This window comes from Candidatus Devosia phytovorans, assembly GCA_029202405.1.
Classification (GTDB): Bacteria; Pseudomonadota; Alphaproteobacteria; order Rhizobiales; family Devosiaceae; genus Devosia; species Devosia phytovorans.
Map to the genome: position 1 here is coordinate 3,636,096 of CP119312.1, position 443,358 is coordinate 4,079,453.

General features: G+C 62.1%; 457 protein-coding genes, 4 tRNA genes and 4 pseudogenes (2 of these 465 running past the window's edge). 243 read left to right on the top strand and 222 right to left on the bottom strand.

What is annotated here, in order from left to right; all coding sequences use genetic code 11:
• Together P0Y65_17725 and P0Y65_17730 are read right to left on the bottom strand one after the other, a co-directional pair.
• A protein-coding gene (locus tag P0Y65_17725; GenBank protein ID WEK04005.1) for an MFS transporter crosses the window boundary here: on the bottom strand, window positions 1-460 show its 5' end (the start). It extends 722 nt beyond the left edge of the window; the window shows 460 of its 1,182 coding nt (coding positions 1-460); its start codon is at window positions 458-460; the stop codon falls past the left edge of the window.
• Window positions 461-583: 123 nt separating this feature from the next.
• Window positions 584-1,459, bottom strand: a complete 876-nt coding sequence (locus P0Y65_17730) for a LysR family transcriptional regulator (GenBank protein WEK04006.1) — start codon at window positions 1,457-1,459, stop codon at window positions 584-586.
• Window positions 1,460-1,636: 177 nt separating this feature from the next.
• Here P0Y65_17730 and P0Y65_17735 point away from each other — a divergent pair.
• Window positions 1,637-1,756: pseudogene (locus P0Y65_17735) on the top strand (DUF1127 domain-containing protein).
• 182 nt (window positions 1,757-1,938) lie between these two features.
• Window positions 1,939-3,189 (top strand): hypothetical protein, encoded by a 1,251-nt coding sequence (locus P0Y65_17740; GenBank protein WEK04007.1) that lies wholly within the window; start codon window positions 1,939-1,941, stop codon window positions 3,187-3,189.
• 56 nt (window positions 3,190-3,245) lie between these two features.
• Here the strand turns inward: P0Y65_17740 and P0Y65_17745 are convergent, their stop codons facing one another.
• Window positions 3,246-3,599 (bottom strand): septal ring lytic transglycosylase RlpA family protein, encoded by a 354-nt coding sequence (locus P0Y65_17745; protein WEK04008.1) that lies wholly within the window; start codon window positions 3,597-3,599, stop codon window positions 3,246-3,248.
• Between the two features lie 432 nt (window positions 3,600-4,031).
• On the opposite strand from P0Y65_17745, the gene P0Y65_17750 reads away from it, so the two are divergent.
• Entirely contained in the window at window positions 4,032-4,739 is a 708-nt protein-coding gene (locus P0Y65_17750) for a glutathione S-transferase (protein WEK06831.1), read from the top strand.
• Between the two features lie 99 nt (window positions 4,740-4,838).
• Complete coding sequence (locus P0Y65_17755; GenBank protein ID WEK04009.1) at window positions 4,839-5,222, top strand: DUF4260 domain-containing protein; 384 nt, start codon at window positions 4,839-4,841, stop codon at window positions 5,220-5,222.
• On the opposite strand, the gene P0Y65_17760 is transcribed toward P0Y65_17755, so the two are convergent.
• Window positions 5,212-5,814, bottom strand: coding sequence for a dihydrofolate reductase family protein (locus tag P0Y65_17760; GenBank protein WEK04010.1), 603 nt, complete (start codon window positions 5,812-5,814; stop codon window positions 5,212-5,214). The two genes, P0Y65_17755 and P0Y65_17760, sit on opposite strands and share 11 nt — an antisense overlap.
• Before the next feature lie 67 nt (window positions 5,815-5,881).
• Complete coding sequence (locus P0Y65_17765; GenBank protein ID WEK04011.1) at window positions 5,882-6,595, bottom strand: TetR family transcriptional regulator C-terminal domain-containing protein; 714 nt, start codon at window positions 6,593-6,595, stop codon at window positions 5,882-5,884.
• Window positions 6,596-6,720: 125 nt separating this feature from the next.
• Here P0Y65_17765 and P0Y65_17770 point away from each other — a divergent pair, with 125 nt between their 5' ends.
• The 10 genes from P0Y65_17770 to P0Y65_17815 all read left to right on the top strand — a co-directional run bounded on the left by P0Y65_17770 (window position 6,721) and on the right by P0Y65_17815 (window position 17,824).
• Entirely contained in the window at window positions 6,721-8,049 is a 1,329-nt protein-coding gene (locus tag P0Y65_17770) for an aspartate aminotransferase family protein (GenBank protein ID WEK04012.1), read from the top strand.
• Entirely contained in the window at window positions 8,049-9,545 is a 1,497-nt protein-coding gene (locus tag P0Y65_17775; GenBank protein WEK04013.1) for a CoA-acylating methylmalonate-semialdehyde dehydrogenase, read from the top strand. The genes P0Y65_17770 and P0Y65_17775 overlap by 1 nt, the downstream gene beginning before the upstream one ends.
• A gap of 11 nt (window positions 9,546-9,556) precedes the next feature.
• Window positions 9,557-10,807 carry a Zn-dependent hydrolase gene (locus P0Y65_17780; protein ID WEK04014.1) on the top strand — a complete coding sequence of 417 codons (1,251 nt, stop codon included), beginning with the start codon at window positions 9,557-9,559 and terminating at the stop codon, window positions 10,805-10,807.
• A 40-nt stretch (window positions 10,808-10,847) separates the two neighbouring features.
• The gene (locus tag P0Y65_17785) at window positions 10,848-11,054 is read left to right on the top strand and encodes a hypothetical protein (GenBank protein WEK04015.1); all 207 of its coding nucleotides are present in this window, start codon (window positions 10,848-10,850) and stop codon (window positions 11,052-11,054) included.
• A 171-nt stretch (window positions 11,055-11,225) separates the two neighbouring features.
• A complete protein-coding gene (hydA, locus tag P0Y65_17790; protein WEK04016.1) occupies window positions 11,226-12,677 on the top strand; it encodes a dihydropyrimidinase in 1,452 nt (483 codons plus the stop codon).
• A 195-nt stretch (window positions 12,678-12,872) separates the two neighbouring features.
• Complete coding sequence (locus P0Y65_17795; protein WEK06832.1) at window positions 12,873-13,682, top strand: ABC transporter ATP-binding protein; 810 nt, start codon at window positions 12,873-12,875, stop codon at window positions 13,680-13,682.
• On the top strand, window positions 13,679-14,548 hold the full coding sequence (locus tag P0Y65_17800) for an ABC transporter permease (GenBank protein WEK04017.1): 870 nt from the start codon (window positions 13,679-13,681) through the stop codon (window positions 14,546-14,548). Before P0Y65_17795 ends, P0Y65_17800 begins: the two co-directional genes overlap by 4 nt.
• Entirely contained in the window at window positions 14,545-15,645 is a 1,101-nt protein-coding gene (locus tag P0Y65_17805) for an ABC transporter permease (GenBank protein ID WEK04018.1), read from the top strand. Before P0Y65_17800 ends, P0Y65_17805 begins: the two co-directional genes overlap by 4 nt.
• A gap of 20 nt (window positions 15,646-15,665) precedes the next feature.
• Window positions 15,666-16,640 carry an ABC transporter substrate-binding protein gene (locus P0Y65_17810; protein WEK04019.1) on the top strand — a complete coding sequence of 325 codons (975 nt, stop codon included), beginning with the start codon at window positions 15,666-15,668 and terminating at the stop codon, window positions 16,638-16,640.
• Window positions 16,641-16,930: 290 nt separating this feature from the next.
• Entirely contained in the window at window positions 16,931-17,824 is an 894-nt protein-coding gene (locus P0Y65_17815) for a hypothetical protein (protein ID WEK04020.1), read from the top strand.
• Window positions 17,825-17,962: 138 nt separating this feature from the next.
• Here the strand turns inward: P0Y65_17815 and truB are convergent, their stop codons facing one another.
• The 3 genes from truB to P0Y65_17830 form a co-directional block, all read right to left on the bottom strand.
• The gene (truB, locus tag P0Y65_17820; GenBank protein ID WEK04021.1) at window positions 17,963-18,868 is read right to left on the bottom strand and encodes a tRNA pseudouridine(55) synthase TruB; all 906 of its coding nucleotides are present in this window, start codon (window positions 18,866-18,868) and stop codon (window positions 17,963-17,965) included.
• Window positions 18,865-19,272: a 30S ribosome-binding factor RbfA gene (rbfA, locus tag P0Y65_17825; protein WEK04022.1), complete on the bottom strand. Its 408-nt coding sequence runs from the start codon at window positions 19,270-19,272 to the stop codon at window positions 18,865-18,867. Before rbfA ends, truB begins: the two co-directional genes overlap by 4 nt.
• Window positions 19,273-19,351: 79 nt before the next feature.
• Complete coding sequence (locus P0Y65_17830; GenBank protein WEK04023.1) at window positions 19,352-20,377, bottom strand: D-glycerate dehydrogenase; 1,026 nt, start codon at window positions 20,375-20,377, stop codon at window positions 19,352-19,354.
• A gap of 105 nt (window positions 20,378-20,482) precedes the next feature.
• Between P0Y65_17830 and P0Y65_17835 the strand changes: the two genes are divergently transcribed.
• The gene (locus tag P0Y65_17835) at window positions 20,483-21,073 is read left to right on the top strand and encodes an SH3 domain-containing protein (GenBank protein ID WEK04024.1); all 591 of its coding nucleotides are present in this window, start codon (window positions 20,483-20,485) and stop codon (window positions 21,071-21,073) included.
• A gap of 138 nt (window positions 21,074-21,211) precedes the next feature.
• Here P0Y65_17835 and P0Y65_17840 read toward each other — a convergent pair whose 3' ends face one another.
• On the bottom strand, window positions 21,212-21,997 hold the full coding sequence (locus P0Y65_17840; GenBank protein ID WEK04025.1) for a siderophore ferric iron reductase: 786 nt from the start codon (window positions 21,995-21,997) through the stop codon (window positions 21,212-21,214).
• A 108-nt stretch (window positions 21,998-22,105) separates the two neighbouring features.
• Between P0Y65_17840 and P0Y65_17845 the strand changes: the two genes are divergently transcribed.
• The 3 genes from P0Y65_17845 to P0Y65_17855 are packed head-to-tail and all read left to right on the top strand — an operon-like array spanning window position 22,106 to window position 24,268.
• The gene (locus P0Y65_17845) at window positions 22,106-22,477 is read left to right on the top strand and encodes a GntR family transcriptional regulator (protein WEK04026.1); all 372 of its coding nucleotides are present in this window, start codon (window positions 22,106-22,108) and stop codon (window positions 22,475-22,477) included.
• Window positions 22,470-23,384 (top strand): ABC transporter ATP-binding protein, encoded by a 915-nt coding sequence (locus P0Y65_17850; protein WEK04027.1) that lies wholly within the window; start codon window positions 22,470-22,472, stop codon window positions 23,382-23,384. Before P0Y65_17845 ends, P0Y65_17850 begins: the two co-directional genes overlap by 8 nt.
• On the top strand, window positions 23,381-24,268 hold the full coding sequence (locus tag P0Y65_17855; protein WEK04028.1) for a hypothetical protein: 888 nt from the start codon (window positions 23,381-23,383) through the stop codon (window positions 24,266-24,268). The genes P0Y65_17850 and P0Y65_17855 overlap by 4 nt, the downstream gene beginning before the upstream one ends.
• 22 nt (window positions 24,269-24,290) lie before the next feature.
• On the opposite strand, the gene P0Y65_17860 is transcribed toward P0Y65_17855, so the two are convergent.
• Genes P0Y65_17860 through P0Y65_17870 form a run of 3 tightly spaced genes read right to left on the bottom strand, consistent with a single transcriptional unit; the run spans window position 24,291 to window position 27,322 of the window.
• Entirely contained in the window at window positions 24,291-25,157 is an 867-nt protein-coding gene (locus P0Y65_17860) for a glycosyltransferase family 8 protein (GenBank protein ID WEK04029.1), read from the bottom strand.
• 37 nt (window positions 25,158-25,194) lie between these two features.
• On the bottom strand, window positions 25,195-26,070 hold the full coding sequence (locus P0Y65_17865) for a glycosyltransferase family 8 protein (GenBank protein ID WEK04030.1): 876 nt from the start codon (window positions 26,068-26,070) through the stop codon (window positions 25,195-25,197).
• Window positions 26,063-27,322 carry an O-antigen ligase family protein gene (locus P0Y65_17870; protein ID WEK04031.1) on the bottom strand — a complete coding sequence of 420 codons (1,260 nt, stop codon included), beginning with the start codon at window positions 27,320-27,322 and terminating at the stop codon, window positions 26,063-26,065. The genes P0Y65_17865 and P0Y65_17870 overlap by 8 nt, the downstream gene beginning before the upstream one ends.
• A gap of 177 nt (window positions 27,323-27,499) precedes the next feature.
• On the opposite strand from P0Y65_17870, the gene P0Y65_17875 reads away from it, so the two are divergent.
• Genes P0Y65_17875 through P0Y65_17895 form a run of 5 tightly spaced genes read left to right on the top strand, consistent with a single transcriptional unit; the run spans window position 27,500 to window position 31,373 of the window.
• Window positions 27,500-28,327, top strand: a complete 828-nt coding sequence (locus tag P0Y65_17875) for a metal ABC transporter substrate-binding protein (GenBank protein ID WEK06833.1) — start codon at window positions 27,500-27,502, stop codon at window positions 28,325-28,327.
• The gene (locus P0Y65_17880) at window positions 28,324-29,214 is read left to right on the top strand and encodes a manganese/iron ABC transporter ATP-binding protein (protein ID WEK04032.1); all 891 of its coding nucleotides are present in this window, start codon (window positions 28,324-28,326) and stop codon (window positions 29,212-29,214) included. Before P0Y65_17875 ends, P0Y65_17880 begins: the two co-directional genes overlap by 4 nt.
• On the top strand, window positions 29,211-30,065 hold the full coding sequence (locus P0Y65_17885) for a metal ABC transporter permease (protein ID WEK04033.1): 855 nt from the start codon (window positions 29,211-29,213) through the stop codon (window positions 30,063-30,065). Before P0Y65_17880 ends, P0Y65_17885 begins: the two co-directional genes overlap by 4 nt.
• The gene (locus P0Y65_17890; protein WEK04034.1) at window positions 30,062-30,901 is read left to right on the top strand and encodes a metal ABC transporter permease; all 840 of its coding nucleotides are present in this window, start codon (window positions 30,062-30,064) and stop codon (window positions 30,899-30,901) included. Before P0Y65_17885 ends, P0Y65_17890 begins: the two co-directional genes overlap by 4 nt.
• A gap of 55 nt (window positions 30,902-30,956) precedes the next feature.
• Complete coding sequence (locus P0Y65_17895; protein WEK04035.1) at window positions 30,957-31,373, top strand: DUF2793 domain-containing protein; 417 nt, start codon at window positions 30,957-30,959, stop codon at window positions 31,371-31,373.
• On the opposite strand, the gene P0Y65_17900 is transcribed toward P0Y65_17895, so the two are convergent.
• Window positions 31,363-31,950 carry a helix-turn-helix domain containing protein gene (locus tag P0Y65_17900; GenBank protein ID WEK04036.1) on the bottom strand — a complete coding sequence of 196 codons (588 nt, stop codon included), beginning with the start codon at window positions 31,948-31,950 and terminating at the stop codon, window positions 31,363-31,365. The two genes, P0Y65_17895 and P0Y65_17900, sit on opposite strands and share 11 nt — an antisense overlap.
• A gap of 80 nt (window positions 31,951-32,030) precedes the next feature.
• Here P0Y65_17900 and P0Y65_17905 point away from each other — a divergent pair, with 80 nt between their 5' ends.
• Both P0Y65_17905 and P0Y65_17910 read left to right on the top strand, forming a co-directional pair.
• Window positions 32,031-32,411, top strand: coding sequence for a VOC family protein (locus tag P0Y65_17905; protein WEK04037.1), 381 nt, complete (start codon window positions 32,031-32,033; stop codon window positions 32,409-32,411).
• 64 nt (window positions 32,412-32,475) lie between these two features.
• Window positions 32,476-33,600 (top strand): Gfo/Idh/MocA family oxidoreductase, encoded by a 1,125-nt coding sequence (locus P0Y65_17910; protein WEK04038.1) that lies wholly within the window; start codon window positions 32,476-32,478, stop codon window positions 33,598-33,600.
• Here the strand turns inward: P0Y65_17910 and P0Y65_17915 are convergent, their stop codons facing one another.
• Window positions 33,601-34,209, bottom strand: a complete 609-nt coding sequence (locus tag P0Y65_17915) for a hypothetical protein (GenBank protein ID WEK04039.1) — start codon at window positions 34,207-34,209, stop codon at window positions 33,601-33,603.
• A 112-nt stretch (window positions 34,210-34,321) separates the two neighbouring features.
• Between P0Y65_17915 and P0Y65_17920 the strand changes: the two genes are divergently transcribed.
• From P0Y65_17920 to P0Y65_17930, 3 genes are all read left to right on the top strand, one after another.
• Window positions 34,322-34,780, top strand: coding sequence for an Rrf2 family transcriptional regulator (locus tag P0Y65_17920; GenBank protein WEK04040.1), 459 nt, complete (start codon window positions 34,322-34,324; stop codon window positions 34,778-34,780).
• The gene (locus tag P0Y65_17925) at window positions 34,773-35,660 is read left to right on the top strand and encodes an NAD(P)/FAD-dependent oxidoreductase (protein WEK04041.1); all 888 of its coding nucleotides are present in this window, start codon (window positions 34,773-34,775) and stop codon (window positions 35,658-35,660) included. The genes P0Y65_17920 and P0Y65_17925 overlap by 8 nt, the downstream gene beginning before the upstream one ends.
• Before the next feature lie 72 nt (window positions 35,661-35,732).
• Window positions 35,733-36,713, top strand: a complete 981-nt coding sequence (locus tag P0Y65_17930; protein ID WEK04042.1) for a ferritin family protein — start codon at window positions 35,733-35,735, stop codon at window positions 36,711-36,713.
• A 172-nt stretch (window positions 36,714-36,885) separates the two neighbouring features.
• Here P0Y65_17930 and P0Y65_17935 read toward each other — a convergent pair whose 3' ends face one another.
• From P0Y65_17935 to P0Y65_17945, 3 genes are all read right to left on the bottom strand, one after another.
• Window positions 36,886-38,505: a GMC family oxidoreductase N-terminal domain-containing protein gene (locus P0Y65_17935; GenBank protein WEK04043.1), complete on the bottom strand. Its 1,620-nt coding sequence runs from the start codon at window positions 38,503-38,505 to the stop codon at window positions 36,886-36,888.
• Window positions 38,506-38,526: 21 nt separating this feature from the next.
• Entirely contained in the window at window positions 38,527-39,456 is a 930-nt protein-coding gene (locus P0Y65_17940; protein ID WEK04044.1) for a LysR family transcriptional regulator, read from the bottom strand.
• 75 nt (window positions 39,457-39,531) lie between these two features.
• Window positions 39,532-40,572, bottom strand: coding sequence for a rhodanese-related sulfurtransferase (locus tag P0Y65_17945; protein ID WEK04045.1), 1,041 nt, complete (start codon window positions 40,570-40,572; stop codon window positions 39,532-39,534).
• A 61-nt stretch (window positions 40,573-40,633) separates the two neighbouring features.
• On the opposite strand from P0Y65_17945, the gene P0Y65_17950 reads away from it, so the two are divergent.
• Together P0Y65_17950 and P0Y65_17955 are read left to right on the top strand one after the other, a co-directional pair.
• Window positions 40,634-41,671: an aldo/keto reductase gene (locus P0Y65_17950; protein WEK04046.1), complete on the top strand. Its 1,038-nt coding sequence runs from the start codon at window positions 40,634-40,636 to the stop codon at window positions 41,669-41,671.
• A gap of 153 nt (window positions 41,672-41,824) precedes the next feature.
• A complete protein-coding gene (locus P0Y65_17955; GenBank protein ID WEK04047.1) occupies window positions 41,825-43,996 on the top strand; it encodes a hypothetical protein in 2,172 nt (723 codons plus the stop codon).
• Window positions 43,997-44,037: 41 nt separating this feature from the next.
• On the opposite strand, the gene P0Y65_17960 is transcribed toward P0Y65_17955, so the two are convergent.
• From P0Y65_17960 to P0Y65_17970, 3 genes are all read right to left on the bottom strand, one after another.
• Entirely contained in the window at window positions 44,038-44,517 is a 480-nt protein-coding gene (locus P0Y65_17960; GenBank protein WEK04048.1) for an SRPBCC domain-containing protein, read from the bottom strand.
• Window positions 44,518-44,865 (bottom strand): metalloregulator ArsR/SmtB family transcription factor, encoded by a 348-nt coding sequence (locus P0Y65_17965; protein WEK06834.1) that lies wholly within the window; start codon window positions 44,863-44,865, stop codon window positions 44,518-44,520. It lies immediately after the preceding gene.
• 249 nt (window positions 44,866-45,114) lie between these two features.
• Entirely contained in the window at window positions 45,115-46,041 is a 927-nt protein-coding gene (locus tag P0Y65_17970; protein ID WEK04049.1) for a LysR substrate-binding domain-containing protein, read from the bottom strand.
• 100 nt (window positions 46,042-46,141) lie between these two features.
• Between P0Y65_17970 and P0Y65_17975 the strand changes: the two genes are divergently transcribed.
• On the top strand, window positions 46,142-46,276 hold the full coding sequence (locus P0Y65_17975; protein WEK04050.1) for a hypothetical protein: 135 nt from the start codon (window positions 46,142-46,144) through the stop codon (window positions 46,274-46,276).
• Window positions 46,277-46,422: 146 nt separating this feature from the next.
• Window positions 46,423-46,953: a hypothetical protein gene (locus tag P0Y65_17980; GenBank protein WEK04051.1), complete on the top strand. Its 531-nt coding sequence runs from the start codon at window positions 46,423-46,425 to the stop codon at window positions 46,951-46,953.
• Window positions 46,954-46,983: 30 nt separating this feature from the next.
• On the opposite strand, the gene P0Y65_17985 is transcribed toward P0Y65_17980, so the two are convergent.
• Window positions 46,984-47,892, bottom strand: a complete 909-nt coding sequence (locus P0Y65_17985) for an extensin family protein (GenBank protein WEK04052.1) — start codon at window positions 47,890-47,892, stop codon at window positions 46,984-46,986.
• 100 nt (window positions 47,893-47,992) lie between these two features.
• Here P0Y65_17985 and lepA point away from each other — a divergent pair, with 100 nt between their 5' ends.
• Complete coding sequence (gene lepA, locus P0Y65_17990; protein WEK04053.1) at window positions 47,993-49,798, top strand: translation elongation factor 4; 1,806 nt, start codon at window positions 47,993-47,995, stop codon at window positions 49,796-49,798.
• Between the two features lie 23 nt (window positions 49,799-49,821).
• Here the strand turns inward: lepA and P0Y65_17995 are convergent, their stop codons facing one another.
• Window positions 49,822-50,400, bottom strand: coding sequence for an ImmA/IrrE family metallo-endopeptidase (locus P0Y65_17995; GenBank protein ID WEK04054.1), 579 nt, complete (start codon window positions 50,398-50,400; stop codon window positions 49,822-49,824).
• 8 nt (window positions 50,401-50,408) lie between these two features.
• Window positions 50,409-50,768 (bottom strand): helix-turn-helix transcriptional regulator, encoded by a 360-nt coding sequence (locus P0Y65_18000; protein WEK04055.1) that lies wholly within the window; start codon window positions 50,766-50,768, stop codon window positions 50,409-50,411.
• A gap of 165 nt (window positions 50,769-50,933) precedes the next feature.
• Between P0Y65_18000 and P0Y65_18005 the strand changes: the two genes are divergently transcribed.
• From P0Y65_18005 to P0Y65_18015, 3 genes are read left to right on the top strand one after another with little or no spacing between them, the layout of a single operon-like run.
• A complete protein-coding gene (locus P0Y65_18005; protein WEK04056.1) occupies window positions 50,934-51,155 on the top strand; it encodes a DUF2188 domain-containing protein in 222 nt (73 codons plus the stop codon).
• A 4-nt stretch (window positions 51,156-51,159) separates the two neighbouring features.
• Entirely contained in the window at window positions 51,160-51,441 is a 282-nt protein-coding gene (locus P0Y65_18010; protein WEK04057.1) for a multiubiquitin domain-containing protein, read from the top strand.
• Window positions 51,401-52,609 (top strand): ThiF family adenylyltransferase, encoded by a 1,209-nt coding sequence (locus tag P0Y65_18015; GenBank protein WEK04058.1) that lies wholly within the window; start codon window positions 51,401-51,403, stop codon window positions 52,607-52,609. Before P0Y65_18010 ends, P0Y65_18015 begins: the two co-directional genes overlap by 41 nt.
• Window positions 52,610-52,772: 163 nt before the next feature.
• Here the strand turns inward: P0Y65_18015 and P0Y65_18020 are convergent, their stop codons facing one another.
• On the bottom strand, window positions 52,773-52,895 hold the full coding sequence (locus P0Y65_18020) for a hypothetical protein (protein ID WEK04059.1): 123 nt from the start codon (window positions 52,893-52,895) through the stop codon (window positions 52,773-52,775).
• A gap of 191 nt (window positions 52,896-53,086) precedes the next feature.
• Here P0Y65_18020 and P0Y65_18025 point away from each other — a divergent pair, with 191 nt between their 5' ends.
• From P0Y65_18025 to P0Y65_18070, 10 genes are all read left to right on the top strand, one after another.
• Complete coding sequence (locus P0Y65_18025) at window positions 53,087-53,338, top strand: hypothetical protein (protein WEK04060.1); 252 nt, start codon at window positions 53,087-53,089, stop codon at window positions 53,336-53,338.
• A gap of 68 nt (window positions 53,339-53,406) precedes the next feature.
• Entirely contained in the window at window positions 53,407-53,907 is a 501-nt protein-coding gene (locus P0Y65_18030) for a hypothetical protein (GenBank protein ID WEK04061.1), read from the top strand.
• A gap of 439 nt (window positions 53,908-54,346) precedes the next feature.
• A complete protein-coding gene (locus P0Y65_18035) occupies window positions 54,347-54,811 on the top strand; it encodes a glutathione peroxidase (protein WEK04062.1) in 465 nt (154 codons plus the stop codon).
• A 112-nt stretch (window positions 54,812-54,923) separates the two neighbouring features.
• Window positions 54,924-55,568: a DUF1236 domain-containing protein gene (locus tag P0Y65_18040; GenBank protein WEK04063.1), complete on the top strand. Its 645-nt coding sequence runs from the start codon at window positions 54,924-54,926 to the stop codon at window positions 55,566-55,568.
• Window positions 55,569-55,679: 111 nt separating this feature from the next.
• A complete protein-coding gene (locus tag P0Y65_18045; GenBank protein ID WEK04064.1) occupies window positions 55,680-55,973 on the top strand; it encodes a SelT/SelW/SelH family protein in 294 nt (97 codons plus the stop codon).
• Between the two features lie 38 nt (window positions 55,974-56,011).
• Window positions 56,012-56,662, top strand: coding sequence for a hypothetical protein (locus P0Y65_18050; GenBank protein WEK04065.1), 651 nt, complete (start codon window positions 56,012-56,014; stop codon window positions 56,660-56,662).
• On the top strand, window positions 56,659-59,673 hold the full coding sequence (gene addB / locus P0Y65_18055) for a double-strand break repair protein AddB (GenBank protein ID WEK04066.1): 3,015 nt from the start codon (window positions 56,659-56,661) through the stop codon (window positions 59,671-59,673). Before P0Y65_18050 ends, addB begins: the two co-directional genes overlap by 4 nt.
• Window positions 59,670-63,098, top strand: coding sequence for a double-strand break repair helicase AddA (addA, locus tag P0Y65_18060; protein ID WEK04067.1), 3,429 nt, complete (start codon window positions 59,670-59,672; stop codon window positions 63,096-63,098). Before addB ends, addA begins: the two co-directional genes overlap by 4 nt.
• A gap of 79 nt (window positions 63,099-63,177) precedes the next feature.
• Entirely contained in the window at window positions 63,178-63,501 is a 324-nt protein-coding gene (trxA, locus tag P0Y65_18065) for a thioredoxin (GenBank protein WEK04068.1), read from the top strand.
• A gap of 378 nt (window positions 63,502-63,879) precedes the next feature.
• The gene (locus tag P0Y65_18070) at window positions 63,880-65,499 is read left to right on the top strand and encodes a glycoside hydrolase family 3 N-terminal domain-containing protein (GenBank protein WEK06835.1); all 1,620 of its coding nucleotides are present in this window, start codon (window positions 63,880-63,882) and stop codon (window positions 65,497-65,499) included.
• A 55-nt stretch (window positions 65,500-65,554) separates the two neighbouring features.
• Here the strand turns inward: P0Y65_18070 and P0Y65_18075 are convergent, their stop codons facing one another.
• The 14 genes from P0Y65_18075 to aroA all read right to left on the bottom strand — a co-directional run bounded on the left by P0Y65_18075 (window position 65,555) and on the right by aroA (window position 80,228).
• Window positions 65,555-66,847 carry a bifunctional folylpolyglutamate synthase/dihydrofolate synthase gene (locus P0Y65_18075; GenBank protein WEK04069.1) on the bottom strand — a complete coding sequence of 431 codons (1,293 nt, stop codon included), beginning with the start codon at window positions 66,845-66,847 and terminating at the stop codon, window positions 65,555-65,557.
• Between the two features lie 60 nt (window positions 66,848-66,907).
• The gene (locus P0Y65_18080) at window positions 66,908-69,415 is read right to left on the bottom strand and encodes a methyl-accepting chemotaxis protein (protein WEK04070.1); all 2,508 of its coding nucleotides are present in this window, start codon (window positions 69,413-69,415) and stop codon (window positions 66,908-66,910) included.
• Window positions 69,416-69,512: 97 nt separating this feature from the next.
• Window positions 69,513-70,496 carry an acetyl-CoA carboxylase, carboxyltransferase subunit beta gene (gene accD / locus P0Y65_18085; protein WEK04071.1) on the bottom strand — a complete coding sequence of 328 codons (984 nt, stop codon included), beginning with the start codon at window positions 70,494-70,496 and terminating at the stop codon, window positions 69,513-69,515.
• A 115-nt stretch (window positions 70,497-70,611) separates the two neighbouring features.
• Window positions 70,612-71,433 carry a tryptophan synthase subunit alpha gene (trpA, locus tag P0Y65_18090; protein ID WEK04072.1) on the bottom strand — a complete coding sequence of 274 codons (822 nt, stop codon included), beginning with the start codon at window positions 71,431-71,433 and terminating at the stop codon, window positions 70,612-70,614.
• Window positions 71,434-71,436: 3 nt separating this feature from the next.
• Window positions 71,437-72,648: a tryptophan synthase subunit beta gene (gene trpB, locus P0Y65_18095; protein ID WEK04073.1), complete on the bottom strand. Its 1,212-nt coding sequence runs from the start codon at window positions 72,646-72,648 to the stop codon at window positions 71,437-71,439.
• A gap of 42 nt (window positions 72,649-72,690) precedes the next feature.
• Window positions 72,691-73,341, bottom strand: coding sequence for a phosphoribosylanthranilate isomerase (locus P0Y65_18100; GenBank protein WEK04074.1), 651 nt, complete (start codon window positions 73,339-73,341; stop codon window positions 72,691-72,693).
• 8 nt (window positions 73,342-73,349) lie between these two features.
• Entirely contained in the window at window positions 73,350-73,712 is a 363-nt protein-coding gene (locus P0Y65_18105; GenBank protein ID WEK04075.1) for a lipopolysaccharide assembly protein LapA domain-containing protein, read from the bottom strand.
• Between the two features lie 91 nt (window positions 73,713-73,803).
• Entirely contained in the window at window positions 73,804-74,085 is a 282-nt protein-coding gene (locus tag P0Y65_18110; GenBank protein ID WEK04076.1) for an integration host factor subunit beta, read from the bottom strand.
• A gap of 38 nt (window positions 74,086-74,123) precedes the next feature.
• On the bottom strand, window positions 74,124-75,062 hold the full coding sequence (gene sppA / locus P0Y65_18115; protein ID WEK04077.1) for a signal peptide peptidase SppA: 939 nt from the start codon (window positions 75,060-75,062) through the stop codon (window positions 74,124-74,126).
• 66 nt (window positions 75,063-75,128) lie between these two features.
• Window positions 75,129-75,464, bottom strand: a complete 336-nt coding sequence (locus P0Y65_18120) for a BrnA antitoxin family protein (GenBank protein WEK04078.1) — start codon at window positions 75,462-75,464, stop codon at window positions 75,129-75,131.
• A 309-nt stretch (window positions 75,465-75,773) separates the two neighbouring features.
• Complete coding sequence (locus P0Y65_18125) at window positions 75,774-76,265, bottom strand: GNAT family N-acetyltransferase (GenBank protein ID WEK04079.1); 492 nt, start codon at window positions 76,263-76,265, stop codon at window positions 75,774-75,776.
• Window positions 76,266-76,342: 77 nt separating this feature from the next.
• Window positions 76,343-78,067 carry a 30S ribosomal protein S1 gene (rpsA, locus tag P0Y65_18130; GenBank protein WEK04080.1) on the bottom strand — a complete coding sequence of 575 codons (1,725 nt, stop codon included), beginning with the start codon at window positions 78,065-78,067 and terminating at the stop codon, window positions 76,343-76,345.
• 167 nt (window positions 78,068-78,234) lie between these two features.
• Window positions 78,235-78,873: a (d)CMP kinase gene (locus tag P0Y65_18135; GenBank protein ID WEK04081.1), complete on the bottom strand. Its 639-nt coding sequence runs from the start codon at window positions 78,871-78,873 to the stop codon at window positions 78,235-78,237.
• A gap of 2 nt (window positions 78,874-78,875) precedes the next feature.
• On the bottom strand, window positions 78,876-80,228 hold the full coding sequence (gene aroA, locus P0Y65_18140) for a 3-phosphoshikimate 1-carboxyvinyltransferase (GenBank protein ID WEK04082.1): 1,353 nt from the start codon (window positions 80,226-80,228) through the stop codon (window positions 78,876-78,878).
• A 182-nt stretch (window positions 80,229-80,410) separates the two neighbouring features.
• On the opposite strand from aroA, the gene P0Y65_18145 reads away from it, so the two are divergent.
• Window positions 80,411-80,815, top strand: a complete 405-nt coding sequence (locus P0Y65_18145; GenBank protein WEK04083.1) for a TIGR02300 family protein — start codon at window positions 80,411-80,413, stop codon at window positions 80,813-80,815.
• 143 nt (window positions 80,816-80,958) lie between these two features.
• Window positions 80,959-81,034: transfer RNA gene (locus P0Y65_18150), tRNA-Ala, on the top strand.
• Window positions 81,035-81,081: 47 nt separating this feature from the next.
• On the opposite strand, the gene P0Y65_18155 is transcribed toward P0Y65_18150, so the two are convergent.
• Window positions 81,082-82,827 (bottom strand): caspase family protein, encoded by a 1,746-nt coding sequence (locus tag P0Y65_18155; GenBank protein ID WEK04084.1) that lies wholly within the window; start codon window positions 82,825-82,827, stop codon window positions 81,082-81,084.
• 234 nt (window positions 82,828-83,061) lie between these two features.
• Here P0Y65_18155 and P0Y65_18160 point away from each other — a divergent pair, with 234 nt between their 5' ends.
• From P0Y65_18160 to P0Y65_18185, 6 genes are all read left to right on the top strand, one after another.
• Window positions 83,062-83,658 carry an exopolysaccharide biosynthesis protein gene (locus P0Y65_18160; protein WEK04085.1) on the top strand — a complete coding sequence of 199 codons (597 nt, stop codon included), beginning with the start codon at window positions 83,062-83,064 and terminating at the stop codon, window positions 83,656-83,658.
• Window positions 83,658-85,376: an alpha/beta-hydrolase family protein gene (locus P0Y65_18165; GenBank protein ID WEK04086.1), complete on the top strand. Its 1,719-nt coding sequence runs from the start codon at window positions 83,658-83,660 to the stop codon at window positions 85,374-85,376. Before P0Y65_18160 ends, P0Y65_18165 begins: the two co-directional genes overlap by 1 nt.
• A 103-nt stretch (window positions 85,377-85,479) precedes the next feature.
• Window positions 85,480-86,082, top strand: coding sequence for a nitroreductase family protein (locus tag P0Y65_18170; GenBank protein ID WEK06836.1), 603 nt, complete (start codon window positions 85,480-85,482; stop codon window positions 86,080-86,082).
• Window positions 86,083-86,119: 37 nt separating this feature from the next.
• A complete protein-coding gene (locus tag P0Y65_18175) occupies window positions 86,120-87,295 on the top strand; it encodes a crosslink repair DNA glycosylase YcaQ family protein (GenBank protein ID WEK04087.1) in 1,176 nt (391 codons plus the stop codon).
• 76 nt (window positions 87,296-87,371) lie between these two features.
• Window positions 87,372-88,685: a nicotinate phosphoribosyltransferase gene (gene pncB / locus P0Y65_18180; protein WEK04088.1), complete on the top strand. Its 1,314-nt coding sequence runs from the start codon at window positions 87,372-87,374 to the stop codon at window positions 88,683-88,685.
• A gap of 145 nt (window positions 88,686-88,830) precedes the next feature.
• Window positions 88,831-89,088, top strand: coding sequence for a hypothetical protein (locus P0Y65_18185; GenBank protein WEK04089.1), 258 nt, complete (start codon window positions 88,831-88,833; stop codon window positions 89,086-89,088).
• On the opposite strand, the gene P0Y65_18190 is transcribed toward P0Y65_18185, so the two are convergent.
• From P0Y65_18190 to tsaB, 5 genes are all read right to left on the bottom strand, one after another.
• On the bottom strand, window positions 89,085-89,327 hold the full coding sequence (locus P0Y65_18190) for a hypothetical protein (protein WEK04090.1): 243 nt from the start codon (window positions 89,325-89,327) through the stop codon (window positions 89,085-89,087). The genes P0Y65_18185 and P0Y65_18190 overlap by 4 nt on opposite strands.
• Before the next feature lie 91 nt (window positions 89,328-89,418).
• Window positions 89,419-90,219: a lysophospholipid acyltransferase family protein gene (locus tag P0Y65_18195; GenBank protein ID WEK04091.1), complete on the bottom strand. Its 801-nt coding sequence runs from the start codon at window positions 90,217-90,219 to the stop codon at window positions 89,419-89,421.
• On the bottom strand, window positions 90,216-90,605 hold the full coding sequence (locus P0Y65_18200) for a Fur family transcriptional regulator (GenBank protein WEK06837.1): 390 nt from the start codon (window positions 90,603-90,605) through the stop codon (window positions 90,216-90,218). Before P0Y65_18200 ends, P0Y65_18195 begins: the two co-directional genes overlap by 4 nt.
• 90 nt (window positions 90,606-90,695) lie before the next feature.
• Window positions 90,696-91,175, bottom strand: coding sequence for a ribosomal protein S18-alanine N-acetyltransferase (gene rimI / locus P0Y65_18205; protein ID WEK04092.1), 480 nt, complete (start codon window positions 91,173-91,175; stop codon window positions 90,696-90,698).
• Between the two features lie 4 nt (window positions 91,176-91,179).
• Window positions 91,180-91,776: a tRNA (adenosine(37)-N6)-threonylcarbamoyltransferase complex dimerization subunit type 1 TsaB gene (tsaB, locus tag P0Y65_18210; protein ID WEK04093.1), complete on the bottom strand. Its 597-nt coding sequence runs from the start codon at window positions 91,774-91,776 to the stop codon at window positions 91,180-91,182.
• A gap of 146 nt (window positions 91,777-91,922) precedes the next feature.
• On the opposite strand from tsaB, the gene lnt reads away from it, so the two are divergent.
• From lnt to P0Y65_18230, 4 genes are all read left to right on the top strand, one after another.
• Window positions 91,923-93,539, top strand: a complete 1,617-nt coding sequence (gene lnt, locus P0Y65_18215; protein WEK04094.1) for an apolipoprotein N-acyltransferase — start codon at window positions 91,923-91,925, stop codon at window positions 93,537-93,539.
• Window positions 93,540-93,994: 455 nt separating this feature from the next.
• Entirely contained in the window at window positions 93,995-95,251 is a 1,257-nt protein-coding gene (gene metK / locus P0Y65_18220) for a methionine adenosyltransferase (GenBank protein ID WEK04095.1), read from the top strand.
• Between the two features lie 140 nt (window positions 95,252-95,391).
• Entirely contained in the window at window positions 95,392-96,096 is a 705-nt protein-coding gene (trmB, locus tag P0Y65_18225; GenBank protein WEK04096.1) for a tRNA (guanosine(46)-N7)-methyltransferase TrmB, read from the top strand.
• Window positions 96,097-96,214: 118 nt separating this feature from the next.
• Window positions 96,215-96,598, top strand: a complete 384-nt coding sequence (locus tag P0Y65_18230; GenBank protein WEK04097.1) for a helix-turn-helix domain-containing protein — start codon at window positions 96,215-96,217, stop codon at window positions 96,596-96,598.
• A gap of 59 nt (window positions 96,599-96,657) precedes the next feature.
• Here P0Y65_18230 and P0Y65_18235 read toward each other — a convergent pair whose 3' ends face one another.
• The gene (locus P0Y65_18235) at window positions 96,658-96,933 is read right to left on the bottom strand and encodes a hypothetical protein (protein ID WEK04098.1); all 276 of its coding nucleotides are present in this window, start codon (window positions 96,931-96,933) and stop codon (window positions 96,658-96,660) included.
• 257 nt (window positions 96,934-97,190) lie between these two features.
• Between P0Y65_18235 and P0Y65_18240 the strand changes: the two genes are divergently transcribed.
• From P0Y65_18240 to P0Y65_18265, 6 genes are all read left to right on the top strand, one after another.
• Window positions 97,191-97,856, top strand: coding sequence for an FAD-binding oxidoreductase (locus P0Y65_18240; GenBank protein ID WEK04099.1), 666 nt, complete (start codon window positions 97,191-97,193; stop codon window positions 97,854-97,856).
• Between the two features lie 110 nt (window positions 97,857-97,966).
• Window positions 97,967-98,647 carry a ribosome maturation factor RimP gene (gene rimP, locus P0Y65_18245; GenBank protein ID WEK04100.1) on the top strand — a complete coding sequence of 227 codons (681 nt, stop codon included), beginning with the start codon at window positions 97,967-97,969 and terminating at the stop codon, window positions 98,645-98,647.
• Complete coding sequence (nusA, locus tag P0Y65_18250; protein WEK04101.1) at window positions 98,648-100,255, top strand: transcription termination factor NusA; 1,608 nt, start codon at window positions 98,648-98,650, stop codon at window positions 100,253-100,255.
• Between the two features lie 25 nt (window positions 100,256-100,280).
• Entirely contained in the window at window positions 100,281-100,982 is a 702-nt protein-coding gene (locus P0Y65_18255; GenBank protein WEK04102.1) for an RNA-binding protein, read from the top strand.
• Window positions 100,975-103,851: a translation initiation factor IF-2 gene (infB, locus tag P0Y65_18260; protein WEK04103.1), complete on the top strand. Its 2,877-nt coding sequence runs from the start codon at window positions 100,975-100,977 to the stop codon at window positions 103,849-103,851. Before P0Y65_18255 ends, infB begins: the two co-directional genes overlap by 8 nt.
• A gap of 125 nt (window positions 103,852-103,976) precedes the next feature.
• Window positions 103,977-104,576, top strand: coding sequence for a YcxB family protein (locus tag P0Y65_18265; GenBank protein WEK04104.1), 600 nt, complete (start codon window positions 103,977-103,979; stop codon window positions 104,574-104,576).
• 137 nt (window positions 104,577-104,713) lie between these two features.
• Here P0Y65_18265 and P0Y65_18270 read toward each other — a convergent pair whose 3' ends face one another.
• From P0Y65_18270 to P0Y65_18285, 4 genes are all read right to left on the bottom strand, one after another.
• Entirely contained in the window at window positions 104,714-105,340 is a 627-nt protein-coding gene (locus tag P0Y65_18270) for a L,D-transpeptidase (protein WEK06838.1), read from the bottom strand.
• A gap of 275 nt (window positions 105,341-105,615) precedes the next feature.
• The gene (gene pnp, locus P0Y65_18275; protein WEK04105.1) at window positions 105,616-107,757 is read right to left on the bottom strand and encodes a polyribonucleotide nucleotidyltransferase; all 2,142 of its coding nucleotides are present in this window, start codon (window positions 107,755-107,757) and stop codon (window positions 105,616-105,618) included.
• A gap of 364 nt (window positions 107,758-108,121) precedes the next feature.
• Window positions 108,122-108,391, bottom strand: a complete 270-nt coding sequence (rpsO, locus tag P0Y65_18280) for a 30S ribosomal protein S15 (protein WEK04106.1) — start codon at window positions 108,389-108,391, stop codon at window positions 108,122-108,124.
• A gap of 132 nt (window positions 108,392-108,523) precedes the next feature.
• Window positions 108,524-110,221, bottom strand: a complete 1,698-nt coding sequence (locus tag P0Y65_18285; protein WEK04107.1) for a sensor histidine kinase — start codon at window positions 110,219-110,221, stop codon at window positions 108,524-108,526.
• Between the two features lie 231 nt (window positions 110,222-110,452).
• On the opposite strand from P0Y65_18285, the gene miaB reads away from it, so the two are divergent.
• From miaB to P0Y65_18305, 4 genes are all read left to right on the top strand, one after another.
• Window positions 110,453-111,847, top strand: a complete 1,395-nt coding sequence (gene miaB, locus P0Y65_18290) for a tRNA (N6-isopentenyl adenosine(37)-C2)-methylthiotransferase MiaB (GenBank protein ID WEK04108.1) — start codon at window positions 110,453-110,455, stop codon at window positions 111,845-111,847.
• Between the two features lie 269 nt (window positions 111,848-112,116).
• Window positions 112,117-113,181, top strand: coding sequence for a PhoH family protein (locus tag P0Y65_18295; protein WEK04109.1), 1,065 nt, complete (start codon window positions 112,117-112,119; stop codon window positions 113,179-113,181).
• Between the two features lie 57 nt (window positions 113,182-113,238).
• Complete coding sequence (gene ybeY, locus P0Y65_18300) at window positions 113,239-113,712, top strand: rRNA maturation RNase YbeY (GenBank protein ID WEK04110.1); 474 nt, start codon at window positions 113,239-113,241, stop codon at window positions 113,710-113,712.
• A gap of 48 nt (window positions 113,713-113,760) precedes the next feature.
• Window positions 113,761-114,816 (top strand): hemolysin family protein, encoded by a 1,056-nt coding sequence (locus P0Y65_18305; GenBank protein WEK04111.1) that lies wholly within the window; start codon window positions 113,761-113,763, stop codon window positions 114,814-114,816.
• 100 nt (window positions 114,817-114,916) lie between these two features.
• Here the strand turns inward: P0Y65_18305 and P0Y65_18310 are convergent, their stop codons facing one another.
• Window positions 114,917-115,483: a NifU family protein gene (locus P0Y65_18310; GenBank protein ID WEK04112.1), complete on the bottom strand. Its 567-nt coding sequence runs from the start codon at window positions 115,481-115,483 to the stop codon at window positions 114,917-114,919.
• 124 nt (window positions 115,484-115,607) lie between these two features.
• Here P0Y65_18310 and P0Y65_18315 point away from each other — a divergent pair, with 124 nt between their 5' ends.
• Window positions 115,608-115,904, top strand: a complete 297-nt coding sequence (locus tag P0Y65_18315; protein ID WEK04113.1) for a DUF3817 domain-containing protein — start codon at window positions 115,608-115,610, stop codon at window positions 115,902-115,904.
• A gap of 29 nt (window positions 115,905-115,933) precedes the next feature.
• Here the strand turns inward: P0Y65_18315 and P0Y65_18320 are convergent, their stop codons facing one another.
• From P0Y65_18320 to P0Y65_18365, 10 genes are all read right to left on the bottom strand, one after another.
• On the bottom strand, window positions 115,934-116,404 hold the full coding sequence (locus tag P0Y65_18320; GenBank protein WEK04114.1) for a universal stress protein: 471 nt from the start codon (window positions 116,402-116,404) through the stop codon (window positions 115,934-115,936).
• A gap of 11 nt (window positions 116,405-116,415) precedes the next feature.
• On the bottom strand, window positions 116,416-117,447 hold the full coding sequence (gene trpS, locus P0Y65_18325) for a tryptophan--tRNA ligase (protein WEK04115.1): 1,032 nt from the start codon (window positions 117,445-117,447) through the stop codon (window positions 116,416-116,418).
• Window positions 117,448-117,628: 181 nt separating this feature from the next.
• On the bottom strand, window positions 117,629-119,188 hold the full coding sequence (murJ, locus tag P0Y65_18330) for a murein biosynthesis integral membrane protein MurJ (GenBank protein ID WEK04116.1): 1,560 nt from the start codon (window positions 119,186-119,188) through the stop codon (window positions 117,629-117,631).
• Between the two features lie 78 nt (window positions 119,189-119,266).
• Window positions 119,267-122,062, bottom strand: a complete 2,796-nt coding sequence (locus P0Y65_18335) for a [protein-PII] uridylyltransferase (GenBank protein WEK04117.1) — start codon at window positions 122,060-122,062, stop codon at window positions 119,267-119,269.
• Window positions 122,043-124,736, bottom strand: a complete 2,694-nt coding sequence (gene mutS / locus P0Y65_18340; GenBank protein ID WEK04118.1) for a DNA mismatch repair protein MutS — start codon at window positions 124,734-124,736, stop codon at window positions 122,043-122,045. Before mutS ends, P0Y65_18335 begins: the two co-directional genes overlap by 20 nt.
• Before the next feature lie 103 nt (window positions 124,737-124,839).
• A complete protein-coding gene (locus tag P0Y65_18345) occupies window positions 124,840-125,655 on the bottom strand; it encodes a DUF2189 domain-containing protein (GenBank protein ID WEK04119.1) in 816 nt (271 codons plus the stop codon).
• Window positions 125,656-125,790: 135 nt separating this feature from the next.
• Window positions 125,791-127,398 carry a glycoside hydrolase family 43 protein gene (locus P0Y65_18350; protein WEK04120.1) on the bottom strand — a complete coding sequence of 536 codons (1,608 nt, stop codon included), beginning with the start codon at window positions 127,396-127,398 and terminating at the stop codon, window positions 125,791-125,793.
• A gap of 77 nt (window positions 127,399-127,475) precedes the next feature.
• The gene (gene xylA, locus P0Y65_18355; protein WEK04121.1) at window positions 127,476-128,783 is read right to left on the bottom strand and encodes a xylose isomerase; all 1,308 of its coding nucleotides are present in this window, start codon (window positions 128,781-128,783) and stop codon (window positions 127,476-127,478) included.
• Complete coding sequence (gene xylB, locus P0Y65_18360) at window positions 128,780-130,240, bottom strand: xylulokinase (GenBank protein WEK04122.1); 1,461 nt, start codon at window positions 130,238-130,240, stop codon at window positions 128,780-128,782. The genes xylA and xylB overlap by 4 nt, the downstream gene beginning before the upstream one ends.
• An 88-nt stretch (window positions 130,241-130,328) precedes the next feature.
• Window positions 130,329-131,372, bottom strand: a complete 1,044-nt coding sequence (locus tag P0Y65_18365) for a LacI family DNA-binding transcriptional regulator (GenBank protein WEK04123.1) — start codon at window positions 131,370-131,372, stop codon at window positions 130,329-130,331.
• A gap of 126 nt (window positions 131,373-131,498) precedes the next feature.
• Between P0Y65_18365 and P0Y65_18370 the strand changes: the two genes are divergently transcribed.
• Both P0Y65_18370 and P0Y65_18375 read left to right on the top strand, forming a co-directional pair.
• Entirely contained in the window at window positions 131,499-132,509 is a 1,011-nt protein-coding gene (locus P0Y65_18370) for a galactose mutarotase (GenBank protein WEK04124.1), read from the top strand.
• Window positions 132,510-132,652: 143 nt separating this feature from the next.
• Complete coding sequence (locus tag P0Y65_18375; GenBank protein WEK04125.1) at window positions 132,653-133,366, top strand: YafY family protein; 714 nt, start codon at window positions 132,653-132,655, stop codon at window positions 133,364-133,366.
• A 13-nt stretch (window positions 133,367-133,379) separates the two neighbouring features.
• Here P0Y65_18375 and P0Y65_18380 read toward each other — a convergent pair whose 3' ends face one another.
• The 6 genes and pseudogenes from P0Y65_18380 to P0Y65_18405 form a co-directional block, all read right to left on the bottom strand.
• Window positions 133,380-134,009: a DUF1294 domain-containing protein gene (locus P0Y65_18380; GenBank protein WEK04126.1), complete on the bottom strand. Its 630-nt coding sequence runs from the start codon at window positions 134,007-134,009 to the stop codon at window positions 133,380-133,382.
• Between the two features lie 225 nt (window positions 134,010-134,234).
• A complete protein-coding gene (locus P0Y65_18385) occupies window positions 134,235-134,693 on the bottom strand; it encodes an NUDIX hydrolase (GenBank protein ID WEK04127.1) in 459 nt (152 codons plus the stop codon).
• Window positions 134,693-135,619, bottom strand: a pseudogene (locus P0Y65_18390) (ATP-binding protein). Before P0Y65_18390 ends, P0Y65_18385 begins: the two are co-directional and overlap by 1 nt.
• A gap of 292 nt (window positions 135,620-135,911) precedes the next feature.
• Window positions 135,912-136,430: a hypothetical protein gene (locus P0Y65_18395; GenBank protein ID WEK04128.1), complete on the bottom strand. Its 519-nt coding sequence runs from the start codon at window positions 136,428-136,430 to the stop codon at window positions 135,912-135,914.
• A 454-nt stretch (window positions 136,431-136,884) separates the two neighbouring features.
• Window positions 136,885-137,205, bottom strand: coding sequence for a hypothetical protein (locus P0Y65_18400; GenBank protein ID WEK04129.1), 321 nt, complete (start codon window positions 137,203-137,205; stop codon window positions 136,885-136,887).
• Window positions 137,206-137,259: 54 nt separating this feature from the next.
• On the bottom strand, window positions 137,260-137,889 hold the full coding sequence (locus P0Y65_18405; protein WEK04130.1) for a recombinase family protein: 630 nt from the start codon (window positions 137,887-137,889) through the stop codon (window positions 137,260-137,262).
• 193 nt (window positions 137,890-138,082) lie between these two features.
• Between P0Y65_18405 and P0Y65_18410 the strand changes: the two genes are divergently transcribed.
• Complete coding sequence (locus P0Y65_18410; GenBank protein WEK04131.1) at window positions 138,083-138,580, top strand: hypothetical protein; 498 nt, start codon at window positions 138,083-138,085, stop codon at window positions 138,578-138,580.
• Between the two features lie 726 nt (window positions 138,581-139,306).
• Window positions 139,307-139,843: a hypothetical protein gene (locus tag P0Y65_18415; protein ID WEK04132.1), complete on the top strand. Its 537-nt coding sequence runs from the start codon at window positions 139,307-139,309 to the stop codon at window positions 139,841-139,843.
• Between the two features lie 24 nt (window positions 139,844-139,867).
• Here P0Y65_18415 and P0Y65_18420 read toward each other — a convergent pair whose 3' ends face one another.
• The 7 genes and pseudogenes from P0Y65_18420 to P0Y65_18450 form a co-directional block, all read right to left on the bottom strand.
• Window positions 139,868-140,188 carry a hypothetical protein gene (locus P0Y65_18420; GenBank protein ID WEK04133.1) on the bottom strand — a complete coding sequence of 107 codons (321 nt, stop codon included), beginning with the start codon at window positions 140,186-140,188 and terminating at the stop codon, window positions 139,868-139,870.
• Between the two features lie 121 nt (window positions 140,189-140,309).
• The gene (locus P0Y65_18425) at window positions 140,310-141,122 is read right to left on the bottom strand and encodes a hypothetical protein (GenBank protein WEK04134.1); all 813 of its coding nucleotides are present in this window, start codon (window positions 141,120-141,122) and stop codon (window positions 140,310-140,312) included.
• On the bottom strand, window positions 141,119-141,583 hold the full coding sequence (locus P0Y65_18430; GenBank protein WEK04135.1) for a ribonuclease HI: 465 nt from the start codon (window positions 141,581-141,583) through the stop codon (window positions 141,119-141,121). Before P0Y65_18430 ends, P0Y65_18425 begins: the two co-directional genes overlap by 4 nt.
• 219 nt (window positions 141,584-141,802) lie before the next feature.
• Window positions 141,803-145,579: a hypothetical protein gene (locus P0Y65_18435; GenBank protein ID WEK04136.1), complete on the bottom strand. Its 3,777-nt coding sequence runs from the start codon at window positions 145,577-145,579 to the stop codon at window positions 141,803-141,805.
• A gap of 540 nt (window positions 145,580-146,119) precedes the next feature.
• Window positions 146,120-146,455 carry a hypothetical protein gene (locus tag P0Y65_18440; GenBank protein WEK04137.1) on the bottom strand — a complete coding sequence of 112 codons (336 nt, stop codon included), beginning with the start codon at window positions 146,453-146,455 and terminating at the stop codon, window positions 146,120-146,122.
• Window positions 146,456-146,606: 151 nt separating this feature from the next.
• Complete coding sequence (locus P0Y65_18445; protein ID WEK04138.1) at window positions 146,607-148,166, bottom strand: recombinase family protein; 1,560 nt, start codon at window positions 148,164-148,166, stop codon at window positions 146,607-146,609.
• 51 nt (window positions 148,167-148,217) lie between these two features.
• Window positions 148,218-148,859, bottom strand: a pseudogene (locus P0Y65_18450) (magnesium chelatase domain-containing protein).
• 231 nt (window positions 148,860-149,090) lie between these two features.
• Here P0Y65_18450 and P0Y65_18455 point away from each other — a divergent pair.
• On the top strand, window positions 149,091-149,879 hold the full coding sequence (locus P0Y65_18455; GenBank protein WEK04139.1) for a GH25 family lysozyme: 789 nt from the start codon (window positions 149,091-149,093) through the stop codon (window positions 149,877-149,879).
• Between the two features lie 84 nt (window positions 149,880-149,963).
• Window positions 149,964-150,086 (top strand): hypothetical protein, encoded by a 123-nt coding sequence (locus P0Y65_18460; GenBank protein ID WEK04140.1) that lies wholly within the window; start codon window positions 149,964-149,966, stop codon window positions 150,084-150,086.
• 59 nt (window positions 150,087-150,145) lie between these two features.
• Here P0Y65_18460 and P0Y65_18465 read toward each other — a convergent pair whose 3' ends face one another.
• The 8 genes from P0Y65_18465 to rsmI form a co-directional block, all read right to left on the bottom strand.
• Entirely contained in the window at window positions 150,146-150,274 is a 129-nt protein-coding gene (locus tag P0Y65_18465; GenBank protein ID WEK04141.1) for a hypothetical protein, read from the bottom strand.
• Window positions 150,275-150,369: 95 nt separating this feature from the next.
• A complete protein-coding gene (locus P0Y65_18470; GenBank protein WEK04142.1) occupies window positions 150,370-151,011 on the bottom strand; it encodes a MarC family protein in 642 nt (213 codons plus the stop codon).
• Window positions 151,012-151,014: 3 nt separating this feature from the next.
• Window positions 151,015-151,395, bottom strand: a complete 381-nt coding sequence (locus P0Y65_18475) for a helix-turn-helix transcriptional regulator (GenBank protein WEK04143.1) — start codon at window positions 151,393-151,395, stop codon at window positions 151,015-151,017.
• Between the two features lie 8 nt (window positions 151,396-151,403).
• Complete coding sequence (locus P0Y65_18480; GenBank protein ID WEK04144.1) at window positions 151,404-151,649, bottom strand: plasmid stabilization protein; 246 nt, start codon at window positions 151,647-151,649, stop codon at window positions 151,404-151,406.
• 33 nt (window positions 151,650-151,682) lie between these two features.
• The gene (locus P0Y65_18485; GenBank protein ID WEK04145.1) at window positions 151,683-152,066 is read right to left on the bottom strand and encodes a hypothetical protein; all 384 of its coding nucleotides are present in this window, start codon (window positions 152,064-152,066) and stop codon (window positions 151,683-151,685) included.
• Window positions 152,066-153,010: a glutathione synthase gene (gene gshB / locus P0Y65_18490; GenBank protein WEK04146.1), complete on the bottom strand. Its 945-nt coding sequence runs from the start codon at window positions 153,008-153,010 to the stop codon at window positions 152,066-152,068. The genes P0Y65_18485 and gshB overlap by 1 nt, the downstream gene beginning before the upstream one ends.
• Before the next feature lie 8 nt (window positions 153,011-153,018).
• Window positions 153,019-153,405, bottom strand: coding sequence for a YraN family protein (locus P0Y65_18495; GenBank protein WEK04147.1), 387 nt, complete (start codon window positions 153,403-153,405; stop codon window positions 153,019-153,021).
• Window positions 153,374-154,261 carry a 16S rRNA (cytidine(1402)-2'-O)-methyltransferase gene (rsmI, locus tag P0Y65_18500; protein ID WEK04148.1) on the bottom strand — a complete coding sequence of 296 codons (888 nt, stop codon included), beginning with the start codon at window positions 154,259-154,261 and terminating at the stop codon, window positions 153,374-153,376. Before rsmI ends, P0Y65_18495 begins: the two co-directional genes overlap by 32 nt.
• A 95-nt stretch (window positions 154,262-154,356) precedes the next feature.
• Here rsmI and P0Y65_18505 point away from each other — a divergent pair, with 95 nt between their 5' ends.
• Entirely contained in the window at window positions 154,357-155,586 is a 1,230-nt protein-coding gene (locus tag P0Y65_18505) for a penicillin-binding protein activator (protein WEK04149.1), read from the top strand.
• Here P0Y65_18505 and hemW read toward each other — a convergent pair.
• Genes hemW through rph form a run of 4 tightly spaced genes read right to left on the bottom strand, consistent with a single transcriptional unit; the run spans window position 155,583 to window position 158,221 of the window.
• Window positions 155,583-156,719: a radical SAM family heme chaperone HemW gene (gene hemW / locus P0Y65_18510; GenBank protein ID WEK06839.1), complete on the bottom strand. Its 1,137-nt coding sequence runs from the start codon at window positions 156,717-156,719 to the stop codon at window positions 155,583-155,585. The genes P0Y65_18505 and hemW overlap by 4 nt on opposite strands.
• A gap of 10 nt (window positions 156,720-156,729) precedes the next feature.
• Window positions 156,730-157,374: a non-canonical purine NTP pyrophosphatase gene (locus P0Y65_18515; GenBank protein WEK04150.1), complete on the bottom strand. Its 645-nt coding sequence runs from the start codon at window positions 157,372-157,374 to the stop codon at window positions 156,730-156,732.
• Window positions 157,371-157,511, bottom strand: coding sequence for a hypothetical protein (locus P0Y65_18520; GenBank protein WEK04151.1), 141 nt, complete (start codon window positions 157,509-157,511; stop codon window positions 157,371-157,373). The genes P0Y65_18515 and P0Y65_18520 overlap by 4 nt, the downstream gene beginning before the upstream one ends.
• Complete coding sequence (rph, locus tag P0Y65_18525; protein WEK04152.1) at window positions 157,508-158,221, bottom strand: ribonuclease PH; 714 nt, start codon at window positions 158,219-158,221, stop codon at window positions 157,508-157,510. Before rph ends, P0Y65_18520 begins: the two co-directional genes overlap by 4 nt.
• Window positions 158,222-158,361: 140 nt before the next feature.
• Here rph and hrcA point away from each other — a divergent pair, with 140 nt between their 5' ends.
• Window positions 158,362-159,435 (top strand): heat-inducible transcriptional repressor HrcA, encoded by a 1,074-nt coding sequence (gene hrcA, locus P0Y65_18530; protein ID WEK04153.1) that lies wholly within the window; start codon window positions 158,362-158,364, stop codon window positions 159,433-159,435.
• A gap of 96 nt (window positions 159,436-159,531) precedes the next feature.
• A complete protein-coding gene (grpE, locus tag P0Y65_18535) occupies window positions 159,532-160,080 on the top strand; it encodes a nucleotide exchange factor GrpE (GenBank protein ID WEK06840.1) in 549 nt (182 codons plus the stop codon).
• Between the two features lie 133 nt (window positions 160,081-160,213).
• Here grpE and pncA read toward each other — a convergent pair whose 3' ends face one another.
• On the bottom strand, window positions 160,214-160,849 hold the full coding sequence (gene pncA / locus P0Y65_18540; protein ID WEK04154.1) for a bifunctional nicotinamidase/pyrazinamidase: 636 nt from the start codon (window positions 160,847-160,849) through the stop codon (window positions 160,214-160,216).
• Window positions 160,850-160,861: 12 nt separating this feature from the next.
• Window positions 160,862-162,628 carry an aminodeoxychorismate synthase component I gene (gene pabB, locus P0Y65_18545; protein WEK04155.1) on the bottom strand — a complete coding sequence of 589 codons (1,767 nt, stop codon included), beginning with the start codon at window positions 162,626-162,628 and terminating at the stop codon, window positions 160,862-160,864.
• A 227-nt stretch (window positions 162,629-162,855) separates the two neighbouring features.
• Between pabB and dnaK the strand changes: the two genes are divergently transcribed.
• From dnaK to dnaJ, 3 genes are all read left to right on the top strand, one after another.
• On the top strand, window positions 162,856-164,769 hold the full coding sequence (gene dnaK / locus P0Y65_18550) for a molecular chaperone DnaK (protein ID WEK04156.1): 1,914 nt from the start codon (window positions 162,856-162,858) through the stop codon (window positions 164,767-164,769).
• A 158-nt stretch (window positions 164,770-164,927) separates the two neighbouring features.
• The gene (locus P0Y65_18555) at window positions 164,928-165,992 is read left to right on the top strand and encodes an alpha/beta hydrolase (GenBank protein WEK04157.1); all 1,065 of its coding nucleotides are present in this window, start codon (window positions 164,928-164,930) and stop codon (window positions 165,990-165,992) included.
• Window positions 165,993-166,217: 225 nt separating this feature from the next.
• Window positions 166,218-167,354 carry a molecular chaperone DnaJ gene (gene dnaJ / locus P0Y65_18560; protein ID WEK04158.1) on the top strand — a complete coding sequence of 379 codons (1,137 nt, stop codon included), beginning with the start codon at window positions 166,218-166,220 and terminating at the stop codon, window positions 167,352-167,354.
• Between the two features lie 35 nt (window positions 167,355-167,389).
• Here dnaJ and P0Y65_18565 read toward each other — a convergent pair whose 3' ends face one another.
• Window positions 167,390-167,599, bottom strand: coding sequence for a hypothetical protein (locus P0Y65_18565; protein ID WEK04159.1), 210 nt, complete (start codon window positions 167,597-167,599; stop codon window positions 167,390-167,392).
• A gap of 9 nt (window positions 167,600-167,608) precedes the next feature.
• Window positions 167,609-168,016 carry a lactoylglutathione lyase gene (locus P0Y65_18570; protein WEK04160.1) on the bottom strand — a complete coding sequence of 136 codons (408 nt, stop codon included), beginning with the start codon at window positions 168,014-168,016 and terminating at the stop codon, window positions 167,609-167,611.
• Between the two features lie 117 nt (window positions 168,017-168,133).
• Between P0Y65_18570 and P0Y65_18575 the strand changes: the two genes are divergently transcribed.
• The 4 genes from P0Y65_18575 to P0Y65_18590 are packed head-to-tail and all read left to right on the top strand — an operon-like array spanning window position 168,134 to window position 170,817.
• Window positions 168,134-168,679 carry an NAD(P)H-dependent oxidoreductase gene (locus tag P0Y65_18575; protein ID WEK04161.1) on the top strand — a complete coding sequence of 182 codons (546 nt, stop codon included), beginning with the start codon at window positions 168,134-168,136 and terminating at the stop codon, window positions 168,677-168,679.
• Between the two features lie 6 nt (window positions 168,680-168,685).
• The gene (locus tag P0Y65_18580; protein WEK04162.1) at window positions 168,686-169,318 is read left to right on the top strand and encodes a histidine phosphatase family protein; all 633 of its coding nucleotides are present in this window, start codon (window positions 168,686-168,688) and stop codon (window positions 169,316-169,318) included.
• 33 nt (window positions 169,319-169,351) lie between these two features.
• Window positions 169,352-170,050 (top strand): orotidine-5'-phosphate decarboxylase, encoded by a 699-nt coding sequence (pyrF, locus tag P0Y65_18585; protein ID WEK04163.1) that lies wholly within the window; start codon window positions 169,352-169,354, stop codon window positions 170,048-170,050.
• The gene (locus P0Y65_18590) at window positions 170,047-170,817 is read left to right on the top strand and encodes a TIM barrel protein (GenBank protein ID WEK04164.1); all 771 of its coding nucleotides are present in this window, start codon (window positions 170,047-170,049) and stop codon (window positions 170,815-170,817) included. The genes pyrF and P0Y65_18590 overlap by 4 nt, the downstream gene beginning before the upstream one ends.
• Here the strand turns inward: P0Y65_18590 and P0Y65_18595 are convergent.
• Complete coding sequence (locus P0Y65_18595; protein ID WEK04165.1) at window positions 170,814-171,818, bottom strand: adenosine kinase; 1,005 nt, start codon at window positions 171,816-171,818, stop codon at window positions 170,814-170,816. The two genes, P0Y65_18590 and P0Y65_18595, sit on opposite strands and share 4 nt — an antisense overlap.
• A gap of 70 nt (window positions 171,819-171,888) precedes the next feature.
• Window positions 171,889-172,452 carry a TetR/AcrR family transcriptional regulator gene (locus P0Y65_18600; protein ID WEK04166.1) on the bottom strand — a complete coding sequence of 188 codons (564 nt, stop codon included), beginning with the start codon at window positions 172,450-172,452 and terminating at the stop codon, window positions 171,889-171,891.
• Window positions 172,453-172,512: 60 nt separating this feature from the next.
• On the opposite strand from P0Y65_18600, the gene P0Y65_18605 reads away from it, so the two are divergent.
• On the top strand, window positions 172,513-172,965 hold the full coding sequence (locus P0Y65_18605; protein WEK04167.1) for a DUF2214 family protein: 453 nt from the start codon (window positions 172,513-172,515) through the stop codon (window positions 172,963-172,965).
• Here P0Y65_18605 and nth read toward each other — a convergent pair.
• A complete protein-coding gene (gene nth / locus P0Y65_18610) occupies window positions 172,962-173,654 on the bottom strand; it encodes an endonuclease III (GenBank protein ID WEK04168.1) in 693 nt (230 codons plus the stop codon). The two genes, P0Y65_18605 and nth, sit on opposite strands and share 4 nt — an antisense overlap.
• A 48-nt stretch (window positions 173,655-173,702) precedes the next feature.
• Here nth and P0Y65_18615 point away from each other — a divergent pair, with 48 nt between their 5' ends.
• Together P0Y65_18615 and P0Y65_18620 are read left to right on the top strand one after the other, a co-directional pair.
• Window positions 173,703-174,185: a DUF2244 domain-containing protein gene (locus P0Y65_18615; GenBank protein WEK04169.1), complete on the top strand. Its 483-nt coding sequence runs from the start codon at window positions 173,703-173,705 to the stop codon at window positions 174,183-174,185.
• Window positions 174,186-174,265: 80 nt separating this feature from the next.
• A complete protein-coding gene (locus tag P0Y65_18620) occupies window positions 174,266-175,135 on the top strand; it encodes a bifunctional helix-turn-helix domain-containing protein/methylated-DNA--[protein]-cysteine S-methyltransferase (GenBank protein WEK04170.1) in 870 nt (289 codons plus the stop codon).
• Window positions 175,136-175,144: 9 nt separating this feature from the next.
• On the opposite strand, the gene P0Y65_18625 is transcribed toward P0Y65_18620, so the two are convergent.
• From P0Y65_18625 to dapB, 4 genes are read right to left on the bottom strand one after another with little or no spacing between them, the layout of a single operon-like run.
• The gene (locus tag P0Y65_18625; GenBank protein WEK04171.1) at window positions 175,145-175,561 is read right to left on the bottom strand and encodes a hypothetical protein; all 417 of its coding nucleotides are present in this window, start codon (window positions 175,559-175,561) and stop codon (window positions 175,145-175,147) included.
• 13 nt (window positions 175,562-175,574) lie between these two features.
• On the bottom strand, window positions 175,575-176,189 hold the full coding sequence (locus tag P0Y65_18630; GenBank protein ID WEK04172.1) for a 2,3-bisphosphoglycerate-dependent phosphoglycerate mutase: 615 nt from the start codon (window positions 176,187-176,189) through the stop codon (window positions 175,575-175,577).
• Window positions 176,189-176,641 (bottom strand): EVE domain-containing protein, encoded by a 453-nt coding sequence (locus P0Y65_18635; GenBank protein ID WEK04173.1) that lies wholly within the window; start codon window positions 176,639-176,641, stop codon window positions 176,189-176,191. The genes P0Y65_18630 and P0Y65_18635 overlap by 1 nt, the downstream gene beginning before the upstream one ends.
• A 5-nt stretch (window positions 176,642-176,646) precedes the next feature.
• Complete coding sequence (dapB, locus tag P0Y65_18640) at window positions 176,647-177,453, bottom strand: 4-hydroxy-tetrahydrodipicolinate reductase (protein ID WEK04174.1); 807 nt, start codon at window positions 177,451-177,453, stop codon at window positions 176,647-176,649.
• 176 nt (window positions 177,454-177,629) lie between these two features.
• On the opposite strand from dapB, the gene P0Y65_18645 reads away from it, so the two are divergent.
• Window positions 177,630-177,980, top strand: coding sequence for a VOC family protein (locus P0Y65_18645; GenBank protein WEK04175.1), 351 nt, complete (start codon window positions 177,630-177,632; stop codon window positions 177,978-177,980).
• Here the strand turns inward: P0Y65_18645 and coaA are convergent.
• From coaA to P0Y65_18685, 8 genes are all read right to left on the bottom strand, one after another.
• Window positions 177,977-178,927 (bottom strand): type I pantothenate kinase, encoded by a 951-nt coding sequence (gene coaA / locus P0Y65_18650; protein WEK04176.1) that lies wholly within the window; start codon window positions 178,925-178,927, stop codon window positions 177,977-177,979. The genes P0Y65_18645 and coaA overlap by 4 nt on opposite strands.
• Window positions 178,927-179,244 carry a phosphoribosyl-ATP diphosphatase gene (locus P0Y65_18655; GenBank protein WEK04177.1) on the bottom strand — a complete coding sequence of 106 codons (318 nt, stop codon included), beginning with the start codon at window positions 179,242-179,244 and terminating at the stop codon, window positions 178,927-178,929. Before P0Y65_18655 ends, coaA begins: the two co-directional genes overlap by 1 nt.
• A 35-nt stretch (window positions 179,245-179,279) precedes the next feature.
• The gene (gene hisF / locus P0Y65_18660; protein ID WEK04178.1) at window positions 179,280-180,077 is read right to left on the bottom strand and encodes an imidazole glycerol phosphate synthase subunit HisF; all 798 of its coding nucleotides are present in this window, start codon (window positions 180,075-180,077) and stop codon (window positions 179,280-179,282) included.
• Window positions 180,074-180,805, bottom strand: coding sequence for a 1-(5-phosphoribosyl)-5-[(5-phosphoribosylamino)methylideneamino]imidazole-4-carboxamide isomerase (gene hisA, locus P0Y65_18665; protein ID WEK04179.1), 732 nt, complete (start codon window positions 180,803-180,805; stop codon window positions 180,074-180,076). Before hisA ends, hisF begins: the two co-directional genes overlap by 4 nt.
• Window positions 180,802-181,449: an imidazole glycerol phosphate synthase subunit HisH gene (gene hisH, locus P0Y65_18670; protein WEK04180.1), complete on the bottom strand. Its 648-nt coding sequence runs from the start codon at window positions 181,447-181,449 to the stop codon at window positions 180,802-180,804. Before hisH ends, hisA begins: the two co-directional genes overlap by 4 nt.
• The gene (locus P0Y65_18675; protein WEK04181.1) at window positions 181,446-181,793 is read right to left on the bottom strand and encodes a DUF2628 domain-containing protein; all 348 of its coding nucleotides are present in this window, start codon (window positions 181,791-181,793) and stop codon (window positions 181,446-181,448) included. The genes hisH and P0Y65_18675 overlap by 4 nt, the downstream gene beginning before the upstream one ends.
• Window positions 181,794-181,874: 81 nt before the next feature.
• Window positions 181,875-182,462, bottom strand: coding sequence for an imidazoleglycerol-phosphate dehydratase HisB (hisB, locus tag P0Y65_18680; GenBank protein ID WEK04182.1), 588 nt, complete (start codon window positions 182,460-182,462; stop codon window positions 181,875-181,877).
• 66 nt (window positions 182,463-182,528) lie between these two features.
• Complete coding sequence (locus P0Y65_18685; GenBank protein ID WEK04183.1) at window positions 182,529-182,909, bottom strand: VOC family protein; 381 nt, start codon at window positions 182,907-182,909, stop codon at window positions 182,529-182,531.
• 104 nt (window positions 182,910-183,013) lie between these two features.
• On the opposite strand from P0Y65_18685, the gene hslV reads away from it, so the two are divergent.
• The 3 genes from hslV to hslU are packed head-to-tail and all read left to right on the top strand — an operon-like array spanning window position 183,014 to window position 185,399.
• Window positions 183,014-183,574: an ATP-dependent protease subunit HslV gene (hslV, locus tag P0Y65_18690; GenBank protein ID WEK04184.1), complete on the top strand. Its 561-nt coding sequence runs from the start codon at window positions 183,014-183,016 to the stop codon at window positions 183,572-183,574.
• Window positions 183,571-184,092 carry a GNAT family N-acetyltransferase gene (locus tag P0Y65_18695; GenBank protein WEK04185.1) on the top strand — a complete coding sequence of 174 codons (522 nt, stop codon included), beginning with the start codon at window positions 183,571-183,573 and terminating at the stop codon, window positions 184,090-184,092. The genes hslV and P0Y65_18695 overlap by 4 nt, the downstream gene beginning before the upstream one ends.
• Entirely contained in the window at window positions 184,089-185,399 is a 1,311-nt protein-coding gene (hslU, locus tag P0Y65_18700; GenBank protein ID WEK04186.1) for an ATP-dependent protease ATPase subunit HslU, read from the top strand. Before P0Y65_18695 ends, hslU begins: the two co-directional genes overlap by 4 nt.
• Window positions 185,400-185,576: 177 nt before the next feature.
• Here the strand turns inward: hslU and P0Y65_18705 are convergent, their stop codons facing one another.
• From P0Y65_18705 to P0Y65_18715, 3 genes are read right to left on the bottom strand one after another with little or no spacing between them, the layout of a single operon-like run.
• Complete coding sequence (locus tag P0Y65_18705; GenBank protein WEK04187.1) at window positions 185,577-185,945, bottom strand: helix-turn-helix transcriptional regulator; 369 nt, start codon at window positions 185,943-185,945, stop codon at window positions 185,577-185,579.
• Complete coding sequence (locus P0Y65_18710; protein ID WEK04188.1) at window positions 185,942-186,529, bottom strand: Smr/MutS family protein; 588 nt, start codon at window positions 186,527-186,529, stop codon at window positions 185,942-185,944. Before P0Y65_18710 ends, P0Y65_18705 begins: the two co-directional genes overlap by 4 nt.
• Before the next feature lie 31 nt (window positions 186,530-186,560).
• On the bottom strand, window positions 186,561-187,271 hold the full coding sequence (locus P0Y65_18715; GenBank protein ID WEK04189.1) for a Tim44/TimA family putative adaptor protein: 711 nt from the start codon (window positions 187,269-187,271) through the stop codon (window positions 186,561-186,563).
• A gap of 159 nt (window positions 187,272-187,430) precedes the next feature.
• On the opposite strand from P0Y65_18715, the gene P0Y65_18720 reads away from it, so the two are divergent.
• Window positions 187,431-187,880: an FxsA family protein gene (locus tag P0Y65_18720; protein ID WEK04190.1), complete on the top strand. Its 450-nt coding sequence runs from the start codon at window positions 187,431-187,433 to the stop codon at window positions 187,878-187,880.
• An 88-nt stretch (window positions 187,881-187,968) separates the two neighbouring features.
• A complete protein-coding gene (gene secB, locus P0Y65_18725) occupies window positions 187,969-188,475 on the top strand; it encodes a protein-export chaperone SecB (protein WEK04191.1) in 507 nt (168 codons plus the stop codon).
• Window positions 188,476-188,522: 47 nt separating this feature from the next.
• Here secB and dnaQ read toward each other — a convergent pair whose 3' ends face one another.
• Genes dnaQ through P0Y65_18745 form a run of 4 tightly spaced genes read right to left on the bottom strand, consistent with a single transcriptional unit; the run spans window position 188,523 to window position 191,248 of the window.
• Window positions 188,523-189,236 (bottom strand): DNA polymerase III subunit epsilon, encoded by a 714-nt coding sequence (gene dnaQ, locus P0Y65_18730; GenBank protein WEK04192.1) that lies wholly within the window; start codon window positions 189,234-189,236, stop codon window positions 188,523-188,525.
• On the bottom strand, window positions 189,233-189,829 hold the full coding sequence (gene coaE / locus P0Y65_18735; protein WEK04193.1) for a dephospho-CoA kinase: 597 nt from the start codon (window positions 189,827-189,829) through the stop codon (window positions 189,233-189,235). The genes dnaQ and coaE overlap by 4 nt, the downstream gene beginning before the upstream one ends.
• A gap of 1 nt (window position 189,830) precedes the next feature.
• Window positions 189,831-190,658 (bottom strand): shikimate dehydrogenase, encoded by an 828-nt coding sequence (locus P0Y65_18740; GenBank protein WEK04194.1) that lies wholly within the window; start codon window positions 190,656-190,658, stop codon window positions 189,831-189,833.
• On the bottom strand, window positions 190,655-191,248 hold the full coding sequence (locus tag P0Y65_18745; protein ID WEK04195.1) for a Maf family protein: 594 nt from the start codon (window positions 191,246-191,248) through the stop codon (window positions 190,655-190,657). The genes P0Y65_18740 and P0Y65_18745 overlap by 4 nt, the downstream gene beginning before the upstream one ends.
• 442 nt (window positions 191,249-191,690) lie before the next feature.
• Here P0Y65_18745 and hemE point away from each other — a divergent pair, with 442 nt between their 5' ends.
• The 8 genes from hemE (at window position 191,691) to P0Y65_18785 (ending at window position 200,382) form a co-directional block, all read left to right on the top strand.
• Window positions 191,691-192,716 (top strand): uroporphyrinogen decarboxylase, encoded by a 1,026-nt coding sequence (hemE, locus tag P0Y65_18750; protein ID WEK04196.1) that lies wholly within the window; start codon window positions 191,691-191,693, stop codon window positions 192,714-192,716.
• Between the two features lie 31 nt (window positions 192,717-192,747).
• Window positions 192,748-193,173, top strand: a complete 426-nt coding sequence (gene hemJ / locus P0Y65_18755; GenBank protein ID WEK06841.1) for a protoporphyrinogen oxidase HemJ — start codon at window positions 192,748-192,750, stop codon at window positions 193,171-193,173.
• A gap of 280 nt (window positions 193,174-193,453) precedes the next feature.
• Window positions 193,454-194,719: a transcription termination factor Rho gene (rho, locus tag P0Y65_18760; protein ID WEK04197.1), complete on the top strand. Its 1,266-nt coding sequence runs from the start codon at window positions 193,454-193,456 to the stop codon at window positions 194,717-194,719.
• Window positions 194,720-194,794: 75 nt separating this feature from the next.
• The gene (gene mnmE, locus P0Y65_18765; GenBank protein ID WEK04198.1) at window positions 194,795-196,075 is read left to right on the top strand and encodes a tRNA uridine-5-carboxymethylaminomethyl(34) synthesis GTPase MnmE; all 1,281 of its coding nucleotides are present in this window, start codon (window positions 194,795-194,797) and stop codon (window positions 196,073-196,075) included.
• Window positions 196,076-196,158: 83 nt separating this feature from the next.
• Window positions 196,159-198,021 (top strand): tRNA uridine-5-carboxymethylaminomethyl(34) synthesis enzyme MnmG, encoded by a 1,863-nt coding sequence (mnmG, locus tag P0Y65_18770; GenBank protein ID WEK04199.1) that lies wholly within the window; start codon window positions 196,159-196,161, stop codon window positions 198,019-198,021.
• Entirely contained in the window at window positions 198,021-198,668 is a 648-nt protein-coding gene (rsmG, locus tag P0Y65_18775) for a 16S rRNA (guanine(527)-N(7))-methyltransferase RsmG (protein ID WEK04200.1), read from the top strand. Before mnmG ends, rsmG begins: the two co-directional genes overlap by 1 nt.
• Before the next feature lie 22 nt (window positions 198,669-198,690).
• Entirely contained in the window at window positions 198,691-199,497 is an 807-nt protein-coding gene (locus tag P0Y65_18780; protein WEK04201.1) for a ParA family protein, read from the top strand.
• Window positions 199,498-199,512: 15 nt separating this feature from the next.
• Window positions 199,513-200,382 (top strand): ParB/RepB/Spo0J family partition protein, encoded by an 870-nt coding sequence (locus P0Y65_18785; GenBank protein WEK04202.1) that lies wholly within the window; start codon window positions 199,513-199,515, stop codon window positions 200,380-200,382.
• A 62-nt stretch (window positions 200,383-200,444) separates the two neighbouring features.
• Here the strand turns inward: P0Y65_18785 and holA are convergent, their stop codons facing one another.
• From holA to leuS, 3 genes are read right to left on the bottom strand one after another with little or no spacing between them, the layout of a single operon-like run.
• The gene (gene holA, locus P0Y65_18790) at window positions 200,445-201,467 is read right to left on the bottom strand and encodes a DNA polymerase III subunit delta (GenBank protein WEK04203.1); all 1,023 of its coding nucleotides are present in this window, start codon (window positions 201,465-201,467) and stop codon (window positions 200,445-200,447) included.
• On the bottom strand, window positions 201,464-201,976 hold the full coding sequence (locus P0Y65_18795; GenBank protein WEK04204.1) for a hypothetical protein: 513 nt from the start codon (window positions 201,974-201,976) through the stop codon (window positions 201,464-201,466). Before P0Y65_18795 ends, holA begins: the two co-directional genes overlap by 4 nt.
• On the bottom strand, window positions 201,963-204,572 hold the full coding sequence (gene leuS / locus P0Y65_18800) for a leucine--tRNA ligase (GenBank protein ID WEK04205.1): 2,610 nt from the start codon (window positions 204,570-204,572) through the stop codon (window positions 201,963-201,965). The genes P0Y65_18795 and leuS overlap by 14 nt, the downstream gene beginning before the upstream one ends.
• A gap of 130 nt (window positions 204,573-204,702) precedes the next feature.
• On the opposite strand from leuS, the gene P0Y65_18805 reads away from it, so the two are divergent.
• The 4 genes from P0Y65_18805 to P0Y65_18820 all read left to right on the top strand — a co-directional run bounded on the left by P0Y65_18805 (window position 204,703) and on the right by P0Y65_18820 (window position 207,560).
• Complete coding sequence (locus P0Y65_18805; protein ID WEK04206.1) at window positions 204,703-205,383, top strand: YggS family pyridoxal phosphate-dependent enzyme; 681 nt, start codon at window positions 204,703-204,705, stop codon at window positions 205,381-205,383.
• 164 nt (window positions 205,384-205,547) lie between these two features.
• Window positions 205,548-206,231, top strand: a complete 684-nt coding sequence (locus P0Y65_18810) for a response regulator transcription factor (protein WEK04207.1) — start codon at window positions 205,548-205,550, stop codon at window positions 206,229-206,231.
• Window positions 206,232-206,354: 123 nt separating this feature from the next.
• A complete protein-coding gene (locus tag P0Y65_18815; GenBank protein ID WEK04208.1) occupies window positions 206,355-206,813 on the top strand; it encodes a cyclic nucleotide-binding domain-containing protein in 459 nt (152 codons plus the stop codon).
• Window positions 206,814-206,876: 63 nt separating this feature from the next.
• Window positions 206,877-207,560, top strand: coding sequence for a DUF930 domain-containing protein (locus P0Y65_18820; GenBank protein ID WEK04209.1), 684 nt, complete (start codon window positions 206,877-206,879; stop codon window positions 207,558-207,560).
• Here P0Y65_18820 and P0Y65_18825 read toward each other — a convergent pair.
• The 4 genes from P0Y65_18825 to rimM all read right to left on the bottom strand — a co-directional run bounded on the left by P0Y65_18825 (window position 207,557) and on the right by rimM (window position 210,520).
• Complete coding sequence (locus tag P0Y65_18825; protein ID WEK04210.1) at window positions 207,557-208,369, bottom strand: exodeoxyribonuclease III; 813 nt, start codon at window positions 208,367-208,369, stop codon at window positions 207,557-207,559. The genes P0Y65_18820 and P0Y65_18825 overlap by 4 nt on opposite strands.
• 191 nt (window positions 208,370-208,560) lie before the next feature.
• Window positions 208,561-209,112: a 50S ribosomal protein L19 gene (gene rplS, locus P0Y65_18830; GenBank protein ID WEK04211.1), complete on the bottom strand. Its 552-nt coding sequence runs from the start codon at window positions 209,110-209,112 to the stop codon at window positions 208,561-208,563.
• A gap of 182 nt (window positions 209,113-209,294) precedes the next feature.
• The gene (gene trmD, locus P0Y65_18835; protein WEK04212.1) at window positions 209,295-209,987 is read right to left on the bottom strand and encodes a tRNA (guanosine(37)-N1)-methyltransferase TrmD; all 693 of its coding nucleotides are present in this window, start codon (window positions 209,985-209,987) and stop codon (window positions 209,295-209,297) included.
• Window positions 209,984-210,520 (bottom strand): ribosome maturation factor RimM, encoded by a 537-nt coding sequence (rimM, locus tag P0Y65_18840; protein ID WEK04213.1) that lies wholly within the window; start codon window positions 210,518-210,520, stop codon window positions 209,984-209,986. The genes trmD and rimM overlap by 4 nt, the downstream gene beginning before the upstream one ends.
• A 174-nt stretch (window positions 210,521-210,694) precedes the next feature.
• Here rimM and P0Y65_18845 point away from each other — a divergent pair, with 174 nt between their 5' ends.
• Window positions 210,695-210,994 carry a hypothetical protein gene (locus tag P0Y65_18845; protein WEK04214.1) on the top strand — a complete coding sequence of 100 codons (300 nt, stop codon included), beginning with the start codon at window positions 210,695-210,697 and terminating at the stop codon, window positions 210,992-210,994.
• Window positions 210,995-211,029: 35 nt separating this feature from the next.
• Here the strand turns inward: P0Y65_18845 and P0Y65_18850 are convergent, their stop codons facing one another.
• The 8 genes from P0Y65_18850 to htpX all read right to left on the bottom strand — a co-directional run bounded on the left by P0Y65_18850 (window position 211,030) and on the right by htpX (window position 220,549).
• On the bottom strand, window positions 211,030-211,341 hold the full coding sequence (locus P0Y65_18850; GenBank protein ID WEK04215.1) for a hypothetical protein: 312 nt from the start codon (window positions 211,339-211,341) through the stop codon (window positions 211,030-211,032).
• 178 nt (window positions 211,342-211,519) lie between these two features.
• Window positions 211,520-211,948: a metallopeptidase family protein gene (locus P0Y65_18855; protein WEK04216.1), complete on the bottom strand. Its 429-nt coding sequence runs from the start codon at window positions 211,946-211,948 to the stop codon at window positions 211,520-211,522.
• On the bottom strand, window positions 211,939-213,345 hold the full coding sequence (leuC, locus tag P0Y65_18860; GenBank protein WEK04217.1) for a 3-isopropylmalate dehydratase large subunit: 1,407 nt from the start codon (window positions 213,343-213,345) through the stop codon (window positions 211,939-211,941). The genes P0Y65_18855 and leuC overlap by 10 nt, the downstream gene beginning before the upstream one ends.
• 85 nt (window positions 213,346-213,430) lie before the next feature.
• Window positions 213,431-214,777: an oligosaccharide flippase family protein gene (locus P0Y65_18865; GenBank protein WEK04218.1), complete on the bottom strand. Its 1,347-nt coding sequence runs from the start codon at window positions 214,775-214,777 to the stop codon at window positions 213,431-213,433.
• Between the two features lie 115 nt (window positions 214,778-214,892).
• Window positions 214,893-216,479: a bifunctional phosphoribosylaminoimidazolecarboxamide formyltransferase/IMP cyclohydrolase gene (gene purH, locus P0Y65_18870; GenBank protein WEK04219.1), complete on the bottom strand. Its 1,587-nt coding sequence runs from the start codon at window positions 216,477-216,479 to the stop codon at window positions 214,893-214,895.
• Window positions 216,480-216,562: 83 nt separating this feature from the next.
• The gene (locus tag P0Y65_18875) at window positions 216,563-218,164 is read right to left on the bottom strand and encodes a heparinase II/III family protein (protein WEK04220.1); all 1,602 of its coding nucleotides are present in this window, start codon (window positions 218,162-218,164) and stop codon (window positions 216,563-216,565) included.
• Between the two features lie 88 nt (window positions 218,165-218,252).
• A complete protein-coding gene (locus tag P0Y65_18880; GenBank protein ID WEK04221.1) occupies window positions 218,253-219,557 on the bottom strand; it encodes an RsmB/NOP family class I SAM-dependent RNA methyltransferase in 1,305 nt (434 codons plus the stop codon).
• Between the two features lie 8 nt (window positions 219,558-219,565).
• A complete protein-coding gene (htpX, locus tag P0Y65_18885) occupies window positions 219,566-220,549 on the bottom strand; it encodes a zinc metalloprotease HtpX (protein WEK06842.1) in 984 nt (327 codons plus the stop codon).
• Window positions 220,550-220,641: 92 nt separating this feature from the next.
• Here htpX and P0Y65_18890 point away from each other — a divergent pair, with 92 nt between their 5' ends.
• The gene (locus P0Y65_18890) at window positions 220,642-220,845 is read left to right on the top strand and encodes a DUF1674 domain-containing protein (GenBank protein WEK04222.1); all 204 of its coding nucleotides are present in this window, start codon (window positions 220,642-220,644) and stop codon (window positions 220,843-220,845) included.
• Between the two features lie 292 nt (window positions 220,846-221,137).
• Here P0Y65_18890 and P0Y65_18895 read toward each other — a convergent pair whose 3' ends face one another.
• The 8 genes from P0Y65_18895 to ccmA all read right to left on the bottom strand — a co-directional run bounded on the left by P0Y65_18895 (window position 221,138) and on the right by ccmA (window position 224,903).
• The gene (locus P0Y65_18895) at window positions 221,138-221,407 is read right to left on the bottom strand and encodes a hypothetical protein (GenBank protein WEK04223.1); all 270 of its coding nucleotides are present in this window, start codon (window positions 221,405-221,407) and stop codon (window positions 221,138-221,140) included.
• A 60-nt stretch (window positions 221,408-221,467) separates the two neighbouring features.
• Window positions 221,468-221,926 (bottom strand): SRPBCC family protein, encoded by a 459-nt coding sequence (locus P0Y65_18900; GenBank protein ID WEK04224.1) that lies wholly within the window; start codon window positions 221,924-221,926, stop codon window positions 221,468-221,470.
• Between the two features lie 36 nt (window positions 221,927-221,962).
• Window positions 221,963-222,082 carry a Flp family type IVb pilin gene (locus P0Y65_18905; GenBank protein ID WEK04225.1) on the bottom strand — a complete coding sequence of 40 codons (120 nt, stop codon included), beginning with the start codon at window positions 222,080-222,082 and terminating at the stop codon, window positions 221,963-221,965.
• 107 nt (window positions 222,083-222,189) lie between these two features.
• Window positions 222,190-222,723, bottom strand: a complete 534-nt coding sequence (locus P0Y65_18910) for a DsbE family thiol:disulfide interchange protein (GenBank protein WEK04226.1) — start codon at window positions 222,721-222,723, stop codon at window positions 222,190-222,192.
• Window positions 222,724-222,725: 2 nt separating this feature from the next.
• Window positions 222,726-222,884 carry a heme exporter protein CcmD gene (gene ccmD / locus P0Y65_18915; GenBank protein ID WEK04227.1) on the bottom strand — a complete coding sequence of 53 codons (159 nt, stop codon included), beginning with the start codon at window positions 222,882-222,884 and terminating at the stop codon, window positions 222,726-222,728.
• Window positions 222,881-223,642 carry a heme ABC transporter permease gene (locus P0Y65_18920; GenBank protein WEK04228.1) on the bottom strand — a complete coding sequence of 254 codons (762 nt, stop codon included), beginning with the start codon at window positions 223,640-223,642 and terminating at the stop codon, window positions 222,881-222,883. Before P0Y65_18920 ends, ccmD begins: the two co-directional genes overlap by 4 nt.
• Before the next feature lie 11 nt (window positions 223,643-223,653).
• Window positions 223,654-224,307 carry a heme exporter protein CcmB gene (gene ccmB / locus P0Y65_18925; GenBank protein ID WEK04229.1) on the bottom strand — a complete coding sequence of 218 codons (654 nt, stop codon included), beginning with the start codon at window positions 224,305-224,307 and terminating at the stop codon, window positions 223,654-223,656.
• Entirely contained in the window at window positions 224,304-224,903 is a 600-nt protein-coding gene (gene ccmA / locus P0Y65_18930; protein ID WEK06843.1) for a heme ABC exporter ATP-binding protein CcmA, read from the bottom strand. The genes ccmB and ccmA overlap by 4 nt, the downstream gene beginning before the upstream one ends.
• A gap of 197 nt (window positions 224,904-225,100) precedes the next feature.
• Here ccmA and acnA point away from each other — a divergent pair, with 197 nt between their 5' ends.
• The 4 genes from acnA to P0Y65_18950 all read left to right on the top strand — a co-directional run bounded on the left by acnA (window position 225,101) and on the right by P0Y65_18950 (window position 229,904).
• A complete protein-coding gene (acnA, locus tag P0Y65_18935) occupies window positions 225,101-227,854 on the top strand; it encodes an aconitate hydratase AcnA (GenBank protein ID WEK04230.1) in 2,754 nt (917 codons plus the stop codon).
• A gap of 163 nt (window positions 227,855-228,017) precedes the next feature.
• Entirely contained in the window at window positions 228,018-228,755 is a 738-nt protein-coding gene (locus P0Y65_18940) for a DUF1223 domain-containing protein (GenBank protein ID WEK04231.1), read from the top strand.
• A 303-nt stretch (window positions 228,756-229,058) separates the two neighbouring features.
• On the top strand, window positions 229,059-229,406 hold the full coding sequence (locus P0Y65_18945; protein WEK06844.1) for a DUF2794 domain-containing protein: 348 nt from the start codon (window positions 229,059-229,061) through the stop codon (window positions 229,404-229,406).
• A 93-nt stretch (window positions 229,407-229,499) separates the two neighbouring features.
• A complete protein-coding gene (locus P0Y65_18950; protein WEK04232.1) occupies window positions 229,500-229,904 on the top strand; it encodes a GNAT family N-acetyltransferase in 405 nt (134 codons plus the stop codon).
• Here P0Y65_18950 and P0Y65_18955 read toward each other — a convergent pair.
• Together P0Y65_18955 and P0Y65_18960 are read right to left on the bottom strand one after the other, a co-directional pair.
• Window positions 229,901-230,398, bottom strand: coding sequence for a GNAT family N-acetyltransferase (locus P0Y65_18955; GenBank protein WEK04233.1), 498 nt, complete (start codon window positions 230,396-230,398; stop codon window positions 229,901-229,903). The genes P0Y65_18950 and P0Y65_18955 overlap by 4 nt on opposite strands.
• 103 nt (window positions 230,399-230,501) lie before the next feature.
• The gene (locus P0Y65_18960; protein WEK04234.1) at window positions 230,502-231,272 is read right to left on the bottom strand and encodes a Bax inhibitor-1/YccA family protein; all 771 of its coding nucleotides are present in this window, start codon (window positions 231,270-231,272) and stop codon (window positions 230,502-230,504) included.
• 203 nt (window positions 231,273-231,475) lie between these two features.
• Between P0Y65_18960 and thpR the strand changes: the two genes are divergently transcribed.
• The 10 genes from thpR to P0Y65_19010 all read left to right on the top strand — a co-directional run bounded on the left by thpR (window position 231,476) and on the right by P0Y65_19010 (window position 236,269).
• Entirely contained in the window at window positions 231,476-232,015 is a 540-nt protein-coding gene (thpR, locus tag P0Y65_18965) for an RNA 2',3'-cyclic phosphodiesterase (protein ID WEK04235.1), read from the top strand.
• A gap of 234 nt (window positions 232,016-232,249) precedes the next feature.
• Window positions 232,250-232,771, top strand: a complete 522-nt coding sequence (locus P0Y65_18970; GenBank protein WEK04236.1) for an invasion associated locus B family protein — start codon at window positions 232,250-232,252, stop codon at window positions 232,769-232,771.
• Window positions 232,772-232,864: 93 nt separating this feature from the next.
• A complete protein-coding gene (locus P0Y65_18975; GenBank protein ID WEK04237.1) occupies window positions 232,865-233,368 on the top strand; it encodes an invasion associated locus B family protein in 504 nt (167 codons plus the stop codon).
• The gene (locus P0Y65_18980; protein WEK04238.1) at window positions 233,362-233,496 is read left to right on the top strand and encodes a hypothetical protein; all 135 of its coding nucleotides are present in this window, start codon (window positions 233,362-233,364) and stop codon (window positions 233,494-233,496) included. The genes P0Y65_18975 and P0Y65_18980 overlap by 7 nt, the downstream gene beginning before the upstream one ends.
• Before the next feature lie 64 nt (window positions 233,497-233,560).
• A complete protein-coding gene (locus P0Y65_18985) occupies window positions 233,561-233,785 on the top strand; it encodes an amino acid transporter (GenBank protein WEK04239.1) in 225 nt (74 codons plus the stop codon).
• Window positions 233,782-233,907 (top strand): hypothetical protein, encoded by a 126-nt coding sequence (locus P0Y65_18990; GenBank protein ID WEK04240.1) that lies wholly within the window; start codon window positions 233,782-233,784, stop codon window positions 233,905-233,907. The genes P0Y65_18985 and P0Y65_18990 overlap by 4 nt, the downstream gene beginning before the upstream one ends.
• 91 nt (window positions 233,908-233,998) lie before the next feature.
• On the top strand, window positions 233,999-235,207 hold the full coding sequence (gene rlmN, locus P0Y65_18995; protein ID WEK04241.1) for a 23S rRNA (adenine(2503)-C(2))-methyltransferase RlmN: 1,209 nt from the start codon (window positions 233,999-234,001) through the stop codon (window positions 235,205-235,207).
• Window positions 235,207-235,584 (top strand): restriction endonuclease, encoded by a 378-nt coding sequence (locus P0Y65_19000; GenBank protein ID WEK04242.1) that lies wholly within the window; start codon window positions 235,207-235,209, stop codon window positions 235,582-235,584. Before rlmN ends, P0Y65_19000 begins: the two co-directional genes overlap by 1 nt.
• Window positions 235,585-235,637: 53 nt before the next feature.
• On the top strand, window positions 235,638-235,871 hold the full coding sequence (locus P0Y65_19005) for a type II toxin-antitoxin system prevent-host-death family antitoxin (GenBank protein ID WEK04243.1): 234 nt from the start codon (window positions 235,638-235,640) through the stop codon (window positions 235,869-235,871).
• Window positions 235,868-236,269 carry a type II toxin-antitoxin system VapC family toxin gene (locus tag P0Y65_19010; protein WEK04244.1) on the top strand — a complete coding sequence of 134 codons (402 nt, stop codon included), beginning with the start codon at window positions 235,868-235,870 and terminating at the stop codon, window positions 236,267-236,269. Before P0Y65_19005 ends, P0Y65_19010 begins: the two co-directional genes overlap by 4 nt.
• 30 nt (window positions 236,270-236,299) lie before the next feature.
• Here P0Y65_19010 and P0Y65_19015 read toward each other — a convergent pair whose 3' ends face one another.
• The 3 genes from P0Y65_19015 to P0Y65_19025 all read right to left on the bottom strand — a co-directional run bounded on the left by P0Y65_19015 (window position 236,300) and on the right by P0Y65_19025 (window position 237,697).
• The gene (locus tag P0Y65_19015) at window positions 236,300-236,458 is read right to left on the bottom strand and encodes a YqaE/Pmp3 family membrane protein (GenBank protein ID WEK04245.1); all 159 of its coding nucleotides are present in this window, start codon (window positions 236,456-236,458) and stop codon (window positions 236,300-236,302) included.
• Between the two features lie 65 nt (window positions 236,459-236,523).
• Window positions 236,524-237,174, bottom strand: coding sequence for a LysE family translocator (locus tag P0Y65_19020; protein WEK04246.1), 651 nt, complete (start codon window positions 237,172-237,174; stop codon window positions 236,524-236,526).
• Between the two features lie 58 nt (window positions 237,175-237,232).
• Entirely contained in the window at window positions 237,233-237,697 is a 465-nt protein-coding gene (locus P0Y65_19025) for an Lrp/AsnC family transcriptional regulator (GenBank protein ID WEK04247.1), read from the bottom strand.
• A 126-nt stretch (window positions 237,698-237,823) separates the two neighbouring features.
• Here P0Y65_19025 and P0Y65_19030 point away from each other — a divergent pair, with 126 nt between their 5' ends.
• Window positions 237,824-239,047, top strand: a complete 1,224-nt coding sequence (locus P0Y65_19030) for an argininosuccinate synthase (protein WEK04248.1) — start codon at window positions 237,824-237,826, stop codon at window positions 239,045-239,047.
• A 199-nt stretch (window positions 239,048-239,246) separates the two neighbouring features.
• On the top strand, window positions 239,247-241,352 hold the full coding sequence (locus P0Y65_19035; protein ID WEK04249.1) for an EAL domain-containing protein: 2,106 nt from the start codon (window positions 239,247-239,249) through the stop codon (window positions 241,350-241,352).
• A 73-nt stretch (window positions 241,353-241,425) separates the two neighbouring features.
• Here P0Y65_19035 and P0Y65_19040 read toward each other — a convergent pair whose 3' ends face one another.
• On the bottom strand, window positions 241,426-243,894 hold the full coding sequence (locus P0Y65_19040) for a membrane-bound PQQ-dependent dehydrogenase, glucose/quinate/shikimate family (GenBank protein WEK04250.1): 2,469 nt from the start codon (window positions 243,892-243,894) through the stop codon (window positions 241,426-241,428).
• A gap of 271 nt (window positions 243,895-244,165) precedes the next feature.
• Here P0Y65_19040 and P0Y65_19045 point away from each other — a divergent pair, with 271 nt between their 5' ends.
• The 12 genes from P0Y65_19045 to P0Y65_19100 all read left to right on the top strand — a co-directional run bounded on the left by P0Y65_19045 (window position 244,166) and on the right by P0Y65_19100 (window position 255,976).
• A complete protein-coding gene (locus P0Y65_19045; GenBank protein ID WEK04251.1) occupies window positions 244,166-244,804 on the top strand; it encodes a sigma factor in 639 nt (212 codons plus the stop codon).
• Window positions 244,801-245,184 (top strand): VOC family protein, encoded by a 384-nt coding sequence (locus tag P0Y65_19050; protein ID WEK04252.1) that lies wholly within the window; start codon window positions 244,801-244,803, stop codon window positions 245,182-245,184. Before P0Y65_19045 ends, P0Y65_19050 begins: the two co-directional genes overlap by 4 nt.
• Before the next feature lie 146 nt (window positions 245,185-245,330).
• Window positions 245,331-245,870 carry an outer membrane beta-barrel protein gene (locus tag P0Y65_19055; protein ID WEK04253.1) on the top strand — a complete coding sequence of 180 codons (540 nt, stop codon included), beginning with the start codon at window positions 245,331-245,333 and terminating at the stop codon, window positions 245,868-245,870.
• 220 nt (window positions 245,871-246,090) lie between these two features.
• On the top strand, window positions 246,091-247,440 hold the full coding sequence (locus tag P0Y65_19060) for a metallophosphoesterase (protein ID WEK04254.1): 1,350 nt from the start codon (window positions 246,091-246,093) through the stop codon (window positions 247,438-247,440).
• A gap of 233 nt (window positions 247,441-247,673) precedes the next feature.
• The gene (gene typA / locus P0Y65_19065) at window positions 247,674-249,488 is read left to right on the top strand and encodes a translational GTPase TypA (GenBank protein WEK04255.1); all 1,815 of its coding nucleotides are present in this window, start codon (window positions 247,674-247,676) and stop codon (window positions 249,486-249,488) included.
• Window positions 249,489-249,586: 98 nt separating this feature from the next.
• Window positions 249,587-250,204 carry a DedA family protein gene (locus P0Y65_19070; protein ID WEK04256.1) on the top strand — a complete coding sequence of 206 codons (618 nt, stop codon included), beginning with the start codon at window positions 249,587-249,589 and terminating at the stop codon, window positions 250,202-250,204.
• A 350-nt stretch (window positions 250,205-250,554) separates the two neighbouring features.
• A complete protein-coding gene (locus P0Y65_19075; protein ID WEK04257.1) occupies window positions 250,555-250,857 on the top strand; it encodes a YggT family protein in 303 nt (100 codons plus the stop codon).
• 3 nt (window positions 250,858-250,860) lie between these two features.
• The gene (locus P0Y65_19080; protein ID WEK04258.1) at window positions 250,861-251,187 is read left to right on the top strand and encodes a DUF167 family protein; all 327 of its coding nucleotides are present in this window, start codon (window positions 250,861-250,863) and stop codon (window positions 251,185-251,187) included.
• Between the two features lie 134 nt (window positions 251,188-251,321).
• Complete coding sequence (locus tag P0Y65_19085) at window positions 251,322-253,466, top strand: sodium-translocating pyrophosphatase (protein WEK04259.1); 2,145 nt, start codon at window positions 251,322-251,324, stop codon at window positions 253,464-253,466.
• Between the two features lie 88 nt (window positions 253,467-253,554).
• Window positions 253,555-254,352, top strand: a complete 798-nt coding sequence (locus P0Y65_19090) for a DUF3800 domain-containing protein (protein ID WEK04260.1) — start codon at window positions 253,555-253,557, stop codon at window positions 254,350-254,352.
• Between the two features lie 258 nt (window positions 254,353-254,610).
• Complete coding sequence (locus tag P0Y65_19095; GenBank protein WEK04261.1) at window positions 254,611-255,186, top strand: dienelactone hydrolase family protein; 576 nt, start codon at window positions 254,611-254,613, stop codon at window positions 255,184-255,186.
• Window positions 255,187-255,616: 430 nt separating this feature from the next.
• The gene (locus tag P0Y65_19100; GenBank protein WEK04262.1) at window positions 255,617-255,976 is read left to right on the top strand and encodes a VOC family protein; all 360 of its coding nucleotides are present in this window, start codon (window positions 255,617-255,619) and stop codon (window positions 255,974-255,976) included.
• Window positions 255,977-256,023: 47 nt separating this feature from the next.
• Here P0Y65_19100 and P0Y65_19105 read toward each other — a convergent pair whose 3' ends face one another.
• Window positions 256,024-256,470 carry a MarR family transcriptional regulator gene (locus P0Y65_19105; protein ID WEK04263.1) on the bottom strand — a complete coding sequence of 149 codons (447 nt, stop codon included), beginning with the start codon at window positions 256,468-256,470 and terminating at the stop codon, window positions 256,024-256,026.
• Between the two features lie 75 nt (window positions 256,471-256,545).
• On the opposite strand from P0Y65_19105, the gene P0Y65_19110 reads away from it, so the two are divergent.
• Window positions 256,546-257,082, top strand: a complete 537-nt coding sequence (locus P0Y65_19110; GenBank protein ID WEK04264.1) for a cytochrome b — start codon at window positions 256,546-256,548, stop codon at window positions 257,080-257,082.
• On the opposite strand, the gene P0Y65_19115 is transcribed toward P0Y65_19110, so the two are convergent.
• The 3 genes from P0Y65_19115 to ppa form a co-directional block, all read right to left on the bottom strand.
• Window positions 257,079-257,678: a chloramphenicol phosphotransferase gene (locus P0Y65_19115; protein ID WEK04265.1), complete on the bottom strand. Its 600-nt coding sequence runs from the start codon at window positions 257,676-257,678 to the stop codon at window positions 257,079-257,081. The two genes, P0Y65_19110 and P0Y65_19115, sit on opposite strands and share 4 nt — an antisense overlap.
• Complete coding sequence (locus tag P0Y65_19120) at window positions 257,675-259,033, bottom strand: serine hydrolase (GenBank protein ID WEK04266.1); 1,359 nt, start codon at window positions 259,031-259,033, stop codon at window positions 257,675-257,677. The genes P0Y65_19115 and P0Y65_19120 overlap by 4 nt, the downstream gene beginning before the upstream one ends.
• A gap of 65 nt (window positions 259,034-259,098) precedes the next feature.
• Window positions 259,099-259,632 carry an inorganic diphosphatase gene (ppa, locus tag P0Y65_19125; protein ID WEK04267.1) on the bottom strand — a complete coding sequence of 178 codons (534 nt, stop codon included), beginning with the start codon at window positions 259,630-259,632 and terminating at the stop codon, window positions 259,099-259,101.
• A gap of 109 nt (window positions 259,633-259,741) precedes the next feature.
• Here ppa and P0Y65_19130 point away from each other — a divergent pair, with 109 nt between their 5' ends.
• A complete protein-coding gene (locus P0Y65_19130) occupies window positions 259,742-260,290 on the top strand; it encodes a hypothetical protein (GenBank protein ID WEK04268.1) in 549 nt (182 codons plus the stop codon).
• Here P0Y65_19130 and P0Y65_19135 read toward each other — a convergent pair whose 3' ends face one another.
• A complete protein-coding gene (locus P0Y65_19135; protein WEK04269.1) occupies window positions 260,291-260,737 on the bottom strand; it encodes a TerB family tellurite resistance protein in 447 nt (148 codons plus the stop codon).
• Between the two features lie 238 nt (window positions 260,738-260,975).
• Between P0Y65_19135 and P0Y65_19140 the strand changes: the two genes are divergently transcribed.
• The 3 genes from P0Y65_19140 to P0Y65_19150 are packed head-to-tail and all read left to right on the top strand — an operon-like array spanning window position 260,976 to window position 266,780.
• Window positions 260,976-261,782, top strand: coding sequence for a hypothetical protein (locus tag P0Y65_19140; GenBank protein WEK04270.1), 807 nt, complete (start codon window positions 260,976-260,978; stop codon window positions 261,780-261,782).
• Window positions 261,667-263,334, top strand: a complete 1,668-nt coding sequence (locus tag P0Y65_19145; GenBank protein WEK04271.1) for a DNA polymerase Y family protein — start codon at window positions 261,667-261,669, stop codon at window positions 263,332-263,334. Before P0Y65_19140 ends, P0Y65_19145 begins: the two co-directional genes overlap by 116 nt.
• Window positions 263,331-266,780: an error-prone DNA polymerase gene (locus P0Y65_19150; protein WEK04272.1), complete on the top strand. Its 3,450-nt coding sequence runs from the start codon at window positions 263,331-263,333 to the stop codon at window positions 266,778-266,780. Before P0Y65_19145 ends, P0Y65_19150 begins: the two co-directional genes overlap by 4 nt.
• A 6-nt stretch (window positions 266,781-266,786) precedes the next feature.
• On the opposite strand, the gene P0Y65_19155 is transcribed toward P0Y65_19150, so the two are convergent.
• Entirely contained in the window at window positions 266,787-267,074 is a 288-nt protein-coding gene (locus P0Y65_19155) for a 4a-hydroxytetrahydrobiopterin dehydratase (GenBank protein WEK04273.1), read from the bottom strand.
• A 217-nt stretch (window positions 267,075-267,291) separates the two neighbouring features.
• Here P0Y65_19155 and P0Y65_19160 point away from each other — a divergent pair, with 217 nt between their 5' ends.
• From P0Y65_19160 to P0Y65_19175, 4 genes are all read left to right on the top strand, one after another.
• On the top strand, window positions 267,292-269,598 hold the full coding sequence (locus tag P0Y65_19160; GenBank protein WEK04274.1) for an EAL domain-containing protein: 2,307 nt from the start codon (window positions 267,292-267,294) through the stop codon (window positions 269,596-269,598).
• A gap of 135 nt (window positions 269,599-269,733) precedes the next feature.
• Entirely contained in the window at window positions 269,734-270,489 is a 756-nt protein-coding gene (locus tag P0Y65_19165; GenBank protein ID WEK04275.1) for a hypothetical protein, read from the top strand.
• 165 nt (window positions 270,490-270,654) lie between these two features.
• Window positions 270,655-271,095, top strand: a complete 441-nt coding sequence (locus P0Y65_19170; GenBank protein ID WEK04276.1) for a helix-turn-helix domain-containing protein — start codon at window positions 270,655-270,657, stop codon at window positions 271,093-271,095.
• Between the two features lie 22 nt (window positions 271,096-271,117).
• Entirely contained in the window at window positions 271,118-271,666 is a 549-nt protein-coding gene (locus tag P0Y65_19175) for a PIN domain-containing protein (GenBank protein WEK06845.1), read from the top strand.
• Window positions 271,667-271,860: 194 nt separating this feature from the next.
• On the opposite strand, the gene P0Y65_19180 is transcribed toward P0Y65_19175, so the two are convergent.
• The 5 genes from P0Y65_19180 to hemC form a co-directional block, all read right to left on the bottom strand.
• A tRNA-Thr gene (locus P0Y65_19180) sits at window positions 271,861-271,936 on the bottom strand.
• Window positions 271,937-271,949: 13 nt separating this feature from the next.
• Window positions 271,950-273,317: a heme biosynthesis HemY N-terminal domain-containing protein gene (locus tag P0Y65_19185; GenBank protein WEK04277.1), complete on the bottom strand. Its 1,368-nt coding sequence runs from the start codon at window positions 273,315-273,317 to the stop codon at window positions 271,950-271,952.
• Window positions 273,314-274,528 carry a hypothetical protein gene (locus tag P0Y65_19190; protein WEK04278.1) on the bottom strand — a complete coding sequence of 405 codons (1,215 nt, stop codon included), beginning with the start codon at window positions 274,526-274,528 and terminating at the stop codon, window positions 273,314-273,316. Before P0Y65_19190 ends, P0Y65_19185 begins: the two co-directional genes overlap by 4 nt.
• A 27-nt stretch (window positions 274,529-274,555) precedes the next feature.
• Window positions 274,556-275,299, bottom strand: coding sequence for a uroporphyrinogen-III synthase (locus P0Y65_19195; GenBank protein WEK04279.1), 744 nt, complete (start codon window positions 275,297-275,299; stop codon window positions 274,556-274,558).
• Window positions 275,284-276,225: a hydroxymethylbilane synthase gene (gene hemC / locus P0Y65_19200; GenBank protein WEK04280.1), complete on the bottom strand. Its 942-nt coding sequence runs from the start codon at window positions 276,223-276,225 to the stop codon at window positions 275,284-275,286. Before hemC ends, P0Y65_19195 begins: the two co-directional genes overlap by 16 nt.
• A 94-nt stretch (window positions 276,226-276,319) precedes the next feature.
• Between hemC and tsaD the strand changes: the two genes are divergently transcribed.
• The 5 genes from tsaD to P0Y65_19225 all read left to right on the top strand — a co-directional run bounded on the left by tsaD (window position 276,320) and on the right by P0Y65_19225 (window position 279,645).
• Complete coding sequence (gene tsaD / locus P0Y65_19205) at window positions 276,320-277,375, top strand: tRNA (adenosine(37)-N6)-threonylcarbamoyltransferase complex transferase subunit TsaD (GenBank protein WEK06846.1); 1,056 nt, start codon at window positions 276,320-276,322, stop codon at window positions 277,373-277,375.
• Window positions 277,365-278,351 (top strand): NAD(P)-dependent glycerol-3-phosphate dehydrogenase, encoded by a 987-nt coding sequence (locus P0Y65_19210; protein ID WEK04281.1) that lies wholly within the window; start codon window positions 277,365-277,367, stop codon window positions 278,349-278,351. The genes tsaD and P0Y65_19210 overlap by 11 nt, the downstream gene beginning before the upstream one ends.
• A gap of 3 nt (window positions 278,352-278,354) precedes the next feature.
• Window positions 278,355-278,648, top strand: a complete 294-nt coding sequence (locus P0Y65_19215; protein WEK04282.1) for a YciI family protein — start codon at window positions 278,355-278,357, stop codon at window positions 278,646-278,648.
• Between the two features lie 4 nt (window positions 278,649-278,652).
• Window positions 278,653-279,087: an EVE domain-containing protein gene (locus P0Y65_19220; GenBank protein ID WEK04283.1), complete on the top strand. Its 435-nt coding sequence runs from the start codon at window positions 278,653-278,655 to the stop codon at window positions 279,085-279,087.
• Between the two features lie 153 nt (window positions 279,088-279,240).
• Window positions 279,241-279,645, top strand: coding sequence for a DUF1761 domain-containing protein (locus P0Y65_19225; protein WEK04284.1), 405 nt, complete (start codon window positions 279,241-279,243; stop codon window positions 279,643-279,645).
• Window positions 279,646-279,689: 44 nt separating this feature from the next.
• On the opposite strand, the gene P0Y65_19230 is transcribed toward P0Y65_19225, so the two are convergent.
• From P0Y65_19230 to dapF, 4 genes are all read right to left on the bottom strand, one after another.
• Entirely contained in the window at window positions 279,690-280,340 is a 651-nt protein-coding gene (locus P0Y65_19230; GenBank protein WEK04285.1) for a septation protein A, read from the bottom strand.
• A gap of 96 nt (window positions 280,341-280,436) precedes the next feature.
• Window positions 280,437-281,669, bottom strand: a complete 1,233-nt coding sequence (gene ftsY, locus P0Y65_19235) for a signal recognition particle-docking protein FtsY (GenBank protein WEK04286.1) — start codon at window positions 281,667-281,669, stop codon at window positions 280,437-280,439.
• 12 nt (window positions 281,670-281,681) lie between these two features.
• Window positions 281,682-282,947 carry a tRNA (N(6)-L-threonylcarbamoyladenosine(37)-C(2))-methylthiotransferase MtaB gene (gene mtaB / locus P0Y65_19240; GenBank protein WEK04287.1) on the bottom strand — a complete coding sequence of 422 codons (1,266 nt, stop codon included), beginning with the start codon at window positions 282,945-282,947 and terminating at the stop codon, window positions 281,682-281,684.
• Window positions 282,947-283,798 carry a diaminopimelate epimerase gene (gene dapF / locus P0Y65_19245; GenBank protein ID WEK06847.1) on the bottom strand — a complete coding sequence of 284 codons (852 nt, stop codon included), beginning with the start codon at window positions 283,796-283,798 and terminating at the stop codon, window positions 282,947-282,949. Before dapF ends, mtaB begins: the two co-directional genes overlap by 1 nt.
• A gap of 314 nt (window positions 283,799-284,112) precedes the next feature.
• Here dapF and P0Y65_19250 point away from each other — a divergent pair, with 314 nt between their 5' ends.
• Complete coding sequence (locus P0Y65_19250; GenBank protein ID WEK04288.1) at window positions 284,113-285,072, top strand: hypothetical protein; 960 nt, start codon at window positions 284,113-284,115, stop codon at window positions 285,070-285,072.
• A complete protein-coding gene (locus tag P0Y65_19255; GenBank protein ID WEK04289.1) occupies window positions 285,069-286,283 on the top strand; it encodes a GNAT family N-acetyltransferase in 1,215 nt (404 codons plus the stop codon). Before P0Y65_19250 ends, P0Y65_19255 begins: the two co-directional genes overlap by 4 nt.
• A gap of 63 nt (window positions 286,284-286,346) precedes the next feature.
• On the opposite strand, the gene P0Y65_19260 is transcribed toward P0Y65_19255, so the two are convergent.
• Window positions 286,347-286,562 (bottom strand): BrnA antitoxin family protein, encoded by a 216-nt coding sequence (locus P0Y65_19260; GenBank protein WEK06848.1) that lies wholly within the window; start codon window positions 286,560-286,562, stop codon window positions 286,347-286,349.
• A 286-nt stretch (window positions 286,563-286,848) separates the two neighbouring features.
• Here P0Y65_19260 and ffh point away from each other — a divergent pair, with 286 nt between their 5' ends.
• Window positions 286,849-288,438, top strand: coding sequence for a signal recognition particle protein (gene ffh, locus P0Y65_19265; GenBank protein ID WEK04290.1), 1,590 nt, complete (start codon window positions 286,849-286,851; stop codon window positions 288,436-288,438).
• A gap of 30 nt (window positions 288,439-288,468) precedes the next feature.
• The gene (gene rpsP / locus P0Y65_19270; protein WEK04291.1) at window positions 288,469-288,873 is read left to right on the top strand and encodes a 30S ribosomal protein S16; all 405 of its coding nucleotides are present in this window, start codon (window positions 288,469-288,471) and stop codon (window positions 288,871-288,873) included.
• Between the two features lie 210 nt (window positions 288,874-289,083).
• On the opposite strand, the gene leuB is transcribed toward rpsP, so the two are convergent.
• From leuB to deoD, 6 genes are all read right to left on the bottom strand, one after another.
• The gene (gene leuB / locus P0Y65_19275) at window positions 289,084-290,184 is read right to left on the bottom strand and encodes a 3-isopropylmalate dehydrogenase (protein WEK04292.1); all 1,101 of its coding nucleotides are present in this window, start codon (window positions 290,182-290,184) and stop codon (window positions 289,084-289,086) included.
• Between the two features lie 75 nt (window positions 290,185-290,259).
• The gene (locus P0Y65_19280) at window positions 290,260-290,913 is read right to left on the bottom strand and encodes a CPBP family intramembrane metalloprotease (GenBank protein ID WEK04293.1); all 654 of its coding nucleotides are present in this window, start codon (window positions 290,911-290,913) and stop codon (window positions 290,260-290,262) included.
• A 61-nt stretch (window positions 290,914-290,974) separates the two neighbouring features.
• Window positions 290,975-291,265, bottom strand: a complete 291-nt coding sequence (locus P0Y65_19285; protein ID WEK04294.1) for a hypothetical protein — start codon at window positions 291,263-291,265, stop codon at window positions 290,975-290,977.
• A gap of 107 nt (window positions 291,266-291,372) precedes the next feature.
• Window positions 291,373-292,191 carry a hypothetical protein gene (locus P0Y65_19290; protein WEK04295.1) on the bottom strand — a complete coding sequence of 273 codons (819 nt, stop codon included), beginning with the start codon at window positions 292,189-292,191 and terminating at the stop codon, window positions 291,373-291,375.
• A complete protein-coding gene (locus P0Y65_19295; protein WEK04296.1) occupies window positions 292,188-293,540 on the bottom strand; it encodes a hypothetical protein in 1,353 nt (450 codons plus the stop codon). Before P0Y65_19295 ends, P0Y65_19290 begins: the two co-directional genes overlap by 4 nt.
• A 225-nt stretch (window positions 293,541-293,765) precedes the next feature.
• Window positions 293,766-294,476, bottom strand: coding sequence for a purine-nucleoside phosphorylase (gene deoD / locus P0Y65_19300; GenBank protein ID WEK04297.1), 711 nt, complete (start codon window positions 294,474-294,476; stop codon window positions 293,766-293,768).
• A gap of 132 nt (window positions 294,477-294,608) precedes the next feature.
• Here deoD and argC point away from each other — a divergent pair, with 132 nt between their 5' ends.
• From argC to P0Y65_19315, 3 genes are all read left to right on the top strand, one after another.
• On the top strand, window positions 294,609-295,559 hold the full coding sequence (gene argC, locus P0Y65_19305; GenBank protein ID WEK04298.1) for an N-acetyl-gamma-glutamyl-phosphate reductase: 951 nt from the start codon (window positions 294,609-294,611) through the stop codon (window positions 295,557-295,559).
• A 96-nt stretch (window positions 295,560-295,655) separates the two neighbouring features.
• Complete coding sequence (gene leuD / locus P0Y65_19310) at window positions 295,656-296,261, top strand: 3-isopropylmalate dehydratase small subunit (GenBank protein ID WEK04299.1); 606 nt, start codon at window positions 295,656-295,658, stop codon at window positions 296,259-296,261.
• Between the two features lie 57 nt (window positions 296,262-296,318).
• Window positions 296,319-296,708, top strand: a complete 390-nt coding sequence (locus P0Y65_19315) for a RidA family protein (protein ID WEK04300.1) — start codon at window positions 296,319-296,321, stop codon at window positions 296,706-296,708.
• 3 nt (window positions 296,709-296,711) lie between these two features.
• Here the strand turns inward: P0Y65_19315 and P0Y65_19320 are convergent, their stop codons facing one another.
• The 3 genes from P0Y65_19320 to P0Y65_19330 all read right to left on the bottom strand — a co-directional run bounded on the left by P0Y65_19320 (window position 296,712) and on the right by P0Y65_19330 (window position 300,224).
• Complete coding sequence (locus tag P0Y65_19320) at window positions 296,712-297,893, bottom strand: GGDEF domain-containing protein (GenBank protein ID WEK04301.1); 1,182 nt, start codon at window positions 297,891-297,893, stop codon at window positions 296,712-296,714.
• Between the two features lie 68 nt (window positions 297,894-297,961).
• A complete protein-coding gene (locus P0Y65_19325; GenBank protein ID WEK04302.1) occupies window positions 297,962-298,972 on the bottom strand; it encodes an LLM class flavin-dependent oxidoreductase in 1,011 nt (336 codons plus the stop codon).
• Between the two features lie 55 nt (window positions 298,973-299,027).
• A complete protein-coding gene (locus P0Y65_19330; GenBank protein WEK04303.1) occupies window positions 299,028-300,224 on the bottom strand; it encodes an NAD(P)/FAD-dependent oxidoreductase in 1,197 nt (398 codons plus the stop codon).
• A 133-nt stretch (window positions 300,225-300,357) separates the two neighbouring features.
• Here P0Y65_19330 and P0Y65_19335 point away from each other — a divergent pair, with 133 nt between their 5' ends.
• Complete coding sequence (locus tag P0Y65_19335) at window positions 300,358-300,954, top strand: acyloxyacyl hydrolase (GenBank protein WEK04304.1); 597 nt, start codon at window positions 300,358-300,360, stop codon at window positions 300,952-300,954.
• Between the two features lie 18 nt (window positions 300,955-300,972).
• On the opposite strand, the gene P0Y65_19340 is transcribed toward P0Y65_19335, so the two are convergent.
• Window positions 300,973-301,212, bottom strand: coding sequence for a hypothetical protein (locus P0Y65_19340; protein ID WEK04305.1), 240 nt, complete (start codon window positions 301,210-301,212; stop codon window positions 300,973-300,975).
• A gap of 18 nt (window positions 301,213-301,230) precedes the next feature.
• Between P0Y65_19340 and P0Y65_19345 the strand changes: the two genes are divergently transcribed.
• The 3 genes from P0Y65_19345 to P0Y65_19355 all read left to right on the top strand — a co-directional run bounded on the left by P0Y65_19345 (window position 301,231) and on the right by P0Y65_19355 (window position 304,158).
• Complete coding sequence (locus P0Y65_19345; GenBank protein WEK04306.1) at window positions 301,231-302,274, top strand: aspartate-semialdehyde dehydrogenase; 1,044 nt, start codon at window positions 301,231-301,233, stop codon at window positions 302,272-302,274.
• A 130-nt stretch (window positions 302,275-302,404) separates the two neighbouring features.
• The gene (locus P0Y65_19350; protein WEK04307.1) at window positions 302,405-303,280 is read left to right on the top strand and encodes an EamA family transporter; all 876 of its coding nucleotides are present in this window, start codon (window positions 302,405-302,407) and stop codon (window positions 303,278-303,280) included.
• Complete coding sequence (locus P0Y65_19355) at window positions 303,280-304,158, top strand: EamA family transporter (GenBank protein WEK04308.1); 879 nt, start codon at window positions 303,280-303,282, stop codon at window positions 304,156-304,158. The genes P0Y65_19350 and P0Y65_19355 overlap by 1 nt, the downstream gene beginning before the upstream one ends.
• Before the next feature lie 138 nt (window positions 304,159-304,296).
• On the opposite strand, the gene P0Y65_19360 is transcribed toward P0Y65_19355, so the two are convergent.
• From P0Y65_19360 to P0Y65_19370, 3 genes are all read right to left on the bottom strand, one after another.
• Window positions 304,297-304,665, bottom strand: a complete 369-nt coding sequence (locus tag P0Y65_19360) for a hypothetical protein (GenBank protein WEK04309.1) — start codon at window positions 304,663-304,665, stop codon at window positions 304,297-304,299.
• Window positions 304,666-304,774: 109 nt separating this feature from the next.
• Window positions 304,775-305,023 (bottom strand): hypothetical protein, encoded by a 249-nt coding sequence (locus P0Y65_19365; GenBank protein ID WEK04310.1) that lies wholly within the window; start codon window positions 305,021-305,023, stop codon window positions 304,775-304,777.
• Between the two features lie 388 nt (window positions 305,024-305,411).
• Window positions 305,412-306,050, bottom strand: coding sequence for a carbonic anhydrase (locus P0Y65_19370; protein WEK04311.1), 639 nt, complete (start codon window positions 306,048-306,050; stop codon window positions 305,412-305,414).
• Window positions 306,051-306,122: 72 nt separating this feature from the next.
• On the opposite strand from P0Y65_19370, the gene P0Y65_19375 reads away from it, so the two are divergent.
• Window positions 306,123-306,329, top strand: coding sequence for a DUF1737 domain-containing protein (locus tag P0Y65_19375; GenBank protein WEK04312.1), 207 nt, complete (start codon window positions 306,123-306,125; stop codon window positions 306,327-306,329).
• A 19-nt stretch (window positions 306,330-306,348) separates the two neighbouring features.
• Here the strand turns inward: P0Y65_19375 and P0Y65_19380 are convergent, their stop codons facing one another.
• Window positions 306,349-306,936, bottom strand: a complete 588-nt coding sequence (locus P0Y65_19380; protein ID WEK04313.1) for an NUDIX domain-containing protein — start codon at window positions 306,934-306,936, stop codon at window positions 306,349-306,351.
• Window positions 306,937-307,048: 112 nt separating this feature from the next.
• On the opposite strand from P0Y65_19380, the gene P0Y65_19385 reads away from it, so the two are divergent.
• The 7 genes from P0Y65_19385 to P0Y65_19415 all read left to right on the top strand — a co-directional run bounded on the left by P0Y65_19385 (window position 307,049) and on the right by P0Y65_19415 (window position 311,770).
• A complete protein-coding gene (locus P0Y65_19385) occupies window positions 307,049-307,408 on the top strand; it encodes a hypothetical protein (GenBank protein ID WEK04314.1) in 360 nt (119 codons plus the stop codon).
• Window positions 307,409-307,606: 198 nt separating this feature from the next.
• Window positions 307,607-307,993 (top strand): succinate dehydrogenase, cytochrome b556 subunit, encoded by a 387-nt coding sequence (sdhC, locus tag P0Y65_19390; protein WEK04315.1) that lies wholly within the window; start codon window positions 307,607-307,609, stop codon window positions 307,991-307,993.
• Window positions 307,993-308,385: a succinate dehydrogenase, hydrophobic membrane anchor protein gene (gene sdhD / locus P0Y65_19395; GenBank protein ID WEK04316.1), complete on the top strand. Its 393-nt coding sequence runs from the start codon at window positions 307,993-307,995 to the stop codon at window positions 308,383-308,385. Before sdhC ends, sdhD begins: the two co-directional genes overlap by 1 nt.
• A 4-nt stretch (window positions 308,386-308,389) precedes the next feature.
• On the top strand, window positions 308,390-310,201 hold the full coding sequence (gene sdhA, locus P0Y65_19400) for a succinate dehydrogenase flavoprotein subunit (GenBank protein WEK04317.1): 1,812 nt from the start codon (window positions 308,390-308,392) through the stop codon (window positions 310,199-310,201).
• A complete protein-coding gene (locus tag P0Y65_19405; GenBank protein ID WEK04318.1) occupies window positions 310,201-310,632 on the top strand; it encodes a DUF3052 domain-containing protein in 432 nt (143 codons plus the stop codon). The genes sdhA and P0Y65_19405 overlap by 1 nt, the downstream gene beginning before the upstream one ends.
• Window positions 310,629-310,913, top strand: a complete 285-nt coding sequence (locus P0Y65_19410) for a hypothetical protein (GenBank protein WEK04319.1) — start codon at window positions 310,629-310,631, stop codon at window positions 310,911-310,913. Before P0Y65_19405 ends, P0Y65_19410 begins: the two co-directional genes overlap by 4 nt.
• 74 nt (window positions 310,914-310,987) lie before the next feature.
• Window positions 310,988-311,770, top strand: a complete 783-nt coding sequence (locus P0Y65_19415) for a succinate dehydrogenase iron-sulfur subunit (protein WEK04320.1) — start codon at window positions 310,988-310,990, stop codon at window positions 311,768-311,770.
• Between the two features lie 61 nt (window positions 311,771-311,831).
• On the opposite strand, the gene P0Y65_19420 is transcribed toward P0Y65_19415, so the two are convergent.
• The 4 genes from P0Y65_19420 to P0Y65_19435 form a co-directional block, all read right to left on the bottom strand.
• Window positions 311,832-312,494 (bottom strand): DUF2272 domain-containing protein, encoded by a 663-nt coding sequence (locus P0Y65_19420; protein WEK04321.1) that lies wholly within the window; start codon window positions 312,492-312,494, stop codon window positions 311,832-311,834.
• A 166-nt stretch (window positions 312,495-312,660) separates the two neighbouring features.
• Entirely contained in the window at window positions 312,661-314,205 is a 1,545-nt protein-coding gene (locus P0Y65_19425; protein ID WEK04322.1) for a hypothetical protein, read from the bottom strand.
• A gap of 88 nt (window positions 314,206-314,293) precedes the next feature.
• Window positions 314,294-315,232 carry a DMT family transporter gene (locus tag P0Y65_19430; protein WEK04323.1) on the bottom strand — a complete coding sequence of 313 codons (939 nt, stop codon included), beginning with the start codon at window positions 315,230-315,232 and terminating at the stop codon, window positions 314,294-314,296.
• Between the two features lie 98 nt (window positions 315,233-315,330).
• On the bottom strand, window positions 315,331-316,260 hold the full coding sequence (locus P0Y65_19435) for a tyrosine recombinase XerC (protein ID WEK04324.1): 930 nt from the start codon (window positions 316,258-316,260) through the stop codon (window positions 315,331-315,333).
• Window positions 316,261-316,364: 104 nt separating this feature from the next.
• On the opposite strand from P0Y65_19435, the gene P0Y65_19440 reads away from it, so the two are divergent.
• The 9 genes from P0Y65_19440 (at window position 316,365) to P0Y65_19480 (ending at window position 327,071) form a co-directional block, all read left to right on the top strand.
• Entirely contained in the window at window positions 316,365-318,533 is a 2,169-nt protein-coding gene (locus tag P0Y65_19440) for a primosomal protein N' (GenBank protein ID WEK04325.1), read from the top strand.
• 59 nt (window positions 318,534-318,592) lie between these two features.
• On the top strand, window positions 318,593-318,868 hold the full coding sequence (locus tag P0Y65_19445) for a BrnT family toxin (protein ID WEK04326.1): 276 nt from the start codon (window positions 318,593-318,595) through the stop codon (window positions 318,866-318,868).
• Complete coding sequence (locus P0Y65_19450) at window positions 318,849-319,130, top strand: BrnA antitoxin family protein (protein ID WEK04327.1); 282 nt, start codon at window positions 318,849-318,851, stop codon at window positions 319,128-319,130. The genes P0Y65_19445 and P0Y65_19450 overlap by 20 nt, the downstream gene beginning before the upstream one ends.
• Window positions 319,131-319,388: 258 nt before the next feature.
• Window positions 319,389-319,949, top strand: coding sequence for a F0F1 ATP synthase subunit delta (locus P0Y65_19455; protein ID WEK04328.1), 561 nt, complete (start codon window positions 319,389-319,391; stop codon window positions 319,947-319,949).
• Entirely contained in the window at window positions 319,950-321,485 is a 1,536-nt protein-coding gene (gene atpA, locus P0Y65_19460) for a F0F1 ATP synthase subunit alpha (protein WEK04329.1), read from the top strand.
• 24 nt (window positions 321,486-321,509) lie between these two features.
• Window positions 321,510-322,400, top strand: coding sequence for a F0F1 ATP synthase subunit gamma (locus P0Y65_19465; protein ID WEK04330.1), 891 nt, complete (start codon window positions 321,510-321,512; stop codon window positions 322,398-322,400).
• Between the two features lie 21 nt (window positions 322,401-322,421).
• A complete protein-coding gene (gene atpD, locus P0Y65_19470) occupies window positions 322,422-323,861 on the top strand; it encodes a F0F1 ATP synthase subunit beta (protein WEK04331.1) in 1,440 nt (479 codons plus the stop codon).
• An 85-nt stretch (window positions 323,862-323,946) separates the two neighbouring features.
• Window positions 323,947-324,369 (top strand): F0F1 ATP synthase subunit epsilon, encoded by a 423-nt coding sequence (locus tag P0Y65_19475; GenBank protein WEK04332.1) that lies wholly within the window; start codon window positions 323,947-323,949, stop codon window positions 324,367-324,369.
• Window positions 324,370-324,911: 542 nt separating this feature from the next.
• The gene (locus P0Y65_19480) at window positions 324,912-327,071 is read left to right on the top strand and encodes a methyl-accepting chemotaxis protein (protein WEK04333.1); all 2,160 of its coding nucleotides are present in this window, start codon (window positions 324,912-324,914) and stop codon (window positions 327,069-327,071) included.
• Here the strand turns inward: P0Y65_19480 and P0Y65_19485 are convergent.
• The 17 genes from P0Y65_19485 to P0Y65_19565 all read right to left on the bottom strand — a co-directional run bounded on the left by P0Y65_19485 (window position 327,068) and on the right by P0Y65_19565 (window position 341,303).
• Window positions 327,068-327,754 (bottom strand): aspartate/glutamate racemase family protein, encoded by a 687-nt coding sequence (locus P0Y65_19485; GenBank protein ID WEK04334.1) that lies wholly within the window; start codon window positions 327,752-327,754, stop codon window positions 327,068-327,070. The genes P0Y65_19480 and P0Y65_19485 overlap by 4 nt on opposite strands.
• A gap of 9 nt (window positions 327,755-327,763) precedes the next feature.
• Window positions 327,764-328,294, bottom strand: coding sequence for an RNA pyrophosphohydrolase (locus P0Y65_19490; protein ID WEK04335.1), 531 nt, complete (start codon window positions 328,292-328,294; stop codon window positions 327,764-327,766).
• A 9-nt stretch (window positions 328,295-328,303) separates the two neighbouring features.
• Window positions 328,304-329,425 carry a divergent polysaccharide deacetylase family protein gene (locus P0Y65_19495; protein ID WEK04336.1) on the bottom strand — a complete coding sequence of 374 codons (1,122 nt, stop codon included), beginning with the start codon at window positions 329,423-329,425 and terminating at the stop codon, window positions 328,304-328,306.
• Between the two features lie 96 nt (window positions 329,426-329,521).
• Complete coding sequence (locus P0Y65_19500) at window positions 329,522-330,979, bottom strand: S41 family peptidase (protein WEK04337.1); 1,458 nt, start codon at window positions 330,977-330,979, stop codon at window positions 329,522-329,524.
• A 7-nt stretch (window positions 330,980-330,986) separates the two neighbouring features.
• A complete protein-coding gene (locus P0Y65_19505) occupies window positions 330,987-332,342 on the bottom strand; it encodes a peptidoglycan DD-metalloendopeptidase family protein (GenBank protein ID WEK04338.1) in 1,356 nt (451 codons plus the stop codon).
• A gap of 102 nt (window positions 332,343-332,444) precedes the next feature.
• A complete protein-coding gene (gene rlmH, locus P0Y65_19510; protein WEK04339.1) occupies window positions 332,445-332,927 on the bottom strand; it encodes a 23S rRNA (pseudouridine(1915)-N(3))-methyltransferase RlmH in 483 nt (160 codons plus the stop codon).
• Between the two features lie 9 nt (window positions 332,928-332,936).
• Entirely contained in the window at window positions 332,937-333,263 is a 327-nt protein-coding gene (gene rsfS, locus P0Y65_19515) for a ribosome silencing factor (GenBank protein ID WEK06849.1), read from the bottom strand.
• Window positions 333,264-333,507: 244 nt separating this feature from the next.
• Window positions 333,508-334,149, bottom strand: a complete 642-nt coding sequence (locus P0Y65_19520; protein ID WEK04340.1) for a nicotinate-nucleotide adenylyltransferase — start codon at window positions 334,147-334,149, stop codon at window positions 333,508-333,510.
• An 8-nt stretch (window positions 334,150-334,157) separates the two neighbouring features.
• A complete protein-coding gene (locus P0Y65_19525; GenBank protein WEK04341.1) occupies window positions 334,158-335,438 on the bottom strand; it encodes a glutamate-5-semialdehyde dehydrogenase in 1,281 nt (426 codons plus the stop codon).
• Window positions 335,425-336,567, bottom strand: a complete 1,143-nt coding sequence (gene proB / locus P0Y65_19530; GenBank protein ID WEK04342.1) for a glutamate 5-kinase — start codon at window positions 336,565-336,567, stop codon at window positions 335,425-335,427. Before proB ends, P0Y65_19525 begins: the two co-directional genes overlap by 14 nt.
• Before the next feature lie 151 nt (window positions 336,568-336,718).
• On the bottom strand, window positions 336,719-337,762 hold the full coding sequence (gene obgE, locus P0Y65_19535) for a GTPase ObgE (GenBank protein ID WEK04343.1): 1,044 nt from the start codon (window positions 337,760-337,762) through the stop codon (window positions 336,719-336,721).
• Window positions 337,749-338,294 carry a GNAT family N-acetyltransferase gene (locus P0Y65_19540; GenBank protein ID WEK04344.1) on the bottom strand — a complete coding sequence of 182 codons (546 nt, stop codon included), beginning with the start codon at window positions 338,292-338,294 and terminating at the stop codon, window positions 337,749-337,751. Before P0Y65_19540 ends, obgE begins: the two co-directional genes overlap by 14 nt.
• Complete coding sequence (locus P0Y65_19545; protein WEK04345.1) at window positions 338,291-338,806, bottom strand: GNAT family N-acetyltransferase; 516 nt, start codon at window positions 338,804-338,806, stop codon at window positions 338,291-338,293. Before P0Y65_19545 ends, P0Y65_19540 begins: the two co-directional genes overlap by 4 nt.
• Before the next feature lie 123 nt (window positions 338,807-338,929).
• Window positions 338,930-339,196 (bottom strand): 50S ribosomal protein L27, encoded by a 267-nt coding sequence (rpmA, locus tag P0Y65_19550; GenBank protein ID WEK04346.1) that lies wholly within the window; start codon window positions 339,194-339,196, stop codon window positions 338,930-338,932.
• Between the two features lie 12 nt (window positions 339,197-339,208).
• Window positions 339,209-339,757 carry a 50S ribosomal protein L21 gene (gene rplU / locus P0Y65_19555; protein WEK04347.1) on the bottom strand — a complete coding sequence of 183 codons (549 nt, stop codon included), beginning with the start codon at window positions 339,755-339,757 and terminating at the stop codon, window positions 339,209-339,211.
• Between the two features lie 234 nt (window positions 339,758-339,991).
• Complete coding sequence (locus P0Y65_19560) at window positions 339,992-340,762, bottom strand: MBL fold metallo-hydrolase (GenBank protein WEK04348.1); 771 nt, start codon at window positions 340,760-340,762, stop codon at window positions 339,992-339,994.
• A gap of 85 nt (window positions 340,763-340,847) precedes the next feature.
• The gene (locus tag P0Y65_19565; protein ID WEK04349.1) at window positions 340,848-341,303 is read right to left on the bottom strand and encodes a gamma-glutamylcyclotransferase; all 456 of its coding nucleotides are present in this window, start codon (window positions 341,301-341,303) and stop codon (window positions 340,848-340,850) included.
• 118 nt (window positions 341,304-341,421) lie between these two features.
• Here P0Y65_19565 and P0Y65_19570 point away from each other — a divergent pair.
• From P0Y65_19570 to P0Y65_19615, 10 genes are all read left to right on the top strand, one after another.
• Window positions 341,422-341,511 (top strand) — tRNA-Ser (locus tag P0Y65_19570).
• A 214-nt stretch (window positions 341,512-341,725) separates the two neighbouring features.
• Window positions 341,726-343,636 carry a methyl-accepting chemotaxis protein gene (locus P0Y65_19575; protein WEK04350.1) on the top strand — a complete coding sequence of 637 codons (1,911 nt, stop codon included), beginning with the start codon at window positions 341,726-341,728 and terminating at the stop codon, window positions 343,634-343,636.
• Window positions 343,637-343,641: 5 nt separating this feature from the next.
• Complete coding sequence (locus tag P0Y65_19580) at window positions 343,642-345,042, top strand: chemotaxis protein CheW (GenBank protein WEK04351.1); 1,401 nt, start codon at window positions 343,642-343,644, stop codon at window positions 345,040-345,042.
• Window positions 345,039-346,094 carry a chemotaxis-specific protein-glutamate methyltransferase CheB gene (gene cheB, locus P0Y65_19585; protein WEK04352.1) on the top strand — a complete coding sequence of 352 codons (1,056 nt, stop codon included), beginning with the start codon at window positions 345,039-345,041 and terminating at the stop codon, window positions 346,092-346,094. The genes P0Y65_19580 and cheB overlap by 4 nt, the downstream gene beginning before the upstream one ends.
• 17 nt (window positions 346,095-346,111) lie before the next feature.
• Window positions 346,112-346,957: a protein-glutamate O-methyltransferase CheR gene (locus P0Y65_19590; protein ID WEK06850.1), complete on the top strand. Its 846-nt coding sequence runs from the start codon at window positions 346,112-346,114 to the stop codon at window positions 346,955-346,957.
• A gap of 3 nt (window positions 346,958-346,960) precedes the next feature.
• A complete protein-coding gene (locus tag P0Y65_19595; protein WEK04353.1) occupies window positions 346,961-348,895 on the top strand; it encodes a chemotaxis protein CheA in 1,935 nt (644 codons plus the stop codon).
• A complete protein-coding gene (locus P0Y65_19600; GenBank protein WEK04354.1) occupies window positions 348,886-349,131 on the top strand; it encodes a hypothetical protein in 246 nt (81 codons plus the stop codon). The genes P0Y65_19595 and P0Y65_19600 overlap by 10 nt, the downstream gene beginning before the upstream one ends.
• Window positions 349,132-349,202: 71 nt before the next feature.
• Window positions 349,203-349,589, top strand: coding sequence for a response regulator (locus tag P0Y65_19605; protein ID WEK04355.1), 387 nt, complete (start codon window positions 349,203-349,205; stop codon window positions 349,587-349,589).
• On the top strand, window positions 349,586-350,233 hold the full coding sequence (locus P0Y65_19610) for a chemotaxis protein CheX (protein ID WEK04356.1): 648 nt from the start codon (window positions 349,586-349,588) through the stop codon (window positions 350,231-350,233). Before P0Y65_19605 ends, P0Y65_19610 begins: the two co-directional genes overlap by 4 nt.
• A gap of 32 nt (window positions 350,234-350,265) precedes the next feature.
• A complete protein-coding gene (locus P0Y65_19615; GenBank protein WEK04357.1) occupies window positions 350,266-352,638 on the top strand; it encodes a PAS domain S-box protein in 2,373 nt (790 codons plus the stop codon).
• A 169-nt stretch (window positions 352,639-352,807) separates the two neighbouring features.
• On the opposite strand, the gene P0Y65_19620 is transcribed toward P0Y65_19615, so the two are convergent.
• Window positions 352,808-353,143: a DUF3140 domain-containing protein gene (locus tag P0Y65_19620; GenBank protein WEK04358.1), complete on the bottom strand. Its 336-nt coding sequence runs from the start codon at window positions 353,141-353,143 to the stop codon at window positions 352,808-352,810.
• Window positions 353,144-353,268: 125 nt separating this feature from the next.
• Between P0Y65_19620 and P0Y65_19625 the strand changes: the two genes are divergently transcribed.
• Genes P0Y65_19625 through P0Y65_19635 form a run of 3 tightly spaced genes read left to right on the top strand, consistent with a single transcriptional unit; the run spans window position 353,269 to window position 355,289 of the window.
• Window positions 353,269-354,024, top strand: a complete 756-nt coding sequence (locus P0Y65_19625) for an SDR family NAD(P)-dependent oxidoreductase (GenBank protein ID WEK04359.1) — start codon at window positions 353,269-353,271, stop codon at window positions 354,022-354,024.
• Window positions 354,021-354,896, top strand: coding sequence for a polyphosphate kinase 2 family protein (locus P0Y65_19630; protein WEK04360.1), 876 nt, complete (start codon window positions 354,021-354,023; stop codon window positions 354,894-354,896). Before P0Y65_19625 ends, P0Y65_19630 begins: the two co-directional genes overlap by 4 nt.
• A gap of 12 nt (window positions 354,897-354,908) precedes the next feature.
• A complete protein-coding gene (locus P0Y65_19635; GenBank protein ID WEK04361.1) occupies window positions 354,909-355,289 on the top strand; it encodes a GFA family protein in 381 nt (126 codons plus the stop codon).
• Here the strand turns inward: P0Y65_19635 and P0Y65_19640 are convergent.
• A complete protein-coding gene (locus P0Y65_19640; protein ID WEK04362.1) occupies window positions 355,286-356,410 on the bottom strand; it encodes a Gfo/Idh/MocA family oxidoreductase in 1,125 nt (374 codons plus the stop codon). The two genes, P0Y65_19635 and P0Y65_19640, sit on opposite strands and share 4 nt — an antisense overlap.
• A gap of 129 nt (window positions 356,411-356,539) precedes the next feature.
• Complete coding sequence (locus P0Y65_19645) at window positions 356,540-356,743, bottom strand: CsbD family protein (protein ID WEK04363.1); 204 nt, start codon at window positions 356,741-356,743, stop codon at window positions 356,540-356,542.
• A gap of 372 nt (window positions 356,744-357,115) precedes the next feature.
• Between P0Y65_19645 and P0Y65_19650 the strand changes: the two genes are divergently transcribed.
• Window positions 357,116-359,101 carry a hypothetical protein gene (locus tag P0Y65_19650; GenBank protein WEK04364.1) on the top strand — a complete coding sequence of 662 codons (1,986 nt, stop codon included), beginning with the start codon at window positions 357,116-357,118 and terminating at the stop codon, window positions 359,099-359,101.
• Between the two features lie 10 nt (window positions 359,102-359,111).
• Here P0Y65_19650 and P0Y65_19655 read toward each other — a convergent pair whose 3' ends face one another.
• Window positions 359,112-359,654, bottom strand: coding sequence for a GNAT family N-acetyltransferase (locus P0Y65_19655; protein WEK04365.1), 543 nt, complete (start codon window positions 359,652-359,654; stop codon window positions 359,112-359,114).
• 141 nt (window positions 359,655-359,795) lie between these two features.
• Here P0Y65_19655 and P0Y65_19660 point away from each other — a divergent pair, with 141 nt between their 5' ends.
• The 5 genes from P0Y65_19660 to P0Y65_19680 all read left to right on the top strand — a co-directional run bounded on the left by P0Y65_19660 (window position 359,796) and on the right by P0Y65_19680 (window position 364,837).
• On the top strand, window positions 359,796-360,446 hold the full coding sequence (locus tag P0Y65_19660) for a TIGR02466 family protein (GenBank protein WEK04366.1): 651 nt from the start codon (window positions 359,796-359,798) through the stop codon (window positions 360,444-360,446).
• Window positions 360,447-360,502: 56 nt separating this feature from the next.
• Entirely contained in the window at window positions 360,503-362,335 is a 1,833-nt protein-coding gene (locus P0Y65_19665; protein ID WEK04367.1) for an ABC transporter transmembrane domain-containing protein, read from the top strand.
• A 77-nt stretch (window positions 362,336-362,412) separates the two neighbouring features.
• Window positions 362,413-362,613: a hypothetical protein gene (locus P0Y65_19670; GenBank protein WEK04368.1), complete on the top strand. Its 201-nt coding sequence runs from the start codon at window positions 362,413-362,415 to the stop codon at window positions 362,611-362,613.
• A gap of 186 nt (window positions 362,614-362,799) precedes the next feature.
• Window positions 362,800-364,050: an HlyD family type I secretion periplasmic adaptor subunit gene (locus P0Y65_19675; protein WEK04369.1), complete on the top strand. Its 1,251-nt coding sequence runs from the start codon at window positions 362,800-362,802 to the stop codon at window positions 364,048-364,050.
• Between the two features lie 34 nt (window positions 364,051-364,084).
• Entirely contained in the window at window positions 364,085-364,837 is a 753-nt protein-coding gene (locus tag P0Y65_19680) for a hypothetical protein (protein ID WEK04370.1), read from the top strand.
• Window positions 364,838-364,938: 101 nt separating this feature from the next.
• On the opposite strand, the gene P0Y65_19685 is transcribed toward P0Y65_19680, so the two are convergent.
• Window positions 364,939-366,996: a hypothetical protein gene (locus P0Y65_19685; protein WEK04371.1), complete on the bottom strand. Its 2,058-nt coding sequence runs from the start codon at window positions 366,994-366,996 to the stop codon at window positions 364,939-364,941.
• Window positions 366,997-367,466: 470 nt separating this feature from the next.
• Between P0Y65_19685 and P0Y65_19690 the strand changes: the two genes are divergently transcribed.
• Both P0Y65_19690 and P0Y65_19695 read left to right on the top strand, forming a co-directional pair.
• Window positions 367,467-368,315 carry a hypothetical protein gene (locus P0Y65_19690; GenBank protein WEK04372.1) on the top strand — a complete coding sequence of 283 codons (849 nt, stop codon included), beginning with the start codon at window positions 367,467-367,469 and terminating at the stop codon, window positions 368,313-368,315.
• A gap of 237 nt (window positions 368,316-368,552) precedes the next feature.
• Window positions 368,553-368,945 (top strand): transcriptional repressor, encoded by a 393-nt coding sequence (locus tag P0Y65_19695; protein ID WEK04373.1) that lies wholly within the window; start codon window positions 368,553-368,555, stop codon window positions 368,943-368,945.
• Between the two features lie 42 nt (window positions 368,946-368,987).
• On the opposite strand, the gene nhaA is transcribed toward P0Y65_19695, so the two are convergent.
• Window positions 368,988-370,193, bottom strand: coding sequence for a Na+/H+ antiporter NhaA (gene nhaA / locus P0Y65_19700; GenBank protein ID WEK06851.1), 1,206 nt, complete (start codon window positions 370,191-370,193; stop codon window positions 368,988-368,990).
• A 213-nt stretch (window positions 370,194-370,406) separates the two neighbouring features.
• Here nhaA and P0Y65_19705 point away from each other — a divergent pair, with 213 nt between their 5' ends.
• The 3 genes from P0Y65_19705 to P0Y65_19715 all read left to right on the top strand — a co-directional run bounded on the left by P0Y65_19705 (window position 370,407) and on the right by P0Y65_19715 (window position 375,219).
• Entirely contained in the window at window positions 370,407-370,610 is a 204-nt protein-coding gene (locus P0Y65_19705) for a DUF2934 domain-containing protein (GenBank protein WEK04374.1), read from the top strand.
• A gap of 13 nt (window positions 370,611-370,623) precedes the next feature.
• The gene (locus P0Y65_19710) at window positions 370,624-372,465 is read left to right on the top strand and encodes an alpha-amylase family glycosyl hydrolase (GenBank protein WEK04375.1); all 1,842 of its coding nucleotides are present in this window, start codon (window positions 370,624-370,626) and stop codon (window positions 372,463-372,465) included.
• Between the two features lie 324 nt (window positions 372,466-372,789).
• Window positions 372,790-375,219, top strand: a complete 2,430-nt coding sequence (locus P0Y65_19715) for a membrane-bound PQQ-dependent dehydrogenase, glucose/quinate/shikimate family (protein ID WEK04376.1) — start codon at window positions 372,790-372,792, stop codon at window positions 375,217-375,219.
• A 46-nt stretch (window positions 375,220-375,265) separates the two neighbouring features.
• Here P0Y65_19715 and P0Y65_19720 read toward each other — a convergent pair whose 3' ends face one another.
• Window positions 375,266-376,147 carry an AraC family transcriptional regulator gene (locus tag P0Y65_19720; protein ID WEK04377.1) on the bottom strand — a complete coding sequence of 294 codons (882 nt, stop codon included), beginning with the start codon at window positions 376,145-376,147 and terminating at the stop codon, window positions 375,266-375,268.
• Between the two features lie 134 nt (window positions 376,148-376,281).
• Here P0Y65_19720 and P0Y65_19725 point away from each other — a divergent pair, with 134 nt between their 5' ends.
• Window positions 376,282-377,253, top strand: coding sequence for an aldo/keto reductase (locus P0Y65_19725; GenBank protein ID WEK04378.1), 972 nt, complete (start codon window positions 376,282-376,284; stop codon window positions 377,251-377,253).
• Between the two features lie 35 nt (window positions 377,254-377,288).
• Here the strand turns inward: P0Y65_19725 and treY are convergent, their stop codons facing one another.
• Window positions 377,289-379,697, bottom strand: a complete 2,409-nt coding sequence (treY, locus tag P0Y65_19730; GenBank protein WEK04379.1) for a malto-oligosyltrehalose synthase — start codon at window positions 379,695-379,697, stop codon at window positions 377,289-377,291.
• Window positions 379,698-379,909: 212 nt separating this feature from the next.
• On the opposite strand from treY, the gene P0Y65_19735 reads away from it, so the two are divergent.
• Entirely contained in the window at window positions 379,910-380,548 is a 639-nt protein-coding gene (locus P0Y65_19735) for a hypothetical protein (protein WEK04380.1), read from the top strand.
• A 195-nt stretch (window positions 380,549-380,743) separates the two neighbouring features.
• Here the strand turns inward: P0Y65_19735 and P0Y65_19740 are convergent, their stop codons facing one another.
• The 4 genes from P0Y65_19740 to P0Y65_19755 form a co-directional block, all read right to left on the bottom strand.
• Window positions 380,744-382,045 carry a GH1 family beta-glucosidase gene (locus tag P0Y65_19740; GenBank protein WEK04381.1) on the bottom strand — a complete coding sequence of 434 codons (1,302 nt, stop codon included), beginning with the start codon at window positions 382,043-382,045 and terminating at the stop codon, window positions 380,744-380,746.
• A gap of 103 nt (window positions 382,046-382,148) precedes the next feature.
• Window positions 382,149-383,051, bottom strand: a complete 903-nt coding sequence (kdgD, locus tag P0Y65_19745; GenBank protein ID WEK04382.1) for a 5-dehydro-4-deoxyglucarate dehydratase — start codon at window positions 383,049-383,051, stop codon at window positions 382,149-382,151.
• 22 nt (window positions 383,052-383,073) lie between these two features.
• Complete coding sequence (locus P0Y65_19750) at window positions 383,074-384,048, bottom strand: mannonate dehydratase (GenBank protein ID WEK04383.1); 975 nt, start codon at window positions 384,046-384,048, stop codon at window positions 383,074-383,076.
• A gap of 61 nt (window positions 384,049-384,109) precedes the next feature.
• Window positions 384,110-384,808 (bottom strand): FadR/GntR family transcriptional regulator, encoded by a 699-nt coding sequence (locus P0Y65_19755; protein WEK06852.1) that lies wholly within the window; start codon window positions 384,806-384,808, stop codon window positions 384,110-384,112.
• 128 nt (window positions 384,809-384,936) lie between these two features.
• On the opposite strand from P0Y65_19755, the gene P0Y65_19760 reads away from it, so the two are divergent.
• The 5 genes from P0Y65_19760 to P0Y65_19780 are packed head-to-tail and all read left to right on the top strand — an operon-like array spanning window position 384,937 to window position 390,049.
• Window positions 384,937-386,532 carry an ABC transporter substrate-binding protein gene (locus P0Y65_19760; protein ID WEK04384.1) on the top strand — a complete coding sequence of 532 codons (1,596 nt, stop codon included), beginning with the start codon at window positions 384,937-384,939 and terminating at the stop codon, window positions 386,530-386,532.
• 26 nt (window positions 386,533-386,558) lie between these two features.
• On the top strand, window positions 386,559-387,587 hold the full coding sequence (locus P0Y65_19765; protein WEK04385.1) for an ABC transporter permease: 1,029 nt from the start codon (window positions 386,559-386,561) through the stop codon (window positions 387,585-387,587).
• Between the two features lie 41 nt (window positions 387,588-387,628).
• Window positions 387,629-388,486 (top strand): ABC transporter permease, encoded by an 858-nt coding sequence (locus P0Y65_19770; GenBank protein ID WEK06853.1) that lies wholly within the window; start codon window positions 387,629-387,631, stop codon window positions 388,484-388,486.
• On the top strand, window positions 388,473-389,315 hold the full coding sequence (locus P0Y65_19775; GenBank protein ID WEK04386.1) for an ABC transporter ATP-binding protein: 843 nt from the start codon (window positions 388,473-388,475) through the stop codon (window positions 389,313-389,315). Before P0Y65_19770 ends, P0Y65_19775 begins: the two co-directional genes overlap by 14 nt.
• Entirely contained in the window at window positions 389,312-390,049 is a 738-nt protein-coding gene (locus P0Y65_19780; GenBank protein ID WEK04387.1) for an ABC transporter ATP-binding protein, read from the top strand. The genes P0Y65_19775 and P0Y65_19780 overlap by 4 nt, the downstream gene beginning before the upstream one ends.
• Window positions 390,050-390,079: 30 nt before the next feature.
• Here P0Y65_19780 and P0Y65_19785 read toward each other — a convergent pair whose 3' ends face one another.
• Complete coding sequence (locus tag P0Y65_19785; protein ID WEK04388.1) at window positions 390,080-391,114, bottom strand: LacI family DNA-binding transcriptional regulator; 1,035 nt, start codon at window positions 391,112-391,114, stop codon at window positions 390,080-390,082.
• Window positions 391,115-391,267: 153 nt separating this feature from the next.
• Between P0Y65_19785 and P0Y65_19790 the strand changes: the two genes are divergently transcribed.
• From P0Y65_19790 to P0Y65_19800, 3 genes are read left to right on the top strand one after another with little or no spacing between them, the layout of a single operon-like run.
• Window positions 391,268-392,359 (top strand): fatty acid desaturase family protein, encoded by a 1,092-nt coding sequence (locus P0Y65_19790; GenBank protein WEK04389.1) that lies wholly within the window; start codon window positions 391,268-391,270, stop codon window positions 392,357-392,359.
• A gap of 23 nt (window positions 392,360-392,382) precedes the next feature.
• The gene (locus tag P0Y65_19795; GenBank protein ID WEK04390.1) at window positions 392,383-392,694 is read left to right on the top strand and encodes a MocE family 2Fe-2S type ferredoxin; all 312 of its coding nucleotides are present in this window, start codon (window positions 392,383-392,385) and stop codon (window positions 392,692-392,694) included.
• 17 nt (window positions 392,695-392,711) lie between these two features.
• A complete protein-coding gene (locus tag P0Y65_19800; GenBank protein ID WEK04391.1) occupies window positions 392,712-393,935 on the top strand; it encodes an FAD-dependent oxidoreductase in 1,224 nt (407 codons plus the stop codon).
• 40 nt (window positions 393,936-393,975) lie between these two features.
• On the opposite strand, the gene P0Y65_19805 is transcribed toward P0Y65_19800, so the two are convergent.
• Window positions 393,976-394,908, bottom strand: coding sequence for a dihydrodipicolinate synthase family protein (locus P0Y65_19805; GenBank protein WEK04392.1), 933 nt, complete (start codon window positions 394,906-394,908; stop codon window positions 393,976-393,978).
• Between the two features lie 222 nt (window positions 394,909-395,130).
• Between P0Y65_19805 and P0Y65_19810 the strand changes: the two genes are divergently transcribed.
• The gene (locus P0Y65_19810) at window positions 395,131-395,898 is read left to right on the top strand and encodes a pyrroline-5-carboxylate reductase (GenBank protein ID WEK04393.1); all 768 of its coding nucleotides are present in this window, start codon (window positions 395,131-395,133) and stop codon (window positions 395,896-395,898) included.
• On the opposite strand, the gene P0Y65_19815 is transcribed toward P0Y65_19810, so the two are convergent.
• Together P0Y65_19815 and P0Y65_19820 are read right to left on the bottom strand one after the other, a co-directional pair.
• Window positions 395,895-397,175, bottom strand: a complete 1,281-nt coding sequence (locus P0Y65_19815) for an RNA polymerase sigma factor (protein WEK04394.1) — start codon at window positions 397,173-397,175, stop codon at window positions 395,895-395,897. The genes P0Y65_19810 and P0Y65_19815 overlap by 4 nt on opposite strands.
• Window positions 397,175-397,546 carry a YciI family protein gene (locus tag P0Y65_19820; protein WEK04395.1) on the bottom strand — a complete coding sequence of 124 codons (372 nt, stop codon included), beginning with the start codon at window positions 397,544-397,546 and terminating at the stop codon, window positions 397,175-397,177. The genes P0Y65_19815 and P0Y65_19820 overlap by 1 nt, the downstream gene beginning before the upstream one ends.
• Before the next feature lie 164 nt (window positions 397,547-397,710).
• On the opposite strand from P0Y65_19820, the gene P0Y65_19825 reads away from it, so the two are divergent.
• From P0Y65_19825 to P0Y65_19840, 4 genes are read left to right on the top strand one after another with little or no spacing between them, the layout of a single operon-like run.
• Entirely contained in the window at window positions 397,711-398,772 is a 1,062-nt protein-coding gene (locus P0Y65_19825; protein WEK04396.1) for an aldo/keto reductase, read from the top strand.
• 25 nt (window positions 398,773-398,797) lie between these two features.
• Window positions 398,798-399,448, top strand: coding sequence for a fumarylacetoacetate hydrolase family protein (locus P0Y65_19830; protein WEK06854.1), 651 nt, complete (start codon window positions 398,798-398,800; stop codon window positions 399,446-399,448).
• A complete protein-coding gene (locus P0Y65_19835; GenBank protein WEK04397.1) occupies window positions 399,448-400,536 on the top strand; it encodes an AAA family ATPase in 1,089 nt (362 codons plus the stop codon). The genes P0Y65_19830 and P0Y65_19835 overlap by 1 nt, the downstream gene beginning before the upstream one ends.
• Window positions 400,533-401,423: a transglutaminase family protein gene (locus P0Y65_19840; GenBank protein ID WEK04398.1), complete on the top strand. Its 891-nt coding sequence runs from the start codon at window positions 400,533-400,535 to the stop codon at window positions 401,421-401,423. The genes P0Y65_19835 and P0Y65_19840 overlap by 4 nt, the downstream gene beginning before the upstream one ends.
• Here P0Y65_19840 and P0Y65_19845 read toward each other — a convergent pair.
• Window positions 401,420-402,256, bottom strand: a complete 837-nt coding sequence (locus P0Y65_19845) for a transglutaminase family protein (GenBank protein WEK04399.1) — start codon at window positions 402,254-402,256, stop codon at window positions 401,420-401,422. The two genes, P0Y65_19840 and P0Y65_19845, sit on opposite strands and share 4 nt — an antisense overlap.
• A 248-nt stretch (window positions 402,257-402,504) precedes the next feature.
• Here P0Y65_19845 and P0Y65_19850 point away from each other — a divergent pair.
• Window positions 402,505-404,304 (top strand): annotated as a pseudogene (locus P0Y65_19850) (cation:proton antiporter).
• A gap of 738 nt (window positions 404,305-405,042) precedes the next feature.
• Entirely contained in the window at window positions 405,043-405,471 is a 429-nt protein-coding gene (locus P0Y65_19855) for an Rrf2 family transcriptional regulator (GenBank protein ID WEK04400.1), read from the top strand.
• 198 nt (window positions 405,472-405,669) lie between these two features.
• Here the strand turns inward: P0Y65_19855 and purU are convergent, their stop codons facing one another.
• From purU to P0Y65_19890, 7 genes are all read right to left on the bottom strand, one after another.
• Window positions 405,670-406,524 (bottom strand): formyltetrahydrofolate deformylase, encoded by an 855-nt coding sequence (gene purU / locus P0Y65_19860; protein WEK04401.1) that lies wholly within the window; start codon window positions 406,522-406,524, stop codon window positions 405,670-405,672.
• A 383-nt stretch (window positions 406,525-406,907) separates the two neighbouring features.
• Entirely contained in the window at window positions 406,908-407,210 is a 303-nt protein-coding gene (locus tag P0Y65_19865; GenBank protein WEK04402.1) for a type II toxin-antitoxin system RelE/ParE family toxin, read from the bottom strand.
• Window positions 407,207-407,476, bottom strand: a complete 270-nt coding sequence (locus tag P0Y65_19870; protein ID WEK04403.1) for a CopG family transcriptional regulator — start codon at window positions 407,474-407,476, stop codon at window positions 407,207-407,209. The genes P0Y65_19865 and P0Y65_19870 overlap by 4 nt, the downstream gene beginning before the upstream one ends.
• A 93-nt stretch (window positions 407,477-407,569) precedes the next feature.
• Window positions 407,570-408,385: an ABC transporter permease subunit gene (locus P0Y65_19875; GenBank protein WEK04404.1), complete on the bottom strand. Its 816-nt coding sequence runs from the start codon at window positions 408,383-408,385 to the stop codon at window positions 407,570-407,572.
• A gap of 1 nt (window position 408,386) precedes the next feature.
• Window positions 408,387-409,340, bottom strand: coding sequence for an ABC transporter permease subunit (locus tag P0Y65_19880; protein WEK04405.1), 954 nt, complete (start codon window positions 409,338-409,340; stop codon window positions 408,387-408,389).
• Window positions 409,337-410,485: a polyamine ABC transporter ATP-binding protein gene (potA, locus tag P0Y65_19885; protein WEK04406.1), complete on the bottom strand. Its 1,149-nt coding sequence runs from the start codon at window positions 410,483-410,485 to the stop codon at window positions 409,337-409,339. Before potA ends, P0Y65_19880 begins: the two co-directional genes overlap by 4 nt.
• 133 nt (window positions 410,486-410,618) lie before the next feature.
• Window positions 410,619-411,701, bottom strand: coding sequence for a polyamine ABC transporter substrate-binding protein (locus tag P0Y65_19890; GenBank protein WEK04407.1), 1,083 nt, complete (start codon window positions 411,699-411,701; stop codon window positions 410,619-410,621).
• A 430-nt stretch (window positions 411,702-412,131) separates the two neighbouring features.
• Here P0Y65_19890 and P0Y65_19895 point away from each other — a divergent pair, with 430 nt between their 5' ends.
• From P0Y65_19895 to P0Y65_19935, 9 genes are all read left to right on the top strand, one after another.
• Complete coding sequence (locus P0Y65_19895) at window positions 412,132-413,067, top strand: pseudouridine-5'-phosphate glycosidase (GenBank protein ID WEK04408.1); 936 nt, start codon at window positions 412,132-412,134, stop codon at window positions 413,065-413,067.
• Window positions 413,064-413,948 carry a sugar kinase gene (locus P0Y65_19900; protein ID WEK04409.1) on the top strand — a complete coding sequence of 295 codons (885 nt, stop codon included), beginning with the start codon at window positions 413,064-413,066 and terminating at the stop codon, window positions 413,946-413,948. Before P0Y65_19895 ends, P0Y65_19900 begins: the two co-directional genes overlap by 4 nt.
• A 143-nt stretch (window positions 413,949-414,091) precedes the next feature.
• Window positions 414,092-415,105 carry an aldehyde reductase gene (locus P0Y65_19905; protein ID WEK04410.1) on the top strand — a complete coding sequence of 338 codons (1,014 nt, stop codon included), beginning with the start codon at window positions 414,092-414,094 and terminating at the stop codon, window positions 415,103-415,105.
• Between the two features lie 55 nt (window positions 415,106-415,160).
• Window positions 415,161-415,236 (top strand) — tRNA-Ala (locus tag P0Y65_19910).
• Window positions 415,237-415,425: 189 nt separating this feature from the next.
• Window positions 415,426-417,750, top strand: coding sequence for a TonB-dependent hemoglobin/transferrin/lactoferrin family receptor (locus P0Y65_19915; protein ID WEK04411.1), 2,325 nt, complete (start codon window positions 415,426-415,428; stop codon window positions 417,748-417,750).
• Between the two features lie 98 nt (window positions 417,751-417,848).
• Window positions 417,849-419,555, top strand: a complete 1,707-nt coding sequence (locus tag P0Y65_19920) for an SbmA/BacA-like family transporter (protein WEK04412.1) — start codon at window positions 417,849-417,851, stop codon at window positions 419,553-419,555.
• Entirely contained in the window at window positions 419,552-420,226 is a 675-nt protein-coding gene (locus P0Y65_19925) for a hypothetical protein (protein WEK04413.1), read from the top strand. Before P0Y65_19920 ends, P0Y65_19925 begins: the two co-directional genes overlap by 4 nt.
• Entirely contained in the window at window positions 420,223-421,086 is an 864-nt protein-coding gene (locus P0Y65_19930; protein WEK04414.1) for a ChaN family lipoprotein, read from the top strand. The genes P0Y65_19925 and P0Y65_19930 overlap by 4 nt, the downstream gene beginning before the upstream one ends.
• Before the next feature lie 2 nt (window positions 421,087-421,088).
• Window positions 421,089-421,619, top strand: a complete 531-nt coding sequence (locus tag P0Y65_19935) for an invasion associated locus B family protein (protein WEK04415.1) — start codon at window positions 421,089-421,091, stop codon at window positions 421,617-421,619.
• On the opposite strand, the gene P0Y65_19940 is transcribed toward P0Y65_19935, so the two are convergent.
• A complete protein-coding gene (locus P0Y65_19940) occupies window positions 421,620-422,390 on the bottom strand; it encodes a FadR/GntR family transcriptional regulator (GenBank protein WEK04416.1) in 771 nt (256 codons plus the stop codon). It abuts the gene before it with no gap.
• Between the two features lie 123 nt (window positions 422,391-422,513).
• Here P0Y65_19940 and P0Y65_19945 point away from each other — a divergent pair, with 123 nt between their 5' ends.
• Entirely contained in the window at window positions 422,514-423,902 is a 1,389-nt protein-coding gene (locus P0Y65_19945; protein ID WEK04417.1) for a M20/M25/M40 family metallo-hydrolase, read from the top strand.
• Here the strand turns inward: P0Y65_19945 and P0Y65_19950 are convergent.
• Both P0Y65_19950 and P0Y65_19955 read right to left on the bottom strand, forming a co-directional pair.
• Window positions 423,899-424,273 (bottom strand): DUF1304 domain-containing protein, encoded by a 375-nt coding sequence (locus P0Y65_19950; protein ID WEK04418.1) that lies wholly within the window; start codon window positions 424,271-424,273, stop codon window positions 423,899-423,901. The two genes, P0Y65_19945 and P0Y65_19950, sit on opposite strands and share 4 nt — an antisense overlap.
• Window positions 424,270-424,773, bottom strand: coding sequence for a hypothetical protein (locus P0Y65_19955; GenBank protein ID WEK04419.1), 504 nt, complete (start codon window positions 424,771-424,773; stop codon window positions 424,270-424,272). The genes P0Y65_19950 and P0Y65_19955 overlap by 4 nt, the downstream gene beginning before the upstream one ends.
• A 171-nt stretch (window positions 424,774-424,944) precedes the next feature.
• Here P0Y65_19955 and P0Y65_19960 point away from each other — a divergent pair, with 171 nt between their 5' ends.
• The gene (locus tag P0Y65_19960) at window positions 424,945-425,913 is read left to right on the top strand and encodes a zinc-binding dehydrogenase (GenBank protein WEK04420.1); all 969 of its coding nucleotides are present in this window, start codon (window positions 424,945-424,947) and stop codon (window positions 425,911-425,913) included.
• An 18-nt stretch (window positions 425,914-425,931) separates the two neighbouring features.
• Here the strand turns inward: P0Y65_19960 and P0Y65_19965 are convergent, their stop codons facing one another.
• Both P0Y65_19965 and P0Y65_19970 read right to left on the bottom strand, forming a co-directional pair.
• Complete coding sequence (locus P0Y65_19965) at window positions 425,932-426,738, bottom strand: siderophore-interacting protein (GenBank protein WEK04421.1); 807 nt, start codon at window positions 426,736-426,738, stop codon at window positions 425,932-425,934.
• Between the two features lie 52 nt (window positions 426,739-426,790).
• Window positions 426,791-427,696 carry a hypothetical protein gene (locus P0Y65_19970; GenBank protein ID WEK04422.1) on the bottom strand — a complete coding sequence of 302 codons (906 nt, stop codon included), beginning with the start codon at window positions 427,694-427,696 and terminating at the stop codon, window positions 426,791-426,793.
• A 144-nt stretch (window positions 427,697-427,840) separates the two neighbouring features.
• Between P0Y65_19970 and P0Y65_19975 the strand changes: the two genes are divergently transcribed.
• Complete coding sequence (locus tag P0Y65_19975; protein WEK04423.1) at window positions 427,841-428,362, top strand: HPP family protein; 522 nt, start codon at window positions 427,841-427,843, stop codon at window positions 428,360-428,362.
• On the opposite strand, the gene P0Y65_19980 is transcribed toward P0Y65_19975, so the two are convergent.
• Window positions 428,353-429,666 (bottom strand): NAD(P)H-dependent oxidoreductase, encoded by a 1,314-nt coding sequence (locus P0Y65_19980; protein ID WEK04424.1) that lies wholly within the window; start codon window positions 429,664-429,666, stop codon window positions 428,353-428,355. The genes P0Y65_19975 and P0Y65_19980 overlap by 10 nt on opposite strands.
• A gap of 221 nt (window positions 429,667-429,887) precedes the next feature.
• On the opposite strand from P0Y65_19980, the gene P0Y65_19985 reads away from it, so the two are divergent.
• The 5 genes from P0Y65_19985 (at window position 429,888) to P0Y65_20005 (ending at window position 434,110) form a co-directional block, all read left to right on the top strand.
• On the top strand, window positions 429,888-430,178 hold the full coding sequence (locus tag P0Y65_19985; protein ID WEK04425.1) for an STAS domain-containing protein: 291 nt from the start codon (window positions 429,888-429,890) through the stop codon (window positions 430,176-430,178).
• The gene (locus P0Y65_19990) at window positions 430,175-430,543 is read left to right on the top strand and encodes a response regulator (protein WEK04426.1); all 369 of its coding nucleotides are present in this window, start codon (window positions 430,175-430,177) and stop codon (window positions 430,541-430,543) included. The genes P0Y65_19985 and P0Y65_19990 overlap by 4 nt, the downstream gene beginning before the upstream one ends.
• Before the next feature lie 43 nt (window positions 430,544-430,586).
• A complete protein-coding gene (locus P0Y65_19995) occupies window positions 430,587-433,028 on the top strand; it encodes a chemotaxis protein CheA (protein WEK04427.1) in 2,442 nt (813 codons plus the stop codon).
• 101 nt (window positions 433,029-433,129) lie between these two features.
• Window positions 433,130-433,591: a chemotaxis protein CheW gene (locus P0Y65_20000; GenBank protein ID WEK04428.1), complete on the top strand. Its 462-nt coding sequence runs from the start codon at window positions 433,130-433,132 to the stop codon at window positions 433,589-433,591.
• A 114-nt stretch (window positions 433,592-433,705) separates the two neighbouring features.
• On the top strand, window positions 433,706-434,110 hold the full coding sequence (locus P0Y65_20005; GenBank protein WEK04429.1) for a VOC family protein: 405 nt from the start codon (window positions 433,706-433,708) through the stop codon (window positions 434,108-434,110).
• An 87-nt stretch (window positions 434,111-434,197) separates the two neighbouring features.
• Here P0Y65_20005 and P0Y65_20010 read toward each other — a convergent pair whose 3' ends face one another.
• The gene (locus tag P0Y65_20010; GenBank protein WEK04430.1) at window positions 434,198-434,551 is read right to left on the bottom strand and encodes a hypothetical protein; all 354 of its coding nucleotides are present in this window, start codon (window positions 434,549-434,551) and stop codon (window positions 434,198-434,200) included.
• Window positions 434,552-434,714: 163 nt separating this feature from the next.
• Here P0Y65_20010 and P0Y65_20015 point away from each other — a divergent pair, with 163 nt between their 5' ends.
• The 7 genes from P0Y65_20015 to P0Y65_20045 form a co-directional block, all read left to right on the top strand.
• Window positions 434,715-435,305 (top strand): chemotaxis protein CheD, encoded by a 591-nt coding sequence (locus P0Y65_20015; protein WEK04431.1) that lies wholly within the window; start codon window positions 434,715-434,717, stop codon window positions 435,303-435,305.
• Between the two features lie 245 nt (window positions 435,306-435,550).
• Window positions 435,551-437,068: a methyl-accepting chemotaxis protein gene (locus P0Y65_20020; protein WEK04432.1), complete on the top strand. Its 1,518-nt coding sequence runs from the start codon at window positions 435,551-435,553 to the stop codon at window positions 437,066-437,068.
• Window positions 437,069-437,115: 47 nt separating this feature from the next.
• Window positions 437,116-437,964, top strand: coding sequence for a protein-glutamate O-methyltransferase CheR (locus P0Y65_20025; protein WEK04433.1), 849 nt, complete (start codon window positions 437,116-437,118; stop codon window positions 437,962-437,964).
• Complete coding sequence (locus tag P0Y65_20030) at window positions 437,961-439,010, top strand: chemotaxis response regulator protein-glutamate methylesterase (protein WEK04434.1); 1,050 nt, start codon at window positions 437,961-437,963, stop codon at window positions 439,008-439,010. Before P0Y65_20025 ends, P0Y65_20030 begins: the two co-directional genes overlap by 4 nt.
• 106 nt (window positions 439,011-439,116) lie before the next feature.
• Window positions 439,117-439,506, top strand: coding sequence for a response regulator (locus tag P0Y65_20035; protein WEK04435.1), 390 nt, complete (start codon window positions 439,117-439,119; stop codon window positions 439,504-439,506).
• A 442-nt stretch (window positions 439,507-439,948) separates the two neighbouring features.
• A complete protein-coding gene (locus P0Y65_20040) occupies window positions 439,949-441,994 on the top strand; it encodes a methyl-accepting chemotaxis protein (protein WEK04436.1) in 2,046 nt (681 codons plus the stop codon).
• A 224-nt stretch (window positions 441,995-442,218) separates the two neighbouring features.
• Window positions 442,219-443,358: the 5' portion of a methyl-accepting chemotaxis protein gene (locus P0Y65_20045; GenBank protein ID WEK04437.1), read on the top strand. The gene runs 945 nt beyond the window's last position; 1,140 of the gene's 2,085 nt are visible here — the first part of the coding sequence; its start codon is at window positions 442,219-442,221; the stop codon falls past the right edge of the window.

Genomic DNA, 443,358 nt, shown 5'->3' on the forward strand with positions numbered 1-443,358 from the left:
TGAACGAGCCGACCATGCCGGCAGCGAAAAAGCCAAGGCTCCAGAAGGCATGAGCGCGGCTCATGATGCGCCGGCCAATGGCATGTTCGACGCGATCGGCCTCAATATTGATGATGATCTCGATGCAGCCGATGGTGAGGCCCACCGGCACCAGCAGCAGGAAGAAGGCAAGCGGACCCTGCGCCCATGCGGCAGTGGCGTAGAGAACCGAGAGCAAGGGAATGGCGGTGAGCAAGACGCGCCGATAGCCGATGGCTTCGATGAAGCGACCCGCAAAAGTCAGTGAAATCAGCGTGCCGGCGGCCGAGCCAATCAGCGCCAGCCCCAGAGCACCCTCGCCGACACCCATCGCCTCCTGAATGGCAGGCAGGCGCGGGAAGAGACTGCCCATGCAAAAGGAATATACGAAGAACGCCCCGAAGACCTTCATCTGGGGCGGCAGGTGGAGGCCAAACGTCATGGCTGAAACTACTCGCAAGATTTTGTGCCGGCGAAGCTATGCGAGAATCAGATCATCGCCTAGGGCGCGTGCAAACGTTTTCGTTCTATTCTTGCAACGTTGCATTTTTGGCGCGATAGAGTGCTAGTCGCCATGCAACGGCCGCTCGCCTCGGAAGAGCGCGGCATGGCGTTTCATCAGCGCGGCGATGCGATCCCCAACCGCACGCACCGCGGGTTCGTGACGCTCCTCGTGATGGCTGACCAGCCATTGATCGGTCTCGAGCTCCTTGATCACCGGGGCAATGCGGATCAGGCGCGGATCGCTGTCGCCGACGAAACAGGGAAAGACGGACAGGCCCGCGCCATGGGCCACCAGTTCGCGGACGCTCATCGCATCATTGCCGCGAATGGCGATGCGGTCGCCATGGCGGGCCTGGATCCAGCGCGCCGAATGGGTCTGGCTCCCCTCCCCAACCACGCCGACGAAATAGCCGGCTTCGACGCCGTTGATCAGTTCACGACCCGAATAGAGGCCATAGGCCACCTTGCCGATGAGCCGCCCGGCCAGCCATTGCTCGGTCGGCCGCTGGTTGCGGATGCCCAGATCGGCATTGCGCCGGCCGATGTCGACCTTCTGGTTGGCCGTGACCAGTTCGAGGGTAAATCTGTCGGCCACGGTCCAGATGTCGCCGATCTGGCCGGAGAGAAAAGCCGAGGTCCAGGGGCCCGCTGAGAGGCGCACGATGCGGCCACCGCTCGCGCCTTCCTTCCAGCGGCGCAGCGACAACATGGCCGCTTCGACATCCTCGGCACGGGTCAGCAGGTCTTCGCCTGCCTGGGTCAGGCGATATCCGGTCTGGCTACGGTGAAACAGCGGTTCGCCGACCTGCCGCTCAAGCGCGGCGACGCGGCGGCCCAGCGTTGCCGCACTGAGTTTCGTGGTCTCGGTGGCGGCGCTCAGTCCGCCCAGCCGCGCCACATCGAGAAAGAGCCGCAGATCGTCCCAGCTGAAGTCCATTTTTCATTTCTGCAAAGGTCCTTGCAATCCCGACTATAGAGAAAGCTCAGCAGAAATAGCAAGTATTGGGCCAGCAGCGTCTGGCGCTGCGGCACAGCACAGCAAGAACCACCAAATATGCAATCCGGAAATTTGCCTTTCCGGCGATGGCGGAGCCTTGCTGAACAGGAGATCGAAATGTTCAAGGCAATCCGGAAGACTCTTTCAGCATGGTGGCAGCGCGACCTTGCCACCCGCAAACTCAATGCGATGGACGACCACCTGCTGGCCGACCTCGGCACCAGCCGTGCGGACATTGCGCGCTTCGTCCGCAGCAAGGAAGATGCGATCGAGCCGACGGCACCGAAATCCTACCGGCACAAGGATGCCGTTCGCTTCCGCCTCGACTGCGTTGAGGCCTGAGATTTGCGGTCACATTTTTGTTGCAAGTGCTGCCTAGCGTCTGCCTCATTTGAGAAATTTCGAGGTGGATTATGGACTTGCGGTTCGGAATTGGCCTTTTGATCCTGGCGCTGTCAGCCAGTTCCAGTCTCGCCAGGGAAGAAAATCTGAATGGCGTGGTGGTGGATGTGCCGTCCGACTGGGAGGTTCAGCGCGGTGAAGCCGGCTCGATGCTGATCTCTCAGGAATTTCCCGAAACCGACGAGTATGAGCAAGGCGCGGTGATCATTCAGCTGATCGCGCCGCGCGGCGTGGAGGGCACGCTGGCGCAGGGCATGGCGCAGGTGGTGAATGCCTTTCCGGACATGGCCGAAGAGGACACGACCACCGATAGCGCCGGCGTGACCAGCAATGGCTATGAAGTGCTGATGGAATATCGCTGCTGCGGGCGCATCCAGGACATCAGTGCCGGCCTCACCACGATTGCCGTGGGAAGCCCGACCAAGCAGGCCTATCTGCAGATGGTGTCGATGAATATGGACGGCGATCGCGAGGACGAGATCGACGCCGAGTTTGCCACCATGGCGCGCACCATGCGCCTCAACGAGAGTGACGAGCTCTTTGCCGTGGCACCAAAGGATGGCGATGGCGGACTTGAAGGCGTCTATACCTATCTGCGCACCGGGCTGACGCTCAACCCGTTCGGCGGCATGGATTTTACCGCCGACAGCGAGATCACGGTCTTCGACACGTCGGGCCTGTTCAGCGATACCATTCCGGCCAATATGGATATGGCGGCTCATTGCGCCGACCACCCGCGCGACTGCGGCACCTACAAGGTCACGGGCGGCGGTTTCTGGGGCGGCGCCAAGCAGCTCGAAATGCGCAGCGTGATCGACGACTTCGGGACATTCGAGGTCGAGGTGTCGAGCCTTGATGACCAGGATGGCGGCTTGTCGATCGACGACAATTTCCACGCAAGACTGCCAGCCTTCGATGCCGGCACGACATTTGATGGCCAATGGCGCTACTTCTGGGCGCAGACCGGGAGCATGGCCTTCAGCTCCAACAGCGTGGCCGTCGAGCGGCTGCTGACAATGACGCCGGACGGCCGTTTCGAGCAGACCGGCTTTTCCGGCGCCAGCGGCAGCGTGGATGGCGGTACTGGCACCACCAGCTTTGCCACGGGCAGCGACCGGCCGCTGGAGTCAGGCACCTATCGTGTCGATGGCTATACGCTGGTGCTAAGCGGCGACGATGGCAGCGAACAGATGCTGAGCCTCTTCGCGCCCGACATCGGCTCGGATGAATTGCTGGTCATCAACGGCAGCAATTATCTCAAGCAATGAAGAGGCCGCCCCGAAGGGCGGCCTGAAACGGCAGCAAGTCGGCGCCGTTATAGTGTTCAGCTCTGGGCCAGGCAGACCGAGGTCACGCCACGATTGCGGAAGCCGAGGGCGTTGGCTGCTGCCTTGCTCAGATCGATGATGCGCTTGCCGTGGAAGGGGCCACGGTCATTGATGGTCACCTCGACATGGTTGCCGGTATTCTGGTCGGTCACAGTGACCTTGGTGCCAAAGGGAAGGGAACGATGCGCCGCCGTCATGGCGTTTTCGTTGAAGATTTCTCCCGATGCAGCCCGCTTGCCATTGAAGCCAGGGCCATACCAGGAAGCGCCGCCACATTGGGCATAGGCTGCAGTAGAGAAGGACAGAAGGGCTGCAGCAACAATGGCGGCGGATACGGCTTTCTTAATCAAACTCGGAGTCTCACGTCATTTACGATGAGCGTTTGATTAACGGCTGCGACGGGCCACAATGTGCCCGATTTGCCTCAGGTGGCCCCCAAGAGCCCGGGTCTGGTGGATAGTTGCAGGATTCGCGGCTGCATTTCTGCCTGCTTGCTGAATGGGTGCACCAAACTGGAGGAAATGAATCCACTATCGCGACGAATCTGGCCGGAATCGACGTCGGACTCGTCAAGCCCTTGGATTCATCTTGCGCGGTGTGGCCATGAGGTCACGGTTCCGGCTCAAGTGCCAAAATCCGGCATTTTGGCTCTGGCGCCGTGGATAACTCCACCAATTCCACGTCCTCCTTGGGTCAAATGTGGCGGGAATGCGGCCAATATCCTTGTGCAAAATGCGAAAGCGCGCCGCGGAACCTTAACCGCCGGCGCTGGTTCCGACCTGATGGCTTATGAACTTTACTACTGGACCGGCATTCAGGGCCGGGGCGAATTCATTCGATTGGCACTGGAAGAGGCGAGCGTCGCCTATGAGGACGTCGCCCGTGAACAGGGCGACGTCGTGATCGAAGCGCTAGGTGAAAAATTGGAGACACCCGGTTTCGCGCCACCCTTCCTCAGGCATGGCGAGACCGTCGTCGGCCAGGTTTCGACAATTCTGTTCTATCTTGGAGATAGGCTTGATCTGGCGCCAAAGGATGCGCGGCTCAGGCTCTGGACGCAGCAAATCCAACTGACCATCGCCGACTTCGTCGTCGAGGGACATGACGCGCACCATCCTCTCGGCGCCGGCGCCTATTACGAAGAACAAAAGCCCGAGGCAGTACGGCGGGCGAAAGAGTTCCGCGAGCAGCGCGTCCCCAAATTCCTCGGCTGGTTCGAAACCATCCTCGAGCGCAATCCTGAAGGCGCCACACATCTGGTGGGTGCCAGGCTCAGTTATGCCGACCTGTCACTGTTCCAGGTGATTAGCAGCATCGACTATGCCTTCCCCAAACTGATGGCGCGGATCGGCAATGATTATCCCAAGCTGCGTGCCCTGCATGACCTTGTGCGGAGCCGGCCCAATATCGCCGCTTATCTCAAGAGCGATCGACGCCTGTCCAATAATGAGGATGACCTGTTCCGGCATTATCCGGAGCTTGATCCGTAGACCTATTCAAATCTGAATATCCAGCACCGGATTTCGGCGAGTTCCCATCATGGCTGCATCACCCCATGTTGAGTGCAATCCACTCCATGAGGTTTCGCCATGAGCACATCATCTCGCCTGTCCGACCCGATCCTGCTGCAAAGGCTTGAAGGCGTCGCCGCTTTGGGCCTGGGCATCGCCGCCTATATCTGGCTTGGCCAGTCCTGGGGGGTGTTCGCGCTGCTCTTTCTGGCGCCGGATCTGCTGATGCTGGGCTATCTGCGCTCGAAGAGCTTTGGCGCGCTGACCTATAATCTTGGCCATACCTATGCTGCGCCGGCACTGCTGGCCCTGCTCGGCCTCGTCACCGGTCCATTGGCCTTCGGCCTTGCCGCCATCTGGACGGCGCATATTGGTTTCGACCGTATGCTCGGATATGGCTTGAAACTGGGCGATTTCAAATCCACCCACCTCGGCCGTATGGGCAAGTCGGCTAAGGCTTGACGACTTTGTAGTCGAGATGGGTGACGAAGCGCGTGGCACGCGCACCCACGGGTTCGAGTTGTGCCGTCAGGCCATCCCACAGCCTCTCGCCCTGTCCGGCAAGCTGGGGCACGAGCTTGAGATGCAGCATGTCGACCACGCCGGCATTGAGATAGTGGCGCAAGGTGGTGACGCCGCCGGCTATGGAAACATTGCGCTCGCCCGCTGCTTCCCGAGCGCGCTCAAGCGCCACTTCCGGCCCTTGGGTGACGAAATGAAAGATCGTGCCGCCTTCCATTTCCAGTGGCGCATGCTCGTGGTGCGTCAGCACAAAGACCGGTGCGTGATAGGGCGGATTGGGGCCCCACCAGCCGGTCCATGCCTCTTCCCAGACGTCGGACCCGGGCGCTGCGAACATGTTGCGACCCATGACGAAGGCGCCGTAGTCGGTGACCGCCGCGATCTCATCGCGATTATTCTCGCCGTCCTCGAACATCCAGCTCGCAAACTGCCTGGGGTCGATCGTGCCGAAGGGGCGTTCCCGGCTCTGGTCGGTGCCGGTGCCATAGCCATCCAGCGACAGCATGATATGGGCGCGTACCTGTTGAGCCATGTCATTGTCCTCCGATCCGCGACCCTAGGATTGCCCGGGGCAGACTGTCAAATGAATGGCCCCTTGCCTATTTGCGCGGGGTGAGGCCGAAGAGGAAGAGCTGTTCGAGATAGCGCGCGGCGTCCTCGAAACGTCCCTCGCCACCGCGTCCCGGCCCGAGCACGGCGCGGACCTGGACGTCGAAATCGGCATAGTGCTGGGTGGTGGCCCAGATGGAAAAGATCAGGTGATAGGGGTCGGTGCGCGCGAGCTTGCCCTCGCTCATCCAGCCCATCAGGACCTTGGCCTTTTCATCGACGAGATTTTTGAGATCGACCTCGATCATTTCGATAATGCGCGGTGCGCCCTGCAGCATTTCATTGGCAAAGAGCCGGCTTTCTCGGGGAAAGTCGCGGGCCATTTCCAGCTTGCGGCGAATATAGGAGCGGATCTCCGGGAAAGGATCGCCATTGGCGTCCATTTCCTCGAGTGGCGCCAGCCAGTTTACCAGAAGTTCGGAGATCAGCCGGCGGTGGATCTCTTCCTTGCGCGGGAAATAGTAAAGCAGGTTGGGCTTGCTCATGCCCGCGACCTCGGCGATCTGGTCGATCGTCGCGCCGCGAAAGCCGTGCAGCGAAAACACTTCCAGCGCCGCTTCGAGGATGATGTCCTGCTTTTCGCGCTGGATGCGCGTCAATGGCCGCACTTTGGCCGGCGCATGGGCTGCCGCCTTGGCATCAGCCTTGTGCTGCCGTTTGGGCGTAACGGGGCTTTCGGCACTTTTCAGCTTTGTGGGCGGCATTTTCGCCTTGCTAGAAAGTTTGGGAGTGCTAACATTTTTCCAATTGGTCAAAATTTCGGGACTTAGCGCTTCGCCGTCAAGAGCCAAAATCGACCAAAGCCGATCAATGGGAGCGAGGGGTTTCCGTGACCAATTCCAATAGTGTGGCGCCGAACGACCTGAGTGCGTTCTGGATGCCCTTTACCGCCAACCGGCAGTTCAAGAAAAACCCGCGCATGTTCGTCGCGGCCAAGGACATGCATTACACGACCTCCGATGGCCGCCAGGTGCTGGACGGTACGGCGGGCCTGTGGTGCGTCAACGCCGGTCACGCACGACCGAAAATCGTCGAAGCCATCGCGAAGCAAGCGGCCGAGCTCGACTATGCGCCGGCCTTCCAGATGGGCCATCCGAAAGCCTTCGAGCTGGCCAACCGCCTGGTTGATATCGCCCCCGATGGGCTAAACCATGTGCTCTACACCAATTCGGGGTCTGAATCGGTCGAGACGGCGCTAAAGGTTGCGCTAGCCTATCATCGCGTGAAGGGCGACGGCGCCCGCACAAGGCTGATCGGCCGCGAACGCGCCTATCATGGCGTCAATTTCGGCGGCATTTCGGTGGGTGGCATCGTCACCAACCGCAAGATGTTCGGCACGCTGCTCGGCGGCGTCGATCACATGCCCCACACCCATAACCTTGCCAAGAACGCCTTCACCAAGGGCGTGCCCGAATATGGCACCGAACTGGCCGACGAGCTGGAACGCATCGTCACGCTGCATGATGCCTCGACAATTTCGGCCGTCATCGTCGAGCCGGTAGCCGGTTCGACCGGTGTACTGATCCCGCCGGCCGGCTATCTCAAGCGCTTGCGCGAGATCACCAAGAAGCATGGCATTCTGCTGATTTTTGACGAGGTCATCACCGGCTTTGGCCGCCTCGGCACGCCATTCGGCGCCGACTATTTTGGCGTGACGCCAGATATCATGGTCACCGCCAAAGGCCTGACCAATGGCATCATACCGATGGGCGCCGTGTTGGTATCCTCGGAAATCCATGACGCCTTCATGGGCGGCCCGGAGCATGTCATCGAGTTCTTTCACGGCTATACCTATTCGGGCAATCCGGTAGCCTCGGCGGCGGCTCTCGCCACGCTCGAAACCTACAAGGACGAAGACCTGCTCACCCGCGGCACCGAGATGGGCGTGCATTTTGCCGAGGCGCTGCATTCGCTCAAGGGCGAGCCGCATGTCATCGACATCCGCAATATCGGCATGGTTGGCGCCATCGAGCTAGAACCGATTGCCGGTTCGCCGACCAAGCGCGCCTTCTCGGCATTCCTCGCCGCCTATGAGAGCGGGTTCCTGATCCGCACCACGGGCGACATTATCGCGCTCAGCCCGCCGCTGATCATCTCCAAGGCGCAGATTGCCGAACTGATTGATGGCATTCGCGCCGTCCTGCGGAGTATCGACTGATGAACACGATCGAAAATGCCGTTGCCGGCAAGCGCTATGTCTCCGCTTCAACGCGCCGCGTGCCCGTGTTTAATCCGGCCACTGGTGAGCAATCGGCCGAACTACCGCTGTCGACGCTGAGCGAGCTGAACGATGCCGTGGCTGCGGCCAAGAAGGCGCAGGTTGCCTGGGGCAATACCCCGCCAATGAAGCGCGCCCGCGTCATGTTCAAGTTCAAGGCGCTGCTCGATCAATATGCCGATGATCTCGCCCGCGAGATATCGAAAGAGCATGGCAAGGTGCATGATGATGCCCTGGGCGAAGTCGCCCGCGGCATCGACTGCGTGGATTTCGCCTGCGGTATTCCGCAGCTGCTCAAGGGCGAGTTCAGCCGCAATGTCGGCCCCTCGATCGACAGCTATTCGGATCGCCAGCCGCTCGGCGTCGTGGCCGGCATCACGCCCTTCAACTTCCCGGCCATGGTGCCGATGTGGATGTATCCGGCGGCCATTGCCTGCGGCAATGCCTTCATCCTCAAGCCCTCCGAGCGCGACCCGTCTGCGCCCATGCTGGCCTGGAATCTCTTCATGGAGGCGGGCCTGCCGGAAGGCATTCTCAATGTCATTCACGGCGACAAGGAAATGGTCGACGGTATTCTCGACCATCCTGACATCAAGGCGGTGAGCTTTGTCGGCTCGACGCCCATTGCCGAATATGTCTACCAGCGCGGCACCAAGGCGGGAAAACGCGTGCAGGCCCTGGGCGGCGCCAAGAACCATATGGTGATCCTGCCCGATGCCGATCTGGACCAGGCTGCCGATGCGCTGATGGGTGCCGGCTATGGCTCGGCCGGCGAACGTTGCATGGCCATTTCGGTGGCCGTGCCGGTGGGCAAGGAAACTGCCGATGCGCTTGTTGCCAAGCTCAAGCCGCGCGTCGAAAGCCTCAAGATCGGCCCGGCAACCGACAAGGACGCCGAAATGGGTCCGGTCGTCACCAAGATGCACCGCGACAAGATCCTTGGCTATATCGACTCCGGCGTCGAGCAGGGCGCCGAGCTGGTCGTCGATGGCCGCGGCTTCTCGCTGCAGGGCTATGAGGGCGGCTACTATGTCGGCGGCACGCTGTTCGACAATGTCACGCCCGAAATGACCATCTACAAGGAAGAAATTTTCGGCCCCGTGCTCTCGGTCGTGCGCGCCAATGACTATGCTGAGGCCGTCAAGCTCATCAACGAGCATGAATATGGCAATGGCACCGCGATCTTCACCCGCGACGGCGATGCTGCCCGCGAGTTTGCCGACAAGATCGAGGTGGGCATGGTGGGCGTCAATGTGCCGATCCCGGTACCGGTCGCCTATCACTCCTTTGGCGGCTGGAAGCGAAGCCTGTTCGGCGATCACTCCATCTACGGCCCCGAAGGCGTGCACTTCTATACCCGCCTCAAGACCGTCACCACCCGCTGGCCCGCCGGCATCAAGGGTGGTGCCGAATTCTCGTTCCCGAGCGTCAAATAGGAAATATGCCCATGTCTGCCCCAGGCGAAAACCTTCGTATCAATGGTGACCGGCTCTGGGACAGCCTGATGGACATGGCCAAGATTGGCCCCGGCATTGCCGGGGGCAACAATCGCCAGACGCTGACCGACGAGGATGGCGAAGGCCGCCGCCTGTTCCAGCGCTGGTGCGACGAAGCCGGCCTTAGCATGGGCGTCGACCAGATGGGCACGATGTTCATGACCCATCCCGGCACCGACCCGGATGCGCTGCCGGTCTATGTCGGCAGCCATCTCGATACCCAGCCGACTGGCGGCAAGTATGATGGCGTGCTGGGCGTTCTCGCCGGGCTCGAGGTCGTGCGTTCGCTCAATGATCTCGGCATCAAGACCAAACACCCGATTGTCGTCACCAACTGGGCCAATGAAGAGGGCGCGCGCTTTGCCCCGGCCATGCTGGCCTCGGGTGTCTTTGCCGGCATTCACACCCAAGACTATGCGTATGGTCGCAAGGACCAGGAGGGCAAGAGTTATGGCGAGGAGCTGGCCCGCATCGGCTGGCGCGGCGAGGAAGAGGTCGGCGCGCGCAAGATGCATGCCTATTTCGAATATCACATCGAACAGGGCCCGATCCTTGAAGCCGAGAACAAGCAGATCGGCGTGGTGACGCATGGCCAGGGCCTGTGGTGGCTCGAATTCACACTGACCGGCAAGGAAGCCCACACCGGATCGACGCCGATGCTGATGCGCGTCAATGCCGGTCTTGCCACCGCCCGCATTATCGAGGCGGTGCAGGAGATCGCCATGGCGCACCAGCCGGGCGCCGTTGGCGGCGTCGGACAGATGAAGTTCTCGCCCAACTCCCGCAATGTGCTGCCGGGCACGGTGGTCTTTACCGTCGATATCCGCTCGCCTGAACTGGGCAAGCTGACGTCCATGCGCAGCCAGATCGAAGAACGCGCGCAGGCCATCTGCGCCGAGCTTGGCGTCGGCTATGCGATGGAAGCGGTCGGGCACTTCGATCCCGTGGCCTTCGATCCTGTGCTCGTCGGTCGCGTGCGCTCAGCAGCTGAAAAGCTCGGCTACAGTCACATGGACATCATCTCGGGCGCCGGCCATGACGCCTGCTGGACCAATCGCCTCGCCCCAACCACGATGATCATGTGTCCCTGCGTCGATGGCCTCAGCCACAACGAAGCCGAAGAGATTTCGAAGGACTGGGCAGCGGCCGGCGCCGATGTATTGTTCCACGCTGTGGTTGAGACCGCGGAGATTGTCGAGTGATGCAGATGGGCGTACATTTTGTACGATTGGGGACGCGAACATGCCCGACGCAGTCACGAACGAACTCATATACGAGACGCTCAAGCAGATTCAGGGCACACTTGCCTTGCACACGCAGTATCATCTTGAGATCAAGGAACGAGTTGGCCTGCTTGAGCAGCAATATGCCAGCATCTCGCGCCGGGTTGATCGCATCGATGACAGGCTTGATCGAGTCGAGAAGCGCCTCAATCTCGCCGAAGCTTGAACCACTACGCCGACCAATGGAGTCTTGACGTCCGCGCCTGAGTGCGTGGCGGCCGGTTTCTGCTGGCCAATTTGAGTAAGACATAAACGATCTGCAAAAAGCGCTGAGGGGTGCGTGCGGGTCGGACGGACATAAGCCGTGGAGACGGCTATAGACTAAAGGGAATGCAGCATGAGCAAAGTGATCAAGGGCGGCACAGTCGTCACGGCCGATCTGACCTACAAGGCTGACGTCAAGATCGAGGGCGATGTGATCGTCGAGATCGGCCAGAACCTGTCCGGCGACGAGGTTCTCGACGCGACGGGTTGCTACATCATGCCGGGCGGCATCGATCCGCATACGCATTTGGAAATGCCCTTCATGGGCACCTATTCCGCCGATGATTTCGAGAGCGGTACCCGCGCGGGTCTGGCCGGCGGCACCACCATGGTGGTCGATTTCTGCCTGCCCAATCCTGGCCAGAGCCTGCTCGAAGCGCTCCAGATGTGGGACAACAAGACCGGCAAGGCTTCGGCCGACTATAGTTTCCACATGGCCATCACCTGGTGGGACGAACAGGTCTGGCGCGAAATGGCCGAAGTGGTCGATCGCGGCATTACCAGCTTCAAGCATTTCATGGCTTACAAGGGCAGCCTGATGGTCAATGACGACGAGATGTTCTCGTCGTTCCAGCGCTGCGCCGATCTCGGCGCCCTGCCGCTGGTGCATGCCGAGAATGGCGACATCGTCGCCGCCATGACGGCAAAGCTGCTGGCTGAAGGCAATAATGGCCCCGAGGGTCACGCCTATTCGCGTCCGCCAGAAGTCGAGGGCGAAGCGACCAATCGCGCTATCATGATTGCCGACATGGCCGGCGTGCCGCTCTATGTCGTGCATGTCTCGGCCGAGCAGAGCCATGAAGCCATTCGCCGCGCCCGCCAGAAGGGCATGCGTGTCTATGGCGAACCGCTCGTGCAGCACCTGACGCTCGACGAGAGCGAGTATTTCAATGCCGACTGGGATCATGCCGCCCGTCGCGTCATGTCGCCTCCGTTTCGCAACAAGCAGCATCAGGACTCGCTCTGGGCCGGGTTGCAGTCGGGCTCGCTATCCTGCGTCGCCACTGACCATTGCGCCTTCACCACCGAGCAGAAGCGCAATGGCGTCGGCAATTTCTCCAAGATCCCCAATGGCACGGGCGGCCTCGAAGACCGCCTGCCCGTCCTCTGGACGGCGGGCGTCAACACCGGTCGGCTGACCATGAATGAATTCGTCGCGGTGACCTCGACCAATATCGCCAAGATCCTCAACATGTATCCGAAAAAAGGCGCGGTGCTGGTCGGCGCCGATGCGGATCTGATCGTCTGGGATCCGGAGCGGACGAAGACCATTTCGGCCAAGGGCCAACAGTCGGTCATCGACTACAATGTGTTCGAGGGTTTCGAGGTCAAGGGCCTGCCCCGCTATGTGTTGAGCCGCGGCAAGGTTTCCATCGTCGAAAACGAGATCAAGGCCGAGGCGGGCCATGGGAAGTTCATTGCGCGCGAAGCGAAAAACCCGGTCAACCGGGCGCTGAGCCAGTGGAAGGAAATCGTTGCACCGCGCAAGGTCGAACGCGCCGGCATTCCGGCAACCGGCGTGTAGCAGAGTGATGAAATAACAGGCACCTGCCGGGGGAGCGGAGTGTTCGGACAGATGTTTCAGGACCCCTGAAAACGGCACGGCGCTTGCTAGAGAGCCCGCAATAGAAAAGTCTGGCCATCGGGCGACGAAGGGGCACCTGGTCCCCGATGGAAATAGCGAGAGGGGCACAAGAGCTTGTCCGAGACGTCGCCGCATATTGCTTCCAAGCCGACGGGCGCCAGCCCGGTCATCTCGGCCAGTCACCTGGGCTTGACCTTCAAGACCAATGACGGTGACGTCATTGCGCTCAGCGACGTCAATCTCACCATCAACAAGGGCGAGTTCGTTTCCTTCATCGGCCCCTCGGGCTGCGGCAAGACCACATTCCTGCGCACTATCGCCGATCTGGAACAACCGACCTCGGGCACACTGACCATCAATGGCCAGACACCGGAAAACGCCCGCAAGGACCGGGCCTATGGTTATGTCTTCCAGGCGCCAGCGCTTTACCCCTGGCGGACGATCGAAAAGAATGTCGCCCTGCCGCTCGAAATCATGGGTTATGGCCAGAGCCAGCAGGCCGAGCGCATCAAGCGCACCATGGATCTGGTCAATCTCTCCGGCTTCGAAAAGAAATATCCCTGGCAGCTCTCCGGCGGCATGCAGCAGCGCGCCTCGATCGCCCGCGCCCTGGCCTTCGATGCCGACTTGCTGCTGATGGACGAGCCCTTCGGCGCGCTGGACGAGATCGTGCGTGACCATCTCAATTCCGAATTGCTCAAACTCTGGGATCGCACCAGCAAGACCATCTGCTTTGTCACCCATTCCATTCCCGAGGCGGTCTATCTTTCGACCAAGATCGTCGTCATGTCGCCGCGCCCCGGCCGCGTCACCGATGTGATCGAGAGCAACCTTCCCCGCGAGCGTCCGCTCGACATTCGCGAAACGCCGGAATTTTTGGCCATCGCGGCACGCGTGCGCGACGGTCTGCGCGCCGGGCATAGCTATGACGGGGATCACGTGTGAACCGCGTCCTGCCTGTCATCACCATCCTGCTTGCCATCGTCGCCATCTGGTATGGCGCAGCCATTTCGATGAATGCGCCCTGGCAGAATACGCTCAATGGCCGCGCCGATCTGGTGGACGTCCCCTTCACCGATTTTGCACTACAGACCTGGTCACAGGACAAGCCGATCCTGCCAGCGCCGCATCAGGTGCTGGGCGAGATCTGGAACGGGACCATGGCGCTGGAAATCACCTCGCGCCGGTCGCTGGCCTATCATGGCTGGGTCACCCTCTCCTCGACCCTCCTCGGCTTTGTGCTGGGCACGGCACTGGGGGTGGGTCTGGCGGTCATCATCACCCATAATGACGCGTCCGATCGTTCGCTGATGCCGTGGATCATTGCCAGCCAGACCATTCCGATCCTGGCCGTCGCGCCCATGGTGGTGGTGGGTCTCGGCGCCGTCGGGCTGACCGGGCTTTTGCCCAAGGCGCTGATCTCGATGTATCTGAGCTTCTTCCCGGTCGTGGTCGGCATGGTCAAAGGACTGCGCTCGCCCGAGGGCATCCAGCTTGATTTGATGCGCACCTATGACGCCTCGCCCTGGCAGAGTTTCTGGAAGCTGCGCTGGCCGGCCGCCATGCCCTTCCTCTTCGCCTCGATGAAGGTCGGTATTGCCATTTCGTTGATCGGCGCCGTGGTGGCCGAGCTTTCCAATGCCGCCGGTGGCGGGCTGGGCGTGCGCCTGCTGACTGGCTCCTACAATGGCCAGACCATCCAGATCTGGGCGGCACTGTTTATCGCGGCGGCTTTGGCGGCGGTACTGGTCGTTATCGTCGGGGCGGCGGAAAAAGCGGTCAACGCCCGGATGGGAGTGCGCCCGGCATGAGCCAGCTGCAATTCTTCATTGCCCTCGTTGCCGGTGGACTTTCCGCGGCTGGCTTTGCGCTCAGCTTTGTCACGCCCTTCGAACAGGCGCTGCTGCTGAAGGCCTTTCTCGGCCTCGGCTTCCTGTCGCTGATCCGCTTCTTCATCCCCATCGGGCTCTGGGCCGATGGTGCCTTTGCCGTACTGGGTGCGGTGGCCGTGCTGACCTCGATCGGCATCTTTCAGCCGGCGCCGGCCTTTTTCTGGATGGCGCTGATCGTGGCTTGGCTCTTCTCCTGGCTCTTCGTTGAGCGGCTGAGCAAGGTGCTGGCGCCACGCCTGTCGGACAATGCGGGCCTGGGGCTGATCATCCCGATCACCTTTGGCGTGGCCTTGCTGGTCATCTGGGAAGTGGTGACGCGCGGCGCCAATGTGCCACCGGTGCTCTTGCCGCCGCCCTCGATGATCGGGGCGCAGCTGGCCAATTCGACCGGCATCCTCTGGGCCGATTTCGTCCAGACCTTCGTCAAGTCCGTGCTGCCCGGCTATGTCATGGGGTGCCTTGCCGGTCTGGTTGTGGCGGTGCTGGTCGATCGTTCGCCCTTCCTCAAGGCGGGGCTGCTGCCGATCGGCAATTTCATGTCGGCCCTGCCCATCATCGGCATCGCGCCGATCATGGTCATGTGGTTCGGCTTTGACTGGCAATCGAAAGCCGCGGTCGTCGTCGCGATGACCTTCTTCCCCATGCTGGTCAACACGGTGGCCGGGCTCAATGCCGCATCCAATATCGAGCGCGACCTGATGCGCACCTATGCCGCCTCCTATTGGCAAACCCTTATGAAGCTTCGGCTCCCCGCTGCGGGCCCCTTCATATTCAACGCCCTCAAGATCAACTCGACTCTGGCCTTGATCGGCGCAATCGTAGCGGAATTCTTCGGGACGCCCGTTGTGGGAATGGGCTTCCGAATTTCTACAGGCGTTGGCCGTCTGGCCATCGATCTGGTCTGGGCAGAGATCGCCGTTGCAGCGATCGCGGGGTCTGCCTTCTACGGGGTGATTGCCCTCATCGAAAGGGGCGCCACCTTCTGGCATCCGTCTGTCCGTGGTGGACGGGCGTAACAGGGAAAAGGGAACGAAAAATGAAGAAGTCTATTGGAGGTTTGCTGGTCAGCGCTCTGGCGCTTTCGGCCGCTCCCGCCTTTGCGCAGGACGCATTGACGCTGCAGCTGAAGTGGGTCACGCAGGCGCAGTTCGCCGGCTATCTCGTTGCTGAATCAAAGGGTTTCTACGACGAGGAGAATCTCGACATCACCATCCTGCCCGGCGGCCCCAACATTGCTCCGGAACAGGTGATCGCCGGCGGTGGCGCCGATATCATCGTCACCTGGATGGCGGCCGGCTTGGCGGCGCGCGATACCGGCGTGCCGCTGGTCAATATCGCCCAGCCGTTCAAGCGCTCGGGCCTGATGATGATCTGCCCGACCGAGACCGAAATCAATGAGGTTGCTGACTTTCCCGGCCATACCCTGGGTGTCTGGTTCTTCGGCAATGAATATCCGTTCTTTGCCTGGATGAACAAGGAAGGCATTGCCACCGATGGTTCGGAAGGCGGCGTCACCGTGCTGCAGCAGAGCTTTGACATCCAGCCGATGATCCAGGGCCAGGCGGACTGTATCTCGGTGATGACCTACAACGAGTATGGTCAGGCGCTCGATGCTGGCTATGGTCCTGATAACCTGACGATTTTCAACTATACCGAACTGGGCAACGACCTGCTCGAAGACGGTCTCTATGTGATGGAAGACAGCCTCGACGATCCGGCCAAGGTGGATGCCTACACCCGCTTCGTGCGGGCCTCGATGAAGGGCTGGGAATATGCCGCGGCCAATCCGGAAGAAGCCGCGCAAATCGTTGTCGACATGGACGAAACTGGCGCCGCGACACTGGAGCACCAGCTCTACATGACCGGCGAAGTGGCCAAGCTGGTCGACCCTGCCGATCCGGCGCTCGACATGGCGACCTATGACCGTACGGTCAAGGCGCTGCTCGACCAGTCGATCATCAAGGCCGAGCCGGAAGGCGCCTATACGACCGTCGTGACCGACGGGCTGTAACCGTCAAGCATGCTTGACGACTTCTTGTGAAAGGCGGGGCTGGCGCCCCGCCTTTTGCCGTTCCCGGCCGAGTTCACGGCGCCGTGCACAAAGTTGATGCAACTCCGGAACGATTCCGTGCCGCGCACGGTTGAAGTGCCACTGAATGCGTCAACCAAGAAGGGCATATCCCCATGAACTCCATCATCTATATCGTCGGCCTCATCGTCATCGTCATGGCCATCCTGTCGTTCATCGGTCTCGCCTGATTTTCACGGCCAGAGCCACAAACAAAAACAGGAGCCATAGCCATGACCATTGACGCGCCCGCGGGCGTAGCCATCGTCGAGTCACCCGCCGCCAACCGCGACCAGTCCTCCTATGTGGATTGGCCCGCCATTATTGCGGGCATTGTCCTCGCCTCTGCGATCAGCCTGGTGCTGGTCACCTTCGGTTCGGCTGTCGGGCTGAACTTCCTTGAATTCGGCTATGGCGACGGTCCCAATCCGATCTTCGTCGGCATTGCCGCCGCAACCTGGCTGCTCTGGGTGCAGATCTCCAGCTTCATGGCTGGCGGCTATTTGACCGGCCGTCTGCGTCGCCGCTATTTCGATGCGACCGAGGACGAGAGCGACCTGCGTGACGGTGCCCATGGCCTGCTGGTCTGGGCCGGCGCTGCCATCCTTGGCACCGTAATCGCCGTTGGTAGCATTGGCGCTGCAGCCAGCACCGCCGGCAATGTGGCGGCGACCGCAACCACCGCCGCTTCGAATGTCGCCGAAGGCGCTGCCGATGCCGTCGACCCCAACGCCTACTTCATCGACACCATGTTCCGCACGACCCAGCCGGTCGATGCCGATGGTGCCCGTGCCGAGGCGGGCCGGATCTTCGCCCAGGCTGCGCTTGGCGACGGCGCCGTTGCCGATGCAGACCGCACCTATCTGGCCAGCGTTGTTGCCGCCAATACGGGCATCCCGCAGCCGGAAGCCGAAGCCCGCGTCGACCAGGCCATCACCAGCGTCGAGGAAGCTCGCCAGACAGCTATCGAAGCTGCCCGGATCGCCCGCAACACGACGATCATCGGTGCCTTCCTTCTGGCTGCCTCGCTGCTGGTTTCGGCCATCGGCGCCTTCTGGGCGGCCCAGAAGGGCGGCAATCACCGCGACGAAAACACCGTCTTTGCCGGTATCTTCAAGCGCTTCTAACAGTCAGGAAAGGAACATCACATGCTACGTGGCATCGGACTTTGGCTTCTCGGCGTGCCGATCTGGCTGATTATCATCATCATCTTCTTCCTGCGCTAGGAAGAGAAAAGGCGGGGATCACTCCCCGCCTTTTTCATTTCAGTTGAACACCCGCCTGGGCTTGAACTGGCCGAATTCGACCCAGCCGGTGGCAAGGCAGTCGCCCTTGAAGCTGGCCCAGCATTCGTCGACCGAAGCGGGGGCGCCGGCACCGGTCAGCAGCACCGGGTTACCGTGGCGGACGGCGGTGGCCTGCTGCGGGTCGAGCCGGATTTCGGGCAGGTCGGCAAAGCCGGCGGAAACCGGCTTGAGCAGGGCATCACGCTCCTCAAGGCTCAGCGCCTCGAGCTGGTCGATGGTGACGGCATCTTCATCGTGGAAGGGCCCGACATCGGCGCGGTGCAGGGTGCCCACATGGCCGCGGGTGCCAAGGGTCTCGGCAATGTCGCGGGCCAGCGAGCGCACATAAGTGCCCTTGCCGCAGACCACTTCGAGGATAGTCCGCTCCGTGCCGTGTTCGATCAGCTCGATTTCGTCGACCTCGATCTCGCGGGGCTGCAGTTCCACGGTCTCGCCGGCGCGGGCGAGGTCGTAGGCGCGTTCGCCATCCACCTTGAGCGCGGAAAAGATCGGGGGACGCTGCATGATGACGCCGGTGAACTGCGGCAGGACAGCTTCGAGCGCAGACCGGTCCGGACGGACATCGGAAGTGGCGATGACTTCGCCCTCGGTATCGTCGGTCGTGGTAGCGCTGCCCCAGACAATCGAGAAGCGATAGACCTTGGTGCCGTCCTGTACCTGGGGCACGGCCTTGGTGGCTTCGCCCAGGGCGATCGGCAGAATGCCGGTGGCCAGTGGATCGAGCGTGCCGGCATGGCCGGCCTTCATGGCGCCGAACAGCCAGCGGATCTTGCCCACGGCCTGGGTCGAGGTCATTTCATAGGGCTTGTTGAGCACGACCCAGCCGGAGACGGGGCGTTTCAACCGTTTTGGCTTGTCACTCACGCGTCGTCGCCGTCGTCGTCTTCGAGGTCGCGCTGCACCTTGTCGGAGCGCAGCAGCGCATCGATGCGGCCGGCTTCCTCGAAGGTGTCATCGACATAAAAGCGCAGGTTGGGCGCGTATTTCATATTGATCTGCGGCGCCACGCGGCCGCGGATGAACTTGTTATGGCGGTTAAGCGCCGCCACGACTTCCTCGGCATGGGCCCCGCCCAGCGGCATGATATAGGCATTGGCCAGCTTCAGGTCGGGCGTCATGCGCACTTCGGGCACGGTGATCACCGCGCCGCGCAGGGCGTCGTCCTCGACATCGCCGCGGGCGAAGATGGCGGCCAGCGCATGGCGCACCAGTTCGCCAACGCGCAGCATGCGCTGGCTAGGGCCGGTTGGTTTGTTGTCTTTGCTCATCGCGCGGAATTAGGCCTTTGCTGCCGTGCAGTCAATCTGCCCGCTCAGGCGAGCTTAACGGGATACAGGGGTAAGCCGGCTAGTCCGTGGCGCGGGGTGGGCGGCCATGCACACCTTCGGGCAGCACGCGATGGGGCGGCTGGTGGCCGTCCATAAAGGTGCGGATATTGACGATGACGGTCTCGCCCATTTCCACCCGGGCCTCCAATGTCGCCGAGGCCATATGCGCCGTCAGCACCACCTTGTTGGCTTCGGCCAGGGCCAGCAGGCGCGCATCGATGCCATTTCGGTTCTCGAAGACGTCGAGGGCAGCACCGGCCAGATGGCCATGTTCGATGGCGTCGAGCAGCGCCACTTCATCGACCAGCTCGGGGCGGCTGACATTGACCACGAAACTGCCCGGCTTCATGGCACGAATGCGTTCGGCCGAAAGAATATGGAACGTTTCGCGCGTGTGCGGGGTGTGCAGCGAGACGATGTCGACCGCCGCCAGCATGGCGTCGAGATTGTCCCAATAGGTGGCGCCGAGCGGGGTCTCAACGGCCAGGGGCCTCTGCTGGCGCGAGAAATAGTGGATGTTGAGGCCGAAGGCGCGGGCGCGCTGGGCCACTGCCGTGCCGATACGGCCCATGCCGACGATGCCGAGTGCCTTGCCGCGCAGGCGATGGCCCAGCATGGAGGTGGGCGACCAGCCAGCCCAGGCGCCATCGCGCAGCAGCATCTGCGTGCCTTCGACCAACCGCCGCGGCAGGGCGAGCATCAGCGCCATAGCCATGTCGGCGGTATCTTCGGTCAGCACGGAAGGGGTGTTGGTGACGGTGAGGCCCGCCGCCCAGGCGGCCTCGATATCGATATTGTCGACGCCATTGCCGAACTGGGCGATGAGCCGCACGCTCTTGGGCAGGCGGGCAATCAGTTCGGCGTCGATGCGGTCGGTGATGGAACAGACGAGCACATGCTTGCCGTCGAGACCCTCGATGATATCGTCGCCGGTCAGGGTCACGTCGCCCTCGTTGACATGGGTGTCAAACAGGGTGGCCATGCGGGCCTCGATGCTCTCGGGCAGACGCCGGGTCACGAGAATTTGCGGTTTATGGCTGGCCATGCGTTCCGGGATCAGCGGCGCCTGAAGGCATGGAAAATGCCAGGCTTCAGTGCCCATTAAGGATCATCGGCTAGTGATAGGTTAAATTCCTTTTCCTGAAAAGTCATGTTTGACGAGACCGTGAAGCCCATCATTGCCCGTCATTGCGTCGCGTCTGGCGCCAGGTTCTTCCGCCACCTGTCCGTTTTCGTTCTTGTCGCGCTGCTTCTGGTGCCGGCAGCGCATGCGCAGGCCAATAATCCGAGCGGACTGCCGCTGCCGCGCTTCGTCACGACGCGCAGCGAGCCGATCAATGTGCGCGTGGGTCCGGGCGAGCGCTATGACATTGTCTGGACCTATGTGAAATCGGGCGTGCCGGTCGAAATCATCCAGGAATTCGATACCTGGCGCAAAATCCGCGACATTGATGGCGACGAAGGCTGGATCCATCAGAACCTGCTGGTCGGAACACGCGCCGGCTATGTGACGCCGATCATGGCCAATGCCGAGACGCCGCTGTTGTCGAACCGTTCGGCGGAATCGAGCGTGCGGGCGCAGCTGGGCCCGGGCTTGAAAGTGACGATCAAGGAATGCGACGGCACCTGGTGCGAGGTTTCGGCCAGCGGCCAGGCGCCCAACCAGCGCAACACGACCTATTCGGGCTTCATGCATCAGGACGAGCTCTGGGGGGTCTATCCCGAAGAGGCGTTCGACTAGGGCTTTGGTGCCACACCCTCGTGGTTCGAGGCTCGCAAAAGCTCGCACCTCACCATGAGGGTTACTGAGAATTCGATGCGCCAACAGCCCTCATGGTGAGGCGGGAGCGAAGCGACCCTGGAACACGAGGGCATGGCACTAAGCCAGTTCCGCCAGAGCATTCTCCGTCTGCCGTGCCACCCGCACGGTATCGTCCTGCTTGGGACAGGTGCTGCAGTATGTCGTGGCATCGATCAGGTAGTCGAGACAGCAGCCCTTGCGGCGGACAATCAGCAGGCGCTGGCCCTGTGGTCCCTCGACGCGCTGCAGAGCGCCCTGGCCGGTGAGACCCAGGGCATCCAGCCAGAGTGCCGTATAGGTCTCCACCTGCTCCAGCGGCAGGTCGCGGCGGCGATGGCTGAGCCAGACCATTAGGCTCAGCATGCGATCGGCAAACAGGCGGCGGGCCGGCAGGGGCTTGAGTTTTGCCAGCACATTGACCTCGGCCAGCATTTTCTCGGCCACGGGGCGCAATTGCGCGCCAGCATTGGCAATCAGGGCTTCGGGATCGCCGAGTATCTGCGTGCCGGGCAACAGCCGATAGCCGTCCACAAAGATGCCGCGCCTCTGTTGGCTGAGGCCACCCAGATCGGGCATGGCGCCATGGATATGCGCCGCGATGACAGCCAGGTAGGCCGGCTGCCAGAGCAGGTTGGTCCAAAGGCGAACGGCATGGAAGGCCGGGCCAGCCTTGGGATAGGTGGCGACGAGCGCGGCGTACAGTCCGGCCAGCACGGCGGTGTTGTCGGCGCCCGGCTGATACCAGCCGCTTCTGGCCACGCCGGGCTCGCCTTTCATGAAGCCGGTGACCTGTGCCGCCGTCGCGATCAACCGCGTGGTGGCGGCATCGGCAGAGTCTTGCGAAAAAAGGAACGAGCGGACCATGGGGCGGTTCTAGCCTCACGGAGACTGCACGGAAAGCCCCTCGCGGAATCGGGCTTGACGGGATACTTTAGTGTGCTAGTTTAGTAGAACACTATACGAGCGAGACACATGGATGATTTCCACTCCAGCCAGCCGATCTTCGTGCAGATCCGGCAAAGGCTTATCGAGATGATCCTGCGCGGATCGGTCAAGGAGGGCGAGGCATTGCCCTCGGTCCGCCAGATCGCCGCCGAACTTTCGGTCAATCCGCTGACGGTGACCAAGGCCTTCGACGCCCTGGTCGATGTTGGCGTCGTCGAAAAACGCAGAGGGCTAGGTATGTTCGTCAAATCCGGAGCGCGGGCCGAGCTGCTCGCCCATGAACGCGACAAGTTTCTCAAGGAAGACTGGCCGCGCATCGCCGCCCAGATCAAGGCGCTCGAGCTCGACGTCAGAAGCCTTCTCACCACGCCGTCCAGCCAGAGGCAGACCAATGACTGAGCTTTCCGCGACTGCATCATCGACTGCCATCGAACCGATCGTTTCCGCCCGCGGGTTGCGCAAGAAATTCGGGCGCAAGGAAATCCTGCACGGGCTCGACTTCGACATTCCGCCCGGCCGCATCTATGGGCTGATCGGCCACAATGGCGCGGGCAAGACCACGACACTCAATGCCATGCTGGGCCTCACGAGCTGTGAAGGCACGATCCGCGTTCTGGGCGAAGACCCCTTCGCCAAGCGTGCCAAGCTGATGGAGAATGTCGCCTTCATCTCCGACGTCGCCAGCCTGCCGCGGTTCTTGCGGGTGCGCGAACTCTTTGCGCTGCTGACCAATATTCATCCCAACTTTTCTCCGGAAAAGGCGCGCAGCTTCCTCGAGGGCACCGACATCAAGCCGGAGATGAAGGTCAAGCATCTCTCCAAGGGCATGGTGGCGCAGTTGCATCTGGCGGTCGTCATGGCAATCGATGCCAAGCTCTTGGTTCTCGACGAGCCGATGCTGGGGCTCGACATAACCTATCGCAAGCGCTTCTACCGGCGGCTGCTGGAAGACTATATGACCGAGGAGCGGACGCTGATCATCACCACCCACCAGGTGGACGAGATCGAGTTCATGCTGAGCGACATCATGTTCATCCGCGACGGCGAGATGATCCTCCACATGCAGATGGAGACGGTGAATGACAAGTTCACCCAGCTTGTCGTCAACGATCCCGACCTGCAGGACGCCGCGCGCCGGCATGGTCCGGTCTATGAGGAGACCCGCTTCGGTCAGACCGTGATGATCTTTGACGGGGTGGATCGCGTCACGCTCGAGCCCTATGGCCGGCTGTCGACACCGACGCTATCCGACCTCTTCGTCGCGCTGATGCAGCGACCCAGTGCCAATCCGGAGGCTGCCCGATGAAGGCCTTTGCCGCGCTCGTCCATCGCGAGCTGATCGAACATCGCGGGGCCTTCCTGATCGGGCCGCTGATTCTGGTTGCCGTGCTGTTCGGCGCCACCATCCTCGCCTTTACCGTGGGGCGGGTCGACGCCCGCTTTTCGGGGCAATTGTTCACCGTAGCGCCGCTGCGCGTCTATGAGGTGGGCTTCCTGTTCTTCGGCATGGGCTGGTCGCTCTACATGATGGCCGTGCTGTTCTTCTTTTGCGCCGACGGCTTTGCCGCCGACAAGAGGAACAATGCCATGCTGTTCTGGAAGTCCATGCCGGTCAGCGACTTCAAGGTGTTGCTGAGCAAGCTGGTAGCCGGGATCACCGTGCTGCCGGGCACGATCTTCGGCATCGCGCTGCTCAGCGGGCTGCTGCTCTATGGCGTGGCCTATGTGACCATGCTGATCAATGGCACGGCGAGCGTGGCCACCCTGGGCAATATCGTGGGGATATATGGGCAGGTGGCGCTGACCATTCTCGTGACGCTGGTCTGTGGTTTGCTGTGGTATCTGCCGGCCATGGCGCTGGTGGGGGCGATCGCCACCGCCGTGGGGCGCTGGGCCATTCCGATCTCGCTGCTGCTGCCGGCGCTGGTTTCGACGCTGGAATGGGTGACGCTGGGGGGTATCCACCCGTTTGATACGGCCACCTGGAAATTCATGGAGTATCGCGGCTCGCTGCCAGACACGCCCTATGTCGAGGGCTGGCTGACCTCGGAAAGCAGTTTCAGCGGCGTGGCCTTTGCCATGGACCTGATTGCCGGCATGGACTGGCTGCAGGTGGGGATCGGCGCGGCATTTGCCGTTTTCGTCATCTACCTCGCCAGCGAATATCGCCGCCGGGTCAACGACAATTAGGCCCCGTGCTCGGCCTGTGCGTTCAGCGCAGGCCTAGCTTTTTCTTCCACCAGCGCTGCCAGCGGTGCCGGGCGAAGCGGTAGAACAGGTCATTGGTCATCACGTGGCGGTAGAGCCGGCCGAAGGCGACGGTCTGCAGCATCCCGGCAAACAGGCCCCAGGGCTTGCGCTCGCCGGTATAGTGCAGGATGGCCGGATCGAGATTTTCGTGCTGTCGCCGCGCATCGATGGTGTTCCAGCGCCAGTCGAGCTTCAGCCACTGGTTCTTGAAGATCAGGTTGAGCAGATCCTGGTCGTAATAGATGCGCTGCATCACCCCGGTGCGATTGGCTTCCTCCATGCGGCCGATGATGTCGGCGTCGCGCCATTTGGCGACATCGATCACCAGCATGCCGGCGTTGAAGTAATAGTCGGCGGTGTTGAACAGGTCGCGGTTGGCAGCGAGGTTGCGGCCGCTGGTGATGAAGGCGCCCATGGTGTCGCGCACGGCGGCGATGGCATTGCCTGACAGATCGAGCTCAAACAAATACGCAATGTCGTCGCGCACCAGCATGTCGCAGTCGAGATAGAGGATGCGGGTGACATCTGCGGGCACCAGCCGGTCGATCATCAGCCGGGCGTAGACAATGTTGGACAGCCGCTTGTTCTCGGGCATGCGCGCGGCGATGTCGCTGAACATGTCCGACTGGTCGAGATCATACCATTCGAGGTGCACCGGGAATTCGTCCTGGATTTTAGCCAGGTCGGCGCGATGCTCGTCACTCAGCGTGCGGTGCAGCAGGTGAAACACCAGCTCTTCGCGGCGGTGAGTGAACAGGCAGACCGAGCGCATGGTGGCATAGGCCGGCGCCCAGAAGCTGTTATCGAAGGTCAGGGCGATGTGCATCATGGCTTGGATTCAACGTCTCTGTTGGCGGTGCACGCGGTCAGCGCAGGCCGAGCTTTTCCTTCCACCAGCGCTGCCAGCGATGCCGGGCAAAGCGGTAGAAGAGGTCATTGGTCATGACGTGGCGATAGGTGCGCGCATAGGCCGTGCTGCGCAGCATGCCCGCCAGGATCGCCCAGGGCTTGGTCTTGCCGGTGAAATGCAGAATGGCAGGGTCGAGTGCCTCATGGGCAAAGTGGGTGTCGATGACATTCCAGCGCCAGGGCAGCGCCTGCCAGCGATCACGGAAGATCACGTTCAGCACGCCCTGGTCGTAGTAGAGCCTGGGCAGGACGCCGGTCTGGGCCAACGTTGCGATCTCGCGTGCGAAGTCCATCTGACGCCATTGATCGAGGTCGATGACCAGCATGCCGGAATTGAAATTGACGTCGGCCGGATCAAAAATATCGGCATTCTGGCGCATGTCCTTGCGCAGCATCACCCATGGCGACAGCGAATCTGCCACCGCGCCCAGGGGATGGCCACCCAGCTCCATGGCGATGAGCTGTTCGATGGGCTTGCGCACCATCATGTCGCAATCGAGATAAACGACCTTGCTGACGTTGGCTGGCAGCAGGCTGCCCAGCATCAGCCTGGCATAGACGATTTTGGGCCATTGCGCGGAGGCCGGCATGCCGGTGACGAAGGTCTCGAAGGCGGGGATTTCGGCCAGTGGGTAGTAGCGCAATGTGGCGCCGTATTCGGACGCGATCTGATCGAGATCGCTCTTGTATTCGGCCGCCAGCGGCAGATGGATCAGATGGAAGACCAGATCGCGCCGGCGTTTCGTCGACAGGCAGATCGAGCGCATCACCGCATAGGCGGGCGCCCAGAAGCCGTCGTCAAAACAGAGGGCAATATGGAGCTGGTCAGACATCGCTTCGTCCGGGATCAGCGGGCAGGAACAGCAGAACCGCAGTCACAACAACCAGGGCGAATTTCGGAATCTCCACCATGAACAGGACGTCCGTGGCGCCGCCGACAAACAGTCCGAGGACGAAGGTTCCGGCCAGATAGGCGCGCAGGCTCCACTTGCCTTCGCCGCCATGGCTGCGCTGTGCCAGGAATGGCGCCGCCATGAACAGGCAATAGGCGGCAAAGCCCATGATGCCTGCGGCGACGGCAAAGCTCAGGGCATCATTGTGGATATAGGCCCAGCCTTCGGCCGCATAGCCTGCCCGACCCAGTTCGGACAGAAAAGGCATGGACGCGGTCAGCTGATCACGCCAGCCATGGCCGATCCATGGCGAGTGGACGAAAGCCTGCCAGCCAGCGCTATACATTTCGAGGCGATAGGCGGTCGAGACGTCGCCCCCCAGATCGCCGGTAAGGCTGCCCCAGGTTGCGCGCAGGGCATCGAAGGGGCGGGTGAAACCGGCTAGGCTTGCCAGATAGAAGATCAACAGCACAGATGCCGCCAGGACGATGGGCGTGAGCAGCTTTTGCCAGAGCGGCATGGCGCGGCGCTGCATCCAGAACAGGCCATAGAGCAGCGCGAGTGCGCAACCAACGACCAGGGCTGCTCGGGTGCCGGAGGCGACCGAGGCGACAAAGCCCAGCAGCGGACCGGCAAGCGCCAGCCAGCGCCAGGGGGAGGCGCTCATCAGGGTCACGCCCAATCCCATGAAGCCCAGCGTCACTGCCAGAGCAGCAAAATGGATCGGACTAAGGCTCGGTGCCGTCACCCGCATCTCTCCCTGCGACATGCCATAAAGGCCGACCGCGGCAGCAAAGCCCGCCCCGACGATGCAGACCAGTGCGAATTGCTGCAACGTGACGCTTCGAGACAGGGGGGCTATGGCGAGCATAAGGACTGGCGCCAGCGCAAACACCGAAAAGCTCACGAGGGAGGAAATGCTGGGCCAGCCGGGCTGGAGCAGGAAGGCGACGGCCAGCAGCACGAAACCACCCCATAACGCCCAGAGCGCGGGAGACTTCAGCAGCTTTTGCCAGTCTGGTGTGTGCCAGCCGACGGCAATCGTGGGGATGGACAAGGCGAGACCGACATAGGCAGCGCCATTGCCAAGAAAAGGCCAGAGCAGGAGTGTCGACAGAAGCGCGCCAGCACTCAGTGCGGCAGCGATGCGGTCGCGGGGACCCAAGAGGCCCAGGGAGATGGTCGATTGCATATGCGCCGCCTTTCGCCTCCGCTATCGCCAAATTCCCAGGGCGGGTCAACAAACCAACTTGCGAATGATTTGCAATTGCATTAGCTTCCGTCGCGTATTGACCTGGAGTGCGTAATGCGTCGTCGCCTGTTTTCCGCCCTGTTGCTGACTTCCGCCCTTGCCACCACCCTCCCTGCCATGGCCCAGGACCGCCTCAAGGTGGTTACGACCTTCACCATCATTGCCGACATGGCACGCAATGTCGCCGGTGACGCTGCGGACGTGGTGTCGATCACCAAGCCGGGCGCAGAAATTCACAATTACCAGCCGACGCCGGGCGACCTGATTGCGGCGCAGGATGCGGATCTGATCCTGTGGAACGGGCTCAATCTGGAGCAATGGTTCGAGCAGTTTCTGTCGAACCTGGGCGATATTCCGTCGAGTATCGTGACTGATGGCATCGAGCCGATGGGCATTGGCGAGGGGCCGTATCAGGGCAAGCCCAATCCGCATGCCTGGATGTCGGCAGATGACGCGCTGATCTATGTCGAGAATATCCGCGCGGCGCTTGCCGCTGCCGATCCGGCCAATGCGGCGACTTATGACGCCAATGCAGCGACCTATGTGGCTAAGATCAATGCCACGGTCGAGCCGATCCGCGCGGCGCTGGCCGCCATTCCCGAAGAGCGCCGCTGGCTGGCGAGTTCGGAGGGGGCGTTTTCCTATCTGGCCCGCGATTATGGGCTGAAGGAGCTCTATCTCTGGCCGATCAATGCCGACCAGCAGGGCACGCCGCAGCAGGTGCGCCATGTGATCGATGAAGTGCGGGCCAATGCCGTGCCGGCGATTTTTTCGGAATCGACCATTTCCAGCCGCCCGGCCGAACAGGTGGCGCGCGAGACCGGCATCAAATATGGCGGCGTGCTCTATGTGGATAGCCTCTCGGAAGAGGATGGTCCGGTGCCGACTTACCTTGACTTGCTGTCGGTCACCTCCAACACCATTGTCCAAGGCCTTACCCAATGAATGACATGACGCAAGCCATGGTGGCGCCGGGCCTCGAGGTCAGCGACATTACCGTCGCCTACCGCAATGGCACCACGGCCATCAAGCATGCCAGCTTTTCCATTCCGCGCGGCTCGATCACGGCGCTGGTGGGGGTGAACGGTTCGGGCAAGTCGACGCTGTTCAAGGCCATCATGGGTTTCGTGCCGCTGGCAGACGGCTCGGTGGATATTCTGGGCGTGCCGGGAAGGCAGGCGCTGAAGCGCAATCTCGTTGCCTATGTGCCGCAGAGCGAGGACGTCGACTGGAATTTTCCGGTGCTGGTCGAGGACGTGGTGATGATGGGGCGGTATGGCCACATGGGCATGCTGCGCCGGCCGAGCAAGACCGACCATGACATGGTCACCTCGGCGCTTGAACGCGTCAACATGGTGGAATTCCGCCATCGCCAGATCGGCGAACTCTCCGGCGGCCAGAAGAAGCGCGTCTTCCTCGCCCGGGCCCTGGCGCAGGAGGGTCAGGTGATCCTGCTCGACGAGCCCTTTACCGGCGTCGACGTCAAGACCGAGGATGCCATTGTGGACCTGCTGCGCGCCCTGCGCGACGAGGGTAAGGTCATGCTGGTATCCACGCATAACTTGGGCTCTGTCCCCGAGTTCTGCGACCGCACGGTGCTGGTCAAGGGGACGGTGCTGGCATCGGGGCCGACCGAGGAAATCTTTACCCGCGAATGGCTGGAAGAGACCTTTGGCGGGGCGCTTCGCCATTTCGTTTTGGCGGGATCGGGCCTCCATGACGATGACGATCCGCGGCATCTGTCGGTGCTGACCGACGATGAGCGGCCGCTGGTCATGTATGGCGAAAAGGGCAAGATGACCACCAAGCAGTCGGACAGGGTTGAGGAATGATCGAGCACCTGCTGCTGCCCTTCAACTATCACTACATGATCAATGCCATGTGGGTTTCCGCCCTTGTCGGCGGGGTCTGTGCGTTCCTCTCGGCCTATCTGATGCTGAAAGGCTGGTCACTGATCGGCGATGCGCTGAGCCATTCGATCGTTCCGGGCGTTGCCGGGGCCTATATGCTGGGTCTGCCGTTCTCCATCGGCGCCTTCTTTTCCGGCGGGCTCGCGGCGCTGGCCATGCTGTTTCTCACCCAGCGCACCAAGCTCAAGGAAGATGCGGTGATCGGACTGATCTTTACCGCCTTCTTTGGCCTCGGGCTCTTCATGATCTCGCTGTCCCCGACCTCGGTGAATATCCAGACCATCATCATGGGCAATATCCTGGCGGTGACGCCGGAGGATACGCTGCAACTGGTCATCATCGCTGTGGTGACGCTGGGCGTGATGTTTTTCATCTGGAAGGACCTGATGGTCACCTTCTTCGATGAAAGCCATGCCCGCTCGATCGGGCTCAATCCGCCGCTGCTGCGAGTGGTGTTCTTCACCCTGCTCGCCGCCTGTACCGTTGCGGCTATGCAGACCGTGGGAGCGTTTCTGGTCATCGCCATGGTGGTGACACCGGGCGCCACGGCCTATCTCCTCACCGACCGGTTTCCGCGGCTGATCCTGATCGCCATTGCGGTGGGCACGCTGTCGTCGCTGTTCGGCGCCTATATTTCCTTTTTCCTCGATGGGGCAACCGGTGGGGTGATCGTGGTGCTGCAGACGCTGGTGTTTCTCACCGCCTTCATCTTCGCCCCCAAGCACGGCATGCTGGCGGCGCGGCGCAAGGCCAAAGCGGAGATGGCGTCATGAGCGAGTTTTTCGTCTACGCCTTCTGGCCGTTCAGCTTTCCCTTCATGACGCAGGCCATGCTGATCGCCGTCATGGTGGCGATCCCGACTGCGCTGCTGTCCTGCTTCCTCGTGCTCAAGGGCTGGTCGCTGATGGGCGACGCCATTTCCCATGCCGTGCTGCCCGGGGTGGTGCTGGCCTATATCGTGGGTATTCCCCTTGGCATCGGCGCCTTTGCCGCGGGCATGGGCTGCGCGCTGTCGGTGGGCTTTCTCAAGGAAAACAGCCGGATCAAGGAAGATACGGTGATGGGCGTGGTGTTTGCGGGCCTTTTTGGCCTCGGCATCGTGCTCTACACGTCGATCCAGACCGACGTGCATCTCGACCATATCCTCTTCGGCGACATTCTGGGCGTCTCGACGGGTGACCTGATCCAGACCGGGATCATCGCCATCGTCGTCACGCTGATCGTGCTCGCCAAATGGCGGGACCTGCTGCTCTTCACCTTCGATCCGCAGCAGGCTGGCGCCATCGGCCTGCCGGTGCGCTGGCTGCATTACGGGCTGCTGGCACTGCTGTCCCTCACCATCGTCGCGGCACTCACCGCGGTGGGCATCGTGCTGGTCATTGCCCTGCTCGTCGCGCCGGGTGCCATTGCCTATCTGTGGAGCAAGCGCTTCGGGCCGATGATGTTGATTGCCGCGACGGTCTCGGTAACCTGTTCGCTGGTCGGCATTTATGCCAGCTTTTTCATCGACAGCGCCCCGGCCCCGACCATTGTGCTGCTGATGAGCGCGACCTTCATCGTGACCTTTCTGATCACCACTGTGCGCCGGCCGCAGGCGGCTCTGGCTTAGGAGTTTTCCCCGCCCTGCGGGGCGGGCGCATAATCCATGGCAAAGGAGATTTGCCATGGATCAGACCAGCCGCCTCGCCCTGCCCTTCATCATGCCGAGCCAGGCGCAGAAACACATCACCCACAACGAGGCCATCCAGGCGCTGGATGCGCTGGTGCAGCCGGTCGTTTCCAGCCGTACCATGGTTTCACCACCCAGCCTGCCCCTCGAAGGGGAGGCCCATGTCGTGCCCATGGGCGCGACGGGTCTGTGGGCCGGGCATGGGGACGAGATCGCCGCCTGGCAATCGGGCGCGTGGAGCTTTTTCGATCCCGCGCCGGGCTGGCAGGTTTTCTGTCGCGCCGACCGTACGCAATATGTGTTCGACAGCGCCGGCTGGGTACCGCTGGCGGGCGTTGGCCTGCTGGCAGCCCTGATGGCGGCCGTGCAGGACCTGTCGGAGCGCGTGGAGGCGCTGGAGCCTATGCCTTGAGGCCGCGGATCAGCGCCTTGATGGATTTGCGATAGTCGCCCAGTTCGTCCGGCGCGGCAAGGGCGGCACGATCGAACAGGGCGCTGAACAGGCTGGCCAGCGCCTCGACCGGCAGCTTGCGCAGGACGCCCGCTTCCATGGCGTCGCGCAGCCCGCAGATCAGCGTGTCCTTGCCGTGGCGAGCGTCGATGGCGTCCACCGCGGCTCGGCCCAGCACGGCAGGCGCATCGACCAGCATGATCTGGCGCCTGCCGGGGTCCTGCATGGCATCGAGAAAAGCGTCGCAGCCGGCGAGCAGCGCCTTGATCGGCCCCGGCTCGTCGTACTGGCCAGCGGCGGCATTGATGCGCATGGCAACCAGGGCGTGTTCCTCTTCGAGCACGGCGGCGAACAGCGCGGTCTTGTCGGCATAGTGGTGATAGAGCGCGCCACGGGTCACACCGGCGGCGGCGACGATTTCCGGCGTGGAGGTGGCGGCGAAGCCCTTTTCCGCAAAGAGCTTGCGTGCTGCAGCAATGAGAACCCGCTGCGTCTGCTCCCGGCGCTCAGTCTGGGTCCGCCTGACATCCACTTGCATACATCCTGTCTGTATGTTACTTCATTTTACATACAGGCAGATTGTATTCTTCTATCACACAATGGCAAGGAGTTTGTCGAATGCGCACAGAAAGCCTTTATCCGTTGATCCAGGTCGAAGATGTCGAGAGCACCGCGCGCTTCTACGAGACGCATCTGGGCATGGCGCGGATCTTTTCGAGCGACTGGTATGTGCAGTTGCGCGCCACGGCCGATCATCCCTTCGAAATCGCGCTGATCCGCTATGATCATGACTCTATCCCCACGCAGGGGCAGGTGCTGACCAAGGGCATGGTCCTCAGCTTTTATGTGGCCGATGTCGATGCCGAACATGCGCGCTTCCAGGTCGACGGCGTGCCGGTGGTGCAGGCATTGCGCAGCGAAGTCTTTGGCCAGCGCCATTTCATCGCCGCGGATCCCAATGGCCTGCTGCTCGATATCATCACGTCGATCGAGGGCTGACCCCTAGAATTCACGAAAACTCCCCGCTAGGCTGAGTTACGTAAGTCAGGGAGGATTTTACGCGATGACGTCCAAGCGCCTCGGTGTCGGCCTGATCGGCACCGGCAATATTTCGTCGGCCTATCTCAAGGCTATTCTCGGCAAGGACGGTCTGCCCGGTTTTCCGGTGCTCGACATCAAGGGCCTGGCCGATATGCGGCCGGAGGCGGCTGCGGCGCGGGCGGATGAATTCGGGCTTCAGTCCATGAGCCTCGATGAAATGCTGGCGAGCCCGGATATCGCGCTGGTCATCAACCTCACCATCCCGCGCGCCCATGTCGAGGTTGGCCTCAAGGCGCTGGCGGCCGGCATGCATGTCTATTCGGAAAAGCCGCTGGGCATTTCCTTTGCCGAGGGCAAGGTGCTGCTCGAAGCCGCCAACGCGGCGGGCCTGCGCATCGGTTCGGCGCCCGATACATTCCTTGGCGGTGCGCATCAGCAGGCGCGGGCCGTGGTGGATAGCGGCGCGCTTGGCCCGATCATTGGCGGCACCGCCTTCATGCAGGTGCCGGGTCACGAGGCCTGGCATCCCGATCCGGCCTTTTATTACGATATTGGCGGCGGGCCGGTGCTCGACATGGGGCCCTATTATATCACCGATCTGGTCAACCTGCTCGGCCCGGTCGACCGGGTTTCAGCCATGGCGTCGCGCCTGCGGCTGCAGCGCCCTGTGCTGTCCGAGCCCAGGCAGGGCCAGATCATGGAGGTCAAGGTCGATACCCATGTCACCGGTTCGCTGGGTTTTGCCAATGGCGCCATTGTCCAGGTGGCAATGAGCTTTGACGTAGCCGGTCACCGGCATGTGCCGCTCGAGCTCTATGGCACCGAGGCGAGCCTCATCGTGCCCGATCCAAATCTGTTTGGCGGCGATGTTGAGTTCAAGAAACGCGGCCGCGAAGAGGCCTGGACGCCGGTGACGGTGACCCAGCCCTATGCCGACGGCAATTATCGCTCGCTGGGCGCGGCCGACATGGCGCAGGGCATTCTCGACAATCGCCCGCACCGCGCCAATGGCGATCTGGCGCTGCATGTGCTGGAGGTGATGGAAGCGTTCGAGACGGCATCACGCGAGGGCCGGACCGTCGAGATCAAGACGCCGGTGACCCGCCCGGAGCCACTGGCGACATCGCTTCGGGATGGTCGGATCTAGCTACCAGCGCAGGCTGAGGCTGGCCGCGTCTTCCGCGTTGAAATAAAGGCTCACTTCCACATCGGAAGTGGGCTCGTGCACGCCATCGACATATTGGCGCTGCAGTAGGGTGATGGTCTCGCTGTCCGTGTCGGCGCCGAGGTATAGATAGTCGAAACAGTCGTCGGCCTCGTTCAGCGGCACGACGCGATTGGCGTAGATTTCCTGCTTGAGGTCGTGCAGGTCGCGGCCGCTGATCACACTGTCATCGTCGCGGCGCTCTGCCCAGACGGTCGGCACCCAGTCATAGCCGCTCTGGCAGATCCTGTTTCCCTCGAAGACCGCAATGTCGGTAAAGCCGACATTGCGCTCGGCATCCCAGGCATTGTTGATCTCGAAGACCGCGCCCTCCTCATCGACGTCGAAATAGACGTCGGTCCAGGCGCAGGTCTGGTCCTCATATGCGTAGCACCATTTCGCCGCCTCGCGCATCAGCGTGCCGACATCGCGGAAATCCACCAGCTTGCCGGACTTGTATTTGCCGATGGCAGCATCGACCGACGGCTGGAAAGCATGGGCGCCAGTGGCGCTGACCAGGGTGAAAGCGATCGCGGCAAGCCATGGTTTCATCAGCGGAATCTCCCGTTTTCCTGACTTGGACAATAGCCACGCGACCATGTCAGGAAAAGGACGAAGCCGGATCAGGGTTGACAGACCGGCTTAATGTAACAATCATAGTTACATGAAACGCTCCAGCCGCCTCTCGCTCGCGCTCCATGCCCTGGTCCATCTGCACAAGCAGCCGGACGAGGCCATGACCTCCGCCACGCTCGCCACCTGCCTGATGACCAATCCGGTCGTGGTGCGGCGCGTCCTGGGTGAATTGCGCGAGGCCGGCATTGTTGCCTCGACCAAGGGGCATGACGGCGGCTGGCGCCTGTTGCGCCCGGGCAGGGAGATTTCCCTGCGCCACGTCTATGCCGCCATGGGCGAGAGCCTCCTCATCCGCACGGAAAGCGATCCGGGCGACATCCAATGCGGCATCGTCCGTACCGTCAATTCCGTCATGGGCGAGTTTTTGGCCGATGCTGAGGCGCTGCTGGCGGCCCGGCTCGAGCGCGTCTCGCTCGACGACCTCGCCCGCCAGGCGACGCCAAATCCCCTTCATCCCCATCACCATGGAGAACAGTCACATGGATGACGTCATCATCATCGGCGGCAGCTTTGCCGGTCTCGCCGGCGCATTGCAGCTGGTGCGCGCCCGCCGCAAGGTCACCATTCTGGATACCGGCCTCAACCGCAACCGCTTTGCCGGCCATTCGCATGGCGTGCTTGGCCACGACCACAAGTCGCCGGCTGACATCCTCGGCGATGCGCGCCAGCAGTTGACGCGCTATCCCACGCTCACGACCATCAATGCGCGCGCCGAGACGATCAGCGGTGCGGCCGATGATTTTTCCGTCACGCTGGACGATGGCCGGGTGCTGAAGGGGCGGCGGATCCTGCTTGCCTATGGCGTCACCGACCAGATGCCCGACATTGCCGGCTTTGCCGAGTGCTGGGGCAAGTCCATCGTCTCCTGTCCCTATTGCGACGGTTTCGAAGTGGCCGGGAAACATTGGGGCCTGCTTTATGGCGGTCCGCATAGCCTGCATGCCACCCAGCTGTTCGCCGACTGGACCGACCAGATCACCGTCTTTGCCAACGGGCATGACATTCCCACTGACGAACGCGCCAGCATCGCGCGGCGCGGTTTCAGCATTGTCGACGGGAAAGTGTCCGGCATCGCTCACGATAGCGGCAAGATCGGCGCCGTACAGACAGAGGATGCGGAAACGCCCGTCGATGTGCTCTTTGCCCATCCCAACTATCGTCCGTCGTCCAGCCTGCATGAGGCGCTGGACATTGTCATGGACCACAATGCCATCGGTTCGACGATCAAGGTCGATGACATGCGGCAGACTTCGGTGGCGGGAATTTTTGCTGCCGGCGACCTGATGAACCCCATGGCCAGCGTGACCTTCGCCATGGCCAGCGGCGCGTTTGCAGCGGTTTGCGCGCAGCGCAGCATGCTGGTCTGACACCCGGCCACTTGCACGTAGATTAGAATGGTTCTAAGCATTGTTTAGAACCATTCTAATTCTGAGTGTGCCATGCTCTCCTTCCTCACCGACAACCGTCGCGCCTTTGCCAGCCTGTCCGAACGCGAGATCCTGTCGTTGGCCATCGCCGCGGAAGAGGAGGACGGCCACATCTATTCCGAGTTTGCGACGCGTCTTTCTGACGGCTATCCCGGGTCGGCGGCGCTGTTCGAAGGCATGGCGGCCGAGGAAGACGAACACCGTCGGCGCCTGCTCGACCTTTACGTTGCCCGCTTCGGCACGCGGCTGGTGCCGATCCGCCGCGAACATGTGAAGGGTTTCATCCATCGCAAGCCGATCTGGCTGATGAAGACGCTGAGCCTCGACACCGTGCGCCAGCAGGTCTGGGAAATGGAAGAGGGCGCCTATCGCTTCTATATGGAAGCGGCCAAGCAGGTGACGGACGCCGGAATTCGGAAACTGCTCGGCGATCTGGCCATGCAGGAGCGCAGGCATGCCGACGCCGCCGACCGGATCGACGCCTCGGTGCTGGGCGTCCAGGGCCGCGACAGCGAGACCCATGAATCGCATCGCCAGTTCGTCCTGACCTATGTCCAGCCGGGTCTCGCCGGGCTGATGGATGGCTCGGTCTCGACCCTCGCCCCGGTGTTTGCCGCCGCCTTCGCCACTGGCGATACGCACCAGACCTTCCTGGTCGGCCTTGCCGCCGCCATTGGCGCGGGCATTTCCATGGGTTTTACCGAAGCGGCCTCCGACGATGGCAAGCTCACCGGCCGTGGCTCCCCCATCAAGCGCGGCCTCGCCGCCGGCATCATGACCGCCGTGGGTGGCCTCGGCCACGCCCTGCCCTATCTGATCCATGACTTCGCCCTGGCCACGACGGTTGCCATTGTCGTGGTGTTGATCGAACTCTGGGCCATCGCCTTTATCCAGAACCGCTACATGCAAACGCCCTTCTGGCGCGCCGTGATGCAGGTTGTGCTGGGCGGTTCACTGGTCTTTGCGGCAGGAATTTTGATCGGGAATGCCTAGCTCGAAAAGCGCCCCACCCACGGTGTCACCCCGGCCTTGAGCCGGGGCCCATCCCGAGGTCCATCCACGGCCGCAAGGTCGATCGTTCTGACACCTTGCGGCAGAACCGAAATCTCCAGATGGGTCCCGGCTCAAGGCCGGGATGACATCGAGTTTGGGGTTATCGCCCGCCTTACTGGTAGCTTTGTCCGATCAAGCTGGCTGCCTTGCTGCCGATGGCCATGGCGGGGGCATTGGTGTTGCCTGAAACGATCTGGGGCATGATCGAGCAGTCGATCACCCTCAACCCATCCACGCCGCGCACCTTGAGATCGGGACCGACCACGGCCGTGGGATCGCTGTCCAGCCCCATGCGCAGCGTGCCGACGGGGTGGTAGTTGGTCTTGACCGTCTGGCCACAGTAGCTTTCCAGCTTGGCCGGATCGCTCATCACCGCAGCACCGGGCAGCAGCTCGTCAGCAATGCGGGACTTGAAGGGCTCGGTGTCGAGCAGCTTTCGTGCGGTTTCGAGCGCCTTCATGGTCAGGCGCAAATCGTCAGGCTCCCCGAAGAAATTGCAATCGACCAAGGGCTGATCGTCAGGATTGGCCGAGCGGAGCTTGACCGAGCCGCGTGCCTTGGGTCGCAGCAGGCAAGAGGTGAAGGTCACGCCCCAGGTGGGTTTGGCGGCGCTGACGTCGCGGTCGAGATAGACGATGGGCGCGCAATAGAGCTGGATGGTCGGCCGGTCGCCGCCATCGGGATCAAAGAACAGGCAGGATTCGATGCCCGTGGTGGTCACCGGGCCCGAGTTGAACAGCAGATATTGCAGCCCGTTGCGGAGCATGTTCCACCCCTTGTCCTGGCCGAAATAGCCAGATGGGGCCTTGGTCGTGGCGATGACCGGGACTTCGTGGTGATCCTGCAGATTCTGCCCGACGCCGGCGATATCGGCAACGACGTCGAGACCATGCTCGCGCAGGTGCGCGGCCGGGCCGATGCCGCTCAACAGCATCAGCTTGGCGCTGTTATAGGTGCCGGCGGCCACCAGCACTTCGCGCCCGGCATGGGCGACATGGCGCGTGCCGTCCTTGCGATAGGCGACGCCGATAGCCTTGCCGTTTTCGACAATGATCCGATCGACCTGGGCGCCGGTGACAATAGTCAGGCGCCTGTCATCCGAAAGGTCATCAAGAAAAGCCTTCTTGGCGTCGGAGCGCTCCTTGTAGCGGCCCCATTGGCCATAGGTGTGCTGCATGATGCCGACGCCATTCTGCCTGACACCGTTGAAATCCGGGTTATAGGCGTGACCGAGCCCCTGCGCCGCCTGGAGGAAATGCTCCGTCGTCGGGGAGAGGTGGCCGGGATCGGAAATGCGCAGCTTGCCACCGATGCCGTGATAGCGGTCGTTGAAGCGGGCATTGGCTTCAATGCCGGTGAAATGGGGCAGCATGTCCTCGTAGGACCAGTCGGTGCTATTGCCCATGCCGGCGGCCCAGCCATCGTAATCTTCGGCCTGGCCGCGCATATAGACCATGGCGTTGACGGCGCTGCCGCCACCGAGGGCCCGACCCACTGGCACGATGGGCGCACGGCCGCCGAGCTGGGGCTGCGGCACGGTCTTGTGCATTTCGAGGAACGTGTCCTGCGCCAGATATTTCATATAGCCGGCAGGCATGGCCATGACGCGATTGGTTTTGGCCGGGCCGCGCTCGAGCAGCAGCACCGAAAAGCCGAAGTCGCGCACCAGGCGCATGGCTGCAACGGATGCGGCAGAGCCACCTCCGGCAATCACGAAATCATAGTCGGCCATGAAAGTCCTCCATTGAGGAGCTTAGGCAGCGCCGGCCAGGGCTTCCAGCCGGTTATCGAGGATTTCGCCCACTTTTGCGCATTCGCGCGCAATTTCGCTGGCAAAATGGGCCAGCATGTCGCGCTCAAGCGCCGCGGTCGTACGCACGACCATGGCCGTGTCGCGATGCAATGGCTCGAAGTCCATGGGTGCGATTTCCACCAGCCGGCCGGCCGCGACGTCCTCGGCCACCGCGGAATGGACGAAAAATCCCAGGCCCTCGCCCTTGATGGCCAGCCGGCGCGCCGGGCCGGTGGGCAATTCGACGCTGGTCTTGGCGAGGCGCACCAGAGCGGCCGCGGTTTCAGGCTCGGCCTGCCACCAGCGCAGCGAGATGACGCGGGGTACCAGGGCCAGCACTTCCTCGATGCTCGGCTGGGCGGAGAGCTTTGACGCAACCTCGGGCGCCACGACCAGCGGCACGCGTTCGCGCATCACCACCAGCGGCACGAGATCGACCACCAGCGGATCGATATTGGGCCAGCACAGGATTCCCATTTCCACATCGCGCTCATGCAGCATGGCAGCGATATGGCTCTGGCGGCCCTCGTTGACCACGACGTCGACGCCCGGATATTTTTCCTGGAAGCGCAGCAGCGGCTCGGTGATCAGCGGGCTGACCAGGCTGCGCAGCGAGGCGATGGCGATGCGGCCGCGCTCGACCCGGCGCAGCGCCTCGCGTCCCTCCTGCGCCGTGCCGATGATGCGGCGGGCAAAGGGCAAGAAGGTCATGCCCTGGTCGGTCAGCGTCACGGTGCGGCCGCGCTGGAACAGCGTCACGCCGAGCAGGGTTTCGAGGGCGCGGATGCGCATCGAGGCCGTGGCCTGGGTGATATGCAGATGCGCCGCGGCCCGGGTGAAACTCTGCTCCCTCACAATGCGGTCAAAGGTGCGAAGCTGATCGAGATCCATTGGAAAGACTTATGGAAGAGAGGGAATAGTCCGGCTCCGCAGATCTAGCATTGGCGCGGGTGATGGGAAAGCGGGTCAACCGGCCTTGTTGCGCTCCCGCGACGCTTCGGCCAATGCCTTCTTGGCGGCCTTGCGTTCGGCTGCCACGCTGGCCGCCGCGTCGCCCATATGGGCAGTGCCCTGCTTGCGCGCCAGGTCCATCTGCTTTTGTCGTTCGGCGGCAGCCTGGTGTTTTGCCACGTCACCGGCGCAATGCGGGCAGGAGACGCCTTCGACATAGTCCTGGTGCGCGCGGTCGTCGGCGGTCAGCGGATGACGGCAGGCGCGGCAAAGGGTGGCGTCGCCTTCAACCAGCCCGTGACCGACCGAGACGCGATCGTCGAAGACGAAACATTCGCCGGCAAAGCGGCTATCTTCCTGCGGCACCACTTCGAGATATTTCAAGATCCCGCCGCGCAGGTGGAAGACCTCTTCAAAACCCTGGCTCAGCAGGTAGGACGAGGCCTTTTCGCAGCGGATACCGCCGGTGCAGAACATGGCGACCTTCCTGTCGCGCGCGGGATCGAGGTTTTGGGCGACATAGTCCTTGAACTCGGTGAAGCTCTTGGTCGCCGGGTCCAGGGCACGCTGGAAGGTGCCGAGGCCCACTTCATAGTCGTTGCGCGTATCGAGCAGCACCACATCATTGCGCTCGATCAGCCCGTTCCAGTGCTCCGCCTCGACATAGGTGCCGACGAGCTTGCTGGGATTGGCCTCGGGGGCGCGGAGGGTGACGATCTCGGGCTTGAGGCGGACCTTCATGCGCAGGAAGGGCATGTCCGTTGCGGTCGAATATTTGACTTCAGCGCCTTCGAGCCGGCCGGCGAAGAGGTCGCCCGAAAACAGAAAATCTGCCAGTGCGTCGATGGCCTCGACCGTGCCGGCGACTGTGCCATTGATGCCCTCGGGCGCCAGGATCAGCGTGCCCTTGATGTCGCGTGCGCAGCAGAATTTTGCCAGCAGCGGCTGGATCGCCTCGGCATCGGGCAGGTCGGCAAATTTATAGATGGCCATCACCTTGTATGGTTGATGGCTCTGGGGCAGATTGGCGTTCATATCGCGTGGCCGTTGGTTCATCGGCTCGCTCATACCACCCTGGGCCCCATGGGCCAAATCGAGAAATCATTGGGAGAGACAGATGACCTATCGGGCCGATACGGCACGCTATGACGACATGCAATATCGCCGCTCGGGCAAGTCGGGGCTCAAACTGCCGGTGATCAGCCTCGGGCTCTGGCAGAATTTCGGCGGCACGCGCGACTATCCGTCGGCCATGGAAATCCTCGGCCATGCCTTCGATCAGGGCGTGACCCATTTCGACCTCGCCAATAACTACGGTCCGCCAGCCGGTTCGTCGGAAGAGCTGTTCGGCCAGGTGATGAAGCGCGATTTCCGCCCCTATCGCGACGAGCTGATCATTTCCACCAAGGCCGGCTATACGATGTGGCCCGGTCCCTATGGCGATTTCGGCAGCCGCAAGTATCTGCTGGCCTCGCTTGACCAGTCGCTGACCCGCATGGGGCTCGACTATGTCGATATCTTCTATTCCCACCGCTATGACCCCGAGACGCCGCTCGAGGAAACCATGGGCGCGCTGGCTCATGCCGTGCGCAGCGGCAAGGCGCTCTATGTCGGGATTTCCTCCTATCCGGAAAAGGAAACCCGCGAAGCCCATCGCATCCTCAAGGAGATGGGCGTCGCCACCACCATCCACCAGCCGAGCTATTCGATGATCAATCGCTGGATCGAGGATGACCACACGATCGATGCCTGTGGCGAGCTGGGCATCGGCATGATCGCCTTTTCGCCGCTGGCGCAGGGCGTGCTCTCGGGCAAATACAATAGCGGCGGGACCGAAGGCACCCGGGGCGGCAATCCCAATGGCACGCTGCGCGCCAGCCATGTCGAGCCGCGCGTGCTGGCCGCAGTCGACAAACTGGCCGAGATCGCCAGATCGCGCGGCCAATCCATGGTGCAACTGGCGCTGAGCTGGGTGCTGCGTCGGCCGGAAATGACCTCGGCGCTGATCGGCGTGCGCAATCTCGACCAGCTCAAGGATAATCTGGGCGTGCTCAACAATCTCGAACTGAGTGCGGAAGAAATCGCGGCAATCGATGAAGCCACCAAAGACGGCCAGATGGAATTGCATCCCCGCCCAAGTGGCTGGCTGCGCTGATCTATCAACAAAACGCGGGCTACGTAGTCTTACGTATCTTGCATTTACTTGAAATGGGAATCGTAAAGGCGCGTTAACTGCGCCCAATTCTGTGTTGGCACCGCAATTTACGCGCAGCGTTGGCTCCTCATCTGAATTCCAAGGAGTGGAACAATGCGTACCAACAGCTATATTTCGGCAGCGGCTCTCACCGCCGCCCTCCTCTCCGGTCCCCAGCTTGCGCAGGCACAGGGACTGGGGCTCGGCCTGAGCCTGGGCGGGGACAATGGCGTCAATGTCGACGTCGGTGTCGGCACGGGTGATGGCCTGGGCGTCGATGCCGGGGTAAGCGTCGGTGGCGACGATGGCCTCAATGTCGATGCCGGTGCAAATGTGGGCGGCAGCCAGGGCGGCATTGGCGTCAATGCGGGCCTGAGCTCGGGCGATCGCGGCTCGGATGACAACCTGGTCGATGTGGGGATCGGCACGGCCAACCACGACAGCAGCGGAAGCCTGGTCGATGTCAATCTGGGCAGCGGCCAGCAGGGCCCGCATGGCGGCACGGTGATCAACCTGGGCGGCGGCACTGGCGGACAGACTACCGCCAGCGTCAATGCCAATGCCGGCACCACCGGGACCGGTTCCGGCACCAGCCTGCTCAATGGCGGGGTGCGGATCGGTGGGCTCGGCGCCGGGGCGCGTAATGACGCCCTGCTCGGGCTGATCGACAGCCCGAACTTGGCCAATATCGACCTCGATGTGGCCGTGGATGACCGTCGCGTCTCCATCATCAGCGCGGCCGACCTGCTCGGTCAGGACGAGTTGCTCGATCTCGAGGCCCATCTCGACCTCGGCGGCGAGGGCCGTGGCGAATTGCTCGATGCGCTGACCAACAGCAATGTGCTGGGCTCGATCTTGGGCAATGAGGGCATCGACCTCTCCGATGTGCTGGCGATTCAGGTTGCCGAGAATGGTGCAACGGAAGTCATCGTGCTTGATGACACGGTGCGCGTGGCCCTTCTGGGCGACAATGGCGATCTAGCCGATGTGACGGTTGGTGATCTCGCCAATCTCGATATCGACCTGCTCTCCGATGAAGAACTGGCCGCGATCAATCTCGATCTCCTGCCCGAAGAGCTGCGCGCTGCGGTGGAACTGCGTCTGCTCAGCCTTGATGGTGAGGGCACGGGCGTGGATCTGGCCGATCTCAGCGCTGGCGAACTGGCCGATCTCGACATCGACCTGCTGACCGACGAACAGCTGGCCCAGATCAATCTCGATCTGCTGCCCGACGATCTGCGCACGGCAGTCGAAATCCGCCTGCTCGGCGATGATGGCGAAGGCAGCGGCCTGGACCTTGCCGATCTCAGCGCTGGTGGACTAGCCGATCTCGACATCGACCTTCTGACAGACGAACAGCTGGCCCAGATCAATCTCGACCTGCTGCCCGACGATCTGCGCACGGCGGTCGAAATCCGCCTGCTGGGCGATGATGGCAACCTGGCCGATCTGACCGTGGAAGAACTGGCAAATCTTGATATCGACCTGCTGTCGGACGAGGAACTGGCCGAGATCAATCTCGACCTGCTGCCGCCCGAATTGCAGACGGCGGTGCAAATCCGACTGCTTGGTGACGATGGCACGATTGCCGATCTCGGCATTGGCGACCTGGCCGAGGTGAATATCGCGCTGCTTGGCGATGATGACGGCGACATGGGCACCGAAAGCATTCCCGGCGACGGTGGCGACGACGATGGTACCGGCGGTGGAAACACGGGCGGTGGGGATACCGGCGGTGGTAATACGGGCGGCAACAACGGTGGTGGCAACACCGGCGGCGGTGACGACGACGGCGGCACCGATAATGGTGGTAACACCGGCGGCGGCAACAATGGCGGTGGCGGCGATAACGGCGGCAACACCGATACTGGCAATACCGGCGGCAATGGCTCCAATGGAGGTGATGATACCGGCACGGTTCCGGTCATCAATCCCGGCGTGGACGACACGGTCGTCGGGGCGATCAACGGCCTGCCGGCCACTGCGGTTGGCGCCAGCTTTGACATTGCGGTGCTCGATTGCAGCGTCGGTGTCCTGGCGCTGGCCCAGGGTCTTGAAGCCAGCCCCTCGACCATCGCTTCCGCCGATAGCCTGGAACTGGTTCGCATCGAAGGCTGCCAGCGCAGCCTGGTCGATCCTGGCGTGGCCGGTATCCATGCCGCCATCGAGGACAACCCGGCCCTTGCCGATGTGCTGGATGACGCGCAGATCCCGCTCGACCAGGTGATCGGCGCCACCATCCAGGGTGGCACGCTGACGCTCTTCATCGAGCCCGTCGTGATCTGATATCTTCTAAGGCTCGACCGGTTCTGCCGGCCGGGCCTTTCTCATTTGGCCAGTTGCGCCACCAGGCGGTCGATGGTCATGCCCCAGCCATGGTCGATCCCCATGCCGAGCCACTTTCCGGCCTCTTCATCGCTCATCTGATCCGGCAATTGCAGGCGAAAATCCATCCGCGTGCCTTCGCCCTCGGGGCGCAATTGCACGGTGGCCAGGAGCGCCAGATCGGGGTTCAACTCCGGCCAGCCATCCGCGGCGCCCCATTCGAAGACAAGCTTCTGCTTCGGCACGATCTCGCGATAAACGCCGCCGGTCATATATTGCGTCTCGTCATTGACCACCATGTGCTGCCGCCAGGCGCCGCCGACGCGCAGGTCGACAGTGGTCGGCTGGCTCGGCGTCATGCCGGGGTTGAAGAACCAGACCAGGTAATCCGGGTCGGTCCAGGCCTGCCACACGAGGTCCGGCGGCGCGGCGAGATTGCGGGTCAGGCTGATGCCGCGCTCATTGACATAGGTCGGTGCCATTCATTCCTCCTGCTTTGTGGTTTTCCGGGCCTCGACCATGGCCTTGAGCTGGGCATCGAGCCGGTCGAAGCGCTCGTCGAAGAAACGGCGATAGTCGGCGAGAAAGTCATCGGCGGCAGCCAGGGGCGCACTCTCGAGCCGGCAGGTGCGGAATTGCGCGTCACGCGACTTGCTGACCAGCCCCGCCTCCTCCAGCACCTTCACGTGGCGCGACACCGAGGGCAGCGACATGGCAAAGGGTTCGGCCAGTTCGTTGATCGTCGCTGGCCCCTGCGTCAGCCGCGCCAGGATGGCCCGTCGCGTCGGGTCGGCCAGCGCGGAAAATGTCGTGGTCAGGCGGTCGCTTATATTTGCACTATTTGCTAATTACGTGATTAGCTAAATAAAGATGGGACGGCTGGGAGTCAACTGTCGAGATGAGCACCCCATCTCCCCACCCTCGATGTCACCCCGGCCTTGAGCCGGGGCCTATCTCGAGATCGCACAACCACCGCAAGGTGGTGCTGAAGACCCCGAACACCCTGCGGCACAGAAGAAATCTCGGGATGGGTCCCGGTTCAAGGGGATGATATCGCGAGTGTTTCAGTAGCAGTGGACTCAAACGACAGACACGGCTCGGTTCTGATGCACATAGCCCCGCACGCTGTCGGGCACTTCGATCTTCAGCCACTCCCGAAATGCCCGCAGCTTTCGGGTTTCGCGGCGACCCTTTGCCGTGACCAGGAAATAGGCCTGCGGCCCCTCCACCGGGTGCTCGAAGGGACGCACCAGCCGGCCGTCGCTGACCGCATCGGCGCTCATCATGTCGGATGCCATCAACACGCCCTGTTCGGAAATGGCCGCATCCACCGCCAGCGAGGCATCGGTATAGGTCGGCCCCGGCGCCAGCCTGAGGGCGGGATCGAGCCCGACGTCGTCCCGCCAGGCGTCCCAGCTCATCATGGTGGTTTCGTCCTGGATTACCGGCACATGCGCCAGATCGTCCGGTGACTGCAGCCTTTTGGCGACGAGAGGCGAACAGACCGGCTGATAGGCGGCGCCGCCCACCAGTTCGGCGTGGATGTTGGGCCAGTCGCCCATGCCATAACGGATACCACAATCAACATCGGGCCGACTGAGGTCGAGCATGGCGCCGGTCACGTTGAGCCGGATTTCGATATCGGGGTGGGCGAGGGTGAATTTGTGGATGCGCCAGATCAGCCAGCGCGAAGCAAAGACGCTGCCCACCGTCAGGTTGAGCACGCCCTCGTCGCTGCCCTTGAGACCGGCCAGTCCATCCTGCAGGGCAGCAAAGCCACCGGTCAGTTGCGGCATTACCGCCTTGAGCGCCGGCAAAGGCCGCAATCCGGCCGGGGTGCGCTCGAACAATTCCATGCCGAGCCGTTCCTCGGCCCGACGCAGGTGCTGGCTGACCGCGCCGATGGTCACGCCCAGCTCCTCGGCGGCAGGTGCCAGGGCGCCGCGCCGGGCGACAATCTCGATGGCGCGCAGGGCGTTGAGCGGGATGGGAAACGATGGAGCCATATAGATTTTCTACAATGGTCGAGAAAGCTTGTCCATTGCGGGATAGCAGGGTGAGGCGCATAGCAGTGGCGATCCGAACGACCCGAAAGGAGGTCACAAAATGTCTAGCATTCTTGCCACGATCGGCCGCCTCGTCGCGACCTGGTTTGCAGCCGAGCGTGGGGGCATTCACCCCGACGAGATGAGCCTGCACGACTGGGCCGACCTGCCGTCGCATCATCCGCTCTGCGATTGATTTCATTCGTTCAGGTCGTTTGCAGTCCGACCTCAACGAATGGCGCCGCGCTGAGAACACATTCGGGCTTTTGAACGTTGTGGGACGAAAGCCCGCGCCGCTTGCCGACGGGGCCGAAGAAAAACACGCGCTTCAAGGAGCCCCCGATGATCCGCACAATCGCTGCCCTGGCCACCGTGGCCCTGCTGTCCAGCACCGCCATGGCCCAGGAGACCCTGCCGGCCGATGCGCCGCCGCCGCCGGCTGGCGATATCACCATTGATCCGGCCGCGTCGGTCGACAGCACGCCGCGTTCGGCCAATATGCTGACCGGCTTTTACGCCACGAAGGCGGTGATCGAGATCTGTGCGCTTGAGATCGAGCCCGACGTGCTGGCCGGCATGGAAGCCGACCGGGCGCGCCTCGAAACCTCGCTCAGCATGGATGCCGCCACGGCCGGCAATGCCTATACCCAGGTCAAGGCCGATGTCGAAAAGACCACGCCCGACTGCGCCGAGGGCAGCACCGACCGCATCAGCGTCGATGCGGTGACCGCCATCTACAAGTCGCAGATCGCTGCCGGCACGCAGACGCCTGGCGCAGCACCCGCCGATCCGGCAACGCCCGCTGCTCCGGCTGAGCCGGCAACGCCCGCCGCCCCTGCAGCGCCCGCCGAGCCGGCAACGCCTGCGCAGTAATCCCGCATGGGCAGGGGCTTTGACCCCTGCCTATTCGCAGATGCGGGCCTGGCAGGCCTCGCCATGACAGCCAAGGTCGAGATGGAGGTGATCTTCATGCTCGGCATTGGCTTCCGGCCCCAGCGTCGTCATGAAACTGCCGCAGGCGGCATCATGGGCGAGGCGCAGCAGTCGCCCCTCGGGCGCCGTGGCCTTGTCCCAATCGGCCTCGACGCCGATGGTCTGGCCATTCTCCAGCGTGAAGCCGGTGACATCCACCGCATTGGCAAAGCCGTGTTCGGAGGTAAAACCTTCGTCCCCGCCATTGCGGGCGCGGCACATGTAGCTGGTGCCGGTATCGACCGACGCGATCCGGCTTTCCAGCATGGCCTCGGCATAGCCATCCACGCTCGCCACCCAGTCGGGCAGCGCTGACGCCATCTGGCAGTTTGTCGTCACGGGACTGGACAGCGGCACCATGCGGCCGCGGCTCAGCACGGCCGTCACCACCAGCGGCGATTGTTCGCCACAGATCCCATCGCTCAGCGGCGGCGCCATTTCCGCCTCCACCAGACCCTGGATCACCGCCGGGCAGGCGACCTGATAGACACGAGCAGGCGCGCCTGCGGGCTCGGGCGGCGCCACGGGCTCAGGCTCGGGTTCCGCAACAACCTCGGGCTCTTCCTCCTCCACGGCAGGCGGGGGCGGCATCTCTTCCTCTTCCTCCACCGCGGGCGGGGTCGGCTCGGGGACGACCGGGCGATCGGGCGGCCGTGGCCTTGGCACTGGCGCAACCTCTGGCGCTTCGCTTTCCGGCGCTGTCGGCCTTGGTGCGGTGCGCGGTGGCGGGCTGGTCAGGTCGTCGACAAGGTTCTCCAATCCCTGCAGAAAATCCTGCGCCATCACGGGCGGGACCAGGAGGATCGGGGTAAGGGCAAGGGCTTTGAACAGCGTGTGCATGCGCCCTCAACGCATCAGGCGCCAAAAAGCACCGCAAGAGGGCGGTTAACTTGGCGGAAACCATCTTTCTTGCCCCCACCGCTTCTGCTATCAGCGCCCTATGACAACGCCGCTTTCCCATATCCGCAATTTCTCCATCGTCGCCCATATCGACCATGGCAAGTCCACGCTGGCCGATCGCCTGATCCAGACCACGGGTGGGCTGGAACAGCGCGAGATGAAGGAGCAGGTGCTCGATTCCATGGACATCGAGCGCGAACGCGGCATCACCATCAAGGCGCAGACCGTGCGCCTCAGCTACAAGGCGCAGGATGGGGAGACCTATATCCTCAACCTGATCGACACGCCCGGCCACGTCGACTTCGCCTATGAAGTGTCGCGCTCCATGGCGGCCGTCGAGGGCTCGCTGCTGGTCGTCGATGCCTCCCAGGGCGTCGAGGCGCAGACGCTGGCCAATGTCTATCACGCGCTCGATGCCAATCACGAGATCGTCCCCGTCCTCAACAAGGTCGACCTGCCCGCGGCGGATATTCCGCGTGTGAAACAGCAGATCGAGGATGTCATCGGCATTGACGCCTCCGAAGCCGTGGAAATCTCGGCCAAGACCGGCCTCAATATCGAGGGCGTGCTCGAAGCCATCGTCACCCGCCTGCCGCCGCCCAAGGGCGACATCAACGCCCCGCTCAAGGCGCTGCTGGTCGATAGCTGGTACGATACGTATCTCGGCGTCGTCGTTCTCGTCCGCGTCATCGATGGCGTGATGAAAAAGGGCCAGCGCATCCGCATGATGGCCTCGGGCGCCGTCTATGAGCTGGATCGCGTCGCCGTCAACACGCCTAAGCTGGTGGAAGTCAAGGAACTGACCCCCGGCGAGCTCGGCGTCTTCACGGCCTCGATCAAGGAAGTGGCCGATACCAATGTCGGCGACACGATCACCGACGACAAGAAGCCGACCGCCACGCCCCTGCCCGACTTCCGTCCGGCGCAGCCCGTGGTGTTCTGTGGCCTGTTCCCGGTCGATGCCAGTGACTTCGACGAGCTGCGCGCCGCCATGGGCAAGCTGCGCCTCAACGACGCCAGCTTCTCCTTCGAGATGGAAACCAGCGCCGCTCTCGGCTTCGGCTTCCGCTGCGGCTTCCTGGGCCTGCTGCATCTTGAAATCATCCAGGAGCGCCTCTCCCGCGAGTTTGATCTCGACCTCATCGCCACCGCCCCGTCGGTGGTCTATGAGGTGCAGATGCGCGACGGCGAGACCGTGATGCTGCACAATCCGGCCGACCTGCCGGACGTGATGCAGATCGAGGAAATCCGCGAGCCCTGGATCAAGGCGACGATCCTCACCCCCGACGAATATCTCGGCGCCATCCTCAAGCTCTGCCAGGATCGCCGCGGCATCCAGAACAACCTGAGCTATGTCGGCAATCGCGCCATGGTCGAATATGACCTGCCGCTCAACGAAGTGGTGTTCGATTTCTACGACCGGCTGAAGTCGATCTCCAAGGGCTATGCGAGCTTTGACTATCATCTCGACACGCATCGCCCCGGCGATCTGGTCAAGCTCACCATCCTGGTCAATGCCGAGCCCGTCGACGCTCTGAGCATGCTGGTGCACCGCACCGTCGCCGAAACGCGCGGCCGCGTGATGTGCGAAAAGCTCAAGGAGCTGATCCCGCCGCATCTCTTCGTCATCCCGATCCAGGCGGCCATCGGCGGCAAGATCATCGCCCGCGAAACCGTCCGCGCCATGCGCAAGGACGTGACGGCCAAATGCTATGGCGGCGACGCCACGCGTAAACGAAAGCTCCTGGACAAGCAGAAAAAGGGCAAGGCCAAGATGCGCCAGTACGGCAGCGTCAACATCCCCCAGGAGGCGTTCATCAAGGCGCTGAAGATGGGGGATGACTGAGGCGTCGAGCTGCGACTCGTGAGTCAGGCAGATTGAGGGCGGCCGCGTCTGCTGAATTGTTGGAACACTCCCGCCCGCTGAAGACGCATTTTCACCAACTCTTCACTGACACCATACTTTGCCGCAGCCTCGGCAATAGTGAGGGACGCCTCCATGATTGCTATAAGCGCCACTCGCGGTAGCAACAGGGTAGCTCCCAAGATATCAGCCTCCTCTTCCTGCGCCGAATCATAGTCGGTGACCATCATGGTGCCGTCAGCAAGTGGCTGTGTTTGTGACGGCTCGTGCCCACATATTATGTGTGCCAGTTCATGCATAAGATCATTGGATTGCCGGCCCGGCGGATGGCGCGAGTTGAGAATTACTAGATGCTTGCCATCGTAGACTATGGTGGCTGCGGACCACGCCCCAGGCTCTATGCGCTCGACAGACGCCAAGACCGATAAAGAAATATTTGGAATTTCCTTCGGATACCAGACACGAACATTAAGGTGATCTGCTAGCGCTCTAGCAGAAAGCGGCGACCACCCTTGCAGAGCAAGAGCGGTACGCTTCTCTGATGCAATACGTTCTGCCCAAGCTTTAAAGCCATACCTTGCCACGTATTCGCCTACTCAGCCTCAAGCGCCAGTTGAGCAGCGGCGATCATCTCACCTAACGCTCGCAAGGTATCCTGCGACTGGGTTTTTTTCTTCTTGAAATGGACCATCGTCACCGGGGTGGCTTTAGCAGATGGTTCAAAGCCAAGGACGGTAGATGGGTCCGCGCCAAGCCATCCGCAGACGCGACGGAAGGTTTCAAGATCGGGCAAGTGCCCGTTCTCGATTCGCGAGAGTGTTGCTGTGCTCACTCCGATTTCTTCGGCAGCGGCTCGGATGCCCTTGGCTCCGCGTGTCTGCTTGACCTTCGCGCCGAGCGTTTCAAGTCGAATATCTGGCATGGCCTCAACGGAAAAATGCGTCGTGGCCATATTGACGGCCCGACGGAATCGGAGCTTACTGTTACACAGGTGAAACGGATTGCAGGCGCCGAACGTTACTCGAATCAGACAAGTCTTGTTTGAGAAACATGGTGTCAAGGTGCGAATCGGCAGTCAACCGTCTTGATCGCGAACAGTCATTAACGAGGAAATTAAGTGAGCAAAAATCAGCACGTCGTACCGCATGACGGCAGTTGGGCCGTTAGGGGAGCGGGCAATACCCGGGTTACTTCGCGTCACGACACGCAGGCCGACGCAGCGAAGGCTGCACGCGACATTGCAATCAACCACAAGAGCGAAGTCGTCATCCACCGTCCAAATGGACGAATCCGTGATCGGGATTCCTACGGGAACGACCCCCACCCCCCGAAAGGCTAACCAAATGTCTGAAACCGAAACCAGCAACATCATCGGTGCCGAGCGCCGCCCAAACACTGACGTCATCTTCGTCAATCAGAACAAGCACGAGGTGGGAACGCAGCGGGTCTCGTACAGCGAGATCACCGCATTCTACCTGTCCGACGGTGGCGCGGCGTCCACCGAGTACTTGGTCAAGTATTCGCGCGGTCCAGCCGCAAATCCCAGCGGCACCCTGGCCCCCGGTAACAAGGTGAAGATCAAAGATGACATGCGTTTTCGTATATCAGGAACTGGCGAGTCGTAATCCGTTCGTCCAGAACCTCGAAGATCAGGGCTATTTTCTCGACTTCATTGGAGGTTACTTCGTGATCTATGGCTTGCCTTATCTGAATGCGCGGGGGGAACTCGCGTATGGGGATTGGGCAAGCCCGGTCGACCTTTCTGCGGATGGCGTCCTAGACGCTCCAAGCAACCATCAGGCTTGGTTTCGAGGCGATCGCCCGCATGATCAGAGCGGCCGAGCGCTGCGTCTTGGCGGTGGCGAGGACAAAGTAAAGGTCGCGGACGAGTTGGTGACCGACCATTCGTTCTCATACAAGCTGCTAGATGAAACTGGCCAGTTGCGGGCCTATTCCTCCTTCGAGGAAAAAGTGACTACCTATCTCGCGACCATAACGGCGCCCGCGCTCGCTGCCTTTCCGAATGCAACGCCCCTACAAGCTTTGGAACGCAAGTCCTGGGAACAGGGTACACCGCTCCGCCTGCCTGACACCCTGTCAGCGCGATATCATATGAATGACGTGTCCAGACTGCTAGTCGGCAAGAAGACGGCGATAGTCGGTCTCGGCGGCACAGGTTCATACATTTTGGACTTTATAGCCCGGACGCACTTGGAGGAAATTGCGCTATTCGACGACGACACAGTGCATGTTCATACGCTGTTTCGTTTTCCCGGGTACGTGCCTCATGCAGCTATTGGCATGCTAAAGGTTGATGCATTGTTCATGCAGTACTCGAACTGGCACAGCAACATTGTCGCTATTCCAGAGCGTGTGACCGACGCCAATATTGAAAAATTGGCCAATTTTGACTTTGTGTTCTTGGCTCTAGATGACGGCCCATCCCGCATCCTTATCGCCGACTGGCTCAGCGCAAATGGCATCCCATTTGTCGATTGCGGCATGGGCCTGAACAGGGCTGCCGAAGGCCTCAACGGCGTTGTCCGGGTAACTGGGTCGGATCGAGTTGCTTTTGAAACAACGGCTAGAACTCGCTTCCTGCCGGGTGACGATCCAGAGGGTGGTGAGTACCGGAAGCAGGGGCAAATTGCCGAATTGAATGCTCTCAACGCCACCTTGGCCATAGTTTGGTTTAAGCAGCATTTCGGCATTTATGATCGGGAGGAAAAGTCGCCCTCTATAATTCTTGAGACGTCGACATTCGAGGTCGACAAGTCCGGGGGCGCTTCGTGAGATATCGGTACGAAGCAGTTGACCTCATCCCAGCTCACATGGCTGAAGCCATAGTCTATCACAACGAGGATTTTGAGCTCGCCGGGCTCCTATGCGCGTGCGGTTGTGGGCATCGGATTACTCTTCTAGTCCCAGACAGCCACAGGGTCTGGAACGAGAATGGTTATGCGACCGTGTCGCCTTCGATCGGCGTGATGGATGCGCCCTGCAAATCACACTTCTTTATCAAGAGGGGCGCCGTCGAAATGCTGCCGTCATTCACGGCTGCCCACGCGAGCACGATCATGCGAGCTCAGGTAGCACGACATGTCGCACTCGACACGAAACAGGCGCCGTGGTGGTTGCGGGCAAAGTTGGCCGTCGGCGGCTGGCTCGAGAAGATTTGGAAGTCTTGGCTAAAATGACCAGACAATACTCGTGATGGAACCTCCGACTCTTTCATACCTTGTTGACCATAATTCTCCCGGATCAACAGTCATGCCCACCCTCACCCGCCTTCACCCCCACGATCGCCACCCCCGTGACGCGGTGATTGTCACCATCCGGCGTGCGCCGGGGCGCATGGTGGCGGATGTGGCGGCGGAAGAGGTGATTGCCGGGTTTCCGCAGCCGGTGCCGGCAGCGCTGGATTCGGCGGAAAAACTGCGGCAGCAGGCGGGGTTGGAGCGCATCGCCGTCATCGTCGACGATGGCGACTGGCGGCCTGAATGGGGCGCCCTCAGCGACTGAGTTTTCCCCGCCCCTTCGCCCGGGCGTATTCTTCCTGGCGGCGCATGATGCGCTGACAGGAGAGAGACGTGGCCAAGCCATCCGGGCCCAGACTATCGCGCCGCAAGGCGGACCTGCATGAGGCCCTGCACCTGCGACTGATTCCGCTGTTGCGGCTTGCCGAGGGAATGGCGCTTCGTCGGCCCGGGGGCCTTGTGGATGCGCAGATGCGCAGTCTCGCCGAAGCCGCCCTGTTCGACGCCCGCGGCTTTCGTCCCAGGTCCCGGCACGAGTGCTTTCCCCATGCCGTCTTGCATTATGCGCCTCTGGCCGGACAGCTGGGTGCGGCGCTGGCCGATCTGGGGGCTTTCCAGGCACGGCATTCGCATTGGGATGGAGGGCTCGGGGCTCAGGTCTGGGATGTCGAGGGATCGCTCCTGCCCGTGCGCCGGCTGATGCCAAAATTGACCAATGGCCCGGGGCGCGCCGCTGCGGCGACGGTCGCCGCCGTGGCAGCCAGGGAAGCGGCCGCGCTTGAGGAAATGCGGCGCAAGGTCGAACTGCGCATCCAACAGTTCCGCAATCGATGACCGAGACACGAATCCCAGATTTCCTGTTTTCTGTCCGGTGTTTGGCCGTCAGGCCATTGAAAATGCCGCGGGAGTTATCCCCCTCTGCCGAGCTGGTCCTATAATGGCTGTCATCAGTCGGGCGATGATGGGGTTGCAACGATCAACCGCCCGGCGACTGTCGGGAGGGCTGGGGATCGTTACCCGGCCTGGGTCTGCGGAAAGTAGGTCGGTGTCTATGGCGGCATCGCCGAAAGAGTTCGCCCACCAGAAATCCCGGCGCCCCGAGGCGTGTTGCGTCTCGTTATTATTACTACTCAGAGGCGTAAGCGCCTCGGGGCTCCATCGTCGATCCGCAACCGGAAGCCAGCTGGCCGGCCGGAACTTTGGCACGTCCATGGCTTGCCTTGGCCGAAGTCCCGCGCTTAGCTTGCCCCGATTTCCGGAGACCTTTTCCACCATGACCAGCCTTGGCGACTTCACCCTTCCCCTGATCGACGGCACCGACCAGAGCCTCTCCGCCTATGCAGGCAAGGTGGTGCTGGTGGTCAACACCGCCAGCCAGTGTGGCCTCACGCCGCAATATGGCGGGCTCGAAGCGCTGTGGCAGACCTATGGCGAGAAGGGCTTTGTCGTGCTGGGCTTTCCCTGCAACCAGTTCGGCGGGCAGGAGCCGGGCACCGAGGCCGAGATTGCCGATTTCTGCGAGACCCAGGCCGGCGCGACCTTTCCGATGTTTTCCAAGCTCGAGGTCAACGGGCCGGGCGAGCATGCCCTCTACACCTGGCTGAAAGCCGCCGAGCCGGGCAATATTTCGTGGAATTTCGCCAAATTCCTCATCGGGCGCGACGGGCAGGTCAAGGCGCGCTTCCTGCCGGCCGAGGAGCCGGCAAGCCTTGCTGCGGCAATCGAGCAACAGCTCTAGCGCCAATCCTTCAGCGGGCGGAACCGGGTCACGGCGTGTCCGTTGATGGGCCACGGGGCGGAACTCCGGCGCGGGCCTCAACCGCGCTGCCGCAATTGAAGGAAACAACAAGATGAAGAAGATCCTTTTGGCCACCGTGGCCACGCTTTCGCTCGCCGCCGCTGTTCCGGCCTTTGCCCAGGACGTGGTGGTCGGCGTTGAATCGACGGATAATGAAGCGGCCGGCGCCACGATCGGCGCTACCGGTGGCGCTACCACCGGCGCCGTGGCTGGTGGCCTCGTCGGCGGCCCGATCGGCGCCGTCATCGGCGGCTTTGCCGGCGCCGTGCTGGGTGCCGAAGCCGGCGTTGCCACGGCCTCGGTCGATTTCGCCTCTGCCAATCCGGTGGAGCCGATCTATTTCGATGGCTCGGCCGATATCGGCTATGTGCTGCCGGGTGACGTGGTGGTCTATCCGATCCAGGGCGATCCGGCCTATGGCTATGTCTATGCCAATGACCGCGTCTGGATCGTCGACCTGCAGACCCGCGCGCTGGTGCAGTCGCCGGGCTATCTGGTGCCGCAGACTTATAGCGACTATGTCCTCGCCAATCCGGTCGATCCGATCGATCCCACGGGTGACCTGGTGGTCGGGGAAGTGCTGCCCGATGGCAGCGTGATCCAGACCATTCCGGACTCCCCCTATGGCTATGTCTATTACGGCGACCGCCCGGCCATGGTGGATTCGCGCACCAATACGGTGATCTGGATCCAGTAACTTCTGGCATCCATACCCTGATAAAGCCGCCCGGTTCACGCCGGGCGGCTTCGTTTTTGCCGGGCCGCATGCGATAAACTTATCCCCGCCTGCCAGAACCGGATCATACTCGTGAGTGACAAGCCAAAGCTGCGCATTACCTATTGTACGCAATGCAACTGGCTGCTGCGCTCGGCCTGGATGGCGCAGGAGGTGCTTTCCACCTTTGCGCTGGAAATGGGTGAGGTGAGCCTGGTGCCGGGGACCGGCGGGATTTTCGAGATTGCGCTCGACGACACGCTGATCTGGGAGCGCAAGCGGGATGGTGGTTTTCCCGATGTGAAACAGCTCAAACAGCTGGTGCGCGACCGCATCGACCCGGAGCGAAGCCTCGGTCACATCGACGGGCATAAGGCAGGCGACTGAGGCTGGACATCGGACACGGCGAACGGTCTTATCCGGCCATGAAAGACCGATTCCCCGATGTCATGCTGCTCACCGCCGGCCAGGAGCGGGCCCTGACCCCGATCGCCGGCCTGCCGCTGGTCGAGCGCATCATGGCCAATGCAAAAGCCGAAGGCGCGACGCATTTCGTGGCCAATGGGTTTGCCGGCGACCACGGGATCCTCGCCCATTTCGGGGGCCTGGTGAAAGTCAGCCGGCAGGAGCAGGACCTCGGCAGCGGCGGCGGCGTCAAATGGGCCCTGCCCATGCTGCATTCGGACCCGTTCCTGGTCATGGACCTCAACGGCTTCTGGCCCGCCGGCGCTGACACTCCGCTGCAGCGCATGCGCGAACGCCATTCCGGCCCTGACGACGTGGTCCTCCTCTGCGCCCACCCACGGCAAGCCATCGGCTTTTCCCGCAGCCACGACTTCTGCCTTTCGCCGCAGGGCCTGATCACCAATGACTATGGCGCCCCGGTGATCTACGCCGGCCTGGCCCTCATCGGCAAAGCCGCCTTCGCTAGGGCGAACGGCACATTCGCGCTAGACACGCTGTTCGACGCAGCGATGGAGCGCGAAATCCTCCATGGCGTCGCGCTCGACGCACCCTGGTTCAGCGTGGTCGATGACGCCGGGCTTGCGGCAGTCGAAAGGCAGCTCACGCCATGACGCTCTATTCCATCGCCCCGCATGCAAAATTCCTGCGGGTACTGGCCGAGAAGATCCAGGATGGCACCTTGCTCGGTGGCGCCGACCGGAGCAGCCCGTTCTGGCTGAGCGATGTCACGGTCATCCTGCCGACACGACGGGCCAAGCTGGTGCTGGCGGAAGAGTTCAACCGCCTGGGCCATGGCCTGCTGCCCGATATCCGCACCTTTGGTGGCGAGGTCGAGGATGAAGAGCCCTTCCTGCCGCCCTTCGATGCGCCCACGCCCTTGCCGGCTGCCAGCGGCCTCAAGCGGCGGCTGGTGCTGTCGAGCCTTGTCCACGGCTGGGCCAATTCTCCAGATGGCAAGCGCGCCTTTTCCAGCCCCCCGACGGCCGGAGAAATCCTCTCCATGGCGGATTCGCTGGGCACGCTGATAGATGATCTGCATACCGAAGAGCTCGGGCCCGATGCCATTGCGGCGATTGCGCCAGACCTGTCTGGCGAGATCGGCGAATATTGGCAGCAGACGCTGGGCTTTCTCGATATCGCCCTGCGCTACTGGCCAGAGCGGCTCGACGCCGACGGACAGGCCGATGTCGCTGCCCTGCGCGGGCAAAGGCTCGACCGGCAGGCGGAATCCGCGCATCTCGTCTATGGCGACCGGCCGGTGATCGCTGCCGGTTCGACCGGCTCGATTGCGGCCACGGCGCGCCTGCTCAAGGCGGTGCATAGGCTGCCGCGCGGCGCCGTCGTGCTGCCGGGGCTCGATTGCAGCCTCACGACCGACGACCACGCAGCGTTGCTCGAACCCAGGCATGCACCGCATGGGCATCCGCAATATGGCCTGGCGCGGCTGTTGCGGGCCTTGGGCGCAGGCATTGCCGAGGTGACCGAACTGGCTGCCGAACCATCGCCACGCACCGTGCTGGTCAATCACGCCCTGGCGCTGACCAGGGACACGGCGCGCTGGGCCGAGCAGCGGCTATCGCCCGAGGCATTGGAACAGGCGGGCCAAGGCCTCTCGGTCATCCGGGCGCGTAATGAGGACGAGGAAGCCCGCGCCGTGGCGCTGGCGGCGCGGCAGGCCCTGGCCGAGGGCAAGACGGCGGGCGTCATCACGCCGGACCGCAATCTGGCCCGGCGTATCGCCGCCGAACTGCGCCGCTTCGAAATCGAGGTCGACGACGCGGCCGGCGTGCCGCTGTTCCAGTCGGCAACGGGGCGGCTGCTACGGCAGATCCTGGCGCTGGCCGGGAGCGATTGCGCGGCCGTGGATCTGGTGGCGCTGTTGCGCAATCGGGCGACCAGTTTCGGGCTTGGCCGTGGTGCGATTGCCGAGCTGGCCGATGACGTTGAGCTGGGCCTGTTGCGCGGACAGCGGCCCAATCCGGGGCTGGCGGGCCTGCGGGCGCTGCTCGTTGCCAATCTCGACGAGACGACGAAATATCCGGCGCGGCGCCTGAAGCCAGCCGACGGTCCGCGGATCGAAGCCCTGTTCCTGCGCATCGAGGCGGCCCTCAACCCGCTGCGCGCGGTGATCGGGCAATCCTCCATCAAGGCCGGCGACTTTGCCGCAGCCCTGGGTGCTGCCTTTGCGGTAGTGACCGATGGCGAAGACATGCCGGGTCAGAAGGAACTGGCGGAGTGGGCAAAACAGATGGCCCAGCATGCCAATGAGGGGCATGGCTTTACCCCGATCCAGCTCGATGGCGTGCTGTCGGCGCTGATGACCGGTTTCCAGGTCCGCACCCGCGAGGATCGCCGGCAGGACATTGCCATCTGGGGCCAGCTCGAGGCCCGCCTGATGCATCCGGACCTGCTGATCCTTTCGGCGCTCAACGAGGACAAATGGCCGGAGGCGGCCGATCCCGGCCCCTGGCTCAGTCGCGGCATGCGGCTGGCGGCCGGGCTGCAACCGCCGGAGCGCCTGCAGGGTCTGGCGGCGCATGACTTTGCCCAGGCGATCGGCAATGCCGAGGTGATCGTCAGCTTCTCCGACCGCGTGGGGTCGAGCCCGGCCATTGCCTCGCGGCTGGTGCAGCGGCTGGAAGCCTTTGCCGGCGGCGAGGCCTTCAAGAGCTGGCAGCTTAAGGGCGAGACGTGGCTCGATCAGGCGCGGCGGCTTGATGCGGTGACCGAGACCAAAGCCGCACCGCGTCCCATGCCCAATCCGCCGGCCGGGCAACGACCGCGGGCGCTGTCGATCACCGAGATCGAGACGCTGATGCGCTCGCCCTATGACGTCTATGCCAAGCATGTGCTCAAGCTCCGCCCGCTCGATCCGCTTGGGGAAGCGCCTGATGTGCGCGAACGCGGCACGATCATCCATGCGATCTTTGGCGATTTCGTCGAGCAGGGCCATTCGGTGATGGATGATGGCGCGCTGGATATTCTCGAAACGATCGCGAAGGAAAAGTTCGGCGGCCTCGAAGCGATTGCCGAGCGCCGCGATATCTGGCTACGACGCTTCTCCACCGCGGCGCGGCAGTTCCTCGATTACGAGCGGGCGCGCGAGCCACAGGTGAAACAGCGTCACGCCGAGATCGACGGGCAATGGCAGCTGCGGCTGGCCGAGCCGTTCAAGATCTCCGGCCGGGCCGATCGCGTCGACGAGCTCCGTGACGGTACGCTCGAAATCATCGACTTCAAGACCGGCTCGCCCCCGGCCAAGGGGCCGATGCAGGCCTTCGAAGTGCCGCAACTGCTGCTGGAAGCGCAGATGGCCAGGGCTGGTGCCCTCGACAAGCTGACCCCGGCCGATACCTCGGCGCTGACCTATATCAAGGTGGGCCTTGGCCCCGATGCCTTCACACCGAAGCCGTTCATTGCGTCGGATGGCCATGACATCATGAGCGCGGCCGACGAGATCGCCCGCCGCATGCAAGCCCATATCGAGCACTTCCTGCTGCGCGACACGCCGATGCCGTCTCGGCTGTTGCCCATGGCGGGGCAGCGCTTTGCCGGGCCCTATGATCACCTGGCGCGCGTTGCCGAATGGACCGCCGTCGATGGCGCGGAGGATGGCGAATGAGCGAGCGTGGCACGCTGCAGGTTCCGTCCGACACCAGTCGCAACCAGGCGCGAGCGGCTGATCCCAACTGGTCGATCTGGGTGTCGGCCAATGCCGGTTCGGGCAAGACCTATGTTCTCACCCAGCGCGTGCTGCGCCTGCTTTTGGCGGGCGTCGAGCCGCAGGCGATCCTCTGCCTCACCTATACCAAGGCCGCTGCCGCCGAAATGCGCCGCCGCGTGGCGCAGCGCCTCGGCGAATGGGCGGTGATGGACGAGGCGGCGCTGGATGCAGAACTGACGAAAATCGAAGGCCAGAACTATCCGAAACTGCTGCGCGAACGCGCCAGAACCCTGTTTGCACGAGCGCTGGAAACGCCGGGCGGGCTCAAGATCGTCACCATCCATGCCTTTTGCGAATCGGTGCTGCACCGCTTTCCGCTCGAAGCACGGGTGCCCTATGATTTTTCGGTCATCGAGGATGACGAGCGCAGCGCCATGCTGCTGTCGGCGCGCGAGACGGTGATGGCGCAGGGGATTGGCGTGGCCGGCGCGGTGGAGACGCTGTTCGAAACCCTGAGTGACGACCAGATCCGTTCTTCGATCGATGCGGCGCTCAGCGATGGGCGCAAGCTCAAGGCGGTGCTGGCCGATCCGGCCCAGGCCAAGATCAATCTGGCGCGCGTTGCGGGGGCAACCTCGCCGCTGGCCGAGCTCGAAGCTGCCATCGTGGGAGAGCGTCTTGTCGGGCCGAGCGAAATCACCCGCCTCTTCGCCATCTGCCCGCCCAAGGGCGGCAATCGAAGCCTCGAAGACAAGCTGGCGGCGCTCGATCTGGCGGCCCCCTCACCCAAGGGCTGGATGCGTGCCTTTCTCACCGCCGACGAGACGGTGCCGGCGCGCTTTCCGGTCAAGGCTGTTGGCAATGCCGATCCAGATCTAGCCGATAGGCTGATCGCAGAAGCGGAGAGGCTCGCCGCCATCGCCGAAGCCCGGCGGGCGACATCGCTGGTCGAGCGCAGCCATGCCCTACTCGACATCGTCGGCGCCATCGCGCGCCAATACGAGCAGCGCAAGCGGGCCCGCTCGCTGCTCGATTTCGACGATCTCGTCGAAAAGCTTGCCGATCTCTTCGAGCATGAGTCCGGCGAATGGGTGCGCTACAAGCTCGACGCCGGCATCGACCATATTTTGGTGGATGAAAGCCAGGACACCAATGGCGAGCAATGGCGCGTAGTCAAAGCCATAGCCGACGAATATTTCGCAGGAGCCGGCGCGGTGCAACGGCCGCGTTCGCTGTTTGCCGTGGGTGACCAGAAACAGTCGATCTATTCATTTCAGGGCGCCGAGCCGGCGCTGTTCGGCGAGACTGGCCGCGCCTATGCGAAACAGGCTGCGGCAGCCGAGGCCGATTTCCAGCCGGTACCCCTGCGCACCAGTTTCCGCACCCTGCCGGAAATCCTCAATGCGGTGGATCTGGTCAGCGACAATCCGGCCATCCAGGCGGCCCTGCTCGAAGACGAGAAAGTGCATCACGATACGGCCCGCACCATGCGCGGCGGCAGCGTGACGCTGTGGCCACCGCTGCAGCAGGCGGCCGGTGCTCCTGCGGGCACGGACTGGCCGACAACGGCGCTCGAAACCGAAAAGTCCGCGCCGCGCCTCGTGGCCGAACGCATTGCCCGCGAGATCAAGAGCTGGATCGAACAGAAGCGGCCGCTCACCGGCCGTGGCCGGGCGATAACCGCCGATGACGTGCTGATCCTTGTGCAATCGCGCGGGTCGGTGTTCCAGGAGGTGATCCGTGCGCTGCGACTGGCCGAGCTGCCAACGCCCGGCGCCGACCGGCTGAAGGTCACCGGCCATATTGCCGTGATGGACATGCTGGCGCTGTGCGACGTGCTGCTCAACACCGCCGATGACCTGCAATTGGCGGCCCTGCTGCGTTCGCCGCTGTTTGATGTCGACGAGGATGCGCTGCATGCCCTGTCGCAGCCGCGGGCGAGGGGCGAGACGCTGTGGCAGGCGCTGGCGCATTGCGCCGAGCCGGCCTGTGTCGAGGCGCATGCGCGGCTGTTTCGCTGGCGCAGTTCGCTCGATTTCGAGCGGCCCTTCGAGTTTCTGGCGCAGGTGCTTTATGCCGAAGGCGGGCTCAAGCGTTTCCATGCCCGGCTGGGCGGGGAAGTGGACGATGTGCTTGCCGAGCTCCTGTCGCTGGCGCTCGATCATGAACAGGGCACGCAGCCGAGCCTGCAGGGTTTTGTCTCGGGCATGCGGCAGCGCTCGGGGACGATCAAGCGCGAATTGCCCGAGGCCGGTGGCGGCGTTCGGGTGATGACCGTGCATGGCGCCAAGGGGCTCGAAGCGCCGATTGTCATCCTGGCCGATGCCGCCAGCAAGCAGCGCGGCAATATGGTGAGCAAGCCGGTCTATGTGGTCGACGATGCCACCACCGGGCCTTTCCTCGTCCATGCCAGCGGCGCCGGCGGGCATCTGCCGTCGACCCTGCCCTTCAAGCAGGCGGTGGACGATAATATCACCGCCGAATATTGGCGCCGGCTTTATGTCGGCATGACGCGGGCCGAGGACGAGCTCTATGTCACCGGCGCGCTGACACCCGGCTCGGATGCGACCAAGCAATTGGCCGGGAGCTGGTATGAAGCGATCGAGATGGCGCTGCGACCGCTGTCCGAAAGCGTTCTGGACAGTGAGGGCCGCGAGAGTGCGCTGATCTATCCGCGTGACCGCGTGGCGCCGCTGCCGGCGCTGGCCGCCAGCCGTGACGCCGCATTGGCGCACCAGCCCCTGCTGCTCGATCCCGTGCCCGCGCCGGCTGTCGCCGAGCCGATGTCGCCTTCGACGGCCGAGAAGCGCTCAACGCGCGTCGAGGCGCTCGATAGCCTGGCTGAACAGGTGCGCGAGGCCGAGGCGGCACGGCGCGAGGGCATTGCGCTGCATGCCATGCTGCAGCATCTGACCCGCGTCGAGCGTGACCTCTGGGCACAGGTGGTACCCAAGGCGCTCGTTGCGCTACTGCCCGACAATCCCGAACTGCATCAGCGCATTGGCGAAAAAGCCGTTTCCATCCTGACACGGGCCGAGCTCGGGGCGTATTTTGGCGCGACGAGCCGTGCCGAACTGCCCTTCATGCTCAAGGCAGAGCGCGACGGGAAAGAGGTTGTCCTTGGCGGGCGGATGGACCGGCTGGTCATTGACGAGCATGGGGTAACAGTGATCGACTACAAATCCGACGCGTCGGTGCCCGAGGGGCCGGGTGGCGTGAAGGGGAACTATCTGACGCAGCTCGGATTATATGCACTGGTTGCAGGTCAGCTTTTCCCCGGACGAACCGTGCGCGCGGCGATACTATGGACACAACTGGAATCATTGATGTTTCTGCCTCCTGAACAGCTTGCGGCAGCTACGCGGGGCTTCACCATGCGGTGAGCCTCCTTGTCCCGAGGCTGGACTCTCCCCAGCTTTAGGCGCACAGAGACCGCCGCTTTCAACCCAAAGGCAAATAAACATGACGACTCACGTTTCCGACGCCAATTTCGGCGAGGAAGTCCTCAACTCCAAAGAACCCGTGCTCGTGGATTTCTGGGCTGAGTGGTGCGGGCCGTGCCGCGCGATCGCACCCGTACTCGACGAGCTTTCGACTGAGCTGGCCGGCAAGGTCAAGATCGTCAAGCTCAATATCGACGAGAACCCGTCCACGACCGTCAAGTATGGCGTCCGCTCCATCCCGACCATGATCCTGTTCAAGGGCGGCGAGGCTGCAGACATGAAGATCGGTGCCGGCACGCCAAAGGCTGGCCTCACCAAGTGGCTGGAAAGCCACGCCGCCTAAGTCCAGGCGACCAGAAATTGCAGAACACCGCTGGAGCGATCCGGCGGTGTTTTTGTTTGAGCCCCCAGGCTCCCCATGGCACGAAGATCTCCCACGTACCCGGAACCCGACCTTCTCCCCTAGAGGGAGAAGGTGGCTCGGCAAAGCCGAGACGGATGAGGGGTTTCGCGATCCACCATGCCTTGGCGTCTGCGGAAAGCCCAGGACCCCTCATCCGCCCCTGCGGGGCACCTCCGTGAGGCGAAAGCCGGGGCGGGGTTTCCGCTCGCCCTCGTTCATCCGCATTTCCTCTGATAGAAAGACCACCAGACTCAAACGGAGGATGCCTTGGCGCCGATCGATCTTTCCGCCGCCCCCTTCAATCTCGACGATGCGGCGATGGCCTGGGTGGCGGCGACGCGCGAGGCACTGACGCCGCGCGACAAGCTGGCCCAGCTCTTCGTGCTGCTCGCTCGTGGGACAGCGGAAGAGACGGCCGAGACCGTGCGCAGCTTCAAGCCCGGCGGCATTACCCGGATCTATTCGGACAGCCTCGAGGCCGAGGTAGCGCTGGCGCGTGACCTGGGCACGCTGAGTGCGATCCCGCTGCTCGTCAGCGCCGATCTCGAAGGCAGCCGGATGAGCCTGCCGTTCGGGACCGCCGTGCCCAATCCGCTGGGGCTGGCTGCCGTGGATGACGTGGCCGCGACCAGCGCGATCTCCACCATCATGGCGCAGGAGGCCCGCGCCGTCGGGCTCAACTGGAGCTTTACGCCGGTCATCGACATCAATGCCGCCTGGCGCAGCGCCATTGTCGGCACGCGCTCCTATGGCAGCGATATCGAGCGGGTCGAGCGCCATGCCATGGCGCAGGTGGAAGCCTTCCAGGCCAATGGCGTGGCCGCGACGGTCAAGCACTGGCCCGGCGAGGGCTATGACGATCGCGACCAGCATCTGGTCACAACGGTCAATCCGCTCTCCATGGCCGAGTGGGAAGCCAGTTTTGGCCGGCTTTATCGCAAGGCGATCGCCGGCGGTGTGCTGAGCATCATGTCGGCGCATATCGCGCTGCCGGCCTATGCACTGGCGCTCGATCCCGGTGCAGGCGCCGAGGCCTATCGGCCGGCCTCGCTGAGCAAGATCCTCAACCAGGACCTGCTGCGGCGCGAGCTGGGCTTCAATGGCCTCATCGTTTCGGACGCCACGCCTATGGCGGGCATGGGGGACTGGGGTCCGCGCGATGCGGTGCTGCCCGATGTGATCATCTCGGGCTGCGACGTCATCCTCTTTTCCGACGATCCCAATGCCGACCTGATGCGGCTGGTGAAAGCGGTGGCCGATGGACGGCTGAGCCAGGAGCGGGTCGACGAGGCGGTCACCCGCGTGCTGGCGCTCAAGGCGGCGCTGGGGCTGCACAGGGAGCGACCCGAGCCGAGCATGGAAGAGGCCCGCCGCTTCGTTGCGACCGATGAAAGCCTCATCGTCTCGCGCGGGGTCACCGAGCGCGTGCCGACGCTGGTCAAGGATGTGCGCAATATCCTGCCGCTGTCGAGGCACAAGACGCCGCGGGTGCTGGTCTATTCAACCGGCGTTGTCCTGCCCTTTGCGCCGGAGCCGATACCCCTGAGCCTGCCGGAGCTTCTGGCAAAGGAGGGCTTTGCCGTCACGGTCTTCGAGCCGGGGCAGGATCTCAATGCCAAGGATTTCGACCTCGTCCTTTATCTTCTTGCCGAGGAGACCCTCCTCACCCGCAGCCGGATCTTTCTCGACTGGAAAAGTCTTACGGGCTCGGTGTTCGGCGCCATGCATCGCGTCTGGCATGACATGCCGGTGCTGATGATCTCCTTCGGCTATCCCTATTACCTCCATGACGCGCCGCGCGTGCCGGCCTATGTCAACGCCTATGGCTCGAGCGAAGCGATCCAGGCCGCCGTGCTCGAAGCCATCATGGGGCGTTCCAATTTTTCGGGCAGCAGCCCGGTCGACCCTTTCGTCGGCAGCGAACAGGGCAAATATTGAGCGTTTCTAGGAAAAGTGGGTACCGGTTTTCCGGTTCCGAAACGCGGCTGGACAATTAGTCAGGCGGAGTACCGTTGCGGGCCAGCACGTCACCGGCCAGATAAAGCGAACCGCAGATCAGCACGCGGGCATCGCCCAGTTCGGCGGCAGCCCTGAGGGCCGAGATGACCGAGCGCATGGGGCGCGCGTCGAAGCCAAGCTTGCGCGCCTCGCCGGCGATGAAGCTGTCGGGATGGGCATTGGCCTCGCCGGGAATGGTCAGCGCCAGCACATGGCCCGCCTTGCCGACGAAAGGCGCCAGGAAATCGGCGGGGGCGCGGGTGTTCATCATGCCCATGATCAGTACCAGCGGTGCCGCGCGCCGTGTATTCATTTCGGCCAGCGCCCGGGAGAGGGCTGCCGCCCCGTGGGCATTGTGGCCGCCATCAAGCCAGAGCTCGGCGCCGGCGGGCAGCAGGTCGCGCAGCTTGCCGTGGATCGGCTGCAGCCGCGCCGGCCAGGTCACATTGCGCAGGCCCGTCTCAAAGGCGGCCGCGTCGATCGGCAGGCCGAAATGCCGACTGGCGGCGATGGCGAGGCTTGCATTGTCGAACTGATGCGCACCGAGCAGGGCCGGCGGCGGCAAGTCGAGGAGGCCATCCTCGTCCTGATAGACCAGTCGGCCGTCCTGCGCCGCGCCATGGAAATCCTCGCCCTGCCACACCGGCGTGACGCCGAGGCGGCGCGCGGCACGGTCGAGCACATGACGGGCCTCGTCACGCTGCAGGCCAATAGCGGCCCGGGCGCCGCGCTTGAAAATGCCGGCCTTGTTGCTGGCAATCTCGGCAATGGAATTGCCCAGAAACCCCTGGTGGTCGAAATCGATCGGGGTAATCACCGTGCCCAGCGGGCGCTTGATGACATTGGTGGTATCATAGGTACCACCCATGCCGGTTTCGAGCAGCAGATAGTCGGCCTTGATCTCGGCATAGAGCATGAAGGCGGTGACGGTGGTGATCTCGAAAAAGGTGATCGGCCGGCCGGCATTGACCTGTTCGACATGTTCGAGCGCCGCATTGAGCTTGCGCGTGCCCACCAGCTTGCCCGCCAGGCGGATGCGCTCGTTGAAACGCATGAGGTGGGGAGAATTGTAGACATGCACCGACTTGCCCGCCGCCTCGAGAAAGGCGCGCAGATAGGCAATGGTCGAACCCTTGGCATTGGTGCCGGCGACATGGATCGTGGGCGGCAGATGGTCCTGCGGATCACCGAGATCCGCCAGCAGTGGCAGCATGCGATCGAGACTGAGGTCGATCAGCTTGGGGTGCAGCGCCGACAGGCGGCGGAGGATGGCATCGGTGCGGGACATGGCGGCATTCCAGATCAGAATGCCGCTTCCCTACCCCCGAATGCCGCCCGGCTCAATGGATCAGAATTCAGACCAGTCCTTGTCGACAGCATGCGCCGCATTGCTCCGGCGCAGATAGGTGCCGGCGACAGCCTTGAGCTTGTCCTGCATGCTGCGAATGCCCTGCGAGGGCGCAACAACTGGCTGTGGGGCCTGGTTGCGCTGTGGGATGGCGTCGATGGTGAAGATATCGACGATGCGGTCGAGCTCGGTCGCCTGGGCCTCGGTCTGCTCGATGGCGGCATTGGTCTCCTCGACCAGGGCCGCATTGTGCTGGGTCATTTCATCCATCTGACGGACGGCGACATTGACCTCGTCAATGCCGCTGGCCTGGGCCCGGCTGTCGCGGGCGATGGTTTCGAGCGCCGCGGTATTGTCGCGGATGGCGCCGAGCATGGCGGTCAGCTTGGCGGAGGCATCGGCCACGAGCTTGCTGCCGCCGCGCACCTCTTCGGTGCTCTGCTGGATCAGGCCCTTGATATCGGACGAGGCCGAGGCGGCCGATTGGGCCAGGCGCCGCACTTCCACGGCGACCACGGCAAAGCCCTTGCCGGCGTCACCGGCACGCGCCGCTTCCACTGAAGCGTTGAGCGCCAGCAGATTGGTCTGAAAGGCAATATCGTCGATCAGGCCGATGATATTGGAGATTTTGGCCGACGAGGTCGTGATGCGGTCCATGGCTTCGGTCGCCTGGGCCATGACCTTGCCGCCCTCCTCGGCGCTGTGCGAAACGGCAAGCGCCTCGGCACTGGCGGCCTCGGCTTTCTGCGCATTGGCGAGGACGGTCGAGGCAAGCTGCTCCATGGTGGCCGAGGTTTCCTCAATGGTCGCAGCCTGACGCGTCGTGCGTTCGGAGAGGTCATTGGCGCCGGAGAGGATTTCGCCGGTCGCGGTCTTGAGCGCGCCGGATGTACTGCGCAGCTGGCCGACGATCTCGCCGAGCTTTTCGGCCACGGCATTGGTGTCATGCTTGAGGCGGGCAAAGGCGCCTTCGTAGTCGCCATGGACGCGCTGGGTGAGATTGGTCTCGGCCAGCGCCGCCAGCACGGAACCGGTTTCACCAAGACCACGGTCGACCGTTTCGACCAGGGCATTGACCGAGCGGGCCAGGGCATTGAGTTCGGCATCGGGGAAATCGGCGTCGACGCGACGGCTGAAGTCGCCGGCTATGGCGGCATCGACCACATTGCCGAAGGCCCGCTGCAGGCTTGCCATCATGCGGGCCCGTTCGGTCTGGTTGGCCAAGACCTGGGCCGCCTCGGCCTCGGTCATCTGCGCCACCTTGAGGCCGTTCTCGCGGAAGACCTCCACGGCGCGGGCCATGGCGCCCAGTTCGTCGGTGCGATCGGCACCGCGCACCTCGATGTCGAAATCGCCCTTGGCCAGGGTCTCCATCGTGTCGGTCAGGCGGGTAATCGGACGGGTAATGCTGCGTGAGAAAATCAGGCTCAATGCGGCGACCACGGCCAGCAAGCCTGCCCCGATCAGCAGCATGGAATTGCGCATATTGGTGACCGGGGCGAGGATCTCGTCCGTGCCCTGAACAGCAATGGCCGCCCAATTTCCGGCGCGCGTGGTGACCGGCGCCGCCGCCGCGATCATATCCAGGGCGCGATAGTCGGTGGTCTCGCCCTCCGCCGCCGTGCCGGCAAGGGCGGTGTCCAGCATGGGGCCGGCAAAGCCGGTCAGCAGGGCGTCGTTGTCGGCGGTGAAGGTCGAATCGGATCGCAGCAGGCCATCAGGGCCGACAATGATCACTTCGCCAGTGTCGCCGAGCCCGGAGCGGTCGCCGATGACAGCATCGAGCCGTTCGGAGGGAAGCTGGATCGCCAGCACGCCGACCTTGCGGCCCTGGGCGTTGAACACCGGCTTGGCAAAGAAGCTGACCGGCAGTCCACCAGCGGCGGCATAGGCCGTGAAATCGGCAAAGACCAGATCGTCTGGATTCTCGATGGCGACGGCCTGCTGGAAGACCGCGCCCAGGCTCGTCGTCGCCATGGGACCGCCTTCGGCAAAGCTGGTGCCAAAGTCGTCGGCCTTGTTGACCGAATAGACCATGAAGCCCTTGAGATCGAAGAGGTAGAGATCGCGATAGCCGCGCGAGGCGATCTGGTTGCGATAGCCGGGATGGAAGCGCGTATGGGTGACGTCGTAGGCGCCGGTCGTTCCCAGCGTGTCGAGCGCCGCCAGATTGCCGGCATTGGGATTGTCGTCGACATAGAGCTGGCGCACTTCGGCGGTCGGATCGACCTTGAACTGCAGCCAGGCACCGCCGAAATCGCGCAGCGCCTGCACGGTTGCTTCCGAGCGCGAGGTGGCGACGAGATCGTCCTCCACCGATTTGAGATAGGTGGTGACGGCTGCAGCGCGCTCGTTGGCCAGCGTCATCAGATTGGTTTCGGCGGCGCTGCGCAGCGCCTGACTCCCGATCATGTAGCTGGCGAGACCCACCCCGACACTGACCAGAAGGGCAGATCCCAGCAGCGCCAGCGGCAGCTTGCGGGCAATCGGCATCGACAATTTCAGCATTACGCTCTCCCCAGCGATAAACGCCGGATCAGGTCCTCACTGATCCAGGCGATTTTTTCGCACCATAGGGTGAGCGCCTTAAATGCGCGTAAAGACGCTATTCTGCGTGCGTGGCTGCAGGCGGAGTGATCAGATCGTCAGCATCATCGCCTTCGGCTGCCACAGCTGCATCGCGCAGGCTTGCCCGGGCCGTCACCGCCGGGGCCGTGCTGGTCAGTGCCGGGGACGCCTCGGCCTTGGTCAGGATGGACGAGAGCGATCCAATGGTCGAGCGCAGGTTGTGACGGTGTACGACCATGTCGACCATGCCATGCTCGTAAAGATATTCCGAGCGCTGGAAGCCCTTGGGCAGCTTTTCGCGGATGGTCTGCTCGATGACGCGCGCGCCGGCAAAGCCGATCATCGCCCCGGGCTCGGCCAGATGCACATCGCCCAGCATGGCATAGGAGGCGGTGACGCCACCGGTAGTGGGATTGGTCAGCACGACGAAGAAGGGCAGGCCGGCTTCACGCAGGCGCAGCACGGCAACGGTGGTGCGCGGCATCTGCATCAGGCTCAGCACGCCTTCCTGCATGCGCGCGCCGCCCGAAGCGACGAAGAGCACGAAGGCCGTCTTGCGATTGGCAGCGGTTTCGAGACCGGTGATGATGCCCTGCCCGGCAGCCATGCCCAGCGAGCCACCCATGAAGTCGAAATCCTGCACGGCAACGGTGATGTCGCGCTGGTAAAGCTTGCCGGTAGCGACGATGACTGAATCGTCAAAGCCGGTCTTGGCGCGATTTTCCTTGATCCGGTCCGGATAGCGCTTCTGGTCGCGGAATTTCAGCGGATCGACCGGAACGGACGGCACGGACACGAGGCTGTATTCACCCTCGTCAAAGAAGGTTTTCAGCCGGTCGGCCGGCTTGATCTTCATGTGGTAGCCCGAATTGGGCACGACCCACTGATTGGCTTCGAGGTCGCGGTAGAACACCATTTCGCCGGACTCGGGATCCTTGACCCAGAGATTTTCGGCAATGTCAGGCCGCTGACCAAGCATAGAGCGGATTTTGGGGCGGACGAAGTTATCGATCCAGTTCATAGCGAGCCTCGCGCGGTGACCGTGAGGTCACCTAGTCAATAATTGTGGCAATTCTATCAGACCCAGCGCCTTGGGTTAAGGGCGGAGGCCACTATCCCACAGGCGAGAGCCGGGTTCAGGCCCGGGCCTGTCGTCCGCCCCGGGCGATATCGGCCACCAGATCGGTGAGTGCTGCGACGGTTCTGTCGGTTGCCTGGCCGTCATCGAGCGATTTGGCGATGGCATCGACCAGCACTGTGCCGACGGCAAGGCCATCGGCGTGACGACCAATCTCGGCGGCGTCCTCGGCGGTCTTGATGCCGAAACCCACTACGACCGGCAGATCGGTATGCTGCTTGATGCGCTGCACGGCATCACCCACGGCGGCGCGCGACTTGATCACGGCGCCGGTGACGCCGGTCATCGAGACGTAATAGACAAAGCCGGAGGTGTTCTTGAGCACCACAGGCAGGCGCTGGTCATCGGTGGTCGGGGTGATCAGGCGGATGAAGTCGATGCCGGCCTTGAGCGCTGGCAGGCAGAGTTCGTCGTCTTCCTCGGCGGGCAGGTCGACGATGATCAGGCCATCGACGCCGGCTGCCTTGGCGAGGGTGACGAACTTGTCGACGCCCATGGAATAGATCGGGTTATAATAGCCCATGATGACAATGGGCGTATTCTCGTCCCGGCGACGGAAATCCTCAACCATGCCCAGGATGCCCATCAGCGTCTGGCCGGCCTTGAGCGCGCGCTGGCCACCGAGTTGGATGGCGAGCCCGTCAGCCATGGGATCGGAAAAGGGCATGCCCAGTTCGATGATGTCGGCGCCGGCCTGCGGCAGGGCATGCATGATGGCCTGGCTGGTGGCGAGGTCAGGGTCACCACCCATGACATAGGCGGCAAAGGCGGGACGGTTGGCGGCCTTGAGTTCGGCGAAACGCTTTTCGATACGCGACATGAGTTAGAGCAGCCCCAGATAGTTGCCGACGCTTTCGACGTCCTTGTCACCCCGGCCCGAAAGGCAGAGGACGATCGACTGATCCTTGCCCATGGTGGGCGCGATCTTCATCAGTTGCGCCAGGCCATGGGCGCTTTCGAGCGCCGGGATAATGCCTTCGAGCTTGGTGCAGAGCTGGAAGGCTTCGAGCGCCTCGTTGTCGGTGATCGGCTGGTAAGTGACGCGCTTCTGGTCGTGCAGCCAAGAGTGCTCCGGGCCAACGCCGGGATAGTCGAGGCCGGCCGAGATGGAATGGCCTTCGAGAATCTGCCCGTCGTCGTCCTGCAACAGATAGGTGCGGTTGCCGTGCAGCACGCCGGGGCGGCCGCCGGTCATCGAGGCGGCGTGGCCGTTCTCGACCTCGATGCCATGACCGCCGGCTTCGGCGCCATAGAGTTTCACCTCGGCATCATCGAGGAAGGCATGGAAAGCGCCGATGGCATTGGAGCCACCGCCGACGCAGGCGACCACGGCATCGGGCAGCCTGCCCTCGAGATCCTGGAACTGCTGCTTGATCTCGGCGCCGATAACGGACTGAAAATCGCGCACCATCTCGGGATAGGGATGCATGCCGGCGGCGGTGCCGATCAGGTAATAGGTATTGTCGACATTGGTGACCCAGTCGCGGATCGCCTCGTTCATGGCGTCCTTGAGCGTGCCGGCACCGGCCGTCACCGCACGAACCTCGGCGCCCAGCATCTTCATGCGCAGCACATTAGGGCGCTGGCGAGCGACGTCGGTGGCACCCATGAAAATGGTGCAGGGCAGGTCGAACTTGGCGCAGACAGTGGCCGTCGCCACGCCATGCTGGCCAGCGCCGGTCTCGGCAATGATGCGGGTCTTGCCCATGCGTTTGGCCAGCAAAATCTGGCCCAGGCAATTGTTGATCTTGTGGGAGCCGGTGTGATTGAGCTCCTCGCGCTTGAACCAGACTTTCGCGCCGCCCAGCTTTTCGGTCAGGCGCTCGGCGAAATAAAGCGGGCTGGGTCGGCCGGTGTAATGGGTCGCCAGGTTCTGCAGCTCGGCCGTATATTTCGGATCCAGCTTGGCGGCGCGGTATTCCTTTTCAAGGTCCAGCACCAGCGGCATCAGGGTTTCGGCGACAAAGCGCCCGCCATAGATGCCGAAGCGGCCGTGCTCGTCCGGGCCGTTGCGCAGGGAATTGGTGCCGTCCATGTCGATATCCCTCGAAGCGCCGAGGGAGCCCCGGATCGCTGGTTAACTTGCCGCTGCGCGGGCGTTCCTGATGAATGCCTCGATCAGCCGCTTGTCCTTGACGCCAGGCCGGCTTTCGACCCCGGAGGATACATCCACCGCAAAGGGGCGGACAATCCTGATGGCCTCGGCAACGGTCTGCGGCGTCAGGCCCCCGGAAAGCATGAAGGGGATGGACGGGTCAAGGGCTTCGAGCAAAGACCAGTCAAAGGTATCGCCCAATCCGCCCGGCCGATCGGCGCCCTTGGGCGGCTTGGCATCGAGCAGGATACGGTCGGCGACATCAAGGAAACTGGCGACATGGGCCACATCCTCGGCCGAACCGATGGGGACCGCCTTCATGATCTCGACACCCGCCTCGGCCCGGATGGCCTCCACCCGATGCGGGGATTCAGGGCCATGCAGCTGGATCCAGTCAGGGCCAAGGGCGGCGACTTCAGCGACGCAGCTATTGTCGGGATTGACCAGCAGAACACAGGTCTCGATGCGGCCGCGGGCGGCAGAAATCAAAGTGCCGATGTCCTCGATCGAAACGTGGCGCGGCGAGCGCGCAAAATGCACGAAACCGACCATGTCGGCGCCGGCGTCAATTGTGGCATCCAGCAGATCGAGGGTCTTGATGCCGCAAATCTTGATGATGATCGGGTCGGCCATGGCCTTGCTCAGCGCAGCTCCAGCAGATCGTCGGCTTCGGCCGGACGGCCATTGGGCGCCTGACCGTGCTTGCGGCGCAGGCTTTCCAGTTCGCTGGACAGCTGTCTGGCCTCGCGGCGCCAGTGCTTTTCGCTGCGACGGTGCCCAGCTTGCGAGAACCAGGTGGCAATGCCGCCGAGCAGCACGCCAAGCAGCAGGATGACGAACATCACCACAAAGAGCGGCACGCCATAGCCCGGTGCCACGGCGCTATCGGCAGAAACGAAGGGATTGAAATTGACGGCGACGAAGTGCCGGTTGGCCAGGGCGAAGATGATCAACCCCAGACAGAGCGGAACGAGCACCACCCAACCGACAATTTTGTTGACCATATACAAGATGCCTATGGAGCCCTTGCCCCGTTAGAGAAGCGTTGATCGCGCTTCCGAACGGAAAAGTGGCATCCACTTTTCCCGGAAGCGCTCAGGTGCGGTTCAGCCGCTCGCGAATTTCCTTGCCGGCCTTGAACTGGGGCACATACTTCTCGCCCACATCGACCTGCTCGCCGGTGCGCGGATTGCGACCGACGCGGGCAGGGCGGTTCTTGACCGAAAAGGCGCCAAAGCCACGCAATTCCACGCGATCACCGCGTGCCATCGCGTCCCCGATCTCGTCGAGGATGGCATTGACGATATTTTCGATATCACGCTGGAACAGATGCGGATTTTCCGCCGCGAGTTTCTCGACGAGTTCCGACTTGATCATCCCAGGCTCCAGTTACCGGACGTCCATGCTCCAATAGATCAGGAGCGCGAACCAACCTGCCAAAGCGAGACCAAACCGTCAAGCGTCATGGAGCCTTCTGGTAGACCAAGCATGGCCTTAGCCTGTCCGCCAAGGAAGGTGCCGAGCAGGCTGAAGCCTTCATCGGGCAGCGGATAGACCGTGACGACGTCGAGGTCCTCGGGCAGGTCACGTTCAGCCTGCAGCCAGTTCAGGGCCTCCAGCTCACCACCAATGTCATCGATCAGCCCGGTCTCGACTCCAACGCGGCCGCTCATGATGCGGCCGTCCGAGAGGGCAAGGGTTGCCGGACGCGTCAGGCCGCGACGTTGTGCCACGACGTCGACGAACCATTGAAAGCTGTCGTCGACCAGTTCGGCGATGGATGCGCGCGGCGCGCCTTCCATAGGCTCGTCAAAGTCGGGCTCGGCCTTGAGCGGACCGGAAGCGACCTTGTCGAGATCGACGCCGATGGTTTCGAGGAGCTTGCCGGCATTGACATGCTGGAACAGCACGCCGATCGAGCCGACGATGGAAAGCCGCCGGGCAAAGATGCGATCGGTGGCGATGGCGGTCATATAGGCAGCCGAGGCGCCGACTTCCTTGATGACCGAAACGGTCGGCTTGGCCGCGCGCAGCTGCGTCATGGCTTCATAGAGCTCTTCGCCACCGGCCGAGGTGCCACCAGGGGAATTGATGGCGACGATCACCGCCTTGACCGCATCGTCCTCGGCAAGGTCCTGCATGACTTCAAGCCGCGTCGGATCGGTGGCTATAGTGCCGTCGATGACGATGCGGGCCACATATTGCGCCGGCGCCTGGGGGAGAGCGAAGCGACCGAGGCCGATGACGACAGCGATCGCGAGGGCGATGAATGCCAGCACGCGCCAGAGACCACGCGACTTGCGGTAACGCTCGGCGGCAATCACGGCGTGAGGATCAGCGTGCTGGTCGGTCATCAGGGCCTCGTTTACATTTCGGCTTCCGACCTAGCCGCGCTGTGCCAGCTTGGCAAGCGAGGGTTCTCAACCGGCCTTTTTAGCTGCCAGCTTCTCCTGAGCCGTCACATAGGCCCGCAGCGCCTTGTTGATGTCGGTCTGATAGCCCTTGCCGTCCTTGGCATGGCTTTTGAACCAATGGAGGATGTCCATATCGAGCCGCAAGGTCGTCTGCTGCTTGTGCATGCGACGATAGCTCACGCCTTGTACGGCATTCTCAAAAAACTCGTCGGTCAGCTCAGGAATGTCGGACAAGTCGATCTCGCTGTCGGGACGCTCGGATAACGCCTTGAGCTCAGCAATCTGTTCTTCCGTCAGTGGCTTGCGGATATATCTAACGATATTTTCCTCGGTGTCGCTCATAGCGCTGCCTCTCGTCCTCTGTGGCTTGGCGGGCCGAAATGACCCGGGTGATCACCCTGCCTTGCCGATACCGATCCACGTAGATAACAACCAACAAGGACCAGGCCAGACCGATGAATTTTCCAGCGATCCTCGCCATCTATGGTTTGATCGTATTCCGTTAGTTCGAACGGGTCGTCGAAAACCGCCAAAGCAGCTTCAAAGCTGAGCTCATGCTTCAGCCTGTTGGTCCGATTCTTCTCATTGTCCCACTCGAATTCCACGCGTCGCCCCACCACGCATGATCGGAATGTAACTACAGATTTGTAGTTACACAAGCTTGCGGGTCATCAGCCGGGCGGCGGTTTCGTAGCTCTGTAGCTTGTCGTTGAGTTCTGGCAGGTTCTGGGCACGGAAGCCGTGCTTGTGCCAGAAGGGCATCGAGCCATTGACGGCAACGAGGCTGACGCTTGGCAGACCTATTGCCCGGGCGTGGCGCAGGATATCGCCGACGATCATGGCCGCCGCGCCAGTGCCACGAGCGGCGTTGAGCAGCGCCAGGTCGTGCAGGTAGAGCGTGTCCGCATCGCCGGGAATATCTTCCAGCAATGAGTTTAGCGGCGGCAATTCGCCGAAGCGCCAGGGGTGGGACAGGATATAGCCCGAAGGGACGCCATTGAGTTCGAGCAGGCGCGTGCCATCGGGATAAAGGCGCAGGCGCTCGGCAAAGACGGCAAGGTCTTCCGGGAAAGACGGATGCACCGTCGCTGCGATCGCCTCGACCGCAGGCAGGTCGAGCGTGGTCATGGCCCGCCAATGCATTGTCTGTCTCATACGCCTCTATAGAAAGCAAAAGGCCCGCGCTGGGAAGCGCGGGCCCGATGGTCAGGCGGACGGAATTACTTCTCGTCGCGACCCTTGAGGGCTGCGCCCAGGATGTCGCCCAGCGATGCGCCCGAGTCGGACGAACCGTAGTTGGCAACAGCTTCCTTTTCCTCGGCGATTTCCAGTGCCTTGATCGACAGCTGGATGCGCGAGGTCTTGCGATCGTACTGGGTGACGCGTGCGTCGACCTTTTCGCCCTTGCTGAAACGCTCGGGACGCTGATCGTTGCGATCGCGGCTGAGGTCAGCACGACGGATGAAGGCGGTCATTTCGGTGTCGGCGATACGGACTTCAATGCCCCCATCGTTGACTTCGATGACCGTGCCGGTCACGACAGCATTCTTGCGGATGCCGCCGGCTTCGCCAGCGCCAGCGTCAGCACCGGTTGCCGACGAGGTGGTCTCGCCAGTTGCCAGCTGCTTGATGCCCAGGGAGATGCGTTCCTTTTCGACGTCAACGTCGAGGACCTTGGCCGAAACCATGTCACCGCGGTTGTAGTCTTCAAGGGCCACTTCGCCCGACTTCTGCCAGTCGAGGTCGGACAGGTGAACCATGCCATCCACATCGCCGTCGAGGCCGATGAACAGGCCGAATTCGGTCTTGTTCTTGACTTCGCCTTCGATGGTCGAGCCGACCGGGAACTTCTCGGCGAAGCTTTCCCATGGGTTTGCCAGGGTCTGCTTGAGGCCGAGCGAGATACGGCGCTTGTCGGGATCGACTTCGAGCACGACGACTTCGACTTCCTGGGAGGTCGAGACGATCTTGCCGGGGTGCACGTTCTTCTTGGTCCAGCTCATTTCGGAGACGTGGATCAGGCCTTCGATGCCGGGCTCGAGTTCAACAAAAGCACCGTAGTCGGTGATGTTGGTGACGCGGCCAGTGAACTTGGCTTCGATCGGGTACTTGGCTTCGATACCATCCCACGGATCGGCCTGAAGCTGCTTCATGCCGAGCGAGATACGGTGAGACTCGTGGTTGATGCGAACGATCTGGACCTTGATGGTCTCGCCGATCGTGAGCACTTCCGACGGGTGGTTGACGCGACGCCATGCGATGTCGGTGACATGCAGCAGGCCGTCGATGCCGCCGAGGTCAACGAAGGCACCATAATCGGTGATGTTCTTGACCACACCGTCGACAACCTGGCCCTCTTCGAGCTGCTGGACGATTTCCGAACGCTGTTCGGCGCGCGATTCTTCCAGAATGGCACGACGCGAAACGACGATATTGCCGCGACGCTTGTCCATCTTGAGGATCTGGAACGGCTGCAGCACGTTCATCAGCGGCGCGATGTCGCGGATCGGGCGGATGTCCACCTGCGAGCGCGGCAGGAAAGCAATGGCGCCTTCGAGGTCGACGGTGAAACCACCCTTGACCTGGTTGAAGATCGTGCCTTCAACGCGCTCGTTGGCATTGTACATGACTTCGAGCTTGACCCAGCTCTCTTCACGACGGGCCTTTTCGCGCGACAGCACGGCTTCGCCAGCGGCGTTTTCTACGCGGTCGACATAGACTTCGACCACGGAACCGACGGTGATGGTGCCGTCACGGCCAGCCTGGCCGAATTCCTTGAGGGCGATACGGCCTTCGGTCTTGAGACCGACGTCGATGATCGCCAGGTCCTTTTCGATCGCAACGACGGTGCCCTTGACGACGGCACCCTCTAGGGGCTCGTTGTCGACGAACGAGTCCATCAGCAGCGATTCAAAATCTTCTTTCGTCACAGTTTGCTGTGCCAAATATCTTCTCCGTTGCACCGGGGGCTTGTGTGAAGGACCGGAAACCCGCCATTCCCAATGGAAATGCCGGCGCGCGAGCGCCCGATCTAAACGTTGATTGGATAGTTTCCGCTGGCCTCGCCCGATGAGCGTCGGGGCCGAAAACACCAAGGGTTGGATTTGAGCCTTTAGAGCCCTGCCCTGGATGCCATGGTCCCATCGACGATCGCGATGGCTGCGCGGAGTGCGGCTTCTATATCGAGAAGCGTCGTGTCGAGCAAGTGCGCGTCGTCCGCTTTGTAGAAGCCGCCATTGGGATTGAGCATGTCGCGCGCATCCCGCTCCTCTATTTGGTGATAAAGGGCGTAGCGATCAACCACCTGACCACGGCTTTCGAACTGGCGGGCCCGGCGTTCCATGCGCGCCTTGCTATCGGCCTGGATGAAGAGCTTCACATCCGCCTCGGGCGTAATTGTGGTGCCGATGTCACGGCCGTCAAGCACGGCGCCGCCCGCCTGGATGGCGAAATTGCGCTGGTAATCGAACAGGGCCTTGCGCACGTCGCCGATCACCGCGACCTTGCTGGCCAGCGAACCGATTTTCGACGACTGCAGGAACTCGGGCTCGATATCGCTGGCGTCGAGCGTCTGCGCTGCCACAATGGCGCGCTGTTCGAAATCTTCGGCATCCTCATGCGCATCCACGGCCCGACCCACTGCGCGATAGAGCAGTCCGGTATCGAGATAGGGGAGATGATAGTGGCGGGCGAGACCCGAGGCGAGCGTGCCCTTGCCGGAGGCAGCCGGTCCATCGACGGCGATGATCATCCCTAGCGTCCCTTCACTGTTTCAAAACGCGCGCCAGCCGCAGCCATGGCAACGACAAAGCCGGGGAAACTGGCCGCTATGGCATTGGTATCGTCCAGCGTCACCGGGCGCTTGCTGGCGAGGCCCAGCACCAGAAAGCTCATGGCGATGCGGTGATCGGCGCGGCTTTCGACCGTGCCGCCGCCATCCACCTTGCCAGTACCGACAATGGTCAGGCTGTCCTCGCCCTCGGTGACGGTGACCTTGTTGGCGGCGAGACCCCCTGCAGTCGCGGCAAGCCGGTCGCATTCCTGGTGGCGTAGTTCGGCCAGACCTTCGATCATGGTCTCGCCATCGGCATAGGCGGCCGCGACCGCCAGGACCGGAATATCGTCGAGCATGCTCGCCGCATGATTGGCGCTGACGCTTATGCCCTTGAGCCGCGACGAACGCACGCGCAGGTCAGCAATAGGCTCGCCGCCAAGCTCGCGCTGATTGATGAACTGAATATCGCCGCCCATTTCGAGCAGCGTATCGATGAGGCCGGTGCGCGTCGGATTGATCAGCACATTGCTCACGACAAGGTCCGATCCGGGCACGACCAGCGCGCCAACCACGGCATAGGCGGCCGAGGAGGGGTCGCCGGGCACGGTGAGCGGACGCGGGCGCAATTCGGTGAGCCCGTTGACGGTGATGGTCGCGCCCCCACCATCGTCCTGCGTCACACTGATACTGGCGCCGAAATCGGCCAGCAGCTTTTCCGTGCTGTCGCTGGTCGAGACCGGCTCGACAATCGTGCTGGTGCCAGGAATCTGCGCGGCGGCCAGCAGCAGTGCCGATTTGATCTGATCGGAGGGCGCCGCCATGACATGGTGGAAGGGCAGAGGGAGTGATGGGCCACGACGCGTCAGTGGCAGGCCGCCGTCAACGGTCTCCTCGACCACGACGCCAATCGGGGCCAGCGCATCGAGCAGGGCGCGCAGCGGACGCCGGGTCAGCGTCGGTCCGCCGGTAAAGCGGGTGGGGAAATCATAGGGCGCCAACAGCCCAAGCAGCAGGCGCAGGCCGGTGCCCGAATTGCCCATGTCGAGCCGGACCTGGGGCGCCATCAACCCTGCGACACCCAGGCCATGGACATGCCAGACGTCGTCGTGTTCCTCGACGGATACGCCCAGATGGCCCAAGGCCGCAGCGGTGGCCCGCACATCGTCAGAATCGAGCAGGCCCTCAATAGTGGTCTGGCCCACGGCCAGCGCCGCCAGAATCAGGGCGCGATGGGAAATGGCCTTGTCACCGGGCGTTGCGAAATGCCCCGCCAGCGGGCTTGCGCCATGGCAGGCCAGGGGTGCCGGCGTGGCTGGGATTTGATCGGTCATCTTGTTCATGGCTTTCGACCGGCTCTAGCACGGCCCGTGCCGGCAAGGCCACAGCAAGCGACACGCCGGAACCCGCTCTCCACATTTTCGGTTTGACAGGGCTCCTGTTTGTCCATAACCGGACTGACCGAACCGGGGATGCCAGTTTTTTGGGCCCCTCAAACCCCAGACGAGGAACATCGATGGCCAGTTCCGAACGCGGCACAAAACGCACCGATCCCGAAACGGGCAAGAAGTTCTACGATCTCAACCAGGACCCGGTGGTCTCGCCCTATACGGGCAAGAGCTATCCGCGCTCCTTCTTCGAGCAGGTTCTCGCCGGCAAGCCTTCGCCCGTCACCGCCCGCAAGGTGGATGACGAGGACGAGACCGAAGAGGACACCGAGGAAGAGGATGCAGCAGCACCCGAAATCGTGAGCCTCGAGGACGCCGACGCCGAAGAATCCGGCGACGAGGAAATTCCAGAGACCGATGACGTCGAGGTTGACGAAGAGCTTGGCGACGACGAGGAAGATGTGTTCCTCGAGGAAGACGAAGACGAGGACGACGAACTCGGCTTTGACGTCGGCAGCGACGAAGACCGCTGATTTTTCAATCACTTGACCCGCTGTCTTGAGAATATGCACAGCGGGTCAAAAAAGTGTCGCAAGGCACTTGCGCGGGGCGAATTGATCCAATAGGTTCCGCCTCGCTCCGGCAGGGTTCGCCCAGCCGGACACACCAGAATGATGGGGCCATAGCTCAGCTGGGAGAGCGCTTGCATGGCATGCAAGAGGTCAGCGGTTCGATCCCGCTTGGCTCCACCAAATCCTTCCCAGCACATGCGTGTGAAATACAGCGCCCCTGGCCGCGGTCAGCCGGCTGTCCACGGCACGTTATATTTCAGGATCTCCTCCGGCCCCAGGATCGTAGGCCGTTGCGCATAGCCCAGTTCCTGCAATTGGTCGCGAACGGCATCAATCAGCTCCTCAAAGCTTATCTTCTTGCTACGCCTCAGAATGCTGTCCAAGCTGAAGGTGAAGGCACCATGGCTCGTTGCGCCGTGGCGATATTCATATGAAAACTCATCTTCGCCGCAGGCTTCGATGATGACGGGAAGATAGGGAGCGATGAAGGCGCTCTTGGCCCCCTTTTCTTGCTTCATGCGCAACATGGCGGCCCGCCCAAGACGTTCGGTAGCACCCTCGGGGCCGAAATAGCGCACCTGCACCTCCGTGTTCTTCGTAAAGTCCGGATTGATGCGGGCAAAGTCGCGGGCGACCCACATGCCCGCCTTCTGGTCCCACTTGAGCTCACGATGCCGAATGTCGTCGGGCGGGACAATGCCGCGGGGGCGCGCCGCTCCATCGCGATGAATACCGCCGGAGTGGCAGCAATCGAAAATCATCACCAGCCGTGTTTCATAGGGCAGCTGGCAATAGAGATTGTAGATCTGGTCATCGGCGATCCAACGCTCCGGCGTCCAGTCGAAATCCCATGGCACCAGCGTTTCCACAAAGTGGTCTGGCTCGAAATTCTCGCCATATTCGGGGACCCTGGCGCCATGCCCGCTATAGTAGAACACCAGTTCGTCGCCTGGTCGCGGATCGTCAACCAGCCATTGCAGACGGGACAGGATGCCTTCGGTGGTCGCCCGGTCATCGAGGCAGACGCGGATGGCGTCGGGTGGCACGCCGCAGCTTTGCAGCACTGCGCTCATGGTGAAGACATCGTTGATGCATCCCTCCAGCCGCTGCGCCGGATTGGGATAGTCGTTAATGCCAACCAGCAGCGCCTTTTGCACCTTCTTGCGGGGCTCGGCGGGAGTCTTGACCAACGCCCTAGCCTTGGGTTCCGGCGCCGTCACCGCCGCCAGCGCGATGGGCTTCCAGACGTTTTCGATGGTTTCGCTATGGCCCAGATAACTTTCCGCCGCATGATCGCCGATGCCGTCGAGATCGAAAGGCGTGTCGGTCTGGCGGAAGGTCGGCATGTCTGGCAGGCGAATCGCCTCGGTGAACACGTCGTCATATTTGTTGTAGAGGTGACGCCAGTTTCGCACACCAAGCGGCTGGATACGCCCATTGGTGAGGTTGCCCTGCACGAATGCATTGCCAATCTGCGAGCCGAAGGTGATGTAGTCGGCCTTGCCGAGAATGGTCTCGATGGAGCCTTTCTGCGAGTCTTCATGGCTGAAGGCATTGTAGGTCACGAGCGACCCCAGGCTGTGCGCCAGGATGATGTCGGGCTTGATATCGCCAACCGCTTCAAGGATGCGCTGGCGTGCCTTGGCCTTGAATTGCTCGTCCTCAACCCAGGCGACGACATAGCCGGCGCTCCACCGGATCTTGTCGGAAATGTCGGACAGGACGCCGCGTTCGCGGCCAATGCTGGAAGCGCCGCTTTTGGCGAGTTTCCAGAAGGCTTTCGCCGCCTCGAGCCAGGATATGTCGATTGTCTCGAAGATATCGTCATAGGAGACAAACTGAAAATCCAGTTCCAGCTCCGGGACGTCGGGGAAAGCCGCCCTCACCGCATCGGACCACCGACTTTTCCAGTCGGAAGCCCTGTGATCCCCCAGTCCATGCACGCCGAGCAGCGTGAGCGTCTTGTCAGGCATATCCACCTCCCTCATCATCAGGATGAGCAGGCTATTGCCGAGCAAAGGGGCGTGTAGTCAGTACAAGCGAGTAGTCACTACGACGTAGGCGACGTGTGCCAAGCCTCGTTGAGCGGCTCTGATTTGACCGAAGACGCGCAGTGGCAATGAAACATTGCTGTGCGACCATTTCCCATTGTCCCTGGCCAGACGGCGCCGCTAAGGTCACACCAGTCCAACGCGATCGATTTGCCCTTGTCCCTTTCTCCCGTCGAAGCCAGCATTGGCGCCATTGCCAGCAAAGTCCGCAGCAGTGACGGGTTGACGGCAGGAGGGCTGGTTTCCCTGCTGGGGAATGCCTCCTATCCCTTGGTGATAATGGTGTTGAGCATGCTCAACATGATTCCCGGCCCGCCTGGTTATGGCGGGACGATTGCTATCACCATCATCAGCGTTACGATTGCGACCCTGCTCGGCAACAGACTGGCGCTGGGTGGCTGGCTCGGGCGGCGGCCGCTGTCGCAAAAACTGCTCGAACGGATGATGACGCAAATGCAGTGGTTTGCCGGGCTGGTGGCCAAGGTCTCGCGCCCGCGGCTGGCCCAATTGACCGGGCCGCGCACGCAATTGCCAACGGCGATCTTCATTCTCCTCGTCAGCCTGCCGATGGTGCTGCCGATTCCCTTCATCAATGCCGTGCCCAATACGGGCATTGCCATCATCTGCGTGTCGCGCATCAATCATGATGGGCTCGGGGTATTGCTCGGCATCGTCGTGGCGCTGGCGGGCCTCGCCATCGCCGCGGGCGCGGTGTGGGGCGTGGTCATGCTAGCCGGCACGGTGATGGGTTGATGAACGCCAGGGGTATTCGCAGGGCACTCTGGGGTCAGGTGGACCGCATCTCCACTGGTGGGTGGCTGCTTGGCCTGTTGTTCTTTGCGTTGGCGCTGACGCCCTCGTTGATCCCGCGCCATTTCACCACCCAAGGCATCCTCTGCGGCTTCTGCTTTGCGGCCGGCTATGGGATCGGGGTGTTCCTCGAATGGCTGTGGGACTATCTCGAGCTCAAGTGGTCGAGCCCGAAGCTGGCGAAGTGGATCGGGCGCCTGGTGGCTTTGGGTTGCCTCCTCCTCGCCATTGCATTTCTGTGGTTTTCAACCGGCTGGCAGAATTCCATCCGGGCGGAAATGGGCGTGGCGCCGGTCGAGGCGCGGCAGCCCTGGTTTGTTGCTGCCATCGCGCTGCTGCCGGCCGGGCTGCTGATTGGCGTGGGGACGCTGCTGGTGCGGGGCGTGCAGTTGGTGTCGTCCTGGCTGCGGCGGATCATTCCACCGCGCGTAGCCTTTGTCGGGGCAGTGCTGGCGGTCGGCATCATCGCCTCGACGCTGGCGGAAGGCGTGCTGGGACGCGGACTGCTCTACGCAGCCGATCGCTTCTATGGCCATCTCGATAGCCTTGCCGGCTCCTATGCCGAAGCGCCGAGTGATCCGTTGCGCTCGGGCAGCGATGCCTCACTGATCGATTGGGATACGATCGGGCTTGATGCGCGCATCTATGTGCAATCGGGACCGACGGTCGCCGAAATCGCCGAGATGACCGGGCGCCCGGCGGTGGAGCCGCTGCGGGTCTATGTCGGCCTGCGCTCGGCCGATACCGCCGAGGCGCGAGCTGCGCTGGCGCTGGCCGAAATGGACCGTGTCGGCGCCTTCGACCGTTCGGTGCTGGTGCTGGTCATGCCGGTGGGGACGGGATGGGTCGAGCCGGCGGCTGTCGACACGCTGGAAATGCTGCATGGCGGCGATGTGGCCAGCGTTGCCGTGCAATATTCCTATCTCACGAGCTGGCTGTCGCTGGTTTCCGAACCCGACGTGGGGGTCGAGACGGCGCGGGCGCTGTTCAATGCGGTCTATGCGCGCTGGACCGAATTGCCACGCGAGACTCGGCCACAACTCTATCTGCACGGCCTCAGCCTTGGCGCCTATAGTTCGGTGGCGTCGAGCTCGATCTATGAAATCCTCGGCGATCCCTTCGATGGTGGATTGTTCGTCGGCACGCCCTTTGCCAGCGAGGCCTGGCTCAGCGCGACGCAGACTCGCGATCCGGGCTCGCCCTGGTGGAAGCCGGAAGTTGGCGACGGCGCGGTGGTCCGCTTTTCCAATGGCTATGGCGACTTGCAGGGCGACAGCCGTCGCTGGGGCCCGCTCCGTACCGTGTTTCTGCAATATCCCAGCGATCCCATCGTCTTTTTTGAACCCAGCATGGCCTGGCGGGCGCCGGTCTGGCTCGGCGACAAGCGTGCGGAAGGCATTTCGCCGCTGCTCGACTGGTATCCGGTGGTCACCTTCCTGCAGTTGGCGCTCGACATGGCGCTGGCCCAGACAGCGCCGATCGGCTTTGGCCATGTCTATGCACCGCAGGACTATCTCGATGCCTGGGTGCAGGTGACGGGGGCGGACGGGTTCTCCGTGGCCGAGATAGACGCCCTGCGCAGCCGCATCGCGCGGCATGGCGAACGCCAGCTGATCGAGGGTGGCTGGTTCCGGCTGCCGCGGGCCGACACGGCATTGTGAGCGGATTTATCCGGTCCAGCGAACGGTTTGGTCACCAGCTGCGGCTTGCAGCAAGACTACCACACGCCTAGCTGCAAGGCTCCTTGAAAGCCTTATGGACCATATGACCATGAATGCCATTTTGCCGCGCAGCACCGCCCACGCCATCGATCCCGATATGTTGGCGCGATGGTCGCCGCGGTCCTTCGCCAGCGATGCCGAGATTTCGCAGGCGGATCTGCTGACCATTCTCGAAGCCGCCCGCTGGGCGCCATCGGCCTTCAATGCCCAGCCCTGGCATTTCATCTATGCGCGGCGCAACAGCGAGTCTTTTGCCGACCTTGTCGACCTGCTGGCGCCGTTCAATCGCGACTGGGCCCAGCATGGTGCGGCGCTGATCTTCATCGCTTCGCAGACCATGCGGGCCGATTCCAAGGGAGGGCTGTCGCCCAGCCGGTCGCATGCCTTCGACGCCGGCGCCGCCTGGGGCATGCTGGCGCTGCAGACGACAAAGCTGGGCTGGCACGCGCATGGCATGGCCGGGCTGGACCACGACAAGGCCATGGAAGTGCTCGGCCTGCCGGAGGGCTGGCGCGTGGAGATTGCCGTGGCTATCGGCAAGAAGGGCGATGGCAGCACGCTGTCGGAAGCCCTCCTGGCGCGCGAAATCCCCAGCCAGCGCCGGCCGCTGGACGAAGTCGCCAGCGAAGGCCGCTTCAGCCTCTGACGCGATAATCGGATTTTCCGATCCGGGCAGAAGTGCCATGCTCTTCTGCTCGAATCGGAATTTCACCTTGGCCAAAGTACCCGTCATCATCGACCAGACCATTGCGCGGCACATCTGGATCGCGGCGCAGAAGCTCGACATCTTAGCGCCCTTCGGCGCTGGGCCGGAGGCGACGCGGGCCGCCATCGCTCATCTGGGCTATGTGCAGATCGATACGATCAATGTGGTGGAGCGCTGCCACCATCATATCCTCTTCTCCCGCATTCCCAACTATCGCCGGAGTGACCTGGCGCATGTGCAGTCCGTGGACAAATCGGTTCTCGAATACTGGACGCATGCGCTGAGCTATGTGCCGACCGAGAACCTGCGGTTTTTCCTGCCGCTGATGAAGGCCTATCGCGACAAGCCGAGCGCCTGGTTCGGCACGGTCAGCAAGGCCGAAGTGTCCGCGATGAAGAAGCGGCTGCGCAGCGAAGGGCCGCTGTCGATGCGCGATATCGACGATGACGAACTGGTCGACAAGGACCACCCCTGGGCCAGCCGCAAGCCGAGCAAGCGCGTGCTGCAGCTGATGTTCTACCAGGGCCATGTGGCAATCGCGGCGCGCGAGGGCATGCTCAAGACCTATGACCTGATCGAGCGTCACTTCGGGTGGGATGCAAGTCCGAAGGCAGCCACCGAGCGGCAGGTTACTGCCCATCTGCTCGACCGCGCCCTGCGCAGCCAAGGGATTGTCAGTCTCGATTCCATCTGCCATCTCAATGCGCCAGCCAAGAAGGCGGTCAAGGAGTTGATCGACGCCCGCGTGAAGGCGAAAAAGCTCGTGCCGGTGGTCCTGGCCGGCGCTGAGAAAGTGCCGCATTGGGCCGAGCCGCAGGTATTGGAAACGGTCGGGTCCGAAGCACCCAATCTGGTGCATATCCTCTCGCCCTTCGACCCGCTGATCATCCAGCGCAAGCGGCTGAAACTGTTCTTTGGCTACGACCATATTTTCGAAGCCTATGTGCCCGCCGCGAAGCGACAAATGGGCTATTTCGCCCTGCCGGTGCTGCTGGGCGACCGCATCGTGGCTGCAGTGGACCTCAAGACCGACCGGACGGCGGGCAAGCTCCTGATCCAGAAGTGGACGGCACTGGAGGATGCAGGGGCACAAGGGCACGCGGCGATCGAGGAAGCGCTGGGGCGCTTCGAGCGGTTTCAACTGGGAAGTTGACCGAACGCTTCGGCCGTCACACGGCTTTCAATCGTTGCAGCTGCACGCTAAAAGCGCTGCCGAAGTGGGGAGTTTCATGGCGACTTATACCGATATGGCGCGCCGGGTGTATAATCATACCTGGAAGCTCGATCCGATCGTGCGGAGCCTCCTCGACACGGATTTCTACAAGCTCCTCATGCTGCAGATGATCTGGGGGCTCTATCCCAAGATCGACGCCACCTTCTCGCTGATCAACCGCACCAAATCGGTGCGCCTGGCCGATGAGATCGACATCGACGAGTTGCGCGCCCAGCTCGATCATGTCCGCACATTGCGTTTCACCAAAAAGGAAATGATCTGGCTGACGGGCAATACCTTCTATGGCTCCAAGCAGATCTTCCAGCCCGGCTTCCTGCGCTGGCTGGAGAATTTCCAGCTGCCGGAGTACCGGCTGGAAAAGGGCGAGGATGGGCAGTTCGTGCTCGACTTCCCCGGGCTCTGGCTCGAGACCACGATGTGGGAAATCCCGGCGCTCGCCATCATCAACGAATTACGCTCGCGCGCGGCGATGAAGCGCTACGGGCCGTTTGCGCTCGACGTGCTCTATGCGCGGGCCAAGGCCAAGATGTGGGACAAGGTCGAAAGGCTGGCCAAGCTCCCCGACCTCAAGATTTCAGATTTCGGCACCCGTCGCCGCCATAGTTTCCTCTGGCAGCGCTGGTGCGTCGAGGCGCTCAAAGAAGGCATTGGCGAGGCCTTTACCGGCACGAGCAATGTCAAGCTGGCCATGGATACCGATGTCGAGGCGCTGGGCACCAATGCGCATGAATTGCCCATGGTGCTGGCGGCGCTGGCGCGATCGGACGCCGAATTGCGCGAAGCGCCCTATCGCGTGCTGCAGGACTGGAAGAGCTATTACGGCGGCAATCTGCTGATCGTCTTGCCCGATGCCTTTGGCACCGACAGCTTCCTGCGCGATGCGCCGGACTGGGTGGCCGACTGGACCGGCTTCCGTCCCGATTCGGCGCCGGCCATCGAGGGCGGCGAACGCATCGTCGACTGGTGGAAGAGTCGCGGCCGCGACCCCAAGGAAAAGCTGCTGATCTTCTCCGACGGGCTCGACGTCGACATGATCGAAGAAGCCTATCTGCATTTCGACGGCAAGGTGCGCATGGCCTTTGGCTGGGGCACCAACCTCACCAATGATTTCGAGGGCTGCGCGCCCGACGGACCCAATCCGGGGCTCGATCCGATCTCGATCGTGGCCAAGGTCAGCGAGGCCAATGGCCGTCCGGCGGTCAAGCTAAGCGATAATCCAGCCAAGGCGACCGGCACGAAATCGGAGATCGAACGCTATATCAAGGTGTTCGGCGACGTCGGCCGCGTTGAACATGCGGTCAAGGTCTGATTCCGAATTAAATTGGTTCGATGACGGAACTCTGACATGGCCAAACCATTGTCGGATGTGGAGAACCCGTGGGTGGGCCATCCGTTAACGTATCGGAAACCATGCCGAGCTAGCGTTTTCGGCGGGGGCTCCAACCGGGGCCGATATGACTTTGCAGCTAATCGATATCAGTGTCAGCGACAAGCAGGCGCATCCGCGTCTGGCTGGGCGCATGACCGGTCATGTGCGCGCTGTGCTCTCGGAATCGCTCGGCGCCCAGGAGCAGACGCATGACCTGCGCATCCCGGTCTGGGCCGATGTGGCTGAAAATGCCAGTGACGCCGATATCGACATGGCCATGATGCTGAAGGCCGCCGATATCATCGCAAGGCTCAAGGCCAATCTCGACACGCAGCCGGGCTAGAACTTCAGCGATTTGAGATAGGCGCGCTGTTCCTCGCTGAGGCCACCGGGGCGGCGTGTCGGCAAGGCGATCGGCACGGGAATGGGTTCGGCGGCGCGGTGGCGGTATGTTGCGGCGTGAGCATAATAGCTTGCCGCGCGCGCCAGTTCGGCATCGGCCTTGAGGCGCTTTTCATCGCGAAAGAACCAGACGAGCGTCGTGATGACGATGGCCCACATCGCCAGCAATTCCCAAACCATTGCGGTCTCCTTGTCGGAGACGTCATAGCTAACGAAGTGTTAACGACCAAAGGGAAGTGCGCGTTAGGCTTACCGGGTAAAACTTTAGCTGTCAGGACTTTAGAGGACGGGCATGACCCCGGTTGAGGGCAACCAGCATGGCGCGGACATCGTCCTCGGCAGCTTTTGAAACCTGCTTGCGATTGCCCTGCCCGGAGAGCGGAAGCGGTTCGCCGAAGCTGACGACCACGTCCTTGACCGGCCCGCCGAGGATCTCGCGAATATTCTGCTTGAGGGACTTGGACCTGACCCAAGCGACCAGCGAGCGTTCGTTGCGGCTGACCGGCAGGCCCTGGAGCCTGGTATAGGCAATGGCCAGCGGCTGGATGTTCACATCCGTCGCGCCTGCCTCCACCATGGCATGCTGGGCCGCCCCAATCAGCGCCGAGCGGAAGGGCAGCAGGTGCGGCCCGATATTGGACTGGCCCTCGGCAAACAGCACCACCGCCGTGCCATCGGCCATCAGCTTGCCCATGGCCTTCGCCGTCTTGCCGGTGCCGGCGCGGCGCGTGCGGTCGACATAGATGGTCTTTTGCAGATTGGCCATCATGGAAACGAAAGGCCATTTGGCGATTTCGCTCTTGGCCACGAAGGCGACATTGGCCACCGCGCCGATGGCGATGATGTCGGTCCAGGACGTATGGTTGGCCGTCAGCAGCGTCGGACGGCCGGTCGCCGGTGCCCCGATCACCCTGACCCGCAGGCCCAGAAAAGTGCAGCCAACCCTGTGAAACAGGCGCGGCACGACATGCCAGAAGGGCAATTTCAGCGCCAGGATCACGGCCTGGGCGGGAATTGCGATGATGAGAAAGGGCACGAAGACGAAAATGAAAAACGGGACGCGGAAGATCATTTCTTGAGTCTGTCAGAACCTTCGATGGGAACGGCATAGAGTTCGAGCCGGTGGTCGACCAGGCGATAGCCCAGGCGCTTGGCGATGACCTCCTGAATGGCCTCGATTTCCTCGTTGCGGAATTCGATGACCTTGCCCGAGCGGATGTCGATCAGGTGATCATGATGTTCGTCGGGGATGAGTTCAAAACGGGCGCGGCCGTCCTTGAAGTCATGCTTGGTGACCAGGCCTGCCTCTTCAAAGAGGTTAACGGTGCGATAGACGGTCGAGAGCGAGATGCGGTCGTCCACGGCCGAGGCGCGGCGATAGAGCTCTTCGACGTCGGGATGGTCGTTGGCGGCTTCGATGATGCGGGCGATGACGCGCCGCTGGTCGGTCATGCGCATGCCCTTGGCGACGCAGGCTTCTTCCAGCGTCGGATCTGTCTCGCTTCTGCTCACGTCAGAGCTCCCAACCCGGTCCGGTTCCCTTCCCGACTACCCAAGATCGCGGGCCATGACAAGCGCGGTGGCCTGCGTCCCGTCGGGCTTGGCGTAGTAGCCCTTGCGGCTCGAGATCGTCGTAAATCCCTGACGCTGATAAAGTTTTATGGCCGCGACATTCTCTTCGCTGACTTCAAGAAACATGCGGCGCGCGGCGCTCAGCAGCAGGTCGTCGAAAACTGCCGTCATCAGCGCCTGGCCGATCTTCTTGCCGCGCCATTTGGGATCCACCGCAATGGTCAGCAATTCGGCCTCGTCGGCCACGGTGCGAATCAGGGCGAAGCCGGCGATATGGCGTCTGGCATCACAAGCCACATAGACCGGGGTGTCGGCATCGTTGAGGAAGTTTTCGAACTCACCCGTGGGCCAGCCGCGATAGAAGCCGAGCGCATGGATGCGCGCCAGCTCGCGCGCATCGGCGGTCCTGCCGGGCTCGATATGGAGCCCCGCGGGCGCCATCCAGAGTTTGAGCATGGGTCTAGCGCCTTTCGATTCGCGCCGCAGTTTGCGGCTTGGCATCGGCATCGCGGATATAATTGGGTTCGGGCGGATTGGTGGCCGGATCGAGCGTGGCGCCGAAGCGGGCGAGAAGACCGATATCGACAAAGGGGAGGGTGATCACCGGCACGCCGGGCGCGAGTGCAGCCTGGGCGATCACCATCGGCAGGAGATCGCCGGCGCTGCTTGGCACGCCGGGTGCGGAGAAGGTCTGGAAATAGGCCTCGTCGCGCCGTGCATCGAGCAGGACGATTACCGGTCCTTCGGCGACCAGCGACAGGGCCACAAGGCTCGAAACACCGACGACCGGAATGTCGCGCGCCAAAGCGATACCCCGCGCTGCCGAAAGGCCGATGCGCAGGCCGGTGAAGGACCCCGGCCCTGTCGTCGTCACCACACGCGTCAGATCGGCATAGGCAATACCATTGCGCGCCAGCAGCTCGGCGATGCGGGCAAAGATCAGTTCGGCGTGCCCGGTGGCGATCTCGTCCACCGAGACATCCACCCGTCCATCGGCCAGCAGAAGGCCGAGTTGTAGACGGGGGGCGGCGGTGTCGATGGCAAGGGTCACACTCATGCCCAAGGCTCTAGCGCCGGGCGGCTTTGGTGTCGAGATGCGTCATGGTGGGGGCACGCGCCAGCGACGCTCGAACCACGGCTTGACGCCCCCTGCCCCGACAGCGACCTTGCCGGCATGCAGATCGATTCGCGTGACACGACATCATGACCTGGCTGGCCGAACACGCCATGCTGAGCCATGGCTGGCGCCGTTTCCTGCTGCTGCTGGTAGCCGGCGCCATTGCGGGCCTGTCCATTCCGCCTTTATTCGTTGTGCCAGCGCTGTTTATCACCTTTCCGGTCTGGGTCTGGTGCCTCGACGGCGCCGAACGGCAGCGCGGCTGGCGGCTGGTTTTCGGGCCGGCATTTTCCATCGGCTTCGCCTTTGGCTGGGGTTATTTCACCGTGGCCTTCCACTGGCTGGGCGCGGCCTTTTTCGTCGATGGCGGCTTCATGGTCGTCCTGATGCCCTTCGCCATCCTGGCTCTGGCCGCGCTGATCGCGTTTTTCTGGGGCATTGGCAGTGCGATAGCGCATCTGTTCTGGTCGCATGGTGCCTGGCGCGTGGTGACGCTGGCGACCTTCGTCACCATTGCCGAATGGGCGCGCGGCCATGTTCTCACAGGCTTTCCCTTTGACCTGCTCGGCTATGCGCTGACGCCCAATGACGAGATGATGCAGATCACCTCGGTGATCGGCATCTATGGCCTCACCTTTGTGGCGGCGCTGATCGCCATGACGCCAGCGCTGATCTGGCCGGCTGACGGACGCCAGCTTGCTCGACGACTTCTTCCATTTTTCCTCTCGATCGCCGTTATCGCCGGGCAATTGGGCTACGGCTACAATCGTTTGAGTGGCACCAAGGCGACCGAGCGGACCGATATCTCCATGCGGCTGGTGCAACCCATGGTCTACGAGCATTCCGATTTCGGGCAAGTTGATCCCGTGGCCCTCATCGATCGGCTGCTGATGCTGTCCGACATGCGGATGGATCCGAGCGACCAGGGGCTGGCCGATATCACCCATCTGGTCTGGCCGGAATCGTCCCTGCCGTTTTACCTCGCCACCTATCCCGACGCGCTGGCGCGCATTTCACGGCTGTTGCCGGAAACCACGACCCTGCTCACCGGCGCGCCACGGCAGAATTACCAGCCCGGCAGCAGCGAACCGGCAGGGCCGGCCTATAATTCGCTGATGGCGATCGACACCAATGGCGAAGTGATTGCCACCTATGACAAGGCCCATCTCGTGCCTTTCGGGGAATTCCTGCCCTATGGCGAGCTGCTGGCGAAAATCGGCATCAAGCAATTCGTGCCGGGAGCGGAGGGCTGGGCGCATGGCGATGCGCGGCGGCGGCTGATGAGCCTTTCGGGAACCCCGAGTTTTTTGGCGCTGATCTGCTACGAAATCCTGTTTTCCGGCGACCTCGGCGACACCGCCAGTGCGCAATATCTGCTCAACATCACCAATGATGCCTGGTTCGATGGCTCCATCGGCCCGGCCCAGCATGCCCATCACGCGCGCATTCGCGCCGTGGAAGAAGGCATGAGCCTGATCCGCGCCGCCAATACGGGCCTGACCTTTGCCACCGATCCGCTGGGCCGCATCACGGCGACCCTGGCGCCGCAGCAGATGGCCGCGCTCGACGTGCGGCCGCATGAGCGGCTGGCGCCGACGATCTTCGCCCAGTTGCGCTACTGGCCGCTGCTGATCGCATTGATCGCAGGGGTTCTGATCTCGCTTGTGGCTGCGCGCAGTGGGCGGAAAAAGCGTATCGCCTGAAGCGTTTAGCGACGCTTTTAAGAATAGTTATCCCCGCTCCTTCACGCTGCCTCATACTGGTCTCATCAGTCGGGCGATGATGGGGTTGCAACGATCAACCGCCCGGCGACTGTCGGGAGGGCTGGGGATCGTTACCCGGCCTGGGTCTGCGGAAAGTAGGTCGGTGTCTATGGCGGCATCGCCGAAAGAGTTCGCCCACCAGAAATCCCGGCGCCCCGAGGCGTGTTGCGTCTCGTTATTATTACTACTCAGAGGCGCAAGCGCCTCGGGGCTCCATCACATGCTGAAAACCGCAGTCAGGCGGCGCTTTGGCATGGGCGCAGAGGCATGCTCCCGGCGACCCGATTGGGATATCAAGCTTTCTTTATATCCCGCTTGACCCATGATGACGGCAATGTCACAACCCCCGGCAGTGGCCCATTCCGGGCGCTTGCTGACTAACCCAGGGGAATTTCGTGGCTCGGTCTTCTTATCTCTTCACCTCCGAATCGGTTTCCGAGGGTCATCCGGACAAGGTCTGCGACCGCATCTCCGACGAAATCGTCGACCTGGTGTTCAAGGAGGCCAAGAAGGTCGGTATGGATCCGGCATCGGTCCGCATCGCCTGCGAGACGCTGGCCACCACCAATCGCGTGGTGATCGCCGGCGAGGTGCGCGTGCCCGAAACGCTGCTCAAGAAGAACAAGGACGGCTCGATCGCCACCGACGAATCCGGTGCGCCCAAGGTCAATCCGGCCAAGTTCAAATCGGCCGCCCGCAAGGCTATCCGTGCCATCGGCTATGAACAGTCGGGCTTCCACTGGAAGAATTGCAGGATCGACGTGCTGCTGCATGGCCAGTCGGCCGATATCGCGCAGGGCGTCGACGAGAGCGGCAACAAGGATGTCGGTGCCGGTGACCAGGGCATCATGTTCGGCTATGCCGCACGCGAGACCCCCGAGCTGCTGCCGGCGCCGATCTACTATGCGCACAAGATCCTCGAAACCCTGACCGTCGCCCGCAAGGAAGGCACTGGTCCCGCTGCCGTGCTCGGCCCGGATGCCAAGAGCCAGGTCACCGTGCGCTATGAAGACGGCAAGCCGGTCGGCGTGACGCAGATCGTGCTCTCGACCCAGCATCTCGATGCGTCGCTGACCTCGGCCGACGTACGCAAGATCGTCGAGCCCTATATCCGCGAGGCCCTGCCGGAAGGCTGGATCGACGCCAAGACCGTCTGGCACGTCAATCCCACCGGAAAATTCGTCGTCGGCGGTCCCGATGGCGATGCCGGCCTTACCGGCCGCAAGATCATTGTCGACACCTATGGCGGCGCGGCCCCGCATGGCGGCGGTGCCTTCTCGGGCAAGGATCCGACCAAGGTTGACCGGTCGGCAGCCTATGCCGCACGCTACCTCGCCAAGAATGTCGTGGCCGCGGGCCTGGCCGATCGCGCCACGATCCAGCTCAGCTATGCCATTGGCGTCGCCCAGCCACTGTCGATCTATGTCGACCTGCATGGCACGGGCAAGGTCGACGAGGCCAAGGTCGAGGAAGCCCTGGGCAAGGTCATGGACCTTACCCCGCGCGGCATCCGCACCCATCTCGACCTCAACAAGCCCATCTACGCCAAGACCTCGGCCTATGGCCACTTCGGCCGCAAAGCCGGCCGTGACGGCAGCTTCTCCTGGGAAAAGACGGACCTGGTGAAGGCGCTGAAAGACGCGGTAGCTTAAAGACTTATCCCCGCTCATTGGGGACAGGTTATGATCTCCGGGAAGTTTGGTCTTTCCGGAGGTTCAGATGACAGAAGAAAGTTGTGTCGACGCTGGTCGCATGGTTATAGGCGCCATGCCATTTCTCTGATCAGGCGACGATGACCGAACACCAGCTTCCCAAAACCCGCTCCGGCGAACCGCGTGCCTTTTTTGGACGCCGTTCCGGCAAGAAACTGCATGGCGGGCAGCAGGCGGTGTTCGATGCGACGCTGCCGGCGCTAGAAATCCAGCTGACGGGCGCGCTTGATCCCAAGGACCTGTTCCCCGAAGCCGAAAAGATCATCATCGAGATCGGCTATGGCGGCGGCGAGCATCTGGCACTGGAGGCAGGACGGTACCGCCAAACCGGCTATATCGGCTGCGAAGTGTTCACCGGCGGCATCGGCAAGATGGTGCAGACCATTGCTGCCGAGGGTCTGGAAAATGTGCGTCTCTTCACTGACGATGCGTTCAAACTGCTGGTCGAGCTGCCCGACGCTTCGGTGGACGAAATCTACCTGCTCTATCCCGACCCCTGGCCCAAGACACGGCATCACAAGCGCCGGTTTGTCTCGCCAACGACACTGAAAGAGCTGGCGCGGGTGATCCGTCCGGGCGGGCTATTCCATTTCGCCAGCGACATCGAAGATTACGCGAACTGGACGCTAGCCCATATCGTGCGGGCGCCCGAATTTTCCTTCGCGCCGGAGCGGCCCGGTGGCTGGCACGAGCCCTATGAGGGCTGGCAGGCCACGCGTTACGAGCAGAAAGCACGGCGCGAGGGCCGCATGATCAGCTTCTATTTCAGCTTCACGCGACGGTGACTGTACGGCGGCTGCGAACGCTGCCTCTCGCCAAACTTGTCAAAGTTTAATGCCTTGGCTCTGGTAGTGCCGCAATTGCGCCCCATATCGAACACTCGACAAGCGTCAAGAGGTTCCCATGTCCATCCTTGCAACCACCAGCCAGCATGACCTGACCGTGCTGACAGCCAAGAAAGGCAAATGGACGCTGACGGTGATCACGCTGCTGCGCGAAGAGGCGCTGCGTTTCAACGAGATCAAGCGCGCCGGCGGCATTTCACAGAAGACGTTGACCGTTACGCTGCGAGCGCTTGAGCGTGATGGCTTCGTGACCCGGACGATGTTTGCGACCATTCCGCCGCGGGTCGACTATGAGTTGACGCCGATGGGCCGTGACCTGTTGGGCTTGGCCGATGCCCTGCAGGATTTTGCAGAGCGCAATGGCCCCGGCGTCAGGGCAGCGCGGGAGCGGTTCGACGCCAATGGCGGCGAGCCCGTCGTCAAACTTATCCACGCCGGTTAAATCCAGCATAGACTACGGGCGCCGCCGAGCTGATCGGCGGCGCCGTGGTCAGGCTGTGATTAGAACGTCACCTGCTCAAGCGAGCCGGGGGTGTAGAACTGCATGGTCTGGGTGCCGTCTTCCAGAGTGACATAGGCGCGAACCAGGCCGTTCCAGTCTTCGACCTCAGTGGCATTGATGCCCTTCTGGTTGAGCTGGGCGACAGCGGAATCCTGCAGGAAGTCGCGCATTTCGAGGGTGTTGTTGTCACCGAATGCGGTGTCAGCAAAAGCAGGAGCGGCAACGCCGGCCATGGCAGCAGCAGCAACGAGAGCGATAACAGTGTTCTTGATCATTTCGAGTGTTCCTTTCGTTTGAACACCCTGGAAATGAGGATGGATCGAAAAGCTTCCAAGTGACGATTTCGCTGAATCTTGCCCTTGAAGTCGGCGTCATACCCACGAGGGTTTTCTGATGGAAATCAGGGGGTTGCCGAGCTACCCAGTTTCTTTTGAGACACCAGGTTCTGTCCAGGTAACGGTCCGGCGCGCATGGCGATTCGGGATGGGAACCAAAGCCGGAGGCCCTGCTTATCTCCTCAAAGGAGAGCGCCATGCCCACTCGCGTCCAGATTCTCAAGACCGAAATGGTCACTCACAATGTGCGACACTATCGTGTCGAAAAACCGAAAAAATTTCATTTCGGGCCCGGACAGGCCACCGAAGTCAGTATCGACAAGCCCGACTGGGCCAATGAAAAGCGGCCTTTCACCTTTACGTCGCTGCAGGATGATAGCGATCTCGAATTTACCATCAAGAGCTATCGCGACCATCCGGGTGTCACCAATGCGCTGTGGGGCTGCGAAGCGGGCGATTATCTGCTTCTGCGCGACGTCTGGGGCACGATCCAATACAAGGGACCAGGCACGTTCATTGCCGGTGGGGCGGGCGTTACGCCGTTCATCGCCATCCTGCGCAGCCTCAATGCCAAGGGCGGTCTCAAGGGTAACCGGCTGATCGTTTCCAACCGGGAAGAAAAAGACATCATCCTGCGTGACGAATTCGAGGCGATGGATGGGCTGGAAACGCTGTGGACGGTGACGGGCGATCCCAAGTCAAAGCTTTTGCAGGAGCGGATCGACACGGCGTTTCTCAAGACGCATGTCACCGACTTCAGCCAGAATTTCTACCTCTGCGGGCCCGAGGCCATGGTGGCCGACCTCCGCGCATCGCTGGAGGAACTGGGTGCCAATGTGTCGAGCGTCACCTGGGAGAAATAGGCCGGCCTTGCGACTCCCGTCGAACCGGTCTATATAGACCTCAACATCTCTAGCAATTTTGCAGAGTGGGAGCCGCCCGGCCCCGCTCTTTTTTGTTACCTAGGGGACCGATGAGCTTCGACCTCACCGAACCACGCTATATCAAAGAGACGGGTCTTGAAGCCCGGATCGCCCGCATTGTCGAGCCCGTGGCCAATGGCCTGGGCTTCTCGCTTGTGCGCATCAAGGTCACTCAGGAAAATGGCTGCACGCTGCAGATCATGGCCGAGGACGAGCATGGGCGTTTCACCATCGTCAACTGCGAGGCACTGAGCAAGGATCTCTCGCCGGTGCTGGACGTGGAAGACCCGATCGACCGCGAATACCATCTCGAGGTCAGTTCGCCCGGCATCGACCGGCCGCTGGTGCGCCGTCGTGATTTCGCGACCCATATCGGCCATGAGGTCAAGATCGAGCTCAGCGACATGATCAATGGCCGCAAGCGCTTCCGCGGCTTCATCAAGGCTGTCGAGGATGATGCCTTCATCCTCACCCTACCCGATGCGCCTGGCGGGACCGATCCCGATCATCGGCTTTTGTTCTCGACGATTGGCGAAGCCAAGCTGGTGATGACCGATGCGCTGATGGAAAAGGCCCGCCTCGACCAGGAAGCCCATCCCATCGACGACGACGAGACCGAAACGGTCGAGTTTACCGAAGCCGACAACGACGACGACAATACCGACGACCCGGAGACCGAAACGGTCGAGGACACGGCGGCAGATACTGTTACCTCCAAGGAGTCCAACTAAATGGCCGTTAGCGCGAACCGCCTCGAGCTGTTGCAGATCGCAGATGCCGTTGCCCGCGAAAAGTCGATCGACCGCATGGTCGTGATCGAGGCGATGCAGGACGCCATGGAAAAGGCCGCCAAGGGCCGCTACGGCGCCGAGACCGAGATCAAGGTCGAGATCAATCCGCGTTCGGGCGAAACCCGCATGTGGCGCCTGCTGGAAATCGTCGACGCCGTCGAAGAGCCCAGCCGCCAGATCGAGCTCAAGTTCGCCCAGGCCAAGTCGCCCGAAGCCAAGGTTGGCGACTTCCTGACAGAACCGCTGCCGCCAATGGAATTCGGCCGCATCGCGGCGCAGTCGGCCAAGCAGGTCATCGTGCAGAAGGTGCGCGATGCCGAGCGTGAGCGCATGTATGACGAATATTTCGGCCGCATCGGCGAAATCGTCAACGGCTCGGTCAAGCGCGTCGAATATGGCAATGTGATCGTCGACCTGGGTCGTGGCGAAGCCATCATCCGCCGCGACGAGCTGATCCCGCGCGAAATGTTCCGCTATGGCGATCGCGTGCGTGCTTATGTGTACGACGTGCGCCGCGAACAGCGCGGTCCGCAGATTTTCCTCTCCCGCACCCATCCGCAGTTCATGGCCAAGCTGTTCATGCAGGAAGTGCCCGAGATCTATGATGGCGTGATCACCATCCGCTCGATTGCCCGTGATCCGGGTTCGCGCGCCAAGATCGCCGTGACCTCAAATGATAGTTCGATCGATCCGGTCGGCGCCTGCGTTGGTATGCGCGGCAGCCGCGTGCAGGCGGTTGTTGCCGAGCTGCAGGGCGAAAAGATCGACATCATTCCCTGGACCGACACGATTGCCGACCTCGTCGTTTCGGCACTGCAGCCGGCTGATGTGGCCAAGGTGGTGCTGGACGAGCAGGCCGAGCGTATCGAAGTCGTGGTGCCCGATGAACAGCTGTCGCTGGCCATCGGCCGTCGTGGCCAGAATGTGCGCCTCGCTTCGCAGCTGATCGGCTGGGATATCGACATCCTGACCGAACAGGAAGAAAGCGAACGCCGCCAGAAGGAATTCACCGAACGCTCGACCCTGTTCATGCAGGCCCTTGACGTTGACGAGATGGTTGCCCAACTATTGGCTTCGGAAGGCTTCTCGTCGGTCGAGGAACTGGCCTATATCGATGCGAATGAAATCGCCTCGATCGAAGGCTTCGACGAAGAAACCGCCAGCGAAATCCAGAACCGCGCTGCCGAATACCTGGCCGAGATCGACCGTGCCCATGACGAAGAGCGCAAGAAGCTCGGCGTCGAGGACGAACTGTACGAAATCCCGGGCCTCAATGCAGCCATGCTGGTTGCCCTGGGCAAGGATGGCGTCAAGTCGGTTGAAGACTTTGCCGGTTGCGCTTCGGACGATTTGATCGGCTGGAGCGAGCGCAAGGACGGCGAGACCAAGCGTTTCGACGGCACGTTCAAGGACTTCCCGGTTTCCCGTGAAGAAGCCGAGGACATGATCCTGCAGGCCCGTCTCAAGGCTGGCTGGATCAATGAGGAAGATCTGCCGGTCGAAGCGGGCGACGACGAAATCGTCGCTGAAGAAGAGGCCTCGGCCTAACGGCCGTTTCGGAGCGAGGGACCAGATGGCCCGGCGCGAAGAAACGACCAGGATGTGCGCTCTGACACGGGCTGAAAAGCCCGTGGCGGAGCTCATCCGCTTTGTGCTGGGACCTGACGATGTTCTGGTGCCCGATACGGATGCCAAGGCCGAAGGTCGCGGCGTCTGGATCAGCCTCAACAGGGCCATGGTCGCCGAGGCGGTGAAGAAGAAAGTGTTCGCGCGCAGCCTCAAGCAAGAGGTCAAGCTGCCGGACGATCTGCCGGGACTGACCCAGATCCGGCTCGAAGGGCGCTATTCCAACGCGCTGAGCATGGCGCGCAAGGCGGGCCAGCTGACTTTCGGGGCGACAAAGGTCAAAGCCCTGATCGATACGGGCAATCTGATTGCCCTGATCACTGCCACCGATGCCGCCGAAGACGGGCGCAGCAAGATGGTGGGACCGCTCAAGGCGCTGCATTACGCGGCGCAAGAAGAAGAAATTGAAGGGTTCGACGTGCCCCATTTCGAATTGCTCTCTTCAGAGCAAATGGGTTTGGCACTTGGACTTGAAAATGTGATACATGCTGCCCTCACGAGAGGGGCGGCAGCCCAATCGGCAGTGGAAAAGGCCCGTAGACTGGCCCTTTACACTGCCAAACCGACGGACAAGGACACCGACCGCCCCGCGGTTGACGGTGAACTTTTGTCCGCGGCCACCGACGAAAGACGCGAGATACATGGCTGATAACGACGACAAGCGCACCGACGACACTGGCGCGAAGAAGACTCTGACATTGAAGGGCGGCCCGGGCCTGGGCAACCGTCCCGGCATGTCGCGCGGTCCTTCGCGATCCACAGTGGTCGTCGAGAAGCGTACGCGCCTGGTACCCAAGCCCAATGCACCGAGCGCACCGCATCGCCCGCAAAGCGCTTCGGGCGCACCATCGCAGGGTCAGCGCCCCTCTGGCGGCCGTCCGGCCCAGCAGCAGCGTGCCCCGCTCGGGCTGAGCGCAGCCGAAGCCGAGGCCCGTCGTCAGGCCCTGGCTCTGGCCGGCGCCCGCGCGGCCGAGGACCAGGAACGCTTCGCTGCCGAAGAAGCCCGCCGCATGGAAGAAGACGCTCGTCGTCGCCAGGTGCGCGAAGAGGCCGAACGCGCCGAAGCAGCGCGCCGCGAAGAAAATGACGCGCCGGCAACCCCCGTTGCCGAGGCTGCGCCTGTTGTGGCCCCTGCCCCCGAGGCTCCGGCTGCTGCGGCCGCACCAGAAGCTGCAGCTCCTGTGGCTGCTGTCGACGAGCCGCGCCAGCCCTATGTGCCGGCCAGCCAGCGCAATCCCGGCCCATCGGCCGTGCGCATTGCGGCCGGTCGTCCGGGCCAGCCGCCGCGTCCGCCACGCGTCGAGCGTCCGAGCAATACCCGCCCGGAAAGCGAACGCGGGGCCAATGCCTTTATCAAGCCGGGTGCCGCTGGTGCGCCGGGTGCCCGTCCGGGCGCTCCGGGTGCGCGTCCCTCGGGTACAGCCGGCCGTCCGGCTGGCGAACGTCGTCCCGGTGCCGGCATGGCGCCGATCGGCAATGTGCCGCCCGCCGGTCCCAATGAGGCCGACGGTCGCAAGATTCGTACCGGCTCGCCCTCTGCCCGCCCGACGACAGAAGCCGAACTCGAGAATGCCCGCCGCGCCTCACGCGCTGCGCCGGAGCGTCCGACACGCCGTGCCGGTGAAGATGCCAGTGCCCGTGGCCGCCTGACGGTTTCGACGGCAACGACCGAAAACGATCGCGACAAGGGACCGTCCCTCGCCGCCATGCGTCGTCGTCGTGACAAGAAGATGGGTCGCAACCAGCAGGACGCGCCCAAGCTCAGCCGCGAAGTCGTGATCCCGGAAGTCATTACGGTTGCCGAACTGGCCAACCGCATGGCCGAACGGTCCGTCACCGTCATCAAGATGCTGATGCAGCAGGGCACGATGGCCACGATCAACGATGTGGTCGATGCCGATACGGCCGAGCTCATCGCGACCGAACTGGGCCATACAGTCAAGCGCGTGTCGGAAGCTGACGTGGAAGAAGGCCTGTTCGACATTGCGTCGGACGACAAGGCCGAAGATCTGACCGATCGTGCACCGGTGGTGACGATCATGGGTCACGTCGACCACGGCAAGACCTCGCTGCTCGACGCGATCCGCGAGGCCAATGTGGTCTCGGGCGAAGCCGGTGGCATCACCCAGCATATCGGCGCCTATCAGGTCGAGAAGAAGGGCCAGAAGATCACCTTCCTCGATACCCCGGGCCACGAGGCGTTCACTGCCATGCGTGCCCGTGGCGCCCAGGCTACCGATATCGCCGTGCTTGTTGTGGCAGCCGACGACGGCGTGATGCCGCAGACGATCGAATCCATCAAGCATGCCAAGGCGGCTGGTGTTCCGATCATCGTGGCGATCAACAAGATGGACAAGCCGGAAGCCAATCCGACCCGCGTTCGCACCGAGCTCTTGCAGCACGAAGTGTTCGTGGAATCCATGGGCGGTGAAGTGCTGGACGTCGAGGTTTCGGCCAAGACACAGGAAGGCCTCGACAAGCTGCTCGAAACCATCCTGCTGCAGGCCGAAGTGCTCGAACTGCGTGTGGCCCGTGACGGCCGTGCCGAAGGCATTGTGGTGGAAGCCAAGCTCGATCGCGGCCGTGGTGCCGTGGCGACGGTCCTCGTCCAGCGTGGCACGCTGGCCATCGGCGACATCCTCGTCGCCGGTACCGAGTTTGCCCGCGTTCGCGCCCTGATCAATGATAAGGGCGAGCAGGTCAAGGAAGCCGGTCCTTCGGTTCCCGTGGAAGTGCTCGGCTTTACCGGCGTTCCCAATGCCGGCGACCGCTTCTCAGTCGTCGAGACGGAAGCCCGTGCCCGCGAAGTCACCGAGTATCGCCAGCGCGCCATCCGTGAAAAGACGGCTGGCGGCGGTGCAACCAGCCTTGAGCAGATGATGAATCAGCTCAAGATCGCCGGGATCTCGAAGTTCCCGCTGATCATCAAGGGGGACGTGCAGGGTTCGGTCGAAGCGATCGTCGCCTCGCTCAACAAGCTCTCCACCGACGAAGTGTCGGCGCAGATCCTGTTCTCGGGCGTGGGTGGTATCACCGAGTCGGACGTAACTCTGGCTTCCGCTTCGAACGCCATCGTCATCGGCTTCAACGTCCGTGCCAACAAGCAGGCGACGGATCTGGCCACGCGCGACGGCATCGAAATCCGCTATTACAACATCATCTACGACCTCGTGGATGACGTGAAGAATGCGATGAGCGGTCTGCTGAAGCCCGAACGCCGCGAAACCTTCATCGGTTACGCGGAAATCCTCGAAGTCTTCCAGATCACCAAGGTCGGCAAGGTTGCCGGTTGCCGTGTCACCGAAGGCATCGTGGAACGTGGTGCCGGCGTGCGCCTGCTGCGCGACAACGTCGTCATCCACGAAGGCAAGCTCAAGACGCTCAAGCGCTTCAAGGATGAAGTCAAGGACGTCCAGATGGGCCAGGAATGCGGCATGGCCTTCGAGAACTACGAAGACATCCGTGCCGCCGACGTCATCGAATGCTTCCGCGTCGAGACCGTGCAGCGCACGCTCTAAGAGGCGACAACAGATTTGGAAAAGGGCGTGGCGCGAGCCGCGCCCTTTTTCTTTGCGCTCGTTTTCCTCAGGCAGTTTCAATCTGCTAGCATTGGCAGATGTTTTGACGATTTGAGGCCAATCCCTTGCCAGAGACCCGCCCTGCAGAAGCCAGCCTGACCTATGCGGTCGATTTCAACGATCTGTTCGAAGCCAGTGCGGTGATGAGCAACCGGCGCTATCCGTTGCCTCACCGCCTGAAACTGTTCGGGGTCATTGTGGGGATCATGATCGTTGGAGGTCTGCTGTCAGCCGCAGGCGGGATTGTGGTCAATCGCTTGGTGCCTGATATCAGCGGCTGGCCGGTGACGATTGTACTTCTCAGCATCCTCGTGACCTTTTACGCCAAGGTGCTGTCGCCCTGGTCAATCCGCCAGGCAGCGGGCGTCATCAAGGGCATGCGACCACCCGGCCCGATGCAATTTTCGACCGACGAGACGGGAATGCGCTGGGTCGATGCGGATATCGACTTTCGGCTCAACTGGAGCGGCGTGGAAGCGATTTACTGCACATCACGGGCCTTCGCCTTCATGAGCGGTGCCATCGCGCTGGTGCTGCCCCTTGCAGCCTTTCCTGACCATGAGGCGCGAAAGCGGTTCCTGGAACAGGCACTGGAGAAGATTTCTCCGGAGGCTGCCGAGGTGAGCCGCAAAGACAGGTCTTTGCAGGCGATGCTCGCGGCATGAAAAAGGCCCGCTCGATGAGCGGGCCCTGATCGATTGTCTTCCGGGTCCTTGTCGCGGCAGCAGGAAACTTTGCTTCGGTGACTACGGATTCCGAAACAAGGCGTCCAGCTGCCGCGGCAGCGACCCGGAAGCGGAGATCAGTTGATGACGACGACGCGGGCGCCAACGGGGACGCGAGCGTAGAGATCAATGATGTCCTGGTTCATCAGGCGGATACAGCCGGAGGAAACATTGGTGCCGATGGTATAGGGCTCGGTAGTGCCGTGCAGGCGGAACAGCGTATCGGCGCCATTCTTGTAGAGGTAAAGCGCACGGGGGCCGAGCGGATTGGTCGGGCCGCCTTCGAGGCCGCCGGCATAGGGGCCGTAGCGGTCAGGTTCGCGGGCGATCATCGAGCGGGTCGGGGTCCAGCGCGGCCATTCGGCCTTGCGGCCGACGGTGGCGGTGCCACGGAAGACCAGCGCTTCGGTCTTGCCGACGCCGACGCCGTAGCGCAGGGCGCGACCGCCCTCGAGCACCAGATAGAGGAAACGGTTGGGCGTATCGACGACGATGGTGCCCGGACGCTCGGTCGTGCTGTAGGGCACTTCCTGGCGCCAGTACTGTGGATCGACACGGCGCAGGTCCATGGCAGCGACGGGGAACTTTTCGTTCAGCATCGCGCCATACATGGCCTGATAATAGGGGTCGATCTGCGGTTCCTGCACCGTCGGGGTACGGGTGGAGGAGCAAGCGGCCAGCGCGACAGCGGGCAGGCCAATCATGAACAAGCGACGAGAGAGCAAGACAGATCCTGGAAACAGGGTGACGCGAAAAATTGTGTGTGGGCAAAGACCTATGCGGCGCATGACTGCGCCGCTAGTGCAGGAAAGCCTCACTTGCCTAACGGCAGCTCAACAGAGCGGTTCCCTCGCGCCAATGTGATGATTTCTACTGTTGCCTTGATGCAACAACCCTAGATGACGACAGGCCCGGACTGATCCGGGCCTGTTGCAAAAATGAACGAAGTCTAAACGACTTCTAGGAGCAGCGCAGACGATTACTCGCCGGCTTCTTCGCCCTTGGCGACTTCCTTGCCGGTTGCCTGATCGACAACCTTCATGGACAGGCGGACCTTGCCGCGCTCGTCGAAGCCGAGCAGCTTGACCCAGACCTTGTCGCCTTCCTTGACCACATCGGTGGTCTTGGCAACGCGCGCTTCGGCGAGCTGGCTGATATGCACCAGGCCATCCTTGGCGCCGAAGAAGTTGACGAAGGCGCCGAAATCGGCGGTCTTGACGACGGTGCCCTGATAGATGGCACCCACTTCGGCTTCGTCGGTGATCGAGCGGATCCACTTGATGGCGGCTTCGATCTGCGAACCGTCAGAGGACGAGATCTTGATCGTGCCGTCGTCGTCGATGTTGATCTTGGCGCCGGTCTTTTCGACGATCTCGCGGATCACCTTGCCGCCGGTGCCGATCACTTCACGGATCTTGTCGGTCGGGATCTTCATGGTCTCGATGCGCGGAGCGAATTCGCCCACTTCCGAACGGGACGCGGTGATGGCATTGGCCATTTCGCCCAGGATGTGGATGCGGCCGCCCTTGGCCTGCTCGAGGGCGATCTTCATGATCTCCTCGGTGATGCCGGCGATCTTGATGTCCATCTGCAGCGAGGTGATGCCCTGGTCGGTGCCAGCCACCTTGAAGTCCATGTCGCCGAGGTGATCTTCGTCACCCAGGATGTCGCTGAGGACAGCGAACTTCTCGCCTTCGAGGATCAGGCCCATGGCGATACCGGCAACGGGACGGGCCAGCGGCACGCCGGCATCCATCAGCGCGAGCGAGGTGCCGCAGACGGTTGCCATCGAGGACGAGCCGTTGGACTCGGTGATCTCGGACACGATGCGGATCGTGTAGGGGAATTCCTCGACGGTCGGGCGGATCGGGTTGACGGCGCGCCATGCGAGCTTGCCGTGGCCGATTTCGCGACGGCCCGGGGAACCCATGCGACCAGCTTCACCCACCGAATAGGGAGGGAAGTTGTAATGCAGCAGGAAGTTCTGCTTCTGGGTGCCTTCGAGCGAGTCGATATACTGCTCGTCTTCGCCGGTGCCGAGAGTGGCAACGACCAGGGCCTGGGTTTCGCCGCGGGTGAACAGCGCCGAACCATGGGTACGGGGCAGGACGCCAACTTCGGAAACGATCGGGCGGACGGTCTTGAGATCGCGGCCGTCGATGCGGAGGCCCGTGTCGAGCACGTTCCAGCGAACGATCTTGGCCTGGAGGTTATGGATCACTTCGCCGAGGGCTTCGGCGGAGACGTCACCAGCTTCGACCTTGGCGGCAAAGGCTTCCTTGACGGATTTCTTGGCAGCATCGACAGCGGCATAGCGCTGGGCCTTGTCAGTGATCTTGTAGGCAGCGCGCAGGTCGGCTTCGGCAACCTTGAGCACGTCGGCTTCGAGGGCCGAGTAGTCGGGCGCCTGGAAATCGCGGGGTTCCTTGGCGGCCAGTTCGGCCAGCTTGATGATGGCCTGGATGACCTTGCGCGACTCGGCATGGCCGAACATCACGGCGCCGAGCATGATCTCTTCGCTCAGTTCCTTGGCTTCGGACTCGACCATGAGAACGGCGTCTTCGGTGCCGGCCATGACGAGATCGAGCTTGGATTCGGAGCGACGGTCAACGGCGAGGTTGAGGACATATTCGCCATCGACATAACCGACGCGGGCAGCGCCGATCGGGCCCATGAAGGGAACGCCCGAAATGGTCAGGGCAGCGGAGGCTGCGACCATGGCCAGAACGTCGGGATTGTTTTCCATGTCGTGCTGCAGAACGGTGACGACCACCTGGGTCTCGTTCTTGTAGCCTTCGGGGAAGAGCGGGCGGATCGGACGGTCGATCAGGCGAGACGTCAGGGTCTCGTTCTCGGTCGGGCGGCCTTCACGCTTGAAATAGCCGCCCGGGATCTTGCCGGCGGCGAAGTATTTTTCCTGGTAGTTGACGGTCAGGGGGAAGAAGTCCTGGCCCGGCTTGGCGGACTTGGCGCTGACGACGGTGGCCAGCAGCACGGTTTCGCCCAGGGTGGCGAGCACGGCGCCATCGGCCTGGCGGGCCATCTTGCCGGTTTCGAGCGTCAGGGGCTGACCGCCCCAGTTGAGCTCGACCTTGTGGTAATCGAAATTGATCGTGGACATGTAAACGTCTTTCCATTCTGCCGGTGAGCGGTAACGCAGGGGCGTAGTAGTCCCGCGAACTCAGTCCGGTGCGCCCGCACCCGTCGCCACACCCCATGTGTGACCCGGGCTCAAAATCAGGCGCGGTTCATCTGTTGGCGAAGACGAAACATGGGCAAGACAACAAGCCGCTCTATCCAAGTTAGTCGCGCGGTCGAACCGAAAAAGTCTGTCAACTTTTTCTGACCACGCTCCGGACGTTCAGAGCGGCCAATAATCCTGCCATGTTCCGGACGACGCCGGTCTACGCAGTGTGCTCCAGCCTCAGGGCCAAAGCGAAAGCGGGTGCGGAGAGACCCCGCACCCGCCGTATTTCTTGCGCGCGTTAGCGGCGCAGACCCAGCTTTTCGATCAGGGTCTTGTAGCGGGACTCGTCGATCTTCTTGACATAGTCGAGAAGGCTACGACGGGTCGAAACGAGCTTCAGCAGGCCGCGACGGGAATGGTTGTCCTTGGCGTGACCCTTGAAGTGTTCGGTGAGGTTGGCAATGCGTTCCGACAGGATCGCAACCTGGACTTCCGGCGAACCGGTATCGTTTGGCTTGGTTGCGTATTCCAGGATCAGAGCGGTCTTGCGCTCGGCAGTGATCGACATCGGGCAATCCTTTACATTAGAGGATGTGGCGCCCCGGCCGGGATGTCGTCCAGGCGGGGCCGTGAATGCCTGGGCCCCAAAGGGCCGCAAGACTGGCGGCTCTATAGTGCAAAGAGCCGGATAATGCCAGAATTATTCGTCATCCTCGTCGGTCTCGCCATGCTTGGCATGGAAGGGATCGACGGCCGACAGGGGAATGGAGAAGTGCCATTCGATGCCATTGCCGTGGCAGTTGCGCTCGACATCGGCGCCGAGCGAACGCCCCACCATGGATTTGAGCACCGTGGTGCCGAAACCAACCCGGTCACTGGTCTCAAGTTTTTGGGCCACGGTCTCGCGCCAGAGGAAGTCCAGCTTGCCGTCGGCCACCGCCCAGGTGACGGCAAGCGTGCCGCCATCTTCGGCGAAAGCGCCGTATTTGACGGCGTTGGTGGATAGTTCGTGCAGGGCCATGCCGATGATCTGGGCCGCTTGGGCATTGATGCGGACTTCGGGGCCGTGGAGTTGGATTCGTTTCGGATCATCGGGGCTGAAGGTGGCGATCTGGCTTTCGACCAGTTCGCCCAGCGAGACGCCGGCCCGGCCATGGGTCAGCAGCAGATCAGTCGAGCGTGCCAGACCGAGGATGCGTCGCTCGAAGGCCTGGACATAGCTTTCGACATCGTCGGCACCGCGGGCGGTCTGCTTGGCCATGGCGGCAATGACGGTCATCTGGTTCTTGGAGCGATGAGCCACTTCGCGCATCAGGAAGCGCACCTCGTTTTCGGCGGCCTGGCGATCAGTGGAAGCCTGGGCAAGCGCCTCGGAAACTTCGGCGATTTCAGCAACCGGATAGGGCGTAGCGGTGACCGGACGGCCGGCGCCAAGACGGCGGGCGTCGCGGGCGAGGCCGCGAACCGACGAGCCGATGCGGCGGCTGACCCAGAACATGGCCGCGACGATGAGGCCGAGCAGGATCAGCCCACCAGCCATCAGATAGAGCAGGGCCGTCATCAGGGGCTGGGTAATGGTCCAGATCGGCGCCCAGGCGACAAGGCGCCAGCCGGTGGTGCCGGAGCGCTGGATGACCCCCAACGCCGCTCCATCGGTTGTCTCGATACTCTGCCAGCCGATGGCAAAGCGCTGTGTCATGGCATCGAAGGCGCCGAACTCATCACCGACATTGCCGACGCCGGCGCTGGCGGCAAGGATGCGACCGTCATTGTCGAGCAGGGCCGTGTTCCAGCCCGCGGGCAGGCTGTTGGCCGAGAGAGCCGAGGCAAAATTTTCAGCCTCTTGATTGAGGGCAATGAGCTTTTTGCCATATTGGCCGAGATCGACCGGCAGCAGAATGTTGTAGACCCAGGACTTCGAGACATTGCCGAAGACCAGGTCGGTTACCACCACGGCATTGCTGTCGAAGGCCTTCTGCGCCGCCTCGATGTCGCTGGCGCGACTGTCGGGGCTGTCATAGGGCACGCGCGTGCTGGCAAAGGTGGTAAAATCGGGATTGACCACGAAGAGATTGGCATCGGTATCTTCGAGCGCCAGCTTGGTGCGGATATAGAAGCCACGGAAATCGCCTTCGCGGAGGGAAGGCGAGGCGGCGAGTACGCGCAGCGTCGTGACATTGGCCAGGATTTCGCGTTCCATGGCCTGGACGATGGAGCGGGATGTGGCGACGATCAGCGTTTCGACCACGTCTTCTTGCGCCGCCTGATAGCGCTGGATCAGCACACCGGCAAACAGAAAGCTGGGCACCACGCTGACCAGGACCAGCGCAACGAGATAGTTGATGATCGAGCGGCGGCCCATTTTCAACTGGGTCTTGCCGGTATCCGTCAATGTCATGCCAATCCGCGCGTGATTGGCAAGAGCACAGGCGAATAATCTCGATTCGCGCGCCTCTTGCCCCCTGCCCAGAAGCATAGAGGGTTTGCAGCGCAGCGAGCAATCTCAAAGCACAACGGGATTGCTTTATGACGATTCAGAGTCTGGTGAGACTATTATCATCGGCCGCAGAATGCGCTGGGCTATCGAGGGCTCTTTGAGTATCACGCGATCCTCTGATAAAGAGCGGCCATGACCGAGACCCGCGCCAATACCAAGAAGCTGTTCATCAAGACCTATGGGTGTCAGATGAACGTCTATGACAGCGACCGCATGATGGATGCACTAGCGCCGCATGGTTATGAGACGACGCTGGACATGGCGCAGGCAGACCTGGTGTTGCTCAATACCTGTCATATCCGCGAAAAGGCTTCGGAGAAGGTGTTCTCCGAGCTGGGTCGGCTCAAGGAATTGCAGAATGAGCGCCGGGCGCTGGGCGGCGACATGATGATCGGCGTAGCCGGCTGTGTGGCGCAGGCCGAGGGCGAAGAGATTGCCCGCCGCGCCCCGGTCGTCGACATGGTGTTCGGGCCGCAGGCCTATCACAAGCTGCCCGACATGCTGGCGCGCACCGAAAGCCAGCGGCACATGCATCAAGCGCTGCGCAAGCCGATTGTCGACACTGACTTCCCCGAGGAAGATAAGTTTGCCCATCTGCCCGCCGCCCGCAAGGAAGTGACCATCAAGCGCGGCCTGACGGCGTTTCTGACCGTGCAGGAGGGCTGCGACAAGTTCTGCAGCTTCTGCGTTGTGCCCTATACGCGCGGCGCCGAGGTTTCGCGGCCGGTGGCACAGGTGCTGGCGGAAGCACGCGGGCTGGCCGAGGCTGGGGTCAAGGAACTCACCCTGCTGGGCCAGAACGTCAATGCCTATCACGGCGATGACAAGGGCCGCGTGGTCGGCCTTGGCGAACTGGCCTATATGCTGGCGGAGATATCCGGCCTCGAGCGGCTGCGCTATACGACCAGCCATCCGCGCGACATGGACGATGCGCTGATGGCGGCGCATCGCGACCTCGATATCCTGATGCCCTATCTGCACCTGCCGGTGCAGTCCGGTTCGGACCGGATTCTCAAGGCCATGAACCGGCGCCACACCGCGGCCGAATACATGACCGTCATCGACCGCATCAAGACGGCGCGGCCGGACATGGCGCTGTCGGGTGATTTCATCGTCGGCTTTCCCGGCGAGACAGACGAGGATTTCGAGGACACGCTGACGATCATCCGCGACGTCGGCTATGCCTCGGCCTATTCCTTCAAATATTCGACACGCCCCGGCACGCCTGGTGCTGGCCTCACCGATCAGGTCGACGAGGCGGTCAAGAGCGAGCGCCTGTGGCGTTTGCAGGAGCTGGTCAACCAGCAGACCACCGATTTCCATGCTAGTTGCGTCGGCAAGACCTTGCCGGTGCTGATCGAACGACCGGGCCGGATGGCTGGGCAGGTGGGCGGCCGTTCGCCCTATCTCCAGGCGGTGCATCTCGAAGGCAGCACCGACCTGATCGGGTCGATCCATCAGGTCGAGATCGTCGGGACAAGCACGAACTCGCTGGTGGGCCGGCTGAAGGTAGCGGTGGCAGCCTAATCCTCGCCGCGCGGCAGCTGCATGAGCTTATCAGTGGTTATGCCCGGACCGGCATGGCTCCTTCGTCCGCCTCACACTTCGTCCCGCAGATTAGCTCTCCAGGTCGGCGTTTCAAGTTTTGTCCAAGCATCCTCGCCCTTGTGCCAATCCACAACAGTCACAATATTGCTACAGACATGGACGGCAAATCGGCCTAGCGTCCATAAAGTAGTCGCGGCGCAAGCCCGCAGCCGCGCTGAGCGTGGAGCCACACCAGTTTGAGCAGGCATTTGTCACCGACCGCAGACAACGCACTCGCATCGCAACTCGAACTCGCTTTTGAAGACAATCGCCTCGCAGCGCAGCTGTATGGCGACTTCGACCAGAACCTGGCGCTGATCGAACAGCGGCTCAAGGTTTCGGCCACTCCCCGCGGCAATCACGTCCTGCTCAAAGGCGCGGCCTCTTCGGTCGACCAGGCACGACGCGTGCTGGAATCCCTCTACGGCTCGCTCGAAGAAGGCCGCAGCATGGACATTTCCGATGTCGATGGCGTCATCCGCATGATCGAGACCGAAGACAGCCAGCTGACCTTGCCGACGCTGGAGCGCAAGGGCAAGGTGCGCATGGCCCAGATCGCCACGCGCAAATCAACGATCGTCGCCCGCACGCCTGCCCAGGACGCCTATATGCGCGCCATGGAGCGGAGCGAGCTGGTGTTCGGCGTCGGCCCGGCCGGTACCGGCAAGACCTATCTGGCGGTGGCGCATGCGGCATCGCTGCTGGAACGCGGCGACATCAATCGCATCATCCTGTCGCGCCCGGCCGTCGAAGCCGGTGAACGCCTGGGCTTTCTGCCCGGTGATATGAAGGAAAAGGTCGACCCCTATCTGCGCCCGCTCTATGACGCGCTTTACGATATGATGAAGCCGGAAAATGTGGAGCGCTGCCTCACGTCGGGGATCATCGAAGTGGCGCCTCTGGCCTTCATGCGCGGCCGGACGCTAGCCAATGCCGTGGTCATCCTCGACGAGGCGCAGAACACGACATCCATGCAGATGAAAATGTTCCTGACTCGTCTCGGGGAGAATTCCAAGATGATCGTCACGGGCGATCCGACCCAGGTCGACCTGCCGCGCGGCGAAAAGTCGGGGCTGGTGGAAGCCGTGAAGCTGCTCGACGGTGTCGAGGGCGTGCATGTATCGCGCTTCAACGACAAGGACGTGGTGCGTCATGCGCTCGTCGGTCGCATCGTGCGGGCCTATGAGGCCGATACAGCCAAGCGCCTTGCCGAGAAGGAAGGCGATACGCAAGGCCTGGTCCGGACTCTGGGCATCACGCAGCCCAAGAGCTAGCTATGCAGGGCGGGATGGCCTAAAGCCTCCTCCCGCCCTGACACCTGAATGAGTTCAATGCCCAATCCTCCCATCGATATCGCCGTCATCATCAATGACGAGGCCTGGCCCGACAATCTCGAGGCAAGGGCGGAAGAGGCCGTGCTCGAGGCGCTGAAGCAGAGCAAGGCCAAGGTCAAAGGCGCGGCGGAAGTGTCGGTCGTGCTGACCAATGACGAAGAGCAGCACGAACTCAACAAGCAATGGCGCGGCAAGGACAGTTCAACCAATGTGCTGAGCTTCCCGCAGATCGAGCCCTTCGGGCCGGTTGTTGGCATTCTGGGCGATATTACCCTGGCGCGCGAAACGCTAATCCGTGAGGCTGACGAGCAGGGCATGAGTTTCGAGGCCCACTTCACGCATCTTGTGGTGCATGGATTCCTGCATATCCTGGGCTATGATCACCTCACAGACGATGAGGCCACCGAGATGGAAGGCCTCGAAACGCAGATATTGGCCACATTGGGTATAGACGACCCCTATGCCGATTAGGTCCGGGCCCCTATATTGGGCATTCTCGATTTCTCCTTAGAGGATTAAATGCCGCCCCTTCTGGCGGCGCATCAGATGAACGACAGCGACAGTACGGGCCCGCTGGCCCCCACAAATCCCGAGCCTCCTTCTAGCACCGCCTCCGTCCAATCGCGGGGGCCATCCATCTGGAACCGGATCAAGGCCATGTTGGCCCGTGGTACGGTTTCGCTGCGCGATGACCTGCAGGTCGCGCTGGAAGAGCAGGGGAGCGCGGAAACCGCGGATTTCTCCGAAAGCGAACGCACGATCCTGCAGAATGTGCTGAAACTCTCCAATGTGTCGGTTGCCGACGTGATGGTAGAGCGCAGCGATATCCAGGCCATCGAGGCTGATGTGAACCTGGGCACGCTGATCGCCAAGTTCCGACAGGTTCGCCATTCGCGCCTGCCGGTCTATGACGACAATCTCGACAACATACTAGGCTTTATCCACGTCAAGGATGCGCTGGGCAAGATTACCGACCCGGTGACCGATCCCGAAAAGGAAGTGCCGGTCAAACTGGTCTCGACCGTGCTCAAGCACAAGATCATCAAGCTCGACATCACCCGCGATGCCATGTTCGTGCCGACCTTCATGCCGGTGGGCGATCTGCTGCAGTCCATGCGCGCCAGCCGCGTGCATATGGCCATCGTTATCGATGAGTATGGTGGTACCGACGGCCTCGTGACCATCGAGGACCTGCTGGAAGCCGTGGTCGGCGAGATCGAGGACGAGCATGACGAGTTGGCTGCCTCGCTGATCCGCAAGGTCGGCCAGGATACCTATATCGCCGATGCCCGTGCGGAGCTGAGCGATGTGCAAAAGCTGATCGGGCCGGAATTCGATCCGGGCGACTATGCCGAGGATGTCGATACGATCGGTGGCTTGGTGTTTGACCTTGCCGGCCATGTGCCCAAGCGCGGCGAACGGGTCGACAAGCTGGACGGTTTCGAATTCGAAATCCTGGCAGCCGACAGCCGCCGCATCAAGCGGCTGCGCATAAGACGGAAACGGGAGCAGGTTGGAGAGCCACTGGCAATCACCGACCAGCGCAGCGAGGCCGAAAAGGCCGCAGCAGAATAGCAAAAGCCCGGGGCGACCCGGGCTTTTTACTGGGCAAGAACTAGGGGCCCAGCGATTTCTCACTGAGCCCCTGGCTTGCTGCTTAACTGGTTCGGTCGTTTCAGACCTGTTGTACGGATTCCACGCCCGGAACGAAGTGGCGGAGCAGGTTTTCGATGCCGCTCTTGAGGGTTGCGGTCGAGGACGGGCAGCCCGAGCAGGCGCCCTGCATGTGCAGGAAGACCGTGCCTTCCTTGAAGCCCTTGAAGATGATGTCGCCGCCATCCATAGCCACGGCAGGGCGCACGCGGGTGGCGAGCAGTTCCTTGATCACTTCGACCGTTTCGCCGTCTTCGGCTTCGAAGAATTCGTCGACCTCATCGAGATTGGCGACGTCAACGCCGCCTTCGATGATGACCGGCTTGCCGGAGAGGAAGTGGTCCATGATGACGCCGAGAATGGCCGGCTTGATGTGGGCCCAGTTGGTGTCGTCCTTGGTGACCGATATGAAATCGGAGCCAAGGAAAACGCCTGTGACGCCCGAAATGCCGAACAGGCCCTGGGCCAGCGGCGAGTTGGCGGCGGCTTCAGGCCCACGGAAATCGCGCGGCTCACCCTCAAGCACTTCGCGGCCCGGCAGGAATTTTAAAGTTGCAGGGTTTGGCGTGGCTTCGGTCTGGATGAACATCGGCGTCCTCGACTTGGTCGAATTAGAATGTTTCTAAAATAGCTTTTTCGAGGCTGGTTGCAAGGGCTATTTGCGACCTTGCGCCTCATGGCAACGTGAACTCGCCATGCGCTAAGCACATATCATGATCCGCTTGTTCAGATATATCGGCCTGGCCGAAGGGGTTACAACCCTGGCGCTGTTTCTGGTCGCCATGCCGGCGAAATACTGGTTTGGCCATCCCGAACTGGTGCCTACCATGGGCATGATCCATGGCGTGGCTTTCATCGCCTATGTCCTGGCGATGGTCATGTTCCTGCCAGGCCGGGGTTTTTCGGCCTGGGAATGGGTGCGGACAACCGTGGCGTCGTTCGTCCCGTTCGGGACGTTTTTGAACGACGGCTTGCTCAAGCGAAAGCAGCAGGAAGCGGCTATCGGTTAACAGACTGTTAGCATCGAGCACCGCATTCGCTAGCAGACAGCGATGATCTCTTCGTCACTCATGCGGCCTGGGACGATGGTCAGCGGGATGGGCAGGGCGTTGGCGCGGTTGGCGAAGTGGGTGACCAGCGGGCCGGGGCCTTCGCCGGAGGTAGATGCGGCCAGCACCAGGATGGCGATGTCGCGGTCCTGTTCGATGACCCTCTCGATCTCCTCGGGCCCCTCGCCTTCGCGGATCACCGATTCCGAGCGCACATCGCCGATATCCTTGATACGCGACAGGCGGGCGTCGAGATTGCGCTCGGCCTCTTCCACCGCTTCGGCGCGCAGCACGTCCTCGACGCCGAGGCCGATGAATTCGGGCTTCTGGATGACGCTCATCAGCACCACCGTGCCGCCCGTACGCTTGACGCGATAGGCGGCAAAGGTCAGGGCGCGTTCGCATTCGGGCGTCTCGTCGATGATGACGAGAAATTTGCGCTTGTATTCGGTATCGTACATTTTTCGCCCTCTTAACGGACAAAGCCCACGATATTGCGGATGTCGGCCATGATTGGCTGGGCGATGGCGCGGGCACGGTCGGCACCGTCACGCAGGATCGTATCCATCTCGCCGCGATCGGCCACCAGGCGACGCATCTCCTCGGCGATGGGCGACAGGTGGGCAACGGCGAGATCTGCCAGCGCCGGCTTGAAGACGCCCCAGCCCTGACCGCCGAATTCGCCCAGCACCTCATCGACCGAGCGATTGGACAGCGCGGCATAGATGCCGACGAGGTTTTCGGCTTCGAGACGACCGGCAAGGCCAGCCGCCTCGCTGGGCAGGGCTTCGGCGTCGGTGGTGGCGCGCTTGATCTTTTTGGCGATCAGGTCGGCATCGTCCATCATGTAGATGGTGGAGAGGTCCGAGGCGTCGGACTTGCTCATCTTCTTGGAGCCATCCTTGAGCGATTTCACGCGCATGGCGGGGCCGGTGGCGAGTGTCTCGGTGATGGGGAAGAAGTCGCCTTTCACCCCGAGAGCCTTCACCTGCTTCTTGAAGTCGTGATTGAATTTCTTGGCGATGTCGCGGGTCAGCTCGAGATGCTGCTTCTGGTCCTCGCCAACGGGCACGCCAGTGGCCTTGTAGAGCAGGATATCGGCGGCCATCAGCGAGGGATAGGCAAACAGGCCCAGCGACACGGCTTCGGAATTTTCGCCAGCCTTGTCCTTGAACTGGGTCATGCGGCTCATCCAGCCCATGCGCGCAACGCAGTTGAAGATCCAGCTCAGCTCGGCATGTTCCATGACCTGGGACTGGTTGAAGATGATCGACTTCTTGGGATCAACGCCCGCAGCGATATAGGCGGCCGCGATCTCATAGGTCCAGCGCTTGAGGTCGGCCGGGTCCTGCCAGACGGTGATGGCATGCATGTCGACCACGCAATAGATGGTCTCATGCGTGTCCTGCAGCGGCACGAAGCGGCGAATGGCGCCGAGATAGTTGCCGAGGTGCAGGTCGCCCGAGGGCTTGATGCCGGAAAAGACGCGGGGAGTGAAGGTCATGGGAAGGCCTAACAAGACGTGTTGGGCACACACTTACCTCTCCACACACGCGATGTCATCCCGGCCTTGAGCCGGGATCCATCCTGAGCTGCCAAGGCGAGGCACCTTGCGGCCGTGGTGAAATCTCGGGATGGGCCCCGGGTCAAGCCCGGGGTGACGCCGAGAGGGCGGAGCATTCAGTTCAACGTCGACGGCGCAGGCGGCTCGCCAGCATGCCCAGCTTTTGCGCGCCGGTGATGTGGACCAGGGTGAAATAGGTGGCGGTGCCGAAGGTGCAGATGGCAAAGAGCGCGGCGGCCTGGACGAGAAAGGGCTGGCCGGGCGAGAAGATGACCGCGCCACGCTGGCCGAGCAGGTATAGCGCGCCGGCCATGATCAGGCTGCTGGCGATGGTGAGGGCATGCTTGCGCAGCGAGTCCAGCGGCATGCTGAAATAGCCGCGACGGGCGAGAAAGAGCGCCAGCAGGCCTGCGTTGAGCCAGGAGGAAATCGTGGTGGCGAGCGCAATACCGACATGTTGCAGGCTCGGGAAGAGGGCCAGCGAGATGGCGATATTGGCGATGACGGAGAGGCCGGCAAAGATGGTGGGGGTGACCGTGTCCTTGCGCGAGAAGAAGCCTGGCTGCAACACGCGGATCAGCACGAAGGCGGGCAGACCCCAGGCATAGCCGACCAGCGCCTCGGCGACATGGGTGGTGGCCACAGCGTCGAAGGCGCCGCGTTCGAAGAGGACACGGACGATGGGCACGGAAAGGGCGGCCAGCGCTGCCGCCGCGGGCAGGGACAACAGCATGGAGAGCAGCAGCGACTGGTCCTGGCTTTTTGCGGCCTCGTCATTGCGGCCAGCGCTCAGATGGCGCGACAGTTCGGGCAGCAGCACGGTGCCAATGGCAATGCCGATAATGCCGAGCGGCAGCTGATAGAGGCGGTCGGCATAGGAGAGGATGGAGATGGCGTTTTCGGCGCCCGAGGCAATGACCGTGCCGACCAGTATGTTGATCTGGGTGATACCGCCGGCAATGATTGCGGGAATGGCCAGCAGCCAGAAGCGGCGCGTTTCCGCACTGGGCCGGGGCAGGGACAGGCGCGGCACGAATTTGGCGCGGCGAATGGCGCCATAGACCAACGCCAGCTGAGCAATCCCGCCCAGCATGGTTGCAATCGCCACCCAGAAGGCGACGTCGGCCTTGTCTTCCAGCACCAGTATGGCCAGCGGCACCAAGGCGGCGATGTTGACGATATTGAGGATGACAGGCGCAAAGGCCGAGGCGAAGAAGCGCCCGAGCGTATTGAGGATCGCCGCATAGGCCGCCATCAGCGACATGCAGGCGAGATAGGGGAACATGATCCGGGCGAGGAAAACGGTCAGCTCGAATTTCTGCGGATCGTCAAAGCCCGGCACGAAGACCCACATGATGGGCTCCATGAAAACCTCGGCCAGAAGGGTGACGAGGAGGATCGCCGCCACCAGCCAGCTCATGATGCTTCCGGCAAGCCTTTTGGCTTCTTCGGCGCCCTGGGTTTCGAGCGCGGTCGAAAACATCGGCACGAATGCCGTGTTGAAGGCGCCTTCGGCAAACAGGCGCCGGAACAGATTGGGGAACCGGAAGGCGGCGTTGAAGGCGTCAGCCACCGGGCCGATGCCGAGGACGGCAGCCATCAACGCATCACGGGCAAAGCCAGCAATGCGCGACAGCAGCGTCAGCCCGCCAACGGACAGAAAATTGCGATAAAGGCTCATCTGATGAGGGGTACCCCCACCCAGCCTCCCCCTGATAGGGGGAGGAGTCCGGTCGGTGAACGCCCGGACGTCTTAGGCCTAACCATTGGCCACCTTCAGCGCAGCGCCGGGGTGAAACACGCCCATCAGGGCGTCGTGGATCTTGCGCTGGCGGGGCTTGCTCATGATCTTCTGGCCCGTGAGGTCGGTGACGTAGAAGACGTCGACGGCCTTTTCGCCATAGGTGCCGATATGGGCCGAGCCGATGGTGAGGTTGAGATCGGAAATCTGGTGCGTCAGCGAATGCAGCAGGCCCATGCGATCGAGGCCCGAGACCTCGATGACGGTGAATTTTTCCGACAGGGCATTGCTGACCGAGACCTGTGCGGGCAGGGCGAATGGTTTCAGCCGTTTGTTGTGGCGGCTTTCCTTGCCGAGATCGATCAGGATCTGCCGCTTGCCTTGCAGGAGCTGTTTCACCGTATCGATGATGCGGGTGGCGCGGACCTTTTCGTCCTCGTCGCTGGTAAAGCTGCGGCGCAGGCGGAAGGTGTCCAGCGCATGGCCGTCGCGCGTCGAAAAGATCTGCGCGCCGATGATGGAAGCATCCTGCATGGTGCAGGCGCCAGCGATCAGCGACAGCAGGCGCGGATGGTCCGGGGTATAGAAGGTGACTTCGGTAATGCCTTCGAAGGCCTTGATGCGGATCGAGCCGGCAAAGCCATCGCCGCTCTGGTCGGCATGGCGGATCATGCGGGCGTGTTCGACCTGGAGCTCGGGCTCGGCGCGTAGCCAGTAATGGTCATAGTGGCGCGCGACATAGGTCGCGACATCGTCCTGCGGCCAGGCGGCAATAGCCTTGGCCAGTTCGTCCTGGGCAAAATGGATGCGGTCGGACTGGCTCCATTGCGAATGCCCGCCGGAAAGCAGGGGTTCGGTGGCGTAATAGAGCGCGCGCAGCAGGCTGCCCTTCCAGCCGGTCCAGACGCCGGGGCCGACGGCGCGGATATCGCAAGCGGTCAGGATCATCAGCAGCGCCAGGCGCTGGGGTGACTGGACCACATCGGCGAAGCTCTTGGCGGTTTCGGGATCCTGGATATCGCGGGCCTGGGCGATTTCGCTCATCAGCAGGTGATGCTCGATCAGCCAGGAGACCGTGTCGGTTTCGGCGGGCGTCAGACCAAAGCGCGGACAGAGCTTTCTGGCGATCTTCATGCCAGCGATGGAATGGTCTTCCGGGCGGCCCTTGGCGATATCGTGGAGGAAGAGCGCGACATAAAGTAGGCGCGTGTCATTGAGCTGGGGCAGGAGCTCATGGGTCAGCGGCAGTTGGTCGCGCAACCCGCCATTGGCGATATCGGCCATGACGCCGACCGAGCGGATCAGATGCTCGTCCACGGTATAGTGGTGATACATATTGAACTGCATCAGGGCGACGATCTTGCCGAAATCGGGCACGAATTTGCCCAACACGCCGCTCTCGTTCATGGCGCGCAGAATGCGTTCCACAGATTGTGGATCGGTCAGGATGGTCAGGAAATGCTCGTTGGCCTTGCGATCGTGGCGCACGGCATTGTCGATGAGGCGCAGCGAGCGGGTGATGACCTTGATGGCGTCGGGATGGAACAGGAGTTGTTCGCGACCGGCCACCAGGAAAATCCGGATCAGGTTGACCGGATCCTTCTCGAAGACTTCCGGGCCGGCGATGTTGAGCCGGCCGGTATCAAGCACGAAATCGGCCTCGCCCTTGATCCTGGACTTGCCCTGGCGGAAGGGGGCCAGCACGCGGCCGACCAGATCCATGTCCTTGGCGTGGTTGAATTCGAGGCTGGCGCAGATGATGCGGGTCAGGTCGCCGACATCCTTGGCGACGAGGAAATAACGCTTCATGAAGCGCTCAACGCCCAGCATGCCGATGCGCTGGGCATAGCCCATGCGCTGGGCCAGTTCGGGCTGAACGTCGAAGGTCAGCTTTTCTTCGGAGCGTCCGGTGACGAAGTGGAGGTGGCAGCGCACAGCCCACAGAAAGTCCTCGGCGCGCGAGAAGAGGCGATATTCGCTGGCGCTCAAGACGCCGCGGCCAACCAGTTCATGACTGGTCTTGAGGTGGTAGAAATATTTGCCAATCCAGAACAGCGTGTTGAGGTCGCGGAGGCCACCCTTGCCGTCCTTGATATTGGGCTCGACCACATAGCGGGTATTGCCCATCTGCTTGTGGCGTTCGTCACGCTCGGCCATCTTGGCGGCGATGAATTCGGGGCCGGTGCGCGGCATGATTTCGGTTTCGAAACGATGCACCAGGCTATCGAAGAGGTCGCGATCGCCGGTAAGGAAACGCGCTTCGAGCGTTGCCGTGCGGACCGTCATGTCGGCCTTGGCCATGCGCAGGCTCTCGTCGACCGAACGGACGGCATGGCCGACCTTCTGGCCAAGGTCCCAGAGCATGTAGAGGATATATTCGGTAACCTGCTCGCCCCAGGGGGTCTGCTTGTAAGGCAGGATGAAGAGCAGATCGATATCGGAGCCCGGCGCCAGCGTGCCCCGGCCATAGCCCCCAACGGCGGAGAGCGCGATGGCCTCGGCGCCGGAGGGATTATCGACCGGATAGACGCGGCGAGTGGCAAAGAGGTGGACGGCGGCGATGATCTCGTCCTGCGCGGCGGAGAGGTTCTGCGCGCAGCGCGTACCCTTGTTGGTCGCCAAGAGCTCGGCTTCGGCCTGTTTGCGGGCTTCGGCCAGGGTCTGGCGGACATGGGCGAGCACAAGGGCGCGGGCCGCACTCGACTTGGGTGCTTCCTCGCCGATCGCCGCATCGAATTCGCCGAGCAGGACTTCGGCGGATTTCAATGCAAAGAGCGGTTTGCGCGGCTTTGCCTCAGCTTCGGCGAGCGTCATCGCGGATTTTCTTCAACTGGTAGAGCGCTTCGATCGCTTGTTTCGGGGTCATCTCGTCGGGACGGACGGCATCGAGCGCGGAGTGTACCGGGTCTTTCTCAACGGGGCGTGAAGGCGGCTGGTGGGCAAAAAGCGGAAGATCGTCTAGCACGCTGGCCTTTTGGCTGGAAGAGGCGGTGCCTGCCGAACGCTGTTCCAGCACGGTCAAAACCTGGCGAGCACGGACCAGAACCGGCTCGGGCAGGCCGGCAAGGCGCGCCACCTGAATGCCGTAGGAGCGATCGGCGGCGCCGGGACCAACCTCATGGAGGAAGACGACCTCTCCCTCCCATTCGCGCACTTTCATGGTCACATTGGAGACGCGGGTGAGCGCCTTGGCGAGGCTGGTCAACTCATGGAAATGGGTGGCGAAAAGCGCGCGGCAACCGGTGGTTTCATGCAAGGCTTCCACCGCCGCCCAGGCGATGGAGAGACCATCGAAGGTTGCGGTGCCGCGGCCGATTTCATCGAGAACGACGAGGCTGCGGCGGGTGGCGCGATTGAGGATGGCGGCGGTCTCGACCATTTCGACCATGAAGGTCGAGCGGCCGTGGGCAATGTCGTCAGAGGCGCCAACGCGGGAAAAAACCCGATCGATGACGCCGATATGAGCGGAGGATGCCGGGACGAAGGAGCCGATCTGGGCGAGGATGGCGATCAGCGCATTCTGACGCAAAAAGGTCGACTTACCGCCCATGTTGGGGCCGGTGACCAGCCAGAGCGCGCCACCGCCCTGGGCATCGGTGCCGGAAAGATCGGCATCATTGGCGACAAAGCTGTGGCCCTCGGACATGACCATGTCTTCCACGACCGGATGGCGGCCGCCGTGGATGGCGAAGGCCAGAGTGTCGTCGACGTCGGGGCGGGTGTAGGAGCGGGTCGCCGCGAGATGGGCGAGGGCGGTGGTGACGTCGAGTTCGGCGAGGGTATCGGCGAGATCGCGCAGGACATTGGTGAGGCGCAGAACCTGGCCACGCAGATTGGCAAAGATGCCGAGTTCAATGACGAGGGCCGCCTCGTGGGCGCGGGCAATGCGGCCTTCCAGCTCAGCCAGTTCGGTCGTGGTGAAGCGCATGGCATTGGCCATGGTCTGACGATGGATGAAGCTCTGGCGATGCGGCTCTTCGAGGAGCCTGGTGCCGTGATTGGCCGGGACTTCGACGAAATAGCCGAGGACGCCATTGTGCTTGATCTTGAGCGAGCGGACGTCGGTCTCCTCGATCAGGCGCGCTTGCAAGGCTGCGACCACGGCGCGGGTTTCGCTGGCGAGCGCCCGTTCCTGGTCGAGTGTCGCGTCGTAGCCCTTGCGGACGAAACCGCCGTCGCGGCTGAAGAGGGGCAGGTCATCGTCGAGCGCCAGGGCCAGTTCTGAGGCGAGCGGCAGGGGTGCGGCGCCCAGCGTCTGGCCGAGGCGGGCGAGGACGGGCGGGATGTCGTCGAGGCGGGCAAAATGGGTCGAAAGGGACAGGGCGGCGCTGACCGCCTTGCCGACAGCTGCCAGATCGCGCGGGCCACCGCGGTCGAGTGCCAGGCGGGTCAGCGCACGGGCGAGGTCGGGGACGGATTTGAGATCAGTCCGCAGACGGCCATTGAGCAATGTATCATTGGCCAGAAGGCCAACCGCATCGAGCCGGGCATTGATGGCGGCGGCATCGGCGAGGGGTGCGGCGAGGCGGGCGGAGAGCAGGCGCGAGCCGGGAGCGGTGACCGTCAGGTCGATGACCTGGCGGAGCGAACCGCGCTGCTGGCCGCGCTGGGTCTGGTGCAGTTCGAGGCTGGCACGCGTGGCCTGGTCGATGGCCATGTGGCGGGTGGCGCCATCCATGACCGGGGCGCGCAAGGCGACGCCGATGCCCTTCTGGCTCTCGCGCACATAGGCGAGCACGGCGCCAAGCGCCCCGCGAGAGGCGCGGGAGAGGGCAGAGGGGTCGAAACTGCCATCGGGGAAAGCGAGGCGCAGGGCAATAGTGGCCGCTTCGCTGTCAAAGCTTTCGGGTGGCACGGCGTGTGCAATGGGCGTCCAGGCCGGCGCAAAGATATGGCGTTCGACCAGGGCCTGGCGGGTCGTATCGGCGAGCAGCAGTTCGGACGGATCGATGCGCGCCAATTCGTCCTGCAGCTGTTCGGCGCTCAGATCGACAGTAAAGGTCTCGCCGGTCGAGACATCGGCCCAGGCGAGGGCGAAGTCGGTTTCGCCATGGCGCAGCATGGACAGGGCGGCGAGGAAATTGGAGCTGCGGGCGTCGAGGTGATCGTCCTCGGTCAGCGTGCCGGCGGTGATCAGGCGGACGACGTCGCGCTTCACCACGGACTTGGCGCCGCGTTTTTTTGCCTCTTTTGGGTCCTCCACCTGTTCGCAGATGGCGACGCGGTGGCCGAGCTTGATCAGCTTGTTGAGATAGTCATTGGCGGCATGGATGGGGACGCCGCACATCTGGATGTCTTCGCCCAGATGCTTGCCGCGTTTGGTCAGCACAATGCCCAGTGCGGCACTGGCGATTTCTGCGTCTTCGAAGAAGAGCTCGTAAAAATCGCCCATGCGATAGAACAGCAGATAGCCGGGATTGACCGCCTTGATCTCGAAATATTGCGCCATCATGGGCGTGAGAGCGGGCTGGATCGAAGAGGAGTCCATCAGGCACTGGGTCTCGGCGGGAAAGCCGAGACCTTAGGCAATTTAAAAACGGAAGCCAACCGCAGGCGGGGCGGTTGATGGGCACTTCTCCCCATCCGTTATGTCACGCGTCGCGCAACATCGAAGCCGGTTCCACCAGCTTGCGATAGAGATGCCAGGTGGCGTGGCCGAAGATGGGAATGACCACCGCCAGGCCGACAAAGAGCGGCAGTGAGCCGAGGAACAGGCCAGCCCCGACGATGACGCCCCAGGCGAGCATGGGTATGGGATTGGCGATGACCGCGCGGAACGAGGTTTCCACGGCGACAAAGGCGCCGACATCGCGATCGAGCAGCAGCGGGAATGCAATGACCGTGGTGCAAAGCGTCACCAGGGCGAAGGCGGCGCCGAGCAGTGAACCGGCTAGCAGCAGCGTCATGCCGCCGCGCTGAGTGAAGACCTGCGCCATCAACCCGTTGAGCGTATCCGGCGTGGTGGAGCCAAAGACGCTTTCGTAGAGCGCCTGCGCGCCGGTCAGCCAAAGGGTAAAGAGCGCGAAGAGCAGGACGCCGACAACTGCGATCGAGCCGATGGCCGGGGAGCGCAGCACTTCGAAGGCATGCGACCAGGAGGTGTCTAGCCCCTGTTCGCGGCGGCGAGAAATCTCGTAGAGGCCGAGCGCGGCAAAAGGACCGATCAAGGCGAAGCCGCCGATCAGCGGATAGAGCAGGGGCCAGGTGTGATAGCCGTCCATCCAGACGGTCAGCACAATGCCGATGATGGGATAGATCAGCACCAGCATGACATAGTGGCTGGGCTTTTCGGCGAAATCGCTGAGGCCCTTGCGCAGGGCATCACCGAGATCGCCGAGGGTGATCTGGTTGATCACCGGCATGTCGAGCTTGTCACCCGCACCGGCCAGAATATGGAAGTTTGACATGGCGTTCCGCCTCCGTTTCAGGAGGTCGCCATTCGCGCCTAGCCGCCCCGATGCCAATTCGCGAAACCGCGACCGCAACGGGGTGAGACTAGACCAGGTGCGACAGCTTGTCGCCCCTGGTCGGGCAATCGTGATTTAGACTTCGTAGCGGTCGCTCGGATCTTTCACCGGGCGATAAATGAAATAGTCGAAATCGGCATTGAGCGCGGTGCCGTTGAGATCGCTGGCGGCGACGCCAACAAAGGCGCCGGTGAAGCTGCCATGGGCCTGATGGCCACCGCATTCGTCCGAGAGCAGGGAGGCATCGAGCACGGGGCCGACCGGAGTCAGCGACTGGCCTTCAAGCGCGTAGAAGAACTGCAGCTTGCGGCCGCGAATGGTCAGGGCGAGCTTGACCTTGCCCTCGTTGGGGATCTGCACCGGCTCGGAAATTTTGAGATTGCCGTCGGGCCAGCTGGCTTCCGAATTCATCAGCAGCAGTTCGCGCTGGCCGTCGGCATGAGCGGTGACGGTCAGGTAGAAGAAATTGTAGCGCGAGTAATAGGCCGTCAGCCCCGCGAACTGGCGCTCGTCGGTCGGAGAGAAGTCCAGCGTGGTTTCGGCGTCATAAGAAAAATGCGTCTGGCGGCGGGCGACAAGCGCCTGCTCGAACCATGAGCCAATCGACTCGCGGCCAAACAGACGCAGCTTGCCGCCTTCTGTCGCAAAGATCCGTTCGGGCTCGGGCGTGCGCAGCCACTGGAAGTCCTTATGCAGGCCATTCTCGAATGTGTAGCGCTGCTCGGCCCAGTATTTGTCGTCGTCCCGCGTGCCCGGCACGTCGACATGCAGCGAGGGCACGGGGCCGTGTTTCACGTGAATCCAGCCATCTTCGGTCCATTCGGCTTCCTGGATCGCGGTTTCCCGGCCCAGCACGCAGCGACGCTCCTGGGTGATGGGGCGGCCGGTGAGGTGGACGAGATAGGTCTTGCCCTCGGGCATCTCCACCAGGTCGCCATGCCCGGCACGTTGCAGGGCAGCGAAGGGCGCGTCCTTGGAGGTGAGGATATGCTTGTCGGGATGGGTTTCGTATGGACCATGGATGTTTTTCGCGCGCGCAAAGGTCACGGCGTGATCATAGGCCGTGCCGCCTTCTGCCGTGAGCAGATAGTACCAGCCGTTTCGCTTGTAGAGATGCGGGCCTTCGACCAGTTTCAGGTCGGTGCCCTGATAGATATTGGTGCGCTTGCCGACGAGCTTTCCTGCCTTGGGATCAAACTCCTGCAGGGCGATGCCGGCGAATTTCAGCGGCCTCGTGCGGTGGTCCCACATCATGTTGACGAACCATTTGCGGCCGTCGTCATCGTGGAAAAGGCTCGGGTCGAAGCCGGAGGAATTGATATAGACCGGATCGCTCCAGGGCCCTTCGATACGGTCAGCGGTGACGATGTAATTATGCGCGTCTTTGAAGGAGCCGTCCTTGCGCTTGACGTCGGTATAGACCAGCCAGAATTTTTCGCCGTCATGGCTGAGGCAGGGCGCCCAGACGCCGCAGCTATCGGGGTCGCCGCGCATGTCGAGCTGGGCCTTGCGGGTCAGCGGGCGTGTGACGAGGTCCCAGTTGGCCAGGTCGTTCGAATGATGAACCTGCACGCCAGGAAACCATTCGAAGGTCGAGGTGGCGATGTAGTAATCCTCGCCGACGCGCAGGATGGACGGATCCGGATTAAAGCCCGGCAGAATGGGATTGGTGATCTGGGGCATAGTTTCTCCTCCCTCGCCACGACATGAAGAAAGACCCGCCCATCTTCCTCAAGACAGGCGGGCCATGATCGATCGGGTCAGACGAAGCGGTTGACCAGGTTTTCGAGATATTCCTGGCGGCCGGATTTTGGCTGCGGGTTGATATTGTCGGCGGCAACTTTGTCGGCGATGTCGGCGAGGCTGAGCTTCTTGTCGAGGATGTCCTTGCCGAGGCCCGTGTTCCAGCCGGCGTAGCGGGTGTCGAGATTCTTGTCGAACTCGCCATCGGCAATGAGCGCGGCAGCGCCCTTGAGGCCGCGGGCCAACACGTCGAGGCCGCCGACGTGACCATAGAGCAGGTCTGCCGGATCGAGCGACTGGCGGCGCACTTTGGCGTCGAAGTTGAAGCCGCCCTTGCCGAGGCCGCCTTGCTTCAAAATGTAATAGAAGGCCAGGGCCATTTCGCCGGGATTGTTGGGGAAGTGGTCGGTATCCCAGCCGGACTGCAGGTCATTGCGATTGGCGTCGACCGAGCCGAGCATGCCGAGCGAGGACGCAACCGCCAGTTCGTGTTCGAAGCTATGGCCGGCGAGGAAGGCATGGCCCACCTCGATATTGCATTTCACATGCTTTTCGAGGCCGTAGCGCTGCAGGAAGCCAAACACCGTGGCGACGTCATAGTCATACTGGTGCTTGCTGGGTTCCTGCGGCTTGGGCTCGATCAGGATCTGGCCCTTGAAGCCGATCTTTTCGGCATGCTCGATGACGAGGTGCAGGAAGCGGGCCATCTGGTCCTGCTCCTGGCCGAAATTGGTGTTGAGCAGGGTTTCATAGCCTTCGCGGCCACCCCAGAGCACATAATTCTCGCCGCCCAGTTCGTGGGTCAGCTCGAGCACATTCTTCACCTGGCCGGCGGCATAGGCGAAGACTTCCGGATCGGGATTGGTGGCGGCGCCAGACATGTAGCGGCGGTTGGAGAAAAGATTGGCCGTGCCCCAGAGGAGCTTGGTGCGCTGGCTCTGCATCTTTTTGGCAAAGATGTCGCCGATCTCGCGGACGTTGCGGTTGCTCTCGGCAAGCGTTGCGCCTTCAGGGGCGATGTCGGCGTCGTGAAAGCAGAAGAAGGGGACGTCGAGCAGATCGAAGAATTCGAAGGCGACGTCGGCCTTGAGTTTTGCGCCCTCCATGCCCTTGTCATACCAGGGGCGATCGAAAGTGCGACCGCCGAAGGGGTCGCCGCCTTCTGCCGCAAAAGTGTGCCAATAGGCCACGGCGGGACGGATATGATCCTCCATGCGCTTGCCGGCAACCAGTTCGTCCTTGTTGTAATGGCGATAGGCCAGAGGGTTCTTGCTGCCCTCTCCTTCAAACTTGACCTGGGAAATTCCCTTAAAGAAATCCGTCACTTACGTGCCTCCTCGATGGCGGGGTAGAGTGCGCGATAGCGCGCATATTGGTCGGAATAGGCGCTCGACAGGCTTCTGTCGGGCGCGATGACAGTCTTGATGGGCGGCATGGTCATCACCGACTGGGGTGACGCGCCCTCAGCCGCGCAAAGGGCGAGACGGGCGGCGCCGAGCGCACCGCCAAAGTCGCCGTCAGCAGGAACTGCGATTTCCATGTCGAGATTGGTGGCGATCATGCGCAGCCACAGGTTGGATTTTGACCCGCCGCCGACCGCAAGCATGCTCGACATCTTCGTGCCGGCTGCTTGCAAAACGCTTTGGCAATCGCGGAATGCGAAGGTCACGCCCTCCATGACGGCCTGGGCGAGTTTGGCCGTGTCGGTCGATTGGCTCAAGCCCGTGAAGGAACCACGCGCACCGGCATTGTTATGCGGCGTGCGTTCGCCCGAGAGATAGGGAAGGAAAATCTCCTCGCCCGGACCATTGAATTGACGTTCCGCAGCGCCGGCAAGCTCGGCCTGTTTCTGGCCGGTGATGCGCGAGAGCCAGTTGAGCGAGTCAGTTGCCGAGAGGATGACGCCCATCTGGTGCCAGGTGTCGGGGATGGCGTGGCAGAAGGCGTGGACGGCACCCTCGGTATTGGGGCGGAACTTGTCGTTGGAGACAAAGATCACGCCCGATGTGCCGAGCGAGACAAAGCCTTCGCCGGGGCGGATGGCGCCGATACCACAGGCGGCGGCGGCATTGTCGCCTGCGCCACCGGCAACGACCACCGTGCCCATACCCCAGCGCTGGGCGAGTTCGGTTTTGAGTTCTCCCGAGACAGCCGAGCCTTCCACCAGGCGCGGCATGTGGCTGCGGTTGAGGCCGGTCAGGGCCAGCAGCTCATCGGACCAATCGCGCCTGGCCACATCGAGCCAGAGCGTGCCGGCGGCATCGGACATGTCTTCCACGTAGTCGCCGGTCAGCAGCAGGCGCACATAGGCTTTGGGCAGGAGGACTTTTTCGATCTTCTCGAAAACCTTGGGTTCATGCTTGCGCACCCAGGCGATTTTCGGCGCGGTAAAGCCGGGCGCAGCGATGTTGCCGGCGATGTCGCGCAAATTCGGCAAAGCCTCTTCCATCTCGCGGCATTCATTGGCCGAGCGTCCGTCATTCCACAAAATGGCGGGGCGCAGCACCTCGTCATTCTTGCCCAGCAGGGTCGCGCCATGCATGTGGCCGGAAAGGCCGATGCCGCGCACCTTTGCCAATTGGGTCGGATGGGCGGCCTTGAGTTTGTCGATCGCCTCAAGCGTTGCCGTCCACCAGTCTGCCGGATTCTGTTCGGACCAGCCGGGATGCGGGCGGACCGGTTCGACCGCGGCGGCCGAAGCTTCGCCGAGGGCGCGACCATGCGCGTCGATCAGCAGCGCCTTGACGCCGGAGGTGCCGATATCAATGCCGAGATAAGTCATGAGGCACGTACCTCATTTTTGGATAGCAACACCATGTCTTCGTCCTCCCGCCCGTTCGGGCTCCGCCATTTGGTGATTGGCGGTTGTTCTAGCGCAGATTGTCGCGCAGGAAAATCCCGATTTCAATGGGATTGCTGGCGCTAATATCACGCCCGCCCAAAGCCAGATTGCGCGCGGCTGCAATGGCTTCGCGGATTTCGCCATCCGGATTCTGATCAAGCACCACATCGACGGCACCCGAGCGCAGGCCCATGCGTGTCGATTCGGTCAACTCATGGGCGATGGTGCGGATCTGTCCGGCGCGGCCCGACGCCTCGAGCGCGGCGACGAGACCGGCATTGCCGGCGCCCAGGTTATAGAGCCCGGCGAGATCGGAGTGCTGCGCCAGGACGGTCGCGAGGATGGCCTCGGTTTCGCTACGCTCGTCGTGGCCTTCAACCGGACCGATGATTTCGATCCCGGCAAATTCAGCGGAGAGGGCGACGCGAAAGCCCTCGAGCCGCTCGGCATGGTCGCGCAGGTGCAGTGAGCCGGCGATGACGGCGACCTTACCGCCCTGAGGCAGGAAGCGCCCCATGAGCGAGGCCGCCGTGCGGCCGGCCGCGACATTGTCGATGCCGATGAAATGGCGGCGCTGCGTGCCCGGCAGATCCGAGACCAGCGTCATCACGGCAATGCCGCGTCGGCTGGCATTGTCCACTGCAAGGCGCACCGAGGCGTGGTCGCTGGCGACAATGATGGCGCAGTCGCATTGGCGCGGATCGAGCGCGTCGAGGCTTTGCGCCAGAGCGTCGGCGTCAAGCGCACGGATGCGGCGCGTGACGATATGGACGCGGTCGCCCAGGGCCGGGCCGGTTCGCCGGGTTACGGCGTCGGCAAGGCCGGCCATGAATTCATTGGAGCCGTCAGGAATGATGAAGGTGAAATTCAAATCGCGGGCGCGGGCGAGCAGCGAGGCGCCGAGATCGCGCTGAAAGCCGATTTCGGCAATGGCGGCCTCGACTTTTTCGACGGTTTGGGCGCGCACGCCGGGACGGGCGTTGAGCACGCGGTCGACCGTGGCGAGGGAGACGCCGGCAGTCCTTGCCACGTCATGTACCGTGGCGCGACGCTTCAAACCGATATCGTCCACCTTTTGTCCTTTGGCCAGGCTCTGTCGTGGCCCAAGCTTCGGCAGAGCGACACAAAAGGTCAAGTGCGACGTTGCAGAGCCTCGTGCAAGCGCGCTAAAGCTTGCCGCGTTCATGAGGAGGGCAGTATGGCCATAGCGGTTTCGACGTTCGGCGAGCATCAGGGCAAGAGGGTGGACCAGTTTCGCCTGGTGAGCGTGACCGGCGTTACGGTGGACCTGATCGGCTATGGCGTGGCGGTGCGCGACTGGCGCGTGCCGGTGGCCGGCGGCGAGCGCTCGGTGGTGCTCGGCTTCGACACCATGGACGCCTATGCCCAGCACAGCCCGCATTTCGGTTCGCTGGCCGGGCGCGTCGCCAATCGCATCTCGGGCCCGTCGTTCGAAATCGACGGCAAGACCTATAGGCTTCCCGCCAATGCGGGCAACCTGCAGCTGCATGGCGGCGACGAGGGTCTTGGCCGGCAGGTTTGGGACGGGCAGGTGGACGAGGCCAACAATGCCGTGCGTTTCACCCATTTCTCGCCCGATGGGGCCATGGGCTATCCGGGCAATGTCAATTTTGCTGCCACCTATACGCTCAAGGGCAATCGCCTGCGCCTTGAGTTGACGGCCACGACCGATCAGGCGACGCCGATCAGCCTGGTGCAGCATCAGTATTTCAACCTTGGCACGACGGACGATGTGCTGGATCACGAGATCCAGGTCAATTCCAGCGCCTATACCCAGCTCGGTGACAATCTGGCACCGACCGGGGCCATCCTGCCGTCGCGCGGCACAATCTATGACCTGCGCCAGCCTCGTAGCATGCGCGATGCGGATGGCGCGCCGGTGGACTATGACATCGGCATGGTGCTCGACAGCGGTCGCAGCGCAGCCGATCCGATCGCCACGGTAACTTCGCCGGGCAAGGAGTTGACGCTGAAACTGTGGAGCGACCGGCCGGGCGTCCAGGTCTATAATGGCGTCTGGACTGAAATTCCCGTTCCGGGCCTTAACGGCAAGAGCTACCAGAAGCATGCCGGCTTCTGCCTCGAGGACCAGGCTTTTGCGGATGCGGTCAACAATCCGCATTTCCCCAATGTGATCTATTCGCCAGACCGCCCCTATAGCCACTGGTGCGAATTCGAGATTGCCTGACCTGCTGACTCAGTCTGTCAGTACCTGACGGCACAGTCCCTCCCGTGAACAAGGGAGGGGCGAATGCCTTCCATGACCCTGTCTTACCTGCTTGGCTATCGGCCTGGAATCTGGCACGGCTATCGGAGCAGGGAGAACGAAACATGGACAAGACCGAGCGTCTGTTTGCCGTCATGGATGCCCTGCGCCGCCATCGCCGGCCGGTCACCGCCGCGGCGCTTGCCCAAGAGCAGGGCGTTTCCGTGCGCACGCTCTACCGCGACGTGCAGACGCTCATCGGGCTTGGCGCGCCGATCGATGGCGAAGCGGGGGTCGGCTATATGCTGAAACCCGGATTCTTCCTGCCACCGCTGATGTTCACGCCCGAGGAACTGGAGGCGCTGGTGCTGGGCGCGCGCTGGGTGGGGGCGCAGCCTGATGATGGCCTGGGTCTGGCCGCAAAAAATGCCCTGGCCAAGATTGCCACGGCCTCGCCGGAAGATTTGCGCGACAAGATCAATGACACCGGGCTGTGGCCGGTCGCCGTGTGGCGGCAGGAAAAGCAGCCCATGCCGATCCTGGGCGATGTGCGCCAGGCCATGCGGACGGAAAAGGCAATTTCCATCGCCTATGAGGACGAAAGCGGCAATCCGAGCGAGCGGGTGATCTGGCCGGTGCAGTTGGCCTATTACGACGGCAAGCAGGTGATCGCTGCCTGGTGCTGCCTCAGGACCGCTTTCCGCAATTTCCGCACGGACCGGATCGTGTCGCTGGCGATCACGGAAGAGCGCTATGGCAAGCGCCGCGCCGTGCTCGAACGGGAATGGCGCGAGAGCTGGCAACACGACCCACATTGGCGCACTGCGCCGCGGAGCTGATGTTCCACGTGAATCAGAGCGGTGTGGGCAACACCCCCTCCAGCAGGCCGAAGGCGAGGGCCGCCAGACCCAGCGTGTGCACCAAAGCAATGGCCCAGGTGCCGGCGACGAAGCCGGGCTTGACCGTCTTGTGGCGATAGACTTCCTGCGCCGCCAAGCCACCGATAATGCCAAAGCAGAGATCGACGAGGTGGAGATTATTCTCGCTGACGCGATATCTGCCTGTCAGCGCATAGAGCTTGTCGAAGCGATAGAGCAGGGCCGACCCGGCGCCCATGGCGGCATAGAGCAGGCCGATCCAGACGGGCGCGCGTTCCATGCCGATAGCCCAGAGTATGAGCAGTGTCATCAACGTGGCGGCAGCGGTGCGCAGGCCGAGGCGGAAGCGGGAGATATGGGCGGGCGGAGCATCGCGTAGCGTCTGCTGCGGGGGCGGGGCGGTCTCGGTGATGGTCACCGCCTGGGCAGCCGGCTTGCCCTTGCGGCCCTTGCCGATTTCGAAGGAGAGGATATCGCCGATCTTGGGGCGGCCACCGTCAGCAATGGTGGAGATATGGACATAATAGTCACGTCCGGCCTCGTCGCGGACGAAGCCATATCCCCCCTGATTGTTCCACTGGACCAGTTCGCCTGATTTGCGCATTTTGACCTTGCTGCCCTGTGGCAGTGTCCAATATGTGGCCAAATGTTAACGCAATCTGACCGACGTATACTGGCCTGTCCGGTTCGCCGTAACGGACAAAAGCCGGGCATGGTTGCCAAGTCTCGGGCAGTGCTGGGCAAATTCCTTCTGTAGAATTAGATATTACGATCCGCGACCGGATTCACGTGAAACATATCCACAAGCTTATGCACAGAAGCCCGCCGATCAGAACAGCAGCTTGCGCAGCGGCAGCTTCACCGCGCCCGGAAAGCCAGCGGCAAGATCACGCGTGAATCGCGTGCGCAGCGGCTCAGGAAAAATGTGGCCTTCGGGCAGGGCATCGAGCGGGAACCAGCCCGCCTCGACGATGGATTCATTGCTGGCCGGGTTCGCGCCCACATTGACCTCGCCGGACATATAGTCGGCCAGGAACCAGAATTTGAGGATGCGCAGCTTGTCGCTCCAGCCTTCGTCGATATAGGCGAGGCGGGTGGCAATGACATTGATGCCGGCCTCCTCGAATGTCTCTCGCTCGGCGGCGCGGGCCAGTTCCTCGTCGCCATCCACACCACCACCCGGCGCAATCCAGAAGTCATGATGGCCCGCGCGAAAATGGCGCACGAGCAGGATCTTGTCGTCGCGCAGGACCAGCGCGCCGCTGGAAATCCGGTGTTGTTGCTGCATCAGGCCGTCCCGAAATTGAGCCGATAGGAGAGTGCTTCGGCGATGTGAGGTCGGGCGACCTTATCCATCCCGCCGAGATCGGCAAGCGTGCGGGCCACCTTGAGCACGCGATGATAGGCGCGGGCAGACAGATTGAAGCGCTCGGCGGCCTGGAGGAGCAATGTCTGGCTCTCCCGGTCGGGATTGACTGCCGCCTCGATCAGCGTGGCGCCGGCAGCGGCATTGGTGAAGACATCCGGAGCGCCCATGCGGGCATAGCGCTGCCGCTGACGTTCGCGTGCCTCGGCGACGCGGGCCGCAACCGTGACAGAGCCTTCGGCGCCAGCGGCGGGCGCCATCATGTCTGCGGCGCTGACAGCGGGCACATCGATGCGGATGTCGATACGATCGAGGAATGGCCCTGAAACACGCGCCTGATAGTCAGCGGCGCAGGCGGGGCCGCGGCGGCAGACATGACCCGGTGAACCGGCCAGACCGCATTTGCAGGGGTTCATGGCGGCAATGAGCTGGACACGACTGGGATAGGAGACGCGGGCATTGGCACGGGCAATCACCGTCTCGCCGGATTCAAGCGGCTGGCGCAGGCTGTCGAGCACGCTGGGAGCGAATTCGGGCAGTTCGTCGATGAACAGCACGCCATTATGCGCCAGCGCTACTTCGCCCGGCTTCACTTTGAGGCCACCGCCGACCAAGGCAGCCATGGAGGCGGAATGATGGGGACTGCGAAACGGTCGGCGGTCAGACAGGGCGCCGTTGACCAACTCGCCGGCGATCGACTGGATCATGGAAATGTCGAGCAGTTCTCGCGGGTTGAGCGGCGGCAGGATAGATGGGAGGCGCGCTGCCAGCATGGATTTGCCGGCGCCGGGCGGACCGATCATCAGCATGTTGTCAACAATGGACCCTACAAGCTTTCTAGCCCTTTCATCAGCTCTGCTAGAGCAGAGTCGATGTTTAGAGCCCGTCGCCTTGCCAAGTCGTAGAGTTGTTTCATTGACTGAAATGAAGAGCCACTGACAGACGAGTACACTTTGTGTTCTAGGGTCGCGCCCCCCTCATCCAGTAAACTGATTGCGTAATTGTTGCTCGAATACGTGACAGAAACCAGGACCTTACCTATCGATGCGACAAACGAATTCGTCCCAAGGCTCTCCCATTCCAACTTGCCCTGGCTGGTAGTTTCAATCAACTTAGGGACCGCTTCGATTAGGTTCATCTCTACCTCGGATTGTCGTAGTTGTAGCGCAAGCGAGCTGCGGAAGGTTTCAACTCAGCCACGATAGACCTCGCGGCTAACGCCAGCGGCGTGAAGTCTTCCAAAACTGCACCCTCTGGAAGCTCCGCTAGGGTCTCTGCCAAACGCTTTAGGTTTACCGTACCTCGCTTGACATGCTTACGCTCTAGAGGAGTGTCTACAAGAAGCTCGGAGGCTTGAATCAGGCTTGTGCCAGCTAGTTCGATGTAAATGGAAGCCCCGTCACGTCCTCCTTGAGACAGCGAATTCCTAGCGTTTTCTAGGTGGGTTATGGCCGCATTGAGTTCAATTAACTGCTCTCGACCTTGGACAAGTCCACCCAGCTTGGAAGTAGCCTCTAGGGCCGCCTCTGCGGCATTCTTGGTTTTTTTCAGTTGTGCAAAAGCAATCCAAAATCCGATCAACGTAGCGAAGGTGCCAAACCACTGCAAACCGCCGATCACTTGCGGGTCGGTGAGGAGGAATTTTGCGATACCTCCCATGCCACCTAACCCATCACCATTTAGAGCCGTCTCTAAGTAGACTCAGCCGACATTCAGAAACAACAAATACGTCCGCCCCTAAGCCTGCCCACCTTCGTCTTTTCAAGCAGGAGCTGCGCATCTTTCTCCCGGATGTCCGCAAGTTCTGCCATGCTGAAACGTAGTGGGAGGGTGCGATCAGGGAACGCGAATTAGCTTCATCCTCCGGGCGTGGACTTCAACCTGCCTAGCGGTAAGGGATAGAAGGGCATCGTTTTCCCCTTTTCCCCACTCCTCGACGGGTTTTGCCAGTAACTCCTGAACTTCGACCTCTAGCGCTTCATACTGGCGTCCAAGGTCTTCAAATAGCCCAACGTCCTCAGCGCTTAAAATGCCCGCTTGCAATGCCGCCTCCTGCTTTTGAGCAACGTAGGAGAGGCACACCGCAACAGCAAGCTCTCATCCGACTGGCCAGTTACGGCTCCTCAGGTGCATCAGGCTCGCTGAAGAGACTAAGCGGCAAGTACACGGTGTCACCCGGAGCACGTCCTAGTTTTTCTGCGACTTCATCGGAGATGTCGTCAGGGACCTCGAAATAGAAACTCAGGGTCGCATCATCGTTCGATGTCTCCTCCTGTAGCTCGACCTGCAGGTCTTCCCACTCCTCATGAGTGAGCCCCAAATACTTTGCCACCCTCTCGTCACTCGCCCGTTCTAGGGCCTCAATCATCAACTCGTCTGAGCTTCCCATCGCCTTAGCCTTCCCAATGATGATGCGACGAAAAACAATAGACACCCTCCTTCACGGACAAGCAGAGAACAACCTGGTCCTCTTGAGGTTATCCACAAGCTAGGCAGCAGAAGCCCCCTCGCCAAGTCTCTTAGCTAGCCTAGAGAGCGTCGACCGAGAGCAGCCGGTGGCCTGGATGATGGTGTTCCAGCTCTGCCCTGAGCGAAGCATGGAGAGTATGGCAGTGTTGCGCTTGATGTCCTCGGGACGCCCCGCATAGGCACCGCTAGACTTGGCCTTCTCAATGCCCTGAGCCTGCCTCCTGCGGCGGTCCTCATAGTCTTTACGGGCGATAGCAGCCAACATGTCCAGCAGCATGCCGTTGATGGCATCAGCCATACGGGCGGTGAAGTCATCTCCATGGGCCACAGCAAGCTGCCAAGAGGTCGGAAGATCGAGCGCCACCACCTTCACCTGCCGCTGCCTGATCTCGGCCCGGAGACGTTCCCAGTCGGCAGCATTGAGGCGGCTCAAGCGGTCCACCTGCTCCACAAGCAGTACGTCCCCTGGGCGGCTGTCAGCCAGCAGCCGGAACAGCTCTGGGCGCTGCAGCGATGCCCCGCTCTCGTTCTCCAGATAGGTGGCCGCAATCGTAAGGCCCCGCTCAGCAGCGAAGGCTTCAAGGTCGGCACGGGCGCGGCTTGCGTTCTGCTCTTTAGTGGATGCTCTGAGGTACGCGCGGACAAACATGGTGAGACCGTAAGTTCGATTTGGGTAGTCTGATAATTATCGGTTCGCTTTGGGTTGTCAATTGGCATTATCGAACCACTCAAAACCCCGGTTCGCCTGATGCATACCCATCTCGCACCGGCCTTTGCGTTTAACTCCCGCTTGCTCAACTCGCCAACTCCAGCAACAACTGGCGCGAAGCAAGGGGGCAAAAATGGTCAAGAAGGTCAGCTGGGCGAGAGGTTTCTTGCGCCTGTGGATGGTGCTTGCGGTCCTGTGGTGTGGGATTGTGGGTCTCTTTTCTTACCCGCAAGTCATGATGCCCCGCGCCCCAAACATTGCTTACGTCTACGAACAAGGCAAAGAGGCTCCGCACGTCATCCTCACCTCGTCGTCAGACTATGCCACTGCTGATGATGGCGACTACAAGCGATACGAGATTGAGGTGAAAGATGAGTACTACACTAAGACGTACTTCTTTTTCCCGAGAGGCCTAGCCGACGATGCGTATGAGGTCGGTAAAATCGAAGAGGTGATGGGGGGACGGTTTGAGGATGATCGGGCCGCAGCCGCTCAACCGGTCCGCTTAGGGAACCTTGTCTCGCTGCTCTCGACAACGGTCCTGCCCCCTTTGGTTGTGCTATTTTTGGGCATCTGTCTAGCATGGGTTCTTGGCGGTTTTCGCTCAAGGCCAAGCATCAGCACCGATTAGTCCGCCCACACTTCCCAATGCGCTCCTGCAAACGGCTCAGGGACCGCTCTAGCGGCTGCTTCCGTCTTGCCATGACCATCGGCTCCCAGTCGCACTTCCACCGCTCTGCGAGGCTTCAACACGCGCCCCAACGTCTCTGCCAACCGGGCAGCCATTGCTCGGCCATCCTTGGTCAAATGAATGGCATGCGCTCTAGGGTTCGCTGGGTCGATGGTCTTCACCACCAGGCCAAGTCCCGGCTCATCAGCTTTACCCTCTTTGGTGAGCGTCCGTATGTTCCGAGAGATAGCCGACTGGCTGAGACCTGTGAGCTTGCACAGCCGAGCAGCGCTGACGCCTCGGTGCTGTGCTATGAGCAGGAAGACCAGGGGCAGCTGTATCGCCATCTCTGGGCGCAGTTCACGGAACAGGTCAAAGGCTGCCCCAAGCGCTGCTAGGGACGAGCTGGTGGATAGCTGGGCAAGCGCTGACGCTGACTGCAAGCCGTGTCTCCGAGTTGTTTCACAAAGGATTGCAGGACGTTAGGGGATGGTCAAGGCGGGGGTTTAGGCATCGCGCTGGGAAGCGCCCTGGCCGTGCATGCACTCCTTTCAAAAGCACCCCGAGGGGGGGAAGTTGCGGACTTGGTTTTTCATCTTACCGCCTCGCATTTTCGCCGCTAAACATTCCGGTATGGAGAACCGAAGACACAAGTGGTGGCAGGGAGTGCCGTGGGGCTGGGTGTCAGTGACCGCCTACGCGACCGTCCTGATCTGCGCGGCCTTCTCGCAGGCCATGGAGCCAGGTGGAGCCGCTTTGATTGTCAAAGACTATCAAACCCTCATCGCAGGACTTGCGACCATGGCGGCGCTGCTCATCGCGGCCGAGCAGCTCAAGAGACAGGCCAACCGCGATAAGGTGGACGCTGTTCGTCACCACGAGACTGAGCTTGTGGCTATCCGTAATCTAGACCGAGCAGCGGTCCGGATTGGTAACAGCATAGGCTATCGTTCCACAATCACGATGGACAGGGCTTGGTGGGCACGGCTGGCCCAAGAGGTGACAGGGTCGTTAGGGCCAGCCATGGCTGATGTCGCCAGAGCGGTTGAAGAACACAACGCCGTAATCGATCCTCCCGGAAGGCCTTTTATCTCGCTTTGGCAGCCTGATGATCGACAACTCAGAAACGCAGAGCTGGCCGTGCGCCGGGCTTGCATATCGCTCCAGGGACAGTTGCAAACCCGCAAGAGCGCTATCGCTCGGCTGGTTGAGGCTGCGGCTTAGCGCGGATTGAGCGGCTCAACATCACTAAGGCTGCCGCAGGGACTTCACCTGCCGCCCCGCTCGGAGCGTCAGCTCACCCGCTTCATAAAGCTCCCGCATCTTTGCCTTTCCCTCGTCAGTCGGGAAGATGTCAGACTTGCCAGTGCGGTCCCATACTCGCTCCTCAAACAGGTGCTTGGCGTTGGCCTTGCGCACCTTCCAAGGTCTGCGGACACCTGTGCGGCGGAGCAGTAGAAGGCGCTCGAGGTCGGACTTGACCTTGCTCAGGTTCACGCCGGGGAGTGTGACAGCGAAGCGGTGGAGGGGCACTGGTAGTTTAGTGCGTGGTTTCTTGGTTTTTGACATGGCGAAACTGGTTTCCTAAGGGGAGTGGTAGTAAAAGGTTAGTCAGTTCAGGGGGTTACGGGCGGCAGTTTCCCCCCGAAAGTGCCAAATTGGCACTCGTAAGGGTTGGCACTCTCCGACCTCAGAAGTCGACATCATCATCAAGCTCCCGGTTACGTTCCTGGAGCAGCCTGCTGACCTCGTGGACCCGCCTGCCTGTGTAGTATTCTATGAACCGGACCATGACCTCGGGACGGTCGGCGTAGCGGGTGCCGTATTGACGGGCCACCTTGTCGGCAAACTCTCTGGCTTCTGCGTCGTGCATCACTTCAATGTCCTCCTCGGTGTAGTTGGGTTCGGGGGTTTTCTTGTGGGCTCTCTGGGCCAGCTTCCAGCGCATGTGTTGATGTCCCGCTGAGCCGAGTTCTTTCAGCACCCGGCGCATGAAGGTCACTTGCCCCCGGCTGATGCCAACGCTGGCCATGATCTCGGGGAGGGTGAACCGGCACTGGCCCGCTGCGTCCAGCTTCACCAGCTTCCACCCGCCGTCCATGCGCTCATCATTGGTCATTGCCAGGGTATGCTGCTGGTTCCGCTTCTGACCCTCCAGAACGGCCTCTGCAGGGGTTCCGTTGAACTCCTCCACAGGCACCCCATCAGCCCTTCTTGCGAGCCCATAGGCTTCCTTGCGGTGCCTCCCGTCGATCAGGAACACCCGCCCGCTCCGGCGCATTACCAGCACGGGCAGGAGGTCGGTGGCATGCTGAAGACCACGCGCAAGGCTCTCAACATGGAAGCCGTTGATGGCAGCGCGTGATTGGAACAGGTCCAACTCCTCAAGTTGGTCGGGGGCAAGGCGCGGGGGCATGGAGCCCGTATCGGGGGGCAGGCGCTCCAGCATCTGCATTTCAGCAGCTACGCCCTCCACGTCAGCAGTGGCGTCTGTGTCGGTCATTTGAACCATGTTGGGTGCTTCTTTCTGATGGCCTTTTCTCCGGCGAGGTACATGCCCAAGGCGGCGTTGCTGGCCAGCGTGTTCGCCATTTCGTTTAGGTCATGACCAACGTGGCCGCGCTGCCAGACCAGCTCCAACTCTCTGCCCTGACTGAGTTGGTCGAACTGCTGCCAGAGCTGCAGGTTCTTCACCTCGCCTGAGGAATTGCGCCAACCAGCTGCCTTCCACCTATCGAGTGAAGTGGCGGAGTCGATCACGTAGCGGCTATCTGAGATGATGCTCACCGGCAGGGATTCCACCAGCTTCTCAAGCCCCTTCACCACAGCCGTCAGCTCCATCTCGTTGTTCTTGCTGATCATGACTTGTCCCTGCCCTGCCAGCGGTCGCTGCCTCAGAACTTCGGAGCCTTCTTTCAGCTGGATAATCACTCCCAGCCGCCTGTGCCGGGGTTGCGTTTGCATGAGCCATCAGTGGCCAGCAGGTAGTGTCTGCCAGCCGAAAGCATGGCCAGGCGGTCTTGTTGATCTGTCATTAGAAATCCTCATGGGAGTCGCTGGTGGGCTTTGTGGCCGGTCAGGTGGATTGGGTTGGAAATGTTAGGGAAAGCCGCTGATGGACTCCGCTGAGTCCGCAATGGGCATAGAAGGCCCCCGCCACCGAGGCGGCGAGGGATTGGTTGATTATCGAACGGGAAGACCCGAGATGAGCTTGCTGAACAGGGTGGCAACCAAGAGGTTGTTCTGGAAGTAGACTAGCGAGAGAGCCTTGCGGGCATCAGCTTGCGTGGCCTCCCCCTGAGCGAACTTGCCAGCGAGGGCTGGGAGCCTGCTGAACTCATCGATGAAGCTGACCGTTGGATTGCCGCCCCAGATGTCCGAGGGCTGGTCAGTGGTTCGGGTGTTGAACAGGCCCTCCTGCCCGAACCGGGTGAGAACCGTGTCGATTGCAGGCGGTATCAGCGTTGCCCAAGAGCCGTTCTGGATGCCTGCAAAGGCAATCCGATCGACCGTGAGGCGCTTCTCCAACCACTCTTCCCGATCACTTCGGCCAACCGAGGTGAGCTGTGATCGCGCCACGAAGACCATCGCAGCCGTGAACATGGAAGTTGTCCAGCCTGCCAGCATGCGGCCATCCAAGTGGTTGAGGCCATACATGGTCTGCTTGGCCCAGCCTGCCATCTGGAAGGTGCGGAACTGCAGGATGGTCTGCGCCACGGGAGCGCTCATCCACAGGGCCATGTTGCCCAGTTCGTTCTCCTGCACCGCCTGCCGACCGAAGCGGAAGGCTGCCATCTGGAATGCAGCAGCTGCCTGCCGGTCATCCCAGTTGTTCCAGTCCATCTTCGACACACGCTTGCCGTCGAACTTGGCATGCTTCCTGATCTGGCTCGAGACCCGGTCAAGCATCGCCTGATCGAGGCCGAGGCCCATCGTGCGCTTGTCGATCTTCACATCGCCCTTCATCGCCATGTTGGCGAACTTCTGGAAGATGCCTCTACCGACCCAGCGCTGCATCATGGTGTTGACCGTGGACATGCCGGAGCCGATTGAGGTGGCCGTCTTGAGCCCACGCTGGACATCGTTGACCTTGCCCAGGAACCCGCTGTTGGCGAAGTCCTCAAGCGGCTGGTCGAAGTCATCGAACCGCTTGTGGGTCGTGCCCCGAAGGTACTCGGTGCCCGTGCCCAGGATGTCCTCGATCTCCTGAGCGATCTCGGTGTCGAGCTTGCCCGTCTTCGCGTTGCGCCAGAGATCACGGAAGGTCGGCATGTTGCCAAACATCGCCCTCACCCCGATCTGCGAGATTGCCTGAGGCAGCTCTGGGATTTGAGCAAAGCCTGCCATGTTCATCACGCGGATGTAGTTGGCATCGCGCAGGGTCCGCAGGGTCTGGTTGAACTTCGACTGGGGGTTGTAGCGCGGACGGCCGAGAATGATGTCGTAGGACGCCTTGAGCTTCTCTACGGTGTCGGCAGTCTTCTTCGCCCCCACCTCTGCACCGTAATCATCGATCACCTGCAGGAGCTTGTCGAACTCGCCATCCTTGACCACGCCATCCACGAGGAACTCGGGAACGTCATCATCAGGACCACGCCAACGGGGGTTCTTCACGCGCATCTGAGCCATGGCCACACGACCAGACATCTGCTGGTTGTAGAGCAGTCCCAGCTCGGTCACGTTGCGGTTGAAGAGGTCTCGAATGGAAACGTCAGCGACCTCGCCGGTCTGAGCCCGCATCTCCATCTTGTGGTCCATGTCGAACAGCGCCCGCTTCTTGCCTCGCGGGGATGCGCCGTTGCGGGCCTTCGTCGGGTTGGCGACGTCGAAGATCGTGTCGATCTCAGCATCGCTCATGCCGCTCTCCTCGCGGAGGAAGCGCTTGATCTCTTCGGCGTTGTCGGCGCTGATCGGACGGGTGCCAGGAGCCGAGCTGCCAGCAGAGAGCTTGTCGAGGCCACGGACGTACTTGGTGCCCAGCTGCTCAGCCAGGGCTTCCGTAAGCTCGGGGTTCGCCCGCATCATCGCACGGCCTACGAACTTGCCCATGGGGACGGTGCCGTAGGTGTTGATCATGTGACGGACAGCCCCCTTGTCCACGATGTGCGGCAGGTAGAACTGATTGCGCTCGCCCTTCTCGAAGCCCGGTAGAGACCGTCGAGTGGTGCCGTCTAGGACACCGGGGTTCTGCGCCATGCCCTGCCAGTCGCCCATCAAGGACCGGAACTGGTCACCATAGGCTTTGATCTCCGGTTCCCAGACGTGGTGAGGGTTCCGGTTCTCGACGTAGTCAGCGACCTTTTCAGAGAAGTCGTGGCGGGCTCTGTCGCGCTCAAGGAGCGGGATTTCCTTGCGCTTGGCCCACGCCTCAAAGGAGGTCTTCTCTGCCTGCAGGAGACGGGTGTCTGACGTGCGGGAGAGCATCGTCTTGACCTCGGCAGCGGAGATCGGGGTTGTGCCCTCAGCGAACCGCGCACCGTCCTCAACCATGTGGAGACCAATCAGGCCAGCCGCATCGTTGTCCGTCTTGTGGAACGAGGAAGCGAGGTCGTAGCGCATGTTGACGCCGAACCCCTTGGGCATGTGGTGAGACAGTCCAAGCCAATCCGCGGTGTCCGCTACGATCAGCTCACGAGGCGTGTTCGAGGCAGCGCCCATGTTGCTGGTACGGACGTTGAGGAACTCGTTGCCCTGGCCCAGCACCTTGTCACCGGCAGCCCGAAGCATCGCTGCCTCGCTCGCCACAGACTTGTTGCGGGCCAGTGCGCCAACGGAGCCGCCCAGGACGAGGCCCATGCCCATTGCGGCATAGAACTCAGCGTCTTCCGAGGTGACCCGGTTGACGTTCAAGATGCCCTGCGAGACGCCGGTCACGGATGCGCCGATGGCAGCACCTTCAAGGACGCCAGCCAGCTTGCCGAACTTGCGAGCCAGGACAGCCGGGAGACCCATGCCGCCCGAGACAGCGCCGATACCGAGACCGGCGATGATGTCCACAGGGTCGGTCAGGCCTGCGCCGATGGAAGCAGCCGTGCCAAGCCAGCCCGCCCGGTTGAGGGTGTCCATCTGGTCAAGCTCACGCATCACACGGGTCTTGATCATCTGGGTCTGCTCAGGGCTGCGGCTTTCGATGAAGCGGTCATGGTAACGGGATGGGACATCGCCCAGCTCATCCTTGATGCTCAGGTTGTAGCCTGCCACAGGCGCGGCTCCACCGAGCTGGGGGACGAGGTTAAGGGTTGCCCAGTTGGCCGACAGAGCCGCCCCAGCGACTTCCGTGAAGGACGGCCCAGGCGCTGTTGGAGCTGGCGCTGAGGTGTTGTTCAAGGAGTAGTTGGGGACGACAGGGTTCTCCATCACCGACTGGTGCAGGCCATCCCACGAGCCAGGAGTCTGGGCGTGGGTCGGGTTGCTGTAGTCGGGGTTGGGAGAACCGAACTGCACGGGCATGCCACCAGTCGGGAGAGCCGCGCCCTTGACGCCCAGCAGGGCATTCATGAACGGGCTCACACCCACGCCTGACTTATTGCCGATAGCATCGCCATCGTAGTGGCTGCGGCCAGCCTTAGGCCCGGTCAGGGTTGGCAGACCAGCCCACTCAATGGCCAACCGACTGCCGAAGACTTCGGGGCTGATCGAGCCATTGAGATAGGAGTTGAGACCACGACCCTCCATCAGGCTGACAGCCAGGCGGTCCTGCAGATCGGCTGTGAAGAGCGTGTTGGGGCTCAGCTTGTGCTGGTGCATCAGCCCACGCAGGGTGCCCTGAATGAACTGGTAACGGCCCGCTGCAGATGAGCCAGTCTCCTTCGCCAGCTTGGCCTGGAATGCCTGGACATCGCCTAGGGTCATGCCGGTGAGGTTGACCGCAGTGTTCTTGGAATTGCCGTAGTAGGCGTTGTAGTTGCCTCCGCTCTCGGGGCCGGCGATGAAGTCGAGGAGAGGCTTTAGTTCAGCCATAGGGATGTCCTGAAATGAAAAAGGGCCGCCCGAAGGCAGCCCTGAGTTGATGATGATGGTTCAATCGATGTGGCGTGTGGCACGTTGACGGGGCGGCGATGCAGCCTCAGATTTTCGCGCTGTTGCTCCTAGTGGTGGGTGGTAGTCGATTTGACCAAAATCCGTCCACTTTTGCGCGTTAGAACTACGTTGGTTTTCTACCCGCTTGGCCACCAATCTTGTTGTCGTCATGCCTACGTTGTCTGTCTTGATGAGGTGAGGAGCGAAGCTGGTCCAGCTTTATCGCCTCTCCGAGACTACTAGGGTGAGGGTTATTGTCTCGCACCTAAGTTCCCTTAAGTGACTATCGCATCCCCTCCCAGACACTCATCCCCGCCCAGGCCGCTCCAAACCAGCAGGCAATCTTGATCGGCCATGCGAAGTACGAGAAGCGGAGGAGGACCAGCATAGCTTGGCTTGATGCACAGGCGAGGCCATAAGCGAACGCCAAGACGACATTGATGCTGATGAAGGTGGCAAGGCCTGCGAGTAGGGCGACCATCAAACGCTGCCCCGAGCGCTGCGGAAGAGTTCGCCTTGTTCACTGCATAGCGAAGCCTTGGCCCGCGCCGCATAGATGTCCAAGCCATCCTGAGACCGCGCCAGTCCCCACCCCAGAGAGATGTCACTCCATTCCAGCATCGCGCTCAACCGGGTGAATGGGACGCGGAGATAGATGACACTGCCCGTAGTCCAGCCGTCTGGATGCAGGTAGAGCCCCGCATGATCACGAGTTGCGCTGCGGATGCCTGCCAGCAGATTGGCCAGCGTATCGGTCCAGCCGAACTCCCGGACCTCGAATGAAACGCCTTGGATGAAATTGATGATACCGCGCATGGAAAGCCCCGTTGTTCGCGGTGGTGCCGCCCGGTGTCGGGCAAACATGGAGAGAAGCCTCCAGAGAGGCACACAGTGGGCATGGGGGCGCTAGGTGAGTGTGAAGCCTCACGAGCTCCTGAGCCGCCCCGTGTGCCTACCAAGAGGCTCCTCAGGCGCTGGTGGTGTTGTCCTTCGGGAAGGCGAACAACACGCTGGAGCTGCCGCCATGCTTCCATTGCAGCTCAAGGAAACCGGTGCGGTACTCCACCACCACAGACTTCAACACCTGCCTCATGCAGGCATTCGCCAACCTCCGGTCTTCGGGCTCCCATTCGGGAAAGGGGCGGAGGGTCAGGGCATCGTAAAGGTCGGACAAGCGGCGCTGCACCAGCCTGCCGGTCTCCGCCGACTGCTGGGCCTCTAGGTCAGACAAGCGGCTCACTAAGTCTTCTTTGGCGTTCTCCAGCTCCTGCAACTGAGCATTGATAGCGGGGCCGGACGCCCCTCCAGCGATAGCCCTCAGCACATTCGCAATGTGGTCCTCCAGGGCCTCCAGGCTGGCGCGGTGGCGCTGCACGTCATCGTCAAGGTCGTCGTTGCCACCGGGCGCGTGTGCCACAAGCCAGCTTGCATTCTCAACCAGTGCCTGCTCAGCCTGCTCAACATGGACGCCATGGTATTCGCAGCCCGCGCCAGTCTTTGCCCTAGAACAGACCAGCCGTGCCTTGCCTCCCTTGCGGCCCTTCCAGACGCGCGTCATCGTCCCACCGCAGAGCGGGCACTCAGCCAGTCCCGCAAATATGCTGGCGATGGGATGCTTGCCACCCTGTCGCGCCAGGTGCTGCCCACCAAGCCGCTGCGCCTGTACGTCTTGGAAAACGCCTTCCTGCACTACGGCTGGGAAGTAGCCATGAATGGGAGCCTGAGGGATGCGCCGCTTGGCTGCACCAGAGCGGTCCAGCAGGTGGGGAGTGAAGGTGCCGATGACAGCCGGGTTCTCCAGTATCTTTTTGACGTAGGACCGATGCCAGAACTTGGCCCGTCCGAAGGTGGGCACTGCCTCCCGGTTGAGGGTGTCGGCAATCTGGTGCTGCCCAGCTCCGTCTAAGGTCATCGTGAAAATGCGACGAACGATCTCTGCACGGTCCTCCAGTACCGCGTAGCGTCCCTGCTGACGGTCCAGCTCAAGCCATGCCGGTGCCACCGAAGTCATGGGGGTAGATGCCTGTTCGGCCTGCCGCCTCTTCTCCTGCCAAGCCTGCCCTAGACGGCGGGACTTGGTGGCGCTCTCTTCGTTGGCTCTGATCATTACCATCAGGCTCTCAAAGATGCGGAATGGGTTGTCCTGCATCTCCGCCCGTGACCACACGCGACCATCTTGGAGGGTTACGATGGTGACACCCGCATTGATGATCTGCTGGAAGATGGGCATAGCATCCCACGGGCTGGCCCTACTCATCCGGTCCAGGTTTTCTACGAGCAAAAAAGAACCGGCCTCAACCAGTCCATCATCCACGGCTCGCAAGAACTGACCCAGTGCCCCCTGCCGCACGTTGGCTCCGGTGAACCCGGAGACGCCCCGGTCCTCAAACCGCAGACTGACATCTAGCTCCAGGCCATGGCGCAAGGCATAGGCGTCCGCAGCGTCAATCTGACGGCGTGAACTGTCGCCCCGGCTCTGTTCGGGCGTGGAGAAACGAAGGTAGCTGTAGGCTTTAGGCTGAGACACGGCGGCTCCCTAAGATACTCCAATAGCATCGGGGTCCTTGGATCACAACTATAACATGTTGTGGCCCCCGGCGGCGGCAACTTCCAAAGCACGCCGCGCCACAGCCTGGCCCCGAACCTCGCCGAGGTCGGGCAGGGCGCCTGTGGGCAGATGTTTCATCGCTCTTGGTCGCGCCGCCAGCTGATGCCCGGTCAGGTGGTTGGCAAGGGCCAGGAGATTATCGACGGCGACGATATCGAGACCCTCGCCGGCCCAGGCAGCTTCCGGGCCTGACGCCGTAGCACAAATGAGGCCAAGTTCACGCCCCTGTGCCGCGATCGCGGCCGGCAGCACACCGCCGACATGGGTCAGACGTCCATCAAGCCCCAGTTCCCCCAAGGCGAGATAGCCGTCGAGCGCATCCTGGGGAATGGCGCCGATGGCGGCCATGACGCCAAGCGCGATCGGCAAATCATAGTGACTGCCCTCTTTCGGCAGGTCGGCAGGCGCGAGATTGACGGTGATGCGCTTGGGCGGCATGCCCAGTCCCGAAGCATGGAGGGCAGCGCGGACCCGTTCGCTACTCTCCTTGACTGCCTTGTCCGGCAGGCCGACCAAGGTGAAGCCCACCATTCCAGGGGCAATTTGCACCTGTACGTCAACAGGCACGGCGTCAATGCCCTGAAAGGCTACGGTCGCGACACGGGTTACCATATGCACTTCCCCCAATAGGAGAACCGTAACCGTCCATTATCTTCGGAACAAGAAGATATGAGATCTCGCGTTTACAGACTGGTAACCACGCTGCTTGCGAGACAGGTAAACCTAATCACCCATTAACCGCGCCATGTTGAATCAAAGACCGAATATCTTTGTTTCCGTGTGAGTATGCATATGCGCGTCCGCCTGCCTTTTCCCTCGTTCTCGACGATCGCAAAAGGCACGATGACGGCGTTGCTCGCCGCCGTGCTGGTGGCCTGTTCCTCGGGCGGCGGGCTTTATGGCCCGATCCAGGGCGACAATCGTCCGCATTCTGGCGTCGACCGGGCGCGCGGCATGCCGATCCAGGGGATCGATGTGGCGCGCTATCAGGAAAATGTCGATTTTCGTCAGGCCTTCCAGGCCGGCATCCACTTCGTCTTCATGAAGGCGACGGAGGGGAAGGATTATATCGACCCCAATTTCCGCACCAATTGGGTGCGGGCGCGCGAAGCCGGCATGCCGCGCGGCGCGTATCACTTCATGACCTGGTGCTCTACCGCAGCCGAGCAGGCGGCGTGGTTCATCAGCCAGGTACCGAACGATCCCGATGCGCTGCCGCCGGTGCTCGATCTCGAGTGGAACAATCACTCGAGCTGCAAGGTCAAGCCAAGCCGGGCCGATGCGCTGGAAAAGATCCGCGTCATGCTCGACGCCATGGAGCGTCATACCGGCAAGCTCCCGATCATCTATACCGACATGAATTTCCACCGCGACATCCTTGAGGGCGAGTATTTGCCCAATGCCTTCTGGCTGCGCTCGACCGCTGCCGAAGTGCATGAGCGCTACAATAACCGCACCTGGACATTCTGGCAGTGGACGCAGACGGGCATCGTGCCGGGCGTGCGCGGGGAGGTGGATCGCAATGCGTTTTACGGCGGGCAGAACGAATGGATCCAGTTCCTGCTTACCGGCTGCGACCCGCGCGCCATCGCCACACTGGGCCCAAGCGGCCGCTGCCAATCGGCCAAGTAACACAGCCTCTTGCGGCGCGGATGACGCAGGTCTAGCCTTTGAGGATCATTTATCGGGCCATAGCCCGCAACGAGGAGGTTGACGATGGCCAAGGGTCAGATGCGCAGCAACAAGGAAGCCAAGAAGCCGAAAAAGGACAAGGTCGAAGCTGCCAAGCCGATCACGGGCCTCGGCGCCGGCAGCAATGGCAATACCGGCAAGAAGTAGTCTTTCTCGCTGATTATCGGAAAGGCGGTCCTGTAAACGGACCGCCTTTTGCTTTGGGATCAACCGACGGCGTGATTGGTCAGGAGATGGACCATCAGTGGCGACTGTGAGCGCGCAGCCGGAGTCTGGGCCGCGCTGGCGGCCAGCAAAGCCAGGATGGTCAGAGAAACGATCGCCGCAAGTCGCATCACCCACTCCGCAATTTGAGGTGTTGTGCGAGGGGGTTTGCGCTCATCGGGCGTGCGGGTCAAACACGACGTTAAGACTTGATTAACGCTGTGGATTATCCAGCCGCGTGCCCCAAGAGACCGCTGGCTTCCACGCCATCGAAGACAAATTGCACGGCCAGAGCCGCGAGCAGGATACCCACTACGCGAGACACCACGGCAAGGCCGGTGACGCCGAGCAGGCGCTGGATGGGAATGGCGACGAGCAGAGTCAGCCAGGCGAGAAACAGGATCACCACGATGGCGGCAAGCACCGCCCAAAATTCGGCAGTGCTGGTCGTGCCGGTGGTGAGCAGGATCACCGCACTGATCGCACCCGGCCCGGCGAGCAGCGGCATGGCCAGCGGAAAGACGGCGATATCCTCGCGCTGGCGGGCTTCCACTTCTTCCTCGTCGGTCGTCCCTGTGCCGCCCGAATGGCGGGCAAAGACCATGTCGATGGCAATGAGGAACAGCAGCAGGCCGCCGGCGGTGCGCAGAGCCGGAATGGTGATGCCGAAGACACCGAGGATCGCATTGCCCAGCACGCCGAACAGCAGCAGGATCACCCCGGCAATGATCACGCCGCGCGTAGCAAAGGCAAAGCGCTGCCTGGCGGTATTATGCTTGGTCAGAGCGGCGAAAATGAAGGCGATGTCGGCCACGCCCACGGTGGCAAAGAGCGTCGCAAAGGCGACGAAGAATGTGGTTGTGGGCATGGGCTAGATTGCCAGCCAACCGGTGGGCAGGTCGAGAGCCTCGGCAATCCTTGCTGCAGCGTCGCGGGAGAGAAGGATCTCTTCGGATTCGATGCCGGCCAGTTCGACTTCGCCCAAGCCACTCGCATGACTGAGTTCTGCCAAGCTCAAGCCGCGCCATTCCCTGTAGGCGCGCGCACGGCCTTTTCCGCCCAAAATGGCGGCGGTCACGTCGGAAGGCAGGATGTCCTCAGGGCGCGCGTCGGCCATAGCTGCGTCGAAAGCTGCAACATCCATGCCGTCCTCAAAAGCCTCATCGCGCTGGGCGAGCAAGGCCTCATATTCGGCACGCGACATGATCACCATTTCCTCTCCGGCTGGTGTGGTGATGGTCTGGATACCCATGCTCGCTCCTATCGGTAGGTCGTGGTGTCGCGCTTGCCGAGCTGGATCACCAGGATCGTTATCCGATCCTCGTCAAAGATCACGCGATAGCGGCCTATCCGAAGTCGAAAGCCGGATCGCCCCTGCAAAGCCTTTATATCACCAATGCCGGTCGTGGCGTAAAGATCGAGGCCGGCCTCGATCTGCTGCTGAGCCGCAAGAGGCAGCGCGTCGAACATTCTCGTCGCCGCCGGTGACATGACGATGGTCTTCAAGATGCAGCCCCAGAGCAACTCGACACCATAGTATCACATCATCCGTGCCAAGGTTGCCAGACCTGCCAGGGCCAGCAGCGCAGCCCCGTCGATCCAGCCCTTTCCCCTGACCAGCCAAGCCGGTCTCGGCCGTGTCGTCGGCAGGTAGCGGATCAGCCAGACCGCGCCATAGGCGACCCAGACCAGGAAAAAGCCGACCATGGGCAGGTCGGCGAGGTCGGTGCGGTTGAAGCCGACCATGACGCGGGTGACGCCGGCGCCGAGCAGGATGAAAAGCAGATAGGCGCCCAGCACGAAGGCCGAATTGCGCCAGTAGGCCAGGGTAAGGCGGGCATCGACCGGCCAGTTGCGGCGCTGCCAGCGCCTGAGCAGGAACCAGCCGATGCCGCCCAGGATCGCCGTCAGCAGCAACCACATCAGGCGCGACGCTTTTCGATGGCATCCCAGATCATGACGGCAATATCGGGCCCGCCGAAGCGCTTGATCTCGCGGATGCCGGTGGGGGAGGTGACGTTGATCTCGGTGAGGTAGTCGCCGATGACGTCGATGCCGACGAAAATCATGCCACGCTCTTTCAGTGCCGGCGCGATGGTGGCGCAGATTTCCTTTTCGCGCTCGGTGAGCGGAGAGAGTTCGGGGCGGCCGCCGACATGCATGTTGGAACGCGCTTCTCCTTCGGCGGGGATGCGGTTGAGGCCGGCGACGGGTTCGCCGTCGATGATGATGATCCGCTTGTCGCCCTTGCGCACATCCGGCAGGTATTTCTGGATCATGAAGGGTTCGCGGTAGTTGGCCTCGAAAAGCTCGAGCAGGCTCGCGAGATTATGGTCGCCTTCCTGGATGAAGAAGACGCCGGCGCCGCCATTGCCGTAGAGTGGCTTGACGATGATATTGCCGTGCTCCTTGCGGAAGTCATGGATCATCTGGCGATCGCGGGTCACCAGCGTCGGCGGCATCAGCTCGGGGAAATCGGTGACGAGGATCTTTTCGGGCGCGTTGCGCACGGTCGCGGAAGGATTGACCACCAGCACCTTGGGCTCGAGCTTTTCGAGCAGATGGGTGATGGTGATGTAGTTCATGTCGAAGGGCGGATCCTGGCGCATCAGCACCACATCCTGGGTCGAGAGGTCGACACGCCTGGCCTCGCCGAGGATGAAGTGCTCGCCCCTGGGCTTGTCCGCAACGGTGATCGGCTGAGCCAGTGCCGAAACCGTCTGGCCGCGCAGGGCAAGGGTGTCGGGCGTATAGTGCAGCAGCTCGTGACCGCGGGCCTGCGCCTCCAGCATCATGGCGAAAGTGGAATCGCCCAAGGGATTGATGGTGGCGACATGGTCCATCTGGACCGCGACTTTGAGCTTCATGATGGTTCTCAGCGGGCTTGAAAGGCGTTGACTATGTGGCGCGGCCAGCGACCGCGCGCAAGGAATATGATGTCGAAGCGCAGATCGGTCTGCGCATGCCGCGGGTGCTTGGCCAGCCAATAGTCCGCTGCAGCCATGATGCGGCGATCATTGATGGATTCGAGCGTTTGCAATTCGCTGGCGGTGCTGGTGCGCGCCTTGACCTCGACGAAGACAATCGTGCCGAAACGCTCCACCACGAGGTCAATTTCGCCGAGCGGCGTTTTGAAGCGGCGGGCGAGGATGCGATAGAATTTGCAGCGCAGATACCAGGCGGCCAGCGCTTCGCCGCGGTGGCCACCGAAGTAGGCTCTGACCCGCGCCTTATTTTTGCTCTTTGAGGGCGAGGGCGGCATCATAGACATCCTTGCGCTTGAGGCCATATTTCTGGGTCACCGCGTCGACGGCAACCCGCAGGGGCTGGTCGGCCATGGCTGCGAGCAGGTCAGCTTTCCAATCAGCTTCGTCAGGTGCGGCGGCTTCGGCAGCACCAGCCACGACGATCACCGCCTCGCCTCTAGTTGCGTCCTCGGCAAATTGCGCCGCTAGGTCGGCAAGGGTTCCGCGAAACACGCGTTCGAAGCGCTTGGTCAGTTCCAGCGCCACCGCTGCCTGGCGGGTGCCCCAGATCTCGGCCATGGCCGCCAGGGTATCATCGAGCCGACGCGGGCTTTCATAGAAGACGAGCGTTTCACGTGAATCGCTCAGCGTTCTTATTGCATTGGCGCGGGCGCCGGCCTTGTTGGGCAGGAAGCCATGGAAGGCAAAGGCATCAGTGGGCAGGCCAGCGACGACCAGGGCCGAAAGTAGAGCCGAGGCGCCCGGAATGGGAAAGACCGGCTGGCCCGCTTCAGCCATGGCGCGGATCAGCGGAAAGCCCGGGTCGGAAAGCAGGGGCGTGCCAGCGTCGGAAATCAACGCAATGGCTTCGCCACCGGCAATGCGGCGAACGATCTCCTCGGCTTTGGCGCGCTCATTGTGCTCATGCAACGCCATGCGGCGGGTCTTGATGCCATAGTGATCGAGCAGGCGGGCCGACATGCGGGTGTCTTCGCAAAGCACGGTCGAGGCAGCGGCCAGGGTTTCCAGCGCGCGGATGGTGATGTCGCGCAGATTGCCGATCGGGGTCGCCACGACATAAAGGCCCGGCGCCAGAGGCGGCGCCACGAAGGCCGAGCCGGCGATGAAATAGCCGGGAGTGGTTTCAGTCATGCGGCAATCCGGTCGGTTGAGGTTTGGTTAAGCAATGGCGTTCAAAATGTTAACAGTCTGCTATCCATTCGAGGCGAAGCGTTATGACGCATCGAATGCCAAGTCATCGCATATTCAAGGCCCTGAGCGCCATGGCGCTGCTTGGGCTTGCCGCCTGTTCGCCACTGCAACTCGGCTCGCGCACGCTCGACTTTTCCAATTTCGGCGGCAATCGCTTCGACAATGGCCCGACCAATTCCGGCGGCATGACTGCTCCGACGATGCCGACCAGCGCCGACCAGCGCTTCGGTCGCGGACCGGTACAGGTGGCGCTGCTCTTGCCGTTGTCAGGTGACCAGGCTACGGCCAGCGTTGGACAATCCCTCGCCAACGCCAGTCGCCTGGCCATCCAGTTCGTCGAGGCCAATCCCAATATCGCCGAGAATATCACCATCACCCTGCGGGACACCGGCACCAGCGTGCAGGGCGCGACGGCGGCGGCTAGCTCGGCAGTGAGCGAAGGCGCCAAGTTGATTCTTGGTCCGCTGCGGGCCGATCAGGTGACGGCGGCCGGTTCGGTCGCACGCAGCGCTGGCGTGCCGCTGGTCGGCTTTTCCAACAATCCGGTGGCGGCGGGGCCGGGGGTTTACCTGTTGAGCGTGTTGCCGGAAATGGAGATGAAGCGCAGCTTCGGCTGGCTCAAGGCACAGGGTCGGCGCGGTATTGCCGGGATTTTCCCGGCGACGGAATTCGGCCAAGCGCAGGAAACTGCCTTTCGCCAGCAGGCCATCGCTGCGGGCTTTTCGCCCAATGCGGTCTATACTTTCTCTGCACCCAACGAGGCGCAGCAGATCATTACCCAGGCCATGCCGCAGATCCAGCGCGGCATGATCGATACGCTCTTCCTGCCCGATCGCGCCACCGCACCGGGTTTTGGCGCCGTGCTGACGCAGGCCGGGGTGACCAATGAAATGGTGCAGGTGATGGGTTCGGCCGACTGGGAGGGCGATCCCGCCATTGCCAATGCACCGGGCCTTGCCGGAGCGGTCTATCCCGCGGTCGACCCGGCCGGCATGATGGCGATCAGTGCCGACTATCAACGCCAGTTCGGCGGCCAGCCGCATGCCCTGGCGACCATTGCCTATACGGCGACAATCCTCGCCAATGTGAACACGCTGTCGATGGCAAACCCGCCCTATAATCCCATGCTGATGACATCGACCCAGGGCTTTAACGGCCGCGATGGCGCCTTCCGCTTCCAGGGCAATGGCAAGGCCGACTATGCGCTGGTGCTCAAGAAGATAGCGCCGGGCGGCAGCCAGATGATCGAAGGCGCCAAGCTTTAGGCGGCGAGATCCGCGACCACGGCGTCGAGCACCGGAAAACCCTTGTCGGTGACGCGGATATTGCCGTTGGGCAGAGTTTCGACGAAGCCATAGCCCTTGAGCGCATCGATCTGGGTGCGGGAGATCTGGCGACCCGAAATGGCGGTAAAGCGTGCCGGGGAGATGCCCTCCTTGAGCCGAAGGCCCATGACGAGGAATTCGTCGCCCTGCTCTTCCCAAGTCAGCACATCGTCGACGACAAGGCCGTGGCCCTTGGAGACGACCTGCTTCTGCCAGTCGAAGGGCATTTTCTCCGCGGCCGTGGCATGGCGCTGGTTGTTGATCATCAACCGGCCATGGGCGCCCGGACCAATGCCGGCATATTCGCCGTAGCGCCAGTAAAGCATGTTGTGCGTGCTTTCCTGGCCGGGGCGGGCATGATTGGAAATCTCGTAGGCGGGCAGGCCCGCTTCTTTGGTCAGCTCGTGCGTCAGCTCGTAGAAGTCGGCGGCCAGGTCTTCGTTGGGCATTTTCAGCTTGCCGGCCTGATGCAGGTCGAAATAGCGCGTGCCCTGCTCGATGGTCAGCATATAGAGGCTGATATGACCCTGGGCGAGCCAGAGGCCTTCCTTGAGCTCGTCTTCCCAATCCTCGAGCGTCTGCTTGGGACGGCCGTAGATCAGGTCAAAGCTCGAGCGATCGAAGACGCTTTGCGCAATGCGGACGGCGGCGATGGCTTCGTCGACGGAATGGCGACGGCCGAGTTCGGCCAGCGGGCCCTCACGTAGCGACTGGACGCCGAGGGAGACCCGGTTCACGCCGGCCGAGCGATAGCCGCGGAAGCGATCGACCTCGACGCTGGTCGGATTGGCCTCCAGCGTGATCTCGGCCTTGGAATCGATGTCCCAATGCTTGGCGATCGCATCGATGATGCGGCCGGTGGACTGCGGATTCATCAGCGAAGGCGTGCCGCCGCCGAAAAAGATCGACTGCACCTTGCGGCCGGGCGTCATTGCCGCGGTCGTGGCGATCTCGCGCTCATAGGCGGCGACATAGTCGATCTCATCAAAGGGGCCGCGGTGAACATGCGAATTGAAATCGCAATAGGGGCACTTGGACGCGCAGAACGGCCAGTGCACGTAAACCCCGAACATGTCGTTGGGGTTATGGCTCAATCTGCTGCTCCACGAACTTGGCAAAGGAGCGCGCGCGGTGGCTAAGGCCGGTTTGGCCGGGCGCCCAGGAGTGCTTCATTTCGGCCGTCATCTGGCCGAAGGTGATGTCGTAGCCATCGGGCATGAAGACGGGATCATAGCCATGGCCGCGCTCGCCGCGGGGCGGCCAGACCAGGGTGCCAAAGCACTGGCCGTGATAGATGACGTCGCGGCCATCGGGATGGGCGAGGCAGAGCGTAGCGTTGAACGAACCCTTGCGCTGGCCCGGCGAGGTGGCGTTGGCCGCCTGCAGCGCATCTTCGACGCGCTTCATGGCGTGGTTGAAATCGCGCGGTACGCCGGCCCAGTCGGCGGTATAGACGCCGGGATCGCCGTTGAGCGCATCGACGCAGAGGCCGGAGTCATCGGAAAGCGCCAGCATGCCCGAGGCCTTGGCCGCTGCATGGGCCTTGATGCGCGCGTTTTCGGCAAAGGTCGTGCCGGTTTCTTCCGGCTCGGGCAGGCCGAGTTCGCCGGCCGAGGTCAGTTCCAGCCCGAAGGGTTCGAACAGTTCCTGGAATTCCTTGAGCTTGCCGGCATTATGCGTTGCGAGAACCAGGCGATCGCCTTCCTGAAGGCGCGGGATCAAAGTCATTTGCTGGCCCTCGGCTTGGCATCGAGCGCGCGCGACACGTCGTGCCAGAGCGCGCAATGCTCGGGCGAAATGGGGCGCTGGGCAACGGCTGGCTTTTCAGTGGTTCCAGCGACCTTCTTGAGCAACCAGCCGATCATGCGAGTGCCGCCTGCTGGATCGTGGTCAATTCGCCAATGCCCTGTTCAGCCAGCACCATGAGCTGATCAAGCTCTTCGCGAGAGAAGGGGGCGCCTTCGGCGGTGCCCTGGATTTCGACGAATTTTCCGGTGCCGGTCATGACGAAATTGGCGTCGGTATGGGCCTCGACGTCTTCGAGATAGTCGAGATCAAGTAGGGGCGTACCGCGATAGATGCCACAAGACACGGCCGCGACCGAATCGCGCAAAGCCTTGCCCTTGGTCAGTTTGCGCTCGTCCATCCACTTGATGGCATCGGCCAGCGCCACATAGGCGCCGGTGATCGAGGCGGTGCGGGTGCCGCCATCGGCTTCGAGCACGTCGCAGTCGAGCGTCACCTGGTTTTCGCCCAGCAGCGGCAGGTCGACAATGGCGCGGAGCGAGCGGCCGATCAGGCGCTGGATTTCCTGGGTACGGCCGGTCTGCTTGCCGGCGGTGGCTTCACGGCGGGTGCGCGAGCCGGTAGCGCGGGGCAGCATGCCATATTCGGCGGTGACCCAGCCCTGGCCCTTGCCGCGCAGCCAGCCGGGGAGACTGGTTTCAACCGTGGCGGTGACCAGAACCTTGGTATTGCCGAACGAGACGAGGCACGAACCCTCCGCCTTCATGGCGACATTGCGCTCGATCTTTACGTCGCGCATCTGGTTGGGCTCACGTCCGGAAGGTCGCATCAGAAATCCGCTCGAAAATTACCGTTAACCGCCTCTTAACGCTCATTGGCCGGGCTCACAAGACGCGCCGGCTTGGCGCGCGGCAGCAATGCGCTTAAATGAGGGCCTAGGGTTAAAGCGGAAGATTTTATCCAAAACTCATGGTCAGACCCCCCGAAGACTTTTTGAGCGTGCTGAACGCCCGCAGCCAGGACATCTTTCGCAAGATCGTCGAACGCTATCTCGATACCGGCGCGCCGGTGGGTTCGCGCGACCTATCCCGCATGCTGCAGGTGGGCCTGTCGCCGGCTTCGGTGCGCAATGTCATGGCCGATCTTGAAGATCTCGGGCTGATCGCGGCGCCCCATACCTCGGCCGGGCGCGCGCCGACGCAGGAGGGCCTGCGGTTCTTCGTCGATGCCATGCTGGAGGTCGGCGCGGTCAACGAGGTCGAACGCAGCCAGATCGCCAAGAGCATCGAGGGGCAGCACCGGGGGCAGGTGGAGGATGTGCTCACCGAAGCCAGCCAGTTGCTCTCCGGGCTCAGTCAGGGCGCCGGCGTGGTGATCGCCACCAAGGCCGATATCGTCCTGAAACACATAGAATTTGTGCGACTGGACCAGACGCGCGCCATGGCGATCCTCGTCGGCCAAGACGGGCAGGTGGAAAATCGCATCATGGATGTGGCGCCCGGGATGACCGCTGCAGCCTTGACCCAGGCCGGCAACTACCTCGCCCGCCACGTGGTGGGCCGCACGATTGCCGAGGCGCGCAAGACGCTGGGCGAGCAGAGGGCCGAGCAGAGGGCCGAGCTCGACGAGTTGACGCAGAAGCTGGTTGATGCCGGGATCGCGACGCTGACCCAGGCGTCGCCAGCCAGCCAGCCGACCGTCATCGTGCGTGGCCGGGCAAACCTGATCAACGACGCCATGGCCAGCGATGAACTCAGCCGCATGCGGCAATTGTTCGACGAGCTGGAAAGCAAGGACGGGCTGCTGGATCTTCTGGGCGATGCCGAGAAGGCGCAGGGCGTGCGCATTTTCATCGGCTCGGAAAACAAGCTGTTTTCGCTTTCTGGCTCCTCGGTCATCCTCTCGCCCTACAAGGATGCCAATGACAAGGTGGTCGGCGTGCTGGGCGTCATCGGGCCGACGCGGCTCAACTATGCGCGCATCGTGCCGGTGGTAGACTATACGGCCAATGTCATCAGCGCGATGATGGCGCGAAAGCGGTAGACTTGAAAAACCTGCCCGTTTGGCCGATATCGCAGTCAAAATTCAAACTTGCGGAACCACACAATGATGAGCGACGAAAACGCCGCCTCGGGCGAGATGCCTGAAGTCGAGATCCCGGCAGAAGTTGAAGTCGATCCGACCGAGGCGCTGCGCGCCGAAAACACTGAGCTCAAGGACCGCGTGCTGCGCACGCATGCCGAGATGGAAAACTTGCGCAAGCGTACCGAGCGCGATGTCGCCGATACGCGCAGCTATGCCATTGCCGGCTTTGCCCGCGACATGCTGAGCGCCACCGATGCGCTGAGCCGTGCCCTGATGGTGCTGCCGGCGGAAGCCCGCGAATCGGGCGACGCGACGACCAAGTCGCTGATCGAGGGCATCGAGATGGCCGAGCGCGAAATGCAGCGCCTCCTCGCCAAGCATGGCGTCAAGCCGATCGAGGCCGAGGGCCAGAAGTTCGACCCGCACAAGCATCAGGCGATGTTTGAAGTGCCCGATCCGAGCAAGCCGGAAGGCACGGTCGTGCAGGTGGTGCAGGCCGGTTTTGCCATTGGCGAGCGCGTGCTGCGCCCTGCCATGGTCGGCGTCGCCAAGGGCGGCCCGAGCCATGCGCCAAGCGACGAAGCGGTCGACAAGAGCGCCTGATTTTTTGGCTCTGCCATTCGGGCTTAGCCCTCATGGCCTTCTCAGCTAAAATCTGTCCACCGGACAGATTTTGCGGCAAGCCGCCGCTTCGAAGTTTCACGTGAATCCCCGCCCACACGGCGGGGATTTTCTTTTAGCCGAGGATTTCCTTGGACTGGATCCGCTCCACGCCTGCCTCCGCCATATCAGCCCAGGCCTTGGCGAGACTGCCATTGCTGTCGATGGCGCGGGTGGCGTCTTCGATGACGGTGACATCGTAACCGGCGGCGGCGCCGTCGATTGCCGTCCAGCCGACGCAGAAGTCGGTGGCGAGGCCGACGATGTAGAGGCGGCCGACGTCGCGTTCGTTGAGATAGCCGGCAAGGCCGGTCAGGGTCTGGCGGTCAGCTTCCTGAAAGCCGGAATAGGAATCGATGCCGCGGTTATAACCCTTGCGAATGATCAGCTGGCCGTGGGGAATGTCGAGACCGGCTGAGAGTTCGGCGCCGTGGCTGTTCCAGATGCAATGGTCGGGCCAGAGCACCTGGGTGCCATAGTCGAGTTCAACCGTCTCGAAAGGCGCCTTGCCGGGATGCTGGCTGGCAAAGGAGATGTGATCGGCGGGGTGCCAATCCTGGGTGAAGGCCACATTGGTGAACTTTTTCGCCAATGTGTTGACCAGCGGCACGATCTCATCGCCGCCCGCGACGGCAAGGTTGCCTTCGGGCAGGAAGTCGTATTGCACATCGACGACGACCAATACGTCATCCGGCTTGATCTCGATCGTCATCGCTAATCCTAACTACTTGATCCATTCGGCGCGCATAAGGCCACGCACAGAATTACCCAGCCAGATTGCCTCGGCCTGTTCCAGATCGTCCAGCCGCAAAATCGTCGCCTCGGCCCTGCCGCTGGCGATCAGCTCGGCGCGCAGCGTGCCGGGCAGCAGGCCCGAGGACAGGTCCGGCGTCAGCAGCCTGCCATCGCGCTCGATGAAAAGGTTAGTGATCGACCCTTCGGTCAGCTCCCCGCGTTCGTTGAGAAACAAAACCTCGTCCACGCCCGTCGCCGCATGGGCGGCAAGGCGCGGCGCATCATAGAAGGCGCGATTGATGGTCTTGTGGCGGAGCCAGAGGCTCTGCGAATCGAGTTTTTCGGCCGCGATGGAGAAGCGGAAGACTTCTGGATTTGGCGGCAGCGGTACGGCGGTGAGGGCGGGACCATCGTCCTCGAGCGTCAGGCGGATGCGCATGGGCGAATCGGCAAAGTGTTGCGATTCGAGGAGGGCCAGTATCTCGGCTCGATCGAAGGGCAGGGCGAAATAGGCGGCGGAGGCAGCGAGGCGATCCAGATGCCGGTCGAGCAGGGCATAGCCCGCGTCGCGTTCCCAGAGCAGGGTTTCGATCAGCGTCACGGGTTCGGCAGGCTCGGTGAAAAATGCCATCTTGAGCAGAGCCTCACGATATTCGTCCTGGGCCACGCTATCGGCCACCACGCCACCGCCAATGCCGATCTCGCCATTGCCATGCATATCGACCACCGCGGTGCGGATGGCGACATTGAGGGTCACATCGCCATTGGGGGCGAAATGGCCGATCGAACCGGTATAGATGCCGCGCGGACCAGTTTCGACCTGATGGATGATTTCCATCGAGCGCAGTTTGGGCGCACCGGTGATCGAGCCGCAGGGAAAGAGGTTTTCCAGAAGTTCGGTCGTGGTGACGCCAGACCTGCGCCGAGCCGTGATGCCCGAGGTCATGGTGTGAAGCGTTGAATAAGTCTCCACCGTAAAGAGGTCCGTCACCTTCACCGAGCCGATCTCGGCTATCCGGCCGAGGTCATTGCGCAGGAGATCAACGATCATAAGGTTCTCGGCACGATTCTTTTCGTCGCCTGCCAGCTGGGCTTTTCTGGCCTCGTCCTCGGCCTGTGTTTGGCCCCGCTTCAGCGTGCCCTTCATCGGGCGGGCCGCAAGCCGGCCGTCGCGGCTAGAGACGAAGAGCTCCGGCGAGCGGGAAAGGATCCACTGCTCACCCGTATTGATCAGCGCGCCATAGGCCACGGCTTGCTTGCGCACGAGCTGGCGATAGAGCGCGACGGGGCCACCCTCCAGCCGAAAGCCGGCCTTGAAGGTCAAATTGACCTGATAGGTATCGCCCGCGGCGATCAGGCTCTTGACCGTATCGAAGACCCTTTCGTATTCGGGCTTGCTCCAGCGTGGCAGGATATCCACGGCCTGACCGGTTGCGCTGCCAGCCAGTTCGGCAAGGCGTCGATCGACCTCCTGAGCAGTCAATCGCTCCGGCGCGTCGTAGATACCGAACCAAAGCAGCAGCGCGCCTTTCGGCATCAAGTGTTCAAGGCGCTCCTCGAAGGCAAAGCCGGCCTCATAGGCCAGGTAGCCGGCGACGTGCAGGCCTTGCGCATTGGCGGCTTCGAGCGCATGCAATGCCGCTCGAATCTCCTGCGCATCATGGGCCACGAGCACCTCTCGTGGCGCGGTGAACCAGAGGTTCTCGCCATGCGGATCGAGACTATCGTGCAGCAGGACGGTGCCGGGGGTGAACATGGCGGTGGTTCTAGGGAGTTTCGCCGTCCCCGTCACCTGCCCAAAGGTCCTGCACGAGGTCGCAAAACTGTCGCCACGGCGCTTGAAGCCCCATGCGCACCCCCCTATATAGCCAGCAAGCCCAGCAATGGGCGCATTCCAGTTGCAAGGAACCCGGCCCGAGCGGCCACGGGGCTGCCTCGCGAGAGGGGCTCCACAATGGGTTTGCTGAAAGAGAGGCTTGTATAATGGCTAAAGTCATCGGTATCGACCTGGGCACCACCAATAGCTGCGTTGCAGTCATGGACGGTTCCAATCCCAAGGTCATCGAAAACGCCGAGGGTGCGCGTACCACCCCCTCGATGGTTGCATTTTCCAAGGATGGCGAGCGCCTCGTTGGCCAGCCGGCCAAGCGCCAGGCTGTCACCAATCCGGAAGGCACGCTGTTTGCCGTCAAGCGCCTGATCGGCCGCCGTTACGACGACAAGGTCGTGGCCAAGGACAAGAACCTTGTGCCCTTCAAGATCGTCTCGGCCGACAATGGCGACGCATGGGTTGAAGCCTCGGGCGAAAAGTATTCGCCCTCGCAGGTTTCCGCCATGATCCTGCAGAAGATGAAGGAAACCGCCGAGTCCTATCTCGGCGAGAATGTGACTCAGGCGGTCATCACCGTTCCGGCCTATTTCAACGATAGCCAGCGCCAGGCCACCAAGGACGCGGGCAAGATTGCCGGCCTTGAAGTGCTCCGCATCATCAACGAGCCGACGGCTGCTGCGCTGGCCTATGGCCTCGACAAGAAGAACACCGGCACGATCGCGGTCTATGACCTTGGCGGCGGCACGTTCGACGTCTCGATCCTCGAGATCGGCGATGGCGTCTTCGAAGTGAAGTCGACCAATGGCGACACGTTCCTGGGCGGTGAAGACTTCGACATGCGTCTGGTCGACTACTTGGCTGACGAGTTCAAGAAGGAGCAGGGCATTGACCTGCGCTCCGACAAGCTTGCGCTGCAGCGCCTCAAGGAAGCTGCCGAAAAGGCCAAGATCGAACTGTCGAGCTCGACCCAGACCGAAATCAACCTGCCCTTCATCACGGCAGACGCTTCGGGCCCGAAGCACCTGACTCTCAAGTTGAGCCGCTCCAAGCTTGAGTCGCTGGTTGACGACCTGATCCAGAAGACCATGGACCCCTGCAAGCAGGCCATGAAGGATGCCGGCGTTACCGCTGCCCAGATCGACGAAGTCGTGCTGGTCGGCGGCATGAGCCGCATGCCCAAGGTGCAGGAACTGGTCAAGCAGCTGTTCGGCAAGGAACCCCACAAGGGCGTGAACCCGGACGAAGTCGTGGCCCTTGGTGCTGCGATCCAGGCCGGCGTGCTGCAGGGCGACGTCAAGGACGTGCTGCTGCTCGACGTGACCCCGCTGTCGCTGGGCATCGAGACGCTGGGTGGCGTGTTCACCCGTCTGATCGATCGCAACACGACCATCCCGACCAAGAAGAGCCAGACCTTCTCGACCGCCGAGGACAACCAGAGCGCGGTGACGATCCGCGTGTTCCAGGGCGAGCGCGAAATGGCAGCCAATAACAAGCTGCTGGGCAATTTCGACCTGGCGGGTATTCCCTCCGCACCGCGCGGCGTGCCGCAGATCGAAGTGACCTTCGACATCGACGCCAACGGCATTGTGCAGGTTTCGGCCAAGGACAAGGGCACCGGCAAGGAGCAGCAGATCCGCATCCAGGCCTCGGGTGGCCTGTCGGACGCCGACATCGAAAAGATGGTCAAGGAAGCCGAACAGAACGCCGAGTCGGACAAGAAGCGCCGCGAGGCCGTCGAAGCCAAGAACCAGGCCGAGTCGCTGATCCACTCGACCGAAAAATCGCTCAGTGAATATGGCGACAAGGTTTCGGCCGAGATCAAGACCGAGATCGAGACCGCGATCACCGACCTCAAGGCCGTCGTCGATGGCGAAGATGGCGACGTGATCAAGGAAAAGACCGACGCGCTGGCCCAGGCCTCGATGAAGCTGGGCGAGGCCATGTACAAGGCATCGCAGGCTGAAGCCGAAGCCAAGGCCAATGGCACGCAGGATGAGGACGAAGACGATGTCGTTGACGCCGACTTCGAAGAGGTCAAGGACGACGACGACAAGAAATCGGCATAAGAGCTGGACGACTTCTTGCGAAAGGCCCGGTGACGACACCGGGCCTTTTTGATTCCGAGTGATCCACGTGAATCATTGCCCGAAATTAGGCTCAATCGCGCCCAAGTGGTGGCGGCTTTTGCGCGCCAGATGGGATCACGACAATGAGAGGCCTCATCATGAGCGATTCGCACGAGGGCTATTCGGCAGCACCGGCGCCATCCGGTTCCATCGGACGGCTGGCGGAGCTGTTTGGTGGCGATCCGATGAGCCGGCTCGATGCCGACATGAAGCATGTGCTGGACCGCCTGACCGAACTGGGTGCACGCTCGCTCGAGCATCTGACGCCCGAGATGGCGCGACGCCAGCCGCAGCCCAGCGAGGCCATTGCGGCGATCCTGGGCCAGCAGAGCCGCGAGCGGCCCGATGATGGCGTTGAGACCGAAGACATTTCCGTCACTGGTGCCGAAGGTGAATTGCCGGCGCGGATCTACCGGCCGGCGGGGCTGCTGAGCCGGCTCAATCCGGTGGTGCTTTATTTTCACGGCGGCGGTTTCGTCACCGGTGATCTCGACAGCCATGACGCTTCGGCCCGGGCGCTGGCGCGGCGCACCGGGGCGATCGTGGTTTCGGCCCATTATCGGCTGGCGCCTGAACATCGCCTGCCGGCGGCGCATGAGGATGCCTGGGCGATCTGGCAGTGGCTGATCGGCAAGGTCGAGGAGCTCAATGGCGATTCCAAGCGCCTTGCCGTAGCTGGCGAGGACGCTGGCGGCAATCTTGCGATGCATATTGCGCTCTCCGCACGGGATGCAGGCAATGCGCAACCGGTGCATCAGCTGCTGATCCATCCGATCGCCGGCAGCGACATGGCGACGGCTTCCTATGGCGAAATGCTGCGGGCGCGGCCGATCGGCCTGCCGGCCATGCGCTGGCGCTATCGCCATCTGGTGGAGAACCAGGATGATCTCAAGGATAGCCATATCGACCTGGCAACGCGGGAAGACCTGGCGGGTGTGGCACCGGCCACGCTGATCCTCGCCGGGCTCGATCCGTTGCGCTCGGAAGGCGCCGCGCTGGCCGAGGCGCTAGAAGCGGCCCATGTGCCGGTCAGCAGCTGGATCTATGAAGGCGTGACGCAGGGCTTTTTCGGTCTCGGCCTCGTGGTGACCAAGGCACTGTTTGCCCAATCGGACGCGGCAGACGCCCTCAGCAAGGCTTTCGCACCTGCTCGCAAGAGCTAGTTCTGGTGGTCGCGCGTTCGAAGCGGAAAACCGGTACCCACTTTTCCTGAACGCGCTCGGAAGAGCTGATCTGCGGCGGGGTCTGTTGCCCCTGAGCCTCACGCTTGATAAGACGCCAGTGAAGGATCGACCCCAGCCCTTGCAGGGCGCGGGGTCGATTGCCATCTACGGGCTAGCATTCTGGTGGGGCGCGTTCGTCGCGACCGGCCGCATTTGGAGACGGTTTTGTCCAAACGGGATTTCTACGAAGTGCTCGGCGTCGAAAAGGGCGCCGACGATGCGGCGCTCAAGAGCGCCTATCGCAAGCTCGCCATGCAGCACCATCCGGATCGCAATCCGGGCAATGGCGAGGCGGAAGCCAAGTTCAAAGAAATCAACGAGGCCTATGACACGCTCAAGGATGGCCAGAAGCGCGCCGCCTATGACCGCTTCGGCCATGCTGCCTTCGAGAATGGTGGGCGCCCCGGTGGCGGTGGCTTCGGCAATGACTTCAACTCGTCGATGTCCGATATTTTCGAGGACATTTTCGGCGACTTCATGGGCGGCGGTGGCCGTCGTGGCGGTGGTGGCAATGCGGCCAAGCTGCGCGGCGCCGACCTGCGTTACAATCTCGAGATCTCGCTCGAAGAGAGCTTTGAGGGCCGCACCGTCGAGATCGACGTGCCGACCCTCGTCGGCTGCACGACCTGCGATGGCTCGGGCGCCAAGCCGGGGACCGGCACCCATACCTGCCGCCAGTGCAATGGCCATGGCAAGGTGCGTGCGGCCCAGGGCTTTTTCACCATCGAACGGACCTGCCCGGTCTGCCAGGGCCGTGGCCAGATGATGGACCAGCCCTGCACCGACTGTGCGGGCCAGGGCCGTCGCCAGGAAAACCGCAAGCTCTCGGTTGATATTCCCAAGGGTATCGAAGACGGCACGCGCATTCGCCTGGCCAATGAGGGCGAAGCAGGCCTGCGCGGTGGACCGCCAGGCGATCTTTATATTTTCATCTCCATCCGCCCGCATGACCTGTTCCAGCGCGATGGCGCGGACCTTTACGCCCGCGTGCCGATCGCCATGACGACTGCAGCGCTGGGTGGCGAATTCGAAGTGCCGACGCTCGATGCGGCGCGGGCCAAGGTCAAGGTTTCGGCCGGCACGCAGCCGGGTCAGCGCGTTCGCCTCAAGGGCAAGGGCATGCCGGTGCTGCGATCCAAGGATATCGGCGACCTCTATGTGCAGCTCGATATCGAGACGCCGCAAAATCTCAGCCGCCGTCAGCGCGAGTTGCTGGAAGAGTTTGCCCAGCTCGAGACGGAAGAAAACAGCCCGACCTCGGGCGGGTTCTTCTCCAAGCTGAAAAAGATGTTTGATGCCTGATATGAAAATCCCCGCTGACGCGGGGATTTTTGTTTTCAGGGGAGCGACAGTTCGCTCCCGGTCAGCTCGCTGGAGAGGTCCGTCAGGGCCTGTCGTGCGGCCGCCTCGACATCGGCCAGAGCCGTGCCATAGGGCACTTCCAGTCCGAGGCGCTTGGCCGGATCGTCCGACCAGGCAAAGGAGACATAGCTCTTTCTGGCCTGCAGATCGTGGCTGAGATGGGTCACGACAAGCTTGGACGTCATCTGACTCTCCTATTCCGTCGGCATCTGGCTCATGTCCATCCAGACATATTCCCACGTATGCCCGTCGATGTCTGCCACGGCGCGGGAATACATGAAGCCATAATCCATGGCATCGCGGGTCTCGGTGCCGCCCGCCTTGATGCCGGCGTCGGCGATAGCGTCGACCGCCTCGCGGCTGTCACGCGACAGGGCATAGAGCGCACCGGTCTGGCTCCTGGCGTCCGGGATGGGCTTGGACGAGAATTGCGCGAATTTTTCATGCGTCAGCACCATCACATAGATGGTGTCGCTGATGATGATGCAGGCCGCCGTATCGTCGGTGAACTGCGGATTGTGGTCAAAGCCCTGCGCCTTGTAATAGGCCATGGAGGCCTTGAGGTCAGCGACCGGCACATTGACGAAGATCATGGTCGACATGGTTCTCTCTCCCGAAAGCAAGTTGTCCTGAGCTAAAGAAATTGATCGCAAAAGGTCAATCCTATTGCCTCAACGAGCGAGGTAAGCCACTTTCGACAGACTGCGCGTGGAGATTGCATGAAAACGGCCCTGACGCTTTCCGGCTCGATCCGCCAGGGGTCGTTCAACCAGCTGTTGCAGGCCCATGTCGGCCGCAAGCTTGAAGCTGCCGGCGTCAGCGTCAATGCGATCAGCCTTGCCGACTTTCCCATGCCGATCTTCAACGAGGATCTGGAAGCGGACAATGTCCCGCAGGCGGCGGCAGAACTCGCCGAGCTGTGGCGCAGCCATGACATCATCTTCATCGCCAGCCCGGAATATAACGGCGGCACGCCGCCCCTGTTGATCAACACGATCACCTGGCTCAGCCGGCAGAGGCCCGGCGTTTTTCGCCATGCCGTCTTTGGCATCGGCGGGGTGAGCTCGGGCAAATATGGCACGATCTTCTCCTTGAGCCATCTGCGCGATTCCCTCTCCAAGGTCGGTGCGCTGGTGGTGCCGACGCTGCTCGGCATCGGGCCGGCGGAAGAGGCGCTGGATGCGCAAGGCAATCCCACCGAGCCGGCGATCATTCGCAAGGTCGATGCGATCGTGCACGAACTCACCCATTTCAGCCGAGGATGACCGGATATGCGGGCACTTTATATCACTCACCCGCAAGTCCAGATGGATCCTCATATTCCCGTGCCACTCTGGGGGCTGTCAGCCGTCGGGCGAGCGCGGGCGGAGGCCTTTGCCCGCTCGGGCGTGGTACCGCGCGGGGCGATGGTGTTTTCGAGCCGCGAGCGCAAGGCGCTGGAACTGGCCGAGCTGATCGCGGCCCAGGCCGGCACGCCGGTCTTTGCCGATCACCTGATGGGCGAGAATGATCGCAGCTCCACCGGGTTTTTGCCGCCGGAATTGTTCGAGGCCCACGCCGACCGGTTCTTTGCCGAACCCGAGGTCAGTGCCGATGGCTGGGAAAAGGCTGCCGATGCGCAACGCCGCATCGTTTCGACCGTCACCACCGCCATGGCCAGCGTGCCGCGCGGCACGGCGGCGATCTTTTGCGGTCATGGCGCGGTGGGTACCCTGCTCAAGTGCCATGTGGCGGGGCGTGTGATCTCCCGCGCTGAAGACCAGACCCGCACCGGCGGCACCGGCGGCGGCAATTGTTTCACCTTTGACCTCGTGGCCCAGGAGCTGGGTTGCGAATGGACGCGATTGGAAGATTTCGCCTTCGACTGGTTCGGTGCGGTTGCGACTGCGGACGAAATGATCTAGTCCCGAGACAACATCGACATCGGAGGAAGACTCATGGCTGGCCAATTGATCGTGGGCCTCGACGTTTCGTCGCGCGCCCGCGCCGAGGAAATCGTGTCGCTGCTGGGTGACAGCGTCAATTTCTACAAGATCGGCTATCAATGCTTTTATGGCGCAGACGGCTTTGCCCTGGGCAAGGCGCTGATCGCTGCCGGCAAGCAGGTGTTCTTTGACCTCAAGCTCCTCGATATCGACAATACGGTCGAAAAGGGCGTCGCTGCCTTCGCCGAGACTGGCGCGAAAATGCTGACCGTCCATGCCTATCCCAAGACCATGCGTGCCGCTGCGAAGGCCAGCGCGGGCTCGGGTCTCTGCGTGCTGGGCGTCACCGTCCTCACCTCGATGGACGATGCCGATGTCAAGGAAGCGGGCTATGAGCGCGATGCGGCGGGCCTCGTGGCGCTGCGAGCACAGCAGGCACGCGATGCCGGCATTGGCGGTCTCGTCAGTTCTCCCCATGAGGCAGAAATGGTGCGCACGATCGTCGGGCCAAAGCTCGCCATCGTCACTCCCGGCATTCGCCCCACGGGCAGCGCTGCAGGCGACCAGAAGCGCATCATGGGCCCTGGCGAGGCACTGGCTGCCGGCGCGACGCATCTTGTGGTTGCCCGCCCGATCATCGAGGCACCCGACCCCGCCGCCGCCGCCAAGGCGATCCTGGCCGAAATGAACAGCGGGACACGCCTGGCATGAGCAAATTCTCCGCCTGTATCGACATGCTTTTCGTTCCGGAAACCGATGATCCCGCGGCGCGCATCCATCTGGCCAGGACGGCAGGCATGGATGCAGTTGAATTCTGGCTCTGGTCCAACAAGGATCTCGACGCCATCGAAAAGGCGCTGAACGAAACCGGGCTCAAGCTGGCCGGTATCGTTGCCGAGCCTTTTGCCGATCTGACGCGCGCCAGCGACCATGGCCGATTTCTCGCCGGGCTTGAAAAGAGCCGCGATGTCGCGCTGCGGCTCGGCGCCGAAGTGTTGATCTGTCAGTCCGGGCCGCTGCTGGCCGACGTTGACCGGCAGAAACAGCACGACGACTTGCGAAGCGCCATGTTGCGTTCAGCCGATGTGCTCAAAGGGTCGGGGGTGCGGCTCGGGCTCGAACCGCTCAATGATCGCGTCGACCATCCCGGCTATTATCTCACGAGCACGATCGAAGCGCTGGAGATCGTCGATCAGGTCGATCGCCCCGAAATTGGCATCACCTTCGATCTCTACCATGCCATGGTCATGGGCGAGGACCCGATCTCGGAAATCGAGAAGCATGTCCACCGCGTCGCGCATGTGCATATCGCCGATCATCCTGGCCGCAACCAGCCGGGCAGCGGCAGGCTCAATCTGAAGCCAGCGATAAAATGGCTTGAGGCCAATGGCTATGACGGCTTCATCGGCCTCGAGTTTCGTCCGACAGGCGGCACCATGGATGCGCTTGAGATGATGCGAAAGAGCCTGGGACTTTAGCCCGCAAGGCCATGCTGGCGGCTGAGATCCTGCAGATCCAGCTGCGGGCGGGCGCCGATGTGGGAAATCACCTCGCTTGCCGCCAGACACCCGGTCTTGAGAGAGGCTTCCAGCGTCTGGCCGCGGGCCATGCCAAGCAGGAAGCCGGCGGCGAAGAGGTCGCCGGCGCCAGTGGCATCGACGACCTTGTCGATGGGAAAGGCGGGGACGGAGGTCACCTCGCCATTGTAAATGACCATGGCGCCATCGGCGCCCATGGTGATGGCGGCCAGTTCGGTGTCCTTGGCCACTTGGCGCACGGCTTCGCCGAGGTCTTCGGTCTCGTAGAGCGATTTCAGCTCATGCACATTGGCAAAGACGTAATCGATGGTCTTTGAGCGCATCAGGTCGAGGAATTCGGCGCGGTAGCGGTCGACGCAGAAGGGGTCGCTGAGGGTGAAGGCGGCGGCGCGCTCGTTCTTGTGGGCGTAGTGGGCAGCCAGGACGAAGGCCTTCTTGGCTTCCACGGGATCCCAGAGGAAGCCTTCCATATAGGTGATGGCGGCAGAGCCGATCTCGTCGGGCTTGATGTCCTGCTCGGTCAATTGTTGGCAGGCGCCCAGATAGGTGTTCATGGTGCGCTCGCCGTCGTCCGAGACATAGATCATGCAGCGGGCGGTGAGGGCGCCGTTCTTGAGGCGGGACGTGGTGTAATGCACGCCGATGTCGTTGAAATCGGCCTCGAAGACATCGCCCAGCGGATCATCGGCAACCTTGCCAACAAAAGCGGCGCGACCGCCGAGCGAAGCAACGCCCGCGGCGGTATTGGCGGCGCTGCCACCGGAAATCTGCTGCCGCTCCAACGGCATGCGGCCATAGAGATATTCGGCCCGATCGGTATCGATCAGATGCATGATGCCCTTATTCATGCCTTCCGCCTGTATGAAGCCCTCGGGAGCCGGTGCGATGATATCGACAATCGCATTGCCAATGGTGAGGACGTCGAAGCGGGTCTGGGTCATGAAGGGGTTCCAGCACGGAAGAGGGCGGAAGCCGGTTTAGAGGAAGCAGACGCGATGGGCAAGTTTGGGGTCAGTGCGCCCTAAGGATCGTGGCGATCAGCGAATCCACATCCTCGCCCTCGCGCATGGCGATCTGGCCTTCGAGCAGCAGGGTTGCCAGCCCGTGGACGCGTGACCAGGCCGATAGGGCCGCAATTCGCCCGTCGGTGGTGTCGCCACCACTGACCTGGCGGAGCGTGGCAAAGGCCGCATCGGCGGCCATGCGCAGGCCGGGCCGGTTGTTGCGGCGCAGTTGCGCGGAGAACATCAGGCGAAAGAGGGCGGCATTGTCGAGGGCAAAGCGGACATAGGTACGACCCATGGCCGAAAGCAGGTCAGGCGGATTGTGCGTCGCCACCTCCTCCAAGGCACGGGTGAAGCGCTGGAATCCGGTGACGGCCAAGGCTTCGAGCAGCGCCGCGCGCGAATCGAAATGGCGATAGGGGGCGGCAGGAGATACGCCGACCGCACGGGCCAGATCGCGCAGACCCAGACCCGCCTCCCCCTCTGCCTCGATGATGACCAGAGCGGCCTCAAGCAGGGCATGGCGCAGATTGCCGTGGTGATAGGGGGCGTTTGTGGCAGATGTTGACATTGATTACTTTACGCTCGATATATGTAAGCATCGATAACATGGCATGTTGAGGATGCGCAAATGGATATCGACCTTATCCTGGCCTCTGCCCATCATCTGGCGGTTTTTGCCTTGGTGGCGCTGTTTGCCGCCGAGTTTGCATTGTTCCGCCCGGGACTGTCCGGCCAGCGCATCGGACAGCTGGCCAAGATTGATGCCGCCTATGGCGGCGTGGCGGGCCTCGTCATCATCGTCGGCATTGTGCGCGTCATTTTCGGCGCGGTGGGCTGGGAGTATTATGTTTCCAACCACGCCTTCTGGGGCAAGATGGCGGCGTTTGTCGTCATGGGCCTGCTCACCATCCAGCCGACGATCGCCATCCGCAAATGGCTCAGGGCATCGGCAGGGCAGGAGAATTATGCAGTGCCAGCGGCGGAAATCGCCATCAGCCGACGCTTCGTGCATCTGCAGGCCTTCTGCCTGTTGCTGATACCCGTGTTCGCCGCGGCCATGGCGCGGGGCTATGGCAGCTAGGCTGCGTGTTTTGGCAGCGGCTTGTTGGGGAAGGGCGTCTTCGGCTCGAAGCGGCACCATTTTGCAATCTCGCAGCGCCAGCACTCCGGCTTGCGGGCCTTGCAGACATAACGGCCGTGCAGGATCAGCCAGTGGTGGGCGTGCAGCATATATTGCTCGGGGATGACCTTGAGGAGGGTCAGTTCCACCGCCAAGGGCGTCTTGCCGGGCGCCAGGCCCGTGCGATTGCTGACGCGGAACAGGTGGGTATCCACCGCGATGGCCGGCTGCTTGAAGAAGATGTTGAGCACGACATTGGCGGTCTTGCGGCCCACGCCGGGCAAGGCTTCCAGACTCTCGCGATCATCGGGGACTTCGCCATGATGCTTGTCGATCAGGATCTGGCTCAGCGCAAAGACATTCCTGGCCTTGCCGCGATAGAGGCCGATGGTGCGCACCAGTTCGGTGATGCGCTCGACGCCCAGTGCCACCATCTCCTGAGGCGTGGTCGCCAAGGCGAAGAGATGTTTGGTCGCCTTGTTGACGCCGACGTCGGTGGCCTGGGCGGACAGAACCACCGCCACCAGGAGCGTGAAGGCGTTGGAATAGTCCAGTTCGCCTTTGGGTTCGGGCTCTATTTCATGGAAGCGGTGGAAGATGGCTTCGACATGGGCCTTGGGCAAGGTCTTCACTTTTTTGGCTGGGGCCATTCTCTCACCCGTGATTCTGAGCCTATAGTCTCTATCAGAGAGATCGCCATGCCGATGCAAGCCACAAGAACAGTGCCGCTGTTTTCCGCAGCGCTCCGACCGGACCGGTCGCCCAAGATCATGGGCGGCTGGGTGTCGCTTGGCGTCGCCACCGTGCTGGCTACGCCGCTGGCCGTGATCGTTCCCGAAGCCCTGATCCCGATTGCCGTGGCCTTTGTCGGCGGCGTCACCGCCATGAGCTGGCTGACCTGGCACCAGTCGCGCCAGCGCAAGGTGACGCAGCAGCTCACGCTCTGGACCGACCAGCTCGAGATTGTCACCCGTAGCGGCAAGGGCGAACGGCTGCTCAAGCGATTCGATCCGCGCACGGTGCGCCTGGTGCTGCATCGCGACGATTACGAAAAGGTCGTTGCCATGACCCTGCGCCATGGCGAGGAGGCTTTCGAAATCGGCACCTTCCTCAGCGCCGAGGACAAGTCCAGTTTTGCCAAGGCCTTTGGCACGGCCCTGCGCCGGGCGCGCCACAGCTAGGCTTGCCGGTCAAAACCGGGTCGCAAGCTTGCCCGCCAACACCTACACAGAGGCCTCAAGCAGACGCATTGGGTGTTGCCATGAACCAGATGACCAGTATCAGCCCGGCCGAGGACTACGACACGATCCAGGCGGCCATCCGCTATCTCAGCGAGAACGGGCCGGAAGTAGCCGACCTTGGTCGGTTTTCGCGCGCCTTGGGCCTGAGCGAGCGGCAGCTGACGGACCTGTTCCGCCGCTGGTGTGGCCTCTCGCCCAAGAGCTTTGCCCAGGCCGTGGCGCTGGACCATGCCAAGACCCTCCTGCGCGCTAAGGAGAGCGTGCTTGATACGACCTATGAGGTGGGCCTCAGCTCGACCTCGCGGCTGCATGATCTGTTCGTAGCCTATGAAGCCATGCCACCCGGTATTTTTCGGGCCGGAGGCGCCGGGCTCGACATGGTCTGGGGCGTGGGGCCTTCGCCCTTCGGCACGGCCGTGGTGACGGCGACCGACTATGGCCTCTCGGGCCTCGGCTTTGCCGACGAGAATACGTCTATCCAGGCCGCGTTCGAGGATCTCGCCAATCGCTGGCCTAATGCCCGCTTCACCCGTGACGACACCCGCGTTGCGCCGATGATCGCCCAGGCTTTCGATCCGGCCCGCTGGTCTCCTGAGCATCCGGTGCGGGTCGTGCTGATCGGCACGGATTTCGAAGTGTCGGTCTGGGAGACGCTGCTGAAGATTCCGGTGGGCAAGGCCACGACCTATCAGAACGTTGCCAGCAAGATCGGCCGCCCGAAAGCTTCACGCGCCGTCGGCGCCGCCGTCGGCAAGAACCCGATTTCCTTCGTCGTGCCCTGTCACCGTGTAGTCGGCACATCCGGTGCGCTCACCGGCTACCACTGGGGCGTGCCACGCAAGCGGGCGATCCTGGGCTGGGAAGCCGGGGTAATCTCGGCAGCGCATTGAGGGGATGCCTTACCCTTCGGCCTGGCTCGGCGTTTCACGTGAATCCTCGGGCAGGTCGACGAGGCGACAGCAGTCCGCATCGAATATGAAGGTCGCCTGGGGATGCATGAAACTGGGCACATTGCGCGACCACCAGCGCGCCGACTGCGGCGAGACCTCGGCAAGGATGCGTATCGCTTCAGCCGACGGCACGACATAGCCGGTGTAGGTTCCTGCCGGATAGGGCCGGCGCAGCAGCCAGCGCAACCAGGTCTGCAGGCCTCTGGTTTCCGAGAGTACCGAATAGCCTTCCGTGGCGACTGCGTCCTGTGGATGCCCAGGATCGAGCGGCAGGATCAGGCCGATCCATGCCTGCCGCACCTTGAGCGGCGCATCGCCGAGCGGCATCGACGTGATTTCAATGCCGCGCAGACGATGCTCGCCCATCCGTCCCTCCCGCTCAGATCTCGACGCGCTCGCCGAGCTTGCCGCTGGCGTCGATCTTGTAGACCGTGGGCTGGCCGGTGGCGATTTCTCGCTTGAGGATCTGCTCGGGGGTCAGGTTCTCGATGGCCATGACCATGGCGCGGAGCGAATTCCCGTGTGCGGCGATGAGGACGGTTTTTCCGGCCTTCAACTTGGGCAGGATTTCTGCTTCGTAGTAGGGCAGGGTGCGGGCCGCGGTGTCCTTGAGCGATTCGCCACCGGGAGGCGGTACGTCATAGCTGCGGCGCCAGATCAGAACCTGTTCCTCGCCCCATTTGGCGCGGGCGTCGTCCTTGTTGAGACCCGACAGGTCGCCGTAGTCGCGTTCGTTGAGCGCGACATTGCGGACGATGGTGACGTTGAGAATGCCCATCTCCTCGAGGATCAGATCGAGCGTGTGCTGGGCGCGACGCAGAGCGGAAGTGTAGAACAGGTCCGGGGCAATGCCATGGGCCTTGAGCGCCTGACCGGTCGCTCGCGCTTCGCCAATACCCTGTTCGGTCAGGTTCGGATTGCGCCAGCCGGTAAAGAGGTTTTCGAGGTTCCACTCGCTCTGGCCGTGGCGGACGAGGATCAGGGTGCCGGTCATCATTGGTCTCCGAAGGTGAAGTGGGAACCGACACCCATGGCGTCGGCAATACGGGAAAAGTCGGCTTGGGTCGCCTTGAACAGCGATTTGCGGAAGTACATGCCCCAGTGGCTCTGGTCGGTGACGAAATCGAGCTGGGGCAGCAGGAGATAGATGTCGGCGTCCTGCGCATCGAGATAATGCGCGCGGCGGCTCCAGGCTTCAACGCCAGCGCCCATCACCGGGCTGGGTTCGGGCTCACCCTCGGCGACCACACCGATGGCCGTGAAACGGCGGACCGCTTCCTTGCCGCCAAGCGTTTCGGTGGGAGAATAGTAGGCGAAGGCATCGCCCGGCTGCAGTTGTTTCACGGCACTATGCTTGCCATGGGCAAACATGACGAAGCCTTGTTCGCGGCCCACGCGGACATGGGCCGCTGCCGCAACGCCGATCCAGCAGGTCGGTGCGGCCATGACGATCAGAGCCCCAGGACGTCGGTCATGGCGTAGAGGCCCGGCTTCTGACCGGCAGCCCAGAGCGCCGCGCGGGCGGCGCCATTGGCATAGATGGTGCGATCCTGGGCACGGTGGTTGAGCTCGATGCGCTCGCCTTGGCCGGCGAGGATCACCAGATGGTCGCCGATGACATTGCCGCCGCGCAGGGTAGCAAAGCCAATGGTGCCCGCCTCGCGGGGACCGGTATGACCATCGCGCACGCGCACCGAGTGGTCCTTGAGCGAAATGTCCCGGCCCTTTGCGGCCGCATCACCCAGAAGCAGCGCCGTGCCCGAGGGGGCATCGACCTTCTTGTTGTGGTGCATTTCGAGGATTTCAATGTCGTAGTCGGCCAAGGCAGCGGCGGCCTTTTCGACCAGGTTGGCGAGGACCACCATGCCCATGGAGAAATTGCCCGACTTGACGATCCTGGCACCGGCCTTGCCAGCTGCGGCAATCGCGCCGTCGTCCGCTTCGGAGCAACCGGTGGTACCGATGATATGGACGAGGCCCAGTTGGGCCGCTTTCTGCGCCAGGGCCACGCTGGCGGCGGGGGCGGTGAAGTCGATGATGGCATCGGCACCGACAAGGGCTGCGTCGATATCGTCGGAAATGGCAACGCCCAGTTCGGCGAGGCCGGCATGCAGGCCCGCATCGCGACCAATGGCCGGGCCGCCGGCGCGGTCAACGGCGGCATGGAGCGTGAGGCCCGGTGTCGCGGCAATGGCTGCGATATTGGCGACCCCCATGCGTCCGCCTGCGCCCGCCACAACCACCTTCACGTCAGCCATCACACCACTCCCGATTGGCTGGTCTCATAAATCATTTCGACGCGCTTTCGAACCTCAAAAGTGGAGCCACTGTTTCGGAAAGCGCTTTGTCAGCGCGCTGCGCCAGTGCCAAGACTTGCGCCCCATTGCTGTCATCATGCTAGGATTCAAAATCGCAGGCAAAGCAGGGGACTGAATTGACCATCACCAACGCGCTGGCCGGTATCGCGGTGGACGACATCAATGAGGCTCTGGAATTCTACGAAGTGCTGTTTGGCCGGATGGCCGATGCGCGGCCGATCAATGACGTCGCCGAATGGAAATTGCCGGGTGGCGGCTGGGTGCATGTACATGCCGATGCGGACCGGGCCGGCGCGTCGAGCCTGACGCTGATCGTCGATGACTTGGCCGAAGAGCTCGGGCGGTTAGGGCTGCATGGTCTTAACCCGGTCTCCAAAGCCATGGGCGACTTTTTCAAGACGGCGAAATTCCGCGATCCGGATGGCAACCAGATCGTCTTCAGCCAGCCGCAGCCGGGCACATATTAAACGCGCCGCAGCCGCACTTCCTCGATGAGATGGCTCTGGCCCTTCTTGAGGATCAGATCGGCACGGCCCCGCGTCGGCAGCACGTTTTCGAGCAGATTGGGCAGGTTGACCCGGCGCCAGACCTGGCGGCCGTAGTCGCCGGCTTCGTCCTGGCTCATTTCGGCAAAGCGGCGGAAGAAGGAGGTCGGGTCCTTGAAGGCGGTTTCGCGCAGACGGAAGAAGCGCTCCATGTACCAGGATTCAAGGTCGTCATTGTCGGCGTCGATATAGATCGAGAAGTCGATGAAATCGGAAGCAAAGAGAATGGGCTTGCCATCCCTGGGCAATTCGCCGGGCTGGAGAATGTTGAGCCCCTCGACGATCAGGATGTCGGGCCGGTCCACGATGATCTCGCTGCCGGGCACGACGTCATAGACCAGATGCGAATAGACCGGCACCTGCATCTCGCCCTTGCCCGATTTGACGTCGGACAGGAACTGCACGAAACGCGCGCGGTCGTAGCTTTCGGGAAAACCCTTGCGGTTCATGATGCCCCGGGCTTCGAGCACCGCATTGGGATGCAGGTAGCCGTCTGTGGTGACGAGATCGACCTTGGGGCTCGACGGCCAGCGCTGCAGCAGGGCCTGGAGGATTCGCGCCGTGGTCGATTTGCCCACCGCAACCGATCCGGCGACGCCGATGATGAAGGGGACTTTCTGATCGGGTGTTTCGAGGAAGCGCGTCGAGACATTGTGCAGGCCCTGGATGGCTTCCACGTAAAAAGACAGCAGGCGCGTCAGGGGCAGATAGACCTCTTCGGCCTCTTCGAGCGAGATCGGATCGCTGAGGGTGCGCAGGCGCGCAATGTCCTCACGCGTCAGCGTCATCGGCTCGTCGGCGCGCAGGGCGCTCCACTGGGTCTTGGTGAAATGGTGATAGGGCGCAGGCAGGGGCGAACGCTTGGCCATTACTGGTGGTCTTTCCGGGAGGCTTTTTCGGCAAGGCCCGATTGGGCCGTGCGGGCGTCGAGTTCGGCCATGACTTCCGCCAGCGGCAGGTCGGCGGCCTTGAGCACGACCAGCAGGTGGTAGAGCAGGTCGGCGCTTTCCTTGACCAGTTCGGCGCGATTGCCGGTCACCGCAGCGATCACCGCTTCGGTGGCTTCCTCGCCGAGTTTCTGGGCGCATTTCTCCATGCCGCGGGCAATCAGTTTTGCCGTGTAGCTTTCATCGGGCGAGGCCGCGGCGCGGCTGGCGATACGGGTTTCGAGCGTTTCAAGATTCATCTGCACGCACTCCGGGTGCTTCAAACAGTCAGGCGCTAAAGAAGGCCATCAAGACGCACGGCAACACCATGCTCGCGCATATAGGCCTTGGCCTGCGGAATGGTGAAGGTGCCGAAATGGAAGATGGAGGCGGCGAGCACCGCACTGGCATGGCCTTCCTTCACACCATCGACCAGGTCCTGCAACGTGCCCACACCGCCCGAGGCGATGACCGGCACTTCCACTTCGTCGGCAATGGCGCGGGTCAGCTTGAGATCAAAGCCCGACTTGGTGCCGTCGCGATCCATGGAGGTCACCAGCAATTCGCCAGCGCCGCGCTCGACCATGCGGGCTGCAAATTCCACCGCGTCGAGGCCCGTCGGCTTGCGCCCGCCATGGGTGAAGATTTCCCATTCGCTGCGATTATCGCCACCGACCTGCTCGGTGAGCCGCTGCTTGGCATCGACCGAGACGACGATGCATTGGTTGCCGAACTTGTCGGCAGCGCGGGCGATGAAATCGGGATCGCTGACGGCGGCCGAATTGATCGCCACCTTGTCGGCACCGGCCAGCAGGAGCTTGCGGATATCCTCGATCGAACGGACGCCACCGCCCACAGTCACCGGCATGAAGCAATGTTCGGCCGTGCGCGCCACGACGTCGAAAATCGTGTCGCGGCCTTCGTGGCTGGCGGTGATGTCGAGGAAGGTGAGTTCGTCGGCGCCGGCGGCGTCATAGGCCATGGCGGCTTCGACGGGGTCACCGGCATCGATCAGATCGACGAATTGCACGCCCTTGACCACACGGCCACCGGCCACGTCCAGACAGGGGATGAGGCGGGTTTTCAGGGTCATGCCGCAGCTTTCAGAAGCGCCAATGCTTCACGTGAATCAATCCGCCCGTCGTAAAGCGCCCGGCCCGAGATGGCGCCTTCGAGCACTTTGGCGTCGGGCTGGGTCAGGCGGGTGATATCCGCCATTGAAGCCAGGCCACCCGAGGCGATGACAGGAATGGAGGTGGCGTGGGCCAGCTCCAGGGTCGAATCCCAGTTGATGCCGGCCAGCACGCCATCGCGGTCGATGTCGGTATAGATGATGGCGGCGACACCCGCACCTTCGAAGCGTTTCGCCAGCTCGATGATCGAGAGCTCCGAGGTCTCGGCCCAGCCCTCCACCGCGACCATGCCCTTGCGCGCGTCGATGCCGACAGCGACCTGGCCGGGCCACTTCTGCGCAGCTTCCTTCACCAGCGCCGGATCGCGCACAGCGACCGTGCCGAGAATGACGCGAGCGAGACCCTTGTCGAGCCAGCTTTCGATATGGGTGAGATTGCGAATGCCGCCGCCGAGCTGGACGGGGAATTTTACGCTTTTCAGGATGGCTTCGACGGCGGCGCCGTTGACGCTCTCGCCGGCAAAGGCGCCGTTGAGGTCGACGACGTGGAGATAGTCGAATCCCTGGTCCTCGAAACTTTTCGCCTGGTCCGCGGGATCGTCATTGAAGACGGTTGCCTGCTCCATGTCGCCGAGCTTCAGGCGCACGCATTGGCCGTCCTTGAGGTCGATGGCGGGAAAGAGGATCACGGTGTCCACCTCAGGAAGTTATCGATGAGCTTCAGGCCCAGTGCCTGGCTTTTTTCCGGGTGGAACTGGGTGCCGAAAATATTGTCGCGGCCGACGCAGGCCGTCACCGTGCCGCCATAGCTGGTGGTGGCAAGGAGCGTGTCATCGCTTTCGGTGACGAGGTGGTAGGAATGCACGAAATAGGCATGCAGCCCCTCAGGGCCATCCGGAATGCCATCGAGCAGCGCATGCGGGCGGGTGACCGAAATGGTGTTCCAGCCCATGTGCGGGATTTTGAGGCTTGGGTCGGATGGCGTGATCTTCTGCACTGCGCCGGGGATCCAGCCGAGACCGGGGGTCACGGTCTTTTCGCGACCTTCGCTGGCCAGAAGCTGCATGCCGACGCAGACGCCGAGAAAGGGCGTGCCACCGCGGATGACGCGCTCCTCGATTACGTCCACCATGCCAGCCACCGCATCGAGCCCCGCCTTGCAATCGGCGAAGGCGCCGACGCCGGGCAGCATGATGCGATCGGCCTGGCGCACGCGGTCGGGGTCGGCGGTGACTTCCACGGCAATGCCAAGCGGCGTCGCCATGCGCTCAAAAGCCTTGGCGGCCGAGTGCAGATTGCCGGCGCCGTAGTCGATGATCGTTACCAGGCTCATCGGATGGCCTCCAGTCGTGCCATGTCGTCGCTCAGTGCCACGCGGTTGTCGCGAAAGCTCCAGCCGCGCCAGGCGAGGCCATGGCGGCGCAGGCCGGATGCGGCAAGACCGAGCCAGAGGGCCGCGAGGACATAGAGTGCAAAAACGGCGTCGCCGCCGATGACGGCCGAGAGCAGCACAAGCACGACAAGCTTGATGGCCCAGGCGAGCGTTTCGAGCCAGAGACCGTGGCGCAGAAGGAAGGCGGGCGGGAGCAGGGCGGCGAACCAGGAAAAACGCTCCGGGATCGCGGCGGGCAATTCAGGCCGACCCGGCTGGGGGTCATAGATGGCATAAAGGGTCATGGCGCTTCCATACCGGTTGCGGCAGCACTTAGAGGAATTTTGACGTGGGTGGAAGGGACGATGCCCCTTCCAGCCGGCTCGCTAGAGCGTGCCCTTGGTGCTGGGCACGCGGTCGCTGGCCCGCGGATCGATTTCCACTGCCTCGCGCAGGGCGCGGGCTACGGCCTTGAACATGGACTCGGCGAGATGATGGTTGTTGTCGAAATAGAAGTTTTCGATATGCAGCGTGATGCCGGCATTGATGGCCAGCGCCTGGAAGAACTCGCGGAACAGTTCGGTGTCGATGTCGCCGATCTTGTTCTGACTGAACTCGGCCTTGAAAACGAGGAAGGCGCGGCCGGAGACGTCGAGCGCCGCGCGGGTCAGCGTGCCGTCCATTGGCAGGTCATAGGAGGCATAGCGGCGAATGCCGCGCTTGTCGCCCAGAGCCTCTTTCAGAGCCTGGCCCAAGGCAATGCCGACATCCTCCACCGTGTGATGGAAATCGATGTGCAGGTCGCCCTTGCAGGCTACGTCCATGTCGATCAGCGAATGGCGCGAGAGCTGGTCCAGCATGTGGTCGAAAAAGCCAACGCCGGTCTTCATGGCATGCGCACCGGTGCCATCGAGATTGATCGAGACAGCAATCTCGGTCTCGTTGGTCTGACGGGCGATTGTCGCAATACGCATGGCGCTTCTCCGGAACTCGGCGGCTCCTAGCAGATATGCGCGAAGGCATAAAGATTGCGTTTGCAGTCAGACCGGGGACACCAACATCACCAGATTGCCATCCGGGTCTTCCACATAGGCGGCCCGTTCGCCCCAGGGCTGATCGACCGGAGCCATCACCACGGGCGCAGCCAGCGCCTCAAGGGCCGCGTCAACATCATCGACATTGATGCAGAGCTCTATCCGATGTCCCGTTGCCGGCCGCAGGGCCCTTCGATGCAGGCCCTTGTCGCTCAATACACCCAGACCAAGCTCGGTCTCGCCGAATCTGAGCGTCAGGAAGACCGGTTCGCCCGTTTCAGGAAATTGATAGACTAGACTGCCGCCCAGCACCATCTCGTAGAAGCGCCGCGCGGCGGCCATATCGGCGACAGACAGCATGGGCATGATACGGGATGCTCTGGCCATGAGGTTCTCCTCCGTCTGCTGCAACAATGGCGCGCTTGGACAAGGCGTTGCAATCGTGGCCACGAGACCTAAATATCACTCAACAGTTCGGAGTATCTCCCCAAATGAGTGACAACAATTCCCCCGGCTGGCACGGGACGACGATCGTTTCCGTGCGCAAGGGCAACAAGGTCGTGGTGGCTGGCGATGGCCAGGTCTCCATGGGCCCCACCGTGATGAAGCACGGCGCCAAGAAAGTCCGGCGCCTGGCCGGTGGCAAGGTGATCGGCGGTTTCGCCGGTTCGACCGCCGATGCCTTCACGCTGTTCGAACGGCTCGAAGCCAAGCTTGAACAATATCCCGACCAGCTGATGCGCGCCGCCGTCGAGCTGGCCAAGGACTGGCGCACCGATCGCTACCTGCGCAAGCTTGAGGCGATGATGATCGTGGCCGACAAGAAGGACACGCTGGTGCTGACCGGCAATGGCGACGTGCTGACGCCGGACCATGGCGTCATCGCCATCGGCTCGGGTGGCAATTACGCGCATTCGGCGGCGCTGGCGCTGCACCAGGCCACCGAGCTTGATGCGGAGGATATCGCCCGCCGTGCCATGAAGATCGCAGAAGAGATCTGCGTCTATACCAATGGCAATGTGACGGTCGAGACCATCGAGCTCGACGCGTGAACCATACCATTCGCAGGCTGACCTCGGCTGATCTCATTGCCTATCGCGCCATCCGCGCGGAGGCCTTGCGGGATCATCCCGAAGCCTTTGTCGAAACGCCGGATCGCTTTGCTGCCCGCAGCAACGACGATGTCGGCAAGATGCTCGATAGCCTCGCAGTCTTTGCGGCCATGGGCCCTGATCACGCGATCGACGCCATCGTCGGTCTCAGCCGCAGTGACAATCCCAAGGAGCAGCACCGCGGCTGGCTGATCCAGGTCTATGCACGACCCGCCCTGCGCGGCACCGGCATGGCCCGGAGATTGATCGAGACGGCGATCGAAAACGCCCGCGAATGGGGCATGCTGCAAATCCATCTGGGCGTCTGGACCGAGAATGAACCGGCCCTCCGCCTTTATCAGAAGCTGGGTTTTGCCACCTATGGCACCGAACCCCGCTATCTCTTCGTGAACGGTCGCTATGTCGACGAACACCTGATGGTGCGCTTCCTGGACAAGGCACCTGGAGACCAGAAATGACTGAAACCAATTTTTCCCCGCGCGAGATCGTTTCCGAACTCGATCGCAATATCGTCGGCCAGAATGACGCCAAGCGCGCCGTAGCCGTGGCCCTGCGCAATCGCTGGCGCCGGCAGCAACTCAGCCCCGAGCTGCGCCGCGAGGTGACCCCGAAGAATATCCTGATGATCGGGCCGACCGGCGTCGGCAAGACCGAGATTTCCCGCCGTCTGGCGCGCCTGGCTCAGGCCCCTTTCATCAAGGTCGAGGCGACGAAGTTCACCGAGGTCGGCTATGTCGGCCGCGACGTGGAGCAGATCATCCGCGATCTGGTGGAAGCCGGCATTGCCGTGCTGCGTGACAAGCGCCGCGCCGATGTGCAGGCACAGGCCCATGCCAATGCGGAAAACCGCGTGCTCGACGCACTGGTCGGGACCTCCGCCACACCGTCGACGCGCGATAGCTTCCGCAAAAAGCTGCGCAACAACGAGATCGATGACAATGAGATCGAGCTCGAAATGCAGCCGGCGCCCAATACCGGGGGCTTTGAAATCCCCGGCATGCCCAATGGCGGCGTCGGCATGATCAACCTTAGTGACATGTTCAAATCGGCCATGGGCGGACGGGGCGTCAAGCGCAAGATCAAGGTCAAGGATGCCTATGAGCCGCTGATCGCCGAAGAGGCCGACAAGCTGCTCGACCAGGAAGCGCTCAAGCACGAGGCCATCGAGCTGGTGGAAAACCACGGCATCGTCTTCATCGACGAGATCGACAAGGTGGCCCATCGCGAAGGCGGAGCACAGGGCGGTCCATCGCGCGAAGGCGTGCAGCGGGACCTGCTGCCGCTGATCGAGGGCACGACGGTGTCCACGAAATATGGTCCAGTCAAGACCGACCATATCCTGTTCATTGCCTCGGGCGCCTTCCATGTTTCCAAGCCCAGTGACCTGCTGCCCGAACTGCAGGGTCGCCTGCCGATCCGTGTGGAACTCAAGGCCCTGACGCGTGAGGATTTCATCCGCATCCTCAACGACACTGATGCGAGCCTCATCAAGCAATATGTGGCGTTGATGCAGACGGAAGGCGTCACCCTGGACTTCACCCAAGACGCCATCGAGGCGATTGCCGACGCGGCCGTTCGGGTCAATGACTCGGTGGAAAACATCGGTGCCCGCCGCCTGCAGACGGTGATGGAGCGGCTGGTCGAAGACATCAGCTTCGAAGCCCCCGACAAGCAGGGCCAGACGATCAAGATCGATGCGGCTTTCGTGGCCGAAAAGGTGGGCGAGCTGAGCAAGGATCAGGATCTGAGCAAGTTCGTTTTGTAGTCTTCTAACCCTCTCCCCTTGAGGGAGAGGGACAGCTTTTCCTCGTTCAGAGGAAAAGCAGGGTGAGGGGTTCTGCGCTATCCTATGCTTTGCGGCTTACGGACGACGGAGGACCCCTCATCCGTCTCGGCTTCGCCGAGCCACCTTCTCCCTCAAGGGGCGAAGGTAAGAAAGAAGCTACCGCCGCTTCCCGCTTCGCTTCACCAGTTCATCGCGCAAAAATCGCAGGTCCTCAGCATCGAGCTTGCCGATGTCATCCCGCAGTCGGTTGGTCAGTTCGGTCGCTTCGGGCAGTAGCCCACCGGTGTCGATGGTGACCTTGGGATCGCTCATTTCGGCGAGGCGCTGCAATTCCTCGGCCTCATCCCAGATAACGTTGAAATAGGCGATGATACGGTGCAGCAGGAAGCCGGTGGGCGTGCCGCGCTTGCCGTGTTCCAGCGCCGAGAGATAGGCGCTCGAGACGTTCAACGCCGCCGCCATGTCCTTGAGCGAAATGCCGCGCGCCTCGCGCATCTCTCGGATTCTGGCGCCAAGCGGGGTCATGCGCGGCGCAGGCGTACATACCACGCCCCCTCGCCACCATGACCGCGTGCCGCGACGCTCCAGCCGGAAATCATCGCGGACAGGCTTGGTTCGCTCAGCCAGATCGGCAGCATGGTTCGCAGCACGCCGCGCTCGGTCATGGCGGCGATATAGTCATTGTCGGTCTTGATGCCTTTGCCGGTGATAACCAGCACCGTGCGGTCGCCGCGGGAAAAGCGCGCATGGATGAAGCGATGCAAGGCGCCGCGCGCCTCGTTCTGCGTCATGCCATGCAGGTCGATGCGGCCATCGATCTCGATGCGGCCGCGGCTGACCTTGCGGTGAATGCCGGGATCGACGGCCTTTTCGGGCAGGTTGGCCGAGGGTATGGGCGCCTGATAAGGCGGCAGGAACGGCTTTTGCGGTGCCTTGCGCTTCGGCGGCGCCTTGGTCACCGGCGCCGGTGGCGGTTCCTCGGCCGGGATGGGCAGAGGTAGGCTGCCGAATTTCAGCAGCCCCTTGCGCCGCAAGGGATCCACCGTCGCGGCGACGGTGGTCCACAGGTGGAAGTCGTGCGGCAGGCGTTTGGGGTCACGCTTGGACATGAAACGGAGTGTCGCCGACCTGGAGTTGAAATCAGTCGAGCTGGCTAGTGGTCACGACCTTCCAATTGGGATCGCGCGACTTGGGATTGCGGGCAAAAGTCCATTCATCAGCAATGGTCTGCACCTGGTCGGCATTGCCTTCCACCATCGTGCCCTCCTTGTCGCGCGTGGCCGAGACCACTTCGGCATGGAAGCGGATGGTCAGCAGCACGTTCTTCTTGTCATATTCGGCGTCGGAAATTTCCACCTTGGGCAGGCCGACGAAGGTGAAGTCCACTGTCTGGGCGGCCTTTTCGCGCTCGGCGATGGCCAACTGGAAGCCTTCGAAGACATCCTTTTCGAGCAGGTTCTTGAGGGTGGCGCGATCGCCGGCCGCGAAGGCCGTGACGATCATCTCATAGGCCTGCTTGGCGCCCTCGAGGAAGCTTTTCGGGGTGAAGGTATCGTCGGCCGCAACCACATCCTTGAGGCCGGTCGCCAGTTCGGGATTGCCGCGCGAGAACTGTTCGATCTCGGCCTCGACCTTGCGCGCGCGATATTCGTCGTCGCCATCGGCCGCCTGCGCGGGGCGCGGGCGCATCGGCACGACCGTATCCTCGCTCGTGGTCTCGGTGGGCTTGCGGCGCTCGACGGGCGGGCGCTCATTGCCGGTCCGCGTGCCGAGGACTGAGCGCAGGCGGAACAGCACAAAGACTGCAACACCGATCACGATGAGGGTGGGAAGGTCGAAAAATTCATCCATTGAACAATGCACCTTGGCGTGAGCGCCTGATAAAACGACGCGGCGACGCTCGTTGAGCGCCTTGTTTGGCCTATATATAAGCAAAGCCTCACCTCAAAACCAGTTCACGATGGGGCGAGAGGCGTTTTGTCATAGTTGCATCAGAAGGAAGCCCCGACCATGGCCCGATTTTTCGCTCTCGGCCTGATCGTCTTGCCGCTTATCGAGATCGCCATTTTCATCAAGGTGGGCCAGAGTATCGGGCTTTTTCCCACTTTGGCACTGATCATCGGCGCGGCGCTGCTCGGCGGCCTGCTGCTGCGTCAGCAGGGTCTGTCGGTGATCGGGCAGTTGCGCAACAACGTCAATGCCGGGCAGATGCCGGCGCGGTCCATCGCCGATGCGATGATGATCGGGGTAGCGGCATTGTTCCTGATGCTGCCGGGATTCCTCAGCGATATTTTTGCGCTGGCCCTGCTGCTGCCATGGGTGCGGAGCTGGATATATGCCGGCCTCGCGTCGCGGGTGCGGGTGGTCAATACGACGACCACCTATCGCCGGCAGGATTCGGCGCCCGGCCAGATCAATGGCACGATCGATCTCGACGATGACGACTATCGTCCGCGCTGACCCGGCAAAGGGCGGCCCGGCGCGCTTGTCGCTGTGGCCCAAAGATGCTAGCCAGCCACCCAGAATTTTCCTTTGAGGACTTATGCTCATGGCTGACGAAACCCAGGGCGGCGCTGCCCCCGTCACCCCACCGTCGATGAACCTGGTGGGCCAGTATATCCGCGATCTCTCCTTCGAGAATCCGGGCGCGCCCGGTTCGATCCTGGCCGGTGGCGGCAATCCGGCCTTCAACGTTTCGATCTCAGTCGGCGTCAAGAAGCAGGCCGATGACCTCTATGCCGTCGAACTGACCCTCAATGCCAAGGCCAACCGCGAAGCCACAGTCCTGTTCAACGTGGAACTGGTCTATGGCGGCGTGTTCCGCGTCAAGAATGTGCCGGAAGTTCAGCTCAGCCAGTTGCTGATGATCGAATGCCCGCGCCTGATCTTCCCGTTTGCCCGCCAGGTGCTGGCCAGCGTCACCCAGCAGGGCGGTTTCCCGCCGCTGATGATGGAGCCGGTGGATTTTGCCGCCATCTATCGCCAGAACCTGCAGAAGCTCGCCGCCCAGCAGCAGGCCACTGCGCCCGCTCCGGAAGCCGAAAAGCTGAACTGATCTTTTCGCAATGTGAATTGAAAAGCCTCGGCATACCGGGGCTTTTTTCATTCTGCGGCTTGCGTCGCCTCGGCATACTGGGCCCAGATCGCCTCGCCACCCATCTTGTCGAGCAGCACCGCATGGGCAGCGGCCTCCGTGTCGGACACGCGGGAGGGCAGGGGTGTGGGGCGCGGCGCCACGGCAATGCGGGTGATTTCACCGCTGCTGGTCGATCCTTGCGTTTCGGCAATCAGCGCCAGGCTCACCTGCTTGCCGCCGATGAGTTCGAGGTAAACCTCGGCGAGGATCTCGCTGTCGAGCAAAGCGCCATGCAGCGTGCGGCGGGAATTGTCGATGCCATAGTGCTTGCAGAGGGCATCAAGGCTGACGCGGGCGCCCGGATGCTTTTCGCGCGCGACCATCACTGTATCGATGACCTTGTTGGTCAGCCGACCCTGTCCGGTCTTTTCCAGCTCGGTATTGAGGAAGCCCATGTCGAAGGGGGCATTGTGGATAACCAGAGTGGCATCGCCGATGAATTCACGGAAATCATTGGCGACAGCGCCGAACAGCGGCTTGTCGCTCAAAAATTCCTCGCTCAACCCATGCACCCGGAAGGCTTCTTCGGGCATGTTGCGCTGGGGATTGATATAGACGTGGTAGTGCCGGCCCGAGGGAATGTGATTGATCAGCTCGACGCAGCCGATTTCCACGAGGCGATCGCCCTGCTGGGGCGAGAGGCCGGTGGTTTCGGTATCAAGCACGATCTCCCGGTTCATTTTCTGGCCTCTCTGGCTCGGATGGCAGCGACCAGGGCCGCGACCATTTCCACGGTCTGTTCGACGGGCATGCCGGTATCGAAAAGATATGTGGCCCGCGCCTTCTTTTCGTCCTGCGGCAGCTGGCGGGCAAGAATGGTGTCGAGCTTTTCCCCGCTCATTCCCGGTCGGGCCAGCGCGCGCTGGCGCTGAATGGCCGGATCGACCCAGGTCACGGCAACGGCGTCAAAGCCATAGTCATAGCCGCTTTCAAAGAGCAGCGGCACTTCCACCACGGCCAGCGCTTCGCCCGCAGCCTCGGCGTGGTCCATGAAACTTTTGATCCTTCCGCGCACCAGCGGATGCACCAGAGCTTCCAACCGGCCGAAGCCGGTGGGATCGGCCGCCAGTTTCTGGCTCAACAGCGCCCGATCGATCCTGCCGTCGCGCGTCACCCCTGGAAATTCGCCTTCCACTGGCGCGATAGCTTCGCCTTCATAGAGCTCGGCTACGGCCTGGTCGGCGGAAAACACTAGCACATCGAGATCGGCAAAGGCCTTCAGCACCGTGGATTTGCCGGTGGCTATCGAGCCTGTCACCCCAATCCGCCACATGTCAGCGATCCAGGGTTGCTTCGACACGCCGACGCAGCTCGGCTGTCACCGCCGGGCGCTTGCCGAACCAGGCCTCAAAACCCGGCACGGCCTGGTGCAGCAGCATGCCCAGGCCATCGACCGTCTTGAGCCCATGCGTTACCGCATCGGCCAAAAGCGGCGTCACCAGCGGCGTATAGACGATATCGGTCACCAGCGCGGACTTCGGCAGCAAGGCCAGATCGAAATCCATGCTCGTGCCATGCATGCCGATGGAACTGGTGTTGATCACGATCCCGGCGTTGGGGGCATTGTCGTCCCATTCATCGAGCCCATGCGCCAGAATGGGCCCGCCGATCGCTGCAGCCAGCGTTTCCGCATTGGCGACAGTACGGTTGAGCAGGTGAATGCGACCGAGCCCACGATGGCGCAGCGCCACCAGCACGGCTCGTGCCGCACCACCGGCGCCGATCACTATGGCTTCCTCGACGGTATCGGACCAGCCCGGCGCCCCGGCATCGAGATTGCCGAGAAAGCCCAGGTAATCGGTATTGCTCCCAAAAACCTTGCCGTCCTCCACCACCAGCGTGTTGACCGCGCCAATGGTGCGGGCCAGCGGGTCGACCTCATCGCAGAGCGCAAAGACGGCTTCCTTGTGCGGAATGGTGACATTGCCGCCGGCAAATTCCCCCGCGCGCAGCCGCTCGAAGAAGGCGGGCAAGGCATCGGGCGCCACGTCGATCGCCTCGTAGGTGCCGTCAATGCCATGCTCCTCAAGCCAGGTGCCATGGATGAGGGGCGAGCGCGAGTGTTTGATCGGATGGCCGATGACGAAGGCTTTGATGGTCACGAAAGGGTCTCGGGGGCGTGGGTGCGCAGGCCGGCCAGAAGCGGCAGCAGTGGCAGGCCCAGAATGGTGAAATAGTCGCCAGTGACGGTTTCGAACAGGCGAATGCTGGGCCCTTCGAGCCGATAGGAGCCAACCGAGGACAGCACCGCATCGCCTTCGCGCGCCAGGACATCGTCGCGTTCTTCGGGGGTAAACTCGCGCATGGTCAGTTCGGCGGTCTGGATATCGGACCAGAGCAGCTGGTCGTGCTTGACCACGGCAACCGCGGCATGGAGGCGATGGGTCTTGCCGCGCAGGTGGTCGAGTTGAGCCACGGCGGCGGCGCGATCCACCGGCTTGTGCAAAAGCTCGGTGCCCAGACTCAGCGTCTGGTCGGCGCCGATCACGATCGCCCCTGGATTGTTAACGGCAACAGCCGCTGCCTTGCGCTGGGCCAGCAGCAGCGCCACATCGCGCCCGTCACCGCCAGCCTCGATCGCGGCCTGTTCGAGACCTCGCTCGTCAATGCTGGCTGCCTGGCTGGTAAACACCAGTCCGGCCTGCTGCAGCAGGGCTTTGCGGGTTTCGCTCTGGCTGGCAAGGATCAGCATGGGCTCATGTTTTCCACACTGTCATCCACAGCTCAAGCCAGATCTGTGACAATGACTCATGACTTTTGGTCTGGGCCGGATTTGTCCACATTGGTTACCAAAACATTAACAGCTCGACTCCGGTGGGCAGGAGACGGGGGCTTGGGATAGCTCTGGGGATAACCTCGCTCGGTCAAAGAACCTCTGCCAAGCGATTTTGCACAGCCGGATTCGAATCGTTGACTCCGGAGTCGCCTCGTTAAGCTTTCGTTAAGAAGTGTAAACCATCCGTTAACCAAGAGGCGCCGAGTCTAGAATTAACACCGGGTTAACCATTCGTGCTGCGCGCTTGTGCCGCCACGAGGGCGATTGTGGACGGCGATGAATTGGCTCAAAACACCGCCATGATAATACAGATACGAAGTAAGAAAGACTCTTTAGGGGTTTTGAAGGGAAGGGGTGAATGACCCATAAGCCTTTGCTGGCAACCGTCAGAGGCGAGAAGCAATCTCGCCCCGCGCTCTGGATCATGCGGCAGGCCGGTCGCTATCTGCCCGAATATCGTGCCGTCCGGGCCGAGACCAAGAATTTCCTCGAGCTCTGCTATTCGCCTGATCTCGCGACGGAAGTAACGCTTCAGCCGCTGCGTCGGTTCGATCTCGATGCGGCAATCCTCTTTTCCGATATTCTCGTCGTGCCCGATGCCTTGGGACAGTCAGTGCGCTTTGAAGCCGGTGAAGGACCAGTCCTCGAGCCGGTGAGCGTGGAAAGCATCGCAGGGCTTGGGAAGGATAAGGATCCGCTGAACCATCTTGCGCCCGTCCTTGAGACGGTGCGTCGGTTGAGGGCGGCCCTTGCCCCTGAGAAGACGCTGATCGGCTTCTGTGGCTCTCCCTGGACCGTGGCGACCTATATGATCGGCGGTCGTGGCTCGCCCGATCAGGCCGCTGCGCGTTTGTTTGCCCTGCGGCACCCGGAAGCCTTTGCGGCGCTGATCGATGTCCTCGTCGACACCAGCATCAATTACCTCGTCGCGCAGCTGCAGGCCGGCGCCGATGTGGTGCAGCTTTTCGAAAGCTGGGCGCTCAATCTCGATGATGCGAATTTCCTGACCTGTGTCATCGAGCCCAACCGGCGGATCGTCGAAGGTGTGCGGGTACGGGTGCCCAATGCGCCCATCATCGGTTTTCCGCGTGGCGCGGCTGGCAATCTTGCCCGCTATGCCGCCCAGACCGGGGTCAATGCTCTGGGGCTGGACTATGCGACGCCGCTCGATTTTGCCGCGAAACACCTGCCGAAGGATCTGCCGGTCCAGGGTAATCTCGATCCGTTGCGTCTCGTTGCCGGCGGCGCCCAGCTCGATGAACGCGTCGATGCGATCGTGCAAGCCTTTGCCGACCGGCCGCATATTTTCAATCTCGGCCACGGCATCGTGCCGGAAACGCCGATCGCCCATGTCGAGCAGCTCGTCCGAAGGGTCAAGGGCTAGTCAAGATTTTCAGCTGTTGAGGAGTTGAACAATTATGGAATGGGTCAAAGCCCTGCATGTGATCTCGGTCATCGCCTGGATGGCCGGCATGCTCTATCTGCCGCGTCTGTTCGTCTATCACGCGGTTGCTGAGGTCGGTTCGGACAAGTCCGAGACCTTCAAGGTCATGGAACGCCGCCTGCTGCGCGGCATTATCAATCCGGCCATGATTGCCACCTGGGTCTTCGGGCTCTGGATGATTTTTGGCGGCTGGGTGAGCATGTCGGACGGCTGGTTGCATGCCAAGCTCTTCCTTGTGCTGCTGCTGAGCGGCGTGCATGGCGTGTTGGCGAAATATGTTCGGCTCTTCGCCCAGGACAAGAATACCAAGCCGCAGAAATTCTTCCGTATCCTCAACGAGGTGCCGACCGTGTTGATGATCGGCATTGTCATTTTGGTCGTCGTAAAGCCGTTCTGAGATTATCAAGAGCCATGTGAGCGGGACTCACATGGCCCTCGTGCCTCGCAAAAATGCGTCGAAGTTTCACGTGAATCCGAATGGCCGCGTCGCTGCCGATCTGCGATTTTGCGTCGCGGCTTGCATCCAAGCCTTGAATCCTGCGCCAGATCGCGTTACATGGCAGTGAAAGCATCCCAAATCATAGCTGACCCGCCCGGGTCGCTGCGCGGTGCCTACCCCTCCCAAATACTATCGCCTCAAAGACGATTTTCAGTTTCCCAATAGGGTCTCCCGCTACATGCAGAATATGAAGCTCAGCGAGCTCAAGGCCAAATCCCCGGCCGAACTCCTGGTGTTCGCTGAAGAACACGAGGTCGAGAACGCCTCGACCATGCGCAAACAGGAATTGATGTTTGCCATCCTCAAGGAGCTCGCCGCCCAGGAAGTCGACATCACCGGCGAAGGCGTCGTTGAAGTCCTTCCCGACGGTTTCGGTTTCCTGCGTTCCCCCGACGCAAACTATCTCCCCGGTCCTGACGATATCTATGTCAGCCCATCCCAGATTCGCCGCTTCGGTCTTCGGACCGGCGATACGGTCGAAGGCCAGATCCGGTCTCCCAAGGATGGCGAGCGCTATTTCGCGCTGCTCAAGGTCAACACCATCAATTTCGAAGATCCCGAGGCAGTCCGCCACAAGGTCAACTTCGATAACCTGACCCCGCTTTACCCCGAAGAACGGCTCCGCATGGAGCTGCCCGATCCGACCATCAAGGATCGCTCGGCCCGTCTGCTCGATCTGGTCGCGCCGCTCGGCAAGGGCCAGCGCGCGCTGATCGTTGCGCCGCCGCGTACCGGTAAGACCGTATTGTTGCAAAATATTGCACAGTCGATCGCCACCAATCACCCCGAATGCTATCTCATCGTGCTGCTGATCGACGAGCGCCCGGAAGAAGTGACCGACATGCAGCGCTCGGTGCGCGGCGAAGTCATTTCCTCGACCTTTGACGAGCCGGCGTCGCGCCACGTCCAGGTTGCCGAAATGGTTATCGAAAAGGCCAAGCGTCTCGTCGAGCATAAGCGCGACGTGGTCATCCTGCTCGATTCCATCACCCGCCTCGGCCGCGCCTATAACACTGTTGTTCCAAGCTCCGGCAAGGTTCTGACCGGCGGTGTGGACGCCAACGCCCTGCAGCGCCCCAAGCGCTTCTTCGGCGCCGCCCGCAATATCGAGGATGGCGGTTCGCTGACCATCATTTCCACGGCGCTGATTGATACCGGCTCGCGCATGGATGAAGTGATCTTTGAAGAGTTCAAGGGCACCGGCAACTCGGAAATCATTCTCGACCGCAAGGTCGCAGACAAGCGCATCTTCCCGGCGCTGGACATCACCAAGTCCGGTACCCGCAAGGAAGAGCTGCTGGTCGAAGGCGACATTCTCAAGAAGATGTATGTCCTGCGTCGCATTCTCAACCCGATGGGCACGATCGACGCGATGGAATTCCTGGTCGACAAGGTCCGCCAGACCAAGACCAATTCGGATTTCTTCGACTCGATGAACACCTGACACACGTCGTGTGATGCTATTGAAGAGCGGCATGCTGAAAGGCATGTCGCTCTTTGTTTTTGCGGAATGACCTGAATGACTGACACGATCGTTGCCCTGTCCTCTGGTGCACTGCCATCCGGCGTGGCCGTCATTCGTCTGTCCGGTCCAATGACCTCACAATTGCTGCGCCACGTCAGCGGTAATCTGCCAGACCCGCGTAAGCTGACCCTTCGGCCTATTGGCCAGGACAGTCTGCTGGACCGCGGCCTCGTCGCGTGGTTTCCAGCTCCACACAGCTTCACCGGAGAAGACTGCGCCGAACTTCAGGTCCATGGCTCCCCGGCCGGCGTCCGCGCTATCCTCAACCTCCTTGTTTCAAACGGCGCGCGCCTGGCCGAGGCCGGTGAATTCACCCGCCGTGCTTTCGAGAATGGCAAGCTGGACCTGGTTGAGATCGAGGGGCTTGGCGACCTGCTGGAAGCCGAAACCGAAAACCAGCGCCGCCAGGCGCTCGCCCGCTTCGAGGGTGGTCTTACCCAACGCATCGATGTCTGGCGCGACGCTTTGCTCGATCTGCGTGCGGAGATCGAAGCGCGCCTCGATTTTTCCGATGAAGGCGACGTGGACGAAGCGCTGCCGGCGCAATTTGGTGCCGATATCGAGACTTTGCGCGCCGACATGGCGATTGCGCTGAACTCCTTCGAGCACGGCCGCATCATTCGCGAAGGGATACGCGTAGCCCTTGCCGGCGCGCCAAATGCTGGCAAGTCCAGCCTGCTGAACGCCTTGGCCAGATCCGATATCGCTATTGTTACCGACGAGGCTGGTACCACCCGTGACGTCCGTGAGGTGCCGCTCGATATTGGAGGCCAGCTCTACATCCTTCTCGACCTTGCCGGGCTGCGCGATACCGAAAGCAAGGCGGAGGCCGAAGGCGTCCGCCGGGCCAAGCTGGCTATTGAGCAGGCCGACATCGTGCTTTGGCTGGTGGCGCCCAATGTCCCCGACGATATGACACCCCCTAACGGCGCTGTCATCGTTGGCACCAAGAATGACATGGATGGCGATGTCGACGCCGAAATCAGGATTTCGGTCAAGACAGGGCAGGGGCTCGATCAACTTCTGGAGGTGATCCAGGCCTTTGGCGACGAGCTCACCAAGGGTGAACCTAGCCTCCTCAGCCGTGAGCGTGACCGCATCGCGCTTATTGATGCGCTCGAGGCACTTGACCGTTCAGCCCGCCAACTCGCCATGCCGGAACTGGCTGCCGAGAGTCTCCGTATCGCCTCGCAGTCATTGGAACGCCTGGTCGGGCGCCTCGACTCGGAGCGCGTATTGGATCGGCTGTTCGCCAGCTTCTGCATCGGCAAATGATTCACGTGAAACGCTTCGCCAAAAGAGCATGAATTGATTCACGTGAAACATTGGCCTATTGAGCCGGTCTGGAGAAATTCGCCATGACTGATTATGCCGTCATCATCGTCGGGGGTGGACACGCGGGCTCGGAAGCCGCCGCGGCTTCGGCACGCCTCGGCGTTCCCACGGCTCTGATCACGCATCGCTTCGCCACCATTGGCGAGATGAGCTGCAATCCCGCGATCGGTGGTTTGGGCAAGGGCCACCTCGTCCGCGAGATCGATGCGCTTGATGGCCTCATGGGCCGCGTCGCCGATCAGGCGGGCATCCAGTTCCGGGTCCTCAACCGCCGCAAGGGTCCGGCTGTGCGCGGACCCCGCGCGCAAGCCGACCGCAAGCTCTATCGCGAAGCCATGCAGGCGGCCATTCTGGCGCAGCCCAATCTCACCGTCATCGAAGGGGAAGTCGATGATGTCGAGGTGACAGACGGCGTGGTCTCTGGCGTCGTTTTGCTCGATGGCCGGCGCATCGGTACCAAGGCTGTGGTTCTAACCACCGGCACCTTCCTGCGTGGTCTGATCCATCGCGGCGAAGAAACCGTGCCGGCGGGTCGTGTCGGCGAAAAGCCCGTGCTGGGTCTCTCCACCCGCCTGGAAAATCTCGGTCTTCAGCTGGGCCGCCTCAAGACCGGCACACCGGCCCGCCTCGACGCGACCAGCATCGATTACTCGGTGCTCGAGGCGCAGCCGGGCGATAACCCGCCCGAAGCCTTTTCGGCGTTGACGACTGCCATCACCACGCGCCAGGTGTCCTGCCATATCACCCGTACGACGGCCGAAACGCACAGGATCATTTCGGACAACCTCCACCGTTCGGCCATGTATTCCGGCCGTATCCAGAGCCGCGGCCCCCGCTATTGCCCATCTATAGAAGACAAGGTGGTTCGCTTCGCAGATCGGGATAGTCATCAGATTTTCTTGGAGCCCGAAGGACTGGATGACCAGACGGTCTATCCCAATGGACTCTCGACCTCGCTGCCTGCCGATGTGCAGGAAACCTTTTTGCGCTCCATGCCGGGGTTGGAGAATGTAAAGATTATCCGGCCGGGCTATGCCATCGAATATGACTATGTCGATCCGCGCGAACTGCGGGCCACGCTGGAGGTCAAGCGGCAGCCGGGTCTTTATCTGGCCGGTCAGATCAACGGTACGACTGGTTATGAGGAGGCTGGCGCCCAAGGTCTGCTCGCTGGCGCCAATGCCGCCTTGGCCGCCTCGGGCCAGGAGCCGATGACCCTTTCGCGCACCGAGAGCTATCTTGGGGTGATGGTTGACGATCTGGTAACGCGCGGCGTGTCCGAGCCCTATCGCATGTTCACCTCCCGCGCCGAGTTCCGCCTGCATCTGCGCGCCGACAATGCCGATCAGCGGCTGACGCCGCTCGGGATGGATAAGGGGCTGGTTGGCGAAGCGCGCCGTGATCTGTTCAGCCGCAAGGCCGAGGCTTTGGCGTCTGGCCGCGTGCTGCTTTCCAGTCTCACCACGTCCCCCAGTGCCGCCCGTAAGGTCGGTATTGCTGTCAACGAAGACGGCAAGGCCCGCTCCGCCTTCGATCTTCTGTCCTATCCAGACGTGAATCCCGCCGATGTCAGCCGTTTGTGGCCCGAAATCGCTGAGATACCGCAGCCTGTGCTCGAACAGCTCGTGGTCGATGCGCAATATGCCGTCTATCTCGATCGCCAGCGCAATGACATCGAGGCCGTGCGCCGCGATGAGCAGAAGCCCATTCCGGATGATCTCGACTACGCCGCCATCCCCGGTCTCTCCATGGAGCTGCGGCACAAGTTGGTCCAGTTTCGGCCACAGACCATTGCCCAAGCACAGGCCATGGATGGCATGACGCCGGCTGCGGTGACCTTGCTGCTGGCGGTCCTCCGGCGTGGAACCTTTCAGAAAGCCTCGTAATGGCGGACTACTCGGCCATCGCGCCCTATCAGCAGTTTTTCAGCCGGCCACTTGATCAGGTTGGCGCAGATCTGGAATCCTATGCTCAACTGTTACGCAAGTGGCAGGCGGTGCAGAATCTTGTTTCACGTGAAACACTGGATGAAGTCTGGTCTCGCCACTTTGCCGATAGCCTCCAAGTTCTGCCGCTGCTCAAGCCGTCGGATTGCGTATTTCTCGACTTTGGCAGTGGTGGAGGCTTGCCCGCTCTCCCCCTGGCGATAGCGCTCAAGGGAACGCCACATAACTTCACGCTGATTGAACCCAATGGCCGCAAGGTCAGCTTTCTGCGCACAGTAGCCCGTGAGCTCAAACTTCTGGTGACGGTAGAAGGTCGCCGCAGTGACCAGATTGATTCACGTGAAACACTGCCGCCCGATGTCATCACCTCCCGCGCACTGGCCGCGCTCCCGCCATTGTGTAGCTGGATTGCGCCCTTCTGGGCGCCGCAAACTCGCGCCATTCTGCATAAAGGCCGGGAACATGTTGAAGAACTGGCGGAAAGCGCTACGCGTTGGGACTACGACGTGCTAATAACGCCTAGTGACACTGATCCTAGCGGTGTCCTGCTCACGCTCGAACATTTGCGTGGTAAATCAGTTAGTTAGCGGCGAACAAGCTGGAGGCCCGATGGTGGCGCCCCGTATCCTGACACTGGCCAACCAAAAGGGTGGCGTGGGCAAGACCACGACTGCCATCAATCTCGCCACGGCCCTCGCGGCCATCGGCGAGCGCGTTCTCATTGTCGATCTCGATCCGCAGGGCAATGCCTCGACGGGTCTCGGCATTTCGCGCACCGATCGCGAAGTTTCTTCCTATGACCTGCTGGTGGGTGAAGCCTCAGTGGCTGAATCGGCCATCATGACGACCGTACCCAATGTGGCCATCGTTCCGTCCACCATGGATCTCTTGGGTGTTGAGCTGACCATTGCCGGCCAGGCCGATCGCGCTTTCAAGCTGCGCAATGCTTTCAAGCAGCTCGGTGAGCTCACGATCAATGAAAAGCCGGTTAGCTATATCCTCATCGACTGCCCGCCGTCGCTGAACCTGCTCACGATCAATTCGCTGGTTGCCGCCGATGCGGTGCTGGTGCCGTTGCAATGCGAGTTCTTTGCGCTAGAAGGTCTCTCCCAGCTGCTGCAGACCATCGAGCAGATCCGTTCAACGCTTAATCCGCGGCTGTCGATCCAGGGCGTGGTGATGACCATGTTCGACAAGCGGAATAACCTTTCCGAACAGGTTCTCGCCGATGTGCGCTCGGAAATGGGCTCGCTAGTCTATGAAACGGTCATTCCGCGCAATGTGCGGCTCAGCGAGGCGCCGTCCTATGGCAAGCCGGCGCTGCTCTATGACCTTAAATGTGCCGGCAGCCAGGCCTATCTGCGCCTCGCCACCGAAGTGATCCGCCGCGAGCGGCAGCTCAATGCTGCGGCTTAAGAGAAAGAGCCCGAAATGAGTGACAAACCAACACGTCTTGGTCGCGGGCTCGCGGCACTGATCGGCGATATGGCGACCGTCGAGGGCGCAAGGGTCACCGAATCGGGTGGCGTCAAGAAGCTGCCGGTCGACTTCATCATCGCCAACCGCGCCAATCCCCGTCGCAGTTTCGATGAGGATCAGCTGGAAGACCTGACCAATTCCATCCGCGAAAAGGGCGTCATGTCGCCCCTACTGGTGCGGCCGAGCGATGACCCCAATATTTTCGAGCTGATCGCCGGTGAGCGCCGCTGGCGCGCGTCGCAGCGTGCCGGCCTGCATGAAGTGCCCGTCATCATCCGCGACGTGGATGACAAGGAAGCGCTCGAACTCGCGATCATCGAAAACGTGCAGCGTGCCGATCTCAATCCGCTGGAAGAGGCCATGGGCTATGGCCAGCTGATCGAGCAGTTTGACTATACCCAGCAGGACCTGGCCCAGGTCATCGGCAAGAGCCGGTCGCATGTGGCCAATACGCTCCGCCTGCTGAAACTCCCCGAGGACGTTCGCTCCATGGTTGCCAGCGGCTCGCTGACCGCCGGTCATGCCCGTACGCTGATCACCGTGGAGGATCCGGGCAGGCTGGCGCAGCAGATCGTCGCGGGCGGCCTGTCGGTGCGTGAGGCGGAAGCCCTGAGCCAGCAGCGCGACATCCCGCCGAAAAAGGTAACGGTGTCCCCCGCAGAGCGCGACTCGGACACGGTGGCGCTGGAGCGCCGCCTGTCGGATGCCTTGGGGCTTTCGGTCTCGCTGGCGCATAGCGAGCGCGGCGGAAAACTCGAAATCCGCTACAAGACGCTGGAGCAGCTTGACGGGCTTTGCGTGCGCCTGACAGGCAGCAACTAAAGCTAAGTCACTGAAAAGATTGATTCAGACGGGATGTTTCATGTGAAACATCCCGCTTTTCGTTAGTGCGATGCGGCCATCATGCAGATGGCAAGGAGAACCCGCCTTAGCACAGGCTCCGCCAGGGCAGGGCGGCGGCGGCTGTCATTGGTGGCTTGCAGAATGCGCTCGCAGGCCATGGCCAGCGAGGCATCGCTCCACAGTCGCAATTGCTGTTCCAACGCACCGGCGCGGGAAAAATGCGGCTTCGGGCGCAGGCCATCGAGCACCATGCGTGGCGACTTTCCGGCATCGACCTCAGTGCGCCAGCGGCGCAGGTTGGCAAAGTGGATGGTGGCCATGGCCAGCAGGCGCTGTGGATCGACGGCAGATGACAGGGCACGGTTAAGCGCCAGTTCCAGCTTTTCGGCATGCCCGCCGCCCGTGGCGTCGAGAATGGCGTCGATCACCAGCATGCCATTGTCAGCACAGAGCAGCAGCACATCTTCGAGCGTCAGATTTTTGCTTTTCGCCGCATAGAGCACCAGTTTTTCCAGTTCGCGGCGGGTAATCTCGCGGTCATTGCCCAGGATCTCGCGCAAGGTGGCGATGACATCCTGGTCGACACGAATGCCAGCCTGATTGAACGTCTCGCGAAACAGGGCCTGCAGCGTCTCGTCGCTGTCGGGGTAGCAGGGTAGGGCCCGGCCGAGCTTTGCCGCCTCCACCAAGGCCCGCAGGGCATCCTTGGGGGTAAGATTACCCGCCTCCAGCACGATGGCGGCGCCACCGGGATCGTCGCGCAGTTCCGTCAGCGTCATGACGAGGCTTTTGCCAGCGCCGCGCACGCGGACGATGCGCTTGCCGCCAAACAGCGAAATGGTCTTGGCTTCGACGGCAAGAATGGAGGGATCTGCGTCCACCTCGGCGCCATCCAGGGTGACGATGGACGCGGATTCTGGATCGTCACCGCTGAGATTGCGGATCAGGCGCTGCGCCGTTTCGCGCACCAGTCCAGCATCGGGTCCATAGGCGAGGAAAATGCCCTCGGAAATATCGGGCCGCGCCAGGAAACGCGCGACCTCATGGGCCTTGAGCGCGGTCATCCCCGGCTGAGGGCCGCGAGCAGGGCCAGTCGCAGAGATTCGGCGGCAGCCTTGGCTGCGCGTTCCTGAGCTTCGGTTGCGGCAGTGCTATTGGCGAAGACCTGATCATTGGTCGTGTATTGCGCCGTGGCGCGCCGCGAGATGACCAGTGGCTTGTCAGTGCTGCCGTCACGCCGGGTGAGGGTCAGCGTGGCCGTGACCTCAACGCGCGCCTGTTCCACGCCGCTGACGGTGTCGGTCATGGGGGCCATGCCGCCCGAGCCAAGGGCGATCGCCACCTGTGCAAGGGGTGCCGTGGGGGCGTCTGAGGCGCCCAGCCGCAGGCTGAACTCCTGGTAGACCACCTGCTCCAGCCGGCTCGCCGGCTTGGCATAGGCCAGGTTCAGCATGGGCTGATTGGCGACCACGCCGCTATAGACCGGCTGGAAGCTGCAGGCGCCGAGAAAAGCGCCCGAAGCCAGCACAACAGCAGAAAAACCAAGCACCCGAAGGGTGTTAGACAACGACATTGACGATCCTGTCTGGCACCACGACGATTTTCTTGGGGGCCTTGCCATCCAGAATGCGAACAATCTCGTCCAATGACAAGACCAGCGCCTCGACTTCGGCCGCCGGCTTGCCCTTGGCAACGGTGATCTCGCCGCGGCGCTTGCCGTTGATCTGGATCGGCATGGTGACCTCGTCATCGACCAGCAGCGCCGGATCAACCTCGGGCCAGCTGGCGTCAGCGACAAGCCCGGTCTTGCCAAGCAGTTCCCAGCAGCTTTCAGCCAGATGGGGCATCATCGGAGCGATCAGCTGGATCAGCCGCTCCACGCCCTCGCTGAGGGCGCCAAGGCGGGCAGCGGGAGCTTCGCCCGCAATACCAGCCGAACGCACCAGCGCATTGGTCAGCTCATAGATCTGGGCTACGGCGCGGTTGAAGCGCAGGCCTTCGATATCGCCACCGACATTATGCACGGCGCGATGCACGATTTTCCGAAGCGCCTTGGCTTCAGCGTCATCTGAATCGGCAACAATGTCTGACGACTGTTTCGCCAACTCCATTGTTTCGCCCACCAGGCGCCAGACGCGCTGCTGGAAGCGGCTGGCGCCTTCAACGCCCGCCTCGGTCCATTGCACGTCGCGTTCCGGGGGCGAATCCGAAAGCATGAACCAGCGGGCCGTGTCAGCGCCATAGGTGGCGACGATCTCGTCGGGGTCGACGACGTTCTTCTTGGATTTGCTCATCTTTTCGATCGAGCCGATGGTGATCGCCTCGCCCGATGTCAGATGCTTTGCGCTGCGATTGTCGCCTTCGGCCTCGATCAGGATGTCGGCCGGCGCCACCCAGTCGCCAGCGGGCGACTTATAGGTCTCGTGGGTCACCATGCCTTGGGTAAACAGGCCCTTGAAGGGCTCGTCATGGGAGACATGGCCGGTGGCCTTCATGGCGCGAGTGAAATAGCGCGAATAGAGCAGGTGCAGGATCGCGTGTTCCACGCCGCCGATATACTGGTCCACCGGCAGCCAGCGATTGGCCACGGCCGGAATGGTCGGCGTTTCGGCATGGGGCGCGGTGAAGCGGGTGTAGTACCAGCTGGAATCGACGAAGGTGTCCATCGTGTCCGTCTCGCGACGGGCCGCGCCGCCGCATTGCGGGCAGTGGACATGCTTCCAGGTCGGATGATGGTCCAGCGCATTGCCGGGCTTGTCGAAGGTCACATCCTCGGGCAGCACGACCGGCAGGTCCTTCTTGGGCACGGGCAGGGTGCCACAGACCTCGCAATGGATCACCGGAATGGGGCAGCCCCAATAGCGCTGGCGCGACACGCCCCAGTCGCGCAGGCGATACTGCGTCTGGGCGGTGCCCCAGCCATTGGCCTCGAAGAGAGCCAGCGTCTGGTCCATGGCTTCGTGTACGGTCAATTCCGCGCCGGTCTCGCCGAACCACTGCACGTAGCGCACCTTCTGGGTCTTGAGCGGGCTATAGGCCTCGTTGCCGACAGGGGCGTCGCTTTCGAGCGGCTGATAGACATCGATGACGGGCAGGCCGTATTTGCGGGCGAAGTCAAGGTCGCGCTGGTCATGCGCCGGGCAGCCGATGATGGCGCCGGTGCCATAGTCCATCAGCACAAAATTGGCGATGTAAAGCGGCAGTTCCCAAGTCGGGTCGGCCGGATGGGTGACCGTCAAACCCGTATCAAAGCCCAGCTTCTCCGCGGTTTCCAGCGCTTCGGCCGAGGTGCCGCTCTGCTGGCACAGCCTGTTGAAGGCAGCGATCTCAGCATTGGATTCAGCGAGGGCCTTGGCCAGCGGATGGTCGGCGGCGATGGCGGCAAAGGTCGGGCCGCGCATGGTGTCGGGGCGAGTGGTATAAACGGGCAGGGTGTCAAAACCCTGTGGCGCGCCCTTGACGCCGAAATTGAAGGCCAGGCCTTGGCTCTTGCCGATCCAGTTGCGCTGCATGATGCGCACTTTTTCCGGCCATTCGGTCAGGGTGTCGAGGCCGGCCAGCAGGTCTTCGGCCATGTCGGAAATCTTGAAGAACCACTGGGTGAGCTCGCGCTGTTCCACCACGGCGCCGGAGCGCCAGCCGCGGCCGTCGATGACCTGCTCATTGGCCAGGACGGTCATGTCGACCGGGTCCCAGTTGACCTTGCTCTGCTTGCGGGTCACCAGGCCCGCTGCCATCATGTCGATGAACATGGCCTGCTGGTGCTGGTAATATTCCGGCTCGCAAGTGGCAATTTCGCGGGTCCAGTCGATGGCCAGGCCCATGGACTTGAGCTGGGCCTTCATCGCGGCGATGTTCTGGCGTGTCCAGGTGCCGGGATGGGTCTTGCGCTCGATGGCAGCGTTCTCGGCCGGCAGGCCGAAGGCGTCCCAGCCCATGGGGTGCAGCACATTCTTGCCGCGGGCGCGGTGATAGCGCGCCACCACGTCGCCCATGGAATAGTTGCGCACATGGCCCATGTGGATGCGGCCCGATGGATAGGGGAACATCTCGAGGACGTAATAGGGCTCGCGCGTGTCGTCATTGGATGTGACGAAGCTCTGGTTGTCGTCCCAGACCTTCTGCCATTTGGGTTCCATCTCGCGCGGATTGTAGCGTTCGCCGCTCACTTATCTCGTCCTTAAGGCTTGTGCCGCGAGCTGCGCAAAATGGGCGCACTGCTTGCGTTTATGGGGGATTTTGGTTACCCGGACCATCACCAGAAATTCCCCCCAAGGTCAACAGGAACAGGGCGAAAGCATGGATACCGCCGACGCTGCCAGCAATCTCGCCACGATCCGTGACCGCATCCACACGGCGCAGGCCCGTTTCGGCGCGCCGCCGGAGGTGGTCAATCTGGTCGCCGTCTCGAAGACTTTCGATGCCGAGGCGATCAAGCCCTTCCTCACGGCAGGCCAGCGCGTGTTCGGAGAAAACCGGGTGCAGGAGGCCCAGGGCAAGTGGCCGGCGCTGCGCGAGGCCTATCCTGATCTCGAACTGCATCTGATCGGACAGTTGCAGACCAACAAGGTTCCCGAGGCCGTGGCGCTGTTTGACGTCATCGAAACCGTCGATCGGGAAAAGCTTGCGGCGATGCTGGCAACAGAAATGCAGAAGTCGTCGCGCATGCTGACATGTTACGTCCAAGTCAATATCGGGCTCGAGGAACAGAAGGCCGGTATCGCACCTGCCGAGGCGGTGGCTTTCGTCGCCCGCTGCCGCGATGTGCATGGCCTCAATATTGTGGGCCTGATGTGCATTCCGCCCGATGGCGTGCCGCCGGGGCCCTATTTTGCCCAGCTCAATGCGCTGGGCCGGGCGGCAGGGGTGGAGAGATTGTCCATGGGCATGAGCGGCGATTTCGAGGTGGCCATCGCCATGGGCGCCACCGATGTTCGTGTCGGCTCAGCATTGTTTGGCCATCGCTCCGCACCTAAATAGTTATGCGCAGTTGGGTATTTTCCTGAGGCGGGGCCGGGGGCTGCAACTTCCCACCCCCGTCCCTCGTTGCTCCTGAGACTCACATGCTTGTGATTGGCTGGTCCAAAACCGGTCGCAATAGTGTGACCCATGACTCCTGTGACGCGAAAAAACCGGAGATAACAATGAACAAGCGACGCATCCTCTTGGTGGACGACGACGCAGACCTGCGCCAGACCCTGGTGGAACAGCTCGAAACGCTTCCGGAATTCGACATCATCCAGGCCGGAACCGCCAATGACGCGCTCAAGGCGACGCGCGACAATAATGTTGACCTGATGATCCTCGATGTCGGCCTGCCCGACATGGATGGCCGCGAGGCGGTCAAGGTGCTGCGCAGCGAGGGCTACAAGAGCCCGATACTGATGCTGACCGGGCACGACAGCGATGCCGACCAGATCAAGGGCCTGGAATCAGGCGCCAATGACTATCTGACCAAGCCCTTCCGCTTTCCCGTGCTGATGGCGCGTATCAATGCGGCGCTGCGCCAGCATGACCAGAGCGAGGACGTGGTCTTTACCATCGGGCCCTACAGTTTCCAGCCGTCAGCCAAGGTCCTTGAGGCCAATGACGGCAACAAGGTTCGCCTGACGGACAAGGAAACCTCCATCCTGAAATTCCTTTATCGCCAGGGTCCCAAGACCATCACGCGCGATATCCTGCTCAAGGAAGTCTGGGGCTATAATAACCGGGTCACCACGCATACGCTGGAGACCCATATCTATCGCCTGCGCCAGAAGATCGAACGCGACCCCTCCAATGCGCGCCTGCTGGTGACGGAAGAGGGTGGGTACCGTCTGGTTCCCTAATCAGTGGACCAAGACGAAATCGGCTACAACGCGCATAAAAATGCCCTATAGGATGTGGGAGCCCCGCTTCGGCGGGGCTTGGCCGCGTTAAAAGCGGCCCAGAGGCGCATCCGGATTGGGCATATGATCAGGGACGATGCGGCCGAGGCACTGGCTCAGGCCGAATTCTTCGATATCTGCGATGACGAGCAGAGGCGCATGCTGGCCTTTGCCGGAGACTTGCGCCATTTCGATGCCGATGCGGCACTCTATACGTCTGGCGAAGTGCCGATGGGGGCGTTCGTTTTGATCTCCGGCACCCTGCGCGCCAAGCCCGATGGCGGCGGCAAGCCCTATGCGATTTCCGAGCCGGGGAGCGTGGTGTCAGCCATGGCGCTGATCCTCTCAAAACCCCGCCCTGTCACCATCACCGCCGTTACCGATTGCGAGGCGCTGTTCGTGCCGCGCGTGGCCTTCCTCAAGCTGTTGCAGCAGTCGCCCGATCTGGCGCAACGCGCCGTCGCCCGCGTCGAGCGCGAGCTGGGCAACTACCTGGGCGCGCTGGAGCCGGTGCGCCAGCGCATGAAGGGCGATGGCGGCTGAACGCAAAAGGGCCGCAAACCCTTGGGATGAGGCCTCTTCGTGAATGCCTTGGGCGTTGGCACGATGTTTCACTCTTTCCGGTTCAGCGATCACCACTGCGCCTTGCCTGCCTCGGTGGCACTGCATGCGGGTGCCTTTGCCCTGCTGTTGTGGCTCGGCATGCCTCGCTCGCTGCCGGAGCCGCCTGATAGCTCGATCGCGGTCGATATCTTCAGTGAGAGCGCTTTCGCGGCTCTGATCCGGCCGCCGTCAGCCCCGGAGACGCCGGTGCCGGCAAATCGGTCATTGCCGGCCAGTTCGATGCGAGCGGTTGCGCCAGCGCCGCCAGATCAAGCTCCTTCGGGCCCGCAGGCGGTGCATGCAACGACTTTTTTCGCCTCCGGTATTCTCGATGACCCGGCCAACCGCGACATTGCCGAAACCATGCTCCTGCTCGCTGGCGACGAACAGGTGATCCAGATCTGCAATATGGAGGCACTGGAACAATTGCGCGTGGCGGATGCGAGCAAACTGCCCGATGCCGTCGTGGGCTATGCCTATGGCGACCTGGTCCTTGCCGGCAACAGGCTTACGGCCAGCGGCGGTGCCTTCCGCAGCGCAGGGCAATGGTTTCACCTGCAGTATCATTGCACAGCCGCTGCCGATGCGCGCGGGGTCAGCGCCTTCGATTTCACTGTTGGCGACGCCATTCCCGAGAGCGAATGGGAGGAGCATGCGCTCAATGGCAGCGACGAGGGGCTGGACTAGACGCCCACGAAGGTCGCAATGACCGGCACGTGGTCGCTGGGCTGGGGCGTGTAGCCGCGATAGGCCTTGATGATGTCGGTGCCAATGCAGTGCTCGGCGACATCGGCGGTGGCCCAGATATGGTCGAGCCGGCGGCCCTTGTTGGCCAGCTCCCAGTTGGCGCTGCGATAGCTCCACCAGGAATAAAGCTTTTCAGTGTGTGGTACGTGCTTGCGCACCAGATCCACCCAGCCGTGGCCGCCATTGAGGATGGCATCGAGCGCTTCGGTTTCCACGGGGGTGTGGCTGACGATCTTGAGCAGTTGCTTGTGGCCCCAGACGTCGTTCTCATGCGGGGCGATGTTGAAATCGCCGGCAATCAGATGCCCGCGCTGGAAAATGGGTTCGTTGAACCAGGTGGTCAACTCGCTCAGGAACCCCAGCTTGTGCTTGAACTTCGGATTGATCTCGGGATCGGGCTCGTCGCCGCCGGCCGGGATATAGAAATCGTGTAGCGTCACAGGGCCATGGCCGAAATCGGTCAGTGCCGAGACGTGCCGTGATTCGGGAATGTCGAAGAAGACCTTGCTCGATACATCGGTCAGCGGAAACTTCGAGACGATGGCGACGCCGTGGTAGCCCTTCTGACCATGCACGGCCATATGCGGATAGCCGGCCTCGACGAAGGCATTGCGCGGAAACTGGTCATCCGTGCATTTGATCTCCTGGAACATGATCACATCGGGCGCATGCTTGGCGATGAAGTCCATCACCATGGGCAGGCGCAGGCGGATGGAGTTGATGTTCCAGGTGACGATCGAAACGGGCATGGCGGACTCGGGTTTTTCGTGACGGTCTCTTATGGCCAAGCATGGGAGTCACGACAAGCCGGTTCTGACAGGTCTCGATGCTAACAGTCTGCTAACCCCAGGCGGGGGTTGTTAACGCGTTTCACGTGAATCAAGCCAACAAAAAACCCGGCCTTGCGACCGGGTTCTTCAATTCACTGATGCACCAGGGCTTATTCGGCCTTGGGTGCTTCTTCGGCGGCAGCGGCCTCAGCTTCGGCTGCTTTGGCAGCGGCTGCGGCTTCTGCGTCCTTGGCGGCCTGTTCAGCGGCAAATGCCTCTGCGGCTGCAATCTTTTCGGCTTCGCGAGCCTCGCGGGCAGCCTGGGCTGCGGTGCGTTCGCCAGCTTCGATCTTCTTGGTGCGCGAATTGGTCGATTCGAAAATACGAGCCGATTTACCGCGACGATCACGCAGGTAGTAAAGCTTGGCGCGACGCACCTTGCCGCGCTTCAGGACTTCGACCGAAGCAACGTTGGGGGAGTAGAGCGGGAACACGCGTTCCACGCCTTCGCCATAGGAAATCTTGCGCACGGTGAAGGAAGCGGTGATGCCGCCGCCATTGAGGGCGATCACAACGCCTTCATAGGCCTGCAGGCGTTCCTTGGCACCTTCGGTAATCTTCACCCAAACCTTGACGGTATCGCCATGGGTGAAGTCGGGAAGCTCGCGCTTGGCGGCCAGTTCTGCAACATGCTCAGCGTTGAGCTGCTGAATGATATTCATGATCCGTCTCGATCTTTTCAAAGGAGCGTTTATTCGCGTTTTGAGGCGCGATCGCCCGGTCTTGGTTATAACGGAGGTTGGCAGTCTTTTTGTTGGTGCGGTTCAGGTCCGATTAGCCCGACACGCGGTAGTGGCGGCTCCATAGGGGATTTTTGCCGCAGAGTCCAGTATTGCCGCCGGATTTATGACGTTTTGGTCGTCAGGAGATCCGGCCGGCGCGCGCGGGTCAACTCAAGGCTTTGCTCGGCCCGCCACCTGGCGATCTTGCCATGGTCGCCCGAGGTCAGTACCGCCGGAATATCGACGCCTTCAAAGCTCTGAGGCCGGGTGTATTGCGGATATTCGAGCTGGTCGTTCTCAAAGCTTTCATCGGCATGGCTCTCGGCCTTGCCCAAGACGCCCGGGATGAGCCGCACAACGGCCTCCAGCAGCACCATGGCGGCAACTTCGCCGCCGGCCAGCACATAGTCGCCAATGGAAATCTCTTCCAGCTGGCGGGCATCTATGACGCGCTGGTCGATGCCCTCGAACCGACCGCAGACGATGACGGCGCCGGGTCCCAGTGCCAGTTCGCGGGCGCGTGCCTGGGTCAGCGGCTTGCCCCGCGGTGACATCAGGATGCGCGGGCGAGGATCACTCTCTGGCGCCAGGGTGTCGATGGCCTTGGCCAGAATATCGGGCTTGAGCACCATGCCGGCGCCGCCACCCGAGGGACTGTCATCGACTGTGCGGTGGCGGTCTTCTGCGAAGTCGCGCAGTTGCGTGGCATGAAGAGACCAGAGGCCATCATTGAGCCCCCGTCCGAGTACCGAAGCGCCCAGGGGGCCAGGAAAGAGTTCGGGAAAGAGGGTTATGATCTCGGCGGAAAAGCTCAATCGGGCTCTTCCTCGCCCTCTTCGGCGTCGAGCGGCACAACGATGGTGAGGTATCCCTCGGCAATATTGACCTGCGGCACCACGGCCTTGGTGAAGGGGTAGAGATAGGTGTCGCCGCTATTGGGATCGCGCACTTCGAGCAGGTCGCCAGCGCCGAAATTGGGCATGGCGGAAACCTTGCCGATCACCACGCCGGTGTCGAGCCGGGCTTCAAGGCCGATGAGGTCGGCGTGGTAGAAATCGTCCTCGTCTTCGACCTCGGGCAGCTTGCTGCGGTCTACGAAGAGGTTGACGCCATTGAGCGCCTCGGCCTCGTTGCGGTCGGAAATGCCCTTGATCTGGGCCACAACCACGGTCTTGTGCAGGCGCAGCTTGCTCAGCGTCACGGTCAGGCCCGGACGATCGGTCTCGAGCGGACCATAGCTGCCGATGGCCAGCGGATCCTGAGTGTGTGCGGCAATGCGCACATGGCCCTTGATGCCATGGGCGGCGCCGATCTGGCCAAGGAGGACGCGGTTGGACGTATTGCTCATAGTCGCTCTTTTGTCTTGCGCGCTTCCGGGGAAAGACTGGTACCCAGTTCTTCCGAAAACGCTGTGACGTCGCTCATAGCAGGCCAATTGTGGCTTGGGAATTGTGGCTTGCTGTGGGTCAAGGAACCAGACTTGGGTTCCCGCTATTGTCCCAGCAGTTCCAAGGAGACCAGAATGGCCAAGACACTCACCTCGCGCGAAGACATCCGGCAGTGGGCCGAGGCCCGCGGTGGCAATCCGATGCTGATGGATACGCCCGATGGCACGGGCATGCGCACCTTGCTGCAGCTGACCTTTGGCCAGCACGCCATCAATACCGACGGCAATGAAGGGCCAGACCGGATCGGCGGGTTTCATCTGGTGAGCTGGGAGGAATGGTTCGCGGCATTGGACGAAGGCAAGCTGGCCATTCGTGTGTCCGACGATCCTGCAGGCGGCAATGAAGCCGAATTCGAATTCGTCGAGCGGAGCTGATGGTCAGCCCCGCCTGACGAAATGACCGTCAGAAATCAGTCCTGCGTGGTGGTCAGCGACTGCAGACCGCCCTCATAGAGGCGCATGGTGGCTTCGATGTCGTCGATATGCATGGAGAGCCCCTGCTCGACGGCTTCGGCCTGCCGACGGAACATGTCGCGGCGCGAGATCAGTTCGAAGCGTTCGCTCTCCAGTTCCTTGATGGCCTGGTCGATACGATCGCGGTGGCTGGCAAGACGTTGTACCATGGGTGCGGACTGCTTTGCGGCTTCCTGAAGCACGGCTTCCATCTGTTCGAGTTCTGGCTGGACGATCTTGAGGGCTGTTTTGCTATTTCGCACAGTCATCTCCGCACTCCTTTGGTTAGCGTGGCCGAGTGAGGAATGTCTCCTGCGCGGTCAACGGTTGAACTTGAGCCGGAATAAAGACCATAATTGTCGTAATGCAAAACTTTACTGCCCGTTTACCTTAACAGGCAGGCGCTAAGTTGCTGGCATTTGCGACAATTCGCAGCGAATCCAGAGACTAGTCCCGGTCGGCGGATGCTTCGATTGCTTCCATGTCATCATCGGAAAAACCGAAATGATGACCAAGTTCATGCACCAATACATGGGTGACTACTTCTCCAAGCGAATTGTAATCATGCTCTGCCCAGTAATCGAGGATGGCGCGTCGGTATAGAAAGACAGTATTGGGCATTTGCCCGGTCTGCGGCGTGGCGCCGTCTTCGGTCAGGCCGACGCCTGTGAACAAGCCCATGAGTTCAAAGGGGCTTTCCATGCCGAAGTGCTCGAGAATATCGTCCTCGGCAAATTCGGCGACCGTGCAGGTTACGTCAGAAGCCAGTGACTTGAACGGCTCGGGGAGGTTGGCGAGCGCATCGCTCGCCAGAGCCTCGATATCGTCAAGGGTGGGCGCGAAGCGCGCCCCCCAATCCAGTGGGCTTACCGCCACTCGCGGATGTCGACGAAGTGGCCGGCAATGGCGGCCGCAGCGGCCATGGCGGGGGAGACCAGATGTGTGCGTCCCTTGAAGCCTTGGCGGCCTTCAAAGTTGCGGTTTGAGGTCGAGGCGCAACGTTCTTCGGGCTTGAGCTTGTCGGGGTTCATCGCAAGGCACATGGAGCAACCTGGCTCACGCCATTCAAAGCCGGCATTCTTGAAGATGACGTCGAGACCTTCGGCTTCGGCCTGCTCCTTCACCAAGCCCGACCCCGGAACGATCATGGCCGACACATGCGAAGCCACCTTACGGTCGCCGATGACGGCGGCAGCGGCACGCAGATCCTCGATACGGCCATTGGTGCAGGAGCCGACGAAGACGCGATCGATCTTGATGTCGGTGATCGGTGTGCCGGGCTTGAGGCCCATGTAGTCCAGCGCCCGCCACTTGGAGGCGCGCTTGTTCTCGTCGGCAATGTCATCGGGGTTGGGAACAGCACCCTGCACCGAGATGACGTCTTCGGGCGAAGAGCCCCAGGAGACGATCGGGGGCAGCTTGGCGGCGTCCAGGATGACGACCTTGTCGTAATGGGCGCCTTCGTCGGTAAAGAGCGTCTTCCAATAGTCGACAGCCATATCGAAGGCTTCGCCCTTGGGCGCACGCGGGCGGTCCTTGACGTAGTCAAAGGTTGTTTGGTCGGGAGCGATCAGGCCAGCGCGGGCACCGCCTTCGATGGTCATGTTGCAGACCGTCATGCGGCCTTCCATAGACAGCGAGCGAATGGCTTCGCCGGCGAACTCGATGACATGGCCATTGCCACCGGCCGTGCCGATCTCGCCAATGATGGCGAGGATGATGTCCTTGGCGGTGACGCCCGGAGGCAGCTGGCCATCAACACGCACCAGCATGTTCTTGGCCTTCTGCTGGATCAGCGTCTGAGTGGCCAGAACGTGTTCCACTTCGGACGTACCGATGCCGTGCGCCAGAGCGCCAAAGGCGCCGTGGGTGGAGGTGTGCGAGTCACCGCAGACGATGGTCATCCCGGGCAGGGTGAAACCCTGCTCGGGGCCGACGATATGCACGACGCCCTGGCGACGATCGAAGGGGTCGTAATATTCGATGCCGAAATCACGGGTGTTTTCGGCCAGGGTTTCGATCTGGATGGCGCTGTCCGGATCAGGGTTGGGCAGCGAGCGGTCGGTGGTGGGCACATTGTGGTCGACAACGGCCAGCGTGCGCTCGGGGTGGCGCACCTTACGATTGTTCATGCGCAGGCCCTCGAAAGCCTGCGGGCTCGTCACTTCATGGACAAGGTGACGGTCGATATAGAGCAGCGAGGTTCCATCCTCGTTGTTCTGTACCAGATGGTCGTCCCAGATCTTGTCGTAAAGCGTGCGAGCCTTGGTCATAGCGGTATTCCGGAGGGGAAAGTTTGGATTGGTTCTAAGGCAGGACGGGTCGCGTGGTCAAGCAGAACCGTAACGCTGGGTACGGTCAGCGCGGGCCGGTGCTACGGATGGCGAAGACCCCGAGCAGGCTGGTGTCGAGGCCAATGCGGGTCCGGCACCAGAAGGCGATGGCGATCTGCGCCACGATCCGGGCACCCATATTGGCCCAGGCCGCGCCGACAATGCCATAGGTGGGGATGACGAGGAGTTGAACCAGCAGGCCAGCGCCCATGATGGTGCCGAAGATGGCAACATAGGCGCGCTCGTGGCCCGTCATCATCATCACGATCTTGGATGGACCGGTCGCGGCGTCGAACAGCAGGCCGAGCGCCAGGAGGATGAGCACGGTCGTGCCCTCGGCATAATAGTCGCCAAACAGCGACAGCACGAAGCCGCCCCAGCCGGCGAAGATGGCGAAGATGCCGAGCGAGAAGACGAAACCGGCCACAGAGGCCAATGCGGTGATCGCCTGGGCCTGGCGCATTTCACCGGCATGGAAGTGCTGCGCCACCATGGGCGCGATCACCAGTTCGATGGCGAAGGTGAAGAGCGTCATCAGCCCGGCGGTGCGGAAGGCGTTGAAATAGACACCCGAGCTTTCGAGGTCGAGCATCAAGCCGACCAGTATCACATCGGCATTGAGCGCGGCCGTCTCGATCAGCGCGCCCAGCATCAGCCAGCGGGAAATGCCACCCCATTGCTGCCAGTAGCGGCGCACGGCGCCCAGCGCTGGCATCAGCACATATTTGCCGGTCTCGGCGCGCCAGAACTGGGCGGCCAGCATGAGTGACAGCAGCGTTGCCGACAGCACCAGCGCCTCGGGCCCGCTCAGCACGAGACCCAGACCGAACAGGCCCAGCACGACGCCAGGCAGGGCGAGGCGCCAGAAGATGTCGCGCGGCACCAGGGCCGTCCAGAGCGATCCCTGGGCGCGCAGCACCGAGGAATTATACTCGGCCATGGCCATGGGCAGGATGAGAAAGGCGGCGCCGTAGAAATGGTTGGGCGTATCGGCGGGCGGATAGACCTGCCAGACGACGAAGGTCAGTGCGCAGAGCAGGGCAGAAAGGACAAGGCCCGAACCGATGGTAAGGCTGGAGCCGGCGCGCACCGCGTCGACCGCAGCCTCGTGGCGGCCACTCACGGTTTCCTGCGACCAGAGCCGCAGGATGGCCATGGGCTGGCCGAGGCCCGCCGCAATGGCGAGCACGGTCGCCAGCGCCAGGCCAAAGGCGAAATGGCCATATTCGTCGGGGGTCATGGTGCGCGAGAGCACCACATAGGTCAGGTAGGTCAGGCCGGCGGTGGCAACCTTGATGCCAAGCGACGCCACCGACCGCCAAAGGCCGGCAGACAGCAGAGCGGACAGGTCGGAAGGTATCTTGATCCGCATGGGGCCTCGGAATCGTGGCTGACGTCCACGATCCCGCAATCTGCCATGGCAATCTCAAGAAGGTCTTACCGCCGGACCTTTCCGAAATTACGCTTTCGTAAGGTCGTGCGGCAGTTTAGTGCCGGAAATGGCGCATGCCCGTCATCACCATGGCGATGCCCGCAGCGTCGGCGGCGGCGATGACCTCATCGTCGCGCATCGAGCCGCCCGGCTGGATAACCGCAGTAGCGCCAGCGGCGACCAGGGCCTCAAGACCATCGGCAAAGGGGAAGAAGGCGTCAGACGCAACGACGGAACCCTGGCTCAGGGCACCCTCGATACCGGCCGCCCGGGCGGCATCGATCGACTTGCGGTGGCCTGTCAGAGCGGAATCGACGCGGCTCATCTGGCCGGCGCCAATGCCGGCGGTGGCGCCATCCCTGACGTAGACAATCGCGTTGGATTTCACATGCTTGGCCACCTTGGCGGCGAGGCGCAGGTCGGCCATTTCGGCATCGGTCGGCTGCCGTTTGGTCACCACCTTGAGCTCGCAATCGTCGACATTGCGATTGTCGCGGCTCTGGACGAGCAGGCCACCGGCCACAGACTTGACGACGAGGCCATCGGCCTTGGCATCGGCGAGGCCACCGGTCAGCAGCAGACGCAGATTCTTCTTGGCGGCGATGATGTCCTGGGCTTCCTGGGTGGCGGAAGGCGCGACGATCACTTCGGTGAAGACCTTGACGATTTCGGTCGCGGTCGCCGCGTCGATCTCGCGATTGGTGGCGACAATGCCGCCAAAGGCCGAGACCGGATCGGTGCGCAGAGCTTGTCTATAGGCCGTGAAAAGGTCACCGGCCACTGCAACGCCACAGGGATTGGCGTGCTTGATGATGGCGACGGCAGCGACTTCCTTGGGATCAAACTCGCTGACCAGTTCGAAGGCGGCGTCGGTATCGTTGATATTGTTGTAGCTCAGCGTCTTGCCCTGCACCTGGGTGGCGGTGGCGACGCCCGGACGGCTGTCCCCATTGGCATAGAAGCCAGCCCACTGATGCGGGTTTTCGCCATAACGCATGACTTCGCGCAGGGAGCCGGCAAAGCTGCGATAGGGAATTTCAGGATAGTCGATCGCCTTGGCGAACCAGGCAGAAATGGCGCTGTCATAGGCGGCCGTCCGGGCATAGGCCTTGGCCGCCAGCTTCTGGCGCAGCTCGAAGGGCACGCCGCCGGTCTGGGTGATGGAGGCGAGGATTTCCGGATAGTCGGCGGGGTCGACGACCACCGTCACATAGGCGTGGTTCTTGGCGGCGGAGCGCACCATGGCCGGGCCGCCGATATCGATATTTTCGATGATCTCATCATAGGAGGCGCCTGAGGCGACGGTCTTTTCGAAGGGATAGAGATTGACCGCCACGAGGTCGATGGCGCCGATCTCGTGCTCGTCCATCGAGGCGGCATGGGCGGGGTTGTCGCGCACCGAGAGCAGGCCGCCGTGCACCTTGGGGTGGAGGGTCTTGACGCGGCCGTCCATCATTTCGGGGAAGCCGGTGAGGTCGGCGATCTCGCGGACGGGAAGCCCGGCATCGCTGATCAGCTTGTGCGTGCCGCCGGTCGACACCAGCTCCACGCCTGCCGCGCTGAGCCCCCCGGCAAAGTCGGCCATGCCGGATTTGTCGAATACCGAAAGCAGCGCCCGCCCGACCCTGACCGTCTTGCTCATGAGATATGTCTCGCCCGTGATGTGGATTTTGTCCGGTTCGCTATCACGAACCCTCCTGCAGGGCCACCCTCTTTAGGGACGCCTCAGCCCTGTTCGAGCGTGAAGATCCAGGCAACTTCGGCGTCGGCCGCAACGTCAACCTCAAGGACCAGCTGCCGCGTCTTGTGAAAGCCGACATAGGCCGACTGGCGCACGCTTTCCTCTTCGCGCAGTTCGGCCCCTTCCCAGAGAAAACTCCAGACGGCGTCATTGGGCAGGACAAGCCGGACAATGCCCTCGCCAGGATTGCGCCGCACCATGACGCCGGGCGCCAGGTGAAAACGCAGGGCGAGCAGGCCCGATGGATTGTTGCCCGAAGCGATCAGGTGGTCCTGGCCGACCAGCGTGGTGCCGCCGGAAAGCAGGGTGATGCGCCGCTCGATTTCGACGCCGAAGCGCCGGGCATAGCCGGTGGTGGTCAGCGCCAGAAGATTGTCCGCGCTTTCGAGCACCAGGTCAGGCTTGCGCTGAGGGGGTACATCTTCGGCGTCAATGGTCGGCGCCGAGTGGGCCACGCCCTGGCGAAACAAAGCCTTGCTCTGCGGCAGGTCCGACGGGGCCGGGCCGCAGGAGCCCAGGATCAGCTCGGTGCCATGGGAAAATTCGAAGGCCAGGGCGCTGGAGTGGAGATCGCTGTTCAGGCCCGGCGGTGGCGCGAGGCCGGAATCGGCAATCACCACCGCATTGCCGTCCCGCAGGATGCCATAGCCGCCGAGCAGCATGGAGCGATGCTTGCGGGTCGGGCCATTGGCCTGAATGGCGATCAGCACGTCATGGGGCAGGTGGCCGCAGCCATTGAAATAGACCGGTTCGCCGCTCGAGAGCGTCAGGGCATCGAGGCTTTCATGCATGCGGTCGATCTGGGCGACCAGCTCATTGCCGGCCTCCGATTTGACCGAGGCGGCGATGGGCCGAATGCTCACCAGTTCGACCAGCAGCTGCAATTGCAGGCGTGGATTGCGGGACAGGTGCATGCCGTCGCTGTCGAGCTGGTCGGCCAGTTCGACATTGAGCCTTTCGACGCGCGTTGGAACGTCTGTCTTGTCATTCTGCTCGCAATATTCGGCGGCCAGCAGGGCGATATGGGCAAAGAGTGCCTCCGCCCGGTCACTGGTCAGCGGCGCGCGGACTTTCAGACTCTGGATCTGGGCGCCGAGCACGCGCTGGATGGTGCGGGTTTCGGCCGGATTGGCGCCGTCGAGCAGCAGGGGCAGATGGCGGAGCCAGTTGAGGATACGCTGCGCGGTCAGTGCCGGGGCCCAGGTGTCATGCTGGAACTGCGCCTCATGGCCGATCCAGTCGAGCACCAGCATGCGCGCGAACAGGCGTTCGCCGGGGTCGCGGACGTCCCGGAAATGGCGCAGCCAGGAAAAGCCATGCAGGTTCAGCCACCAGTCGACATGATCGACCTGCATGGCAAAGGGCGAGGCGCCGTCCGTTTCGATCAGCTTGGAGGCCAGCAGATAGCGCCCGCTCATCATGTCGCGCACGGTTTCGCGGTCGGCAGGACGCAATTCGGGCAATTCGCCGCCAAAGGCGTCGTCGGCGAGGCCGCGCCAGGTCCAGCGCATGACCGGCATGGTGACGGCCGAATCGGCAATGCCCAGCGCAAGCTTGCGCAGGCCATGCGGCAGAGAGGGCGCCATCAGCGCACCCGCCGAGCGGGACTGGCCAGCTTTGCCTTGTCTCTTGCCGTCACGGGCACCTCATGGGCCCGGTCATCGGGCGTTGCGGTCATGCGCGGCGGCGGAATCGGGCCACGAAGAACCCATCCATACCACCTTCGTGTCCGTTCGGGGCCATGCCCGGATGGGTACGCACAAGTCCTTTTGCCGTCACGGCCTGTTCGAGACCTGGCAACTCTTCGTGCGTAACTGGCCAGAGTTCCAGCCCGGGCAGCGAATCAAGTGCCCAGTCCACCTGCTCTTCGCCTTCGGCCGGCTCGAGCGAACAGACGCAGTAGATCAGCGCGCCGCCGGCATCGAGGCATCGGAAGGCATTGGTCAGCAGTGCCTTTTGCAGCCGCACGCGGCCGGCCACGTCATTGACCGAGCGGTGCCAGATCACTTCGGGATGGCGGCGGAAAGTGCCGGTGGCCGAGCAGGGCGCGTCGAGCAGCACGCCGTCATAGGGCGAATTGGGAGCGAAAGTGCCGGCATCGCCGACAATGATCTCGGCGGAATAGTCGAGGCGCTTGAGGTTGTCCTTGAGCCGTTCCATACGCGTCGCATCGCTATCGAGCGCCGTCACTGCATAGCCAGATTTGATCAACTGGGCGGTCTTGCCACCCGGGGCGGCACAAAGATCGAGCACGCGACCGCCAGCTTTGGCGCCGAGCAGGCGGGCGGGGATGGCGGAAGCAGCGTCCTGCACCCACCACTTGCCATCGTCATAACCGGGCAGGGCTTCAACCGGACGATCACGCTGGTCGATGCGCACCGTGTCGCCGATCAGCTTTTCTGCTCCGAGCGCTTCGATCAGTTCGGCATCGTCATGCTTGAGCGTCAGATCGAGCGGCGCGCCGGCCAGCAGCGCGGTCGAAAAGCCGTCGATACCCTCCTCGCCATAGGCCTGGAGCCAGGTGTCGCCAAAGGTTTCGGGAATGAGCAAGTCGTCGTCGAGCATGCCGAACTTGGCCGAATTGGCCTGGGCGGAGCGCAACACGGCGTTGATCAGGCCGGAAAGATGCCGCGCCTTGGGATCGCGCTTGACGGCTTCGACGGCAAGAAAGAGTGCGCTGTGGGCGCCAAGATCGGGGAGGAAGACCAGTTGCGCCAGGCTCAGGCGCAGCACGGCTTCGAACGTGCCGGATTTGCCGGGCATGCCCTTTTCGAGCAGGGCATGAATGATGAAATTGAGCTGGCCCTGACGGCGCAGGGCGGTGGTGATCAGCCGGTTGGCCAGGGCGCGGTCACGCCCATCGGCCAGGTCCTTGGCATTGAGCGGCACGAAATTGTCGCCCGCCAGGACGTCCTTGAGCCGCTGTGCAGCAACGAGGCGGAGCTTGAGCCCCGCCGGATCAGGTTTGTTATGCGCCACGCTTGATTCTATCCCCAGGGACCGCGATTGTCGCCGTCATCACCGGTTCGTCCGGCACTCGGCACGCGCCAGCCACCGCCATTGGTGCGACCGGTCGAAACCGGCTGCGGGCGAGGCTGAGGCCTTGCGCCCTTATCCTTCACCTGCATCGTCGCCGCAAGCTTGCGCAGCTGTTCAATGCGGTTGCCGGTGTCGGGATGGGTGGAAAACAGGTTATCCATCCGGGATCCGTTCAGCGGATTGATGATGTACATATGCGCCATGGCCGGGTTGCGCTCGGCTGCGACATTGACTTGGCGACCGGCCAGGGATGCAATTTTTTGCAGCGCCGAAGCCAGGGCCATGGGGTCGCCGGAGATCTCGGCGCCGTCCTTGTCGGCCTCATATTCGCGCGTACGGCTCACCGCCATCTGCACCATCATGGCGGCCACTGGGGCGAGGAAAACCATCAGCAGGGCGCCGATGCCGCCCAGCGGATTGTCACGATTGTTGCCACCGCCAAAGAACAGGCCGAATTGTGCCAGGGCCGAGATGGCACCGGCAAAGGTGGCGGTAATGGTCATGGTCAAGGTATCGCGGCTGCGGATATGGGCCAGCTCATGGGCCACCACGGCGGCAACTTCGCGCGTTTCGAGATGCTTCAGCAGCCCGGTCGACACGGCGACTGCGGCGTTCTGGGGGTTGCGGCCGGTGGCAAAAGCATTGGGCTGGTCGGTGTTGATGACATAAACCGCCGGGGTCGGAATTCCGGCCTTGCGCGACAGGATATCGACCATGTCATAGAGCTCAGGCACGCGACTCCGCTCGACAGGCACGGCATTTTGCATGCGCAGCACCATCTTGTCGGAATTCCAGTAGCCGAACAGATTGGTCAGCAGCGCAAAGCCGAAGGCGATCATCATGCCGCCGGTTCCGCCGATGAAATAGCCCACGACCATGAACAGCGCGGTCAGGCCGGCAAGAAGAACGGTGGTGCGTAAAGCGTTGAACATCATGAGCCCTTGGGTTCGTGTGGTTGAGCAATTATGTTGTGTGCCCGAGGGTTCCATGCAAGCGGCATGAGCAAATCGTAATGGATCAGGCCATGAGCAACGACGACAACACCGAAGAGCTTCCCCGCCCACCTCTGAGCGATATCGCCAAACGTGCCCTGGCCGAAGCCGAGGCGCGGCGTGCCGCCATCGACGGCAAGACCGCCTTCGCCCTCAAGGAAGAAGGCGGCCGCGGCGGGCTGGAGCCCAGCCGCTATGGCGATTGGGAGATCAAGGGCCTGACGAGCGATTTTTAGTCTGGCAGTGCGTTCGCCTTGAGCAGGCGGGGCATCGGGTAGATGCGCAGGACAAGAATGCCGGCAGGTTCAATCTCGTAAAAGACGACATGTTGCCGATGGGGGTGGCGGTGCCTGTTCTGCCGCCTCGATTTCACTTCGACACCGAGACCCGGATTCGCCATCAATACCGCCAGGACATCGTGAATACCCTGAATATAGGCTTGAGCCGTCCTGGCGCCGAACTTTTTACGGCTGTACCTAGCGATCCGGACCAAATCCTTTTGGGCCTGGGGCGATAGCCGGACGCCACTCAAGACTGTTTTGGCTCGTCGTCCTGGCGCATGGCCTCATCCATAATCTCTTCAACTGACGGCATGGCGACAGAGCCACTCGCACTGGCCTCATTAAGCATGTCTTCGATATCCTGCTCGGAATAGACAAAGCCCGGTTCGTCGCGCTCACGTTGCTCACGCAAGGCATAGCGCATGGCGTGGTCGATCGAATCGAAAGGGCCGCCCTCGACCTTGGACTCAAGCCATGCCTTCGTATCGTCAGGAACCTTGATGGTGAGTTCAACCATGCTGATCTCCTTTTGCGGAAAATAGCACATCCACGGCCAGGGACCAGCACAACTCGCGAACTAGCGCTCGACGAACCCCGCCAGGTTTTCCAGCGACGAGTTCATGCCTTCGGCGTGGTCCTCGGCGCTGATGCCTTCCGGAACATTTTCCGCCACGAACCGCACTTCGGTTTCGCCGTTCGTCGAAGTGAGCAGCGTTGACATTGTCATGGTGCCGGAGAATTTCGGATCATCGCTGACGAAGTCAACCGTCTGCACGACGCGTTCGTCAGGCACGAGTTCGATGAACCGCGCCTCGGCAATATCCTCGTTGCCGCCGCTCTTTCCGATGTAATTCTTGTCGTCATAGCGCAGCACCATGCGATATTGCCCGCCCGGACGAGGGTCGAAGGCCTGCATTTCGCCGGTCATGCCCTTGGGCGGCATCCATTGCACCAGCGCGTCGGCCGAGGTCAGGGCGGCGTAAACTTCGGAGGGCGACGCCTTGATCAGGCGGGAGGCGGTGTCGGTGCGGGACATTGGCCGATGCTCTCATCGGCCGACGACCAAGTCAAATCAGCCGGTGATGTCTGCCAGACTGAAGCCGGCGGCCGAGGCGGCGACGGTCATGACCACGGTGACGATGGCGGCGATCAGGGCATATTCAACCGAGGTAATCCCGGCTTCGTCACGCATGAATCTGGTCAGGAGCTGCAGCATGTTTCGTCACTACTCGAACACTATGGCGACTTCTTGCCAAAGTCCGTCTGAACGCTAGCTGAACAATTTTTGCTCCGAAGGGGTCAGTGCCTCGCGGCTTCGATGGCGGGCAGGAGCTCGGTCTCAATCGCTTCGGCATCAAGCGGGCCGACATGCTTGAAAGTGATCGTCCCCTCGGCATCGACCACGAAAGTTTCGGGCACACCATAGACGCCCCAGTCGATCGAGACGCGGCGGTCGCGGTCCATGCCGACGGCATCGTAGGGATTGCCCAGTTCGGCAAGGAAGGCGCGTGCGTTTTCCGGCGCATCGGCCTGGTTGATGCCGAAGAGCCGCACGCCGCTCACGTCTTTCAGCGCAACCAGCAGCGGATGCTCGTCGCGGCAAGGAATGCACCAGGAGGCAAAGACATTGACCACGGTGACATCGCCCTCGAGCGCTGCCGTATCGAAGCCCGGAACGCCGAGCTCGGGGACTTCGGCCATATTGAAGGCAGGCGCTGGTTTGTCGATCAAAACCGAGCGGACGAGGTTTGGGTCCCGGTTCATCGACATGGCAAAGACGCCAACCAGCGCGACGAGCAGGATCAGTGGCAGGGCAAAAAGCACATAGCGCATGATCAGGCGGACCGGCGCGGTTTGCGCGCTTCGAGGGCTGCCAGCTTGCGGCTGACCTGATGGGCGTCAAAAAGCGTCCAGGCGATCAGGGCTGCCACAGCGATGGCCACGCCGAGGTAGGCCCAGAGGATGAAGGCGGCATGCTGGCCAAGATCAATCATGTCCGGTCTCCCTGCGCCAGGCGACGCTGCAGGCCCGCCACGCGGCGGCGCTTGACCTCGGTGTGCATGGCCTTGAGCTGCAGCGTGATAAAAAGAAACGTGAAGGCGAAGAACATCGCGAACAGCGGCGTCAGGATGGAACCGGGCATGGTCGGGCCATCGGGGCGGAAGACGCTGGCAGGCTGGTGCAGCGTGCTCCACCAGTCGACCGAGAATTTGATGATCGGGATGTTGATGGCGCCCACGAGGGTAAAGACGGCGATGACGCGGGCGGCGCGCAGCTGGTCGTCAAAGGCACGCCAGAGGGCGATCAGGCCCAGGTAGATGAAGAGCAGAACGAGGGTGGAGGTCATGCGGCCGTCCCATTCCCAGAAGGTGCCCCAGGTCGGGCGACCCCAGAGGGCGCCGGTGAAAAGAGCGAGGGCGGTGAACAGCGCGCCGAGCGGGGCTGCGGCTTTCATCGAGACGTCGGCCATGGGGTGGCGCCAGACCAGGGTGCCGATGGCCGAGATGGACATGGTGGCATAGACGAACTGGCTCAACCAGGCATTGGGCACATGGGCATACATGATGCGCACGGTGTCGCCCATCTGGTAGTCAGCCGGGGAGGCGTAGAAGGCATAGTAGAGGCCGATGACGAAGAGCGCGGCGGTCAGAATCGTCAGCGGCCAGAGGAAGGGTTTCGTCATGACGACGAACTGGCCCGGATTGGCGATCCGGTTCCACCAGCTCAGTTTTGGCGCGTTATCGAGGCTCATGAGATCTGGCTCTAATCTTCCGCTGAACTTATTGCAAACACGGCGGCAACGGGCGCCAGCACCAGGGCCATGAGGCTCAATGCCGCAAGAAACAGCATGGCCGCATTGGACTGGGTGGCGGTGACGGAACCTGTGCCGAAGATCAGCACGGGAATGGACAGCGGCGCGATGATGATCGGCGCGATCAGCCCGCCGCGACGGATGGCAACGGTCACGGCCGCGCCGACCATGCCAAAGGCGGCCAGCGCCGGTGTGCCGACCAGCAATGACAGAAAGGTTCGCCAGAAGGTTTCCATGTCCATGGCCAGGAACATGCCGAGGATCGGGCTGGCGACGACCAGCGGCAGGGCCGAAACCAGCCAGTGGACGATGAGTTTCGCCACGACGATGGCCCCCAGCGACAGGTCGGCCTGACGCAGCAGGATCAGCGAACCGTCTTCGTGGTCGGGGCGGAACAGCTTGTCGAGGCCGAGCAGCATGGCCAGAAAGGCGGCAACCCAGACCATGCCGGGGGCGATACTCGACAGCAGTTCCTTGTCCGGACCGACGGCAAAGGGCACGATGGCGCCGACGATGACGAAGAACAGCACCAGCGTCAGCACGTCGCCGCCGCCGCGCAGCGTCAGGCGCAGCTCGCGAACCAGCATGGCGCGGAAAGCTTTCACTGGCGCATCCCCAGCACCAGGGTTTCCATGCGCGCGGGGTCGGGCAGGGTGATAGGGTCATGCGTTGCGGCGAGGACAAGGCCGCCTTGGTCGAGATGGCGGTCGATCAGTCGGGTCACTAGGTCGTGGCCTTCCATGTCGAGCGCCGCGGTGGGTTCGTCGAGCAGCCAGAGCGGGCGGAAGGTCACCAGGAGCCGCGCCAGAGCAAGACGGCGCGACTGACCGGCAGAAAGGTAGCCGGCATCGAGATCGCTCAAATGGCCGAGGCCGACCTCGTCGAGCGCCGTCTGCGGCGCCATGCCGGTCGGTCCGTTGATTTCGGCCCAAAATCCCAGGTTTTCCATGACGGAGAGCCGTGGCTTGATGGCATTGCGGTGGCCGCAATAGTGCAAGAGCTTCTCGTCCTCCCCGACCCCCTCGAAGGCGTAGTCGCCGGCCATGGGCGTCAGGATGCCGGCCAGGGTCATCAGCAGCGTCGTCTTGCCGGTGCCATTGGGGCCGCGCAACAAAAGGCAGTGGCCGGGCGTTGCAGCAAAGGTCAGATCGGAACAGAGGGGCATGCCACCGCGACCGCAGGACAGTCCTGTCAGGCGCAGGGTCAGCGGTGCAAAGCGATGCTGTTCGGACATGACCCCATCTCCTAGTGAAGGCGGTGTCGGGCTGGCAAGCCCAATGCGCATTCTCTATATCTCTCTATAGTTTGGAGTCATTCCAGCATAGGCAGCGCAGTTGAGCGGCCTTCGGGCTTTTTGCCACAGGGTTGATGTGCCTGCCGCAAGCAAAGGCGGAGACGATGACGTCGGTAGACAGCTTCAAGTCCAAATCCACTCTCACGGTCGGCAGCAAGAGCTATACCTATTATTCCATTGCCGAGGCCGAAAAGAACGGCCTCAAGGGCGTGTCGGCCCTCCCGTCCTCGATGAAGGTCGTGCTGGAAAATCTTCTGCGTTTTGAAGACAATCGCACCGTCACCAAGGCCGATATCGAGGCGGTAGCGACCTGGCTCGTGACCCGTACCTCCGAACACGAAATCTCCTATCGTCCAGCCCGCGTGCTCATGCAGGATTTCACCGGCGTGCCTGCGGTGGTGGATCTCGCCGCCATGCGCGATGCCACGGCCAAGCTTGGCGCTGATCCGCAAAAGATCAATCCGCTGGTGCCGGTTGACCTCGTCATCGATCACTCGGTGATGGTCGACAGTTTCGGTACGCCCCTGGCGTTCAATCAGAATGTCGAGCTCGAATATGAGCGCAATGGCGAGCGCTATGAATTCCTGCGCTGGGGCCAGTCTGCCTTCGACAATTTCCGCGTTGTGCCCCCTGGCACCGGCATCTGCCACCAGGTGAACCTCGAATATCTCGCCCAGACCGTCTGGACGCGCGAAGAAAATGGCGAAGTGGTCGCCTATCCCGATACATTGGTCGGCACCGACTCGCATACCACCATGGTCAACGGCATGGCGGTGCTCGGCTGGGGCGTCGGTGGCATCGAGGCCGAGGCGGCGATGCTGGGCCAGCCCGTCACCATGCTCATCCCCGAAGTCGTCGGCTTCAAGCTCAATGGCAAGATCAACGAGGGCATCACGGCCACCGACCTGGTGCTGACGGTCACCGAAATGCTGCGCAAAAAGGGCGTGGTGGGCAAGTTCGTCGAATTCTACGGCCCCGGCCTCGATTATCTTAGCCTCGAAGACCAGGCGACCATTGCCAATATGGCGCCCGAGTATGGCGCCACCTGCGGCTATTTCCCGGTCGACGCCGATACGCTGAAGTTCCTCACAACCTCTGGCCGCGACGCTGATCGTGTCGCGCTGGTCGAGGCTTACTCCAAAGCGCAGGGCATGTTCCGCGAAACCACGTCGCCGGACCCGGTCTTCACCGCGACGTTGGAGCTGGATCTTTCCACGGTCGTGCCCTCGCTGTCGGGGCCGAAGCGCCCGCAGGACCGTGTCGCGCTCAAGGATGTGACATCGGCCTTTGCCGCGGCCTTGCCGGAACTCTCCGGTGGCCGCATCGAGCGGACGAAACTGCCCGATGACAAGCAGGAGAGCCGCTTCGTCGACGAGGGTGCCAGTGGCGTGCATGACATTCCCGAGGAAGCCGCCTTTTCGGTCAAGGGCACGGACTACCATATCTCGGATGGCTCGGTGGTGATCGCGGCTATTACCTCCTGCACCAATACGTCCAATCCTTCGGTACTGGTGGCGGCGGGCCTCGTGGCACGCAAGGCGCGGGCACTGGGGCTCAATTCAAAACCCTGGGTCAAGACGTCGCTGGCCCCCGGCAGCCAGGTCGTCACCGACTATCTGACGGCCGCGGGCCTGCAAGACGATCTCGATGCGCTTGGCTTCAACCTCGTTGGCTATGGCTGCACGACCTGTATTGGCAATTCGGGTCCGCTGCCGCAGGCCATTTCCGATACGATCAACGAGAACAAGCTGGTGGCGGCATCGGTGTTGTCGGGCAATCGCAATTTCGAGGGGCGCGTCAATCCCGACGTGCGCGCCAATTACCTGGCCTCGCCGCCACTGGTTGTCGCCTATGCCATTGCCGGCACGCTCAATGTCGATATCGCCACCCAGCCGCTCGGCACGGGCAGCAATGGCCAGCCGGTTTATCTCAAAGATATCTGGCCTTCCAATCTCGAGATTGCCGAGATCGTTCGCAAGCACGTCAATGCCGAGATGTTCCGCGCGCGCTATTCGGATGTGTTCAAGGGCGACAAGCACTGGCAGGGGATCACCATCGAGGGTGGCCAGACCTATGGCTGGAATTCCAGCTCGACCTATGTGCAGAACCCACCCTATTTCGAGGGCATGTCGATGGAGCCCAAGCCGGTGACCAATATCGCCTCGGCGAAGGTCCTGGCGCTGTTCCTTGATTCCATCACTACCGACCACATCTCGCCCGCCGGTTCGTTCAAGGCTTCCACACCGGCGGGCAAATATCTCGAGGAGCGGCAGGTCGCGCCGCGCGACTTCAACTCATACGGCGCCCGTCGCGGCAATCACGAGGTGATGATGCGCGGCACCTTTGCCAATATCCGCATCAAGAACCAGATGCTCACCGGCGTCGAAGGCGGCTACACCAAGGGTCCGGATGGCTCGCAGATGGCGATCTATGATGCCGCCATGGCCTATCAGGCCGAAGGCACGCCGCTGGTGATCTTTGCCGGCAAGGAATATGGCACGGGCTCGTCCCGCGACTGGGCGGCCAAGGGTACCAACCTGCTCGGCGTGCGTGCCGTGATCGCCCAGAGCTTCGAGCGTATCCACCGCTCGAACCTGGTCGGCATGGGCGTCGTGCCGCTGCAGTTCAAGGATGGAGAGAGCTGGCAGAGCCTTGGCCTCGATGGCAGCGAGACTGTCGATATCGAGGGCGTGACCGAGATTACGCCAAGGGCCAGGGTCAATGTGAAGATCACCCGCGCCAATGGCGAAGCGTTCACTATCGAAACGCTATGCCGGATCGATACCGCCAATGAGCTCGACTATTTCAAGCATGGTGGCATCCTGCACTATGTGCTGCGTAGTCTCGTCGCGGCCTAGTTCAGGTGTGATCGTCCGTGAAAATGGCGGCCATTGAGCCGCCATTTTTGTTTTTGCATCCTGACCAGGCCTGCGGCAATCGGGTCGCAGCGCAGACAAAGTTTGCCATCGTCACCCTCTTTTGACTGGCGGGTGGATGTAAGCCCGGCTTACAAGTTTGCCCATGACTATCAAACCCTTCATTGCCGCCACCCTGGGCCTTCTCACCCTTGCTGGGCTCTGCCTGCCGGCCAATGCCGACAATGGCGTGGCGCGCCCTAGGGCAGTGGTCGAGCTGTTCACCAGCCAAGGCTGTGCTCAATGTCCGCCGGCCGATGCGCTGCTGACCAGCCTGGCCGAAGACCAGGATGTGGTCGCCCTGGCCTATCACGTCGATTATTGGGACTATGCCGGCTGGGAAGACACTTTCGGCCAGGAAGCCTATTCGGATCGCCAGCGGGCCTATGCCAAGAGCTGGGGATCGTCCCGCATCTATACGCCGCAAATGGTGGTCAATGGCGCGCAGGGCGTCGTCGGGTCCCGGCGCAACGAGGTGCATGGCGCATTGGACGGGGCGAGCCTGCCGTTGCCGGTCGATATCACCCATGCGGGAGACATGCTCAAGATTACCATTCCCGCCAATGCCGATCTCGACAATGCCGTGGTCTGGCTTGTGACCTATCTCGATCGCGCCGATGTGTCGGTCGACAAGGGCGAAAATGCCGGGAAGGCCATGGTCTATACCCAGGTCGTCACCGGCCGTCAGGCACTGGGCATGTGGGAAGGCGCCGATGGCGCCGTGCTCAAGCTGCCAGTGCCGGAGGGACTTGCCGAGCCCGACACGGGCATTGCGGTCATCGTGCAGCAGGAAAGCAATGGCCTGCCCGGTCCGATCCTCGGTGCCGCCACGCTCGAGAACTAGGCACAAAAAATCCCGTCCTTGGGGGCAAGGACGGGAAGCTTAGACTGGTCAACTCAATTAGAAATGGCTGACACCCGGGCTTCTGGGTTTGGGGGCTCGGTCGGCCCGGGTGCCAGTCACTGGAGGCAATGGTTGAATATTGCCGAGCCAATCTGGCGTGTTCGGGGACAAAGTGTGACCAAATTGGGGAATTTGCCGGTCTTGCAAAGACGGTCAAAGCTGTCATCATGACAGTGTTTTGACACCGGAGTTAAGCCGCACTTGCAGGGCCGCACGCCGAACGACAAGACGTCCAACCTGTCGCTGGTCCATGCCGGCGAGGTTGCCGTGAGCCAAGCGCCATCGAAAGTGCCGGGTGTGGTTGCCTTCGACCGCAAGGAGCTGGCGCTCATCCTCAATGTCTACGGTCGCAAGGTCGGGCAGGGCGAATGGCGCGACTATGCAATGGATTTCCTGCGCGAGCGGGCTGTGTTTTCCATCTATGCTCGCGTCTCGGAGCGCCCGCTCTACATTATTGAAAAGACACCGCGCCTGCGCAACCGCCAGGGCCAATATGCAGTGACCAACCAGCAGGGCCGCATCCTCAAGCGGGGCCACGATCTGGCACAGGTACTGCGCGTGCTCGATCCGCAGCTGGCGGTGGTGGGCTAGCGGCTTCCCTATCGCGCCTGGACAGTTCTTGTGCGGACAAGCAGGGGTTCAACAATCATCATCCGCGCCGCCCTGTCCGAGGATGCAGCGACCATGGCCGAGTTGCGCCGGGCGAGCATTCGCGATCTCTGCAGAGCCGACCATGCCGGCGATCCCGCTGCAATCGCCGATTGGGTCGGGCCGAACGACAAGTTCACGCGCTTGCTTGAAAAGCCTGACATCAGGCTTGTTGTGGCCGAGATCGACGGCACGATAGCCGGACTTGGCGGTATCCAGGGGGACACGGTCACCCTCAACTATGTGCATCCCGACTTCCGCTTCCGCGGCGTCAGCAAGGCGCTGATGGTCACGCTGGAAGAGATGCGTGTTGCTGCGGGGGTGACAACGGGTCGGCTGCACAGTTCGGCAACAGCTCTGCGCTTCTACCACGCCATCCGCTCGCAGGATGCCGGTCCATTCGATCCGGCAACTGGTCAGCCCATGACCAAGCGCTTCTAGAGAGCCAGTTGCAGGTGCACTATGTCGTGCCAGCGGTCGAACTTGTAACCCACGGCGTCATAGCGGCCGACATGGCGGAAGCCGAACTTTTCGTGGATGGCGATGGAATTGGCGGTGTCAGCGGTGATCACGGCGATAACCTGCTTGAAGCCGAAGCTTTTGCATTGCGCCAGAAGCTCGGTCAGCAGCGCCTTGCCGATGCCTTTTCCCTTCGCGTCGGGATGCAGGTAGATCGAATCCTCGCAGGTGAATCGATAGGCGGCGCGGGGGCGGTAGAAGCTCGCATAGGCATAGCCGACCACGGCGCCGTCGACTTCCGCCACGATCAGCGGATGGCCGAGCTTGACGAGGGCGGCGAATTTTTCCGCCATGGCGGCCTCGCCCGGCACTTCGGTATCGAAGGTGATCGCCGTCTGTTCCACATAGTGCTTGTAGATGGCGGTGATCGCCGGCACGTCGGACCAGCGGAAAGGGCGAAGCAAAAAGTCGGACACGGCTGCTCATCCAGGCAAAGAAAAGGACCGCACCCTGTTTAGGATGCGGTCCCGATGTCCGTCCAACCAAATTGCTTGATCAGAGGATCAAGCGTTCCAGTGCTTACTCGCGGTTGCCCAGCAGGCGGAGCAGCATCATGAACAGGTTGATGAAGTCGAGGTAGAGGTTCAGCGCGCCCATGATGGCCTGCTTGGTCAGCACGTCGGCGCCGAGCGACTCCGAATAGCTTTCCTTGATCTTCTGGGTGTCATAGGCGGTGAGGCCGGTGAAGATCAGCACACCAACGATCGAGATGATGAACTCGAGCATGCCGTTGTAGAAGAAGATGTTGATCACCGAGGCGATGATCAGGCCGATCAGGCCCATCATCAGGAAGTTGCCCATGCCGGTCAGGTCACGCTTGGTGGTGTAACCCCAAAGGCTCATCGCGCCGAAGGTAGCGGCAGTGATGAAGAAGACCTTGGCGATCGAGGCGTCGGTATAGACGAGGAAGATCGACGAGAGGGACAGACCCATTACGGCAGCAAAGGCCCAGAACACGGCCTGTGCGGCGCCGGTCGAGAGCTTGTTGATGCCAAAGCTGAGCACCAGCACGAAGGCCAGCGGCGACAGCATCAGCACCCAGGCGAGGGGGCTGGTGAACAGCAAGGCGCCCCATTGGGTTACCAGCGTACCGTTTTCAAGTGCGCCAACGGCTGCGTTCGGATCGGTGGTCACGGCAGCGGCTGCGGCAAACCAGGCCACCAGGCCCGTTACCACCAGGCCAATGCCCATGTAATTGTAGACGCGCAGCATGTAGCTGCGAAGGCCCTCGTCGATGGCCAAGGCCGAGCCGGCCCGCGCTCCGAGGGTCTGACGGTCATATTCAGCCATAGTCGGTTTCCTTTCCCAATTGAAAAGCGGTCTCTTTTACCGCCGGTGGGCATTTCTCGCCACTTGATGAAACAATATGGATGCAGGTTCAGGCGTTTACAAGTCGTGATGGCGGGGTGCGACGAATGGGCTGGTCGCACAATGGCGTTATGTTAGGGTCGAAGCGCGAATCGCGTTGCAATCCACTTCAAGAGGAGGGCCCCATGCCCCGGCTCTTTACCGGCCTCGAAATTCCGGCCGATGTTGGATTTGCGCTGTCCCTCAAGCGCGGCGGTTTGACTGGTGCGCGCTGGATCGACCCGGAAAACTACCACATTACCCTGCGTTTCATCGGTGACGTCGATCACCAGACCGCCAATGAAGTGGCCGACAGCCTCGACCGGCTCAGTCATTCGCTGTCCTTCTCGGTCAGGTTGACACATCTGGGCAGTTTTGGCGGTGACAAGCCGCGGGCCCTGTTTGCCGGCGTCGAGCCCAGCGAGCAGCTCAACCGGCTGCAATCGGCGCATGAGCGGGTGTTGCAACGCGCGGGCCTGCCGCCCGAGGGCCGAAAATTCGTCCCGCATGTCTCGCTGGCCCGCCTGCGCAATACCGGCGCCTTCGAGCTGGCGCAGTTCCTCGCCGAGTCAGGGCGTTTCGAGCCGCTGAGCTTTCCAATCGGGCGCTTTGTGCTGTTTTCCAGCAAGGATTCGGTGGGTGGCGGTCCTTATGTGGTTGAGCAAAGCTACCCGTTGGCGGCGTAGTCCCCAACACGCAGGCTGATTGATCACGGTCACGCAAGTGTTAGCCGATTGTTAACTCTGACGGCGCAAACCGGTTCGGGTATGCAGGCGCCTGCCAAAATGCCGCCGCGATTGACTCGCACTTGATGCAAATGCGGTTGGATGTGGCGGCATTTGACACCTTGGTAACCATGTTGGAGCAGGATGCGCGGGCGCTCTCCCAGGATGGGACTTAAAAATGAGGACGATTTGGCGATGACGACGAAAACCGGTGGCCTTGTACTCGGGCTCGCGGTCGGCGCGATCATGGCTCTGGCCCCCGCTGCCCAGGCGCAGCAGGCGACAGAGCTGGGAACTTTCAACGCATGGACAGCCTGGCAGGCGACCGACGCTTCGGGCGTCATCTGCTATGTCTCGGCGACACCGGGCTCTTCCGAACCCTCTGGCGCGAACCGCGATCCGATCCACTTCATGATCATCCACCGCAAGGGGATGGGTACCAAGAATGAAGTGCAGACGATCATTGGATATCCGTTCAACACGAGCAATGCCAATGCCAGCGCCACGGTGGATGGCAAGGCCTATCCCATGGTCACCGAAGGCACCGCTGCCTGGCTCGCCTCGACCGGCGACGAGAGCGGTTTCGTTTCCGCCTTCAAGGCCGGCAGCAATCTTGTGATCAAGGGCACCAGCCAGCGCGGTACCAACACGAGCGACACTTACTCGCTGTCAGGCGCCACAGCCGCCATGAATGCCATCGATACGGCCTGCCAGTAATTGCAATTGCGGGTTGCCGGCCGACGGCAATCCGTCCTATCCGGGTGGAGGGCTCTGCGAGCCCTTCGCCTTTTTCTGCCCTATGAGGTCCTGATGTCCAAGTCCGCCGTGGCGCTCGCTCTTGCTGCCAGCCTCGCCCTTACTGCCAGCGCCAGCGCCCAGCAGGTGCGGATCCTGGGCGAGCACCGGTCCTGGACCAGCTATGCTGCCGACGATGCCGGCGCCACCGTGTGCTTTGCCATGGTCAAGCCCGATACGGTAACGCCAACGCCCGATGGCTATACCCAGGCCTACATCTACATCACCAACCGCCCGGCCGAGAATGTCGCCAACGAGTTCAACCTCGTCGCCGGCTTCGCCTTCCAGCCCGACAGCATGGCGACCATTGCCGTGGGTGGGCAGACCTTCAACCTCTTCACCCAGAACGACGCCGCCTGGCTAGACGACACCAGCCAGAGCGAAGCCCTTGCCAGTGCCATCCGTGCCGGCTCGTCCATGGTGGTCGAAGGCACGACTTCGGGCGGCATCCGCGTGACGGAAAACTACTCGCTCTCCGGCGCCACCGCCGCCCAGCAGTCGATCGGGGCCGAGTGCTAGGCGCGGATTGGCTCTACATCGTCCTCTTTGTCGTCGTGATCCTTGGCGCAGTGCTGGCCGTTGGCATGGCCAACAACATCAAGCGCAAGCGCGGAGCTGATGACTTCGACAAGGACGCCTATCGCTAGAGACTAGACGGCTTGCTCGAAGGGCGCGTTTGCGTGACACTCCCCGTGAACGCGGGGGCGTGACTTGAGCAACAAGCTGGTTCGCAACGAGCAGCGGAAGTTGACAGCGACTTATGTCAATGGCGTCGCGCTGGCGCTTGTCGGCATCGGTGTGTTTGCACAGGTGGTGGCCTTTGCACAGGCCCTGTCGGTCACATTGGCATCCGTCCTTGTCATGGTTGGTTGTAGTGTGGTCAGCCTGGCCCTACATTGGGCTGCGAGAAACGTTCTCGGAGGTCTGGAAGAATGACCGAACTCGATCTCATACTCGCGGTTGCGCTGGCCGTTGCGGGGTGCTTGCTCGCCGCTGGTGGCGCACTGTGGATCGCCCGCAAGGACAATTCTGTTTCGCATCCTCCGGCAGGCGAATAGCTGCCTCGCCTTTGCGTGACTTTGCTTCGCCTGCGCCTATATGCTATTGGCCGCGCCAATCCCGCATTTTCCGGACTTTGTAGCCACGCCCATGAGCATTGCGCTGAACCTTGACCATTCGACCGCGCTGCGGCCCGCCGCCAGCAGTCGGCCGTCGCTGATCGGTCTTTCCAAGCCGCAGCTCGCCGAGGCGCTGACCACGGCCGGCATTGCCTCGGACAAGGAAGCGCGCATGCGCGCCAGCCAGCTGTGGAACTGGCTCTATGTCAACGGCACCACCGATTTCGACAAGATGACCAATGTGGCCAAGCCCGTTCGTCAGAAGCTCAGCGACACCTTCATCCTCGACCGGCCCGAGATTGTTTCCGAACAGGTTTCCAGCGACGGTACGCGCAAGTGGCTGTTCCGTTTCCGCGATCCGGCCAATCCGAACTATCCGCCGGTGGAAGTGGAAACCGTCTATATCCCGGAACAGGATCGCGGCACGCTTTGCGTGTCGTCCCAGGTCGGCTGCACCCTGACTTGTTCCTTCTGCCACACGGGCACGCAGAAGCTGGTGCGCAACCTGACGGCTGGCGAAATCCTCGGCCAGGTGTTGATGGCGCGCGAGCGCCTCGGCGACTTCCCGGGTGGTTCGCGTCCCGATGACGGCGGCCTCGTGCCCTCGGGCGACACCCGCGCCATTACCAATATCGTGATGATGGGCATGGGCGAGCCGCTCTACAATTACGAGAGCGTCAAGCAGGCCCTGCTCATTGCCTCGGCCGGTGACGGCATGAGCCTCAGCAAGCGCCGCATCACCCTCTCGACCTCGGGCGTCGTGCCCTTCATCGAGCCGACCGGCCGCGAAATCGACGTCATGCTGGCCATTTCGCTGCATGCCACCAACAATGACCTGCGCGACGTGCTGGTGCCGATCAACAAGAAGTGGCCGCTCGAAGAACTGCTCGAAGCCTGCCGAAATTATCCCGGCCTTTCCAATGCCCGTCGCATCACCTTCGAATATGTGATGCTCGATGGAATCAACGACAGCGATGCCGAAGCGCGCGAACTGGTGCGGCTGCTGGCCGGCATTCCGGCCAAGATCAACCTCATCCCGTTCAATCCTTGGCCAGGCAGCAATTACGGCACCTCGCCGTCGTCGCGCATCGAGCGTTTCGCCGATATCGTCAACAAGGCCGGCTATGCCAGCCCGGTGCGCACACCGCGGGGCCGCGATATCTTTGCCGCCTGCGGCCAGCTCAAGAGTGAGAGCGAACGGCTTTCCAAAAAAGACCGGGACGCATTGGCCGGGGTGTGATGCGACCAAGCGCACGACGCATCGAGGCAGCCATTGCGGCCATCGAAAGTGCCGCCGCCCGCCGTGCGCCAGATATCTGCCCGCTGTGCGAACGGATCATTCCGCCAGAAGCCAAATCCAGTCGCCACCACCTGACGCCCCGGCTCAAGGGCGGCACGCATCTGGGCACGGTGCGGCTGCACCAGATTTGCCACAGCGCCATCCATGCACGGTTTTCAGAGACCGAGATCGCCGCGCAGCTCGCTGATGTCGCAAGCCTCAAAAGCGATCCGGAACTGGCGGCGTTTATTCAATGGGTGCGGGGCAAACCGCCGGCGTTTCATGCGCCCACGCGGTTGACGCGGCAGCGGCGCGAGATGCGGCGATCACGGGAATAGCCGCAACTGGCGCCGGGCCTGCCGATGCATTATCTTTGACCCATGGAGGCGCCATGAAAGTTTCCTTGCGCATCGCTGAATCGAAGCTGTCCGAATTGATAGACGCCGCGCTTGCTGGCGAGGAAGTGGTTATCGATAAGGATAATCTGACAGCCGTAAAGATCGTTCCGATCTCGGCAAAGCAGAAGTTCAAGCTCGGTCTTCTCGAAGGTAAGGTCGGCACCGTACCCGATTTCTTCGAGCCCATGAGCGAGAAAGATCTGGCGCTTTGGGAAGGCGGGTCTTGAGCGGTGTCCTGCTCGATACGCATATTTGGGCTTGGTCTCTCGTCAGTCCGGCGCGTCTTTCACAAGCTGCGATCAGCGCCATGGAATCCACGTCCCGAATATGTGTGAGCACCATTTCGCTGTTCGAGATTGGCCAGAAGGTGCGACTTGGCAAGTGGGAAGAAATGGCTCCCTATGTCAATCAGTTGATCAATTTGGCAGATGAGCAGAGCGTGGAGCTGATCCCCGTCTCTTCGGCGATCAGCTCTACTGCAGCAGTGTTGGACTGGCCCCACCGCGATCCGTTCGACCGATTAATCGGTGCCACAGCCATAACCGAGGGTCTGACGCTGATCAGCGCGGACAGCGCATTCGACCATCTGGGCACTGCAACATTTTCGCTGGCCCGGCTGAGATAGTTTTGGGCCTCGGCGCCATCAATCCTGCGTCTACTTCCGCAGAATGACCCAGATAGCGTGGATCAGGCCCGGGAAATAGCCAAGGATCGTGAGAAGGATATTGAGCCAGAAGTGCAGGCCAAGGCCGACCTGCAGGAAGACGCCGACCGGCGGGATGATGACAGACAGAATGATGCGCAGAACGTCCATGAGAGCCCCCTATTAAGCTTCTGACAACGAACGATTCTTCCGATCGTTCCTGCGACATTTCGGCCTTATGAGTGCCGCACCTGCGCCGTCAGGATGGTCGCGGCGAAGGCTGTGAAAATGGCGGCAAAGCTCCAGTTGAGCGCGCGCTCGACCCATTTGCTCTTCTTGAAGGCTGCAGCGAGCCAGTCGGCGGCCAGTACGGTGGCCACGCCGAGCGGAATGGAGAGGGCGACAAATTCAAAGCCGAGGAAGAACAGCTTGCCCGTTGCCGCCGGGTCATGCGCATCAACGAATTGCGGCAGGAAGGTCACGAAAAACAGCACCACCTTGGGATTGAGCAAGTTGATGCCGATGCCGGTCATGAAACTCTGTTGTACCGCGGGCGGTTTCTTGGCCGCTTCGGCGATGCGCAAGCCACCGCCATGCACGATCGCCTGATAGGCGAGCCAGAGCAGATAGAGCGCGCCGACGATCTTGAGCGCCAGAAACAGCGGCGGCGCGGCGATGATCAGCACGGAAATGCCCAGCGCCACCAGCGTCGTATGCACCAGGATGCCGGCCATGGCGCCCGCCATGGCCGCAATGCCATGGGCGCGGCCATAATTGATGGCGCGGCTCAGCTGCAAGGCCATGTCGGGGCCGGGGGTGATGGCCAGCACCACTGTCGCGATGGCAAAGGCAAGGATGACGGAAGGATCGGGGATGAAGGCGGGCATGCTGGTTCCGCTGCTTGAGATCATCCAGCATTAGCGCGTCGCATGGCAGCTTGCCAGTCTACAACGGCAGTTCGAAGCTACGCTTGATGGTTTCCATCGGCACGTCGGTCTTGACGCTTTGAACGCTGGGGATGCGCATCAGGTAGTCGGACTGAAAGCGCCAATAGGCGTGCAGGTCCGTGGTGACGATCCGCATGATGGCATCGCATTCCCCGGTGGTGAGATAGCATTCGGCCACTTCTGGGAATTTCCGCACCGTCTCGGCGAACTGGTTGGTGGTCTCGGCATCCTGGGTCTTGAACCAGATGCGGGCAAAGACGGTCAGGCTCAATCCAAGGCGGTGGCCGTTGAGCACGGCGACATATTGATCAATGACGCCCTGTTCTTCGAGCAGCTTGACCCGACGCAGACAGGGCGAGGGTGACAGGCCCACCTCATTGGCCAATTCGACGTTGGACATGCGGCCATTGCGCTGCAGCGCCTTCAGGATACGCCGGTCAATCGCATCGAGCATTTCTGGCATTTGAAGTCGCCCTGTTCCAAATTATTGGCACGTTATGCCATTTTCTCTGCCAAAATTGATCCATTCGCAAGTTCATTGCGATGCAATTGCTCTATTATGGTTCCATCTCACCTCGGAGCATTCGCAATGGCGAAAGACATCAAGAAGGTCGTGCTGGCCTATTCGGGCGGCCTCGACACCTCCATCATCCTCAAATGGCTGCAGGAAACCTATAATTGCGAAGTGGTGACCTTTACCGCCGACCTGGGCCAGGGTGAGGAACTGGAGCCGGCGCGCAAGAAGGCCGAAATGTTCGGCATCAAGGATATCCGCATCGAGGACCTGCGCGAGGAATTCGTTCGCGACTTCGTCTTCCCGATGTTCCGCGCCAATACGGTCTATGAGGGCCAGTATCTGCTGGGCACGTCCATTGCCCGTCCGCTGATTTCCAAGCGTCTCGTTGAAATCGCCCAGGAAGTGGGCGCCGATGCCATCTCCCATGGCGCGACTGGCAAGGGCAATGACCAGGTCCGCTTCGAGCTGACCGCCAATGCGCTCGATCCGTCGATCAAGGTCATCGCACCCTGGCGTGAATGGGACCTGCGCTCGCGCACCCAGCTGCTCGACTATGCCGAGCGCAACCAGATCCCGATCGCCAAGGACAAGCGCGGCGAAGCGCCCTTCTCGGTCGATGCCAATCTGCTGCACACGTCCTCCGAGGGCATGGTGCTGGAAGACCCGGCCGTGCCGGCGCCCGACTATGTCGCCCAGCGCACCGTTGATCCGGAAAAGGCGCCCGATACTCCCGAGATCATCACCATTGGCTATGAACAGGGCGATCCGGTCTCGATCAATGGCGAAAAGCTCAGCCCGGCCGAACTGCTGACCAAGCTCAACGAGTTGGGTGGCAAGCATGGCGTGGGTCGTCTCGATCTCGTCGAAAACCGTTTCGTCGGCATGAAGTCGCGCGGTCTCTACGAAACCCCCGGCGGCTCGATCCTGCTCGTGGCGCATCGTGGCATCGAATCAATCACGCTCGATCGCGGCGAAGCTCACCTCAAGGATGAGCTGATGCCTAAATATGCCGAGCTGATCTACAACGGGTTCTGGTTCTCGCCAGAACGCGAAATGTTGCAGGCGCTGATCGACAAGAGCCAGACCTATGTCACCGGCGAGGTCACCGTGAAGCTCTACAAGGGTTCGGCCACGGTCATCGCGCGTACTTCGCCGCATTCGCTCTACTCGATGGATCTGGTGACCTTCGAAGAGGGTGCTGTGGCCTATGACCACAAGGATGCCGAGGGCTTTATCCGGCTCAATGGCCTGCGTCTCAAGACCTGGGCGGCGCGCAATCAAAAGGCAAACGGCTAACGACAAGAAGTCGTCAAGCATGCTGGCCCGGATCGTCCCTGCGGGGATGGTCCGGGCCGCAGCATTTCAAAACCCTCAATTAGGTTCTCTTTCCGAACTTAATTGCTCATTAATAAGAAGGCTCTAGCCTCACTGCAGGCGTCATGCAGAAGCATGTATACAGGGGTATCGACGGGTGCGAGCAAAGGCTGCTGGCAGCTTGGGCGAAAAGGCCGAGGCTTTGCTGCTCGACGCGGCACTTGAAAATATTCCCTATGGCTTTTGCGTCTGGTCACCCCAGTTTCGCCTCGTCATGTGGAACAAGCATTACCGCGACATCTATGGCTTTTCCGCAGATGCGATTACGCGCGGCATGAGCCTTGAGGATGTGGTGCAACTGGCCGGACAGCTAGGCAACCATCCCGGCCAGAGCGCGCATGATTTCTACGAAAGCTATACCGAGGAGCTTCTGGCCAATCGCAGCGGCATGCGACACAAGAGCCATGAGCAGGTGCGTGGCGGGCGGACGATCGAGACGGCGCATGTCTATTCGGAAGCGCTCGGCTGGGTAGTCACCCACGAAGACATTACCGATGAAATCGCCCGTACGGAAATTGCGCAGAAGCGCAAGCTCGAACTCGAGCGGCAGAATATCCGGCTCGATGCTGCAGTGAACAATATTTCCCAGGGTCTGTGCATGATGGACGCCCGTGGGCGTCTGGTCATCTGCAACGAGCCCTATGCGCGCATCTACAGCCTGCCGCAAAATCTGGTCAAACCCGGGACGCAGCTCGACGAGATTCTCAGCCACCTGTTCGACCAGGGTATGGAAACGGGCGGAACGCGGGCCGAATATATTGCCTGGCGGCACGAGGTGATCGCGCGGCGGGAATTCGGCAAGAACATCCACGAACTCAACGGCCGCACCATCATGATGCAGCACCATCCGATGAAGGATGGCGGCTGGGTGTCGACCCATGAGGATATTACCGAGCAGAAGCAGAACGAGGCGCGCATCCGTCACCTGGCGCGGCACGATGCGCTGACCGACCTGCCCAATCGCATCGAGTTTCTCGAGCAGATGGCCAAGACCGAGTCGGGGCTGGCGCGCGGCGAAAAGGCCGCTGTGCTCTATATCGACCTCGACCACTTCAAGGCGGTCAACGACACGCTGGGGCATGCTGTGGGCGACGAGGTGATCAAGCAGGCCTCGGCGCGACTGTGGGGCACGACGCGGGAAACCGACGTGCTGGCGCGGCTGGGCGGCGATGAGTTTGCCTTGCTGATGCGGCCGATCGAAGGCGCGGATGCCGCCGCCAGAGTGGCCGACCGCATCATCAAGGCGATCGGCGCGCCGATGCATATCAACGGACAGCAGATCGAAATCGGCGTCAGCGTCGGCATTGCCGTGGGGCCGGGCGATGGGGTCAAGACCGACACGCTGGTCAAGAATGCCGATCTGGCGCTCTATCGCGCCAAGAGTGAGGGTCGCTCAACCTATCATTTCTTTGAAACGGGCATGGATGCCGAGTTGCAGCAGCGCCGCTCCATCGAGGCCGGGCTGCGTCTGGCCCTGCAGCGCGAGGAATTGCGGCTGGTGTTCCAGCCACTGCTGGGCATGGACGAAAACCGCATCACCTGTGTCGAGGCATTGCTGCGCTGGGACCATGAGGGTCGCACCATTTCGCCGGTCGAGTTCATCCCCATTGCTGAGGAAACCGGGTTGATCGTGGCCATCGGCGAATGGGTCCTGCGCGAGGCCTGCCGGACGGCAGTGAACTGGCCGAGCGACGTGCGGATCGCGGTCAACCTGTCGCCGGTGCAGTTCAAGAGCCGCGAGCTGGTCTCGGTGGTCAAATCGGCGCTGAGCGACTCCAAGCTCCCGGCGACACGGCTCGAGCTCGAGATCACTGAAAGCCTGCTGCTGGCCGAGAATGACACCAATCTCAAGGTGCTGCATGACCTGCGCGCCATGGGTGTGCGCATCTCGATGGACGATTTCGGCACGGGCTACTCATCGCTGAGCTATCTGCGCAGCTTCCCCTTCGACAAGATCAAGATCGACCGAAGCTTCATGGCGGACATCACTACCCGCCAGGATAGCCAGGCCATCATCAAGGCGGTGATCGGGCTGGGCCAGTCGCTGGGCATGACCACTACGGCCGAAGGCGTCGAGACCGAGGAACAGCTCGAAATGGTGCGGGCGCATGGCGCTTCGGAAGTGCAGGGCTTCCTGTTCTCCCCGCCACTGCCGCTGGCCGCACTGAACAACCTGCTGCATTCCGAGCAGGTCAAGCAACAGGTCGACGGCAAGAAGGCATCCTGACCCTTTCTTCCTTTCAATAGAAAAGGCCCCGGCATTGCTGCCGGGGCCTTTTCCTTTGCTGACTGTTCAGCGCCTAGTTGGCAGCTGCGTCGTCCGGCAGCGCGAAGGCGACGACATAGTCGCCACGGATGTTCTGCTGGCGGGCGCCGCCAGCGGTCAGGACGACGAACTGCTTGCCCGAAGAGGGCGAGACATAGGTCGAGGGGGTGGACTGGCTGCCAACCGGCAGCTTGCCCTTCCACAGTTCCTCGCCCGTCGTCACGTCCATGGCACGCAGGTAATAGTCCTGCGTGGCGGCGTAGAACACCAGGCCACCCGACGTGGTCGAGGCACCACCGATGGTGGGCATGCCGATCGGGATCTGCAGACCGGTCTTGATGCCGAGCGGACCGGTTTCTTCCAGCGTGCCCATGGGCACCTGCCAGGCGACGGTGCGCGAAGCAAGGTCGATACCGGTCATCGTGCCATAGGGCGGCTCCTGGCAGGGGACGCCAAGGGCAGAGAAGAAATTGTCCTTGAGCGCTGCAAAGGGCGTGCCGGTCTGGGGCGACAGGCCGGCATGCATGTCGGCACCCGAGGTGGCCTGGCTGTCATAGTCGTCACGCGGCACCAGTTCGACATACTGGGCGATGCGCATGTCGTTGAGCACCAGCATGCCGGTCTCTTCGTTGAGCGCAGCGCTGCCCCAGTTGAAGCCACCGTAATAGCCGGGCCACTGGATCATGCGTTCCGTGGTGGGCGGGGTGAAGTCACCCTCGTAACGGAGCTTCTTGAACTCGATGCGGCAGAGCAGCTGGTCGTAGAGCGTGGCGCCCCACATGCGGGCTTCGGTCAGCGGCTCGACGCCGATGGCCGGCATGCCAACCGAATAGGGCTGGGTCGGGGAAAGCGGCAGGTCGCCTTCCTGGACGTCCTGCGGCACGGCACGCTCTTCCACTTCGGCGATCGGCTCGCCGGTGCGGCGGTCCAGCATGAAGATCTGGCCACGCTTGGTGATCTGGATCAGCGCCGGAATGGTGCCGCCATTGCCATCTGGCACGTCATAGAGTGCCGGCTGGCTGGCGACGTCATAGTCCCAGACGTCATGGTGCGTGGTCTGGAAAACCCAGCGCTCGGCGCCGGTCTCGATGTCGACGGCAACCACCGAGGCGCTGACGCGCAGCATGTCTTCGGTGCGGTGTGCGGCCCAGAAGTCGGGCGTGGCATTGCCGGTGGGCAGGTAGACCAGGCCCAGTGCATCGTCATAGGCCGGGGTCGACCAGACATTGGGCGTGCCGCGGGTATAGAGCTCGCCTTCGGCGGGCAGGCCGCCTTCGGGACGATCGGCATTCCAGGCCCAGAGCAGTTCGCCCGAGCGGGCGTCGAAGGCACGGACCACGCCCGAGGGCTCGCCGGTCGAGATATTGTCGAGCACGAAGCCGCCAACGACGACGCGATTGCGGGCAACGGTGGGCGCGGAGGTGAGGATATAGTTGGGCAGGGCATCGTCGCCCATGCCGGCCTTGAGATCGACAATGCCGCCGGTGCCGAAATCGGCGCAGAGTTCACCGGTGGTGGCATCGAGTTCGATCATGCGGGCATCGCTGGTGGTCAGTACGATACGGCCGGTGCCGCAGATGGCGGGGGCTTCGGCAACCACGGGAGCTGCGGGAGCCACTGGGGTGGCCGGTGCTGCCGGGGCGGTTGCATCGGTCGCCGGAGTGGTGACCACGGCTGCGGCCGGCTCGACTTCGGGCGCTTCATATTCATAGTAGCTGACGCCGCGGCAGCGGGCGAAAGCGGAATTGTCCGTCTCGGAGTCGAACACCCAGCGGGCCTCGCCGGTGTTGACGTCGATGGCATGCACATTGCTTTCAGGCGTGCAGATATAGGCGGTGTCGTTGATCAGGATCGGGGTGATCTGGTCTTCCTGACCGGCAACGCGCTCTTCGCCATATTGATAGGTCCAGGCGACCTCAAGGTTCTGCACGTTTTCGGTGTTGATCTGGTCGGCAGGGGAGAAGCGCGTGCCCGAGGGGGTGGCGCCATATGCCGCCCAATTGCCATTGTTGTCGGCAACGGCCTGGCCCGGCGTCGCTGCGATGTCATTGCGAATGACGCCCTGCGGCTGGAAGGCGGTATAGCCAGCGCCCGCGAGGACCAGAACGATGATGGCCGCGAGGCCAAAGGGCAGGGCCTTGCCGGCACGCCAAGCGGGGAAAAGCGGCAGGCAGAGCGCGATGATCAGCGCGATGACCAGCGGACCGCCAAGGCGCGGCACCAGCGGCCAGAAGGCAAAGCCGGACTCGATCAGCGACCAAGCGATGGTGGCGACAAAGAGTGCGGCGAAGAGCCAGAAGCCGACAAGGCTGCGGCGGAAGGTAAAAATGCCCGCAGCGATCAGCACCAGACCGGCAAGGCCATAGTACCACGAACCGCCGAGCGTGATGAGCTGGCCGCCCAGCACGAGAAGGGGGAGGCCGATAATGGCCAAAACGATGCCGAGGATGCGAAGCACCCAGGCTGACGGTCCCGCGGAGCGCGGGCCTGCGTCTGCTGACATAATAAGTTCCAGTCTTGGATTTAGCTCGATGGGAGCGGACGCCTGACGTCGCTACTGCTCTTCGAAAAGGCGCCGGTGCTGCGCTCCGGCGGAGGTTCGGAGAGTGATAGCGACACTCGCCGTCCAGTTGACAAAAGTTGTCTATTCCTCCGGGCGACAATGCGTACCCCTTGTTACGGCAAGGGGGCATGACCAAATGTGACGGCTCCGTGGCGAAATGACGGCGAGAGGGCGGATTGCCAAGTGATCCGGGCTTTGCCAGATTTGTCGCATGCGCCAAAATCTTTATGCCCAATTGCAGGCAACTGCCAGACGTGAGAGCCGCGACGCCCATGGTGCCGATGATCTGGTGCAGGAGGCAATGCTGGCTGCAGTGCTGGCCGGGCGAACCGATTTCGATGCACCGGAAACTGGCCGCTGGCTGACCGGCGTGGTGCGCAATCAGGCCCGTATGGCGGCGCGGACCGCGATGCGGCGCAAGAGGCGCGAAACACGCTGGGTCGACGAAACGATCAGGCCGGCTGAAGCGCAAGTTCAGGATGTGACGGCTGTCCTCAAAACGCTGCCGCCGTCGCTCAAGGCTCTCGCGGCGTTAACGCTCTCCGGCCACAACCGGCGCGAGATCGCCTGGCTGCTCGATCTCTCCGATACGGCTCTGCGTCAACGTGTGGTCGCGCTCAAGCGCCATCTGGTCAAGACGGGCCTCGTCACGCCGGACGACCTGCCGGGGCTCAGCCTCGACCTCGCCTATGGCCGGATTCGCGACGCGCTTCTGCCGGCGCTGCTGCGCGATGGCGGCGTGCTGGCCAGCCACGATCCAGATGGACATCTTTTCGTGCTGCGTCGCTCACAAAAACCAGATCCGCGGCAACAGGGCGTGCAAGACAGCAAGAAGAAGGATCTATCGTGAGTTTCAAACCCAAGAGTGCCAGTGTCGTCTACTATGTCAGCGACATTGCCCGCACCGAGAAATTCTACAATCAAACCATGGGCCTCGATCTGGTCCGAATGGAAGGAGCCGCACCCTTCTGGCTGCAGGGCACGCTGGCAGGCGGGCTTGAAGTCATCTTCTTTGAGATGGAGGCCGTTCGGGGCAATAGTCCAGCTTTGATCTTTACGGTGGAGGATGGCGGCATCGACGACATTGTCGCTGCGCTTGCCGAGCAGGGCGTCACCATTGTCACCCCGGTCAGCGAAGCGCCGGGCGGCTGGAGTGCCGACTTTCTGGATCCGGATGGCTTTGGCCTCGGGCTCTGGCAATCGGGAGAGCTGCCGCGGTCGGTGAAATAGGCATGCTTTCGTGGCGCAGGCGCCACAGAGCCTTGCCATTTCATCATGATTGGTGCCGCCGGCGGGATTTGGCTGGCGGCACGCTTGCCTGACGTTTTGAATGATGGCAGAATTTGGGCAATTGATATCGACCCTGGTTTTGTCCGATGCTTCTTCGTTCGTTGGCCGTTGTGGCCACTCTGCTCTCGTCTGGCGCCGCTGTGCAGGCTGCCGATCTCATTATCCCCACCACGCCGCAGCCCATCATGGAGCAGGCCGGTTTTTCCTGGGACGGTCTTTATGCCGGTGTGCAGGGCGGTGGTCAGTTTTACGAGGACCCATCCTATGGCGTCGTCGGCCTACATGCCGGCGTAAACTTTGTGGTGGCCGATCCAATCCTGGTTGGTCTCGAAGCCTCGGCCGACTGGCTGTTTGGCGATATCAGCGATTTCGGTGCCTTCTATGCAAACGCCCGTCTAGGTGCGCTGGTCAGTGACCAGGTGCTGATCTATGCGCTCGCCGGCACAGGCTTCGAGGTCAATGCCGATAGCGATACGATCGGCACCTATCAGCTCGGTGGCGGCGTGGAATTTGCCGTGACCGACAGCGTCTCGCTGCGAGGCCAGGTGACGGGTATCGGTTTTTACGACGAGGACGACTTCCTCATCGGCACCAAGGCGACCGTGGGCGCCAGTTACCACTTCTAGAATCCGTCGGTGGAGGTCGGGGAGATGGGGGCACTCGCCACTCCATGGACGACACTGACGGGGATCGCGGCGCTACCGTAGTCAAACGCAGCGAAGCGATCCAGGAAGGCGGCAATCCGAAAGGGTTGCCGCCTTTTTCATTGCTCGCCGCTGTCATAGAACCGTAGCCGTGCCAGAATAGAGCCATGCCATTGCGTCACCTTTTTGGACCTTGCCCCTCATGACCATTGCCAAGCTTTCTCGCCGCCACCTGCTGCAGCTGATGGGTGCCACCGCGCTCGTCCCGTTGGCGCAGGTGCCCGCGTTCGCACAGAACAGCGGCGTCCGTGCCCTGGTCCTCAGCGATCTGCATTCGGCCTATGAGCGCTTGCCGCAGCTGCTGTCGGCCGTCGCCAGCCAGGTTGGCAATGGCGCCAACCTCATCGTCATCAATGGCGATGTGTTCGAGTTGGGCAATGTGGTTGCGATGCGGTCGGGCGGTTCGGTCGACTGGGCGTTTCTTGAAAGACTCGTGTCGCTAGCCCCTGTGGTCATCAATATCGGCAATCACGAGCCGGACTTTGACAACGACCTGGCCAATTTCGTCGCCCAAGCCGAAGAGCTGGGAATTTTCGTGGTCAGCACCATCGTGGACAGCCGCACCGGCGAGGCCTATGCGCCGGCTGAAGTCATGGTCAGCGTCGGCGACAGCCAGGTGCAGGTCGTGGGCATCGCCACCGATGCGATCAATACCTATCCCAAGCCGACCCGCGAGATGATGACCATTCCGGCGCCCGCCGCATGGGCTGCGGAAAATCTGCCCGAAATGCTGGCGCATGACGATATCAAGATCGTGCTCAGCCATGCCGGCGTTGTCGCCGACCGCGACATCCTGCCGTTGCTGCCGGTCGGCACGCTGCTGGTGGGCGGCCACGATCATCTGCGCCTTGGGCACGAAGATGCGGGCGTTGCCTATGTGCATACCGGTTCGTGGTCGAGCGTCATGACCATTGTCGATCTGGTCGCCGGCGCTGCGCCCAAGGTCGTTCAGGCCGAGATTGCCCGCGACGCCGAAGGCGATGCTGAACTGGCCGAGCTGGTTGCTGCCGCCATGGCAGAACACCTGACCGATGACGAGCGCGCCAGCGTCGGCAGCATGGCGTCGGCCATGACGCTTGGCGAAAGCGGCCGCTATGTCGCCGGCAAGATCGCCGAGGCGGCGGGCGCCGATATCGGTTTTATCGGCCATACCTCGTTTGGCGCGGGCTTCCCGGCCGGCGAGATCAGCCTCTACGATTACAATTCCGTGCTGCGTTTCGAGGGCAAGATCGTTACGGCCGAAGTCGATGCGGCAGTGCTCGAGGAGATCCTCGGTCGGGTCAACCAGGACGGTGATCTTCCGCTCGAAGCCCGCACCGGCGATTTCCTCTATGTCGCGCCGGAAGGGCTCGCCCAGAAGGAAACCTATATCCTGGCCGGCAATGACTGGAGCTTCATCAACCAGAAGAATTATTTCGGCCGCGAAGACCTGGTCTTCACCGAGATCGAAGGGTTGATGCTCAAGCCGATGATCATCGAAACGCTGAAATAAGTCGCTCTGCTCGCTGGGTTGCAACCGCTCTTCTTAAGTAAAACGAGTGCTTGCAACCCCGCCTTGCGCTGGCTCGCCTTGTGCCGGGGGCCATCCTCATGTATGGAGCCGCCAACTGGCCGGCGTCTGATCCGCCCCGGCTCAAATCCATAAAAGCTTGATCCCGATAGACAGCCCACCCGAGACGATCCCGTGGGGCGGTGTTGTGGATTATGCAAACAAGGCTGACCGACATGTCTTTGCGCAATATCGCCATCATCGCCCACGTTGACCACGGCAAGACCACGCTGATCGACGTCCTGCTCAAGCAGTCCGGTTCGTTCCGCGAAAACGAGCGCGTCGAAGAACGCGCCATGGACAGCAATGACATCGAACGCGAGCGTGGCATTACCATTCTGGCCAAGGTGACGTCGCTGCTGTGGAACGAAACCCGCATCAATATCGTCGACACCCCCGGCCACGCCGACTTCGGCGGTGAAGTCGAGCGCATCCTGTCCATGGTCGATGGCGTGGTGATCCTGGTCGATGCGGCCGAAGGCCCGATGCCGCAGACCAAGTTCGTGCTCGGCAAGGCGCTGGCACAGGGCCTGCGCCCGATCGTTGCCATCAACAAGATCGACAAGTCCGACGAGCGCCACCTCGAAGTGCTCGAAGAAATCTTCGATCTGTTCATCGCGCTCGACGCGACACCCGAACAGCTCGATTTCCCGGTTCTCTACGGTTCGGCCAAGCAGGGCTGGATGGCTGAAGACCCGGCTGGCCCCAAGGAAACCCTGGCGCCGCTGCTCGACAAGGTCGTGGCTCACGTTCCCGAGCCCACCGTCGAGGAAGGCCCGTTCCGCATGCTGGTCACCACCATCGAGCGCAACCCGTTCCTCGGCCGTATCCTAACCGGCCGTATCGCATCGGGCACGGTCAAGGCTGGCGACCCCATCCACACGCTCAACCGTGAAGGCAAGGAAGTCGAAAAGGGCCGCGTTTCCAAGGTCCTGGCTTTCCGTGGCCTTGAGCGTACGCCGGTCGATATCGGCGAAGCCGGCGACATCGTCGCCATTGCCGGTCTCGTGACCTCGACGGTGGCCGACACGATCTGCGTGCCTGCCGTCACCACCCCGATCACCGCCAAGCCGATCGATCCGCCGACCCTGTCGGTCACCTTCCGCATCAATGACGGCCCGCTGGCCGGCCGCGAAGGCGACAAGGTGCAGTCGCGCGTCATCCGTGAACGCCTGATGCGCGAAGCCGAAGGCAACGTCGCCATCCGCGTGACGCCCGGCGACGACAACGACTCCTATGACGTGGCAGGTCGCGGCGAATTGCAGCTGGCCGTGCTGATCGAAAACATGCGCCGCGAAGGCTTCGAGCTGACCATCGGTCGCCCGAAGGTGCTGTTCAAGGAAGAGAATGGCCAGCGCTTCGAGCCAGTCGAGGAAGTCATCATCGACGTCGATGACGAGCATACCGGTTCGGTCGTGCAAAAGCTGACAGAGCGCAAGGGTGACCTCACCGACATGCGCCCCTCGGGCGTCGGTCGTACCCGCATCAAGCTGCTGGTTCCGACCCGTTCGCTGATCGGCTACCAGCCCGAACTGCTGAGCGACACCCGCGGCACCGCCATCTTCAACCGCCTGTTCCACTCCTTCGTGCCCTTCAAGGGCGACCTGCCGGGTCGTCGCACGGGCGTGCTGATCTCCAATGGCACCGGCCAGTCCGTGGCCTTTGCTCTGTGGAACCTCGAAGACCGTGGCCCGATCATGATCGAGGCCGGCGTCGACATCTATGAAGGCATGATCATCGGCGAGCATTCCCGCGAGAACGATCTCGAAGTGAACGCGCTCAAGGGCAAGCAGCTGACCAATATCCGCACGACCTCCAAGGACGAAGCGGTGCGCCTGACCACGCCCAAGAAGCTGACGCTGGAACAGTCGCTCGGCTATATCGCCGAAGACGAATATGTCGAGGTCACGCCCAAGTCGATCCGCCTGCGCAAGATCTGGCTCGATCCCAATGATCGCAAGCGCATGAGCCGCGCCGCCAAGTCGGCATAATTGATGAATATGTGAGGGCCCCACGGAAACGTCGGGGCCCTTACTTTTTGTTGGGCTTTGATCGCCATGGTGCGAACCACACACAGGGAGAATGCCGCATGACCGACTGGATCATCCAGACCATTTCCGAACTCGGATATCTGGGGATTTTCCTCGTCATGCTGGCCGAATCCATATTTCCACCGATCCCCAGCGAGCTGATCATCCCCTTTGCCGGCTTTGCCGCGGCCAATGGCGATCTCAATCTCTTCGGCGTGCTGGCGGCGGCGACCGTGGGTGCGGTGGTGGGCATGCTGCCCTGGTATTATGCCGGCAAGCTGTTTGGCCTTACGCGCGTGCGCTATCTCGCCGACCGCTTCGGTCGCGTCATGGCCTTCAATGCCGACGAGATCGACATTGCCGTGAAATGGTTCACTCGCTTTGGTCCGGTCATCGTGCTGTTCGGCCGGCTGATCCCGCTGATCCGCACGCTGATCTCCATCCCCGCGGGCCTGTCGAAAATGCCGCTGCATGTGTTCCTCCTCGCCTCGACGACGGGCGCGCTGATCTGGAACACGTTCCTCACCATGGCCGGCTTCATCCTGCATGAGCATTACGAGGCCATCGAGGTGGTGCTCGATCCGCTGAGCTATATCGTGCTGGGCCTCGTCGTCGTGCTCTACCTGCTCAAGGTCGCCACCTGGAAGCCGAGCAAGGCGCAGGCCATTCAGCCATAGGCCTCATGGCCTTCTCGCCTCAAATCGCTCCACCGGAGCGATTTGCCTGCGGGACGGCTCGAAGAGTCGCATTTCGCAACGCCGTCGCATTCTGCAAGGGGTGAAAACCTCGCAAAACGCGAATGTTCAGAGGGCCTTAATCTTCGCTCCCGGTTTTCCGGCCCCTCGCAGTTGGCACGCTTCCTGCAATGTGGGTGATGTCCGGAGAGTGTTGTTCTGCGTACCGGATGGTAAAATCATTGGAGCTCCGTTTCGCAGTCGCGGAGCGGAGCTCTCTTGCCTTTCGGGCCGCCCTTGTCCCAAGGCCGGCTAGTCATTAGATAGGTCACGACCTTTTTCTGGAGACGCCCATGCGCGCCGTGCTCGACATCATCCTGCTGATCCTCGACCTCTATCGCTGGGTGCTGATCGCCATGATCATCATGAGCTGGCTGATCTCCTTCAATATCATCAACACGCGCAATGCCTTCGTCGAGGGCCTGTGGCGCGTGCTCAACCAGCTGACCGAGCCGGTGCTGCGGCCGATCCGCCGCTTCATGCCGAATTTTTCGGGCCTGGATATCTCGCCGATCATCGCCTTCATCCTGATCTTCTTCATCCAGCAGATCATCGGCTATTATGTCTATCCCGCCGTGGTTCGTGCCGGCCTCTAGGCCTTGGACGCGCCCAAGTGGTTCAGGCTCAGCCCTACGGGGCTGAGCCTTTTTCTTCGCGTCACGCCCAATGCCGGCCATAACGCTATCGAAGGCGTCGAGACCCGCGATGACGGCAGTGCCGCGCTGCGCATCCGCGTCGCCGCCGTGCCCGACAAGGGCAAGGCCAATGCGGCGGTGATTGCGCTGCTGGCCAAACAGCTCGACCTGCCCAAATCCGCGCTCGCGCTCACCAGCGGCGAAACAAGCCGCTTCAAGACGATTGCCGTTTCCGGTGACCCTGCTGCGCTGGCCCCTGCCATCCAGCAATGGGAGCCCGCGACAAAATAGCGCAATTTCCATTGCTTACGCGCCCAATCCCGCTAATCTTGCCCTGGAAGGGGCTCGTAGGAGGCGTGTCGCGTCGGTTGGAGGACCGGCCCCACACGGATGAGACCCTCGGAGGAAATTAGAGGGACTGATCTATGACTTTGGCACTCTGGCTGATCGTCGTGTGTGGCGCTCTGTCCATCGTCTATGGCGTCTATACGACGCAACAATTGCTCGCCGCCGACGCCGGCTCGGCTCGCATGCAGGAAATCTCGGCAGCCGTCCGGGAAGGCGCATCGGCCTATCTCAAGCGTCAATATGCAACCATCGGTATTGTCGGCGTGGTCATCCTGATCGCCGCCTTCTTCCTTCTCGGGGTCTATGCCGCCGTCGGCTTCCTGCTCGGCGCGGTGCTCTCGGGCGCGGCCGGCTTCATCGGCATGAATGTCTCGGTGCGGGCCAATGTCCGCGTCGCGCAGGCCGCGGTGGGGTCATTGGCCAAGGGTCTCGATCTCGCCTTCAAGTCGGGCGCCGTCACTGGCATGCTGGTGGCTGGGCTGGGCCTATTGGGTGTCACCCTCTATTTCATCATTCTCACGCAGTTCCTCGGCTTCGAGCCGACCAGCCGCACGGTGATCGACGCTCTCGTCGCGCTGAGCTTTGGCGCTTCGCTGATTTCCATCTTCGCCCGTCTGGGCGGCGGCATTTTCACCAAGGGTGCCGACGTGGGCGGCGACATGGTGGGCAAGGTCGAGGCCGGCATTCCGGAGGACGATCCGCGCAACCCCGCGACCATTGCCGACAATGTGGGCGACAATGTCGGCGACTGCGCCGGCATGGCGGCGGATCTGTTCGAAACCTATGTGGTGACCATTGTCGCCACCATGGTGCTGGCCGCCATCATCCTGCCCGACGCCTTCAAGCTGATCGGCATGGTGCTGCCGCTGGCGATCGGCGGCGCCTGCGTGGTGACGTCCATAATCGGCACCTATTTCGTCAAGCTCGGCAGTGACAACAATATCATGGGCGCGCTCTACAAGGGCATCATTGCCACCGGCGTGCTGTCGCTGATCGTGCTCCTGCCGGTGCTCTGGCTGGTGTTCGGCGATCTCAACGTGGCGATCGAAGCCACGGACAAGACCTTCACGCCGATGTCGCTGTTCTGGTGCGGCGTGGCGGGCCTGGTGATCACGGGGCTCATCATCGTCATCACCGAATATTACACCGGCACCAATCGCCGCCCGGTCAATTCCATCGCCGAGGCTTCGGTCACCGGCCATGGCACCAATGTCATCCAGGGCCTCGCTGTCTCGCTCGAATCCACGGCCTTGCCGGCCCTGGTGATCATTGCCGGCATCATCGTCACCTATAATCTGGCGGGTCTGTTTGGCATTGCCTTTGCCGTCGCCACCATGCTGGCCCTGGCCGGCATCGTCGTGGCGCTCGATGCGTTTGGTCCCGTCACCGACAATGCGGGCGGCATCGCCGAAATGGCCGGGCTCGACAAGGAAGTGCGCCACAATACCGATGCGCTCGATGCCGTTGGCAATACCACCAAGGCCGTCACCAAGGGCTATGCCATCGGCTCGGCGGGTCTGGGTGCGCTGGTGCTGTTCGCCGCCTATACGCAGGACCTGATCTACTTCTCCCGCGAGGCGGTGGAGGGCTCGTTCTTCTATGGGCTCGAGGCACTGACCTTCTCGCTGGCCGACCCCTATGTCGTCGTCGGCCTGCTGTTTGGCGGGCTCCTGCCCTTCCTCTTTGGCGGCATGTCGATGACCGCCGTGGGTCGTGCCGCCCAGGCGGTGGTTGTGGAAGTGCGCCGCCAGTTCAAGGAAAAGCCGGGCATCATGGCCGGCACCGACAAGCCCGACTATGGCCGCGCCGTCGATATGCTCACCAAGGCCGCGATCCGCGAAATGATCGTGCCATCGCTCCTGCCGGTGCTGTCACCGATCGTGGTCTTCTTCCTGATCAACTGGATCGCCGGCCCAGCGGCAGGCTTTTCGGCGCTCGGCGCCATGCTGATGGGCGTCATCGTCACTGGGCTCTTCGTCGCCATATCCATGACCGCCGGCGGCGGCGCCTGGGACAATGCCAAAAAGAGCTTTGAAGACGGTTTCACCGACAGCCATGGCGTCAAACACCTCAAGGGGTCCGACGCCCACAAGGCCTCGGTCACCGGCGACACCGTCGGCGACCCCTACAAGGACACGGCAGGTCCCGCGGTGAACCCGATGATCAAGATCACCAATATCGTGGCGCTGTTGTTGTTAGCGGTATTGGCGCATCTGGGGTAAGGGCCGGACATTGTCTGGACTGCAGTGAAGAAGGCTCGGGGAAATCCCGGGCCTTTCTGCGAATCGAAGACGCTAGTAAATATAAGAGATGACCCACAGCTACGTTGCATTTATTGACGAGTCTGGCGATGACGGCCTTAAGGTGCCGTTTCGAGAGGTTGGTGGTCGAGGTGGTTCTTCTCGTTGGTTGGTTATTTCAGCATGTCTTTTTCGCCAACAACATTCATTGTCTGCAGTTAGATGGCGCGATGAGATAAATGAACGCATGCCAGATCGTCAGTCTCGTCAGTTGCACTTCGCGAAATTAAACCATGGTCAGAAAGTTGCGGCAGTTCAAACGTTAGCAGCAAAACCCGTTCGTGCGATCAGCATTATTGCGGCAAAAGAGCCCATCCCGGCGGAAATATACACAGATACAAATCAGCTGTATTTCTACATGACGCGTTATCTCATCGAGCGAATATCGTGGCTATGTCGCGACTATAGGCCTGAGGTGCCGGAGGGCGATGGGAGGGTCGCCATAACGTTTTCTAGGCGAGGCGGAATGCAATATGACAGTTTTCGAGACTATCTACGGAAGCTCAAGACTGACCAAACAGGAGACATTCGCATTCATTGGCCGGTTGTGGATATTGATGCAGTCGATGCGCAAGACCATGACAAGAGCGCCAGCCTTCAATTGGCCGATATCGTGGCTTCTTCATTCGCTGCTGGTTTCGAACCGGACAGATATGGGAATTGTGAGCCAAGATATGCGGAAATCTTGAAGCCAATTACATATCACAAGGGCCAAAACTATCTGAGCTACGGCGTTAAATTGGTTCCGAGCCACGATCACTGTGGTCTCAATGCGCAGCAAATGAAAATGCTGGCAATATGGAAATGAGTTGGCAGCCCCCCGGCCCATAATTGCGCTTTCGCACCTGCAGTCTTTCGAGTGCTCTGGGTTAATCCGGCGCATGACTGCCTAAATACATATTCAGGCTTCAGCCAAAAAAAGTCAATGGAAAACATGGGCTTAAGCTTTGATAGCTAACTAACTGATACGATTCGCAAATATGCATTTATGCATACTGTGTTCAGCTTACTTGTGTGACCGCCATCCGTGGATGGTAGCTCAGGACCAGAGTTTGTGGAGACGGTAATGCCCACTATCCTGATGTTCCACCACGTCCTGGGCCTCACCCCCGGCGTCACCGCCTTTGCCCATGCGCTGAGTGCTAACGGCCACACGGTCCACACACCCGACCTGTTCGATGGCAAAACCTTCGCCTCCATCCCCTCCGGCCTCGCCCATGTGAAATCCATCGGCTTTAGCGAAATCATCGCGCGGGGCACGGCGGTCGCGAACGGCATCTCCGGCGAGATCGTCACCATGGGCATGTCGCTGGGCGTCTTGCCGGCCCAGGCGATTGCGCAGACTCGGGCAAACGTGCGGGGCGCCGTTCTGCTTCATGGCGCGATCACGATCAGCGAATTTTCACCCACCTGGCCAAGTCATGTGTCGGTGCAGATCCACGCCATGGATGGCGATCCCGAATTCGTCGCATCGGGCGATATCGAGGCGGCGCGGGGGCTGGTGGCGGAGGCGGAGAATGGCGCGCTTTTCCTCTATCCCGGCAGCGGGCATCTTTTCACCGATAATGGCCTGGCCGATTATGACGCAGAGGCTAGCGCCTTGCTCATGACGCGCGTGAAGGACTTCCTGGCGCTCATATAGCGCAAGACCGTCGAGATATTTTTTGGCATGGTCGCGGTTTACCGATCTTCATGCAGATAGTTTTCCCCGTCTGCAAAAACCACGCGCATACTTGTCGCATCTTCCCCGCACGGGCGGCCTGCAGGCGAACAGTGGCGGGGGGAGCCGGGCACGGCTTTCGCTGGCGCGTGCAGGTCCGAGCATCGGCCGGCTGTGGCAAGGATCACAGTCCGCGATAACCGATGCTGAGCCAAAAACCGGCACTCCGGGACGGTTTTCGTCTCACTATTTAACTTGCTCAGAGGCGAAAGCCGTCTCGGGGTCCGCCGTCTTGCTCCTCACCGGAGGCTTCCGAGCCATCCGGCGCTCGCTGCTGCAAAAAAATCGGAGGCTGTGTCGAAACAGGCAAAGCCAGCGCGACATTGTTCTGTCCAGCCAAGAGGAAAAGACCATGCCGATCACTGTCCAGGGCATCTATGCCTGCGCCGCCGTCCGCGATTTTGCGGCGGGCCTTGCCTTCTACACAAAGCTCATGGGCCGCGCGCCCGATGACCAGCCGTTTCCCGGCATGGCGCAGTGGCGCAATATGGGAGCGGCGGGCGTGCAGCTCTGGGAATCGCCGGACGATGCCGGCCATGCGCGCATGACCATTGTTGTGCCCGTGATGGCGGTGGAACGGGCGCGGCTTAAGGCCGAAGGCATCGAGCCCGAGCCGGATCAGGTCGGCGATTGGGGCGTGGTAGCCCAGCTCATCGATCCCGAAGGCAATCGCATTACCCTCGCTGAGCCGCCCAAAGGGTTTCCAGGATAAGTGCGACGCGGTTATCCGTCCGGAAAGCCGGCGAGGTACAGACTTCGTCAACCGGTGATGCCAGTGTCCCTGGCTTCGAGCGTGGCGATGACCTTGCCGAGCAGGGCGCGGTATTGCAGGCGCTCCGCCTCGGTCAGCGTCTCCATGGCCAGGGCGTTGATGGTCTGGGCCGCCTGCGCCACCTGCGGCAGCTTGCCCCGAGCCAGCGGCGTCAGCGACACCAGCATGGAGCGTCCGTCCTGGGGGTTCGGCCGCCGGATCACCAGGCCATCGCGCTCCATGCGGTTGAGCGTCGCGGTCATGGTCGCCTGTTCGACTGCTGCCTGTTGGGCGATGGCCTTTTGCGTCATGTCACCGGCTTCCAGCGCCATCAGCACGGGCATGTGGGCGGGGGTCAGGCCCAGCGGGGCCAGTTGCCGGTCGAGCTCGCGCACCAGCAGGCGCGCGGCCCAATTGGTCAGGTAGCCGATAGAGGTTTCGCGGTGCAGGGTCATTTACATAGCATGCTTAGTAATTATATAGTGTGCTAAGTATATTCATGGAAAACCATCAAGCCAAGGGAGTTCGTCATGTCTTTACGCAGTTCCAACACACGCTATGGTGCCGTCGCCGTGGCCATTCATTGGCTGACGGCGCTGGCTATTATCGGCATGCTGGTCAGCGGCCTCGTCGCTTCCAACACGGCCAGTGAAGCCCAGCAGCTGACGGTGTTACGGGCTCATGCGATTATGGGCGTGCTGGTCGGTGTGCTGACCCTCTTCCGCATCGTCTGGTGGCTTGCCTTCGACAAGCGGCCGGGCGATGTGCCGGGCATGTCGCGCCTGCAGAAGCAGGCCGCCCATGCCGTGCATTTCGGGCTATATCTCGTCATCCTGGTGATGGTGTCGAGCGGGTTGGGCACGCTGGTGCTGACGGGTGCAAACCTGCAGATTTTTGGCAGTGCGCCGCTGCCGCTGCCCGATTTTTCCCTCGCGCCGCCGATGACCGTGCATGGCATCCTCTCGCGCGTGCTGATCGCGCTGCTGATCGGGCATGTCGGCGCCGCGCTCTGGCACCAGTTCTTTCGCCGCGACCATCTGCTGGCGCGCATGGGGGTGGGGCGCTAGCGTGTCGATAGGGTGGCAAAAGCCCCCTTGGGCGCCGCCAGTGCCACGGCAATTGCCGCGACGCAATCCTGCGGGCTCATCGTGCCGGTATCGACACTCAGGTCATAGATCCCCGGCACATGCACCGCATCCTGCCAGCGCTGCACCGGCGCCGGCACCAGGTCGCCACCCAGATAGAGGCCCCCCTGCGGATCGGCATTGCGCCGCGCCATGATGGTCTCGATCGGGCAATGCACACCGACCAGCAACGCATCGAGCCCATCCAGAAGCCGGGCGCATTGGGGCAATATGCCCAGCGGGCGCGAATAATGATCGTGATGACCGACATCGGCCACGACATCGAAACCGGCGCGGGCATGGGCGGCAATCGCGCCATAAAGCGCGAAGAACAGCCGGACGACGTCGTCCTCCAGTTCGGGCTTTTCGCCACCCGGCCGCAAGCCTATCCCGGGCCGCAACTGCTGCGGCAAAATGGCGTTCTGGGCATCGACGCCCAGATTGATCCAGCTGCCGGGCAGGTCGGTCTGCATGGCTTTGGCAATCGAGGTTTTGCCCGATCGCGGGGCGCCGTTGAGAATGACGATGCGGCCGCTCATTGGCGCCGCCCCGGCACATCTTGCCCGTTCTGGTGCAGCACCAGGCCCGTGGCCCTGCCGTCCGCGCCGGTCTCAAAGCTCACCTGGGCTTCGACAACCTTGAGGAAGAAGCGGGTTTCGCTCTCGGGAAAGGCCGGAAATCGGTCCTGCCCGCTGGCCTGCACGTACAGCCGTCCATGGGCGGCGGTGATTTCGATCTGGAATTCGGGGCCCAGTTCATAGGTGCCGACATAATTGTCGAGCAGCGCCGGATCGATCTCGATTTCGGCATGCTGCTGCGGCTGGGAGGTCAGGGGCGAAGTCGCATCGATGAGGTGAAAACCGATGTCTTCAATGCCGGTCTGCGTCACGGCATTGGCCAGCACTACGGCGGCGCGGCCATTGTCGCGGTCATAGCCGGCAAAGGCATCGAAGCCGCCGGTCAGGCCATTGTGCCAGATCGTGCTGCCGCCTTGGGGTCGGTTGAGGATCATCCAGCCCAGGCCGATGCGCATATTGGGCGAGCCACCCGGGCGGGTTTCTTCCAGCATCAGCTCGAAAGCGGGTCTCAGCGGGCTCGCGGTCTGGCCGCTGGCAGCTGCGATGAATTTTGCCATGTCAGCGGCTGTCGAACGCCAGCCACCGGCGGGGGCGAAGACGTCAAAATCCCAATGGCTTACCGGCGTTCCACCGGCATCGTGGCCAGTCGAAAATCGTGCAGACTTATCCCCTGATACGACCAGCATGGTATCCTCCATGCCCAGGGGGGCGAGGATACGGGTCTGGACAAGGTCTTCGTAAGTCTGGCCGGTGACGTGGCTGATGGCTTGGCCGATCAGCGTGGTGCCGATGTTGGAATATTCAAACTTTTCGCCGGGATCGCGAGGCAGGGGATAGGCGGCAAGAAAGGCCGCCAGCAGCTCGGCTGTGTAATGCTGATAGGGGTTGGCGGGATCGGCAAAGGCCATCTCAGGCGGAATGGCCGGCAGGCCGGCCGTGTGGGTCGCCAGGTCAAGGAGGGTGATCTTGTGGCCCTCGAACTCGGGCAAAGTCATGCCCTCGGGCAGATAGGCCGCGGCCGGCGCATCGAGATCGATTGTCCCGTCTTCGACCAGCGTCGCCAGCACGGTGTTGGTGAACAGCTTCGACAGCGAGCCGATCTCGAACAGGGTGTTTTCGTCGATCTCTAGATTATCACCAGCCGCGAGCGGGCCAAGGCTGGTGAAGGTCGGAATGCCGTTTTCCACCACGGTGGCGACAAGGCCGACGCCCTGCCCATCCCGTTCGAGACGATCCGCCAAGACCTGCGGCACGTCCTGCGCCCAGGCGGGCAGGGCAAGCATGGCAAGAGCAAGACTGGCGAGGAGAAAGCGCATTGGAAGATCCATGGGCGGGCGTGACGAATAAACGTCATGCACCCGCCATGGGGCAAGCCTGTGGCTTACTTGGACGCGTTGAAGCGCTCGATGGATTCCAGGATCACCTGCTTGGCGTCGGCGAGGTTGCCGATGCGGTCGATCTTGGCCCATTTGCCCGGCTCGAGATCCTTGTAGTGGGTGAAGAAGTGCTTGACGCGCTCGAGCTGGATTTCGGGAAAATCGCCGATATCCTGGATATTGTCATACATGCGGGTGAGCTTGGACACCGGCAGGGCGATGATCTTTTCGTCCTGGCCGCCATCGTCTTCCATGTAGAGCACGCCGATCGGGCGCGAGCGGACGACCGCCCCGGGGACAAGCGGCCGCGAATTCATGACAATGACGTCGAGCGGGTCGCCGTCGCCGCACAGGGTATGCGGCACGAAGCCGTAATTGCCCGGATAGCGCATGGGCGTATAGAGGAAGCGGTCGACAAAGAGGGCGCCGGAATCCTTGTCGATCTCGTATTTGATCGGCTCGCCGCCCAGCGGCACTTCGATGATGACATTGAGGTCGTCGGGCGGATTCTTGCCGGTCGGGATGGCGTCGATATTCATGGTGCTCAGGTCTCGTTCATCGGGGAGGCGACAACGTCGTCTGCGTTCTCGCCCAGAACAGGCCGCAAAGGCAAGCCAGTTTGCTGGCAGCAAGGGAGAAGGATCCAGGATGAAGCGCTTTCTGTTCGCTACCGCCGCCATGATGGGCCTGGCCAATCCGGCGCAGGCGGCATTCAACAGTTCCTATACGGACCTCGACCTCGACCAGTGCCTGGTGCTCGATGCCGATGATTTCGGCGCCACCTGGGCTTGCCCCGGCTACAAGGGCTATCCACTCAAGGTCAATGAGGGCGACCTGCGCTTTTCGCTCGAATATGGCTTTGATCCCGATGCCAATGAAAGTGGCGGGCAGACGCTGTCGCCCTTCAACTACCTCGGACCGAAGATGGAATGGCGGCTTTCCAATGACCTTGGTCGCTGGATGCCGATCGCGACGATCGTGCGCTATCACACTGCCGATCCGGAAACCGGCGAGGACAAGGGGCAGGTGCTGGTGGTGACGCAGCTGGTAGAGGGCAATACCTGCCACATTGCCTATGTCGATGCGCTGGCCAATGCCGATGCCAATGAACTGGCGCGGGAAGCCGCCGACAAATCCGGCGACTTCGACTGCGGCACAGACGAGGTCGAAACCATCGGCAAGTTCACGGCCTGGTAGCTAGTCTGCCGCTGGCTGGGACCTGGAGATCTGGTTGCGCAGGATGGTGCGATCGCGGCTCGAGACACCGATCAGTTCGGCAATCCGCCAGACCATATTGTCTTCGAGCTCGTGGTTCTTCTTGTCAGCGAAGACGACCATCCACATCATGCGGACGATCTCGATGCGGTCTTCCATCTCCAGCCGGGTCAGGGCGGCGGTAAACCGGTAGAAATCCACGGCCTCGGCGTCGCGCAGTGCGGCTTCGCGGACCAGTTTTTCCACGGTCTGCTCGTCAAGGTCATAATGATCCTGCAGGGCGCCCTTGATGGCCTCGCGCTCGGCATCCTTCATCTGCCCGTCAACGGCCGCGAGATGCACGAGGAGAGCGGCAACGGAAAGCTTGGGGTCGTTCCGGTCCAGATCGGTTTCAGGCCGATTGAACAGTTTTGTGATGGCCTCGAACATGGCGTGAGCCTCCTTCGGAGAACAGATCGGCGATGGGGGTTGCGCGCCGGGAGGCAGGCGGAAAAGAGTTAGCAGTCCCCCAGATTTCCTCAATGGGCTGACGGTCTCGTGAGACGCTCTTGATGCCGCTTGATGCGGAAGCGCCACAGTGGATGTGATTGAAGGTCCACGAAAAGGACTCGACTCTGAATGGAATCGGAGTCTAGATGTTCCTGTTTTGTTCACAAGGAATGGCGCGATGACCTCGCCCGAACGCCAACAGCGCATCGCCGCGCTGCGCGACACCATTGCCGATATCGAGCGCAAACCGGCGCTGGCCGAGGCACGGGCAATGGTCCGCGATCAGGTCGATGGCTTCCCTCTCCCGGCGAATGGACTCCTGCAGGAGGTCTTCACCGATGAGCGTCGCCATGCGGGCGCCTTGCTGGGGTTTGCGCTGGCGCAGTCCCGTAGCCTGCTGAACGCGCAGCGTCCGGCGGTCATTTACTTGCAGCTGATTGGGGAAAGCCAGGAACTGGGCCTGCCCTATGGCCCCGGATTGGGGAGCTTCGGGTTTGATCCGGCTGCTCTGGTCCTGGTTCGGGCAACCAATATAGTCGAACTGCTCTGGGCTGCAGAAGAGGCGCTGGCCTGCAAGGCCGTGGCGGCCGTCGTGGCCGATATTGCCGGACATCACAACGCTCTCGATTTTACCGCAAGCCGACGGCTGAGCATGCGGGCAGCCAGTGCGGGCAGCTCGATCTTCCTGTTGCGCTATGGAGCGACCAGGGAAGCCAGCGCGGCGCATTTGCGATGGCGGCTGATGCCGACGTCCAGTGCAAGGAAACGCTTCGATCCTTTCGCTCCCGGCGCCCCGCGCTGGCGATTGCAACTGGAGAAGGGAAATCTCCTCAAACAGCAAACCGAATGGCTTCTGGGCTGGACGCAAGATGGATTCACAACGCTCGATGCTGCCCGTCGACATGCAAACCGAATTGCTTTCGAGCCGCCGCTATCTGGTGCTGTTTTTGCCGACATGGCCGACAGATTGCCTGAAACGGCGTGACCCCCAGCTGACCGGGCCCCTGGTGCTCTATGAGCGGATCAAGGGTGGATTGCGCCTGGCAGCCATGGATAGCGCGGCGGGCAGGGCCGGTCTGCGCATCGGACAAAACCTGGCCGATGCCCGGGCCATGCTGCCTCAGCTTACGGCGCAGGAGATCAATCGACCGCTTCTCGAAGCGATCTTTGCCGATTTTGCCGATTGGCACTCCAATGCCAGCCCGCTCGTCTCGGTGATGAGCGATGTCAGTGCCTTTGGCGACCTGGTTATCGACATTACCGGCGTCGCCCACCTCTTCGGGGACGAGCGCGGCATGCTGGAGCTGTTGCTGACCCGACTGCGCAACCTCGGCTATACCACCTCCGGCGCCGTGGCGCCGACCATTGGTGCGGCCTGGGCAATCAGTCACTTTGCCCGAAGCCAGGTGGTCGAGGCGGGTGATCTGTTTGCCCTGCTCGATGCCTTGCCGGTCAATGCACTGCGGCTCACCGATGCTCAGCTGAGCGGTCTTGGCCAGATGGGGCTCAAGACCATCGGACAACTTCGTCCACGAGATCGCAAGGCCTTGCAGGCCCGCTTCGGCATCACGCTGCTGCAAAGGCTGGATCAGGCCTATGGCTATCTCGAAGAGCGGATGACGCCACGCCTTCCCCAGGTGGAGCATTATGTCGAGCGCCGCTTTGCCGATCCCATCGGGTTGATGGATGATGTGCTGGCGGCTTGCCACGACCTTGCCATTCAGCTTGGTTTTCGGCTGGAGGCGGGCGGGCTGGGCGGACAGACATTTCACCTGTTCCTTTATCGGGTCGACCACAAGGTCATGGCAATGTCGGTCAATTCGGCGCGGCTGACGCGCGACCCTGCTCATGTCTCCAAGCTTTTCTCCAACCGTTCGGAGCGTCTCGAAGGCGAATACGATCCCGGTTTCGGCATAGACATGATCCGGCTGGCGGCCAGTTCGATTGGGCAGCTCGATGGATCGCAAATGGGCGCCTTTGCCAGCCAGGACGGCACCGAGGACCTGGACCAGCTGCAGGATCGGATCAGCAGCAGGCTGGGTGCCATGGCGGTGCTGCGAACCCAGTTCGTGGCCAGCCACATCCCCGAGCGGGCCGCACGTCTGGTTCCTGCCTTGGCCTATGCAGGTCTGAGGCAGGCGGAGCCACAAGGGCAACTGACGCGTCCGCTTCGGCTGCTGCCGGTTCCCGAACCTGTGGCGATCAATGCGGAGGTTCCCGATGGGCTGCCTGCTTCCATGATCTGGCGGCATGTCGCCTACCGCCTGATCAAGGCTTCGGGTCCCGAGCGGCTTGGAGAAGAATGGTGGCAAAGGGCAGAAAGGCTGGAACTGGTTGCACCCTATGTGCCCAAAAAGCCCGAGCCCGGCGAGAAACCGGAGCCGCCGCCCTATCTTCCCAAGCTGCCCCGGTTCGACCCTGAGGCGCTGACCCGCGACTATTACATTGCTGAAGATGGCGAAGGCCGGAGGTTCTGGCTCTACAGGCAAGGGCTCCATGGCGCGACGAGCTGGTATCTGCACGGGTTTTTCGCATGAGCGCGATCGTTGCCCTTGAACCTGGAGTTCGCAACAAGGCGCTGACCGCCGCCTCGGGGCCTTATTCCGAGCTGGTGTCCACCACCAATTTTTCCTTTCTTCGCAGCGGATCCTCTCCGGAAGAGATGGTCTCTGCTGCCATGCATCTGGGGCTTACGGCCTTTGGGGTCACCGATCGCAACAGCTTTGCCGGCGTGGTGCGCGGCTATGTCATTGCGCGCGATCGGAACAAGCAGCGCTTCCCGGACTTTCGCTATCTGGTCGGTGTCCGTCTGTGCTTTGCCGACGGCGCACCCGATATTGTCGCCTATCCGACCAACCGCGTGGCCTATGGACGGCTGTGCAAGCTGCTGACCGTCGGCAATCAGCGCGGCGAAAAGGGCAAGCCCATGCTCTATTTCAGCGATCTTTTCGGCTCCGGTGAACCGTCCGCCATCGAGCAGGGACCACCTGAAAACTATGCGCAGGGGCAATTGTTCATTCTCGTTCCCGACGAGAGCGATTGGGGCCTGACGGAGAGAACGCTTGATACGCTCAGCCGCCAGTCGCCCGGCAATGTCTGGGTTGCAGGAGCCCTGCGGTTCGATGGCGGGGATCGGGCCCGGCTCAACCGGATCGACGAGATGGCCCGCCGTCATGGCGCGAGCATGCTGGCCAGCAATGATGCGTGCTACCACGAACCCGACCGGCGCATGGTGCATGATGTCGTGACCTGCATTCGCGAACATTTGACCCTGGAGCAGGCCGGGTTTCGTCTGGCGGCCAATGCCGAACGCCACATCAAGCCGCCACGGGAAATGGCGCGGCTGTTCCGCGAGCATGCCCATGCCATTGCCGAAACGCAGCGCTTTGTCGATCGCATCGAGTTTTCCCTCGATCAGCTCAAGTACAACTATCCCGAAGAAACGATCGGCAATGGCGAAACCGCGCAGCAGACCCTCGAGCGTCTTGCCTGGGCTGGTGCGGCCAGGCGCTTTCCGAACGGGGTGCCCGACAGTATCAAGCGGACAATCTGGACCGAGCTCTGCCTGATTGGCTACAAGGGCTATGCCGCCTATTTCCTGACCGTGCATGATATCGTGCAGCACGCCCGATACACGCTCAAGATTCTCTGTCAGGGGCGTGGTTCGGCGGCCAATTCGACGGTCTGCTTCTGCCTTGAAATCACCGAAGTCAATCCGGAAACCAGCACGCTGGTGTTTGGCCGCTTCATCTCGACCGAGCGCGACGAGCCACCCGATATCGATGTCGACTTCGAGCACGAGCGGCGCGAAGAGGTGATGCAATATGTCTACAGCAAATATGGTGGCAAGCGCACGGGACTGACCGCCAATGTCATCTCTTACCGGTCCAAGAGCGCGATCCGGGAAACCGCCAAGGTGTTTGGCGTGTCCGAGGACACCGTGGCTGCCCTCAACCAGCTGCATTGGGGATGGGGGCACAAGCTCGACCTGGGCGAACTGGGCATGATCGGCCTCAATCCGGACGATCCCGTGCTGGCGCAGATGTTCGAAGTGGTCAAGGTGTTGCGCGGCTTTCCGCGGCACCTCAGCCAGCATGTGGGCGGTTTCGTCATCACCCGGGATTCGCTGGAAAGCCTCGTACCCATCGGCAAGACGGCGATGGACAGCCGGCAGATCATCGAATGGAACAAGGACGACATCGATGCCCTGGCCATTCTGAAAGTCGATGTGCTGGCGCTGGGCATGCTGAGCTGCCTGCGCCGCGCCTTCGCTCTGATGGACGAGCATTATGGCCACAAGGTCGGCCTGGTCGATCTGCTGAGCGAGGAAGCGGACGAGGATCAGAGCAAGAAGGCGCGCGTCTATGCCATGATCCAGCGGGCAGATACGCTGGGCGTGTTCCAGATCGAAAGTCGCGCGCAGATGACCATGCTGCCGCGACTAAAGCCGGATAAATTCTATGATCTCATCATCGAGGTGGCGATCGTCCGGCCGGGGCCCATTCAGGGCAATATGGTCCATCCCTATCTGCGCCGCCGGCAGGGGCTGGAACAGCCGGTCTATTACAATACCAAGCTTGAAAAGGTGCTGGAGCGAACCCTGGGCATACCCCTGTTCCAGGAACAGGCCATGCAGATCGCCATCGTGGGGGCAGGCTTTTCACCGGGCAAGGCCGATAGTTTGCGCCGCGCCATGGCAGCCTGGCGCCGCACGGGCCAGATCGCCCAGTTTGGCGAGGAGTTTCTGGCCGGCATGGCGGCCAATGGCTATCCTGCGGATTTTGCGAAAAACTGTTTCGCGCAGATCCAGGGCTTTGCCGAATATGGCTTTCCGGAAAGCCATGCCGCCAGCTTTGCCCTATTGGTCTATGCCTCCTGCTGGTTCAAGTGCCACTACCCCGACGTTTTCGCCTGTGCCTTGCTCAATTCGCAGCCCATGGGCTTTTATGCCCCCAGCCAGATCATCCGGGACGCCATCGAACATGGCGTCGAGGTGCAGGCGGTGCAGATCAACCAATCGCAGATCGAACACACGCTGGTCGATCCTGCAGTCACGCGCAGCGCGGGCGATCATGTCTGGCCGCAACATCAGGACATGCAGGATGACATCTGGAGCAGCAAGTCGATCCTGCTCGGCCTCAGCGCCGTCATCGGCTTGAGCAAGGATGCACAGCAGCGCGTCGTGGAACATCGTGGCGATGGTTACGATTCCGTCCGTGATCTCTGGCTGCGCACCCGACTGCCGATCGCCAGCCTCGAAAAACTGGCGCATGCCGATGCCTTTGCGTCACTGGGACTGACCCGGCGTGAGGCGCTGTGGGCGGTCAAGGGGCTGATCGGGACGCATGGGGCCGATACCCTGCCGCTGTTCGAGGCTGCCGGGACGGTCGAGACAGAGGCCGATGTCGAGGCTGGCCTGCCCAAGATGCTACCGGGTGAGGAGGTCATCCACGATTATTCGACCCTGTCCTTTTCGCTCAAGGGTCATCCGCTGCAATTCATCCGGCCCACGCTCGAGGCCCGCGGCATTACGCGCGCGGTTCAGCTCATGGCAGTCAAGCCCGGCAGCCGCATCGAAGTCGCGGGCCTGGTGCTGGTCAGACAGCGCCCGGGCACGGCAAGCGGGGTGATCTTTGCCACGCTCGAAGACGAGACCGGGGTGGCCAATGTGGTGATCTGGCCCAAGGTCTTCGAGGCCAATCGCAAGACCGTCCTCGGCTCCCGCATGCTGGCGGTGCGTGGACAGCTGCAGCGCGAGGGCCTCGTCATCCACATCATCGCCGAGCAGTTGACCGATATGACCAGCCACCTGCTGGACCTGGCCCAGGGCGCCGAAATTGGCGACCGGGTCCTCGCCCGGGCCGACGAGGGGAAATCCGGGCCGCATGGCAGCCAGAGCCGCGATCGCAATGCGATCCGCGAGATCGAGATGGCCCGCCGGCGGGCCTATGCGGCGCTGCCGGGTGGGCGGAATTTTCATTGAGCCGCGTCAGGACAGCTTGTCGATGGCCTGGGCGAGGTCGATGTCCTTCTGGCTCAATCCGCCGGCGTCGTGGGTCGAAAGCGTGATGGCGACAGAGTTGTAGCTGTTGGACCAGTCCGGGTGGTGATCGGCCTGCTGGGCGGCAAGAGCCACCCGGGCCATGAAGCCGAAGGCCTCAGAGAAATCCTTGAACTTGAATGTCTTGCTGATCGCCCCTTGACCATCGTCATAGGTCCAGCCCTTGAGCGTATCGAGCGCTGCCTTGCGCTGTGCGCCGTCGAATTTTTCAACCATGGGAGCCTCCTCAATGTCCTCTGCCATGCGTTTTCAACGCGGTGGCCTGCGGTTTGGTCGCAGGGTGGGGGTAGCGAGACTTCGGCCGTCAACCTCTGCACCCTGTTAGGACCTCGTTAACTCTCCCATTGGGAAAAGTCCCTAGCTCGACTGGCGCTTAACCTGTGCAAAGGCGTTCTTAATCCCTGCTGGCTTTTATGCAGCCGGACAAGGGGAAATGGTGCTCACTTCGGCCCGAAACACAATGCCGGCTCTCGACTACGTGTCGATCATCCGTTCGGTCTATGGAGACCGGAAGGCGATGCTGGCTGGCGCCTTCGCGAGCGTCGTGATGGCCGCCATGGCGGCCTACAAGACCAATTCCCTGGCGCTCTATGCTGTGACGGCCGCCTTCGTGCTGATCGGCGCCATACGCTATCTCGACATGCGGTCCTTCCAGCACGCCGCTATCGGCAATGAAGATGCCGCGGCTGCCGAATACTGGGAAAATCGAGCCGTCGTCTTCGGCGGTGCGTTGTCGCTGGTCTATGGCATGTGGTGCCTCGTTTCCATGGCCGTGGTGCAGGATCCCTTTGCCTCGCTGTCCAGTGCCTCAATTTCCATTGCCGTCATGGTGGGCATTTGCGGTCGCAATTTCGGTCTCGATCGCCTCGTCACCATCCAGATGGTGGGCGTCATCGTGCCGCTGTCGATCGGCTATGCCATGCATGGTGATATCTATCACTATGTGCTGGCCGGTCTGCTGGTGATCATGTTGACCAGCTTTCGAAAGCTGGCCGGCGATATTCGCGCGATACTGTTGGCGGCCGTGCATGGCCGGGAGGACGCCTCAAGGCTGGCGGCCGAGCTCGACATGGCGATGACAACGCTCGAGCATGGCCTCTGCATGCTGGACGATCGTGGTGTGATTTCGGTCGCCAATGCGCGAGCCTTGCGGTTGTTTTCCGCCTTGGGCCAGCCCGATCTGGTTGGCCGCCCGTTCAGTGCAGTGCTGACCGATCTCAACGACAGCAAGGTATTGCCCAGTACGGCACTTGATCGGCTGGCCGACCTCATCACCCTGCGCTCGGGTGGCAAGGTGCTGCTCTGCCTGCCGGAGAGCCGCTATTTCGAGGTCACGATCAGCGTGCGCCGCGAGCGTTGCGTGCTGCTGTTCGAAGATATCAGCGAGCGCGTGGCGGCCGAAGAGCGCATCAACTTCATGGCGCGGCACGATACGCTGACCGGCCTGCCCAACCGCTCCTATTTCGGCGAGCTGGCCAGCGATGATCTTGCCGGACGACGCCAGGCCAATGCACCCGAACGTATGGTGGCGCTGACGCTGATCGACATCGACGATTTCAAGCATGTCAATGACACGTTCGGTCATCTGGTGGGCGATGAGCTGCTTGTCCAGGTTTCCGAGCGGCTGCGCAGGGCGATGCCGGCGGCGGCTGTGCTGGCGCGGCTGGCGGGCGATGAATTCGTCATCTATCGCTCCGCGGTCAATGACCAGATCGTGGGCGAAGACGCCGAGACCCTGCTCGAAGCCTTTGCCAGCCCATTCCTGCTCGACGGGCTGACCCTCTCGACCACGGTGAGCCTGGGTATTGCCACCAGCGAAGATCCGGATGATCTCGTTGACGACCTGATGACCAAGGCCGATCTGGCACTTTATTCGGCCAAGGGCGACGGCAAGGCGCGCAGCCGGCTGTTCCACAGCCAGATGGATATCGACTACCACTATCGTCAGCGGCTCAAATCCGATCTGCGCGAGGCCGTGGCGGCCGGCGCGCTGGAGCTGGCCTTCCAGCCCATCATGGATATCAACCGGCGCCGTGTGGTGAGCTGCGAGGCGCTGGCGCGCTGGGACCATCCCGAACTGGGTGCCATTCCGCCTTCCACCTTCATTCCGCTGGCCGAGGAAATGGGGCTGATCTCCGATATCACTGCCTGGGTGGTGCAGCGGGCAACGCAACAGTGCAGCCAGTGGCCCGGCGATGTCAGCGTGGCCGTCAATATCTCGGCGCGCGACTTCCGTGTCGGCGACCTCGAGCGCGTGGTCGAAGAGGCTCTGGCCAGTTCGGGTCTTGTGCCGGAACGGCTGGAAATCGAAGTCACCGAGACGGCAGCCATCGAGGAACACGAGATCGCCCAGCGCATGCTGACCCGTTTCGCGCGGCAGGGCATTGCCATCGCCCTGGATGACTTCGGGACAGGCTATTCATCGCTGAGCTATCTGAACTCGCTGCCGTTGAGCAAGCTCAAGATCGACCGCTCCTTCCTTGCCGATATCGCCCAGAACGCGCGCTCGCTGCGCCTCCTGGCCAATGTGGCGCGGCTTGGCCGCGACCTTGATCTGACCGTCGTCGCCGAGGGGGTGGAAACGGAAGCGCAGCTGCAGACAATCCTCGGCAATGTCGAGATCCAGCAGGTTCAGGGCTATCACTTCAGCAAGCCTGTTCCTGAGAGCGAGATCCAGGCGCTGATCGGCCGGCTCAACGCCGCCGCCAGCGACATACACGCTAAACGCCGGCTTGGTTAACTCCCCGCAAAACTCGACCCGCACAGTGAAAAACCGTGTGAACTCAATTGGTTCTGCGGCGGAACGAAATATTTTCGCATGCATTCATGACTAACAGACCGTTAAGGTCCTTCCCGCATCAGGGGAACAGTTGTGATGAGTGCGGCAACCCAGGCGAATGGCGCAACCTCGCGGTTTGCGCTTAGTCTGATCGATATTCTCGATCGCGTCCATTATCGTCGGGTGACGGTCGAAGACCAGCTCGATCCGATCTACCGCCTCCGCTACGAGGCCTATCGCCGGGAAGAATTCATCCCGGTCAATGCCGATGAAATCACCCGCGATGGCTATGACGAGGCGGCCAATTGCTATGCCTTTGGCGTCTATATCGACGACCAGCTGGTCAGCTCTATCCGCTTGCATATCGCGTCCCAGGCCGATCGGACCTCGCCGAGCCTTGCGATCTGGCCTGATGTGCTGGGCGGTATCGTCGACAAGGGTGGCTCCTATGTCGATCCAAGCCGCTTCACCGCCGATCACGATGCGTCTTTGGCCTTTCCGGCATTGCCCTATCTGACGCTGCGCCTCGCCGTCATGGCGTCGGAACATTTCAAGGTGACCTATACGATCTCCTCGGTGCGGCCCGAACATGCCGCCTTTTATCGCCGGGTGTTCGGTTCCGAACAGTTGGCCGGCGAGGGCTATTGGGGCGAGCTGACCTTCCCGGTCTGCCTTTATGCCTCGCATATTCCGGTCATGTATCCGCGCACCATCGCGCGCTTCCCCTTCTTTGATTCGACGCCGGAAGAGCGCGCGGCGATCTTTTCCGACCGGCCGCAGGCCGGCCAGATCATCATGCCAACGGCACGGATCGCGCATCGCCTGCGTCAGCTGGAACCGGAAATGGTCTGAGAAGAGTGGTGCCGCACACCCACATGAATTCAGATGGCTGACCGTGCGCCCCGTGCGACGGCGTAGCGTGCATAGCTGGTACCGCAACTTAAAGAATCGTTCAGTCGTTTCGTTTATTGCGTTTGTGAGAGAACACGCACATATAGACGAGACAGGAGAACCGACATGCTACTCGAACGCCCGGGCACCGTAGTGCCAACAGAGCAAGAGGCAGAGCAGGCAGCGGAAGCAAGTCGCGCGTTGTCTCGACGACCGAAGGGCACCCTTCGGGTCCGCCTAGACGATGGTGAAGAACTTACGTTGCCCACCGCGGCCGCCAAATTGCTTACTCACCTTCTGACAGAAATGTCGCAAGGAAACGCCGTAACTTTGATACCGCTCCATGCTGAACTTACCACTCAGCAAGCTGCCGATTTTTTGAATGTGTCGCGCCCTCACGTCATTCGGCTAATCGAAGACGGGCGGCTGAACCACCATAAGGTCGGAACACATCGACGCATCAAGTTTGGCGATCTAGAGGCTTACCAAAAGGCAGCCAATGTCCGCAGACGCGAAGCGATGGACGACCTAGCCAAGGAAGCTCAGGAATTGGGAATGGGCTATTAGGATCGCTGGTTACACAGTTATTCTGGACGCCTGCGTCCTTTACCCAGCTCCGCTCCGGGACTTTCTCCTTGAGCTTTCGGCCAGCGGGATATTCCGTGCTCGCTGGTCGGAATTGATCCACGACGAGTGGATCCGAAACTTGCTCAAGAACCGGCCAGACCTCACCGCCGAACAGCTGACTCGTACCAAGACTATGATGAATGCCGCGGTTGAAGGGTGCTTGGTGAGCGGGCATGAGGCTTTGATCTCATCGCTTCAATTGCCTGATGAGGATGGTCGCCATGTTTTGGCGGCGGCTATTCACAGCGGTAGCGACGCCATAGTCACCATGAACTTGCGCGACTTCCCATCCGTCGAGCTCGACAAGTACGAAATCGAAGTTTTGCATCCAGACGAATTTCTTTTTCAGCAATTTAGTCTGGACCCCGCCGCTGTGATCGTCGCCGCACAGCAATGCCGGGCGCGCCTCAAAAACCCTCCAAAAAGCACCGATGATTACCTGGGCATCCTTGAGGCTCAATCGCTTCCCAGCCTCGTTGCAGAGCTTCGACCGTACGCTGATCTGATCTGAGGCAAGGGAAGGCAGCCCCGCAAGGATTAGCGGGGTAATCCTTGCAATTTTGCCATTTAGATCAAAGGATTAGCTCGCGTGCCGAGCATGGCAACAAAACATGCTATGGCGACCGGGTGGCGCCCTTAGCGCGAGTGGCGACCCAGCCCAAAATCCTGCGAAGGATTAAACTTTAACCATTTCAAGGGTTTGAGTGGTGCCGCATAGGTGACTCGAACACCTGACCCCATCATTACGAATGATGTGCTCTACCAACTGAGCTAATGCGGCAACGGCTGGCCTTTTACGTTGGGTTTGCGGCCGGTGCAAGAGGCAAGGATGCAGCGACCGGCAATTGTGGCAGTGCAGCCATTTCTGGCGGCCGCTGAGTGACCGTGACCGGCACTTTCCATTCGAAGGCGTCGAGCCGTCCGGTGACCGGGGAAGCGGGCTCCCACTCGTCGCTGACCATGCCATCGGCGGTCCAGGCCGGATCGCGCGGCGCACGCATGGCGCGGCTCAGCCATTCGCGGGCCTTGCCCTGGTCGCCGCTCTGGCCTTCCTCGATTTCCGCCATGAGGCTGGCAACACCCTGGCTCAGGTCGGCCTCGACAAAGGGGGCCAGTGCCTTGCGGGCCAGGGGCCAGTCATAAGCATCGATGGCGGCACGGGCGAGGGCCATGCCGGCGGCGCGATGCGGCGGCGGGGTTTCGATGATCTCGCCAAGACGCTTGAGCCGCTCCATGGCCGAGGCGCCAGGCTGGGCATGGGCATAGAGCGCTGCGACATCGGGATGGCCGGTGGCGCGCCAGATGCGGCGCAGCAGGCTCATGGCCTTGCGGCTCTCGCCGCGATTGATGTGGATGCGCGCGGCGATCAGGGCGGCGGGCACAAAGTCGGGCAGCAGTTTCAGAGCGGTCAGCGCGTGATCGAGCGCCGACAGCGGATGGCCGGTCTCGGCTTCACGGGCGCGGGCGGTTTCGATCACGGCCTGGCGGCGGCGCTTGCGGGCGCGGTCTTCGCGACTGGTGGCCTGTTCGACATTGACCATGGCGACAGCTTCGGCCCATTGGCCGCGTCGGGCCAGGTCGTCGAAAACGGCATCGGCAGCCCAGCTGCTGGATGGGGCCAAGGCGAGCGCCTTGCGGGCAAAGGTCAGTGCCGCCTCGGGACGATGCTGGGCACGCGCCTGGTCGTAAAGACCGGTGAGGGCGGCCAGCGCGGTTTTTTCGTCGGCGATCAGCGCGCGATAATGCTCGCGGGCGGCGGGCATGTCGCCCAGTGCCAGATCGGCGCGGGCTTCGAGCAGCTTGGCGGCCGTATTGGCGGGCAGGCGTGATTGGGCCTCCCGGGCCAGAGCTCGGGCACGCGAGGGATCGCCGGCCTGCAGGGCGACGAAGGCGTCGGACAGGGCTTCGACGCCCTGTTCCTTGCGCCTTTCGCGGCTGCGGCGCGCCATGTTGCGCGGTGCGGTGATGATGCGGCGAATGATGGCCCAGACTATGATCACCACGATGGCGATCAGCAGAAACATGAAGATGGCGGCGCCGAGCCGCGGCTGTATCCGGTAGTTGGCCACTTCAAGCGTCAGCGTGCCCGGCAGGGAAATCAGCCAGGCGGCGAGCGCGGTAATGACGAGGCTGCCGATGATCCAGGAGGCGAGACGGATCATGGCGTTACCCCGCCGGAAAGGGCGCTGGCGCGCAGGTCGTCGAGGAAGCGGGCGGCACTGGCCTGTTCGGCGATCAGTGTCGGCACGTCACCACCAGCCGCCAGCATGGGCTCGGGCAGGTCGGCAAGCAGCACTTCGGCGGCGGCAAAGTCACGGCGGGCCACGGCGCCCTCGAGGCGCGACATGACGGCGTCGGGCGTATCGCCGGCGATTTCGCCAGTGGGGCGCAGGGCGATGGCCGAGCGGAACCAGTCGAGCGCGCCATCCTGCCATTGTGCCTGCGGATCGGCCGGCTTCCCGCCCAGCATGGCGGGCAGGACTTCGGCAAAGCGGCTGGCGATGACATCGGGGCGAGCGAGGCCGCTGTCGGCCTTGTTGGCGATGGCTGTCGGGATCGTTGCCTCGGGCGAGGCGGCGCGCAGGGCGGCGAGTTCGGTGGCATAGGGCCGGCCGGTGCCGAAGGCGGTTTCGAGGCCGGAGAGAATCAGCGGCAGCTGCAATACGGCGCCGATATCGCTGGGTTGGGTGGCCAGCGCTGCACTCGTCTGGCTGACGCTGGTGTCGAGGGTGCGCAGGCCCGCTTCTGCCGTGCCGACGCGGGCGGCGAGTTCGTCGATGCGCGTGCCGATGGACGTCAGATCGCTGCGCAGCGTGTCGAGACCGGCGCTGTCGGCTGGAGCCGCGGCGAGGGTGTCGATACGTTCGGAAAGGCTCGCCACCTGGCTTTCGATCGGGCCCAGATCGACCGGCGCTGCCGTTTCGCCTGTCGCCACAGGAGCTGCTTCTTCCAGCGCGGCGATGCGCTGGTTGAGGGTGGCGAGTTCGGACTGCGTTGTCTGCGTCACCGTTTCGAGTTCGGGTACGGCACTGGCGAGGCCGGCGATGCGCGGGTCTGCGGCGGTGGCCGGAGCAGCGGGCGCGGGCCACAGGCCGGCGAAGGCCAGGGCATAGGCGGCGGCCAAGCCCAGCACGCCACCGGCAAGGGTTGCGGCAATCGGAAAGGGCGCTGGTTTTTCTTCGGCCGGCTTTGGCGCAAAGGACGTCGCCGGCTTATCAGCAGGCTTCTCGGCTGGCTTGGCCGCTTCCTTCACCTCTGGCTTGGCTTCCGGCTTGGCATTGGCCTTGAGGTCAAGAACGGGGGGCTTGACCGGGCCCGACTTGGTCTCGGTCGGCTTGCCGGCTTTGGGATCGTTGCCTGTCGTGTCCGCCATCGCAGGATATCCTCTCGTTGGAGCCGATCATGGCCCAGTTTGCTCGCGGGCAAAAGCCAAAGCCAGTGCCATCATCGCATCTTCGTCGGGCCGGTCGGCCAAAGCGATGCGGTTGAAATGGTTTTCCAGCAGCGGTTCGGCCACGACCTCGCTGAGGCAAAGCATGGTGATGGCGCTGCGCTGGGCCGGCGTCAGGGTGCTGGCGAGGCTGGCAAAAATCTCGGCGGTGCGGCGCGAATAGGCGAGAACCGCCGTCAGCACGCCATTGCCAAGATTTTCCAGTACCGCTGGTGGCAGGGCGTCGACCGCAACCATCTCATAGATCTTTGCCGTCGCCACCATGATGCCGAGCGGCGCCAGCGCCTTGCCGAGGTCGGCGCTCTGATGCTTGCCCGTGGGATAGAACAGTGGCCCCTTGAGCTTGGCGATGGTCATGGCATTGACCAGGTCCTGCAGGGCCCCGGCAGCGCTGCTGACACGGACGAAGCCGGCCTCCGTGGCGTCGCGCGCGGTGCGGTCGCCCACGGCAAAGACCGGCAGGTGGCCATAGGTCTCCACCACGCCGCGCTCGACCAGGGTGCGCACGCTATTGGCTGAGGTCAGCACCATGGCGGTAAAGCCATCGGGCGGGGGCAGGCTGACGTCGAGCGCCTGCCGCACCATGACCGGCGCAGCAATGGCTTCGATGCCCAGCGCGTCGAGACGCGCCAGTGTGCCCTGGGCGTCGGGCTCGGGCCGTGTGACCAGCATGCGCATCAGTTTGCCGCCCATTGCGCCAGCCATTCTGTGCCGGCCTGGGCGATGAGGTCGTCCCCCACCTGGCGGCCCAGCGCGATCGGATCGGTGCCGGTGGCGGCGCTGTCGAAGGCGGTCTTGCCGTCGAGGCTGAGGATCTGACCCTTGAGGGTCAGCGTGTCGCCATTGAGCGTGCTCAGAGCGCCGACCGGCGTGCGGCACGAGCCGTCGAGCACGGCCAGCATGGCGCGTTCGGCGGTAATGGCCCTGTGGGTCGGCTGATGGTCGAGCGCTTCGACCATCTCGGTGAAACGCTGGTCGCCATCGCGTATGGCAACGCCAATGGCGCCCTGGGCCGGCGCCGGCATGAAGATGTCTGGGTCGAGCGGCGCGGTGGCACGGTGGCCTTCGCCGAGGCGGTTGAGGCCGGCCATGGCCAGCATGGTGCCATCGGCCACGCCATCGAGCAGCTTTTGCAGCCGCGTGCCGACATTGCCGCGGAAGGGCACGATTTCGAGATCGGGGCGGAGGCGAAGCACCTGCGCGGCGCGGCGAATCGAGGAGGTGCCGAATTTTGCATTTTCGGCCAGGTGGTCGAGGCTTTGCACCTTCACCGACATGAAGGCGTCGCGAATGTCCTCGCGTTCGAGGAAAGCCGCGAGGCGCAGGCCGTCGGGCATGCGGGTAGCCACGTCCTTGGATGAATGCACGCCGATATCGACGCGGCCCGACAGCATGGCCTCATCGATTTCCTTGGTAAACAGACCCTTGCCACCCATATCGCTCAGGCTGGCATTGCTGGCCTGCGAACGGTCACCACCGGTCGAAATCACCTCGATGGTGATCGCTTCCTCGCTTACGCCATGCGTCTCGCTCAGCAGCTTGCGCAACAGGCGGGCCTGGGCGAGCGCCAGTGGGCTACCACGTGTTCCGATCCGGGCGAAGGGCGCTGGCGATTGCAAAGTCGGAATATCCTATAGTAGGCAGAGGCACGTCCTTTCGGGACGCCCTCAAGGGAGTAACCAGTTCGTCGTGACCGGGCAAGCGCCAGCCACAATCCTTGGCATAGAGACCAGCTGCGACGAAACCGCGGCGGCCATTGTTGTTCGCGATCAATCCGGAAAAGGATCGATCCGTTCCAATGTTGTCCGAAGCCAGCTCGATGAACATGCGGCATTCGGCGGCGTCGTGCCCGAGCTGGCCGCACGCGCCCATGTGACCTATCTCGACCATATCATCGCCCAGGCCTGTCGCGAGGCCGGTGTGAGGCTCGATGAGGTCGATGCGATCGCGGCAACAGCCGGACCGGGTTTGATCGGCGGCGTGCTGGTGGGCCTGACCACGGCCAAGGCACTAGCAGCTGCGCTCGACAAGCCTTTGATCGCGGTCAATCATCTCGAAGGTCATGCGCTCACTGCCCGGCTAACCGATGGCGTGCAATTTCCCTATCTCATGCTGCTGGTTTCGGGCGGACATAGCCAGTTCGTGCTGGTGCGCGGTGTCGGCGACTACGAACGCTGGGGTTCGACCATCGACGATGCCCTGGGCGAAGCCTTCGACAAGGTGGCCAAACTGCTGTCGCTCGGTCATCCCGGCGGGCCCGCGGTGGAGCAGATCGCCAGGCAGGGCGACCCGAAACGCTTCAAGTTTCCGCGACCCCTGCTGCGCGAGCAGCGGCTCGATTTTTCCTTTTCCGGCCTCAAGACCGCCGTGCGGCTGCAGGCCGAGGCGCTGGCGCCGCTCAGCGACCAGGATGTCGCCGATATTTCCGCCAGCTTTCAGGCGGCGGTGGCCGAAATCGTCGCCGTGCGCTCGCGCCAGGCGCTGGAAAAGTTTGCCGCCGATTTTCCCGGGCAGGCCATGCGGCTGGTGGTGGCAGGTGGCGTTGCCGCCAATCGCGCCATTGCCGCGGCGCTTGAAACGGTCTGCGCCGAGGCCGGTGCCGCACTGATCGTACCGCCGATTGCGCTTTGCACCGACAATGGCGCCATGGTCGCCTGGGCTGGTGCCGAACGTTTCGCGCTGGGTGCGGAAAATGGGCTCGGCTTTGTCGCACGGCCGCGCTGGCCGCTCGATCTCGATGACATGAAGGTGAGCCCTGATGCCGCTTGAAACCGTCTGCGTCATCGGTGGTGGCGCCTGGGGCACGGCCTTGGCCCAGGCCTCGGCCATGGCCGGGCGGTCCGTGACGCTGGTGGCGCGCGATGGGCTCCAAGTCGACGAGATCAATTCAAAACATACCAACAGCCGGTATCTTGGTTCGCAGCTGCTGCACACTCGTCTCACCGCAGGCCTCCAGTCGGCACCAGCCGACATCGTCATCCTCGCCGTCCCCGCCCAGGCCAGCCGCACGGCGCTGGGGACGATTGACCCCGCCTTGCTGGCCGGTCGGCCAGTGGTGCTGTCGGCCAAGGGGCTCGAGACGGGTACGCTGGAGCGGCAGAGCGAAATTCTCGCCGACATGGCACCGCAGGCCATTCCCTATGTGCTGTCCGGCCCTAGCTTTGCCACCGATGTGGCGGCGGGCCGTCCGACGGCGGTGACGCTGGCGGGCGATGATGCCGAGGCGACATCGGCATTGGCTGCAGCCCTCGCGGGCCCGAGCTTTCGGCCCTATGCCGCCGATGACCGGATCGGCGTCGAAATTGCCGGGGCGCTGAAGAATGTCTATGCCCTGGCCTGTGGCGCCGTCGAAGGCGCCGAACTTGGTGCTTCGGCGCGCTCGGCACTGATCGCCCGCGCCTTTGCCGAAATGAGCCGCATGGTGACCGCCATGGGCGGGTCGGCCTCGACCCTGACCGGGTTGGCGGGGCTGGGCGACCTGACACTGACCTGCACCTCGGTGCAGTCGCGCAACTATCAATTCGGCATGGCGCTGGGCCGGGGGGAAAGCGTTGCGGCGATCATTGCCTCCGGTGCCAAGCTCGCCGAAGGGGTCGCCACCACGCCGGTCGCCGATGCCCTGGCCAAAAGCCTGGCGGTCGATGCGCCGCTCATTGGCGCCATGCATGCCGTGTTGAGCGGCAGGGCCGATATATCAACCGTTGTTGCGGGCCTGATGTCCCGCCCGCTCAAGAGAGAGGACTGACTGATGCTCTATGCCCTGATCGCCAAGGACAAGCCCGGCATGGCCGACAAGCGCCAGGAGGTGCGTCCGGTGCATCTGCAGCATCTGGAAAGCATTGGCGAAAAACTGCGCCTCGCCGGCGCGCTGCTCAATGAAGACGGCGTGCCCGAAGGCTCCATTGTCGTGGTCGAAGCCGAGACTATCGAGCAAGCCTCGGACTTCTTCAACGCCGATCCCTTCGTCAAGGAGGGCATTTTTGCCAGCACCGAGATCAAGCGCTGGCGCCTTGCCTATGACCACATGTCGCCGAAAGCCTGAACCCATGGCCTATTGGTTGATGAAGTCCGAGCCGGACGTCTTTTCCTTCGATGACCTGGTCGCCAAGAACAAGCGCGGCGTCATGGAGGAGTGGCACGGCGTGCGCAATTACGCAGCGCGCAACAATATGAAGGCCATGGAGATGGGCGACGAGGCCTTCTTCTACCACTCCAATATCGGCAAGGAGATCGTGGGGATCATGAAGGTGGTGGCGCTGGCCCATCCCGATTCCACGGCCGATCTCAATGCCAAGGGCGAAGTGGTCTGGGAATGCGTCGATATGGAAGCGGTCAAGCCGCTGCCCAGGCCGGTGACGCTTGCCACGGTCAAGGCGACGCCCGAGCTGAGTGAACTCGAACTGGTCAAGCTGTCGCGGCTCTCCGTGTCCAAGGTCTCGCCAGCCGAATGGAAGCTGATCTGCAAGATGGGTGGCTTGTAGCCATCCCGCAGGGCAAATCGCTCCAGTGGAGCGATTTGAGGCTACAAGGCCCGGAGCGCCATGAGCGCAGGGCGGGTGGTGCAACAAGCGCGTGGCGTAACGCCATTGCCAGCGCTAATCTCCCCCGGCGCATCAGCGCAGGGGGAGTTCAGCATGATTACGCATTTTGACGTCAATTGGCTGGCCGTCGTGCTGGCAACCGTTGCCAGCTTTGCCTTTGGGGCAGCCTGGTACATGAGCCTCGGCAATCGCTGGATGGTGGCTCTGGGACGCAGCCGGGAGGAACTGGGCGTCGGTCCGACGCCCTTCATCTGGTCAGTCGTGGTCGAATTGATCATGGCCTATTTCATCGCCCTGCTGGTGCCGGCGCTGCTGGGCGAAGTGACCGTGGTCAACGGGCTGATCGTGGCGGCCCATATGTGGTTCGGCTTCGTCATCACCTCGATGATCATGAACCATCGCTACGAGGGCATGAGCTGGACGCTGACCATTATTGACGGGCTGCACATGCTCGGCGTGCTGCTGATCCAGGGCGTGGTCATCGGCATCTTCGGCTAGCGCCGGTTCAAACAAAAATCCCCGCCGAGGCGGGGATTTGCATCTCAGCTTTCCACCACGATGGGCGGCACATGCTTGGGCTCGTCCACGGGGGCATATTTGTTGAGCAGGCCGATCTGGGTCATCGAGAAGATCACGGTCAGGGGCATGACGCCCCAGACCTTGAAGGCGACCCAGAGATCGGTCGCAGCCTTGGGGTCATCGGGAATATAGGCATTGGCGCCGCGCCAGACGACTTCGTTGATCACGGCCAGCAGGACGAAGAACAGACCCCAGTTGAGCGTCAGCTTGCTCCAGCCTTCCTCGCGCAGCTTGTAGACGTCACCGAAGACATATTTCAGCAGCGAATGCCCGAAGAGCAGGCCACCCAGCAAAACTGCCGCAAAGAGGCCATTGGTGATGGTCGGCTTGATCTTGATGAACATGTCGTCCTGCAGCCAGAGGGTCAGGCCGCCCATGACTAGAACGACCACACCCGTGATCAGCGGCATGATGGCAATCTTCTTGAGGATCAACCAGGTCAGGATCAGCGAGACCGCCATGGCGCCCATGAACCAGGCGGTGGCGGTGAAGATCTCGGCCCGCGCATTGACGATGAAGAAGATGACCAGGGGCCCGAGTTCGAGCGACATCTTGATAAGCTGCGGACGCAACTCGTCCCAGTTGATCTCGGCTTCGGCGGCTTTCTCGGTCATTCTATTCGAACTCTTGGCTGCAGCACTGGGCGCAATGTGAGGGCAGAAGCCCTTTGTTGCAAGGCGGCATAGGCCGCAAGCATGGTAAGACTGTGGCTAGTCGCGGCCGGCGATGGCCCGGGCGAAGTCGCTGGCGGTAAAGGGTTCGAGATCGCCCACGCTCTCGCCGACGCCAATGAAATGCACCGGCAAGCCGAATTTCTTGGCGATGGCAACGAGAATGCCGCCGCGTGCGGTGCCGTCGAGCTTGGTCATAACGAGGCCTGTTACCCCGGCGCGCTTGCCGAAAATGTCGACCTGGTTGAGCGCGTTCTGCCCGGTCGTGGCGTCGAGCGTCAGAAGCGTTGCATGCGGCGCGGTCGGATCGACCTTCTTGATGACGCGGATGACCTTTTCGAGCTCGTTCATCAACTCGTCGCGGTTCTGCAGGCGCCCGGCGGTATCGATGATCAACACATCGCGACCTTCAGCGCGGGCCTGGGTGACCGCATCAAAGGCAAGGCCCGAAGCATCTGCCCCGGCGGGGCGGGAGATCACCGGCGCATTGGTGCGCTGGCCCCAGACCTGCAGTTGCTCGATCGCAGCAGCGCGAAACGTATCGCCAGCGGCCAGCATGACCGAGCGGCCCTCATGGGCAAATTTTTGCGCGAGCTTGCCGATGGTCGTGGTCTTGCCCGAGCCGTTGACGCCGATCATCAGGATGACGAAGGGCTTTTGCGTGCTGTCGATCTCCAGCGGCCGGGCCACGGGGCCGAGTACTTTTTCGACCTCGTCGGCCAGCACGGCGCGCACATCCTCGCCCGATACATCGCGATCGAAGCGGTCGCGGCGCAGGGTTTCCGTGATCGCCATGGCCGTCTCGACACCGAGATCGGCCTGGATCAACACGTCCTCCAGCTCGTCGAGCGTCGCATTATCGAGCTTGCGCTTGGTGAAGACCGAGGTGATCGAACCGGTGAGCTGGTCAGACGAACGCTTGAGGCCGGTCGTCAGCCGGGCAAACCAGCCCTGGCGCGGCGCTTCGACCGGCACTTCGACCATGGCGGGCGGATCGAGTGCCATCGGAATGCTCTGCGGCAGGCTTTCGGGCTGTGGCTCCACAGCCTCGGCCTGTTCCTCGATGTCGTCCACATAGTCCGGCGTGGTCTCCGGGGGGCCGGGCAGCGGCACGTCTTCGGGAGCGGGAATATCGTCGGGCGGTGGGGCCGGCGTCGGCTCAACCGGCTGCGGCGCGGGCACAGGGTTTTCCGGCCGCGTTTCGGGCGGGGCGGGGGTCTCGCCACCACCCCCGAACAGGCGCTTGAAAAATCCCGGCTTGTTTTCGGTCATCTTGGTCTTTCTTCAGGCCACTTGGCGCAATATATCACCGATAAGGTGACCATCGCTGGTACCGGTAATGCGCATGGTGCGCAATTCACCGGGGGGCATATCGGGCGTGTAGACGGGCAAAAACTGTTCGGTTCGGCCTATTCCACCGCGTTCGGTCAACACATTTTCGACCTTGCCGATGCGCGAAACGCAGAGCTTTTCGACCTGCCGCAAGCCTTCCGCACGAAGTCGTCCAGCATGCTTGCGGGCAATGCTGCCGCTAACCTGGGGCATGCGCGCCGCCGGCGTGCCCTCACGCGGCGAATAGGGAAAGACATGCAGATAGGTCAGGTCGGCCTCGCTGACGATGCGCAAGGTGTTCTCGAACATCGCCTCGGTCTCGGTCGGGAAACCGGTGATGATATCAGCGCCGAACACCATATCCGGCCGCAAAGTCCTGAGCTTGCTCACAATCTCCAGAGCGTCAGCGCGGCTGTGGCGGCGCTTCATGCGCTTGAGGATCATGTCATCGCCCGATTGCAGGCTCAGATGCAGATGCGGCATCAGCCGGCGATCGCTGGCCACGACATCATAAAGCGCCTCGTCCGCCTCGATGGAATCGATCGATGAAATGCGCAAACGCGGCAGGTCCGGCACATGTCGAAGGATGGCCTGAACCAGTTTGCCTAGGGTCAAATTCCCTGGCAGGTCAGGGCCATAGGAGGTGATGTCGACGCCTGTAAGAACCACTTCGCGATAGCCATTGGCGACGAGCTTTTTGACCTGTTCCACCACCAGACCCATGGGCACGGAGCGTGACGGGCCGCGGCCGAAGGGGATGATGCAGAAGGTGCAGCGGTGGTCACAGCCATTCTGCACCTGCACAAAAGCGCGGGTGTGGCTATCCATGCCCTCGATCATATGGCCGGCGGTCTCCCGCACGCTCATGATGTCGTTGACCTGCACCTTGTCGTTGAGAGGCGTACCAAAGACCATGGGCCGGTAGCTCTCGGCCTGCATTTTGTCATTGTTGCCAATGACTAGATCGACCTCGTGCATGTCGCCAAAGCTGCGCGCTTCGGTTTGCGCAGCGCAGCCGGTGACGATGATACGCGCTGCGGGATTGTCCTTGCGCGCCTTGCGCACGGCCTTCTTGGCCTGCCTGACGGCTTCGGCGGTCACCGCGCAGGTATTGATGATGATCGCATTATCGAGGCCCGCCTTTTCGGCCTCGGCCTTCATGACGGCGGCTTCAAAGGCGTTGAGCCGGCAGCCGAATGTCAGTGTTTCGACGGCCATCAGGCCGCCACCTCATTGCGTGCCCAGATGCCGGTGGCGGGGTCCAGCGTGCCGGTCCATTCGAGCTCGGCGGCGCCGGTCAGCACCACATGATCATCATCGCGCCACTCGATGATCAGATCGCCGCCAGGCACGGTGACCGTGGTCTTGCGGGCGCTGCGGCGGGTGCGGACGGCGTTGACCAGGGCAGCGCAGGCGGCGGTACCGCAGGCCTCGGTCAGGCCGGCGCCGCGTTCCCAGGTGCGCAGGATGATCCTGTCCGGCGCCACGACCTGGGCAATGGAAATATTGGCGCGCTCCGGGAAGATCGGATGGTTTTCCAGCATGGGCCCGAAGCGGTCGAGCGCATAGCTCCAGACGTCCTGGTTGACCCAGAAGGTGGCATGCGGATTGCCCATGGAGGCGACCGACGGCGAGTGCAGCACCGGGTCATCGATCGGCCCAATCTGCAACTCGATCTTGCGCGTGTCGGCAAATTCCTCAGCCAGGGGAATGTCATACCAGGCGAGTTTGGGCGTGCCCATGTCGACCGTCACGAGCCCATCGTCCTGTTCTTCGCCAAAGAGAATGCCGGCCACGGTTTCGAAGGTGAAGCGCTTCCGGCCCTGTTCGGCGGTCAGGGCCTGAACCACGCAGCGCATGCCATTGCCACAGGCTTGGGCGCGCGAGCCGTCGGAATTGATGATTTCGATATAGGCTGCGGTGCCGTCCATCTTGGGATCGTGGATCGCCATGATCTGGTCGAAGCGCGTGCCTTCACCGGCATTGATGGCCACGGCAGCAGCCGAGGTGACGCGATCGGTCCGGCCGCGCATGTCGACCACGATGATCTGGTTTCCCAGCCCGTTCATCTTGAGAAAGGGGACAGCGCTCACAACAAGGTTCCGCGGTGGTTCGGGGCGATAGCCCAATGGTTCGATCTATATGGCCGATGCTGCCCGAAATTGCCAGTGGTGGGGCCAGATGCAGGCTTTGCTCGAGCCGTGACCGGAATTGGCTAGCCCAGTCTAAAGCTAAAAATATTCATATTTTGTAAGGCTTTCGCACTTCATGAGGCCTTAACCAGAGTTCCAGTCTGGTCGCGCCAATTCAGGTCGTCTCGGCTAGTTTCCAGCCAGATGTTGAGGATCGCCCTGTCCGCCACACGCAATTGGAGCCTGCCCCCATGAACATGACCATGATGACCGACCAGATCATCACCGACTGGCAGCCCCATTATCCGTCGCTGTGGAGCGAGCATTCGCTGATGCTGCAGCACCGCCTCGCCAGCTCGCCGCTGTTCAGCGATGACGCGCTGGCGGCCCTGATCGACAAGGCGCCGCGCGAGGCCTACCACGTCAATTATTCGCAGAAGACCCCGGGCAATCCCCCAAAGCGTCGCGAGGGCGAGATCAAGGGCCTCAAGGGCTCCGAAGTCCTCGAGGTGATCCGCAATGGCAATATCTGGGTCAATATCACGGCGCCGGCCAGCATTGATCCCGCCTATGGCAAGCTGCTCGACAGCCTCTATGCCGAATTCGAGGAGCGCGTTCCCGGCTTCAAGAGCTACAAGCGGAACCTCACCATCCTCATCTCGTCGCCCAATGTTTCGGTGAAGTATCATTCCGACGTGCCCGGCCAGAGCCTCTGGCAGGTGCGCGGCACAAAGAAGGTCTTTGTCTATCCGGCCAAGGCGCCGTTCATTTCGCAGACCGCGCTGGAAAAGCTGATCCTGGGTCAGCTGCGCGAAACCGACATGCCCTACGAGCCCTGGTTCGACGATTTTGCCGAGACCTACATGCTTGAGGCCGGCAAAATGCTGCATTGGCCGCTCAACGGACCGCATCGCGTGGTCAACGAGGGCATGATGAATGTCAGCTTCACCACCGAGCACTGGACCGACGAGCTGCGCAAGCATTATGCCGTCAACTATGCCAATGGCTTCCTGCGCTCCAAGCTTGGCTTCAAGACTCTCAGCCAGCAAGTGACCGGCGCGTCCTACCTTGCCAAGCTGGCGACAGCGGCTGCCGTCAAGTTCAGCCCGCTCAATCCGCAGAAGCAGAAGGTCTATACGGTCGACTTCACCGTCGATCCCACCGCGCCAGAAGGCGTGCGCGACATCGAAGGCTATACGTTCAGCAAATGAGTTCGCTAACCGCCCTGCCCAGGGCCGATGAAAAACGGCGCCTGCTGGTTGCCGAACGCGCCTTGGCCGACACGCAGGTGTTGCGCGCCGAAGTCGTGCGGACGCGCGAAGCGTTCGATGTCATGGCGCATCAATGGGAAGGGCTCGAGACGCAAGTCCCGGGCGCCGTCCTGTTCCAGAGCTCTGGCTGGGCACGGGCGATCTTCGATTTCGAAGCGGCCCGCGGCAATGTGGATTTCGCGCCGGTGATCGCCACGCTGACCGATGGTCAGCGTCTCGTCGCGGTGCTGCCGCTCGAATATGTGCAGAGCCATTCGCGGCGCATCCTGACCGCGCTCGGCCATGCCTTCAGCCAATATTCCGATGCCATCATCAGCCCGGGCCTCAACCCGCGAGAGGCCATGGCGAAAATGTTGCACGCCGCCATTGCGGCCTCGCCCTGCGACATGGTCAGCCTGTTGAAAGTGCGCAGCGACAGCCAGATGGCCAAGGGCATGCCGGCCAATCACATGGTGACCGGGGCAGAGCAGGGCGCGCCCTATGTGGCGCTCGATGCCTTTGACGACTACGCGGCCTATTTCCAGACCATCAAGCCCAAGACGCGCAAGAATATGCGCAATGACCGCAACCGTCTCGAACGCGATGGTGCGGTGACCCATCACGTCGCGGAGACCTCGGCGGAAGCCCAGGCGGTGATCGAGCGCACGCTGACCGGTCGAGCCAATCGCCTCAAGGACCAGGGCCTGAGCTCGCGCGCCTTTCGCGACACCAGTTTTGTCGATTTCTGCACGGGCCTGCCGAGCCGCTCCGACATTGCCATCATGGCCATGTCGCTGCGCCACAAGGGCGAGGAGATTGCCGAGCAGTGGGGCTTCGTGCACAAGCGGCGCTATTATGCCTTCGTCGCCAGCCGCGATTTTGCCAATAGCGACGAAAGCCCGGGTCGCATGCACCTGGGCGAAGTGATCCACGCCTGCGCGGATCGCGGCATGCTGGGCGCCGACCTGATGGTGCCGGTCATGCCCTACAAGCTCACTTGGTCGACCGAGGTCGTCACGGTCAAGGACTATGCCCTGCCGGTCACCCCGCGCGGCGTGCTGATGCTCAACCTCTGGGACAAGACCCTGCGGCCGATGCTCAAAAACGCCGTGCTCAACATGCCCAAGGGGTTGCGCGGCGTGCTGATGAAGGCGACAGGGCGAAGCCTTTGACGAGCGTTGCTACTTCGCCTGTGTATCCAGCTTCTCTGCCAGCCAGGTCTTGATCAGTGACTGCTACGGCACATCGCGCTTGTTGGCGGCAACCTTGATCCGCTCCAGCAGGCTGTTGGGCAGCCGGAGTGATATGGACGTGTTCGACGGCTTGAGGTTTGGAAGCCGGATCTTCTCCGCCTTGCTCCAGTCAAGATAGTCCGCGGAATCGACGCTTTCCCAAAAGGTCCGCTCTTCGGCTTCGCTGCTGAATTCGGGGATAGGCTTGGTTTTTGGCATAGATGCCGGTTCCTGCGTAGATCGCGAAACAATCATACTCGCCATCGCTCCTTCAGTCGACACCGCCTCGGGACCGACACCGCGTTCCTTGACTCTCCTCCCGCTTTCTCCTAAACCGCGCGCATTCATCAGGCTTTGCTCCTGACCAGCCGACCGGGGCCCCGCAAGGGTTCCACGATCCCGGAGGCCAACATCCGCCAGCGCGTTGCGCCCGCGGGTGGGTTTGTCGTTTGGACTGATGGATCTTATCTCTCTCGGATCACCCGCAGAGACGAAGGACCAAAATATGTTCGAGAGCCTTTCAGACCGGCTTGGCAAAATCTTCGAAGGTCTCCGCGGACGCGGCGCGCTCAATGCCGCCGACGTCGATGCAGCGATGCGCGAAATCCGCCGCGCGCTGATCGAGGCCGACGTTTCTCTCGAAGTCGTCAAGGCCTTTGTCGAACAGGTGCGCGAACGCGCTGTCGGCGCCGAGGTCACGCGTTCGGTCACCCCCGGCCAGCAGGTCGTCAAGATCGTCAATGACGAGCTGGTCGCGGTCCTCGGGTCCACGGCCTCGCCGATCGATCTCAATGCCAAGGCGCCCGTGACCCTGCTGATGGTGGGCCTGCAGGGCTCGGGCAAGACCACGACCACGGCCAAGATCGCCAAGCGGCTGACCGATCGGCAGAAGAAGAAGGTGCTTCTTGCATCTTTGGACACCCGTCGGCCAGCAGCCATGGAGCAGTTGCGCGTGCTGGGCGAACAGGTCGGCGTCGACACGCTGCCGATCGTCGCCAGCGAAACCCCGGTCGAGATCGCCCGCCGCGCCGAGCGCGAAGGCCGTCTTGGCGGCTATGACGTGCTCATTCTCGACACGGCCGGTCGCACCCATATCGACGAAGAGCTGATGGCCGAAACGGCCGAAATCAAGTCGATCGCCAATCCGCATGAAATCCTGCTGGTCGTCGATGCGCTCACCGGCCAGGACGCGATCAACGTCGCGCGTAGCTTCGATAGTCGCCTCGATGTGACGGGTATCGTCATGACCCGCGTCGACGGCGATGGCCGTGGCGGCGCGGCGCTGTCGATGCGGGCCGCGACCGGCAAGCCGATCAAGCTGATCGGCGTCGGCGAAAAGATGGATGCGCTGGAGGATTTCCATCCCTCGCGCATCGCCGACCGAATCCTCGGCATGGGCGACATTGTTTCGCTCGTCGAAAAGGCCGCCGAGCACGTTTCTGCCGAAGACGCGCAGAAGATGGCCAAGAAGCTCAAGAAGGGCTCCTTCGACCTTGACGACCTGCGCAACCAGCTTCTCCAGATGAAGAAGATGGGTGGCATGGGCGGCCTCATGGGCATGATGCCCGGCATGGGTCAGATGAAAAAGGCCATGGCCGGCGCCAATATCGACGAGAAGGTGTTCGATCGCCAGATCGCCATCATCAATTCGATGACCCAGAAAGAGCGCGCCAACCCGGACCTGCTCAATGCCAGCCGCCGCAAGCGTATTGCTGCCGGCGCAGGCGTCGAAGTCAGCGAAATCAACAAGCTTTCCAAGCAGCACCGCCAGATGGCGGACATGATGAAGAAGGTTTCCAAGGGCGGCATGGGCGCGCTGGGCGGCATGTTCGGTGGCAAGATGGGCAATATGCTCGGCGGCATGCCCGACATGAGCAAGATGGACCCGGCCCAGCTCGAACAGATGGCGCGCCAGGCCGGTATCGACCCCGCGGCGCTCAAGGGTCTGCCCTCGGCCGACCTGCCGGCACAAAAGGCGCTGCCGACCGATGTTGGCGCCCTGCTCAAGAATTCCGGCAGCCCGTTGCTGCCCGGTCTCGGCGCCTCTGGCGCTCCCCGTTTCCCTGGCCTTCCGGGCTTGGGCAAGAAGAAATAGACGAAGCTAACCTACTCAAGGAAAACCAAAATGGCCCTCAAGATCCGTCTCGCCCGTGGTGGCACCAAGAAGCGCCCCTTCTACCACATCGTCATCGCTGACGCCCGTTCGCCGCGCGATGGCCGCTTCATCGAAAAGATCGGCACGTTCAACCCGCTGCTGGCAAAGGACGCCGAGAACCGCGTCGTGCTGAACACCGAGCGTGCTCAGCACTGGATCGGCGTTGGCGCCCAGCCGACCGACCGCGTGCTGCGTTTCCTCGACGTTGCCGGCGTTGCCAAGCGCGATGCCCGCAACAACCCGGAAAAGGCCGTCCCCGGCGAAAAGGCAACCCAGCGCGCTGAAGAAAAGGCCGCCAAGGTCGCCGCTGCCGAAGAAGCCAAGAATGCACCGAAGGAAGAAGCTCCGGCCGCTGAAGAAGCTGCTGCCGAGTAATTTCCTGGCGCAAGCCATTAGAAAAGCCCCGGTGGTGACACCGGGGCTTTTTGTATTTTTGGTCTTTTGCATCGAGTGTCCGACCTCGTGGTTCGGGGCTTTGCTACGCAAAGCACCTCACCATGAGGTCTCAGATAGCACCATCGCAGCAGCAGCCCTCATGGTGAGGTGCGAGGCCCTTGCCGAGCCTCGAACCACGAGGGCGTGGCACTAGGCCTTCAACTTCGCCAGAATCGCCGCGCCCATCTCTTCAGTCCCAACCGTCTTGCGATTGTCCTGGGCGATGTCGCCGGTGCGAAGGCCATCGCTGAGGACGGCCGAGATGGCGTTCTCGATCCGCGTCGCCAGTTCGATCTGGCCGAACGAATAGCGCAGAGCCATGGCCACGCTCGCGATCATGGCGATCGGATTGGCAATGCCCTTGCCGGCAATGTCGGGGGCCGAACCGTGCACGGGCTCATAGAAGGCCGCGCGCTTGCCGGTGGCCGCGTCCGGTGCGCCCAGCGAAGCGGAAGGCAGCATGCCGAGCGATCCGGTCAGCATGGCGGCGACGTCCGACAGGATGTCGCCGAAGAGGTTATCGGTGACCATGACGTCGAACTGTTTCGGATTGCGCACCAGCTGCATGGCGGCGTTATCGGCCAGGATATGGTGCAGCTCGACATCGGCATAGTCCTTGCCGACACCCTTGACCACTTCATCCCACAGGACGCCGGACTTCATGACATTCTTCTTGTCGGCCGAATGCACCTTGTTGTTGCGGGTGCGGGCGAGATCGAAGGCGACGCGGGCAATGCGGTCGATTTCATAGGTCTCGTAGACCTGGGTATCGACGGCGCGCTTTTCGCCGTTTTCGAGATCGGTGATGAGCTTGGGTTCGCCGAAATAGACGCCGCCGGTCAGCTCGCGCACGATCAGGATATCGAGGCCTTCGACCAGTTCGCGCTTCAGCGAGGACGCGTCGGCCAGCGCCGGATAGCAGATGGCGGGGCGGAGGTTGGCAAAGACAGCCATTTCCTTGCGCAGGCGCAGGAGCGCGGCTTCAGGGCGGTGCTCATAGGGGACATTGTCCCACTTGGGACCACCCACGGCGCCGAAGATCACGGCGTCGGCGGCCTTGGCCTTTTCGGTGTCCTCATCGGTGATGGCGACTTGGTGCCTGTCATAGGCCGAACCGCCGGCAAGACCAGAATCGGTCGAGAAATCGGTGAGCTGCTCGCTGTTGGTCCAGGCGATCAGCTTTTCCACCTCGAGCATGATCTCGGTGCCGATGCCGTCGCCGGGCAGCAGGAATAGGTAATGGGTGGCCACGATGTGCTCCTCGCCGTACTGGTGGTTACGCCTGGGCGCACATAGCGGCTTTTTTGGTCGTCGCGCAAGAAAAGACTAGTGATGCGGCGAGACGAAGCCATTGGCGTTGAACAGCACCCAGAAGGTCAGCATGTTGGTCAGCACATGGGCGATGGCGACCCAGAAGATCGAACGGGTGCGCCAGGCAATCCAGCTCCAGAGCAGGCCCAGCACCGCCGCGCCGCCGACCAGCGCCATCCAGCCACCCTGAAAGACGATGTCTTGGCTCAACAGGAGCGGCGCGTGCCAAGCCGTGAAGAGCAGCCAGCTCAGTCCGAAGCCGAGGCGCGGCTTTGCGGCAAAGCGGGTCATGAAGCCGCCGCGCCAGGCGATCTCTTCCAGCGGCCCGTTGATCAGCGCGATCATCGCCGCCAGCATGGCGCCCTGGGTGGTGAGGATCTGGGAATGACCCATCAGCACGCCAAGGCCCACGGCGCATACCTGCACGAGCAGCAGGATGGGGATCCACAACTGCCGCCAATGCAGGCGTTCCGAATAAAGGTGGGGGTCACGCCGGCCCTTCACATGAAAGAGCCAGACCGGCAGGCAAAAGCCCAGCCAGTAGATGCAGAGTGACAAAAGATAGCCGGTTGGTCCGCCAAGGCTTTCGGTCAGACCCGGCACGAGCAGCGCCATTGCGCCGATCAGGGTCAGGGCATGCAGGACAAGTGCGGCTTGCGGCAGGGACATAGAGGCTCGCGATCAAAAGGGCTTACCTTTTGATCGCGAAGTGCTTGATCGTGCAAGGGGCCTAGTTGGGCAAGCTTCGGTCGACCAGTTCGAAATCGTCGGCCGTCAGGTCGACCTTGAGCGCCAGTTGCTGGCGGTCGAGTTCGGCCAGCCAGGCGGTCCAGGAGCAGGGGCTCATGCCGTCGTCCTGGCTTTCGTGGTTGGGCTTTTCGCGTTTCTGGAAGCTCAGGCGCAACTGCGCCCGTTCTTCGCCGAAGCGGTTGCGCACCCGGGCGATGGCCGGAATGCCATGGCGATCACTCACCCAGTTCTGAATGTCGCGATGGCGCGTGAGCGTGTGGATCTGGGTCATATTGGCCTCCCCGCCAAATTATCGTTGTTATCGGATCACGCCCGCAAACGCGTCCGTCCATTCACCCGCAATGGTTCCGGTCCTCCACCGGTTGCATTACGGGGCCGTCAATTTTCGCTCAACTCGGTGACAAGTTTGAGACTGGTCATCTCCTCAGGCGAAAAATAGTAAAGCCGGTCCGGCGGTGTCTCCAGTGCATGCAGCCACATGGCCGGGTCGACACCGGTCTTGTTGAGATGGCTGATGATGCTGGCCGTCGTCGTCTGGGCGTCGCTCATGGCGAGGCCAGCAGCGCGCAGGGCGTTCTGGGGCTCGCCGCTGATGGCGGCGGCATAAATCTGGTGCACGCCGATGGCCGAGTCGGGGCTGGCGATCCGGGTCGCGCCGGAGGCAAAGATCAGCGGGCAGGAAGAGGCGCACAAAGACCCGGCAGCGACCTTGGTGGCAAGGCCCCTGTCATGGATCAGACTGCCGATAGCGAGTGCATCCACGACCGATCCTCCGGGGGAATCGAGAAGCACAGTCTGGACGTATTCGCCCCGTGCTTCAATCTCGGCCGCAAAGCGCGCGGCCGAGCCCAAGTCGATCGAGCCGGTGAGACGCAGTTCTCCACCGGTACCCAAGGCGATTTCCAAAGGCTGTTCCAGCACTTGCGGGCTGGTCGTTACATTTGGATTGGCCCCATCGTTCGGACCCTCGGGATTGAATGGCGGCAGGATGGGCCGGGCCGGCATGGCCAGGGCCGCGCCCTCGCTCTCGGTCAATTCGCGAAAATCGACGAAGAGAACCGAGGCCGTGCCAGCCAGCAGCGCAAAAAAGGCGAGGCGCAGGATATTGCCGTCGTCCACGGCGGCAAGGCGCTCGATGGCCCGGCGATAGAAGGGGCCATCGTGGTTTCCGGCGCGGGCATTGGCCTCGGTTTTCATGCCGGGCGGGGACCGTCGGTGCGGCTGCGATTGCGCTGCGCAGCCTCGATGGGTGTGACCGTGGCGTCATCGGCTGGGGCTTCTGCGACCACGGGCGGTGTTTCGGGCTCTGGTTCCGGCTCGACCAGCTTGCGCGGTTGCCCCGTCGCCACGTCGATCCCGGCGGCTTCCATCTGGCGGAACAGGCTCATGGCGCGCAGCATTTCGGCCGCAGTGATGTTTTCGGCTTCCTCGAGGCTCTCGGAATCCCGGCGCATGGCGTCGTTGACGATCATCAGCACGAGCACCAGAACCACCGGCAGCAGGTCGATGGAAATGGCACCGGCCCAGCTCGGAATGAAATCCTGCCAGTAGCGCAGCACGGCCTCGGCGCTGGAGAGCGGCACATAGCGGCGCTGTTCGACCGGTTCGGTGGCGAGAATTTCGTCAGCCGCCGTCGACAGCGCGGTCGATTGTGCGGTGACGGATGCACGCACGGTGTCCATCACCTGGTTCTGCCGATTGGCGAGGTCGCCCACCGTGCCGTCGGCTACCGGGGCAATGAAGCCAGCAGAAAGATCGGCCGAGGCGCGCTTGACCGAGGCCGCGACGCCGGTTTGCTGCAGGGCAGCGATAACGGCGGTGAGCTGTACCGCTTCGGCTTGAAAGCCATCGGCACGCGGTTCGATGGCGCCGGGGCTCGACACCAGTTCGCGCATGGTGGCGAGACGCGCCGATCCCGCTTCGAACTGGGCAGCCACCTCGTCGCGGCTGCCGGAAATGGTGGCAGCCAGCTGGTTCATCTGCGTACCCATCTGGGTCAGCAATTGCACGACGCTGCCCGAGCCGGTGGTACCGGTCAGGGCGCCGGATTCGCGTTCGTCTGCCGCAAGGCCGGAAAAGCGTTCCGCTGCGCGCTGCACATCGGGCAGCAGGCTTTGCGCCGCGAGGGCATTGGCGTGGGCATGGTCGAGGTCCTCGGCATAGCCCTGGAGCGTCACCGCCATATGCTGTTCGGTGGCGGCCGAGCCGGCGAGGGCCGCCGCATTGAGCCAGCTCGACATGGCCATGATCATCACGCAGCCAATGGCCATGGTGACGAAGAGGCCGGCCCGCTGCACGCCGGAGGTCACCAGCGGCACGAAGCGCAGCATGAAGCTCCAGAAGGCGTAGATGGCGACCGAGACCGCCGCCGAATAGATGATGGCGGCAAAGAAGACGAAGGTGGCCGAGCCATCGAGAATGCCGCGGACGCCGAGATAGGTATAGACGCCCGAGGCCAAGGCCAGTACGGCCAGGGCAAAGCGGGTCATCGTCTCGACACCCCTAACGGTCTCGTTGAGGCGGTAGGCGTTCGGCTTGAGCTGCATGTGTGATGGCCCCGATGTCAGGCGGAGATTAACACAGCGATGTCGGCGGAAAAGCGGCGGCTTTCCCGGCGCTGGATGACGGATGCGTGAGGAAGAATACCCCCACCTAACCTCCCCCTGAAAAGGGGGAGGGACAGATCGAGCTGGTGGCACAATCAGGCTAAATACACCGCGCGGTCCCTCCCCCTATCAGGGGGAGGATAGGTGGGGGTATCCCCTCGAGATCTAAGCCTCCACCGCCACGTCTAATGACACTTCCACCATGTCCCTGAGCGAGGTCTGGCGCTGTTCGGCGTCGATCTCTTCCTTGGTGATCAGGCAATCGGTCATGGTGCAGATGGTCAGCGCCTTCACCCCAAAACGGGCAGCCAGCGTATAGAGCGCGGCCGCTTCCATTTCGACGCCGAGCACGCCGTGCTCGGGCAGCTTGTCATACCCGGCCATGCCGTCGGCATGGTAGAAAATGTCCGAGCTCAGCATGTTGCCGGCGTGATAGCGCATGCCCTTTTCCTCGGCCTTGCTGGCTGCCGCGCGCAGCAGGCCGAAATCGGCGATAGGCGCGAAATTGAAAGCGCCAAAGCGGCCTTTGACGATGGAAGAGTCCGTGGAAGCGCCCTGCGCGAGGATCAGGTCGCGCACCTTGACCTTGGCATTGAGCCCGCCACAGGTGCCGATGCGGATCAGCGTCTTGGCGCCATAGACATTGATCAGCTCATGCACATAGATCGCGAGCGAAGGCTGGCCCATGCCGCTGGCCTGAACCGAGACAGGCTTGCCCTTCCAGGTGCCGGTATAGCCGAGGCAATTGCGCACCGAATTGACCAGCCTGGCGTCCGTGAGAAAAGTCTCGGCCACCCATTTGGCGCGCAGCGGATCGCCAGGCAGCAGGACGGCTTCGGCATAGTCACCGGGCTTGGCGTGGTTATGGGGCGTCATGAGCGATCCTTTTGTCGTGCAATCGGCTTCAGCATTGCCATTGTGCCGCCTGCACTGCAACCATGCGCGGGCTGGCGTCTTGACCTCGCCACATGCGCGGTCCATCTACGCTGCCGCAATCGGAGAAATGTCATGGTCGCCAAGATTTTCATCGACGGGGAAGCCGGAACCACGGGTCTGCAGATCCGCGAACGCCTGGCCGGCCGGCGCGATCTTGAAGTGCTCTCCATCGCCCAGGACAAGCGCAAGGATCAGGACGAGCGCAAGCGGCTGCTCAATGCCGCCGATGTCGCAATCCTGTGCCTACCTGACGACGCCGCCAAGGAAAGCGTGTCGCTGATCGACAATGATACGACCCGTGTCATCGATGCCTCGACCGCCTATCGCGTCGATCCTGACTGGGCCTATGGCTTTGCCGAAATGGACAAGGGCCAGTCCGAGGTCATCGCCAGGGCGCGCTATGTTTCCAATCCCGGCTGCTATCCGCAGGGCCCGATCGCGACACTGCGTCCGCTGATCGAGGCCGGCCTCTTGCCCGATAGTTTCCCGATCAGCGTCAACGCGATTTCGGGCTATTCGGGCGGCGGCAAGCAGATGATCGCTGAATATGAAGCCGCGGGCGAAGAGGCCAGCGAATTCACCCCCTATGGCCTCACCTTCCAGCACAAGCATGTGCCGGAGATGACGAAATATACCAAGCTCTCGGGCGCGCCGCTTTTCGTGCCGTCGGTCGGCGACTATGCCCAGGGCATGGTGACCTTCGTGCCGCTGCAGCTCGGCCAGCTCGACAAGGTGCCGAGCGGGCGGGAGATCCACGCCGCAATCGCCGATCATTTCGCTGGCATCAAGGATAGTTTCGTTCAGGTCGCGCCCTATGCCGAACTGGCCAAGACGCCCGAGCTTGATCCGCAGATCTACAACAACACCAACACCATGAAGCTGCATGTCTTTGCTAATGATGCGCGGGCCCAGGTGTTGCTGGTGGCGGTCTATGACAATCTGGGCAAGGGCGCCTCGGGTGCCGCGGTGCAAAATCTCAACCTGATGCTGGGCGTCAGTGCCAAAGAGAGCCTTGCAGCCTGATAAAATGACGCGAGCGTACCCAAGAGTACGCTTAGCCGCTTGACCGCAACCTCGCTTTTGCGCCATGACGCTTGGCCAAAGCGAGGTTGTTGAGCCATGGACAAATTCACCACTCTGACCGGTGTCGCGGCGCCCCTGCCGATCATCAATATCGACACCGACATGATCATTCCCAAGCAGTATCTCAAAACGATCAAGCGCACGGGCCTGGGCACCGCGCTGTTTTCGGAGATGCGCTACAATGAGGATGGCAGCGAGAACCCTGATTTTGTCCTCAACAAGCAGGGCTATCGCAACGCGACGATCATCGTTGCGGGTGACAATTTCGGCTGCGGGTCATCGCGCGAGCATGCCCCCTGGGCGCTGCTCGATTTCGGCATCCGTTGCGTGATCTCGACCAGCTTTGCCGATATTTTCTACAACAACTGCTTCAAGAACGGCATTCTACCGCTGGTGGTGAGCCCCGAACAGCTGAAGCTCCTGCTCGACGACGCCGAGCGCGGCGCCAATGCCACCCTGACGGTGGATCTGGAAAACCAGACCGTGCAGGGCCCTGATGGCGGCACGCTGCATTTCGACATCGACCCGACCCGCAAGCAGATCCTGCTCGAAGGTCTCGACGATATTGCCGGCACGCTGAAGTCGGACCCTTCCATTTCCAGCTTCGAAAGCAAGATGGCGGCTGACCGCCCCTGGCTCTGATTTTTGGCCTCTGGTCGCAGGGGTTACGACTTAAACTGAGGCAAAAAGGCCAAAACAATGGTGCAGCGCGTTTCTACCGGTTCTCCCTTCGAAGCCACCTTCGGCTATTCGCGTGCCGTGCGGCATGAGGATACGGTCTATGTGTCGGGCACGACCGGCTATGACTATGCCACCATGACCATGCCCGACGATGTCGGCCAGCAGGCGGCCAATGCCCTGGCGACGATCGACAAGGCGCTCAGGGAAGCTGGCTCGTCGATCGCAGACACGGTCCGCGTGGTCTATTATGTCGGCGATCGCAATGACGTCGATGCGGTGGTCAAGGCCGTCGGCCCGGTGTTCAAGGACATCCGCCCGGCGGCATCCATGCTGATCGTGCAGATGATCGAAGCCGGTATGAAGATCGAAATCGAAGTCACCGCCCGGATTGGCGCGGCGAACTCCTAAGACTCAGGCGATATTGCGAATGCCCTGCTGGTTCTTTCCGGCAGGGCTTTTGTCTGCCGTGGGGTCGGACAGACGGACACGGTTGCGGCCGGCCTTCTTGGCTTCGTAGAGCGCGTTGTCGGCACGGCGCATCAGATCGGTCAGTGTCTCGCCGGTGTCGAGCACGGCAACGCCCAGGCTGGCGCTGAGCGGACGATGGTCAACGCTGTCCATGGCAAGGGCGGCAAATCGGGCGCGCACCGCCTGGGCATAGCGAAGGGCATTCTCCGCCTTGGCATTGGGCAGCAGCGCCACGAATTCCTCGCCACCGATGCGGCCGAGAATGGCTCCGCTGCCGGACTCGTGCCGCAGGATATCGGCGAAGGCGCAGATCACGCCATCGCCGGCGGCATGGCCGAAGCTGTCATTGATGGACTTGAAGTGGTCGAGATCGGCGACGACCAGGGCATAGGCATTCTGGCTCTCGGCCCTGGCTTCAAAGCCGCGCCGGTTGAGCAGACCCGACAGCGTGTCGGTTTCCGAGCGCGCCGTGATCTCGGCCAGCACGTCGCGCAGGATGATCAGCAGCAGCAGGAGCCCGGTGGCGATCAGCAGCATGCTGCCGACGCTTTGCGAGATGGCGGCATAGGTGGTGCCGATATAGCCCTGAGCGGTGGTGCCACTGCCCATGTTCACGGCAAGGATCGGCTTGAGCAGGAATTGAATGGCACTCAGTGCAAAGAGCGATACCAGCGCATTGTCCAGCGCCTGCCGGCGCGGAAAGCGCAGGATGGTGATCACGCCCAGGAGATGCACGATGAAATAGGGCGACTGATAGAGCACGTGGCGCAGGGCCGAATCGCGAGGCAGGTCGAGAATGATGATGTTGAGGAGCAGGGCGCCAAGCGCATAGGCGATCATGGTGCGCCACGGCGGGGTCAGGCGATAGTGGCGGGCAAGGCCGATCACCCCCATGGCGGCAGCATATTGCAGGCTCAGGGCCACGGCGACTTCCATGACCCTGGCATCAGTCTGCATGGGCACGAGGATTTCGAGCAGGGGGTTGAACATGCCCAGGCCATAGCCAGCCGCCAACCAGCGCGCACTGGTGGCGCTGCGCGCATAAAGGCTCGCAACGCCAAATGCGGTGGCGAAGGTGAAGGCGACAAAGAGACTGATGGCCAGGATGAAGGTGGCGGCGCTCATTGACCTTCTGGGGTTCAGTTCGGGACCAGAATAAATCCTCAAACAAAACAAGCCGTTAATGCGCGTGCTTAGGCTCGTTGCGCAATGTCGAAAGCCTTTGCCAACAGGCCATAGCTGCGGCGGCGAAGCGCGTAGCTGTGCATGGTGGTGGTGATCATCACCTCGTCCACCTCGGCACTTTCCGCCTTTTGCAGAATGGTCTCGCGCACTGTCTCGGGCGAGCCAACGATCCACAATGTTCCCTGATGGTCGATGACGCCCTGCTGCTGCGGGGTCAGCACCACCTTGTGCGCCTCTTCCGGGCTCATCAGCCGGCGCTGCTGGCCGGTCATGAACAGCGCCCATTGCACGGCCTGTGAATAGGAGAGGTATTGCGCTTCCTCGTCCGTCGGTGCGCAGACCACCGAAACGCACATCATGCTTCTTGGCTTGTCGAAATAGATGCTGGGCTGGAAGGCGAAGCGATAGGCTTCGAAGGCCGGGGCAGCGGGCGTGTGGCTGAAATGGGCCGCAAAGGCATAGCCCATGCCCATCTGACCGGCGGCCGAAGCGCTCGCGCCCGACGAGCCGAGCAGCCAGAGCGGGGGCAGGCGAATACCACCGGGCGAGACCGGCACGCGAGAATAGGGATGGTCGGGCGGGAAGGTTTCCTCGTCGAAAGCCATGAGCTCGGCGAGATAGGTCGAAAATTCTTCGCCGCCGCCCGAGCGCAAGGCGCGCATGGCATAGCCGTCGCCACCGGGTGCCCGGCCAAGGCCGAGGTCGATACGGCCGGGGAAAAGGCCTTCAAGTGTGCGATAGGCCTCGGCAATGCGCAGCGGGGCGTGGTTGAGCAGCATGACGCCGCCCGAACCGACGCGAAGGTTTTCGGTATGCGCCGCCGCGCTGCCGATCAGGATTTCCGGCACGGAGGAGGCGATGGAGGGCATGCCGTGGTGTTCGGCATACCAGAGGCGGGTATAGCCCAGCCGATCCGCTTCCTGCGCCAGGAGAATGGTTTCGGCCATGGCCTGGGCGGTGGACGTGCCTTCGGCAATGGGGGCGAGATCCTGCAGCGACAGGGCAAAGGGGGCGGCCATGGGCAAAGTCCTTGGAGGTCAGTGCCGGCCTTCTATCGTCAATGTGCGATGAAAGCTAGGCGGCTTGACCGGCGGCCCAGCCCGAGGCCCAGGCCCACTGGAAATTATAGCCGCCAAGCCAGCCGGTGACGTCGACCACCTCGCCGACAAAGAACAGGCCCGGCACATTGCGGGCCATCATGGTCTTGGCATCGAGATCGCGCGTATTCACGCCGCCCAGCGTCACTTCGGCCGTGCGATAGCCTTCAGAACCGACGGGCTTGAGGCTCCATTGCTTGAGTTTCTGCTCAACCAGCGCAATCTTCTTGTCGGAGAAATCACCGATCATGCCGGGCAGGTCGAGTTCGTCGCCGAGCAGCTGCGCAAGCTTCTTGGGCAGGAAGGCGTTCAACACGGTCTGCACCTGCACCTTGGGCGTGGCCTTGCGCACGGCGCGGATTTTCTCGCCGGCATCCTGATGCGGCAAGAGATCCACAGCGATGGCGTCGCCCTCGCGCCAATATGAGGAAATCTGCAGGATCGACGGACCGCTCAGCCCGCGGTGGGTGAAGAGCAGCGCTTCCTCGAAGGCGGTCTTGCCATGGCTGACCACGGCGTCGGCGGCAATACCCGAGAGTTCCTTGAGCTTTTCGAGCTGGCCGGTCTCAAAGGTCAGCGGCACGAGGCCGGGGCGGGTCTCGGTCACGCGCAGGCCGAACTGATCGGCCAGCTGATAGCCCAGCCCCGTCGCGCCCATCTTGGGAATGGACTTGCCACCCGTCGCGACGACGAGGCTTTCGCAGGTTATGGAGCTGGTACTCAGCGCCAGTTCGAACAGATCGCCGCTCTCATCGCGGCCGATCTTTTCGACTTCGGTCTCCAGCACCATGGTCACGCCGGCCTTGCGCATCTCGCCCAGCAGCATGGTGGTGATCTGCGTGGCCGGACCGTCGCAGAACAATTGGCCGAGCGTCTTTTCATGGAAGGTGATGCCATGGTCGCGCACCATGGCGATGAACATGTCCGGCGTGTAGCGCGAGAGCGCCGAGAGGGCGAAGCGCGGGTTTTCGCTCAAAAACCGGTCGCGGCCCTTTTCGATCGTCGCGTTCACATTGGTGAAATTGCAGCGCCCGCCGCCGGAGATGCGGATCTTTTCGCCCGCATTTTTGGCGTGATCGACCAGCAGCACGCTGCGATTGCGCCGGCCGGCCTCGATGGCCGCCATCATGCCGGCGGCACCGGCGCCCAGAACGACAACATCATAATGGGGCATGGGCGTTTCCTCAGGGCAAAAGCAAGGCGCCTGCCTAACGCATCGGGGCGATAATGCCAATCTTGGGTGGCACGTGGTTGACTTTTTTACCCCCGATCCGGCTTTATGGCGCCGTTGCGGAGTGATTGAGTCCATGTCGAGCGTGAAGAACATCCTGGTTGCCGGTCTGACCTTGCTGGGCCTGGCATCGCCTGCTCTGGCGCAGGACGCGCTCTATTCGCCCAATCCGGTCGCCGACTGGGTCAGCGAATTACGCCTCGGCTTGCTCGCGCATGACGTGCATCACGCCGCGCTGCCCTTCAAGGTCAATGAATGGGATGTCAGCGACATCGAGGACGTCAGCTTCGACGTGCTGTTCCATTCGCCCGATTACGATGCTTTCCGCTGGATCGGCTCACCCCGTCCAGAAGTCGGCGCCACGGTCAATTTCGCGGGTCGCGACAGCATGGCCCATCTGGGCCTCACCTGGCAGTTGCCGGTGTTCGAGACGCCTTTTTATCTCGAAGGCACGTTTGGCGCTGCGATCCACAATGGCGCGCTGACAGGCGCTCCGGCCGGCGAGAAGAATTTCGGCTGCCGCGTCAATTTCTACGAACGCTTCGGCGTCGGTGCCAATGTGGGCGAAAACGTCACGGCCACGCTGACCTATGAGCATACGTCCAACAATGACTGGTGCGATGCCAACGATGGTCTCTCCAACTTCGGCCTGCGCGTCGGCTGGAAATTCTAGCCTCGCATAGGCAATTGACTAATTCCTATTCTGGAGTATGACTTCGCCTGCTTTCAACTTAAGCAGTCGATGATGCACAGCGCCTTTTCCATTGCGATGCTCGCAGCGCACCGGTTCCTGACCGGCGGCAACGCTCTGCTCATGACCAAAAAAACCACCAAAACCGCCTGACGCTTTTCCCCGGGTCGCTCTCCCGCCGGGGAGAGGCGCAAAGCTGATGACCGCGATGAAATCATCGCGCGGGGGCGGAATGGTCAAGGGACTGGAGTTCCAAAAATGGGTTATCGCGTCGCTGTCGTCGGTGCCACGGGCAATGTGGGCCGTGAAGTTCTCAATATCCTGGCCGAACGCAAGTTCCCGGCCGATGAAGTCATCGCCCTGGCCTCGTCGCGGTCGATCGGCCGCGAAATCTCCTATGGCGACAAGATCCTTAAGGCCAAGAACCTGGAAGACTTCGACTTCAAGGGCGTCGATTTCGCCATCATGTCGGCCGGCGGGTCCATTTCCAAGGACTGGGCGCCGCGCATTGCCCAGACCGGCTGCATCGTCATCGATAATTCGAGCTACTGGCGCTACAATTCGGACGTGCCGCTGGTCGTGCCGGAAGTGAATGGCGCCATTCTTGATCGCTGGCTGGCCGATCCCAAGCGCAACAATATCATCGCCAATCCCAATTGCTCGACGGCCCAGCTGGTCGTGGCGCTCAAGCCCCTGCATGACGCGGCCAAGATCAAGCGCGTCGTCGTCTCGACCTACCAGTCGGTGTCCGGCGCCGGCAAGGAAGGCGTCGACGAGCTGTGGAACCAGACCAAGGGCATTTTCGTCAACGACAGCGCGACGCCCGGCAAGTTCCCCAAGCAGATTGCCTTCAACGTCATCCCGCATATCGATGTGTTCATGGAAGACGGCTACACCAAGGAAGAGTGGAAGGTCCTCGCCGAAACCAAGAAGATCCTCGATCCCAAGATCAAGGTGACCTGCACCGCCGTGCGCGTGCCGGTGTTCGTGGGCCATTCCGAAGCGGTCAATCTCGAGTTCGAAAACCCGATCTCGGCCGACGAGGCACGCGACCTGCTGCGCGAGGCGCCGGGCATTGCCGTGCTCGACAAGCGCGAGCCGGGTGGCTATGCGACCCCGGTCGAAACGGTTGGTGAATATGACACCTATGTCAGCCGTATCCGCGAGGATAATACGGTCGAGAACGGCCTCGTCCTCTGGGTTGTCTCGGACAATCTGCGCAAGGGTGCCGCGCTCAATACGATCCAGATCGCCGAAGAGCTGATCGCCCGCGGCCTCAAGGCCCGCCAAGCTGCCGCCTGATCCTTTCGTCTTTTGGGGCCGGCTTGAGGGCCGGCCCCGTCTTTGACCTTGGCAGGAAGCGTAACCAAGAGTACAGCTCTTGGCGGGAGGACTGTATGGCGCGCCGGCGCCGCCCGCCCGAAGTGTCCTTATGCCCATCCGTGACATCGCTCTTGCCCTCCTCGTCGTCCTGATCTGGGGCCTCAATTTCGTCTTCATCAAATGGGGTGTGGAGGAAGTTCCTCCGCTGTTTCTGACCGGGCTGCGCTATCTCTGCGCCGCCCTGCCCATGGTGTATTTCGTGCGCCGGCCGCAGGTCCGGACCGGCACGCTCATCCTCTATGGCCTTGCCATCGGCTTTGCCCAGTTCGGACTGCTGTTTTCGGCCATCAAGCTGGGCATGCCGGCGGGCCTCGCCTCGCTGATCATCCAGACCCAGGCCTTCTTTACCATTGCCCTGGCTTTGGTCTTTCTCGGAGAAAAGCTCGGGCTCGTGCAGGGGCTCGGCGCGCTGGTTGCCATTGCCGGCATTGGCGTGATCGCCAGCGAGCGTTTCGAGGTCACGGCGCTGGTGCCACTGCTGATGGTGCTGCTGGCCGGGTTTTTCTGGGGTGTCGGCAATATTGCCTCCAAGCGTGCCGGCAAGATCGACATGCTGTCCTTCGTGGTCTGGGGAAGCCTTGTCCCCATCCTGCCGCTGTTTGCGCTATCCTTTTTGGTCGAAGGTCCCGCCGCCATCGGTTCGGCGCTTGCCAATTTCAGCCCTCGCAGCGTGGGCGTCGTATTGTTCAATGGCTATGCCGCCACCATCGCCGGCTTCGGGCTGTGGAGCTATCTGCTCAAGCATCATCCGGCCGGGTTGATCGCGCCCTTCTCCCTGCTCGTGCCGGTGTTCGGCATCGGCTTTTCCTGGCTGCTCCTGGGCGAGGTCATCACCTCCATCGAGGTTTTGGGCAGCGTCCTGGTGCTCGGTGGGCTGGTGCTTACGGTGCTGGGGCCACGCCTGCTCAAGGCGAGGGCTGCCTGATGCCGATCCGCCATATCCTGCTCGCCCTGCTGGTCGTTGCCATCTGGGGCTTCAATTTCGTCGTCATCAAGCTGAGCGTCGAGGCCCTACCGCCGATCCTGGCCGCCGCTCTGCGCTTTACTGCGGCGGCGCTGCCGGCGGTGTTTTTCATCCGGCCGCCCAAGGCGAAATTCTGGCTGGTCGTGCTTTATGGTCTGGCCTTCGGCTTTGCCCTCTATGGCTTCCTCAATCTCGCCATTGCCTGGGGCATGTCGGCCGGGCTGAGCTCGCTGGTGCTGCAGACGCAGGCCTTTTTCACCATGGGCCTGGCCTTCCTCCTGCTTGGCGAGCGGCCGAGCCGGTTTCAGGTGATCGGGGCGCTGGTGGCCTTTGGCGGGATTGCGGTCATCGCCACCGAGCGCATGGCGGTGACGGCGCTGTTGCCGCTGGGCATGGTGCTGCTGGCAGCGCTGAGCTGGGGCGCCGCCAATGTGCTGACCAAGAAGGCCGGCAAGGTCAATGCGGTCAGCTTTACCGTCTGGGGCGCGCTGGTGGCGCCCTTGCCGCTGCTGGGTCTGTCCCTGCTGATCGAAGGACCGCAGCAGGTCTGGTCGGCGCTGGGCACTTTCGGCTGGTCCGATGCGGCGCTCATCGCCTTCCTGGCCTATCCGGCAACCCTCCTGGGCGGGGCAATCTGGGCCTGGCTTTTGGGCCGGCACCCCGCATCGACAGTGGCGCCGTTCACCCTGCTGGTACCGATCTCCGGGCTGATCTCGGGCTATCTGGTGCTGGGCGAGGTGATCACCCCGATCGAAATCGGGGGGGCAGTGCTGGTCATTGCCGGACTGGTCATTACGGTCATGCGGCGCGCGCCGCGCGCCATTCCACCGGCTGCCTAGAGCGTTTTCAGCAAAAGTGGCTACCACTTTTGCGGTTCGCAAACGCGCCAGTGTAAGGACTTAGAGCTGCTTCACCGTTTCAAGGAAACGGTGAAGCAGCTCTAGAAAAATGGCCGCTCCAGGGAGCGGCCATTCTCATTATTGGTCGGTGGTACCCGGTACCAGGGATTCAGGGGTTTCGGTCGGCGCGGCCATCGGGTCGGCGCCAAGGCCGGCATCGGGGACGCCGAGGCTGGCGTCAGGCGCTGGGGCCGGGGCTGCTGGCGCTGCTGGAGCCGCTGCCGGCTGCAGGGAATTGAGTTCGTCGGCATTCAGCCCGCCACTGGCATCGGCATCGGCGGCATCGAATTCGGGCTGGCCGAGATCGGGCCAGACGGCCTGCAATTCGGCATAGCTCAGCTCGCCATTGCCATCGGTGTCGACGTCACCAAAGCTCATCGGGGTCTGGGCAAGGGCGGCGGTTGCGGTGAGGCCTGCAATGGCAAGGCCAAGGGCAAATTTCTTCACTGGGGAAACTCCAAATTGTCTCGTATGGCCGCGGGTCGGCGGCTGTTCAATGAGAGCCACCCCGAAGGGGCGTGGGGTGGCTCATGCACCCAGGGACTGGGTGTCGCGACTACATGGCCGGGGCTGCGGCCGTTGCAGTGAGCGTTGCATATTCTTCGGCCGACAGATCGCCGCTACCGTCCGCATCGACACTGACGAAGGCTTCTTCGGTCAGGTCCGGCCAGGCCGTCTGGGCTTCGAGGAGCGAGATGGCGCCACTGGCATCGGCATCCACTGTTGCAAAGTCAGTGGCAGCCTGCGCAAAGGCTGCGCCGGTCAGGCCAAGGACAACGAGGGATGACAGAACGATCTTCTTCATGGGAGGTGAGCTCCAATGTTGGGGAGATAAAAGCGGTGACCGGTTTGCCGATCTCCGACGGGTTGCTCTCCTGCAGCCCGTGAGACAGACAATGCTGGCGCAATGTGTCTCGTGAGGGGAGAAAAATTGACGTCGAGCAGATAATTATCGGGCAAATTTCGGGCAGTTCGGCCAAAGATTAACCTTTGACTATACTGCAAGTGTTTCGCGCTTTAACGGTTCTAGACTATAGTCTTTTCTGTTTCCTGGTCTTGCAGGCATTGCGACATTTTTGCCGCAACACAAGTTTACGACGCCGAGTTGCGCAGGACTATGCAGTCACGCGCCCGTGAAGGCTCATGTGAGCACTTCACCGGCGCGTGACCGACAAGTCAAAAGGCTAGAAGAATCAGATTTGCGGGCGGATGAAGTCGCCGTCGCTGTCCATGATCCACAATTCGCCGGTCGAGATATCGAACCAGGCGCCATGCACGGCCAGTTTCCCCTCGGCCTCAAGTTCGGCCACATAGGGGAAGGTGCGCAGGTTGTTGATCGAATTGCGGATGGAGATGCGCTCCATTGCCGTTTGCCGCTCGCTCTGGGTGAGAAGGCTGTTCTTGCCCAGCTGCGCCGGCAGGTCACCCAGCATGCTCATCCACTTGCCGATGAAATCGCCAGTATCGAGTGGATTGAAATCGGGCGAAATCGCCGCCTTGATGCCACCACAGCGACCGTGGCCCATGATGACGATATTGGCGATGTCCAGCGCTTTGACGGCGAATTCGATGCCGGCCGAAGTGCCGTGCTGGCCGCCATCGGGCTGATAGGTCGGGACCAGGTTGGCTACGTTGCGCAACACGAAGAGTTCGCCGGGTCCAGAGTCGAAGATCATCTCGGGCGCCGCGCGGCTGTCGCAGCAGGCGATGATCATGGTGGACGGGGTCTGGCCCTCGATAGCGAGATCGCGGATGCGATCCTTCTCGCGGGCATAGCGGCCAGCCATGAAGTTGGCATGGCCCTTAAGCAAGTGGTCAGGAAAGCTGTGCATGGCTTCTGGATTAGCGATAAGAGGGGCGGGAATCAACTACCGCGCTATCGCGCAATGCATTGGGGGACATGCATGCTGATCTACCGTTTTCTGACGGGCAAGGACGACACGGCCTTTTGCCACAAGATCACCAAGGCGCTCAGCGAAGGCTGGCAGCTGCATGGTGCACCAAGCTATGCCTATGACGCCGCCGAGAAATGCATGAAGGCCGGCCAGGCCGTCACCCGCGTGGCGCCCGATCAGCCCTATGATCCGGACAAGAAACTGATCGATTTCTGATCGGCCGGGTGGCGCCGCCTTAAAGGCTCTCGCCCCTCGCCAACAGCAGGGCCAGGGCCTGCAGCATGATGATGGTCTTGGCGTCGGAAATCTCGCCGGTGCCGATCATCGCCAGCGCCTCGTCGAGTGCCAGTTCGAACACTTCGATGTCCTCGCCCTCCTCGATCAGGCCGCCACCGGCATGCAGGCTTTCGCCGGGCGTATAGCGCGCCAGGTAGCAAGCGCATTTTTCGGTCAGCGATCCGGGGCTCATATGGGCGTTGGAGACGAATAGCAGGTTTTGCGGTTCGTAGCCGGTCTCTTCCACGGCCTCGCGATGGGCGGCAACTTCGGGCGCTTCTCCATCGAGCAGGCCGGCAGGGGCCTCGATCAGCCAGGCCTTGTCGCCATTGAGATGGGGCGGCAGGCGGAACTGGCGGGTAAGGATCACCGTCTGCTGCTCGGGCGCATACATCAGCACGGCTGCGGCGCTGCCGTGGTCATAGACTTCGCGCTTGACGGTCTGGCTGGTGCCGTCGCGGCGGCCGTGGCTGACCTCATAGCGATCGAGCCGGCCCCAATCCTTGGCCAGGGGGGTGATGCCGATGATTTTGATCGTGTCGTCCATGGGGCGCTCCGCTTGTCATCCCCCTATGCCGGAAAGTGCGATAGAGGCCAATGACTTTGCCGCAGATCAGCCATGGTCGCGTGGTGCAAGCCGCCGCGACGGGGAGATTGTCATGCGCCTGATCTGGATCGGACTGCTCTTTGCCCCCTTGGCATCGCCATGCATGGCCGAAACCGTCGCGACCGACTGGCCGGCGGAAAAATGCGCCGTCTATGAAGCTGCCTGGAACCAGTCGCTCGACGCCTTTGGCAGCGACGAGATGAACTTTGCCTTCCTCGCAGGCAACGAGAATTTCATCGCCAGCGGCTGTAGCGAAGCCGGCGAGATCTGTCCTCGGTCCGAGCAGGAGCTCGAGATAGCCAATGCGCTGTCTCTCGCCATGATCAACGCCGGCGCCGCCAGCACCTTCCTGCCGTTCCATTGTCCGCAGCCCGAGTCAGCAGCCGACGGTTGGAGCGGGCCGGGGCTTTAGTGGTTACAACATGTTAGCTGTGGCGGAGGTAGAACAGCGTGCCGCATGCGATTGACGCACACGCTGTGCGCTATACGAACAAAGTGCGGAATGCGCCAAAAGTCTCAATCGAGCGCTTTGATTTTGTAACACTTGGGCGCTAGAAGTCTCGAACCATTCCAAACTACGCGCGACAAAAACGCGCGCCAGCGAGGCTTCATGACGGTTCGCGCCCGCCCTCTATCTCCCCACCTGCAGATCTACCGCTGGACCATCACCATGGCCATGTCGATCGCCCATCGTGCCACCGGTATCGCCAATTATGCCGGTACGGTGCTGCTGGTCATCTGGCTGGCCGCAGCGGCCTGGGGGCAGGAGCCGCTCGATGTCGTCAACGGCGTCTATGGCTCGTGGTTCGGCCAGCTGGTGCTGTTCGGGTTTACCTGGTCACTGCTGCACCACATGCTCGGCGGCCTGCGCCATTTCGTGTGGGATTTCATCATCGGCATGGAGCCGGGCCAGCGCGAAAAACTCGCCTGGGCCAATCTCATCGCTTCCATCGTCCTGACCCTCGTGGTCTGGACCGTTTTCGTCTGGATCGCATAATGGGCGAAAAAGTCATCACCACCGGCACGGTCGCCAATCCCAAGTCGATCTATGGCGACAAGAAAGCCTCGACGCGCCATTTCATGACGCAGCGCGTCAGCGGCGCCATCAATATCGTCTTCTTGGCCCTCTTGCTCTTCGTGGTCGTCCGTCTTGCCGGGCAGGATCGCGCGGACATGGTTTCGGTCATCGGCAATGCCTTCATCGGCCTGCCGCTCGCCGTGCTGCTGGTCATCGTCTGCATCCACATGCGCAACGGCATGCGCGACACGCTGGAAGACTATTTCCACGGCCGCACCTACAGCCTCTACATGATGCTCAACACCATGTTCTGCCTCGCCGTTGGTGCAGTCGGCGTCATTTCCATTCTCAAGCTCGTCTTCTGGGGTTAGCCACATGGCCAATTACGAACTCATCGACCACGAATTCGACGTGGTGGTGGTGGGCGCCGGTGGCGCTGGCCTGCGTGCTACGTTGGGCATGGCCGAGCAGGGCCTCAAGACCGCCTGCATCACCAAGGTGTTCCCGACCCGCAGCCACACTGTGGCCGCGCAGGGCGGCATTGCCGCGTCTCTCCAGAACATGGGTCCTGACAGCTGGCAGTGGCACATGTACGATACCGTCAAGGGCTCGGACTGGCTCGGCGACAATGATGCGATGGAATATCTCGCCCGCGAGGCGCCAGCCGCCATCTATGAGCTCGAGCACTATGGCGTGCCCTTCTCGCGTACCCAGGATGGCCGTATCTACCAGCGCCCGTTCGGCGGCCACATGACCGAGTTCGGCGAAGGCCCGCCGGTGCAGCGCACCTGCGCCGCCGCCGACCGTACCGGCCACGCCATTTTGCACACGCTCTACGGCCAGTCGCTGCGCAACAATGCCGAATTCTATATCGAGTATTTCGCGCTCGACCTGATCATGGGCGAGAATGGCGAATGCCAGGGCGTGATCGCCTGGAAACTCGATGACGGCACGCTGCATCGCTTCCGCGCGAAGCTCGTGGTCCTCGCCACCGGCGGCTATGGCCGCTCCTACTTCTCCGCCACCTCGGCCCATACCTGCACCGGCGACGGCAATGGCATGGTGGCCCGCGCCGGCCTGCCGCTGCAGGACATGGAATTCGTGCAGTTCCACCCCACGGGCATTTATGGCGCCGGCGTGCTCATCACCGAGGGCGCGCGCGGCGAGGGTGGCTATCTCACCAATTCGGAAGGCGAGCGCTTCATGGAGCGCTATGCCCCCAATGCCAAGGATCTCGCCTCGCGCGACGTCGTCAGCCGCTGCATGACGCTCGAGATCCGCGAAGGCCGCGGCGTCGGTCCCAACAAGGACCATATCTATCTGCACCTCGATCACCTTGATCCGAAAGTGCTGCACGAGCGCCTGCCGGGCATTACCGAATCGGCCAAGATCTTTGCCGGCGTGGATCTCACTCGCGAGCCGATCCCGGTGCTGCCGACCGTGCACTACAATATGGGCGGCATTCCCGCGAATTATCATGGCGAGGTGCTCGATCCAACCGAGGACAATCCCGATCGCGTGGTGCCGGGCCTGATGGCTGTGGGCGAAGCGGCCTGTGCCTCGGTGCATGGCGCCAATCGCCTGGGTTCCAATTCGCTGACGGATCTCGTGGTCTTTGGCCGTGCCGCCGCCCTGCGCGCAGGCCAGGTGCTCGATCGCGAAGCCCCCATTCCCGGCATCAATGCCGCGCAGGACGCAAAAATCCTCGCCCGCTTCGATCGCCTGCGCAACGCGTCCGGCAGCCAGCCGACCGCCAAGCTGCGCGACGAGATGCAGCGCACCATGCAGGCCGATGCCGCGGTGTTCCGCACCGATGCTTCGCTCAAGCAGGGCGTCAGCTCGATGAGCGAAATCTATTCGCGGCTCCCTGATGTCGGTGTGACCGACCGCTCGCTGATCTGGAATTCGGACCTCGTCGAGACGCTCGAGCTGGAAAACCTCATGGCCTGCGCCATGGTCACGGTGGTTTCGGCCGAAGCGCGCCAGGAATCGCGCGGCGCCCATGCCCATGAGGACTATCCGAGCCGCGACGACGAAAACTGGCGCAAGCACACCTTGAGCTGGATCGACATCGAAACCGGCGCGGTCAAGCTGGGCTACAGGCCCGTGCATGTCGATCCGCTGACCCCCTACGATCAGGGCGGCATCGACCTCAAGAAGATCGCGCCCAAGGCACGCGTCTACTGATGAGCGATCCGGCCGGATATTCGGGCACACCCCTGGCTCAAAAGCTGGGACTGAAAGATGGGCAGCGCGCGCTGTTCATCGATCTGCCCGCGTCGCTGGCAGATCTGGCCGCGTCGCGACAGTTCGTCGAGACGAACAGGATCACCGCGGATCAGCTCGGCGACGCCGCTCCGGGCTATGACGTGGTCCATCTCTTCACCAGCGCCCGCGCGGTGCTGGAGGCGTCGGCGCAGCGGCTGATGAATCTGATCGCGCGCGACGGCATGATCTGGGTGAGCTGGCCCAAGAAGGCGGCGAAAGTCGCCACCGATATCACCGAGGACGTGATCCGCACCGTGGTTCTGCCGCTGGGGCTGGTCGACGTGAAGGTCTGTGCGGTGGACGAGACCTGGTCCGGGTTGAAGCTGGTGATCCGCAAGGAGCTGAGATGAGATTTTTTGCCTTTTTGCCGGCCCTGGCCCTGCTGACCGTGCCGGCCCTTGCCGCACCGACCGAAGCACAAAAGACCGAATTCTATTCGGTCTGCATGTCCATCGCGCAGGATCAGACGCTCTGCGCCTGCAAGGCCGACGCCGCCATGACGCTGATCGATGAACGCTTCATGGGCGTGGTGATTGCCTCGATGAAAGGCCAGACGCCCAAGTCGGACGACTATGTCGCCTACAATACCTACGTCGCCAAATCGAACCAGATCTGCAAGCCGAACTACTGACGGGCCTTTGGCTCCGACGCGGTGACAGTTGAGAATTCAGTGCCGGTTGAGAGGCACTTAGGAAAGGGCCAAAAATGGTCGAACTGATGCTCCCCAAGGCCGATCGCCCCCAGAAGGGCAAGACCTGGCCAAAGCCTGCCGGCGCCAAGCGCCTGCGCGAGTATCACATCTATCGCTACAATCCCGACGAGAGCGCCAATCCGCGCATCGACACCTATTTCGTCGATCTCGATGATTGCGGCCCGATGATCCTCGATGGCCTGCTGTGGATCAAGAACAAGGTCGATGCGACGCTGACCCTGCGCCGCTCCTGCCGCGAGGGCATCTGCGGCTCCTGTTCGATGAATATCAACGGGCTCAATACCCTGGCCTGCACCAAGGGCATGGACGACAGCTCGGGCCCGATCAAGATCTACCCGCTGCCGCATATGCCGGTGGTCAAGGACCTGGTCCCCGATCTGACGACCTTTTATGCGCAGCACCGCGCCATCGAGCCATGGCTCAAGACCACCTCGCCCACGCCGCAGAAAGAGTGGACGCAGTCGGTCGAAAGCCGTGCCAAGCTCGACGGGCTCTATGAGTGCATCCTCTGTGCCTGCTGCTCCACCTCCTGCCCGAGCTACTGGTGGAATGGCCAGAAATACCTCGGCCCGGCAGCGCTGCTGCAGGCCTATCGCTGGCTCATCGATTCCCGTGATGAAACGACCCAGGAACGCCTCGACGACCTTGAAGACCCGTTCAAGCTCTATCGCTGCCACACCATCATGAACTGCGCCAAGGTTTGCCCCAAGGGCCTCAACCCGGCCAAGGCCATCGCGCAGATCAAGAAGATGATGGTCGAGCGCAAGGCGGCGTAAAGTTCTCGGTCATCGCTGAATATGCAAACCCCGGAGCCGAGGCTCCGGGGTTTTCGTTGGACTAGAGCTGATTTTCGATGATGCAGATAACGTTGGCGGTCGGTGACCACGGATCGACATTGTCGATCATGCCGTGACCGACCAAAGGCCACGATTTGCGCCTAACAGAGTCACTGACATTACCGCCAATGGTCGCGATGTGGTCGCTGTGGACTTCGGTCACCACGTCACAATGGGCCTGATATTTGTTTTCTGCGACATAGCCGGGATAGGTATCAAAGCTTGGGCTGAGCGTCTTCAAACGCTCGCAAGCAATGAGATCACCAAGCTTGGGCACATATTCCTTATGTCGTCGGGCGATAAAGGCGGAGGTCGGCGTGTGCTTCTGCGCCTGTTTCAGAGCCCTGACAATGTAGGTCGAATGCGATGAAGAATAGGCGAAGTGGTCGCCAGCCCCTGCTTTTCGCATGACATAGGAGATGAAGGCCGCGGACCATGGTTGGTTGCGGCTATTATCGACCGAACCATTGTCCTCAAATTCAACCTCGGACCTTCCATTGTAAGTGGCCCAATGTTCAAAGGAAGGGGTCTTCGATAGCGCGTTCCAATAGTTTCCGACGCGTTCGTAGACCGTTTCCATGTATTCCTTCTGCGCTCCATCACCAAAGATGTCGCATTCCTCCTCGCAGATCTTGACTAGATTCTTCACGAAATCGCTTGGCATCTTGCCCTCCTGCTTGACGCATGAGGGAGTGTGATCGGCCGGGGCCCTGCCTTACAATTAGGGCTGCCATCCGTATCACTACGTGCTGGACAGCGGCTAAACCGAGGGTCAAAAAACAAAAACGGCGGGCCGAAGCCCGCCGTTCTGCGTTCATTTTGTCCTGCTGTTACGCGTCTTCGCGCAGCACGGCCGTGCCATTTTCGTAAGCGTCCTTGCAGTCGGCCGAGTCGTGCAGCAGGTCGCTGTCGAGCAGGGTGAAGGCAACGCCGGGACCTTCAAAGCGCGGGTCGTCGCACTGGTCGTCGTCGGCATAGTCGGAGGTGTTGTCGCCGAAGTCGATGTCCGAGCTGTCATAGGGCGCGCCTGCCGCATATTCGGGAGAATAGACGGTGCGGATCGAGATCTTGCCGGCGGCTTCCAGTTCGCGGCAATCGGTAGCGTCGCCATACATGTCTTCGCTCAGCAGCTTCTTGTCGACGCCCTCACCGGTGAAGCGCAGGTCGTCGCATTCACCGTCATTGGCCCATTCGCTCCAGTCGCTGCCAAAGTCGAATTCGGCAACCGCGGTGGTGGTCGCGGCGCCCGAGTCGCCGACATAGGTGGCGGTGCCCGCCTCGACGGCGGCCTGGCAGTCGGTGGCGTCATGGCCGATGTCGCCATCAAGCAGTTCGCTGGCAACGCCCGTGCCGGAGAAGCGCGGATCATCGCACTCGCCGTCATTGGCCCACTCGCTGGTGTCGTCGCCATAGTCGACGTCGGCAGCAGCGCCGCCTTCACCGACAAAACTCACCGTGCCGGCATTGAGGGCAGCTTGGCAGTCGGTGGCGTCCTTGCCGATATCGGCGTCGAGCAGTTCGCTGGCCGAACCAGCGCCGGCAAAGCGCGGGTCGTCGCATTCACCGTCATTGGCCCATTCGCTCGAATCATCGCCAAAGTTGATGTCGGGCAATGTCACCGTGACAGGGATATCGCCCTCGCCGGCCAAGGTCACCGTACCGGCCTCATAGGCAGCGCGGCAGTCGGTGGCATCCTTTTCGATATCGGCATCGAGCTGTTCGGCGGCAGCGCCCGGGCCGGTGAAGCGCGGGTCGTCGCATTCTTCGTCCTTGGCCCATTCGCTGGAATCGTCGCCAAAGTTGATGGCATCGATCGGCGTGGCGATTTCGACATCGCCAATGCTGGTGCTGTCTTCGGCCAGGGTCACCGTGCCGGCTTCAAAAGCGGCCTGACAGTCGGTGGCATCCTTCATCACGTCTTCGGTCAGCTGTTCGCTGGCCGCGCCGGTGCCGGTGAAGCGCGGGTCATCGCATTCGCCATCATTGGCCCATTCGCCGCTGTCATCGCCAAAGGCAATGTCATCGACGGTGCGGGGCGTCGTGGTGGTCGCTGTCGTGGTCGAAGCGTCTTCGCCCTCGAAGGTCACGGTGCCGGCGTCATAGGCGGCCTGGCAGTCCGTGGCATCTTTGAGAATATCATCATCGACCAGTTCGCTGGCCGAGCCGGTGCCGGTGAAGCGCGGATCGTCGCATTCGCCGTCATTGGCCCACTGGCCGGAATCATCGCCGAAGTCGATGTCGCCCGAGGTGGTTGCGGTGGTCGTCGGGGGTGGATTCTTGTTGTCGAGCTTTTGCGCCAGTGTCGGCGTTGCGAGCGTGGCAGCGAGCACAAGAGAGAGTGCGACGCTTCCCAGCATCGTCTGCATTGCTTTCATCGGTTGTCCCTTCCCGGATGGTGGCCGCAAGTCGTGGCGGCAGAATAGAGCGGCTTTGCGGCAGTCCAAAGCCTTTATGGCAAAACAATTATCGCAATTTCAGTTTCGCGCGGCGTTCGGCCTGCGCGAAGAAGTATGAACCGGCTAGCACGAGACCGGTCCCGATACCATGAAAGATGGTGAAGGGTTCGGACAGGATTATGACGGCAAGAAAGATCGTCACCACCGGTCCGAAGGCAGCGGTTGACGAGGTGGCCCGCGCGCCGATGCGGGCCATGCCCATGTTCATCAGGAAGCTGGGCAGCACCGTGCCGAGCACGCCCAGCGCCAGGCCATAGGCCCAGATCGTCGGTGTCAGGGTGAAATAGCTTTGTGGTCCTGCCACCAGCAAGTTCTGCAGAATGGCGCAGACGGCCGCGGTCGACATGCCGATACAGGTGAAAAGCCCGGCGCCGATCACCAGCATCTGCCGCTTGGCGAGGTGCTGGTAGAGCGCAAAGGTAATGGCTGAACCCAGCACGAAAAGCGTGCCGACGACCAGGCCATCGGGTTCGACGGCGAGGTTCCAGCCAAAGATCACCAGCAAGCCGCCATAGCTGAGCAACATGGCCGGCACGACCGCCCAGACCATGCGGTCGCCAAAAAACCACACGCCGAACAGCAGCACGAAGAAGGGATAGGTGAAAAGCACCAGCCGCTCATATTGCGCCGAGACGAAATTGAGGCCCAGGAAATCGAGATAGCTCGAGAGGTAATAGCCCAGGATGCCGATGGCCATGCTGGCCAGAACGATCTTTGGGCTGAGCGCTGATTTCCACTTGTCCTCGCGCAGCAGGATCATGGCCAGAATGACCAGATAGACCGGCAGGGCGACGATCATGCGCAGGCTGAGCAGCATTTCGGTCGTGACGCCGGCGCCATAGGCCAGCTTGATGAAAATGCCCTTGGTCGAAAACAGAATTGCCCCCGCCACGGCAAAACCATAACCGAGGGGATCGCTGACGCTGGGCGAGGGGGTGCTGGACATGGCCAATTGGTAGGAGCGGAGCGTCGACGCGGCAAGTCGCAACAGGCTTTAACCGTTCGGCGCTCAAGGTGACGCTCGATGCTAACAGTCTGTTAACATTAGCCGCGTGGATGCGCCTTGCGGTAGCTCTCGAGCAGACGGTCGGTATCGACGGCGGTATAGATCTGCGTGGTGGAGAGGCTGGCATGGCCCAGCAATTCCTGGATAGCGCGCAAATCCCCGCCACGCCCCAATAAATGCGTAGCAAAAGAATGCCGTAATGCGTGTGGCGTGGCCGTTGGCGGCAGCTGGAAGGCCGAGCGCAGATTCTCCATGCGCAGCTGGATGATGCGCGGTGACAATACCCCGCCCTTGACGCCGCGGAACAACGGCTCGTCGGGTTCGGTTTTGTAAGGGCTGAGAGAGAGATAGAGTTCGATCGCCTTGCGCACGGCCTCGATCAGCGGCACGAGGCGGATCCTGCCGCCCTTGCCGGTGACGCGCAAAGTCTGCGCTTCCAGATCGCCGCCGGTGATCGCCAGAGCCTCGGCAATACGCAGGCCAGAACCATAGCAGAGCGAGAGCACAGCCATGTCGCGCGCCGCAACCCACGGCTCTTCGTCCTTGTTGTTGGAGGCGGAAATGGTGTCGCGGGCCTCGGGCACGGTCAGCGCCTTGGGCAGGCTCTTTGGGATTTTTGGCGTGCGGATAACATCCAGCGCTTCGCTGGCAATGATGCCCTCGCGTTCGAGGAAACGGAAGAAACTTTTCAACGCTGACAGGACTCTGGCCAGCGAGCGCGAGCCCAGCGTTTCGGAGCGGCGCTGCGCCATGAAGGCGCGGATGTCGGCGCCGCGCAATTGTTTCAGCGTATCAAGACTGACCGGTCCTCCGGCATGGCCGGCGAGAAAACTGAGGAACTGGTCAAGATCGCGGCCATAGGCTTCCAACGTATTGTCGGCCAGGCGGCGCACGCCGGCCAGTTCACGCTGCCAGAGCGCAATCTGTTGGCGGATGAAATCATCGGTGGCAAAGGCGGAATCGACCATGGGGTCAGTCTGGTCCTGCTCGGTAAACTCTCACTTAAGCGCGACCAGCCTTTGGCAGAATCACTTGCGCTTCCTATCTTCGGGTGCGAACAGAACGGGCACAAATGGAACAGCGTCCAGACATTGTCGCCGTCATGGTTGGAGTGGCCGTCGAAGGCCCCTACAGCTACCGCGTTCCTGCCGGCATGGTGGTCACGCGCGGCTCGATCGTGTCCTTGCCATTGGGCCCGCGGCTGATCCAGGGCGTGGTCTGGGGACCGCCCAAGGATATGGTCGCCCACAACAGGTTGCGCGACATCGTCCACGCCTATGACGTGCCGCCACTCAGCGATGAATTGCTGAAACTGGTCGACTGGGTGGCCAAATATACACTCGCCGTGCCGGGGCAGGTGTTGCGCGCCGTGCTGCGCTCCAGCGAAGCGCTCGACCCGCCCAAGCCGGTGATCGCCTATCGCCGCACCGGACGCGAGCCGGAAAAGCTGACGTCGGCGCGGCTGCGTGTGCTCGATGCGCTGATGGACGACATGGCCTGGCCCAGGTCGGCGCTGATCGGGACAACGGGCGTCTCCGCCTCGGTCATTGACGGGCTGGAGCGGGCAGGGGCGGTGGAAAAGCTCGAAATGCCGCCGCCGCCGGTCGTGTTGCCGCCCGATCCGGATACCGATATCGCCACGCTGTCCGATGCGCAGCAGCAGGCCCTGGGTCAGATCACAGCGCTCGATCCGCATCAGTTTGGCGTGGCACTGCTCGATGGCGTCACCGGCGGTGGCAAGACGGAGGTCTTCTTCGAAGCCGTGGCCGATACGCTGCGCGCGGGACGCCAGGCGCTGATCCTGCTGCCGGAAATCGCGCTCACCAATACGTTTATTGCCCGCTTCACCAAGCGCTTCGGCACAAAGCCTGCCGAATGGCATTCCGACATGACGCCGCTGCAGCGTGCCCGTGTCTGGCGCGGCGTGCTCGATGGTACGGTGCGGGCGGTGGTCGGCGCGCGTTCGGCGTTGTTTCTGCCGTTTCGCGAGCTGGGCATGCTGGTGCTCGATGAAGAGCATGACGGCGCCTACAAGCAGGCCGATGGCATTACCTATCACGCCCGCGACATGGCGGTGGTGCGGGCGCATCTCAGCAATGCGCGGGTCATCCTCTCTTCGGCCACGCCATCGGTCGAGACGCGCAACAATGCCAATGTCGGCCGCTATGCCCATGTGATGCTGACCAGCCGCTTTGCCGAAGCGGCCATGCCCGATATCACCGCCATCGACATGCGCATGGATGGGCCGGACAAGGGACAGTGGATTTCCCCGCTCCTCGCGCGCGAAGTCTTTGCCGCCATGGATCGGGGCGAACAGGCATTGCTGTTCCTCAACCGCCGCGGTTATGCGCCCCTCACCCTCTGCAAAAGCTGCGGCCATCAGTATCAGTGCCCCGACTGTTCCGCCTGGATGGTCGAGCATCGCTTTCGCGGCGTGCTGATGTGCCATCACTGCGGCCACGAAGTGCGCACGCCCAAGGCCTGCGGCAAGTGTGGCGATACGGAAAGCCTCGTGGCCGTCGGCCCGGGTATCGAGCGGGTCGCCGAAGAGGCTGCCGAGCGCTTCCCCAATGCACGCCGCGTGATTCTCTCCTCCGACATGGGCAGCAATGCGCAATTGCGCGAGCGCTTCTCCGAGGTGGAACGCGGTGAGTTCGACCTGATTATCGGCACGCAGCTGGTTAGCAAGGGCCACCACTTCGAGAAACTTTCGGTGGTGGGCGTGCTCGATGCCGATCTGGGGCTCGCCCATGGCGATCCGCGCGCCGCCGAAAAGACCTTCCAGATCCTGACCCAGGTCGCTGGTCGTGCTGGCCGGGCATCGAAAACCGGCAAGGCGTTCCTGCAAACCTATCACCCTGACCATGCCGTCATGAAAGCCATGGTCAGCGGCGATCGCGAGGCCTTCTATGCCCATGAACTGATGGCCCGCGAAGCCGGCGGCCTGCCGCCCTTCGGTCGCCTCGCGGCGCTGATCGTCTCGGCCAATGAGCATGATGTAGCAATGAATTTCGCCAAGCGCCTGCTCTCCGCCGCTCCCATGGCCGACGGCCTGCGCCTCTTCGGTCCCGCCGACGCCCCCGTCGCCCAGATCCGCGGCCGCCACCGCGTGCGGCTGCTGGCCCAGTCCGGCAAGGATTTCGATCTTTCCGGCTATGTCCGCTTCTGGCTCGCCTCGGGCGAAAAGATCACCGGCAACCTGCGGGTGCAGGTCGATATCGATCCGATGAGCTTCATGTAGGTTTTTGTATATACGAAAATTGACGTTCGATTGCTGAGGAATTACATTGAGGAGGCTTGATGGATTTCGAATGGAACGAGGCGAAGAACGCAACGAACAGGATGAAGCATCATGTGGATTTTTCACTGGTGCACGTCTTTGATTGGGACAATGCGATAGTCGAGCCGGACACGCGGTTCGACTATGGAGAAGAACGGTTCCTGGCGCGCGGCTATGCACTAGATGGCGTGGGTTACTCGATCGTTTTCACGTTTCGCGGACCAGTGGTCCGCATCATTAGTATTCGAGAGTTTAACAAAAAAGAGGAACGCCGTTATGGAAGACAGCCAGAATGACAAGCGTCGCTACGGTACTCCCGACCATGAAAACCCTGAGATGACTGAAGAGGCGATCCGGCGCTCTATCCCCGCCAAGCAGTTCTTCGCCGAGCGTGGCCTGTCCATGCCGGGGCGACCGAAATCGGAAACACCGAAGGTCGCTGTCAGCCTGCGTCTCGACCAGGCGGTGGTTGATGGCTTTAAGGCGGATGGCCCCGGGTGGCAAACACGGATCAATTCGGTCCTGGCCAAAAGCCTCAAGACCAAGCACTCCGCCTGAACACAGTATGAGCCATCGTGACCTGCTTGTTGGGATCACATTGATCCCCATCAATTTCCCCTGCGACATTTTCGCCGCGCGGGAATCCGGTATCTCTGCCTTGCGTGGCGCGCGGGGCTTGTGCTAGAGCGGGCGCGACTTTGAAGGGGTCTCCGGACGGCCCCTTTCCCAGACAAGAACAAGCGTCGGCAACCGCCCGGGTTTCCTCACAGAAACAGAGCGGTCAAGCAGGCAGGCAACCAAGAGGGTGTAGCGGCATTGGCAGCGCAGAATTCAGTGCTTACCCAGATCGCCCGGCCATATGCGTCGGCTCTGTTCGATCTCGCTTCGAGCGAGAACCAGTTGGCATCGGTAGAGACGTCGCTTTCCGACGTTTCGCGCCTGATCGGGGAAAGTGCAGATTTCGCACGCTTCCTGCGCTCGCCGGTGATTGCCGGTGACGAGAAGGCCGTGGCGCTCGACGCCGTGCTGGCCAAGGGCAAGACCAATGAGCTGGTCGCCAATTTCCTGCGTCTCGTCGCCAAGAATGGCCGGCTGTTTGCGCTGGACGCAATCATCACTTCCTTCCGCGAGCTGGCTGCTGCTGCACGTGGCGAGGTGACTGCCGACGTGACGTCGGCGGCCCCGCTCAATGATGCGCAGGCCAAGGCCTTGGGCGAGACGCTCAAGGCAAAGCTCGGCAAGTCAGTCACGCTCAATCAATTCGTCGATCCCTCGCTGATCGGTGGCCTTCAGGTGAAGGTCGGCAGCCAGATGATCGATTCTTCGCTCAAGACAAAACTCGCCGCGATGAAGATCGCCATGAAAGAGGTCGGATAAATGGACATCAAAGCCGCGGAAATTTCTGCGATCCTCAAGGACCAGATCAAGAATTTCGGCCAGGAAGCCCAGGTTTCCGAAGTCGGTCAGGTGCTCTCCGTCGGTGACGGCATTGCGCGCGTCTATGGCCTCGACAAGGTGCAGGCCGGTGAGCTCGTCGAGTTCCCGGGCGGCATCAAGGGCATGGCCCTCAATCTCGAAGCCGACAATGTCGGCGTCGTGATCTTCGGCAATGACCGTTCGATCAAGGAAGGCGACGTCGTCAAGCGGACCGGCGCCATCGTGGATACCCCGGTTGGTCCGGGCCTGCTCGGCCGCGTGGTCGATGGTCTGGGCAATCCGATCGACGGCAAGGGCCCGATCGAGCATACCGAACGCCGCCGCGTCGACGTCAAGGCGCCGGGCATCCTGCCGCGCAAGTCGGTGCACGAGCCCATGTCGACCGGCCTCAAGGCCATCGACGCGCTGATCCCGATCGGCCGTGGCCAGCGCGAGCTGATCATTGGCGATCGCCAGACCGGCAAGTCGGCCATCATTCTCGACACCTTCCTCAACCAGAAGCCCGCCCACGATGCCGGCGCGTCGGATACCGACAAGCTCTACTGCATCTATGTGGCTGTCGGTCAGAAGCGTTCGACCGTTGCCCAGTTCGTCAAGCAGCTCGAAGAATCGGGCGCGCTGCCGTACTCGATCGTTATCGCGGCAACCGCTTCCGATCCGGCACCGCTCCAGTATATCGCGCCCTTCACCGGCTGCGCGATCGGCGAGTGGTTCCGTGACAATGGCAAGCATGCCGTTATCGCCTATGACGATCTGACCAAGCAGGCCGTTGCTTACCGCCAGATGTCGCTGCTGCTGCGTCGTCCGCCGGGCCGTGAAGCCTATCCGGGTGACGTGTTCTACCTGCACAGCCGCCTGCTCGAGCGTGCCGCCAAGATGAACGAGGCACATGGTTCGGGCTCGCTGACCGCGCTGCCGGTTATCGAAACCCAGGCCAATGACGTGTCGGCCTATATCCCGACCAATGTGATCTCGATCACGGACGGCCAGATCTTCCTCGAAACCAACCTGTTCTTCCAGGGCATCCGTCCTGCCGTGAACGTGGGTCTCTCGGTTTCGCGCGTTGGTGGCTCGGCCCAGATCAAGGCGATGAAGCAGGTTGCCGGTTCGCTCAAGGGTGAGCTGTCGCAGTATCGCGAAATGGCGGCCTTCGCCCAGTTCGGTTCCGATCTCGACGCCTCGACCCAGCGTCTGCTCAACCGTGGCGCGCGCCTGACCGAGCTGCTCAAGCAGCCCCAGTTCAGCCCGCTCAAGACGGAAGAACAGGTTGCGGTGATCTTTGCCGGTGCAAATGGCTATCTGGACTCTGTTCCGGTCGCCAAGGTCGGTGATTTCGAAAAGACCGTGCTGTCTGCCCTGCGTGGCAAGTATGCCGATCTGCTCAAGACCATCGCCACCGAGAAGGCCCTGAGCGACGACACCCGCGCCAAGCTGAAGTCGGCTCTGGACGAGATCAAGAAGACCTACGCGGCCTAAGGCCTAGAGGGAGACGACGGGCCGATGCCTTCGCTAAAAGACCTCAAGAACCGGATCGACTCGGTCAAATCGACCCAGAAGATCACCAAGGCCATGCAGATGGTCGCGGCGGCCAAGCTCCGTCGCGCTCAGGATGCAGCCGAAGCTGCACGCCCCTATGCCGAACGCATGGGCAAGGTGTTGTCGAGCCTGGCTTCCGTTTACGAAGGCCAGTCCGACGCGCCGGTACTACTGGGCGGCAATGGCAAGGATCAGGTGCATCTGCTGGTGGTTGCCACCGGCGAACGTGGCCTGGCCGGCGGCTTCAACTCGTCGATTGCGCGCCTGGCGCGCGATCACGCCAACAAGTTGCTTGCCGAAGGCAAGACGGTCAAGTTCCTGACCGTTGGTCGCAAGGGTCACGATATCCTCAAGCGCCAGTTTGCCGACAAGATCGTCGAGACGATCAGCTATCGCGAAGTCAAGAATATCGGCTTCGCGCAGGCCAACGAGGTCAGCCACAAGGTTCAGGCCATGTTCGCCGCTGGCGAATTCGACGTGGCCACGCTGTTCTTTGCCAAGTTCAACTCGGTGATCAGCCAGGTGCCGACGGCGCTGCAGATCATTCCCGCCAAGATCGAAAAGGTCGAAGGCGAGGGTGACGTGCAGAACAATTCGACCGTCATCTACGAATACGAGCCGAGCGAAGAAGCGATCGTCGAAGACCTGCTGCCGCGCAACATCTCCGTACAGGTGTTCCGCGCCATGCTGGAAAACAGCGCCTCCTTCTACGGTGCGCAGATGTCCGCCATGGACAATGCGACCCGCAATGCCGGCGAAATGATCGGAAAGCTGCAGCTGAGCTACAACCGCCAGCGCCAGGCCCAGATCACCAAAGAACTTATCGAAATCATCTCGGGCGCCGAAGCGCTCTAACCTTTTAGCGAGGACGAACAAATGGCAGACAAAAAGGCCGGTCGCGTTTCGCAGGTCATCGGCGCCGTCGTTGACGTCGTTTTCGACGATCACCTGCCCGCCATCCTGAACGCGCTCGAAACCACCAATAATGGCCAGCGCCTGGTGCTCGAAGTTGCCCAGCATCTGGGTGAAAACGCCGTGCGCGCCATCGCTATGGACACGACCGAAGGTCTGGTTCGCGGCACCGAAGTGACCGACCTTGGCACCGCCATCTCGGTTCCGGTTGGCGAAGCCACCCTTGGTCGCATCATGAACGTCATCGGCGAGCCGATCGACGAAGCCGGCCCGATCGCCGGTGAAGTCAAGCGCGAGATCCACCAGGACGCTCCCGCCTTTGCCGAGCAGAACCCGGAATCGCAGGTCCTCGTGACCGGCATCAAGGTCGTTGACCTGATCGCCCCCTATGCTCGTGGCGGCAAGATCGGCCTGATGGGCGGTGCCGGCGTGGGCAAGACCGTTCTGATCCAGGAACTGATCAACAACGTCGCCAAGGCGCATGGTGGTTACTCGGTCTTCGCAGGCGTCGGTGAACGCACCCGCGAAGGCAATGATCTTTACTACGAAATGATCGAATCGGGCGTGAACAAGGACCCCCATGAGAACGGTGGCTCGGCCGCTGGTTCCAAGTGCGCCCTTGTGTTCGGCCAGATGAACGAGCCCCCGGGTGCGCGCGCTCGCGTCGCCCTGACCGGTCTGACCATCGCGGAAAACTTCCGCGACCAGGGCCAGGACGTGCTGTTCTTCGTCGACAACATCTTCCGCTTCACCCAGGCCGGCGCCGAAATGTCGGCTCTGCTGGGCCGCATCCCCTCCGCCGTGGGTTACCAGCCGACGTTGGCCACTGACATGGGTGCGATGCAGGAACGCATCACCACGACCAACAAGGGTTCCATTACCTCGGTTCAGGCCGTGTACGTCCCGGCCGACGATTTGACCGACCCTGCTCCGGCAACCTCCTTCGCCCACTTCGACGCCGTGACCGTGCTGAACCGTGCGATCTCGGAAAAGGGCATCTACCCGGCCGTCGATCCGCTGGCGTCCAACTCGCGTATTCTCGATGCCAACACCGTTGGTCTTGAGCATTACGATACCGCCCGTGCCGTGCAGGCGATCCTGCAGAAGTACAAGGCGCTGCAGGACATCATCGCCATCCTGGGCATGGACGAGCTCTCGGAAGAAGACAAGCTGACCGTGGCCCGCGCCCGCAAGATCGAGCGCTTCATGTCCCAGCCCTTCGACGTGGCCGAGGTGTTCACCGGTTCGCCGGGCGTGTTCGTCCAGCTCGAAGACACGATTAAGGGCTTCAAGGGCCTCGTGGCTGGTGAATATGACCACCTGCCGGAAGCCGCCTTCTACATGGTCGGCACCATCGACGATGCCGTCAAGAAGGCCCAGAAGCTGGCTGCCCAGGCTGCCTGATTTTTTGCAACTTGAGCTCGCCGCCTGCGGCGGGCTCAGCGCATCTCCCGCTTTTGCGGGTCCTCTCCGCTAAGGGACCAGAAGAATGGCTGACCTCAAGATCGAGATCGTTTCGCCCGAGCGGCTGGTGTTGTCCGAGACCGTGACTTCGGTCACCGTGCCTGGGACCGAAGGCTATTTCACCGTCATGGGCGATCACTCGCCCTTCATGACGACGCTGCGCAGCGGCTTCATCACGGTCAATGGCCTCAACGGCCAGGACGCGATCTTTTTCGTCAAGGGCGGCTTTGCCGATGTCTCGCCGGAAGGCCTGACGATCCTGGCCGAAGAGTCCGTGCCCTTCGCTGAATTCGACCATGCCGACCTGCAGGCCCAGATCAAGGCTGCCGAGGCCGAGCTGGCCAAGGCCGAGACCCCGGATGACAAGTCCTACACCCAGGAAATCGTCTCGGGCCTGCTCAACTTGGCCCTCGAAGCCGGCCAGCTCAACGGCGTGCATATCCATTAGGGATTGCAGCAACGCGATTTGTGACGCCCGTGGATTATTTCCGCGGGCGTTTTTGCTTGTGCGACAAGATGTTGGATGTCTTGCGCAAAATAGTTTTCCCCGCCCTGTCTACCCGCCCGCATAATGTGTGCAACCTCTTCATATGGGCGGCCTGCAGGCGAACAGTGGTGAAGCGCGCCGGGCACGGCTTTCGCTGGCGCCTGCAGGTCCGAGCATCGGCCGGCTGTGGCAAGGATCACAGTCCGCGATAACCTCTGCTGAGCCAAAAACGGGCATCCCGGGACGGTCTCCGTCTCATTTTTAATTATCCAGAGGCGAAAGCCGTCTCATTATCCGCCCTTTGGGGCCAGGTGAAATGTGGAAACCGCAATGCAGGCGGCGTCTGTGCACGTCCGGACGATTGTGATGCTTAAATATTGAGCAACACCATGAATTTGCTAGTAAAAAATACGTTCTCAACACTCGCTTAATCAACTGCGCGCACCCTCTTCCCGGGAATGCATATCCGCTCCGGGGGGCGGATCAGACTTTGGGGGACGACAATGGGCCAGTTTCTGGGCAATATCCGCCTGACTTTTGCCATAGCAGCCATGGCGGTGTGCTCCATCACCATAGCCATCGGCGTGGTATTGACCGGATTGTCGATCAGTCTCTCCGATACCGCCCGCCAGGATGGCGAGCAGGCGATGGCCAGTGCCAGCCGTATTTCGGCGGCAATCCTTCAGGTCAACCTGCCCAGTCTTGAAGTGGGCTCGGACGATGCCGGCAATGTGACGAGCCTCACCATGCGCTCCATGCCGCGCTTCCGCAGCCATGACGTGATTGATACCATCGCCCATGTGGCCGGGCAGAATGCGGCGATCTATGTCTTCGATGCCGAAGTCAGCCCCGATTTCAATCTCGGCACGTCGAGCCTGCTCAAGGCCGTTGGTGAGCGCCTGCTCGACGCGCCCATCCTGGCCGGCACGCCGCTGTTTGATTCCCTGATGGCCAGCCAGCCGGTGCGCGCCGAAGAGACGATCAACGGCATCGGCTATTTCACGCTCTACCAGCCGATCGCCATGGCCGATGGCACAGTCATCGGCGCGCTGATGATCCTGGTAGCCCGGGCGCCGATCGAGGCCGTTGTCGGACAGAGCCTTGTCATGCTGACGATCATGGGTGGTCTCGCCCTGCTGCTGATCGGCCCGATTGCCCTCTTGCTGTCGCGCATGTTGACCCGTCCGATTCCGCGTCTGTCCAGCGTGATGAGCGCGGTTGCCGAGGGCGACCATGCCGTGGACGTGCCCTATACCGATCGCCGCAACGAGATCGGCACCATGGCGCGTGCCGTGGAAGTCTTCCGCGCCAATGCTGCGCGTGTTGCAGAAATGGGCGAGGAGACGAAGCGTCACCTGGTCGAGGCGGCCGATCATACCGGCCAGCTTGACGCCATTTCCATGTCGCAGGTGGTGGTCGAATTCGACCTCGACGGCAATGTTCTCACTGCCAATGACAATTTCCTCAACCTGCTGAACTATCGGCTCGACCAGATTGTCGGCCGTCCCAATGCGCAATTCCTCTTTGACGCCGATCCGGCATCGCCGAGCTATCGCCAGTTCTGGCTGGAGCTTGCCGGTGGCGAATTCAAGCGCGGCGAATATCGCCGACGCGGCAGCACAGGTCGGGAGGTGTGGATCCAGTCCACCTTCACGCCGATCCTGGGGCTCGATGGCCTGCCCTACAAGGTCGTGCAGTTCGCCACCGATGTCACCGCCCGCCGGCAGGCGGTCGCGGCAGTTGGTGATGGCCTCAAGCAATTGGCCGAGGGCAATCTGACCGGCCGGATTGAAACCCAGTTCCAGCCGGAATTCGAAGACCTGCGCCACGCCCTCAATGGCACGGTGGAGCGCTTTGCCGATGTGGTCGGCCAGCTGCGCCATACGTCCCGCGCCATCAAGGCCGCCACGGGCGAGATCCTTTCCGGCGCCAATGATCTCTCCGAACGCACGACGCGCCAGGCTGCGACCATCGAAGAGACCTCCGCATCGATGGATGCGCTTTCCGGCACTGTCGCCAGCAATGCCCGCATGGCGCAGGATGCCGCCGGCAAGGCCTCGGCCGTGTCCCGCGCTGCTTCGGAAAGCGGCACGGTGATGACCCAGGCCAATGAGGCCATGGAGCGGATCACGCAGTCGTCGGCAAAGATTTCCAATATCATCGGCCTCATCGATGACATCGCCTTCCAGACCAATCTGCTGGCGCTCAACGCATCGGTCGAGGCCGCCCGGGCGGGTGATGCGGGCAAGGGTTTTGCTGTGGTGGCCGTGGAAGTGCGCCGCCTCGCCCAGTCGGCCGCTTCGGCTTCCGGAGATGTAAAGCTTCTGGTCGAGCAGTCGGCCAGTGAGGTCAAGGGCGGCTCAAAGCTCGTCTCGGAAGCAGCTGGACGGCTTTCCGACATGCTGGCCGCCGTGCAGCAGAACAGCGAACTGCTCGAAGCCATCGCCCGCGCCAGCGGCGATCAGGCCATGGCGATCGACGAGGTGCTGACGGCCGTGCGCACGCTTGACCAGATGACGCAGCATAATGCGGCCCTGGCCGAGGAAACCAATGCCGCGCTGGAGCAGACCGAGGCCCAGGCGCAGACGCTGGACCGCATCGTCGATGTATTCTTGCTGGACGATCCCAAGCCGGTACCGGTCGCCGAATTGCGCGTCGCCTAGCTCAGGGCGGCGCTGACCAATGCTCTGGCATGGAGGTCTGTGGTATCATAGACGGGCAGGGGACTGACGCTGTCGTCGATCAGCATGGTGATCTCGGTACAACCCAGGATCACCGCCTCGGCGCCGCGGGCCTTGAGCCGCTCGATGGCCGTCACATAGACCTGCCGCGACTCCTCGCGGATGATGCCCAGGCAGAGCTCATCATAGATGATGCCGTTGAGATTGGTGCGATCGACCTCGGGGATCAATGCGGTCAAGCCGCGCTCGGCCAAGCGGTCGCGATAAAAGCCCATTTCCATGGTAAACCGGGTGCCCAGCAGGCCCACCGTCTCGAACTTATCCCCCAGCAGCGCATCGCTGGTAGGATCGGCGATATGGACGAAGGGCACGGAAATGGCACTGATGATCTGGTCGGCGACGATATGCATGGTGTTGGTGGCAAGGCCGATGACCTCAGCGCCCGCCTGTTCGAGCCCTTTGGCGATCTCGGCGAGTTGCCGGCCAGCGCCTGCCCAGTCACCCGCCGCCTGCATTTCGGCAATGGGTGCAAAGTCCACCGAATGGACGATCAGTGGCGCGGAGTGCAATCCGCCCAGCCGGCGCGCCACTTCCTGGTTGAGCACGCGGTAGTAATGCGCGGTGGATTCCCAGCTCATGCCGCCGATCAGGCCGATGGTCTTCATGATTGTCCTTCAGGCAAAGCGCTCTGGAATGTCGGCGAAGGCTTCCACGACCTTGTCATAGGCGTCCTTCTTGAAGGGCACGATGAGGCCGGGGGTGCGGCTGAGTTTTTCCCAGCGCCAGTCATCGAATTCGGCCTTGTGCTTGCCGCCGCCGGGCTTGATCACATTGATCTCGTGCTCGTCGCCGGTAAAGGCAAAGGCGAACCAGCGCTGGCGCTGGCCGCGATACTTGCCCTTGAGCGCCACGCCCAGGGATTCCTCGGGCAGGTCGTAGAAAATCCATTCCGGGGCTTCGGCGAGCAGGCTTACCGAGGCAATGCTGGTTTCCTCGAAAAGCTCGCGCAAGGCCGCCTTGAGGGGGTCCTCACCCTTGTCGATGCCGCCCTGGGGCATCTGCCAGGGCGCGCCCTGCGCGGCGCTCTTTTCCGGGTCGTCCTCGCCGCGTCGCTTGCCGATGAAGACTTCGCCCTTGCTGTTGAAGACGGCAATGCCCACGCAGTCGCGATAGGGCAGGGATTCTCGGGTCGGACGGACGGGCATGGCGAAAACCTATTTCATCAGGGCGCTGGCAGGCACCAGCGAAATGCCCTTGGTCTCGAGGTCGCGCGACCATTCGCTGATTGCGGCCATCGAGATGGGCAGGGCAGAGACAATACCAATTGCCTGCCCATTCTCCAGCGCCTTGGCTTCAAGGCTGGCAAGCGCTGCCAGTATGGCCTGGCGGGACGGATTGGCGTCGATGACGAGATCGGATCGCGAGAAGGGCACCTTGTTGCCCTGCGCCAGTTGCGGCGCCAGCGAGCGGTTGGACGAGCCGTCATCGATATAGCCCAGGCCTCGCGCGCCCAGTTCTTCCATGATGGGGGCGAAATCCTGGGCAGAGGCGGTAAAGCGGGCTCCCATGTTGTTAATGACACCGGTATAGCCGCCAAAGCGGGACATCAGCCAAAAAAGCTTGTCGAGATTGGCGCGGGGTGTCTCGCCAGTCAGCAGCGTCTGCGGGCCGGGATCATTCTGCGGGTAGTCGAAGGGCTCGAGCGGGATCTCGAGCATGACCTCATGGCCTGCCATGCGCGCCGCCGAGACAGTATTGGACAGCGTCTTGCCATAGGGAGCAAAGGCCAGGGTCACCGACTCGGGCAGGCTTTCGATGGCTTCGAGCGAACCCTGTTCGTTGATACCAAGCCCGGTCACAATGACCGCGATCCTGGGGCCCCCGGCTGCGGCGGCGCCGCTGATCGGGGCGGCATAGGCGGCAAACGGGGTGAGGCCGGTTGCGGCAATGCGGGGAATCGAGCCATTGCTGGTTTCCTCGCTCAGGTCGGGCAGGGCACCAAATACATCGGGCAGGCCGGCAATGGCACCCGTGCCGGATGTTCCCGGCGGCGCGGCTTCGGCGCCATCAACGGGATATTCCTGAGGATCGGCGGTGATTGTCACCGGGCCGGTCGAGAGCTCATTGGCCAGCTCGTTCTGGCCGCGCACCGAAGTAATGGCCACTTCCTGGCTGGGTCGTCCGCCGTTGGGATCGTCGGTCAGCAGCACACGCAGGGCAAAGCCGGCGCCAATCAGGACCAGAATGGCGAACAGTACCCGCGCCAGCGGAAAGTGCGGCCGTGTGCCAGGCTTGCGCTTGCGGCCGGTCAGCGGTGTCGAGAGGTCATTGGCCATCATCTGTTTCCACGCAGGAAAAGACAGCGGGGGCGAGGCAGCGAATCAGCCGCCCCGCCCCCGGCAATTTGCATAGCACAGCAGGCCTGCCTGCCGTTATTCGGCCTTGGGCGGGAAGGCTGCGTCGGTCTCCTCGCCCAGCATCAGCCGGATGGCATATTGCAGCTGGGTGTCTTCCGACTTCTCGGCCGGTACATAGACCGACGAGCCGACGCTGCTTTCTTCCTGGCCTTCGATGGTGATGTGGCCAGCCAAGCCCGCTTCGCCGATGATCTCGTCGCGGCCTTGGAATTCCTCGGGCACGACCTGCTTGATCTCGATGTCGGGCGTGATGCCCAGCGCCTGGATCGAGCGGTTGTTCGGCGTGTAGTAGCGGGCCGTGGTCAGGCGCATGGCGCCATCGGGGCCGAGCGAAATGATCGACTGCACCGAACCCTTGCCGAAGCTGCGGGTGCCCACGACGGTGGCGCGCTTATGGTCCTGCAGGGCGCCAGCGACGATTTCAGACGCCGAGGCCGACCCACCATTGACGAGAACGACCATGGGCACGCTGGCCAGCTGGCTGTCCAGCGGATCCGGCTGAGCGTCATAGCGGGCGCTTTCCTCGGGAATGCGGCCACGGGTCAGGACGACGGCGCCCTGCTTGAGGAAGGCGTCAGCCACATAGACCGACTGGTCGACAAGGCCGCCCGGATTGTTGCGCAGGTCGAGGATGATGCCCTTGGGCGCCACGCCATCGCGTTCGGCATAGATATCCTTAATGGCATTTTCGATGCCCACAAAGGCCTGTTCGGAGAAGCGCGAGAGGCGCAGCAGGGCGATGTCGCCCTCGCCTTCTTCTTCGCCGCCTTCCATGCTCCAGCGCACGGCGCGCATGGCAATGGTGGCACGCGTCAGCTCGAAGTCGAGCGGCTTGTCGACACCTTCGCGGGCGATGGTGATCTTGACCGACGTTCCCAACGGGCCGCGCATCTTGCCGACGGCGTCGTCAAGGGTCAGGCCCTGCACGTCCGAACCGTCAATCTGGATGATCAGGTCGTTGGCCAGAACGCCGGCCTTGGCGGCAGGCGTATCGTCGATCGGGGAGACGACCTTGACCACGCCGTCTTCCATCGTGACTTCGATACCAAGGCCGCCGAATTCACCGGATGTGTCCTGGCTGAAATCGTCATAGTCCTGCGGCGGCAGGTAGCCCGAATGCGGATCGAGAGAGGTCAGCATGCCCTGGATGGCGGCGCGGATCAGTTCCTGCTCGTCCGGCGGATCGACATATTCGGCGCGGATGCGGTCGAAGATTTCGCCGAACAGATTGAGATCGGCATAGATTTCGAGCGGATCACGCGGTGCGGCGGCGTTTTCCTCGGCCGTTGGCTCGGGCTGTTCGCCGCTGGGCGCTTCGTCGGCCGGCGGCGTCTGGTCAGGAGCCTGATCTTCGGCCGGGGGTGCCTGTTCTTCCTGTGCAGGAGCCGGGGTTGGCTCCTGTGCGATCAACAGGCCAGCGGGCAGCGACAGCGCCGCGATGATGGCGAGCGTGCTAAGGGGAGTCAGGCGCATGAGGGTTCTATCCACTCTGTGTCGGGGTGGCCCACCACCCGGTCGGGTCGATGGGCTCGTTGTTTTGTCGCAGTTCAATATAGAGGGTCGGCTGGGCGGCGCCAGCGTTGGTGGTGACGGAACGGCCAATTGTGCGTGAGCCCATGGTGCCCAGCGGCATGCCCATCTGCACGAATTGTCCGATATCGACGCTGACCGCGTCGAGGCCCGCAAGGAGCGCGGTATAGTTCTGGCCCGTATTGAGAATGATGATTTGGCCGTAATTGAGGTAAGGGCCCTTGTAGAGCACCCAGCCGTCGGCTGGCGCCACCACCTGCGCCTCGGCGCGGGTGACCACGGAGATGCCATGGGTCAGACCGCCGAAGCCATCGCTGGTGCCATAGTCGGCGACATTGACGCCATTGGAGGGCATGGTCAGGTGGCCGCGAATGGCACCGAAGGGTACGGCTGGTTCGGTGCGCGCGGCATTGGCCAGGGCGGTGCGGATTTCCGTCTCGGTCATGGTCGGCGCATCAGGGTCGGGCGTCGGGGCTGGCGTGTTGACCGCCGTGGCGCGACGCGACAGGCTCGAGATTAATTCCTGCAGCGTCGTGGCGCGGGAGGCCAGCGCCACGGCCTCCGCCTCTTCTGTTTCCAGCTGGTCATTGCGCTGGTCGATACCCTGGCGGCGCGCGGCGATCAGCGTGGCGATGCGCAGCTGCTCTTCCTCGAGCACTTCGTAATTAGCCTTGAGGGTGGCTTCTTCCTCCAGTGCTTGGGTCTTGATGTCGGTCAGGGCTTTGAGATCGGCCGTCACCGCTTCGGCCTTGGCCTGCAGCTGCGGCACGATGGCGGCGATCAGCATGGCGCTGCGCGCCGAGCCGAGGGCGTCATCGGGATCGACGATCAGCGCCGGGGGCGGATTGAGGCTGATGCGCTGTAGCGCCGCCATCACATTGGCGACCTCGGCATTGGAGCCGTCGAGCCGGCCACGCACCTCGAATTCCTGGACGATCAGCGCCGAGAGGCGCTCCTCGACATCCGCCACTTCGATCTCGGCCAGCTTGACCCGCTGGGCGGCGGCGATCAGGGCAGCGTTCTGGCGGGTGCGGTCGCCCTCCATCTCGGCAATGTCGGCCTTGAGCGCATCGATACGCTCCTGGCTCAGCGTCATGGATTGCTCCATGGCTTCCACGTCTGCCTGTGTCGGAATGGCGGGACCAGCGGGGGTGGCCACCGGTTCGGTGGTGGAAATGGTGCCGCGGAGCGGCACATCCTCACCCGGGGGCTGTTCCGTCTGCGCCATGAGCGGAAGGCTGACGGAGCCCGCCAGCAGCAGGCCGGCCAGCATCACACCCCATCTCTTGCGCGGCCGCAGAGCCATGCCCTCTCCACCATGGGTCGCATGACCCCGAATCAATTCCCGCACCATAGCAAGGGTGAAGAAAACCGCAGGTTAACGTTGCTTAACCATGTGGTGATTGCGCTAGTCACCCCGGTGATAGGGATGGCCGCTCAGGATCGTGGTCGTTCGATAGAGCTGTTCTGCCAGCATGATGCGGACCAGCTGGTGTGGCCAGACCATAGGAGAGAAGCTGACCACAAGGTCGGCCTGCTTGACCAAGTCCGGATCGATACCGTCGGCGCCGCCGATGATGAAGCTTACGGCCGGGCGGCCGTCGTCGCGCCAGCGGCCGATCTGGCTGGCGAAGGCCTCCGAGCCGAGGCCCTTGCCGCGCTCGTCGAGCGCCACGATGATCCCGTCGGGCAGGGCCGCGCGCAACCCCTTGGCCTCGTCAGCCTTGCGGCTGGCCGAGGAAGAGGCGCGGGATTCGGTGAGTTCGATCACGTCGAAATGGGTCAGTGCCAGCGGCTTGCCGCCGCCGACAGCGCGATCGAGATAGCGGGCGACCAGTTCCCGCTCCGGTCCGGATTTCATCCGGCCGACGGCCGCGATCGTGATACGCATATCGAAAGGCTAGTGCTGGTCAGCCGCGAAATCGGCCTGCCACATCTTCTCGATATTGTAGAATTCGCGCACTTCCGGACGGAAGATGTGGACGATGACATCGCCGGCATCGACCAGCACCCAGTCGCAATGGGGCAGGCCTTCGATGCGCGGCTTGCCATAACCGGCATCGCGCAGGGCGGTGACCATCTGGTCGGCAACGGCGCCGACGTGACGCTGGCTGCGACCGGAGGCGACGACCATGTGATCGGCCAGCGAGGACTTGCCGGTGATATCCACGGCAACGATTTCCTCGGCCTTGGCATCGTCAAGGCAGTCGAGGATTACATCGATCATGGGACGTTCCGGATTGGCCACAACGGCGTTCGGGGCGGAAACGGTGTTCTCGGGCAGCGCGGTCATCAGCAATGACCTTGCGCCCATGCCTGTGCATGGGTCATGCGTAAAATCAGCATCCTTGGTTGTTGATCGGAAAAGCCAGGCGTTTTGTAAAACCGCAAGCCGTCAGTTCCTGTTTTGGTGACATCTATCACACCAGCACAATATGCGCGTTTGGTGACAGTTTCGCAAGATTGGGTCTTCACTTTGACTTAACGTGTTGCCGCCTTGCCCTGATGGCCGAAGACGAGAGCGGCGATTGCCGGCCGTGCAGATAGACCCAGGCGCGCGGCGGGAGCGAGGCCAGCCGATTGGCATCATCCTCGTCGACACGCCAGCGCGACAGGTAATTGGCGGCCATGGAGGCCGGTGCGCGTCGTCCCGACCCGGGGCGGACATAGACCGAGATCGGAACCATGGCGGCAATGTTGCGCCAGCGTTCCCAGCGATGGAAATCGGCCAGGTTGTCGGCGCCCATGATCCAGACAAAATTGCGGTCGGCCAGGGTCTGGGTCAGGTAGCGCACGGTCTGCCAGGAATAGGTGAAGCCATGGGCGGCTTCAAATCCTGTGACGCGGACTCGCGGATTGTCGATGAACCGGCGGGCGGCGATGACGCGATCGGCCAGTGGGGCCAGATCCTTGTTGCTCTTCAGGGGGTTGCCTGGGGTGACGAGAACCCAGACAGCGTCGAGCTGGAGGCGGCGCAGGCTTTCCTCGATGACGAGAAGATGGCCTTCGTGGATGGGATTGAAGCTGCCGCCGAACAGGCCGATGCGCATGCCGGAGCCGGAGGGCGGCAGCTCGGTTATTCCAGCGATGTGAACAGGATGGCGTAGGTTCAAAAGCGGTCTCAGGGCCTCGTCTGGCCATTGCCGCGGACGCGGTATTTGAAGCTGGTGAGCTGTTCGACGCCGACCGGGCCGCGGGCATGCATCTTGCCGGTGGCAATGCCAATCTCTCCGCCGAAACCGAATTCGCCGCCGTCGGCAAACTGGGTCGAGGCATTGTGCACCAGGATGGCGCTGTCGATTTCGTTGAAGAATTTTTCAACTGCGACAGGGTCTTCTGCGATGATCGCCTCGGTGTGGTGGCTGGAATAGTGCTCGATATGGGCGATGGCTGCCTCGACCGAGTCGACGACCTTCACCGAAATGATGGCGTCCTCATATTCGGTCCGCCAATCCTCTTCCGTGGCCGCTAATGTTAGCGGACTGTTAGCATTGACCGTCGCATCGCCGCGAATTTCGCAGCCTTTGGCGGTCAATGCGTCAAGGATCGGATTGAGGTGGGTGGCGACCACGTCCTTATGCACCAGCAGCGTCTCGGCAGCGCCACAGACGCCGGTGCGGCGCATCTTGGCATTGAGGGTGACGTTCACCGCCTTGTCGAGGTCGGCCGAGCTGTCGATATAGACATGCACCAGGCCTTCCAGGTGGGCAAAGACCGGGACGCGGGCTTCGTCCTGCACGCGGGCGACCAAGGTCTTGCCGCCGCGCGGCACGATGACGTCGATATTGCCGTCGAGACCTTTCAGCATTTCGCCGACTGCAGCGCGGTCCACGGTGGGTACCAGTTGCAGGCAATCCTCGGGCAGGCGTGCGGCATGCAGGCCATCGAGCATGCAATCAACGATGGCCTTGCTGGAGTGGAAGCTGTCGCTGCCGCCACGGAGGATGACGGCATTGCCCGACTTGATGGCCAAAGCCCCGGCATCGGCGGTCACATTGGGACGGCTTTCAAAGATCACGCCGATGACGCCGAGCGGGGTGCGTACGCGCTCGATGTGGAGGCCATTGGGCCGATCCCATTCGGCAATTACCGTTCCGACCGGATCGGGCAGCTCGGCAATGGTTTTCACCGCCTCGATGATGCCGTCGATGCGGGCATCGGTCAGCAGCAGGCGATCGAGGAAGGCTTTGGAAATGCCCTTGGCTTCGGCCGCGGCCATGTCCTTGGCATTGGCTTCGAGGATCGACTTGCGATGCGCGTTGATGGCGCCGGCAGCAACGGTGAGCGCCATCTGCTTTTGCTGCGGCGTGGCAAGGGCCAGCGCCTTGGCGCCCTTGCGTGCATTGCGGCCGATCTCGGCCATGATGGTTTCAACCGACTGGACCTGTTCAGCCAAGCTCATCGACAGTCTCCTCCTTGGCGCCAATCAGCACCAGATTGTCGCGATGGATCAATGCGGCACGATTGCCCGCGCCGAGCAATTCAAGCACGGCGTCGCTGCGCTTGCCCATGACCAGCCGCGCCTCGTCGCTATCGAGGCCCGCAAGGCCGCGCGCCACTTCCAGACCATCGGGATTGAGCACGGCGACGGTGTCGCTGCGCTCGAAATTCCCGGTGACTTTCGTGACGCCGATCGGCAGCAGCGACTTGCCGGTCAGAAGCGCCCGCGCGGCGCCGGCATCGACCTGCAGGGTGCCTGATACGGCCAGCGTGCCCATGATCCAGCGCTTGCGCGCCTGCGCACGGCTCTGCGCGGGCAGGAACAGGGTGTGGCGGCCGCCTTCGGTCAAGGCTTTCAGCGGATGCGCCTCAGTGCCCTTGGCGATGATCATGGCTGTGCCCGCCTGGGTCGCGATCTTGCCGGCCTCGACCTTGGTGGTCATGCCGCCGCGCGACAGATGGCTCGCGGCGCCGCCGGCCATGGCTTCAATCGCTGGCGTGATCGACCTCACGACGGGCAGATGTTCGGCGTCGGGATCCTTGGCAGGCGGGGCGGTATAGAGCCCGTCGATGTCGGACAGCAGGACGAGGCAATCGGCCTCGATCATGGTGGCGACGCGGGCCGAGAGGCGATCATTGTCGCCATAGCGAATTTCGGCCGTGGCTACGCTGTCATTCTCGTTGATGATCGGCACGGCGCCGAGGCCCAAGAGGGTGGCGATAGTCGTGCGTGCATTGAGGTAGTAGCGCCGCTCTTCGGTGATATTGGGGGTGATGAGGATCTGCCCGGTGACGATCTGGTGGCGGCCCAGCGCCTCGGCCCAGGCCTGGCTCAGCGCAATCTGCCCGGCGCTGGCGGCGGCCTGGCTCTGTTCCAGGGTCAGTGCCACGGCCGACAGGCCCAGCAGGCCCCGCCCCAGCGCAATGGCGCCCGAGGAGACGATGACCACGTCGCGCTTTTCAGTCTTGAGGGCGGCGATGTCGGCCGCCAGCCCTGCGAGCCAGTCGGCGCGCAGCTTGCCCTGCTTGTCGACAAGCAGGGCCGAACCAATCTTGATGGTCAGGCGCTTGTAGGGCGCAAGGGCATTCATTTTGTCACGCCCTCGTGGTTCGAGGCTCGCCAAGTGGCTCGCACCTCACCATGAGTGCTACTGAGGCAGGCGCTGACCACCGGCACCCTCATGGTGAGGTGCGAGTGAAGCGAGCCTCGAACCACGAGGGAAGGTTCCAGCGTTAAAGCGATCAAGGCGCCCAATTAGGTTCCACTTTCCTGCGTGCGGCCTCCAGCTTGGCGGCCTTTTCGGCATCGAGGGTCTCGATGACGTCATAGAGCACCTGGTTGACGCCCATGCCGGTGACACCGGACACCTGCAGCACGTCGGCCTTGCTCAGTTTCTTGAGCAGCTTGACCTTTTGCTTGAGCTCGTCGGGCTCGATGGCATCGATCTTGTTGAGCACCACGATCTCAGGCTTTTCGGCCAGCAGTTCGTTATAGGCGGCCAGCTCGTTGCGGATGGTCGTATAGGCCGACTTGATGTCGGCCTCGGTGCCATCGATCAGATGGATGAGCACGCCACAGCGCTCGATATGGCCGAGGAACCTGTCGCCGATGCCCGCGCCTTCGCTGGCCCCTTCGATGAGGCCCGGAATATCGGCCAGGACGAAATCACGCTCGCCGATGGAGACGACGCCGAGATTGGGATGAAGCGTGGTGAAAGGATAGGCGGCAATCTTGGGCTTGGCAGCGGAAACCGCAGCCAGGAAGGTCGACTTGCCGGCATTGGGCAGACCGACAAGACCAGCGTCGGCGATGAGCTTCAGGCGCAGCCAGACCCATTTCTCGACGCCCGGAATGCCCGGATTGGCATGGCGCGGCGCCTGGTTGGACGAGGTCTTGAAATGGGCATTGCCGAAGCCGCCATTGCCGCCCGAGAGCAGCACGATGCGCTGGCCAACCTCGGTCATGTCGGCGATGAGGGTTTCGTTGTCGTCCTCGAAGACTTGGGTACCGACGGGGACGCGCAGCACGGTCTCTTCGCCATTCGCGCCGGCCCGGTCCTTGCCCATGCCATGGGTGCCGGTCTTGGCCTTGAAATGCTGCTGGTAGCGATAGTCGATCAGCGTGTTGAGGCCGTCGACGCATTCGACGACGATGTCGCCACCGCGTCCGCCATTGCCGCCATTGGGGCCGCCGAATTCGACAAACTTTTCACGCAGGAAGGAGACGGCGCCGCCGCCGCCATCGCCTGAGCGGATATAGACCTTGGCCTGGTCAAGAAACTTCATTTTTTCTGGCCTTCCAGACGCTCTGCGTCAATTTGGTGTCGATATGCTCCACCTCGGCGCCGCGCGCAAGGCAGAGCAGGGTTGAGCGTCCTGTTTGGGTAAATCCAAGCCGGGTTTGTATGGCCAGGGAAGCAGCGTTGAAATGGAAGACGCCCGAGAGCAGCGTGTCTTCGCTGCTGGCATCGAAAAACCAGTCCACGGCAGTCCGGACGGCTTCGGTCATGATGCCTTGGCCCCAAAAGGGCTGGCCCAGCCAGTAGCCGATCACCGGACCCTGCGGCCCCATGTGAAAGCCGACATGGCCGACCAGGCCTTCGCCGGGCAGTTCGATGGCAAAATTGGTTTCTTCCAGCGGCAGGTTGGGCAGCCGAGTGCGCAACCATGCCTGGGCGTCGCTCAGGTGATAGGGAAAGGGCACGCGGGCAAGGTTTCCGGCCACGGCGAAATCATTGAGATAGCGCGCGATCGGTTCGGCATCGCCAAGCTGGGCCTGGCGCAGGATGAAGCCGGGCGTGGTCAGCGTGACGTTCATGGCGTCAGCTCCAGATGCATTGCCACCATCTGTCGGCCATTGTCGTCCTCAACCGCACCAGTCTCGACAAAGCCAAGCTTGCGCAGCACATGGCGCGAGGCGTCGTTGCTCACCAATGCCCGCGAGCGCAGGCGGGAATAGCCGGCCCGTGCTGCAGCAGCGACCACGGCCCTGCCGGCTTCGGTGGCAAAGCCCTGGCTCCAATAGGGTTGGCCGAGCCAATAGCCGAGAGCCGGCGCCTGTCCGGGCAGCAGGTTGAGGCCGATGGTGCCAATATAGTGGCCGTCGCTTTCGATGGCCCAAGCGAATTCTTGAGGTCCGCGCGCCACATGGTCGACGAAGTCCCGGCCATGGCTTTCATCATAGGGATGGGGCATGCGCGACAGCACTTCGAAAATGCTCCGGTTATTGGCCAGCACGGCCATTTCGGGAACATGGTGCAGGGCAGGTGTGGTCAGCACGAGGCGAAGCGTCGTCAGCGTGGCCGGGAGGCGATCTCGAATGCTGTCCATCTGGCAAATGCTCCAGAATGCAAAAAGGGGAACCGGCGGACCGGTTCCCCTTCAATCTTGTTCGCATGACGAACCTAAAGCCGGGGAACATGTCACCGGCTGAGGTTTGTCAGACCTGCCGGGTTATTCGGCGGCCTTTGCCGGGTCGACGGAAACGTAGACCTTGGAATTTGCACGGGTGCGGAACGACACGGTGCCGTCGACCAGTGCGAAAATGGTGTGATCCTTGCCCAGGCCAACGCCGGTGCCGGGGTGCCACTTGGTGCCGCGCTGACGGATGATGATGTTGCCGCCAATGACAGCTTCGCCACCAAACTTCTTCACGCCAAGACGACGGCCAGCGGTATCACGACCGTTGCGGGATGAGCCGCCTGCTTTTTTATGTGCCATCTATCTAGCTCCTTATTCCTGCTCGGCCTTGGGTGCGGCCTTCTTGGCCGGGGCCTTCTTCGCCGGCTTTTCAGCGGCGGTGTCTTCGGTGGTTTCGGCAGCGGCCTTCTTGGGGGCAGCAGCCTTTTTGGCAGCCGGAGCCTTAGCTTCGGTGGCTTCAGCCTTGGGAGCTGCTGCCTTCTTGGCGGCCGGGGCCTTCTCGGTCACGCTATCGGTCGAGGCAGCAACGCCGGCAGCCTTGATGGTCGGCTTGGCGCCGCCCGTCAGGATTTCGGTGATGCGCACGGTCGACAGCAGCTGGCGGTGGCCGTTGCGGCGACGGTAATTGTGGCGACGGTTCTTCTTGAAGATGATGACCGTCTTCTGCTTGCGAGTCTCGAGCAGTTCGGCAGCGACGAGCGCGCCTTCGACGAGCGGAACACCGACTTCGCCATCAACCATCAGAACCTGGTCGAAGGTCACGATGGTGCCAGCTTCGGCATCGAGCTTTTCAATCTTGAGAACGTCGTTGGCGGCAACCTTGTACTGCTTGCCACCGGTCTTGATCACGGCGAAAGTCATAGCTTAACCCGGACGCTTCAAACGCCAGGTCCCTTTTTGTCGCGCTCTGTGGCGCCGCAGGATGTTTGGCCTATTCCTGCGGACTTCGAATGGATGCCGGTATAGTCCGGCGGCCAGCCTCGAACAGCGTTTTCAAACACAGAAAAGCGCGCCAGCAAGCCGGCGCGTGTTTCCGGGTCGGCTTATCGTGGCAAATGGCCCGAGAGTCAAGAGATTGTCATCAGCCTCGCGGCGTCAGCTCTGTCCGTTCGGATACCAGTTGCGCAGGCGCAATTCGCTATCGGGACCGATGCCGGCTTCGAGCACCGACAGGTCGCTGTCGCCAAAGTGGTAGGGATAGACAATCTTGGGCTTGAAGATGTTGATCGCTTCCACCGCCTGCTCGGGCGTCATCGTATAGGGCAGGTTCATCGGCAGGAAGGCGATGTCGATATCCTTGAGCGCCAGCATCTCGTCGGTGGGCTCGGTGTCGCCGGCTATATAGACGAGCTTTTCGCCCAGATTGAGCACATAGCCGTTGCCGACGCCCTTGGGGTGATATTGCAACCGGTCCTGGGTGATGTTGTAGGCGGCCACGGCGCTGACCACGAGGCCATTGAGGCTGGTGTCGTCGCCATTGGCGATGGCACTGGCATTGGCCCTAAGATTTTCGGGCAGCTTGTCGAACACCTCCTGGCTGGTCAGGATAGGCGCGCTGCCGGCGATGGCTTCGAGGGTCGGAATATCGAAATGATCACCATGGCCATGGGTGATGAGTATGGCCGTGGGCTGGCGCAGGCCTTCGTAAAGCGCTGCACCGCCGACCGGATCGATATAGATGGCCTCGCCATTGAAGCCGATGACGAGGCTGGCGTGATCCACCGGGTGAATGGTGATGTCGCCGGCGTCACTGAGGATCACGTCACCATCGAGCGCCACATCGGGCTGTGCCATGGCCGGAGCCAAGCCCCATGCCACCAGCGGGGCTGCCGCCATGCCTGCAATCACATCGCGCCGTTGAACCATTCGAATTCTCCCATGCTTTTGTTCTATTGTGCTGTCGCACAATGAAATCATGAACGCCGGAGTTCAACAGGCAACACAAACGTGATCACGGGGTCCGGCGCGGGGCCGTAAGCCGTTCGCGGAGGGCAAGGGCGGTCTCGATCTCCCCGTCCAGCACGGATGGCTTATGATGGGCGGTCCAATCGGCGAGCGTCCAGGCTGGTTGGTCCGAAGAGATGGTGATGACAGGAAAGTAGGCCTCTGCGGCAATGGTCGTGCCATCGACGAGCACATCGAGCGTGCCGCGACGATATTCATCGCCCTCGAAGGCATCGAGCGCCTCGAGATCAGCCGGCCGCAGACTTTCCAGCAGAAGTCCTGCAGCATGCTGGCCCGGCGTTGACACCAGGGCGGGGTAGACGCGATCGGGAAAGATGACAGCGCTGTAGAGCGGAGCGGTGGCGGTCCTGAGGCTCCTGACATCGATGGAGCGGCCGAGCACGGCGCCCAGGATGTCGGCATCCTGCAAGGTGCCGTAAACAAAGAGGGGCTTTTGTGTCACCGAAGATGTGAACCCAATGTCATCATATTGCGCAGGGGTGTTGCAGCGGTTCGAATGCTATGTCATAAGCCCGCCCGTGTCGACCAGCCGGGCTCCTCATGGGTCCGATCGATCTCGCGGAGAGATGGCAGAGTGGTTGAATGCACCGCACTCGAAATGCGGCATGGGGGCAACTCCATCGGGGGTTCGAATCCCTCTCTCTCCGCCATTCTCTCCCTAAAGTATTTTTTCGCTGAAGCACCAGGATTGTTGGGCTGCCTTTTGCCGCCCAGCGAGATCGCTGACCGCTACTGGGTTCTGGAAAGCGATGTCGTCGTCGCCGGCAAACTGGCAAGCCGCTCGATAGCCTGGCGTGGTTTTGCTAGGTGCTGGCCATTGGGAGTGCTATCTGACTGTAAAAGCTAGCACGCACTGGACTATTCATGGCTCTCGTCAAGACTACCGCCCTCAATAGACGAGTGGATGCGGCCGAGCCAGTTCCGGCGGCCAAGACGCCCGCCGCTTCGGTCCGTCGGCCGCGCAAGGCGGTATCAAAAGAGCGCGCGCAAGAGCGGATCGGGGCAGCCGTCGGCGAACTCTCGTCAGGCGTGGCGGAGGCGGCAGCCGCCGCCGAGCAGCTGCGCCGTTCGCTCGAGCAGATCGCCAGTGGGGCTGAGGAGGCGGCCGGCGCCGCCCATGAATCGCTGGCCGCAATCGGCGAGCTGTCACGTCAGTTCTCGGTTGCCCGCACAAGCGCTGACACTTCGCGCCGGTTGTCCGACGCGCTGCAGGTGGCGGTGGTCGAACAGGCAACGCTGATCGAAACCTCGCTTGGGGTGATCGACAGCAATGCCGGCAGGCAGCTGGCCTCGGTGGACGCTATCGTGCAACTGCAGGTCGAAGCAGGCCGCGTGGCCGAGACGACGGCTATTGTTGCCGATATTTCGGATCAGACCAATCTCTTGGCGCTCAATGCGGCGATCGAGGCTGCGCGGGCCGGAGATGACGGGAGGGGCTTTGCCGTGGTCGCCGACGAGGTTCGCGCGCTGGCCGAAAGCGCTGAGCGCGGTGCCGGCGATGTTCGTCGTTTTGCCGAGGCGATCGGGGAAGGCGTCGGGTCTATCGCGGCGCGTGTGCGGACTGCGGCAGGGACTGCACGGGCGCAGATCGCGGCGGGACAGGAAATTACCGGGGACCTGGCGACGATCCGCGACGATCTGCGCGCATTGCTCGATGGCGGGCAAGCGATCCTGGTTGCCGCCACCGAGGCGGACGTTGCTTCGCGCGAAGCCCAGAAGGGCGCGGAGACGATCGCCAGCGCTGCCGAAGAACAGGCAGCAGCAGCGGCCGAGGCGCAGCGCGCCGTGCAGCAGCAGGCGCAGGCATTGGATCAGGGGCAGGACGCGTCGCAATCGCTCTCGACCCTGATCGAGGCGCTGGATAGTGCAGACGCCAAGGGCTCGGCGGTTTCCTCGATCGGTGCGGCTGCCGAACAGCTGTCCGCAACGATCCAGCAATTGTCCGGGGCTTCGTTTCAGATCTTGACGGCCGTTGACCAGATCAGCCGCGGCGCCATGCAGCAGGCCGCAGCGACACAGCAGGCCAGTGCCGCCATCCTCGAAATCGAGAAGAATGCCGGCCTCAGCCGCGACAATGCCCAGACGGCGCTGCAAAAGGTCGACGGGGTCATCGCGCGGCTCGATACCAATAGTATCAATGTCGAACAGGTGGTGGCGCAGATGGCCAGCAGCGTCGACGATCTGCGTGCAACGCTGACGGAGCTTGCGGCGCTCGAAGATCAGACCCGCCGTATCGAGCGTTCGGTCGATCGCATCATCCTGATCGGCGTCCAGACAAGCATGCTGGCCGTCAATGGATCGGTGGAAGCGGCCCGGGTCGGCGAGGCCGGCCGGGGCTTTGCCATCGTTTCGAGCGATATCCGCAAGCTGGCCGTATCGGCGACCGATACGATCGAGGGCGCCAAGGATGTGGTCAGGCTGATCCAGACATCCATCGTGCTGATCCGGCGCGACATCGAGACGACGATTGCCAGCGTCGACGCAGAAGCCGGCCGGAACCGGGCGATTGCGCAACGCCTGGCCCAGATCAAGCTGGACTGTACCGAAATCAGGTCCGGCAATGCCGGCATTGTCGCAGGCGCAGACTCCATCGTTGTTGCCGTCAGCCAGATCCAGAGCGGCACCGAGCAGATCGCTTCGGTGGCTCAGGAAGCCGGTGCTGCGGCAGGCCAAGCCGCTGCGGCAGCCCGCCAGCAGTCGAGCGCAGCCGAAAACCTCGCTGCGGCGATCGAGGACATTGCTGCCCTGGCCGAGGAATTGCGGGTGGCGAACTGAGCGCCATGGACCAGGTTGCCGGCACTGCAAACAGGCTGACGGTGTCGGTTGGCGGCGAGACGATCCGCCTCTCCGGAGATCATCTGGTTGAGGTTATCCGGCGGCCGCGCCTGACCCGCGTGCCGCATGGGCCTGCGGCCCTCGTGGGTGTGGGCAATCTTCGCGGTGCGGTTTTGCCGGTCGTGTCGCTGGCGCAGCTGCTCGGACGGGTGCCCGGGGCCGAGGAGCGTGTCGTTGTCATGGACAATGGCACAAAAGTTGGCCTCCTGGTCGACAGCGTGCTCAAGCTGGCAGGGCAACAGTCGACGGATGATGGTTCACTCATCGACTGGCTGGGGCTGGTGAACCAAGACTTTCGGCGGGAGGAGACGGCAAAGTCCAGCCTTTCGGGGCGCGCGCATGTGTCGGATGCGGACTCCGAGATCGAAACACGACGTGTGCTGGTCAGCTTTTCCGTCGGCAATCAACTCTATGCGCTGCCATTACAGGCGGTTCTTGAAGTGCTGACCATGCCTAGCGAAGTTTCGGGTACAGGCAGTGGAGAAAGCTCGGTCCTGGGGGTCGCCAATATCCGCAACCGGACCATTCCGCTGATATCGATGGCGGCGCTGCTCGGCCTGGTCGAGAACGGTTCGGGGCGCATCATCATCATCGTTGAGCATGATGGCGATCTGGTGGGGCTGGCTGTGGGCAGTGTCGAATCCATCCTCCGACTGCCCGAGACCGCTGTCGACACGGTGCCCGCTGTGCTGCGCCAGGCGGCGGGAACGGCAGAGCTGGATGCGATCGGACGCACCGGCATTGGGCAGCAGCTGGTCTCTATCCTCTCGGTCGAAAAACTGTTCGGCAACCGGGCTGTCGGCAATGCCGTTGCGGCAAGCAGCAAGGAGACCGCAGAGATGGAAATCGCCGCTCAGGCAGAGACGCGCGAACAGTTCGTGATCTTCGATCTGGGGGGAGAACTCTACGGCCTGCCGATCGGCGCCGTGGTCGAGATCATCCGACTGCCCGAGCATGTAACGCGCGTTCCAAATGCTCCTGAATTCGTCTCCGGCGTGGTCAATCTGCGCGGCAAGCCTTTGCCGATCATCGACCAGCGGCAGCGTTTTGCGGCGCCCGAGGCGCGGAGCGGGAGCCAGCCCCGCGTGGTCGTGGTCGGCTTTGGCACCTTGATATCGGGCTTTGTCGTCGACAGGGTCATCGAGATTGCAGCGCTGGGTGAAGCCGAGATGGCGGCAGCGCCGAGCCTATCTGCACCGGGAACGCAGGTGTTCAGCCGCGTCGCGAGCCTGCCCGGCGAGGACCGGATGGCGCTGCTTCTCGATGCAGGGGAGCTGCTGACGCGGGCGGAGCAGGATGTGATCACCGACATCGCGGCACGGCAGATCGGCAGCGAACAGCCGTGATCCAGGTCCTGGTCGTCGACGACTCCGCGCTGATGCGGAAACTGCTGACGGGTATCTTCTCGGCCGCCGGGGATTTTGCGGTATCGGTCGCCCGCGATGGCGTGGATGCGCTCAAGCAGATCGCGGTGCGCCGGCCGGACGTCATCACGCTCGATATTCACATGCCGGGGCTCGATGGTCTCGATTGCCTCAAGCGCATCATGTCGGAAAATCCGTGTCCGGTGGTGATGGTTTCGGCGCTGACGGAAGAGGGCGCCGAGGAAACCCTCGCCGCGCTGGATGCCGGAGCGGTCGATTTCGTGGCCAAGCCGGACGGTGCGATTTCGCTGCGCATCGATGACATGTCGGCCGATCTCGTGGCCAAGGTGCGGGCAGCGGCAGGGGTGCGGATGCCGGGACGTCGCCGTTCCGAGGCGATTGCGGAGGCCACCAGTCCTGTAGCGATGATCTCTTCCACTGCCGAGCATCTATCCAATGGGGCGGATGGGCTGGTGTTGATCGGCACATCGACCGGCGGACCGACGGCGCTCGAAGCGGTGCTGTCGTCACTGCCCGGCGATCTGCGCTGGCCGGTGGTGATCGCCCAACATATGCCGGCGAGTTTTACCGGGCCGCTGGCGCGGCGACTGGACCGGCTGAGTGCGCTGACGGTGGTCGAGGTGACGAGCCCGACAATGCTGCAATCCGGCCATGCCTATATCGGCAAGGGGGAGGCCGATGTTATCATCACCCGGCGCGGCGACAGGCTCCATGTCACCGCAGCGCCGATGCAGGCGGACTATCTGTGGCATCCCAGTGCCGACCGGCTGGTCCGTTCGGCGCTGCAGCATGTCGAAGCCGACCGCATCCTGGGTGTGCTGATGACGGGCATGGGCAGCGATGGCGCGGCGGCCATGACCGACCTGCGCAAAGCCGGCGGGCATACCATTGCCGAAGCCCAGGAGACGGCGGTGGTCTGGGGCATGCCGGGCGAGCTGGTGCGTCGCAACGGGGCTGTCGAGACCGTGCCGCTGGACGCCATAGCGCGGCGCGTCGGCGAGTTGCTGACGTGAGGGGGCGCGACGCCACCATGCTGGCCCGGGCCAAGGCGCTCGCTCCGCTTTCAAGTGTGGATTTTGCGCGGCTCTGCGACCTGCTCTACACCCATACAGGGATGCAGTTCGATGAAGCCAAGCGGTACTATCTCGATCGCCGGGTTGCGGACCGCATGGTGCAAACCGGCACGGAGACGTTTGCCGAATACCTGTCGCAATTGCGCACGCGCCCCGAAGAGATCCAACATCTCATCAACAGCGTCACGGTCAACGAGACCTATTTCTATCGCGAAGAGCATCAACTTGCCTGCCTCAGCAAGTCGATCCTCCCCGAAGTGGCCCTGACCAAGAAGCCGGGCGACAGGATCCGGATCTGGTCGATGCCGTGTTCGAGCGGCGAGGAGCCCTATTCGATCGCCATCTGGCTGCTGGAAAACTGGCATCTGGTCGACGCCTATAATGTCGAGATCGTCGGCTCCGATATCGACACGGACGTCATCGAGCAGGCCCGCGGCGCCCGCTATGCGCCGCGCGCCCTGGCCCGGCTGCCGGAGGCCATCGTGAACGGTTATTTTTCTGCAACGGAGGATGGGCAAAGGCAGTTGATCGCGGATCTGCGGGAGTCCGTGAGTTTCAGCCGCGTCAATATGATGGATGAGGCGAGCGTTTCGGCCATGGGGACGTTCGATGTGATCTTCTGCCGCAATCTCCTCATCTATTTCGACGATGCGGCGCGTGAACGCGGGATCCAGTCCCTGTTCGACATCCTGCGTCCGGGCGGCTTCATCTGCCTCGGTCATTCGGAGACCATGAGCCGGATATCGGACCGCTTCCTGACCCGCCGGTTTGAAGATGCCATCGTCTACCAGAGGCCGAGGTAGCGCATGGACGAGTTGATGGCGCAATTCATCGTCGAGTCGCGTGAACTGGTGCAGTCCGGCATTAAGGAGCTGGTGGCGCTGCAGGCAGAGCCGGCAGATCGCGCCCATCTCGATGCCGCTTTTCGCACGGTTCATACCCTCAAGGGCGCTGTCGGCCTGTTCGATCTCGCGCCGCTTCAGACGACGCTGCACAAGGCCGAGGACGTGCTGGGGCAGGTGCGCGCCAGTGCCGCCGCCATCGATGGCGCTCAGGTCGAAGCGCTGATCGATGTGCTGGAATGGATTGAATTGTGTGTCGATGACATCGAGCGGGACGGCGCCGTCAGCGACGAACGCTCCGGGCGCGCGCTGGCGCTTGCACTCGGCCTTGTCAGCGACAGTGACACGGTGGCGACGCCGGTTTCCCCTGCGCCGCAGCCAGCAATGCCGGACTGGATCAAAGCGCTTCGCCCGGGCCGCGGGAAAACCGCAACGGTGGCGATCCGCTATGTGCCGCATCCGGAAGCTTTCTTCAGCGGTGATGATCCGCTGGCGCTCGTCGCGACCGTGCCGGACCTGCTCGATCTGCGGCTCGCCTCCCGTGAGCCATGGCCGGATGCGGACAAGCTCGATCCGTTCCGCGCCAATCTCGTCATGGACATGTTGAGCGGCGCGCCGCTGGCTACCGTCGAAGCAATTTTCCGGATGGTGCCGGACCAGGTGCAGATCGTGCCCCTGCGTGCCGCCGTTGCGGAGGCGCCGGAAACGAATACGGCTATGCCCGCCGCCCGAACCCTGCGCATCGATGCCGGGCGGATCGATGCCATCATGGATATCGTGGGCGAACTCATCACCACGCGAAACGGCATGGCGAGCCAGCTGGCAGCGCTCGTCCAGGGCGTTGGGGACAGGGAGGCGGCCGGAGGGCTGGCAGCCAGCCAGAAAGCGTTTGACCAGATCGTCGCGCAGCTGCACGGCGCCGTGCTGCGCACCCGCATGGTTCCGCTGTCGCAGGCCTCGCGCCGGCTGCCGCGCATGGTGCGGGAGCTTGCGACGCGGCTGGGCAAGCCGACCAGTTTCGAGATGCGCGGCGAGAGCATCGAGGTGGACAAGTCCATCGTCGACGAGCTGTTCGAGCCGCTGCTGCATATCGTTCGCAACGCCATGGACCATGGCATCGAGGCGGAAGCCGAGCGGCTAGCCAGCGGTAAATCCATACCGGCTACGCTCGTGCTCTTCGCGCGGCGGCAGGGCGACCGGGTCATCATCACCATCAAGGATGACGGAAGGGGAATTGACCCTGATGCCATCCGCACTGCCGCCGTCTCGCGTGGCCTGATCGCGTCCGATCGTGCTGGTGCGCTGTCCGACGATGCGGCTGTCGACCTGCTGTTCACGCCGGGATTTTCGACGGCCAAGACCGTCAGCGATCTTTCGGGCCGCGGTGTCGGGCTCGATGCGGTGCGCAGCAATGTCGCGCGCTTCGGCGGTCGTGTAGAGCTCAATTCTCGTCGCGGGCAGGGCACGGAGGTGATCCTGACGCTGCCCTTGAGCTTTGCCATGACGCAACTGCTCGTCGTTTCGGTGGGGGGCGAGCGCTACGGCATTGCCATGGACTCGGTCCTCGAAACGGTGAGGGTGCTTCCCAAGAATGTCAGCGCCATCCGCAGCGGTCGCGCCTTCGTGCTGCGCGACCGGACGATTCCCTTGCTGTCGCTGGCGCAACTCTTGCAGCTCGACGACGTTCAGGGCGATCAAGAGCTGACCGTGTTGATGGTGGCCGTGGGCGAAGAAAGAATTGGGCTCGTCGTCGATGCCATTGCCGAGCGAACCGAAACGGTCACGCGGCCGCTGTCGGGCCTGTTGACCGGCATGGCGGGCATTGCCGGCACGACCCTGACCGGCGACGGCAAGGTCCTTCTGGTGCTGGATCTGGGGGGATTAATCGGATGGCGATAAAGCTGGTGGGCGACACTATCGTGCTGAGCGGCAGCTGTGGCGTCGAGGAGGCCGAAAGGCTTCTGGCCCTGCTGCATGACAATCGCGATGCAGCGCTCGACCTCTCCAATAGTGGCGAGGTGCATACCGCGGTGTGGCAGGTGGTGATGGCGCTGCGGCCCACTTTGCTGAGCGCCCCACCTGAGGGTTTTTATAAGCGCTGGATCGTCCCGGCCGTGGCACAGAATGCGACGTGAAGGCTTCGGTGTCGCCTTGCTGGTTGGCCCCGGTCCACTTACAGATAAAGAACAGTGTTGGAGATTTGAGTATGGTGACAGTTCTGGTCGTTGATGACAGCAAGCTGGCCCGCATCGTGGCCGGCAAGACGATAGCTGCGCTGCAGCCAGACTGGACCCGGATCGAGGCCAGCAATGCTGACGAAGCCCTCGAAACAGTTCGCACGCAGTCGGTCGATATCGCCGTGTTGGACTATAACATGCCTGGCAAGGACGGACTCGAACTGGCCGCCGAACTGCGCGCGGCCCATCCGCTGATGCCTATCGCCATCATTACGGCCAATGTCCAGAACGAGATCATCGCCCAGGCCCGCGAGCTCAATGCCACCTTTGTCGGCAAGCCGGTGACCGAGGACACGATCCGTGGCTTTCTGAGCGGCGCTGCCCTTAGATTGCGCCAGACCGGCGATGCTCAATGAGCGTCGTCACGCTGGACGAACTCGAGCGCGACGCACTGACCGAACTGGTCAATATCGGCGTCAGCCGTGCCGCGGCCAGCCTGCGCAAGATGGTCGGCAAGCAGGTGCTGCTGTCTGTTCCCTCCGTCGAGGTGGTGACGCAGGCGGCGGCGGCGGCCCTGATCGGCCAGCAGGAAAGCGACGACCTGGTTGCGATCCGCCAGGCTTTTGGCGGGGCGTTTTCCGGCCAGGCGCTGCTGATCTTCCCCGAGAGCAACAGCATGGAACTGGTTCGCGCGCTGGTTGGCGAGGAGCTGGAAGAGACCGACGTCGTCGCGCTGCAGGACGAAGCGTTGGCCGAAACCGGCAATGTCATCCTCAATGGGTGCCTCGGCACGATGGCCAATATGCTGGACCAGTCGCTGCAGATGTCTTTGCCCACCGTGCTCTATGGAGACGGCAAGGTTTTGTTCGATGTTGTCGAGCAGGAGACGAGCGATGGCTTGGTGCTGTTCCTCTACATCAATTTCTCGATCCGTGATCGCAACATCCGCGGCTATATTGCCATGATCATGGACCTGCCGGCGCTTGAAACCCTCAAGGGATTGCTCGGCGCCTTCATCGACAGGGTCACCTCGGACAGCAATTGGGCTGTCGGCAGTTGATCCTTCCCCGTCTTTCTGGAGAGTAGCCCTAAGTGGCCACGCACGACGACACAGCCGCAGCAGCGCAGGACGCCAAAGCCCATGACAGCCTCGTGCAACAGATTGCGGAGGCCCGGCGCCGTCTTTCGCTGACCCTTGAGGCAGCCGGATCCACCGGCGGCTGGCAATGGCATATTCGCGAACAGCGGCTGGTCGGGGATGCCTCCTTCGCGGTGCTCACTGGCATGGATGCCGTCGCCCTGGCATCGGGGGTACCCACCAGTGCATTTTTCGGCGCCATTCACGCCGACGATGTGCGCCGGATCCGCATTGCCGTGGCCGGCATGCTGGCCGGTGCCGAGGTTTTTTCCAAGGACTTCCGCCTCAATCGCGAAGATGGCGGCGTTCGGTGGGTGCATGCGGCGGGACGAACCCTGCTGGGTGACGACGATGAGCCGGTGCTGTTCGAAGGCACGCTGGTCGATATCACCGATCGCAAGCGCACCGAGGACCAGCTGCGCATCGCGCAGATGGCCGGCAAGATCGGCACGTTCGAGCATACCAAGGGCTATGGCACGGTGTCGGTGTCGCACCAGTTCTGCCAGTTGCTGGGCCTGCATCCGACGACGGCTCTGCCGGTTCGCACGATCAATCTGCTGGTCGAGCCGGAAGATCGCCCGATCATTGACCCAGAATTGCCCGAAACACCGCAATCGCAGGGAAATATCGAGTTCCGCATCAACCGGGCCGATACGGGCGAACGGCGCTGGCTGGCGCGGCGCGGCGAGTATCTGGATGATTTCGAGGCCGAAGGCCTGCGCTATGTCGGGGTGATCTATGACATCACCGACGCCAAGCTGGTGGAAGAACGCCTGACACAGGCCAATGCCTCGCTCTCCGAAAGCGTCAGGGCGCGGACGCGCGAACGCGATCAGGTCTGGCAGAATTCCCGGGACATCCTGGCCGTCGTTGCCGACACTGGCCTGATCCGGGATGCCAATCCTGCGTGGCAGGCCATCCTTGGTCATGGGATCGACAATGTCGCCGATCGGCCGTTTGCCAGCTTTTTCGACGATTCGACCCAGGCCGACCTGCATGCCCTTCTGACACGGCAGGGCGAACGCGACACTATTGAGACGCGTATGCTGGCCGCAGATGGCAGCGAACGCTGGATTTCGTGGTTTGCGACGCGCGAGGATGACCTTGTCTATCTTTACGGGCGGCACATAACGGCCGAACGGCAGCAGCGCGAGGCGCTGGTCGAAACCGAGACGCAATTGCGGCAATCGCAGAAAATGGAGGCCGTCGGGCAGTTGACGGGGGGCATTGCCCACGACTTCAACAACATGCTGACGGGTGTAATCGGCTCGCTGGATGCCATCAAACGGCGCATCGCCAGCGCGCGGTATGACGATCTCGACCGCTTTCTTGATGCTGCCGGCGCGTCGGCTCAACGAGCGGCGGCCCTCACGCATCGCCTGCTGGCCTTCTCGCGGCGCCAGTCACTGGACCGGAAGCCGACCGACGTGGCTGCTCTCGTAACCGGCATGTACGAACTGTTGCAGCGTACGCTGGGCGAACAGGTACAGCTGATACTCGATCTGGAACCGCAGGCCTGGCAGGCCATGACCGACTCCAACCAGCTGGAAAATGCTGTCCTGAATCTTGCAATCAATGCACGCGACGCCATGCCTGAAGGCGGAACGCTGTCTATCGGTCTGTCGAACCGCTCGCTGTCTTCCGCAGATATAGTGAATATCGATGACGCCATTGCTGGTGACTATGTTGTGCTGACGGTCGGGGATACCGGCGAAGGCATGGCACGCGATGTGATCGACAAGGCCTTCGAACCGTTCTTTACCACCAAGCCTATCGGGCAGGGGACAGGACTGGGGCTTTCCATGATCTATGGCTTCCTGCAACAGTCGGGTGGTCACGTTCGTATCAAGAGCGACCCAGGTGCTGGGACCGAAGTGTCCCTTTTCCTGCAAAGAAGCATATCGTCTGCACTCTCGCCGGAGGTCACTTCTCCCATTGATGGTGATCTGCCGGCAGGAAACGGCCAGACAGTGCTCGTGGTCGAGGACGATCCGTCCGTCCGCCTGCTCGTGGTCGACCTCCTCGATGATCTGGGTTATCAGACGATCGATGCTGCGGATGGCAACGCAGCAATTCCTATTCTCGACTCCAAGATCCGCCTGGACCTGTTGATTTCGGACGTGGGACTTCCCGGGGTTAATGGCCGCCAACTTGCAGACATCGCGCGCGCCACTCGCCCTGATTTGCCCGTGCTCTTCATCACGGGTTATGCCGCAATGGCCACCTCGCGACAGGAGTTTCTCGGAGAGGGCATGGACATGATCGCCAAGCCTTTCGATGTCGGCACCCTAGTCGCAAAGATCAGCGCCATGCTGGACTCGGCATAAGCCGTCCACCACCAATGGGTTCACGCCCGCCATCGGGCGATCCGGCGCACAATTAACACTTCCAAGTTTTTCCGCTGGACCTATAGCAGCTTCCGGCGAGTCCCGGCATCAGGCGGGAGAATGTGCTGGCGGCCATCGAGACTTATGCCGGTGCGGCTGGCTCTATACCTCATTTCGGGTCGTGCCCCCAGTTCATCAGCGAATAACGCCAAGGCGTTTTCTCGATATCGCCGTCTGGTCGTTGCGCGAGATGGCGGTGGACGTAGCCGACCACCTTTTGCATGTGTTGGTAATCAGCTTCACTCAAATCAGCCACCGGCCTGCGCTTGATCTCGATGATCCATCGACCCGAATGGTGGCCGACAGATTCCTTGCCGTCTCGCTCCTTGGGCCAGCCGACCTGCTTGCTCTCCTCGGTGTCGAGCCACTTTTCGATTTCTGCGGGCGCCATGTTCACGGCATCGGCGAAATCGGCGCGAATTTTCTTCTGGTCCTCGTCTTCCAACGCCTGTCTCCATTCATAGGTCCGCAGCCTCGTTAACCCATCTGCGGGTCCAAGGGTTTCGTGATGATGATGGATCGATCGAAACCGCTCACCGTTCTTCTCGACAATTCATCAGGAAAGCGGACATGGACAGGTTCAAGGATAAGGTCGTTTTGGTCACCGGCGCCGCCTCGGGAATAGGCGCGGCAACCGCCATACGGTTCGCCAGCGAAGGCGCAAAGCTCGCCATCGTCGATATCGCCGACCTTTCGGAAACCGAGCGTGCAATCGGAGCGGGAAATGTGCTTTCGCTCGCGGCGGATGTCTCGGATCCGCGGCAGGTCGAAGCGATGATTTCCAAGACAATCGAGCAGTTCGGGCAGCTGGACGTGCTGGTCAACAACGCCGGCGTCTACGCCGGAGGCGACCCCGCTGAAATATCGGATGAGGATTGGCGCAAGGTGATCGCGACTGACCTCGATGGGGTGTTCTACGGATGCCGGGCCGCGGTGCCGCATCTGGAAAAGACCAATGGCTGTATCGTCAACACCGCCTCGGTGTCGGGCACCGGCGGCGATTGGAACACTTTGCCCTACAATGCGGCCAAGGGCGGCGTCGTGAATTTTACGAGATCCCTGGCCATGGATCTGGGCAAGCGCGGTATTCGCGTCAATGCCGTCTGCCCGAGCCTGACGCGTACCGGCATGACCAAGGATACGTTCGCGGATCCCGATGCACTGTCCAAATTTAAGAAGCGCATTCCGCTGGGTCGTCCCTGCGAACCCGAGGAGGTCGCCGCGGTCATCGCCTTCCTCGCCAGTGCCGATGCAAGCTTCATTACCGGCGCCAACATCCCGGTCGATGGAGGTGTCAGCGCTTCGAACGGCCAGCCACCACAATGACGGCCGATTTGGCGCAGCGCTATCGGGTGCAGAACGGCAAAGGTTTCTCGCTGTCCGATATCGATCCGGCTGACCGGGGTGGCAACGGTCTTGACAAGGCCAAGGCCAAGCCGCTGCTGGAAGCCGGGCTCAAGGAGCTGGTGGGCCTGCAGGAGCGGCTTTACGCCGAGCATCGCTGGGCGCTCCTGATCATCTTGCAGGGCATGGATACTTCCGGGAAGGACGGCGTGGTCAAACACGTCATGGCTGGCGTCAACCCGTTGGGATGCATGGCCCATGCCTTCAAGGCACCCAGTCGCAATGAGCTCGATCACGGGTTTCTCTGGCGCAGTCAAATGCTCATTCCCGGACGCGGTCATATCGGAATTTTCAACAGGTCCTACTACGAAGATGTCCTTGCGGTGCGCTTCCGCGAGGTGGCTCTTGCCGAGGAAGGTTTGCCGCCATCGCTGGTGACCGATGATATCTGGGAGCGACGGTTCGGCGACATTCGCGCGTTCGAGACTTATCTCGGCAATGTCGGGATCGTGCCAATCAAGGTCATGCTGCACATCTCGCCGGGCGAGCAGAAGAAACGACTTCTGGCGCGCGCGGACGATCCGGGCAAGCACTGGAAATTCAATGCGGCGGACCTGGACGATCGGCGCCTCTGGAAGCCGTATCATTCGGCCTATGAGGACGCCATCCGACGGACTGCCACGGCGACCGCGCCTTGGTACGTCGTGCCGTCGGATCACAAGTGGTTTTCCCGTCTCGTCGTGGCGTCGATCACTATCGACACACTCAAGGGTCTTGATCTGCATTTCCCGGAGCAGACGAAGGCCGGGCGAGAGGCCATGGAGGCCGCACGCAGGCAGTTGCTGGCCGAATAGAGGAGACAGGTGATGTCGAAACAATACACAGGCGGGTGCCGCTGCGGCGCGGTTCGCTACACGCTGGAAGGCGAGCCCTTCAAGGCCGGCCTCTGCCATTGCACGGACTGCCGGAAAGAGACCGGGTCCGCCTTTCTCTACTATGCCGATTGGCAACCCGACCAGATTTCCGTGACAGGTCACTACGAGACCTACGACGGCCGCAGTTTCTGCCCGAAATGCGGTAGCCCGCTGTTCCATCTCGGCGATGTGCAAGCCGAGATAGCTGTCGGGACCCTGGATGAAGCGCCGGCAGCGCTGATGCCCCTGCGTGAGGGCTGGATCAAACGGCGGGAGCCCTGGCTGGCGGCCATCGCCGGCGCGGGACAGTTTAGAGAAGACACCGATATCTAGGCGTCCAGGTCAATGGCAAGTATCCGGCGCTCGGCTGCCGCACGATAGGCCGCCTCCATGATCTTATGATCCCGGATCCCTTGGTCAGGCCCAGTTCGCGGCCTGGTGCCGGTTTGCAGACATTGGGCAAAGTGGTCGATCTCTGCCTCGAACTGGTCGATGGCGCCAAGCTCGAGCGCCTCGTCCGAAATGCCCTGCCCATCGGAACGGGAAATTGTCATTGCTACACCGCCATATGCATATGCATTGGTCACAGTGATCGTGGCCTTCTCAAACATCAGTTTGAAAAACTTCTCTTCCCGGGCGCCATAGCTTGAGAAGGACTGCAACACAAACCCTGACGGAAACTCCAGGGTTAGCGCGCAGCTTTCCTCGACCTCGTCGAATCGCGGGTCGTTTTGTGGCTGATGGATCACCGCGCCCACGCTCGTGGGACGCTCTCCACTGAGATATTGTGCGACCGATATGCAATAGATGCCGATATCTGGCAGTGAACCGCCACCTGCCCGCGCCTTGTCATATCGCCAATGATCACCGGGGGCGGCCGTCTGCACGTTGACGGAGGTCATCGCCTTCAGACGCCCCCAAGTGCCTGTTCGGATGCCGTCGCGTATGGCTCCCAGGTGAGGTTCAAACTGGCTGCGGTATCCGATCATCAGAGGGACGCCTGCTTCTCGGCAGATGCGCTCGATCTGAATGGCCTGCATGGAATTTGCCGCCATTGGCTTTTCCAGCAGAATGGCTTTTCCGGCCCTGACAACATCCTGGACATGTTGAAGGTGAAGTCCGTTGGGCGTAGCAATGAAAACGGCGCCCACGTCAGGGCGATCTGACAGCGCGCCGACTTGATCGTAGTTCAACTGCAGCTCGACTCCGTATTGGTGGCCAACCAAGGCGCACTTTTCGGGATGTCCTGAGATCAGGCCCACCAGCCGGGCTCGCTTGCTCTTTACCAGGGCAGGCAATATCTGGCCGAGCGCGAGCCGACCGAGGCCCATCACTGCGAAACCGATGCGCTCCTCGGGCCTTGTCGGCGTCGGGACCGTCGGAGCCGGGCCGTCAGCGGCCAACCGCCAATTGGGGAACTGGACTTCGTCGGCTGTGACGATACCGGCGTCCATATCGCTCGCCGGGCGGTAGGGTTCATTCGGCATAGATACCGGCCTCGACCGCTGCTTCTATAAAGGCCATTCCTTACTGATGATCCTCATTCCGCCAAACAAAAGGGGCTCCGTACGGAGCCCCTCTCATTACCAGGACTGGCGGCCGTACCAGTCATCGACGTCCTTCTTGACGTCATCCTTGGCCTTGCCGTAGCGCTCCTGAAGCTTGCCTTCGAGCTGCTCGCGATTGCCGTTGATCTGGGTAATGTCATCGTCGGTGAGTTTGCCCCACTGTTCCTTGACCTTGCCTGACATCTGTTTCCAGCTACCTTCGACGCGGTTCCAATCCATGATCGGTCTCCTGTGTTGGTGTATGCAAGGTCAACGTTACGACAGGGCCGGTCGTTCCTGCGGCAAATGAGGTCCCGGGACGCGAACACGACAGCGACGCGCTGTCGGCAGTCGCGATAGTTAGGGGTCATGGGTGTCATTTCCACAGTGTCGCCCGACGACGAGCATCCCCTTTTACTCAAGACACCAACATGATTTCGACCTATCTCTGGCAGATCGCGGAACGCATCGGGACAGATGAGGACTCTGCAGCCGTTTCAGGTGGAAATGGATTCTAAGATCCGTAGCCATTTTTACACTTACGTGCAGGTAGCGCTCTCAGTTAAAATCCAGAACTGACTGATCAGTCCATTCCAGTTCTGGAGGTCTGAATTGCTCGCTTCGTTTCAACGACTTTCAACGCTCATCGAAAGACCTCGGCAGTATCATCCTGTGAACGCCAAGAGGTTCCTGGATCGAAACCTGCGCACCGCGCCGGTCGACCTGAATCTGGAGAAGCGTGGCAGGCAATCCGGAGAGAGGGGATTGCCGCCAACGAATAGTTCAGTTCTGGACGCTGTCGAGGCGGAAGTCGTGGGCACGATCCTGGCGAAACAGGCGCGGGCTCACGCTCAACTCAGCAAGACGCTTTCCGACTTCCGGGAGGGCTTGGCTTCTGTTGACCTCGATACGCGCTTCAGACGAATCAGGGTGGCTGCGGCAGCCGGCCTGTCAGACTTCAAGGCCGAACTCCAGTTCAAGATCGAGGGGCTGCACGAGGTGCGGCGCGACCTGAGGGAAGTCGAAGCGTGGTATCGACAGTTTCGAGCACGCAACCATCTTGAGCGTCCCAGCAAGGTCGGGTCCCGCCTTGCAACCGTCCTGCAGCTGTTGGTCCTGGCTGTCTGCATCGCGCTGGCGACCGTCGTGAATGCCCAGCTGCTCGGCAAAACTAGCACGCTTGGGTGGGTTGACGGACGGCTGGAGGTCTTCGTCCCTGCTGGCCTCAACATCGCCATCGCGCTTTTCTTCGGGCTCTGTGCAATCCCCTGCCTCTGGCACCGCTTGACTGCGATAAAGCTTTTGGGGTTTGCCTCCATCATCGTCTATCTAACCCTGATAGGCACGTTCAACCTGGCCCTGGCTCACTATCGCGAAACGCCCGGGACTATCGCTCAGGGGGCAGGTGAGGCGATCGTACAACGCCTGTTGCACACCCCCCTGGCGCTCAATGGCGGGCCGTCCTGGCTTCTCTTGGGCCTGGGGACCTTCTTTTCGATCGTTGCCCTGACGGTCGGACTGAGCATGCGGGAAAACTATCCGGGCTACGCCCGAGCGACCAGGAGGTATCGTGCTGCCCGCGCGCGGTATGATGCATGCAGGGAGCGGCTCATCAATGAGCTCAGTTCGACAAGGGCGACATACGAGGCAGCACTTTCCGCTGCCCGAGCGGAACTAACTGTTCAGCGCGCCGAACATGATGCCCTGGTGAGGCAGAGAAACGCGGTCCTAGTGCAATTTGACGCGTACCAGGATCAGCTCGAACGCGATGCCAATGCCCTGCTCAAGATCTACCGGGACGCAAATGTTTCGGTTCGCCCGATTGCGCCGCCACCGCACTTCCAGCAGTCCTTCGAACTCCCTCGGGCTGATGTTGAGGGTGTGCACGATGGAGAATGGACCCCAGGGGATTTGAAGGCGGGCATAAAGGCAGCACAGGGGCATCTCGACTGGCTCTTGCTTGACCTGCAGAGGCAGTATGAGGCGGGCATAGCCGAACAGGTCAGCGACCCCGACTTTGTTGACCTCGTCACCAAACTTGCCAAGCTCGCGCGCGCTCAGGGCACTTCCATAAACGAGCTAGCCAGGCTCGGAGTGGAGGCCGGGACCAGAGCGCGCGATTGGCCACCAACGATAGCACTGGGACATGAGCAGCTGCCGTTTCCGCCAGAAAGCGCGGAGATCTCGGCGGAGTCGCGCGAACAGATCCGAACCACCGTTATGGGACAGGTGCTTGATCTGCTGAAACGCTATCCGGTGGATATCATCGAGGTGGTGGGCCACACCGACGAGCAGCCAATCAAGGGCGTGCATCCGTCGTCGCTGGATGATCTGGCGATACCCGTTCTGTTGCGCCAGCAACCGGCAAGCAGCCTCGTCGCTGTCGACAACGCCGGCCTGGGCCTGGCACGGGCGATTGCCGTGGCCAGGGAGTTGGCGGCGATTGGTCCTGATCGCGTGCGAATAGTCCCCCTGTCGGCTGCTCAACTGCTGCTGCCTGGTGACAATCTCTCGCACGGGCGCGACTCGGATAACAATGCCGGCCGTCGGCGGATCGAGATCCGGTTCAGGCAATCGATGACGGCATCGACGATATAAGAACCCGCCTTCAGACTGGCCGGGATTGTAGCCTTGGCGATAGCGAGTCCTTGCCGTCGCCCAGCGCTCGCTGCATCAGCAGCGTATCGATCCAGCGCCCATGCTTGAAGGCAGATCCCTCGATCAGGCCGGATCGCCGAAAGCCCAGCCGGTCATGCAGCCTGACGGAGCCCGGGTTCTCATTGCTGCCGGCAATCAGCGCCAGCATTTGTCGGTATCCTCTCTCCTCGCACAGCCGGATCAATTCGGTGAGGAGTGCGTTGCCGACCCCGGTGCCCTGCGAATCGGCCGCGACAAAAATGCTGTCTTCGACCAGGAATCGATAGGCCGGGCGGGTCCGGAAACGACCAGCGTAGGAGAAGCCGACAACGGCGTCTTCGACCACAGCCACGATGTGCGGATAGCCTGCTGAAATGCGGCTCTGCCAGCGGCGTGTCATCTCCGATACATCAGGCGCTTCAAGCTCATATGAACCGACGCCTGCAGCAACGGCCCCTGCATAAATCGCCGTGATGGCGCGCAGATCGCTCTCGACAGTTGGGCGCACAAGCATGTCTCTCACCATGGAAGTATGGCACTTGCACTAACGGTAGCACATATGTGGTTTGACTTGATCGCTGCAAGTATCGTATAATATCGTATGGCGCGAGTGGCGGATAGCCCAACCTAAATTGGGCAGGCGGAGGATAACGTCATGCTTGACACATTGTCAGACATCAATGTTGTGCGTACTAATTACTTCCCGACTATGGTCTATCAATATGACATCGATAAAAAAGAAGATCTAAACCGAGAACTTCTTGATTTAACTTATGCGGAGCGCGAGAAAGACCGGGTCGGGGTCAACAAGTCAAATACGGCAGAGCTCGGCAGCTGGCATAGCGCCACAAACCTCCACAAAAACAACGACTACCAGCCGATCATGTCGCATATCGATGCGGCGCTGGAGAAGATCTCCGAGGAACTGGGATACGCCAAGGACCAGGCCCTCAAGGTCACGACGATGTGGTCGATCATAAACCCTCCTGGCAACGGCAACCGGGCGCATGTCCATCCGAACAGCTTGTGGAGCGGCGTCTACTACGTACAGGCCCCACCGGTATCGGGGAATATCGAGTTCATTGATCCTCGTACCGTCTTGATCATGAATCAACCAAAATACATCGCCAAGAAGAAGCGACCACGCGACTGCTGGACGAAGGTGAACTACACGCCGATTGCGGGACGCATGATCATGTTCCCGGCGTGGCTTTACCACGGCGTCGACACGAACATGTCCAAAGAGAGCGGCCGGGCTGGCGACCGGGTCATCATCTCGTTCAACATAAATCAGATGCGGCGTTAGACGGGGCGGCCACGCCCCTTCGCGACACATCTTGACCATCTGTTCGTGTGACAATCATGGCTAAGAGCGGCAGCCAGAATGTCCTGAGGGATGCATTCCACAGCCTCAGGTACATTCTGTATTTTTCGGTTGTTTTCAGTTTCGCCTATAGCGCGCTGAAGCTGTCCGGCCCCCTCTTCATGATCCTTATTTTCGATCGCGTCCTGCCATCGCGGTCGTCGGCAACGCTGGTGGCCTTGCTGATCCTGCTGATCATCATTCTCGTGGCGATGACGCTGCTGGACTACTCACGGCGACGCATCCTCGGACGCTTCGGCGCCCGTTTTCAGGAACGCATCGAGGATCATATCTTCAGCTCTGCAGCGCGAGATACCTATTACGGCCGGACGCAGACAAAGCCCGCGCCCGGCCTCAATGAAGTCGACAAGCTGCGGGGTTTCTTCCACTCCGGCTCGCTTGTGACCATCCTCGACTTCCTGTGGTCGCCACTGTTCATGGTCGCGGTCTTCATCATCAGCCCGTGGATCGGCTGGGTGGTGGTGGCTGGAATGCTCGTGCTTGGACTCATCACCCTGGTGAAGCTGGCTTTCGCCAAAAACCGGGATGAGCGGTTCAGCGAGGCGGGCGACAAGATCGACGAAATGAAGGAGAGGCTGCTGGTCTCACGCGATGTCATTGAATCGCAACAGATGATGGCAGCCTTCAACGATCAGTGGGTGCAGGCTCGCCGCCGGGCCCGCGACCGGGCCATCGAGCTCAAGGACTGGAATGCCTGGTTCACCATCCTGTCCTCCCACACCGCCCGGCTGATCCAATACGGGGCCCTGGCGGCCGGCGCCTATCTGGCCATCAACGGGCAGATGACAGTCGGCGCGATGGTCGCGTCCATGTATCTGTCCCGGAATGTCTTTTATCCGATGGAGCGCTTTCTCCAGCAGATACCCAGCATCATCGAGGCGGTGGCAAACTGGAAGGGCCTCGACAAAATCCTCAAGGCGCCCAGACCTGCCGTCGTTCCGGCCGATGCAGTGCTGGAGGGTACGGCACCGCTCCGCCTGTTGAACGTAACCGTTCGCTCGGCGGGCAAGCGAAAGCTCTTGAGTAACCTCAATCTGGAAGTGGCGCCCGGCTCCTCCGTGCAGATCGTCGGCAACAGCGGCTCTGGCAAGACGGTCTTCGCGGAGGCCCTGATCGGTCGTTGCCCGCGCTCGACCCCAGGCGGGTCATTGCTCGACAAGCAGGCAGGATGCCGAAGGGTAGGCGACATCCTGCTCGGCGTGGTGGACATCGAACGCGTGTCGATTGCGGATGCGGCCAGGACCGTGGGCTACGTGCCACAGCAGATCGCCTTCGTGGCGGGCACCATCGAAGAAAATATCGCGGGCCTGACGAGCGCGCCCGATCAGGACCGGATTGTGCAGATGATGCGGCTGGCGCAGATGCATGACAGGATTCTGGCATTGCCGGAGGGTTACCGTACGCGCATCGATACAGCAGGGAGCATCTTCTCAAAGAGCGAACGCCATCAGCTTGCCCTGGCGCGGGCCCTCTATCCCAATCCGATACTTCTGGTCGTCGATGAGCCCGACCAGACGTTGAGGGAGGGCCTTTCGCGCGGCATGAAAAGCGAAATCGGCAGCTTCCTGGGCAGAGGCGGCATCCTGATCATCTTCAGCCGCCTCGCTCTCAAGACATTCAAGGCGAGCCGACGCTTCACCCTGGAAGAGGGTAGCCTCAGGGAAGTCGAACTGGAGCTTGAGAACGAAGGCAAGGTCATCAGGATACGGCGTGATGATGAAAGCGCTGATGGCCCGGTCCGTGTTCGCAAGGAGTCTGGTGGTGCCGTATGGGGGCCAAAGGCGCCGGGGTCGAACATACCGGTCAATTGAGCCAGGCGGACCCATGTCGGGCGAAGAACAGGTAACGAACTAGCAGCAGCACAATCCACAGGAAGCGAGGCGCCGAAATGGCCGAGGGAGATAAGCCTGATTTTGATGTGTTTTCCGTCCGGGAGCGCGAGGGCGGAAAAGGCAAAGACATCTTCACCAAGATCGGCGTTGCCTACAAGCGTCGGGACGGCGGTGTGGGCATCCTTCTGGACGCCTTGCCGATCAGCCGTCGCGTCGTCGTTCTGCCTCCGCTCGAGCCGGATGGCGAAAAGGGGTGATGCTGCCCGCTGCGGCAGAAAACGTACAGTTGTGTGGCCATAGCGGAGCCATCTCTCCATGCCGCACTCTGGCAAAGGAGGCGCAGTTCGATGAGCGCAATCGTCAGGAAACGTCGATCAGCAAACCCGGAACTCGACAAGAGAAATCGGCGAGCGTGGACTATTCGCAAGCCACTTGGAATTGGCTTGGGCGCCTTGCTTGGTCTGGTCGGCGTCACCTTTGCCTGGGCGACGACCTTCAGCATTTCCGGTGCTGTCATTGGCAAAGGCCAGGTCCAGGCTTCTGCCAATCGCATCGCCGTCCAGCACCCCAGAGGTGGTGTGGTCGCCGAGATCCTCGCCACCGACGGCGACAGGGTGAAAAGCGGTGATGTGGTCCTGAGGCTAGAAAACACCCAGCTCGGTGCGGAACTGGCAGCCACAGAAAGCGGCCTGTTCGAAATTCTGGCAAACGAAGCGCGGCTCGAAGCGGAACTGCAGGATCGGCACGAGGTGGAGCCACAGCCAATCCTGCAGGAGGCCATAAGGAAAAATCCGGAGCTGCAGGACATGTTGCAGCAACAACAGGATCAGCTGGACGCACATTACGAGTCGGTGGCGACCCAGGTCTCGCTGCTCGAAGAGGAAACGCAGCAGATCGATGAGCAGGCCATCGGCGAACAGGCCACCCTCGATGCGAAGGTCGAGGAACTCGCATTGCTTGAAAATGAACTGGCAGTTGCCACCGAAAGCCTCAGCAATGGCCTGATCACCAAGACAGTTGTGACGACCTTTCAGCAGGAGGTCATCGCTGCCAAGGGCGAGATCGGCCGGCTGATGTCCAAGGTCGCCGAGCTCAAGGGAATGGTGTCAGGGCAGCAGCTGAAACTCAACGCCGTTCCGCTCGATGCCAAAAAACTCAGTGCCGACCAGCTGAACCTGCTGCGGCAACAGTCGGCCAAGCTGATCGAAGACCGGAATGCCATTCTATCCAGCATCAGCCAGCTCGACGTCCGCACACCGGTCAGTGGCATGGTGTTCGATTCCCAGGTGCTTGGCCCGCGCTCGATTGTCGAAGCCGCCAAGCCGATCATGTATATCGTCCCTGACGACCAGCCCATGCTGATCGTCGTGCGGGTGGAAGCGATCGACATCGACCAGGTCGAGATCGGCCAGCGTTCAGCGCTGCGTTTCACCACATTCAACCGCCGGGCCACCCCGATGATCGATGGCACCGTAACGGCCATATCGGCCGACGCCTTTACCGACGAACGCACACAGGGCTTCTACTATTACGTCGACGTGGCGCTCGTCGAAGAAGAATTGGTCAAGCTGGGCGATGTGTCGCTCATTTCAGGCATGCCCGTGGAAGCGTTTCTCACCACCGAGAGCCGGTCGCCGGCGAGCTATGTCGTCAAGCCGATCGTCGACTACTTTGCCAAGGCCTTCAGGGACTGAAGGCAATGGGCCGGCAGCGCTTTGGCGACGGCCCATGACGCCCCCGTCAAATCAGCACAGCCTGTCGGACTGGTTGCAGCTGCATGAGCTCAGTCAGGCGACCTGCCGGAGCCTGCTTGACGCCATGCCCCTACGTTCTACCATGTCAGGCTGTTACCGGCGCGCGGCAGAGCCAGATGGCACTGTCATTGATGTCGATACCGCCTGGGGCACCGCGGTTGAGGCGATGCGTGCCTTCTTCCCCGCACAGAAGGACATCATCGATCTCGCCTTCGCAAACACAACGAGGCTGCTGGTCGCCCGACGCCAGGGATCGCGAAAAGCGGTCACGGTGGACAATGGGGCGAATACCTATCCAACCATTCTTTACAGCTTTGCGGGCGAACCTGCCGACCAGCTCGTGCTTGCCCATGAGTTTGCGCATGCGCTGCAAATCGTGGCGAGTGAAGGACGGTTCGTTTCGCCCGTCATGAGAGAGACATGTGCCTTCCTCGGCGAGCATACGCTCCTGGCCCACATTGCGTCGTTGGACGCGATGCAGCACCATTGCCTCACTCAGGTTTGGAACGCTGACAATCAGAAGTATTTCGGCAGTGGCAAAAGGCGGTTGGCCGCGGCCTTGTCGCAACCCGATCAGGCCTACAGCTATGCCTGGAACTATCCGATGGCCCGATATCTCGGCGTTCAAGCGCAGAGCAGGCTCACGCCAACGGACATATGGGCGCTTTTCGAGGGGCATGTGACAGTCGCCGGACTTTTGCGAGACCTGGGTGTGCAGCCCGCATAAAAGCTGCGATCGATGCAAAAAGAAGCCCGGTTTCCCGGGCTTCTTCCTGTTTGGAGCGACCGGACGAATGTCCGGTCGCCTGTGTCAGATGCTGACTAAAGTCAGACCTCTGTTCCGGGCTCGTCGTTCTCGTCGCCCTCATCACCCTCGTCGCTCTCGTCGCCCTCATCGTTCTCGTCGTCTTCGTCCAGCTCGTCGCCCTCGTCACCCTCATCACCCTCGTCGTTCTCGTCGCCTTCATCGTCTTCGTTGTTTTCGTCGCCCTCTTCGCCCTCGTCACCCTCATCGCCCTCGTCGGCTATCTCGTCGCCCTCGTCACCTTCATCACCCTCGTCGTTCTCGTCGCCCTCGTCGTTCTCGTCGTTGGCCTCGTCGTTCTCGTTACCCTCGCCTCCCTCATCGCCCTCGTCACCCTCGTCGTTCTCATCGCCCTCGTCGTCCTCGTTGTCCTCGTCGCTCTCGTCGTTTTCGTTTGCCTCGTCGTCCTCGTTGCTCTCGTCGCCCTCGTCATTCTCGTTGCCCTCGTCGTCCTCGTTGCCCTCGTCATCCTCGTTGTTGCCGCCCGCACCGCCTTCGTCGCCCTCATTGCCCTCGTTATCTTCGTCGGCTCCGGAGTCGGTCTCGTCACCCTCATTGTCCTCGTTGTTCTCGTCGCCCTCGTTGTCATTGTTGAGGTTGTCCTCGTTCCCTTCGTCGCCCTCGTTGCTTTCGTTATCCTCGTCGCCTTCATTAGACTCGTCGTCCTCGTCGGCCTCGTCGCCTTCGTCAGCCTCGTCGTCTTCATCGCCCTCGTCGTCTTCATCGCCCTCGTCGTCCTCGTCACCCTCGTCGTTTTCGTCGCCCTCGTCGCCCTCGTCGCCGATCACATCAGTGTCTTCATCGGTCTCGTCGCCTTCGTCACCTTCATCGCCCTCGTCACCCTCGTCGTTTTCGTCGTCCTCGTTGTCCTCGTCGTTCTCATTGGCCTCGTCGCCCTCGTCATTCTCGTTGTTGTCCTCGTCGTCCTCGTTGCCCTCGTCGCCTTCATCAAACTCGTTGTCCTCGTCGCCCTCGTCGTTTTCGTCGCCCTCATCATCCTCGTCCAGCTCGTCGGACTCATCGCCCTCGTCGTTCTCGTCGCCATTGTTGGGCTCGTCGCCCTCATTGTCCTCGTCGCCCTCGTCATATTCATCGTTCCCGACGTCGGGCTCGTTGCCCTCATCGTTCTCGTCGTTCTCGTCACCCTCGTCGGCCTCGTCGCCCTCGTCGCCTTCATCCTGCTCGTTGCTCTCGTCATCCTCGTCGCCCTCGTCGCCGTAGTTCACCTCGTCGCCTTCGTTATCCTCATTGCTCTCGTCGCCCTCGTCACTCTCGTCAGCCTCGTCACCCTCGTCGGACTCGTCGTCCTCATCGTCCTCGTTGACCTCGTCGTCCTCGTCGCCTTCATCGCCCTCGTCGGCCTCATTGCCCTCGTCGGACTCATTGCCCTCATCGTTTTCGTCGCTCTCATCGCCCTCGTCGGTGTTTCCGACGGCGCTTTCGTCGCCTTCATCACCTTCGTCGGCTTCATCGGCCTCGTCGCCTTCGTCGCTTTCGTCGCCCTCGTCGCCCTCGTCACCCTCGTCACCCTCGTCGGCCTCGTTGCCCTCATTGTCTTCGTCGTTTTCATTAGCCTCATCGCCCTCGTCGCCCTCGTCAGCCTCGTCGTCTTCGTCGGCTTCATCGCCTTCGTCGCCTAGACCGCTCTCATCGCCCTCATTGCCCTCATCGTCCTCGTCGTTTTCGTCGGCCTCGTCGCCCTCGTTATTCTCGTCGTTCTCATCGGTTTCGTCGCTCTCGTCGCCCTCATTGCCCTCGTCGTCATTGTCCGGCTCGTTGCCCTCGTCGCCTTCATTGCCCTCGTCGCCATCATCGGGCTCATCGCCCTCGTCATTCTCATTGCCCTCATCGTTCTCGTCGTTCTCGTTGGATTCGTCGCTTTCGTTGCCTTCGTCGTTTTCGTCGTTCTCGTTGCCCTCATCACCTTCGTTGTCTTCGTCGCCTTCATTGAAACTGAGGGGCGCGAACAGGTCGTTGGCGCCGAACAGATCCACGATCGCCTCAAACGGATCGTGGCCGATTTCCAGAGCGGCGATGAGCGCCTCCGAGACGTCATGCACCGCGATGTCACTCTTAGACATTTTGAGCTTCTCCAATGGAACGCGGCCACCGGCGGGATTGCCAATGGCGACGTCCTTCAATGCTGTTTTAAGAGTGGCCGGCCTACACTGGACCGAACCTGGATGAGTAACCAGGCAAGTTGATCTATAAGATCAACCGACTGTTGCGATGTTCATGGCACGTGCACACGGCTCGACACCCTGGGGGTCAAGCAACGTTCCCAATGGCCGTGCAGATCAACATCGTCCAACCATACTGTTATTTTCCGAAGAAGGCTGGTGTCCGCGGAAAAGAGGAGACTCACTGCCCCTCTGTTTTCACGATAGCGTTATTAACCATAGGTTGCAAGAAGGCTGAAGTTGAACAATTGTCGCAAATTCACCTAGATTGCCTCACTACATTCACACGTGGCGCTCATCCCGCCTCTCGATAAGTAAACGACGAAGTAATCGTCTGATGAACAGGCTTTCGCCTCGGAGGGAGCGGGGAGATGCAAACCGTGAATGGCCGGGGGAACCGGCATGGTGCCGCCGGCGGGTGCTCGGGATTGTTGGGACTGGCCACAGCTGTGCTCGGCTATAGCCTGCTGGTTGGTTTGGCCGTAGCCGAACCCTTGTTCGAGAATTCGGTGGTGTCAAACGACATCGACTTCATCATGGCCAGCGATCCGGCCGTACCAGCCTGCTTGCGCTACCTTGGTCAGGCCGAGCAGGAAATGCCCGGCGCGCTGGACAGCGACAAGCTGATGGCCTCGGACGTCTATCAGTTTGAAGTGACTTTTTTGGACCAGAGCCAAGTCGGCATCTGGGTCCACCCCTCGGTAGGGTCGAAACCAGATGCGGAAAATTTCGCGGGCCTTCTGCTTGGGCCCCTGGGGCGACTGCCGGCCATCATGCGGCAACGGCTGTCGCATGTCGTTGTCCATTCCGGCTACCACGCCGCCTTCGCCGAACATCTCGGCCACTTCTTTGTTCTTTACGCCGACAACATCCAGGCCCGCATCGGTACTCATGATCTCGAAGAGACGGTGTTTCACGAGTCGGTGCATGCGACGCTCGATGCCGACTGGTCGCAGAGTGCGGAATGGCTGCAGGCCCGGGAGTCCGATGGTCAGTTCATCACCGATTATGCAGCAGAAAAGCCCGAGGGTGAGGATCTCGCCGAAACCGCGCTTTTCGGCCTGACCTATCTACGGCACCGCGAACGTCTCCCCCTAGACGTGGTTGGCCGCATGGAAACCTTGGTTCCCGCCCGGCTGGCCGTGCTGCAGACGATCTTCAGCGCCGCGGAGCCAGAATTGTCCGGCGCCCAACCCCTTGAAGACTGCATAGCGCCATAACACGAGCGAGCTCTTGTTCAAGCGGTATTCAAGAACTTATTTCGGTAGGCTTTCGCGTTACTTTGATAGTTCAAATAAGTAACTACAGCGACCGGAAGTCGACCTTGAATTTCGAGGAAAGCTGATCAATAGTCACTGCGGCGATTTTTGTGAGGAGAGGCACGAAAAGTGGCCGATGGACTTCAAAAACCGACGCAGCTGTCGTCCAACTGCCTATGCGTGGCCGCGGTCCTACGCATGAACGGGCTTCGGCCGACGCGCCAGCGCCTCGCGCTTGGCGAGCTGCTGCTTGCTGGTTCACATCGCCATGTCAGTGCTGAGCAGTTGCATGGCGAAGTTCAGGAAGCCGGGGTCGATGTCTCCCTCGCAACGGTCTACAACACGCTGCACCAGTTCCAGAAAGCCGGGCTTCTCCGCCAGGTGGCCGTTGATGCGGCCCGGTCATACTTTGACACCGATACTTCGGACCACCATCACTTCTACCTCGAGCACGAACAGCGCGTGATCGACATTCCCCCAAACGCCATCGTGCTGCAGTGCTGGCCAATAGCACCGCAAGGCATGAGGGTGACGCATATCGATGTCGTGGTCCGCGTCACCAAGACCTCGACCATCCAGGAACAGGGATAGCTGACGCCAATATTGATCAGCAACTTCGGCCCGACGAGCCATTCAGCTATTCGGCGTTTCCGATCTGGTCGCCCGCGACGGTGACATTCTCAAAAGCATAGCGCCAAGGATTGCGGCGGTCACCGATCCGGCGAGAACGCCGAGCTTGACTTCATCCTGCAGCATCTGCGCGCCGGGGAACGCCAGAAGGCCGATAAACAAGCTCATGGTGAAACCTATGCCACAAAGGATCGACACACCGTAAAGCTGACGCCAGGAGGCATACATCGGCAATTCGGCCCAGCCAGCCCGGATGACTAGCACCGATGCTGCAAATACCCCTAGCTGCTTGCCAACCAGCAGTCCCAGCGCGACACCCAGAGACACCGGATCAAGCAGCGACTGCAGGCTCATCCCGGCAAAGGACACGCCGGCATTGGCGAAGCCGAAGATCGGCACAATGATGAAGGTAGTCCAGGGCTGGATGGCATGTTCGAGTTGGTTGAGCGGGGACTGCATGTCGTAAGGCCGCGTCGGGCTGGGCCGCAACGGAATGGTCAGCGCCAGCACCACACCGGCCAGCGTGGCATGCAGGCCCGACAGCAAGACCACGAGCCAGAGAGCAAATCCCAGGATGAGATACGGCAAAAGGTTCATCACCCGAAGCCGGTTCAGCGCCACCAGCAGGGCGATCAATGCTGCTGCACCGATCAGCGCCAGTGTGTTGAGCGAAGTGGTATAGAACAGGGCTATGATGATCACTGCGCCAAGATCGTCGATGATGGCCAGCGCGGTGAGAAAGACTTTGAGCGAAGTTGGTACGCGCTTGCCGAGCAGAGAAAGCACCCCCAAAGCGAAGGCTATGTCCGTTGCAGCTGGAATAGCCCAGCCACCTGAGTGCCCTCCGTCTCCCAGGTTGAAGGCGAGAAAAATCAAGGCAGGAACAGCCATGCCCCCCAGCGCTGCGCTCCCTGGCAATATGCGGCGCGACCAGGTGGAGAGTTGACCATCGAGGACCTCGCGTTTGATCTCGAGTCCCACCATCAGGAAGAACAGGGTCATCAGCCCGTCATTGATCCAGTGCAGCACGGAAAGGCCGCCGACATGGACGTGCAGGGCTTCGAAATAGGCTTCGGCCAACGGCGAGTTAGCGATCAGGATGGCCAAGGCAGCAGCCAGCATCAGCACAATGCCGCCTGATGCCGAATTGTCGAGGAAGCTACGAATGATGGATATGGGTCGGCTGCGGACCGCTGGCGGCAAAGACATGCGTCTTCCTCCTTGCGAGAGGTTAAAACAGATCTCCGTGGATTTTGGGAAGCCCAAGGCACCGCAGCACGCGCCGTGAGCAAGCTAGCCTTCAGTGGACGGCTCGCCAAGCGATTTCGTCCCGCAATGCCGTCGCTGGTTCGATATTTCGTCAAGGCCAATGGAGCGAGTCGGGGTTGTTCCACGTTCTCAGGGATCGCAGGAGGAAACGCGATGTACGAGAACACCGAAAAATTCGTGGACATGGACTTCGAGCAGCGAGTCCGCCAGGCCGCCTATCATCTGTGGGAAGACAATGGCCGGCCCAACGGGCGGGAAACGGATTATTGGTTCCAGGCTCTCGAGACGTTGCTGCGGGAACGCGGCCAAGCGCCGGGCGATCGTTCGCCGGAACCCGGCGACGAGCCGAGGCACTGACCCGGCATCGGTGATGCCGATCCCTGGCGCTGTTCCCGACGAGACTGGCACCAGTTTCACGGTCTGGGCAGAGGGTCGCCAGACGGTCACGGTAGAGATCGAAGGTCACGGTGAAACGGCGCTGATGCCGCAGAGTGACGGCTATTTTCACGCCCATGTTGCGGGTGTGCGGCCGGGAGCGCGATATGGTTTTCGTGTCGACAATGGTCCCGTCCTGCCGGACCCTGCGTCCCGCTGCCAGCCGGACGGCAATGCGGGGTGGTCAGCCGTTCAGTCGAGCGCCTATGCGTGGACCGATGAGAATTGGCGTGGCCCGGGTCATTTCGATCATCTGATCTACGAGTTGAATGTCGGCACGTTCACTGGGAATGGCACCTGGGATGCGGCAACGCGACGCCTCGAGCATCTGCATGAGCTCGGCGTCAGCATCATCCATCTGATGCCTGTGGCCACCTTTGAGGGTGCCTTTGGCTGGGGCTACGACACAACGCTGCCTTACGCACCCTTTGCGCCCTATGGCACGCCAGACGAGATGCGCGCTTTCATCGACAGGGCCCATGCCCTTGGCCTCGGCGTCATCCTCGATGTTGTCTACAACCATGTTGGCATGGGCGGACATTTCGAGGCCTATAGTTCACACTACCTCACCGACCGGCACGTTACCGAATGGGGCAAGAGCTTCAATTTCGACGGCGTATCCTCCGGGCCGGTGCGCGATTTCATTTCCGGCAACGCGGCCTATTGGGTGCGTGACTTTCATATCGATGGCTTGCGGCTCGATGCGACCCAGGCCCTGATCGACGACAGCGACACCCATATCATCGCCGAGATCGTTTCGGCGGCGCGGGCAGCAGCGGGGCATCGGTCAATCTATGTCCTGGGTGAAAACCAGCCGCAGGATCGGCGACTGGTCGAGCGGCCGGCGGACGGCGGATACGGGCTGGATGCCTTGGCGAGCGACGACTTTCAGCACGCGGCGCGGGTCGCCGTCACTGGCCACAATGATTTCTACTACCGGGACTACCTTGGTACGCCGCAGGAACTGGTTTCGGCGCTCAAGCACGGCTTTCTCTACCAGGGCCAGCGTTCGGACATGCGGAATACGGTTTATGGTACCGACAATCTCGATACGCCGGCCGACCGCGTGGTGCATTTTCTCGAAAATCATGACCAGGTTGCCAATTCGGCCCAGGGGTTGCGGTTGTCGCGTTTGATTGCGCCGGAGCGGCTGCGCGCCATAACCGCGTTGTTGCTGCTCGGACCGCAGACGCCCTGTCTGTTCCAGGGGCAGGAATTCGGCTCCACGCGGGCGTTCTCCTATTTCCTGGGCGTGACGGGCGATGCTGCACGAGCGGTGGCAGATGGTCGGCGAGAGTCCCTGAGCAACTTTTCCAGCGTGACCGATCCCGAGATGTCGGTGCGCCTGCCCGATCCATCGGCGCCCGACACATTTCTTGCCAGCAAGCTCGACTGGCCGGAGCTTGATCGCAATCGAGGGGTTCTGGCGCTGCATCGTGATCTGATCGCGTTGCGCCGTGCCGACCGCGCCTTTTCGCAACGCCATCGACGCCGGATCGACGGGGCGGTGATTTCCGACAGTGCGCTGCTCATCCGCTATCTCACCGAGACAAGCGCCGACCAGCGGCTATTGCTGCTGAACCTGGGGCGCGACCTCAATATCGGTGTCGTCGCCGAACCCCTTCTGGCGCCGCCCGGCGGACAGAAGTGGGTATTGCAATGGTCGAGCGAGCACCCCGACTATGGCGGGGCTGGACGCCGAGCGTTCGACACCGACAAGTTTTCGGTGCTGCCCGGCAATACGGCCATTCTCTTGAGGCCAGAGGTGCGTGGCTGAGCAGAGGCACGGCCGCTCACCCAGACCCCGACCAGCAAATCATGCGCCTTGCCACGGCCAGCTGCGGTCCGGTGGAAGGCCGTCACCAGAATATAGGCCATCCAGCCAAGTTCGATCATCCAGACTAAGGGACCGAGTTCCCGGACCGGGGCAGCGCCACATGGCCGGCAATGGTCCCAGCTTCGATCCGTCTTGTGAACAGCGTGTTTATCACAGTCGATTAATTGTGGGGCAATCGGGGTTTACTAAGTTCCGCCGCGGGAGCATTGAGGGGCAAAGCGCTGCTTTGGGAGGACCGCGCAACCGTAAAGCCGGAGCTTCCACGTGTCAGACATCCCTTCCCCCCTCTCATTCATCGCCAAGGCCTGGCTGATCCTCCTGGGGATCGTGCTGTTGCTGGCTGGTCTCGCCTTTGCCGGCGGCGGTGCCCGCCTCGTGCAGCTGGGCGGCAGCTGGTATTTCCTCGCTGCCGGCATTGCCATCGTGGTTTCGGCCATTCAGATCTTTCGGCGCAAGCCCTCGGGCGCGGTGCTCTTCGTCCTGGTGTTCCTCGCCACGATCCTCTGGGCCGTGTGGGAGGCAGGCATTGATTTCTGGCCGCTGATCTCGCGCCTCCTCGCCATGTCGGTGGGTGCCGTCGTCGTGCTGCTGACACTGCCGCTGTTGTGGCGTGCCCAGGGGCAATCGGCCAGGCGGCTGGCCGCCTATTTCCCGGCGGCTGTGATTGCGATTGCGGCAGCGGCTGGCTTTGCCGGCATGTTCGTGCCCCATGCCACTGTTTCGGCAACCGGTGCTGGCCCAGAGCTGACGGCGGTTGCGCCTGGTGGCGAGCAGCAGAACTGGGAGCATTATGGCAATGATGCTGGCGGCTCCCGTTTCGTGGCGCTTGACCAGATCAACCGCGACACGGTCAAGGATCTCGAAGTCGCCTGGACCTATCGCACCGGCGATACGCCGATCAGCCCAGGTGCAAATGGCGCCGAGGACCAACAGACCCCGCTCCAGGTGGGCGACAAGGTTTTCCTCTGCACCCCACACAACAATGTCATCGCGCTTGACGCCGACAGCGGTGCGGAGCTGTGGAAGACCGAAGTCAACGCCGAGTCCTCGGTGTGGATGCGCTGCCGTGGCCTCGCCTATTTCGACGCCAATGCTCCGCTCGAACAGCCGACCATTGCCAATTCGACGCCGGTGACACCGGTATCTGTGGCTGCCGGTGCGCTCTGCGAACGCCGCGTGCTGATGAATACAATTACCGCCCAGCTGATCGCGCTGGATGCCGATACCGGCGCCTTCTGCCCGGACTTCGGCACCAATGGCCGCGTCGATCTCAAGATCGGCATGGGCGATGCGCCCGATCCGCAATATGTGCTGACCTCGGCGCCGACGCTAGCGGGAACCACGGTCGTTGTTGGCGGCCGCGTTGCCGACAATGTCAGTGAAAACATGCCGGGTGGTGTGATGCGCGGCTTCGACGTGGTTACCGGTGCGCTGCGCTGGGCCTTCGATCCGGGCAACCCGGCGATCACCCTGCTGCCGCCGCCTGGCGAGAGCTATACCCGCAGCACGCCCAATGTCTGGGCCTCCATGTCCTATGATCCGGCCATGAACACCGTCTTCATGCCGGTGGGCAGCCCGTCGGTCGACCTGTGGGGTGCCGATCGCACCGTGCTCGACCACAAGTACGGCGCGTCGGTGCTGGCGCTCGATGCCACCACGGGTCGCGAGAAGTGGGTTTATCAGACGGTCCATAATGACCTCTGGGATTTCGACGTGCCGATGCAGCCGACCCTGTTCGATTTCACGGCCGAGGATGGCACTGTAACGCCGGCGCTGGTCGTCGGCACCAAGGCTGGCCAGCTCTATGTGCTGGACCGCCTGACTGGCCAGCCGCTGACGGCAGTGGAGGAGTTCCCGGTCAAGCCTGGCACCATTCCCAACGAGCCCTATGCCCCGACACAGCCCAAGTCAGTCGGCATGCCACAGATCGGCGCACAGACGCTGACTGAGGCGGACATGTGGGGCGCCACTCCGTTCGACCAGCTGTTCTGCCGCATCTGGTTCAAGTCCATGCGCTACGATGGACTCTACACTGTTCCCGATACCGACGTGTCGCTGAGCTTTCCCGGTTCGCTGGGTGGCCTCAACTGGGGCGGCCTGTCCTATGATCCGAACAGCCAGTATCTGTTCGTCAACGACATGCGTCTCGGTCTGTGGATCCAGATGTTTGAAGCTGCGCCAACCGACGCGGTGGCCGATGGTGGCGAATCCACCAACACTGGCATGGGCCTCGTGCCGATGCAGGGCACGCCCTATGCGGTCAACAAGAACCGCTTCCTGTCGCCGCTCGGCATTCCTTGCCAGGAACCGCCCTTCGGCACCATGACCGCCATCGACATGCAGACCCAGCAGATCGCCTGGCAGGTGCCAGTCGGCACGGTGCAGGATACTGGTCCGCTGGGCATCAAGATGGGCCTGCCGATCCCGATCGGCATGCCGACACTGGGCGGTACGCTGGCAACCCAGGGCGGCCTGGTGTTCATCGCCGGCGTGCAGGATTATTACATCCGCGCCTATGACACCGCGACCGGTGCCGAAGTGTGGAAAGCCCGCCTGCCAGTCGGCAGCCAGGGCGGACCGATGAGCTACCGCTCGCCGACCACGGGCAAGCAATATGTGGTCATCTCGGCCGGCGGTGGCCGCCAGTCGCCAGATCGCGGCGACTATGTGATCGCCTACGCGCTTCCCGACTGATCTATCAAACGCCGCGGCTCCTGCTGCGGCGTTTTTCTTTCCGGGATTACGGACCCGGTTCGGTGAGGGTCTGCATGGCGTCGGCATCGCGGCGCGGTGGCGCGCCGAAGAAGCGCTTGTATTCGCGCGAGAATTGCGAGGCGCTTTCATAGCCGACGGCATAGGCCACGGTGGCCGCTTCGGCCCGTTCGGTGATAAGTCGGCGCCGGGCCTCATGCAGGCGGATGTGCTTTTGATATTGCAGGGGGCTGACGCCGGTGACCGCCTTGAAGCGGCGGTGGAAGACCGATGCGCTCATGCCGGCGACCGCCGCCATGGCATCGACGCTCACCGGATTGGCGTAATGCTGCTTGATCCATCCCATGGCGCGCCGGATATGGGAGAGACGAGAGTCTGCCCCGGCAATCTGACGTAGCAATCCGCCCTGCGGGCCCATCAACAGGCGGAAGATCAATTCGTGCTCGAGATGGGAGGCCATGACCCGTATTTCCTCGGGACGGTCAAGCAGTCCGGCGAAGCGCCGCCAGGTTTCGAGCAGGGCCGGACTGGCTTTGGTGACGCCAAAACCTGACTGCAGGGGCGGTTCGGCATGGCCCGACATGTCGAGCAGAAGTCTCGAGATGACCGCGGGATCAAGCAGCAGATTGAGCGCGAGATAGGGCTCGTCGGTGGTCGCCTGGCAGACCTGGCCCATGGCGGTCAGCTCGGCCGCGACGACGATATACTCTCCGGCGCCATATTCGAGAACGTTGTCGCCGATGAAGGTGCGCTTGCGGCCCTGCAGGACAAGGCAGACCACGGGCTCGTAGATGAGGCCTGCGGCCGGGGTCTGGCCATCGACACGATAGGCCAGGACGCGCGGCAGCGCGGGATTGTGCCGGCCGGCGTGGCGCAGGGCGATGTTGCGGATATCGTCGAAGTCACTCATGGCCGTATCCGATATCGCTTGCCTCAAAAGGTCAAGGGATCGGCAGGATCAGGCAATCATTCGGGACCATCAGGCATGCGGTTCGGCGGCTAGCGCTCCTACCTATTGGCAGCAACAGCAGAAAGGCTATCAGCATGGACAAGCGCATATTGGGCAGGAACGGGCCGGAGGTTTCGGCGATCGGCTATGGCGCGATGGGGTTTCACCTCGCCTATGGTTCGGCAGATACGCAGGCGGGGCTCGACCTCATCAAACGTGCCTATGACCTGGGCGTGACCTTCTTTGACACGGCCGAACTCTACGGCTGGGGCGAGAACGAGAAATTCATCGGGCAGGCGGTCAAGGAGTTTCGCGATGATATTGTCATCGCTACAAAATTCGGCTTCACCATCGAGAACGGGCAGTATGGCGTCAATAGCCAGCCGAGCCATATTCGCCAAGTTGCCGAGAACAGCCTGCGGTATCTGGGTGTCGAGCAGATCGATATTTTCTATCAGCATCGCGTCGATCCGAACGTGCCGATCGAGGATGTGGCTGGGACGGTCAAGGACCTGATCGCCGAGGGAAAGGTGAAGTATTTCGGTCTCAGCGAGGCTGGGCCGCAGACCATCCGCAAGGCGCATGCCGTGCAGCCGGTGACGGTGCTGCAGACGGAGTATTCGGTTTTCGAGCGCGAGGTCGAGGCCGTGTTGCCGACGACGCGAGAGCTGGGCATCGGCTTTGTGCCCTATTCGCCGCTCGGGCGTGGCTTTCTGACGGGCAGTGTCAAGCCGGCCGCGGAATATGAAGAGAGCGACATGCGCCGCTTCGATCCGCGCTGGCAGCCGGGCAATTTCGAGAAAAATCTTGAGGCGGTGCGCCAACTTGAAGAGCTGGCCAAGAGCAAGAACGCGACAGTGTCGCAGCTTGCACTCGCCTGGCTGCTGGCCCAGGGCGACGACATCGTGCCCATTCCTGGTACCCGGCGGATCGCGCGGCTGGAGGAAAATATCGGTGCGGCCGAGCTTGTCCTGTCGGCAGAGGATCTGGACCGGATCAAGCAGGTGCTGCCCGACGGCGCGTTTGGTGCGCGCTATGCCGGGGACATGGTGCCGACCTGGATCTGAGGAAACGGCGGCGCTATGGCGCCGCCAATCCTCAATTATTGCCGTAACAGGACGCGGACGCCGGCCTGCTCGACCACGTTTACCCAGCCGGAGGCGTCAAATTCCAGCACGCGTTGATGACCCGGCGACAGGTCGGCCAGCACCGCAAGCATGCTGGACGACTTCTTACGGTTGAACTTCAAAATGCTGGCGGGAGCCTGAACGGGCTCGTAGCTGCCCTCCAGGAACAGGTCCGGGAGACGTCTGCGGAGTTGCAGCAGCGATTGGGTGACGAGGAGTTTTTCGCGGTCGGGCGCCGACGGGTCCGCGAGCCGATGTGCCAGATGGGTGAAGTCGAGCGGTCGGCGATTGTCGGGATCGACAAAACTCTGCTCCCAGTCCTCGGCGCCGCGATAGATGTCGGGGATGCCGGGGATGGTGAGCTTGAGCACGGTCTGGATCAGCGCCTTGCGCTTAGCAGTGATAAGGAAGAGCTGACGGTCGGCGAGGAAGCGGGTGATGAAGGGCTGGCATTGCAGCGCTTCGGCGACGAAGCGCTCGATATTTTTTTCATGCTGCGAATTATTGAAATTCCAGTCGGTGAACTGGCGGGCTTCGCGGGCAGACTTGAGCATGGCGCCGGTGAGGCGGTCGGCCAGGTCGGTGGCGGGTTCGACGATGGGCCAGCCGCCGAGCAGGAGCTGGAAGAAGAGATAGAGTTCATTAGGCTGGAGGCCGGTGATGCTTTCACGGGTCAGCAGGTCGCGCCATGCCACGACGCTGGAGGACCATTGGGCGGGATGGTCGGCCATGGTGCTGATGACGGCGCGGATGTCTTCGCCACGCTTGGTGTCATGGGTCGAGGTGGAAATCATGCCGAGCGGGGTTTCGGCGAGGCGGCGCCGATTGGCATCATGAAAGGCGGCGATGCTGACCGAGAAGCGGTCGGGATGGGCGCCGACCTCGTTGAGCGCCACAAGGCGGTTGTAGCGATAGAGCGCGGTGTCCTCAAGACCCTTGGCCATCATGGGGCCGGAATATTGCTGGAAGCGGCCGATGACTTTGGCCACCAGCGCCGGATCATAGGCGTGGCTCAGGCCCAGACAGAACAGGTTTTCGAGGAAATCGTATGTGGCGGGGCGATCCTGCAGGCGTGAGCGGCGGGCCATGGCAATGGCACGGCCGATCTCGCGCCGGTCCCGAGCGGTCGAGCCGGCGTCGTCGATATAGGTGCGATAGACCGAGAGGTGGGCGATGACTTCGCGGACGGCGCGGCGCAGACCGAGCGTCGTGAGGTCAGCCGTTGCGGGCACGGACCAGGCGAGGTCCGTCAGCAGGCCGGAGAGGGTGGAGAGTTCGGCCGCCAGTTCATTGTCCATGATGCGCAGCTTGCAGGCATAGGTCTCGTCTTCGGGCGCGGTCAGGGGGCCGATGAAATCGGCATAGGTTTTGGTGAGGGCGGGTTCTGCTTCTGCGGCCACGAGGGTGCGGGTGAGAAGGGCGCCGACTTCATAGCCGGTGGTGCCCTCGATGGGCCAGGACCGGCGCAGCCTTTCATGCGGCGCGAGGATTTTCTCGACCACGAGATAGGAAAGCTTTGGCGCATGGGCGCGCAGGGTCTCTAGGTAACCCTGCGGGTCGAGCAGGCCATCGATATGATCGATGCGCAGGCCGTCGATGAGGTCGTCCTCGATGAGCTGCAGGATGAGCTGGTGGCTATGGGCGAAGACATCGGGGCGGTCAACGCGGATGCCCGCCAGATCGGAATTGACGAAGAAGCGGCGGTAATTGATCTCGTCGCCGGCCGTGGCGTAATGGGCGGCGCGCCAATGCTGCGCTGCCATCAACTCGTCGAGTGCGGCCCGGCCGGATGGGCCGGAAAGAGCCGCGATTGTGGCTTCGGTAGAGCCATAGTGTTGCTGCAGGGACTTTTCAGTTTCCGGGCTGAGCGGCAGCTTGTGTTCGCCATGGGCCCAGACGGAGAGGCCGTCTGCATCGGCCCGGAGTTCGAAATCGCCATCGGCGAGGCATTGTGCGTGGCTCTTGCCCAGGAAGGGGACCAGGATCTTGCCCTTGAGAGCGTCACACGGGGGCATCCAGTCGATGTCGAACCAATCGGCATAGCGGCTGGTCTTGCCGTGCTTCAAGACATCGAGCCAGAGCGGATTAGCGGCGCCGCCGACGCCCATGTGATTGGGCACGAAGTCGAGAAGCACGCCCATGTCGCTTGCCCGCAGCGCCGTGACCAGGGCGCGGAACTCCTCCAGCGTGCCAAGCTCGGGATTGATCCTTGTGTGATCCACCGTGTCATAGCCATGCGTGCTGCCGGGGCGGGCCATCAGGATGGGCGAGAGATAGGCGTGGCTGACGCCCAGTTCGACCAGGTGGGGAATGACCGCCTGCGCATGAGCGAAGGTGAAGTCCTTGTTGAGCTGCAGACGATAGGTGGCGCGTAGCGGGAACAAAAGGGCCTCGATGATGGGGGTGGGTTTCGATTGCGGACAAGAGACAGGGCGGGGTGGGTCGCCATGTGCCGAGGCAACGCTGGAGGGGCCAAGTCGCTCCACGCGGCGGTCTATTTCGGCCTGGGTGCTGCTCACGACATTGCGACGGTCGCGCGGGGCGGGAGCGCTGCAGTGGCGTTGAAGACGCCGGCCAGACCGCCTATGTGTGGGCCATGCCCCGTATCGCCAAGAAGAAGATCGAACGTCCGCAGATCGTCAGGGAATGGACGCTGCCGGCTGCAGCAACGCTCGGTTCATCGGTGCGGGTGAAGGGCATTTTGCTCGAAATCCGCGCGAAGCTGCCAGCCGCGCTGAAAAAAATGCTCGATGTGCGGGCCAGCGTGCTCATCCTCAGCATGGACGAGGATGCCGAGGGTGATTTCCGCAAGGCCTGCGTCATTGTCGACAAGACCCTCGATGGCATCGAGGACCTGCCGGTCATTCCGCGGGAGATCGAGGATATCCTGACGATCAAGACCAGCGAGCGCCATCGCTGGCTCAAGGATGGGCGCCTGCCGAGCGCGGGAACGCGGACGGTCAAGCTGCGCGGACGGGCCAAGAAGATTACCTTCCACGTGTTCGATCCGCGCCGGGTGGAGGAGTTGCTCGACGGCGAGGCCATTGCCAGTTGGCGCGAGGAAGATGCTGCGACGGCGGCAGAAAACCGGCGGCGGGCGACATGGAAGGCAAAGCTCGCGCGGTCGCAGAAGAGTGCCGAGGTCGAAGCCCCGGCAGAGAGTGGTATGGAGGAAGGGCCGCGGCCCAAGCTGGTGGGCTGGGAAGAGTTCGAGCGCGACGGGCTGCTGCGCTAGGACCAACCGGCATTCAACTGATGCTGGCCTGCAAACGCCAGTTTTCTGCGCTTCCGGTGCTCACGTACCCAAACGTACGCTGCGCTCCGGTGCTCGAAAACCGTCATTTTCGGCTCAGCCTGAGTTGAATGTTGGTCGGTCGCAAGTGCGGCGCCATGGGACTGGGCTGTCCCATGGCTTAACTGAGCAATGCTGTTACTTCAGCATGGCCTGGAAGGCGCGGTAGCTGTCCTTGGGCTGGCGATCCAGCGTTTCGGGATCCATGCCGACGATGCCGAACTTGGGCATCCAGCCCTCAGCCCATTCAAAATTGTCGATCAGCGTCCAGGCGATATAGCCGCGCAGGTCGACGCCCTGCTTTTTGGCTTCGATCATCGCGGCGAAGTGACGGTCGAAGAAGCTGATGCGCTTGGCCTCGTCGAGTTCGGAAGCGCCATTTTCGGTGACATAGATCGGCAGGCCCGGATAGCGGGTGGAAACGCGGACCAGGAATTCGGTGAGCGCTTCGGGAATGACTTCCCAGCCAACATGGGTCTTTTCCAGCGGGCCGCGGGCCTGGGTGAAGGGGAAGACCGGCACCTTTGGATCGGCGGTGTAGAGGAAGCGCGTATAGTAGTTGATGCCGACCCAATCGAGAGGCTGGTTGAGCGTGGGCATGTCGTCGCGCCAGTTTTTCGGCAGATGCGGCTCGAGGATGTCGGTAACCTTTTCCGGATAGCTGCCCTTGAGCACGCCATCGAGGAAGAACTGGTTGAAGATGGCATCGCCCAGAGCGGCCGCTTCCACGTCCTCCGGCTTGTCGCTGGCCGGATCGCATTTTTCCATGTTGACCACGATGCCGAGCTTGTCGTTGGTGCCGACCTCGCGCATGGCCTTGATGCCTAGGCCATGAGCCAGCAGCACGTGGTGCATGGCGCGGGCGGTGGCGCGCACGTCGCGATAGCCGGGAGCATGGGCACCGAGGAAATGGCTGAGCACGGTGATGCACCAGGGCTCGTTGAAGGTGGCGATGCTTTCGAGGCGGCTGCCGAATTTTTCGGCAGCGATGGCGGCATAGTCGGCGAAGGCGTGGCTGGTGTCGCGGTTCATCCAGCCGCCACGATCCTGCAGGGCGCTGGGCAGGTCCCAGTGGTAGAGCGTGGCAAGCGGCTTGATATTGCGCTCGAGCATGCCGTCGATCAGGCGATCGTAAAAATCAAAACCCTTCTGGTTGAGCGCGCCGGTGCCCTCGGGGATCAGGCGCGACCAGGAGAAGGAGAAGCGATAGGCGTCAAAACCGCCGTCGCGGATCAGGTCGAGATCTTCGGCCCAGCGATTGTAGTGGTCGCAGGCCACGTTGCCATTGCCAAAATCGCGGGTATTGCCGGGCGTATTGGCAAAGGTGTCCCAGATGGAGGGGCCGCGACCATCGGTCTGGCCGCCCTCGATCTGATGGGCCGCCATGGCCACGCCGAAGAGGAAGTCGGGGCCGAAATCGGTACGCTTGTGGGTAAACATGGTGCGTCCTTGATGGGTGAACGGTAAAAAAGAGGCTCCCCGGTCGGGGACCGGGGAGCCAGCTCCCGCTCCGCAAAGGGAGGCGCGGGCGGAAGCGTGAGCGTCAGACGACCTTGGCGATGATCGCCTTGAGCAGGTCCATTTCTTTGCCACTCAGGTCGGTCAGCGGTGGGCGTACCGGGCCGGCCTTGCGACCGCGGGCTTCGAGGCCTGCCTTGATGATCGAGACGGCATAGCCCTTCTTGCGGTTGCGCAGCTCGACCAGGGGGAAGAAGAAGTCCTTGAGGATCTGGTCGGTGGTTGGCTTGTCGCCAGCGCGCAGGGCCGCATAGAACTTCTGGGCCAGCTCGGGCACGAAGTTGAAAACAGCCGAGGAATAGGTGGTGACGCCGGCCGAGAAATAGGCCTGGGCATAGAGCTCGTGGGTCGGCATGCCGCCGATATAGACGAGGCGATCGGCCAGCTTGGTGGTGATCTCGATGACGCGGTCAACTTCGCCGTGACCGTCCTTGAAACCGATCAGGTTGGGGCACTGGTCGGCCAGGCGCTGCATGCTGTCGGCGGTGAGCAGGATATTGTCGCGGTTATAGACGACGACGCCGATGCCAACGGCATCGCAGACGGCCTTCACATGGGCGATGAGGCCGGCCTGTTCGGCAAACATCAGGTAGGGCGGCAGCAGCAGGATGCCATCGGCACCGGCAGCTTCGGCAGCCTTGGCCATTTCGACGGCCATGGCGGTGCCATAGGCGGCGCCCCCGAGGATCGGGGTCTTGCCGGCATGGGCCTTGGCGACTTTGGTGACGCGGGCCACTTCGTCGGGGGTCAGCGAGAAGATTTCGCCGGTGCCGCCAGGAGCGAAGAGCGCTGCGGCACCGAAGCCGTCGAGCCAGTCGATATGGGCGATATAGGCCTCTTCATCGAACTTGAGATCGGCCGTGAAGGTGGTGATCGGGAAAGACAGCAGTCCACTGCCGAGCGCGGCCTTGACTTCGTTGGGAGTCATAAAATCGGTCCTGAGAGAGGGATCAGTAGGTTTCGAGGGCCTGCAGCAGCGCGGCGGTGTAGCCGTAGCAGTAGGCAAAGGCGACGCCCTGCGGGTCACGGCCGGAAATGGCGGGCACGTGATCGGGCATGATCATGTATTTGTAGCCGACTTCCTTGTAGACCTTGAGCGAGGCGGCCATGTCCATGTCGCCTTCGTCCGGGAAGGTTTCCATGAAGCTCAGCTTGTGGCCGCGGATGTTGCGGAAGTGCAGGTTGAAGATCTTGTCGCGGCTGCCGAACCAGCGGATGACGTCGGCGATTTCCTCGCGCGGGTTGTCGAGCATTTCGCCGACCGTGCCCTGGCAGAAATTGAGGCCGTGGTAGGGGCTTTCACGCAGCTGGACGAATTTCTTGAGGCCATCCACGGTGCCGAGCACGCGGGTCACGCCCTTGAAGCCGGGCGGGGTGTAGGGGTCGTGCGGGTGGCAGGCGAGGCGCACCTTATTGCTTTCGGCAACCGGCACGACGCGCTCGAGGAAATAGTCGATGCGCTCCCAGTTCTCGTCTTCCGACAGCACGCCGGCGAGGCCTGGTGCGGCATTCTGATCGGTCTTGTCCCAGCGGAAGGAGGCATTGAGCGAGCCGCCGCGACCGAGCTCGTCGGGGGTGCGGGGAATGCCGATCAGGTTGAGATTGTACTTGGCGGCGGGGATGCCGGCGGTGGCGCAGTTTTCGATCAGCTGGCAGATCTCGTCGATCTGGCGATCGCGGTTCGGACCAGCCAGCAGGATATCGGGATAGGTCGCCGTCTCGATCGGGCTCGAGGGCAGGGGGAGCTGGATCATGTCGAGGATCAGGCCGAAGCTTTCGACCTTCTCGCGCAGGGCCTTGAGGTCGTCGAGCGTCCAGGTGCCCAGCCTGGTATAGGGGTCCTGGCAGATGTGCTTGATGCCGAGCTGCGACCAGACCCGATAGTCGTCGTCCTCGCGCGCCTGAAGCTGAGTCCCTACATACATGCCGTCCTCCTTTTGGTAAGGTATGACATAATATGACTTTGTGGTGCTGTCGAGACGTTTGTTAGCGGGCGAGCTGTCGATAGCGCTTCTGGCTGCCGGTCAAATGCTCCCGCATGGCCTGGCGCGCGCCGTCCGGATCCTGGTCGGCGATGGCGTTGAGAATGCGCTCGTGTTCGCCCAGGACCTTGGACAGATAGTCGCGGCCCTCGGCGTCCGGCAGGGTAGGAAACTGGCTGCGCGGGATGGAGCGGGCGCCAAAGCGGTGCAATGCATCGACGAAATGGCGGTTGTTGGCGGCGCGGGCAATGGCCTCGTGGAAGGCGAAATCGGCGGTGATCGTGGCTTCCCCTGAGGCCATTTTTTCGGCCAGAACCATGTTGGCGGCGCGGATGTCGGCCTCCTGCTGGGCCGAGCGGCGATAGGCGGCGATGGCCGCGCCTTCGGTCTCCACAGCAATGCGAAATTCAAGCATCTCAAGGGTTTGAGGGATGCTCTGGATCTCTGTGGGGGTGAGGTGAATATTGGGCAGGGCGTCGGAAACGAACATGCCCTTGCCCTGGATGGGGGTGACGAGGCCGGCTGCGCGCAATTCGGCAATGGCCTCGCGCACCACGGTGCGGCTGACCTCGAACTGGGCCTCGAGCTGCGGTTCGGTCGGCAGGCGTGCCCCGGCGCAGAGCGCGCCGCCTTCGATCTGCTGTCGCAGTTCGTCAATGACGGCCTGAGCCAGCCGCTGCCGCCGCCTAGGCATTTGATCCAGTGACACAATCTACCTCCTCAACCGGTGATCTGCCGAGCCTATTGCCTTCCACATCAAAAGGCCATATTCATATTACGACATACCAACGACATCTTATGTTGTTGATGGTATCGTGTGGAGGACCTTTAATGAAGCATGTTTCGACGCGCCTGCTGGCAGGCGCTGCATTCCTGGCCATGGCTGCTGCCATCCCAGCGAGTTTTGCTGCCACGCCAAATGACCAGCTGGTCATCGGCACATCGCTGGCGCAGGTCTTGTCGCTGGACCCGCAGCAGGGCACTGAAGTGAAGGCGCAGGAAATCCTGGCCAATGCCTATGACCGCCTGGTCTCTTTCGATGAATCCGATGGTTTCGCCGTCAAGGGTGAACTGGCCGAGAGCTGGGACATCGACGATACCGGCATCACTTTTCATCTGCGCGACGCCAAGTTTGCCTCGGGCAATCCGGTCACCGCTGCAGACGTGGTCTATTCGCTGACCCGCCTGCTCAAGCTCGACCAGTCCGCTGCCGCGGGCTTCAAGACCTTCGGCTATAATGGCGACACCATCGAAAGCCTGGTTTCGGCCGTCGACGACAAGACCTTCCGTATCGAATTGACCGATTCCATCACGCCCGACGCGCTGCTGTACCGGCTGACCGGTGGTGTGGCCAGCGTGGTCGACAGTGTCGAAGTGCAAAAGCATGTCGCCAATGACGACTATGGCAATGAGTGGCTGCGCACCAATACGGCTGGCTCGGGCCCCTTCGTGCTGGACCGCTGGACGCCGAACAATATCGTCATTCTCGCCGCCAATGGCCAGTTCTGGGGTGAAGCGCCGGCGATCAGCCGCGTGATCTTCCGCCATGCACCGGAAAGCCAGGCGGCGCGCCTGATGCTGGAGCGCGGCGATATCGATATCGCCAATGCGCTCAGCGCGCCGGACGTGCGCCAGTTCGATGGCAAGGAAGGCTTTGTCATCGACCAGGTCAAGACCGGCGGCTTTTATGTGCTGGCGATGAATGCCGGCCATGAAGCGCTGAGCAATCCGCTGGTGCGCGAGGCGATTGCCTATGGCATCGACTATGAAGGCATTGGCGAAACCATCCTCGGTCCCTATGGCCGTGCCCGCAACGTGCCGGTGCCGGAGGACTGGGAGGGTGCAATTCCGAATCCGGACTGGTCGTTCCAGCCCGAAAAGGCCAAGGAATTGCTGGCCGAAGCCGGTTATCCCGATGGCTTCAGCCTCTCGATGAAGACCATTGCCCAGGCACCGCGTGTGGATCTCGCGACGGCGATCCAGGCCAATCTGAGTGAAATCGGCATCAATGTCAGCATCCAGCAGGGCAATGGCGCCGACATCGTCGCGGCCCACCGTGCCCGCGACTTCGATCTGCTGCTGCCACAGAATTCGGCTGCCGATCCGACCGCCATTGGGGCGCTGGACAATTTCACCAACAATCCGGACAATTCGCTCGAAGCCAACAATGCCGGCAATTTCGTCTGGCGCTCGGCCTGGGATATCCCCGAGTTGCACGCCCTGCGCGCGGAAGCCAACAGGGAGCGCGATCCGGCAAAGCGCCTGGAACTGTCGGTCGAGCTGCAGGAAAAGTTCATCGCAGCCGCTCCTGCCGTGCTGCCGCTGTTCGAGCGTTTCGAGCCCATCGTGGTGAGCGCCCGGGTTCAGGGTTATGACGGCCATCCGTGGTCGCTGACGCGCCTGAACGAAGTGTCCAAGACTGACTGAAACCAAAGCAAGCTGAACGGCCGATCATGAAGGAATTCACTCTTCTGGAGCTGGGAAAGCGTCTCGGGCAATTGCTCGTCAGCCTTTTCCTCCTGCTCGTCGTCACCTTCGTGATCGGCCGCGTGCTCCCCACCGACCCCGTCGGTGCCATCGTTGGCGAGTTGGCCGATCCGGCCGCCTATGCCGCCATGCGGGCCCGCCTAGGGCTCGATCTTCCCATCTACCAGCAGTTCTGGGTCTACCTGACCTCGCTGCTGCAGGGTGACATGGGTTATGCCGTGCTGACCGGCAATCCAGTGGTGCAGGATCTGGCCTCGGCCTTTCCGGCAACGCTGGAGCTGGCGACGCTGGCGATTATCCTGTCGACGCTTATCGGCGTGCCGCTGGGCATGACGGCTGCGTTCTTCCGCGACAGCTGGTTCGACCAGTTCGCCCGCGTCATCTCGCTGGTGGGTCACTCCATTCCGGTGTTCTGGTTCGGCATCGTGGGTCTGGTGATCTTTTACGCCACGCTCAACTGGGTCGGTGGTCCGGGACGTGTGGATGTCTATCTCGAAGGTCTGGTCGAGCCGCGGACGGGGCTGCTGCTGATCGACAGCCTGCTGGCCGGCGACATGGAAGTGTTCTGGAACGCGGTCAACCACATCATCCTGCCGGCCTGTATCCTGGCCTATTCGGCCATGGCCTATATCACCCGCATGACGCGCAGCTTCACGCTGGAGCAGCTCAACCAGGACTATGTGGTTGCGGCCCGCGCCAAGGGCGCCTCCAACTGGCGCATCGTCACCGGGCACCTGCTGCCCAATATCGCCGTCCAACTCGTCACCGTGCTCGCCATTTCCTATGGCGGATTGCTCGAAGGCGCCGTCGTCACCGAGGTCGTATTCTCCTGGCCCGGTATCGGCCAGTACATGACCAATGCGCTGATGATCGGCGACATGAATGCGGTCGTGGCTGCGACGCTCATCATCGGTTTTATCTTCATGCTGCTCAACTTCCTGTCGGACCTCGCCTATCTCGTGCTTGATCCCCGCACCCGCGAGGTGACCGCATGAGCCTGGCTCCCGCTGCTACCGGCCCGGCCAAGCCTGGCCAGATGCTGTCGCGCTTCGGCCGCGGCCTCAAGAATGCGCTGAGCAAGCTGGCGCGTGAACCGGTCGGCATGTTCGGCTTCCTCGTGCTGACCGTGCTCGTGATCGTGGCGATCTTTGCGCCGTGGATTGCGCCCTATAGCCCGATCTCGCAGAACCTGGGCCGTGCCCTGCAGGCGCCGAGCTGGGCCCATTGGGCCGGGACGGATGAATTCGGTCGCGATATCCTGTCGCGCCTGATCCATGGCACGCGCATCACCATCCAGACGGTTTTGGCCGTGACGCTGATCGTGGGTCCGATCGGCATGTTGATCGGCATCGTCGCCGGTTTTGTCGGTGGCCGCACCGATGCCATCCTGATGCGCTTTACCGATATCGTGCTGTCTTTCCCCTCGCTGATCCTGGCACTGGCCTTTGCCGCCGCCATGGGTGCGGGCCTGCAGACCGCGATCATCGCCATCTCGCTGACCGGTTGGCCGCCGATCGCGCGCCTGGCGCGTGCGGAAACGCTGATCGTACGCAATACCGACTATGTGGCGGCTGCCCGTCTCTACGGCGCCTCGCCAATGCGCCTGCTGTTTCTCTATATCGCACCGATGTGCATTCCCTCGGTCGTGGTGCGCCTGACGCTCAACATGGCCGGCATTATCCTGACCGCAGCAGCACTCGGTTTCCTTGGCCTCGGTGCCCAGCCGCCGACGCCGGAATGGGGTGCAATGATTTCGAGCGGACGCCAGTTCATGCTCGACAACTGGTGGGTCGCGGTCATGCCCGGCATCGCCATCCTGCTGACCAGCCTGGCCTTCAATCTCGTCGGCGATGCGCTGCGCGATATCCTGGATCCCCGCCATGCCCGCTCCTGAGACAGTCCTGACCGTTCGCGACCTGTCGGTGCGTTTCGGACGCTCCGGCGTCCGAGCTGTCGATGGAGTCAGTTTCGACCTCGGCACCGAACGCCTCGGCATCGTGGGGGAATCGGGTTCCGGCAAGTCGACGCTGGGCCGGGCCATCATGCGGCTGTTGCCCGCGGCGGCGCATGTCGAGGCCAGCCAGCTCGATTTCGACGGCGCGCCGCTGCTGAGCCGGCCCGAGCGCGAAATGCGCGGGCTGCGCGGCAATCGCATGGCGCTGATCATGCAGGATCCGCGCTATTCGCTGAACCCGGTTCTGACGGTCGGCAAGCAGGTGGCGGAGGCCGCTCACCTGCATCAGCGCATCGGCAAGAAGGAAGCCTATGCCAAGGCTGCCGAGATGCTGGCGCGCGTGCGTATTGCCGATGTCGAACGGGTGATGGGGCTATACCCGCACCAGATTTCGGGCGGCATGGGACAGCGCGTGATGATCGCCATGATGCTGCTGGCCAAGCCGCGCCTCGTGGTAGCGGACGAGCCGACTTCGGCGCTCGACGTCAGTGTGCGCGGCGATGTGCTCAAGTTGCTCGACGAATTGGTACGCGAGAACAATTCCGGCCTGATGCTGATCAGCCATGACATCCGCATGGTCGCCGCCTTCTGCCAGCGCATCCTCGTGATGTACAAGGGCAAGGTGGTCGAGACGCTGACCAAGCTTGAAGACGCCCAGCACCCCTATACGCGGGGCCTGATCGCCGCCATGCCGGATCCGCGCAAGCCGGTGCGGCGCCTGCAGGTGCTGGATCGCTCTGCCATCGACGCAATGGAGGCCCGGACATGATCGAGGTCAGCAATCTCTCGGTGTCTTTCGGCGCGGGCGAAGCGCGCCGCCAGGTGGTCAAAGGTGTTTCGCTCAGCGTCAAGAAGGGCGAAACGCTGGGGATCGTCGGCGAATCGGGCTGTGGCAAATCCACGGTGCTGCGCTCGCTGGCCGGTCTCGACCGGCATTGGGAAGGCGAGATCCGCCTCAATGGCAAACCGGTCGATCGGGAACGTAGCCGCGAACAGCTGACGCTGGCGCAGATGGTGTTCCAGGACCCCTATGGGTCGATCCATCCGCGTCACCGCATCGAGCGCGTGCTGGCCGAACCGGCCCGCGCCATGAAGACCGGCGATGGCTGGAGCCGTGTGGCGCCGGCGCTCGAACAGGTCGGCCTGCCGACGTCCTTTGCCGAACGCTTTCCGCATGAACTGTCCGGCGGGCAGCGCCAGCGCGTGGCCATTGCCCGCGCCCTGATGCTGGAGCCGGAAATCCTGCTGCTCGACGAGCCGACCTCGGCGCTCGACGTTTCGGTGCAGGCCGAGGTGCTAAACCTTCTCGCAGACCTCCGCGAAGAGCGGGAACTGACCTATGTGCTGGTCAGCCACGACCTCGCCGTCATCGCCCATATGTGCGACCGCGTGCTGGTGATGAAGGAAGGCGTGTTCGTCGACGAGCTCGACAAGTCAGCGCTCGAAAAGGGCGAGACGCATCACGCCTATTCAAAGCAGCTGTTCGAGGCGAGCTTCATCTAAACCGCTGTACCGTCTGCGACTGGGTCTGCCCTAGGTCGGCAGGTTTTCGGCGAAGACGATATCGAAGGGCAGGGTGCTGGCCGGGTTGACCGGCCGGCTGCCGGTAACCGAAGCGATCATTTCGTCGACCACGACCCGGCCAAAGGTTTGCACCGGCAGGCAGAGCGTGCAGGTGATGATGCCGTCGATCAACGCCAGGCGGGTGGATGGCGTCAGGTCGTTGCAGACCACCATGGGACGCTGGCCGCTGGGATGCTCGCGAATGGCGCGGATAATGCCATCGCGACCACCGCCGGCATCATAGATCGCCGCCAGATTGGCATGCCGGTCGAGCAGGCTCTTGGTCACTTCCCCGGCCACATCGGGATCGTCGAGATTGACGATGGTTTCGAGCAGGCGATCCTCGCTTTCCGTATCGCGGAAATAGGAGCGGAAGCCGATTTCGCTCAACTCCTGGCCGCGATAGCGATGGCTGCCGACAAGGGTGGCGATCCTGCCCTTGGGCGCTGCCATGCTGGAGACGAGATAGGCGCCGGTGCGGCCGAGCTTGCGGCTATCGAGCCCGACATAGCCGGTGACGCTCGAGGCGGTGACTTCGGATAGCAGGGTGAAGACCGGGCGGCCCAGAGCGTGCAGGCGCTCGAAGGCCGAGACGATCAATGGATGATCGATGGCGACGCAGGCGAGGGCATCGCAGCGGGCGCCGATTTCGAGGATTTTCGTCGCCAGGGACTGGGCGCTGATGTCGTCGACAAAGGCGATGTCGAGTTTGCCGCCCACGTCAGGGTGCAGGTCGAATGCCTGGCGCAGCGCAGCGGCGATGTTCTGGTAAAGCGGGTCGGCGCGTTTTTGCAGGATGATGCCCAGCCGCAGATTGGTGAGCTGGGGCATGGCGCGCTGCCGCATCAGCGGCACGGCATAGTAGTTGAGTTCTTCTGCAGCCTTGAGCACCCGATCGGCGGTATCCTTGCGGACCGGCGCGCGGCCGTTGAGCACGCGGTCGACCGTGGCGACCCCGACCTGGGCCAGTTCGGCGATGTCGGTAAGAGTGGCGCGCGATTTCATCTGGTTTGACCCGTTTCACAAAGGCAGGCAGATGCCGGCGCCTATCACGGCATTCTATCATCATCCTGATAGCAATGATAGAATCCTATCGCCTGCTCTTCCGCGCTTGCGAGACGCCGCTTATTCTCAGCGATGTTGAGAGGGAGGAGCAGCATGGTTCAGGACCAGCGCAAACGCGACTATAGCCTGTTGGGCGCCGACAGCAGTCGTGCGGTGGAGAATGGCCTGGCGGCGGCCGAATGGTATCACAGCGAGATCGACCGCAAGACGATGAAGGCGCTGATGCAGCGCTCGGACGGTCCGGCGATCCGCGATACGGCAATCTGGCTTGGCTCCATGCTCGTGCTGGCCGTGGCCGGGATCCTGCTGTGGGGCACGTGGTGGGCCGTACCGGTGTTTTTGGCCTATGGCGTGCTCTATGGCTCGGCGTCGGACTCGCGCTGGCATGAATGCGGCCATGGCACGGCATTCAAGACGCGCTGGATGAATGATGCGGTCTATCAGATCGCCTGCTTCATGATCATGCGCAATCCGGTGACCTGGCGCTGGAGTCATGCGCGGCACCATACCGATACGGTGATCGTCGGGCGCGATCCGGAGATCGCGGTGATGCGGCCGCCGGATCTGTTGCGACTGGTGCTGAATTTCTTTGGCATTCTCGATGCCGGTCATGCGGTGGTGGATATGCTGCGCAATGCGGCGGGGGTGATCACCCGGGAAGAGCAGAGCTTCATTCCCGAAATGGAGCGCCACAAGGTGATCCGCGTCGCCCGCATCTGGCTGGCGATCTATACGGCGACGATTGCCCTCTCGATCTGGATGGGGTCGATCCTGCCGCTGATGCTGATCGGCCTGCCGCGGCTTTATGGCGCCTGGCACCATGTGATGACGGGCCTGCTGCAGCATGGCGGGCTCGCCGACAATGTCGTGGATCACCGGCTCAACTCGCGCTCGGTGCTGATGAACCCGGTCAGCCGCTTCATCTACTGGAACATGAACTACCACGTCGAACACCACATGTTCCCCATGGTGCCCTATCACGCGCTGCCGCAGCTGCATGCGCTGATCAGGCATGACCTGCCGGAGCCTAACCGCTCGATGTGGGACGGCTATCGCGAAATGGTCCCGGCTTTCCTCAGGCAGTTGCGCAACGAGGATTACTACCTGCGCCGCGACCTGCCGCCGACCGCCAGACCCTACAAGGAAGAATTCCACAATGGCGGCGACGCGGTCGCGGCCGAATAACAAGACGCGTTGAGGAGACGAGAATGGGCCAGTGGATCCAAGCCTGCGGGGCGGATGACGTGGACGAGGAGGATGTGATCCGGTTCGATCACGCGGGGAAGGTGTTCGCGATCTATCGCAGCCCGGAGGACACTTACCACGCCACCGACGGCCTCTGCACGCATGAGCAGATCAGCCTCGCCGACGGGCTGGTGATGGACGATATCGTGGAATGCCCCAAGCACAACGGGCGCTTCAACTACAAGACGGGCGAGGCCAAGGGTGCGCCGGTCTGCGTCAACCTGCGGACCTATGCGGTCCGGGTGGAAGACGGCGCGATCTTCATCGAGGTCTAGTTCCGGAGAGCAATGCCATGACGCATATGGTTGTGGTGGGGGCCGGCGAATGCGGCACCCGCGCCGCCCTGTCGCTGCGTGAACAGGGTTTTGATGGTGACGTGACGCTCTTGGGTAGCGAGAGGCATGCGCCCTATGAACGGCCGCCGTTGAGCAAGGGCGGCATGCTGGCGGAGATCTTTGCGGCCAAGACCATCGCGGCGGAGACGCGGTTGGCCGAGGCGGGGATTGCCTTCAGGCCGTCCACCAGCGTCGAGAGTATCGATCGCGGTGACGGGCGACTGGCCCTGAGTGGCGGGCAGGCGCTGGCCTATGACCGGTTGCTGCTGGCGACGGGAGCGACGCCGCGGCGGCTGCCGGGGGTCGATGGGGAGCGCGTGGTCTATCTGCGCACCCTGGAGGATGCGCTTTACCTGCGCGAAGCGCTGCGGCCCGGCCGGCATCTGATCGTCATCGGTGGCGGCTTTATCGGCCTCGAGATCGCCGCCAGCGCGCGGGCGCGGGGCGCGGAGGTCACAGTGGTCGAGGCGCAGCCGCGGCTTCTGGCGCGGGCCGTGCCCGAGGCGCTGGCCGCCATTCTGCAGCAGCGGCATGTCCAGTCCGGGGTCCGCGTCATGGTCGGGGCCCGGATCGAGGGCATAGAGAGCGATGACAGTTCCGTTCGTGTGGCGCTGGCTGATGGGGCGGTGATCGAGGGGGACCTGCTGCTGGTCGGGATTGGGGCAGTGCCCAATGTGGCGCTGGCGGAACAGGCGGGTCTGGCGATCGAGAATGGCATCAGGGTCGACGAAAGGCTTGCGACGGAGGATGGCAGGATCTTTGCTGCCGGGGACTGCTGTTCGTTTCCGCTGGCTGTCTACAATGGTCGCCGGGTGCGGCTCGAAAGCTGGCGCAATGCGCAGGAGCAGGGCAGTCTGGCGGCGGCCAATATGCTGGGTGGACGGGACGCGCATGGCTCGGTGCCGTGGTTCTGGTCCGATCAGTATGAGCTGGGCCTGCAGATCGCCGGGCTGGGGGATGAGGGCGCGTCCAGCGTGACCCGTGACCTGGGGGACGGGGCGCAGATCCTCTTTCACCTCGCGGCGGATGGCCGGCTGGTGGCGGCATCGGGCCTGGGCGCTGGCACGGCGGTGGCCAAGGATATCAGACTGTCGGAAATGCTGATTGCCAGCGCGGCGAGGCCCGCAGTGGATGCGCTGGCGGATCCGGCGGTCAAGCTCAAGTCGCTGCTGACGCGGTAAACCCCTCCCGGCTCCGGGCCGGGAGGGTCGTGTTTCTAGCTCAGGCAGCCCATGCTTGGTACCAGCTGCGGAAGCGCGTCAGCGCGGCTTCGGCGTGGCCGCGCTGGGCGGGGGTCAGGGCGTCGGTTTCATTGAAGTGGTGCTCGTATTCCATCTCGCCGTTGAGGACGAGGAGATATTTGAAGAAGAGCACGAGGTCGGGGCCGGCATCCCAGACAGAAAGGGTCATCAGGGCTTCTTCGAGTTCTTTGGCGCGAACACGGGCGACGGCATCGCCCTGCTGCGCCTTCTTGCAGAGTTCGACCAGATGCAGCACTTCGCGCGGCAGGCAATTGCCGATGCCGGTGATGGCGCCGGTGGCGCTGCAGTTGACGAAGCCGTGGTAGACGGCGGTGTCGACGCCCACCATCAGGGTCAGGCTGTCGTCGCCGGAGGTGATGTTCTCGGCCGCATAGGTCAGGTCGGCATCGCCGCCGAATTCCTTGAAGCCGACGAGATTGGCATGTTCGGCGCGCAGGGCGAAGAACAGGTCGGCGCGGGTGGCAAAGCCGTAATAGGGGCTGTTGTAGATGACGGCCGGCAGATCCGGCGCAGCGGAGAGCAGGGCCTTGAAATGGGCTTTCTGTGCCGACACGACCGTGCCGCGCGACAGGACGCGGGGGATCAGCATCAGGCCGGCGGCGCCGACCTTCTGGGCATGGGCGGCATGTTCGGCTGCGGTCCTGGTGTTGACTGCGCCGGTGCCGACGATGACCGGAATGCCAGCCTTGACCAGGCGCTCGACGCCTTCCATGCGCTGCGCATCGGTCAGCAGGGGCCAGTCACCCATCGAACCGCAATAGACGACCGCGGACATGCCGAGCTCGATCAGTTCCTTGCCCTTGCGCACCAGGGCATCGAAATCGGGGGTCAGGTCGGGCCGGCAGGGGGTCATCAATGCCGGAATGCAGCCGGTGAAGGGGCTGTGCTGCATGGATCATGCTCCAAAGAAGTCGTCTGAGACGGCTAGGCGGACAGACGGAAATGTCTCGGTTACTCCAAGCTATAGCCGCCATGTTCATGGTTGTCGACAGTTTGTATTCTTGTTGTTTTGAAGATTCCGCCGCGTTCAATAATGGCCGCCGGGAGGTGGTGATGGCGCTTGGCCTGGGTTAGGTCATGGTCACAGTAGAGACCATTTGCATATCGGATTGACATGACCCTCGGCTTCATCGGTACCGGAACGATCACAGCGGCCATCATCCGCGGGCTGGGGCGCTGGGGGTGGACAGATCCGATCCTGGTCTCGCCGCGCAATGCCGAGCTTGCCCGGACGCTGGCCGAGGCATGGTCCTTCGTCACCGTGGCAGCGGACAATCAGGCCATTGTCGACGGGAGCGACATGGCATTTCTTGCGGTGCGGCCGCAGGTGGCCGAGGCGGTGCTGGCGGGGCTTCGCTTCAAGGCAGGGCAGGATGTGGTCAGCCTGATCGCCACGCTGCCGCTCGGCAAGCTGGCCACACTGGTCGGGGCGGGGCCGACGCTATCGCGCGCCATTCCGCTGCCTTTTGTCGAGCAGGGGATCGGGGTGACGCCGGTGCATCCGCCGGCCAGCGCTGCCGCGCCGATCTTTGAGCGGTTGGGCAGCGTGATTGCGGTTGCCGACGAGAGCCAGATGAACCTGTTGCTGGCGGCCAGTTCAACCATGGGTGCCTTCTTCCAGCAGCAGGCTGCCATTGCCGACTGGCTGGCGGCGCATGGCCTGCCGCCATCACAAGCCCGGCGCTATCTTGGCAAGTTGATGGCCGGGCTGTCGCATTCCACGGACCTGCGGGAGGGGATGGACTTCCACACGCTGGTTCATGAGTTTTCGACGCAGGGCGGGACCAATGAGCAGATCCATCACCATCTCGCGCAGGCCGGCGTGCCGGCGCAGTTGGGCGAGGCGCTCGATGCCGTGCTGGCCCGGGTGACTGGGGACTAGTTGCCGCTATGGCCGATCATGGGGGGAAGCGCCATGGGAGGCATCATTGCCAGGCGATCGAGGTGCTGGCGGATGTGAGCGGCTTCGGCAGGCGAATTGGCGAGGGCTATGGCGCGATTGAAAGCCAGGCGCGCCGCTTCCTGCTGGCCGATCTGCGCGAGCAATCCGCCGCGCATGCCGTGGAAATAGAAATAGCCGTCCAACGTCTCGGCGAGGGGGACAAGGAGCTTGAGCGCTGCGGCGGGGTCGCGCCATTTGCTGACCGCGACGGCGCGATTGAGCGTCACGACGGGCGAGGGCTGGATCAGTTCGAGCGTCTGATATAGCCGGTCGATGGCCTGCCAGTCGGTGTCCTCTGCAGTGGCGGCGCGGGCATGCTGGGCGGCGATGGCGGCCTGGACCTGATAGGTGCCCGGCTGCTGGTGACGGAGCGCTTTTTCGACCAATGCGCGGCCCTCGGCCAGCATGGCCGGGGTCCAGAGGCGGCGATCCTGATCATCGAGCAGCACCAGCTGGCCCTGGGCGTCGCGGCGGGCGTGGTGGCGGGCGTGCTGGAGCAGCATCAGCGCTAGTAGCCCCATGATCTCAGGCTCGGTGGGAAAGAGGCGCAGGAGCAGCCGTGTCAGACGGATGGCCTCGTCGCAGAGCCGCGCGGCATTGGGATCGGAATGGCCGCGCGAATAGCCTTCGTTGAAAACCAGATAGAGCATGACGGCAACGGTGCCGAGCCGCTCAAGCCGGGCATGCGCGTCAGGCGGATCAAAGGACACGGGGTTGGCGGCGATGCGCGCCTTGGCGCGGGTGATGCGCTGTTCCATGGCCGTTTCGCTAACGAGAAAGGCCCGAGCAATGCCACGCAGCGGCACGCCGGCAACGATCCGCAAAGCGAGGGCAATCTGCTGGTTGGCCGGCAGGTCGGGATGGCAGCAGATGAAGAGCAGGCGCAGGATATCGTCGCGATAGTGTTCGCCATCGAGCCGCTCGACCATGCCGGCTTCGGCATCGTCGCGATCGGAAAGGCGCTCCTCGGGCGGCAGGGCGACGTTGCGGGCGGTCTTGCGGATGGCATCGATGCCGCTGTTGCGACCGACAAAGACCAGCCAGGCCACGGTATCGCGCGGCGGCCCCTTCAGCGGCCAGGTGCGGATGGCGCGCAGGCTCGCCTCCTGGAAGGCTTCCTCGGCGCGATCGAGATTGCGGAAATAGCGCAGCAGGGCACTCAACGCCTGGGGTCGCGCCGCCATCAGGGCTGTCGCTATCCAGGCGTTGTCGACCATCAGCCAAGCTCGCTGGGATGAAACACGCCGACCGGTCGGATCTCATAACCGCCCAGGCCCGGATTGGCCTTGGCCAGGTCCTTGGCGAAGGCAATAGCGTCGTCGAGCGTGTCGCAATCGACCATATAGAAGCCGAGGAACTGTTCCTTGGTTTCGGCAAAGGGGCCGTCGATGATCATCGGCTCGCCGCTGACCTTGCGCAGGGTGGTGGCGGAGGTGGTGGGCAGCAGGCGCGCGACCGGGCCGAGCTTGCCCTTGGCCTTCATTCCCGCCTCGACTTCGGCAAGGCGCGCCATGACGGCGTCATCCTCCTCCTTGCTCCAGGCGGAGACGGCGTTTTCATCATTGTAGCACAGGACGGCGTATAGCATCGGACAACCCTCGTCTCAGACATGACGAGTGACTATGCCCGCATCAGACAGGCTGTGGCGAGATTTTTGCGCGCGGTGGCGGACGGAGTTTGCGCCCCGGTGCATTGACCCGACTCTCAATGCGCTTTAGCCCTATGCCACACGAGAACAAAGGAGGAATGCCCATGGAGTATCGCTATCTGGGTCGATCGGGCCTGAAGGTCTCGAGTCTGGTCATGGGCACGATGACCTTTGGCGGATCGGAAAAGGTTGGCAATTCCGATCAGGCTGATGCGACGCGGCAGATCGACATGTGCCTCGATGCCGGCATCAACCTGCTCGACACGGCCAATGTCTATAATGCCGGCGTTTCGGAAGAAATGATCGGCGTGGCGCTTAGCGAGAACGGTCGTCGGCAGAAAGCGCTGGTGGCCACCAAGGTGCGCTTCAAGATGGGTGAGGGCCCCAATGAGATCGGGCTGTCGCGGCATCACATCATCGCCGAGGCCGAAGCCAGCCTGCGCCGGCTCAAGACCGATGTGATCGATCTCTATCAGGTGCATGAGTGGGACGGCATGACGCCCATCGAGGAGACGATGGAGGCGCTTGATACGCTGATCAAGTCGGGCAAAGTGCGCTATATCGGCTGTTCCAACTATTCGGGCTGGCACATCATGAAGGCCCTGGCCGCCGCCAAGGAGCGGGCCGGCGAGCGCTTCATCAGCCAGCAGATCCACTATACCCTCCATTCGCGCGAAGCCGAATATGAACTGGTGCCGATTTCGCAGGACCAGGGCCTGGGCATTCTCATCTGGTCGCCGCTGGCCGGCGGGCTGTTGTCGGGAAAATATCGCCGCGATGGCGGGCCGGAATCGGGTCGCCATGTCGGTGGTTTCCGCGAGCCGCCGGTGCCGGACTGGGAGCGACTCTACGATATTGTCGATGTGCTGATTGCCATTGCCGATGAGCGCGGCGTGTCCGGCGCACAGGTGGCGCTGGCCTGGCTTTTGGGCCGGCCGGGTGTCACCTCCGTGATCATCGGCGGGCGCAGCGATAGCCAGTTCAAGGACAATCTAGCTGCCGCCGAACTCAAGCTGACGGCCGAAGAGCGCCAGCGGCTCGACAAGGTCAGCCAGCCGCCCTTGCTCTATCCCTACTGGCACCAGACGTTTACTGCAAATGACCGGCTCGGCGCCGCCGACCGTGACCTCCTCACCCCTTATGTGGAAGACTTCAAGCGTGGCTGATTTTCTGTTTGAACCGCATGCGCCCGTGTCCATCCCGATCGCGCGGGGCGGGTTGTTTGCTGTCCGTCGCGTCTATTGCGTGGGCCGTAATTATGTCGAGCACATCAAGGAGATGGGCAATGACACGCGCGAACCGCCCTTCTTCTTTGCCAAGCCGGCTGATGCCGTGGTGGTGGGTGGCGCGAGCATTCCCTATCCGCCCAGGACGGAGGACTTTCACCACGAGATCGAGCTGGTGGTGGCGATCGGCAAAGACGGTTCTGACATCGCCGTCGAGGATGCGCTGAGCCATGTCTATGGTTATGCCGCCGGCCTCGACATGACCCGTCGCGACCTGCAGGCCGTGGCCAAGAAGGCCGGGCGGCCCTGGGAAATGGCCAAGGGCTTTGATTTTTCCGCGCCGATCGGCACGATCGAGCCGGCCGAAAGCATCGGCCATCCCGCCAAGGGGGCGATCCGCTTTACCGTCAATGGCGAGCTGCGCCAGCAGGGCGACCTCAACGAGCAGATCTGGAACGTCAGCGAATCCATCGCCTATCTCAGCCAGTTCGTGACGCTGAAAGCCGGTGACCTGATCATGACTGGTACGCCAGCCGGGGTTGGTGCGGTCAAGCAGGGCGATGTGCTGGAAGGCACGATCGAAGGCGTCGGCAGCGTCAGGACCACGATCGTCTGATGCCGGTCTGGTCGCCCCAACAGGATGCCGCGCTCAAGGCCGTGTCGGCCTGGCTCAAGGACAAGTCCGGGCCGCAGGTGTTCCGCCTGTTCGGCTGGGCCGGCACGGGCAAGTCGACCCTGGCGGTCCATCTGGCGCAGGACATAAGATCGGTCAAATATGCCGCCTTTACCGGCAAGGCGGCGCTGGTCATGCGCAAGCGCGGCTGCAAGGGCGCCCAGACCATCCATAGCCTGATCTACACTTTGGTCAGCGAGAATGACGGCGAGCCGCGCTTCGTGCTGGATGACGAAAGCCCCGCCGCCGATGCCGATCTTATCGTCATCGACGAAGTCTCTATGGTGGACGAACAGCTCGGCAAGGACCTGCTGAGCTTTGGCGTCAAGGTTCTGGTGCTGGGCGACCCGTTCCAGCTGCCGCCGGTGCAGGGGGCGGGCTTTTTCACCACCGAAGAGCCCGACATCATGCTGACCGAGATCCATCGCCAGGCGGCGGACAATCCGATCATCCACCTTTCCATGCAGGTGCGCGAAGGCGGCTTCCTCGAGCGCGGCAGCTATGGCGAGTCGATCGTCGTCGGCCGCGACAATGTCGATCGCAATGCGGTGCTCGAGGCCGACCAGGTGCTGGTGGGCCGCAACAAGACGCGGCTGCAGTATAATGACCGGCTCCGCGAGCTGAAGGGCCTGCCGTTCCACGAGCCGGTGCTGGGTGACCGCATGGTCTGTCTGAGGAACAATCCGCGCAAGAAGCTGCTCAACGGGCAGATCTGGATCGTCACCGAGGCGACGCGGCGCACCAATGGCAAGTGGAGTCTTCTGCTTGGCGCCGACGAGGGCAAGGGCGAGGCGAAAGTGCTGACGCACAAGGCGTTCTTTTCGGGCGAAGAGGATGCGATGAGCTGGCAGGAGCGCCGGCAATTCGACGAGTTCACCTTTGGATATTGTTTGACCGTCCACAAGGCGCAGGGCAGCCAGTGGGACAATGTCTATCTTTTCGACGAGAGCTTTGTGTTCCGCGAGGAGCGGGCGCGCTGGCTTTACACCGGGATCACGCGGGCGGCGGAAAAGATCACGGTCGTGTCGTGACCCTGCTCCAGGTGCGGCACGAGACGGTCTATCGCTATGGGCGCGCCGTGCAGTTTGGCGAACACCGCATGCTGCTGCGGCCGCGCGACAGCATGGAACAGACGCTGGAAAGCTTTGGCCTGTCGATCAGGCCGCGGCCGTCGAGCCTGCGCTGGATCCATGACGTGTTCGGCAATGGCATTGCGATTGCCGGGTTCGACCAGCCGGCCGAGGAATTGCGCATCGTGGCGACCATGGTGCTGGACCATACGCCAGAGCTGACGCCGGCCTTCGAGATCGAGGCGCGGGCCAAGACCTATCCCTTCGACTATGGCGATGTGGATGCGGTGGATCTGGCGCCGACGCTGCGGCGGCAGTTTCCCGAGGAGAGTGAGGTGGATGAGTGGGCGAAGCGCTTTCTCGATCCGCGCGGGGTGACGCAGACCGGGCATCTGCTGGCGACGATGACGCTGGGGATCAAGGAGAGCTTCCGCTATCTCCGGCGCTATGACCCGGGCACACAGCGCCCGTCGGTGACGCTGTCGACACGGGCGGGCACCTGCCGCGACTTCGCATTGCTGATGATCGAGGCAGCGCGTTCGCTGGGTCTCGCGGCGCGGTTCGTGACTGGTTATCTTTATTCGCCGGCGCGGGACGGCAATCACAAGGGCGGTGGTGCGACCCATGCTTGGGCGCAGGTCTATCTGCCGGGCGCGGGCTGGGTGGAGTTTGATCCGACCAATGGCATCATTGGCACGCGGGACCTGATCCGCGTTGGCGTCGCGCGTGAACCGCGGCAGGCGATCCCGATTTCGGGGACGTTCGTCGGTCGGAAAGAAGACTATATCGGCATGGAGGTCGAGGTGGTGGTCGAGCGGGTGGTCAGCCCGCAGGACGGAATGGCCTAGTCGCGCGCGACGCTGACGGCATCGGTGGTCCACTCCTCGGCCTTGTCGCCGTTGATGGCTTCGCTCCAGACCCTTATGGGCGCAGAGGAAACCTGGCCGTAGATGGTGGCGAAAGCGGTGTCGGCGGCGTCGCGACCGATGCCGATGCGGACCATGCCGTCGAGAGCGGCCATGCGGGTGGGGTCGAAGAGATACCAGCGATCGCCGAGATAGGCTTCAAAGACCGCATGAAAGTCCTGCGGCTCAAGCTGCCAGGCGTAGCAGGAGACAAAGCGTGCCGGGATGCCCAGCGCACGGCAGAAGGTGATGCCGAGATGGGCGAAGTCGCGGCAGACACCGGCGCGTAGCGAGAAGGTGTCGGCGGCGGTGGTCGTGGTGTCGCTGGTGCCGAAGAGGTAATCGACCTCGCCGTTGATCCAGTTGCAGATTTCGACGACGCGACCGAAGCCGGGTTCGATATTGCCGAACTGGCGGGTGGCAAAGCGGGCCAATTGGTCGGAAGGGCAATAGCGAGAGGGGTTTAGGAAGGGAAGCGTGTCGAGCGGCAGCGTGGCCACGGGGACTTCACCGATCACCGCAGGCGCCTGGTGCAGCGGATCGAGCTCGACCTGCGCCTCGTAGCGCAATTGCACGACGCCCTTGGGCACGGTCAGCCGGAGATAGCGATTGCCGCTTTCCTCCGAGGTTTTCTCGTCGGCCGGCAGGTCAGGGGTGATGGTCAATCGCTCGCTGACGATGCGCTGACGGCCGCCGCGCATGGCTTCGATGTTGAAAATCAGCGTGGCTTGATCGGCGACGTCATAGCCGATCTCGCATCCAACCGAAAATCGCATCTGCCGTCTCCCCATGCCTGCGTGCCCATAACCCCTTCATCAAGAACAGGTTCCGCCCGCGAGGGAAAGGGCCAGGCGCCATAACAAAGCCAAAGTCAGAACGGCTTGGTCGGGCAAGCATGCTGGACGACTTCTTGTCGCCAGCGGCCATTTTTCGGGTCGAGGCGCGCTTGCGGATCCCGTCGCCTTACCCCATCTTGGCGATAGAGATATCTCGACCGGTTTGAGTAGCGCTGAGCGGAGGCGACATGCACCACGACACCCCCCTGATCACAACGATCGTCGCGGGTCTGGTGCTGGCCTATATTTTCGGGATGATCGCCAACCGGCTGAAGATGCCGCCACTGGTCGGCTATCTCTTCGCAGGTATCCTTGTCGGTCCCAATACGCCCGGCTTTGTCGCCGACCAGGCGCTGGGCGCGGAGCTGGCCGAGCTTGGCGTTATCCTCCTCATGTTCGGTGTGGGTCTGCACTTTTCGCTCAAGGATCTGATGAGCGTGCGAGCGCTGGCCATCCCGGGTGCGCTTGTGCAGATCGGTTTTGCGACGCTGCTGGGCCTTGGGCTCGGCATGGCGATGGGCTGGGGCGTGGGCGCGGGGCTGCTGTTTGGCCTGGCGCTATCGGTGGCTTCCACCGTGGTGCTGCTCAAGGCCTTGCAGGACCGGCGACTGATCGAAACAGAGCGCGGGCGGATCGCCGTCGGCTGGCTGATCGTCGAAGACCTGGCGATGGTGCTGGCGCTGGTGCTCATCCCGGCGATCGCCAGCATCAATGGTACCGATACCGGCATTCATGATCCCTTCGTTTCCTTTGTCGAGCGGCTGATTGGCGGATCCGTCGGGATCTGGGGCGTTTTGGCGCTGACCGTGGTCAAGCTCGCGGCTTTCGTGGGCTTCATGCTGGTGGTGGGGCGGCGCATCATACCCTGGGCGCTGCATGGTACGGCCCATACCGGCAGCCGCGAATTGTTCCGGCTGGCGGTGCTGGCCATTGCGCTGGGCGTGGCGCTCGGCTCGTCGGTGCTGTTTGGCGTGTCGCTGGCGCTGGGCGCGTTCTTTGCCGGCATGATCCTGTCCGAAAGCGAGCTCAGCCATCGTGCAGCCAATGAAACGCTGCCGCTGCGCGACGCCTTTGCGGTGCTGTTCTTCGTATCGGTGGGCATGCTGTTCGACCCTTCGATCATCATCACCAATCCGCTGCCAGTTCTGGCGACGGTCTTCATCATCGTCATCGGCAAGTCGCTGGCGGCCTTTGGCATCGTGTTGCTGTTCCGCCGGCCGGTAGGAACGGCGCTGACCATTTCCGCCTCGCTGGCGCAGATCGGCGAATTCTCCTTCATCCTGGCCTCGATGGGTGTGTCGCTGGCCATCCTGCCGCCCGAGGGGCAGGACCTAATCCTTGCTGGAGCGCTGATTTCCATCGTGCTCAACCCGGTTACCTTCTTCGTGCTCGACCTGCTGCGGCCGCGCCTCGAGGCGCGGGTCGCATCGCGCAAGGCCGAGCCGGTAGTCGCGGATGGCGTGCGGATCGAGCCAACCGAGACCAGTGCTGCCGCCGAGGGGCCGCTGACGACGGACATGCCGAGCATGGCGCCGGGCGATGTCGGCTCGCATGCCGAGGACGAGGACGTCGATCGACCGACGCGGCTCACCGAGCATACGGTGCTGGTGGGTTATGGGCAGGTCGGCCGTGTGGTGGCCGACGGGCTCAAGGCGGCCGAGGCGCCGGTGCTGGTCATCGAGGATTCCGACAAAGATGTCGCCGCGGCACGGGCGGCGGGTCTGGAAGTGCTGTTCGGCAATGGCGCCAGCAGCGAACTGCTCAAGGTCGCCAATATTTCTGGCGCGCGTTCACTGATGGTGGCGATTTCCAACGGTTTCGAGGCTGGGACGGTCTGCGAAATGGGCCGCAAGCTCAACCCGACCATTCGCATCATTGCCCGCGCCTATTCGGAAGAAGAAGACGCCTATCTGCGCAATCTGGGCGCCAATATCGTCATCCGTGGGGAGCGCGAAATCGGCATGGGCATGCTGGCCTATGCGCGCGGCGAGAGCGAGAGCAAGGATGCCGTGCCGGTCGAGCCCAAGCTGCCAGTGAGCGAGAACCTGCTGGCCAAGGCGGCGCTGGCGCCGGTGGCCGAGGCGGCCGTGGTAACGGCAGTGGTTGCTACGAACGAAACAGAGCCAGTTGAAGCCGAGGTGGTTTCCACTGTCGAGAGCGATGTGCCGGCAGTCATCGAGCCTGTGCCCGAGGCAGAGGTTGTCGCGGACGTGACCGACGATCCGGTGGTGATCGAGGCGGTGGAAGCGGCGACGCCGCTCGACCATGTCATCGTGCTGCCGGCGCCCGAGGCTGCAGCTGATGAGGCCGCGCATCTGGAAAGCGTGGCGGCAACGCCTGCGGTCGGCGAGGCTCCGGCGGAGATTGATGAGGTCGTGCCGGAGGTAACGGAGACTGCTGCCGAAGACCCTGATGCTGACGACGTAACGGAACCCGCGTCCGCGCCGGTTGTGGAAGAGGTCGCGGTGATTGGAGCGCCATCGCCCGAGGCTTCAGCAGCGCCAGAAGGGGCGGAGGCGGACGAAGACGAGCCTGCCCCCGACGAGGTCGGCGCGGAGCCTGCAGACAAGGACAGCAAGCCTGCGGACGAAAACAAGCCGGCTGGCACCGTGCCGCCGGTCGTGCCCGAGCCCAAGGTCTAAGCCTTGTCAAAAACTTAGGGTAAGCCGCATAGTATCTGCACGGCGGTGCCGGCGTGGCGCAGTCGGGGGTTGAGCAGCAGGTCGATGATTTCGCAAAAAGCCAAATATGCGCTGCGTGCGCTGGTCTCGCTGGCCCGCAGCGGGCGGGAACAGTCGATGATGATCGGCGAAATTTCCCGGCAGCAGTCGATCCCCAAGAAGTTCCTCGAACAGATTCTGCTCGAGCTCAAGCGCGCGGGGTTTGTCGACAGCCGTCGCGGCCGGGCGGGTGGCTATGTGCTGCTCAAGGCGCCCGAGGAGATCATGTATGGCGAGGTGCTGCGGCTGATCGACGGACCGATCGCGCCGCTGCCGTGTCTCTCCAAGATTGCCTATCGCAAATGCGAGGATTGCCGGGACGAGGAATCCTGCGAGATCCGGCATGTGTTCGAACGGGTGACGCTGGCGACAAGGGCGGTGCTGGACCGGACGAGCCTCGCGGATTCGCTCAGGCTGGAAGATTTGCCGGTGTGAGGGGGGCGTAGTGCTCCATGCCGCCGCAACCACAGTGTCACCCCGGCCTTGAGCCGGGGCCCATCTCGAGATCAGGTCACGGCCGCAAGGTCGTGGTAACAGGTACTGCGATCTGGCGGCAAGGCGCACATCTCAGGATGGATCCCGGCTCAAGGCCGGGATGACATCGAGTGTGTGGGGCGCTAATTGCAACTGGCCTTACCCAAACACCACCGTCTTCTTGCCATTCAGCATCACCCGGCTTTCGAGGTGGAGCTTGACGGCCCGCGCCAGAACGCGGCTTTCGATGTCGCGGCCGGCCGCGACGAGGTCGTCGGGGCTCATGGCGTGGGTGACGCGGGCGGTTTCCTGCTCGATGATCGGGCCTTCGTCGAGGTCGGGCGTCACGTAATGCGCCGTCGCACCGATGATCTTGACGCCGCGCTCATGGGCCTGGTGATAGGGCTTGGCGCCCTTGAAGCTGGGCAGGAAGGAGTGATGGATGTTGATGACCTGGCCGAAAAGGCGGGTCGACAGATTGTCACTCAGCACCTGCATGTAGCGGGCCAGAACGACCAAATCGGCGCCGGTCGATTTGACCAGGGCCAGAACCTGCTCTTCCTGTTGCGCCTTGGTATCTTTCGTTACCGGCAGCAGATGGAATGGAATGCCGGCGTCTTCGGCGATCTTTTTGGCGTCGGGGTGATTGGAGATCACGGCAGCGACTTCGGCATCGAGCCAGCCAACGCGGATCTGATAGAGCAGATGCAGCAGCGTGTGGTCGAACTTGGAAACCATGATCACCACACGGCGCTTGCGGCTCTGGTCGGCCAGCGTGGTTTTCATGGAAAAGCGTTCGATGGGTGACTTCAGCGCGCGCTCGATGGCGTCGCGACCAATGCCCTCCGGCGCCGTGAAGGCCAGGCGCATGAAGAAGGTGCCGGTTTCCTGGTCCCAGAACTGGTTGCTCTCGGCAATATTGGCGTTGAGCGCGGCCAGTTCGGTGGTGATGGCGGCAACAATGCCCGGCCGGTCGGCGCAGGAAAGGGTCAGGACGAAATTGGCCGGGGACATGTCTTACGCCACTTCATATCAATCGCTGGGTGGCCAGCGGTATCAATGGCTTGGGGTGTTTCGTCAAGAAGCAAAAAGGGCCGCCCCGAGTGGGACGGCCCTCCTGAGTACTATCGGCCTCGAGTGCCGGGGAGATGGTGTGTTTCTTAGACGCGTTCGTCGAACGGAAAAGTGGGGTCCACTTTTCCTGCGAACGCTCTAGGTGGGATCACTCCCGACCATTACACAATATCCAAAGCCTTCTTCGAGTACCAAAATCTCAAACGACACTGGATCACCTCCTTCACGTTGGTTGAACATGGAAGGATGCTGCGCCTGATTTGGCGGTGTGTAAAGCCACAAAAGCTTCACGATTTTCTCGAAGGCCAGGCCGACCGGGGCATTCAATCGGGCCAGCTGTCTTTTGGCCAATCCCGAGCGGAGTGTATGACGCGTAGAACCACGAGGGCCCCAGTGGCTTCGTGCAAGGCATAGCAAAGGACGTAAGGTGTGCCGGCCACGGATTTTTCGAAGGTACCGGCAACACGCCCCGGCCTGCCAATTGCCACCTCACCAAGCAAGGTTGCTGCTCGTTCCAGCCGGTCGATCGAGCGATTGGCCGCCGCAGCACTTTCCAGGGCAATATAGCGGTTGTGTTCGTCGATGTCGTCCAGCGCATCGAGCGACCAGACGACACGCCGCCTCACTTCTTTCGAGCCTGGCGTTCTTGCGTGGTTGCGATCGTAGAGCGTAGGCGCGCCATGGCCTCGTCATGCGGGACCACCCGGTCCGCCTCCAGGTCTGCCAGTCCTCGCTTGATGCCGTCGATGACAGCCAGTTCGTGTTCCGCATAGGCTGAAAGGGCCTCAGTCGCCAGCGATGCCACGCTGCGTCGTGTTTCGACGGAGACCTGGTCCAGCTTTTCTCGAACGTCTGCAGGCAGATCGATAGTCAGAGATGTGCTGGAGGGCATGGCTCTCTCCTCAGAGGACGAGGAAGAATAGCACGTCGGGCAAAGTCACAAAAGGCGGCTCTGCGCGGGGTAGCCGCGCAAAGCCTTGGGCTTCTAGCGCCCGGCCTTGCGGCGCTTGGGCATGGAGCGTAGCTGGATGATGGTCGCGATCAGGACACCAGTGGCGACGATGCCGATGATGATGGTGGCGAGTGCATTGACGTCGGGTGAGACGCCGAGGCGGACTTTCGAGAAAATCACCATGGGCAGGGTGGAGGAGCCCGGGCCCGAGACGAAGCTGGCGATGACCAGATCGTCGAGCGAGAGGGTGAAACCCAGCAGCCAGCCCGAGACCAGCGCCGGGGCGATGATGGGGAGGGTAATGTCGAAGAAGGTGCGCAGGGGCGAGGCCCCCAGGTCCATTGCGGCTTCTTCGACGCTGCGGTCGAAATCGCTCAGACGGGACTGCACCACGACGCAGATATAGGCCATGGCGAAGGTCGAATGGGCGATGACGATGGTCAGCATGCCGCGGCCGGCGGGCCAGCCCAGCATGCCCTCCATGGCGACGAAAAGCAGCAGGAGCGAGAGGCCGGTGATGACGTCGGGCATGACCATGGGGGCCGAGACCATGCCGGAAAAGAGCGTGCGGCCGCGGAAGCTGCGGAAGCGGACGAGGGCAACGGCAGCGAGCGTGCCGAGCACCAAGGCAATGGTGGCGCTGATGGCGGCGATCTGCAGGCTCAGCCAGGCGGCGCCCAGCATCTGCGGATCGTTGAACAGTTCGCCATACCATTTGGTCGAAAAGCCCGACCAGACGGTGACCAGGCGGTTCTCGTTGAAGGAGAAGACCACCATGGAAATGATCGGGGCATAGAGGAAGCCAAAGCCCAGAGCTGCCGTAATGGGGAGGAACCAGCCACGCCGCATGTTACTTCTCCACCACGGCGTTCTGCGCCTTTTGCAGCAGCATGATCGGGACCACCACCACGGCCAGCATGGCAACGGCGACGGCTGCGGCGCGCGGCCAGTTGGCGGCCGAGAAGAATTCGTCCCAGAGCACGCGGCCGATCATCAGGGTCTCCGGACCGCCCAGGAGCGCAGGAATGACGAATTCGCCGACGGCCGGAATGAAAACCAGAAGCGAACCGGCCAGAATGCCGGGGAAGGAGAGCGGCAGCGTGACCGACAGGAAGGTCTGCCAGGGGCGCGAGCCGAGGTCGGCGGAAGCCTCGATCAGCGAGGCGTCGAGCTTCACCAGGGTCGTATAGAGCGGCAGGATCATGAAGGGCAGATAGGAATAGATGAGGCCGACATAGACGGCGAAATCGGTCTGCATCATCACCAGGGGCTCGATGCCGAAGAGGCCAAGGAACTGGTTGATGAGGCCATTGCCGCGCATGAAGCCGGTCAGCGCATAGATGCGCAAAAGGAAGGAGGTGAAGAAGGGTAGGACCACCAGCATCAGCAGAACATTGCGCCAGGGATCGGGGGCGCGGGCGATGGCGTAGGCCATCGGATAGCCGATCAGCAGGGTAAAGACCGTGGCGATGGCGGCGATGCGCAGCGAGCTCAGATAGGCGGCGACATAGAGATTGTCGCTGAACAGGCGGATGTAATTGTTGAGATGCAGGGTCAGCTGCACCGTGCCTTCCTCGGTGGTGAGGAGGGGCGAATAGGGCGGGCGACCAAACTGCTTGGTGGCCAGCGAAATGCCAAAAACCACGGCCAGCGGAATGACGAAGAAGATCATCAGCCAGGCGACAGGTGCGATCAGCACCAGCGCCTTGCCGGAAATGCCGACCTTGGCGAGGCCGCGTTCGACGGCCTTCCAGGGCTTCAGTCGCCGCGGGGGCGGGAAGGAGGGATCGTGAAGCGTCGTCATACTGTCAGCACCGAGCCCGAGCTGTCGCCCCAGGTGACATAGACCTCTTCGTCCCAGGTGATGGAATCTGGATTGCCGCGCATGGTGTTGGTCTGGGTGACGCGCAGGTGTTTGCCGCTGTCGAGCAGCACCTGATAGACGCTCATGTCGCCGAGGTAGCCGATGTCTTCCACGACGCCCCTCGTGACATTGGCGCCATTCTTGCTGGTGGGCTTGTCGCGGCTCAGCATGAGTTTTTCCGGGCGAATGGCCCACCACAGGATCTGGTCGGGGGCGCAATCGACGCCGTGGCCGACATAGATATCGCAACCCAGTTCGGGAGAATGGATGCGGACATGGCCCGGCTCGTCCTCGGTGACCACGCCTTCCACCATATTGGCCGAGCCGATGAAGCTGGCGACGAATTTGGAATTGGGGAATTCATAGATGTCGGTAGGTTCGCCGATCATGGCGATCTCGCCCTGGTTCATCACGCCGATGCGCGTGGCCAGCGACATGGCCTCTTCCTGATCGTGGGTCACGACGATGAAGGTGACGCCCAGGGTTTCCTGGATCTTGACCAGTTCGAACTGGGTTTCCTCGCGCAGCTTCTTGTCGAGGGCGCCGAGCGGCTCGTCGAGGAGGAGAAGTTTCGGGCGCTTGGCGAGGGCGCGGGCAAGGGCGACGCGCTGGCGCTGGCCGCCGGAGAGCTGGTGCGGCTTGCGGGCGCCGTAGTCCTGCAGCTTGACCAGGGTCAGCAGCTCGGCGACGCGGGCGGTGATTTCCGGCTTGGGCAGGCCGTCGCGCTTGAGGCCATAGGCGACATTCTGCTCGACGGTCATATGCGGGAAGAGCGCATAGGACTGGAACATCATGTTGACGGGGCGATTGTAGGGGGCGACCTGGGTCATGTCCTGGCCGTCGATCTCGATCGTGCCCGAGGTCGGGGTCTCGAAGCCGGCGAGCATGCGCAGCAGCGTCGACTTGCCCGAACCCGAGCCGCCGAGCAGGCAGAAGAGCTCGGACTTGTAGATATCGAGCGAGACATCATGGACGGCCGAAACGTCACCGAATTTCTTGGTGACATTGCGGATGCGCACGAAAGGCTTTGCGGCAGGGTCACGCCATGGGCGGGTATCGGCGGCAATCTGGGGCTTCTTTGCCATGGCGTTCTGCTACTCTAGATCAGCGGTCATCTGCCGCAGTTTTATCTTGCTCCCGGCCTCAGGGCCGGAAACCTCCGTGAATTGGCGCATGCCATAGGCAAAAGGGGCGGCCGTGGCCACCCCTAATCTGCGTTTACTGCCCGGTTTTGATGCGGGTCCAGGTGCGGGTGAGCACCTCTTCATACTCGGGCGAGTGGGCCTTCATGGTGAAGCCCTTGGCCAGGGTCTCGGTCGAGGGATAGATGGACGGGTTGTCCTTGACCTCGGCATCGACGAATTCGAGCGAGGCCGGGTTGGGGTTGGCGTAGAACACCGTGTTGGAAATGGCGGCTACGACTTCCGGCTCGAGGATGTAATTGATGAACTTGTGCGCGTTTTCCGGATGCGGGGCATCGACCGGAATGGCCAGGAAGTCATAAAGCGTCGGTGCGCCTTCCTCAGGGATGAGGTAGGAGACTTCGGTGCCTTCGGCGGCGGCATCGGCGGCGATGAACATGTCGCCCGAATAGCCCATGGCGAGGCAGATTTCGCCATTGCCCAGATCGTCGATATACTGGGACGAGTGGAAATAGCGGACCGACGGCTTGATGGAATTGAGCAGTTCCTCGGCCTTGGCCAGGTCTTCCTCGCTCTCGGAATTGGGATCAAGGCCGAGATAGTGCAGCGCCGTGCCGACGACTTCGGAAGGGCTGTCCATGATGGCCACGCCGCAGGAGGCGAGCTTGCCCACAGTCTCCGGATCGAGCAGCAGATCCCAGCTGGTGGGCGGGGTGTCGGTGCCGAGGGCCTCAGCGACCTTGGCGACATTGTAGCCGAGGCCAATGGTGTTCTGCATATAGGGAATACCGTGTTCATTGTCGGGGTCGACAATGGCGGCGGTTTCCATAGCGGCCGGATCGAGGTTGGCGTAGTTGGTGAGCTGCGCCTTGTCGAGCGGCAGGATCAGGCCGGCCTTGATCTGGCGTTCGAGGAAATTGCCCGAGGGGACGACGATGTCATAGCCCGAGGAGCCGGCGAGCAGCTTGGCATCGACGATCTCGTTGTTGTCATAGACGTCGTAATTGACCTTGATGCCGGTCTCTGCCTCGAAATTGGCAATGGTGTCCTCGGCAATATAGTCGGACCAGTTGTATACGTTCAGAACGGGCTCTTCCTGGGCCAGCGCTGGGCTGGCAACGAGAAGGGCGCCAATGGCAAGGGCGAGCGACGGCTTCATCTGATGGCTCCTGTCGGGGTGGTTTCTTGGTTTTCTAGCAGCCCGAATGTCCGGGCGGCATTTTGGATGCGCCGAAAGGCGCGAACGGTCAGTGCGAGGCGCTCATCTTGGAGTGCCCGCTGCAGAACGGTCCTGAATCGCTGGTACAGAAAGAAAGCGCTCAAAAGCGCTGGGGCTATCGGCTGGCTGAGCCCCGGGTCGGGGCGTATATCGATCGTCGCCCGGGGCGCGATCAACAATGATGGTCTGCAGCGAAGTGCCCTTTCCACGCTGGAGTCTGTGGGGGCAACCTAGAGCCAAAATTTCCACGGGACAAGCGCCGCAAGGCAAGTTTTCTTAAGGCTTGACGCCTTGCGGCAATCAAGCGCAAAACCCGCCGCAAACGGGGTCGGAAAGACCTCAAAATCCTTCTGCATGAGCGAGTAAAACCATGAGCGCCAAGGCCTATCTGTCTGTCAGCCCCGAAGTCAAAAAGGCGCTGGCCGAAGGCAAGCCGGTGGTGGCGCTGGAATCGACCATCATCACCCATGGCATGCCCTATCCGCAGAACCTTGCCATGGCGACCAATGTGGAAAAGGTGATCCGCGATAATGGCGCGGTCCCGGCGACCATCGCTATCATGGATGGGCGCTTCTGCGTCGGCGTTTCGGGCGAGGATCTTGAGCGCCTGGCCCAGACCGGTGGCACTGCCGCCAAGGCCAGCCGGCGCGATGTGTCCTCTCTGCTGGTCAAGGGCGAGATCGCCGGCACGACCGTGGCGACGACAATGCAGATCGCCGCGCTGGCGGGCATTCATGTGTTTGCCACGGGCGGCATTGGTGGCGTGCATCGCGGCGCCGAGGATACGTTCGATATTTCGGCGGATCTCGAAGAGCTGAGCCGCACGCCGGTCTGCGTGGTCTGTGCCGGTGCCAAGTCGATCCTCGACATCGCCAAGACGCTCGAAGTGCTCGAAACCAATGGCGTGCCGGTACTGGGCTATGGCACCGACGATTTCCCGGCCTTCTGGGCGCGGCAGAGCGGCTACAAGGTGGATCACCGTTTCGATGATGCGGCAGATATTGCCAAGGTCGTCGCCATGCAGGGTGACCTGGGCATGGGCGGCGTGCTGGTTGCCAATCCGATCCCGGAGCAGGATGCGCTCGACCCTGCCGCCATCGAGGCGCGCATTGCCGAAGCGATCCGTGGCGCCGAACAGGAAGGCGTGTCGCGCAAGGCGCTGACCCCGTTCCTGCTCAACCGCATTTTCGAGCTGACCGAAGGCAAGTCGCTGGTCGCCAATATCGCCCTGGTGGAAAACAACGCCAAGGTGGCGTCGCAGATCGCGGTGGCGCTGGCGGCGCGCCAGGCGACCCGCCGCGCATGAGTGCACGGGTTCTCGTGGTCGGCGATGTGATGACCGATGTCATCGTCATGCCGGAAGGACCGATCGTCAAGGGGAGCGACCGGCGGGCCAAAGTGCGCAGCCGGCCCGGCGGCTCCGGTGCCAACCAGGCGGTATGGCTGGGGGCGATGGAGGCCGAGGTGGTGTTTGCTGCCCGCGTCGGCATGGACGACAAGCCAACCTATGAGAACTATTTTCGCGGGCTTGGCGTGGTGCCTGTGCTGGCCGGCGACCGGGAACAGCCCTCGGGCGTGCTGGTGACCATTGTCGATCCCGATGGCGAGCGGAGTTTTCTGACCGATCGCGGCGCCAATCTCAATCTTTGCGCCGGGGATCTCGACGAGAGCCTGCTCGACGAGGTCGGCATGGTGATGGTTTCGGGCTATAGCCTGTTTGCGCCTGGACCGCGGGCGGCGGTGCAGGCGCTGTTTGAGGCGGCGCGAGCCCGCAATATCGCCGTGGCCGTCGACCCGGCGTCGGTCGGCTTTCTGGTCGAAGTGGGCATCGCCAATTTCCTCGACTGGACGGCGACAGCGACGACGATCTTTGCCAATGAGAGCGAGGCCGAGGCGCTGACCGGCGTCACGGGTGCCCTCGCCCAGGTCAGGGCGCTGGGGGCACATTACGAGACCGTGGTGCTCAAGCGCGGGGCGCAGGGGGCAGCCGTGGGCGGACGGGATGGCGTGCGGGTGGAATTGCCGGCACAGCAGGTCCATGTGGTCGATACGACAGGGGCGGGCGATGCCTTCGCTGCGGGGTTCATTGCGGCACGGCTCAGCGGAATGGACGAGGCGGAGGCGCTGGCGCGGGCCATTTCCTCGGGTGCCAAGGCCGTGCAAAGCATTGGTGGGCAACCGGTTTAGGCTGGCGGCACCAGAGGTTTCCCCGCCCAACGCGCCTGCCGCATAATGGGCTCGTGCATCCGGGTTCAGGCGGCGCTTTGGCAGGTCCTCTGGCAAAACACCTGCTGGCTCCCTAAGTCTGACAGACCATACAGGAGCTCATCATGTCTGATCGCGTCCTTGTCACCGGGATCTCCGGCTTTCTTGGCGGCCATGTCGCCCTGCAATTGCTCAATGCGGGCTATGACGTGCGCGGCAGTATCCGCAGCCTGTCCAAAGCCGACAAGGTGCGCGAGACGCTGGCCAAGGCCGGCGCCGATGTCGGCCGGCTCGACTTCGTGGCGCTCGACCTGCTCGATGATGCGGGCTGGGCCGAGGCCATGACGGGTATCCGCTACCTGCAGCATACCGCCTCGCCCTTCGTGCTGGAGACGCCCAAACATCCCGACGAGCTGATCCGACCGGCCGTCGACGGCACGCGGCGCGCCATCGAGGCGGCACTCGTTGCCGAGGTCGAGCGCGTGGTGCTGACCTCGTCGATTGCCGCCATTCAATATGGCCATGACGATATATCCCGCAGCTTTACCGAGGCGGACTGGACCAATGTCGGGAGCCCGACCACTGGCGCCTATCCGCAGTCCAAAACCCTGGCCGAGCGCGAGGCCTGGCGGCTGATGGATGCGGCGGGCCGGCATGACGACCTTGCGGTGATCAATCCTGCGGCCATCCTCGGGCCGCTGCTCGACGAAGATCCGGGCACGTCGTCGGTCTTGGTGCGGCGGCTGATGGACGGCAAGCTGCCGGCCGTGCCCAAGCTGCCGATGTCGACGGTGGATGTGCGCGACGTGGCGGCATTGCATGTCGATGCCATGACCAATCCCGACGCAGGCGGCCAGCGCTGCATTGCCTCGGAAGGCACCTATTGGATGAGCGAATTGGGCCACATGCTCAAGCCGGCTTTCCCGGATCGGCGCGTGCCGACGGCGGAACTGCCCAGTTGGCTCATTCGCCTCGTCGCCCTGTTCGACCGCGATATCCGCGGCAATATGCACGAAATGGGCCGGATGAAGCGCGTCGACGGCCGCCGCGGCGTTGAACGGTTGGGACGACCGCTGGTGTCAACGCCAGACTCGGCCATCGCCACGGCGCGGAGCCTTGTCGAGCACGGGTTGGTCTAGGCGCGTCCCCCTTGTTCTCGCCGAGGATAGCGTCCATATCTTTTGCGGTCGGAACGGGGCTGTAGCTCAGTTGGGAGAGCGCGTCGTTCGCAATGACGAGGTCAGCGGTTCGATCCCGCTCAGCTCCACCATTCCGATGAAGCCGCACTCGCTATCCGCGCTACGCGCGCGAACGTCGTTTTGCAAAGGCCCGCCACAATTGTGAAAAATTGTGGAGGAATTCTTGACTACAAAAGTCAGTTTAATTATCACTCCGGCACCGCGTAGCCAGCCAGTGCCGATTTCCAGCCAGCCCCGCATTCAACTTCTTTGGGGTAATCATGGAACGACACCGCTTGCCGGTGGCTGACGCAGCGCGTCATCCACTGCGCCTTTCTGCGCGGGCGATTTTGCTTGGAGCTACAGTTCTGGCAGGCTTCGGCCTGCCGGGCGTGGTGCAGGGGCAAGAAGCCACACAGCTCTCGAACACGCAGGTGACGCTGCTGGAGCGCCTGGTGATCTCGTCGACGCGCAATTCCAAGCGGGTCCTCGATGTGCCGGCCACGGTCACCGTTATCAGCAGCGACGATATCGAGACGCATGTGGTGCGCGACATGCAGGATCTGGTGCGCTACGAGCCCGGTATTGCGGTGGATCGGCAAACCTCGATCACCAATCCCTGGGGCCAGCTCAACAGTTTCACCATCCGCGGCATGGGCGGCAATCGCGTGCTGATGATGGTGGATGGCTCGCGCATCCAGGAACGCATTACGGACGGCAGCCGCGATTTCATTGACACCTGGAACCTGCAGGCGGTGGAACTGGTGCGCGGACCCAATTCGGTGCTGTGGGGCGCCGATGCGCTAGGCGGCACCGTGGCCATGCGGACGCGTGATCCGGCCGACCTGCTGGACGGTTCGGAAAAGCCCTGGGCCGTCGAAATCCGGACGGCTTTCGACAGCTATGACAATAGCTGGCGCAAGCAGATCACCGGCGCCTATGACTTTGGCGCGGTGCAGGTGCTGGGCAGCTTCGGCCACCTGTCGTCTACCGAGCGGGAAGCGACCAATGGCGATCCGGATGGCGGCCCATGGGGCCTCTGCCCGCGTCCGAGTTATTTCCGCTGCAACGAACTCTTCCCGGCCGACACCAGCGCCTACAATGGCCTGGTCAAGGTGGTTGCGACACCCAGCGACGATCATGAGATCACGCTGACTGGCGAGTTCTTTGATCGCAACACGGTCATCGAGCAGATCTGGGATTCAAGCGCGGCGCTTGGCGGCTATACCAGCAATGCCTATCCGCGCGAACTGGACATGGAGCGCTATCGCCTCGCCGTGGAACATGACTGGCAAGTCGATGCGCCCTGGCTCGACAGCGTCAACTGGCAGCTGAGCGTTTCGCCACAGCGCCGCGTGACGGAAAGCACGTCCTACCGGACCTATGCTGCCCGGACGCAGACGGTTTATCAGCTGCGCGACTATGGCGAGACATTCTATGAGGCCGACCTGCAGCTGACGTCCTCGTTCGAGGCTGGCCCGACATTCCATACGCTGACCTACGGTTTCGACGGCGATTTCACGCGCACCAACTACGAAGGGCGCAATGAGACCTGGCGGTCGGACACCAATGTCACGACTATCGTCGATAACCAGGGCTTTTCGTTTCCGAAATCCGAGACCGTCCGGGCCGACCTCTATATCCAGGACGAAATCAAGGCTTTCGACGACCGGCTGACCATTACGCCGGGCGTGCGTTGGGCCAATTACCAGATCACGCCTGATAGCGCATACGCCAGCCTTGCCGGCTATTCCCCGGAAGAGATCAGCAGCTCGGAGCTGATCAAGAAGCTGTCGCTTCAGTACCAGCTGACCGACGAATATTCGGTCTATGCTGCCTATGGCGAGGGCTTTAAAATGCCCAGTTCGCAGCAGCTGTTCCAGTCCAACACTTCGTCGGTGGCAGCGCTCAACGACACCGAGATCGTGCCCAACCTCGGGCTGAAGCCGGAATCGGTGAAGAATTACGAAGTCGGCCTGCGCGGCGAGTTCGAGCAGGGCTGGTTCTCGGTTTCGGGCTTTTATTCCAAATACAGCAACTTCATCCGCAGCCTGCAGCCGACCCCTACGGCGACCTACAATGCCGGCACTGGTGTGTGGTCGCAGTATTGGTCGGACAATGTCGAGAATGTCGAGCTCTACGGGGTCGAGATCGGCGGCGAATATGAGTTCTACGAGAACATCTTCGCAACGGCCAATGTCAGCTGGCAGCGCGGTACGCAACAGGTCAACTCCACCGCAGCAACAACGCCATTCGATGGTGCAGTGCCGCTGACGGCGGTGCTCGGGCTGCGCTACGAAATGCCCGAGCATGGGCTGGAGTTCGAACTGCTGACCACGCTGGCGTCCGGGGTGACCGAGCGTGCCGATCCTGCGGCCTTCAAGCCCGATGGATACGCCCTGGTCGATGGCTATGCGACCTGGAAGCCCAACGAGAATGTCGAGATCAACTTCGGCGTCCAGAACATCTTCGACACCAAATACTACCCCAACACGCTGACCGGTTATGCGGAGACGGCAAGTTCGAGCGTGGCTGGCGTCAATCCGCTGGAGGCACAGGTGGGTGCGGGGCGGACCTTCAAGGTCGGGACAACCGTAAAGTTCTGATCCCATGCGGGAAGGACGCCTTCGGGCGTCCTTCTTCCTGACGGAGTGTGATGATGTCTCGTTTGTTGACCCAGTTCTGGCGTTTGTTGAAGCTGTGCATGTCCGGCCCTGGCGGCAGGATCGGCATCATCTTTTTCATCGGCATTGTCGCACTCGACTTTGTCGCCATCGCCGTCTCCATTCGCCTGGTGCAGTGGAATGGCGACTTCTACGGCGCGCTCGAGGCCATGAATGGCGGCGAGGCGGTTGCCCAGGTTGGCGTCTTCTTCATCATCGTCGCGGCCAATGTGTCGCTTCATCTTGTCGGGCTCTATCTGCGCAAAATGCTGCAGATGCGGTGGCGCCGTACCCTGACGCAGGGCGCGCTCGATATCTGGATGCACAACCGTGCCTATTGGCACCTTGCCAATACCGACATGGGTGTCGGCCCGAATGGCCAGCCGGTGGACAATCCGGACCAGCGCATCGCCGAAGACTGCAAGTTTTTCATCGAGAAGGTGCTCAGCGAAGCGCTTGACCTGATCGGCCGGGTAGCTGGCCTCTTCTCTTATATCGTGCTGTTGTGGAGCCTCGCCAGTTTTCCGCTGTCGCTAGCCCCTGTCGGGCTGTCCTGGGAAATCCCCAATTACATGGTCTGGGCGGCTTTCCTCTATGTCGCGCTGTGCAGCGTGATGGTGCATGTGCTGGGCTATCCGCTCAAGGGGCTGCTGGTCGAGCAGCAGCGTCGCGAGGCCAATTTCCGCTTCGCGCTGGCGCGCCTGCGTCTCAACTACGACGAGGTGGCCCTTTCCGCAGGCGAACAGGCGGAGCGTGGGGTGTTCAATGCGCGCTTCGATGCGATCATCTTGAACTGGCGCAAGCTGATCAATCGCGAGCTGATCCTGACCTGCTTCACCTTTCCCTATTCCAGCACAGTGCTACGCATCCCGCTCTTTGTCGCGCTTCCCGGCTATTTGGCAGGCCATGTTGCTTTCGGTGGGCTCATGTCGCTCACCATGGCCTTTTCCAATGTGGTGACCAGTCTTTCCTGGTTCGTGTTTTCCTATCGCGACCTGTCCGATCTGGTCGCCGCCTCATCGCGCCTCGACAATTTCCTCGAGGCAGCAAAGGCCGCGGGTCGGGTGGGACGCGGCATCGAATTGCGTGACGCAGCGAGTGATGTACTCGAAGTTAGGGACCTTGCCCTGACATCGCCCAGCGGAGAGGGGCTGCTCACCATTGCTGACCTTTCTGTCAGGCATGGCGAAAACGTCTGGCTGTGTGGGGCGTCCGGTCTTGGCAAGACCACGCTGATGAAAACGCTGGCCGGGCTGTGGCCGCATGGCACGGGGCAGGTTGCTGCGCCGCGTGCCTCGATGATCTTCCTGGCGCAACGCCCGTATTTCCCGATCGGGGACATTCACGATGCGCTCGCCTATCCGCGCAGCAAAAACGATTTCTCCGCTGCCGAGCTGGATGCTGTGCTGGCCAAAGTTGGCCTCGGCGACGCTGCGAATCTGGAGTTTGGACGCTCCGATACGATGGTTGGCCATGGCCTGTCGGGTGGCGAGCAACAACGCGTCATGCTGGCGCGCCTGCTGATCCATCGGCCACAATGGGCATTGCTCGACGAGCCGACTTCCGCCCTGGACAGTGCAGCAGAGGCAGAGCTTCTGGGCATGCTGCGGCGCGAGTTGGCCGACACGAGCTTCGTCATTGTCTCGCACCGGGAACCCAAGGGATTGGGCCGAATGCGCATCGTGGATCTGGGCAGGTCCGCGTCCACCAAACCATCTCCCTTCATACAGCAAGGCCTACCTGCATGACGTCTCCCATTCGCGAAATCCTCCATGTGGCGCCTGCGGAGGTGATCCGTCGCCTGCCCGCCATGGGCAACCTGATGATCACGGCCAAGCAGAATGGCGCGACCCACGAGCGGATCGGGACGATCGAGACGGTCACGGAAGATGCGGGCTGGCTGGTGTGTGGTGGCGACTGTCACGACAGCCGGATCGATCCTTCCGTGATCTCCCGCGTCCTGGTTGACCGGTCGAGCGTTATGCAGGGCAAGACCTATCCACGCATCGACTTTCACGCAGGCGAAGTGGTGCTGTTCAGCGTGGTCGGCTTTGCCGATATCGAGCCTTTCGACGCTGCGCTAGCCTCGCTCGGCGCCGGCGAGGCCCTGCCAGAAAAGGACAAGGAGCCGCGGCCGCAACGCGATGAAGCGACGCCTGAGGACGTTGGTGCGCAGCCGCTGCGCCAGGCGCTGGACAATGCAGGGCAGGTGACGATCCGCTTTATCCGGCCAGGTTTTGAGCAGCAATGGTCGGGCGTGGTCGAAAGCGTCAAGCCGGCTATGGGCTTCATCAATGTCATGCGCGAGGATTTTCATCTGCACCTGTTGGGTGGCAGCGTTGCCGCGTGGCGCGATGGTGCGGCACTGGATGCGCAGGGCAAGGAAACCGGGCTTTATCTCGTGTCTGCGCAGGCATGAGCGGGATTGCGCAGGCACCGGGAACCTGGCTCGACGGCGAGACTGGCGCGGTGCTGGACCACGCGTCCCTGATGGTGCACATGGCGCAGCGGCGCGTCGTGCTGCTGGGCGAAACGCATGACCGCTATGATATCCATCGCTGGCAATTGCATGTCTGTGCCGGCCTTCTGGCGCATCGCACCGATATTGCCCTGGGGTTCGAGATGTTTCCCCTGCGTTGCCAGCCGGTGCTGGATCGCTGGGTGGATGGCGCGCTGGACGTGCCAAGTTTCCTTGAACAGGCGGAGTGGGAGACGGTCTGGCGCTTCGATCCGGCGCTCTATCTGCCGCTGTTCCATTTCTGCCGCGAGAACCGGTTGCCCATGCTGGCGCTCAACTGCGAGCGGCCGCTAGTGACGCGGGTGGGCAAGGAGGGCTGGGACGCCATTCCTGAGGCCGAGCGCGATGGCCTGACCCCGGCTGTTCCGGCCAGCGCAGCGCACCGCCAGCACCTGTTTGCAATCACTGGTGGCGGGCGCGGCGAGCGGTCGGTTGCCGGGCCGCAGGATCCAGCTTTTGACCGCTTCGTGCGTGCGCAGCAGACGTGGGACCGGGCCTTTGCCTGCAATATCGCCAAGGGTCTTGCATCGCAGCGCGCGGGTCTGATCCTGGGCATCATCGGACGCGGGCATATGGACTATCGCCATGGCACGCCGTTCCAGCTTGCCGAGCTTGGCGTTGATGACACAGCCGTGCTGCTGCCGTCGGACGAGCCAGTTTTCTCACAGGAGATGGGCGGCATCGGCGATGCCGTCTTCCGCCTGCCCGGACCACCGGAGCGCGCCGAGCGCCTCTCCCGCAAACCTATCCAAGAGTTCTGATCATGCGTAATCTGCCCCTGCTAACCCTGGCCATCGGCCTTACACTTGCCGTTCCCTCGATCGCTCAGGACAGCGCTTCCGGCCTGCCTGGCGGTGCCCGGTCGCTCAATGAGGAGCATGGCGACTGGACGGTGTCTTGCCGTGTCGAGGAGACCGGCAAGCTCTGCGTGATGGCGCAGACGCTGGCCAGTTCGCAATCCGGACAGCCGGTGTTCTCGCTCGAGTTAGCCACGCCGGCGATCGACAAGGTTGAGGGCATGATGCTGTTGCCCTTTGGCCTGCGTCTTGCCGATGGCGTGCAGCTCAGCGTGGACGGCACGGCGGTCGGCGAGACGCTGCCTTTCCTCACCTGCGTCAGTAGCGGGTGCCTGGTTCCGGTCGCTTTTGACGCCAGCCAGGTCAGCGCGCTGCGGGCGGGGACTGAGATGATCGTTCGCGGCAGCGGCATGAAGGGTTCGGAACCGGTCGAGCTCAAGGTGTCGCTGGCCGGTTTTGCCCGGGCGGCCAACAGGTCTGTCGAACTGTCGCTTTGATCAGGCTCCGGCCCGCTCCAGGCGTTCGGCAGAGCGGGCAAAGCCGTCGCTGATCACGGCGCGCATGGTGTCGCGGGCGGCTTCCACGTTCTGCGCGCGAATGGCCTCGGCGATGGCGCCGTGGTTGGCAGCGGTTTCCTCGAGCTTGGCCTTGTTGGCGACCGGTGAGCTGATGGTGAAGACGGCGGTCAGGGCCACTTCCACCAGGGCGCTGATCGAGGCCATGAAGGGATTGCTGGCCGCTTCGGCCACGGCGCGGTGGAAGGCGAGATCGGCACGGGCGAATTCCTCAGCTGTCGTGGCTTCGCCCATGGCGTCGGCCAGGGCAACAAGGTGATCAGCCTGTGCCTGGGTGCGGCGCTCGGCGGCAAGGGCTGCCGATTCGAGTTCAATGCCGATGCGCACTTCGGCGACGCTGCGCAGGAAATCGACATCGGGGCCGGCTTCGAAATGCCAGGCCAACACATCGGCATCGAAAAGATTCCAGCGCTGGCGCGGCAGGACGCGGGTGCCGATGCGGGCGCGGGCCTCGATCATGCCCTTGGCGGCCAGCGTCTTCAGCGCTTCGCGCAGCACGGTGCGAGAAACGGAAAAGCGGGCGAGCAATTCGGTGTCGGAGGGGAGGATCGCGCCTTCCGCATAGTCGCCGCGCACGATGGCGGCGCCCAGTTGGCCGAGAACCAGCGAATGCAGATTGCGCGAGGGAACGCGACCGGCGATTGAAGCGATCAGATCGCCCCTGCTGTTGTCCTGTTCATGCCGCGTGGCCATGAGCCCCCCTTTTGTTGGGCCTGACCTAAGCATGGCACCAAAAGTATTACAATATTTCAGCAGCCTCGCGGACTGGACAGCGGCGCCGGCATTTGATGTGGGTAGCGCCAAAGGAGTTAGCCTATGACCGACCAGATCGATGCCGTTCTTGCCAGCGTGGATGCCGGGCTCGAACAGAGTCTCGAACGCCTCTATGCGCTGTTGCGCATCAAGTCCATCTCGACCGACCCAGCCTATGCCCAGGAATGCCAGAAAGCGGCGGACTGGATCGTCGGCGAGCTGCAAGGCCTCGGATTTGACGCGTCGGCGCGGGCGACGGCAGGCCATCCGGTGGTGGTGGCGCATGGGCCGGATCAGGCGGGGCCGCATGTGCTGTTCTATGCCCATTACGACGTGCAACCGGTCGATCCGGTCGAACTCTGGCATTCGGACCCCTTCGAGCCGCAGCTCAAGACCGACGCCAATGGACGCAAGATCATCGTGGCGCGCGGGGCTTCGGACGACAAGGGGCAGATGCTGACCTTCATCGAGGCCTGCCGGGCCTGGAAGCAGGTGGCGGGTTCGCTGCCGGTCAAGGTCAGCCTGATGCTGGAAGGCGAGGAAGAAAGCGGCGGCAAGAACCTGCCGCCCTTCATGGAGGCGCATCGGGACGAGCTGGGTGCCGCCGATATCGCGCTGGTCTGCGATACCGACATGTGGGACCGCGAGACGCCGTCGATCACCACAATGCTGCGCGGGCTGGTGGCGGAAGAGGTGGTGGTCACCTGTGCCAACAAGGACCTGCATTCGGGCATGTTCGGCAATGCGGCGCGCAATGCCAACCAGGTGCTGGCCGACATCATCGCCAGTCTCAGGGCGCCCGATGGTTCGGTGACGGTGCCCGGATTTTACGACGATGTGGCCGAGATTTCGCCCGAGCTCAAGGCGCAATGGGCGGGACTTGGTTTTGACGAACAGGCGTTCCTGGGCGAAGCGGGGCTGTCGGTTCCCGCCGGGGAACAGTCCCGCTCGGTGCTGGAAATGCTCTGGGCGCGGCCGACCTGCGAAATCAATGGCATGACCGGTGGTTATACTGGCGACGGCTTCAAGACGGTCATTCCGGCCAAGGCCAGCGCCAAGATTTCCTTCCGCCTGGTTTCGGGCATGCAGCCGGAAAAGATCCGCGCCGCGTTCCGCAAGCATGTGGAAGCGCTGGTCCCGGCCGATTGCTCGGTGACCTTCCATGAGCATGGTGGTTCGCCGGCGATCACAGTGCCGGACGACGGCGTGCAGTTGCGCCAGGCGCTGGCGGGACTGTCGGCTGAATGGGGCAAGCAAGCGGTGATCACGGGCGCGGGCGGCTCGATCCCGGTGGTGGGCGATTTCAAGCGCATTCTTGGACTCGATACGCTGCTGATCGGCTTTGCCCAACTGGACGACCAGATCCATTCGCCAAACGAGAAATATGATCTCGACAGCTACCACCGCGGCATCCGCAGCTGGGTGCGGGTGCTGGCATCGCTGGCTGGCTAGCCAGCGATCGGGAGCAGGATCACTGCGACAAGGGCGATGACAGCCGGGAGGGTCTGGATGAACAGAATCTTCCGGCTGGCCGTCGCCGCGCCAAAAATGCCGGCAACGGCGACACAGGTGAGAAAAAAGACCGCGATCTGCCAGCCGAATTGCGGCTGGGGATGAAGGATCGACCAGATGAGGCCGGCGGCGAGGAAGCCGTTGTAGAGGCCCTGATTGGCCGCCAGAGCCTTGGTCTTTTCAGCAAAATCCGCCGTCAGGCCAAAAGCCTTCTGGCCGCGCGGGCCGGTCCACAGAAACATCTCGAGGATCATGATGTAGACGTGGAGCAGGGCGATTGCGGCGACGAGAATGACGGCGATAAGGTTCATTTGGTCTTGGTCTTTCCGCTAGCGGGCGCATCGGTCTGAGCCGCATCTGCATCCGCTTGTAGCCTATCCATCAGCGCGCGCCACTCGGTATAGGCGGCTTCCTGGTCGGGTAGGGGATCGCGCGAACCGCCCTGGAAGACCAGTTCCTCAAGCACGCTTTCAACGCCCGGACCTTCCACCTCGCAGGTATTGGCTTCGTCCAGGGCGGCGAAGGCCTGGTCGTAGAAGATGGAATCATAGTCGTCGGTGGAAAGCTTGAGCTGACCATAGGCCAAAAGGTCGGCGGAATCGGTCAGCAGCGACCATTCGGCCTCGGTTACCTCAAAGCCGGTGCAATTGGAGGAGACCACATTGGCCAGAACGACCTGATAGAGAAACTCCTCGGCGCGGTGCTCGGTGTAGGAGGAGAGGTCGGGCAATTGCACATAGACCTTGCCATCGGCGATGGCCGGGGTGGCGATCAGCAGGGCGGCAGTGGCGGCGGCGAGCAAGGGCTTCATGGGCAAGTTTCCTGGTGGGCAATGTTTTAAATCTGCCAAGCGGTTTAGCCCGAATTGCGGCTGAGACAAAATGTCATCCCGCAGGGGCCGACGGACTATTCATCGTAAAATGACGTTGAATGAGCGCTGCTGCGGGTCCATAGGGGACCCTCAACAGACAGAGGTTATCCCATGCGCAGTGTCAGCTATTCCCAATTCGGCAAGGCCAGTGACGTGCTCGAACTGGCGGAGCGCGAGATGCCGCAGCCGGAGCCAGGTCAGGTCCGGGTGCGCATGACACTGTCGCCGATCCACAATCATGACCTGATGACGATCAAAGGCGTCTATGGCGTCAGGCCGGAACTGCCGTCCGTGCCCGGTACGGAAGCGGTGGGCGTGGTGGATGCGCTGGGTGAGGGCGTGGACAACCTCAAGATCGGCCAGCGCGTGATGGGCGGGGCGGGTGCGACCTGGGCGGAATATTATCTGGCCAATGCGGCGACCAGCATTGCGGTGCCGGACTGTGTCGACGATGCGACGGCCTGCCAGCTGATTTCCATGCCGCTGAGCGCCAAGATGATCCTGGCTGATCTCAAGGTCGGCAAAGGTGACTGGATCATCCAGAATGCGGCCAATGGGGCGGTGGGCAAGCTGCTCAATCACTTTGCCGCCGAGGCGGGTGTGCATGTCATCAATCTGGTGCGGCGTGATGGCGGCGTGGCTGAAATGGCGGCGTTGGGCATTGGCAATGTGGTGTCGACCGAAGCTGAGGACTGGCGCGACAAGGTCGCCGCCATTGCCAAGGACGCGCCGATCGTGCGTGGGCTGGATTCAATCGGTGGCGAAGGCCCGGAAGCGCTGCTCAGCGTCATGGCGCCGCGCAGCGAAGTGGTGTCCTTCGGCAATCTGTCGGGCCAGAAGATCACCCTGTCGTCCAACGCGATCCTGTTCAAGCAGGCCGTGGTGCGTGGTTTCTGGGGCGCGCAGAACAATTTCCCGCGCGAGGCCATCGGCCGGATGATCGGCGAACTGGTGCAGTCGGCCGCCAAGGGCACGCTCAAGCTCGAGGTGGATGGCGTCTTTGGGCTCGATCAGGCGCGCGATGCGGCCAGGGCCAGCGACGAACCTGGCCGCAAGGGCAAGGTGGCGATCAAGGGATGATCGCCACGCCAATCGGCGTCAGTGCGGCTCGTGGGCGTCGGCGGTGCCGAGCAGCCAGTAGCCGGCGGCCTTGACATATTCGGGGTTGAAGCCGCGCTCGTCGGTCAAATGGGCGCGGACGGCTTTGCTCATGGCGCTTTCACCGGCGACGTAGGCATAGGCGACGCCGTCGCGCAGGGTGGCCGCCTTGATGGCGTCGAGGATGAGGCTGGTCGTGCCTGCCGGTTCTCCATTCCGGTGAAGATAAACGAGCGTCAGGTCGGCTACGGTCTCGAAGGTCTGTTCTTCGGTGGTATTGTCGACCTCGATGAAGGCAACGATCTTGCTGCCGGCAGGCAGTTCCTCAATGCGCCGGCCAAGGGCCGGCAGGGCAGTTTCGTCGCCGGCCAACAGATACCAGTCATAGGCAGCCGGCACGACCAGCGAGCCGCGCGGGCCGCCGATAACGAGCTTGTCGCCGAGCTTGACCTTGGCCGCCCAGCCCGAGGCAGGGCCGTCACCATGCAGGACGAAATCGATGTCGATCCAGCCTTCGGCGACATTCCAGTCGCGCGGGGTATAGTCGCGCATCTCCGGCTTCTCGCCCTCGGCAAATTCGGCGCCGCGGTCGCCGATTGGCGCCAACCTGGGCTCGACCCCTCCTGGGAAAAAGAACGCCTTGATGTGATCGGCATGGCCGACCGAGGCAAAGCCTTCCATGTCGCCGGTCAGGCGGATACGGCGCATCAAGGGCGTGATGTCCGTGATTGCGATCACGTCCAGCAGCCGCATTCTGGTGTCGTGCCGGACGCGTTGCGGGGCGCGGGGATCGATGGTCTCGGACATTTTAGTTTTCCTGATTATTTAAGTCAGGAATTAACCCGACCTTGCATCGCAATCAAGGCTCGTCGGCCGGTGTGTGGCTCACAGCCAGTTGAAGGCGCTGCAGGAGTGGCAGGAGGCCGTCGATCTCGTCGAGATCGATGCTGGCAAATTCGAATGGCGGGTCGGCTCGCAGCTCGAAGGCATAGTCGCCGGTCGCGCGGGGGAATGTGGTGATGAAGCTGGCCAACGCAGCCTTTGAGTCATCGGACATGGTCTCTGCCGGTAGCCCTTCGATGAAGGCCACGGCGGATTGCTGATAGTCGGCAATGATGGGGCGGGGGTCTTCGTCATAGGGCAGGTTGCCGATGAGGGCCGGTGCCAGAAGGGCCGAGACAAAGAGGGCGTTGCTGAACTCGACGGTTAACTGGTCGAAGGCACCTGGGATATCGTCGAAACTGTCGAGGCTCTTGGGATCGAAATTCATGCTGGACAGACGGCCGGCCAGGCGGATGGCGCCATCACCGGGCGCAGTGACGGAAAAGTCTGAGACCTCCACCGTGTGCGATTGTTGGTCCCAACGATAGTGAAAATGCATGTCCATCGGCTCGGACTGGATTTCGATCAGGTAGTTGCTGTTGGGGCTGCCGGTGTCGGGGGCATTGGCAAAGCCGGTGATGGCGAGATCGAGCTCGGCCGGCGGTCGCTCGGCGACAAAGTCTTCCAGAAGGGTGGGTGCGCGCAGTTCCAGTCCGGCAATGCGATAGCGGGTGTAGGTATCCGTCCCGATATAGAAATTGGTAAGACGGCAGCCATCGGCAGTGTCTTCCACGGTTGTCTCCGGCGTGCGCTCGATAGCGTCGAGCGCGATGACAAGCTCATCGCAGGTCTGGGGTGGCGGGGGAGCCTTCTTGTCGGTCTGGGCATGTGCGGGCAGGGGCGCGAGCAGGATGAGGCCAGTCAGGAAATGAGCGCGACGCATTGGGGCTCCACAATAAAAACATCAGGAAATTCAAAGCCAGACCTATGCAACGGCAGAATGTGGCAGGAAGGAGACCTTCGGGATATTGGCTTCTCAGCTGTCGTGGCGCGGCTTATAGATCGCGGCTCCACTGGTCGGATGTCCATGCAAAATCTTCTTGCCCGTTTCCTGATGCGCCACGAGCCTCGCAAGGACTGGCGGGTCCATGCCAAGTCGGCATCGGCGACGGCAGGCAGCGTGACGCTGATCGGCGCGCTGGCTGCGGCCACGGGCCTGCCGTTGCTGCTGGCGCCGCTGGGGCCGACGGCGATGCTGATCTTCGGACAGCCCGAAAGTGCGGGGGCGCAGCCGATCAATATCTTTGCCGGCTACCTGATCGGCACGATGATTGCCGTGGGAGCACTGCTGTTCGGGCCCGAGCCCTGGTGGGTGGCTACGCTGTGCGTGGGCCTCACCATGCTGGTGATGCTGGTGCTTAGGGTGACGCATCCGCCGGCCGCCGCCGTGCCGCTCCTGGTCTATCCGGGGCCGGTCGATCCGCTGACGCTGTTTGCGGTTCTCCTGATCGCCTGCGTCATGTTGGTGGTGCTCGCCTTTGGGCTGCACCGGCTGCCGCCGCGGCAGCGCTATCCGCTGCCGATCCGGCAGGAAATCGATCAGGAATAGAGCATGCGATCCTGCTCGGCGCGCAGGGCGAAGAGACGCGTGCTGGTATCGGGCTGGCTGTTGGCCGTGGTCAAGAGGTCACCCTTCTTGATCGGTGCCGTGACCTTGCCGCCTTCGAGCAGGCCGACAGGCAGGGCGCCGGCGGCGCGGGCATCCGTCACGGTCATGGCGTAGCTGCGATAGCAGGTCTCCCCGATTGCATCGAGCGCTTCGCCGGGCAGCAGGTCACGCTTGGCGACGGCACAGACCTCGGCAACGGGGCGCGGCAGCGGGACCATGTCGGGCCGGCCATAGAGCATGATCCGCGCCGCGGTCAGCGGGACCTCGAGGCTCGTCAGGTGATAGGGGCGGAAAAAACTGTAGTAGGGGCCGTGGCCGATATGGAGATCGTCCATGCGCTCGATGATGCGCGGGTGCTCAGCCTTGACGATAACGAAAACGCCGGGGGCAACGCCCTTGCCGATCGTATAGTCGACGACGCCCATGGAATTGAGGATGCCGCCGTCTTGCCTGGGGATCAGCACTTTGGCCATGTCGTCGCGATCAGCCTTGGGCCCATGCATGCCGGGAATGTCGGGCGTGAGGCCCGTTGCATTGGCGATGGCGCACATTTCCACGGCGGTCTTGGAGCCGTCGACGAATTCCACCAGCATGCGCGGGTTCATGTTCCGGCGGGTGGCCTCCTCGCGATAGTCATCCGGGACGGCATCGTGTTTGAGCGGATTGTTCTTGCCCTTGCCTGCCGCGACGATGGGCAGGCCCAGTGCAGTGACGAATTCGATCAGCTCCATGCAGGAGCTTGGCTCGTCGCCAGCGCCGACCGAGTAGATGACGCCGAGCCGGTCGGCCTGGGCCTTCAGATAGGGCCCGATGGTAACGTCGGCCTCGACATTCATCATCACCACATGCTTGCCGTGTTCCATGGCGGTGAGGTCGTAGTCAGCAGCCACGCCCGGCTTTCCCGTGGCATCGATGACGACATCGATGTTGGGCGTGGTGACGAGCGTTTCCGCCGAGGTGATGGCGATCTTGCCGGCCTCGATGGCGGCAGTCGCCCTTGCGGGACTGTCGGCCTCGCGGCCCTTGCTGTCGTCGCCATAGGCGATTTTGATGGCGTCCAGCGCGGTATGGGGGCGGCGCGTGGCGACGGCTGCCATTTCCACGCCCTTCATCAGGCTCATCTGGGTGACCAGGTCCGTGCCCATTTCTCCCGAGCCGATTACGCCGACGCGGATCGGCTTGCCGCTGTCTGCGCGGGCAGCCAGGTCGCGGGCGATGCCGGTAAGGGCGATGGAAGTGGTCATGAGATAAGTCCGGAATTATTGCGCGCTTGGGTTACCCCTGTCGCGGGGGTCGCCGCAAGGGGGCAGAGCGATCCGGGCAGACTTGTTTGCCGCCAACTGCGACAATGTTTCAGCGATCTCGCGCATAGAAGTATTCAGCAGGTTCAATAGGCTTAGCACTTCTTAAACCGTTCCCGTGGACACTGGCGCTCGGAGAAAACTCCCGGGGGCATGCAGTGCAAATGGTCAGCTCGACCAAAACAACCGTCGCTTTGCCGGCGATCATCGACCTGGACTCGCTGGATTCCATCCGCGACGGACTGATCGACGCAATCGAGGAAGGCCCGATCAGCGTGACCGCAGATGCGATCGAGCGCGTGTCGACCAATGCGTTGTTCATGCTGATCAGCGCAGCGGAAACTGCCCGGAAGAACAATTTCGATTTTGCCATTGAGCAGCCGAGCGCGGCCCTGACGTCCGCGATCGCCAGGCTGGGTCTGGACGCCCAGTTTGCGGGAATGATGAGAGGATGACGAGCTTGCGGGTACTGACGGTGGACGATTCGAGGACGATCCTCGCGATGCTGCACCATACGCTGAGCAATGCGGGTTTCGAGGTGCTGCAGGCCGAGGACGGCAAGCAGGGCCTTGATGTGCTCAAGAGCCAGCAGGTCGATGTGGTGATCACCGACATCAATATGCCGGTGATGGATGGCATCGAATTCATCAAGCATGTGCGAGCCACGGGCCAGCACCAGAGCCTGCCGATTCTGATCTTGACCACGGAAACCAGCCAGGACAAGCGCGACCAGGGCAAGGCCGCTGGCGGTACGGGCTGGATCGTCAAGCCGTTCGATCCGGAAAAGCTGATCTCGGTCATCCACCGCGTCGTGCATTGAGTTCTATTGTTGGTAGTGACCCAGAAGGGTTTTGCGTGTTTGCATGAGCGATCTCGACGACTTCAAAGCCACCTATTTTGACGAATGTTCCGAACTGCTGACCGAAATGGAAGAGCAGTTCGCGGCCATCGAGGCTGGTGAGCGCGACGCAGACCGCCTCAATGCCGTGTTCCGCGCCATCCATTCGGTCAAGGGCGGTGCCGGTGCCTTCGGCTTTTCGGCACTGGTAGGCTTTGCCCATGCCTATGAGACGCTGCTCGACTATGTGCGCGACGGCCGGGTCGAGATGACCGATGACGTCGTGACGCTGTGTATCCGCGCCAATGACATTGTCGCTGACTACGTCAAGGCCGCCCAGACCGGCGAGGCCCTGCCGGCCGACTACGGCCAGGAAGAAAAAGAACGCTTCGACGCCCTGGCGCGCGGTGAACGCGCCGATGACGACGAAGGCGGCGAGCCGATGGAAGAATTCGATCTCGAATTCGTCCCCGTCATGGTCAATATCGGCGGTGGCGAGGATGCGCCGGATGATGCCGGTTTCGATCTTGGCGACTTTGGCGGCGTTGCAGACGAGCTTGCTAACAGCAATGACGATCTGGCAGAAGACGCGTTCGATGCGCCGCCGCTCGAAGCCGTGCCGGGCCAGTGGGAAATCCATTTCACTCCACATACGGCGCTCTATGCGCGGGCCAATGATCCGCTGCTGTTGTTCCGCGAGCTGGCGGTTCTGGGCGAAATGCAGGTTCGTCCGGTCCTGACCGCCATGCCTTCACTGGCAGAGTTTGAACCCTTCGCAGTCTATTGCTCTTGGGAGATCACGCTCATTTCGGAATCGCTGACCGAAGCGATGATCCGGGAAGTGTTCGAATTCGTCGAAGGCGACTGCGACATTGCGGTGGCCCAGGTTGGTGCCGCAGGCGCCCCTGAAGCAAGCGCTGGCGTTGCGTCGGCCACGGCCAAGCCGGCCATCGAAGCCGAGCCCGATACATCCGACCTCCTGGCTCTGGCCGATGACGAGGTCTCCGACCTGCTCGATTTCAATCTCGATACAGACGTGGTCGCGCCGCCGGTGGCGGCGGCCAAGGCCGAGGTGGCCGTTGCAACACCGCACGCGGACGCGATTATCAAACCGGCCGAAGACGATACATTCGAAGAGGCCCCGGGCCTCAGCTTTGCCGAGCTGGCCGCAAGCATCGTGCCGAGCCCGGTTGCCAAGCCAAAACCTGTCGTTGCCGCTGCGCCGCCGAAGCCGGCAGCACCTGCAGCCAGCAGCGATGGCGAGGATCACGGCAGCAAGGCCAGCGTCGGCGTTCAGTCGATCCGTGTCGATCTCGACAAGGTCGATCGCGTGGTCAATATGGTGGGCGAGCTGGTCATTACTCAGTCCATGCTGACCCAACAGATGGATGAGACGCTGCGCGCGCGCTATACCGAGCTGGTACGCGGCCTTGAGGTCCTGGCGCAGACGACGCGCGGCCTGCAGGATTCGGTGATGGCGATCCGCGCCCAGCCGGTCAAATCGGTGTTCTCCCGCATGCCGCGCCTGGTGCGCGAACTGGCAACCAAGACCGGCAAGAAGATCAAGCTCGAGACGATCGGCGAAAATACCGAAATCGACAAGACGATCATCGAGCAGCTTTCCGATCCACTGACCCACATGATCCGCAATTCGGCAGATCACGGTCTTGAAAGTGTCGAAAAGCGCCTGGCGATCGGCAAATCTGACACGGGCACGATCCGGCTTTCGGCGGAGCAGGCTGGTGGCAATATCCTGATCATCGTCGAGGACGATGGTGCGGGCATCAATCGCGAACGTGTGCTGCAGGTCGCGCGCGACAAGGGCATTGTGGCGCCGGACGTCAATCCGACGGACGAACAGATCGACCAGCTGATCTTTGCGCCAGGCTTTTCGACGGCCTCGGAGGTCAGTGACCTGTCGGGCCGTGGTGTGGGTATGGATGTGGTCCTGTCCAATATCAAGAAGATCGGCGGCTCGGTGCATGTCCGCTCGTCGACCGGCAAGGGTACGCGCATGACCCTGCGCCTGCCGCTGACGCTGGCGGTGCTCGATGTCATGCTGGTCAAGGTTGGGGTGTCGCCCTATGTGGTGCCGCTGAGCTCGATCGTTGAAACCATCCAGTGTTCGCGCGCCAGCTTCGAGCGGGTGCCGAGCGGCGGGCAGGTGCTGCAGGTGCGCGGCGAATATGTTCAGGTCATTGACCTCGCCAAGCGCTTTGACCTGCAGAATGAGACAGAGTCGGACAACCGCTTCGTCGTGCTGTGCGAGGCCGAGGGTTCGGCCAAGGTTGCGCTGATCGTCGATGACATCATTGGCCAGCAACAGGTGGTGATCAAATCGCTCGAAGAAAATTTCGAGCGCGTCGATGGTATTGCCGGCGGTACGATCCTGGGCGACGGCAATGTTGCGCTGATCGTTGACGTGCAGGGCCTCAAGACCACTATTGTCCACAAGAATGCGGCCTAGGCCGTGCGTAAGTTGGCTGCGAAAGCGGCGTAGTAAAAGCGTAGCCGGCCAGAAGGACGGCAGAAAGGCATAGAATGGAAGCGCTCGGTTTGCGAGACGACATGGCCGACAAGTCCGCCGTCGCAGCCCAGAATTCACTGCAGTTGATCGCCTTCTCTATCGGCGAGCAGACATATGGTGTCGAGATCACCACCGTGCGCGAAATCCGCGCCTGGAATGGTGCGACCCCGCTGCCCAATACCCGAGAATTCGTGCGCGGTGTGATCAACCTGCGTGGTACGATCGTGCCGATCTTTGACCTGCGCGCCCGCTTTGGCGATGGCCAGACTTCGCCCACCAAAAACCACGTCGTGGTGGTGATGAGCGTGGGCGACAAGTGGGTCGGGATCCTGGTCGATGCCGTCAGCGACATCCTGACCGTGTCCAAGGACGACATCCACAATGTGCCCGAAGGCAATTCGATCGATACCGAATTGCTCAATGGCATCGTGACCCACGAGAGCCGGATGGTCGGTCTTATCGATCTGCATGCAGTTGTGAGCGGTGCCAAGCTCGACGGCTAGGCGTTCCACGGGCAGTGTTTTTACGAGGGCGCCGTGAGGCGCCCTTATTGTTTGATGGGAACTGTTTGCCGTGTCTCGGCTTGAATCCTGAGCAATCCAGGAGGGAGCCGGTAAATGCTCGACCATAGCGGAATTGTCGTCACTGATCTCAAAAGTGCCCGTCGCTTCTATGATGCCATCGCCCAGGCGCTTGGCCTGGCGACAACGGACAATGGTCCGGACTCCTTCCTCTTCGGCAAGAGCAAGGAAGAACCCATTCCTTATCTGTGGATCGGGACGCTGCGGCCCAGTTACTGGGTGGAAGGATCAAAGGCCGGCATCAATCAGATGCATGTCGCATTCATTGCCGAGAGCAAGGCTATGGTCGATGAGTTCTTCAGAGCGGCCGTTGCTGCCGGTGGCAAGGATCACGGAAAGCCCGGTCCGCGTGAAGGCGCCGGCGACTATTATGGTGCCTTTGTACTGGATCCGGACGGCAACAACATCGAGGCCTGCGTACGCGGAGCCGCAGCGCGTTAGAATTCGAATAGTATTAGATTCGAATCCCGCAAATAAAAATGACGCCAAATGGCGCCAGCGAACAAACAGACCTTGGGTTGGCCTGGATCAAAACAGGTCGACGTCGCCGTGGCTTGGATGAGCCGCTACGCCCGAAAGCGAAGGCACCCGCAGTTCGTCGAGCGTCAGACTGGACCAGATTTCGTCATAGACGCTATCGGGCGCCGTGGGCGGCAACAGGGCGAACTGGCGGACAGCGAGAGCCATGTTGTGGCAGCGCTGTTCGATCCGGTCCTGGCCTTGCAGCGAGGTGATGATCATCTGTACGGCTTCGCGGACAGTGGGATCCTTGCTCAGGTTATTTTCAGCGAGCAACTGAAGCGCCTCAGTGATGCCTTCCAGCATTGCTGCGGTCTGGCGCGCGGTCTCATCGAGTTCTCTCGCGAGTTTCTGCAGTGACATACGTATTCGATCCTAGCTTAGTCGGGGCACTCTATATGACTAATTCTAAAGGTGTTCTTGCTGTTTATTTTGGCGGCAAAGAGGTCTGGCCGCGTGGTTAGCAATTGGTAACGAGTGTGCGGCTATGATGAGATAGCCGGCGTATCAGGGTTGCACAGGTTAAATGGGACTGCCGAATTCTCTACCACCCGAGTTTGATCGCGGGGTGGTCACCACCGTCCATCAGGGCGACTGCCACGTATCTGCCGATGCCGACCTCACCTATTCGACGGTCCTGGGCTCCTGCATCTCTGCCTGCGTACGCGACCGTGTCGCCAATCTTGGCGGCATGAATCATTTCCTGCTCGCCGAACAGTCCGGCTCCGCCAAGGATCGTTACGGCGCATCGGCCCGCTATGGCGCCTTTGCCATGGAACAGCTGATCAACAAGGTTCTCAGCCAGGGTACCGGCAAGAAATCCAACCTTGAGATCAAGGTGTTCGGCGGCGGCAAGATTAATTCCGCACTGGATGACGTGGGTCGCAAGAATATCGACTTCCTGCGCCAGTTTCTGGCCGACGAAGGTTATGTAGCGATGAGCGAAGACCTTGGTGGGACCTTTGCGCGCCGCGTGCTGTTCAAGCCGCATTCGGGCCGCGCCTTCGTCAAGCGACTGGATAGCGACGTGGGTGCCAATGTGGCGCGCGAGGAAGTCGCCTTTGCTTCGCGCCGCGTCGTGGTGCCAGCGCCGGTGGACGATATCGAACTGTTCTAGAGCCAACCAGACCGCTCCAATTTGATCAGCACCCCGACGCCCAGCGGCCTGGGGTGCTGTTGTTTTGGTCGACGTCTCGGCAATGCTTCGCCTTTTGTGCCAGAACAGGACGAAATTTCACTGCATGACAATCTGATTTAGCGAAGTCTTCCGCGATAACAGTAGTTTATAGGTTTGGTTAACCATGTTCGTTTAGGTTTTCAGCATGTTGGATTCCCGTTGCTGAACTGCGAACAAGGCGCTTCATGCCCATTACGCGTCTCGCGATCATCTCAGCCCTACCCTGGCTTGGCGCCCTGGCGCTGGCTGCAGGACTGTTGCCGATTCTGGGGGGCGGTGCAGCCTGGCTGGTGTGTCTGTCGCTATTGATGATTGTCGCGCTCGGCGTCGCCCTGCTGCTGGCGGCTCGTAGGGCCAGGATGGAGGCCCGAGTCCTCGCCCGGCTGGCTCTGACCGTCGGTCTCACCGAACGGGCCGATGAGGCTGTCACCATCGATGGAATCATCGCGCGGATGAGCCGGCGGCTGGAAAAGACCCATCAGCTCAAGAGTGCTATCGGGGCCCTGCACCTGCCGGCGCTTGTGGTGGATGGTGAAGGTCATATCATCACGGCCAGTATCGGCGTGACCCGCCTCGCCATCGGCGCGGTTGAAGGAGCGACGCTCGACGCGCTGTTTGGCGCCGGCTATCTGCGGGCAGGCGGCGGTGCACCCGATGAGGCGCTGGTCGTACTTGGAGGCGCGCGGTTCACCATGGTCAAGCGCAGCCTCGGCGGGGGCTGGAGCCTGCTCGAACTCAAGCCGACCGGAATGTATATCGAGGAAGACGATCTCGATGCCTTCTCGGCAGCATTGTCGGGCGGGCAGACCGGTTTCCGCTTCGAAGCCAAGGCTGTTGCGGCGCAGCCGGTGCTGGCCGCGCTCAACAAGGGACTCGCTGCGCTGGACGACGGCCTGCGGCAACTCGAAGCGGTGGCGGCGGGCAGCGGCGAACTGCCCGATGCGTTGACCGGTCCGCTTGGCGACCTTGCCGTGCGGCTGAACGATTATACGCGGGCGCTGGCGGAACGAGCCGATGACGAACGAGGCTTGCGCGAAAGTCTTGAGAAGAAGCTCGCAACGGTGGGTGGCCTGCTCGAGAGCTTCGAACAGCGTGCGGCGAGCTTCAAGGCGATCGGTGGCGAGAACGCCGGTGACATGTCGGCGACCGGCAAGGCGTTGGCCGACGGCGGCGGGCGGTTGCGACAGGTGCGGATCATCGGTCACGCCGTGCAGGACCTGACCAGCGAACTCGACATGGCGGCGCGGCGCACCCAGGCCCTTGTCGGCGATATCGACACGATGACCGGCGAAGTCGACAAGATGGTGCAGGCCATCGAGGATGTGTCCTTCCGCACCAACCTCCTGGCGCTCAATGCGGCCGTCGAGGCGGCGCGGGCAGGGGAGAAGGGCGCAGGCTTTGCCGTGGTTGCCGACGAAGTGCGGCAATTGGCGCAAATCACCAATCGCTCGGCCAAAGACATTCGCATGGTTGTGCAGCGCGGGCGGGCGCAGTCGGAGACTGGCAAAATAGAAGCACAGTCGCTGCAAAAAATGATCGCCGGTCTGGGCGGGCATTTACGCAATCTAAGCAATGAAACCGATACGGTTGTTTCGACACTGGACGAAGGTGAAGCGGCTCTGAAGCGTCTCACCGGACGAATGGCGTCGTTTGGCGAAACCCCGGCGCAGACTTCTGCCGCCATTTCGCGGCGACGTGCCTGACGGCCCTCACTGCCGTCCTGAAGGTCGGGGTTATTGGGGTATCAGGTATGGATCAGGGAGAAATCTCCCTCAGCAATCGCGAATTCGAGCGGATCAAGGGCCGGGTCTATTCAGTGGCCGGCATCTCGCTCAGCGATGCAAAGCGGACACTGGTCGTATCGCGACTGAGCAAGATCGTGCGGGCACTGCGCTTGCCGAGCTTTGATGCCTATATCGACTATCTCGAACGCAATGGCAGCGCCAATGACGGGCAGGATTTCGTCAATGCGCTGACGACAAATCTCACGCGCTTCTACCGCGAAGACCACCATTTCGATCATCTTCGGACCCATGTCGGCAATCTGATGAGCGAGAGGCCACGCGGCCAACGCTTGCGCATCTGGTCGGCCGGATGCTCGACAGGGCAGGAGCCCTACACGATCGGCATGGACCTGCTGGCCGCGTTCCCCGAGCTCAAGCGCTGGGATTTCAAGATCCTGGCGACAGACATCGACACGGCGGTGATCGCCAAGGCGTCAACGGGCAGCTATCCCGAAAACGAACTCAATGGCCTCAGTTCCGAACGGGCGCGGCGACTGGAAAAGGGCGGTGACGGCACGATCCGTGTCCCCGCTCCCGTGCGCGAACTGGTGTCGTTCAAGCCGCTCAATCTCATCGGACCGAACTGGCCGATGAAGGGGCCGTTCGACGCCATCTTCTGCCGCAACGTCGCAATCTATTTCGACAAGCCGACGCAGGGCGAAGTGTTCAGCCGGCTGGGCAAGCTGCTCGCGCCGGAAGGGTATCTCTATATCGGCCATTCCGAGAATCTCGGCGCAGGCGGTGAAGGTTTCCGCCTCGTCGGCAAGACGATCTATCAATCCAAACTGAAATTGAACAAACGAGAAGCGGCATGAGCATCAAGGTCCTGGTCGTCGACGATTCGGCGCTGATCCGTGAAGTGCTGTCGCGCATGCTGGCACGGGATGGGGATATTGTGGTGGTTGGTACCGCCGTTGATCCCATGGATGCGCGCGAGAAGATCAAGGCGCTCAATCCCGATGTGGTGACGCTCGACATCGAAATGCCCAATATGAACGGGCTGCAATTCCTCGATAAACTGATGCGCCTGCGGCCAACGCCAGTGGTCATGGTGTCGACGCTGACCAAGAAGGGTGCGAGCGAAACGCTGCTGGCGCTGGAGCTGGGCGCGGTGGATTTCGTGGCCAAGCCGAGCGCGGAATTTGACGGCGGGCTCGACGCGTTCGGCGCCAACCTGCGCGACAAGATCCGTGCTGCAGCCAAGTCCGACGTGCGCGGCCATGCCGTGGGCCGGGCGGAAGCGCCAAAGGTCGCGGTCAAGACCGCGGCAGCGCCGACCGGAGCGCTGATCGCCATCGGTGCCTCGACGGGTGGCGTTGAAGCGATCCGGACAGTGCTCAGCCTGATGCCAATCGACTGCCCGCCGATCGTCATTGCCCAGCATATGCCGCCCGGCTTTACCGCCCGCTTTGCCGCGCGCCTTGATGAGGTCTGCGGTCTGACCGTGGTCGAGGCCGAGGACCGCATGGTGCTGCAGCCGGGCCATGCCTATGTGGCCAAGGGCGACTATCACCTGCGCGTGGAGAAGACCTCAGGCCAGCTCAAGACGCGGCTGACGCACGACGAGCTGGAAAGCGGACATCGTCCGAGCGTTGATGTGCTGTTTGCATCGGTCGCCAAGTCGGTGGGCGCCATGGCTGTCGGGGCGATCCTGACCGGCATGGGCCGGGACGGAGCGCGCGGGCTCAAGATGATGCGCGATGCCGGTGCTTATACGATTGGCCAGAGCCAGGCCTCGGCGCTGGTCTATGGCATGCCGCGCGTAGCCTTCGAGGAAGGGGCGGTAATCGAGCAGGCGCCAATCGATGCGATTGCCGGCCGGCTGGCCGCGGCGCTGGTGCGCCTCAAGTCAGCTGCCTAGTCACGAACAATACCGATAGCCCGGTTGATAGATTTGTAACGCTTCTTGTCTAATGTTTTCAGGCAAGTAGGGCCGCGAGGCCAGCGCAAAGAAGGTTGAATACGACATGCCAAAAGCCAGCGCACTCAGTGTTCTCGTGGTCGATGACCAGCAGTCCATGCGGGGCATCTGCAAATACATCCTGACCCAGCTTGGTTTCAAGGACATCATCGAAGCCAAGAGCGGCCGTGATGCTTTGGGCAAGCTCGAGAAGGCCAATGTCGATCTGATCATTTCCGACTGGAACATGGAAGATATCGACGGGCTGACCCTGCTCAAGGTGATCCGCAAGCATCCGCGCACCCAGGCGATGCCCTTCATCATGGCGACCGGCCGCTCGGACAAGGAGCAGGTCAAGGAAGCGATTTCCTTTGGCGTCAATAATTACATCATCAAGCCCTTCGACGCTTCAACCATGAAGAAGCGCATCGAGGCCGTGATCGGCGCCCTCAGCTAGGCGCCTTTGCTGATTGCTTGAAAACAGGCCTCCCTTCCGGGGAGGTCTTTTTGTTTGCGCGCGATTACCTGCGTAAGGAGTAGTTAAGCCTGCTGCGATAGCGTCGGCACCGTCGGTTCAGGCCGACGGCCTGGGAGGGCTATCGCCGGACGCGCGTCAGCGCGGAATGATCATGCCACGAGAGAGGCATGCCAGCGATAGGTGGCATTTGGGGGACAAGGCATTTTACCGGACAAGTATCGCGGATACGGGCCCTCAGGGTCGCTCGGCCGACCACTTTGGTGATCGATCTCGATGAGGTCCGGAATTGGACATTAACAACGGTCGGAGTCCGATCCGACCCATGTTTGGCAGGGTCGGCAAGACGCGCGGGAACGCGTCCTGTCGATTCCTTGGGGGACTAACTATGCGCAAGCTTTCTGCCGTCTTAGGCAATATCCGGATGACCACTGCAATTGCGGCGCTGGTCCTCGTTTCCATCATCGGTTCCATCGCCGCCGTTTCGGGCGCGATCTACATAAACCTGCATGCCGGCTCGATGGAAGACAGCAAGCTGCAACAGGATACCAACCTGGCGGTGGCGGCGACGATCCTTGAGCGTCGCATTTCCGGCTCTGTGCTGAACTGGACGCCGGAGGGCACGATGGATGCCTTCCAGAGCTGGGCCGTGCCTCCCTTTTATGACACCGAGATCATCGACTCGGTGACCCGCGTCACGCGACAGGACGCAACGATCTACGTCGTCGACGCGACGACAAAGGTCATGCATGGCAAGACCACGAGCATCGAGGCCGCTGATGGTACGCGGGTGACCGATCTGGTCATCGACCCCGCCGATCCGATCTATGCCACGCTGATGGAAGGTCTGCCCTATTCCGGCGCGATGCTAGTCAATGGTATCAGCTATTTTGTCGCCTTGCAGCCGATCGAGAAGATGAGCGGCGAAGTGATGGGCGCGATCTTCGTCGGCACGCCCATGGTCAATATCGAGGCGGCGGCCAATGGTGTGCTCGGGCTGATCCTGATGGTAGGCGGTGGCGTTGTCGTGGTGCTGGGCCTGATCGGCCTGCTGCTGTCACGCATTATCACTCGGCCGATCCCCAAGCTGGCAGGGTCGATGGAGGCGATTGCCGAAGGCAATTACGCCACTGACGTGCCCTATACAGGGCTGGGCAATGAAGTTGGTGGCATGGCGCGCGCTGTTGAGGTGTTCCGCCAGAACGGGCTGCGCGTCAGCCAGATGACCGAGGCGGAAGCGGCACGGATCGTTGCCGAGCAGGAAAGCCGCCAGCAGATGATGAGCGAGCTGCAGTCCGCTTTCGGCGCGGTGGTCGATGCCGCGGTGGCGGGCGACTTCAGCCGGCAGGTGACGGCAGAATTTCCCGACCCTGAGCTCAACGGCCTGGCCCGCGGCATCAACGAGCTGGTTTCAACCTTCAATCGCGGTGTGACGGAAATGGGCCAGGTGCTGGGCGCCATGGCCAATACCGATCTGACCGAGCGGATGGAGGGCGATTACCAGGGCGCCTTCGCGACCCTCAAGAGTGACATCAATGCCGTGGCCGACAAGCTGACCGAAGTGGTCGGCCAGCTCCGCCACACCTCCGGTTCGCTCAAGACCGCGACGGGCGAAATCCTCTCCGGCGCTAACGACCTGTCCGAGCGCACCACCAAGCAGGCCGCGACGATCGAGGAAACCTCCGCTGCCATGGAGCAGCTTGCAGCGACCGTGCTGCGCAATGCCCAGCGCGCCAAGGATGCCAGCGCCGGCGCCATTCGGGTGACGCGGACTGCCGAAGAGGGTGGTCAGGTGATGGATCAGGCAACTTCTGCCATGGAGCGCATCACGCAGTCCTCGGCCAAGATTTCCAACATCATCGGCATGATCGATGACATTGCTTTCCAGACCAACCTTCTGGCGCTGAACGCATCGGTTGAAGCGGCCCGCGCCGGGGATGCCGGCAAGGGCTTTGCCGTGGTTGCTGTCGAAGTTCGTCGCCTGGCACAGTCGGCAGCCTCTGCCTCATCCGATGTCAAGGCGCTGATCGAGCAGTCCGCGGGGGAGGTCAAGTCTGGCTCCAAGCTGGTCGGGGACGCTGCTGGCAAGCTTGAAGCCATGCTGGATGGCGTGCGCGACAACAACAACCTGCTCGAATCCATCGCCAATGACAGCCGCGAACAGGCGTCGGCCATCGAGGAGGTCTCGACAGCGGTCCGGACCATGGACGAAATGACCCAGCACAATGCGGCGCTGGTGGAAGAAACCAATGCCGCTATCGAGCAGACCGAGGCGCAGGCGAGCGAGCTCGACCGGATCGTGGAAGTATTCAGGATTGCGCGCGGCGAAACGCCAGTCCGGAGCGCCGTCGCGCCCGAGCCTGCTCCCCGAGCCGGAGCACGCAACCTGCAGCAGCGCCTTGCTGCCGCTTCGGCTAGTTTCGCGTCGCATGGCAATGCCGCCGTGGCAGCCGATTGGGACGAATTCTAGCCTTGCTACCGGGTGGTCCGGTAAAAATATCCGGACTGCCGCCTCTCAGTTTTAACAAACAGTCTAGTAAAAACAACATTGTAGCTGTCGTTGCATTACGCGCCTATTCCGAAATTATTCCGAACATCATGCTAAACTTTCAATTAAGTCCCTGCTGGTAATTTGACTCACTAAAGGCGGTCGGATTACTCGTGCCCGCGCCTGGGTTCTTAGGGGCATAGAATATGTTCAAGGGTATTTCGCGGTCGTTCAACAATATCAAGTTGACCACGATGATCGCGGCATTGGTCATCTCGGCCATCATCGTGTCGGTCGCTGCCGTAACGGCTGCGATCTACGTCAACCTCAATGCATCGACGCGAGAGACAGCGGCCAATCAGCAGGTCGTGAACCTCGAGATGGCGGCGACGATCCTGCAGACCAGCCTGCCCGGCGCCGAGGTGACGTGGACAGCCGATGACCATATTGAGGCGATCCGGGCCTGGGCCATGCCACAGGAATTCCTCAGCCATGAGATGGTGGATTCCATTGCCCGCGTGACCGGAGAAGCGGCGACGATCTTTGCCTGGGACGAGGCCAGCCAGGATTTCGTGCGACTCACCACGACCATCTTGGGCAACGACGGCAATCGCATCCTCGGCACATCATTGGGCCAGGCCAGCCCGGCTTATGCGGCGATGATGAGCGGCCAGCCATATTTCGGCGAGGCCACGATCACCGGAAAACCCTATTACACGGCCTATCAGCCGATCCTCGACCAGGCTGGCAAGCCGGTCGGCATCGTGTTTGTCGGCATCGACCGCAGCAAGATCGATGGCGTCCTCTACAATACGCTGATGATCATGCTGGTCGTCGGCCTGATCACGCTCGCTGTGCTCGGCACCATTGGCTATGTGTTGTCGCGCATCATGATGTCGCCGGTACCGCGCCTCGCCAAGACGATGAAGCAGGTGGCCGATGGCGACTATGAGCTCGAGGTGCCCTTCACGCGTCGCGGCAATGAAGTGGGCGAAATGGCGCGTGCTGTGGAAGTATTCCGCGAAAACGGCCTCAAGATCAGCCAGATGACCGAGGAAGAGCGCGCTGCTGCCCAGCGCCGCCGTATCGAGCGTACCGATATGATGGTGGCGCTGCAGGCGGCATTCGGCGAAGTGGTGGATGCGGCGATTGCCGGCGACTTTTCCAAGCGCGTGCATGCGCAATTCCCCGATGCCGAACTCAATGCACTCTCGCAAGGCGTCAATTCGCTGGTCGAAACCGTGGATCGTGGCATCGGCGAAACCGGTGTGGTGCTGGGCGCTTTGGCCAATACCGACCTGACCCATCGCATGCAGGGCGAATACAAGGGCGCCTTTGCCAAGCTC

What these genes read in the sequence shown, in the direction of transcription:
- P0Y65_18310 (WEK04112.1), bottom strand. Translation starts at nt 115,483, where the DNA reads ATGTTCATCCAGACCGAAGCCACGCCAAACCCTGCAACTTTAAAATTC.
- P0Y65_17935 (WEK04043.1), bottom strand. Translation starts at nt 38,505, where the DNA reads ATGGCCGACTATGATTTCGTGATTGCCGGAGGTGGCTCTGCCGCATCC.
- coaA (WEK04176.1), bottom strand. Translation starts at nt 178,927, where the DNA reads ATGGCCAAGCGTTCGCCCCTGCCTGCGCCCTATCACCATTTCACCAAG.
- mtaB (WEK04287.1), bottom strand. Translation starts at nt 282,947, where the DNA reads ATGGCCGTCGAAACACTGACATTCGGCTGCCGGCTCAACGCCTTTGAA.
- P0Y65_19695 (WEK04373.1), top strand. Translation starts at nt 368,553, where the DNA reads ATGAACGGGCTTCGGCCGACGCGCCAGCGCCTCGCGCTTGGCGAGCTG.
- P0Y65_18505 (WEK04149.1), top strand. Translation starts at nt 154,357, where the DNA reads ATGCCAAGTCATCGCATATTCAAGGCCCTGAGCGCCATGGCGCTGCTT.
- P0Y65_17955 (WEK04047.1), top strand. Translation starts at nt 41,825, where the DNA reads ATGCGTACCAACAGCTATATTTCGGCAGCGGCTCTCACCGCCGCCCTC.
- P0Y65_19655 (WEK04365.1), bottom strand. Translation starts at nt 359,654, where the DNA reads ATGCTTGTGCGCCCAACTGTCGAGAGCGATCTGCGCGCCATCACGGCG.
- P0Y65_18430 (WEK04135.1), bottom strand. Translation starts at nt 141,583, where the DNA reads ATGCAAACGCAACCCCGGCACAGGCGGCTGGGAGTGATTATCCAGCTG.
- P0Y65_19645 (WEK04363.1), bottom strand. Translation starts at nt 356,743, where the DNA reads ATGGATTGGAACCGCGTCGAAGGTAGCTGGAAACAGATGTCAGGCAAG.
- P0Y65_19930 (WEK04414.1), top strand. Translation starts at nt 420,223, where the DNA reads ATGAGCGGGATTGCGCAGGCACCGGGAACCTGGCTCGACGGCGAGACT.
- P0Y65_18015 (WEK04058.1), top strand. Translation starts at nt 51,401, where the DNA reads ATGACATGCGTTTTCGTATATCAGGAACTGGCGAGTCGTAATCCGTTC.
- P0Y65_17925 (WEK04041.1), top strand. Translation starts at nt 34,773, where the DNA reads ATGGATGACGTCATCATCATCGGCGGCAGCTTTGCCGGTCTCGCCGGC.
- P0Y65_18950 (WEK04232.1), top strand. Translation starts at nt 229,500, where the DNA reads ATGGCCGAGTTGCGCCGGGCGAGCATTCGCGATCTCTGCAGAGCCGAC.
- P0Y65_19740 (WEK04381.1), bottom strand. Translation starts at nt 382,045, where the DNA reads ATGTTTACCCACAAGCGTACCGATTTCGGCCCCGACTTCCTCTTCGGC.
- P0Y65_18345 (WEK04119.1), bottom strand. Translation starts at nt 125,655, where the DNA reads ATGTCAAACTTCCATATTCTGGCCGGTGCGGGTGACAAGCTCGACATG.
- rpsP (WEK04291.1), top strand. Translation starts at nt 288,469, where the DNA reads ATGGCCCTCAAGATCCGTCTCGCCCGTGGTGGCACCAAGAAGCGCCCC.
- P0Y65_19710 (WEK04375.1), top strand. Translation starts at nt 370,624, where the DNA reads ATGCCGATCCCTGGCGCTGTTCCCGACGAGACTGGCACCAGTTTCACG.
- P0Y65_18710 (WEK04188.1), bottom strand. Translation starts at nt 186,529, where the DNA reads ATGTCCAAGCGTGACCCCAAACGCCTGCCGCACGACTTCCACCTGTGG.
- rimM (WEK04213.1), bottom strand. Translation starts at nt 210,520, where the DNA reads ATGAGCAATACGTCCAACCGCGTCCTCCTTGGCCAGATCGGCGCCGCC.
- grpE (WEK06840.1), top strand. Translation starts at nt 159,532, where the DNA reads ATGCCTGAAGTCGAGATCCCGGCAGAAGTTGAAGTCGATCCGACCGAG.
- rplS (WEK04211.1), bottom strand. Translation starts at nt 209,112, where the DNA reads ATGAATATCATTCAGCAGCTCAACGCTGAGCATGTTGCAGAACTGGCC.
- P0Y65_18320 (WEK04114.1), bottom strand. Translation starts at nt 116,404, where the DNA reads ATGTACGATACCGAATACAAGCGCAAATTTCTCGTCATCATCGACGAG.
- P0Y65_19210 (WEK04281.1), top strand. Translation starts at nt 277,365, where the DNA reads ATGCCGCTTGAAACCGTCTGCGTCATCGGTGGTGGCGCCTGGGGCACG.
- ppa (WEK04267.1), bottom strand. Translation starts at nt 259,632, where the DNA reads ATGAATATCGACGCCATCCCGACCGGCAAGAATCCGCCCGACGACCTC.
- P0Y65_18040 (WEK04063.1), top strand. Translation starts at nt 54,924, where the DNA reads ATGAAGAAGATCCTTTTGGCCACCGTGGCCACGCTTTCGCTCGCCGCC.
- P0Y65_18865 (WEK04218.1), bottom strand. Translation starts at nt 214,777, where the DNA reads ATGCGGATCAAGATACCTTCCGACCTGTCCGCTCTGCTGTCTGCCGGC.
- P0Y65_18075 (WEK04069.1), bottom strand. Translation starts at nt 66,847, where the DNA reads ATGTCCCGCACCGATGCCATCCTCCGCCGCCTGTCGGCGCTGCACCCC.
- P0Y65_17730 (WEK04006.1), bottom strand. Translation starts at nt 1,459, where the DNA reads ATGGACTTCAGCTGGGACGATCTGCGGCTCTTTCTCGATGTGGCGCGG.
- P0Y65_18555 (WEK04157.1), top strand. Translation starts at nt 164,928, where the DNA reads ATGAGCGATTCGCACGAGGGCTATTCGGCAGCACCGGCGCCATCCGGT.
- P0Y65_18230 (WEK04097.1), top strand. Translation starts at nt 96,215, where the DNA reads ATGTCCATCCTTGCAACCACCAGCCAGCATGACCTGACCGTGCTGACA.
- P0Y65_19945 (WEK04417.1), top strand. Translation starts at nt 422,514, where the DNA reads ATGACCGACCAGATCGATGCCGTTCTTGCCAGCGTGGATGCCGGGCTC.
- P0Y65_18805 (WEK04206.1), top strand. Translation starts at nt 204,703, where the DNA reads ATGGATACCGCCGACGCTGCCAGCAATCTCGCCACGATCCGTGACCGC.
- P0Y65_18685 (WEK04183.1), bottom strand. Translation starts at nt 182,909, where the DNA reads ATGGCCAGAGCATCCCGTATCATGCCCATGCTGTCTGTCGCCGATATG.
- P0Y65_19580 (WEK04351.1), top strand. Translation starts at nt 343,642, where the DNA reads ATGGACCAGGTTGCCGGCACTGCAAACAGGCTGACGGTGTCGGTTGGC.
- P0Y65_17780 (WEK04014.1), top strand. Translation starts at nt 9,557, where the DNA reads ATGTCTGCCCCAGGCGAAAACCTTCGTATCAATGGTGACCGGCTCTGG.
- P0Y65_17875 (WEK06833.1), top strand. Translation starts at nt 27,500, where the DNA reads ATGGCCCAGGACCGCCTCAAGGTGGTTACGACCTTCACCATCATTGCC.
- hisB (WEK04182.1), bottom strand. Translation starts at nt 182,462, where the DNA reads ATGCGTATTGCGACAATCGCCCGTCAGACCAACGAGACCGAGATTGCT.
- P0Y65_19855 (WEK04400.1), top strand. Translation starts at nt 405,043, where the DNA reads ATGATTTCGCAAAAAGCCAAATATGCGCTGCGTGCGCTGGTCTCGCTG.
- P0Y65_17775 (WEK04013.1), top strand. Translation starts at nt 8,049, where the DNA reads ATGAACACGATCGAAAATGCCGTTGCCGGCAAGCGCTATGTCTCCGCT.
- P0Y65_18875 (WEK04220.1), bottom strand. Translation starts at nt 218,164, where the DNA reads ATGGCGCCCTCTCTGCCGCATGGCCTGCGCAAGCTTGCGCTGGGCATT.
- P0Y65_18185 (WEK04089.1), top strand. Translation starts at nt 88,831, where the DNA reads ATGACTTTGCAGCTAATCGATATCAGTGTCAGCGACAAGCAGGCGCAT.
- xylB (WEK04122.1), bottom strand. Translation starts at nt 130,240, where the DNA reads ATGACTTATCTCGGCATTGATATCGGCACCTCCGGCGTCAAGGCGCTG.
- P0Y65_17840 (WEK04025.1), bottom strand. Translation starts at nt 21,997, where the DNA reads ATGGTCCGCTCGTTCCTTTTTTCGCAAGACTCTGCCGATGCCGCCACC.
- dnaQ (WEK04192.1), bottom strand. Translation starts at nt 189,236, where the DNA reads ATGAACCGGGAGATCGTGCTTGATACCGAAACCACCGGCCTCTCGCCC.
- mutS (WEK04118.1), bottom strand. Translation starts at nt 124,736, where the DNA reads ATGGACTCCTCTTCGATCCAGCCCGCTCTCACGCCCATGATGGCGCAA.
- P0Y65_19430 (WEK04323.1), bottom strand. Translation starts at nt 315,232, where the DNA reads ATGTCCAGCACCCCCTCGCCCAGCGTCAGCGATCCCCTCGGTTATGGT.
- P0Y65_17855 (WEK04028.1), top strand. Translation starts at nt 23,381, where the DNA reads ATGAAGGCCTTTGCCGCGCTCGTCCATCGCGAGCTGATCGAACATCGC.
- P0Y65_19890 (WEK04407.1), bottom strand. Translation starts at nt 411,701, where the DNA reads ATGAAGCCGTCGCTCGCCCTTGCCATTGGCGCCCTTCTCGTTGCCAGC.
- P0Y65_18990 (WEK04240.1), top strand. Translation starts at nt 233,782, where the DNA reads ATGACCGAACTCGATCTCATACTCGCGGTTGCGCTGGCCGTTGCGGGG.
- P0Y65_19355 (WEK04308.1), top strand. Translation starts at nt 303,280, where the DNA reads ATGCCGATCCGCCATATCCTGCTCGCCCTGCTGGTCGTTGCCATCTGG.
- P0Y65_20005 (WEK04429.1), top strand. Translation starts at nt 433,706, where the DNA reads ATGCTCGACCATAGCGGAATTGTCGTCACTGATCTCAAAAGTGCCCGT.
- rimI (WEK04092.1), bottom strand. Translation starts at nt 91,175, where the DNA reads ATGCTCAAACTCTGGATGGCGCCCGCGGGGCTCCATATCGAGCCCGGC.
- P0Y65_18715 (WEK04189.1), bottom strand. Translation starts at nt 187,271, where the DNA reads ATGGATGAATTTTTCGACCTTCCCACCCTCATCGTGATCGGTGTTGCA.
- P0Y65_19545 (WEK04345.1), bottom strand. Translation starts at nt 338,806, where the DNA reads ATGGACAGCATTCGAGATCGCCTCCCGGCCACGCTGACGACGCTTCGC.
- P0Y65_20040 (WEK04436.1), top strand. Translation starts at nt 439,949, where the DNA reads ATGACCACTGCAATTGCGGCGCTGGTCCTCGTTTCCATCATCGGTTCC.
- P0Y65_17835 (WEK04024.1), top strand. Translation starts at nt 20,483, where the DNA reads ATGTTTGACGAGACCGTGAAGCCCATCATTGCCCGTCATTGCGTCGCG.
- P0Y65_18745 (WEK04195.1), bottom strand. Translation starts at nt 191,248, where the DNA reads ATGCTGATCCTTGCCAGCCAGAGCGAAACCCGCAAAGCCCTGCTGCAG.
- P0Y65_19285 (WEK04294.1), bottom strand. Translation starts at nt 291,265, where the DNA reads ATGACCCAGATCCACACGCTCACGCGCCATCGCGACATTCAGAACTGG.
- P0Y65_19845 (WEK04399.1), bottom strand. Translation starts at nt 402,256, where the DNA reads ATGCGATTTTCGGTTGGATGCGAGATCGGCTATGACGTCGCCGATCAA.
- P0Y65_18405 (WEK04130.1), bottom strand. Translation starts at nt 137,889, where the DNA reads ATGTTTGTCCGCGCGTACCTCAGAGCATCCACTAAAGAGCAGAACGCA.
- P0Y65_18255 (WEK04102.1), top strand. Translation starts at nt 100,281, where the DNA reads ATGGCCCGGCGCGAAGAAACGACCAGGATGTGCGCTCTGACACGGGCT.
- P0Y65_20030 (WEK04434.1), top strand. Translation starts at nt 437,961, where the DNA reads ATGAGCATCAAGGTCCTGGTCGTCGACGATTCGGCGCTGATCCGTGAA.
- P0Y65_19540 (WEK04344.1), bottom strand. Translation starts at nt 338,294, where the DNA reads ATGAACGTCACGCTGACCACGCCCGGCTTCATCCTGCGCCAGGCCCAG.
- P0Y65_17885 (WEK04033.1), top strand. Translation starts at nt 29,211, where the DNA reads ATGATCGAGCACCTGCTGCTGCCCTTCAACTATCACTACATGATCAAT.
- P0Y65_19140 (WEK04270.1), top strand. Translation starts at nt 260,976, where the DNA reads ATGACCTCGCCCGAACGCCAACAGCGCATCGCCGCGCTGCGCGACACC.
- P0Y65_17880 (WEK04032.1), top strand. Translation starts at nt 28,324, where the DNA reads ATGAATGACATGACGCAAGCCATGGTGGCGCCGGGCCTCGAGGTCAGC.
- pncB (WEK04088.1), top strand. Translation starts at nt 87,372, where the DNA reads ATGGCGACTTATACCGATATGGCGCGCCGGGTGTATAATCATACCTGG.
- P0Y65_18890 (WEK04222.1), top strand. Translation starts at nt 220,642, where the DNA reads ATGAGCAACGACGACAACACCGAAGAGCTTCCCCGCCCACCTCTGAGC.
- P0Y65_19450 (WEK04327.1), top strand. Translation starts at nt 318,849, where the DNA reads ATGGAAGACAGCCAGAATGACAAGCGTCGCTACGGTACTCCCGACCAT.
- deoD (WEK04297.1), bottom strand. Translation starts at nt 294,476, where the DNA reads ATGACGCCCCATAACCACGCCAAGCCCGGTGACTATGCCGAAGCCGTC.
- P0Y65_18615 (WEK04169.1), top strand. Translation starts at nt 173,703, where the DNA reads ATGCCGATGCAAGCCACAAGAACAGTGCCGCTGTTTTCCGCAGCGCTC.
- P0Y65_18200 (WEK06837.1), bottom strand. Translation starts at nt 90,605, where the DNA reads ATGCGCATGACCGACCAGCGGCGCGTCATCGCCCGCATCATCGAAGCC.
- P0Y65_18565 (WEK04159.1), bottom strand. Translation starts at nt 167,599, where the DNA reads ATGACGTCCAAGCTTGTCGTGACCCATCTCAGCCACGATCTGCAGGCC.
- P0Y65_19480 (WEK04333.1), top strand. Translation starts at nt 324,912, where the DNA reads ATGGGCCAGTTTCTGGGCAATATCCGCCTGACTTTTGCCATAGCAGCC.
- P0Y65_19215 (WEK04282.1), top strand. Translation starts at nt 278,355, where the DNA reads ATGCTCTATGCCCTGATCGCCAAGGACAAGCCCGGCATGGCCGACAAG.
- rsfS (WEK06849.1), bottom strand. Translation starts at nt 333,263, where the DNA reads ATGATCGATGTAATCCTCGACTGCCTTGACGATGCCAAGGCCGAGGAA.
- hslV (WEK04184.1), top strand. Translation starts at nt 183,014, where the DNA reads ATGAGTGACAACAATTCCCCCGGCTGGCACGGGACGACGATCGTTTCC.
- P0Y65_19805 (WEK04392.1), bottom strand. Translation starts at nt 394,908, where the DNA reads ATGCAGCACAGCCCCTTCACCGGCTGCATTCCGGCATTGATGACCCCC.
- P0Y65_18175 (WEK04087.1), top strand. Translation starts at nt 86,120, where the DNA reads ATGCTCTTCTGCTCGAATCGGAATTTCACCTTGGCCAAAGTACCCGTC.
- mnmG (WEK04199.1), top strand. Translation starts at nt 196,159, where the DNA reads ATGACTGATTATGCCGTCATCATCGTCGGGGGTGGACACGCGGGCTCG.
- P0Y65_20000 (WEK04428.1), top strand. Translation starts at nt 433,130, where the DNA reads ATGGCCGACAAGTCCGCCGTCGCAGCCCAGAATTCACTGCAGTTGATC.
- P0Y65_18900 (WEK04224.1), bottom strand. Translation starts at nt 221,926, where the DNA reads ATGTCCCGCACCGACACCGCCTCCCGCCTGATCAAGGCGTCGCCCTCC.
- P0Y65_19385 (WEK04314.1), top strand. Translation starts at nt 307,049, where the DNA reads ATGCGCCTGATCTGGATCGGACTGCTCTTTGCCCCCTTGGCATCGCCA.
- P0Y65_19070 (WEK04256.1), top strand. Translation starts at nt 249,587, where the DNA reads ATGACCGACTGGATCATCCAGACCATTTCCGAACTCGGATATCTGGGG.
- P0Y65_18375 (WEK04125.1), top strand. Translation starts at nt 132,653, where the DNA reads ATGGACAAGACCGAGCGTCTGTTTGCCGTCATGGATGCCCTGCGCCGC.
- P0Y65_18135 (WEK04081.1), bottom strand. Translation starts at nt 78,873, where the DNA reads ATGATCATCGCCGTCGATGGACCGGCTGCCTCCGGCAAGGGCACGCTC.
- P0Y65_17950 (WEK04046.1), top strand. Translation starts at nt 40,634, where the DNA reads ATGACCTATCGGGCCGATACGGCACGCTATGACGACATGCAATATCGC.
- P0Y65_19940 (WEK04416.1), bottom strand. Translation starts at nt 422,390, where the DNA reads ATGGCCACGCGGCATGAACAGGACAACAGCAGGGGCGATCTGATCGCT.
- P0Y65_19705 (WEK04374.1), top strand. Translation starts at nt 370,407, where the DNA reads ATGTACGAGAACACCGAAAAATTCGTGGACATGGACTTCGAGCAGCGA.
- P0Y65_19365 (WEK04310.1), bottom strand. Translation starts at nt 305,023, where the DNA reads ATGAAGAAGATCGTTCTGTCATCCCTCGTTGTCCTTGGCCTGACCGGC.
- P0Y65_18780 (WEK04201.1), top strand. Translation starts at nt 198,691, where the DNA reads ATGGTGGCGCCCCGTATCCTGACACTGGCCAACCAAAAGGGTGGCGTG.
- pncA (WEK04154.1), bottom strand. Translation starts at nt 160,849, where the DNA reads ATGACGATCGAGATCAAGCCGGATGACGTATTGGTCGTCGTCGATGTG.
- P0Y65_19150 (WEK04272.1), top strand. Translation starts at nt 263,331, where the DNA reads ATGAGCGCGATCGTTGCCCTTGAACCTGGAGTTCGCAACAAGGCGCTG.
- P0Y65_19925 (WEK04413.1), top strand. Translation starts at nt 419,552, where the DNA reads ATGACGTCTCCCATTCGCGAAATCCTCCATGTGGCGCCTGCGGAGGTG.
- P0Y65_19770 (WEK06853.1), top strand. Translation starts at nt 387,629, where the DNA reads ATGCTGTCGCGCTTCGGCCGCGGCCTCAAGAATGCGCTGAGCAAGCTG.
- P0Y65_18960 (WEK04234.1), bottom strand. Translation starts at nt 231,272, where the DNA reads ATGGCTGAATATGACCGTCAGACCCTCGGAGCGCGGGCCGGCTCGGCC.
- P0Y65_19315 (WEK04300.1), top strand. Translation starts at nt 296,319, where the DNA reads ATGGTGCAGCGCGTTTCTACCGGTTCTCCCTTCGAAGCCACCTTCGGC.
- lnt (WEK04094.1), top strand. Translation starts at nt 91,923, where the DNA reads ATGACCTGGCTGGCCGAACACGCCATGCTGAGCCATGGCTGGCGCCGT.
- P0Y65_19000 (WEK04242.1), top strand. Translation starts at nt 235,207, where the DNA reads ATGCGACCAAGCGCACGACGCATCGAGGCAGCCATTGCGGCCATCGAA.
- P0Y65_18825 (WEK04210.1), bottom strand. Translation starts at nt 208,369, where the DNA reads ATGCCCGTTTCGATCGTCACCTGGAACATCAACTCCATCCGCCTGCGC.
- addB (WEK04066.1), top strand. Translation starts at nt 56,659, where the DNA reads ATGACGCTCTATTCCATCGCCCCGCATGCAAAATTCCTGCGGGTACTG.
- P0Y65_18425 (WEK04134.1), bottom strand. Translation starts at nt 141,122, where the DNA reads ATGACCGACACAGACGCCACTGCTGACGTGGAGGGCGTAGCTGCTGAA.
- P0Y65_19040 (WEK04250.1), bottom strand. Translation starts at nt 243,894, where the DNA reads ATGTCAGCAGACGCAGGCCCGCGCTCCGCGGGACCGTCAGCCTGGGTG.
- P0Y65_18655 (WEK04177.1), bottom strand. Translation starts at nt 179,244, where the DNA reads ATGAATCTTGAAACGCTCGAAACCCGTATCGCCAGCCGCGCCGCGGCC.
- P0Y65_18020 (WEK04059.1), bottom strand. Translation starts at nt 52,895, where the DNA reads ATGATCGTGCTCGCGTGGGCAGCCGTGAATGACGGCAGCATTTCGACG.
- P0Y65_19350 (WEK04307.1), top strand. Translation starts at nt 302,405, where the DNA reads ATGCCCATCCGTGACATCGCTCTTGCCCTCCTCGTCGTCCTGATCTGG.
- hydA (WEK04016.1), top strand. Translation starts at nt 11,226, where the DNA reads ATGAGCAAAGTGATCAAGGGCGGCACAGTCGTCACGGCCGATCTGACC.
- P0Y65_19605 (WEK04355.1), top strand. Translation starts at nt 349,203, where the DNA reads ATGGTGACAGTTCTGGTCGTTGATGACAGCAAGCTGGCCCGCATCGTG.
- P0Y65_19220 (WEK04283.1), top strand. Translation starts at nt 278,653, where the DNA reads ATGGCCTATTGGTTGATGAAGTCCGAGCCGGACGTCTTTTCCTTCGAT.
- P0Y65_17945 (WEK04045.1), bottom strand. Translation starts at nt 40,572, where the DNA reads ATGAACCAACGGCCACGCGATATGAACGCCAATCTGCCCCAGAGCCAT.
- P0Y65_19990 (WEK04426.1), top strand. Translation starts at nt 430,175, where the DNA reads ATGACGAGCTTGCGGGTACTGACGGTGGACGATTCGAGGACGATCCTC.
- P0Y65_19320 (WEK04301.1), bottom strand. Translation starts at nt 297,893, where the DNA reads ATGAGCGCCGCCACCTTCATCCTGGCCATCAGTCTCTTTGTCGCCTTC.
- P0Y65_19135 (WEK04269.1), bottom strand. Translation starts at nt 260,737, where the DNA reads ATGTTCGAGGCCATCACAAAACTGTTCAATCGGCCTGAAACCGATCTG.
- P0Y65_19490 (WEK04335.1), bottom strand. Translation starts at nt 328,294, where the DNA reads ATGCCCGTCCGTCCGACCCGAGAATCCCTGCCCTATCGCGACTGCGTG.
- P0Y65_19495 (WEK04336.1), bottom strand. Translation starts at nt 329,425, where the DNA reads ATGGCCAATGACCTCTCGACACCGCTGACCGGCCGCAAGCGCAAGCCT.
- P0Y65_17870 (WEK04031.1), bottom strand. Translation starts at nt 27,322, where the DNA reads ATGCAATCGACCATCTCCCTGGGCCTCTTGGGTCCCCGCGACCGCATC.
- P0Y65_17845 (WEK04026.1), top strand. Translation starts at nt 22,106, where the DNA reads ATGGATGATTTCCACTCCAGCCAGCCGATCTTCGTGCAGATCCGGCAA.
- P0Y65_18845 (WEK04214.1), top strand. Translation starts at nt 210,695, where the DNA reads ATGGCCAAGACACTCACCTCGCGCGAAGACATCCGGCAGTGGGCCGAG.
- rpmA (WEK04346.1), bottom strand. Translation starts at nt 339,196, where the DNA reads ATGGCACATAAAAAAGCAGGCGGCTCATCCCGCAACGGTCGTGATACC.
- P0Y65_19935 (WEK04415.1), top strand. Translation starts at nt 421,089, where the DNA reads ATGCGTAATCTGCCCCTGCTAACCCTGGCCATCGGCCTTACACTTGCC.
- P0Y65_19115 (WEK04265.1), bottom strand. Translation starts at nt 257,678, where the DNA reads ATGAGCGGCCGCATCGTCATTCTCAACGGCGCCCCGCGATCGGGCAAA.
- P0Y65_18100 (WEK04074.1), bottom strand. Translation starts at nt 73,341, where the DNA reads ATGGCCGACCCGATCATCATCAAGATTTGCGGCATCAAGACCCTCGAT.
- coaE (WEK04193.1), bottom strand. Translation starts at nt 189,829, where the DNA reads ATGTGGCGGATTGGGGTGACAGGCTCGATAGCCACCGGCAAATCCACG.
- P0Y65_19085 (WEK04259.1), top strand. Translation starts at nt 251,322, where the DNA reads ATGACTTTGGCACTCTGGCTGATCGTCGTGTGTGGCGCTCTGTCCATC.
- P0Y65_18440 (WEK04137.1), bottom strand. Translation starts at nt 146,455, where the DNA reads ATGCGCGGTATCATCAATTTCATCCAAGGCGTTTCATTCGAGGTCCGG.
- P0Y65_18570 (WEK04160.1), bottom strand. Translation starts at nt 168,016, where the DNA reads ATGTCGACCATGATCTTCGTCAATGTGCCGGTCGCTGACCTCAAGGCC.
- P0Y65_17960 (WEK04048.1), bottom strand. Translation starts at nt 44,517, where the DNA reads ATGGCACCGACCTATGTCAATGAGCGCGGCATCAGCCTGACCCGCAAT.
- P0Y65_19105 (WEK04263.1), bottom strand. Translation starts at nt 256,470, where the DNA reads ATGACCCTGCACCGCGAAACCTCTATCGGCTACCTGACCAATTGGGCC.
- P0Y65_19015 (WEK04245.1), bottom strand. Translation starts at nt 236,458, where the DNA reads ATGGACGTTCTGCGCATCATTCTGTCTGTCATCATCCCGCCGGTCGGC.
- P0Y65_17900 (WEK04036.1), bottom strand. Translation starts at nt 31,950, where the DNA reads ATGCAAGTGGATGTCAGGCGGACCCAGACTGAGCGCCGGGAGCAGACG.
- hemE (WEK04196.1), top strand. Translation starts at nt 191,691, where the DNA reads ATGACCCATAAGCCTTTGCTGGCAACCGTCAGAGGCGAGAAGCAATCT.
- nth (WEK04168.1), bottom strand. Translation starts at nt 173,654, where the DNA reads ATGGCCCCAGCCAAAAAAGTGAAGACCTTGCCCAAGGCCCATGTCGAA.
- P0Y65_18465 (WEK04141.1), bottom strand. Translation starts at nt 150,274, where the DNA reads ATGCGACTTGCGGCGATCGTTTCTCTGACCATCCTGGCTTTGCTGGCC.
- P0Y65_19505 (WEK04338.1), bottom strand. Translation starts at nt 332,342, where the DNA reads ATGGCTCTGCGGCCGCGCAAGAGATGGGGTGTGATGCTGGCCGGCCTG.
- P0Y65_19045 (WEK04251.1), top strand. Translation starts at nt 244,166, where the DNA reads ATGCGCCAAAATCTTTATGCCCAATTGCAGGCAACTGCCAGACGTGAG.
- P0Y65_18850 (WEK04215.1), bottom strand. Translation starts at nt 211,341, where the DNA reads ATGACTGTGCGAAATAGCAAAACAGCCCTCAAGATCGTCCAGCCAGAA.
- P0Y65_19030 (WEK04248.1), top strand. Translation starts at nt 237,824, where the DNA reads ATGGCGAAAGACATCAAGAAGGTCGTGCTGGCCTATTCGGGCGGCCTC.
- rsmI (WEK04148.1), bottom strand. Translation starts at nt 154,261, where the DNA reads ATGACTGAAACCACTCCCGGCTATTTCATCGCCGGCTCGGCCTTCGTG.
- P0Y65_19560 (WEK04348.1), bottom strand. Translation starts at nt 340,762, where the DNA reads ATGGTTCAACGGCGCGATGTGATTGCAGGCATGGCGGCAGCCCCGCTG.
- dapF (WEK06847.1), bottom strand. Translation starts at nt 283,798, where the DNA reads ATGAACGGGCTGGGAAACCAGATCATCGTGGTCGACATGCGCGGCCGG.
- P0Y65_20020 (WEK04432.1), top strand. Translation starts at nt 435,551, where the DNA reads ATGCCCATTACGCGTCTCGCGATCATCTCAGCCCTACCCTGGCTTGGC.
- P0Y65_18815 (WEK04208.1), top strand. Translation starts at nt 206,355, where the DNA reads ATGATCAGGGACGATGCGGCCGAGGCACTGGCTCAGGCCGAATTCTTC.
- P0Y65_17860 (WEK04029.1), bottom strand. Translation starts at nt 25,157, where the DNA reads ATGATGCACATCGCCCTGACCTTCGATAACAGCTTCTGGGCGCCGGCC.
- P0Y65_18125 (WEK04079.1), bottom strand. Translation starts at nt 76,265, where the DNA reads ATGCATTGGCGGGCCATGACCACGCTCGACCTGCCTGCGGTCGAGGCG.
- P0Y65_17865 (WEK04030.1), bottom strand. Translation starts at nt 26,070, where the DNA reads ATGTCTGACCAGCTCCATATTGCCCTCTGTTTTGACGACGGCTTCTGG.
- hrcA (WEK04153.1), top strand. Translation starts at nt 158,362, where the DNA reads ATGGTCAGACCCCCCGAAGACTTTTTGAGCGTGCTGAACGCCCGCAGC.
- P0Y65_18625 (WEK04171.1), bottom strand. Translation starts at nt 175,561, where the DNA reads ATGGGCGAGCATCGTCTGCGCGGCATTGAAATCACGTCGATGCCGCTC.
- P0Y65_17850 (WEK04027.1), top strand. Translation starts at nt 22,470, where the DNA reads ATGACTGAGCTTTCCGCGACTGCATCATCGACTGCCATCGAACCGATC.
- P0Y65_18105 (WEK04075.1), bottom strand. Translation starts at nt 73,712, where the DNA reads ATGGTCAACAAAATTGTCGGTTGGGTGGTGCTCGTTCCGCTCTGTCTG.
- P0Y65_19965 (WEK04421.1), bottom strand. Translation starts at nt 426,738, where the DNA reads ATGTCCGAGACCATCGATCCCCGCGCCCCGCAACGCGTCCGGCACGAC.
- typA (WEK04255.1), top strand. Translation starts at nt 247,674, where the DNA reads ATGTCTTTGCGCAATATCGCCATCATCGCCCACGTTGACCACGGCAAG.
- P0Y65_18820 (WEK04209.1), top strand. Translation starts at nt 206,877, where the DNA reads ATGTTTCACTCTTTCCGGTTCAGCGATCACCACTGCGCCTTGCCTGCC.
- P0Y65_18195 (WEK04091.1), bottom strand. Translation starts at nt 90,219, where the DNA reads ATGATCTTCCGCGTCCCGTTTTTCATTTTCGTCTTCGTGCCCTTTCTC.
- P0Y65_18580 (WEK04162.1), top strand. Translation starts at nt 168,686, where the DNA reads ATGCGGGCACTTTATATCACTCACCCGCAAGTCCAGATGGATCCTCAT.
- P0Y65_18920 (WEK04228.1), bottom strand. Translation starts at nt 223,642, where the DNA reads ATGAGCCTCGATAACGCGCCAAAACTGAGCTGGTGGAACCGGATCGCC.
- P0Y65_19790 (WEK04389.1), top strand. Translation starts at nt 391,268, where the DNA reads ATGGTTCAGGACCAGCGCAAACGCGACTATAGCCTGTTGGGCGCCGAC.
- P0Y65_19800 (WEK04391.1), top strand. Translation starts at nt 392,712, where the DNA reads ATGACGCATATGGTTGTGGTGGGGGCCGGCGAATGCGGCACCCGCGCC.
- P0Y65_18520 (WEK04151.1), bottom strand. Translation starts at nt 157,511, where the DNA reads ATGATCGGCTGGTTGCTCAAGAAGGTCGCTGGAACCACTGAAAAGCCA.
- P0Y65_19020 (WEK04246.1), bottom strand. Translation starts at nt 237,174, where the DNA reads ATGCCCGCCTTCATCCCCGATCCTTCCGTCATCCTTGCCTTTGCCATC.
- P0Y65_19950 (WEK04418.1), bottom strand. Translation starts at nt 424,273, where the DNA reads ATGAACCTTATCGCCGTCATTCTCGTCGCCGCAATCGCCCTGCTCCAC.
- P0Y65_19280 (WEK04293.1), bottom strand. Translation starts at nt 290,913, where the DNA reads ATGTCCCTGCCGCAAGCCGCACTTGTCCTGCATGCCCTGACCCTGATC.
- P0Y65_19810 (WEK04393.1), top strand. Translation starts at nt 395,131, where the DNA reads ATGACCCTCGGCTTCATCGGTACCGGAACGATCACAGCGGCCATCATC.
- P0Y65_18335 (WEK04117.1), bottom strand. Translation starts at nt 122,062, where the DNA reads ATGACGCTCGCCGAAGCTGAGGCAAAGCCGCGCAAACCGCTCTTTGCA.
- P0Y65_17785 (WEK04015.1), top strand. Translation starts at nt 10,848, where the DNA reads ATGCCCGACGCAGTCACGAACGAACTCATATACGAGACGCTCAAGCAG.
- murJ (WEK04116.1), bottom strand. Translation starts at nt 119,188, where the DNA reads ATGAGCCTTTATCGCAATTTTCTGTCCGTTGGCGGGCTGACGCTGCTG.
- P0Y65_18110 (WEK04076.1), bottom strand. Translation starts at nt 74,085, where the DNA reads ATGATCAAGTCGGAACTCGTCGAGAAACTCGCGGCGGAAAATCCGCAT.
- P0Y65_19635 (WEK04361.1), top strand. Translation starts at nt 354,909, where the DNA reads ATGTCGAAACAATACACAGGCGGGTGCCGCTGCGGCGCGGTTCGCTAC.
- P0Y65_19410 (WEK04319.1), top strand. Translation starts at nt 310,629, where the DNA reads ATGAGATTTTTTGCCTTTTTGCCGGCCCTGGCCCTGCTGACCGTGCCG.
- trpS (WEK04115.1), bottom strand. Translation starts at nt 117,447, where the DNA reads ATGACCTTCACTCCCCGCGTCTTTTCCGGCATCAAGCCCTCGGGCGAC.
- infB (WEK04103.1), top strand. Translation starts at nt 100,975, where the DNA reads ATGGCTGATAACGACGACAAGCGCACCGACGACACTGGCGCGAAGAAG.
- P0Y65_19870 (WEK04403.1), bottom strand. Translation starts at nt 407,476, where the DNA reads ATGCCCTCCAGCACATCTCTGACTATCGATCTGCCTGCAGACGTTCGA.
- P0Y65_18420 (WEK04133.1), bottom strand. Translation starts at nt 140,188, where the DNA reads ATGTCAAAAACCAAGAAACCACGCACTAAACTACCAGTGCCCCTCCAC.
- P0Y65_19170 (WEK04276.1), top strand. Translation starts at nt 270,655, where the DNA reads ATGCTACTCGAACGCCCGGGCACCGTAGTGCCAACAGAGCAAGAGGCA.
- P0Y65_19780 (WEK04387.1), top strand. Translation starts at nt 389,312, where the DNA reads ATGATCGAGGTCAGCAATCTCTCGGTGTCTTTCGGCGCGGGCGAAGCG.
- P0Y65_19665 (WEK04367.1), top strand. Translation starts at nt 360,503, where the DNA reads ATGGCTAAGAGCGGCAGCCAGAATGTCCTGAGGGATGCATTCCACAGC.
- P0Y65_18460 (WEK04140.1), top strand. Translation starts at nt 149,964, where the DNA reads ATGGCCAAGGGTCAGATGCGCAGCAACAAGGAAGCCAAGAAGCCGAAA.
- P0Y65_18120 (WEK04078.1), bottom strand. Translation starts at nt 75,464, where the DNA reads ATGAGCGACACCGAGGAAAATATCGTTAGATATATCCGCAAGCCACTG.
- leuC (WEK04217.1), bottom strand. Translation starts at nt 213,345, where the DNA reads ATGACCAAGGCTCGCACGCTTTACGACAAGATCTGGGACGACCATCTG.
- P0Y65_17765 (WEK04011.1), bottom strand. Translation starts at nt 6,595, where the DNA reads ATGCCGCCCACAAAGCTGAAAAGTGCCGAAAGCCCCGTTACGCCCAAA.
- P0Y65_18455 (WEK04139.1), top strand. Translation starts at nt 149,091, where the DNA reads ATGACGGCGTTGCTCGCCGCCGTGCTGGTGGCCTGTTCCTCGGGCGGC.
- P0Y65_19915 (WEK04411.1), top strand. Translation starts at nt 415,426, where the DNA reads ATGGAACGACACCGCTTGCCGGTGGCTGACGCAGCGCGTCATCCACTG.
- hisF (WEK04178.1), bottom strand. Translation starts at nt 180,077, where the DNA reads ATGACCCTGAAAACCCGCCTCATCCCCTGTCTGGACGTGGCCGGTGGC.
- P0Y65_19760 (WEK04384.1), top strand. Translation starts at nt 384,937, where the DNA reads ATGAAGCATGTTTCGACGCGCCTGCTGGCAGGCGCTGCATTCCTGGCC.
- P0Y65_19980 (WEK04424.1), bottom strand. Translation starts at nt 429,666, where the DNA reads ATGACCACTTCCATCGCCCTTACCGGCATCGCCCGCGACCTGGCTGCC.
- mnmE (WEK04198.1), top strand. Translation starts at nt 194,795, where the DNA reads ATGACTGACACGATCGTTGCCCTGTCCTCTGGTGCACTGCCATCCGGC.
- nhaA (WEK06851.1), bottom strand. Translation starts at nt 370,193, where the DNA reads ATGTCTTTGCCGCCAGCGGTCCGCAGCCGACCCATATCCATCATTCGT.
- P0Y65_18940 (WEK04231.1), top strand. Translation starts at nt 228,018, where the DNA reads ATGACTATCAAACCCTTCATTGCCGCCACCCTGGGCCTTCTCACCCTT.
- P0Y65_19335 (WEK04304.1), top strand. Translation starts at nt 300,358, where the DNA reads ATGTCGAGCGTGAAGAACATCCTGGTTGCCGGTCTGACCTTGCTGGGC.
- P0Y65_19465 (WEK04330.1), top strand. Translation starts at nt 321,510, where the DNA reads ATGCCTTCGCTAAAAGACCTCAAGAACCGGATCGACTCGGTCAAATCG.
- P0Y65_19975 (WEK04423.1), top strand. Translation starts at nt 427,841, where the DNA reads ATGCAAAATCTTCTTGCCCGTTTCCTGATGCGCCACGAGCCTCGCAAG.
- P0Y65_18170 (WEK06836.1), top strand. Translation starts at nt 85,480, where the DNA reads ATGACCATGAATGCCATTTTGCCGCGCAGCACCGCCCACGCCATCGAT.
- P0Y65_19820 (WEK04395.1), bottom strand. Translation starts at nt 397,546, where the DNA reads ATGCTATACGCCGTCCTGTGCTACAATGATGAAAACGCCGTCTCCGCC.
- P0Y65_19630 (WEK04360.1), top strand. Translation starts at nt 354,021, where the DNA reads ATGACGGCCGATTTGGCGCAGCGCTATCGGGTGCAGAACGGCAAAGGT.
- P0Y65_19110 (WEK04264.1), top strand. Translation starts at nt 256,546, where the DNA reads ATGTCTTTACGCAGTTCCAACACACGCTATGGTGCCGTCGCCGTGGCC.
- atpA (WEK04329.1), top strand. Translation starts at nt 319,950, where the DNA reads ATGGACATCAAAGCCGCGGAAATTTCTGCGATCCTCAAGGACCAGATC.
- P0Y65_19145 (WEK04271.1), top strand. Translation starts at nt 261,667, where the DNA reads ATGGATTCACAACGCTCGATGCTGCCCGTCGACATGCAAACCGAATTG.
- P0Y65_19325 (WEK04302.1), bottom strand. Translation starts at nt 298,972, where the DNA reads ATGGCCGCCCCCTTTGCCCTGTCGCTGCAGGATCTCGCCCCCATTGCC.
- P0Y65_18785 (WEK04202.1), top strand. Translation starts at nt 199,513, where the DNA reads ATGAGTGACAAACCAACACGTCTTGGTCGCGGGCTCGCGGCACTGATC.
- P0Y65_19590 (WEK06850.1), top strand. Translation starts at nt 346,112, where the DNA reads ATGCTGGCCCGGGCCAAGGCGCTCGCTCCGCTTTCAAGTGTGGATTTT.
- P0Y65_19435 (WEK04324.1), bottom strand. Translation starts at nt 316,260, where the DNA reads ATGGTCGATTCCGCCTTTGCCACCGATGATTTCATCCGCCAACAGATT.
- P0Y65_18410 (WEK04131.1), top strand. Translation starts at nt 138,083, where the DNA reads ATGGTCAAGAAGGTCAGCTGGGCGAGAGGTTTCTTGCGCCTGTGGATG.
- rph (WEK04152.1), bottom strand. Translation starts at nt 158,221, where the DNA reads ATGCGACCTTCCGGACGTGAGCCCAACCAGATGCGCGACGTAAAGATC.
- lepA (WEK04053.1), top strand. Translation starts at nt 47,993, where the DNA reads ATGACAACGCCGCTTTCCCATATCCGCAATTTCTCCATCGTCGCCCAT.
- P0Y65_18720 (WEK04190.1), top strand. Translation starts at nt 187,431, where the DNA reads ATGGCCCGATTTTTCGCTCTCGGCCTGATCGTCTTGCCGCTTATCGAG.
- P0Y65_17755 (WEK04009.1), top strand. Translation starts at nt 4,839, where the DNA reads ATGAGCACATCATCTCGCCTGTCCGACCCGATCCTGCTGCAAAGGCTT.
- trxA (WEK04068.1), top strand. Translation starts at nt 63,178, where the DNA reads ATGACGACTCACGTTTCCGACGCCAATTTCGGCGAGGAAGTCCTCAAC.
- P0Y65_19610 (WEK04356.1), top strand. Translation starts at nt 349,586, where the DNA reads ATGAGCGTCGTCACGCTGGACGAACTCGAGCGCGACGCACTGACCGAA.
- P0Y65_20025 (WEK04433.1), top strand. Translation starts at nt 437,116, where the DNA reads ATGGATCAGGGAGAAATCTCCCTCAGCAATCGCGAATTCGAGCGGATC.
- P0Y65_18895 (WEK04223.1), bottom strand. Translation starts at nt 221,407, where the DNA reads ATGGTTGAACTCACCATCAAGGTTCCTGACGATACGAAGGCATGGCTT.
- P0Y65_19190 (WEK04278.1), bottom strand. Translation starts at nt 274,528, where the DNA reads ATGGCGGACACGACAGGCAACGATCCCAAAGCCGGCAAGCCGACCGAG.
- P0Y65_19765 (WEK04385.1), top strand. Translation starts at nt 386,559, where the DNA reads ATGAAGGAATTCACTCTTCTGGAGCTGGGAAAGCGTCTCGGGCAATTG.
- P0Y65_19475 (WEK04332.1), top strand. Translation starts at nt 323,947, where the DNA reads ATGGCTGACCTCAAGATCGAGATCGTTTCGCCCGAGCGGCTGGTGTTG.
- P0Y65_19330 (WEK04303.1), bottom strand. Translation starts at nt 300,224, where the DNA reads ATGCCCCATTATGATGTTGTCGTTCTGGGCGCCGGTGCCGCCGGCATG.
- P0Y65_19250 (WEK04288.1), top strand. Translation starts at nt 284,113, where the DNA reads ATGAACATGACCATGATGACCGACCAGATCATCACCGACTGGCAGCCC.
- atpD (WEK04331.1), top strand. Translation starts at nt 322,422, where the DNA reads ATGGCAGACAAAAAGGCCGGTCGCGTTTCGCAGGTCATCGGCGCCGTC.
- P0Y65_19195 (WEK04279.1), bottom strand. Translation starts at nt 275,299, where the DNA reads ATGGGCGGCAAACTGATGCGCATGCTGGTCACACGGCCCGAGCCCGAC.
- P0Y65_18970 (WEK04236.1), top strand. Translation starts at nt 232,250, where the DNA reads ATGACGACGAAAACCGGTGGCCTTGTACTCGGGCTCGCGGTCGGCGCG.
- P0Y65_17910 (WEK04038.1), top strand. Translation starts at nt 32,476, where the DNA reads ATGACGTCCAAGCGCCTCGGTGTCGGCCTGATCGGCACCGGCAATATT.
- htpX (WEK06842.1), bottom strand. Translation starts at nt 220,549, where the DNA reads ATGTTCAACGCTTTACGCACCACCGTTCTTCTTGCCGGCCTGACCGCG.
- P0Y65_19960 (WEK04420.1), top strand. Translation starts at nt 424,945, where the DNA reads ATGCGCAGTGTCAGCTATTCCCAATTCGGCAAGGCCAGTGACGTGCTC.
- aroA (WEK04082.1), bottom strand. Translation starts at nt 80,228, where the DNA reads ATGACCGATCAAATCCCAGCCACGCCGGCACCCCTGGCCTGCCATGGC.
- rlmH (WEK04339.1), bottom strand. Translation starts at nt 332,927, where the DNA reads ATGCGTATCACGATCGCGGCCGTCGGCCGGATGAAATCCGGACCGGAG.
- ybeY (WEK04110.1), top strand. Translation starts at nt 113,239, where the DNA reads ATGCCCAATCCTCCCATCGATATCGCCGTCATCATCAATGACGAGGCC.
- addA (WEK04067.1), top strand. Translation starts at nt 59,670, where the DNA reads ATGAGCGAGCGTGGCACGCTGCAGGTTCCGTCCGACACCAGTCGCAAC.
- kdgD (WEK04382.1), bottom strand. Translation starts at nt 383,051, where the DNA reads ATGACTCCCAACGAAGTCAAGGCCGCGCTCGGCAGTGGACTGCTGTCT.
- P0Y65_18370 (WEK04124.1), top strand. Translation starts at nt 131,499, where the DNA reads ATGGCCATAGCGGTTTCGACGTTCGGCGAGCATCAGGGCAAGAGGGTG.
- potA (WEK04406.1), bottom strand. Translation starts at nt 410,485, where the DNA reads ATGGCAAAGAAGCCCCAGATTGCCGCCGATACCCGCCCATGGCGTGAC.
- P0Y65_19900 (WEK04409.1), top strand. Translation starts at nt 413,064, where the DNA reads ATGAGTGCACGGGTTCTCGTGGTCGGCGATGTGATGACCGATGTCATC.
- sppA (WEK04077.1), bottom strand. Translation starts at nt 75,062, where the DNA reads ATGACCGACCAGCACGCTGATCCTCACGCCGTGATTGCCGCCGAGCGT.
- P0Y65_18795 (WEK04204.1), bottom strand. Translation starts at nt 201,976, where the DNA reads ATGTCGTTGTCTAACACCCTTCGGGTGCTTGGTTTTTCTGCTGTTGTG.
- gshB (WEK04146.1), bottom strand. Translation starts at nt 153,010, where the DNA reads ATGAAGCTCAAAGTCGCGGTCCAGATGGACCATGTCGCCACCATCAAT.
- P0Y65_17930 (WEK04042.1), top strand. Translation starts at nt 35,733, where the DNA reads ATGCTCTCCTTCCTCACCGACAACCGTCGCGCCTTTGCCAGCCTGTCC.
- P0Y65_19405 (WEK04318.1), top strand. Translation starts at nt 310,201, where the DNA reads ATGAGCGATCCGGCCGGATATTCGGGCACACCCCTGGCTCAAAAGCTG.
- P0Y65_19880 (WEK04405.1), bottom strand. Translation starts at nt 409,340, where the DNA reads ATGACGACGCTTCACGATCCCTCCTTCCCGCCCCCGCGGCGACTGAAG.
- proB (WEK04342.1), bottom strand. Translation starts at nt 336,567, where the DNA reads ATGAATGCCCTTGCGCCCTACAAGCGCCTGACCATCAAGATTGGTTCG.
- P0Y65_17980 (WEK04051.1), top strand. Translation starts at nt 46,423, where the DNA reads ATGATCCGCACAATCGCTGCCCTGGCCACCGTGGCCCTGCTGTCCAGC.
- P0Y65_18395 (WEK04128.1), bottom strand. Translation starts at nt 136,430, where the DNA reads ATGGGAGGTATCGCAAAATTCCTCCTCACCGACCCGCAAGTGATCGGC.
- P0Y65_17920 (WEK04040.1), top strand. Translation starts at nt 34,322, where the DNA reads ATGAAACGCTCCAGCCGCCTCTCGCTCGCGCTCCATGCCCTGGTCCAT.
- P0Y65_18595 (WEK04165.1), bottom strand. Translation starts at nt 171,818, where the DNA reads ATGACCCAGACCCGCTTCGACGTCCTCACCATTGGCAATGCGATTGTC.
- pabB (WEK04155.1), bottom strand. Translation starts at nt 162,628, where the DNA reads ATGTTCACCCCCGGCACCGTCCTGCTGCACGATAGTCTCGATCCGCAT.
- rbfA (WEK04022.1), bottom strand. Translation starts at nt 19,272, where the DNA reads ATGAGCAAAGACAACAAACCAACCGGCCCTAGCCAGCGCATGCTGCGC.
- P0Y65_18975 (WEK04237.1), top strand. Translation starts at nt 232,865, where the DNA reads ATGTCCAAGTCCGCCGTGGCGCTCGCTCTTGCTGCCAGCCTCGCCCTT.
- P0Y65_20035 (WEK04435.1), top strand. Translation starts at nt 439,117, where the DNA reads ATGCCAAAAGCCAGCGCACTCAGTGTTCTCGTGGTCGATGACCAGCAG.
- tsaB (WEK04093.1), bottom strand. Translation starts at nt 91,776, where the DNA reads ATGAGTGTGACCCTTGCCATCGACACCGCCGCCCCCCGTCTACAACTC.
- ffh (WEK04290.1), top strand. Translation starts at nt 286,849, where the DNA reads ATGTTCGAGAGCCTTTCAGACCGGCTTGGCAAAATCTTCGAAGGTCTC.
- P0Y65_18675 (WEK04181.1), bottom strand. Translation starts at nt 181,793, where the DNA reads ATGACCCTTTATGCCATCTATGACCCCCAGCCGGGTCGGCCTGAATTG.
- P0Y65_18155 (WEK04084.1), bottom strand. Translation starts at nt 82,827, where the DNA reads ATGCCTGACAAGACGCTCACGCTGCTCGGCGTGCATGGACTGGGGGAT.
- rimP (WEK04100.1), top strand. Translation starts at nt 97,967, where the DNA reads ATGAGCTTCGACCTCACCGAACCACGCTATATCAAAGAGACGGGTCTT.
- P0Y65_19025 (WEK04247.1), bottom strand. Translation starts at nt 237,697, where the DNA reads ATGCCAGAAATGCTCGATGCGATTGACCGGCGTATCCTGAAGGCGCTG.
- P0Y65_18705 (WEK04187.1), bottom strand. Translation starts at nt 185,945, where the DNA reads ATGACCCCGCTTGGCGCCAGAATCCGAGAGATGCGCGAGGCGCGCGGC.
- rplU (WEK04347.1), bottom strand. Translation starts at nt 339,757, where the DNA reads ATGACTTTCGCCGTGATCAAGACCGGTGGCAAGCAGTACAAGGTTGCC.
- P0Y65_18810 (WEK04207.1), top strand. Translation starts at nt 205,548, where the DNA reads ATGAACAAGCGACGCATCCTCTTGGTGGACGACGACGCAGACCTGCGC.
- P0Y65_19415 (WEK04320.1), top strand. Translation starts at nt 310,988, where the DNA reads ATGGTCGAACTGATGCTCCCCAAGGCCGATCGCCCCCAGAAGGGCAAG.
- P0Y65_17905 (WEK04037.1), top strand. Translation starts at nt 32,031, where the DNA reads ATGCGCACAGAAAGCCTTTATCCGTTGATCCAGGTCGAAGATGTCGAG.
- P0Y65_17805 (WEK04018.1), top strand. Translation starts at nt 14,545, where the DNA reads ATGAGCCAGCTGCAATTCTTCATTGCCCTCGTTGCCGGTGGACTTTCC.
- hslU (WEK04186.1), top strand. Translation starts at nt 184,089, where the DNA reads ATGACTGAAACCAATTTTTCCCCGCGCGAGATCGTTTCCGAACTCGAT.
- purU (WEK04401.1), bottom strand. Translation starts at nt 406,524, where the DNA reads ATGTCCCCGGCCAATTTCGTCCTGACCCTTTCCTGCGCCGACCGGCCG.
- P0Y65_19795 (WEK04390.1), top strand. Translation starts at nt 392,383, where the DNA reads ATGGGCCAGTGGATCCAAGCCTGCGGGGCGGATGACGTGGACGAGGAG.
- P0Y65_18350 (WEK04120.1), bottom strand. Translation starts at nt 127,398, where the DNA reads ATGCCCCAGATCACCAATCCCATTCTGCCGGGCTTTAATCCGGATCCG.
- P0Y65_17890 (WEK04034.1), top strand. Translation starts at nt 30,062, where the DNA reads ATGAGCGAGTTTTTCGTCTACGCCTTCTGGCCGTTCAGCTTTCCCTTC.
- P0Y65_19130 (WEK04268.1), top strand. Translation starts at nt 259,742, where the DNA reads ATGAAGCGCTTTCTGTTCGCTACCGCCGCCATGATGGGCCTGGCCAAT.
- P0Y65_18240 (WEK04099.1), top strand. Translation starts at nt 97,191, where the DNA reads ATGCCCACTCGCGTCCAGATTCTCAAGACCGAAATGGTCACTCACAAT.
- P0Y65_20015 (WEK04431.1), top strand. Translation starts at nt 434,715, where the DNA reads ATGGGACTGCCGAATTCTCTACCACCCGAGTTTGATCGCGGGGTGGTC.
- P0Y65_19815 (WEK04394.1), bottom strand. Translation starts at nt 397,175, where the DNA reads ATGGTCGACAACGCCTGGATAGCGACAGCCCTGATGGCGGCGCGACCC.
- P0Y65_19970 (WEK04422.1), bottom strand. Translation starts at nt 427,696, where the DNA reads ATGCGTCGCGCTCATTTCCTGACTGGCCTCATCCTGCTCGCGCCCCTG.
- P0Y65_18590 (WEK04164.1), top strand. Translation starts at nt 170,047, where the DNA reads ATGAGCAAATTCTCCGCCTGTATCGACATGCTTTTCGTTCCGGAAACC.
- P0Y65_19670 (WEK04368.1), top strand. Translation starts at nt 362,413, where the DNA reads ATGGCCGAGGGAGATAAGCCTGATTTTGATGTGTTTTCCGTCCGGGAG.
- P0Y65_17760 (WEK04010.1), bottom strand. Translation starts at nt 5,814, where the DNA reads ATGGCTCAACAGGTACGCGCCCATATCATGCTGTCGCTGGATGGCTAT.
- P0Y65_17940 (WEK04044.1), bottom strand. Translation starts at nt 39,456, where the DNA reads ATGGATCTCGATCAGCTTCGCACCTTTGACCGCATTGTGAGGGAGCAG.
- P0Y65_17895 (WEK04035.1), top strand. Translation starts at nt 30,957, where the DNA reads ATGGATCAGACCAGCCGCCTCGCCCTGCCCTTCATCATGCCGAGCCAG.
- P0Y65_19005 (WEK04243.1), top strand. Translation starts at nt 235,638, where the DNA reads ATGAAAGTTTCCTTGCGCATCGCTGAATCGAAGCTGTCCGAATTGATA.
- P0Y65_19525 (WEK04341.1), bottom strand. Translation starts at nt 335,438, where the DNA reads ATGAGCTTGGCTGAACAGGTCCAGTCGGTTGAAACCATCATGGCCGAG.
- P0Y65_18575 (WEK04161.1), top strand. Translation starts at nt 168,134, where the DNA reads ATGAAAACGGCCCTGACGCTTTCCGGCTCGATCCGCCAGGGGTCGTTC.
- P0Y65_19440 (WEK04325.1), top strand. Translation starts at nt 316,365, where the DNA reads ATGGAACAGCGTCCAGACATTGTCGCCGTCATGGTTGGAGTGGCCGTC.
- P0Y65_19625 (WEK04359.1), top strand. Translation starts at nt 353,269, where the DNA reads ATGGACAGGTTCAAGGATAAGGTCGTTTTGGTCACCGGCGCCGCCTCG.
- P0Y65_19075 (WEK04257.1), top strand. Translation starts at nt 250,555, where the DNA reads ATGCGCGCCGTGCTCGACATCATCCTGCTGATCCTCGACCTCTATCGC.
- argC (WEK04298.1), top strand. Translation starts at nt 294,609, where the DNA reads ATGGTCGCCAAGATTTTCATCGACGGGGAAGCCGGAACCACGGGTCTG.
- P0Y65_19895 (WEK04408.1), top strand. Translation starts at nt 412,132, where the DNA reads ATGAGCGCCAAGGCCTATCTGTCTGTCAGCCCCGAAGTCAAAAAGGCG.
- P0Y65_19735 (WEK04380.1), top strand. Translation starts at nt 379,910, where the DNA reads ATGCCCCGTATCGCCAAGAAGAAGATCGAACGTCCGCAGATCGTCAGG.
- P0Y65_19185 (WEK04277.1), bottom strand. Translation starts at nt 273,317, where the DNA reads ATGATCCGTCTCGCCTCCTGGATCATCGGCAGCCTCGTCATTACCGCG.
- P0Y65_17985 (WEK04052.1), bottom strand. Translation starts at nt 47,892, where the DNA reads ATGCACACGCTGTTCAAAGCCCTTGCCCTTACCCCGATCCTCCTGGTC.
- ccmD (WEK04227.1), bottom strand. Translation starts at nt 222,884, where the DNA reads ATGATTGATCTTGGCCAGCATGCCGCCTTCATCCTCTGGGCCTACCTC.
- P0Y65_17970 (WEK04049.1), bottom strand. Translation starts at nt 46,041, where the DNA reads ATGGCTCCATCGTTTCCCATCCCGCTCAACGCCCTGCGCGCCATCGAG.
- P0Y65_19370 (WEK04311.1), bottom strand. Translation starts at nt 306,050, where the DNA reads ATGCACAGCTTTCCTGACCACTTGCTTAAGGGCCATGCCAACTTCATG.
- P0Y65_19600 (WEK04354.1), top strand. Translation starts at nt 348,886, where the DNA reads ATGGCGATAAAGCTGGTGGGCGACACTATCGTGCTGAGCGGCAGCTGT.
- ftsY (WEK04286.1), bottom strand. Translation starts at nt 281,669, where the DNA reads ATGACCGAAAACAAGCCGGGATTTTTCAAGCGCCTGTTCGGGGGTGGT.
- P0Y65_17815 (WEK04020.1), top strand. Translation starts at nt 16,931, where the DNA reads ATGACCATTGACGCGCCCGCGGGCGTAGCCATCGTCGAGTCACCCGCC.
- P0Y65_19485 (WEK04334.1), bottom strand. Translation starts at nt 327,754, where the DNA reads ATGAAGACCATCGGCCTGATCGGCGGCATGAGCTGGGAATCCACCGCG.
- thpR (WEK04235.1), top strand. Translation starts at nt 231,476, where the DNA reads ATGCCCCGGCTCTTTACCGGCCTCGAAATTCCGGCCGATGTTGGATTT.
- P0Y65_18315 (WEK04113.1), top strand. Translation starts at nt 115,608, where the DNA reads ATGATCCGCTTGTTCAGATATATCGGCCTGGCCGAAGGGGTTACAACC.
- holA (WEK04203.1), bottom strand. Translation starts at nt 201,467, where the DNA reads ATGACCGCGCTCAAGGCCCATGAGGTCGCGCGTTTCCTGGCGCGGCCC.
- P0Y65_18080 (WEK04070.1), bottom strand. Translation starts at nt 69,415, where the DNA reads ATGCTGAAATTGTCGATGCCGATTGCCCGCAAGCTGCCGCTGGCGCTG.
- hemW (WEK06839.1), bottom strand. Translation starts at nt 156,719, where the DNA reads ATGTTCGGGGTTTACGTGCACTGGCCGTTCTGCGCGTCCAAGTGCCCC.
- P0Y65_19345 (WEK04306.1), top strand. Translation starts at nt 301,231, where the DNA reads ATGGGTTATCGCGTCGCTGTCGTCGGTGCCACGGGCAATGTGGGCCGT.
- P0Y65_18000 (WEK04055.1), bottom strand. Translation starts at nt 50,768, where the DNA reads ATGGCCACGACGCATTTTTCCGTTGAGGCCATGCCAGATATTCGACTT.
- P0Y65_19680 (WEK04370.1), top strand. Translation starts at nt 364,085, where the DNA reads ATGACGCCCCCGTCAAATCAGCACAGCCTGTCGGACTGGTTGCAGCTG.
- P0Y65_18435 (WEK04136.1), bottom strand. Translation starts at nt 145,579, where the DNA reads ATGGCTGAACTAAAGCCTCTCCTCGACTTCATCGCCGGCCCCGAGAGC.
- P0Y65_19225 (WEK04284.1), top strand. Translation starts at nt 279,241, where the DNA reads ATGATTACGCATTTTGACGTCAATTGGCTGGCCGTCGTGCTGGCAACC.
- P0Y65_19160 (WEK04274.1), top strand. Translation starts at nt 267,292, where the DNA reads ATGGTGCTCACTTCGGCCCGAAACACAATGCCGGCTCTCGACTACGTG.
- P0Y65_19685 (WEK04371.1), bottom strand. Translation starts at nt 366,996, where the DNA reads ATGTCTAAGAGTGACATCGCGGTGCATGACGTCTCGGAGGCGCTCATC.
- P0Y65_17830 (WEK04023.1), bottom strand. Translation starts at nt 20,377, where the DNA reads ATGGCCAGCCATAAACCGCAAATTCTCGTGACCCGGCGTCTGCCCGAG.
- P0Y65_18475 (WEK04143.1), bottom strand. Translation starts at nt 151,395, where the DNA reads ATGGGTATCCAGACCATCACCACACCAGCCGGAGAGGAAATGGTGATC.
- P0Y65_19155 (WEK04273.1), bottom strand. Translation starts at nt 267,074, where the DNA reads ATGGTTGAAAAATTCGACGGCGCACAGCGCAAGGCAGCGCTCGATACG.
- P0Y65_18605 (WEK04167.1), top strand. Translation starts at nt 172,513, where the DNA reads ATGGATATCGACCTTATCCTGGCCTCTGCCCATCATCTGGCGGTTTTT.
- P0Y65_19985 (WEK04425.1), top strand. Translation starts at nt 429,888, where the DNA reads ATGGTCAGCTCGACCAAAACAACCGTCGCTTTGCCGGCGATCATCGAC.
- P0Y65_18910 (WEK04226.1), bottom strand. Translation starts at nt 222,723, where the DNA reads ATGCGCTATGTGCTTTTTGCCCTGCCACTGATCCTGCTCGTCGCGCTG.
- P0Y65_19260 (WEK06848.1), bottom strand. Translation starts at nt 286,562, where the DNA reads ATGCCAAAAACCAAGCCTATCCCCGAATTCAGCAGCGAAGCCGAAGAG.
- P0Y65_18635 (WEK04173.1), bottom strand. Translation starts at nt 176,641, where the DNA reads ATGGCCGCACCGACCTGCTGGATCGGCGTTGCGGCAGCGGCCCATGTC.
- hisH (WEK04180.1), bottom strand. Translation starts at nt 181,449, where the DNA reads ATGAGCCTGGTAACGATCATCGACTACGGCGCCGGCAATCTGCACTCG.
- P0Y65_18620 (WEK04170.1), top strand. Translation starts at nt 174,266, where the DNA reads ATGAACCAGATGACCAGTATCAGCCCGGCCGAGGACTACGACACGATC.
- P0Y65_19995 (WEK04427.1), top strand. Translation starts at nt 430,587, where the DNA reads ATGAGCGATCTCGACGACTTCAAAGCCACCTATTTTGACGAATGTTCC.
- P0Y65_19835 (WEK04397.1), top strand. Translation starts at nt 399,448, where the DNA reads ATGCCGGTCTGGTCGCCCCAACAGGATGCCGCGCTCAAGGCCGTGTCG.
- P0Y65_18165 (WEK04086.1), top strand. Translation starts at nt 83,658, where the DNA reads ATGAACGCCAGGGGTATTCGCAGGGCACTCTGGGGTCAGGTGGACCGC.
- P0Y65_18025 (WEK04060.1), top strand. Translation starts at nt 53,087, where the DNA reads ATGCCCACCCTCACCCGCCTTCACCCCCACGATCGCCACCCCCGTGAC.
- P0Y65_19445 (WEK04326.1), top strand. Translation starts at nt 318,593, where the DNA reads ATGGATTTCGAATGGAACGAGGCGAAGAACGCAACGAACAGGATGAAG.
- P0Y65_19785 (WEK04388.1), bottom strand. Translation starts at nt 391,114, where the DNA reads ATGAAATCGCGCGCCACTCTTACCGACATCGCCGAACTGGCCCAGGTC.
- P0Y65_19750 (WEK04383.1), bottom strand. Translation starts at nt 384,048, where the DNA reads ATGTATGTAGGGACTCAGCTTCAGGCGCGCGAGGACGACGACTATCGG.
- trpA (WEK04072.1), bottom strand. Translation starts at nt 71,433, where the DNA reads ATGTCGCGTATCGAAAAGCGTTTCGCCGAACTCAAGGCCGCCAACCGT.
- rsmG (WEK04200.1), top strand. Translation starts at nt 198,021, where the DNA reads ATGGCGGACTACTCGGCCATCGCGCCCTATCAGCAGTTTTTCAGCCGG.
- P0Y65_19725 (WEK04378.1), top strand. Translation starts at nt 376,282, where the DNA reads ATGGACAAGCGCATATTGGGCAGGAACGGGCCGGAGGTTTCGGCGATC.
- P0Y65_18485 (WEK04145.1), bottom strand. Translation starts at nt 152,066, where the DNA reads ATGTGGTTGCTGCTGACGGCGATCCTGGGCGGCATCGGCTGGTTCCTG.
- P0Y65_17810 (WEK04019.1), top strand. Translation starts at nt 15,666, where the DNA reads ATGAAGAAGTCTATTGGAGGTTTGCTGGTCAGCGCTCTGGCGCTTTCG.
- P0Y65_18010 (WEK04057.1), top strand. Translation starts at nt 51,160, where the DNA reads ATGTCTGAAACCGAAACCAGCAACATCATCGGTGCCGAGCGCCGCCCA.
- P0Y65_19920 (WEK04412.1), top strand. Translation starts at nt 417,849, where the DNA reads ATGTCCGGCCCTGGCGGCAGGATCGGCATCATCTTTTTCATCGGCATT.
- P0Y65_19375 (WEK04312.1), top strand. Translation starts at nt 306,123, where the DNA reads ATGCTGATCTACCGTTTTCTGACGGGCAAGGACGACACGGCCTTTTGC.
- P0Y65_18630 (WEK04172.1), bottom strand. Translation starts at nt 176,189, where the DNA reads ATGACCGGCACCCTGATCCTCGTCCGCCACGGCCAGAGCGAGTGGAAC.
- P0Y65_18190 (WEK04090.1), bottom strand. Translation starts at nt 89,327, where the DNA reads ATGGTTTGGGAATTGCTGGCGATGTGGGCCATCGTCATCACGACGCTC.
- P0Y65_19575 (WEK04350.1), top strand. Translation starts at nt 341,726, where the DNA reads ATGGCTCTCGTCAAGACTACCGCCCTCAATAGACGAGTGGATGCGGCC.
- obgE (WEK04343.1), bottom strand. Translation starts at nt 337,762, where the DNA reads ATGAAGTTTCTTGACCAGGCCAAGGTCTATATCCGCTCAGGCGATGGC.
- P0Y65_17750 (WEK06831.1), top strand. Translation starts at nt 4,032, where the DNA reads ATGGCTTATGAACTTTACTACTGGACCGGCATTCAGGGCCGGGGCGAA.
- P0Y65_18270 (WEK06838.1), bottom strand. Translation starts at nt 105,340, where the DNA reads ATGATTGGCCTGCCCGCTGTCGCGCTGGCCGCTTGCTCCTCCACCCGT.
- P0Y65_18600 (WEK04166.1), bottom strand. Translation starts at nt 172,452, where the DNA reads ATGTCAACATCTGCCACAAACGCCCCCTATCACCACGGCAATCTGCGC.
- P0Y65_19690 (WEK04372.1), top strand. Translation starts at nt 367,467, where the DNA reads ATGCAAACCGTGAATGGCCGGGGGAACCGGCATGGTGCCGCCGGCGGG.
- P0Y65_18470 (WEK04142.1), bottom strand. Translation starts at nt 151,011, where the DNA reads ATGCCCACAACCACATTCTTCGTCGCCTTTGCGACGCTCTTTGCCACC.
- P0Y65_18305 (WEK04111.1), top strand. Translation starts at nt 113,761, where the DNA reads ATGCCGCCCCTTCTGGCGGCGCATCAGATGAACGACAGCGACAGTACG.
- P0Y65_19905 (WEK04410.1), top strand. Translation starts at nt 414,092, where the DNA reads ATGTCTGATCGCGTCCTTGTCACCGGGATCTCCGGCTTTCTTGGCGGC.
- P0Y65_19420 (WEK04321.1), bottom strand. Translation starts at nt 312,494, where the DNA reads ATGCCAAGCGATTTCGTGAAGAATCTAGTCAAGATCTGCGAGGAGGAA.
- P0Y65_18495 (WEK04147.1), bottom strand. Translation starts at nt 153,405, where the DNA reads ATGCCGCCCTCGCCCTCAAAGAGCAAAAATAAGGCGCGGGTCAGAGCC.
- dapB (WEK04174.1), bottom strand. Translation starts at nt 177,453, where the DNA reads ATGGCTGACGTGAAGGTGGTTGTGGCGGGCGCAGGCGGACGCATGGGG.
- P0Y65_19775 (WEK04386.1), top strand. Translation starts at nt 388,473, where the DNA reads ATGCCCGCTCCTGAGACAGTCCTGACCGTTCGCGACCTGTCGGTGCGT.
- P0Y65_19230 (WEK04285.1), bottom strand. Translation starts at nt 280,340, where the DNA reads ATGACCGAGAAAGCCGCCGAAGCCGAGATCAACTGGGACGAGTTGCGT.
- P0Y65_17915 (WEK04039.1), bottom strand. Translation starts at nt 34,209, where the DNA reads ATGAAACCATGGCTTGCCGCGATCGCTTTCACCCTGGTCAGCGCCACT.
- purH (WEK04219.1), bottom strand. Translation starts at nt 216,479, where the DNA reads ATGAGCAAGACGGTCAGGGTCGGGCGGGCGCTGCTTTCGGTATTCGAC.
- pyrF (WEK04163.1), top strand. Translation starts at nt 169,352, where the DNA reads ATGGCTGGCCAATTGATCGTGGGCCTCGACGTTTCGTCGCGCGCCCGC.
- P0Y65_18145 (WEK04083.1), top strand. Translation starts at nt 80,411, where the DNA reads ATGGCCAGTTCCGAACGCGGCACAAAACGCACCGATCCCGAAACGGGC.
- P0Y65_18035 (WEK04062.1), top strand. Translation starts at nt 54,347, where the DNA reads ATGACCAGCCTTGGCGACTTCACCCTTCCCCTGATCGACGGCACCGAC.
- P0Y65_19425 (WEK04322.1), bottom strand. Translation starts at nt 314,205, where the DNA reads ATGAAAGCAATGCAGACGATGCTGGGAAGCGTCGCACTCTCTCTTGTG.
- P0Y65_19255 (WEK04289.1), top strand. Translation starts at nt 285,069, where the DNA reads ATGAGTTCGCTAACCGCCCTGCCCAGGGCCGATGAAAAACGGCGCCTG.
- rlmN (WEK04241.1), top strand. Translation starts at nt 233,999, where the DNA reads ATGAGCATTGCGCTGAACCTTGACCATTCGACCGCGCTGCGGCCCGCC.
- P0Y65_19290 (WEK04295.1), bottom strand. Translation starts at nt 292,191, where the DNA reads ATGAAAACCGAGGCCAATGCCCGCGCCGGAAACCACGATGGCCCCTTC.
- P0Y65_19595 (WEK04353.1), top strand. Translation starts at nt 346,961, where the DNA reads ATGGACGAGTTGATGGCGCAATTCATCGTCGAGTCGCGTGAACTGGTG.
- P0Y65_18050 (WEK04065.1), top strand. Translation starts at nt 56,012, where the DNA reads ATGAAAGACCGATTCCCCGATGTCATGCTGCTCACCGCCGGCCAGGAG.
- P0Y65_19100 (WEK04262.1), top strand. Translation starts at nt 255,617, where the DNA reads ATGCCGATCACTGTCCAGGGCATCTATGCCTGCGCCGCCGTCCGCGAT.
- P0Y65_18905 (WEK04225.1), bottom strand. Translation starts at nt 222,082, where the DNA reads ATGCGTGACGAAGCCGGGATTACCTCGGTTGAATATGCCCTGATCGCC.
- pnp (WEK04105.1), bottom strand. Translation starts at nt 107,757, where the DNA reads ATGTCCACGATCAATTTCGATTACCACAAGGTCGAGCTCAACTGGGGC.
- accD (WEK04071.1), bottom strand. Translation starts at nt 70,496, where the DNA reads ATGAACTGGATCGATAACTTCGTCCGCCCCAAAATCCGCTCTATGCTT.
- sdhD (WEK04316.1), top strand. Translation starts at nt 307,993, where the DNA reads ATGGGCGAAAAAGTCATCACCACCGGCACGGTCGCCAATCCCAAGTCG.
- P0Y65_19055 (WEK04253.1), top strand. Translation starts at nt 245,331, where the DNA reads ATGCTTCTTCGTTCGTTGGCCGTTGTGGCCACTCTGCTCTCGTCTGGC.
- leuD (WEK04299.1), top strand. Translation starts at nt 295,656, where the DNA reads ATGGACAAATTCACCACTCTGACCGGTGTCGCGGCGCCCCTGCCGATC.
- trmB (WEK04096.1), top strand. Translation starts at nt 95,392, where the DNA reads ATGACCGAACACCAGCTTCCCAAAACCCGCTCCGGCGAACCGCGTGCC.
- P0Y65_19660 (WEK04366.1), top strand. Translation starts at nt 359,796, where the DNA reads ATGCTTGACACATTGTCAGACATCAATGTTGTGCGTACTAATTACTTC.
- acnA (WEK04230.1), top strand. Translation starts at nt 225,101, where the DNA reads ATGACGTCGGTAGACAGCTTCAAGTCCAAATCCACTCTCACGGTCGGC.
- rpsO (WEK04106.1), bottom strand. Translation starts at nt 108,391, where the DNA reads ATGTCGATCACTGCCGAGCGCAAGACCGCTCTGATCCTGGAATACGCA.
- sdhC (WEK04315.1), top strand. Translation starts at nt 307,607, where the DNA reads ATGACGGTTCGCGCCCGCCCTCTATCTCCCCACCTGCAGATCTACCGC.
- trpB (WEK04073.1), bottom strand. Translation starts at nt 72,648, where the DNA reads ATGGACGGCACCAATTCCCTGCGCAACGGCCCGGACGAGCACGGCCGC.
- nusA (WEK04101.1), top strand. Translation starts at nt 98,648, where the DNA reads ATGGCCGTTAGCGCGAACCGCCTCGAGCTGTTGCAGATCGCAGATGCC.
- P0Y65_19720 (WEK04377.1), bottom strand. Translation starts at nt 376,147, where the DNA reads ATGAGTGACTTCGACGATATCCGCAACATCGCCCTGCGCCACGCCGGC.
- P0Y65_19955 (WEK04419.1), bottom strand. Translation starts at nt 424,773, where the DNA reads ATGAAGCCCTTGCTCGCCGCCGCCACTGCCGCCCTGCTGATCGCCACC.
- P0Y65_19060 (WEK04254.1), top strand. Translation starts at nt 246,091, where the DNA reads ATGACCATTGCCAAGCTTTCTCGCCGCCACCTGCTGCAGCTGATGGGT.
- P0Y65_19875 (WEK04404.1), bottom strand. Translation starts at nt 408,385, where the DNA reads ATGCGGCGTGGCTGGTTCCTCCCCATTACGGCAGCTCTGGGCTTTGGC.
- P0Y65_19165 (WEK04275.1), top strand. Translation starts at nt 269,734, where the DNA reads ATGAGTGCGGCAACCCAGGCGAATGGCGCAACCTCGCGGTTTGCGCTT.
- dnaK (WEK04156.1), top strand. Translation starts at nt 162,856, where the DNA reads ATGGCTAAAGTCATCGGTATCGACCTGGGCACCACCAATAGCTGCGTT.
- sdhA (WEK04317.1), top strand. Translation starts at nt 308,390, where the DNA reads ATGGCCAATTACGAACTCATCGACCACGAATTCGACGTGGTGGTGGTG.
- P0Y65_19640 (WEK04362.1), bottom strand. Translation starts at nt 356,410, where the DNA reads ATGGACGCCGGTATCGTCACAGCCGACGAAGTCCAGTTCCCCAATTGG.
- P0Y65_19500 (WEK04337.1), bottom strand. Translation starts at nt 330,979, where the DNA reads ATGCGCCTGACTCCCCTTAGCACGCTCGCCATCATCGCGGCGCTGTCG.
- miaB (WEK04108.1), top strand. Translation starts at nt 110,453, where the DNA reads ATGACCGAGACCCGCGCCAATACCAAGAAGCTGTTCATCAAGACCTAT.
- P0Y65_19095 (WEK04261.1), top strand. Translation starts at nt 254,611, where the DNA reads ATGCCCACTATCCTGATGTTCCACCACGTCCTGGGCCTCACCCCCGGC.
- P0Y65_18235 (WEK04098.1), bottom strand. Translation starts at nt 96,933, where the DNA reads ATGATCAAGAACACTGTTATCGCTCTCGTTGCTGCTGCTGCCATGGCC.
- P0Y65_19090 (WEK04260.1), top strand. Translation starts at nt 253,555, where the DNA reads ATGACCCACAGCTACGTTGCATTTATTGACGAGTCTGGCGATGACGGC.
- P0Y65_18385 (WEK04127.1), bottom strand. Translation starts at nt 134,693, where the DNA reads ATGCAGCAACAACACCGGATTTCCAGCGGCGCGCTGGTCCTGCGCGAC.
- P0Y65_19120 (WEK04266.1), bottom strand. Translation starts at nt 259,033, where the DNA reads ATGCGCTTTCTCCTCGCCAGTCTTGCTCTTGCCATGCTTGCCCTGCCC.
- P0Y65_19295 (WEK04296.1), bottom strand. Translation starts at nt 293,540, where the DNA reads ATGCAGCTCAAGCCGAACGCCTACCGCCTCAACGAGACCGTTAGGGGT.
- P0Y65_20010 (WEK04430.1), bottom strand. Translation starts at nt 434,551, where the DNA reads ATGTCACTGCAGAAACTCGCGAGAGAACTCGATGAGACCGCGCGCCAG.
- secB (WEK04191.1), top strand. Translation starts at nt 187,969, where the DNA reads ATGGCTGACGAAACCCAGGGCGGCGCTGCCCCCGTCACCCCACCGTCG.
- P0Y65_18070 (WEK06835.1), top strand. Translation starts at nt 63,880, where the DNA reads ATGGCCTGGGTGGCGGCGACGCGCGAGGCACTGACGCCGCGCGACAAG.
- P0Y65_19825 (WEK04396.1), top strand. Translation starts at nt 397,711, where the DNA reads ATGGAGTATCGCTATCTGGGTCGATCGGGCCTGAAGGTCTCGAGTCTG.
- P0Y65_19380 (WEK04313.1), bottom strand. Translation starts at nt 306,936, where the DNA reads ATGGACGACACGATCAAAATCATCGGCATCACCCCCCTGGCCAAGGAT.
- P0Y65_18515 (WEK04150.1), bottom strand. Translation starts at nt 157,374, where the DNA reads ATGACTTTGATCCCGCGCCTTCAGGAAGGCGATCGCCTGGTTCTCGCA.
- P0Y65_17975 (WEK04050.1), top strand. Translation starts at nt 46,142, where the DNA reads ATGTCTAGCATTCTTGCCACGATCGGCCGCCTCGTCGCGACCTGGTTT.
- P0Y65_18285 (WEK04107.1), bottom strand. Translation starts at nt 110,221, where the DNA reads ATGACATTGACGGATACCGGCAAGACCCAGTTGAAAATGGGCCGCCGC.
- P0Y65_18380 (WEK04126.1), bottom strand. Translation starts at nt 134,009, where the DNA reads ATGCGCAAATCAGGCGAACTGGTCCAGTGGAACAATCAGGGGGGATAT.
- rho (WEK04197.1), top strand. Translation starts at nt 193,454, where the DNA reads ATGCAGAATATGAAGCTCAGCGAGCTCAAGGCCAAATCCCCGGCCGAA.